The following is a 461373-nucleotide window of genomic DNA, read 5'->3' on the forward strand; positions in this document are numbered from 1 at the left end:
GCACCGCCGCGTCGTCCGAAAGCCGCGGTCACGGTCCCAAGGTCCGCACCTCGTCGCGCCGCAAAGGTAAATAGGCTGTCGCACACGACGCAAAAAGGGAAGCCCTCGGGCTTCCCTTTTTGCATGCGGTCGTTGCTCTTTTAGAAGAGGTTCACACCGTCGAGCGTGGCGATCAGGTAGGTGGCGGCCACCGTCAGGATAGCGTACAGCTCGGGGAAAGCCGCGAGGATCAGCGTCTTACCCATCACGTCGTGGCCGTTGCCGATGGCTGCGATACCGTTGGCGCAGACCTTGGCCTGATAGATCGAAGCGGCGAGGTTCACCATACCGACCAGCAGACCGGCACCGAAGATAGCGGCGCCCTGCACCAGCGTCGGAGCCGTCAGGCCCTTCTGCACCAGAAAGAAGCAGACGAAACCGTAGAGACCCTGCGAACCCGGAAGGGCCGAAAGGATCATGTAGCTACCGAAAGCCCCGCCGTTCTTCTTCATGGCCCCTACCGCGGCCTGACCCGTAATGGCGGTACCGATCGACGAGGCGACACCTGCCAGGCCCACCATCAGCGCTACGCCGACGTAAGCCAATACCAATGCTGTTGTTTCCATAATGAGTTGAGTTTTTAATTGTTATTATTCGTTAGTATCATTCATTTTACGGATGGGATCGAAATTGCGCGGGGCCATTTCGAAACCGGCATTCTTGAAAAACTCGACGAACGTCAGACGCAGCGGGTGCACGAACGACGAGATGGTGGACATGAAGAGGTTGATGCCGTGGCCGATCAGCAGGATCGGAATCATCACCAGCAGCCGCACCACGATGCCCGAGCCCTCGGGGACGAAGCCCGCGGCCAGCGTGTTGAACACCAGCGCCAGCACGCCGCCCGAAAGTCCGATGGCGAACAGACGGATGTACGACAGCACGTCGCTCAGCAGTCCCGTGAGGTTGTTATACAGGTCCCACAGCCCCGCACCGAAGTTGATGAGCGGATTGCGCTTCGGGTCGTTCAGCAACAGCATCAGCACCGCGCCGACACCCAACGCCACATAGAAAGCCACCGACGAGGAGCCGAAGCCCGGGATGGCGAGGCCCGCCATCGGGAGTCCCATGGCCAGACAGCACGAGACGAGGATGATGAACCATCCCAGCATGCCCAGCGCACGGCTGAGGCCGAAGCAGCGGACGGTCATCCAGATGTTGAGCATCATGCCGAAGAGTATCTGCACCACGCCGATAACCAGCGCGATGGAGAAGAACTGTCCCTGAAAATCGAAGAATTTCACCGTGGGGAACCATTCGTTCATGTTGATGCCGAAGAACGAGCCGCACAACGCGCCGAAAACGACGGTCGACAGACCGCACAGCGTGGCGAACCACGCCGCCTGATGCATCATGCCGGGCTTCTTGTTCTTGGCCAGCATCCACACGCCCAGCAGGGTCAGGATCAGGCCGTAACCGGCGTCGTTCAGGCAGATGCCGAAAAAGAGCATGTAGAACGGTGCGAAGAACGGCGTGAGGTCCATCGTTCCGTATTTCGGACGGGCGTACATGTCGCCCACCATCTCGAAAATACGCGCGAACCAGCGGTTCTTGAGCTTCACGGGCGTCTCGTCCTCGGGCGTGGGGTCGCCCTTGAGGTAGACCACGTTGGGATACTCCTCCAGCAGGGCATCCACCTTGTCGGAAGTCTCCTTCTCGGCCCAGCCCTCCATGACGACCAGCGTGCCGTCGGCGGCCTCCTGCGCCGTGGCTGTCACCTGCACGCCCTGCAAACGCTCTTTCAGCGAGCAGGCATGCTCTGCGAGCAGCTCCTCCGAAGCGGCCACGCGCGAAAATTCGGCGTCGAGGGCCCCGAGTTTCTTTCTGGCGTCGGCAATGCGGCTCTCTGCCCCACGAATGTCCATCGTCGGGGTCTTCATCTCCTGTGCATCGAGCGTCACCTCCTCGCCGGGCTTGGCCACGACGACGAACCACACCATGGCATCCGTCCGGCTGACCTCCGAAATCGTATAGGTCTCGGACCATTCGGCCAACTGCTTGTCGAAGGTGTTGCGCTGGGTGAAGAAATAGCGCAGGACGATGCCCTCGGCGGCGAGTTTTTTCGTGCGCTCCACGTCGAAGGCACCCCACGGGCGCAACTCCTCGGCGGCCTTTTCCAGACGGCCGATCTCGGTATGGAGCGCCGTAGCCTGCTGGTGCGCAGCGGCATAGTGTTCATAAGCCTCCTTGCCCGACGCAAACGCTTTCGCCTTCGCGTCGCAGCGGCCCTCCTCGGCGCGGAAGTTCTTCAGGAACTCCGCAGCTTTCGCATGGCCTTCGATGTCGAGCAGCAACTGGCGGTCCTCCTCGGAGGGTTCCCAGCCCTTGGTGGTGATGTCCACCAAGCCGAGTTCGCGCAGCTTCTCGATGAAATCCTCGCTTTGCGCCGCATAGAGCACAAAGTTGTATTTCGACATTTTGGCTATCATAACATCACGCCCTCCCCGGCGGCCTGCTGTTTGGTTTTCACGATCTTCTGGGCCGACTTGGAGAGGTTCTCCTCATCCTCCATGAAGCGTTTGATCTTGCGTATGGCGTCCTCGTACCCGGGTATCTGCACCTTTTCGTACAAGTTCACCTTCTGAGTGGTTTTGCGGCGCGCGTGGTCCAGCAGTTCCATCTTGCGGTTGTACACCTCGAACTCGATGCCCAACTGCGCCATGCGCTTGAGGATATCGATTCCGTCGGCGAACCACACCGGAGAGGAGAACAGGTCGTAGGGTTTCTCCTCGAATTTCACATCCTGCAGGACCGGGGTGCGCACACCCGCGATCTTCTGTATCGACAAATCGACATCGACGATGCGCAAGAGGTCACAATCAAACTCTCCCCAGAGCGACACCATGTAGTCGTACTCGGCCTTCAGGGCGTCGAGCCGGCGGCGGTAGTCGCTTGCGGAGTCCTTCGCCTTCTTCACCTCGGAGCGCAGGGCCGACTCCTTACTTTTGATCGTAGGGAGGGCCTTCTGGCGCATTTTCAACTGTTTGCCGAGGTCGCCGAGCGAGGTCTTGTTATATTGAAATTTGATTGCCATTGCGGATTAGGCCTCCTTCCAGTATTTTTTGATGAGCTCCTCCTTGATGGCGACCTCCTCCTTGGAGAAGTATTTCGCAAAGAGGCCCCACGCCGTGTCGAGCATCTCGGTGATCTCGATGTTGACGTCGATGGCCAGCAGCTTCTCCGAATAGTCGAACGCGAATTTCAGCGTGCGCTCGTCGTAATCCGAGAGGTCGAAACCGTTCTCCAGCTTGGTCTTGGCATTGGCGGCATCGGCGTACAGACGCACACAGGCGTTCATTACCTGCGGATGGTCCTCGCGGGTCTTCTTGCCGATGACGAGCTGTTTCAGACGCGACAGCGAACGGAACGGGTCGACAATGACCTTGCCCGTATCGGAGTCGTTGCGCAGGAACAACTGGCCCTCGGTGATGTAACCCGTATTGTCGGGGATGGCGTGCGTGATGTCGCCGCCCGAAAGCGTCGTCACAGCGATGATCGTGATCGAACCGCCGTTGGGAAGCTGCACGGCCTTTTCATAAATTTTCGCCAAATCGGAATATAATGAACCGGGCATCGAGTCCTTCGACGGAATCTGGTCCATACGGTTCGACACGATGGCCAGCGCATCGGCGTAAAGCGTCATGTCGGTCAGCAGCACCAGCACCTTTTCGCCCTTGTCGACGGCGAAGTACTCGGCGGCGGTCAGCGCCATGTCGGGAACGAGCAGTCGCTCGACGGGCGGGTTCTCCGTGGTATTGACGAACGACACGATGCGGTCCAAAGCGCCTGCGTTCTCGAAGACCGACTTGAAATAGAGGAAGTCGTCGTTGGTGAGTCCCATACCGCCGAGAATGATCTTGTCGGCCTTGGCACGCAGGGCCACGTTGGCCATCACGGCGTTATAAGGCTGGTCGGGGTCGGCGAAGAACGGAATCTTCTGGCCCGTGACGATCGTATTGTTCAGGTCGATGCCGGCGATACCCGTGGCGATCAGCTCCGAAGGCTGGATACGCCGGAAAGGGTTCACCGTCGGGCCGCCGATCTCGCGGGCCTCGCCCTCGATGATCTCGCCGCCCTCCAGCGGTTCGCCGTAGGCGTTGAAGAAACGCCCGGCGAGGTTGTCCGAGACACGCAGCTTGGGAGGTTCGCCGTGGAAGATGACCTCCGAGTCGGTGGCCAGTCCTTCGGTACCCGCGAAAACCTGCAGCGTGATGTTCTCGCCCATAATCTTCACCACCTGCGCCAGCCGGCCGCCGACGGTGGCCAGCTCGTCGTTGCCCACGCCCTGCGCACGCAGGGTCACGGTAGCCTTGGTGATGTTGTCAATCTTGGTATATATCTTCTGAAATGCTCGTGTTGTCATGGCTTATTTGTTTTTTTCACTCACATACTGCTCGATCTGCTTGCGGTAATCCTCGAACTTCTCCGACTTCCACTCCGAGTAGTTCATCTGGCGGAAGAGGTTGATAAGCCCCTTGAAGAACTGCGAGCACTCCTCGAAATCGGCGAACGAGAACGACTGGTTGCAGATGCCGAGCACCATCTTGTACATCATCTGCTGGCGTTCGATCGGGCAGTTGGCGTCGATCGCGTCAAAGGCGTCCTGCTGCAGGATCACGAAGTCGATGAGCTCCGACTTCCAGAAACGTTCGTGGTACTCCACCGGCACGCCGTCGTCGCCCAGAATGTTGATCTGGTCGTTGGCCTCCTTGCCGCGCTGCACGATGGTCTTGCCGGCATAGACGAGGTCCACCCAGTCCTTCTCGATCTGACCGTCGAGGTACTCGCGGATTTCGGGGTACTCGAGGTACTTCGAATAGGACTCCAGCGGGTCGATGGCCGGGTAGCGCTTCGAGTCGGCACGGCCCTGCGAAAGTGCGTAGAAACAGCGCGCGGCCTTCTTCGTGGATTCGGTCACCGGCTCCTTGAGGTTACCGCCCGCAGGCGACACCGTGCCGAGGAACGTCACCGAACCCGTATCGCCGCCGACGAGCTTCACCAGCCCGGCGCGCGAGTAGAAGTTCGAGATGATCGCCGAAAGGTCCATCGGGAAAGCGTCCTGACCCGGAAGCTCCTCCAGACGGTTCGACATCTCGCGCAGCGCCTGCGCCCAGCGCGACGTCGAGTCGGCCATAACCAGCACCTTGAGACCCATGGCGCGGTAATATTCGCCGATGGTCATACCCGTATAGACCGACGCCTCACGCGCGGCGACGGGCATGTTCGACGTATTGCAGATGATGATCGTGCGCTCCATGAGGTTGTGGCCCGTGCGGGGGTCGATCAGCTCGGGGAACTCCTTGAAGATCTCGACCACCTCGTTGGCGCGCTCGCCGCAGGCCACCATGATGATGACGTCGGCATCGGCCTGCTTCGAAATGGCGTGCTGGAGCACCGTCTTGCCGGCGCCGAAAGGCCCCGGGATAAAGCCCGTACCGCCCTCGGCCATCGGGTTGAAGGTGTCGATGGCGCGCACACCGGTAATCATCACGCGCGAGGGGCGCGGTTTCTCGGTGTAGCAGCGCACGGCCTGCTTCACGGGCCATTTCTGCACCATCGTCACGTCGTGGTCCTTGCCCTCGGCGTCGGTCAGCGTGGCGACCGTGTCAGTCACTTTATATTTGCCGGCCTTGGCGACGCTCTTGACCGTATAGCTGTCGGTCATCGCGAAGGGAACCATGATCTTGTGCATCACCCATTGCTCCTTCACCTCGCCCAGCCACGATGCCGCGGAAACCTTGTCGCCCGCCTTGGCCAGCGGCGTAAATTCCCACTCGGCCGAGAAGTCGATCGGGTCGGTGATCGAACCGCGGGCGATGAACAGCCCGTCCATCTTCTCGAGGTCGTTCTGCAGACCGTCGTAGTTGCGCGACAAAATGCCCGGGGCGAGCGTCACCTCGAGCATGTGCCCCTCGAACTCCACCTTGTCGCCGATCTTCAGACCGCGGGTGCTGTCAAAAACCTGAACATAGGCGGCGTCGCCTACGACCTTGATGACCTCGGCCATCATTTTGGTATCCCCTGCCCAGACATAGCAGATCTCGTTCTGGCCCACGGCTCCGTCAGCCTTGACGATCACGATGTTGGAGATGATACCGTTTACACGTCCTGTCGTTTTCATTGTATCTTTTTATTGTTTATTTCTTGTCGATCAGCTCCTTTCCGTCCAGCTCGGCCAGCAGCCGGGCAAACATCTCGCGGCCGCGGGCGGCGTCGAGCTGCGTCCAGCGGGCCACGATGTTGATCCGCGCCAGATAGGAAAGGATGGCGTTAATGTCGAAATAGTCGAACGTGGCCAGCTCCGTGGCTTCGTTCCAGCGCACGAGATCGATTTTGTGCTCCTTCTCGACGAGGTTCGCCTCGTCGTTCACGGCCGCGATCACCGCGTCGATATAGGGCAGTTCGCCCCGCAGTCCGAAATCGGCCGCCGAGCTGCGCTGCAACTGTTCGGCGACGTCGCCGTCCCCGACCACGACCTCTTCAACGGCACGTCCCGCGGCACGCGCCGTAACGGCGGCCGAGACGTTGCGCAGGTTGCGGTCGAAAGCCGACCATTCGCGCAGGAAATGGCTCCCGGCCTTGGCACACGCCGCATAGTAGGCGCCGAACAGCTCCTTTTCGAAGCGCTGCGCGGTGTCGACCTCCTCGGCGTCCTCGCCCTCGGGATCGGCATAGGCCCTCACCACGCGGGCAACCGCTCCGGGCAGCCGCTTCGGGGCTTTCAGCTCCTCCTCCAGCTCCTCGCGCGAAAGGTTGCCCAGCGGATTGTAGGCCGAGCGTCCCCCGCGCAGGGCGGCGATGTTCTCACAGTCGTAGTAGCCGTACAGGAGCCGCACCTCGCGGGCGTCGTCCCCGGTCACCCCCTCCAGAATCTCGGAGACGATGGCCCGGGCGTCGAACCCTTTGGTGTCGGCGTCGAGCGAGTACTCCTTCAGCCCGGCTACCAGACAATAATATTCGGTCGCAAACATAGCTTACGCCTTAAACAGCAACTGATAAACCTTGTCGCGCAGGTACTCCGCGAGCAGCGCCTCGATGTCGGCGTCGGCGAACGAAATGTAATAGCCGCCGTCCTTGGCACCCACCTTGAAGCCGGTCTTCACCTCTTTCGAGTAGCCGACCTCGATGCCTGCGCCCAGCAATTCCTGAGCGCTCTTGCCGAACGCCTCGTCGAGCTTCTTGCGCTCACCCTCGGGCAGCAGGGCCTGCAGTTCGACCTTGCCCGAATCGGCCCCGTTCCAGTTCTTCGCCACGGCGACGAGCATCTCCTTGATGAACGCCGGGTCCACGACAGCCTCCTTCACGCCGCCAGCCGTAGCCTTGGCGATGATGAGCGACGCGATCTCCTGCTTGAGTTTCGAAACGGCCTGCTTGCCGGCCAGCGCGATCTCGGTCATGGTGTTCTTCTCGACATCCTCGGCCTTCACCTGCGCCTTCTTAACGATGTCCTCGGCCTCGGCGCGGGCCTCGGCAACGATCTTCTGAGCCTCGGTTTTGGCGTCGGCGACCAGCTTGTCGGCCTCGGCACGGCCTTTCTCCAACCCTTCGTCGTAGAGCTTCTGGGTCAACTGTTGCAGTTTGTTTTCCATAGCGTTATCTTGTTTTGATTATTGTTTTCCGTTTTAACGTACAAATATATAAAAGATTATGCAGAATCCTCGGCCAAAAACGACAATTTTCCTATTTTGACAAGTTTCCGACTCAAAAGGAGCAAAACCCGCACAATATACATGACGCCATACGGCGAAGGTCCCCGCACGTCGGATAATTTTACTAATTTAGGGCCGTAAAAACGACGACTATGAAGAAACTGGCTCTATTTTTCCTCCTCGCTACGGGCACAACGGCACTCTGCGCACAACCCGATTCGCTCGACTACCGCAGCGACTATTATTCCGCGAAACGCGCCCAACAGGAGCGCGTCGCCGTGCAGCCGCAGCACATCGTGATGCTGGGCAACAGCCTCACCGAACGGGGTGCATGGGCCGACCTGCTGCAAGACAGTCTCGTGGTGAACCGCGGCATCGGCGGCGACTGCGTGGCGGGCATGACCGCGCGTCTCGGTGCGATCGTCGCGGGAAAGCCCCGGGCCCTCTTCCTGATGGCGGGCGTCAACGACCTGATCTTTTCGAAAATTACCCCCGAAGCGCTACTCGGGCAATACGAGCGGCTGCTGGACGCGATCCGCGCGGCCTCGCCCCGAACCACGGTCTTCATCCAGAGCCTGCTGCCGCTGGACGAGGTACAGAACGAGGAGTATTTCGCAGGCAAGAATGCCCGCATCGAGGCTTTCAACGCCCTGCTGCGCGACATGGCCCGGCGGCGCGGGCTCGACTACATCGACATCCGGAGCCGGATGGCCTGCGACGGGAAGATGCCCGCGGAATACACCGTCGACGGCATCCACCTCAACGCCGCGGGCTACGCCGTATGGGTCGACGTCCTGCGGCCTTATCTCCCTTAAATAAAAAGCGGATGGATAGTTGAACTATCCATCCGCTTTTTCATGGAAGCGCAGAACCGGGCCGAGAGTAAGATGACATCCGGCCGCCCTAAAACCCGCTTTTTAAGCGGGCGCAGAACCGGACAGGCAACGCGATGCCGCCTCTTTCGCGCCCTAAAACCCGCCTCTTAGGCGGGCTGGTGCTGGGGCCTCAACAAATCCTGCACCACCTTGACGGGCGAGAAGGTCGTGACGGGCACGTCGACGAAAACCGTGTTCCACCGGGCCATCGCGCCGTTCCACAGCCCCGGAAGCTCCTGAGCCCGCAGGTCGCGGCCGCCCGACGATTTCGACGAGATGAAACCCGTCGAGGGGTCGGTGTATTTGCGCAGATCGAATTTCCGGCCTTTCGAATCGCGGATGCCGCAGACGAGGTCCACGGGGTTGAAATGCGTGGCCGACTGCATCAAGGGCAGGTCTTCGGGCGCGATCTGGCTCGACTCGGCGATCTGCAACGACTCCGTTCCGTCGGGGTTTCCGACCCAGAAAGGCCCGCCGCCCGGCTCGCCCTCGTTGCGAACCATGCCGCAGACGCGGATCGGACGGTCCAGCACGGCGCGCAGCAGGGCCGAATCGTAGTCGGCGGGAAGTTTTACGCAAAGCCGTTTTTCGATGAATTCGGCAATGGGCTCCAGCTCGGCTCCGCCCACCTCGAGGGCCTTGAGGTACTCGAAAGCCCGATCCTCGAGGTCGAGCAGGATGCCCGCAAGCACCTTCTTATAACGGATCGTGTCGCCGCGCAGGGCGTCGGTCGTCACGTTGTCGATATTTTTGATAAACACGAGGTCGGCATCGATTTCGTTCAGGTTCTCGATCAGCGCCCCGTGGCCCGCGGGACGGAACAGCAGCGAGCCGTCGTCCTGCCGGAAAGGCGTATTGTCGGGATTCACGGCGATGGTGTCGGTCGCCGGTTTCTGCACCGAGAACGTGATGTCGTAACGGATGCCGAACCGTTTTTCATAGAACGGCACCTTCTCGGCGAGCAGCTCCTCGAATCCGGCGACATGCTCGGGGGATACGGTGAAATGGATGCGCGCCACACCCTTTGCGGCGGCATAGGTCGCGCCCTCGACCAGATGCTCCTCGACAGCCTTGCGGGCCCCCTCGGGATAGGCGTGGAACGTGACGAGCCCCTTGGGTTTGCGGCCGTAGTTCAGTCCGTCGTTCACGATGGCGCTGACAATGGCTTTGGCGTCGGCCCCGGCCGGAAGCACGGCTTTCAGTTCAGGCCAGAAGGCGAATTTCTCGATGTTATCCAGCAGGGTATCGATGCCCTTGCCGCGCTTGCCGTCGTTGACGAACTCGAACAACTCCTTGAACATGCGCGTCGCGGCACCCGAGGCGGACCGACGCATTTATCCAACTAAACGAGAGACAAAAAGAAATCCTTAACTTCCGTCTGGTCCCCAGGGGGGTCTTGCCGGGGACGAGGCGTTTCTGTCGAGACGACGCACAGAAAGGGGCGGGAGAGAACCCAACGGCCTGCGCCCGGTCGACCACCGTCACGCCGTCGCCCGGCGAAGCGGCCCGCACCACGTTCAGAAACGGGAATCCGCGGCGGAAATTCGCCAGTTGGGTTTCGACCTGTTCCGGAGTGAGGCCGTGGTCGGCGATCTGTTGTAAATCCTGTTGAGTAAACATAGGTTATCGATTTTGTGGCATAAAGTTACGAAATATTTGCGTAACTTTGCACATCATGATCCGAGAATTTCACCAAATCAGCCTGCGCACACGCAACAGTTTCGGTGTCGACCAGCAGGCAGCGCGCCTCGTCGAGTTCGAGACTCCCGAGGAGCTGCGCACGTTCTTCGCCGCGGGAATCCCTGAGAAATGGATGGTTCTGGCCGGCGGCAACAACATCCTCTTCACCGGGGATTACGACGGCGTGCTCCTTACCCCCGTCGCCCGGCGGATCGCCCTTCTGAGCGACGACGGCGAGGAGGTTCGCGTGCGGGTCGATGCGGGCGTCGAATGGGACGATCTGGTGGAATGGGCCGTCCAGCGCGGGTTGTGGGGCATCGAAAACCTCTCGCTGATCCCCGGCAAGGCGGGCGCGGCACCGGTGCAGAACATCGGGGCTTACGGCTGCGAAGCCAAGGACGCGATCCGGCGGGTCGAAATGTACTGCGTCGAGACGGGCGCGATGCTGACGCTCGACGCCGCGCACTGCGGGTTCGGGTACCGCGAGAGCGTCTTCAAGCACGACCTGAAAGGCCGGGTAATCATCACCGCCGTCGAAATAGCGCTCTCGCACACGCCCCGGCCCCGGCTGGGTTACGGCGACGTGGAACGCGAGGTCGAAGCCCGCGGGGGCGTGACGCTGCGCAACATCCGCGAGGCGATCTGCTCGATCCGCCGCGCGAAGCTCCCCGACCCGGCCGTACTGGGCAATGCGGGCAGTTTCTTCAAAAACCCCGTCGTGGAGACTTCAGTCGCCGAAAACCTGCTGAAAACATATCCCGAAATGCCGCACTACCCCGCTCCCGAAGGCCGCGTGAAGCTGGCCGCCGGGTGGCTGATCGACCGGGCCGGGATGAAGGGCCGCCGCGAGGGAGCCGTGGGGGTTCACGAGCGGCAGGCACTGGTGCTGGTGAACCACGGCGGCGCCACGGGCGGCGAGGTGATCGCCTTCGCGCACAAGGTACAGGAGACGGTCCGCGAGAAGTTCGGCATCGAAATAGATACGGAGGTTAACATCTTATAATTATATGAACCTGATCGAAACGTTCCAGCGCTACATCGACGAGAACAACCTCGCCACGCACGACGACCGCATCCTGCTGACCGTCTCGGGCGGCGTGGATTCGATGGTGATGCTCTCGCTGTTCACCCGCTGCGGCTACTCGGTGGGCGTGGCGCACTGCAACTTCCAGTTGCGGGGCGCCGAGAGCGACGAGGACGAGGTGCTGGTGGAGGAGGAGGCCCGCCGTCACGGTGTGGAGTTTTACAACAAGCGCTTCGAGACCAAGGCCGAGATGGAGCGCACGGGCGAGTCGATGGAGATGGCGGCCCGGCGGCTGCGCTACGCGTGGTTCGATGCCCTGAGCCGCGAACACGGCTACACGGCCGTGGCCATCGCCCACCATGCCGACGACTCGATAGAGACCTTTTTCATCAACCTCCTGCGCGGCACCGGACTGCGGGGACTGACGGGTATCTCGACCCAAGTCGGGAAGATCATCCGCCCGCTGCTGTTCGCATCGCGCAAGGAGATACTCGAATACGCCGTCCAGAACCGCATCCCGTTCCGGGAGGATTCGTCGAACCGTTCGACCAAATACCTGCGCAACAAGATACGGCTGGGGCTGATCCCCCGCATCCGAGAGATCAACCCCAAGTTCACGAGCCTGATGAGCCGCAACCTCGCGCGGCTGACCGACGCCCAGCTCTTCATCAACCACGGCATCGAGCGCATCCGCTCGGAGGCCGTCACCTCGGACACAGGGATCGACACGATCCACCTCGACCGCCTCGACCCGGCCTTTCCGCAGAACTTCGTGATCTACGAACTGCTGAACTCGGCCTACGGGTTCAAGGGCGACGTGATCGACTCGCTGTGCCACGCCCTCGAGCAGGGGGCCACGGGGCGGCGGTTCTACGCCCGCGACCGGGTGGCGTCGATCGACCGCGGACGGATCGTCGTGGCGCCGATCGACCCCGGCGACGCGTGTCTCGCGACGGTGCGCAAGGGCGCCCTGCGCAGCTACTGCGGCAACTCGGCGCTCTACTACGAATACTGCGACATCGACACGATCAAGAATTTCGGCGTGCCCGAAAATATCGCGCAAGTCGATGCCGATAAGTTGCAGTTCCCGCTCACGCTGCGCCGCTGGCGCGACGGCGACTGGTTCGTGCCGTTCGGCATGACGGGCCGCAAGAAGGTGTCGGACTTCCTCGTCGACGCCAAGGTCTCCGTGGCCGAGAAACAGCGGCAGTTCGTGCTGCTGTCGGGCGACGACATCGTGTGGCTCGTGGGACGCCGCATCGACGACCGTTACCGCCTGACGCCCGACACGGAAAACGTGCTGCGCATCACCAAAGAGATCGTTTAAACCATGGCAAAAAGCGCTGTAAAGTTCAAGGATTCCGTCGCCGAATACGAGCGTATCGCCGCAGAGATAGCGGCGCGCAGATTTTCCGGCATCTACCTGCTGATGGGCGAGGAGAGCTATTTCATCGACGCCCTCGCCGAGCGGCTGGCGTCGTCGATCCTCGACGAAGCCTCGCGGGACTTCAACCAGATCACCGTCTACGGCCGCGACTCGGAGGCGGGGCAGGTCATCAACCTCTGCCGCCAGATGCCGATGATGGGGTCGTACCAAGTGGTGATTTTGAAAGAGGCCCAGCAGCTCAAGGGGCTGGACAAGCTCTCGCTCTACACCCAGAAACCCTCGCCCACGACCATCCTCGTGATCTGCCACAAGGAGAAGAACGCCGACAAGCGCTCGGCCTTCTATAAAGGGTGTGCGGCGAACGGCACCGTACTGGAATCGGTGCGGCCGCGCGACTACGAGATCGCGGCGTGGCTGCAGCAGTTCATCAAGAAACAGGGGCTGACGATCGACGCCAAGGCGCTGTCGATGCTGACGGACCATCTGGGGACCGACATCGCGAAGATATCCAACGAGTTGAAAAAGCTCACCGTGTCGATGCCCGAGGGCGTGACGCGCATCACCGACGCCGACATCGAGGCCAACATCGGCATCTCGAAGGATTTCAACAATTTCGAGCTTTGCAAAGCCGTGGTCACCAAGGACATGGGCCGTGCGCTGATGATCGCCGACCACTTCGCCCGCAACCCCAAGGACAACCCGCTGCTGCTGACGATCATGGCGCTGTTCGGGCAGTTCCGCGACATCTTCGTGGTCAACTACCTGCGCTGGCTCTCGCGGCACCGGGCACAGCCCTTTCCGCAGGATATGGAGCTGATGCGCATCCTGCGCAAAAGCAATGTCTACGTCGTCGGGGAGATCAAGCAGAACTCCGCGGCGTGGGACAACCGCAAGGTGTTCAACATACTGGGGCTGCTGCGCGAGTACGACGCCAAGAGCAAGGGCCTCAATGCCGGAGGCGCTCCGGACGGAGAGCTGCTGCGCGAGCTGCTGCTGAAAATCTTCCTGCTTTGACGGAACTCTACCTATATCAGACCGTCCACCTCGCCCGGGGACACGCCCGCAACGTGGAGGCGCACGTCGCCGTGCTCGACGCCGCGTCGCGCGAACTGTTCGGCCGGCGGTACGCACCCGGCGCCGCCCGGCTGGCGGGGGCCGACATCGCCGTGCGCTGCGACCGGGAGGGAATCCTCCGCGAAGCCGACGACGCTCCGCTGTTCGCCGTCACGGGGCACACGGTGCTGGCCGCACCCGGTGCGGAGAGTGTCGAACGCGCGTTGGCCGTGCAGGCCGTGCGGGCCGCAGGGCTGGAACTGCGCGAGGAGCCATTCGGACGCGGGGATTTGCCGCAAATCGACGAACTCTTCTTCGCCGACCACCGGGGCATCACCGCCCTCGCGCGCTGCGACGGGCAGCCGCTGATGACGCTCGTCGCCGAACGAATTTCCTCCCGCTTAGAAAGCGGGTTTTAAGGCGACAGGCCATACACACGCTATCCGCCAAGGAGCCGCCGCCCCCTTTTTCCGAAAAAATAGAAACCGGAACCGGTTCGGCCGCCTTATCTTTCGGGGAACCAAACCCCGAAAACCATGAAAAAATACCTTGTGCTTTACGCCGTCGCCGTGACGGCGCTGTTCGCATTTTCCTACCGCCGTTACCACGCCGAAAACCGGCGGCTCATCCAGAACCAGACTGCCCTTGCGGCCGACGTCGCGCATTACCGCACCCGGGCCGGGCAGGAGGCCGCCTCGGCGCAGGTCCTGCGGCTGCGCTGCGGGGAGTTCGAGGCCCTGCGCGCCGCCGATGCCGAGGAAATCCGCCGGCTGGGGCTCAGAATCCGCCGGCTGGAAGCCGCCGCAAAGACCGTGACGGCCACCGAAGCCGCGATCCGTGCACCGCTGCGCGACACCGTCGTCATCCGGGTACGCGACTCGGCGCCGGTGCATGACTCGGTGCGGCTGTTCCGCTGGCGCGATGCGTGGGTCTCGGTCGAGGGACGCATCGACCGTGACTCGGTCGCGTGCCGCATCCGCAGCGTCGACACCCTGCGGCAGGTCATCCACCGCATCCCCCGCCGCTTCCTCTTCATCCGCTGGGGCACGAAAGCGCTCCGGCAGGAGATCGTTTCGGCGAATCCCCACACACGGATCGTCCATGCCGAATATGTGAAGATCGAGCGGTAAGACACAACGGCGCCAAACGAATAAAACGGGAAAACCTGCGGGTATTTCCGTTTTTTTCCTACCTTTGGGGGCGTAACGCCCCTTTTAGGGAAGCGGAGCGTTTTGCAGAACCGGACAGCAATTCGGTTTTGAACCCATCCGACTTTTCCCTACCTTTAGAGGCATAATGCCCCTTTTAGGGCACCTTTGATAATTATGGAACGGACAGCAATATTTCCGGGGTCGTTCGATCCCTTCACGCGCGGACACGCCGCGCTGGTCGAGGAGGCGCTGAATCTCTTCGACCGCGTGGTAATCGGCATCGGCAACAACTCCTCGAAGCAGGGGCTGCTGACGGTCGAGAACCGCAAACGGCTCATCGACGACGTCTTTCGCGGCGAGGAGCGCGTCGAAGCCCGCATCTACACCGGGCTGACGGGCGAATTCGCCGAGGCGGTGGGCGCCTGCGCCATCATCCGCGGCGTGAGGAACACCACCGACTTCGAATACGAACGCACGATGGAGTCCACCAACCACCGCATCTATCCCGACATCACGACCGTCATGCTCTTCACCCCCTCGCCCGTGGCCGACATCTCGTCGTCGACCGTGCGCGAGGTGCTCTCGTTCGGCCGCAACGTCGAGGAGTTCATGCCCGAAGGAATAGACATTAACAAATATTTGTAAGAATCCCCAATAAACCACCACCCGCAGCAATGCTATCGACCGCCGCTTTTGCCGCCTCCGGCGTCATTTACAAATCCGCCCCCACCCCAACCCTCCCTCAGGGAGGGAGATGGCGTACTTTCCGTCCGGTCGGCACGATACGGTTTAGCACGGACAAGGGAACAAACTGAAATACGAACTAAATTATACGCTTTATGATGGAATTTACAGCCGAAATGATCGCCGGGTTTCTGGGCGGCGAAATCGTCGGCGACAAAAACGCCCAAGTACACACCGTCTCGTCGATCGAGGAGGGCAAGGCCGGATCGCTGAGCTACCTCACCAACCCCAAATACGAACAGTTCCTCTACACCACGGGGGCTTCGATCGTCCTCGTGAACCGCACGTTCACGCCGTCGCAGCCGGTGGCCGCGACGCTCATCAAAGTCGACGACGCAGGGGCCTGCGTCCTGAAACTGCTCGAAATGTACAACGCCGCGAAGCCCCGCCGCAAGGGGATCAGCGATCGCGCGTCGGTATCGCCCGAGGCCGAGGTGGGCGACGCGTGCTACATCGGCGACTTCACGGTCGTCGAGGAGGGCGTGCGCATCGGCAAGGGATGTCAGGTCTACCCGCAGGTCTACCTCGGGCGCGGCGTCACCGTCGGCGACAACACCATCCTCTATCCCGGGGTGAAGATTTACGAAGGCTGTGTCGTGGGCGCCAACTGCATCCTGCACGCCGGCGCGGTGATCGGCGCCGACGGGTTCGGGTTCATGCCCAACGCCGCGGGCGGTTTCGACAAAATTCCCCAGCTGGGCAACGTCGTCATCGAGGACGATGTGGAGATCGGCGCCAACACCTGCATCGACCGCGCCAAGACCGACTCGACCGTCATCCGCCGCGGCGTGAAGCTCGACAACCTGATCCAGATCGGCCACAACGTGCAGATCGGCGAGAATACCGTATCGTCGGCCCAGACCGGCATCGCCGGAACCTCGCGCGTCGGGCGCAACTGCTTCCTCGCGGGTCAGGTGGGCATCGCCGACCACGTCGTGATCGGCGACCGCGTGAAGGTCGGCTCGAAGAGCGGCATCGACAAAGGGGTCCCCGACGACGAGGTGCGCATGGGCTATCCGGCGCTCCCGGGCATGCAGTACCACCGTTCGTCGGCCGTTTTCAAGCGGCTGCCCGACTTGGAAAAGCAGGTCCGCGAACTGGAAAAACGACTCGCAGAACTCACCAAAAACCAATAAGCAATGAAAAAGATCCTGATCCTCGCAACGGCGGCGGCCATGCTGTGCAGTTGCGGCAACAAAAACAAATACACCGTCGAGGGCACCGTTGAAGGCGCGAACGAAATGGTCTACCTCTTCGATTCGGAGCGAAACGTCGTCGACTCGGCGGCTGTCAAGGACGGCAAGTTCCGACTCACGGGCACCGTCGAAACTCCGGACTTTTATTACCTGATAGACGCTCGGGAAAAGGGCTCGACATTCGGGACCACGCTACTCCTCGAACCGGGCACAATCACCATAGCGGACAATCCGGAAGGCCATCACAAACGCGTGACGGGCACCCCGGCCAACGACGCCAGCACGGCCTATACCGACGCCAGCAATGCGCTGGTCAACGAGTTCCGCGACGAGGCGACCAGCGAAGAGCGCCGCGAGGCCATTCAAGAGGAGTACGAACAACTGACCCGCACGACGATGGAGCAGAACCGCTCGAATATCTTCGGCGCGCTGCTGCTGGCACAGGAACTGGGCTACGAACTTTCGGGGCAGGAGCTGCTGGAGGAGATCGCCCTCTTCCCCGAGGAGCTGCAGCAGAGCAAGGTGCTCAAAACGCTCAAGGAGAACGCCGAAAGCAAGCTCAAGACCGACGTGGGCCAGCCTTACACCGATGTCGCGCAACCCGATGCCGACGGGCAGGAGGTGTCGCTCAAATCGGTCGTAGAGGCTCCGGGCAACAAGTATGTCCTGCTCGACTTCTGGGCTTCATGGTGCGGCCCCTGCATGGGCGAGGTTCCCCACCTGAAAAAGACCTACGGCGAGTTCCACAAGAAAGGCTTCGAGATTTACGGCGTGTCGTTCGACAAGGACCGCGAGAAGTGGCTCGCAGCCGTCGACCAGAACGGCATGAACTGGGTACACGTCAGCGAGGTGAACGGCTTCGACAATCAGGCCGCCCGGGACTACGCCGTGCAGGGCATTCCGTCGAACTTCCTGATCGGCAGCGACGGCAGGATCGTCGCCAAGAACCTCCGCGGCGAGGCGCTTTACGAAAAGATCGCAGAGCTACTGGCCCAATAAAAAACAACCGATCACACACCCCTCCGTTCCGTTTCGGCGGGAAGGAGGGGTGTTCATTGACAGACTCTTGAAAACTCCGGAAAAATACCGCATCATGGGCATCGACCCCGGCACGAACTATATGGGTTACGGCGTGCTGGAGGTCGAGGGACGCACCGTGCGTTCCGTCGTGCTGGGCGACATCGACCTGCACCGTCTCCCGGACCCCTATGCCAAACTGCGCTACATCTTCGAACGGGTCGGGGCGCTGGTCGACGAGTACGCTCCGCACGAAGTGGCGTTGGAATCGCCCTTCTTCGGCGAGAATGTGCAGTCGATGCTCAAGCTGGGACGGGCGCAGGGCGTGGCGATGGCGGCGGCGCTGAGCCGCGGGATCGACGTATTCGAATATGCCCCCATGCGCATCAAGCAGTCGATCACCGGCCGCGGATCGGCCGCCAAGGAACAGGTGGCCTCGATCGTCTGCCGCATGCTCACCATCGACCAGCCCCCCAAGCGTCTCGACGCCACGGACGGTATGGCCGTCGCGCTGTGCCACTACTTCACCACAGCCAGCCCGCTCAATGCGGCGTTGGGCGGCGAACGGGTAAAAGGGCTCGGCGGGGGCAAGAAAGCGGCGTCGAAAGGGGGATCGCAAAGCTGGGAGCAATTCCTGAAAAAGAATCCCGACCGGGAGATCAAATAAAACCGACCATGAAACGACACTCCACGCTATTCCTCCTCGCCGCCCTGCTGTGCAGTTGCGGCGGTCCCAACTACTCCCTTTCGGGCAGGACCGACTTCGCCCCCGGGGATACGCTCCGCCTGCGCTCGCCCTATCAGGACGATTCGCTGCTGGCCGTTACGGTAGTCCGTCCCGACGGCTCCTTTCGGATTCGCGGGTATGTGGACGGGCCGATGATCGCCAACCTGATCCACGGCAACAGCCGTGTCGGGGCCCCGATCCTGCTCGAAGCCGGCGATATCCGGCTCGAGGCGACGGGCGATGTGCGCAGTTATCAGTTCACGGGCACGCCGATGAACGAGGCGTTCAACGCCATGAATGCCGCTCAGGTATCGCTCGGCAACGTCCTGCAGGCGTTGGAGAACGAGCCCGACACCCCCGAACGCAAACAGCGGCTCGACTCGCTGGGACGCATCTACCGCCAGATTCCGGGCGACGCGCTGGAAGCCAACCGTGACAACCTGCTGGGAGCATTCCTCTACTCGCGGCGCACCGACGCCGATCCGGCCCGCGCCCGCGAACGGCTGGCGGAATTCCCCGCCGAGTTACAGCACCATCCCGTACTGGAGAGCGTGCGGCGGCAGATCGAGGCAGTCGAGCGGTCGGCCGTGGGACAGCCCTACATGGACCTCGCGCTGAAAAACACCGCGGGCGAAGCCATCGCCCTCGCGTCGTTCGTGGGAACCGGACGTTGGGTGCTGCTGGATTTCTGGGCCACATGGTGCGGTCCCTGCTGCCGGGAAATCCCGCACTTAAAGGAGGCTTACGAAGCCCTCAAAGGGCGCGGATTCGAGATTTACGCCGTGTCGATCGACGGCGACACGGAGCGCTGGCGGCAGTTCGTCGCGGAGAACGGCCTCGCATGGACGAACGTAATCTCCGAAGGCGGCGGCAAGGAGAGCCCCGCTGCGGCGATGTACGGCATCCGCTTCATCCCCTCCAATTTCCTGATCGCGCCCGACGGCACGATCGCGGCGAAAAACGTGCCCGGCAGCCTGCTGCAGGAGCGATTGGAGAAACTGATGAAACAGCAGTAGTCTATAAATTACTGATAATCCGCCCGATGGCACCCCACGCCCGGCCGGATTATCTTTTTCGGTAAAATTTCCGTCGAATTATTTGCGTGTTTCGGATTTTTGCCCTACATTTGCACCTGCAATTCGGCACCGTAGCTTAATTGAATAGAGCATCTGACTACGGATCAGAAGGTTACAGGTTTGAGTCCTGTCGGTGTCACACTCAAAATCAACCACTTACAGCGATGTAGGTGGTTTTTTCGTGTCTTGTTTCGAGCGGTTTTTAGGGCGAAATCGGGGATTTGTTTAAACTAATCTGTAAACCGAAATCACGGTCCGGACAATCCAGATCGAAAAAGCGGAAAAACAGCACCTCTTTCACAACTTATTTTGTATCTTGCAGACAGCATAAAATCCGTCGTTACAAAACGAGTCGCCGACCGTCTGAAAAAACACAAAACCACAGCAACAGAGTAGAAACCCTGATCCAACCACACAATTGACATGATCAATCCTCTTGATTATTTATATTACAAAGTATATAAAGGTTTATCCTATATTAGCGGTGGTGGCAATCCCATGTCGCAGATCGGAGCTACAATGGTTCTTTTAATGATAAATTTTTCTACAATTTATTACTTGATAGCAGGAGAATTACCAGAGTCCGTACTCACAGGTGCAATGATTATTATAATCTTGTTTTGCACCATTTATTTTTCGATTAAAGAGGATAAAATCTTAGCCAAGTACGATCAGGAATCGGAGCAATCTTATAGAAAGGGCAATATGATCGTGACTATTTATGTGATATTGACTTTCGTTGCGGCTATTTGTGTGTTGAGACCCCGATAAGCCTCTACATCTTCAGCCTTATTACGCTCCGCAACGCGATGGATTCCGGGGAGCAAGACATTTCACCCCCGATTTTTTCCGTTTCACCCGCCGAGGCACGGGCGATTAGCATCGGAAGCCGTAATTTTGGATTTCAAAGGCTTGTTTTGCCGGCGGCAATCGCTGACAAAACCGCATTTTATCGTATCTTTGCATACGACCCTCAACGCAAACCGTACTCTCTGTTATGAATAAAAAGAAAAAATGGATCATCACGGCCGTCATTCTCGTGGTATTCTGTCTGGCACTGGGCCTCTATAACTTCATGAACGGTAAAGGATCGGCCGAGCCCGATGCAGCCGCGGCGGCCGCTCCGCGCAGGACGAGCATTCTGAACGTCAACGGGCTCGTCATACGTCCCCAGCAACTGACCGACGGAATCACCACCGTGGGCAACCTGCTGCCCGACGAGGAGGTGGACCTCTCGTTCGAGACCTCGGGCAAGATCGTGGCGATCAATTTCAGGGAGGGCACCGCCGTCAGGAAAGGCGACCTGCTGGCCAAGGTGAACGACCAGCCACTGCTGGCCCAGCTCCGCCGTTACGAGGCGCAGCTCAAGCTGGCCGAGGACCGTGTCTACCGCCAGAGCGCCCTGCTGGAGAAAGATGCCGTCAGCCAAGAGGCCTACGAACAGGCCCGCACGGAACTGGCAACACTCAACGCCGACATCGACATCGTGAAATCGAATATCGCACTCACGGAGCTCCGCGCACCGTTCGACGGCGTGATCGGCCTGCGGAACGTCAGCGAGGGCGCCTATGCCTCGCCGAGCGTCGTGGTGGCCAAACTGGCCAAGATAAAGCCGCTGAAGATCGACCTCTTCGTCCCGGAGCGTTACGCCAACCAGATCAAACCCGGAACGAAACTCTCGTTCACGGTCGACGGACAGCAGGCGACTTTCCAAGGTTCGGTCTACGCCACCGAGTCGAAGATCGATCTGGCGACGCACACTTTCGCCGTGCGCGCGCACTACTCCAATGCGCAGGGACGGCTGCTGCCGGGGCGCTTCGTCACGGTGCAGATTCGCCTGCACGACATCCCGAACGCCATCGCCGTGCCGACCGAAGCCATCGTTCCCGAGATGGGCGTGGACAAGGTCTACCTCTGCAAAGGGGGCCGGGCACACGCCGTGGAGGTGACGACCGGCCTGCGGACCGACGCCGAGATACAGATACTCAAGGGACTGAACGTCGGCGACACGCTGATTACCTCCGGAACGCTCCAGTTGCGCGAGGGACTCCCCGTCAAACTCGACACCGTCGAATAAACCCGCCGCCGCATGAACATTTCCGAACTGAGCATCCGGCGGCCCGTTCTGGCCTCGGTGCTGACGATCATCATCCTGCTATTCGGCTTCATCGGGTACAGCTACCTCGGCGTGCGGGAGTACCCCAGCGTCGACAACCCGATCATCTCGGTGTCGTGTTCCTACCCGGGCGCCAACGCCGACGTGATCGAGAACCAGATCACCGAGCCGCTCGAGCAGAACATCAACGGCATTCCGGGCATCCGCTCGCTCTCGAGCGTCAGCCGTCAGGGACAGAGCCGCATCACCGTGGAGTTCGAACTCTCGGTGGACCTCGAGACCGCCGCCAACGACGTGCGCGACAAGGTGTCGCGCGCCCAGCGCTACCTGCCCCGCGACTGCGATCCCCCGACGGTCGCCAAGGCCGACGCCGACGCCCAGCCGATCCTGATGGCCACGATCCAGAGCGACAAGCGGTCGCTGCTGGAGCTGAGCGAGATCGCCGACCTCACGGTCAAGGAGCAGTTGCAGACCATCAGCAACGTCAGCAGCGTGGAGATCTGGGGTGAAAAGCGCTACTCGATGCGCCTGTGGCTCGACCCGGCCAAGATGGCCGGCTACGGCATCACCCCGACGGACATCAAGAACGCCCTCGACCGTGAGAACGTCGAGCTGCCCTCGGGCAGCATCGAGGGCAACACCACCGAGCTGACCATCCGCACGATGGGTCTGATGCATACCACGCAGGAGTTCAACGATCTGGTGATACGCGAGGACGCCGGCCGCATCATCCGCCTGAGCGACGTGGGACGCGCCGAACTGGGTCCGCAGGACACACGCAGCTACATGAAGATGAACGGCATCCCGATGGTCGGCGTGGTGGTGATTCCGCAGCCGGGCGCCAACCACATCGAGATCGCCGACGCCGTCTACAAACGCATGGAGTCGATGAAAAAGGACCTCCCGGACGACGTGGTGACCTCCTACGGATTCGACAACACGCGCTTCATCCGCGCCTCGATCGACGAGGTGAAGCAGACCGTCTACGAGGCCTTCATACTGGTCATCATCATCATTTTCCTCTTCCTGAGGAACTGGCGCGTGACGCTCATCCCCTGCATCGTCATCCCCGTGTCGCTGATCGGCACGTTCTTCATCATGTACGTCGCGGGATTCTCGATCAACGTGCTGTCGATGCTGGCCGTGGTGCTGTCGGTGGGACTGGTCGTCGACGACGCCATCGTGATGACCGAGAACATCTACATCCGCATCGAACGCGGCATGACGCCCCGCGACGCCGGTATCGAGGGTGCCAAGGAGATCTTCTTCGCCGTGATCTCGACCTCGATCACGCTGATCGCCGTCTTCTTCCCGATCGTCTTCATGGAGGGCATGACCGGACGGCTGTTCCGCGAGTTCAGCATGGTGATCTCGGGCGCCGTGGTCATCTCGACCTTCGCGGCGCTGACGATCACCCCGATGCTGGCGACCAAACTGCTGGTGCGTCAGGAGAAGAAAAGCTGGTTCTACAGCAAGACCGAACCTTTCTTCGTCTGGCTCAACGGCTTTTACAGCCGCACGCTGGCCTCTTTCCTGCGCCGCCGCTGGCTGGCGCTTCCGCTGGTCGCGCTGACCCTCGCGGTGATCGGCTGGCTGTGGAGTTCGATCCCGGCCGAGATGGCCCCGCTGGAGGACCGGTCGCAGATTTCGGTCAACACCAGCGGCACGGAGGGCGCCACCTATGAATATATGCGCGACTACACCGAGGAGATCAACCGGCTGGTCGACTCGCTCGTGCCGGAGACCGAAGCCGTGACGGCGCGCGTGTCGAGCGGCCGCGGAAACGTCCGCATCGCCCTGACGGACATCGCGACCCGCAAGCGGTCGCAGATGGAGATCGCCGAGGAGGTATCGGCCGCCGTGCGCACCAAAACCAAAGCACGCGCATTCGTGCAGCAGCAGAGCACGTTCGGCGGGCGCCGCGGAAACATGCCCGTACAGTACGTCCTGCAGGCCACCAATCTCGAACGATTGCAGGAGGTGCTGCCCGAGTTCATGACCCGGGTCTACGAAAGCCCCGTGTTCCAGATGGCCGACGTGGACCTGAAGTTCAGCAAACCCGAAGCGCGCATCACCATCAACCGCGACAAGTCGAACCTGCTGGGCATCTCGACGCGCGACATCGCCCAGACGCTCCAGTACGGACTCAGCGGCCAGCGGATGGGTTATTTCTACATGAACGGCAAGCAGTACGAGATTCTGGCCGAGATCAACCGCCAGCAGCGCAACAAACCCGCCGACCTGCGTTCGATCTATGTGCGCAGCGATAAGGGCGAGATGATCCAACTGGACAACCTCGTCACGCTCGAGGAGAACGTCGCACCGCCGCAGCTCTACCACTACAACCGCTTCCTCTCGGCCACCGTGTCGGCCGGACTGGCCAAGGGCAAGACCATCGGGCAGGGCCTCGACGAGATGGACCGCATCGCCGAAGAGGTGCTCGGCGACGATTTCCGCACGGCGCTGGCCGGCGATTCGAAGGAGTTCCGCGAGAGTTCTTCGAGCCTGATGTTCGCCTTCGTGCTGGCCATCGTACTGATCTACCTGATCCTCGCAGCGCAGTTCGAGAGTTTCAAGGACCCGCTCGTCATCATGCTCACCGTGCCGCTGGCCATCGCCGGAGCGCTGGTGTTCATGTGGGGCACGGACCAGACGATGAACATATTCAGCCAGATCGGTATCATCATGCTCATCGGACTGGTAGCCAAGAACGGCATCCTGATCGTCGAGTTCGCCAACCAGAAGCAGGAGGCGGGGATGAACAAGATGCACGCCATCGAGGAGGCGGCGCTGCAACGCCTGCGCCCGATCCTGATGACCTCGGCCTCGACCATTCTGGGCCTGCTGCCGCTGACCGTCGCCTCGGGCGAGGGGGCCAACGGACGTATCGCCATGGGTGTGGCCGTGGTGGGCGGCATGGTGGTCTCGACGCTGCTGACACTTTACATCGTTCCGGCCATCTACAGCTATGTCTCGACGAACCGGATCAAGCAATCGAAAAACAACGACGCATGAAAAGAGCATTATTAACGGTCCTGCTGCTGGGAGCATACGCCGCAGCCGGGGCGCAGGAGATGCCGTCGGCCCGGGAGGCGTCCGTTCCGCTGACCCTGCGCAAATGTCTGGAGATCGGGCTCGAACAGAATTACGACGTGCGCATCGTCCGCAACGAGGAGCAAATCAGCGACAACGACGCCACGGCCGGAAATGCCGGGATGCTCCCCACGATCGGCCTTTCGGCCGGGTATACGGGAACGCTCGACAACGACCGCACGACCACCCCGCGCGAGGGCGACGCCGTGAGCGAGTCGAACGTCTACGACCAGACGGCCAGCGTGGGGCTGGCGGTGAACTGGACGCTGTTCGACGGATTCCGCATCCGCACCAACTACAAGCGGCTGAAAGAGATGCAGCAGATGGGCGCCCTCAAAACCCGCATCACCATCGAGGATTTCATGGCCAGCCTGACGGCCGAATACTACAATTACATTCAGCAGACGCTCCGCCTGCAGAATTTCCGCTATGCCGTGGGGCTCTCGCGCGAGCGGCTCCGCATCACCGAGGCACGCGTGCAGGTGGGCAACTTCTCGCGCCTCGACCTGCTGCAGGCCCGCGTGGATTTCAACGCCGACAGTTCGAAATACATGTCCCAGCACGAGCTGGTGACCGCCTCGCGCATCCGCATCAACGAACTGCTGGCCAACGAAGACCTCGACGAAAAGCTCTGCATCCGCGACACGCTGATCCGCGTCAACAGCACCCTCGCGTGGGACACCCTGCTCGAAAAGACCCTCTCGGCAAACGCCTCGCTGCTGATGGCCGAGCACGACAACACGCTGGCCGAACTCGACCTGAAAGCCGTTCAAGCGCGCAACTATCCCTATGTCAATCTGACGACGGGCTACGGTTACGGTTACAACCGCTACGGCTCTACCGCGAACCGTTCGCGCAGTACGCTGGGGCTGAACGCCGGAGTGCAGGTCGGCTTCACGATCTTCGACGGCAACCGCCGCCGCGAACAGCGCAACGCCCGCATCGGCATCGACAACGCCCGGCTGACCCGCCGGCAGTTGGAGCAGTCGCTGCGCGCCGACCTGTCGAACTTCTGGCAGGCCTACCGCAACAACCTCGAGGTGATTCTGCTCGAAGAGGAGAACCTGATCGCCGCCAAGGAGAATTACGCCATCGCCATGGAGCGTTACCTGCTGGGCGACCTGCCGGGCATCGAGATGCGCGAAGCACAGAAGAGCCTGCTGGACGCCGAGGAGCGCATCCTCACGGCGCAGTACAACACCAAGCTGTGCGAAATATCGTTGCAGCAGATCAGCGGCAACATCATGGTCTATCTGGAATAATCTTACACATTCCTACAACCAATAATCGCGGCTGCTCCGCGAGTTCCTCGGTACCTTTTGCCACCAAAAGGTACCCAAAACCATCCGCATGTCGTTCTCCGCGGGATCGTCTTCCGGCCCGCGCTGAGCGAGCGCAGTAAGAACAAGACTTTACAGCCTCCCGCTCCGGGCGCACGGGCCCTCAGACGACCTTTTTCCGCTCCGAACGAAAATGCGGCCGTTTCAGCCAACCCTCCCCCACAGCTTCGGCATCAAATCGGAATCCTTTTTCGTCCCTCTTTTATATATTTTCCATTGGAAATTTGTTTTATTGGAAAATAACCCCTATCTTTGCATCGTTATTGATACGGAACAATTAAAAAACAAGATGAAAAAACTGCTCATAACCGCTTTCGCGCTGCTGGCCTTCGCCGCCGGAAGCCAAGCACAGACCAACAACAAAAACGCAAAGAATATGAAAACGATCGCATTGACCAAGGCCGACTTTCTGAAGAAGGTCGCCGACTATGAGAAGAATCCCCAAGAGTGGAAATACCTCGGTGACAAACCCGCCCTGATCGACTTTTACGCTTCGTGGTGCGGCCCCTGCAAGGCACTGGCGCCGGTATTGGAGGAGCTGGCTGCCGAGTACGGGGACCAAATCTACATCTACAAGATCAACACCGAAGAGGAACAGGAACTCGCCGCAGCGTTCGGCATCCGTTCGATCCCCACGCTGTTGTTCGTCCCGATGACCGGCAAACCCCAGATGGCACAGGGCGCACTGCCCAAGGCATCGCTCAAGGAGGCCATCGACAAAGTAATGCTCGGCAAGTAATGGCGCTGGCCATCGACCCCCTGCTATGCCCGCAGAACCACCGCTGTCCGCTGATTGCGATCTGCCCCGCAGGTGCGATTTCTCAAAAGGGAAATTCCCTGCCGGCGATCGATCCCGAAAAGTGCATCGAATGCGGCAAATGCGTGAAACACTGCGGCATGCAGGCCGTACACAAAGCGGAAAAGCATGGACAAGCTCTGTAAAATACGCGACCTGCAGCGTGCCGTGAACCAGTTCGAAGCCGCCTTCGAAAAACGCTACGGCATCTGCCTGAACGAAGGCATGGCCCTCTGCAGCCTCGCGAACGTCGAGCGCCTGTGCCCGGGCCGGCTGGGAGAATTGCTGGGACTCACCCCGTCGAACACCTCGAAAGTGCTTCGCTCGGTGGAGTCGAAAGGGCTCGTGCTCCGCGAACTTTGCTGCCACGACCGCCGGCAGATGTACTACTCGCTGACACCACGGGGGCGCGAACTGCTCGCCTCGGTCAGTTGCCAAAAGGTCGAAACCCCCGAAATACTACGCAAGTGGCTCTGTGGATAGAGAATCCAAGTGCGTAAGTGACGCTTCACAGCAAACGGCTGCCCCGAAAGGGACAGCCGTTTGTCATTTCGGGGGCCGAAAACCTATTCCAGAAAATGATTCTCGTCGTTGTATGTGGCGGCGAACTCGCTCAGCGACTTCAGGTGGCGCCGCAGCATGGCGACCGCCCCCTCCTCGTCCTGCTCGCGGACAAAACGCAGCAGTTCGCGGTGTTCGAAACAGACCTCCTCCTGCGGGACCGTGCAGACCCGGTAACGCTGGTAATAACGCAGCACGTCGGGCGTGATGACCAGCAGCATCGAGGCGATCACCGGATTGTGAGCCCCGCGGGCCAGCGCCTGATGGTAGGCGAAGTCCTTCGACACACGTTCGTCGGTATAGAATTTCGCCTCGCATTCGAGCAAAGCCTGCTCGATGTTTTCCAGATCCTCGGGCGTGCGGTTGCGGGCGCAGAGCTTCACGGCCTCCAATTCGAGCAGCACGCGCACATAGACCAGCGACGCAAAATCATACTGCTCGATCTGCAGCGCATCGGTAATCATGCGCTCCAGCACCTGCATTTTTTCCTGCGCCACCACCGTACCGCTCTGGGGAAAGGTCTGGACGATGCCGTAAAACTCCAGCTTCTGAAACGCCGCACGCACATGGGCGCGCCCCACTCCCAGCGTCTCGGCCAGCCGCCGCTCGGCGGGCAGGCGCTCGCCCGGCTGCAGGCTCCCCGAATAGAGCTGCTCCTTAATATATTTAAGTACGGTTTCCACCTGTTTGATGTTCGGCGAATGGTTCATGGCAAAATATCTGTTAACCCTGCAAAGGTCGTAAAAAAACCAATCAAACCAAAAAAAACAAAAAATCTGTCATACTTTTTTCCATCCCGCGCATTCTTTATCAAACTACTGCAAACAGACCCATAAACAGATGATCGACAATTCAGAGCTACTGGAACACTGGACCGAGCTTTTCATCGGATATTTAAACGGCACGCTGAGCGAGAGCGAGGCGGCTGAATTCGAAGCACTTACCCGCGATCCGCACTTCGAGGCGCTCCGCGAACAGCTCACCACCAGCGGTTACATCGCCGACCGTATGGCCGGATACGACGAATTCGACACCCGCGGGGCATTCGGACGGTTCCGCACCGCCGCAGGTCTCGGCAAACCCGCCGGCACGCTGCGCCGCTGGGCCGTCGCCGCAACGGGAATCGCCGCGGCCGTCGTCATAGCTGCCGGAATCGCATTCCTCACCCGTCCCCTGCCCAGCGAGCGCGAACGCACGCTGCAACTGGCCGACGCCATCTACCCCGCGCCCGACAAGGTGACGCTCACGCTCGCCGACGGACGCCGGCTGCAGCTCGACGGGCAGGCCGAAAAGCAGATCGAAGGCGTGGGACGCATCAGCTACGGCACCGAAGGCGTGAAGTACGAAACGGCCCCCGAGGTGGTCGAACAGGCCGAGGAGGTCCTGCTGTACAACGAGCTGTCGGTACCCGAAGGGAGCAAATGCCTCATCACCCTCGAAGACGGCACTCAGGTATGGCTCAACGCCCGCTCGACACTCCGCTACCCGGTGAAATTCGCCGCGGGCGAACGCCGCGTGGAGCTTTCGGGCGAAGGACTTTTCGACGTCACGCACAACCCCGAGCGTCCGTTCATCGTCGAGGCCGGCAAGACGACGATGACCGTCCGCGGTACGAAATTCAACGTCCGCGACTTCGACGACGAGGGCATGGCCAGCACCACCCTGCTGGAAGGGTGTGTCGAGGTCGGCAACCGGAGCGGCACGGTGACTCTCGCGCCGGGCATGCAGTCCCGGACGCGCGGCGCAGCCGATGCGCTCTCGGTGCGCGAGGTAGACCCCACGGCCTACACCGCATGGACCGAGGACAAGATCGCGTTCTACAACGCCGATCTGGAGGAGGTCCTCGCCGACATCCGCCGCTGGTACCGGGTGGAGATGCAGATCAACGTCGACCCTGCACAATACGCGCTGACGGGCAAGATCCCGCGCGAGTTCTCGCTGGCGCAGGTGATCGACCTGCTGGAGACCATCACCGATCTGGAGCTGGTGATGCCCGACGAAAAAACACTGATCGTAAACAAGAAACAATAAACACCTTAATCCAAACTGTATGATACGAAAAGGCCTATTCCTCGTGTGTGCGCTGCTCATCCCGGCGCTCCTGCTGGCTGCCAAGCCCTCGAAAAGCAAGGGAAAGAACAAGAAAAAAGCTAAGACCGAACAGACGGACACCACCTCCGCCAAAAAGACCTCCGACTACGACAAACTCTTCAAAGGCAAGAAGTGCCAGACGGTCAAGGGTCTCGTGACCATTCATAAAGTCGACGGCGAGAAGCTCTACTTCGAGCTGCCGATGTCGATCTTCGGCCGCGAGATGCTGCTGGGCTCGACCGTATCCGAAACCAGCAACAACGACCACGGCGTGGTCGGCTACAAGTCGAAGGACCCGCTGCATGTGACCTTCGCCAAGGAGGGTCACAAGAGCGTGCAGCTCTGTCTGGTCAACGACATCTACAGCGGCGACGGCAAGGACAAGGGTATCGACGAGGCGGTGCGCCGCTCTTCGATCCCGGGCATCTACCGCGCCTTCAAGATCGAGGCCTACAACGCCGACTCGACGGCCGTGGTGATCGACGTGACGAACCTCTTCATGGAGGACAACGACGACCTGACGCCGTTCGACCCCTACAGCACCTTCGGCTACAAGCCCTTCTCGCGCACCACGTCGTTCCAGAAGTCGAACAGCCATCTGGGCGACATCAAGGCTTTCGAGGACAACGTGACCGTCAAGAGCTACCTGAGCTACACCACCACCGTAACCTACTCGAACGGTCCGGTAATGGGAAAGATCGAGGACAAGCGCGCCTTCACGGCGCTCGTCACCCGCACGCTGCTGCTGCTCCCCGAAAAAGAGATGCGTCCGCGCATCGCCGACCCCCGCATGAACATCTTCGTGACGGGCAAGGCCCGCTTCTCGGCGAACATGAACCGCGGTACGCTGCCCGTCTACTACGCCCGCCACTGGCGCGTGGAGCCCAAGGACGTCGAGGCCTACAAGCGCGGCGAACTGGTCGAGCCGGTGAAGCCCATCGTCTTCTACCTCGACACGAACCTGCCCGAAGCGTGGAAGCCCTATGCCCGCGAAGGCATCGAGCAGTGGAACGACGCTTTCGAGAAGATCGGTTTCAAGAACGTCGTCCAAGTCCGCGACTATCCCACCAAGGAGGAGGACCCCGAGTTCGACCCCGACAACCTGAAATACTCCTGCATCCGCTACGCCCCGCTGGCGTTCCAGAACGCCATGGGTCCCTCGTGGGACGACCCCCGCACGGGTGAGATCATCACGGCTTCGGTGATGGTTTACCACGACATCGTCAAGCTCCTGAACCGCTGGCGTTTCCTCCAGACCGCAGCCGCCGACCCCAACGTCCGCACGATGAACATTCCCGACTCGATCATGGGCAGCGCCCTGCGCTACGTCCTCTCGCACGAGGTGGGACACTGTCTGGGCTTCATGCACAACATGGCCTCGTCGTCGGCCATTCCCGTCGACTCGCTCCGCTCGCCCTCGTTCACGCAGAAATACGGCACGACCTACTCGATCATGGACTACGCCCGCTTCAACCATGTGGCACAGCCCGGCGACTACGAGCGCGGCGTCAGCATGATGCCTCCCCGCATGGGCCTTTATGACGAATATGCCGTGAAGTGGCTCTACACCTACCTGCCCGACGCCAAGACCCCCGAAGAGGAGCAGCCATGGCTCGACAACCTCGTCCGTTCGCATGCCGGCGACCCGATTTACCGGTATGGCAAGCAGCAGATTTTCAACACCCTCGACCCCACGTCGCTGTCGGAGGACCTCGGTGACGACCACGTCCGCGCTTCGGAGTACGGCATCAGGAACCTCAAGTACATCATGAAGCACCTGAACGAGTGGTACGGCGAGGACGACAACGACCTCACGGCCCGCGAGGCGATCTACAAGTCGCTGCTCAACCAGTACCTGACCTATATCAACCACGTTTACAACGTCAAGGGCGGCATGATGATGAACGAACGCAAGGCCGGCGACCCGCGTCCCTCCTACTCGTTCATCGACGGCGACTACCAGCGCTGCGCGCAGCAGTTCCTGATCGACCAGCTCCACGACCTCGACTGGATCGACGATCCCGCACTGCTCAAGGAACTGCCCCTGCAGGGCAACCTCTCGGTGCGCGTACAGCGTATCCTCCTCTCCTGCATCGAGGCCGACAAGGGCAGCTTCGGCCGCATGATCGACCCCGCTCCGAATGCCTACACACAGCTCGAGCATGCCGACGACGCAATAAAGGGTATCTTCCGACACACCTATCAGGGCAAGAGCCTCACCCCGCGCGACCGCAGCAACCAGAACTCCTATGTCGACATGCTGCTGATGATCACGCGTCTGGCGCCCAAAAAGAGCTCCGAGAAGGGCATCGCCGACGACGAGCGCGGCATCGGCTTCGCTCCGCAGCTCGACCAGAACGGCTGGAACATCTCGACCGGCAATGTCTATACAGAGGCTCTGGGCGACGGCGACATGATGTCCCGCATGGAGCGCCAACTGGAAGCCGACCTGTTCGGCACGTCCAACAACCCCGAGGAGATCAGCGGCTTCGGCTACTTCCGCTCGCTGACCGAATCGCTCTCGCCGCGCGACGCCATGTACTACGGCCGTCTGATCAAGGTCCGCGACCTGCTGCGCCAGAAGCGCTACACGGGCGATCAGGACACGCGCAACCACTACGAACTGCTGCTCCACCGCATCGAAGGTGCTTTAGAGTAATTTAACCCCAAACAGCGATTCACATTATGAAAAGATATCTGATTTGTCTGCTTTCGCTGCTGCTCCTGTCGGGCGCCACGACGGCAACCTTCGCCAAGGGCAAGAAATCGAAGAAGAAAGCCCAGACGACGGCCGCCGCACCCGCAAAGAAGCAGAGCGAATACGACAAACTTTTTAAAGGCAAGCAGGTAAAAACCTCGAAGGGCGGCATGATGACCCTGCACATCGTCGACGACAAACTGTTCGTCGAGCTGCCGCTGAAAATGCTCAACCGCGACATGATGCTCATGTCGTCGGTGGCCGAGATCACCGATCACACCGACAGCTACGTCGGCCTCTCGCCGCTGCGTCCGCTGCAGGTCAAGTTCGACACGATCAACCGCACGGTCCTGCTGCGCCGTGACCGCAACCAGTCGGTCGTGGCCGACAACGGCGCGGAGATCCGCCGCGCATTGGCCCAGAGCAACATGCCGGCGATCCTCGGGTCGTACAAGATCAAGGCCTTCAATGCCGACTCCACGGCCGTGGTGTTCGACATGACCGACCTGTTCATCGGAGGCGAGAGCCTGCTGACGGCCATCGACCCCCGTTCGGAGACGAAACTCGTGCTGCGCGGCATCGCATTCAACCAGAAGAAGGACCGCTCGATGCTTACCGACGTGGCCGCTTTCGAGGACAACGCCACCATCACCAGCTACATCACCTACGACAGCAAGATCGGCAAGACCTACAACAAGGTGACCACCGCCAAGCTGGTGCGTTCGCTGGCCCTGCTGCCCGAGACGCCGATGCGTCCGCGTCTGGCCGACTTCCGCCTGCCGCTGAACGTGCTGGGCAAGTACAACTACCACTCGGACTACAAACTGATGGACCCCGTCTACTTCGCCACCCGCTGGCGCATGGAGCCGTCGGATCAGGCAGCCTATGACCGCGGCGAAGCCGTGGAACCCAAGGCCCCCGTGGTATTCTACATCGACACGACCTTCACGGCGCAGATGAGCGCCGCCATCACGAAGGGCATCCTCGAGTGGAACAAGTGCTTCGAGGCCATCGGTTTCAAGGACGCCATCCGCGTCAGGCCGTTCCCCACGCCCGAGGAGGACCCGCAGTTCAGCCCCCAGAACTTCCGCTACAACTGCATCAACTATGTGCCCTCGCTCACGGGCGACACCCGCGTGCGCACCTACGTCGACCCCCGCAGCGGCGAGATCCTCCGCACGACGGTCATGGTCTGCCACAACATGACGTGGGAGATGCCGTTCGAGATCTTCGTCTTCACGGCGCACGCCGATCCCTCGGTGCGCCAGCGCTACATGCCCGACAGCACCCTTTTCGAGCACATCAAGAACCACTTCACATGGCTCACGGGTGTCGACTGTTTCGGCATGTCGTACAACCTGACCTCGTCGGCCGCGTTCCCCTCGGATTCGCTGCACAACAACGCCGCATTCACACAGAAATACGGCACGACCCCCTCGATGCTCGACATCGCCAAGTACAACTTCATCGCGCCGATCGACGCCGTGAAAAAGGGCTTCCGCATCACCCCGGTCGGTGTGGGCGAATACGACTACCACGTCGTGAAATGCCTCTACAAGCCCATTCCCGAGGCCAAGACCTCCGAGGAGGAGCTCAAGGTGATCGAGAAGTGGGTGGACGCCACGGTCGGCAACCCCGTCTACCGCTATGAGAACGCCAAGGACTGCCCCGACTGCGGCGCCAACGACGTGGGCGACGACGACATCAAGAACTTCAAGTATGCGCTGGAGAACCTCAAATACTGCATGGACAACTTCGACAAATGGATCTCCGACGAAGACGACCCCGAGTATCTCTACCGCAACGGCCTCTACAACTACCTCTACCGCCGTTACAAGCAGGTCCTGACCCAAGTGGCCATTACGGCCTACGGCGTGAAGACTTACGAGCGCAAGGCCAACGACCCCGTTCCCAGCTACGAGTTCACGCCCTACGCCGAACAGAAGGAGGCCCTCGACATCCTCTACGCCCACCGTTACATGCCGGATTGGGTACACCGCCCCGAGCTGGTGCGCCTGATGGGTATTCAGCGCGAGCGCATCGAGGAGCACAAGGACTACCTCAGCCTGCTGATGAACGCCACGGCGACCCGTCTGTTCATCTACGAGGGACAGGGCAAGGACCATTTCGACCACAAGCGCTACATCCGCTACATGTTCGACAAGCTCTTCGAGAAGACCCGCAAGGGCCAGCGCCTCGCCGACGAGGATTTCTACTACCAGACGAACTTCGCCAAGACGATGATGGCCTCGTCGAAAATAGTGGACCGCAAAGCCAAATACAGGGACGGTTCGGCATCGGCGCTCGCGGCGCAGATCGCCGGCGATCCGAAGGTCCTCGACTTCAGCGATCCCGAAGCGTGCATGAAGACCGTCGAGGAGATGCCGCTGCTCTACTCGATGAACGACGTGGATTTCGGCCGCGACGAGGTGAGCGCCCAGTACGGAGCGCTGAAAAAATGGCCCGTAATCAACACGCAGTCGACACGTCAGCTCTACTACGGCATCCTCAAGGAGCTGCGTCAGGTCGTGAAGCCCTACATCAACAGCGGCGACCGCCGTACCCGCGAACACTACCGTTTCATCTACGAGTCGATCAACCGGCTCATTGACTAAGACTTTGAAGAATCCCCGTCTTCGAAAGTCCGGAGACGGGGATTTCTAATTATTACATTTTACATAACCCGACAGCGTATGAAGAGTTTTTTACCCGAAGCAGGTTTTTCCGGCAGACTGATACGGCGGCTGGCCGTGCTGCTGGTGATCTGGACAGCGGGATTGGGAGCCGTCCGCGCGCAGCAGGCGCAGCAGACGATCGCGGTCAATTTCCGCAATGCCACCGTACAGCAGGTTTTCACCTGGCTGGACAACCACACGCAGTATGACTTCGTCTACAACAATTCGCAGATCGAGTCGCTGCCGCGCGTTTCCATGCAAATGAACAACACCACCGTCGTCGACGTGGTGAAATACTGCCTGCGCAACAGCAGCCTCAGCTACCAAATCCGTGGCAATATGGTCGTCATTCGCCCCTCCGACGAGATCAAGAAGGGCACCGAGGAGGCCGTGCAGTTCTCCGGCGTGGTTTACGACGAGAACGGACTGCCGCTGGCCGGCGTGAGCGTCGTGCTCAAGCAGGCGAGCCGCGGCGCCGTGACGGGCCCCGACGGCAAATTCATCCTCAAGGCCCGCCGCACAGACAACATGACCCTTTCGTTCTCATTTCTGGGCATGAAGAGTCAGACGGTCACCGCCTTCAGCAACGGCAAGCAGCATGTCAAGGAACTGGATAAAATCAACATCCACATGGACCCCGAAGTGAGCGAGATCGGCAACGTCGTGGTTACCGGTATTCTGAACATCGCCCAGAAGTCGTTCTCCGGATCGTCGACCACGATTACCGGCGAACAGCTCAAGACCGTGGCCCCTCAGGGCAACGCCCTCAGCGCCATCCAGATCTTCGAGCCCTCGTTCCGCATCGCCGAGAACCTCGACATGGGTTCGAACCCCAATGCCCTGCCGCAGATGTATGTCCGCGGACAATCGGGCATCGGCACCCTCGAGCTCGACTCGAACCTTACCTCGGAACACGCACTCAAGAACGACCCCAATCAGCCGATCTTCATGCTCGACGGCTACGAAGTGTCGATGGAGAAGATCTACGACCTCGACATCGAGCGCATCGAGACCTACACCATCCTGAAAGACGCCGCGGCAACGGCCATGTACGGTTCTCGCGCCGCCAACGGCGTGGTCGTCATCACGACCAAACCCCTGCCTGCCGGACGCCTGAACGTCAGCTACAGCGGCAACTTCTCGATCAACACCCCCGACCTGTCGAGCTACAACCTGATGAACGCCCGTGAAAAGCTCGAAGCCGAACGGCTGGCCGGCTACTACGACACGGACGATCCGGGGCAGATCGCCACGAAACTCAAGGAGTATAACGGCAAACTGCAGAACATCGAACGCGGCATCGAGACCGACTGGCTCGCATTGCCGCTGCGTACGTCGTTCAGCCACAAACATTCGGTCACCGTCGCCGGTGGCGCCGATGCATTCCGTTACGGCCTCGACCTGATGTACGACGACCAAGAGGGTGTGATGAAGGGCCAGAACCGGGAGAAGATGGATGCGGCACTCACCCTCCAGTACCAGCACAAAGGACTCACCTTCCGCAACAAGATGACTACCACGCTGGTCAATTCGAAGGAGTCGCCCTACGGCACCTTCTCGGATTATGTGCGCATGAATCCCTACGACACCTATCTGGACGAGAACGGCAACATCGGCATGAACATGGCATCATGGCACAGCGGTTCACCCTACCGCAACCCGATGTACGACGCCACGCTGAACAGTTTCGACAAGGGAAAACGCCATGAGTTTTACGACCAGTTCGACGTCCGCTATTACCTCAACAAGAAGATCAATTTCAAGGCCATGGTCACTCTGGGTTACATCGTCAGCGATGCGAACCGGTTCGTCGATCCGGCCGCCGCACGGTTCCAGAACACCGAGAAAAAAGGCCAGTTGGTAACTTCGACGCAGAAGCAGTCGAACTACGACATCTCGGTGAACGGCTACTACAACGACCAGATCGGCAAGCACAACATCAATCTGGTCGCAGGCGTGAACATCCGCGAAGAGAAGACCGACTACGCAGGATTCACCTACAGCGGTTTCCCCGAAGGAGGTTTCTCGGCTCCGGGTTATGCCCAATACCTCGACACGAAGAGCTATCTGGAAAGCAAAAACCGCCTGTTCGGTGCCCTCGCCGTGATCAACTATTCGTACAACGACGTGATCTTCGCCGATCTCTCGGGACGTATCGACGGCAGTTCGCAGTTCGGCTCCAACAAGCGTTTCGCCCCGTTCTTCTCCTCCGGCTTCGGTGTCAACCTCCACAACCTGAAATTCTTCAAGGAGAGAACCCCGTGGCTGACACAGTTCAAGCTGCGCGGAACCTATGGCATGACGGGTAAGGTATCGTTCCCCTCCTACGCCGCACAGAACAAGTACGAAATGATCACCGACTGGCAGCCCCCGACGGGCGACGCCGTGGAGATCAAGTATCTGGGCAATACCAACCTGAAATGGGAGCGCACGATGCAGACCGATTTCGGTTTCGAGTTGTCGATCCTCAACGGCCTGTTCTACGCCCGTTACAACTACTACATCAATGACACGCACGACATGCTGGGCGACATGACCATTCCGACCTCGTCGGGCTTCACCATGTACAAGGAGAACATCGGCCGCATGGAGAACCGCGGACACGAAATCAAAATCCAGAGCCGCATCGTCAACACCCGGAATACGATCATCACCCTGCTGTTCAACGGAGCGTCGAACAAGGGCAAGCTCAAGAAGATCTCCAACGCTCTGAAATCCTACAACGACCGCGTGAACGAGCACTACAACAGCGGAATCGGCGGCAACGACGTACAGGCTACCCCTTTGCTGCGCTACTATGAAGGCGGCTCGAAGACGGGCATTTACGCCATGCGTTCGCTGGGCATCGACCCCGCGACCGGTCAGGAGCTGTTCATGCGCCGGGACGGTTCGACCACTTTCAAGTGGGACCCCGCTGAGAACGTGCTGGTGGGCGACACCGAACCTACGATGAGCGGTTCGTTCGGTGCAAGCGCCTATTGGAAAGGCTTCACGCTCGACGCCTATTTCATGTACGAGTGGGGCGGGCAGCGTTACAACCAGACGCTCCGCACGACCATCGAGATGGCCGACATCCTCAACAGCAACTGCGACCGGCGCGTGCTGAGCGACCGTTGGATCGAGGGCAAGAACATCATCGCCCGCTTCCGCGACATCAAGGATTTCAACTCCGTGACGCGCCCCACCTCGCGACTGGTTCAGGATTACAGCTACCTCAACCTGTCGAGCCTCTCGGTAGGCTACGAGTTCAAGCGCGACATGATCCGCAAGCTGGGTCTCTACCGCCTCAAACTGCAGTTCAACTGCCGCGACCTGTTCACCGCCAGCTCGATCCAAGTCGAACGCGGACTCACGTCGCCCTACGCACGTTCGTTCACCCTTTCCGTCAACGCTTCCTTCTAAAAACGCGCGACTTATGAAAACGAAAAAGATATATCTCGCAGCTCTGCTTCTGGCCGCAACGATGACCACGGCCTGCGAAGAGTGGCTGAAAATAGAACCCCAGTACGAGATCACCGACACCGACCTCTACAAGAACACCGCCGGCTACTACAAGGTCGTCAACGGCCTCTACCGCCAGATGTCGGACTTCTCGCTCTACGGCAGGGAACTTTCGTGGGGTATGACCGACGTATGGGCGCGCTACTACGCCGTCGATCCCGCCAGCGACAACAAGTCCTACCCCCAAATGTACAACCTCGAATATGAGGCCAAGGAAGCCGCATCGCTCGCCTCGGCCATCTGGAGCGCCGGCTACAAGATCATCGCCCAAGCCAACGACCTGATCGCGAATACCGAAAAGCGAGACCCCGAATTCTTCAGCCTCGAGGAGGTCGACCGCAACACGATCCTCGGCGAAGCCTATGCCGTCCGGGCCATGATGCACTTCGACCTGATGCGTCTGTTCGGCGCGTCGATGGAGGTCGATGCCGACGGCCGCTACATCCCCTATGTGGAGACTTATCCGTCGACGGTCAACCCGCCGATCCCGAGCCGGGACTTCATGAAGAAGGTGATCGCCGATCTGGTGAAAGCCCACGACCTGCTCAAGACGTTCGACGTCGAGGTCAACCCCTCCTACGCCACATCGACGAGCTACCGTTTTTTCGCCACGAACAGCCCTTCGCAGGGCAAGTTCTACGGCAACCGCGGTACGCGGCTGAACTACTACGCCGTAACCGTATTGCTGGCCCGCGCCTGCCTCTGGGCGCAGGAGACCGACGACGCACTGACCTATGCGCAGGAGATCATCGATCTGGTAACGGACAAAACGCTGAAATTCTCGACCTCGAGTTCGATCCTGAGCACGCCCAAGATGTTCGACGACCTGCTTTTCGGATTCTACCACGAAAAACTGGTAGCGACTTTCGAGCCCTATGCGAACAGCACGAACTCGAGGCGTCTCATCATCGACGACAAGACCTTCTTCACCACGCCGACGAACGACTACCGGAAGAATTTTCTCAATACGTCGACCAACTTCATGAAAAAATACACCGTCAACGTCACCGATGAGAAGGATATGATTATTCCGAACATCCGCATCAGCGAAGCTTACTACATCGCCGCCGAGTGTCTCTACAAGACCGACATGACGTCGGCTGCCGCCGACCTGATGGTCGTGCGCAAGGCCCGCGGGTATTCGTCGCCCGCGCTTTCGGGCACGATGTCCGAAGAAGCGTTCTGGGAGGCCCTGCTCTACGAATACCGCAAGGAGTTCATCGGCGAGGGACAGCTCATCTTCTTCTTCAAGCGCACCAACCGCCCGATCACCTTCTCCGAAGGCAATTTCAACCACGGAGGCAAACTCACCCTGCCGATTCCCGACAGCGAAAGCGCGATCTAACCGATGAAACAGTTTAAAGCAGACACGATGAAAAAGACGATAGCCATACTCGCAGCCGCAGCCTCCCTGTTCACGGCTGCCTGCAACAAATCGGAAATTCTCGCTCCGACCGACCAGCGGTACATCTACATGTCGTATCCGGAAAGCGGCAACCAGATCTTCAACTTCTCGTTCGTCTCCACGACCAAGAAGACCGTACGGATCGCCGTGCCGATCAAATTCGCCGGCCGGCCGCTGACCGAAGACCTCGCATACGCCGTGAAGCTCCATCCCGGAAGCGACGACACGACGCTGAGAGCGACCGAAGAGTACGAACTTCCGGAACTGGTCTTCCACAAGGAGAGTTTCCTCGACACGATCTTCGTCACGGTCCACAGGACCGAACGGATGGAAACGGGGACCTACAACCTCAAATTCAGTCTCGAAAGCAACGGGAACTTCTTCGCTACGCAGACCGGATTTCTGGAGGCCGAGCTCCGCGTCACCGCCCAGATTTCACACCCTTCGTGGTGGACCCAGTCGGTCGTGGATTTCTACCTTGGCCCATACAGCGACAAGAAATTCGGGCTATTCTCGCAGCATATCTTCACGGGAGACTACGGCGAACTGGAGGAGAGCGAAAAGCAGTTCTATGCCCTCAAGTTCAAGTACTGGCTTCAGGAAAATCCCCAGACAGAGGAGGACGGCACACAGATGAAGGTGGCAATTCAGGGTTAACCATTAAAAGAGACAGACGATGAAACGATATAAATTGCTGCTTCTGGCAGTTGTTGCGGCGCTGGTGAGCGGGTGTTACAGCGACGACACCAACCTCGACTACAAGACGCTCGACCTGCCCGTGATCGACAACCCGGAGAACGATCTGGCACTGTTCGTACCCAACCGGGCCTATAAGATCAAACTTGCCGACCGCCTGCAGATCACACCCAATGTGGTTTATAAGGAGATGAACGACCTCTCCTACCGCTGGGTCATCGACGGCAAGGAGGTGGCCACGACCAAGGACCTCGACTGGGAGTGCGACATGGAAACCAACCGGGTCTATTGTTATTTTGAAATCCGCCGCAACTCGGCGGGCAATTCCACGATCTTCCCCTTCAGTATCGAGCTCGACCAGCCCTATGTCACGGGCTACAGCCTGCTGGTCGAGAAGGACGGAGCGCTGCGCTACGACTTCATCAGCTACACCGTGGCCGCTCTTTACACATTCGACTATTACGAGAACGGCGCCGGCATGCAGATACCCTTTACGGGCAGCAACCCCCGTCTGGAGGAGTACTGGTCGTGCGAAAAGGCATCCATCGTCGGCAAGGAGATGTTCCTCGACGACGATCCGGAGAACTGCGCTTCGTTCAGCGGCGAAACTCTGCTGCAGGAGATGACGCTGCAACAGGAGTTCATGAACGAAGAATTTCCGGATAATTTCCGGCTGAAGGATTTCATGCACGGCGGCTTCGTCAGCTACCTGTTGGCCGAGGACGGACGGGTCTTCCAGCGCAAGGGATCGCGAATCTATTACACGGGCCGTTTCCTGAACCTGCCCATGCAGTACAACGGCAAGCAGATCAACGGCGTCAAGTTCATTACCGCGAAATACAGCGAGGGATACGGACTGATCTACGACCAGACCGAGGACGGAGGACGTTTCCTGCTGGTGAACTTCGATTACAGCACCTCGGAATCCGATTCCGGCCAACGGTCCGGACAGATTACGGAGTTCCCCGACGGCAGCGCAATGAGCGGCATCACCGACTACGAACTCATAGACGGCTGGTTCGTCAAAGATGCCGCCTTTCCTCCCGGTCCTTCGAGTGTCATGATGCTGTTCCGCAGGAAATCCGACGGCAAGTACTATACGCGCGAAGTGAAAATCACCTATACGTCGAGAACTTCGTCCGTGGAGATATCGGAGGTCTACGAGGAGGTCTACCGCGAACTGCCCGAATTCGGCCCCGACAGCAAGACCTGCGTGATCCGCGTCGACGGCGGAAGCTCTTACAAGTCGGGCTACATGTTCTATACCTCGGCTTCGAACCCCCGCAAAGTACTGGTCAAGGAGCGCACCGCATCGGCGGCGCCTACCGAATTCCATACGTTCGACAGCGATGTCGCAGCCATCGTCGAGGGTACGATGAAGAGCAACAACTGCTACATGCTCTTCGCACTGACCGACGGCACGGTAATGATGTACACCACCTCGAACCGCAACGTAGGTTCGGGTGTGAATTTCCTCACCTTCGAGGAGGAGCGCGTCATCGAGAAATACCAGATTGACGGCAAAATCCGCTGGGGAGGATTCAAATACGGCGGATTCTCGAATTTCTAATTCGGAAAACAAGGCACGAAAAAGCCGCTTCTTTCGGAGCGGCTTTTTTTATTTCAGGCCCGTGAGCAGGGCGAGGAGAGAACCGAAGAGGAAGAAGAACTTGCTGAGCTTGAGCCGCAGCGAGCGGTAGCCCCGGTACTTCTGGGTTTTGACGGTGTTGATGCTGATGCCCAGCCGGCGAGCAATCTCGGCGCCCTTGAACCCGGCGATCGAGAGGAGGATGATCCGGCTCTGCTCCGAAGGCAGGGCGTGGATGTCGCTGTAAAGCCGGCGGATAACCTCCTCCCCGACCATTCCGGCAAGCAGCTCGGTATCGGCTTCGGGATCGAAGTGGGGGGGGGAAATTTCGTCGCGCACCTGCTGTTCGTGCATGTTCCGTAACAATGACTCGCGGTTGCTGCGGTCACGCCGGTAAGCCAGCGAATTATGGTAGACCGAACGGTAGAGGTAAGCCGCAAGTTCGGGAAGCACCGAGAAAGTCCGCTCCGACTGCCACATCCGGAGCAGCAGCTCCTGAACAAGGTCCTCGGCGAACGCGGCATCGCCCGTGAGCGACGCGGAGTAGGCACAAAGCGCCTTGTAGTAACGGGCGTAGAGTTCCTCCCAAGCAACGGGCTCCTTCCCGTTGATCCGGTTCACGAACTCTTCCGATTCCGTTCGTTTTATCTCCATGGCAGCTTTTCCGACTTGTGCAAAACGTTTGGCGTGCTTTGCAAAAACCCTCTAAAAGAGCGTTGCAACGAGGGGTTTGCTCGCAAATATAAGCATTTTGCACCATATATATATACGTTTCGGACATTTTTCTGCTCGGCCCAAACGAGGTCCTGCATTACATTTTTCAACAAAAATCCGGCTCGAAACGACATTTATTCCGGATTCCGCACATCGATATAATAAATCGTCGCAAAAGGTTGCATTTTAATTAAATTTTCCTAAATTTGTATTATCCGAATCATACCGCAAATCTTATGAAAAAACGCGAACTTTTACTCGGAGACGAAGCCCTCGCGCTGGGGGCGCTCCATGCGGGACTGTCGGGCGTCTATGCTTATCCGGGCACCCCATCGACCGAGATCACCGAATATATTCAGGGCCATCCCCTCGCCGCCGCGCGCGGCGTGCACCACACCTGGTCGACGAACGAAAAGACAGCCATGGAGGAGGCGCTCGGCATGTCGTTCGCCGGCAAACGCGCGCTGGTCTGCATGAAACATGTGGGTCTGAACGTGGCGGCCGACGCTTTCGTCAACGCGGCGATGACCGGCGCCAACGGCGGACTGGTGGTCGTCGTTGCGGACGATCCCTCGATGCACTCCTCGCAGAACGAGCAGGATTCGCGTTTCTACGGTAAATTCGCCCTCGTGCCGACCTTCGAACCCTCGACGCAGCAGGAGGCCTATGACATGGTGAAAGCCGCGTTCGAACTCTCGGAACGGTTCCAAATCCCGGTGCTGATGCGCCTGACGACCCGCATGGCCCACTCGCGGGCGGTGGTCGAGGTGACGGAGCCCCGCGCCGAGAACGAACTGCACTCGCCTGTCGAGACCCGCCAGTGGGTGCTCATGCCGGGCAACTCGCGCGTGCGGTACAAGGCTCTGCTGGACGACTACGCCCGGCTGGAGACGGAGGCCGCCGCAAGCCCGTTCAACGCCTATGCGGAGGGTCCGGACAAGCGGCTGGGCATCATCGCCTGCGGCATCGCCCACAACTATGTGATGGAGAACTACCCCGACGGCTGTCCGCATCCGGTGCTGAAACTGTCGCAATATCCGCTGCCGCGCGATCTGGTGCGGCGCATGGCCTCGGAATGCCAGTCGCTGCTCGTCGTCGAGGAGGGGCAACCCGTCGTGGAAGAGGCCGTGCGGGGCGTACTGCCCGTTCCCCTGCCCATCCGGGGCCGTCTGACGGGCGAACTGCCCCGCACCGGGGAACTCACGCCCGACAGCGTGCGCGCGGCCCTCGGGATGTCGCCGCACCGGGCACACGCCGCCAGTGCGATCGTCGTACCCCGTCCGCCCGCACTTTGTCAGGGATGCGGACACCGCGACATGTACACCGCGCTGACCGAGGTGGTCCGCGAGGAATATCCGGCGGGCAAAGTATTCAGCGACATCGGCTGCTACACGCTGGGATGGCTGGCGCCGTTCCACGCCATCGACACCTGTGTGGACATGGGTGCCTCGATCACAATGGCCAAAGGTGCCGCCGACGCGGGACAGCACCCCTCGATCGCCGTGATCGGCGACTCGACCTTCACCCATTCGGGCATGACGGGACTGCTGGACGCCGTGAACGAGCGCGCGAACATCACGGTCATCATCTCCGACAACCTGACGACGGGCATGACCGGCGGTCAGGATTCGGCCGGCACGGGGCGTCTGGAACAGATATGCGCCGGCATCGGCGTCGACCCGGCGCACATCCGCGTGGTGGTGCCCCTGCCCAAGAACCGCGAGGAGCTGAAGGCGATGATCCGCGAGGAGATCGCCTACCCGGGCGTCTCGGTCATCATCCCGCGCCGCGAATGCATCCAGACGGCCAAGAGAAAGAACGCAACGAAATAATTTACAACCGATTTATGCCGGAAAAGCGAACGATGGTAAGTCCATCGAGCGACTGAAACCCGTGGGGTCTCCACATAAAGCCCACGCCTGAGGCGGGGGTTTGGGGGTGGGTCAGATTTGCAAACGGCGCCGAAGGCGGCGAAACTGCAACAGCCGACAGAACAAAAACAGCACAAAAACACAAAGACGTGATGATATGAAAAAAGATATCATACTCTCGGGCGTCGGAGGACAGGGAATCCTCTCCATCGCCACCGTCATCGGACGGGCGGCCCTCGCCGAAGGGCTGCAACTCAAGCAGGCCGAAGTTCACGGCATGAGCCAGCGGGGCGGCGACGTGCAGTCGAACCTGCGCATCTCCTCGTCGGCGATCCATGCCGACCTCATCCCGCGGGGCGAGGCCGACCTCATCGTCTCGCTCGAACCGATGGAGGCGCTGCGCTACCTGCCGTGGCTGGCGTCCGACGGCTGGGTCATCACCAACACGGTCCCGCTGGTCAACATCCCCGACTACCCCGACGCCGAAGCCCTGCAACGCGAACTGGAGGCGCTGCCCCACGCGGTGACGCTCGACATCGACGCCATGGCCCGGACCGCGGCATCGCCCCGCTCGGCCAACATGGTGCTGCTGGGCGCCGCCGCACCGCTGCTGGGCATCGGAACCGCGACACTCGAAGCGGGCATCCGCGACATCTTCGCCCGCAAAGGCGACGCCGTCGTGGAGACGAACCTCGCGGCGTTCCGCGCCGGATACGAAGCGACCCAAAAACAGGCGAAACGATGAAAATACCGTTCGACAGGTCCTGCCTGCGCTCCGCATTGGAGCGGATGGACATTGCAGACATCGCGCAGGCCACGATCCGGCAGTCGGGCGACATCGCCCGCATGATGGAGCGTGAAACCGGGGAGGAGTTCCTCCACCTCGAAATGGGCGTGCCGGGACTGCCGCCCGAACGGGTGGGCGTCGCGGCCGAATGCGCGGCCCTCGAAGCAGGCGTTGCGTCGCAGTACCCCGCCATGCCCGGTATCCCGGCACTGAAAACCGAGGCTTCGCGTTTTATCGAGGCTTTCCTCGGCGTGAAGGTCGCCCCCGAAGGGTGCATTCCGACCGTCGGGTCGATGCAGGGCAGTTTCGCCACGTTCCTGATGTGCTCGCAGCTCGACCCGGTCAAAAACAAGATACTCTTCATCGACCCCGGATTCCCCGTGCAGCGCAGTCAGGTGCGCATCCTCGGAATCCCCTCGGAGTCGTTCGACATCTACGACTACCGGGCCGAGAAGCTGGGGCCCAAGATCGAGAGCTACCTCGCCGCGGGCGACGTGGCGGCCATCGTCTACTCGAACCCCAACAATCCGGCATGGATATGTCTCACGGAAGACGAGCTGCGCACGATCGGGGAGCTGGCCACGAAATACGACGCCGTCGTCATCGAGGACCTCGCCTACCTCTGCATGGATTTCCGCAAGCCGCTGGGACGTCCTTTCGAGCCGCCCTATCAGGCCACTGTCGCCCGTTACACCGAGAATTACATCCTGCTGGTCTCGGGTTCGAAGATATTCAGCTATGCCGGACAGCGAATCGCCGTGGCGGCCGTCTCCGAGGCGCTCTACCGCCGCGAATACCCGGCCCTGCGCCGGCGTTACAACATCGGACGGCTGGGCGACGCCTTCGTGCTGGTTTTCCTCTATGCGGCCTCGTCGGGCACGAGCCATTCGGCGCAGCACGCGCTGGCGGCGATGTTCCGCGCGGCGGCCGACGGCGAATTGGATTTCGTGGGCGAAGCCTCGGAATACGCCCGCCGCGCCCGGCTCACCAAGGAGGCATTCCTCCGCCACGGTTTCCGCATCGTTTACGACAAGGACCGGGACGAAGCCGTCAGCGACGGATTCTTCTACACGGTGGGCTACGGCGGGATGACCAGCGCCGAGCTGCTGAGCGAACTGCTGCTCTGCGGCATCTGCGCCATCTCGCTCACCTCGACCGGCAGCCGCCAGCACGGCATCCGGGTCTGCGTCTCGCAACTGAACCGCCCCGAACAGTTCGACCTGCTCGAAGAACGTTTGCAAATATTCGCCGAAAATCATAAATAGACGATTCCATGCGCTTTACGACTGCCGCGGAGGCGGTAAAACTCATCCGATCCAACGACAGCGTTTACATTCAGGGCAGCACCTCGATCCCCGAGGTGCTCGTGGCCGCGATGGCCGACCGGGGTCCGGAGCTCCGGGGCGTGAAGGTCTACTCGGCCTTCGCCGTGGGAGCCTTCGACGCCCCCTACTGCCGGCCCGAATACCGCGATTCGTTCCTCGTGAACAGCCTGTTCGTAGCCAACAACATCCGCCGCTGGCTGGCCGACGGCTACGGACAGTCGATCCCGGCCTTTCTGGGCGAAATTCCCGCGCTGTTCCGCGACGGCACGCTGCCCCTCGATTTCGCGCTCATCAACGTCTCGCCGCCCGATGCCGAGGGCTACTGTTCGTTCGGCGTCTCGGCCGATCTGGCGGTCTCGGCCGTGGAGTGCGCCAAGACCATTATCGCGCAGGTCAACAAGGCCATGCCCTACTCCTACGGCGACGCCGTGATCCACTCCTCGCGTTTCGCCGCGGCCATGGAGGTCGACTCCCCGCTGGTGGAGGTCCCGACGGCCGTGCCCACCGAAACCGAACTCAAAATCGGCCGCTACATCGCCGAACTGATTCCCGACGGCGCCACGCTCCAGATCGGCGTCGGCGGTATCCCCAATGCCGTACTGGGGGCCCTCCGCGACCACAAGCATCTGGGACTGCACACCGAAGCGATGACCGACGGCGTGCTGCCGCTGCTGGAAAGCGGCGTGATCGACAACTCGCAGAAGGCGGTGATGCCCGGCGTGACGGTGGCCTCGCTGGCCCTCGGGTCGCGCCGGCTGTACGACTACATGGACTACCGCAAGGATTTGGTGATGAAGGATGTGGCGTGGACCAACGACCCGTTCCGCATCCGGCAGAACCCGCGCGTCATGGCCATCAACTCGGCCGTCGAGGTGGACCTCACGGGGCAGGTGTGCGCCGATTCGGTCGGCGAACGCATCATCTCGGGCGTGGGCGGCCAGCACGACTTCATGTACGGCGGAGCGCTGTCCGAAGGGGGCAAGACCTTTATCGCCATCCCGTCGACCACACCCAAGGGCGAGTCGAAGATCAAGGCGCTGCTGACGCCCGGCGCGGGCGTCGTCACGACACGCCACATGATCCAGCACATCGTCACCGAATACGGCGTGGCGCACCTGCGGGGCCGCAACCTTGCCGAACGGGCCCGGGCGCTGATCTCCGTGGCGCATCCCGCAGTCCGCGAGGAGCTGGAACGCGCCGCCGCAGAGCGTTTCGGCTACTCGTTCCTGCGGCTCAAACCGTAACCCCGACCCGGCCCCTAGAGGCCGGGCTTTTTAGCCATTCTCACCAAGTTCCCGGGCTTCACCTTGCCGCGCAGCGGCACAAAGCCCCTCCCTAAGGGAGGGGTTTAGGGTGGGGTCAAATTTGCATACGACGCCACAGGCGGCGAATACGGCATCCGGAAGCATGGGGAGTTGTAGTTTACCGCACAATGAATATGCACAGAAAATACCTCTTTTTCGACCTCGACGGCACCCTGACCGACCCCATGCAGGGCATCACCCGTTCGGTGCAGTACGCCCTGCACCATTTCGGCATCGAAGTGGCCGACCTGCGCGAACTCTGCCCCTTCATCGGGCCGCCGCTCGCGGATTCGTTCCGCGAACGTTACGACATGAGCCCCGCCGACGCGGAGACCGCCGTCGCCAAATACCGCGAATATTACGCTCCGAAGGGCATCTTCGAAAACGAAGTCTACCCGGGAATCCCCTGCCTGCTGGCCGCAACGGCCGCCGCAGGGTGCGTAAACGTAATGGCTACCTCGAAACCCACGCCGTTCGCCGAACAGATCGCCGAACATTTCGGTTTCGCGCGGTATTTCCGCCTCATCAGCGGCAGCACGTTCGACGGCACGCGCACGACCAAGTCCGACGTGATCCGCCATGCCCTCGCCGAACTGGGGATCGCCCCGCAGGAGGCCGTGATGATCGGCGACCGCCGCTACGACGTCGAGGGAGCCGCCGAAACGGGCCTCGCCTCGATCGCCGTCGGCTGGGGATACGCCTTGCCGGGCGAACTGGAAGCCGCCCGTCCCGACCGCTTCGCCCCCGATGTCGAAACACTCCGCCGGCTGCTGCTCGGATAGTCCGTCGGGACCATTTACGATCTGTAAGCCCCCTCTTATCGGGGGGGGGTAACATTTTATTGATTTTCGATAAAAATAAATTGTTTTTCACGATTTCTTTATTACCTTTGCCGTCAAGTGCGTAACAAACCGTTACCCGATAACCCTCACCCGACTGCGGACGGATTATGATCAAGCTGGAAAATATCAACAAAACCTATAACAACGGCTCGCCGCTTCATGTGCTGAAGGGCATCGACCTCGAGGTCGGCAAAGGCGAACTGGTGTCGATCATGGGGGCGTCGGGTTCGGGCAAATCGACCCTGCTGAACATCCTCGGCATCCTCGACGACTACGACAGCGGCAGCTACTACCTCGCGGGACGCCTGATCAAGGGCCTCAACGAGACGCAGGCCGCCGCCGCGCGCAACAGGATGATCGGCTACATCTTCCAGTCGTTCAACCTCATCAACTACAAAAACGCCGTCGAGAACGTCGCCCTGCCGCTCTACTACCAAGGCGTCCCGCGCCGCAGACGCAACGCGCAGGCGCTGGAATACCTCGACATGCTGGGCCTGCGGGACTGGGCCACGCACATGCCCAACGAGATGTCGGGCGGCCAGAAACAGCGCGTGGCGATCGCCCGGGCGTTGATCAACCAGCCTGAGATCATCCTCGCCGACGAGCCCACGGGCGCGCTGGACAGCGTCACTTCGCAGGAGGTGATGAACCTCCTGCGGCGGGTCAACACCGACATGGGCATGACCATCATCTGCGTCACCCACGAGCAGTCGATCGCCGACCAGACCGACAAGATCATCCGCCTCCGCGACGGCGTCATCAGCAGCATCAACCAAACGGGCCTCGGAAAACGATGAGGGAGCTGCTGCTGGAGATCTGGACCTCGGTGCGGCGCAACAAGCTGCGCACGTTTCTCACGGGATTCTCGGTCGCGTGGGGCATTTTCATGCTCGTGATCCTGCTGGGCTCGGGCAACGGACTGAAGAACGGCGTGCTGGCCAACTTCGACGACTACGCCACCAACTCCATCGACCTCGGCGGCGGCCAGACCTCCAAGCCGTGGATGGGTTACGAAAAGGGCCGCCGCATCCGCATGCGCAACAGCGACTTGGAAATCCTCCGGCGGGAGTTTCCCGAAGTCGAGGAGGTCGCCGCAAACTCGTGGTTCTCGGGACACAAGGCCACCTACGGCCGGGAATTCACCCAAGTATGGCTGCATGGATCGCTCCCGAAGGTGCAGCAAATCGAGGGCATCAAACTCTCGGCCGGACGCTTCATCAACGAAGCCGATGTGAAGAACTACCGCAAGGTCATCGTCATCGACGAACCCATGCGCCGCATCCTCTTCAAGGGCGCCGACCCGGTGGGCAAGCAGATCAAGGTCGGGGCTCTCGTCTTCACGGTGATCGGCATCGAGAAGGGCGACGCCCAGCGCAACAACTCCTCGTGCCATATCCCGCTCACGACCGGACAGCTCATGTATAAGGGAAACGACCCTATCGTCAACAACGCAATCATCACGGTACGGGGCATCGACACAGACGAGCAGATGGAGGATTTCGAGAAACGCCTCATCAGCCGCCTCGCCGCCGAACACCACTTCGCCCCGGACGACCGGAGCGCCATCTGGATCAACAATACGATGGAGATGTACAAGAACATGATGGTCGTCTTCGGGGGCATCAACCTCTTCGTCTGGATCATCGGCCTCGGGACGCTGCTGGCGGGCATCGTCGGCGTGAGCAACATCATGCTGGTGACCGTCACCGAGCGCACGGCCGAATTCGGCATCCGCAAAGCCCTCGGGGCCAAGCCCTCGTCGATCATCCGCCTGATCCTCACCGAATCGGTGCTCATCACCGCGGCGTTCGGCTATCTGGGAATGGTGCTGGGCGTGGCCGTGATGGAGACGGTCAACTACCTGCTCAACCAAATGCCCTCCCAACAGGCCGAAGGCGGCATGAATTCGGTGTTCCTCGACCCGACGCTCGACCTGGGCGTGGCCGTGAGCGCCACGGTGGTGCTGGTCGTCGCGGGACTCATCGCCGGGTACATCCCCGCCTACCGTGCGGCACAACTGAAAACGATCGACGCCCTGCGTTACAACAAATAAAGCCATGTCCTTCTTCGACACAGACCGCTGGAACGAAATCTGGCAGACCATCGCCCGGAACCGCAAGCGCAGTATCATGACCGCGCTGGGGGTCTTCTGGGGCATCTTCATGCTGACGGTGATGCTGGGCGCAGGGATGGGTCTGGGACGTCTGTTCCGGGCGCAGTTGGGCGACATGTCGACCAACACGCTGCTCATGCAGCCCCAGCAGACCGGCATCCCCTACAAGGGCATGCCCAAGAACCGCTGGTGGTGGATGAACAACGAGGATGTGGAGACAGTGAAACGGCTTTCACAGGTGCAATACGCCTCGGCGGTCTATTGGGGCGGCGAACTCCATTGCAGCCGCCGCGAGCATAAAGGCGACTATACGATGATGGGCTACACGCCCGACTACCAGAAGATCAACCCCCAGAAGATACTCTACGGACGCTTCATCAACGAGGTCGACATGGTGCAGAAACGCAAGTCCTGCGTCATCGGCACCCAAGTCTACAAGGACCTTTTCCCCGGCGGGGAGGATCCCACGGGCAAGATCATCAAGCTGAGCAACACCTATTTCCGCGTAGTCGGCGTCCTGCGCAAGCAAAGCACCGCCATGTCGTTCAGCGACGTCGAACGCACGATCGTGGTGCCCGTATCGCTCGCGCAGCAGATGTTCGGGCGCGGAAATCAGATTCACATGCTCGCCGTGGCGGGCCGCGACGACACCCCGAGCAAGGAGGTCGACAAAGCGTGCCGCGAAGCGGTCTTCGCCCGCCACATTATCTCGCCGGACGACGAAAAGGCCGTCTGGTCGATGGCCACGGCCGAGATTTTCGAAAAGGTGATGGGACTGTTCAACGGCATCGCGCTGCTGACGTGGATCGTGGGCCTCGGAACGCTGCTGGCCGGCATCGTCGGCGTGAGCAACATCATGCTGGTGCTCGTGAAGGAGCGCACGCAGGAGATCGGTATCCGCCGCGCGCTGGGCGCCCCGCCCCGGGCCATCATCGGGCAGATACTCTCCGAGAGTTTCGTACTCACGTTCATCGCGGGGGTGCTGGGGCTCACGGCGGCCGTAGGCCTGCTCTCGGTGGTCGACTCGGTCTACTACCAAGCCGTCACCGTGGCGCAGGGCGGATTCGAAATATCGTGGATGATCTCGTTCGGTACGGGAATCCTCGCCCTCGTGATCCTCGTGGCGGGGAGCCTGCTGGCGGGCGTCATCCCCGCGACCCGCGCCCTGAAGATCAAGGCCGTAGACGCCATACGCGAAGAATAAAAACAAATATCAATACACAGCCCTATGAAAAAGTTTCTGAAGATTTTTGCCGGAGTGCTCTTCGCAGCGCTTTTACTGGGAACCTTCTGGTTCCTGTGGCAGAAAACCCGTCCGGCGAAGGTCGTCTACACGATCGTGCAGCCCAAGCTGGACACGCTCAAACAGTTTGTGGTGGCCACGGGCAAGGTCGAACCGCGCGACGAAGTGATGATAAAACCCCAGATTTCGGGCATCATCTCCGACGTTTACAAGGAGGCCGGACAGTCGGTGCGCAAAGGCGAGGTGATCGCCACGGTGAAGGTCGTTCCCGAAATGGGCCAGCTCTCGAGCGCCGAATCGCGCGTGTCGGTGGCCGACATCTCGCTGGCGCAGACCCGCCGCGAGCACGACCGCACGATGGCCCTGCACGCAAAGGGCGTCGTCTCGAACGAGGAGGCCGAGCAGAGCCGCACGTCGCTCGCAAAGGCCGAAGAGGAGCTTCAGAACGCCAAAGAGAACCTCGAGATCGTGAAGAACGGTATTTCGAGTCGTTTCAAGGAGCTGAGCAACACGCAGATACGCTCAACGATCGACGGCATGATCCTCGACGTGCCGATCAAGGTCGGCAACTCGGTGATCCAAGCCAACACGTTCAACGACGGCACAACGATCGCCACGGTGGCCGACATGTCGAACATGCTCTTCCGGGGCAATGTCGACGAGACCGACGTGGGCAAACTCAACGAGGGCATGCCCGTGAAACTCACCATCGGGGCGCTGCAGAACGTCGAGCTGGACGCCCTGCTGGAGTACGTCTCGCCGAAGGCCACCGAGGACAACGGCGTGGTGCTCTTCGAGGTCAAAGCCGCAGTGACGGTACCCGCCAAAGTCTTCGTGCGGGCGGGTTACAGCGCCAACGCCAGCGTGATGATCGAGAGCCGCGAAGGGGTGCTGACCCTCCCGGAGAGCACCGTGGAGTTCGAGGACAGCAAGAGCTATGTCTATGTGCTGACCAGCGCCGACGGGGCCGAGGAGCAGACCTTCGACAAGCGCGAGGTGCAAATCGGGCTCTCGGACGGCATAAACATCGAGATCAAGGAGGGCGTGACCGCCGGGGACAAAATCCGCGGCGTCAAGGAAGACAAAAAGAAAAAGTAACCGCAAAAATACCGCATGATGAAAACCGGCATCTTACTCGCGGCCCTGTTCGCCGCTACGGCGGCCTGTGCGCAGGGTGCGGCTCCGGAGGGTTCCGGCCAGTCGCCCGCACCGGGCATCCCTTGGTCGCTCGACGACTGCATCGGCTTTGCCCAGCGCAACAATCTCGATGTTCAGCGGCGTTCGCTGCAGGTCGAGAAGAACGACTTGGAGCTCTCGACGGCCAGATACAGCCGCCTGCCCGACCTGAACGCTTCGATCGGCGCCGACGCCTCGTTCGGCCGCGGACTGTCGAGCGACAACACCTACCAGACGAAGAACCAGACCTCGGGATCGCTCAACGTCTCGGCCTCCATGCCGCTGTTCCAAGGCATGCGCATCAACCATCAGGTCAAGGCCGGGAAACTCGACCTCGCGGCCGCCGTGCAGGATCTGGAACGGGCCCGCGAGGATGTGGCGATCAACGTCATGACGCTCTATCTGGAGGTGCTCTACAACAAGGAGATGGTCGGCGTGGCCGAACGCCAGTTGGCGCTGAGCACCCAGCAGGCCGTGCGGAGCCGGGAGCTGGCCGCCGCGGGCAAGCAGCCCGAATCGGCCGTCTACGAGAGCGACGCCCTCGTGGCCGGCAACCGCATGACTCTCACGCAGGCCCGCAACGACCTGCAACTGGCGCTGCTCAACCTGAGCCAAGCCCTCAACCGCGAGAGCGCCGCCGGGTTCGACATCGTCGATCCGGCACTCGACAGCGTGGGCCTCGCCGCGCTCCACAGCCTCGGCTCGGCCGACGAGGTCTACGCCTATGCCGCAGAGAACCGGCCGCACATCCGCGCCGAGCAACTGCGACTGGAGAGTTCGGAGCATTCGGTGGCCGTCGCCCGTTCGGCCCTCTACCCCTCGCTGTCGCTCTCGGGCGGCTACGGCACGGGAGTTTACAGCGCCGATCAGGACAAGTTCTGGGCCCAGATGCGCCACAACAGCCGCGAATACGTCGGCGTCTCGCTCAACGTCCCGATCTTCAACCGCCGGGCCACGCGCAACAACATCCGCACGGCGCAAATCGCCGTGCGCAGCCAGCAGTTGGCCGTCACCGAAGCCGAGCGCGAACTGCGCAAGCTGATCGAGCAGGCGTGGTACAACGCCGACGCCTCCTACGCCAAATACCGGTCGGCCGAAGCCGCATCGGCATCGGCCCGGGTGGCCTTCGCCTACGAGGAGCAGAAAGCCGAGGCGGGCCGCTCGACGGTGTTCGACTTCAACGACGCCAAGACCCGCATGGAGAAGGCCGAATCCGACGCCGTACAGGCCAAATACGAATTCGTGTTCCGTTCGAAGATACTCGATTTCTACCGCGGGAAGCCGCTGAAACTCTGAAAAAGACGGTTTCGGATAAACATATCCAAACAAACGGGGCGACCTAAAACGGTCGCCCTCATGCTGCCCGGAACATCAGTCCCAACAAAAATCCGAACAACTTCCGGAAGTGAATCCCAGACTTCCTCCGGCAGGAAAGCCCTTCGTGCGTCACTGAAATCTGTGTTTATCCCAGCAATGCAAAGTTAAATAAATTATTTTACGCCGCAAACAATCGGGCGTTTTTGCTCTAACTCGCGGCCAAATTGTCATAATCCGAAAGGACAGAATGATACTCCCGGCCGTATTCGGAACACTTTTCGTTCGGCAAAAAAGCGGCAATCCGGAAAATTTGCCCTACTTTTGCAGCGGTTTCAACGACAAAAAGATGGAATGGCTTAAAGAATTGCTCGTCGAGCACTCGGCACTGCAGGCCGTCGTGGTGATTTCGCTCATCTCGACGATCGGTATCGGTCTGGGTAAGATCCGCTTCTTCGGCATCTCGCTCGGCACGGCTTTCATCTTCTTCGTGGGAATCATGGCCGGGCATTTCGGGCTGTCGCTCGATCCGGCGATGCTGACCTATGCCGAGAGTTTCGGACTGGTGATCTTCGTCTATGCCCTCGGCCTGCAGGTGGGACCGGGCTTCTTCAGCTCGATGCGCGTCGACGGACTGCGGCTGATGTCGCCCGCCGTCGCCGTCGTACTGCTCGGCACGGCGCTGGCCGTGGGGCTGAGCTACGCCTTCGAAGTCCCGATGTCCGACATGTCGGGCATCCTCTGCGGCGCGACGACCAACACCCCGGCGCTGGGCGCCGCACAGCAGGCCCTGCAGCAGATGGGGATGGATGCCAACGGGGCCGCCCTGAGCTGTGCCGTGGCCTATCCGCTGGGTGTCGTGGGCGTCATACTGGCCATGGTCTTCCTGCGCAAACTCTTCGTGCGTCCCGCGGACATGCCGGGTCCCGACGCCGAGCACCACAAAAACGTCTTCATCGCCAGCTACCACCTCACCAACCCTGCCGTCTTCGGCAAGAGCGTGCATGAGATCGCGGCACACAGCCACCACCACTTCGTCATCTCGCGCCTGTGGCGCAACGGACGGGTATCGATCCCCACGTCGGACATGACGCTCGACGCGGGCGACGTGATTCTGGTCATCACCACCCCCGGCGATGCCGACGCCCTGCGGCTGATTTTCGGCGAGCAGGAGAAAAAGGACTGGAACAAGGAGAATATCGACTGGAATGCCGTGGACCGCCAACTGATCTCACAACGCATCTTGGTGACGCGCCCCGAGATCAACGGCAAGAAACTCTCGCAACTGCGCCTGCGGAACAACTACGGCATCAACATCAGCCGCGTCTACCGTTCGGGCGTGCAACTGTTGGCCACGCCCGACCTGCGGCTCCAGATGGGCGACCGTCTGACGGTGGTGGGCGAAGCGCAGGCGATCCGCAACGTCGAGAAAATCCTCGGCAACGCCGTGAAAAGCCTCAATGAGCCCAACCTCGTGGCGGTCTTCATCGGCCTGATCCTCGGCCTGACGCTCGGAAGCATCCCCATTGCGATCCCCGGCATCTCGATTCCCGTGAAGCTGGGCCTTGCGGGCGGTCCGATCATCGTCGGCATCCTCATCGGCACGTTCGGTCCCCGGCTCCACATGATTACCTACACCACGCAGAGCGCCAACCTGATGCTCCGCGCCTTAGGGCTCTCGATGTACCTCGCCTGCCTCGGGCTCGACGCCGGAGCGCACTTCTTCGAGACCGTCATGCGGCCCGAGGGAGCGCTGTGGATCGCCATCGGCTTCGTGCTGACTTTCGTGCCGGTGGTGTTGGTCGGGCTGTTCGCCCTCCGGGCGCTGAAGGTCGACTTCGGTTCGGTATCGGGACTGCTGTGCGGCAGCATGGCCAACCCCATGGCCCTCACCTATGCCAACGACACCATCGAGGGCGACAATCCTTCGGTCTCCTACGCCACGGTCTACCCCGTCTGCATGTTCCTGCGCGTAATTATCATTCAGGTAATGCTGATGCTGGTGCTTTAGCCTCCGGCGGAGCCTCCTTCGGTGCGGACGGCGTGTTTTGCGATGCAGGCGGCACATCGGCCTGCACCGGACCGCGCAGCGACGCGATATCCTCGCCCGAAGGGTTCTGGAAGACCCGCAGCCCGAATTCCGGGATCACGGCCAGCACATGGTCGAAAACATCCGACTGTATCCCCTCGTAATCGACCCAGACGACCGTATCGGTAAAGAAATAGAGCTGCATCGGAAGCCCCGTTTCCGTGGGCTGCAACTGGCGCACCATCAGCGTCATCGACTTGTTCACCGGCACCTCGTTTTGCAGATAGCGCACCAGATAGGCCCGGAAAACCCCGAGGTTGGTCTGGTGCAGCCCGTTGACCCGCCGTTCGGCGGCCCCGATGCCGTGCGCGGCGTTGTACGCCTCGATCCGCTGCTCGGTCTCTTCGACATAGTCTTTGATAAGGTCGATGGTGCGGTAGTGGTCCAGCATCTCGGGCGTGCAGAACCGCACGCTGGTCATATCGATCGACACCGAGCGCATCACCCGGCGGCCGCCCGAAAGCTGCATGGCATGCCAGTTCGTAAAGGAATCGGTCGTCAGCAGGTAGGGCGGCAGCATGACGAGCGTATTGTCCCAGTTGCGGATTTTGACCGTCGTGAGCGACACCTCCTCGACATTTCCGTCGGCGCCGTATTTCGGGACCGAAATCCAGTCCCCGACCTTGAGCATGTCGTTGGCCGAGAGCTGGATGCCCGATACGAAACCGAGGATGCTGTCGCGGAAGATCAGCATCAGCACGGCCGCCGAAGCGCCCAGCCCCGTCAGCAGGATGGCCGGCGACTTGTCTATAAGAATCGAGACGATCAGGATGGCGCAGATCAGCGCCGCAATGCCCTGCGCCGTCTGCCGCAGGCCCTTGATGGGTTTGTTCTGCCACGCGGGACGCGACGAGGCGAGGCGGAAGGCGGCGTAGAGCAGCGCGTTGACGAAGCGGAAGACCGCAACGACGATATACACCTGCATGAGCCGCATCACGATGACGCGTTCAACGGATTTCTCCTCGAAGACGACCGGCAGCGCCACCGCCAGCAGGATGGCGCTCAGGATATGGCACATGCGGTTGAGGACCGGGACGCTGAAGAGCGTGTCGTCCCACTTGACCCGGGTACGCTCCACGAGTTTGCGCACACCGCGGACAATCCCCCACCGCAACAGCAGGTCGAAGACCACGGCGGCCAGCACGACCAGCGCGAAGGCCACCCAGCGGTCCCAGCCGTCATCGGCGGCCGATGTCGCCCCCAGCCACTCCAGCAGGGAGTCGGTCCAACGTTTCAGATGTGTTTGCATACCCCCGCCTGCACGCAATTTTCGCGCCACGGGCGCGGGCGTAAGACGTCCGATTTAAAACGACGGAGAATCTCTTCTCCACCCTCTCGCTCTATGCGGGCGGCCCTTCTATCCGAGCACCAGCCCGACCTCGCCTTCGAAATTGGGGGTGAAGATGCCTTTGCCGAGGTTTTCGCGAATCTCCGCCACAGGCCAGAAACGTCCGCCGTCGAGTTCGTCGCTCGGACGAATGGGACCGTCGCAGACCGCACGGTAGACATGAACCAGTTCGCGTTCACGCTCCGAGCGGAACTCGTAGACAGCGACCGCCTCGGGCGTGAACTCCGTGATGCCCAGCTCCTCGCGGACCTCACGGCGCAGGGCTTCGGCAATCGTCTCGCCGTAATCCACATGCCCGCCCACGGCCGTGTCCCACCGTCCGGGCTGGATGTCCTTCCACATAGGGCGTTTTTGCAGGTAGAGTTCGCCCCTCGAATTGAAGACGTGGAGATGCACCACGGGATGCAGCAGCATCGACCCGCCGTGGCACTCGCCGCGCGTGGCCCTGCCGACGACCGTTCCGGCGGCATCGACTACGGGAAAAATCTCTTCGCTGTTATCGCAGTCCATGCCGGGGATATTTACGGATGTAGATCATGACGGTCACCATGCCCAGCAGTGCGAAAGCCGCACCGGGCAGCGCCGTGTATTCGTAGCCGAGTTTGTGTTCGATCGGCAGACCGCCGACGTAGGCGCCCAGCGCATTGCCCAGATTGAAAGCCACCTGCACGAGGGCCGCGCCCAGCATCTCGCCGCCGCGCGAATTTTCGAGAATCAGCAACTGCTGGGGCGACGACACACAGAAAAGGCAGGCCGTCGTGAGGCACATCAGCGCCACCGAGAGGTAGCGGACGTGCGCCCCGAAGAAGATGCCGACGAGTGCCAGACAGGCTATGCCGAGCGTGAAGCGCACGACCTTCTCGGGTGTGAAGCGGTCGGCAAAGTGGCCGCCGATTATGTTACCCGCGAACATACCGAAGCCGGCGAGCATGATGATGAGCGTCAGGTCGTCGGGCCGGAATCCGGAGGTGTGAATCATCAGCGGACTGACATAGCTGTACCAGCAGAAGATGCCGCCGTTGCCGAGCATCACCGACACCAGCACCAGCCACGGAGCGGCGCTCTTCAGGAACCGGAACTGCCCTTTCAGCCCCGTGTCGGGCAGCGCGGGCAGGGCCGGAACCCACAGTTTCACGAGCAGCATGGCCACGGCGCCCCACACGGCGACGATGCCGAACGTGGCGCGCCACGTCACGGCCCCACTGATGTAGGTCCCCAGCGGCACGCCGAACAGGTTGGCGACGGTCATGCCCACGACCATGATCGACACGGCCTCGGCACGCTTGCCCTTGTCGGCGACACGCTCGGCGACGATCGACCCCACGCCGAAAAAGGCGCCGTGGGGAAGTCCCGAGACGAAACGCATGGCCAGCAGGGTCCAGTAATTCGGGGCAAGCGCCGCGCAGGCGTTGCCGAGGATAATCAGGCCCGTGAGGGCCAGCAGGATATGCTTGAGCGGCCGCGTGCGGGCCACCAGCACCGTGAGGGGCGCCCCGAAGCAGACGCCCAGCGCATAGGCGGAGATCAGGTGTCCCGCCTCGGGGATCGAAACGCCGAGACTGCGGGCAATGTCGGGCAGGATGCCCATCATCACGAACTCCGCCATGCCGAGCGCAAGCGTCCCGAATGCCAGCGCGATCAGACTTTTTTTCATCGGAAGAAATTCATTAACAACTAACCGGCTGCAAAAATAGCACAAAAAAGGTGAAAAGTTTTTGCGACCTTTCACCTTTATTCGATTTTTCAGAGCCCGGGACCCGATTCCCGCGGTTGTCCCACCTCGAAGCCCAGCGCACGCATCCACTCCACGGTGGCGGCATCGACCAGTTCGTTGCGGTCGGCCCAGCGGCGTTCCTCGATCAGCTTTTTCTTCCGCTCCTCCAAGTTCTTCAACAGCGGGAAATCCGGATGGGGCAACAGCGACTTGGCCTCGCGCTGCGACGGACGTATCCTGCGGTCGAAAACGTCGGCCTGCGTCGGACGCCGCGCTCCCTCCCACTTGAATCCCTTGAGGAAAAGTTCCTGATCGGGCGGAATCTTGTCCATCGGATAGATGTTCCAGTCGGGGTCCTTGCGGTAGACGATCGTGATGACCTGCTTATCCTCGATGTAGAACGAGCAGTCGCCGCTCTCGATGACGCCGACACCCGTGATCTGGGGCGGTTCGCCGTCCTGCATGTAGTAGATCGTCTGGGCGTTGCCGTTGACGTCGTTGCGGTAGATGGCGTTGTCGCGGAAATAAGCCGTCATCTGCTTGCCCGCCACCTGATTGTAATGGAGCGTATCCAACTCCGAGACCATCATGGGGCTGCCGACGAACTCGGCGCGCGTGATCTGCTGGTTCTCGGTGAAGATATCCATCACGTCGGAGGTGATTTGGTTGGACTGGTTCCACAGCACGGGATCGATGTACATGTGAATCGTCGAATCGGTGCTGATGGCCGTCATCGAATCGCAGACGGCCTGAAAGTCCGAACGGTAGATGCGCACGTCGCGGAAGCCTTTCAGCAGACGGTAAATCGAGTCGGCGGGCATGGCCAGCGAGTCGGTCGAATCGGCGGGAATCAGCATCGCCAGCGAGTCGGCAGCCAGCGAATCGGCCGTCTGCATCAACAGCGAATCCATCTCCATGGCATTGCGGCCGATCAGCGAGTCGATCTCGTGCAGCGCCGTGGAGTCGATCGGTATCACCTTGCCTTTGCGGGCCGCACGGGCCTGACGGGCGCGGAGCTTCGACTCGGCCTTGAGTTTGCGGGCTGCAAGACGCTTCTCCTCGCGCTCCTTCTGGGCCAGCAGTTTGGCCGTGGCCTTCTCCTGCCGCTTGGCGGCGATCTGTTCGAGTTTCTCCTTTTTGGCTTTGGCCGCGGCAGCTTTCAGGGCGGCTTTGGCTTTGAGCTCCTGCTCTTTCAGGTAGGCCTTCCGGGCGTCGCCGACCAGCGTGTCGAGGGGATTGATCGCCGGAGCGGCCAGCGAGTCGACGCCCCGCAGCGAGTCGGGAAGTTCGGGACGCCCCAGTGAATCGAGCATCCGGGAACGCTCCACGGAATCAGCCCCGGAGAGGGGTTCCGTATGTCCGAGCGAATCCGTCACAGGCCGGCGGACCGGCAGGGAATCGCCCCTGTGAACGGGCTGTCCGGCGTCGGTATCAGTCGCCAACAGCGCCAGCGAGTCGGCCTTCGCCGCCTCGGCGGCCCGGCGCAGGGCATTTTCATTGATCGTGAAGAGGAACATCGAGTCGGCGCGCATGAAGAGCGAATCGCCCTGCGAAAGGTCGTAGCTCACCACGGCCGGCCGCCGCGTCAGGATCGCATTGCCCGGTTCCTTCCAGTATTCGCCGTAGTCGCCGAAGGCCAGCACCTTGTGTTCGGTATCGTCCAACTGAAGGTCATGCCGCAGAATCACATGGTCCTTGGCGCGGTAGAAATCGAGGCTGTCGCTCCACATCTCCTGCTTCTCGGTCAGAATATAGCCGTTGCGCGTGACGATATAGAGCGTATCGAGCTTGTCGTACGAGCCCCGGTCGGCATAAAGATAGTCGCCGTCCTTGTTCCAGATATTGGTGCGTTCGAAAAAGAAAGCGTTGTCCGTAGCCATGTTGTAGACCACCGAATCGCCCTTGAGCTCGTACTCGTCGTTGCGCATCTCCACGCGGTCGACGGCGATCAGCTCCTTCGTGTCAGCGTAATAGAAGCCGCGGACCGATTCGAGCAGGTTCTCGCGGTTCAGCATCACGCCGCCGTTGTCGAACTCACCGATGTTGCTCTTGGTGTTGAAAAGAAATTTATAGGTGTAGAGCGTCGCATCGCCGTCCACCACCTTGATGATGTCGGAATAGACCCGCGCTTCGTTCACGTTGCCGTCGTACTCGGCCCGGTCGCCGTAAATGTAGGTCGTATTCTTGTTGATGAGCACATTGCCGAAGAACTCGATGCGCATGTCCGAATAGCGGACGGCCGAGTCGCAGGTGATGACGGCGCCGTTGTGCTGGGCGGCGAAATTGCCCACCAGAAAGACCACCGAATCGCCCGGGGCGATGGGGCCCATCAAATCCGACTTGAGGTCGATGAGCTTCTTCTCGCCCTCCTGCTCCGCAGGGGCCTGCATGCCGCTGCGCGCCGAAAGCACGCCGGCGGCAGCCAGCGCCACAGCGGCTATGGACACGAGCCTGCGCACGGCCTATTTCACCCAGTGTTTGTTCTCGAACTCCCCGTCGCGGAACTCGGGATCGATGAAGACGTACATGCCGTCGATCTTCTTCGACAGCCAATCCCGGAAGACCCGCTCCTGCTTGTCCTGCAGGGCCATCTCCTCCAGCCGCAGGTAGTCCTCGTTGAGCGAGGCCGTATGCGTGGGGATGATCTCCACGAGTTTGACGATCTTGGCCATCTGGTTGCCGAGCATGTCCTCCGTGAGGTAGGCGTCCGACACCTCCCCGGGTTTCAGCCGGTTGAGGGCGTTGTAGTCGTCGAGGCTCTTGAAGCGGCCGAAATCCTCCTTGAGGAACTTCGTGACGGTCAGCTTGGCGTCGAAAGCGTTGAAACGCTCCAGAATGTCGTGGTTCGAAACGATGCCGCCGTTCATCTTCGACTGCGCGTCGTCGGAGTATTGCAGGGCCGCTTTCTCAAAGGAGAGCGAATCCTTGTGGATCAGGTTGGCGATGCTGTCCAGCAGGTTGAGCGACTCGCCCAACTCCTCGGTCGTATAGACCGGGCGCAGCAGGATGTGGCGGAAATGGTACAACTGGCCGCGCTTGTCGAGCAACTGGATGATGTGGAATCCGAACTGCGACTCGACGACCTCGGAAATCTGTCCGGGCTTCATGTTCTCGAGCGCCGCGGCGAACGACGGATCGAGACTGGCCAGCGGCGAGGGGTCCATCTCACCGCCGCGCATCATCGTACCCGGGTCCTGCGAGTACATGCGGGCGAGGTTCTCGAACTTCGCCGAGCCGGTGATGACGCGTTCGCGCATGTCCAGCAGGCGTTCGCGGGTGCGCTGCTTGGCGGCGGTCATCGACTTGGGAAACTTGGTGATCTGCGCATAGACGTACTGGTCGGCGATGGTCGGCAGGCTGTCCTTCGAAATCGACTTGTAGAACCGCTCGACCTCGCCCGGAATCACCGAGACCTTGCCCACCACCTCGCTCTGCATGGAGTTGGCATAGGACTGCTCCTCGTAGCGCTGGCGCATGATCTCGCGGATGTTGAAGATCGGCATGTGGTGCTTGGCCTCCAGTGCGGGGATCGAGCCCTCCATGTCGATCATCTGCTGCACCTGCTCCTCGACGCGGGCCATGATGTCGCCGTCGTTGATCTTCACGGAGTCGATCTGCGCCTGATTGTAGAGCAGTTTCTGGGTCATCAGCGCCTCGAGCGCCTCGTTCATCGGGTCGCGGTCGGACGTATAACCCTCCTGCCGGCGCTGCTCGGTGAGCTGGCGCGCATATTCGTCCACCTCGGAGTAGAGGATCGACGAACCGCCCACCACGGCCACCACCTTGTCGAGCATCACCTGTCGTTTCTGCGCAAGGGCCCCTGCGAACAGCAGGGCGAGCGCCACGGCCAATATACCTTTTTTCAACATCTCGGTTTCGTTTATCGTTTTCTTTTTAATTGTCTTCTTAATTGTCTTCATTTTCCGCCCGCTCGTCGCCGAAGATCTTCACTTCGCCGTTCTCCGCAGCCCGGGCGCAGAGCTCCTCCTCGTGCCGGCGGATGATCTCGCCCTGCCGCTGGTTGAACAGGATGCGGCGAATGGTCCCCCGCAGCCGTTCGGGCGGGATCGGCTCGCCCTCGCGCCGCACATCCTCGATCTGGAAGAAGTAGTGCGAATGGCTGTCGCGCATCTCCTGCACGGCCGTCGAGGCCAGCAGCGGATCGTAGGACTGCGACCGTGGCGTCGGCAGGTAACTCAAAAAATCCGTAAAGTCGACCCACTGATCGCGGAAATCGCTGACCGTGAAGTCGTTCTTCTCGCAAATATCGCGGAAGTCCTGCTGCTGGGTCTCCGATTTGGAGGCCATCAGCGTCTTGAGCTTCGCGGCCTGACGGTACCCCTCGGTAAAGCGGACGATGCGGCCCTTGACGATCGTGCGGTCGAGTTTGAAGTCGGCCTTGTGAGCGTTGTAGTAAGCCGCGATCTCGTCGGCGGTGAACACCGTGTCGATCGAACGGTCGACGTAATGCTGATCCAACTTGCGGATCAGCAGCGCCTGCCGGTACTCCTCAACCATCTTGTCGATATCGGCCGCCGAGGAGGAGAAGAGCGTCCCCGCCTCCTGCAACTTGAGCTGTTTGACCACCCAGCGGTCGATGTAAACCCGCATGAAAGCTGCGCTGTCGTCGCCCGTGAGCCCCTGCGGGACCACCGAGCGCACATCGCCCATTTTCAGCTCCTTGCCGCCGGCGCGCGCAATGGTCGTATCGCTCGCAAAATAACGGGGCAGCTCCCGGCAACCCGCCAGCAGCAGCACACCCGCCGCGACCGCTATTTTCGCTCGCAAATTCATATTCCGAAAGGCAAAGATAGAAAATTAACGTGAGTTCGACGAATTTTTGCTTATACTATTTTCAAGAGTCACAACGTCCGTAGAACTCGTCGAACTCCCGTTACGGCGTTAAAAACACCGGATTCAAGATTTAAAATCCCTCTAAATCTCCCTTTGTTAAGAGAGACTTGAATCCGGGGTCTCATCCGATTTCCTGTAAAGAACGCACATCACCGCCGGATTATTACGCCGCGGACGGATTTTTCATGCGCCGCAGCGTGCGCAGCATCATATAACCCGAGACGGCCGTAAGCGCCAGCGCCGCAATATAGATCACGACGTAGAGCGTGCGGCTCTCCACCAGTTCGATCAGCAGGGCGTTGCCGTGCCCGGTGACCATCGCCAGATAGGCCACGGCGTTGTTCAGGGCGTGGAGGATCATCACCGACCACATCGAATCGGTCGCCAGATAGACGAAGCCGAGGATCAGTCCGATGACCGAGGCGCCGATGACCTGCGCGGGCTGGCCGTGGAGCACTCCGAAAAAGAGCGACGACACGAGCCACGCCGTGACCACGCCGTAGCGCGTGCGCAGCGAACTCAGCACCACGCCGCGGCAGATCAGCTCCTCGAACACCGGGGCGAAGACGACCAGCGAAAGGATGGTCCAGAAGCCGCGTCCTACGTTGAGCGACAGCTCGGGCAGCAGGTTCAGGAGGGGTTCGAGCACCACGCCGACGGCGAAGATCAGCACGAAGGCCCACAGCAGCAGCGCCGGATTGAACCCCCGGGCCGAAAACCGGGCCCACGGGCCGCTGCCGCCGCGCGCGCGACGATAATAGAGGATGCCGGCGAGGGTAATCGCCATCGAACAGAAATAGAGCGCCGCCATCAGTTTGCCCAAAGCGGCGGGCTCCATCGACTTATAATCGAATCCGTGTCCGGCGAAAAGCATGAACAGCATCGCCGCGGTTCCCACGACGATCTGCGCCCCGAGCGCGATGCCCAGCAGGGCGAGCATGTCGCCCACGGTCGGGAATCTGCGGCGGTTGTTCAAGTCCCCGTTCCCGGTCTGAGTCCGCGCCTCCGCGGCCATGTCGTGCTCCGCCGCCGGAACCGTCGTTTTTTTTCTTCCATAGTATCGTGTAACTATCAATTCGTTCCGACACCAAAGGTAAGCATTTTTCCGGTACGGTTATGGATTTCCATTTAAATTCATTAAATTTGCCTGCTTATAAACCGAATTCATCTATGGCAAAGGTAATCGCATTGGCCAATCAGAAAGGCGGCGTGGGAAAGACCACGACGGCCATCAACCTCGCGGCTTCGCTGGCCCTGCTGGGCAAGAAGGTGTTGCTGCTCGACGCCGATCCGCAGGCGAACGCCACCTCGGGACTGGGTTTCGACATCAATCTCGAAGGCATTTACGAGTGCATCGCCGGGCAGAAGCAGGCCGAAGAGGTGATTCTCCGGAGTCCCGACGTGAAGAACCTCTGGGTGCTGCCCTCGTCGATCGACTTGGTGGCCGCCGATACCGAACTGCCGAAGATGGAGAACGCCCACCATGTGATGAAACGCATCGTCGACTCGGTGCGCGAGAAGTTCGACTATGTGTTCATCGACTGCTCGCCCTCGCTGGGTTACACCACGGTCAACATCCTCACGGCAGCCGACACGGTGCTGATCCCCGTGCAGTGCGAATACCTCGCGCTGGAGGGACTCTCCAAACTGCTGAACACCATCCGCAAGGTCAAGTCGGGGCTGAACCCCGCGCTCGACATCGAGGGCTTCCTGCTGACGATGTACATGCGCAACCGCCTGAACAATCAGGTGGTGACCGAAGTCCGGGAGCACTTCGGCGAGCTGGCCTACGACACAATAATCCAGCGCAATATCCGTTTGGGAGAAGCACCCTCGCACGGAAAACCCGTCATGCTTTACGATGCCGGGGCCGTGGGTTCGGAGAATTACCTGACCTTGGCCCGGGAGTTTTTGAAACGCAACCGCAAACGCAGCAAATAGCGATACCGACATGAAACAGAAAGGATTAGGACGCGGCCTCGACGCCATTTTCGGCAGCGATCCGGTCGATGCCAAGCTCAAGCCGATGAGCCGGATGGCCGAAATCGAAATCGCCGACATCATACCCAACCCCACACAGCCGCGCACGCAGTTCGACGAGGAGGCCCTCGACGAACTGGCCGACTCGATCCGCCAACTGGGCGTCATCCAGCCCGTGACGGTGAAGAAGTCCGACAACGGCAAATACGTCATCATCAGCGGCGAGCGCCGCTGGCGCGCCGCACAGAGGGCCGACCTGAAGACCCTTCCGGCCTACATCCGCGAGGTGGACGACGAGAACCTGCACGCCATGGCCCTCGTGGAGAACATTCAGCGGCAGGACCTCAACGCCATCGAAATCGCGCTGGGCATGCAGCGCCTGATCGACGAGTGCCACCTCACGCAGGACGCCCTTTCGGAGAAGGTGGGCAAGAAGCGTTCGTCGGTGTCGAACTACCTGCGCCTCTTGAAACTCCCCGACGAGGTGCAGCTCGCCCTCAAGGAGGGGCTGATCTCGATGGGACACGCCAAGGCCATCGCCGGAGCGCCCGCCGACCAGCAGCTGCGCATGCTCAAGAAGTGTATCAAAAAGGAACTTTCGGTCCGCCAGATCGAGGAACTGGTCCGCTCGCTCACGAAAACCCCTGCCGCCGCGGCACAGCCGACCGAGGACGAGGAGTATCCCGACAGCTACCTGCGGCTGGTCGAGCAGTTGGAGAAGTTCTTCTCGCAGGAGATTTCGATCAAACGCACCAAGAGCGGCGGCGGCAAGATCGTCATCGGCTTCGACGACGACAAGGACATCGAACGCTTCATCGAACGGTTCGCCAAACGCTCCTGAGATTCGATATGACACGCATCCGGACCAGCTTGCTGCTGCTCGCCGCAGCCCTCGTGCTGTGGCTGCCCGCCGGTGCCCAGCTCCACCGCGGAGCGCGCACGATCGTCCGGGGCGGCATGCTCGAAAAACCGGATTCGCTCCGCTCCAAACGCGACTCGCTGGAACTGGCCAGAATCATCCAGCAGTTCGACTCGGTCGCCACGGCGGGTTACCTCGCCGACTCCGCGGCCGTTGCGGCCCTGCGCACCGACGACCGCCATTACCTCGATTCGGTGGCATTGGCCCATTTCGACGTCGCCCGGCTGGGCATCGACACCACGACCAAACCCCGCGTATTCAAAAAGGGATGGCTGATGAGCGACTCGATGTCGCTCTCGAAGGTGTGCTGGCTCTCGACCGTGCTGCCCGGCTACGGACAGGTCTACAACAAGCAATACTGGAAACTGCCGATCCTCTACGGACTGGTGGGAACCGGACTGGGGCTTTACATCCACGAGAACAAGACCTACAAACCGCTCAAACGGCAATACGAGTCCTATACCGACGTGAGCGCTTCGCGCACCCCGGAACTCGACGCCCTGCAGTCGCGGATGATCCGCAGCAACACCCGGCGGCAGGCCTACCTCGGGGTCACGATCGCCTCGTACATCTATTTCATCGGCGACGCGGCCGTGAGCTACAAGACCAACGACGTGTCGGACGTCAAGAAAGCCACCACGCTGGCCTGCATCTTCCCCGGTGCGGGACAGATATACAATAAGAGCTACTGGAAAGTGCCGTTCGTCGTGGGCGGATTCGCCTCGATGATCTACTGCATCGACTGGAACAACCGCGGTTACCAGCGCTTCAAGAAGGCCTACAACCTGCTGAGCGACTACGAACACAATCCGGACAAATACCCCGACGGCCCGACGGACGAGTTCCACGGCCGCTATTCGGCGTCGTTCATCCGCAACCTGCGGAACAACTACCGGCGCAACCGCGACCTGTGTATCATCATCTCGGGCGCGCTGTACGTCCTGCAGATCGTCGACGCCCACGTCGATGCCCACCTGAAGGACTACGATGTCTCGGACGACCTTTCGATGAACATCGAGCCGCTGATCGACTACACCTACATCCCCACCCTCGGGGGGAACCGCCCGGTGTTCGGCTTCAACCTGAGCCTCAAATTTTAGACGATGAAGAAACTCCTGACCATAGCGCTGCTCCTCACCGTCGCCGCCCAAGCGTCGGCCCTCGACCGCAGCCCCCGCAAGAAACGCCGCGACAAGAACAAAGCCCGGACCGAAACCCCTGCACCGACGCCCGCCCCGGCGGTCGAAAAGACTGTCGTTCCGGCCCCGGAGCCGGAACCGGAACCCGTCGAAGAACCCGTCGTCAACGACATGACGCTGGGATTCACCCCCGAGCAGACCGATTCGCTGCTGGCGGCATGGCGCGAACGCCAGCGTCAGGACGCTTACAGCGAGTTTTTCAAACAGTACATTCTCGAAGACTCCACCGAGGTGGCGGACACGACTCCCGATTCGGTCTACGCCCGGCGGCTGCTGGACCTCGCATCGCCGATCCAGTTCCCTTACAACAACATTGTAAAAGGGTATATCAACCGCTACACCAGCTCGCGCTACGGTACCATCAGCCGCATTCTCGGCATGTCGCAGTACTACTTCCCGATCATCGAGGAGGCGCTGCTCCGCGAGGGGCTGCCCGTCGAACTGCGCGCACTGCCGATCATCGAGTCGGCGCTCTCCCCCACGGCCACCTCGCCGATGGGCGCCGTCGGACTGTGGCAGTTCATGCCCACGACCGGCAAGAGCTACGGGCTCGAAATCAATTCGCTGGTAGACGAGCGCCGTGACCCCTACCTCGCCACGCAGGCCGCCTGCCGTTACCTGAAGGACCTCTACGCCATCTACAACGACTGGTCGCTGGCCATCGCCGCCTACAACTGCGGCCCGGGCAACGTCAACAAGGCCATCGCCCGCTCGGGAGGCAAGAATTTCTGGGAGATTTACGACTACCTGCCCCGCGAGACGCGCGGCTATGTCCCGGCCTTCATCGGGGCGTCGTATGCCTATGCCTACCACCAGCAGCACGGCATCGAGCCCACCGAGGCCCCGATTCCACTTTCAGTGGACACCGTGCGGATCAACAAGCTGATGCATCTGGAGCAGATCTCCTCGACGATCGATCTGCCGATCGAAACCCTGCGCCAGCTCAACCCCCAGTACAAGCTCGACATCATCCCCGCGACGACCAAGTCCTACGCACTGGTCCTGCCGCAGCGTTATGTCATGCAGTACATCGCCCACGAACCTGAGATCCACGCCAAAGACTCGATGTACCTCAAGGAGTACATCAACCCGGCCAACCTCGACAAGAAACGCCAAGAGCGCAGCGGATCGGTCTATGTGGTCAAGAAGGGCGACACGCTGGGCGCCATCGCCCGCCGTTACCGCGTGACCACGGCGCAGATCATGCGTTGGAACAACCTCAAGAGCGCCCACAAGCTCCGCATCGGGCAAAAACTCCGCATCGAAGGTAGATAATGATTCCCGACCACGATACCATCGTCGCCCCTGCAACCGCCGCAGGAGGGGCCATCGCCGTCGTCCGCGTGAGCGGCCGGGAGGCCTTTACCCTCTGCGACAGGCTGTTCCGGGGCCGGAAGCCTTTGGCCGGAGCCGAAGGATACACGGTGCATTACGGGGAGATCATGGACGGCGACCGCATCGTAGATGACGTGCTGGCCACGGTATTCCGCGCGCCGCACTCCTACACGGGTGAAGATTCGGTCGAAATATCGTGTCACGGATCGTCCTACATCGTCTCGGAAATCCTCCGGCTGCTGACCGCCGCGGGCGGACGCATGGCCCAGCCCGGAGAGTTCACCATCCGCGCCTATCTGGCCGGAAAACTCGATCTCTCGCAGGCCGAAGCCGTGGCCGACACCATCGCCGCCTCGTCGCGCGCAGCGCATGCGCTGGCCTCGACACAGATGCGCGGCGGATATTCCGACGAACTGGAACAGCTTCGCGACAAACTTCTGAACCTCACCTCGCTGCTGGAACTGGAACTCGACTTTTCGGAGGAGGAGGTGGAGTTCGCCGACCGGACCGCGTTGCGCGAGACGATGCAGCGCATCGGGGCCGAGATCGACCGCCTGCGCAACTCGTTTTCACTGGGCAACGCCATCAAAGAGGGTGTCGCCGTGGCAATCGCCGGAGCCCCGAACGTGGGGAAATCGACGCTGCTGAACCGGCTTCTCAACGAGGAGCGCGCCATGGTCTCGGAGATCGCCGGCACGACGCGCGACGTAATCGAGGAGCGGGCCAACATCGGCGGCATCCTCTTCCGGTTCCTCGACACGGCGGGCATCCGCTCGACCGACGACCGGTTGGAACGTATGGGCATCGAGCGCACGATGGAGAGCATCCGCCGGGCGCAGATCGTCATCCACATGATCGACGCCCCGACCCTCGCGGGAACACTCCCCGAACCCGATTTCACGCTCCGCCCCGACCAGAAAATCCTGACCGTCGCAAACAAGATCGACAAGGCTTCCGCATCGCTGAATCTTCCCGAAAACATCATCGCTATCTCGGCCAAACAGGGCACGGGCATCGACCGTCTGTGCGACGCCCTGCATCGGACAGTCGACACCGAAGCACTCTACCACGGCGATCCGGTCGTTTCGAACAGCCGCCATTACGAAGCCCTCACAACGGCCCGCGAAGCCCTCGACCGGGCCCTCGACGGCCTCGGCAACGACCTCCCCGCCGACCTGCTGAGTGAGGAAATCCGTCAGGTCATCCACCATCTCGGCTCCATCACCGCCCGCGGCTCCATCGCCCCTGACGAGGTTCTCCAAAACATCTTCTCGAAATTCTGCATCGGCAAATAGAAGCCGATAAACAACGATTATTACTTATTAACGACAATCACTTAGGCGCTCATACAGAGCGTCTTTCGTCGTTTGTGATTTTCCGTCGGTACTCCTGCGCGTCCTCTTTTACCCCCTTTTTTCGCCCCCGTTTCGCCCTCGGCACCTCCTGCCGGGCAGGGCTTCCGTTTTCGTCTCCGAGGTTCTGGAAAATTGCAACAGACTGCAACGAGGCGCAACGTACAGCACCGAGCTGCAACAAAATGGGTGACAGTAAGAAAGGAGGCCTACGATGAGCAGTAGCCTCCAATACCAGAAAATCTGCATCTTCTGCGGGCGCGAATTCATCGCCCAAAAATTCACGACCGAATACTGTTCGCACGCGTGCTCCCAGCGAGCATACAAACAGCGCAAGCGGGAACAAAAAATGGAAAAATTCCGCATTTCTCCCACCGAAGTTTCGGTGCCGGAACCTATTCTTCAGGACAAGGAGAGAGAATACCTCAGCTGTGAACAGGTGGCAGACCTAATGGGAATCTGCCGCACAACGGTATACCGGTATTGTATTTCAGGAAAAATGAACTGCATCAAGATGAACCGAAAAATATTTATCCAGCGAAGCGACATACGCGGGTTGTTCGAACACCCGCAGCCCTACAAGGTCAAGCCCCTCTACCGGAAGCCTATTACCGAATTTTATTCCATGCGGGAGATTACCGAGAAATACGGCGTTTCAGAATCTATGGTCTACAACATAGTCAGTACGCAACGAATCCCGAAAGGGCTAAGCCAGGGCAAAACCATCTACAGCAAAAAACACGTCGACAAACATTTTGCCGCCAAGCTCCCCGATCCGCAGGTTGCTGAGTGGTACACCGTGGAGGAGATTCGGGAGAAGTACGGCATGAGCCTGTCGGCTGTCTACTCGTTCACCTCGGAATACGGCATTCCCCGCAAAAAGAACGGAGGCAAAACCTATTACTCGAAGGCGCACACCGACACGCACCTCAGGATGCGTCAACCCGACCCTACGATCAAGGAGTGGTACAGCATGGAGGAAATAATCGCGAAGTACGACCTCACACCCGGCTTCGTGTCGAACCTGATCTACAAGAACCCAATCCCGAAAATCCGGCGTGGCAACAAGGGCTACTACTCCAAGGCGGATTTCGACCGGCTCGTCCGCGAGAAACAGCTCGTGCCGGAGTACTACACCGTCGAGGAAGCGATGGCCAAATACAACCTGACGCGGGACCAGCTCTACCATTATGTCCGCTTCCACAATATTCCGAAAATCCAGGAGGGGCGCTACATCAAAATATCCAAACCGGAGCTGGACGTCCTCTTCGCACAACCGAACACACTTTAACACTTATATTATTATGGGAACAAAAATCACATTGCGGCGCAAGCCAATCACCCGCGGGCGGGAATCGCTCTATCTGGAATTCTATCCGGCCATCCGCTGCCCCGAGACCATGAAGATGATTTACAAAGAGTATCTGGGCATCTACATCTTCCAGAATCCGCAGAACCTGATTCAGAAAGAGTACAACGACGAGATGCTGCTCAAGGCCGAGGGCATTCGCTCGATGCGCGTGCAGGCGGTCATCAACGAGCAGTACGGCTTCCTCGACAAGCACAAACTCAAAGGCGACTTCCTCGCCTTCTTCCGGAGCGTCGTCGCGCGCAAAGACCCGAAGTGGCGCATGGTCTACCGCCATTTCGAGCGGTTCGCGGGTGGCAAATGCACCTACGGCGAGGTCACGGTCGAGCTGTGCCGCAAATTCCGCGAGTACCTCACCACCACGCACCAACTGAAGTTCACGAAAAAGAAGATGCGCCGCAACTCGGCCGCCAGTTACTTCTCAACATTCCGCGCCCTGCTGAAGGTCGCCTACCGCGACAAACTGATCCGGGAGAACGTCAACGACTTCCTCGAAAAGCTCGAATACGAGGATACCCGGCGGGAATTCCTGACGCTCGACGAACTGAAACGGCTGGCCGACACGCCGTGCGACATCCCGATGCTGCGGCGCGCGGCGATCTTCTCATGCTTCACGGGGCTTCGCATCAGCGACATCCTGCAACTCGAATGGAAAGACATTTCGCAAGCCTCGGACGGCGGTTGGTGGATGCGTATCCGCACCGAAAAGACCGAGACCGAAGCCACGCTGCCCATCAGCGACGAGGCGTTGGAGTACTGCGGCACGCCGGGCACGGGCAAGGTGTTCGCCGGATTGGAGCGTTCGATGACTCAGCATCCCTTATTTAAATGGATTCGCAAGGCGGGTATCGAGCGCCACATCACGTTCCATTGCTTCCGCCACACGTTCGCCACGCTCCAGATTGCGCTCGGAACCGACATTTTCACCGTCAGCAAGATGCTCACCCACCGCAATGTCTCGACCACGCAGATCTACGCCGAACTGGTCAACGAGAAGAAACGCGAGTCGGCAAATAAGATTTCACTTAAATAACTGATGCTGAACGATGCGAGTAATAGCTGGTAAATTTTTTCGATTTTTTCACCGATTTGCAAACCTTCCCCCAGACAGCGACCTATTCTTATATACAAACTATGAATTATGCAGCAAACAGAACTCTCTTTCGACCGGTTACCGGAGGCCATAGCCCGCTTGATCGACGAAGTGGCACAACTCCGCGAATCGCTCCAACGCCTCGGGAAACCACCATCCGCCCTATCCCGTCCTATTGGGATCGACGAGGCGTGCGCCATCGTGATGAAGGCCAAACCGACCGTCTACAAACTCGTGCATCAGGGCTTGATCCCCCACTGCAAGATCGGCCACAAACTCTACTTCCAAGAGGACGAGTTATTGGAGTGGATTGCCAAAGGTAAGAAAAAAGGCATTACGGAGACAAAATCCGACATCGAAACTCAAATGCTGCGAGGCGTTAAACATAAACCCCAATCATTCACATTTTAATTTTTCAAACGATGAAAACAGCTATCAGTACCACCGCATCGAAAATAATTATGGTTTCTAATCTTTAACAAAATTGTAACGATGAAAATGAAAACAAATCCAATGAACGAAAGAGGCTTTATCGAAATCAAAAGAGATGAGCAAGGACAAACAAATGTAGAAATCTTACTTGCCGATCATACTTTATGGTTGAGCAAACAACAGATGGCTGATTTACTCGAAGTACGAGTGAGTGTGATCAGCAATAGTTTACAGACTATAATTCAGAGCGGAATTTTACAAGAGGAGGCGGTTTCTTGTGTTCATAAAGATGGTCGTCAGCGTGAAGTCATTTTATATAACCTCGATGCGTTCATTTCAGTTTGCTTTCGGATCAATTCACAGAATGCCGAAGCTGTACGAGAATGGGCGATGAAAACAATATGGGGTTTTTGTAGATTTAAATACCAAGAGCTGATGATGGAATCTTTTGGTAAAAAAGAGAAGAAATACATCGTTAGTTAACTGGTAATGAGAGAGAAAAAAAAGCGACGCAGGATTAGGTTTAAAAACGGGACTCGAACCTTCTACTCCAACTATAACAAGGTTGTGCTCTCTGAATTAGACACTTATTTATCCATAAATAATAGATTTAAATGCACGAAAAATATAAATGAGGTACGATTTACACACAACTTTTTTCAAAAGCAAAAGTCACTGACAAACAACAATATACATAATTCCTAACAAATTGGTCCCATTTTCTACTGCCTTCTATTCCTCAATTTTATTACATAACGCCATTAAGTAACCTCTCTAAGCAAAATTGAGACTGTAACCGCATAAGGCTTCTATCTAAGATACCCATATCCTCATTGATTTTATCATCTAATATCTGAGCATATACTTGAGTAGTCCGAATTGTTTTATGACCTAAAACTTTGCTTAGAGTTTCTATTGGCAGGCCATTCGACAAAGCAACCGTTGTTGCAAAAGTATGCCTAGCAGTGTGAACGGTTATCCGTTTGTGTATTTCACAAATCGACGCAATTTCCTTTATATATTTATTGAAATTGGCATTACTAATTACCGGTAGTAACGATTTTCCTTTACGGAAGTTACGATACTTTTCGAGTATTCTGGTCGGTAACTCCATAAGTTTTATGCGAGACTCGGTTGATGTTTTTAATCGCTTCATTATTATCCACTTTGTACCATCGCTACCGATATGGATATCTCTATTATTCAGTTTTAAAAGATCCGCATAACTCAACCCGGTAAAGCAACAAAATAGAAAAATATCACGTACCCTATCCAATCGTCGAGAGTCTAATCGCACACTTATTACCCTCCCAAGTTCATTCTCATTTAAGAAAACTCTTGCCGGAGTATCTGACTTAGTTTTGTGATACCGAAAAGGATTATGTTGCATTATCCCTTCTTCTATCGCAATGAGAATAATTCTTTTAAAGATTTTAACCAACTTACCGACAGAGCTATGCGACATTCTATATTTTATCTGAAGAAAACTTTCGAAATTCAATATGAATTTTAATGTTATACGCTGGAAGGACACGTCATGTACATTATAAGTCATCAAAATATACTCTTCCAACCTGCGCACTGTCAGTTCGTATTTGTTATGAGTTGATTGTTTGATACCATATCCGATCTGTCGCTTCCGATTCTCATTCCAGTCCCGAAAGAAAAGTAATAACATAGAATCTCTGTTTATACTTCCGAAAATATCACTCTTAATCAAATGTGGAGATACATTTTTCGAGGTATTAATTCTTGTATTGTAAGATAAGATTATCCTGGCCCGCAAATAATCAAGAAGAGAGTTTAGTTCTATCGCTTCTAGTGAGTCCCCTATGGCTTTATGCTTTGCTACATTCCATAGTTCAGAGCGAACCTTATAGGTCGTACTAAATTGACATTTCTGCCCGCATATAGTAATACGAGCGTAGATCATCCATTTTTCTTGATTCTTGTTTCGTGGTTTTTTAGCATAAAAGCCTACCTTAAAAGTGTTTTTCATAACTACTTTGTTTTATTAATTTTGTGCCATATAGCAAAACAAAGTAACATTTAATCGTATATTTTCATCGAAAACAGAGAGGCGAATAAAATGCTCTATTCTCTATTATTCATTAATAATATTTTTCCACTGTCAATAATTTGGGATTTGATTAAACATACAAGAACGCTCTGCATTCACCCAAGGCCGACTCATACATTCTTGTTTAGTTATCACTCTTTCTCTCGACAATCTATTACAATAATCATATCTTTCACATATCAAAGAGTCTGTATTTGAATCAAAACATTCTAAGAGAATTTCGTCCTCTAATAAACTTGCAGATTCTAAATAAGCTCTCCTCTTTGGGAGGAATTGATTCTGGATTTGACGAAATAGAATCAATACATGGCGGACCATAAATAATCCCCTGGGACCATTATAGTTTCGAGATTATGAATCTGATCTTGATAAAATAATCTCAAGTATAATTATTCACCTCTGAATGCTTCTTTTTTGCAGTTATCAAAAATCATCCGATAGTAAATCAACTCTGTGCCAGCTAAAAGATCTTACATGATCAACAAATTATCCATCATAATATGTAACATTTTATAAGAAAGCCTCACTTTACTCTCATATGTTCTAGAATAATCTCGCATTCTGATACAGAATATAATACTCTCCCATCATTGATTCTTTGTCCTTTTACGAGCTTTAGCATATCAAAGAATACCACCCCGGATTAAGAAAGTGTAAAGAAGAATAACATATTGCAATTACAACATAATACAATAACCATAAGTCACTCGAATCTCCGACACATAGAACTTGTATCCTATTTCAATATATTTCGCGCATCCAACACCCTACCAAACATATCAATCTCTCTTTTAGAAATCCCCAATCGTATTGCCAGTTCTCGCCAACCTTTCACAGCACCAATCATCTCCGAAATAATCTTCTCTGCAGTCTTTTGGTTGAGCATATATTTTTCACAAGCATCAAATAAAATACTAAGGTCTGCTTTATTGGAAGTTGATGAAACAAGCAGACTTTGGTACTCATTCAAAGTGGGATTCATGTCGTATGCAGGGGACAATGTCCATCCCTTTGCAGTCAACAGAAAGCCGTGATTGCGGAAATGGTCATCACTATTACCGATACATATATTGAAAGCCACACGGCGATAGAGCTCCTGTAAATTATTTTCCACATCCGTACAATTCCGAATAATGAAATCAACAATATCCCAATAACCGTGTCCAGTAATGGCATTGTCTCCATCATTAAGCCCTAATAAAGTCATTGCAGAAGCAAAGTGAATCCGTTTTCCGTTTTGAACTCTATCAAAGCGTTGCGAAAGCAATGTATGATATTTTTCTCCGGTAGCCAACACTTTAGTTTTCGCTGCATTTATACCAGCTTTTACAGCCAGAAGATGACTGAAATGTTCCCAGAATCCGGCATCGTAATCATCTTTGCGAGAAGGGAACTTAGCTATGTATAGTGTTTTATCCGCATCTATCACGCAGGCTTTCGGCCTTGCTCCGCCCAATGAAGACCCATGTTGCACAAGTTGTGTAATCCACTTTCTATCGGGCAGCACGTTATTTTCTTCACATTTCTCAATCTCCGCACTGGCTGCAATCAATTCTCGAATATCCGTCAAAGGTGGAATTTTCAACGACTCACTCACATTTATAAACTCCCCATTGAGTTCTTCCTTGAAACGGAAAGCTCCCATTCGAGAGAAGTCATCGATGCCAGTCAAAAAATCGAAAGAGGATAGTCGTCGTACCCGTCGCTTTTCCTCCATTGCTGCAATTTGCTCACAACGCAGCAACAAGGTACGCCCCCAACGATCCGGCAAAGCATCAGAAAAACATCCGAATATATCTTTCTCCGGTTGCGTATATTGTTGTCCTGGATAATTGTTCAGGTCATCGCTCAAAAACAAATCCCCATGCTTTTTCAACCATTCATCGCTAAATGTAAAACAATAGCTGTCAGAGCCACGAAGAGATTCATACCTCAACTCGCCTATAAGCTTTATCTCCTTCAGCCAATCAAAATCGGCATAAACATATAGTTTTTTCATCGCCTATTCCTTTTTTGAGGCACGTTCCCTCGTCTTCAAACTCAAATCCTGCAAAGCTTTCCCCAACTTGTCTTCTTTAGCCAGCCACAGAATGTCATCGTCAAGTTGTAAAGCATACAGCACACGCAAATAAATTCCGATTGCTACTGTCGGTGCGCCTTTCTCTATTCGGGATACGGTCAACGGAGAACAGGTGGCACGTTCCGCCACCTGAGCCACACTCAGATTCCTGCGCAAACGAGCCAGTTTAATCTGCTCTCCCACGACCTGCATCTTCTGCTCCAATTTTCTGGGCAATTTAGTGCCCATAGTATTTTTTGTCATAGTCAATTAATTATATAATATACAATTTTACTCATTTTTACATATTTAATGATATATTAAATATAAAAATATATGGTCAAAAGAAAATAGTTAGCTAAACAGCACTTGGTACCCCACAAATGCCAATATCCACCAAATTTTGAATATAAAACATATCTTATAGGTTTTTCCATTCCAAATATTACTACTCTCACAGAGCGAATCATTGTCACAAACCAATTTACTTCAAAATAATTTTCCACATTCTCCCAAAAATCACTACTGCATCCTTCTTATTAAGCCTCCTTTTACTGTAACAGCTAAAAGAGGGAAGAAAAGAGCTGGCTTCGCAAAAAACATCTGTACAAATGATTTTCTCTTTCGGCTACAACTACAAGCAAGATTAATACGCAAACTCATCTCCGGAGATTGCGAAGCAAAAGAGAGTGATTTCTCTTTTGCCCCTCCGTTTGAAGACAAACTAAGGTTAAAAACGTTTTCAACATACAGTAAGTTCGCTAATGCATATATTATACTTTTGAATAAATAATGAAAATCAGATTATAAAACAAGAAAGTTCAACGATGGCATCCAGAATTTCTTTTATATTTACAATGAGTAGTAGCGTAGTCAAGAGCAGACATGACTAAATTTTAAACGCTCTAAATCGTACCCAATTGAACGATTTTGTGCAAATTCGACATATAAGTTTTTGAACTTGAAATAGTTTTTTTTGGGGGGGGGTATAGGTTCATCAACCTCCTCTCTTTTCAGAATTTTGTCGGTTAGTAAATCAATTATTAACCCTCAAAATTTTGTCATCATGTTTTCAATTCACATCAAAGGCCAACGCAATCCCAACCGGATCGATATGGTAAAACTCTCCATCATCTTCTACAAATCCGGATGTATCCGCTGCTCGAAAGTCATCTACATCAGCGGCCCTTATGAGGAGTGGGATAACCGAACCGAGAGTTTCCGGAGTCCGTCACCCGAGTACGTTGCCAAGAACAAACTCCTTCAATACGAACGCCTCAAATACCTCAAGGTCGCCGAGAAATGGGAAGCCGAGAAGAAGAACTGGATCGCCAATGAGCTCAGCCACTATTACGACAAGCAGGAGAAGTCCCGAAACCGCTACACCACCGTATCGGAGATGATCGATAAGATTGTAGATGGACTGCTTCATCAGGAGCGCTTCAAGAACAGCCGAATCCTGACCAGCGTAACCACGGCCGAGAATTATAGCTATCTGAAGAAAGCGCTTTACCGGTTCGCAAAAATCAAATACCATAGGGACTTCTCCAAATACATGTTCCGGGATATCGATGAGCGATTCCTGCGCGAGTTCACCGTCTACGAACAGATGCGCGGTTCGCGCAACGGCAACAACGGAGGCATTCAGCAAAAGCTCAAGGTGCTACAGGCGACTTGTGCTAAAGCGAAAGATGAAGGCATCTACGGCGTGCATCTTTCGGCATTTATTCCACTCAAACGAAAAGTCCGATCCCGGTTTACGCCCCCCAAGCCATATCGCATGAAATCATTCAACAGATCGAACAAGTTGACCGAAACATCCTGAAACAACCGGAAAAATTATTCCTCGACTTGTTCCTATTCAGCTACTATGCTTGCGGGATGTCACCGATCGACATCTGTTTTCTGGAAAAGGACCGAATTAAAGACGGGATGATCATCTACGAACGGATTAAACTCGACCGCGTTGCCCAGGTGCTGCTGATTGACAAGGCGGCCGAGATTATCGAGCTTTACAGGACTGAAGGCTATATGAACTATGTCTTTCCGATCTTCAAATGGAAGAAGATGGACCATGCGCATCTGTATGCTACAGTCAGCCGTGTCAGCTGCAAGGTCAACAGAACCCTGTAAAAGATCTGCGACCATCTTGGTATCCGAGAGAAGATCTACTGGAGTTCTGCCCGCAGCAGTTTCATCGCCAAGATGGTCAACGACGGTTATCACCCTCTCCAGATCGCCGAGCAGGTTGGAAACTCACCGCAGGCCATTTACATGTATTACTACACGATCACAAACAAGGAAGACGTAAGGGACGGGATGAATAAAATATTAGGAGAAAATGCACCCTGCTCAAAATAAACATTATTTTATTTGCATAATTCGCAATAAATAAATATCTTCACTCAAAATTAATCGGATAAATGACCAAAGAGATAAATCCATTCATCGTAACCGGCAAGATAGCACCGGCATACTTCTGCGACCGAGTGCAGGAGTCGGCTCGGCTCATCAAGTCGCTGACTAATGGCAACAACATGGTTATCATCTCACCTCGCCGTATGGGCAAGACGGGATTGATCCAGTTCTGCTACGAAAAGCCGAAGATCAGAAAGGAATATTACACGTTTTTCATCGACATCCTGCACACGTCTAGCCTGCGGGAGTTCACCTATCTGCTCGGCCGCGAGGTATATGAGACCCTCCTACCCCGCAGCGAGAAGATGACGAAGCTGTTTATCCAAACACTCAAGTCGATCAGCGGCAAGTTCGGGTTTGACCCGATCACAGAACTACCCACGTTCAATGTCGAATTGGGAAACATCGAGCGGCCGGAATCCACATTGGAGGAGATTTTCCAACTGCTGGCTTCCGCCGATAAACCGTGTATTGTAGCCATCGACGAGTTTCAACAGATAGCAAAATATCCGGAGAAAAATATCGAGGCATTGCTTCGCACTCACATTCAGAAGATCAGCAACTGCAACTTCATCTTCGCCGGGAGCGAGCGCCACATGATGCAGGAAATGTTTATGTCTTCGGCCCGACCGTTTTACCATAGTGCCGACACCATGGAACTGAATGCGATTGTTCCCGAAATATACATTCCGTTTATCGTCGGACATTTCGAGTCACGCAATCGACGCATCAGCAGCGAGAATGTCGAGAAGGTCTACAACCTCTTCAAAGGGCATACTTACTATATCCAGAAGACATTCAATGAGGCTTTTGCCGATACTGTCGAAGGAGACGAATGCACCATCGAGACGCTCCGTACCGCAGTCAACAACCTGATTGCCTACAACGACACCATCTTCCGGGAGATTTTATCCAACATCCCGGAAAAGCAAAAAGAGTTACTTTATGCAATCGCCAAGGACGGTGAAGCTGAAAAGATCACATCCGCAGAGTTTATCAAGCGCCACAGCCTTACCTCGGCCAGTTCCGTTCAATCCGCAACGAATAAACTGCTAGAAAAAGATATCATCACAGAGATCAACAAAGTTTACTCTGTGACAGATAAGCTTTTTGCGATGTGGATAAATGGGATTTACGGAACAAAGTACAATATCAGTTAACACTCTTTAGACAGACCCAGAATGGATAAATACAGAGAAATAATTGCTGAATTAATGCAGTTTACCACAGACAGAGACTGGGATCAATTCCATGACTCAAAAAATCTGGCCTTAGCTATTTCCATTGAAGCAGCTGAATTGAATGAGCTATTCTTGTGGAAAAAGGATGCTGAGGTAGAATCGGTCAATAAAGAAAGATTGGAAGAGGAATTAGCTGATATTTTATCATATGCCTTATTGCTGGCAGAAAAGCATAACATAGATATCTACGACATCATCCATAGAAAGATACAAAGAAATGCCGAAAAATATCCCGTGGAGAAAGCTAGAGGAACAGCAAAGAAATATAATGAATTATGAGATTATACGCAGGAACATCAACTAATTTCATTGCACTGAATTTCAACAATCAGATTGCAGATCTGTTAAAGACGGAGTTTCGCGTCCAATTCGGCTACAATCCCTCTATGAATGAGGTAATGTCGTGGCAAAATTCCTTATACCGAGTCGCCAATATGATTGATAGGAGTGGTCTGCATGACAATGGCATTTTTGTAGAGTATCAACTCCCTTTAAGCTCTAAGCGGATCGATATTGTCATAACAGGAACTGATTTGAAGAAAACGAAAAATTCAGTTATTATTGAACTAAAGCAATGGAGCCAATGCACTCTAACAGAATTTGACAGTGATAAAGTTGTTACATGGGTAGGCGGAGGGAACAAACATGTACTGCACCCATCTGTTCAGGTCGGCAATTACAAATATTATTTACAGGATAACAACTCTGCATTTTATGACGAGAAAGATCCGGTTCATCTTTATGCGTGCAGTTTCCTCCACAACTATAATCCTCAAGATGGAGATCCCATCTTCGACAAACGTTTCGAATCTGCCTTAACCCGCTTCCCCGTCTATACTGCAGAAGACACGGATAAATTATCTTCATTTTTATGTGATCGCCTAAGCCAAGGCGAGGGAATGGAGATATTGAGTAAAATAGAGAACAGCAAGCTGACCCCATCAAAGAAACTACTCAAGCAGGTATCCGGAGCAATTAAAGAGAAATTAAAACACAAAGGAGAATTTAAAGTATTTGGGCAACACAAGGTTAAAGATGACTATACGCTCTTAGACGAGCAGTTAGTCGTCTATGACACCATTATGTCTGTTGTCCGAAAAGGACTCTCACAGCGCCAACAATATGCTGTCATTGTCAAAGGAGGAGCTGGCACAGGCAAAAGTGTAATAGGGCTGCAGTTACTTGCCGATCTTGCTGCACTAGGTTACAATGCCCATTATGCAACAGGTTCCGGATCATTTACCAAAACACTTAGAAAAATCGTCGGTGCCGGAACGGACAATCTATTTAAATACTTCATGTCCTATGGAACAGCACAACCTCGCGAGCTGGATGTATTGATTATGGATGAAGCCCATCGTATTAGAGAAAAAACCGGATATCCGTTTAAAAGTACAGGTCGGCCACAAGTAGAGGATCTTATTAGGGCGACAAAGGTAGCCCTATTCTTTATCGATGATTTTCAGTGTGTTCGCAAAGGAGAGATTGGTTCATCCCAGTATATCAAAAATGAGGCAGAACGCCTCGGTTGCAAGGTATTTGAATACGAATTAGAGTCTCAATTCCGGTGTGGGGGCTCCGATGGTTATGCCAACTGGATAGATAATACTTTGCAGATCAAGGATACCGCAAACGCTTTTTGGAACGATGAACCCACATTCGAATTCAAAATCTTCGATTCACCGGAATCTTTAGAGAACGCAATCCGGATTAAAAACGAAGAGGGATATACCGCTCGCGTCATGGCTGGCTTCTGCTGGAAATGGAGCAAAGAATTAGATACGGATCGGACTCTAGCGAAAGATGTAAAAGTGGGAGCCTATGAAAGACCATGGAATGCCCGTCCTGATTTAGACAATTTGCCTGTGGGTATCCCCAAGTCCGATTTCTGGGCCTATGACAAAGGCGGCATCGATCAGGTCGGTTGCATATACACTGCCCAGGGATTTGAGTTCGATTATGCCGGTGTAATTTTCGGTACAGACCTGCGTTTCAACCTGGATAGATCAGAATGGGAAGGTCATCCGGAAGATTCGTTCGATGAACCAGTTAAAAGTGCAGATGATTTTCTGCAGTTAGTGAAAAACACTTATCGCGTCTTACTGACTCGAGGCATGAAGGGCTGCTATGTCTATTTTGTGGATAAGGATACGGAAAGATTCTTCCGATCCCGAATAAAGAACAGTACATTATAACTGCTGCATTATGATTTTTCGCAATCCAACAGAGATCAGACCCGTTCCATTCAATTTCACGTGTCCAATGGAAATAAAAAAACTGCCATTTGGAATCAAATGGCCAGTTGTTTATATCATTCATGATAATGAATCGGCCTATGTCGGAGAATCTGTAAATATCGCAATAAGAATCAATGATCATTTAAAATCAGCACAGAAAAAATCACTGAACAACATATATATCATCCACAACAAATCTTTCAATAAATCCGCAATATTAGACATAGAAAGATTTCTCATCGAACACATTTGGGCGGAAGGTAAATATATGATGTTGAATGCGAACCATGGATACCTTGCTCATAATTATTATAGATGCGAACAATACCGGAAAGAATTCAAGCATATCTGGCAGTTACTTAAAGAGCAGGGACTGGCCCAAAACGATACCAAAGAGATACAAAATTCCGACCGTTTCAAATACTCGCCCTATAAGACACCGACGACTGAGCAATATGAAATCATCAGGCAGATTCTCCGGGACTTGAAAACGGATATGACGATCGGTCTGACGTCCCAGAGCACCGTGGTCAACGGAGGTTCCGGGACAGGAAAATCCGTTTTAGGCATCTTTTTACTGAAATTATTAGCCGATGCAAAATCGGATCAGATAATACGACTGCAATCCGAAGAATCGGAACCGTCCGAAGGAGACCTGAATTATCTTGCGGATCAACTGCCTCGCAAACTGAAGATCGGTTATGTGGTTCCGACCCAAAATTTCCGGTCAACACTTAAAAAAGTTTTCAGGACGATAACTCCGAAGGCAACTGACGACAGCAGGGATTCAGCGCCTAAAATACTGAGTCCGCATGATGTAGCAAAATCGGATACAGATTATGATTTACTAATAGTCGATGAAGCTCATCGATTGAGAAGACGGTATGCCCTTCCCGGAGGATATACATATAAACAGTTTGATGATAACAACAAGAGATTAGGGTTAAGTCAGCATGGAACGGAACTGGACTGGATTGTAAAAAAAAGTAAATATCAGTTGTTCTTCTATGATGCTGGTCAATCAATCAAACCGACTGATGTATCCAAAGAGCGTTTCAATCATTTATTACAAGATCAATCCACACGCCAATATCAATTAACATCTCAACTGAGATGCAAAGGAGGTAATGACTATATCCAGTATCTCGAAGATATCTTTAATGATGCCGATCCCCAAACGCTTTCTTTCAAAGGGTACTCACTCCGTTTGTATGAAGATGTAAACGACATGGTCAAAGCAATTATCCGACTGGATAAAAAGTATGGACTGTGCCGTAATATAGCTGGATATGCATGGGATTGGAAAACTAAAAAGAAACCAAAAGGAAAAAGGGCGAAAAAAACGGCCAAAGAACTGATAAAAAAAGGCTTATACGACATTGAGATTCCAGGCCAAGAGCATACATACAAATATGTTTGGAATATGCAGGATACAGATTGGATCAATGCCTTCGATTCAGTCAACCAAATAGGTTGTATCCATACAATACAAGGATACGACCTCAATTATGCAGGCGTAATTCTGGGTCCAGACATTGACCTCAGCGATAAAACGGGGAAAATTATAATCCACCCTGAAAACTATAAAGACACAAAGGGCAAAGAAGGCATTACAGACGACGAATTGTTCATTCTCATTAAAAACATATATAAAACGAATCTCGCACGAGGTATTAATGGAACGTTCATATATGTCTATAATAAAAAATTAAGGGATCATTTCAAGAAATACATGAACTTTATTCCCCATAATTAAAGGTATTCCGAGACTTAAATCATTTCTCTTTGCATCCGTAAACCGATTATATTATGAATGCAATAAAAAGTTCCGTGCGTGATTACATCAAGGCCAATCGCAGGGCAAGCCGCAAGGCTGAGATTGAAAATCACAGCCACCCGATCAGTTTAGCCGGGTACACAAATCGAAAAAGGTCTATGAGCGTAAACGCCAGAGGGCAGATGATAAAAGGCATCTGTCTTCTTTCTTTTTATATAGTTTGGCAATACGGAGAAAACGTAAACATAGGCAAATTTAATTAATTTTTCCGCCTGAAAATTTTGCCGTCAAAGATTTATTTATACCTTTGTCCTAAGAGGAAACAGGTCTCTTTTGAAATTATAAAACACTGATTATCAGAACAAGCATCTGAAAGACCCGGCGAGGGCAGGTGCAACGAACTGGGAACAAAGGCATTGTGATTTCAACCTAAAACTGAGGGGCATTCGGCCCCAAATCACCCGATTAAAACATCCTTTGCGGACGATGAAAAACATACGGTTTTTGCATCGGCAAATAGAAGCCGAAACCTCGCACGCGGCATCAACGAAACATTCGTATATATGTCTGCAACGAAATATTAAGGGAGCATCTGAAGAAATATTTCGATTTTATTCCACACAATTAATCCAGCGCACACCGGTCGAAAAAGCGGGAGGGACATATTGTATATGGCTCCCCTCCCGCTCTCAACAGGCCCCAATCAGCGGACCTGCAACCGATAGACTCCGAAAAAGTTAGGATCGAGCGTAAGCGAGACCTCGCGGTCACCGACCGCCACGGGGCGGATGCGCGGCGCGATCGGTTCGCGGTCCAGCGTATTCACAGCCTGCAGATCGTCGCTCTGCAGATAGGTGCAAGTGCCCGACACGATCCGCCGTTTCTTTAGCCCCTCGAACCCGATCCGCACTGACTGCGGCACAGCAGAGGCATTGACGATCTTCAGGATCACCTCACCCGTCGCGGCATCCAGAGCTGCCGTGGCATAAAGCTGTTCCTGTCCGGCAACCGGCTTTCCGTCCATGCGGAGCGGCAGCACATCGTTCCCGGGATTCATGCCGTAAAGCTGCTGCACATAATAGTTGGGTGTGCGCATCATGCGCAGGTTGTCGAACCAGATCAGGTCGGGATTCCACTGCCATGCATCGACATGGGCCAGCAGCGGCGCATAAGTCGCCAGAGGGACCACATCGGCATTGCGTTCCAACCCCGTCATAAAGGCTGCCTCAGAGAGCGCCGAAAGGTAGTTGTTGGCCTTGCCCGACGCATGGTCGTGGGAGGCATACTCCCCGGCGAACACCTTCGGACCCTGCCGGTCGTAACCGTCATAGCGGGCGGCATTGGCGAAGAACCACTCAGGCGGCATATAGTAATGCTCATCGACCAAATCCACACCGAGACGCTTCATCTCCGGCCAGAGGTAGTCGAACTGCTCTCCGGCGGGTCCGGGACCTGCCGATCCGACGATCCGGATGGCGGGATATTTCGTACGGATGGCCTTGACGAACCGCTCCAGCCGCTCGGGATAGACCTCACCCCACTGCTCGTTGCCGACGGCGATCATTTTCAGTCCGAACGGCTCGGGATGCCCCATCTCGGCGCGCACCCGGCCCCATGCAGTCGAGGGATCGCCGTTGGCGAACTCGATCAGGTCGAGCGCATCCTGCACATAGGCGTCCAGCTCTTCCAACGGCACGACCTCGCGGCTCTCGAACTGGCACGCAAGGCCGCAGTTGACCACCGGAAGCGGCTCGGCACCGATGTCCTCGCTCAGCAGAAAGAGCTCATAGAAACCCATTCCGTAACTTTGGAAATAGTCCGGTGCGGCCTTGTGCGCAAAGGTGTAGTTCCAGCGGTTCTCGTTGAGCGGACGGTTCTCCACCGGTCCGACGCTCTTTTTCCAGTCGTAACGCGTCGCCAGATCGCTGCCTTCGATGATACAGCCTCCCGGGAAACGGAACACCCCGGGATTGAGGTCGAAGAGCGCCTGCGCGAGATCCCTGCGCAGTCCGTTTTCGCGGCCTTTCCATGTATCGACGGGGAAGAGCGAAATATGGTCCATTTCGACCGCACCGGGAGTCGCCAGCACAACGCGCAGCCGCGAACGGGCATCAGTGAAAGGCGATTCCAAAACGGCCGTAACTTTCTGCCATGCGGAACCTGCCACCTCGACCTCCTGCCGCAGCAGGTTCTCGGCATTACCGTTCACCAGCTCTACCGAGAGTTTCATCGGGGTCGCCTCCGGGGTCCGGACATAGGCCGAGAAGCGATATTTCCTGCCTTTTTCGAGCCCGATGCCGCGGAAACCCTCGTTGTCGAGCCCCGCCCGCGAACGGCGTCCGTCGTTGACGATGCGGACGTAGTGCGGATTGCGGTCGAAACAGGGATCGGCATCCCGCACCGTCACATCACCGAACGGGATCCAACCCACCAGCGCCTGCGGGAACTCGAACGAACGGTTCTTCACCAGTTCGGCGTAAAGCCCGCCGTCGGCACCGAAGTTGATGTCCTCGAAAAAGATGCCGTACATCGTCGGCTCGATCCGGACGGTCGGTCCGGCCATGTCGACCGTCATCGTGTGCTGCGCCTGCACCGCGAACGAGGCGGCCAGCGCCAGCAAAAAGAGGAGTCGTTTCATCGGCAACCGAAATTACTCGTCGACCGAGAATTTATAGATACAGCGGCTCTCGTACTTTTCGCCGGGGCGCAGTACGGCCGAGGGCCATTCGGGCTTGTTGGGCGTATCGGGGTATTTCTGGGTCTCGAGGCAGACGGCCGCACGAAACCCGTAAGCGACCCCGTTCTTTCCCTTGACAGTCCCGTCGAGGAAATTGCCGCAGTAGACCTGAATGCCGGGCTCGGTCGTGTAGACATCCAGCCGGATGCCCGTGGCGGGCGATTCCAATGAAGCGCACGGCTCGGCAATGTTCCCACGGGTGTTCAGCACCCAGTTGTGGTCGATGCCGTTGCCGTTTTTCAGTTGCTCGAAATCCTGACCGATGCGCTCGCCGATGGGCGTCGGAGCCCGGAAATCCATCGGGGTGTCCGCCACCAGAGCAATCTCCCCGGTGGTCATGAAGGTCGAATCGACCGGCGTATAACTGTCGGCGTTCACCGTCAGCAACCATTCCGAGTTATCCTTCGAGGGATCTCCGTCGAGGTTGAAATAGGAGTGGTTGGTCATGTTCACGACCGTGGTCTTGTCCGTTTCGGCGGCATAGCGGATGTCGATGGCATTATCGTCGGTCAGCGTCATAGTCACCCGGCAGTCGAAATTCCCCGGAAAACCCTCCTCGCCGTCCTTCGCCGTGTAGGTCAGCTCCACCTCGCGGTCACTTTTCTGTACGGCGTCGAAAACCCGGTACTGGAATCCCCGGGGACCTCCGTGCAGGCAGTGGCCGTAGTTGTTCTGCGGCAACTGGTATTCGGTGCCGTCGAGCGTAATCCGACCCTGACCGATGCGGTTGGCATAGCGGCCGATCGTGGCCCCGAAATCACTCGGAATCGTCTCATAATCGGCGATCCTGTCGAATCCCAGCACGACGTCGCGCATGATGCCGTCACGGTCGGGAACCATCACCGACACGATGCGCCCGCCGAGGTTGGTGACGCACACCTCCATGCCGTTATCGTTCTTCAAGATGAACAGGTCGGTCTTCTTCCCGTCCACCTCGCTCTGGAAATCGCTTTGTTTCAGCCCGGAGAGCGTCAGCCCGTCCTGCTGTCCACCTGCGCATGCGGCCGTCAGGGCTGCACACAGCAAAATAATCATCCGGTTCATAGTAGTATATCGGTTTATTCGTTATATCGGAAGAAATCCACGTCGACACACCCGCCGGCTGTCTTGGTCGCATAATAAAACAGCGCAAACTTGTTACCCGTGAAGTGCGTCATGCTGAAGATCATGTGGAACTTGTCGCCCAACTGCTTCCAGTTCTTGTCGTCGAGGCTGTACCAGAAACGGGCGTCGTCGGTCGTAAAGTCGCAGTCCATACGCAGGAAGAACTTGTCGCCGTTCAGCTCCGCCCGGGCCTTCTCGACGTTGCGATCGGTCATCACCAGATACTTACGGTCTTTTTCACAGACGACGGCAATGGCTCCCGGGTCCGAACAGAAAGCCGCCAGTCCCGTCCAGTCGCCCTCCTTCATCTGCGAGACGTCGAGCGACACGACGCCGCTGCATTTGGGTCCTTCGGTGCGCTGGGTCAGCGTATTGCGGGCCTCGAAGATATTGCCGACGACCTTTCCGGTCTTCAGCCGGAGGTAACCCGGACGCTCGGTCAGCGACCAGAGCGCATTGTCCGGATTGTGGTTCCACTGCCACGTCAGCCCCAGCGCCGGCCCCTTGTCGAAATCGTCGCTCACAACCAGTTGCGTCGGCTCGTCATACCCCTGCACCGGTTTCTCCATCGTCACGGCGACCTTGCCGTTGGCATCGCCCAGCATCGGCCAGCCGTTCTGCCAGCGGCACTGCGTCAGCACGGGAACCCGGCCTACAGCCCCGTGGTCCTGAAACAGCATGGAGAACCAGCGACCGTCCTCGGTGTCGATGAAACACCCCTGAGCCACGCCGTGGTTGGCATAACCCATGTCGTCGGAGAGGATCGTCTTGCGCTCGTAAGGTCCCCCAACCTTGTCCGAGCGGAAGCAGAGCTGGGTGCGGATACCCCCGTCGGGCCACCAGATCAGCGTCAGGTAGTATTTCCCGTCGAACTTGTAGAAATGAGCACCCTCCAGCAACCCCGGGGGATCGGCAGGGATCACCTCCACGTTCAGCCCGGCAGGGTCGATACCCGTCAGGTCCTTGTTGAACTCCACGATACGAATATGGCGCGCGCCGTAGACGAGGTACACGCGCCCGTCGTCGTCGAAAAGCATCGAGGCGTCGTGCAGGTATTCGTCGATGACAGCCTGCCGCTTCCACTTCCCGGCGGGATCCTCCGCCGTGTAGAGGTAGGATTTGTTGCCCGTACCGAAGAAGACGTAGAACAGTCCGTCGTGGTAGCGCAGGCAGGCAGCCCACTGACCGCGGCTGTAGATATTCCCGCCTTCGAGGTCGTTCTTGGGACTTTCGTCCAGCGTGTCGAACACATAGCTGACAATCTTCCAGTTGACCATATCCTTCGAGTGCATGATGGGTGCGCCCGGAGACATGTGGGCCGTCGTGCTGACCATGTAGTAGTCGCTCCCGACGCGGATCACGTCCACGTCCGGCACGTCGGAGTAGATCACGGGATTGGTGAAGGTCTTGTCCTGCGGCCGGACGACCGTGTTCTTCTTCGCATCGGCCGTCGTGCAGCCCACCGCGAGCAGCGCCGTCAGGCAGCCTGCCCAAAAACCGAGTTTATTCATTGTTTTCATTCCGATTTAGCGTTAGCAATCTGTTTTGCCGGCGTTCCCGACGGTTTTTTTAGCCGGTGATACTTCGGGGCCGGAGTTCCCAGCACCGGGTAGTCGTCGGCTCCCCATTCGATCTTCTGTGCCCGGGGTTTCCGGGTATCTCCCATCCCCGGAGGGTCCACCTGCGTGTCCCGTGCATGGTAGAGGATGTAATCCTCCTTGCCGTCGGGCGACTTGAAGATGCTGTTGTGTCCCGTGCCGTAGACCCCGTTTTCGGGTGACTGACGGAAGACCGGCTGTGGGGATTTCTTCCAAGAGGCCGGGTCCAGCAGGTCGGCGTCAGTCGCGGCCGTCAACATGCCCAGCGCGTAATGGGGCGTCCAGACACCGCTGGCCGAGTAGAGGATGTGGATATACTTGCCGCGGGGGCTCTTCACCGGTTGGGGGCCCTCATTGACGAAGACTTTGTGAGCCGGATTCCAGCCCGACTCGTTGCGGTAATGGCGTTCCCAGTCCAACTCCGGCTTGGAGATCAGCACCCGCTCGGAATCCAGCGTCCAAGGGTTCTTCATCCGGGCGATGTAGATGCACTGCGTCTCGGTGTCGACACGGCGCGTCTGCCAGCCGGACCACACCATATAAAGAACGCCTTTGTGCTCGAAGACCGAGCCGTCGATAGCCCAGTTATTATCCTTGTCGGTGCTGATGCGCCCCTTCATCACGAACTCCCCGTCGAACGGATCCGCATTGGGATTCTCCAGCACATACATCTGGTGGTTGTCCGAATTACCATCGTCAGCCGCATAGTAGACATACCATTTGCCGCCGATGTTGTGTATCTCCGGTGCCCAGAGGTTGTACTTGTTCGAGGGATCGGTCGGTATCCAGATCGTCTTTTGCCCGGCATTGCGGATGTCGGTCACGTCGCGGGTCTTCCACAGCACCAGCCGGTCGACCATCGTGTGCATGTAATAATACCAGCCTCCGTGCTGCAAGGCCCAAGGATCAGGACCGTAATCGCACAGCGGATTGGCATAAGTCCCCTCCAAATCCTCGGGATTGCGGCTGAAGATGGCATGAATCAGTTTCGTATCGAATTTCGGCGTGCGGTCGTAATAGTAGACGCCGTTCTGCTCCTGCTCGACATCGGTGAGCTGGGTATAGCAATAGCCCCAGACCTGATCTTTCAGCTCCAGCAGGCCGTTGATCTGCCCCTCGAGTCGCTGCAGGAACTCCGCTTCGCTCTTCGGCGGCGTACCGTAACCCCACGACTCGGTCTGCGACTCCGCACCCTGATCCTTCGCCCACTTGATGCCGCCGACCTCGTCGATGAAGTAGGGCATCTTCCCGTCGTATGCCGGAAACTCATAGCGGTCGTTCTGGCGCAGACCGTTGAAGCCGATGTTGGCCGGAGCGACCCCGGCGGGGTGCAGCGGCGTGCGGAAGAACTCACCGTCCTTATAGACGATATCCTTCAACTTGGCCGGGTCCTGCTCGTAGTTATGCACGGTCCAGATGTCGGTTTTGATGTGGGTGCCGCCGCTGGCATCGTTCACCGGACGGGTCGGGTCCAGCGCCTTGGTCAGGTCGTAGAGGTCCGCCGTGAAACGGGGATACTGCACCCGGTCGGGCCACCACTCCTCGTTCATCGGCGTCCAGATCAGCAGCGAGGGGTGGTTCCGGTCGCGGAGGACCAGCTCCGACCATTCGGTCAGGAAGTTGCGGGCCGCCTCGATGCCGTTGGCGTCCATGCCCCAACTGGGAGCCTCGCCCCAAGTGATGTAACCCAGACGGTCGGCCCAGTAGTAGAAACGCTCCTCGAAAGCCTTCTGGTGGAGGCGTGCGCCGTTGAACCCGGCGGCCATCGAGAGTTCGATATCACGCTTCAGCGCCTCGTCGGACGGGGCCGTCCAGATACCGTCGGGGTAAAATCCCTGATCGAGCACCAGCCGCTGATAGTAGGGCTTGTTGTTCAGGCAGATTTTGTTGCCCTCGATGTGGACCTTGCGCATGCCCGCATAGGAGTTCACCTCGTCCAACACCTCCCCTTTCGCGTTCACGAGCCGGTAGGTGATGTCATAAAGGAACGGCGACTCCGGCGACCAGAGCTTCGGCCGCTTGATCGGAAGCACGGCGACCGAGCTGTTCGAAGCCTTCACCGCCGCGGACGCCACTATCTTACCGCCGTCCTTCACCGCAATCTGCAACGAATTGCCGCTCTCCGACCGGAACCGGGGCGTGATGACCATCTGTCCTTGGTCGATGTCCGTCACGACCTGTGCAAAGAGCAGTCCGGCGGGGTCCACGGCCTCCATCCACACCGTCTGCCAGATACCCGTGGTGCGGGTGTAGTTGCAACCGTAGGAAGCATATTGAAGGTTCTGCTTCCCGGCGCCCTGCGTCGTCGAACGTACGTCGCTCGTGGCCCTAACGACCAGATGGTGACTTCTGCCGGGCGTAACCAGCCGCGTCAGGTCGACGCTGAACGACGAACTGCCCCCGAAATGGCGGGCGGCGAAAACCCCGTCGACATAAACCTCCGCATTGTAATAGACAGCCCCGAAGTTCAGCAGGATGTCTTTTCCGCTCCATGCCTCGGGAACCGCCACCTCGCGGTGGTACCAGATGCAGTTGATGAAATCGGTGTACCCGACGCCCGAAAGGGAACTCTCGGGACAGAACGGAACCGTGATCTTGCCCTCGAAAGAGGTCGCCTTCTCCAGTCCCCGTTCCAGCCCCGACGCCGAGAAGTCGAACGTATAGTCCCACACTCCGTTCAAGTTCATCCACGCCGTCCGTTCGAACTGAGGGCGGGGATACTCCCCGCGGGGAATATCCGAGGCATTTGCCTGAAATGCCGTTCCGGCGGCAAACAGCGCCGCGATCAAAAGTTTCTTTATTTCCATAATCATTTCACATAAGTCACATCAGGTCCCAAGTAGGAGCGCTTCATGCCGCCGAAATCGATCACCACCTTCTGGACAATCACACCCGGATCGGCGCAGATCAGCCGGAGCGTATGCCGGCCCGGTTTGTCGATATTGAAACTGAACGCACTGACGGCGCTGTTCCGGAAGACGTTCAGCCGCCACTGGCTGGAATACTCTTTGGCGTCGGTGGTCATCCACTGCACCATGCCGTCGTCGATCATCACCCCGTAGCGGGTGTCGCGCTTCGAATCGACGGGGAACAGCGGCAGGGCATAGGCATAGACCGTCACCCGTCCGGCGTTGAACGTGTAGAAATCGTATTCCGCTGCGGGAGCGCGGTCGGTGAACCACATGTTCTGCGTCGGCGCAACGGCCTCACCCAACTGCACGCAGTCGTTCTCATAGCCCAGCCCCTTTACCGTGCGGATACGGATATCGTCGTTCTCCCTTTTGCGGTGGAAGCGTCCGGCGTTGATCGACACGCAGCCGTTCTCCTCGACATAGAGTCCGCGCAGTTCCTCCACAGCAGGCGATGCGGGATTGAATACCGGCACGAAGACCGTCTCCCGCCGGTTGCCCGACACGATCTCGACCTCACCCACGAGGTCCCCGACAGGCACCTTCGTCCAGTCTATAGCAACGGCGATCCGCTCCTGCAGGGCTGTCCGTCCGGCGGTGCGGTCCAACCGTATCCACTCGTCCGACGGCATCGCCGTCCACTCGAACTCCCCGCCGCCGCGGTTGTAAAGTTCGATGAAATTCCCGCGCTTCGTATAGGGATTCACGCAGGGCAGCACCTTCACCGACGACACCCCGTAGGTGCAGTCGTCGCCCGGCACGAAGATCTGCATGTCGGCCCCGGCCGGGACCTCCAGCCGCTCCACGGGCGGCATCTCCTGATAGGTCGCAGTCCAGCCCGGAGAAACGGACATCATGTGGTTCCATTTCCCGTCCAGCAGGGAGTTGTATTTCTCGGTATAGCAGGCGAGACTGTCGTGGTAAGCCTGCGCCCTTTGGGCCAGCAGGTTGGTAGCGGCACGTCCCTGTCGGGCGTACCAGCGGTTCTGCTGCGCCGTCAGCATCTTCCCGTTCATCAGCGCCGATCCTTTCACCGGATAGTGGACCAATTCGAAATAGGCCGCCCGGAAAGCCTCCGGCAATGCATTCAACAACCGTTCGCTCTTCGCAGCGATGCGGTCGTAGGCCGCCATGCGGCGCTCCGCCTCGTTGTAGTTGACAAAAGAAAAATCGGTGTCGACGACCCGTTCGCGGTCGTGGTGGTTGTTCCACTCGTAGCCCCACCCCATCGCTTCGGGCTTATGCTGAAAACCCAGCAGATAATAGTTGTCCATGATGTCGGCCAGCTCGGCGCGATAACGGGCTCCGAAGACCGAAGCGAGATACTCCGCCGGGAAAGCATGGGCGCTGTCGAAATCGAAGCGGTCGATATCCCACGCCATGTCGAGGAAGAACTTCATGCCCAGCTCCCCGGGCTTGATATCGCCGACGTTAAGCAGCCAATAGCGGCCGGCACCCGTGTCGTAGGCCTTGCGCATCTCCTCATAGATCAGCGTCGGCGGCGTGGTGTTGAGCCACAGGTAGTCGTGCGGCTCCCCGCAGTAGGAGATGTGGTAATAGACGCCCGAACCGCCGTGACGCAACTGCTCTTCTTTGTTGCTCAGGCGTTTCAGGTAGCCGAAATTATCGTCGGGCCAGACCAGCGTGACGTGGTCGGGAACCCGCAGTCCCCGCTCGTAAATGTCCATCACCTCCTTGTAGGGGACGAAGAGTTGGGGAATGGAGTCGATGTTACGGTCGATATGTTTGCTCAGGATGGCCCGCTGGTCGCTGAGGACCTCTTCCATCAGGCTCACTTCGCGCTCTTTGGTGACCCCGACCAGCCCCGCATCGTGGATGCCGCGCATGGCCAGCGTGTAGAAATTCTCGTAACGGCCGTTTTCGGAGATGCGCTTGTCCAGCACGCGGTTGATCCCCTCCTTGTTGGTGATGTAGTTCCACTCGCCCATCGTCTCCCGGTCCCATTCGGTCACGTTGTTGAACAGCAGAGGCTCGCAGTGCGAGGAGGTCATGACGATCCCGTAACGGTCGGCCACCTCCTTGTTCTCCGGGTATTTGTTGAACGCCCCCGAGCCCGGATGCATGGCCGGGGCCAGCATGTTGCCCTTCATCCGCAGGATCAGTTCGCAAACCCGGGCATAGGTCTTGGGACCGATATCACCCAACTCCGGATCGGAGGTCTTCGCCGCCCAAGGGGTGATTCCCCACCCCTCGTCGTTGATAAAGATGCCCCGGTATTTCACCGAAGGGGCTTTCGAAACATATTCACGGGTGGTCAGCCAAAGGGCCGTGCGCCGCTCCACAGGTACGTCCGCCCACCAGTAGAGCGGCGAGACACCCATGGCCTCGGAGAGCGCGAAAGCGCCGTAGGCCGCACCCCGGCGGTCGCATCCGGCGATGACGAGCGCCCGGCGGACTCCCCGCACGGGATTGTCCACGACCTTCAATACATATTGCTCCCAGCCGCCGCGGATGGCCGAAACGTCCAGCCGTCCCTGCCGCACGAGTTCGTCGATGAAGCGGTTGCGCCCCAGCGTACCGATCACGACGACGTTCCGCCCCGCGGGTTCCGACACGGAGACGGCGGCGGCCGTGCCCGTCACCCGTCCGATGTCCCCGGCGAAGAGCTCCGCAACGGTCTTCACAGCCTCGTGATCGGCCGCATCGACGAACACACCGCAGGCACGGCCGTCGGCGAACAACGCGAAGTCCGAAGCGCCCTGCGGCCGGGAGGTTATCTCCGGCTGCGCCGAGGCGGCGATGCCGCAAAGCGATAAGAGCAATATCAGTAGTTTCTTCATTCCGGTTGTAAAATTAAAAGGTTTACCGTTTTATGCCCGCCATTATTCGGTCAAAAAATAACACTATTTGCCCAACCGATAATACGTTTTGCCAAATCAGTACCGACAGGGGCCGAATAGCCCGAATCTGCCGCATTTTTGCGTTCTTCTGCCAGCGGTTACCGTCTCCGGATCGCCGAAAGCCGGACCGCGAAAAGAATGATGTAGAGGTAGAACAACAGCAGGCAGCACAGTGCGGCCGAGGTTCCGACGGTCAGGGCCCGTTCACCGAAGCTCTGCTGCAGGGCGCCCATCAGCGGAGGCAGCACTGCGCCGCCGATGGCGAAGGTGCAGATGATGCCCGAAGCCCGTTTGGTATGTTCGCCCAAATCCTCCGATGCAAGGTTGAAGATGCTTCCCCACATGATCGAGTTGAAGAATCCGCAAAGCAGCATCAGCACGATCGACAGCGCCCCGCCGATCGAGAGCGACACACCCAGCAGCGTCATGGCCATCAACGAACAAAAGACCATCGCCGTACGGACCTTCACCCGGCGCAGGATCACGGCGCCGAACAGGCGTCCGACCATCAATCCGCCCCAATAGATCGCCAGCACGCCCGCCCCGCGCCACTCGGTTCCCAGAAAGGAGATCGAGTCGATGCCCAAGGCCCGCATTCTGTCGGGCAGGAAACTCGGGATGCCGACCTCAACGCCCATGTAGACGAAGATCGCCACGGCGCCGTAGAGCAGGTGGGGACATTTGTAGGGACTTCCCGTAACCGGTCCGTCGCCCGCCTGCTCCCGGATCTCCGGCAGGCGAAGGAAATAAAGCACAAAGCTAAGCGCCAACGCAATCGCCGCGATGACCAGAAACGGAATCTGCACATTGGTCGGGTCGGCCCGAAGCTCGGCCGGAGCATCCCCGCCAACCGCCTCTGCGGAGATCAGCACGGCGACGAACAGCGGAGCCACCACCGTGGCCGCGGAGTTGAAGAAGCCCACCAGATTGAGCCGGCTGGCCGCCCCGGCGGGATCGCCCAACGCCAGCACATAGGGGTTCAGCACGATCTGCAGCAGGGCGACGCCCAGCGCCACGACGAACATCGAGGCCAGAAACGCCGGGTAACCCAGCATGACAGCGGGATAGACGAGCACGAAGCCCGCGCCCACGACGACCAGCGACAGCACGGCGGAAGCCTTGTAGCCCAGCCGGTTCAGCAGGCAGGACAGCGGCACGGAAAACAGATAGGCCCCGAAAAAGGCAGTGTTCACCAGTTGTTTCTCCGAAAAGGAGAGCATCCACTTACTCGAAGCGAGGAAGTCGATGAGCGAATTATTCATCGTCGTGATGAATCCCACCATGAAGAACAGGATGGACATCACGATCATCGGGAAAAGGTAGCGGTTTCTTTCGGTTTTGAGGTTCATGACGTGTAGTTGTTTCAGAAAAAGCGGTTACTCTTTGCGCACCATCCGGACGCCGAACAGGCCGCCGGCATAGTTGCCGGGGTGCGAACGGAAGCAGACCGTGATCCGCTCCCGACCTTGGGTCAGGACACTCGGGAGGTCGTAAACGGCCTCGAAAAAGCGGGGTCCGTGTTCGCCCGTGAGGGATACGGTCCTCAGCAGCGTGCCGTCGATCAGGATGTCGAAATTCCGCTTGTCGCGGTCGGCGCCCCAGAACTCGCAGATCATCTGCATCGGCTGCCGGGGATCGACTTTCACCTCGAAAGAGAACCAGCCGTCGAAGGCGTGGCGGAACGCACGGCCGTTGGCATTGCCGGCATCGGAGCGCTCCGATTTCAGGTTGTGATCCCGTTCGGGCTGCATCTCGCCGATGCGAAAAAGGTCGGTGGTCCGGGCTTCCAGCGCCTGCTGAGCCGCGATGATCGTGCGGTATTCCTGCTCGCGAACCACCCATTCCTGCGGGGTGAAGAGGTCGAAATAGACGGCGTGCTTGCGGCCGTGGAGCCCGTAGAACGGCACCAGCGGAAGCTGCGGATCGACAGTCGTACGGGCCGTGAAATGCAGCGGTTCTCCGGGAACGGGCTGCACGGCATCCGTCGCGGAACCGTTCTCCGACACGAAGCAGGGAATGTCATAGACCTGCACCTCCCCCTCACCCAGTGGCGCCGCCAACAATACGGGACCGTAAAAGAAGGCTGCGCGGCGGGGATTGTCGGGCATGGCGACAGTATGGACGCTCATCGGGAATTCGACGGTGAGGGTCGTGCGGTCGGACCACTTTTCATTCAGCGTGACATAGGAACCGGGAACTCCGTCGACGGCCTTTTCCCGGCCGTTCAGCCTGACCTTCATCCCCTGCGCCGCCCATTCGGGCCAGCGGATATGCAGCGGGAAGCGCTGCGCCTTTCCTTTGAAGGAGATCGTAATTTTCGGCTCGGCCGGGAAACGGGTCTCCATCCGCACCTCCATCCCCCGCTCTTTCCAGTCGAGGAGGGTCGGGATGAAGAGGTTCACAAAAAGGCCCTTATCCTTCACCGACTCGAAAAAGACACTCTCGGCATATTTCACATGATTCTCCAGCCCGGTCCCCACGCAGCACCAGAAAGCGTCGAACGGAGTGCTGAAAATCTTCTCGGTCCCCGATCCCAGCGGCAGGCAGTAGCAGACCATGCCGTCGTCGGGATTCTGCGACGCCAGAATGTGGTTGTAGAGCGCCCGCTCGTAATAGTCCATGTAGGCGGCCTTGGCCTCCCAGCCGAACAAGTGCCGGGTGAGCTTCAGCATGTTGTAGGTGTTGCAGGTCTCGGTAGTGAAGGCCCCCAGACGGTCGTTCAGCCGGTCGGGAAACCCGAAAAGCTCATGGTTGCTGTTGCCGCCGTTGGCATAACTGTGGTGGTTGACCACCCTGTCCCAGAAGAACCCGGCGATGCGCCGCTCTTCGGCATCGCCCGTCAACTCGTAGATACGGGCCTCGCCGACGATCTTGGGAATCTGCGTGTTCGCGTGCTTTCCGTTCAGTTCATCGCGCCCCTGCTTCATCGGGTCGAGCACAGCCCGGTGGTGGAATTTGCGGGCCAGAGCCAGATAAGCCCCGTTGCCCGTCAGGGCATACATCTCGGCCAGCGACTCGTTCATCCCGCCGAACTCGCTCCGGAGCATCACCTGAAACTGCTCGTCGGAGAGGTGGCTGAAACTGGCGACGGCCCAGTCCGTCAGGCCGACAGCCACGGTTTTCGCCTGCTCGTTACCCGCATAGCGGTAAGCGTCGATAAGCCCGGCCCACAGCTTATGCAGCGTGTACCAAGGAACCCAGCTCCCGTTCAGGTCGAAACCCTCAGTGCGAATGTCCCCTGCGGAGACCTCTTTCCAGATGCGGTCCTCGTTCGGCATCGCACCGACATACCCTGTTCCCCGCGCCTGCTGGCACACGGCCAACTCGCCGACGGTATAAGCGACGCGCTCACGGAACCGCTCGTCGCCGCTGGCCGCATACATCCGCGAACAGGCCGAAAGATAGTGCCCCAGCGTATGCCCGGAGATGTCCATCGTCTCCCAGCCGCCGTAGATGGCGCCTTTCGGCAGCAGTCCGGCGTTCTTGTGAAAGCGGTTCAGCAGGCGGTCCGGCTCCAGTGAGAGCAGCCACGCGCCGTCCTTGTCCATGGCGTGTTTGAACGGACTCCCCTCCAACAGCCTCAGGTCGGAGAGCGGGAACGCCCGCGCCTCGGGTACGACGGCATCGGGGACCACCGTCTTCGACGCATCCTGCGCCGCCGCGACAAAGACCGTCAGCGACAGGAAAAGCGATAACAGGGTATGTTTCATCGGCCGGGATTATTGTCGGTTATACTCGTTCAGCGCCTCGTAGAAAGCCCGAATATTCTCCATCGGCACCTCGGGCGGAACGTCGCAGCCCGTGGAGAGCACATAATTCGGCCATTCGGCCGTATTGCGCAGCAGCGCCAGCGTCTCCTCGCGGACCTTCTCCGCCGAAGCCATCTTGAAGACTCCGACCGGATCGAGGTTTCCCATGACCAGCGCCTCCGCGGGACACTCCTTCAGCGCAGCGACCATGTCGATCTTGTTGCCGAAATGGAGCCCGGCGGCATTCGTCTCGGCCATCGCGGCCGTGCAATGCCCGGTATTCCCGCAGTTGTGCAGCACCACCATGAACCGGTCGTCCTGCAATTCCTCGACGATCTTTTTGATGTAGGCCGACGAGAAGGCCGAACAATCCTCGTTCGAAACCAGCCCGGCGGCCGGCTCGGCGATGATGACACCATTCACCCCCGTCGCCTTCATCGCCCGGAGGTATTCCATAATAAACTCGCTGCACTTGTCCAGCAGCAGCCGGATCGTATCGGGCTCCGTGTAGAGCGCCATCATCATCTCCGACATGTCGAACAGCCGGCCCGCCAGCGAGAAGGGACCGATACACCCGCCGAAGATCGGCTTGTCGGTGATGCGTCCGGCAGCCAGCCGGTTGGCTTTCAGGTACTCGGGCACCCGCCCGGCCTCCAGCGAGGGGATTTGAAGCGCCTCGACCGAAGCCCGGTCGGAAACCAGTCGCCCCACGATGTTGGGAACCTCGTTCTCGGCAAAGACCACCTCCGCGCCGAAGGCCTCGGCTTCGACCGTCAGGTCCATGATGACGGTACAAGCCGCCGCGGGGAACGCCTCGTTCAGTTTGCAGATGGCCTCGGCGTGTATCCGCCCGTCGGTCACGGCCTGCCGCACGGTGTAACCGCACAATTCGATTCCGGGATGCGTCATGATGGGAACGGCCACCCGCCGGGGGTCGGCCATCACCTCACGGCTCCACGCTTTCATATCTGTCATAGGTTTGTCTCTTTTCGTTTGTAACAATGTTGGTTCGTGCATATTTCACAGTGGTAAGGCTGCGGACGCAGCTCCCGGCCGAGGCCGAAGAACCCGCTGACGGATTTCACGGGCGACATCAGGAACGAATCCGAGAGCACGATGCCGCACGGTTCGTCCGGAAAGAGCGAGAAGAGTTTCTGCTGCTCGCAGATGTTCCATCCGCAGTAGCCCGGGCTGTAAGGCAGGCTGCGGCGCAGGTCGCACTCCGCATCCAGCCGCCGTCCGACGAGGGTCACGCAGGCTTCGGCAACGACGCTCCCGACGGAATCGGCGACGAACTCCTTGAGGATATCGCCTTCGGCCTTCAGCCGGTGCAGATAGGCGTCGTACTCGCGTCCCGCCGTCGCCACGAACAGGCAGACGTGCGACATGCCGGGCAGGTAGGAGCCGATGATGCCCCCGGGTGCGAACTCCACGCCTCCGGCGCGGACGTGCCGCCGCGGCAGCAGCTCGGCCTCCAGCACCTGAAACATATACCGGGGAACGCACAGCGCGGCGATCTCGGCCCGGACCTCGCGGACGACCTCCCGGACGGCGGCATCGGGGAGACTCCCCCGATAGCCCATTGTCCGGTAGATTTCGTCGTCGGAGACATCCAGCGAATCCAGCGCCGCCTCACCCCGCTCTAACATGCCTGCAACACCCGTTTCGCCAGCACGACGGCGCCGTTGGCATTGGCACTGTAACCGTCGGCGCCGATCTGGAGGGCGAACTCCTCGTTGACGGGAGCCCCGCCGATAATCACCTTCACCTGCTGGCGCAGCCCTTCGGCAGCCAGCGTGTCGATGACATTCTTCATGTAGTTCATCGTCGTGGTCAGCAGCGCCGACAGGCAGACGATCTGTGGGTTGTACTTCTTCACCGCCTCGACGAACTGCCGGTCAGAGATATCCACACCGAGGTTGATGACCTCGAATCCGCATCCCTCCAGCATCGAAGCCACGAGGTTCTTGCCGATGTCGTGCAAATCGCCCTTGACCGTGCCGATCACCAGCGTCCCGAGTGTCGCACCCGTTCCCGCCTTGAGCAGGGGTTTCAGGATCTCGAGGCACCCCTTCATGGCGCGTGCGGCCAGCAGGAGGTTGGGAACGAACGCCGAGCCGTTCTCGAAGCGCAGGCCTATCTCCTCCATGCCTTTAATCAGACCGTTGTTAATGATGTCCTGCGCGTCAGCCCCCGAGGCGATCGCGTCGTTGACCAGCGCCGTGGCTTCGTTGAGCTTGCCGGCGACGATCATATCTTTCAAATCCGTGTATTCTGCCATAATACTGATTTTTTTATTTAAGTTGTTTTTGTGCCACCTCGATAAATGCGAGGATGTTCTCGAAAGGGGTATCCCCCTCGACCGAGTGCGAGGGCGAGAAAATGTAACCGCCCTCGCGGCCCAGTTCCAGCAGGCGTTCCGACTCGGCGACGACCTCTTCGCGCGTTCCGAACGGGAGAACCTTCTGCATGGAGAGCCCGCCGTGGAAAGCCAGTCGCCCGCGGTAACGGGGCAGGATGTCGTAGACGTCCATCACCTCCGGCTGGAACGGGTTGAAGCAGTTCAGCCCGGCGTCGACCAAATCGTCGAACAGCTCGTCCACGTCGCCGCAGCTATGGATCATCACATATTTCCCGGCGGCGCGAACCCGACCGTACATCCGCTGCAAGCGGGGATAGATGAACTCTTTCCAGAGGTCGTACCCCATGATGAGTCCCTTCTGCTGCCCCCAGTCGTCGCCGAAATAGACGGCGTCGATGTCGTATTCGAGGGCCTTTTCCACCTGCGCGAGATTATAGTCGCAGATGGCGTCCAACAACTCGTTCACGAAATCGGGATTGATGATGAAGTCCATCAGCAGGTTCTCAATGCCTCGCAGGGTCCAAGCCCGCTCGTAGAGCGAGAACCCGATCTGGAAACAGCGGAACATCCCGGGCTTGGCCGCGATCTCCGGCTCGATGTTGGCGAAGAACCGGGGATCGAGCGGGTCGGGGAAGGTATACCCCTCCAGCGTGGGCTCGGGCAACACGACGCCCTTCACGTCGCCGATGTCCTTGTCGATACTGCGGTCCCAGACCACCTTGAAAACATCCTGATAGAGATCGCCCCCGAGGTGTTCGAAAAACCCGATATCGCTGCCCAACTGCAGGATATGGTTGCCCAGCACCGGATCGAGGTCCTCCACGCCGTAGTATTTCCGGAGCTGCTCCAGCGGCTCCACCGTAAATTTGAACGACCAAGGCACATAGGGCGGTTTCTTACCGTCCAGCACCGTCTTTATGACTTCCCGTTGTGTCATCATGATTTCAGTCCTTTTAGTTGTTCCACTCCTTTACCGGAAGCCCCTCCACCTTGACCACCGGCGTAAACAGGTAGTAATCGGGGATGTTGCCCAACTCGATGGCCATGCGGCAGTAGGCATAGCTGCGGTAATTGTTCGTATAGCCGGTCTGGTAATCCTTCACCGGAATATCCATCGTCGACTCGCCCTGATAGTTGGGCAGCCAGCCGCTCCAAGTCTTCGTGCAGGTCGTGGCGCTGTTCACAATCCGCGAGGTGCTCACATAACCGCGGACCTTGGCAAGGGCCGGCCGGTTGGCGTCGGTCACCAGTCCGCCCTCGTCGTTGACCGTAGCGATCTGGCAGCTCATCTTGATCTGCCCGTCCTCGTACCACGCCTTGAACTCGCTGAGTACATAGTAGGGAATAACCTCGATATCCATTCTGAGATTGGTCTGCAGATCTATATCGGTCGTGGGATAACCCTCGCTCTCCCCCATGTAGGGGTAATCCGGGAAGACGAAAGGATAGGGGTTGTTGTAAGGCGTCAGCGAATACTTGCCGCCGAACAACAACTGGGTGAAAGAGCCGTCGGCTGCGACCTGGATGGCCGTTCCGGCATCAACCTTGCCGAAACCCGACTGCACGACGCGGAGCACGGTGCGGGCGGGATTGCCGTCGAACGGCAGGTTCTCGCCTTCGTAAACCATGTTTCCGCTGATGACGAGCGAAGGAGCCTCGTAGTTGTCATACTCGCAGGAAGTAAAACCGAAGGCGGCCAACGCCAAACCGATGATTAATATCTTTTTCATTGTCAATACCGATTATTGGTTAGGATTCTGTTCGATATAGGGATTGCCCTCCGACTTCGGATAGTAGGAATAGTACATCGAACGGCTGAAATTCAGCGGCTGGCCGTAATAGGAGGTCGATCCGCGATGTTCGAGCTTCACTTTGCGGAAGATCCACTTGCCGTCGTCCGAGGTCCCCGGAGCGTAGATTCTGTAAGGCCACAGCCCCTTCATGATCGAGCTCTCGTTGGTCTCGTCGTAAGCCCAGACCTCGTCGGCGATGCGCCAGCGTTTCAGGTCGTAGTAGCGGTGGTCCTCATAGGCCAGTTCAACGCGGCGCTCGTTCATGATACGGTCCATCGTCAGTTCGTTGTCCCGCAGCGTGAAGGACAAACCTCCGGCGCGCTCGCGGACCGCGTTGATCAGTTCCAGAGCCAGCGATCTCATGTTATACTCCTTATAGGTCGCTACACCGTTCTCCGAGAGGCAGTAAGCGGCCTCAGCGGCATTCAGCAGCACCTCGCCGTAACGGAAGATGATCTTGGGAACGGTACTGCCGCCCTCAGCCTCGGAACCCGACTTGGTGTCCACGCACTTGCGCATCAGGAATCCCGTGTGCGAAATGTAGCCGCTGACGCGGTGCGGGCCCTCGAGCCCCGTGATTTTCACGTTGTTGTAGTAGTTGCCGTCGGTCTGGTAGTTCTCCATGCCGTCGATGGTCTTGAACGTGTAGCTTCCGTCCGAGTTGCGGATGGCCAGACCCGCCTGCAGGTCGATCGCCGTGTTGCGGAACACGGAGCCCGGCGTGAGGATCGAACCGGCCAGACGCGGATCGCGGTCCTCGAAAATCTGCGACGCGCTGTCGTAAATGCGATACTTCAGCCGCGAAGTTCCGTCCAGCATCGTCTCCACCTCCACGGCACCGTCATAGGGGTTGAACGGCTCGACGCTCCGGGTCGAAAGACGCTCGTAGGCGTCCACCTGATTCAGCGTGGGGTTCAGCTCGCAGCCCGTCTTCAGACCGGCGTGCAGGGCGGCGCAGATGGTCTTCTGGGTGAAGTAGTTCTTGAAGGTCGTCCCGTCGTAATCGCGGCTGAAGATTACCTCGGGATTGCCCGAACTCTTGAGGAAAAGACCGGCATAGTTGGCAGCCAGATCGGCATCCGCCTTATAGAGCGAATAGCCCAGATCCCGGAGGCCCAGATAGGCATCGATGCACTTCTGGAAATAGTCGTTGGCAAGCTCGGCCGGGATACCGACCGCCCCGCTCGACAGCACCAGACCCTTGTCGGCATTCTTCTGGGAACGGTAGGCGATGCTTCCGGCATAGAGCATGGCACGGCATTTCAGCGCCAGAGCCGATCCCTGCGTGGCACGGGTCTTCAGACCTGCGGCGGCTGCCGCCAAATCGCCGACGATGGCATCCATTTCCGAGGCGATGTAGTCGTAAACCTCGGTTTCCTTGTTGCGTGGACGCGCCAACTCGATGGGGTTCTCCGTGTAGTCGAAAGACTCCTCGATGATGGGTACGCCGCCCAAGATGGTCACAAGGTCGAAATAGACCATGGCACGCAGGAAACGGGCTTCGGCGAGGAAATAGTTGCGCTGCTCGTCGGAGATGCCCGTCGCATGCTCCTTCAGTTCGCCGATGTGGATGTTGATCTCGCGGATCAGCGTGTATTTACCCGCATAGTCGCCCACCCGGTAGTTGTGGTCGACATTCCCGGCCTGTTCCCAATAACTGCTGCCTTGTGAACACTCGTCCCAGCGGGCGATGTCCATCAGGCCGCCGTTGAAATCTTGGTTGATCGTCAACCGCGCATAGAAGTTCGCAGCCACACTGCTGATGCTCTCGACCGAGGAGTAGACCTGATCCCCGGAGAGCGCCGTGGAGTCCTCCTGCGTCAGCCAGTCGTTGCAGGACGAGCAGATCAGCGCACAACCGGCCAATATTGCATATACTTTGTTTTTCATCGCTAATTCTGTTAAAAGGTTATGTTAACGCCCACCGTGTACACCCGGTGCTGGGGGTAATCGGCGCCCTGAACACCCGAAACCTCCGGGTCGACACCGTAATCCTTCAGGTTGTCGAACGAGAAGAGGTTCGTTCCCTCGACGTAGAAGCGGCACTTCTGGATCAAGGCCTTCTTCGTCCACTTCGTCGGAAGCGTATAGCCCAGCACGAGGTTGCGCAGACGCAGATAGCGCACATTCTTGTTGTAGAAGTTGTTCGTACGCCACGTCGACGGGTTGTCCGGACCGCGGAACGCGGGGAACTTGCCGGGAACCCATGGCGACGTAGGGTCGAGGATGTTCTCGTGGTGCCACACGTCCAGCGTGTTGTACTTGAAGCCGTTGGCCACATGCTGTACGCCGCTGCCCCAGATGGTGAACCACTCGGGGCACCATGTATTCATGAAGCCTCCGGCGAAATCGGCCGCGAAGTCGATGCCCTTCCAGTCCAGTCCGAACGAGAAGCCCAGCGACAGCAGGGGATTCTTGTTGCCCTGACCGTCGTTGTAGGGGTAGTCGGAACCGGCATAGCCCAGCGGACGGCGGTCGTAGTCGTTGATGACGCCGTCACCGTTGTAGTCGCGGAAGATCAGGTCGCCCGGCAGCAGCGTCGTGTTGTTGCGCCCGTCGATGTTGACCGGATAGTTGTCGATCTCCTCCTGAGTCTGGAACACGCCGACCACGTCGTACATCCAAGCATTGCCGTTCACCACGTTGGCCCAACGGTCGCTCTGTCCGAACCAGTATTTGTCATAGGCGTTAAAGAACTTTTCGCCGTAAATCTTGCCGTTCTTGCGGCGGGCCAGCGTCATGTTACCACCCACGAAATAGCTGATGTCACCGGCTTTGTCGGCCCACTTCAGCGAAACGTCGAGACCCTCATTCATATCGGAATTGAGGTTCTGCGGCAGGGCGCTCAGACCGCTCTCGTAGGGGAAGTTGACGTCGTCGGGATAAGCCGCGATGCCGTCGCGCTTGCGCTTGAAGAGGTCGAACTCGAAATTCAGCCGGTTGTTCAGGAAGCCCAGTTCGACGCCGAGGTCCATGATGACGCTCGTCATCCACGTCAGCGTGGTGATGGGAGTTCCCTTGACCTTCGTACCCACGATCGCCGAGTTGTCGGTCGACGAGAAGGGGTCGGACGGAATGTAGGAGCTGCCCTGTTTGTAGTTGTAGCCCGTCATGAAGGCATAGTCGGGATAGAGGCTGCCCAACCCGTCGTCGCCGACCTCACCGTAGGAGAAGCGCAGTTTGACGTTGGTGAGCCACTCGGCAACGCGCGAATCCTTGAAGAACGACTCCTCGGAGATGCGCCAAGCGGCGGAAACCGACGGAAAGAAGGCCCAGCGCTTGCCCTTCGGGAAACGCCACGAACCGTCGTAACGCCCCGAAAAGTCGATGATGTACTTCTGGTCGTAGTTGTAACCGGCACGGAAGATCATACTGGCCGTGGAATTCTGTATCTTCCGCTCGTCGACGGTGTTGTTCTCGCTTGTGGAAACCAAGTCGACAAAAGGATTATCAACCGGTGACTGCTTGACATAGAGGTAGTTTTGCTGACGCTGAAAGAACTCGAAACCGGCCGTGGCCGTCACGTTGTGCTTGCCGGCGAACGTGCGGTCGAAATTCAGCAGGAACTGGCCGTTGACGTCGTAGTAGTTGTCGCGCGTGCGGCTGCGGTTGGCGCCTCCGGCCGCAGCCTTGTCGTACATCACCACATAGCTGTCCGTCGCCCGGTTATAGGTATACTCCTTGTAGCCCTTCTCGTTGCGGTTCTGGTTGTTGTTGGCGAAAAAGTAGGAGAACAACGCCTTGGCGCTCAGACCTTCGAGCGGCGTTTCGTAATCCGCCGTGAGGGTGTTGCGGATGGTCCGCCACTTGTTGTCGTATTCGCCGGCGTGCGCCTTATCCATGGCGGCCATATTGCGCGAGTCGTGCGCCACGAGGTAGTTCAGGTAATTCGGATTGTCGTTGGCATAGGGACGGTAGGTCGGCAGCAGGCCGAACAGCGAGTTGCGAACCAACTGGTAACCGCCCGCCGCAGCGTCGATCGGGGTCAGGGCCGGACCGTTGTTGTCCTCGATCTTGGCCGACATCTGATAGCCTATCTTCAGCCTTTTGGTCATCTGCATGCTGAAATTACCCTGCAGGTTGACACGGTTGAAATTGTAGTCCTTGAAGACGGCGTCCTGATCGATGTACGAAGCCGACACATAGTAGGAGGTCTTCTCGCCGCCGCCCGAAATACTGGCGTTCACATAGTACTGCGGGGCAGCATTGTCGATGTAGTTATCATACCAGTCGAAACTGCGGTAGTCCTCGCCCGTGGCGGGATTGTAACGCCCCTCTTTCCACTTCTCCAGCTCCACACGCAGGTAAGCCAGCTCCGAAGGATCGGTCATGACACCACGGTTGACCTTCTGCATGGCCTGCGCGTAGTTGTACTCGTAGGCGTTCATCAGTTCGGGATAGGTGGTCCACTGCTGCCAGCCCATGTAGGCGTTGAGCGAAACGGTGGGCGCCGTATTCTTGCCGCCCGACTTCGTCGTCACAAGGATGACGCCGTTGGCAGCCTTCATACCGTAGATGGCAGCGGCTCCGTCCTTCAGGACCGAAATATTTTCGATATCGTTGATGTCGAGGTTGTTGAACGACCCCGCATCGGTCATGATACCGTCGATGACGTACAGCGGCGCACCCATGTTGCGGATCTGAAGGTTCGCACTGGCTCCCGGCTCGCCGGATTTTTGGCGGGCGGTGATACCGGCGATCTTGCCGACGATGGCGCCGGCGGTCGTCGAAGAGGTCGAACGCACGATATCGTCGCTGTTGATGCTGCTCACGGCAGCACTCACACCACCCTTGCGCTTGGTTCCGTAACCCACGACGACGATCTCGTCCACCAGTTTCGAATCGTCCTGCAGGGTGATGCGCATGAAACTCTCGCCCGCCAGTACCTTCCGCTCGACGGTCGCATAGCCGACGTAGGAGAAGACCAGCGTCGCGTTGTCCGCCACGTTCAGGCGGAACCTGCCCTCGGAGCTGGTTATCGTACCAACCGCGCTGTTCTCTTTGACAATGACGGTAACACCGGTCAGAGGTACGCCGGCAGCATCGCAAACCACACCGTCGACAGCCCGTTCCTGTGCCGAAGCCGGAACGGCGGCGAGCAGCAGAAGCGTCAGCAACGCCCACCAGCGACGTATATATGAATTAAAATTTTCCATCTGTAAAAGTTTAAGGTTAACTATTCTGTTGGCTTCGGTCGCCTATTGGGCTTCATTCCGCTCTTTTTCCCAACGGAGCACGGGCCGCTCGCCCGAGAAATCCCAGATAGCCGGACTCCACTTCAGCACGTCGCGGGCCGTCGTAACGAGGTTCGAAGCATTCCGTCCCTCATAAATCCGGGGTCCGCCCGAGGTGATGAGGTCAGCCTGCTCGGTTTTCTGGACTACCTGTCCGTTGAGCGTCACCACCATGTCGGCCCGGGCATAGCAATTCGCACCCCAAGCGGAATTGGTCTGCATGAAACCGCAGACGCGTCCGCTGTTGGGATCGTCACCGAGGGTCGTCACCGAAGGATTCCAAGCGATACAACTCATAATGTAGTTGTTCCAACTGTCGAAGAAAGTGCTGCCGCCGGCAATGCCGCCGCCGTTCACGCGCGCCGTCACCACGGAGGTCGTATAACAGTTGATCACCTCGTCGGCATACTGGTGGACCGCTCCCACCAGACCGCCGGCCATGCCGCGGTCCGGGTCGGTGTTGACTACCTCGCCCGTCGAGTAGCAGTTCGACACGGGGGTTTTGTAAACCAGCCCGATCAGACCTCCTGCATAACCCCACTTGCCGTTGAAATTATGATGCGAAGGATCGAGGAAGCCGTTCAGGATGTTCCCGGGAGCTGTCGTGGCGAGGGTCGCCGCGCAGGAGACCTTCCCGGTGGCAAAACTCTTCTCGACACCCATGGCGTTGTTGACCTGACCGACCAGACCGCCGGCCGCATAGTTGCTCGACACGTCGACGTTGGCCGAGCATTCCGTAATCAGACTGCCCGGGTAAACCAGTTCGCCGCACAATCCGCCTGCCTGCCCGGTCCATCCGATCCAGTCTTGCTGGGCTGTATGGGTCACCGTACCCGACAGCACATGTACGTTGCGCAGGACACCTGCATGGGCGGTAGTGTGTCCCCATCCGACAAGTCCGACCGCTGCGGCCACGACGCCGGCCTTCTCGTTCACAGCCTCGATCGTAGCGTTCTCAAACTTGAGGTTCTCGACCGTCCCCCACAGGCAGCCGAAAAAACTTGGTCCGCCGGCCCGCTTGATGCAGGAAAAATTCTTAATCGTATGGTTACCTCCGTCGAAATGGATCGGGCGGGTCCCGTTGTCGTCCAGCGGACTCCAGTCTACTCCGGACATGTCGATGTCATTGGCCATCCGGAAATAAGCGGTCGCCGGATTGCGGTTCTCGGCGGAGTAGACGTTGCACTTCTCCTTCATGGCGAGGAGGTCCTCTTTCGTCGAGAGCACGAACGGATTGCCCAGCGTACCCTCCGGGCCCAGCTTGATAGCCACGATGATCGAACTCCGGGCCTTGTTGACCTCGACTTTCTTGGAGCCGGACTCCAGTTTCAGACCAAGGGCATAGGTCAGGTCGGGATCGAGACTCGTCACGTTCTTGAACGAAACCGTCACCTCATGTTCTCGCTCCGAGTCGGCGATGTCCACCTGCGGGCTCGCAATCTCGTACTGGTCCTCGGCCAGCGGCGTGAAGTTTTCGCCCAACTCGTCCGCGGTCATCACGATCAGGTTCGCCGTCGTCGCATAGATCGGATAATTCTTCTCGACATTGAACGAATAGGAAGGCGTATCATCCACCAGATCGACATATTGTTCTCCGGTCTGCGACAGGGCCAGCTTGACCACCATCGGCTCCAGTCCGGAGGTCAGGTCCTTTTCCTCCTCACAGGACGTGGCGACCATTCCCGCAAACAGAAGAAGCACGGATAAAACTTTTCTCATAATATATTAGGTGTTTTAGGTTAGCACTATTTGATAATCACCGGAGCCTCGGCCGATGTCGAAGCATGCCCGCCCTTCACATAGGGCCAGCCATCCTCGTCCCAATAGACGCGGTCGAGGAAGATACAGCGCCCCAAGCCCGTATTGGCAATCTGGTAACCGTGGTAAATAATCCAGACATTGCCTGCGTCATCCTCAAGCAACTGCGAGTTGTGTCCGGTATCCGAGAAGCGGACGCCGTCACCTGAAATCATCACCTCATAGGCATTATCCGTCATCCGGCGGCCATCACGAGTCATATAGGGACCGCGCAGACTCGTCGAGCGCGCCATGACGGTCGTGTAACCGCTGCCGAAAGAGAAACCGCCGATCGAAGCTATATAATAGTAGTAGCCGTCGTGCTTGTAGATGGACGAAGCCTCGAACCAGCCCCAAGAGCCGCCGCCCGCCACATGCTTCTTGGTGGAGAGGATGGGGGTCATCGAACTCAAGTCGTCGGCAACATCCAGTTCATACATCTTTATCTGGCTGAAGCTGCCCGTAAGGAAATACCAGACACCGTTCTCTTCGAAGAGGAACGGGTCAATCGCATCGCGTACATCCAGCGAAGCGCTGTTGCCGATGATGCCCGTGTGCACAAAGCCGCCATCCGGACGGTCCGACACGGCGTAACCGATAGTACTGAACGCCGGTTCATTCATGCGGGCCATCGAGTAGAAAACGACATACTTACCGTTCATGTAACGGGCCTCGGGTGCCCAGAGCTGCGCACCGGCAGGTTCCTGCGGATAGGTTTCAGAGTTGAACACCGCACCTACAAGATCCCAGTTCACCAAGTCTGCCGAACGGTAAATCGGGATCGATCCGGCACTGCTGTTCGTGCTGTAGAGATAGAACATGCCGTCCTGTGCCCGGAGAACGGTCGGGTCGGGAGCATCCCGGCGGATGACAGGATTGAAGTAGTACGACTTCGCCGGCCCCGGATCGGGGTCCGGATCCTCATCGTCGCCCGAAACCGGGTCGTCACCCGAACAGGCCGCAAAAAACAAAACGCCGGCCAGCAGAAAAACCCATGCGGCCAACGATTCCAATTTTTTGAATGTTTCAGTCATAAGCATATTGATTAGGTTAGTCTTTTTACAATAACAAAATTAACTGTCAACGCGTCCGGATGGTGCCCCAACTCAACCCAAAAATAGCTCGGTTCTGCCATTATCTTCTTTTACCCCCGAATACACCCTTTATAAAAGAACACGATTTTGCCAGTTTTAGCACCATTTTGCCAAAATGTCCCTCTGGGGGCTTTTTTCGGGACTCGAACGGAGTATCCTTGTCAAAATTTACCTATATTTATCTGACCCAAAGCTATTCCTATGAAAAGATTTCTCGCCCTTGTCCTGTTTTTCCTGTTCGCCGGCGGACAGGCATTCGCACAGGCAACGCCTTATTATTTCAAGCACTACGACATCAATTCGCGGCTTTCGCACAATACGGTCACGAGCATTTTCCAAGACAGCAGGGGCTTCATCTGGATCGGCACCAAGAACGGCCTCAACCGCTTCGACGGCCATGATTTCAAGATTTTCCAGCGCGGCGATTCGCCCTGCGACCTGAAGAACAGCATGATTTACGACCTCGCCGAGGACCTGAACCACAACCTCTGGATCGCGACCGACAAGGGCGTCAACCTCTACGATCCCTTCACCGAGCGGTTCTCGTTTTTCGACGCCCGGACAGAGGAGGGATTCGGCATCAGGATCGCAGTCAACAAGATCGCGATCGACGGACAAAACCGGGCATGGATACTGGCTGGCCCGAACCTGCTCCTCTACGAACCGAAAACGGAACGGCTGGAGCTCCTGAACGAGAAATTCAGGGAACACGCTCTGTCCAATCCCTCCGCATTCTATGTGGACACCACCAACGGCCTGACTTACGTCGGATTTCCGGGCAGCGGTCTGTTCAGCTACAACCCCGAGACCGGTCGGGTCGCCTTCGTCGGACCGGTCGGACCCACGCCAACGGATATCTGCGGCGGCCGCGACAACAGTCTGCTGGTGGGGACTATCAACAAAGGGCTCTACCGGTTGAACCGGCAGACGGGTGAGTCAAAAAAACTCTCCCTCGACGAATCTTCGGACGTCTATGTCCGGGTCGTCGAGCCTATCTCGAAATCGGAATACTGGGTCGGGACCGAGAGCGGCATCTACATTCTGAAGGACGATCGGGTGCAGCAGCACCTCACGCACGAAGAGTTCAACGACCAGTCGCTTTCCGACAACGCCATCTATGCCATTTTCAGGGACCGCGAGGGCGGCGTATGGATCGGAAGCTACTTCGGGGGTGTGGACTACATCCCCCGGCAGCACGCGTTCTTCAAGTCGTTCTATCCCATCGCCTACAAGAACTCGGTCAACGGCTGCCGCATTCGGACTTTCGTGGCCGACGAGCGGGGCAACCTGTGGATCGCCACCGAGGACAACGGGCTCAACTACTACGACGTCGCCAAGGACAGCTTCACACATGTCTCGCCCCACAGCGCCCCGCTGAACATCTCGTACAGCAACATCCAGTGCCTGAATCTCTCCCGCGACAAACTGTGGGTCGGGACATTCAGCAAGGGCATCGACGTGCTGGACCTGAAAACCCGGCAGCGGCGTCACTACGAAAAAAGCGACCGGCCGAACTCGCTCGTGAACAACGATATCTTCGCCATCTACACCGACCGCCGCAACACAACGTGGATCGGCTCCTCGAGCGGCGTCTCGGTCTATGTGCCCGAGATCGACGGATTCCGCATCTTCGACCGCATCAGCGCCTCGTTCATCAGCGACATCCTCGAGGACAGCAACGGCTACATCTGGTTCACGACCTTCAATAAGGGGGTCATTCGTTACGATCCCGGGAGCGATGCAATCCGGGACTTCCGTCACGACCCGAACAACCCCACCTCGCTCTGCTACGACCGCATCACCTGCGCCTTCGAGGACAGCAAACGGCGGCTCTGGTTCGCCTCCGAGGACGGCGGGTTCTGCCTTTACAACGAGGTCAACGAGACCTTTACGCGCGTCACCACCGGCCAGGGGCTGCCGAGCAACGTCATTTACAAGATACTGGAGGACAACAGCGGCCACCTCTGGATGAGCACCAACAACGGGCTGGTCGACTTCGACCCCGAGACGATGGCCGTCAAGGCGCTGTACAACCTCTCCGACGGGCTCCAGTGCCGGCAGTTCAACTACAATTCGGGTATCCGGACCCGGGACGGACGGCTCTGGTTCGGGAGCATCGACGGCTTCGTCGCCTTCAATCCCGGGAGTTTCCGCCACGACCGAAACACCTACCGGGTCGTACCGACCGAATTCTACATCCTCAACCGCGAAGTGCGGGCCGGCGGTGACATTCTGGACAAGGCCATTCCCTACGCCAAGTCAATCAACCTGAGCTACCGACAGGCCACCTTCACCCTCGGATTCTCGGCCCTGAACTATTCGAGTGCCGGAAATCAGCGGGGGGGGGAGACCTACGCCTACCTGCTGGAGGGCGTCGACCAGCAATGGAACTACACGGACAATGCCACCCGGATCTCCTACAACAGCATCCCCCCGGGCAACTATGCGTTCCGCATCCGCTACTCCCGGGACGGGCGCGAATGGAGCGACGAGGAGACCCGTATCCAGATCAACGTCATTCCACCCCTGTGGCGAACCGCATGGGCTTATGCGCTCTATACGGCGCTGCTGCTGAGCGGCATCTTCATCGCCGTCCGCCTGTACCTGAAGAAAAAACAGCGGCAGCTCGAAAAAGAACGCGCGCAGCAGGAACAGCAGAAAAAAGAGGAAATTTACACAGCCAAGATCGACTTCTTCACCGATATCGCGCACGAAATCCGCACGCCGCTCACCTTAATCAAGGTACCGCTCAATTATATCCTGAACGCCCAGCTCGACGAACAGGAGCTGAAAGCGAACCTCACGACAATGGAACGGAACGCCGACCGGCTGCTGGAGCTGGTCAACCAACTGCTCGACTTCCGGAAGATCGAATCGGAAGCCTTCACCCTCTCGCTGAAGGAAAAGGACATAAACACTCTGGTCACGGACATCTACAACCGGTTCGTACCCACGGCGCGGCAGAGGCGGCTGGAAATAAGCCTCGAATGTCCTCCTACCATCGTCCGGGCCTTCGTCGACGAAGAGGCGCTGACCAAGGTATGCAGCAACCTCTTTTCCAACGCCATCAAATACGCTTCGACCTACATCCGGGCGACACTCTCGGAGGACCCCGAAAAGCAGTTGTTCCGGATCACAGTGAGCAACGACGGCGTGCCCATCCCGGCCGACATGCGGCAGCATATCTTCGAAGCCTTCTTCCAGATTCGTAAACCCGGACAGCCCGCACAGCCGGGCTCGGGCATCGGACTCACGCTGGCCATGTCGCTCACGCAGCTACACAACGGCCGCCTCTACCTCGACGAACAGGCCAAGGACACGACTTTCGTCGTGCAAATCCCGACGAACATCCCCACGGATATCCAGCCCGCCGGGATCGGCACCCAGCCCGCAGAGGAGTTGTACGAAGAGACCGGAGCGGCGGAAGAGGCTGCCGGACCCGCTGCCGAAGAACCGTCAGCTTCGCGGGAAACCGTGCTGGTCGTCGAGGACAACGAAGAACTGCGGACGTTCCTGACCACGCAACTGAACAAACAATACCGGGTGGTGACGGCCGGCAACGGCACGGAGGCGCTGACAGTGCTCGACGAAGAGCTCGTCAGCCTGATCGTCTCGGACGTGATGATGCCGGTGATGGACGGCCTCGAACTGTGCCGCTCGATCAAGTCGAACCTCGAGACGTGCCACATCCCCATCATCCTGCTGACGGCCAAGGCCACACTCAACAACAAGATCGAAGGGCTGAAGAGTGGCGCCGACGCCTACATCGAGAAGCCCTTCTCGATGGCCCACCTGCTGGTGCAAATCAACAACCTGCTGGAGGGGCGCATGAAACTGCGCCAGAACTTCTCCAACAGCCCCTACATCGCCACCAACACGATGGCCCAGAACAAAGCCGACGAGGAGTTCCTCAACCGGCTGACCGAGATCATCCGACGCAACCTCGAGGACAACGCCTTCAACGTCGACGATCTGGCCAGCGAGATGAACATGAGCCGTACGAGCCTGCACCGCAAGATCAAGGGCGTCACCTCGATGACGCCCGGCGATTTCATCCGCATCATCCGCCTCAAACGGGCCGCCGAGCTGCTGCGCGAAGGCGAATACCGGATCAACGAGATCTGCATACTCGTCGGGATCAACTCGCTCTCCTACTTCTCGAAATGCTTCCAGAAGCAGTTCGGCATCCTGCCCAAGGATTTCGCCAAGAGTCAGGGCAAGGGACCCGCACCCCGGTAGAAAGTTCCGGGACCGACAAAAATGACCGTATCCGGTCGGAAAACAACGCTGTCGTACCTGCCCCGCGCCTGAAAGCCGGTTTGCACGGATAGCGTTATTTTCTGACAGAATCGAAGCGTCCCGACTCCGTAGCTTTGCCTATTTTTGTACAAACCCAAAACGAGAACTTATGAAAATAAAACAACTGATCTGCTTATGCCTCTCCGCCCTGACGGGCCTCTCGGCCGCTTCGGCCCAAGGCAAGGTCTGGAGCGTGGAAAAGGCCAACGCCTGGGGCGAAAAAAATCCGTGGTACTGCGGCGTAAACTACATTCCGGCAAACGCCGTCAACTACACAGCCATGTGGGACAAGACGAGCTTCTCGCCCGAGGTCATTGACCGGGAGATGCGGCTGATGAAGGAGACGGGCATGAACTGCGCGCGGGTGGTGATGCAGCATGCTGTCTATGAAGACGACCCCGCCTATTTCCTCCGCACCCTCGACACGTTCCTCGGCATCTGCGACAAATACGGCGTCAAGGTGATGCCCATTTTCTTCGACGACTGCGCCTTCGGCGTCAACACCGACCCGACGGTCGGCCGGCAGCCCGAACCGCTCGAGGGATGGTACGCGTGGGCATGGTCGCCCTCGCCCGGATACTCGATGGTGGTCGACGAACGCACACACGGCCGGCTGGAGAAATATGTCAAGGAGGTGATGACGCAATTCAGGGACGACGACCGCATCTTCGTATGGGACCTCTACAACGAGCCGACCAACACCCCGATGCCCGAGCGGAGCTGGCCGCTGCTGCGCAAGGTCTTTGCATGGGCCCGCGAGGTCGGTCCGTCACAGCCCATTACCTCGGGCATGTGGAACGGCAACAAGGAGCTCAACGATTTCCTGTCGGCCAACTCGGACATCATCACGTTCCACATCTACGCCCCCAAAGCAGAAACCGAACGGGTGACGAAGGAATACCTCGCGCTGGGACGCCCCACCATCTGCACGGAGTGGATGAACCGCGTGGCAAAGTCCAATATTTTGGACATCCTGCCCTTTTTCAAGGAGACCCATACGGGCTGCATGCTGTGGGGGCTGGTCAACGGCAAGACCCAGACGCACCTTTGCTGGGGCCACCGTCCCGAACACCTGCCCTACACCCGGGAATGGCAGCACGATATCTACCACGGCGATTACACGCCCTATAAGCCCGAAGAAATCGCGCTGATCCGGAAAATGACGAAGGAGTAACCTCGGATGCCGCACAAGGCCGGAACCCCCGCGAACGGGATTCCGGCCTTTTTGTTTGCCCGATCGGGGAAAAATGCGCATCTTTGTGCTCCGAAAAAATCTGCAAAATGCTCTACTCCGAAGATACCCGTATCGAAACGCTCGCCGTGCATGTCGTCGGCAACAAGTCGAAGGACGAACCGCTCATGGTCTCGCCCGATCTCTCGCCGCAGGTCGCCGACGAGGGGCTCATGCGCACGCTGACAACCTATTTCCTCGGCGGGTTCAAGTCCGAGGAGTGCTACAACCTCTACCACGAAACCGACCTGACATGCAACGAGGTCTGGAACTTCGCGGGGCGGATCTTCGACCATCCGGAGGCGTTCTACGAACACTCGGTGAGCCTTGCGAAACACCTCTATGAGAGCGGCATGCATCCCCAGATCAAAAGCGGGGAGTTCTATGCGGTCTACTTCTCCGACTGCCGCTTCGGAGGCGAACCCACCGATGCGCTGGGGCTCTTCAAGTCCGAAACGCGCGACACGTTCCTCGACGTCGGCCACGAAGCCGAAGGGGTCCGCATCGCGGCCCGCGAAGGCATCGACATCAAGCGGCTGGACAAAGGGGCCGTTATTTTCAACGTAGAGCGCGAAGCGGGCTTTGCGGTCTGCATCGTCGACAACACCAACCGCACCGAAGCCCGTTACTGGATCGACGACTTCCTGCGCGTGCGTCCGCGTCAGGACGACTACCACAATACGCACAACGCGCTGGCGATGTGCAAAAAATACGTTACGAAACATCTTTCGAAGGAGTTCGACGTCTCGAAGGCCGACCAAGCGGAGATGCTCAACGACACGATCAACTACTTTCAGGAGCAGGACAACTTCTCGCTCGACGAGTTCTCGGAAAAGGTGATCCGCCAGCCGGAGGTCGCCGAGAGTTTCGCGCGGTTCAAACAGGAGTACGAACAGGACCGCGACATCCGCATCGAGGACGAGTTCGGCATCTCGGACTCGGCCGTGAAGAAGCAGGCGCGGTCGTACAAGAGCGTCATCAAGCTCGACCGCAATTTCCACATCTATGTCCACGGCAACCGCAGCCTGCTGGAGCAGGGCGAGGACGAGAAGGGCAAGTTCTACAAGGTCTACTACGAGGAGGAGCAGTAGCGGCTACCCGAGCAGGCCGCCCAGCACCAGCCCGAACAGCACGAAGAACAGCACCCAGTGGCACAGCCGGAGGTAATAATGCCCTCCGGCTTTTTCACAGGCCAGCGACACCAGCCAGAAGATCCCCCAGCCGCCGAAGACCGACAGCAGGAACACCTCGAGCCAGAAATTGCGGGGCAGGAGTCCCGTTCCCAGCAGGAGCAGGAATGCCGCGGCCAAAAAGAGGTCCACGGAGATCATCTGCACCCCGCAGCGGCCCATCAGCCACGCCTCATAAGCCCCGGGACGGGCGTCCGGACGATCGGGACGGGCCGCCGAATAGAAGCGGTTGCCCGAAAATACATGGACGAAAAAGGCGGCGGCGAGCAGGGCCCCTGCCGCGAGAAACCATCCGTTCATCGCTATCCCATTTTACGGTAAATCCGATCGGGCATGTGTCGGAGCAGCCATGCGACGATCCGCCAGCGGCGCGTGACGACCGCCACACGACGGCGCCGCCGCACGGCACGCAACAACTGGTCCGCCACCTTATCGACGGGCATCACCCAGAACAGCCCTTCGCCCTTGGCCATCTCCGTCGCCGCGAATCCCGGACGGATGTCGGTCACGAAGATCGGCAGCGGGGATTTGGCGGCCTTCTGCCGGAGCCCCTCGGCATAGTTGATCTGGTAGGCTTTCGAAGCGTTGTAGGCCGGGGCCCCGCCGCCCCCGCGCAGTCCGCCGACCGAGGTGACGACGACCAGATGGCCGCCGCCCTGCCGTTCGAAAAGGCGGTAAGCCCAATCGACCGCGGCCGTCCAGCCCACGACGTTGGTGCGGATGGCCGGCTCTTCCAGCGCATAATCCAGTCCGGGATTTAGTTCGCCCGCCCCGGCGCTCACCACACACAAATCCACACCGCCCAACTCCCCGGCGAGGGTGTCCAATGCGGCGCACGAAGCCGCCGGATCGGTGACGTCGGCCACGGCGCGGCAAAAGGCGCCGGGATTCGCGGCGGCCAGTTCATCCAGCAGCGCCCCGCGCCGCCCGGTCACGCCGACCCGGTATCCGTCGGCCGCAAGACGTTCGGCTACCGCGCGGCCGATACCGGAGGTAGCTCCTATGACAATAGCCCGTTTCATACGGGCAAATGTAACGAACGGAAACGGAAAAAAGATTGACCGAAATCAAGAAATCAGCGAATCCGACCGCGGATGCGGCTCAGGGTCTCGGGGCGCACGTCCAGATAGGAGGCCAGTTCGCGCAGGGAGACCAGTTGCAGCAGGTCGGGACACCGTTCCAACAGGGTTTCGTAACGCTGCTGCGGCGACGCGGCATAACGGTCCAGCAGCCGTTCGTAGACCTCGGCCAGCATGTGCTCGGCCAGCGTGCGGCCCAGCCGTTCGTGGGCGGCATCGGTACGATAGAAGGTTTCGAGCCGTTCGCCCGTGATGACCAGCGCCGCGGCGTCGCACATCGCCCCGATCGTCACCTGCGAAGGGGTGTCGACCCGCATCGAAATGTAGTCGCCGACGAACTCCCCCGCAAAGGCATATCCGACGACATGCTCCCCGCCCGCGGCATCGGCATGCACATAGCGGAACGCGCCCCGCACGACCAGTCCCGCCCGATGAGAGCGAAGGCCCTGCTCCGCAAGGCACTCACCGCGGAAGAAACTCCGTTCGGTCCCCTCCGCACGGAGGAACTCCGCCAAACGGGAAAACTCCGCCTGCGTGATATGCCGGTTGAAATTCATGCCGTAAAGATAGCCTGCCGATTTGGGAGAACCAAACGAAGGTATTAAATTTGCGGTATCCATCAAGAACAGAAAAGACCATGAACGCAATTCTCCGGTTTCTTTTCCCCGCTGCGCCCTCCAGCGCCGGGGCCTCGTGGCTGCTGCTGGCGGCCCGCATCGTCTTCGGCGTATTGCTGATGACCCACGGCATCGCCAAATGGCAGAATTTCGAGAGTCTTTCGGCGACGTTCCCCGACCCGCTGGGCGTAGGCAGCCCGACATCGCTCGTGCTGGCAATCTTCGGCGAGGTTGTCTGCTCGCTGGGCTTCATCACCGGGACGCTCTACCGGCTGGCACTCCTGCCGATGATCTTCACCATGTGCATCGCATTTTTCTCGGTCCACAGCGGCGACCCGTTCGCCGTCCGCGAAATGGCGATGCTCTACCTCGCGGCTTTCGTCCTGCTCTGGATCGCCGGACCGGGCCGCTACGCCGTCGACAGCCTGATCGCCTGCAAACTCATCCCGAAGCGATGACCCTCCAGACACAGTTCACACTCCGCCCGCGCAGCCGGGGTTTTCACCTCATCACCGACGAGGTGGTGCGCAACCTGCCGCCGCTCCCCGACGCAGGGCTCCTGCACCTCTTCATCCAGCACACCTCGGCGGGACTTTCGATCAACGAGAACGCCGACCCCGACGTGCAGCAGGACCTCGCGGCGATCTTCGACCGGCTGGTCCGCGAACGCGAAAGCTACTACGCCCACACGCTCGAGGGTGACGACGACATGCCGGCACACGCCAAATCGACCCTCACGGGCGTCAGCCTCACCCTCCCGATCGTCGGCGGACGCCTCGGGCTGGGCATCTGGCAGGGCATCTACCTCTGCGAATTCCGCAACCGGGCTTCGGGACGCAGGATCGTGGCGACCGTCATCGGATAACCGCCGTCCCCGGACACAGAAAAGGCCTGCACCGAACGGTGCAGGCCTTTTCTGTTTTGCAATCCGCCGCTACCAGTAACGGGGAACCAAGTTGTGGTCGTAATTCTTATACCAGTCGCGCTTCTGCGTGCCGTTGCTCTCGATCCACTCCTTGAGATCGGGATAGGCCGAGAAGATGCTGACCCGGTCGTAGACGTGGGGCGTTCCGACGGGAAGACGCAGCACCCAAACGTCGTTGTTCCTGCTGCAATAGGGTACAGATGACATCAGGTCCTTCGAATCGGCCGCGTAGTTCCTGTAATGAGAGGTCGGCTCGAAACCCTTCTGGTGAATCTCCACGCCGCTCTTGAGCACCATGAAAAAGTCGTGGTTCTGCGGGTAGGAGGTCACGTCGCGGAAGGCCTGCGCCTGTTTGCGGCTGGCCTCGCCGGTCAGTTCCGAACGGTTGGGGGCTCCCGAAATCTTGATATAGGCCCGGATCATCGGCTTGCCGACCTCGATCTTGCCCTCGGTGGTCTGGTAATGTTCGCCGTCGACCAGTTTGTCCACGCCGTCGAAGAGGATGATTACCTTATCCGGCTGGCTCTTGTCCACGTCGATCGAGAAGTCGCCGCCCTTGATCTCGGTGATGACACCCTGACCCTCCTTCTTGTAGACGATGGTCTCGACGCTCTCGATCAGCGAGGTGTCGAAATCGAGCTGAAGACCCGCTTTCCGCGTCAGGCCGCTGCCGACACCGCGGATGTCGAGCGTGACGACAAGTCCCTCCTTGTAGCCGTGTCCGGCCCGCAGGCCCGGCGTGGTGCATTCGACCGTCTTGAGGTCGTACTCCACCACGAGGTCGTTGAAATCGGCGTCCGAAGCCGCGAAATCGGGCCACATGTCCTCGACCATGATGACGCCCGAGTTGTAGTAATACTGGAAATCGGGCACCTTCTCATAGACCGAACGCACGATGTCGGTCGGGAATTTGTAATCCACATCCTCTCCGTTCACCGCCAGCGCAACGACGCCGTCGGCACCCGACGCGGCAGGATATTTCACATAGAGTTTTTCAGCCCCGGCGGGAACCGACAGGTTGAAAGAGCTGACCACGCCCGACTCGAGCAGCGCGTCCTCGACGAGCAGCGAATTGCCTTTGCAGTCCTCCTCCGAATAGACCGACACGACGGTCTGCACGTCCGATTCGAGCGTCAGCGCTACGGCGGCCTCGGCGGACCATCCGAAATCCGACGGCACGACGGGCGCCTCGGGGGTTACAACGGGTTCTTCCGGCGTTCCGGGACCTTTGGTGTCGTCCCCGACGGGATCGACATTGGTACAAGCCCCGAACAGCATCGCAGAAGACAAAACAAAAATCGGGAAGATTTTTTTCATCATGCGTACTATTTGACATTAATAATTCACCCAGAAAGCCGGTTTTGTTCCATTTCGCTCAGCCAAACCCGACCCAAGACTATCAGTTTTCGCCCAAAACAAAAACTATTCCGCCCGCACAAATATACGCAAATATTCCACGACAGCCCAAAGAATCCGGCACTTTTTTCCAATTATCTCTCAAAATATCTGCACAATGCGTCCGGAGGCCCCTCCCGCGGGGATACCATCCGAAGCACCCGATCGGTGGTCGGACGCCCCGGAACTTGGCGTGGAATTTGTCGCCCGGATTGAAAAAGCTCCTGCCATGACCACAGCCACCAAAACTCCCGACCGGCTCACCGCCGACGAACGCCGCAAACTCCCCGCCTCGGCGTTCGGAATCCCCGAAACCCGCGAATTCCCGCTCGTCGACGCGGCACACGTCCGCGCCGCCGAGGCCTATTTCCGCTATGCCCCCGACGACCGGAAAGCGGCCCTCGCGCGGCGCATCCTCGCCCGGGCCCGCGAACTGGGCGTCGACGTGCGGAGCCGCACCGTCCGCGGCTGGGGCGGGGAGATGTAGCAACCGAAAAAAATCGTTATCATTGTCCGGAGGGTCTCCGAAAAGGCCCCGCGGACACGCATGGAAGCAATCACGCAATTTCTCATCGACTGGGGCTACTGGGGCCTCTTCCTCTCGGCGCTCATCGCCGGGAGCATCCTGCCGTTCAGCTCCGAAGCGGTGATGGTGGTACTCGTCGGCATGGGTCTCGATCCCGTGTGGTGCGTTGTCGCGGCCGCGCTGGGCAATACGCTCGGCGGCATGACCTGCTATTGGATCGGGACGCTGGGCAAGACCGAGTGGATCACCCGGCTGGGGGTCTCGACGCGCCAGTTGGCCCGGGCCCGGAAATTCCTCTCCGGACGCGGGGCGCTGATGGCCTTCTTCTCGTTCCTGCCCACCATCGGCGAAGCCATCGCCATCGTGCTGGGGCTGATGCGCAGCAACGTGTGGCTGACCGGCGGTTCGATGCTTGCGGGCAAGACTGTGCGTTACATTGTCGTACTGGCGACCTTCCAAGGCGCCCTATCCCTTTTCTGATATGGAAATCCGCAAAACGGAAACCCCTTCGCGGGAACTGCTGCTGCTGGCCGATGAGGTGGAAGCCTCGGTAGCCGACTACATCGGCCGCGGAACGTGCTACGCCGCTTACGACGGCGAACGGATCATCGGACAATATGTGCTGATCCACACGCGTCCCTTCACGGCCGAGGTCGTGAACATCGCCGTCGTGCCCGACCGCCAGCGGCAGGGCATCGCCACCGCCCTGCTCGCCCACGCCGTCGACACGGCCCGCCGGGCGGGATTCCACCGCCTCGAAATCGGCACGGGCGATTCGGGATTCGGACAAATCGCCCTCTACGAACGCTGCGGCTTCGTCCGCTGCGGCATCGACGAAGACTATTTTCGGAAATTCAGCCCCGAGCCGATTTTCGAAAACGGCGTCGAATGCCGCCACATGGTGCGCCTGCGCATGGAACTCGTCTGACCGGATTCCTGCCGGCAGGGACAAAAAACGTGCGGAAGGTACCCGGCCCGCTCTCACGGCGGCCCCGCAGGGCGATCTTCCTATAAAAAGCAAGGGCGCAGGTACAACCTGCCAACGGTCGGCCTCGCGAGCCTTACACGGTGAGTTGCCCTTACGCCCAAGCCTATATTCCGTCCAAAACCGAAGCCGCCGGACGGGACTATAAAAACGTGCGGAAGGAACCCGGCCCGGCGAACAAACAGTGACGCCTCATTTTCGCTTTATCCGGAAATTCCATGAAGAATCTCCAAAAAACCGGACCGAGTTACATTCCTTCCGCACAAGTCATGTACCCGGTCCGTTCTCACGGCGCCGCCCCGCAGGGCGATCCTCCTATAAAAAGCAAGGACGCAGGTACAACCCCTATTGGTCGGCCTCGCGAGCCTTAACACGGTGAGTTGCCCTTACGCCCAAGCCTGTCCCCTGCCCGAACGGGCAGGGACAAGACTCAGGTTTCAGACAAATTTCACACCATGTTATAAACCTGCTACTAAATGTAGCAGTCGCGAGTTTACCAATAGATGTAAGGTTTGTCTTAACCTTTAATCGTATATTCTATTGCAAAGATAGCCAAATATTCGAACTATACAAAAAATCCGGCCTCCTCACGGAGGCCGGACGCACTAAAAATAACTATGACAAAAACTTTCGTTTAAGCGTTGGCGGTCGCCAGCGGCGAAGCCTGCGTGTAAGTGCGGGCTGCCAGCTCCTTGTCGAGCATGTAGAGACCGAACTTGTTGCCCTCGACGGCCTCGCAGGCGGTGATCATGTCGCGTGCCGACTCCTCCTCCTCGACCTGCTCGTCGACGAACCAGACGAGCATGTTCGACGAAGCGTAATCCTTGTCCTCGGCGGCGATGGCCGCCAGATTGCCGATCATGGCCGTAACCTCTTTCTCGTGCTTGAGCGTATCCTGAAACATCTCCAGCGGAGAAGCCCACTTGGTGCGTACCTCTTCGATCGGAAGCAGTTTCACCTCGGCGTCACGCGAGAGGATGTAGTTCATGAAGATGCGCGCGTGGTCCTGCTCCTCTTGGAACTGAACGAAGAACCAGTTGGCAACGCCCTTCAGCCCCTTGGCCTCGGCGTCCATCGACATCGAAAGATAAAGATAGGCCGACCAGAGCTCGGCATTGATCTGAGCGTTCATCGCTTCGTGTAATTTCTTGCTTAACATAACTGTATTGTTTTAAGTTTGCGGTTTATCATCGTTTGTGATACAAATATACAATAGTTTTTTGTGATTTGTATCAAAATACCCATCAAATTATTTTATACATCAATAACCGGATATTATAAATATGAATAAACGGCGCCCGGGGTCGTATCCGGGCGCCGTCGATGGTTTTCAATTGGATGCAAATCAGTCGTCGACTTCGATCAGGCGGAACTTCAGGTCGAATTTCAGTTCGAGGCCGTTGTCGAGCTTCACCTCGTAGCCGCGCTTGTCGCGGTCGATCGAGACGATCTTGCGACCGGCGAAATGCTGGGCCACATGGTCGCGGATCTGCTGCGGAACAATAGCTGCGGGAACCTCGCCGTACTTGCAGTCGACATCCGTCCACTGTCCGTTCTTGGCGAACTCGACCTTCGAGCCGTTGACGAAGACCACCTTGTAGTCCTTGTCGAACATCTCCTCGTCGACCTTGGCGTAGGAGACCTCGACGCCCGCGAAGTGGGCCTTGATGAACTGCTGCGAAACGGCCGGGAGTTCGGCGACGGTGATGATGCGGTCGTTGCCGGCGAAAGCGGTAAGCGTGGAGGCCATGAGGGCCAGAGAAGCGAGGATAATCGTGAACTTTTTCATAATCGTAGTGTTTTTAATTAAGTTTCATAGTGCAAAGTTGCGGCCTGAAACTGAAACGAATCTGAAAAAAGCGGATTTTTTTCTATTTTTTCCTAAAAATCGACCGTGAAGCAATGCCGCCCGTTTATATAGGAGTAGGCGATCTTCGCCCCGTAGAGACGGCACACGGCATCGACCACGGCGAGCCCCAGCCCCGTCGAACCCTCCTTCTTCGCACCCTGATAGAAGCGGTCGAAGATATGCCCGGCGTCGAGCGGACCGCCCGCGCCACTGTTCGAGACCGTGAACCTGCGCGGCGCCACCGTGACCGCGATCTCTCCGCCGGCGTCACCGTGCACGAAGGCGTTCTTCACGAGGTTGGCGACCACGCTTCCGGCCAGCGAGGGGTTCATGCGCACCGTCAGCGGCCCTTCGTCCGTGAGTGTGAAGCGCATGCCGCGGTAGGCGTAAATCTCCTCCATGTCTTCAGCCGTGCGGCGCACCAGTGCATTCAGGTCGACCTCCTCGGCTTCGGGAAACTGCCCGTTGTCGATCTTCGACAGCAACAGCAGCGAACGGTTGAGCCGCACGAGGTAATCCAGCGTCCGCTGTACCTTGGCGATCTCGCCCAACTGCTCCTCCGAAAGCGTCTGCGCATCGTCGACCAGCATTTCGAGCCGGTTGCGGCAGACCGCCAGCGGGGTCTGCATCTCGTGCGAAGCGTTGCCGATGAACTGCTTCTGCCGTTCGAACACCGACTCGGCCCGCTCGGCATAGCGGCGTGCGGCATCGTTCAACTTCCGGAACTCCTTCACAGAGGTCTCGACAGCCAGCGGCGGATTCTGCGCCCCCACGGTATAGCCGTCCAGCCACCGCAGCAGGGCGTAAAGGGGCCGCATCGTGCGATACAGCACTACGACCGTAATGAGCAGGATCAGCAGCAGCAGGAACAGGTAGAGGCAGACGATCCAGCCGAGAATCGCCTCACGGAGATCGTCCTTCTCGATCGTGGGCGTCATCACCGTCAACTCGTACCACTTCCCGTCGCGGTCGTGGAACACCTTGCGCAGCACACGCGCCGGCTCCTCGTCATCCCGCTCGGGAATGAAGATCTCCTCGTCGGAATAACGCTCACGCGGCTGTGTGGCGGCATATTCGGCCGACACCTCGTTGAGAAAATAGGCGTTGTTGCCCTCGGAAGCCGGAACCGGAAGCTCCCGGCCCGCCAATACCCGCGTGAGGATCACCTCGGCGCGCGATTCGAGGGCGTCATCCATCTCGTCGTTGATCTCGTCGATCATCGTGACGTAAAACAGCACGGCCCACGCCGCCAGCAGCAGCGACAAGGCCCACGACAGGTGCAGCAGAATACGGTAGACGAGTTTCATGGCTGTACGAGTTTATAGCCGAAGCCGTAGACGGCGCGTATCTCGATGTCGGCGCCTGCATCGTGGAGCTTGCGGCGGAGGTTCTTCATCTGCGCATAGACGAAATCGAAATTGTCGGCCTGATCGATATGGTCGCCCCAGACCCCCTCGGCCAGCGCAGTCTTGTCGACCGTGTGGTTAGGGCGGGACATGAAGTAGTGGAGGATATCGTACTCCTTGCGCAGCAGTTCCATCTCGCGGCCTGCCACCTCGACGCGGCGGCTGTCGGGCCACAGACGCACGTTCCCGGCATCGAGGCTCTCGTGCCCGTCGCGCTGGTGGCGCCGCAGGACACTGCGGATGCGAGCGCTGAGCTCGGCCAGATGGAACGGCTTGGGCAGGTAGTCGTCGGCCCCGAGTTCCAGTCCCTCGATCTTGTCGTCCAGCGAATCGCGGGCCGAAATGATGATGACTCCGGCACGGCTGCGACGCTGCTTCAGCGCTTCGAGCAGCCGCAGGCCGCTGCCCCCGGGCAGCATGATATCCAGCAGGATGCAGTCATAGTCGTATGCGGCGATCTTGTCGAGTGCCGCGGCATAATCGGCGGCCTGCTCGACGACGTATTGCTCGCGGACCAGCGTCCGGGCCATGATCTCCCGCAGGGAGGGTTCGTCTTCAACAATCAATATTTTCATAATCTATCTCTTTTTTCCGGGCGGGGCGCAAATCCGGGTCTGAAACCCACCGGCCTGCCATCGCCCTCTAAAACCCGCATCTTAAGCAGGCGCAGAACCGGATGGATCGTGTTCCGACAGACCATCGCCCCCCCTAAAACCCGGCTCTTAGCCGGGGGAAAGGTAGCATCCGAATCCGAAAGGAAACTGAAACGGCGCTCCTACCCCACCAAATATAGCCATTTTCCGGCCGGACTGCAAAAAAAACGGCGCCCCGAAGGACGCCGCACAATTATTTACAGGCCGAAAGCTATGCTTTCTCGCCGTCGTAAGCCCACTTCACATAGGTTGCGCCCCAAGTGTAACCGCCGCCGAAAGCTGCGAGGATCAGGTTGTCGCCCTTGCGAAGCTCCTTCTCGTAGTCGAAAAGGCACGTCGGGATCGTGGCGGCCGTAGTGTTGCCGTTGCGGTCGATGTTAATCATGCACTTGTCCTGCGTGATGCCCATGCGGCGCGCCGTGGCGTCGATGATGCGCAGGTTGGCCTGATGGGGCACCAAGAAACGAACGTCCTCGCCCTTGAGGTTGTGACGCTCCATCATCTCCACCGAAACGTCGGACATCTTCGACACGGCGGCCTTGAATACGGCGTGTCCGTCCCACATGATGGTGTGCCAGTTGTTCTGCACGGTCTCGACCGAAGCCGGGTAGCGCGAACCGCCCGCCTTCATGTAGAGCTGCATCTCGCCCGAGCCGTCGGAACGCAGGATCGAATCGATCACACCGTAGCCCTCGGTATTGGCCTCCAGCAGCACGGCAGCCGCCGCGTCACCGAAGAGCGGGCAGGTCGAACGGTCGGTATAGTCGACGATCGACGACATCTTGTCGGCGCCCACGACGATGACCCGCTTGCTCGTGCCGGCCTCGATGAACTTGGAACCCGTCGTCAGGGCGAACAGAAATCCGCTGCAGGCGGCCGAAACGTCGAATGCGAAGGCATTCTTGCAGCCGGCCTGATCGGCGATCAGGTTACCCGTCGAAGGGAAGAACATATCGGGAGTCACGGTGGCGCAGATCACCACATCGATCGACATCGGATCGACGCCCGTCTTGTCGAGCAGGTTGATGACGGCGCGGGCTCCCATGTAGGAACTGCCGACGCCTTCGCCCTTGAGGATGTGGCGCGTCTTGATACCGGTGTGCGACATGATCCACTCATCGTTGGTGTCGACCATCTGGCTCAACTCGTCGTTGGTGAGGATATACTCCGGAAGGTACTGTCCCACTCCCGTTATCGCTGCTGTAATCTTACCCATTAACTTAACTTTTGCTATTCGTAATTCGGATTAATTTTTGAACGCACGCTGCAACTTCTCCGTGAGGCCGGCCCGGATGACCTGCCCCGTCGAAAGGATCATGCTCTTGATGGCCTCGGGCGAAGAGCATCCGTGGCCGATGATGACAGGCGCGTTGACACCCAGAACGGGGGTGCCGCCGACGTTTTCGTAATTCATGGCGTCCCAGAAAGCATTGCTGCATCCCAGCGCCTTGTTGATGCGGTAGAGCCCCTCGGCCATCTTCAGCACCGTGTTGCCGACGAATCCGTCGCAGACAACCACGTCGGCGACCTTCGCCGAGAAGATGTACGAAGCTTCGACGTTACCCACGAAATTGATGCGGCCGTCGGCCTTCAGCAGTTCGTAAGCGGCCTTGGTCTGGACATTGCCCTTGGTCTCCTCCTCGCCGATGTTGAGCACCGCGACACGCGGTTTCTCGATGCCCAGCACCGCCTCGGCGTAAATCGAGCCGATCAGTCCGTACTGCTCCAGCACCTCGGGCTTGCAGTCCACGTTCAGGCCCACATCCAGCAGCAGCGCGGGACGCCCCGTGACCGTGGGAATGAGGGATGAGATCGTAGGCCGGATGACCCCTTCAATGGGTTTGACGGCATACATCGAGCCGACCATCATGGCCCCGGTGGACCCGGCGCTCGCAAATCCGTCGATGGCGCCCTTGGCCAGATAGCCGAAGCCTACCGTAATGCTCGAATCGGCCTTGGCTTGAAATGCCTTGGCCGGATGGTCGCCCATCTCGATCACCTCGGTAGTGGCAACGATGTCGAACCTGTCGGCCGGACACCCTTCCGAAGAGAGCACGGAGTTAATTTTCCGCTCGTCGCCGAACAGCACGATACGGCTGTCCGACCCGACCGTCTCGAGTGCCATGATAGCACCTTTCACAGTGGCTTCGGGAGCGTAATCGCCGCCCATGGCGTCTACACCAATCTTTATCATACTCGTGCGATTTGGTTGTTATCTCGCTCCCCGCCCACCCACACTTGTGGCAACGACCATGTGACGCCCGGCCTTATCCGGGTGAAACGGGAGTTTATTCCATAAAAAAAGAGGCAAACCCGGCGGGATGCACTCTTCAGAGCGCCGAATTTATTCGGCAGCCTTTTTCTCGATAGCCAGCTTTCCGCGATAGAAGCCGCACTCGGGGCATACGCGGTGGTACAGGACGGCTGCACCGCAGTTCGAGCAGGTAACCACCGTCGGAACGGTAGCCTTGTAGTTGGTTCTGCGCTTATCGCGTCGCGTCGACGAGACTTTGTGTTTAGGATGTGCCATTTTACAGTATAAATTATAAGTTTAACGTATTTTTCGCATTCATTATTTCGTGCCGCGGGGCTTTTTCGCTTTTTCCGGCTCCTCCCCCTCGGCTTCCATCTGCTCGCGCAGCGCCGCCAGTTTGGCCCACTCGCCCTCGTTGTGTTCCTTTCCGCCTTCGGCCCGGGCCTCGATCGACGCGAACTCCTGATCCGAGACGATGCGGAAACGCTCGAGCATTTCGGGGTTGCACGCTCCGTCGGGATGCACCCGCTGGTAAGGCAGCGACAGCACGATGCTCTCGTAGATGTACTGCGTGAGGTCCACCCGGTCCTCGCCCGGCAGCATCCACATCACCTCGCCGTCGTATTCGTGCACCTCCTCGGAGAACTTCACCACCAACTGCCCCTCGAAGTCGATGGGCACCCGGCAATCTTCCAGACAGCGGTCGCACTCCACGACGACGTATCCCGTGATCGTCACATCGAGCACGATCCGGTTCTCCGTGCGGTCGGCATCGACCGTCACCTCACACCTGCCGTCCTTGATCTCCGTGCTCTGGTACTCCTCGAACAACGATCCGTCCACCTCGAACCGAAATTCGTGACAGCCAGTCTTCAACCCGCTATAAGGGATTGCATATCGTTGAGTTTCCCCCATTTATGCACATTTAGTGCGCAAAGTTACGAAAAAATAAGACATTTGCAAAGAAAACTGCGAGATTTAGCGCGTCCGCACGCTTTGCGCCGAACCGGGCGCAATTCGGTTTTGCATCCGTCAGCCTTTTTTCCTACCTTTGTCGAATATGGACAAAAAAGGATTCACCATCGAAGTCACGAGCCGCTACGACGGGTGGTGGCGGTATAACGTGGCGCTGATGTGCGGCTGTTTCGATGCTGCGGACCAGCGCATCGGGTTCGCCACGGCGGAATCGGCCGTCGCCGGCGTGGGGGCCAACCTCACCGAACGCCCGGCCGACATCCCGGCCGACCGCAGCGCCGTGCTGGAAACCATGGCCTGCGACCACCTGCTGCTCTACCTCTATATCATCCCCCACACGCTGCCCGCAGGCAACGACATCGACGCCACACGGCCTTTCGAGATCGAACTGCGCATCTCCTACGCCGGACGCCTGCTGCGCACCGAGAAGCGGACGATCAACCAGTGGTCGGGCGCCTCGGTCGAAATGCGCGTGGACACGAAAAAATAGGCCGCAGCCCGACGCAGTTCATCCTGCCCGAAAACAAGAAAGGGACCCATCGGGGTCCCTTTTCAGTCGAATGGCTTCGATTATTTGTTGTTGAAAGCGGCCATCTTCTCGATGAGCATGAGGACCTTGTTCGAGTATCCCCACTCGTTGTCGTACCACGAAACGACCTTTACGAAGGTGTCGGTCAGTGCGATACCGGCAGCCTTGTCGAAGATCGACGTACGGGCGTCGCCAAGGAAGTCCGACGAAACGACAGCCTCCTCGGTGTAACCCAGGATACCTTTCAGTTCGCCTTCCGAAGCCTCCTTCATGGCAGCGCAGATCTCATCGTACTTGGCGGGCTTGGCCAAGTTCACGGTCAGGTCGACAACCGAAACGTCGAGGGTCGGAACGCGCATCGACATACCGGTCAGCTTACCGTTCAGCTCGGGGATCACCTTGCCTACGGCCTTTGCAGCACCGGTCGACGAGGGGATGATGTTGCCCGAAGCGGCACGGCCGCCGCGCCAGTCCTTCATCGAGGGACCGTCGACGGTCTTCTGCGTTGCGGTGGTCGAGTGAACGGTGGTCATCAGACCGTCGGTGATGCCGAACTTGTCGTTCAGGACCTTGGCGATCGGTGCAAGGCAGTTCGTGGTGCACGATGCGTTCGAAACAATCGTCTGACCCTTGTAGGTGTCGGTGTTCACGCCGCATACGAACATCGGGGTGTCGTCCTTCGAGGGAGCCGACATAACGACGTACTTGGCACCGGCTGCGATATGAGCCTCGGCCTTCTCCTTGGTGAGGAACAGACCCGTCGACTCTACGACGTACTCGGCACCTACCTCGTTCCACTTCAGGTTTGCGGGATCCTTCTCGGCGGTAACGCGGATCGACTTGCCGTTTACGATCAGCAGGCTCTTCTCGGCGTTGAAATCCACCGTGCCGTTGAAGCGGCCATGCATCGTGTCGTATTTGAGCATGTAAGCCATGTAGTCCACGGGAACCAGGTCGTTGATGCCCACCACTTCGATGTTGTCGTTCGTGCAGGCTGCACGGAACACCAGACGGCCGATACGGCCGAAACCGTTGATACCGATTTTAATAGTTGCCATAATAATTTGAATTATTTGTTAATAAAAGATTCCGTTATTTTTTTCACAGCACAAAAGTACATACTTTATACATTTTACGCAAATAAAAAATTAAATTTTTTTACGAACCGCATACACCTTTATGCCACATTCCCTTTGCGGCCTATTCCGCGACCTTCTTGGCCCGCTTGGCCATGGCCGACGCGAAGACGAAATCGTTGAGTTCGCGGTTGTCGGCGTGGAGGATATCGTCCTTGGTTCCCTCCCACCACTTGCGGCCGCCGTGGATGTATACAATTTTCTCGCCGATCTCCATCACCGAGTTCATGTCGTGCGTATTGATGATCGTCGTGATGCCGTATTCCTGCGTGATCTCGTGGATCAGGTTGTCGATGACGATCGAGGTCTGGGGATCGAGGCCCGAGTTGGGCTCGTCGCAGAATAAGTAGCGGGGATTCATCACGATGGCGCGGGCGATGGCCACACGCTTGATCATGCCGCCCGACAGCTCGGCCGGATAGAGGTGGTTGACGTTTTCGAGGCGCACCCGCTGCAGGCAGAAGTTCACGCGCTCCATCTTCTCCTTCGAGCTCTGCGAGGTAAAGAGGTCGAGCGGCAGCCGGACATTCTCCTCGACGGTCGACGAGTCGAGCAGCGCCCCGCCCTGAAAGATCATGCCGATATCCTTGCGAATGGCCTTGCGGTCGCGGAATCCCAGCTTCGTGAAGTTGACATCATCATACCACACGTCACCCGAGTCGGGCTCGTGGAGTCCCACCAGCGTCTTGAGCAGCACGGTCTTACCCGAGCCGCTGCGGCCGATGATGAGGTTGGTCTTCCCGGTCTCGAATTCCACCGAGATGTCGTCGAGCACCACCCGCCCGTCGAACGATTTGACGATATGTTCGGCGCGTATCATATGAGCAGAACTTGCGTAAGGATGAGGTCGAAAAGCAGGATCACCACACAACTGGCCACCACGGCGCGCGTCGACGCGGCGCCGACCTCCATCGAATTGCCCCGGGCGTTGTAGCCGTAGAAGGCCGAGATCGAGGTGATGATGTAGGCGAAGACGACGGTCTTGATGAGCGTGTAGGTGATCGAATAGGGTTTGAAATCCATCAGCAGGCCGTCGACATAATCGGCCGGAATCATGATGCCCGTGACGGCGGCGATGATCCACCCGCCGAGGATGCCGATCAGGATCGAAAGGATCGTGAGGAACGGGAAGAAGAGCATCGCGGCGACGATCTTCGGAAGGATCAGGTACGAGGCCGAATTGACGCCCATGATCTCCAGAGCGTCGATCTGCTCGGTGATGCGCATCGTACCGATCTCCGAGGCGATCGACGACCCGACCTTGCCGGCGAGAATCAGCGCCACGACCGCCGACGAGAATTCCAGAATCATCGTCTCGCGCGTGGCGTAGCCCACCAGCGAACGGGGGATGAACGGCGAATCGAGGTTGATGCACATCTGCAGCGTGATGACCGCGCCGATGAATACCGAGATGATGGCCGTCAGGCCGATCGAGTTGACGCCCAGCGCCTCCATTTCGAAAACGATGCGCCGGCGGTAGATCGCCGCCTTCTCCGGACGGGAAAAAACCTTTCCCATCAACATGAAATAGCGGCCTATGAGTTCGAATACCTTCAGCATGCGGCTACTGTTCCTTTTCCTCCTCGAAATCGACGTAGTCGCCCACGTCCTTCGATACGCGTTTTTCGGGCGTCCCGGCGGTCTTGTGCACGCGCACCTCGCCTTCGCGGCCCCTGCGTTCCCGTTCCGCAAACGGCGAGCCGGAATTCCGCTGCCGGAATCCGCCCTGCTCCCCGAAGCCTTCGCCGAACTGCTCCTCCATCTGTCTGCGGACCTTATGGATACGCCAGCGGAAGACCAGCATCAGCACGATTGCCAATACTACGATTCCCATAAGAAAATACAAGATAAATAGCGCGATGCCTTTCAGCAGCGCGGGGGCGCCGAGCGCCAGTATGACGATAAGGAGCGTCGTGAGCGGATTGCGCTGCACGAAACCCACCAGCGAGTCGATTATTGCCGTGAAGAAATTCATTCCGGTTTCAATTTACATCCCTGCAAAAACAGCGCGGGCCGAGAGCGGCGGCAAAGCCGACGATGCTGAGGCGCAGCCTGTCCTGACAAAGTTTATCTTTGCAAAGGTAGGGAAAATTATGCGTATTTCAATTAAATGTCGTAAATTTGGCGACTGTAAACGAAAACAAATCACAATCCGATATGTTAACCCCCCTTACAGCCATTTCGCCCGTCGACGGGCGTTACCGTAATAAAACGGAGAAACTCGCCGATTATTTTTCCGAGCAGGCCCTCATCCGCTACCGCATCCGCGTCGAGGTCGAGTATTTCATCGCCCTCTGCGAACTGCCCCTGCCGCAGCTTGCCGGGATCGACCGCTCGAAATTCGCCGCCCTGCGCTCGCTGTACACCGATTTTTCGGAGGCCGACGCCCGGCGTGTCAAGGAGATCGAGTCGGTTACGAACCACGATGTCAAAGCCATCGAGTACATCATTAAGGAGAAAATGGACACTTTGGGGCTCGAAGCCTACAAGGAGTTCGTACACTTCGGCCTCACGTCGCAGGACATCAACAACACGGCCATCCCGCTCTCGCTCAAGGAGGCCATGACGGGGGTCTACTACCCCGCCGTCGAGGAGGTCCGCGGCAAGCTGGCGTCGTTCGCCGAGCAGTGGCGCGCCGTGCCGATGCTGGCCCGCACGCACGGACAGCCCGCCTCGCCGACCTCGCTGGGCAAGGAGTTCATGGTCTTCGTCGAGCGCATCGAGAAACAATTGGCCATGCTCCACGACATCGCCGTGCCGGCCAAGTTCGGCGGCGCCACGGGTAACTTCAACGCCCACCGCGCAGCCTATCCCGCGATCGACTGGATCGATTTCGCCAACCGCTTCGTGAGTGAGAAGCTAGGGCTCTGCCGTTCGCAGTACACCACGCAGATCGAGCATTACGACAATCTGGCGGCGATCTTCGACAACATGAAGCGCATCGACACCATCCTCGTCGACCTCTCGCGCGATATGTGGACCTATATTTCGATGGAGTACTTCAAACAGCAGATCAAAGCCGGGGAGGTCGGTTCGAGCGCCATGCCCCACAAGGTCAACCCCATCGACTTCGAGAACGCCGAGGGCAACTTCGGCATCGCCAACGCCGTTTTCGAACACCTCGCATCGAAACTCCCCGTTTCGCGCCTGCAGCGCGACCTGACGGATTCGACCGTCCTGCGCAACATCGGTGTGCCGATGGCCCACGCGGTGATCGCCCTGCAGTCGCTGATGAAGGGGCTCAACAAGGTGATCCTCAACCCCGAGGCTCTGGAACGCGATCTGGAGAACAACTGGGCCGTCGTGGCCGAGGGCATCCAGACCATCCTGCGCCGCGAAGGTTTCCCGAAGCCCTACGAGGCGCTGAAAGCCCTCACACGCACCAACGCCCACATCACCCGCGAATCGATCGCGGCGTTCATCGAGACGCTCGACGTGGCGGAATCGGTCAAAGCGGAGCTGCGGGCCCTCTCGCCCTCGACCTATACGGGTGTATTCCGGTAGGCCGTCCACCCGAAAAACAAAATGCAGGGCCCTTTCGGAGCCCTGCATTTTTCATTATATCACGTCGCTACTCCTTGCAGCAGCGCACCGTATAACCGTAGGAGCGATGTGTGTCCAGTTCCGGATTGATCGACCCGGAGGAGGAGCTGAGCTGCTTCTTGATAAACAGATAATAGGACTTGGCCGCCGTAGCTTTCGACGACCAGTAACCGCCCGAACCGCCACTCGTGGCCCGTTGGCCGACGATGGCCCCGGAACTGTACATGCGGTAGCCCTGCCCCGGATACCAAGCCGTCTGCCCGTTGTAGGTATAGGTCACGCCATAGTTTTCGACATCCCATGCCGACACGCCGTCGATGTAGTCGCGTCCCGAACTCAGATTCTCCCATGCGTCTATATCCGGCACCTTGTATCCCGGAGGGCACGGATCATTGAGCAGTTTGGCTTCGCCCCACAACTTCGCGCTGGGCTTCGACAGCCAGTTGTAACCTGTTCCGACGGTATTGTTATAGAAAGTCATCGGATTGGCCGCGGCAGCTTCCGGCGTCACAGCAGTTTTGGAAAAGCCCCACATCAGGGTCTCATAGGCGGGATTTACGACGGTAAGCCTTTTGGCTTCGCTGAAAGCCGCCGAACTTGCCGGCACTTCAGTCGTTTCACCCCAGTAGAACGGGTCCTTGCGCCCCCACTGGTAATACATGCCGTAAGCATCCGTACTGCCGACGGCAGTTCCCACGGCGCCCAAGTTGCGGTCCATAAAGACCACGCCGTTCTCATAAGCCATCGTCTGCGGGGCGTCGGTCACCCAGATGTGCCAGCTCCACACGATCGCACCCGCCTGCACGAGGGCGACCAGCGCGTTGCCTTTGCCCTCGCCGACCGTGAAGACGATCTCCCCGGACTCCGCATCGAGGGCAACGTCCGAAACCAGCCCTTCCCGGTCGGTCCACACCCAGTCGGCCGTCATGCCGTCAGCGATCTCGATCGCCGGGTCGAAACCCGCCGAAGCCGCTTCGCCCGCGCCGTTACCGCGCACTTTCGCATTGAACGCATAGGTTCCCGGAGCCGAAACCACATAGCAGTTGGCCGTTCCCGAGGCGCTCAGGTCGTCGACCTTCGCCGCCGAAAGCTCTCCGCCGTCGGTCAGCGTGACTTTCACACGGCCCTCCGCCGTCGTCACCGAACGGAACAGAACCACCTGCACCTCCTCCGACGCTTCGATCGGCTCCCCGGCGGCATCCATGATCCGCCACGGCGCCGCCTCGCCCGTCGTCACGGTCCAGTAACCCTTGTCGTCGACATCCGTCACCGGCACGGCGCCCGAAACGGGCATCCGTGCACCCGAAGCGTCTTTCAGCCACGGCGCATCCTTTTCGGCGGCAAGCGTCCAGTAATAAATATCCTCAGCGGCGGCAATCCCGATCAGCGGGGCTTCGGCAGCCTCCGCATCGCAGGCGACGGTCACCTCCGTACCGTCGCGGAACGCGACGAGCGTTCCCGTTTCGCCCTCCGTCACGGCACCGACCGCCGAGCGCGACATCGCACCGGTCAGCTCCCGGAGCGCAACGAGTCCGGCATTGAGATCTTTAGCCTTCTGTTTCAGTTCCGGGGAGACGGGATTGGCGGGGGGGGGTACATCGTCGGGACCGTTGCCCGAATCGCTTTCACATCCGCCGAGGAGCAGCGCCCAGACGCAAATTACGAATAACTTTTTCATCATGCTTTGTTTTTTAGTTAAATGGTGTTGTCTGTTCCGTCCGGACCGACTTTCCCGACGGCGGCAGATGCGCACAGGCGGGAGCGGGGACAGAAAGTCCCGGCAAAGCATGGCGACAACCTTTTCATCCGACCGTAAAAAGTCTGTCCGAAGAGGTTTGCTGCTGATGAAAAAAGCGAAAGCTGTTAACAAATTGCGCGCAGGCACAATGCCGGCGGCATGTCAGGCGCTCCCTTTCTCCGCAGGAGCAAACACTCTATCGTGCACGGCAGGTCTTCTGACTCGTCCCGGATGCGGCGCCTTCCCGGTTTTCACCAGTGGCTCAGATTGTCGCATCCTTTCGTGCCCCCGAGGGGCGGGACTCACAGCAGCGGGAACTGTTGCCGATTCACACGGCATTCCCTTTTAATTCCCCATGCGGGGAAACCATTGCAGGGACAAAGATAGGCTTTTCCCGCCGGGAAGCAAGCGAATCCGGCGGAATATTTGCCCAGAGGGCCTCAAAGTCGCGTAAAAAGCCTTTTCAGCCCCGGACGACGGTTTTCAAACAACCGCTCTCCGACTTTGGCACGGGCTTTGCGATTACTTCAATCAACTGCGGCACAGCAACCGCAGTGAGGTTTCTTCATTTATTTAAGTTTGGGTTAGTAGTTTTAGGAGGGCAACCTCCGGGGGCAGCAGGCAATCGTGACGATTCCCTGCTGTTTTTTTGCGTATCTACCCGTCGCAGCGAGGAGGCGGAGAGGCGCAGAACCGGGCCGAAAACGTGGTAACCGTCCATTGCCTTTACCCATGCAGCGCAGAACCGAACCGGAAACGTGACAACCGGCCACCGCCCCTAAAACCCGGCTCTTAGCCGGGCGGGTCAGAACTCGACCGTGACGCCCAGCGAGGGCAGGAGCGTGCCGCTGACCTGTTCGAGACGTTTCATGCGGTAACGCTGCTCGGCGGCCGGGGCCGAGGGATTCTCGATCTCACCCGTGGACATCAGCACGTCGGGCTGGCGGAGCTTGCCGCCTGCGACGTTCTGCAGGTCGATGTAAATACCCAGCATGCAGCGGCGGAAATAGAAGACCTTGTCGATGCGCACGTCCAACTGGGCGAAGGCATCGAGCCGTCCGGCATTGTATTTCGAATAGTCGTAATAAGGCCGCCCCTGAGCATCCCACGCCTCGACGAGCGACGATTTATCCTCGTCATAAGGCGTGTAGGGTGCACCGCCCACAGCGCTCAGCTTCGCCCCGACGCTCCAGTGGCGCGGCAGGTCGTAGGTGCCGCTGACGTTGACCACGAAGCGGTTGTCCCACGCCGAAGCAATCCACGGGGCCGAGCGGTCGTTGCGGTACTCCGAGCGGAAGAGGGTCACCGACCCCACGACGCTCACGCGTCCCGGAATCTGCCAGCGGGCCATCGCTTCCACACCGTAGGCGCGTCCCTGCGCCGAGGAGACCAACTCCTCATTGCCCACCACGCCGTAGTCGTTGCCCTTGCACGAGAGCGGAATCCCGTCCGTGACCGACAGGGGCACGTCCCCGTAGCGTTTGTAAAATCCCTCGACCGAGACGATCAGCCGGTCGCGCAGCCGCCAGTCGACGCCCGCGCTGAAAATCCCGACCCGCATGTAGTCGAGCGACCTGTTCACCAACTCACCCTCCTCCTTGAATCCCAACGCCGTATAGGCCGGCAACTGGTAGTAGAGCCCCGCACTGCCGCTGACCGACCACGCCGGAGCCAGCGCATAGGAAACCGAGGCCCGCGGCGAAAGCTGGTTCCACGGCCGGGCCATGCGCCCCGAGTAATCGCACCCGTCGGCCCGGAGCCCCGCCGAAGCGGTGAACCGCTTGTCGGCCGAGGCGTATTCGGCCCCGGCGAAAAGCCCCCAGCCGACGATTCCCAACTGCGTATTGTAGTCCGACAACTGCGTCCGGTCGGTAAAGAGCCGTTGCAGCGTGCGGTTCGTGTAATCGGAATAGTTCACCTCGACACCCTCGCGGACGGTCCAGCGACCCAGATAGGAGCGGTTCTCGGCCCGCAAGGTGGTCTTCTGCTCCACGGAGCGCAGCCGGAGCGTCAGGTTGTCCTCCGACGAGGAGTCGTTGCGCAAGTATTTCAGATTGCGGTTGTTCAGGTAGTTGTGGCTCAGCGTCACGGTCTGCACATGGCGGCCGGCATAGTGGCGCCACGAAGCCCCCACCGTGAAGGTCTCCTGCCGGATGCGGGGCAGGTAGCTCAGCAGGTATTCGGCGTCCTCGCCCTTTTCGTCGACGTTGAGCTTCATGTTGTCGAAGCCGGCCAGAGCCAGCACCGTCAGTTCGTCGTGCTCCGAAAGGCGCGTCTTGACCTTCACCTGCCCGTCGATGTAGTTGGGCAGGAACGGCAGCCCCAGCATCTTGAACAGCAGTTGCAGGTAGGACTGGCGAAGTGAAAACAGATAGGTGGTCTTGTCACCGATGTGGCCGCTGCCGCTCAGCCCCACCTCCGAGGCCCCGAGCGTGGCCTTGAAAGTCTGCTTCTCGGCATTGCCGTCGCGGAGGCGGAAATCCAGCACCGAACTCAGCGCCCCGGCCCGGTCGGCGGGGAAAGCCCCCGTGTAGAAACTGATCTCGCGCACGAGGTCGGCATTGACGATGCTCACCGGGCCGCCCGTGGCGCCCTGCGTGGCGAAATGGTTGATGTTGGGAATCTCGATCCCGTCCATGTAAAAACGGTTCTCCGCAGGACCTCCGCCGCGCACGATCAGGTCGTTGCGGTAACCCACGGGCGAAAAGGCCACGCCGGGATAGGAGCGCACGATGCGCGACACGTCGCGGTTCGAACCGGGACTCTTCTCGATCTCCTGCAGGCCGATCACCCGCAGGCTCACGGGGCTCTCGACCGTAGCCCGGAACGGCGACGGACGCACCGTCACGGCCTCCAACTGTTCGGCATCCTCCTCCAGTTCGACCTCGATGAAGGGCGTGGCGGCCGACACCATGTACTCGGCCGTCGTGACGCTCTTGTAGCCCACCGACGAGACCGCCAGCCGCCAGATGCCGGGCTTCACCCGCTCGATGCGGAATTTCCCCAGCGAATCGGTCGAAGCGCCCTTCTGTTCCTGCCCGGCCAGCACCACGGCGGCATAGGCCACGGGGCGACGGCTCAGGCGGTCGATCACCCGTCCGCTGACGGCATAGGTCTCCTGCTGTCCCCGCACGGCTGACGCCGCCGACAGGCACAGAAACAACATCGCAACTTTCAGGAGTTTCATGGTACAAATATAGCCGATCGGAGCTAATCCGACACCGCTTCGCCGGAATATTTCGGCAGCAATTTCAGATAGACGAGCAGGATGACGTTCATCAGCAGGGCATAAACGATGGCCGGAACGGCCATTTCCCCGTTGTCGAAGATCAGCGGCGAGGCGGCGATAGCGATGGCTTGGGCGGCATTCTGCATTCCGACCTCGATGATGATGGTCCTGCGTGCAGCCCGCCCGAGACGGAACGCCCGGGCCAGCAACGCCCCGGCACCCATAGCCAGCAGGATGAGCACCCCGGCGGCCAGCCCCAGCGTCCCGAGGTTTTCGAGGATCGTCGAGGCATACTGCACGAAGAAGACCGCAGCCAGCAGCATCAGCGCCGGAAAGGCCACATGCCCCAGCAGGGCGTGTACACGCTGCGCGGCGGCAGGCCGCCATTGTCTGAAAAGCGCCCCGAACAGCATCGGCAGGAACAACAGAACGATATTCTGCACCAGCAGTTTCCCCGCCGGAAGGTCGATCGCCGCATCCGCATGCATGGAGACGAACCGCGCCGCGAATCCCATTACCAACGGAATCGTGAAGAGCGTGATGACGCTGCTCAGCGCCGTGAGCGTCACCGACAGGGCCACGTCGCCTTTGGCCAGCATCGAAAAGACATTCGACGAACTGCCGCCCGGACAGCAGGCGATCAGCATCAGCCCCATGAACCACACCGGCGGCAGGCGGAACGCCAGCGCCACGCCGAAAGCGATGAGCGGCAGGGCCACGAGCTGGCCCGCCAATCCTGCGACGACGGCCGCGGGACGGCGGAACACCCCGGCGAAAGCCGGACGGTCGAGTTCGATGCCGAGCTGAAACATCAGCACGATCAGGACAGGAAGTACGATCCAAATGGTATTCATAGCGGTTTCAAACACCAAAAAGCCTTTCAGGGTAATCCTGAAAGGCTTTTTTCGGTTGTGGGAACATGCGGATTTGAACCGCAGACCTCCTGCTTGTCGAGCAGGCGCTCTAAACCAACTGAGCTATGCTCCCTTGTATAAAAAAAGCCATCCTGCAAGATGGTTTCGTCTGTTTCGTGGGAGCTGAGGGATTCGAACCCCCGACCCTCTGCTTGTAAGGCAGACGCTCTGAACCAACTGAGCTAAGCTCCCCTTTCGCTGAATTGCGAGTGCAAATGTATGATAAATAAATCATTCCTGCAAGTCTTCAATTCTTTTTAGGGAATCTTTTTTCGCTGGCTGTTCGTTCGGTTGACACATTGGTTGACACATTTACATAAACTCAATGCTGGTTAAACAATAGTGAATTAGTTGATAATCTTACATTTGAATAAGCGAGGACAAACTTTGCAAAGGGGCCTATAAATATACCCCTTTCGCAAAGTCTGTCCTTGCTCTGCTAACAGAAAATCGGCGAAAAATTTTCCCCTCTCGCCGTTCGTCTGTTTTCAGCAATTTTCAGTAGCTTTGATTTCTATAAATAAAAAATCCCCGACCGTATGGCCGAGGATTATCTTTATATAAATTGTTCCAAATATTTCTCCTTAAACCCAGCTAACGGGAATTTGAAATCTCTTTGCCCGCCCTCTGTTGTCGTGTAGTTGACAATAACCGTATCGTTTTTTATATGTAATTCGAATAGGTTTACTTGGTCATTTCTTCATTCAAGGATATTAGGCATTAGAAGCAATATTTCTGCACTGGAATCTGTCAATGCGCATTTTATTTGTGCCGTTATATGTCCCCGTTTCTGAAAGGTTAGGGTTACGGGTGCATTTTTGTCCGTATCGTCAGGCATGATATACATAAAATCGCTGGGTGTAAATTCATCGGGATTGCGTGATACGGCCAAGCACATCCCGTAAAAGCTATCATAGGCAACGATTTTTCAAATCATCATGCGTTGTTCATCGCCGCCCTGTTTTCATTCTGTTTTTGGTGTTTTTCTTTTCATTTTAGCTAAAATTTATATTGTTAAATAAATCTCTGATTATGATATAAATATACGAAAATTTATGACTTATGCAAGTAAAAAAGAAAGGACAAACTTGTGCAGAGGGTCTATAAGTTAACCCTTTTGCACAAGTCTGTCCCGTTAATTTTGGAATATAAATCAGATTCTTTTGAAAGTCGTAGTTATTTCTGCTTTATAACCGTCATTATCATCAATTTTCTCAAAAAGTACGAGTTTATTTTTTGTCAATTCTTTAATATCGTACACAGATGTCGGATTACCTTCTTCTGGTTCTTCATATATCAATAATTGATTATTAGAAATCGTGTATTCAATAGACCAATTACTATCCAAATTATTATTGTCATAATAATAGTAGCTTTTATATCTTCCCGTTCCATCTTCATTGAACGTGTAGGTAAAATAAAAGCCATAATCGTCATTTACATCGGCAATCGGATATGTAATATCCTTTTCCACTTTACCCTCTCCTTGTACAATCTCATAGCCGACTTCATGTGTAATCTGCCATGTTCCTGTAATTTGATTGGGGTCAATCTTTTTGTCATCATCATCGGAGCAAGCCGAGAAAGAAACAGCCACGAACATAGCGGCCACGATAAGAAACAACTTTTTCATAGTTGAATAAGTTTAGGTTGTCGCTCCAGCACCAACACGACGGTTAATTTTTTGATTTAAATAAACAGAAAGCGTGGTGCCGAAAACTTATCTTATTAGAGTAGGTCGTAGGAAACCTTGAAGATAAAATAAGCAACAGCCCCACGCCTATATCCACGAATGGATATGACGCGAGAAGATGTCGGCTTACTCCTTCTTCAGATTGAATTTCCTACGTTCACTCTAAAGGAATAAACTTACACTTTCCGTGTTTGTCGTATGTGCCACAAAGATAGACAAGACAAACTAAAAAGCAAAACATCTTTCCGATTTCTCGGAACTGTTGCAGCGTTAAATAGCCTTACACCCTTAAATTATTTGTAGGGATAAAGAATTTGATTTTTTGTAAAAAAAAGTTTATAAAAATAATTTATTGTTACTTTTATTGTAAAATTAATTCATTATGAAAAAGTGCTGGAATTATTATCGTATTTATATTACGACTCTTCGGAAAGATTTATTAGGTATTCTAATTATTGCTATTAGTTCTATATTTCTCATGGATATGTGGTTTAAGAATATTCCTGCACCATGTAATTTTTTTATTGTATTTGGAAACTTTTGGTATACATTGGCCTTTTCATATATTGCATCATTTATATTTTATTTTATTGTTGTTCATATTCCTCGACAGAAAGAGAAAAAGGCTATTTATAGTTACATTGAGTCATTTGTAAAGAATATAATTGAAACTGGGCTGGAAATTTATACTCATATGGCACAATCTGTTTCTATGGATATTGATGTAATGAATATTACCAATGAACAGATTATACAACTTTGTAAAGTTGTCAACCCACAAAATGACTCACCTGTATTATATGAAATATCGGTTTCTTCACGTCATCTTAATTGGATAGAATATTTGCAATATAAGTATAATCGCATTAAAGATTTTGCATCTACAATATTATTACAAACACCTTTTTTAGATTCAGATTTAATTTCCTATATTATCAAAATAGAGTCTCATAACATTTATGAACCTAAACATATTAATCTCCAATTAATTTTGATTAATAGTGGACGGTTTGGAAACAAGGATTTTACAAATGGTTATGAGAACTCTTTTATTTCTTTTTATAAACTGCTTTGCGAAACACAAGAGTATTTCCACAATGAGATCCTGAAATATAAAGACTAAAAAAGTCTGCATATTCAAGTTAAAAATATATTGCAAATAGTTCAAGTTCATAATTATCGACCTTACGCCAGCACGAAAACAAAAATTAGGGGTAGTAAAATCTTGTCGAGATTACAATACCCCTAATTTCTGTAATTTATGCGTTCCAATAAAATAGGAATATGGATGCGATTCTACTCTCCTACAATTTTTCCGAATAACGCTATTCATATAGTTCGGCACCGTGTTTGATTTAATCATCGAGGAAGTATTTTTCTTATTCCGTAAAAAAATTACGGAAATCTCTAAAAATGTATTATATTTGCAAAAAACATTGCGATTATGATGTTAATTAAGTTTTCTGTTAAGAATTATAGAGGATTTTCGGATCGTATCGAGTGGGATTTATCAACGCCCAATAATTATGAGTTCAGTACATATGCCATTAAAGATGGGATTATAAAAAATGGAATTATTTATGGTCCGAATGGTTCGGGAAAAACAAACTTTGGATTAGCTATATTTGATATAGAAAACCATCTTTCCCAAAAATGGAAAAAAGCCGATTACTATACTAATTTTGTATATGCAGGAAATCAAAATGCTCCTGTTGAATTTGAATATATATTTAAAGATGATATTCAAATTATTAAATATATATATTCTAAAAATGATGGTGGAATTTTATTATCTGAAATTTTGCTTGTGAATGATACCCTTGTGTTCTCTCGAAACGCCGATTCGTTCGAGATAGATGAGGACTCATTTTTAATGGAAAAATCTACTAAAGAGAATCTTAAAAATAATGCAAATAATGTTTCTATAGTCAATTTCTTATTAACATCCTATCCTTTGACAAAAGATCATTATTTAATATCATTACAAAATTTTGTAAACTCAATGCTTTGGTTTAGGTGTCTTGAAACAAGAGAGTTTATAGGGTTAGATACATCTGTAACTAATTTAAACGAGTTTATTATTCAAAATAATCTTATTGATGATTTTGCTGAATTTTTAAATCGAGTTAGTGATCAAGCATTCAAATTTATAAAACCAACTAATGATAAACTTCTTTTATGTGATATTGGAGGAACTGCAGTTGTATTTAATCAAATTGCATCAACAGGAACACAATCATTAATGCTTTTGTATTTTTGGATAAAGAAAATGAATGAAGCTTCATTTGTTTTTATAGATGAATTTGATGCGTTTTATCATTTTAAGTTGGCATATGAAGTTTGTAAACAATTATTTGCACTCGATTGCCAAGTGTTTACATCATCCCATAACACTTATTTGATGACAAATGATTTATTACGCCCTGATTGTAATTTCATTGTAAATAATAATAAAATTAAGCCTTTGAGTGAATGTACGGAGAAAGAACTCCGATTTGGGCATAATATTGAAAAATTATTTCGAGGTAATGCATTTCAAGTATGATTCTATTCGTTTTTGAAGGGGCAAAATGTGAACCTCGCCTATTTAATTCTTTACAAGCTTTGTTCTTTCGAAAAGAAGCTGAGTCTTTTATATGTACATATAATAGTAATATTTATTCATTATATACTAAATTAAAAAGGTTAGATATTTTTGGCGATCCAATTGGAGCGAGTGGAGATACAGTAACAGTTCTTAATGAAATATTAAAACAACAAGGAGACAATACGCTTGATGCTATTGTTGAAACGAATGTTTCTGAAATATATTTGTTTTTTGATTATGATTTTCATAATTCTCGATTATCATTAGATGAGAATAATTTACATCTGCAAGAAATGATTGATTATTTTCATGAAGAGACTGCAAATGGTAAATTATATATTAATTACCCAATGGTAGAATCAATTCGGTATACCCAACGATTGTTTGATATCAACTATTGGCAATATATAGTAATGAGAGATGAATGCCATAAATTCAAACATTTAGCCTGCAAATTTTCATATTATAGTTCATTTGATCATTTATTGATTTCAAATAATAAGAATGAAGCTGATGAGAAAAAAATAGAAAAAGCGAAACAGGCTCGTTGTAATTGGTGCAATTTAATTGTTATGAACGTAATGAAAGCTAATTACATATGTTATGGTTCTAATTCTTTCCCATTCGAGAAGATGCTGATTTCACAAAAAGATATTCTTGAAAATCAGATACAAAAATATGTATGTCAAGAAAAATCTAAGGTTGCTATATTGAATGCATTTCCTCTATTTCTATATGAATATTTCAAAAATGCAGCTATCCATTGTTGTCGAGAATAGATAATCTAACAGCAGAATAAAAAGTTGTATCTTGGTTTAGATGCTTTGTTATTCCATTTAAGCCGACATATTCCCTTTAATCGGGAGTTGTAAAACATTCCAACCCTCAATTATCGAGAATATGCCGACTTAAAATCTGTTTTGACGGTTTGGTAATAGCCGTAAGGATCACAAGTAGCCGATAATCAGCCAACCGACCTACCGAGTATATAGAGTGTTCCGCGCGTTATCCTGCGGCTATCTCTTGTATAACGCTATCCATACAGATTGCCTGTCCGCTTGCTAATCTTCCCCACCAACAGCAACCGTATTCCTCGATGATTACCTCTCCCGCACGTTTCAGTCGTTCGGCCAGCCAGCTGTCAATCAACCACCATTCCATAACATCACCCAAGAACGGATAGATATATTCTTCGGGTAGCAGGTGCTTGTTCAGCATTTCATCCACGACTGCGGTTTGATTCATCAGTACGCAGTTCTCCACTAATCGCCGTGCTGTCATAATAGGTGCTGTTGTGTGGCTATGTTGCGTAACCATTGATTAGCAAATACGGTGAGGTCTGCCTGTAAACGAGGATTCAACGCTATTCCATCTTCCGACCATTTCACGCTGTTCTGCTCTATACCGCAGTAGTCATTGCGATAGTAATAGGGAATGAATTGCCGAGTGTCTTTGTGCAGGGCAAAGAGCATTTCGGGGTCTCGCATGGCATCGCCATTCTGCTGTCCGTAATGAGCCAGCGAAAAAAAGTCGTACTTGTCGATACGTCCGATTAGTTCGATGTGGACGGGCATATAAGTACCGTCCGAATTGTCGATTTTGGTTGTCTGTAAAGCTAACATGCTACGGAAAATCTCCGCGGCTCTCCTGTCAAGTGTTTTCATAGATAAAACGGTTTTACATTCAACAATAGGGAGGGGCTTTAGTATGGAGTAACTGTATGTGCAGGGGATATATTTAGGTTGAATTTTGTCTGTAATGAACTTTCTTGTATATTTGGGTAAGCAATCAATTTTGATATGAAAAAGTTATTAATCATTCTATTTTGTTTATTTTCTCTAAATGTATTTTCAAAGTCTGTAAAATATACTTATAAGGCACTAAAAGCAGAGGGATGCAGTGTTGAATATTCTGCAACATGGCAAGAGGGAAAACCTTATTTAGTGGTTGCTGTAACATCAGACAGGTTGGTCTATCCAGAAAATCCTATACTAATGTTCCGCTGTTTTAATGATAGTATTATTAAATTGACGGGAACATCGGTTGCATCATCATCCAGTCAGTATGGAATTATGATAAATAACATATTAGCCCCTATATCAGAATTACGAGTTACGGCAGTTTTCCCAATGACAGAGAAGCAGGTTGAATTACTTAAAAATGGAGTTTCAAAAGTTTCTCTTTCAACGCTTCCTATTAAACACGAAAGGTCATTTAATAAAGATAAAATTGGACGAAAATTGCATGATTTTTTCAGGCAGATAAAGATAAGGAAAACTCGTTCTAATCTACCGATAGATAAAAAAACTCCGACCAGCACAAAACCAGTCGGAGTTTTTTATCTTATCTGTTCTCTGCGGCAATCCTTTTCTTCGCAATAATCTTACTTCTTATAAGGATTACGCAGGCGGTGTTCTTGCCGTCGATATTTCGGTAGCATGTATCTATGTCGTATCATTCGGCGAGGTCTGACGCTTTGGCCGTCTGTCTTATCCCCAAATCGTCATAAATACGCTGTAATTTCGCCTTTGCGGTTCTTGCGGGAACAGCCGTCTGTTGCGGCAGGTCGCTCTTAATCCGCTGTACGATTTTATAGGCCAATTCGCTTTTTCCGTATTTGAGCAACTCTCGCTTTATCTGCGTTTGGTTGTAATTGAGTTCCCTTACCTTGTCTTTTCCTACTTTCTCGTAACTCTCCTTAACGAGCGGGTTGCGCTGTGCTATCAAATCCGCCGAAAAACGGCTTAACGAAAACATGCTGGTATCAGCCCGCAATTCTGCGTATCTGTCGAACAACTCCCGAAAAGGTATCTTTGCCTTGCCGTTCGTTTCCAGCCTGTCAATCCGAAAACTGTGTTTTGCCGTGTCTGTTATCTCGTTTCCGTTGCGCTGGTATTCCGTAATGAGGTTACGCCCGTCTGCGTAAATCTCCTGTCAGTTGCGGAAATTCAGCATATCCAATTTCAGCCTGTTGCGGTCTAATGTCATTGTTTTTTTGTTTATATAATTCATATCTGCGTGGATTAAGGGTTTCAAATCCTCGTCCCCCGTGGCATACCATTTCAGCCAGCGTTCGGCCTTGTCTATCTCCTTTTCGGTCGATGCTTTGAATTGCGCATAGCTGACATCCCGACCGTATCGGGATTCGGAAAAGATATGCGTTATCTCTTTGTATCGGGTATCTCTGATGCGTCCTGCAATCTGCCGTATCGTGGTCGCAACATCCAGCATCGAGTGTGTGACCGTTCCGTCGCTCACAATGTAGGTGCGTCCTGTCTTGTCGAAAATATCGCACCCCTCAAAGGCCGTCGAGGTGTAGAAATTGATTTTGCAGGGTTCGCCGCTGGGTGTACTTATCGGGAAACCGTCTATCTTCTCTTTATTGCGGTCGTAACTCTCGCCGCTTTGCGAACAGACTATCTTTACTTGGTCGGGGGTCAGTTTCGCATGACGGATCACCTTGCCGATAAATGTCACGCTGTTCACGAAAAAGTGCAGGTTGAAACCGATTTGTTGCGCAATGGCATTTCGGCATAAGGCCGTAACAGTCGCTAACGGGCTTGTCGCTTCCCACAACCTTACCTGTATCGGCTCGGCGTTCGGTCAGATGATTTTCGTTTGCGGCATGGTCTGTAACTCGTCCAATAGAAACTCATGTTCGATAGGCGTTGCCGAAAGATAGGTCTTGCTTGCGAAACGGGGTGCTTGTTCCAATAGTCCAGCAATCGCGGAATGGCGGAATGAATAATCGAATAACAAGCGGTGGTATTCATCCACCAATAGAAATGCCTTGCTGTAAATCTCTGCACCCGCGACATCCGCGATACGGGGGATTGCATCATAGGTGGCCATAATCTTCCAGCGGTCGTGGGCTTTCAGATAGTCGGCAATCTCTTGATTCGTAACACCCCCGTAAACGCCTAAAAGGTCGGGGTGTTCCTGCATCTTGTTCTTGATAAGATTGACCGTCGGCGCAGCAATCAAAGTTGAACGGTCGTTTGTAATGGCAAGACTCGTTGCGCCGCATCCCGTTATGCCTTTATCTAAAATGCAGTTTTCGGGTAAGTGTTGCCCGATTTCGGGAATCTCTTCGATTCATCGGGCCGTCATAGGGGCTGTAATAATTCTTGGTTCCATAGATTTATAAATTATAGGATAGGATTTCACCGCATTTTTTCTGTGTGTGAAATATCTTTTATATAAGGGAATTTCATTTCCTGCACAAAAAATATGCGAATATAAGCCAAAGACAAGGACAGCATTATCTACTGTCCTTATCTGCCTTGTAAACTTATTTTCTATGGAAGCAAAAAGAATTTCCCTATCTCGGATTTGCTATTACAAATATACTGAAAATCCTTCATATTTACAAGTTTGTCGGCCGCTTTGTGAGGGATATTTTAGGTTCTTTCTATGAAAAATCTCCCTCATTCATAACCCCTTACAGAATCGCATACAGCATACCTCAGATAGCCTTTGCCGCATTTGTGATTGTGGTTTTGTTCTGAATACCCTTAAATGTATTGTAATTTTGTACTAAAAACCCGATAAAACATTGTTTCAAAAGATAATTAGAACAATTATGCAGGATATTTTGTTCTATTAGTTCGATAATGTATATAAATCTCAATAAGTAAAAAGGACAAACATTGTCAAGGGGTATGAATTATAGACCCCTTGTCAATGTCTGTCCTTGTCTTTTATGAACTGTTGATGCTGGTTGAGTAGAGAGTGAGGACAGACATTGTAAAAGGGTTTATCTTTTAGACCCTTTTACAAAGTTTGTCCTTGCTCCTCTCTACAATAAATGCTGCATAGCCGCATCTATCTGCGAGTTCTCAAAGCTATCGAGGTAGATTTGAGTGGTGGATAGGTCGGAATGTCCCAATGATTCGGAAATGAGGGCTACGCTTACGCCTGACCTTTTCAAGACCGTAGCGAACGTATGCCGAGCGACATAGGTAGTCAGATGTTCGATGCCGACCCGCTGTCCAATTTTACGCAACCAGCGATTCGTGTTCGTCAGCACCTTGTGCGTTCGGTCATATCTCTGCTGCTCCGTTCTATGCACACGGCGGTCGAGTATCGGGAAAATGTAATCTTCATCCGTCTGCCCTTGTCGCTGGTATTTGGCAATGATATTCCGCATTTCTTCCGTCAGCAGGAAATTAATCGGCTTGCCCGTTTTCTTGCGAACGTATTGCACCCGTCCGTCCCGTATGTTGCCGTATTTCAGCAGGGCGATGTCCGCAAAGTTAATCCCCGCTCCGAAATAGCTGAACACGAAAATATCCCGTGCCAATCGTTCGGATGGATAGCCTTGCGACAAATCGAGTGCAATAACCTTGCGCACGTCCTCTTTCGTGATGGCCCGTTTCTTCGTTCGCGTATCGAATTTGCTGACTTTATAAGCATCGAACGGGTAATAGTCCCGTTTCACCAACTGCAATTCTATCGCCTTGTTGAACACGCTACGCAACGTGCGAAAGAGTTGGCTGATGGTCGTATCACCGCAACCACTCGTCCGTAACCAGTTCTCGTAACGGCGCAACCACACGGCATCAATATCGCTGAACGGAATTTGCAACCGCTGCCCCGTGAATTTCAGCAACGATGTACGGGAGTATTTGTAAACACCTGCATTGCCGAGTTTTCCGCCGCGTTTCATGTCGTCAATCAGTTTATCGTACAATTCGACCACCGTCGCGCAACGGACTTGGTTATGAAAATGAGACACGAGCGTTTCCACCGTGTATTCACGTTGCTGGGAGGTCATTTCGACAATCAAATCGTTGTATTCCGCCGTTTTTGCGGCTATCAGCCGTTCAATTTGCTCCTTATTGGGACAATTTCGTTTAGGCTTGCCTTTCTCGAAATCCCAAAACTTTTCGTGCAGGGAAAGGCCGAGCGAAACGTATTTGCGTTTGCGGTCTTTCGTAACTCGGAGCATTAAAGGAAGCGTTCCGTCTTTGAGAGGTTTGTACTTGTAACAAATGACCTCGATGTTTGCTTTCATGCGTCATTTTGGTTGACACATTGGTTAACACAAACGGGCAAAAAACGTGTAAACCGACCACGGAGGCACACAAAAGAAAAACGACCTACATTGCTGTAAGTCGTTGATTTTCAGTTGTGGGAGCTGAGGGATTCGAACCCCCGACCCTCTGCTTGTAAGGCAGACGCTCTGAACCAACTGAGCTAAGCTCCCCTAAAAATGGCTTGGGACTGCAAAGGCAACCTTCCGATTACCCATTCCGGACCATCCTTTTACGGACAACCCCTTGCAGGCGTTTTCTTGAAAGAACCTTTACGCAACCCTCGCGCATCTGCGCCTGAACAAGGACTTGAACCTAGGACCCCATGATTAACAGTCATGTGCTCTAACCAACTGAGCTATTCAGGCATTCGAAACGAATTGTCTCATCGTTTCGGAGTGCAAATATAGGTCAAAAATTCATTCCTGCAAAATTATTGCACGAAATTTTCGCAAAAAAAGTATCTTTGCATGTTCCCCAACAAACGAACCGATGTCAGCAAAACGAATCATACTCCTCATTATCGCGGCGTTCGCCGCTTTTTCCGCCTCCGCTCAGGCACGTCTGGTCTTCGAACCCGACACATGGGATTTCGGCACCATCCGCGAGAGCGACGGCCGCGTCAGCCATACCTTCACGGGCGTCAACCGCGGCGACAAGCCGCTGGTGATCCTCGACGTAGTGACCTCCTGCGGCTGCACGGTGCCCGAATTCTCGCGCCAGCCCATCACTCCGGGCGGCAAGACGCAGGTCACCGTCACATATGATCCCATGAACCGCCCCGGCACCTTCACCAAGGAGCTGTGGGTCTACTCCAACGAGCGGAAGAAGGTCGCCTCGATCACCGTGCAGGGCAACGTCACGCCGCGCGAAAAGAGCCTCGAGGAGCTCTACCCGGTCGATGCCGGCGGGGGCCTGCGGCTGGCCACGACGCTCAGCGCCTTCTCCTATATATATCAGGGCCGGCAGGTGCAGGGGTCGATCGGCTATGCCAACGCCTCGGACCGCACCGTCCGGCTCTCGCTGCGTCCGCAGGGCGAGAGCGGCCTGCTCCGGGTAGACGCCCCGCAGCGCATCGCGCCGGGCCAGCGGGGCGAGATCAACCTCTCCTACCTCATCCCGGCCGACAAGCCCCGCTACGGCACCCTGCGCGATGCGCTGGAAGTCGCGGTCGACGGCCGCAGCAACGGTACGACGATCGTGGCGCACGGTATCGGCGTCGATGCGCGGCCTGCCGACGCGACACAAAAGGCCCCGAGGGCCGAATTTTCGGAAAATATCCTTAAATTTGGCCCGGTGAAGCAGACGGGACCGCGGCAGAAGCTGTCGTTCACGCTTTCGAACACGGGCGACGCGCCGCTGATCGTCCGGGCCGTGGAGGGCGAAGGACACGTCGCCACGACACTCTCGCCGGGCCGGACGGTGGCCCCGGGAGATTCGTTCCGGGCCGAGGTGCTGCTCGACCCCGCGACGCAGGATTTCGGCGTGCTGACCGAACACCTCGTGGTGGTGACCAACGACCCCGTGCGGCCGATGCGGCGCCTGCGGATCACGGCGATCATTGAAGACTGACACACAAACGCTTAATACGACATAATGTACCCCATTCTTGAAAAACGAAGCCTCGCGGAAGGCATCTGGCTGATGAAGGTCCTCGCACCGCGCGTAGCGCGTTCGGCGCAGCCCGGACAGTTCGTCATCGTGCGCGTCGACGAACACGGCGAGCGCATTCCGCTCACGATCTCCGATTTCGACGCCGCGGAGGGCAGCGTGACGATCGTCACGCAGGCCATCGGCGCCTCGACGCGCAAGATATGCGCACTCGAACAGGGCGACGCCCTCACCGACTTCGCAGGGCCGCTGGGCCACCCCTCGGAGTTCGTCAAAATCCCCGTCGAGGAACTTCGCAAACGGCACTACCTCTTCGTGGCGGGCGGAGTGGGCACGGCCCCGGTCTATCCGCAGGTCAAATGGCTCCGGGAACACGGAGTCTGCGCCGACGTCATCATCGGCGCCAAGACGCGCGACATGCTGATTTATACCGATGCCATGCGGGCCGTCGCCGAGAACCTCTACATCGCCACCGACGACGGTTCGGAGGGCTTCAAGGGGCTGGTGACGCAGGTCGTCGAAGAGCTCGTCGAAAAGCAGGGTCGGCATTACGACGAATGCGTGGCCATCGGACCGATGATCATGATGAAGTTCGTGGCCCTCACCACGAAGAAATACGGTCTGAAGACCACCGTGTCGCTCAACGCGCTGATGGTCGACGGCACGGGCATGTGCGGCGCCTGCCGCGTGACGGTCGGCGGACGGACGCGCTTCACATGCGTCGACGGCCCGGAGTTCGACGCCCACGAAGTCGATTTCGACGAGGCGATGCGCCGTCAGGGTATGTACCGCACCCAAGAGCAACGCGCCGCGGCCATCGAGGCCGAGCGCAAGGCGGGACACGAATGTAGGATCGGATTAGACAAGTAAACCATGGCAAACAAGATACCCCGCGTGCCGGTGCGCGAACAGGACCCGGCCATCCGTGCGACCAACTTCGAGGAGGTCTGCTACGGCTACAACCCCGAAGAGGCCGCGCTCGAAGCCTCGCGCTGCCTGCGCTGCAAGAATCCCCGCTGTGTCGGGGCGTGCCCGGTGGGAATCCGCATCCCCGACTTCATCGCCGCCGTGCACGAAGGACGGCTGCAGGAGGCCGCCGACATCATCTCCGAGGACAGTTCGCTGCCCTCGATCTGCGGCCGCGTCTGCCCGCAGGAGAGCCAGTGCGAAGGGGCGTGCATCCTCGGCATCAAGGGCGAACCGGTGGCCGTGGGCAAGCTGGAACGCTTCGTCGGCGACTGGAAACTCGAACACGGCGCCCCGGTGCAGCCCGCCGCCGTGCGCAACGGCCGCAAAGTCGCCGTCATCGGCAGCGGCCCCGCCGGACTGGCCTGCGCCAGCGATCTGGCGCGCATGGGTTACGAGGTGAAGATTTTCGAGGCGCTGCACAAGGTGGGCGGCGTGCTGGTCTACGGCATCCCCGAATTCCGGCTCCCGAAAGAGCGCATCGTGGCGCGCGAGATCGCGCAGGTCGAGCGGCTGGGCGTGGAGATCGAGACCGACGTGATCGTGGGCCGCACCGTGACGATCGATTCGCTGCTGGACGAGGAAGGGTACGACGCCGTCTTCATCGGCTCGGGCGCCGGACTGCCCCGCTTCATGGGCATCCCGGGCGAGAACCTCAACGGCGTGGTTTCGGCCAACGAGTTCCTCACGCGCGCCAACCTGATGCACGCCTATGACAAGGAGTACGACACCCCGATCTACGTCGGACAGCGCGTGGTGGTCGTGGGCGGCGGCAACGTGGCGATGGACGCCGTGCGCACGGCCAAGCGGCTGGGCACCGAGGCGACGATCGTCTACCGCCGTTCGGAAAAAGAGCTCCCGGCGCGTGTCGAGGAGGTCCACCATGCCAAGGAGGAGGGCATCCGCTTCCGCATGCTGACCAATCCCACCGAGGTCCTCGGCGACGAAAAAGGCTGGGTGACGGGCCTGCGGTGCGTGGAGATGGAGTTGGGCGAACCCGACGAGAGCGGCCGCCGGTCGCCGGTAGTTAAGGAGGGATCGGATTTCGAAATCCCCTGCGACGTGGTCATCATGGCGCTGGGCACCTCGCCCAACCCGCTGCTGGCCGCCACGACCGCCGGGCTGGAGACCACCCGCCGGGGCTGCATCACGGCCGACGAGCACGGAGCCACCACCCGCAAGGGCGTCTTCGCCGGGGGCGACGCCGTAACGGGCGCCGCAACGGTAATCCTGGCCATGGGCGCCGGACGCACGGCGGCCCGGGCGATCGACGAGTATATTAAATCACTCTAAAGAGTTACAAGTCAGGGAAATTTTCGTAAATTTGCGGCGTCAAAAAACCTTTAAAGACACACAAGCAAATGAAAAGCATCAAATTTCTGGCAGCCGTTGCAGCCCTCTGCGGGCTGGCAGCCTGCGCCGACAAAACCCCGAAGACCTTCGAGGGTTTCATCGCCGACGCGTCGATGAACACCGTCACCGTCAAGGCGCTGACCGCCGACGAGACCTACACCTTCTCGACGATGGACGCCGATAAGAGCGAGGCCGAAGGCCTGCTGCTGGGCGCTCCGGTGGTCGTGGACTACACGGGCAAGCTCGAGGACGGCGCCGCAGCCACGAAAGTCGCCACCGACCCCACCTATGCCGAAGCCGTAGGCCGGTGGACGATGCCCGACCCGATCGATCCCGAAGGTGTGATGGGCGTCGAAATCATGGTCGAGGGCGCTGCGCAGTCAATCAACATGGCCACGCTGGTCTATTCGTCGTGGGAGCTTCAAGGCGAAGCCGACAAAATCCTGCTCAAAGGGCAGAGCATCGGCAACGGCCAGACCATCGACTTCACCCAGACGGGCGTGATCGCCAAGGATGCCGAGGGCCGATACACCCTGACGATCGAGGGCACCGAGACGGTCTACACCAAGGCCGAATAACCCCTGCTGTTATAGAAAAAAGCCTCCGGAGTTCCGGAGGCTTTTTCGTTTCATCATCGCCCGATCAACTGCCTCACCCGCTCTGCGATCATCGCAGGGGTCACGGCTTTCAGGCAGCGATAGTCGCCGTAACGGCAGGGCTTGCTGCCGAATACGGAACAGGGGCGGCACGTCATGTCGGCCTGCAGAATCCCCTGCGGATCGCACCCGTAACCCAAGAATCCCAATCCGGGATGCGTCGCGCCCCACACCGACACCACGGGCGTGGCCACGAGCGCCGCCAGATGCATGACCAGCGAATCCATCGACACCACGCAGTCGAGGTTGGCGATCAGGTCCATCTCCCCGTCGAGGCGGACCTTGCCGAACAGCGCCGTGACGTTGGGATACATGCGCTCCATCTCCTCGGCGAACTGTTGTTCGCCTCCTCCGCCGCCGTGGATGAAGACCCGGTCGTAACGCTCCGCCAGCAGCCGCACCGCCTCGCGGCTCTGCTCCCCGGGATAGGTCTTGCCCTGCTGCGCCGAGAAAGGGGCGAATCCCACCCAGACGCCCTCTTTGGGGCCGAACGGATTGGGACGCTCCTGCCGGCGGACAGGTTCCGGATCGTCGAACACGAACCCCAGCCGGCGAAACGTGTCGCAGTAGCGCAGCACAGTATGGCGCAGCGGCTCCATGCCGCGGCTCCCGCAGCGGATGAACTGCCGTTTCTCCGCGCGGCCCTTGTGAATGAATGCCACGGGGATGCCGTGGAGACTCATCGAGAGACGGAAGGCCCGGGAGCGCAGCACGTCGTGCACGTCGGCCACGGCATCCACACCCAGCCACCGGGCCTCGGCAGCCAGCCGCCACATGCCCCGCAGGGAGTGGTGGGCGCCTTTGAGGTCGACATCGAGAAAATCCACGCCCAGCCCCTCGAAGAACGGTTTGAACATCGGCCGCGTCGCCACCGTGACCCGCAGGCCGGGATAGGCGGACATCAGCGCACGGAGCGCATGCGGCAGCATCGCCACATCGCCCATCGCAGAAGTCCGCAGCACCAGCAGATGACGCGGGAGTTCCCTATTTTTTCTGGCCATAGAGCACCGGATTCAGCGCCGGGTCGTTGTACATCTTCATCTGCTTGTAGGTCTTCATGTACTTGCGGCCCGCCTCGATATCCTCGATCAGCTCCTCGATGGACCGCGAAAGGTCGGCCTGCTGCGAGAGCAGCACGTCGAGCTTTTTCCGGCAAGCCGCCCGGTGTTCGTCGTCGACGTCCGTGCGCTCCGCCTCGCGCGCCATGTGGTAGATTTTCAGGGCGAGGATCGACAGCCGGTCGATGGCCCACGCCGGAGTTTCGGTGTTCAGCCGGGCGTCGGGAGCCGGCACGATCTCCTTATATTTGTCCAGCAGGTAGGAATCGACATACTCCACCATGTCCGTGCGGTCCTGATTCGACTTGTCGATGCGGCGCTTGATCTTCAACGCCTCCGCCGGATCGATCGCCGGGTCGCGGATGATGTCCTCCAGATGCCACTGCACGGTGTCGATCCAGTTTTTATGATAGAGCAGGTGGTCGATCGTTCCCGGGGCATAGGGGTTGTCGATCGGATGGTCGACATCGTCCCAGCGGTGATATTCCTCGATAGACCGGTTGAAAATACGATTCGCGTTTTCGGTAAACATAGCTTGCGGTTTATTCGATTATTGTTATTTTCATCGGAAAATTATACCTTTGTCGGTAACTGTTAAACAAAGATAATGACTTTTTCCAAAAAAGCAATATCCCTCGCGGGAATCCTTCTCTGCTGCGCGGTGCAGCTCGGGGCGCAGGTGCGCCAGACACGCGAAGAATACGTCAGCCGTTACATGTCGATCGCCGTGGCCCACATGGAGCGCTACGGCATCCCGGCGAGCATCACCATGGCGCAGGGCATCCTCGAATCCGACTGCGGCAACAGCCTGCTGTCGATGCGGTCGAACAACCATTTCGGCATCAAGTGCAAGCGCAACTGGACGGGCGAGAAGGTCTACCACGACGACGACGCCAAAGGCGAATGTTTCCGCGCATATCCTTCGGTCGAAGCCTCCTATCAGGACCACGCCGAGTTCCTCGACTCGCAGCCCCGCTACGACTCGCTCTTCGCCTACCCGTCCGACGACTACAAAAGCTGGGCACGGGGTTTGAAGGCCGCGGGATACGCCACGGCGCCCGACTATGCCCAGCGGCTCGTGCGGATCATCGAGGAGAACCAGCTCTTCCTGCTGGACCGTCCCGACGGCATGCACCTCTACGCCACGCGCTACGGACTTCCGCGCGACCCCGAGGAGTGGTTCTCGTCGCAGAGCAGCGTGGAGCGCACGGCCGAGGCCGGAACGGCCATCGACCCGGACAACTACCGCGTAACGATCAACGCCCATGCAGGCTACAACGTCTATGCCACCAACGGCGTGCACTACGTCACGGCCAAGGAGAACGACACGTTCGAGAACATCGGCGGGAAGTTCCGCCTCTCGGCGCGCAACCTGCGCAAGTTCAACGACCTGAAGGACAAGAAGGCGCAGCCCGTTCCGGGCGAAGTGGTCTACATCGAGCGCAAGAAGAAGCGCTGGACGGGCAACGCCCAGCATCACATCGCGCGTCAGGGCGAGACGGCCTACTCCGTCGGGCAGTCCTACGCCATCCGCACGCGGTCGATCGAAAAACTCAACCGCCTCAAGTCCGGCGAGGAGCTGGAGCAGGGGCGCCAGATACGCATCAAGTAAAAAACGACATACAGACCTATGGAAACAACCCCGCTGAGAGCCAAGATACTCGACACGATCATCCGCAAGTCGACCCTCAAACAGAAGGTTTTCGACAACTCGTTCGCAGCGTTCAACACCCTGAAGGAGACTCTGCTGGAGATGGCCTCGGAGATGGACGACGAGCTGGACGGCAAGCTCGACCGCCGCGTGCGGCTCGAATACCGCGACCGCGGCAAGTTCGAGGCCCAGTTGCAGGTGGCCAACGACATCCTGATCTTCCAGATGCACACCGACGTCTTCGAATTCGAGGAAGGGCACCCCATCTGGCAGAATCCCTATGTCGCGGCCGACCGCGAGAACTCCTACTGCGGGCTGGTCAACATCTACAACTTCCTTTCCGACTCGTTCAAGTTCAACCGCAATGCCGACGAGGGCTACCTGATCGGCCGCATCTTCATCAACCGCGAACGCCGCTACTTCGTCGAAGGCAAACAGCAGACCTCGATGCGGGCCGCGGATTTCGGCCGGGAGGAGTTGGACCGCGACGCACTGGTGCCGATTCTCGAATCGGCGATTGATTTCGCGCTGAATTTCGACCTGCTGATGCCTCCCTACGAGGAGAACAAACGCGTGACGGTCGACCAGTTCAACACCAAGATGGACAATTCGAAATTCGTGACCGGCAAACGGCTCGGCTACGATTTCGACATAGAGGATATTTAACCGCACGACCTTGAGAAAGAGACTTTTCACCCTACCCGCGGCGCTTCTGCTCGTCGCGGGGGCTACATACGCCCAGAACGAATACGCCGAGATCGCCCGCCTGCGGAGCCTCAACGAATCGGTGCGCGGCATCCGCCCGATGGCCGACGGCGAACACTACACCACGCTCGACGCGAACAACATCCTGCGTTACAGCTACGCCGCGGACACGCCGGGTGAGAGCATGCTCCCGTCGCCCGCGCCCAACCTCGTTATCAGCGACTACGTCTTTTCGCCCGACGAGCAGACGATCCTCGTCGCCTCGGGCCGCAAGCCCATCTACCGCCACTCCTACACCACCTCCTACTCGCTCATCCGCGACAACCGCGTGCTGCCCGTGCTGCGGCAGGCCGAAGCGCCGCGCGACGCCTCGTTCTCACCCGACGGACAGCAGATCGCCTACTCCGACGGCAACGACCTCTACGTCTACGACATCGCCGCGCAGACCACGCGCCGCATCACCGACGACGGAGCGTGGAATCAGGTCATCAACGGCACGACCGACTGGGTCTACGAGGAGGAGTTCGGCATCACACAGGCCTACGCCTTTTCGCCCGACAGCCGCCGCATCGCCTACCTGCGCTTCGACGAGAGCGAGGTGCCGCTGATGGAGATGATGCGCTTCGACGGCAAGCTCTACAACCGCGCCTACTCGTTCAAATACCCCAAGGCCGGGGAGCGTAACTCCGTAGTCCAGCTCTGGGTGGCGGACCTCCAGACCGGAAGCAAAGAGCGCATCGACACGGGCCCGGAGACCGACCAGTATATCCCCCGCATCGGATGGACGCCCGACGGACGGCCGTGGTTCTACCGTCTCAACCGGCGGCAGAACACGTTCGAGATGATCGTCTGCGAGCCCCACGGGGCCCAGCGCACGGTCTATGAGGAGCGCGCCCGACAGTATGTCGAGCGGGTCGACGACAAGACCGTCACTTTCGTCGACAAGGACCGCTTCCTCGTGCGGCAGGAGAGCCACACGGGCTTCATGCACCTCTACCTCTACAGCCTGCGCCGCGGCATTCTCGGGCAGGTGACCAAAGGCGACTGGGAGGTCACCGAGGTCGTCGGATGCGACGGCAAGCGCGTCTGGTACCTCTCGACCGAGACCTCGCCGCTGCGCCGCAACCTCTACAGCGTGCGTCTCGACGGCAAGGACAAACGCCGCCTCACCACAGGCGAAGGCTACTACACCGCTGCCCCGGCCCCCGGCATGAAATACTTCATCACCACCTTCTCCAACGCCTCGACACCCAACCTCACGGAGGTCTGCGACGCCGAAGGCCGGGTGATCCGCACGCTGGCCGACAGCCGCACCCTGCGCGACGAACTGGCGGCGACGGCACGCCCCGTCAAGGAGTTCTTCACGTTCACGACCGAGCGCGGCGACACGCTCAACGCCTACATCGTCAAACCCCGCGGCTTCGACCCCGCGCAGCGCTACCCCGTGCTGCTGACGCAGTATTCGGGCCCCGGTTCGCAGTCGGTCCGCGACCGCTGGTCGCTCGACTGGGAGGACGCGCTGGCCGACAAGGGCTACATCGTGGTCTGCGCCGACGGCCGCGGCACGGGATTCCGGGGCGAAAAGTTCAAGAAACTCACCTACGGACGCCTCGGAGCGCTGGAGGTCGAAGACCAAATTTCGACGGCCCGCTACATGGCCGCGCAACCCTATGTGGACCCCGCACGCATCGGCATCTACGGCTGGTCCTACGGCGGATTCATGGCCCTGAGCTGCGCCATGAAGGGACACGGGCTGTTCCGCATGGCGATCGCCGTGGCACCCGTCACCTCGTGGCGCTACTACGACACGATTTACACCGAAATCTACAACAACCTCCCGCAGTACAACGCCGCGGGTTACGACGACAATTCGCCGATCAACTTCGCGCGGATGCTCGACGACAAGCGGACGCGCCTCGTGATTATCCACGGCACGGCCGACGACAACGTACATTTTCAGAACACCATGGAGATGACCCGGGCGCTGAACCGCGCCGGCAAGCAGTACGACATGATGGTGTATCCCGATCAGAATCACTCGATGCTGCCCGACGCAACGGCACACATAAGACAGAAAATGATTGATTACACCCTGAAGAATTTATGACGTATTCCATGCAACTCGAAACGCCGATCGGCCCGCTGACGGTCACGGCGACCGAAAAGGCCGTAACGGCCATCCGATTCGGCACACAGGTTCCGGAGGGCTCCACACGCTGCACCGAGGCGGAAGCCACGCCCCTGCTGCGCCGGGCCGCCGAAGAGATCGGCGACTATTTCGCAGGCTTGCGCCGCGATTTTACGCTGCCCCTCGCCCCCGAGGGAACGCCCTTCCAGCAGAAAGTCTGGGAAGCACTGCGCACCATCCCCTACGGCGAGACCCGCACCTACAAGGAGATCGCCATCCAGATCGGCCACAACCAGTCGTTCCGGGCCGTGGGCATGGCCAACAACCGCAATCCGATCGTGGTCGTGGTCCCCTGCCACCGGGTCATCGGCTACGACGGCAAGCTCACGGGATATGCCGGGGGCCTCGACGTCAAGGAGCAGTTGCTCGAATTGGAAAGACGGTAGTCAACAATCCCGATGTAACTCCGGCTGCGCCTGTACCTCGTAAACATTCTTGGAGCGTACCGCGAAGCGAGTCCAGTCATTGAAATTGAAGTAACGCACCACCCATTCGGGATAGGGGCTCCAAACGATTTTGCGCAGTGGCAACGGACTTTTCCCGGTCAGGTCAGGGTCCGGAGAGAGGATCAGCACGCACCGCCCTTCGGCCTTAAACCGCAGGGCAGCCTCCCGTAGCGCCGCGGGAGAGTCGAAATGAAAACATTCGAGATTCTCAGGCATGTAGAAACGGGCCTCGACCACACGGGAAGGGATCGCAAAACGCTGCATATGGCAGTAATAACTCCGCTCGCCCGCCATACAGAGTGCCGCAACAGGCCCTCTGCCGCGGCACCAGTTACGCATGACCTTGTAAAAATGCACGTCGGGAGTATCCTGCATGAGATTATAACCCATTATCCCGAAGTTCATCACGACCGCCGTACCCAGCGCATAACGCCATCCGCGCCCTGCAAACCGGCCTGCCAGCTCGCGGAACATCAGCACGATGAACCAAGGGGCGAAAAAAAGCGCCGGGAAGAAGAAGCGCAGTTCCTTGTGCGGAAGAAAGAAATGCACCGCAAGGAACGGTACGAGCATCCATGTCACGACGTGCCGGGGACGGCGCCGGAAGAACCACAACGTCGCCGCGAGCACCAGCAATCCGAAGATTACGCCACCTTCAAGCACCGGAGCCGTGAGATAATACCACCACGGCCGGACCCCGAACTGGTCCATCCGGGCATTGAGAATATTCTCGTGCAGGTAGTTCCACGGCGTGAGGGTCCACTCCCCGTAAAGCCAGCGGTCGGCCAGCAGTCCGAGCACCAGTATGGCCAGCACGCCCGGAACCATCCCGGCATAGAGTTTCCAGCGGCGGTGAAACACCAACAGCCAGATGCCGTAACCCAGCAGTGCGAATCCCATCTGAAACCGCACCGCAAAGGTCATCCCGGCGGTCATTCCCAGCAACACGCCCCATCCGAACTCCCGCCGCCCCACGGCCCTGCGGCAGCGTATCGTGAGCGCCGCCAGCAACAGAAGCAGGTTGCCCGAGATCATCTCGGCATTGAAATGGACATGGAGGTAGGCCAGAAACCAGAGGAAGAATCCCAGCAGCAGGAACCAGCAACGGGCTTTCTCGTCCTCCAGTTCGTCACGCACCGTGCGGTAGAAGAACAGCAGCACCGCAACCGAAAGGGCGCCGCTCAGCAACTGAAGCACGAACACCACCGCAAAGGGCGAATAGAGCCCCGCGGCCAGCAACCCTTTTCCGACGGCCCACGCCACGAAGGGCTGTATGCCGGAGCGCATCTGCAAGGGATACTCCCACGCCAGATGTGCCGTCGAGGTTCCGAAAAGTTTCATGCAGGCATACTCCAATATCTGATAATGTTCATCGGAGTGGTAAACACCCTGACTGAAAACGGCATATAGCAGCGTGACCAAGCACCCGGCCCAGATCAGCCGGGGGGGGGTAATCCTGAGGCGTTCGAAAGAAATCATTTGACGTATAGAGCAATTCCGGGTGCAAAAATACATCAAATCCTGAAAATTCCACACCCCGGAGCGCAAAAACAGTCCCGACGGAGATGCCGCGAAGCACACCGACGAGGGGCATTGCCCGCACCGGGAAAATATCAGACGGCTTCCGGAGCGGCGGCATCCATCGGCCCCACCTCATAGACGCCCATATAGCGACCCCCGAAGCGGGTCCAGTCGTTGAAATTGAAACAGCGCACCAGCCAGTCGGGATAGGGGCGCCAGGGAATCTTTTTCAGCGGCAGGGAGAATTCCGTGTCCAGCCACCAGCAGTGCGAAAGCACCATCAGTTGCCGGTCCTGTGCCTGCAACGAGGGAGCCGCGGCCTCGAGTTCCGCCTGCGTTTGGAAATAGAGCGGCCGCAGGTTCCGGGGCATGTAGAACCGGACCTCGATGATGCGGCCCGGCTCCAGAATATCCTCGATGAATCCGTACCCGACACCCGTCGGAACCAGATTGAGCGCCACGACCTCCTTTTTGCCGCGGCAGTACTCCTGCATCATTTTGTAGAAATAGATTTCCGGACGGGGCTGCGCCAGACAGTAGCCCACGATGCCCATGTTGACCACGACGAGTGTTCCCGTCACATAACGCCAGACCCGGGCCGCAAACCACCTGCGGGGCAGTTCGCGGAACATCAGCACGATGAACCAAGGGGCGAAGAAAAGCGCCGGGAAGAAGAACCGCAGCTCCTTGTGGCCCATGAAGAAATGTACCAGAAGAAACGGCACGAGCATCCACGTCACGACGTGCCGGGGACGGCGACGGAAGAACCAGACCGTGGCGATGAGCGCCAGCGGTCCGTAGACATACCCGCCCTCGGTGAACGGTTCGGTGAAATAGTACCACCACGGCGAGGTTCCGAACTTAAGCATGTTCTCGTTGAGAATGTTCTCGCACAGGTAGTTCCACGGCGTGAGGGTCCACTCCCCGTAGAGCCAGCGGTCGGCCAGCAGTCCGAGCGCCAGCATGGCCAGCACGCCCGGAACCATCCCAGCATAGAGTTTCCAGCGGCGGTGAAACACCAACAGCCAGATGCCGTAACCCAGCAGTGCGAATCCCATCTGAAACCGCACCGCAAAGGTCATCCCGGCGGTCATCCCCAGCAACACGCCCCATCCGAACTCCCGCCGCCCCACGGCCCTGCGGCAGCGTATCGTAAGCGCCGCCAGCAACAGGAGCAGGTTGCCCGAGATCATCTCGGCATTGAAATGGACATGGAGATAGGCCAGAAACCAGAGGAAGAATCCCAGCAGCAGGAACCAGCAGCGGGCGTTTTCGTCCTCCAGTTCGTCACGCACCGTGCGGTAGAAGAACAGCAGCACCGCGACCGAAAGGGCGCCGCTCAGCAATTGAAGCACGAACACCACCGCAAAAGGCGAATAGAGCCCCGCGGCCAGCAACCCTTTTCCGACGGCCCACGCCACGAAGGGCTGTATGCCGGGCCGCATCTGCAACAGGTACTCCCAAGGCAGATGTTCGGGCACCGGGGTCCCGAAGAGCTTCATATGGGCGTATTCGAGTATCTGGAAATGCTCGTCGGGATGGTAGGTACCTAGACTGAAAGCGGCGTATAGCAGGGTTACCAGACCCCCGGCCCACATCAGTCGGGCGGGGGTGATTTTGAGGCGTTCGAAAGAGATCATCAATACTATTCAGCGTTGTTACGGTTGCAAAAATACATCAAATCCCGCGGATTCCGCACTCCCGGGCGAAATATGCCCCGCCGGGAGGGGACTGCCGAAAGCACGGGGGCGCGGAAAACCGTGCCTCGCATGCCGTCCGGGTCCGGAATCAGAGCCCGAACGCGAAGAGGTTGATGCCGTCGTAAACGGCGCTCACGAGGCCCAGCAGCAGCACCCCGGCCATGCAGATCACAAGGCTGATGCGCGTGTAGCGGTCGGTGCGGAACGTTCCGACCGGCGTATCGTTGGGAGTGATGTACATCGCCTTGACGATCAGCAGGTAGTAATACAACGAGATCACCGTATTGATCAGCGCGATGAATACCAGCCAGTGGAAACCGCCCTTGAAGGCCGCCGCGAAGACGAAGAATTTCGAGAAGAAGCCCGCGAAAGGCGGAATTCCCGCCAGCGAGAAGAGCGCCAAAGTCATCCCCACCGCCAGCCGGGGATTGGTCTTGTAGAAGCCGTTGTAGTCCTCCAGCCCCACCTTGCCGCCGCTGTGCTGCTCGACGACCGACAGCACGCCGAACACCGCGAGGTTGGCGGCCATGTAGACCAGCACATAGAAGACCAGCGAGGTCATGCCGAGGGCGTTGCCGCCGATGACGGCCAGCATGATGTATCCCGCCTGCGAGATGGACGAAAAGGCCATGAAACGCTTGAGGTCCTTCTGCCGGATGGCGAAGAGGTTGGCGACGGTGATACTCAGCACCGTGACGATCCAGAGCAGCGTCTGCCACTGCTCCACCATCGGGGCGAAGACCTTCACGAGCACCGTCAGCAGAACGAAGGCCGCGGCGCCTTTCGACACCACCGAAAGATACGAAGTCACCGTCGTGGGCGCTCCCTGATAGGTGTCGGCGGTCCAGAGGTGGAACGGCACGAGCGAGATCTTGAACCCGAGTCCCGAGAAGAAGAAGACCAGCGCCATCACCTGCAGCGGCGAACCCGTCAGGCGGGCCGCCATGTCGTCGAAATAGAGCGTCCCGGTGGTCCCGTAGAGGAACGAGATGCCGTAGAGCATCAACCCGCTCGAGAACAGCGCGCAGAGGATGTATTTGGCCCCGGCCTCGGCCGAGAAGCGTTTGTACTTGTCGAAAGCCACCAGACAGGCCATCGGCACCGAAGCCAGTTCGAGCCCGATGAAGAACAACAGGAAATTGCCCGCACCGATCATGAAATACATGCCCAGCAGCGTCGAGAGGGTCAAGATGTAGAACTCGCCCTGCTTGTGGCGCGTGTCTTCGCGCCGCAGCCATGTGTTCGCCTGCAGGCAGACGACGAGCGCACCCACGGCGAGGACGCCCTTGACGATGCCGTGCATCGGATGATACTGAAACATCCCGCCGAAGAGTTCGCCCTCTCCGCCCGGGAGGAGGCTGGCCACGACCTGCACGACGAGTAGGCCGCAGGTCACGGCCGAAAACCAGCGGCGGCCGCGCTCCCCGGCCACGAGGTCGTAGAGGAACACGAGGACGAGGATTGCCGTGAGGGTCACTTCGGCCCGCATCAGCGTAAATATCGAGGTGTAATCCATAGTCGCTTAATTCATTATGTGTGTGATGACCTCCGTCACGCTGCCGCGAATCATGTCGCTCACCCACAGCGGCGCCAGACCCATGCCGGCGATGGCCGCGACGAGGCAGATGACCGAAAGACGCTCGTCCCATGTGGCGTCCGAGAGTTTCAGGTGTTCGGGATTGCCGCACGTTCCGTAGAGAATCTTCCCGACGACGCGCAGGATGTAGACCGCCGTGATGACGATCGACGTACAGGCGATGATCGTGACAACCCGGTGGAACGTGTCGGCGTGCATGAACGCACCGTTAAAAATGGTCATCTCGGCCACAAAGCCGCTCAGACCCGGAAGCCCGAGGTTGGCGAGGCCCGCGATCACATAGCCCACCGCCAGAAAGGGCATCACCTTCATCAGCCCGCCCAACTGGCGGATGTCGCGCGTATGGGTCCGGCCGTAGATCATGCCGATCAGGGCGAAGAAGAGGGCCGTCATCAGGCCGTGGCTCAGCATCTGGAGCACGGCGCCCGTACCGGCCGCGGTGTTCATCATCAGCACGGCGAAGAGCACCAGTCCGCAGTGCGACACCGAGGAGTAGGCGTTGATGTATTTCAGGTCGGTCTGCACGCAGGCCGCGAAAGCGCCGTAGACCACGGAAACCGTCGTCAGGACGATGAATATCCAGCTCAGCTCCTGCGCGGCTTCGGGCAGGAGGTACATGGCGATGCGGAAACAGCCGTATCCGCCCAGCTTCATCAGCACCCCGGCGTGGAGCATCGACACGGCCGTCGGAGCCGAGGCGTGACCGTCGGGACTCCATGTATGGAACGGGAACAGGGCTCCCAGCACGCCGAAGCCCACGAATACCAGCGGGAACCAGATGCGCTGCAACGCGACGGGAATGTTGTGCAGGGCGGCGATCTCCTGAATGTTCATCGTCGTGGCGCCCGCCCCGAAGTAGATGCCCAGAATGCCGATCAGCAGCAGCGCCGAACCGCCCATCAGCATGAGCGTCAGTTTCATGGCGGCGTACTCCTTGCGGCCGCTGCCCCAGACGCCGATCAGCAGGTACATCGGGATCAGCGCCACCTCGTAGAACATGAACATCGTGAAGAGGTCCACCGAGACGAAGAACCCGAAGACACCCACGCTCAGCAGGCAGAACCAGAGGAAATAGGCTTTGATGTCGGTCTTCATCTGCCACGAGGCGAACGTGCCGGTGAAGACGATGATGGCCGACAGCAGGAGCATCGCCACCGAAATGCCGTCGACGCCCACGGCGTAGTGGATGTTGAGCGGCGCATACCAGACATAACTTTCAGTGAAGAGCATCGCCGCCGTCTCGCCCGCGCCGCGCAGCCCGAGGTACTGCACCACGAGCACGACGGCCAGCGCCACGAGCAGCGAGGAGCCCGCGACCATCACGGTGTGTATCTGCCGCGTCGATTTCGAGAGCCACAAACCCAGCATCATCACGAGCGGGATGGCCGGAAACAGGGATAGTATATTCATAACAACTTTCCGATTAGCAGATTAAAAGTATCAGGATCGTAAGGCCCAGCGCACCGCCGAGGAACCAGATGCAGTAACGCTGCACACTGCCGCTCTGCATGTCGCGGATAAGGCAGGCGACGCCGTGCGTGCCCCGGGCCAGAAGGTCCATGAAACCGTCGACCACATGGCGGTCGAACCACGCGATAGGCGTCGAGATGCAGGCGAAGATCACCCGGTGGGTGATGAACTGGTAGACCTCGTCGATATAGAAACGACGGTAAGCCGCCCGGTGCAGTCCGCTGAACGTCGCGGCGAGTTTGTCGGCCACGGGCTGCCGGTCGCGGGCGTACATCCACGTCGCCAGCGCGATGGCCGCGGCGGCCACGCAAAGGCTGACGGCGGCGACGCCCGTGTCGATATGGATCGTGTAGGCCGCGCCGTCGCTCGAAACGAACTTCCCGAAGGGGATGAATCCGGCCACGCAGGTCACCACAGCGAGGAACACGAGCGGCAGGGTCATCGTCAGCGGAGCTTCGTGCGGCGTGTGCGCGGCATGGAGTTCGCGGTTCTCCGTGCCCCAGAAAATGCCGTAGTAGAGGCGGAACATGTAGAACGCCGTGAGGCCCGCGATGACGGTCATCACCCACCCCATTACGGGTGAGAAGGCGAAGCAGGCGGTCAGTATCTCATCTTTGGAGAAAAATCCGCTCAGGGGCCAGATGCCCGCGATGGCGAGGCACGCCACGAGGAACGTCGCATGGGTCAGCGGCATATAGCGCCGCAGTCCGCCCATGGCCGACATTTCGTTGGAGTGTACCGCATGGATGATACACCCCGCGCCGAGGAACAGCAGGGCCTTGAACATGGCGTGGGTGAAGAGGTGGAACATCGAGGCCATGTAACCCAGCCCTCCGGCGTGCGGATCGGCCGAGGTGCAGACGCCCAGCGCCACGATCATAAAACCGATCTGCGAAATGGTGCTGAACGCCAGCACGCGCTTGATGTCGCTCTGCACGCAGGCCACGACCGCCGCATAGAGCGCCGTGAAGGCCCCGATATAGGCCGTCCAGTGCAGGACTTCGGGGGCATAACCGATGAACAGCGGGAACATCCGCGCCACGAGGTAGACGCCCGCCACGACCATCGTCGCGGCATGGATCAGCGCCGACACGGGCGTCGGGCCCTCCATGGCATCGGGCAGCCAGATGTGCAGCGGGAACATGGCGCTCTTGCCCGCACCGCCGATGAACATCAGCCCCAGCGCCAGCGGGATCATCGTCCCGGCGGCCACCAGCAGGTTGGCCTCGGGCGTGAAGGAGAAGGTCCCGGCGTAGTAGCCGTAAATCAGGATGCCGATCAAGAAGCCGAGGTCGGCGAAACGCGTCACGATGAAAGCCTTCTTCGAAGCGGCCACAGCCTCCTTTTTCGTATAGTAGAAGCCGATCAGCAGGTAGGAGCTGACGCCCACCAGCTCCCAAAAGAGGTACATCTGGAAGATGTTGGTGGCCACCACCAGCCCCATCATGCTCATCGTGAAGAGCGAGAGGAACGCATAATAACGCTGGAAGCCCCGCTCGCCCTTCATGTAGCCCAGCGAGTAGATGTGGACCATCAGCGAGACCGTGGAGATCACCACGAGCATCATCACCGAGATCGGGTCCAGCAGCACCCCCAGATCGATGTGCAACGCACCGCCGATGGGCAGCCACACGGTGTTCCAAGGGATCAGCGTCGGGAACACGCCCGCGGCGTCTCGTCCGGCCGAGAAGTATTCGAAAGCCGTGTAATAGCTCAGCAGCGCCACCACGGCCAGCACGGCCGTACCGAAGAGGCCCGCCACGACGGGGCGCATCTTCATCCCCGCGAGCCCCAGTACGAGGAAGCTCACGAAAGGCAGTAAAAGTATCAGAATCGTATATTCCATAACGGGTCGTTTGTTACCACTTCATCTCCCGCAGGCTCTTGGCGTCGATGTTGCGGATGTTGCGGTAGATGTTGATGATGATGGCGATGGCCACGGCGGTCTCCGCCGCGCTGATGCCGATGGCAAAGAGCGTGAAGAAGAACCCCTCGAGCTGCTCGGGAAAGAGGAAGCGGTTGAAGACCACGAAGTTGATGTCCACCGAATTGAGGATCAGCTCCACGGAGATCAGCATCGCCAGCAGGTTGCGCCGCGTGACGAACCCGTAGATGCCCACGAACATCATGATCGTGGAGACGACGAGGTAATATTCCATTTTTATCATAGCCGTACCTTTTTAACGTTTGCGTGCGATGAGGATACCCCCGACGATGCAGGCCAGCAGCAGGATACTGATGACCTCGAAGGGCAGGATGTAGCCGTATTTTTCCGGGCTCATCAGCGCGTGGCCGATGGTCTGCACATGCAGTTCGCCGTGCTCGAAATGCGAGGGGTTGAAGTCGTGCCGGAGCATCACCCAGAGGCAGATGCCGAGGCTCGCCAGCGTAGCGCCCAGCCCCGCGAAGAGCTTGTAGCCCTTGAGGTCCTCGGCCTTGTCGCCCTGACTCGAGGTGAGCAGGATCGAGAAGACGTAGAGTACCGTGATGCCGCCGGCGTAGATCAGCAACTGCACGGCCCCGAGGAACGAGTAGTTGAGCTGGAAATAGATGCCCGCCGTGCCGAACAGCACGAACAGCAGGTAGGTTGCGGCACGCAGGATGCGCTTGGTCGTCACGGCGAGTATCGCGCTGACGCCGATGAACAGCGCCAAGACCGTGAATACGATGAGTTCGAGTGTGATTTCCATGGCTTACTGTCGGTTGAGTTGTTTGACGAGTTTTTCGCGCGTGTAGACCGCATGTTCGAAATCGGTCGAGAAGCGGATGGCGCCGGTCGGACAGGCGTTGACGCACAGGTGGCAGAACATGCACGACCCCAGATCGTATTCGTAGCGCACCAGCCGTTTTTTGGTCTTGCCCGTCTCGGGATCGGTGACCGTCTCGGTCGTGAGGCGGATGGTGCCGTTTGGGCAGGCCGACTGGCAAAGCCCGCAGGCGATGCACTTGTTGCGGCCCTCGGCGTCGTGGGGCATCGTCAGCTCGCCGCAGAAGCGGTCGTACATCTTCAGCGTAGCCCGGTTCTCGGGATATTGCTCCGTGACTTTCGGGGTGAAGAACTCCGTCAGCGTGACCTTCATGCCGGTCATCAGGGTTCCCACGCCGTGAAACAGTCCTTTGATATAGCTCATAATCAGAAATGCAGTTTAAAGACGACGACAATGACCATCAGCAGCAGGTTGGCCAGCCCGATGGGGACGAGATATTTCCATTCTAAGGTCAGGATCTGGTCGATCCGCAGACGCGGGAACGTCCACTTGATCCACATCAGCAGCCACACCACGAAGAAAGCCTTGGCGAAGAACCAGACGAAGCCCGGAATATAATCCATCACGGCGTTGAAGCCCTCCCAACCCGAGATGTGCAGCGGCATCCAGCCCCCGAGAAAGATGGTGGCGGCGACGCCCGCGACGATGAACAGGTTGACGAACTCGGCGACGTAGAACAGGCCGAAGTGCATGCCCGAATACTCGGTGTGATAACCCGCCGTCAATTCCGACTCGGCCTCCGGGAGGTCGAACGGTCCGCGGTTGACCTCGGCGTTGCCGGCGATGAGGTAGATCACGAAGGCCACGAACGCCGGAATGTGACCTTTGAAGAGAAACCACCCGTCGGCCTGCCGGGCCACGATCTCGGAGAACTGCATCGTATCGGTCAGCACGATGATCGTGAGGATCGAAAGGCCGATCGAAAGCTCATACGAGATCATCTGAGCACCGCTTCGCATGGCGCCGATGAGCGAATACTTGTTGTTGGAACTCCACCCGGCCAGCAGGATGCCGACCACGCCGATCGACGAGGCGGCCATCAGGAAGAAGACGCCCACGTTGAAGTCCAGCACCTCGAGCCCCCTGCTCACGGGCAGGCAGGCGAAAGCCAGCACCGAGGCCAGAATGACGATATAGGGCGCGAGGTTGTAGAGGAACTTGTCCGAACGGCGGATGGTGATGATCTCCTTGGTGAGCATCTTCAGCACGTCGGCAGGAACCTGCAGCAGTCCCCAGAAACCCACGCGCACCGGGCCCAGACGGCACTGGAAAGCCGCGCAGACCTTGCGCTCCATGAAGATCATCACGATGGCGATCACCGCATACATCAGCAGCAGGCAGACGCCGACCAGAACGCATTCGATGAAGACAGCCAGCCCGAAGGGCATCAGCGACGTCAGCAGTCCGTGGACCCAGCTTGTAATTATAGAAAAGTCGAACATATTGTGTCTTTTTTATCGGTCAATATCCGGAACCACATAATCCAACGTACCGCCGATGGCGATCAGGTCGGCGATCTTCGTCCCCCGGGCGATGGTCTCCAGACACGAAACGAGCGGCAGGCCCGTCGAGCGGAACTTCATGCGGTAGGGGAACTTGTCGCCCCGGCTCTCGATGAAGACCCCGAACTCGCCGCGGCTCCCCTCGACGGCGGCGTAGTAGCTGCCCTCGGGAATGCGGATCACGGGCTTCATCTTCAACTGGTACTCGCCCGCGGGGATGTTGTCGATCAACTGTTCGATGATGTTCATGCTCTGCTCGATCTCGCGCATGCGGACCATGTAGCGGGCGAAGCAGTCGCCCTCGGGGAACAACACCTCCTCGAAGTCGACCTTACCGTACATCGCATAGGGATGGCGCTTGCGCACGTCGCAGGCCCAGCCCGAGGCGCGGCCCGTGCCGCCCGGCACGTCGCAGGCCCAGCCCGAGGCGCGGCCCGTGCCGCCCGTGGCGCCGAACGAGACGGCATCCGCACGCGTCAGCACGCCGGTGCCTTTCAGACGCTCCTGCGCGATGACGTTGCCCGTGAAGACTTCGTGGTATTCGCGCAACTTGGGACGCATATAGGCGATGAACTCCTTGGTCTTGCGCACGAAATCGGGGTGAATGTCGGCCTGCACGCCGCCGATGGTGTTGTAGGTCTGGATCAGGCGGCCGCCGGTGGTCTGCTCGAGGATGTCGAGCACCTTCTCGCGGTCGCGGAATCCGTAGAAGAAGGCCGTCAGGGCCCCCATGTCCATGCAGAGACAGGCGAAGAACAGCAGGTGCGAATCGATGCGCTGCAACTCGTCCATGATCGTGCGGATGTACTGCACGCGTTCGGAAACCTCCACACCCAGCCCCTTTTCGATGCACATGCACAGCGCATGGCGGTTCTGCGCCGCCCCGAGGTAGTCGAGACGGTCCGTCAGGGCCAGCGTCTGGGGATAGGTCAGCTCCTCGCACATCTTCTCGATGCCGCGGTGGATGTAGCCGCAGTGCACGTCGAGTTTCTTGATGATCTCACCCTCGAGCGACACGCGGAAACGCAGCACACCGTGCGTCGCCGGGTGCTGGGGACCGACGTTGATGACGTACTCGTCCTCCTCGAAAAGCACGTTGCGCTTGCGGATATAGCTGCCGTCGGATTGCAGTTCGTAGGTCGGCGAGCTGTCCTTCGACACCTCGTTACTCATGCGCAGGGGGTTCTGCTCCGGGTCGTAATCCTTGCGCAGGGGATATCCCACCCAGTCGTCGCGCAGGAACAGGCGCCGCATGTCGGGGTGGTTCAGGAACCGGACCCCGAAGTAGTCGAACACCTCGCGTTCGTTCAGTTCGGCGGCCTTCCACAGGTCGCACACCGAGGGCAGCACCGGACGCCCGCGCTCCTCCGTCAGCGTCCGCAGCACGACGTTCTCACCCGTCGCGGTCGCCTCGAGGTGGTAGACCACGCCGAAGCCCGCCTCGCCCCAGTCCATGCCCGTGAGACTGCGCAGGAAATCGAATCCGTCGGCCCGCAGACGCTCAGCCAGATCGTGAAAGCCGTCCGCCGGGACGGTGAACATCCCGTCGCCGCCTTCGGTCCATACGGCGCGGGGCTCCCATGCCGTAATCTTGTCTATGAGGTTGCTATTCATGCTTTTCTTCTCCTTCCACATTCAGTTCGTTCCCTTCGGCCGTCAGGTCGCGCCGGAGCAGTTCTTCGTACTCCTCCCGGCCCACCTGCCGGTTCACGCCGCCGAAGAACTTCTGCACCTTCACCTTGCGCTGGAGCTGCATCAGTCCGTAGAGCATCGCCTCGGGGCGCGGCGGGCACCCGGGGATGTAGACGTCGACGGGCAGGACCTTGTCCACGCCGTCGACCACATGGTACGACCGCTTGAACGGACCGCCGCTGATGGCGCAGCCGCCCACGGCGATCACATATTTGGGATCGGCCATCTGGTCGTAAAGACGCTTGAGCACCGGGGCCATCTTATGGGTGATGGTTCCGGCGACCATGATGAAGTCGGCCTGCCGCGGGGAGGCGCGGGCTACTTCGAACCCGAACCGGGCAAAGTCGTAGCGCGCGGCGCCGACGGCCATGAACTCGATGCCGCAGCAGCTCGTGGCGAACGTCAGGGGCCAGAGGCTGTTGCTGCGGCCCCACTCGATCAGCTCGTCCAGACAACCCACCATGACGTTGGTGCCGCTCTCGCGCAGCTCGGCGATCATCCGTTCGATGTACTCGTTGTCGTTGAAGTCCTCGTACTTCATCGACTTGATTTTCGGTCTTTTTATTTCCATTCCAAAGCTCCTTTCCGCCATGCATAGGCAAGGCCCAGAATCAGTACCAGCAGGAAAAAGAGGATGCTCACCAGTCCGTAGACACCCAGATCCTGCACGACCACGGCCCACGAGAAGAGAAACACCGTCTCGACGTCGAACATCAGGAAGAGGATGGCGAAGAGGTAGTAACCCACCTTGAACTGCATCCACGAGCGGCCGCGCGTCGGGATGCCGCATTCGTAGGCTTCGCCCTTCTGGGGGTTGTACGAACGCGGCGAAATGGCGCGGGCGATACCCAGCGCGACTGCGACCAGCGCAATGGCCGTAAGGATGACGACCACCAACAGCGTAAAATACATATGCGATTGTTTTACGAATTATATTCGGCGCATGAAAACGCCACAAATCCGGGAAGACGACTCCCGGAGAAACATAACTGAAAAAGGGAAAGGGCTAAATCCGGATGCGCTCCAGCGAGTAGACGTAATAATCCACGGGATCGGCATGCAGGACCCGCGAACGGGTGCGCATCACCACGCCGGCGTCGTAAGCCGCAGCGGCAGCCGTGCGGGAGTCGCCGAGCAGACGGACGACAGCTTTGTGGTCCGTCGGCGCGACGGGGGCCTCGATCGAGGCGCTGCACGAACAGAGGGCGACGGAGAAATAGTTGCGGACGGCTGCCGGGGGACACGCCGTCACCGTCTCGTCGAGCGAAGGCTGTACGCCTCCCGCGTCCTGAAACGAGGTGTCTCCAAGATTTCCCGCCAAAGCAAAGAGCAGCAGGATCAACATATATCGAAGTCTCTCCAACATTCCGTTCGAATCGCAGTTTCTGCGGTGCGAAGATACGGTCTTTTACGCAGAAAAGCACATTGGCGAACCAAAAAAATAACAAAAAGGCGAATTTTGATTACAAATTCGCCATTCCGGACACGAAAAAAAGCCGCCTCCCGGAAACGGGAAGCGGCAGCGGTACAGGGTGCCCGGAGGGCTATTTTTGGGCGTAACGCTCCTCCACGACACGCCAGTCGACGATGTCCCACAGCGCGGCGACGGCGTCGGCGCGGCGGTTGCGGTAGTCGATGTAGTAGGCGTGTTCCCAGACGTCGATCGCCAGCAGCGGCTTCAGACCCCGGCACATCGGATTGCCGGCATTCGGTTCGGCGACGACGACCAGTTTACCGTCCCCGTCCTCGGCCAACCACACCCAGCCCGAACCGAACAGCCCGGCGGCGGTCTGTCCCATTTGTGTCTTCAGCCCGTCGAACGAGCCGAAACTGCGGTTGACGGCCTCGAGCAACTTGCCCGAAGGCGCTTTCTGCGGCTTCGGGGAGAGTCCTTCGAAGAAAAACTCGTGGTTCCAAGCCTGCGCGGCGTTGTTGAAGATCGCGCCGTCGGCCGAGAGGATGATGTCCTCGAGCGGCTGTGCGGCAAAGGGCGTGTCGAGGATCAGCTCGTTGAGCTTGGCGACATAGCCCGCATAGTGCTTGTCGTGGTGGTAGTGCATCGTCTCGCCGGAGATCGCCGGTTCGAGCGCATCGTATGCGTAGGGCAGGTCCTGCGGCGTGAAGCGCGGTTCGGCTGCGGTATCGTTCGTTGCCATAATCAAAGGAATTACGAATAAGGTGATAAATTGAGTCATATACAGCTATTTTTAGGGTTCTTCATCGGCTTCGAAAGCCCATTTGCCTTTGCCGCAGACGGGGCACACCCAGTCGTCGGGCAGCGCATCGAACGGCGTGTTCCGGCCCACATTGTGCTCCGGGTCGCCCAGCACGGGATCGTAGATGTATTTGCAGCAGGTGCAACGGTATTTTTGCATGGTATCCGAAATATCAATTCGACATTTTTTCGAACAAATAGAGTGCCCGCTTTCACAAAAATACAAAATTTTTGTATTTTTGGTAAAAATACCTACCGAATCGCAACCTAAAACCCACCCTGCAATGACACTTCCATACGCCGAACCGTACAAAATCAAGATGACCGAGGCCATCCGCACCTCCACGCGCGAGGAGCGCGAAGCTTGGATTCGCGAAGCCCGCTACAACCTCTTCAAGCTGCGCGCGGACGAGGTGACGATCGACCTGCTGACCGACTCGGGCACGGGCTCGATGTCCGACCGCCAGTGGGCCGCGATGATGACCGGCGACGAGAGCTACGCCGGAGCGTCGTCCTATTTCCGGCTCCGGGAAACCGTCACGACGCTCTTCGGAATGCCGTGGTTCCTGCCCACGCACCAAGGGCGCGCCGCCGAGAACGTCATTTTCTCGGCGCTGCTCAAAGCGGGCGACATCGTCCCGGGCAACTCGCACTTCGACACCACGAAGGGCCACATCGAGTTCCGCCGCTGCCACGCCGTGGACTGCACGATCGACGCCGCGGCCGACACCCAGCTCGAACTGCCGTTCAAGGGCGAGATGGACCTCTCCAAACTCGAAGCCGTGCTGCGCGAAAATCCGCGCGAAAAGGTACCCTGCGTGGTGCTGACCGTCACCAACAACACCGCCGGGGGCCAGCCCGTATCGATGCGCAACATCCGCGAAACGGCCGAACTGTGCCGCCGCTACGGGGTGCCCCTGCTGATGGACTCGGCGCGCTTCGCCGAAAACGCCTACTTCATCAAGACCCGCGAGGAGGGTTACGCTTCGAAGACGATCAAGGAGATCGTGCACGAGATGTTCACCTATGCCGACATCATGACCATCTCGGCCAAGAAGGACGGCGTCATGAACATGGGCGGCTTCGTGGCGATGCGCTCCGAAGAGCTCTACAAGCAGACCATGTCGTTCAGCATCCTATTCGAAGGCTACGTCACTTACGGCGGCATGTCGGGGCGCGACATGGACGCGCTGGCCGTGGGACTCGACGAGAATACGGAGTTCGAACAGCTCGACGCCCGCATCCGGCAGGTGAAGCTGCTGGGCGACCTGCTGGACGAATACGGCGTACCCTACCAGCGGCCGGCCGGCGGACACGCCATCTTCGTCGACGCCAAAAAAGTGCTGCCGAATCTCCCCAAAGAGCAGTTCATCGCCCAGACGCTGGCCGTGGAACTCTATCTCGAGGCGGGCATCCGCGGCGTGGAGATCGGCTCGATTCTCGCCGACCGCGACCCCGACACCCACGAGAACCGTTACCCCGCGCTCGAACTGCTGCGGCTGGCCATTCCCCGCCGGGTCTACACCGACAACCACATCCGCGTGATCGCCGCCGCCTGCCGCAACATCTACGAGCGCCGTGCGGAGATCACCACGGGTTACCGCATCACCTTCGAGGCGCCGATCCTGCGCCATTTCACCGTCGAACTCGATAAAATCCGATAACGAATCATGAAACGAATCCTTCTCACACTGGCCGCGCTCGGCACGGCCCTCACGATGCAGGCAAAAGTCGTCCTGCCCGGCATTTTCGGCGACAACATGGTGCTCCAGCAGCAGTCCGAAGCGCAGTTCTGGGGCAAGGCCGCTCCCGGAAAGAAAGTCACCATCCGCCCCTCGTGGAGCTCGCAGCCCGTGACCGCCGCCGTCGGCAAGGACGGCCGCTGGCAGGTCGCCGTGCCGACCCCGGCTGCCGGAGGTCCCTATACGATCGAGCTGAGCGACGGCGAGCCGCTGACGCTCCGCGACGTCCTGATCGGCGAGGTGTGGCTCTGCTCCGGGCAGTCGAACATGGAGATGCCCGTGCGCGGATTCAACAACCAGCCCGTCGAAGGTTCGGCCGACGCAATCATGCGGGCCAAGGCCGCGACGCCGATCCGCCTCTGCACCGTGAACCGTGCCACGGCCCGCACCCCGCAGGAGGAGTGCACGGCCCGATGGCAGCAGCACACCCCCGAAGCCGTCGCCGCGACGAGCGCCACGGCCTACTTCTTCGCACGCTACCTGCAGGAGGTGCTGGAGGTTCCCGTGGGCGTCATCGTCACCTGCTGGGGCGGCACGCCCGTCGAGACGTGGATGGACCGCGAAACGATGAGCGCATTCAAGGAGTTCGACCTCTCGTTCCTCGACGGCGAGGCCCGGATCGAAAAACCGGAGATGAAACCCTGCGGACTCTATAACGCCATGATCGCACCGCTCGTACCCTATACAGTCAAGGGATTCCTCTGGTATCAGGGCGAATCGAACCGACTGCGGCCCGACCAGTACCGGGCGCTGATGCCGGCTTTTGTGAAGATGCTCCGCGAACGCTGGGCACAGGGCGAACTGCCGTTCTACTATGTGCAGATCGCGCCCTACCGCTATGAGAACCCCGACGAAGTGGGTTCGGCCCTGCTGCGCGAAGCCCAACTGCGCAACCTGCAGGACATCCCCGCGAGCGGCATGGCCGTGACGCTGGACATCGGCAACGAAAACTGCATCCACCCTGCCCAAAAAGAGCAGGTCGGCACACGTCTGGCATGGCTGGCGCTGTCGAAAACCTACGGCATGAAGGGCATCGACGCCGACACGCCCGTACTCGAGAAGATGGAAATCGCCGGCAACAAAGCCTGCCTGACCTTCCGCACTGGCCGCGAGGGCCTCGCCCCGCTGGGCGACACGCTCACGGGCTTCGAGATCGCCGGTGCCGACCGCGTGTTCCACCCCGCCACGGCCCGGATCAGGAAGGGCAACGGCCGCCTGATCGTCTCGAGCGATGCCGTTGCGGAGCCCGTCGCCGTGCGCTATGCGTTCCGCAACTACGCCGAAGCGACGCTGTTCAACAGCTCCGGCATCCCCGTCTCCTCGTTCCGCACCGACGACTGGGAGGTGAAATGACAAACCAAAGGGCCGGATTCTGTCGAATCCGGCCCTTTGCGTCATATCCGGTTCAGCGCCGAGAGAATCTTCCGGTTGGCGCAGTCGATCACCGAACTCTCCAGCGAAGAGAGATAAATCCGGGTCGTGCGCTCGGAGGTATGTCCCATGCCTGCGCTGATGACCGTAATCGGCACCCGGTGGTTGCGCGCCGCCGTCGCCCAACTGTGGCGCGACGTGTAGGACGAAAGGTTGCCCTCGAACCCGAGACGCTGTGAAAGCCGTTTCAGCAGGCGGTTGTAATAGTTCAGCGCCACCTGATACTGCCCATAGGCCCTGCCGGGCTCCTCGGCCGTCAGCAGCGGAAAGACATAGGGCGTGCTCCGGGTGCGCCATTCGTACCGCCGGACAATCTCCCGCATACACGCCTCCAGACGCACGGTCATCTGCTGTCCCGTCTTGCGCCGCACATAACGGATCTCGCCGCCCGAAATGTCGCATTTCCGCAGGAAAGCCATATCGATAAACGCCATGCCGCGCGTACAGTAGCTGAAGATAAAGAGGTCGCGGGCCAGCGTCAGGGCAGCCGAGGCACTCAGGTCGAGGTTCCGGAGACGACCGATGAGCCGCTCGTCGACGGCCCGTTTCCGGGTGTGGTCGATGCCCGTATAGACGCTGCCGAAGGGAAAACGCTGCTCCGTAAGGTGCTGCCGGACGGCTTTGTTGTAGACGGCGCGGAGGTTGCGCATGTAGAACGACACGGTGTTGCGGACGACGCCACGCCGCATGAGGTAGGCGCTGTACTCCTCGACCAGCGGCTCGGTGAGGGCCGCAAACGGGAGGTCCGCACCGCCGAGAAAATCCGAAAAACTGTTGAGCGTCCGCGCATAGTTGCGCGCCGTCCCCAGCCGCCCTTCGGCTGTCAGCCGGGTGATTTGTCCACGAAGAAATGCCAGTACGGTGGCGTCACAATGCGGTGTACGGAACCGGGCGACGACCTCGTCCGCCGTGTACGGACGTCCTTCGAGCGTCAGGTCGCGGACGATACGCAGCAGCAGGGCCACGTCGCTGTCGATGCGATGCCGGAGCACGGACGCCTCGCCCGGAAACGGCCGGATATGCCCGGCTTCGGCGTCCCACCACTCGGGCAGGATGCGGATGCGGGTGGCGACACGGCGGACCTGACGGCCGTGCGTCACCTGATAACAGATACTCCCGGCCTTGCCCGGGACACGCGAAATGCGGAATTTTACCTTTACGGAAGTTGTCATAATTGAAGGAATTTTGTTCCGAAAGGTCGCAATTATCATACATTTCGCATACGAACAAAGGACGGCACGGATGGACCGTAACAAATACGTCCCACTCGTGCCGCCCTAAAATGAAAGCAGGGATGCCCCTGCAAAACCGAAAATCAGATCAAAGTCTCGAGTATCTGCACGGCATTGAGCGCCGCGCCTTTCTTGATCTGGTCGCTCACGCACCAGAACGTCAGTCCGTTGTCGCAGGTCAGGTCCCTGCGGATGCGGCCCACATAAACGGGGTCCTTGCCGGCGATGAACAGTGGCATCGGGTAGATCTTTTCCGCCGGTTCGTCCATCAGCACCACGCCGGGTTCCTTGGCGAAAGCCGCGCGGGCCTCCTCCACCGACACCGGACGCTCGGTCTCGAGCCATACGCTCTCCGAGTGGGCACGCATCACCGGAACGCGCACGCAGGTCGCCGACACGCGGATGTCCGAGTGCATGATCTTGCGCGTCTCGTGGAACATCTTCATCTCCTCCTTCGTGTAGTCGTTGTCGGTGAAGACGTCGATATGCGGGATCACGTTATAAGCTAACTGGAAAGCGAATTTCGACACCGTGGGCTCCTTGCCGGCTCCGATCTCGGCATATTGCGTCTCAAGCTCCGTCATGGCGGCGGCTCCGGCGCCGCTGGCCGACTGGTAGGTCGAGACGTGCACGCGGGTGATGTGCGAGACCTTCTCGACGGCGTTCAGCGCCACGACCATCTGGATCGTCGTGCAGTTGGGATTGGCGATGATACGGCGGGGCGCATTCTTCGCATCCTCGGGGTTGACCTCCGGCACCACGAGGGGCACGTCGGCATCCATGCGGAAGGCGCTCGAGTTGTCGATCATGATCGTGCCGTGTTTGGTGATCGTATCGGCGAACTCGCGCGAGGTTCCCGCCCCGGCCGAGGTCAGGGCGAAATCGATCCCCTTGAAATCGTCGTTGTGTTGCAGCAGCTTGACCTCGATCTCCTTTCCGCGGAACTTGTATTTTCGTCCTGCACTGCGCTGAGAACCGAACAGCACGAGTTCGTCCACCGGAAGCGTACGCTCCTCCAAAATCCGCAGAAATTCTTGGCCCACAGCACCGCTGACGCCCACAATAGCAATTTTCATCCTGATAAAGTCAATAAAGTGATCATCGTTCCCGCTCGGACGAACCGTACACGGAAGCTCCGGGGGCAAATATAACGAATTCAGCAGAAAATGCAAAAAAATCGGCCGGCACAATGGCCGGCCGCAATCATCAATCAAAGAAGTCGTCCTCGTCGGAGTTATCCGGCCCCGCGGGATCGGCCTCCTCGTCGCAATCGTAGCGGGGCATCATCGCCGGACGCAGGAACTGGTCCCCGCGGCCGATGCCCAGACGACCGTCGTCGTAGACCTTCTTCATGAAGTCGCCGACGATCGGCAGGGCCATCACACTGCCCTCGCCGCCGCGAATAAAGTGCACCGACTGGTCTTCGCCGCCGACCCAAGCCCCTGCGACGAGCTTCGGAGCCACGCACATGAACCACGCGTCACGGTTCTTGTTCGACGTTCCGGTCTTGCCGCCGATCTCCACGTCGTTGAACCCGAACTGCCATTTCAGGCGGCCCGCCGTTCCCGAATTGACCACGCCCTGCAGCATCGTGAGCATCGTGTAAGCCGTGCGTTCGCTGATGGCGTCCTGCGACTGGGGGATGAACGAGGCGATCAGGTTGCCCTGCCGGTCCTCGATGCGCGTCACGAAGATCGCATCGGTGTGTACGCCCTGATTGGCAAAGGTCGAGAAGGCGCTCACCAGTTCGTAGACGTTCGACTCCGAGGAGCCGAGGGCCAGCGCCGGCACGGGATCGATGTAACTGCGGATGCCCATGTTATGGATGAAGTCGGCCACGGCCGCGGGCTGCTTGGCCTGCTTCATAATCCACGCCGAATAGTTGTTGCGGCTGCGCGCAAGGCCCCAGCTCAGGGGATGCAGCACCCCGTCGTACTCGACGTTGCCGGCCTCCTTGGGCGACCACGCCGTGCCGTTGGCCGTCTCGATGGTCGTCGGCAGGTTCGGAACCATCGTGCAGGGGGTCATCCCCAAGTGGTCGATGGCGAAGGTATAGACGAAGGGCTTGATCGTCGAACCGATCTGCCGCTTGCCCTGACGGGCCATGTCGTACTTGAAGTAACGGAAGTTAGGCCCTCCGACATAGGCTTTTACGAAGCCCGTGCGGGGATCGAGCGCCACCATCGAGGCCCGCATGATCCGTTTGTGGTGGAGGATCGAGTCGCGCGGGGTCATCAGCGTGTCGCGCTCGCCCTTGTAGGTGAAGACCTTCATGTTGCAGGGCTTGTCGAACGCAGCCTGTATCTGCTTCTCGCTCGCCCCGGCGTTCTTCATCTCGCGGTAGCGGTCCGAATAGCGGATGGCGTGGCGCATGATGCGCTCGCGCTCCGCACGGTCGGCGTCGATGAAGAGCGTCTTCGTATTGCGGAACTGCGCGTCCATCTTGGGCTGGATCTCCTTCTCCATCTGCCGCTGCACGGCCTGTTCGGCATAAGCCTGCATCACGGAGTTGATCGTGGTATAGATTTTCAGTCCGTCGCGGTAAATATTGTAGGGCGTGCCGTCGGCCTTGCGGTTCTTGAGGCACCAGCCGTAGAGCGGATTCTCGTCGTACTCCTTCACCGCTTGGTCGTAATCCCATTCGTTATAGAACTGACTGCGCTTGGGCCGCTCGGCATTCATCACCAGACGCAGCATCTCGCGGAAATAGGTCGCCGAACCCTCGTTATGCGATATGGGTTTGTAGTTCAGCACGATGGGCAGCGCCGCGATCGAGTCGCGCTGTCGGCGCGTCAGCGCCCCGGCCTCCTCCATGCGCGAAAGCACGAGGTTGCGGCGCGCAATGGCATTGTCCGGATTGCGCACGGGGGAATAGCGCGTCGGAGCGTTCACCACCCCTACCAGCACGGCAGCCTCCTGCACGTTCAGTTCGTCGGGCTCCTTGTTGAAGAAGGTATGGGCCGCCGACTTGATGCCGTAGGCGTTCGAGCCGAACTCCACCGTATTGAGGTACATCGCAACGATCTCCTCCTTGGTGTAGTTGTATTCGAGTTTGAGGGCCGTGATCCACTCCTTGAGTTTCGACGTCACGAGCTTGGCCTTGCGGACGATGGCGCCGCGGTTGCGGGCCGTGTCGCGCGGAAAGAGGTTCTTGGCCAACTGCTGAGTGATGGTCGAGCCGCCGCCCTGCGAGGTGTTCTGCAACAGCAGGGTCTTCACGGCCACACGCGCCAGCGAGGGGATGTCGATGCCCGAGTGGCTGCGGAAGCGGATGTCCTCGGTCGAAACGAGCGCCGCGACGATCGGCGGCACCTCGTGCTCGCCCAGACGGATGTGGAGCGTCGAGTCCGAGGGAAAGAGGTCGGCATACTGCACATAAGAACGGTTCTGGACGAAGAACGAGCCGATGACCTTGCCGTCCTCGGAATAAATCTCCGTGGCGAGGTTGCTGCGGGGGTTCTCCAGCTCCTCGAACGAGGGCATGCGTCCGAACACGCCCAAAGCCGTCAGCAGCAGCATCACGGCCAGAAGCGCGAAAGGCGCAAGCGCCACGCACCAGATCCATTTTATCGTTTTCGGGCTCACGCCTGTCTTTTTACGTTGTGTCATACGACCGAATTTTGCGGTAAAGATACGAATAAGCGAGGGCAATGTCAAATTTATTTGAACATTGCCGAGCGGGAGTATCTAAGGCGAAGCCAAAGATACAAATTATTCCTTAAAACGGCAGTCCCACCGACGCCGCAAACCACATGCTGCCCTTCGAGGGCTTGTAGCATGACAGTTTGAAGGTCGAGGTGGCCGACGCCGGCTGGCGGAAGGCGTTGAAGTCGACGACGAGGTCGCCGCCCACGGACCAGATACGCCGCCAGACGTCATGCCCTGCGTCGCGGAACTGCGCATAGTCGCCGCCCGCGTTGAGCCGGATGCGCTTGATGTAGATTACCGAGCCAATGCCGCCCTCGGGACACCACACCGGCAGTTGGTAATCGAGCGACACGGCCGTGTAGTTGTTCGAAAGAATATCCGCCGAGGTGTATCCGCGGGGAATGAGGCGCGTCGAGCGGTAGCTGAGCGGCGAATAGCCCGAGGGGTATTTGTAGCCTCCGAGCGACGTCTGGTAAGTGGCGGCCACTTTCAGCGAATTGTGCAGCGCGAATCCCGGCAGGTAAGCCTGCCCGTAGAACGAGATCAGGTCGCTGAAATGGGAGTTCGCGGGATTGAACGTGTAGTTCGTGCTGAGGGTGTAGCCCCAGCGGGGTGCAATGTCGCGGTGGGACATGCGCACCTGATCCGAAAAGCCCACGCCGAACGAGAGTTTGTGCAGTCCCTTGCGGAATCCGACATGCTGGATGTTGGAGATCAGCCCGCCCTGCCCCCATTCGATCTCCCGCATATTGGCGACCATGCCGTTGGAGTAGTTCCAGCCCGTCGAGACGGAGAGCTGGCGCGTATGGTAGCCCTGCTGGAAGTAGAGCGGCAGCGTGGCCGACAGTCCTACGGAGTAGTATTTGTCGGGCGCCGGACGCGACTGGTATTCGTATTTCCCGGTCTGCTGGTTATACTGACCGAGCGAATAGAAGAGCTGGTTGCCGCCGTAGGAAGCGTCGAGGTCGAAGCGCACGCCCAGTCCGAAGTAGCGCACCCCGAGGTTCACCAGCGAACCCTCGCTGCGGTTCCAGCCGTAAGAGGCGTATGCCTCGGTGTTCGACAGGAGGTTCTGCGACAGGAGCGTGAAGCCCAGATTGAGGTCGATGACGTGTTCGTCGACCGCCGCAAAGGGATTGAAAGCCAACGGCATCCAACTGTGGACATTGACCAGATTGGGCACCTTGCGGTAACGCTTCGCGCGGAACTCTCCCGACTGCTCGACGGAGTCGATGCGCGTATAGCTCACCGTATCGAGGTTCACCACGTCCCAGCGCTTGCGGGGCGGATTGACGAGGTTGACCGGCAGACGCGACGACACGACGGGGATCAGCGCGCTGTCCGCCGCCTGCTCCGTGACGCGGTAGCCGCGGCGGTCGTAGGTCGTCAGCAGCACGCGGCCGTCGGCCGGAGCCGGCGAGAAGGAGCCGTAGGCCGAGGTCGAGATACGGTATTCGCGGCGGGCCATCAGGTCGTAGCAATGCGCCTCGTCCTTGCCCGAAGCGATCGAGCCGTAGTAGAGTTTGCCGTCCGCGGCCCGGAGGTTCGAAAGGGTGATGTAGGCCCCCTCGGTGATCGGATGGACCCCTTCGCTGTCGATGCGGCCGATCCACATGCCGCTGTCGTCGGTGATGAGGACGTACCACGCCACCGTCAGGTCGTCCCACGCCAGCCCGTGCACCTCGGCCCGGTCGGGCGTCGAAAGACGCCGTTCGGGTTCCGCACCGCGCTGCACGACGACCGTATAGCGGCCGTCGGGATTGTACTCGACCCAGCCCAGTTGGTCCGGTGTCTCCACCGGAAAGAGCGCCCGGCGGCGTCCGGCGACCGAGCGGGGTACGCCGTCGGCGAGGTCCATATAACAAAGCTGCGAGTTGACGCGCTGTTCGAAGAGCTTCGAGCGGCGGTATTCGGTCCACCAGACCCGTTCCCCGTTCAGCGAGGGGCGCGTCGAGACCTGTCCCGTGTAACAGATATGCTGCTCCTCACCCGTGCGGCGGTCGATCCGCACGAAGCGCGACACACGGTCGAGGTCGGTCTTGAGCGACAAGACGGCAGTATCGCCCAGCGGCAGGGGCCACTGGTAGGTGGTATAATTCTTCTCGGGGAGATCGGTCAGGGTCGCGGCGCTGTCCTCCTCCGCGGGCAGCGAATCCCAGTAGTGTTCCAGTTCGTCGAACGTCTCGCGGAAGAGTTTCGAAACGTTGGTTTTGTAGAATTTGCCCAGCGCGACGCGCGTGGTGGCCAGCACATAGGGGTTGCGCGAGCCGTACCACGCGACCTTGTCCCAGACATTCTCGCCGTAACGCTCATAGGCATAGGAACATATCTGGTAGCCCAGTTCGTAGTGATCGGGAATGTAGTCGCGGTAGGAGCCGCAGAACCAGCGGTCGATGTTGCGGCGTTCGCGGCCGACACTGCCCATCGCACGGTAGGCCATCGAGAACGAAGGCTGCAAACCCCGGCCGAACGACGACATCATCGTCTCGGACATCACGGCGTCGCCCTCCATGGCCCAGATCGGCATGCACAGCAGGCCGATGGTCGAACCCTGCTGTCCCAGCACATAGCTCAGGGCGCGGATGACGCCCCGGTCGAGGTTGTTGTACTGCACGGCATGGCGGTATTCGTGGGCCACGAGCTGTTTGTACCACGGCATCGAGTAGCCCTCGATGGCCGGCGAGGTGAGGAACTCCACGCGCTTGGGGAGGTACATGACCAGTCCGTTCGACTGGAAATTCTCGGGGTGCATGACGAAAGGAATGCGCATCGGACCATGGCGGAAGCCGTAGGAGATGTCGGGCTGCACGGTGCGGATGTAGAACAGCGTGCGCCGGGCGACGGCCGAAACGGTGTCGGGATAGATCATCCGCACGTCGGGCGTGCGGATCGTCGACCATTTCATCGGGGCGTCCGAACCCCATGTGTAGTACTGTGCAGCGGCGCGCTCGGCACAGCAGACGGCGCCGAGCGCCGCGAGCAGGAACAACAGCCGGCGCACGTCAGTTGCCGGCTTTCTTGCAACGGTAACCGCTGCGGGTTAGAATATCGACTACGCGGTCGCGGTGGTCGCCCTGAATGATGATCTCACCCTCTTTGGCAGCGCCTCCGACGCCGCATTTGGTTTTCAGCAGGCGTGCCAGCTCCTGCAGGTCCCCGTCGCAGCCCACGAAGCCTTTGACGAGGGTCACGACCTTGCCGGCCCGCTGCTTGCGGTCTAGCCACACCCGCAGGTCCTGCCGTGCCGGGGGCAGGGTTTCCGCCTCGGGCTCATCGGCCGTTTCGTATTTGAAGCCGGGATCGGTCGAATAGACCATCCCCAACCGCGCTTTCCAGTCGTTGTCCGCCATAGCTGTTCAAATGGTTGAAATAAAACGCCGGAACGGGCGAATTATTTTTTGCAAAGATAGAAAAAAGAACGGACGGCTCCAAAACCGAATCGCGTGCGGCCCCACCGGAACTACTCGGCATACTCCTTTCTGTAAATAGCGTAGAACGCCGCACGCAGCTCCTCGACGGTGCCGATCATCATATAAACGTCATAAGTATAGGAGAGTCCCTCCGTGATGGCGAAGATGCGGATCGGTGCGAAATAGGAGCATGCCCCGCTCGTGGGACCTCCGGGACCCGAGCCGAAGCGGTAGGTCGTCGAAAGTTCCGTTCCGGGCGTGTAGACGCCGATGCCCCACCCCGTGTCGTCGACATACGCCGCCCAATGCTCCGTGCGGCTGCGCTCCTCGTTGCTGCCGGTCAGGTCCAACCGTCCCGGGACTTCGGATTTGAGTTCGCCGCCCGTCCACGGCTTGTCGCCGTCGTAAAAGACATAATTCTTCAGGTCCCAGTCCACGAACACGGCAGGCACCTCCTGCGACGTGGCGGGATGGTCCGTAGCCCCCGAACCGCGGTTGCTGAACGTATAGCGGATGTGAGCGATACGGCCCTCGAGGGTGATCGACTCGATCATCCGGCATTCGGAGATGGGTTTCCCCGAGGCCCAGTGCATCGGAATGGTCGTGACGCGCAGCGAACTCTGCTCCACCTTTTGTTCGGTGACTTCGGCCTTCTGGCCCTGCCAACTGCCGCCCTGAATCGGATTCCACACCCAGGGAGTGCCGTTCCACACGCTCCCGTCCGCCTCGCCGTAGTAGGACTGCTGCACGAAGCGGCCCTCGTCGCAGTGATTCAGCAGGTTGCGTTTGGTGTTGACCTCCGAGAAGTGGAACACCGCGCCGCCGCGGTCCATGTCCACGCCCAACTGAATTTCACCGTTATTGATATAGGTGGCATCCTCCATTCCGGTCTCGGGCCAAGGCTCGATGGGAGGAGCCGTTTTCTTGTCGTCGGAGCAGGCTGCGGCTCCGAGCAGCAGCAAAAGCAGTAAGGTTCGCATGGGTTTCATTGTTCAGGTTTTCGGCGAAGATAATGAAAAAAGTGCGACAAATACTCACTTAATCGTTTAAATTTCAATAATCGCTGAAAATTTGCCGGACCGTGTGATTCGAATGTGCCGAAATATGCTACCTTTGGTGTCGTAACGACACGTTTATCAGTCGGAAAGTTTGCCGTACCGCCTGCGATCCGGTTTTGAACTCTTCCGGTCTTTTCGTATATTGTAAGAATATGGCTAAAAAGTTCCGCGAAAAACTGCGCCGGTTCAATCCGTTCTCGCAGCCGGCGACGCTCGACCAGCTTCCCAAACCCCTGCCCGCCAACCCCGACCAGCGGCTGGTGAAGGTCTACGTCGAAGGCTACGAGGATGTGGCTTTCTGGCGCGGCATCTTCGACCATTTCCAGAATCCCTACCTGCGGTTCGAGATTTCGGTGCCCGACCGCGGCGACCTGCCCAAAGGCAAGAAGGTGCTGATGGGGATGATCCCCCGCTCGTCCGAGGAGCTGATCCTCTGCGTCGATTCCGACTTCGACTACCTCTTCGCCAACCGCACGCCGCAGTCCAAAGAGGTCAACAACAGCAAGTTCATGTTCCACACCTACGCCTACGCCACCGAGAACTACCTCTGCTACGCCCCCTCGCTGCACAACGTCTGCGTGAAAGCCACCAAGAACGATACGCGCATCTTCGACTTCGTAAAGTTCATGCACGAATACTCGTGCACGATCTACCCGCTGTTCGTCTGGTACGCCTACTCGGCACAACTGGCCTCGGAGAACATCTTTCCGCTGATCGACTTCAAACAGTCGGTGCGCATCGGCTACCTCGACATCGAGAACAACGGCGAGAAGACGCTGGAGTGGCTGCAGCGCAATGTCACCAAGCGCGAGAACCTGCTCCGCCAGCGCAACCCGCGGATGATCGAGCCGATGAAGGTATTCGAGGAGCAGCTCAAGGAGCGCGGGCTGAGTCCCGAGAGCGCCTACCTGTTCATGCACGGCCACACGCTGATGGACAACGTCGTGATGATCGCCCTGAACACCGTGTGCGAGAAGCTGCGGGCGATGTCGATCGCCAAGATCACCGCGTCGAAGAAGCAGGGCGTAGCGCTCAAGAACGAGATGTCCAACTACACCAACTCGCTGCGCTCGATCCGCGACGTGCTGCTCGACAACGAAAACTACACCAAATGCGCGCTCTACAAACGGCTGGAGCGCGACATCGAACGCTATATCGCCCGCACGATCTGGAACATGAAGCGCGGCGGCGAGATCAAGGACACCTCGATGATCGGCATCATCCACCGGCTCCGGCAGGGGCAGGAGTAGGATGAACTAAAAAAGGAGTGTTGCTAACACTCCTTTTTCCGTACCACACGCACCGTGGACTGCGTCGCCTGCCGCACGAAGACCTGCGGCCCGCGGGCATATTTGCGCCACAGCTCGTCGGTATAGCCGCGCACGGTCAGCAGTTCCATGTTCTCGGCCTTCATCACGTCGAAGCCCGCCTCGCGCAGCGCCTCGATCGCCTCGTCGATGTGCCACGAGTTGTCGACACAGAGACTCAGGTTCACGGCCGAGTTGTGGATCAGATTGGCCTTGATGCGGAAACGCTCCAGCAGCGAGAAGATCGTGGCGAATTTCTCCTCCAGCACGAACGAAAAGTCGCGCGAACGGATCGTCAGCAGCACCTGATCCTTCTTGAGAATCAGGATGGGCACGTCGACCGGAGCCGACATGCCGCGGATGACCGTGCCGGGTTTGCGCTTGTCGCCGAAAGGACGCACATAGAGCGGGATGTTCTTGTTCTGGAGGGGTTTGATCGTTTTGGGATGGATGATCTGGGCACCGCTGTAAGCCAGCTCGATGGTGTCGAGGTAGTTCAGTTCGGTGATCTGCACGGCATCGGGGAACGCCTTCGGGTCGGCGTTCATCACGCCGTCCACATCCTTCCACACCGACATCGACTCGGCGTCGAGGATGTTGGCCACCACGGCCGCCGAATAATCCGAGCCCTCGCGGCCCAGCGTCGTGGTCGTGCCGTCGGGGGCGCCGCCGATGAATCCCTGTCCGATGAAGATATTCTCGCCGCACTCGCCCAGCGCGTTTTTCAGCAGCGTCGTCGAAGCCTCGATGTCCACCCCGGCATCCTTGTGGCGCTGCTCGGTGAGGAAGCAGCGGCGCATGTCGATCCAGCGGTTGGGAACCCCGGCGTAATTGAGGTATTCGGAGATGATCGTCGTCGAGACCAGCTCGCCGCAGGCCACGATCGTGTCGTACCACAACTCGGCATCGGCCGGTTTATAGACGGTCTCCACGGCCACTTTCTCCAGTTCGTCGAACAGCGCGTCGACCGCCGGCAGGCTTTTGGGGCCGTGCCACAGGTCGTCGATGATCTCCGCGTGGTATTTGCGCAGTTCCCCGACATGCTCCAGCGAGAACTGTTTGTCGCCCCTCTGCAATCCTTCGAACACCTTTTCCAGCGCATTGGTCGTCTTGCCCATCGCCGAGACGATGATGAAGAGGTTCTGCTCGTCGTCGATGATTTTGCGCAGGTTTCTCACGCCGTCGGCATTCCGCACCGACGCGCCTCCGAATTTATAGACCTTCATGTTATCTCATTTTTTAACCTAACGTACCTTCCTTACCGTCCGGAGGCAACCAACCGCCGGACTCCCGCGGCCGTTGGCCGCGTCTTCAAATCTACCCCACCCCAAACCCCTCCCTCGGGAGGGGCTTGTCGCGACGCAACCGGAATTTCAGCCGGAATACGGGCGGATAGTGTCTGAAATCCTATTTTTTCACCGCCTTATACGCCACCCCGATATTCTGGAACAGGAATGCGTACTGATCCGTCGCTTCGTCGATGCGCTTCGAGGTGGGTTTGCCGGCGCCGTGGCCCGCTTTCGACTCGATGCGGATCAGGATCGGGGCGTCACCCGCCTGAGCGTGCTGCATCGCAGCCGCGAACTTGAACGAGTGGGCCGGAACGACACGGTCGTCGTGGTCGGCGGTGGCCACCAGCGTCGCGGGGTATTTCACGCCCTCCTTGATATTATGCAGCGGGGAATACTTGTAAATATAGGAGAACTGCTCCTCGTTGTCCGACGAGCCGTACTCCACGGCCCAGCCCCAGCCGATGGTGAACTTGTGGTAGCGCAGCATGTCCATCACGCCGACGGCCGGGAAACAGACGGCATAGAGGTCCGGGCGCTGCACCTCGCAGGCGCCGACCAGCAGGCCGCCGTTCGAACCGCCGCGAATGGCCAGTTTGTCCGGCGAGGTGTATTTCTCGGCCACGAGGTATTCGGCCGCGGCGATGAAGTCGTCGAAGACGTTCTGCTTGTTTTCGAGCATGCCGGCCTTGTGCCACGCCTCGCCGTACTCCGAACCGCCGCGCAGGTTGGCCTCGCAGTAGATGCCGCCCTGCTCGACGAAGAGGATCGTCGTCGGGGTGAATCCGGGGGTGAGGTTGATCTGGAAACCGCCGTAGGCGTAAAGCATGCAGGGGTTCTTGCCGTCGCGTTTCAAGCCCTTGCGGTAGGTGATGAACATCGGGACCTTGGTACCGTCCTTCGAGGTGAAGAACACCTGCTCGGTCGTGAACTGCGCGGGGTCGAATTTCACCTCCGGAGCCTTGTAGAGCGTCGATGTTCCCGAGGCGATGTCGTATTTGTAGACGGTCGCGGGCGAGGTGTAGTTGGTCAGCGTATAGTAAAGCTCCGCATCCTCCTTCTCGCGGTCGAAGCCGCCGACCGTACCGATGGCGGGCAGTTCGACCACACGCACCAGCTTGCCGTCGTAGTCGTACTGGCGAATCCGGCTCTGCGCATCCTCGAGATAGGAAGCGAACAGGTAGCCGCCGGCCGAGCCGACACCTTCCAACAGGTTCTTTTCATCCTCGGGAATCACTGTCGCGATCTGAGCCGGACGGTTCAGGTCGATCTTCATCAGGGCGCAGTTCGACGCATTTTCGTTGGTCACATAGTAGAGCTGGTCGTCCTTGCAGTCGACGGGCATGTAGTCCGCGTCGAAGCCCGGAAGCAGGGTGCGGAATTTCGGCTCCGAAACTTTCTTATAGAGTATTTCGGTGCCCGACGTACCCTCCGAACCCACGATGAAGAGCCACTTGCCGTCCTCGGAAGGCACGGCCGAGAAATAACGCAGCGGGTGCGCCTTGTCCTCGTAGACGAGTTTGTCGGCCGACTGGGGCGTGCCCAACCTGTGGTAGTAAACTTTCTGGAACTCGTTCTTGGACGAGTAGGCGCTCTTTTTCGGAGCGTCGTAGGCGCTGTAGTAGAATCCCTTGGAATCGGGAGCCCACCGTGCGCCCGAGAACTTCACCCAGTTGATCCGATCCGCCGCCAGCGACTTATCGGCGGTGTCCATCACACGGATCTCCACCCAGTCGGAACCCGACGCGGCAGCCGAATAGGCGAACCAGCGGCCGTCCTTCGAGAACGACATGGCGGCCAGCGCCACCGTCCCGTCGTCGGAGAGCGTATTGGGATCAAGGAACACCTCGCCCGGGGTGCCCGGCTCCTTCGTGCGCCAGATCACCGCCTGATTCTGCAAACCGTCGTTATAAGTATAGTACCACCAGTCGCCGTGCTTCGCGGGAGCGCCCTCCTTGGGGTAGTTCCACAACTCGGTCAGCCGCTCGCGGATCGCCCCGCGGAACGGGATTTGCGAGAGATAGTCCTGAGTCACGGCGTTCTCGGCGGCGACCCATACGGCCGTCGCCTCGGAATTGTCGTCCTCGAGCCAGCGGTAGGGATCGGGAACTTCGGTACCGAAATAGTTGTCCACCACGTCGCCGCGCTCGGTCTCGGGGTAAGGCAGGTGTTTGATCTGTTTCATGTTGCTGCAACTTGCCGCCACCGCCGCTGCACCGAGCAGGACGGCGACTTTGTAGGAAAAATACTTCATAATTGAACCGTTTGGGTAATGATCGGGACAAAGTTATGAAAAATTCGATATTTTCAGTAATTTTGCCTATCGAAAACAACAGACTATGTACAACGAACTCAAAACGATAATCGAGCAGGCATGGGAAGACCGCGCACTGCTTCAGAACCCCGCCACGCAGCAGGCCGTGCGGCAGGTCGTGGAACTGGTGGACAAGGGACAACTGCGCACGGCGGAACCCGTCGACCCGGCCAAAAGCGAATGGAAAGTCAACGAATGGGTCAAGAAGGCCGTGATCCTCTACTTCCCGATCCAGCCCATGCGCAAGATGGAGGCCGGCGAACTGGAGTGGTACGACAAGATGGAGCTCAAACACGGCTACGAAGAGCTGGGCGTGCGCGTCGTACCCCACGCCGTGGCCCGTTACGGCGCCTACATCGCCCCGGGAGCCATCCTGATGCCCTCCTATGTGAACATCGGCGCCTATGTCGACACCGGCACGATGGTCGACACATGGGCCACGGTCGGCTCGTGCGCCCAGATCGGACGCCACGTCCACCTCTCGGGCGGCGTGGGCATCGGCGGCGTACTGGAGCCCGTGCAGGCCGCACCGGTCATCATCGAGGACAACTGCTTCATCGGCTCGCGCTGCATCGTGGTCGAGGGGGCGCACATCTGCCGCGAGGCGGTGCTGGGTTCGAACACCGTCATCACCGGCTCGACGCACATCATCGACGTCACGGGACCCGAGCCCGTCACCTATAAGGGTTATGTGCCGCCCCGCTCGGTGGTCGTCCCGGGCAGCTACCGCAAGCAGTTCCCGGCGGGCGAATACAGCGTCACCTGCGCGCTGATCATCGGCCAGCGCAAGGAGTCCACCGACAAGAAAACGTCGCTCAACAACGCCCTGCGCGACTTCGGGGTTTCGGTATAGGCATGATCTACCGCATCGAAGAGACGACCTCCACCAACGACGACGCCCGCGACGCGAAATACCGCCACGGCGACATCGTCTGGGCCGAACGGCAGACCGCCGGGCGCGGCCAGCGGGGGCACTCGTGGACGAGCCCCGAGGGGCAGAACCTCACCTTTTCACTGGTACTCGAACCCCGGTTCCTGCCCGTCGGGGAGCAGTTCCTGCTGTCGGAAGCCGTGGCGCTGGCGCTCACGGACACCTTCGCGCAGGTAGGCATCGAAACCCGCATCAAATGGACCAACGACATCTATGCCGGAAACCGGAAACTCGTCGGCATCCTGATCGAACACAGTTACTCGGGACCGACGCTCGCCCGCACGGTCGTCGGGATCGGCATCAACGTCAACCAGACGGAGTTCGACCCGGCGCTTCCGAATCCCGTGTCGATGGCCGTCGCCGCGGGCCGTACGTTCGACCGCAGCGAGGTGCTCGAAACCTTCCGCGAACGGCTCGAAGCCCGCTACACACAGCTCGAGCGGGGCGATGCCGAAGCCTTGCAGCGCGACTACCGCGAACGCATGTACGGGCTGGACGAGCGCCGCACTTTCCGCTACCCCGACGGCACACCGTTCGAGGCCGCAATCGAGGGCGTCCGGCCCTCGGGCGAACTGCTTCTGCGCCACAGCGACGGCTCGCTCCGGGAATACCTGTTCAAAGAGGTGGAATTCGTATTAAAATAAGCCTGAAAAATCTTGCTGTTACAGAAATAACAGTTATATTTGCATCGTAAAACAGCCAATTTCAAATCAAATATTAAGGATAACATGAACGTACCTGCAAATCTGAAATACTCCAGCGACCACGAGTGGTGCCGCATCGAGGGCGACACGGCCGTTATCGGCATTACCGATTTCGCACAGAGCCAACTGGGAGACATCGTATTCGTCGATGTTCCGACCGTCGGCGAGACGCTCGCCGCAGGCGAGGTATTCGGCACGATCGAGGCCGTGAAGACCGTGAGCGACGCTTTCCTTCCGGTGGGCGGTGAGATCGTGGAGTTCAACGACGCCGTAGACGCCGACCCCGCCATCGTCAACAAGGACGCTTACGGCGAAGGCTGGCTCGTCAAGGTCAAGATGTCCGATCCGGCCGAATACGACGCCTTGCTCAGCGCCGCCGATTACGAAAAGCTGATCGGCTAACCCGCTTAAGAAGCGGGCTTTAGGAAGATAAAGTCCCCGCTATTCGAATGACATTGTGCCCGAATTTTCGGTCGCATGCGATAAGCCCCTCCCGAGGGAGGGGTTTAGGGTGGGGTCAGACTTGTAAACGACGCCAAAGGCGGCGACAAGGAGTTCGGACAGCGGGATTAAGGAACAAAAACGTACAACATACCTATAAAAACAAACGTTATGTCTAAAGTTACTGTCGTAGGTGCAGGCGCCGTGGGCGCAACCTGTGCAAACGTAATGGCTTGCCGCGAAGTGGCGAGCGAAGTGGTCCTCATCGACATCAAGGAGGGTCTCTCGGAGGGCAAGATGCTGGACATGTACCAGTGCTCGACGCTGATGGATTTCGACACGAAGCTCGTCGGTGCGACCAACGACTATAAGATGACCGCCAACTCGGACGTCGTAGTCATCACCTCGGGCATTCCCCGCAAGCCGGGCATGACCCGCGAGGAGCTGATCGGCACCAACGCCGGCATCATGAAGGGTGTGATCGAAAACGTCACCAAGTACTCGCCCCGCGCCATCATCATCGTGGTAGCCAACCCGATGGACACGCTGACCTATCTGGCCCTGAAGGCTTCGGGACTCCCGAAGAACCGCATCATCGGCATGGGCGGCGCACTGGACTCGTCGCGCTTCAAGTGTTATCTGGCCAAGGCTACCGGCGCCAACATCAACAACGTCGACGGCATGGTCATCGGCGGCCACGGCGACACGACGATGATTCCGCTCGTATCGAAGGCTACCGTGAACGGCGTTCCCGTTTCGCAGTTCGCATCGAAGAAGAAGCTCGAGGAGGCTGTCGCCAACACGATGGTCGGCGGCGCCACGCTGACCAAACTCATCGGCACGTCGGCTTGGTATGCTCCGGGAGCCGCAGCAGCGATGATGGTCGAGGCTATCCTCAACGACCAGAAGAAGATGGTTCCCTGCTGCTGCTACCTCGACGGCGAGTACGGCCAGAAGGACATCTGCATCGGCGTTCCCGCGATCATCGGCCGCAAGGGCATCGAGAAGATCGTGAAGATCGACCTCACGAAAGAGGAGGCCGAGAAATTCGCCGCTTCGGCCGACGCCGTTCGCAAGACGAACAACGTCCTCCACGAGATCAAGGCGCTCTAATCCGCCGAAGAGAAGACACGGGCCGGCGTTTGCCGCGGCCCGGAACCCGATAAAAAACCGCTCCCGGATGGGAGCGGTTTTTTCGTATCCGAAAGCGAGGTGTCAGAAGCTGATCTTCGCACCGACGAACCAGCTCCGGGGCATCGAGGGACCGTAGACATAGCCCGAGTCGCGCTCGGCACCCTTGTCGAAATCCTTCTGGTAGGCGTTGAAGAGGTTCTGTACGCCGCCGTAAAGCTGGAGGGTAATCTCCTTGTAAATGCGCAGGTCGTAGGCCAGACGCAGGTTGACGTCGCAGAACGTCGGCGTGGTGACCGCCACGTCCTGATCCACGCCCGACCCGGCCATGTGCTGCACGAGCATCTCGCCCGTGCAGGTGCCGGTCACATCGGCCGTGAAGTTGCGCAGCGGTTTGAGCGACGCCGTGAAATAACCGTAAAGGTCGGGGGTCCGGAACATCCGGGTCACGGGAGGCACCTCGGCATCCTCGCTCCACTGTTCGGGTTCGGAGTAACGGCTCCGCTGCCACGTCATCCCCGCCTGCAGTTCGAACCAGCGGGTGAAGGCCGCCCGCCCCTCGACGTTCAGTCCGCGCACCGTGGCGCCCGAACCGTTGTAGCGTTCCTTGATCTTGCCGCCGTCGGCCGTATCCTCGATATCCCGCAGGGCGAACACGTCTTCCAGCTTGGTATAGAAACCCTCGACGAGCAGGTTGGTCTGCACGCTTCCGAAAGTGTGGTAGAGGTCGGCCGAGAGGCTCACGCTGTGGGAACGCTCCTCTTTCAGATCGTCCGCGAGGCGGATGCGGACCCGCTCGCCGCCCACGATGGCGATGTGCATGTCCTCGTCGAAAGCCTGCGGGGCGCGGTAGCCCCCGGCATAGCTCACCCGCAGGTTCACCGACTCCAAGGGGTTGAAGCGGATGTTGGCCCGGGGGCTGAAGATCACATGATCCACCAAGTTATGCTTGTCGAGACGTCCGCCGACGAGCAGCGACCACTTCTTGGTTTTCCACTCGTTCTGCAGGTAACCGCCCACGATATGCACCGTCTGATCGGTGTCGATGTCGTAGCCGATCGAGCGGTCCTCGAGTTCGTCGAAACTGTATTCGGCGCCCAGCGTCAGCTCCGAAGGCATAAACAGCAACTTGCGGAAGGCATGAACATACTGCACGCCGGCCGCCGCGGTCAGGTCGTGCGTCGTGCCGTAAGCGTCGAGGTCCTGTTTACCGCCGTAGTAGCTCTTGCGCGCGGTGTTCTGGAACGAAGCATAGGCATTGAAACGGTTGCTGCGGTCGGCCGACGAGAGGTCGAACGAGAGGCTTCCGCCGTCGATCGCATGGTCGGTCTGTTCGGCGACGAAGACCTCGTGGGGAGGCCGGTTCAACTGGTCACCGCCCCGGCGGTATTCGTCGATGTGGTGGTACTGCGCCGTGATGCGCGAATAGGCCCCCGTGCGGAAATAGGAGCGCATGCCGACCGACTGGCTGTTGATGACGGGCAGTTCGGTGAAGCCGTCGCCGTCGTGATCATAACCCGAACGGTGGCGGCTCTGGCCGAAGACGCTGATGCCCGCGCGACCGCTTTCGGAGACGATCGAGGCGTTGAGCATCGTCGAGTTGTCATAGGAATTGCTGCCTCCGAGCGAGGTCAGCGTGTGCGACAACTGGGCAGAACTGCGCGTCGGCTCCTTGGTAATAATGTTGATCGTGCCGCCGATGGCCGACGACCCGAAGAGCGCCGAGCCGCCGCCGCGCAGCACCTCGACCCGCTCGATCATGTTGGCCGGAATCTGCTCCAGTCCGTAAACGCCCGTCAGGGCCGAAAAAACCGGGTGAGAATCGACCAGTATCTGCGAATAGTGGCCGTCGAGGCCGTTGATGCGCACCTGCATGAAGCCGCAGTTCTGGCAGTCGTCCTCGACGCGCACGCCGGGCTGAAACGAAAGGCCCTGCGCCAGACAGGCGGCATTGGCCCGTTCGAACAACTTGGCGTCGAACACACTCACCAGCGCCGGGGCTTCGCGCCGCAGCGTCGCCGAACGGCTCGCCGAGACGACCACCTCGTCCATCGAGATGCCGTTCTGCGCCACTTCGAAATTCAGTTCCAGCGTCTCGCCGCGCTTCAGCGTGACGGACATCCGTTTCGAGGCATAGCCCAAGGCGCGGACCTCGAGCGTCAGCTCCCCTTCGGGCAGGTTTTTCAGGAAATAATGTCCCGAAGCGTCGGTCGTCGTACCGAAGGCCGTACCGACTACGGCCACCGAAGCATAGGGAATGTGTTCGTGGGTTTCACGGTCCACCACATGGCCGAAAAGGTTGGCATCGGTGCTTTTGCGCGGCGCCTCGGCGCCCAGCATGCCGGCAATGTGCAGGCACACGACGAGTGCCGACAAAACATATTGTTTCATGGTAAAATCGAATTAAGAATGGGGCCCGGAAGACTCCGGACAAATCAGAAAAGAGGCGTAACGGAACTACGCCGCAGGAGGCGCCCGCAGGGAAAAGAGCGAAAATTCGGACGCACATTTGCAGCGCGTGGCCTCGGGCAGCAGCACGGCGAGCACCTCGGCATAGAACTGATGTGCGTAGGGGATTTCGAGCAGGTAGGGGAAAAAGTGGAAATCGTCGACGACGCAGAACTCGACCACCTGCTCGTCGGCGCCGTTGTCGGGCATCAGGTCGCCGCTGAACGCCGCGAAGTGGGCCGGATCCTCGTTATAGATATGCACCTTCTGCCCCGCGTAGGCCGCGAGCAGGACCGCGAGCAGGAAAGCCGCACAGCATTGTCCGAATTTAAGGCGCATCTTCATCGGAGACAAAGGTACAATAAAAAAGGGCCGCGACAAGCGGCCCCTGCAAAAATACCTAAATGTTAGTAGGTTGTATGTCTGTCCGACAACCCGCTGCGGGAGACGGACGGTGCGCCCCCGGAAGCCGGGCGCCTCAGATGCTGATGTCGAGGATCTCGAAATGAATCGTACCCGCAGGCACGTCCACATCCACGCGGTCGCCCTTCTTGCGGCCCAGCAGCGCCTTGGCGATCGGCGTGCCGATGGCCAGCTTGCCTTCGCGCAGATTGGCCTCGTGCTCGGCGACGATCGTGTAGGTCATCTCCTTGTGGGTGTTGTGGTTCAGGAGCGTCACCTTACTCAGTATCTGCACTTTGCTCTTGTCGATCTTCGTCTCGTCGATCACGCGCGCATTGGCGATCGTATCCTCCAGCTTGGCGATACGCATCTCCAGCAGACCCTGCGCCTCGCGGGCAGCGTCATACTCGGCGTTCTCCGAAAGGTCACCCTTGTCACGCGCTTCGGCGATCGCCGCCGAAATCGCCGGACGCTCGACGGAACGCAATTGGTCGAGCTCATCCTTGAGTTTTTTGTAACCCTCCGCTGTCAGATAAATAATCTCTTTTGCCATACCTAAAAAACATAAAAAATAAAGAATCCTGACCCGTAAAGGTCAGAACCCCGTTGCATTACTCAGACAAAGATAGAAAGTAAATTCCATATTTCCAAATCTTTTTCGCGCTCCGTGGCATGGATCGTGCCCGCAAACGGGGTTATGTATACCCTCCTCACCATCCATCTGTTATGGACGCTCGGCGCGGGGCTGGTCATCACGCGCCGGCAGCGAATACCCGCCTCGGCGGCCGTCTGGCTGGCCTTGGTTTTCCTGCTTCCCGTGGCCGGCACCCTGTTATATATACTGGCCGGATACCGCCGCCCGATACCTCCGTCCGAAGGTTCCGCTTACAGAGGCGATGCCGTGGAGCAGATCGTCGCCCGGGGATGCGGAACAGCCACCACGCGGCACAACCGCGTCGAACTGCTGCACAACGGCAACAATGCCTTCGCGTCGCTCATCGCCGCCCTGCAGCACGCCACCCGCTCGATCCACATGGAGTACTACATCATCCGCGACGACCGCATCGGCCGCACCATCGCCGAGATACTGATTCGCAAGGCCCGTGCCGGGCTGGAGGTACGGGTCATCTACGACGCCGTGGGCTCGTGGCGGCTGAGCCGCGCGACGCTGCGGCGCATGCACGAAGCAGGGATTCGCACCGCGGCTTTCGAGCCGGTCCGCTTCCCGTGGTTCACCACGCGCACCGCACGCCGCAACCACCGCAAGATCGTCGTTACGGACGGAAAAACCGCCTATCTGGGTGGCATAAATATTGCGAAATACTACCTCGACGGAGATTACATGGGCAAGTGGCGCGACGAGCACCTTCGCATCGAGGGCGACGCCGTCGCGGACCTGCAGCGACTCTTCATCGCCGACTGGGCGCGGGCCACCCGGGAGTGTCTCGACCCGCGCGGATACATCGCCCCTCACCGCATCCGGCAACGGCTGCCGATCCAACTGGCGTGGTCCGAAGAGGGCCCTTCGCGGCTGACCATTGCCGAGGCGTTCGCGGCGGCCATCGTCCGGGCCCGGGAACGGGTGCGCATCTGTTCGCCCTACTTCCTGCCCCCGGTGATGATCCTCGACGCCCTGCGGCTGGCAGCCCGGAGCGGCATCCGGGTCGAAGTGATGATCCCGACGTGCAGCGACTCCCCGTTCTCGGACCTCGTGTCCGACTCCTACGTCGGGGACCTGCTCGACGCCGGGGTCGAACTCTACCGCTACGACAACGGATTCCTGCACGCCAAACTGGTGATCGTCGACGAAGCGCTGGCCTCGGTGGGCACCGCGAACATGGACTACCGCAGCCTGACGGACAACCTCGAGGTCACGGCCTTCATCCGCGGCCGGGAGGTGGTCCGAGAGCTGGCCGCGACCTTCGACAACGACCTCGCCTCCTGCCGGCGCATCACGCGCCGGGAGTGGCGGCCCCCGCTGTGGCGCCGGACGCTGGGCGACGTGCTCCGGCTCGTGTCACCCCTGATGTGATCCCGTCCTAAAGCATATACGAGCCATGAAACACCTTGTCTTCACCCTCCTCGCCGCGCTCCTCGTTTCGGGCGCGGCCTCTGCCCAACGCCTGATGGTCGGCGTGCGCGGCGGAGTCAACTTCGCCGACTACTCGTTCGTCCCGACACACATCGGCGACATCCGCTTCACACCGGGCTCTCCGCGGGCAGGTTACGACGTGGGCTTCGTCCTGCGGCTCAACCTCTCGAAGCACCTCCACCTGCAATCGGAGCTGGATTACGCCTTCGTCAACTACTCCGTGCGGGCCAAAAATGCCGGGAACGCCGGGAGCCGCCGCCTGACGCTGCGCACCGAACGGTTCGAAATCCCCGTCCAGTTGGGATTTCAGTTCGGGGTGCTGCGTCTGTTCGGCGGCGCACTGTTCCGCGTCACGGACTCCGAGCACAGCAGTTCCCCGCAACTGCTCCGGATCGGCTTCAACAACGGCGACGTCGGGATCATGGGCGGCCTTGGCTTCAACGTCCGCAAATTCTTCATCGACTTCCGCATCTCGGGTTACCCCCGCTCGCGGGTATGGCACGATTTCACGTCGGACGGCGTCTCGCGCCGTGTCAAAGTACCCCATGACATCGTCTACGGCGGGTCCGTCGGTTTCTTTTTCTGACGATGCCAAAAAAAGAAACCTGTCTATCCAGCAAAGTCAGTATGCCATCGCACCCTCCGGTAAATCCGACCGTCGCTCCCACGGCGTACCGCCGTGTATGCAGGTCTGACCCACCCCAAGCCCCCGCCTCGGCGGGGGCTTTACCATTTACGCCCCAAAAAACGACAAACCTTTCGACTTCTCAGCACCTGCGAGCAATAATTTTTTTTGCAAATCGTTAATTTATGCGTAACTTTGCGCGATAAAGCGCCGTAATAAATTCATAAATGAAGCAGACTTTTTTATACGCCCTTTGCGGACTGGCGGCCGCGATCATCCTCGGAGGGTGTTCTGGTATGAACGCCCTGCTGAAAAGCGGAAAGCCCGAACTGATTTACAGCAAGGCGATGGAGTACTACCAGAAGGAGAAGTGGCAGCGCGCCTCGACCCTCTTCGAAGGGGCCCAGTACTACTATGCCGGCACCCCGACCGAAGACAGCATCTCGTTCTTCAACGCCCGCTGCAAGTTCAAGAACCGCGACTACGACACGGCGTCGACCCTGCTGGACGACTTCCGCCGCAAGTTCGGCCGCAGCGCGTTCATCGAGGATGCCGAAGGCATGTACGCGCTCTGCTTCTACTACCTCTCGCCGGGACCTTCGCGCGACCAGACGATGACGGGCCATGCGCTGATCGCCATCAACGAGTTCATGTCGCGCTATCCGAACAGCGACCGCGTCGAGGATTTCAAGAAGATCAACGCCGAACTCACCGAGCGGCTGCACGACAAAGCCTACATCAACGCCTACACTTATTATAAGATCGGGCGCTACAAATCGGCCATCGTGGCGCTGAAGAACGCCCTGAAGCAATACCCCGAGAGCAAGCACCGCGAGGAGATCATGTATCTGATCGTCGACGCCAGCTACCGCTTCGCCAGCAACTCGGTCCGCGACAAGCAGACCGACCGCTACCTGACGATGTTGGACTCCTACCTCTCGTTCAAGGAGGAGTTCCCCGAATCGTCGCACATCAAGGAGATAGACCGCATGGCCAAGAACGCCCGCGACTACCTCGACCGCAATAACAAAGACAACAACATATAAGAATGGAAATCAAGAAGAACATTCCCAACAACACCATCACGCGCAAGCTGGTGGATCTGGACTCGGAAACGGGCAACATCTACGAGAGCGTAAACATCATCGCCCGCCGTGCCAACCAGATCGCAACCGAACTCAAGACCGAGCTCAACCGCAAGCTCGCCGATTTCTCGTCGCCCACCGACACCATGGAGGAGACCTTCGAGAACCGCGAGCAGATCGAGATCTCGCGTTACTACGAGCGCCTGCCCAAGCCGGTGATCATCGCCACCGAGGAGTTCATCGACCACGAACTGGTCTTCAAGGAGGGCAAGGACGGCGAGATGAAGGTGATCTAATCCGCAGGACGATGGCATCCGAAGGCGTTGCGAATTCCCCGCTGGCGGGGAAACACATACTGCTGGGCATCACGGGTAGCATAGCGGCCTACAAGGCTGCCGTGCTTTGTCGTTTATTGAAGACGGCAGGCGCCGATGTGCGCGTGGTGATGACCCCCTTGGCCAAGCAGTTCATCACGCCGCTGACGATGGCCACACTCTCGAAAAACCCCATCCTCGTCGAATTTTTCGACCCGGAAAACGGCGCGTGGAACTCCCATGTGTCGCTGGGCGAATGGGCGGACTGCTACCTGATCGCTCCCGCCACGGCCAACACGCTGGCCAAGATGGCCGGCGGCATCGCCGACAACCTGCTGCTGACGACCTATCTTTCGGCGCGCTGCCCGGTCGCCGTGGCTCCCGCTATGGATCTGGACATGTATGCCCACGAAGCCACGCAGCAAAATCTCCGGACACTCGCCCAGCGCGGCGTCCGCATCGTCGAGCCCGGCGAAGGCGAACTGGCCAGCGGGCTGACGGGCAAGGGCCGCATGGCCGAACCCGACCGGATCGCCGCATTCGTCGGCGAACTTCTCCGCGAAAAAAAAAAGAGTCTGCAAGGTAAACGGCTGATCGTCACGGCAGGAGCCACGATCGAAGCCATCGACCCCGTGCGGTTCATCTCGAACCACTCCTCGGGCAAGATGGGCTATGCCATTGCCGGGGAGCTGGCCTCCCGAGGCGCCGAGGTGACGCTCGTCACAGGCCGCACCTCGCTGCCGACACCCGCGGGCGTCGGGCGCGTGGACGTGCTCTCGGCCGCCGAGATGTACGACGCCGCGGTCCGGGCTTTCGAAGGGGCCGACGGGGCTGTCATGTGCGCCGCCGTTGCCGACTACACCCCCGACAGCGTTTCGGAGACCAAGATCAAGAAATGCGACGGCGATATGTGCATCACCCTGCGCCGCACGCGCGACATCGCCGCCGAACTGGGGGCGCACAAAGGCAGCCGCCTGCTGGTGGGATTCGCCTTGGAGACCCACGACGAGGAGGCGCATGCCGAGGCCAAGCTCACGAAGAAGAATTTCGACTTCATCGTGCTCAACTCGCTGCGCGACGCCGGGGCCGGATTCCGCGGCGACACCAACAAGGTAACTTTCATCGACCGCGCAGGCCGCGAAGAGCTGCCCCTGATGCCCAAGCACGAAGTCGCCGCACGCATTGCCGACAAAATCGAAACAATAATAAAATAACCCCGTCATGCTACGCCGTCTGTCGGTCGAAAATTACGCGCTTATCGACAAGCTCGAAATGGAGCTGGACCCTCACCTGAACATCATCACGGGTGAGACGGGAGCCGGAAAATCCATCCTGCTCGGAGCCCTCGGACTGCTGCTGGGGGCCAAGAACGACGGTTCGGCGATGAAGGACTCGGCGCGCAACTGCTCGGTCGAAGGGGTTTTCGACCTGACGGGGCGCGACATGGAGCCGTTCTTCGACGAGAACGACCTCGACTACGCCCCCGAAACGACCCTCACGCGCATCATCACCCCGGCGGGCAAAAGCCGCGCTTTCATCAACGATGTCCCGGTGCAACTGGCGCAACTGCGCGAACTGGGGACACGCCTGATCGACATTCACTCCCAGCACCAGAACCTGATCCTCTCGTCGGAGGAGTTCCGCACCTCGGCGCTCGACACCGTGGCCGCGAACCGGGAACTGCTGGCCCAATACACGGCGCAGTACACCCGGATGAGCGAACTGCGGCGCCGGTTGACCGCCCTGCGCGAAGCCGCCGAAAAAGGGCGCCGCGACGAGGAGTGGCTCCGGTTCCAGACCGAGGAGCTGACGGCCGCCAACCTGCGCCCGGGCGAACAGGCCGAGTTGGAGGAGGAGCTGACCGTACTCGAAAATGCCGACCGCATCGGCGAGGTGCTGACCACCCTGCGCAATGCCTTTGACACCGACGAAACGGGGGTATTGGCACAACTCAAGAACTCGGAGAACGAACTCAACCATATCCGCAGCCACTACCCCGCTGCCGGGGAATATGCCGACCGCCTGCGGTCGGTGCTCGAAGAGCTGAAAGACATCAACGGCTCGGCCGCCGCCGCGTGCGAACGGCTGGATGCCGATCCGGAGCGGCTGGCGAAACTCTCGGCCCGTCTCGACGCGCTGATCGCCCTCCAGCAGAAACACCACGCCGGGGACGAAGCGGAACTGATCGCCGTGCGCGACCGCTGCGCGGCGCAACTGGCAGCCATTGTCCACAGCGGCGAGGAGATCGCCGAAGCGGAAGCCGCCCTCGCCGAAGCCGCCGGAAAGGTCACCGCACTGGCCGACCGCCTGCACAAAGCGCGTGAAAAAGCCGCCGCGGGATTCGAGAAGCACATCCTTGCAACCCTCACGAAACTGGGCATGCCCGACACCCTCTTCCGCATCGCACTGACGCCGCTGGCCGAACCGTGCCGCACGGGGTGCGACAGCGTACAGTTCCTCTTCACCGCCAACCGGAACATGACGCCCCAGCCCGTCGAGCGCATCGCCTCGGGCGGTGAGCTTTCGCGCGTGATGCTGGCCCTGAAAGCCCTGCTGGCCGAGCGGATGCAACTGCCGACGATCATCTTCGACGAAATCGACACGGGCGTCTCGGGCCGCATCGCCGACGCCATGGGCGAGATCATCGAATCGCTCGCGGCCTCGATGCAGGTGGTGGACATCACCCACCTGCCGCAGGTCGCTTCGAAGGGCTCGGCGCATTTCGTGGTCTACAAGCGCGACGGACGCACGGACATCACCCGCCTCGGCGACGAGGAGCGCGTGACCGAAATCGCCAAGATGCTCTCCGGCTCCCGGATCACCGACGCCGCCGTGGCACAGGCCCGCATCCTGCTGGGCAAATAACCGCATACGTCCGATTTTACACAAGACGGAACGACCCGAAATCGCTCCGCCCGCCACGATAACCCCTAAAAAACGCACTATGAAGAACATTTTCGAAATCGCGGCCGCAAACCAGCAGCGCGCCCGCGAGGTCATCCGCGACTCCCGGCTGGAGGAGGCATGGCGCTCGGTGGGCGCCGAGCCGAACCTCGTGGGTTCGCTCCGCACGGGACTGCTGATGAAGCACCGCGACATCGATTTCCACATCTACTCCTCGCCCCTGAGCATCGCCGACAGCTTTGCGGCCATGACCCGGATCGCCCGGAATCCCCGCATCCGCCGCATCGAATACGGCAACCTGCTCGACGCGCAGGACCAGTGCCTCGAATGGCACGCATGGTATGCCGATGCCGACGACCGACTCTGGCAGATCGACATGATTCACATGCCCCGCGGCTCGGCTTACGACGGTTATTTCGAACGGGTGGCCGACCGGATCAGCGCCGTGCTGACCGACGAGACGCGGCGCGCCGTCCTGCAGATCAAATACGACACGCCCGACGAGGTGAAGATCATGGGCATCGAATACTATCGGGCGGTGCTGGGCGACGGTGTGCGCACTTACGCCGAGTTCGAGGCATGGCGCGCGGCCAACCCCGTCGAGGGCATTCTGGAGTGGATGCCGTAGACTCCCGAAACTGATTTACAAGCCGTTTTTCCGCCCATTGCACCAAAACCGCGCATTTTTGCATCTGTTTTCATTCAGTATTACGGCCGTTTTTGTTATATTTGTTCCGCAAACAGGACTTCGGTCCCCTAAACTAAACGATCATGAAGAAATATTTTGCAGAAATGGTGGGAACCATGGTTCTCGTCCTGATGGGCTGCGGAAGCGCCGTATTTCTGGGCTGTGACGCACCGGCCGAAATTCTGGCGGTAGCTTTCGCATTCGGTCTGTCCGTCGTGGCGATGGCTTACTGCATCGGCGGTATTTCGGGCTGCCACATCAACCCGGCCATCACGCTCGGCGTGTGGCTCTCGAAGCGCATGAGCGGCAAGGATGCCGCAGGCTACATGGCCGGACAGTTCGCCGGCGCGCTGATCGGCTCGGCGATCATCTGGCTGCTGACCTCGACGGGCGCTTACGGCGCGACCACCGCAACGGGCGCCAACGGCTTCGGCGACGGCGAAATGGTACAGGCGCTGATTGCCGAAGTGGTGTTCACGTTCATCTTCGTGCTCGTGGTGCTCGGTGCGACCGACAGCGAGAAGGGCGCGGGCAATCTGGCCGGACTGGCCATCGGCCTGACGCTGGTGCTGGTACACATCGTCTGCATCCCGATCACGGGAACCTCCGTGAACCCGGCCCGCAGTTTCGGCCCCGCGATCTTCGCAGGGGGCGCGGCCCTCAGCCAACTGTGGCTGTTCATCGTGGCCCCGTTCGTCGGCGCAGCCCTGTCCGCCGGCGTGTGGAAAGTCTTGAACTGCAAATGCTGCGAAAAAAAATAGCGTTTTCCGGAGAATTAAAAAAGCGGACCGTTCCTTTCGGGGGACGGTCCGCTTTACGTCAATGCCGCTGCCATCGTCGGACGATTTGCTCGCCCTTGAAGTAGATGACGAGCGAACTGACGATAACCGCCATACCCGCGACAGTGCTGAAATGGGGATATTCGCCGGGCAGCATGATCCAGCTCAGGACAGCTCCCAGCACGGGGTTAATCAGACGGCACATATTGATGTCGCTGACCTTCGTCCCCTCGGTGCGCAGGGCCATGAACCAGAAACTGAACGCGAAGACCGAGATGAAGACCAGCACCCCGAGACTCCCGTAGAATCCCGCGGGCTTGGCCCAGAACGGTGCGAATCCTTCGGTGGCGACACCCACGCCGTAGATCAGCAGACCGCCGAAGAACATCTGCACGGCATTCAGGAAGACCGGATCGACCTTGCCCTTGTCCTCCGAGACCGAGATCGCGGAGTAGCCCTGAAAGACGATGCTCGCCAGCAGCAGCACGATGCCCCCGATGCCGCGCCAGTCGAGCGGCGAGCCGTCGCTGCCCGTGCCGACGATCAGCAGCAGTCCCGCGAGACTAACCACGAGACTCACGACCTTGTAGCGGTTCAGCCGGTCGTTGCTGGCCAGCAGATGCGCCAGCAGCACGTTAATCAACGGCGTAAGGCCCATGACGATCGAGCTGATGGCCCCGCTGACGAAGTCCACGCCGAAATAAAAGGCTGTGTAGCCCAAGAACATGTTAATCAGGATGAGGTTGCCGAACAGCCGCTTGTGACGCACGATCTCGCGCCACATACCGCCGTGCCATGTGTAGGCGAAGAGTACGATGCCGACGACGGTGAAACGCAGTCCGGCGAAATTCATCGGCGTAAAGTCGTAGCTGAGCCCCTGTTTGATGAACGGATTGACGATAGCCCACAACACCGAGGCCAATATCGCATAGAGAATACCCTTCTTTTTCATAACGCATAAGTTTTGCGCGCAAAGGTACGAAAAAAGCGGCATGGAGCGACAAAACGAACCCGGATCCTGCCGAAGCAGAACCCGGGCGTGTCAAATACGGCTGCTATCAGTTCTGGCAGTACTTTTTGTCGGTCACGCTCCCGAGGGTCGTGGCTTTGTAAAGACCGTTGAAGCAGGCAAGGTAAGCACCCTTGGGCGCTTCGAATCCGTTGTAGAACTCGGAGAAGGTATAGGCGCTGTCGGTCGTCAGCCAATTCCACAGCTCGGGATAAACATCTTTGATATGAACGGACTCGTGGGGGTAGTTAAACCAGTCGAATCCGCACTCGTAGCCGCCGTCCTTGTCGATGAACACGGTACCTGTCGTGGTGATGACCAGCCCCAGAGGCAGACCCGCTTTGTCGAACGACTTGTTGAGGTAAGCGGTCGACAGCGCGTAAATCTCCTCACCTCCCACTTCGATATACCACTCGACACGCATCATGCCGTCGCCCGCGATCTTCGAAACATCCCAGTTACGGATAGTCGAGCCGAGGTACTGGTGCTCCTCGAAATCGACCTCATCGCGGTTGTTCACGTTGATAAAGCCCTCGATCGACTTGAAGTACTGCGTGCGGCAATCGACGCCTTCGGGCGTGATAAGTTCTTTGTAAACCTGCTTGTCACCCTTATAGACCACGCAGCCCAGTTTGATGGGTTTCGACGAACCGAGGGCGATCGGCTGTACGGCGAAGCCGAAGATGTTATTCTTCTGCAGGTACATCACATGGATCACCAGATCGTTGTAGTCGTAGTCGCCCTTGTAGGAGTCCTCGAAACAGATCACCTGAAACATCTGCGCCTTGTTGCCTTCGAAAGAGGGGTATTCGTCCGAAGGCACGAACTCGACGGTCAAGCCCTCCTCCGCTGCGCGGGTCTTACCCATACGGGGCACCCAGATGGTCATAGGGCTGTCAGCCTCGGCAAGCGTCACGCCGTCGGCCTTGACAAGGGTTATGTTGCCGGCTTTCACGGGGACTTCAAAGGCCTCGGCCGTCTGGAAATGGCCGAGATCGACATCGATGGGAGGTTGTTCGGGGGATTCACCCTCGGGTTTGTCTATGCAGGAAACTGCCAAGGCAGCCAGCATAATAAGCAGGAGCTTTTTCATACTATTGAGAATTCAGAGATGGGTTGACGGGATAAAGGTAGGAATTATTTCGCAATTACGCTCAAAAATAAAACAAATCGGCCCATATTATTTTCTGATGGGAATTTCGAGGGGGGGGGTGATGCTTATACTCCGGCTTTCAGAAGCCTACAGGCAGGCAAAGCCTCAATACAAAAAATCCCCGGACGGTTCGTACTGAGTACGTTCCCTCCGGGGATTTGAGTGATGTGCGGCAGGTGTGCCGCTATCACAGGAAAGTCTACATCATGCCGCCCATGCCGCCTCCGGGCATTGCCGGCATGGCGGGAGCGTCGGACTTCTTCTCAGCCAGCACACACTCGGTGGTGAGGAACATCGACGCGATCGACGCGGCGTTCTCCAATGCGACGCGCGACACCTTCGTCGGGTCGATGATACCGGCCTTCAGCAGGTCCTCGTACTTGTCGTCGCGGGCGTTGTAACCGAAGGCATCCTTGCCCTCCTTCACCTTGTTGACGACCACCGAACCTTCGCCGCCGGCGTTCTCGACGATCTGGCGCAGAGGCTCCTCGATGGCGCGTTTCACGATCTGGATACCCGTCGTCTGATCCTCGTTGTCGCCCTTCATGCCTTCGAGAGTCGCCGTAGCACGGATGTAAGCCACACCGCCGCCCGGAACGATACCCTCCTCGACGGCTGCGCGGGTTGCGGCCAGCGCATCGTCCACGCGGTCCTTCTTCTCCTTCATCTCGACCTCGGTAGCGGCTCCGACGTAGAGTACGGCAACACCGCCGGCCAGCTTGGCCAGACGCTCCTGCAGTTTCTCCTTGTCGTAGTCCGACGTAGCCTTGTCGATACCGGCGCGGATCTGTGCCACGCGCGAAGCGATCTCCTCCTTCTTGCCGGCGCCGTCGACGATGGTGGTGTTCTCCTTGTTGAGCGTCACCTTGTCGGCCGTACCCAGCATGTCCAGCGTAGCGTCCTCGATCTTCATGCCCTTGTCGGCCGAGATCACGGTTCCGCCCGTCAGCACGGCGATATCCTCCAGCATCTCCTTGCGACGGTCACCGAAGCCCGGAGCCTTGCAGGCAGCAATCTTCAGCGTACCGCGGAGTTTGTTGACCACGAGCGCCGAAAGAGCCTCGCCGTCGACATCCTCGGCGATGATCAGCAGCGAACGGCCGCTCTGGGCCACCGGCTCCAGCACGCCCATCAGCTCCTTCATCGTCGAAATCTTCTTGTCCGTAATCAGGATGTAGGGTTTCTCGAGCTGAGCCTCCATTTTCTCGGTGTCGGTGATGAAATAGGCCGAAATATAACCGCGGTCGAACTGCATACCCTCGACCACCTCGACGTGGGTCTCGGTACCTTTGGCCTCCTCGACGGTGATGACACCCTCGTTATTGACCTTGGCCATCGCCTCGGCGATCAGCTTACCGATATTCTGGTCGTTGTTGGCCGAAATGGTGGCCACCTGCTCGATCTTGGCGAAATCCGAACCGACCTCCTGACTCTGCTTGCGGAGCGACTCCACGACCTTCGAAACGGCCTTGTCGATACCGCGTTTCAGGTCCATCGGGTTGGCGCCGGCCGTCACGTTCTTCAGGCCCACGCTGATGATCGACTGCGCCAGCACGGTCGCGGTCGTCGTACCGTCGCCCGCGTCGTCGTTGGTCTTCGAAGCGACCTCCCGGACCATCTGGGCGCCCATGTTGGCGAAAGCGTCCTCCAGCTCGACCTCCTTGGCTACGGTCACACCGTCCTTGGTGATCTGCGGAGCGCCGAATTTCTTGTCGATGATCACGTTGCGGCCTTTGGGTCCCAACGTTACCTTTACGGCGTTCGACAGCGCGTCGACACCCTCCTTGAGCAGCTCGCGCGCCTCTACGTTGTATTTAATATCTTTTGCCATGACTTTCAGTTTTTATGTATTCCTTTCGTAAACTTTTCCTTAAAGTCTCCCTTTGACAAAGGGAGATTTAGAGGAAATGTAAAAATTCGTGGTCTGAATAGCCGGTGATCATCGTCAGATGATCGCCAAAATATCGTTCTGTTTCATGATGAGGTAATCCACGCCGTCGATCTGAATCTCCTGACCGGCATACTTGCCGTAGAGGACCTGATCGCCCACTTTGACCTCCATCTTGACCTCCGAGGTGCCGGGGCCCACTGCAACGACCTTACCTGCCAGCGGTTTTTCCTTTGCCGTGTCGGGGATGATCAATCCACCGGCTGTCTTCTCCTCCGCGGGATTCGGGAGAACCAGCACACGGTCTGATAACGGTTTTACATTCATAGCTTTTACTTTTTAGTTGTACTGATATATTGGTTTTATTCGCTTTCGCAACCTCAGATCCATCAATAGATGTGCCAACCGTTTTTTGGCAGGTTTCGTGTGACAAACGAGCAGTGGAGACTGACATTTTGTCACCCGGAACATTTTCCCGAAGATTTTTAAGCCAAAAATTTTGCACGGACCGAAAAATCGTATTACATTTGCATCCCGATACGACGAGTGCGTATCGACATGGTGGATGTAGCTCAGTCGGTTAGAGCGTCGGATTGTGGTTCCGAAGGTCGTGGGTTCGAGCCCCATCTTCCACCCTTGAAAGGGTCTTCGAAAGAAGACCTTTTTTGTTGACACACCGGACTTTAGAGAAGGCAATGATTGCTCATCCGGTCCCACATGCAAATTTACCCGTTAACCAATAATTTTTGCAGCATGGACCCAAAGAACACCATCAAGGAGTACACCAACGGCGAGATCGTTATCGTCTGGCAGCCGGAACTTTGTACACACGCAGGCGTCTGCGTAAAGATGCTGCCCAAGGTTTACAATCCGAGAGAGCGGCCTTGGGTAAAACCGGAGAACGCCTCGACGGCCGAGCTCATCGCCCAAATCGACAAATGCCCCTCGGGAGCGCTGTCGTACCGGATGGCCGAGAAGTAAAAACAAAACCCGGATGTCTCGTCGACATCCGGGTTTCTTGTATCCGGTCCGCAGATTACTTGCGGTATACCTTCGTGTAGCCGTAAACAGCCTCGTCGCCGAGCTCCTCCTCGATACGGAGCAACTGGTTGTACTTGGCCATGCGGTCCGAACGCGAAGCCGAGCCGGTCTTGATCTGGCCTGAGTTCGTAGCCACGGCGATGTCGGCGATCGTCGAGTCCTCGGTCTCACCCGAGCGGTGCGACGTTACCGACGTGTAGCCTGCACGGTGAGCCATCTCGATAGCGTCGAGCGTCTCGGTCAGCGTACCGATCTGGTTTACCTTGATGAGGATCGAGTTGGCGCAGCCCATCTCGATGCCCTTCTTCAGGAAGTCCACGTTCGTAACGAACAGGTCGTCACCCACGAGCTGGCACTTGTCGCCCAGTTCGGCGGTCAGCATCTGCCAGCCTTCCCAGTCGTTCTCCGACATACCGTCCTCGATCGAGTCGATGGGATATTTGGCAACGAGGCCCTTCAGGTACTCGACCTGCTCCTTCGACGAACGCTTGGCGCCCTTGGCACCCTCGAACTTGGTGTAGTCGTAAACGCCGTCCTTGAAGAACTCCGACGAAGCGCAGTCCATGCCGATCGACACGTCGCCGCCCTCGCACTTGCGGCCGGGCTTGTAACCCGCCATCTTGATAGCCTCGATGATCGACTCGATGGCGTCCTCCGTGCCGTTGAGCGCGGGAGCGAAACCACCCTCGTCGCCTACGGCCGTCGAGAGGTTGCGGTTGTGGAGCACCTTCTTGAGGTTGTGGAACACCTCGGCGCCCATGCGGATACCCTCCTTGAACGAAACGGCACCTACGGGACGGATCATGAACTCCTGAAATGCGATCGGGGCGTCCGAGTGCGAACCGCCGTTGATGATGTTCATCATCGGAACGGGCAGCGTCTTGGCGTTCGCACCGCCGATATAACGATAGAGGGGCATGCCGAAATAGTCAGCGGCAGCGCGGGCTACGGCCAGCGACACGCCGAGGATGGCGTTGGCGCCCAGCTTCGACTTGGTGGGGGTGCCGTCGAGGGCGATCATGGCCTTGTCAATGCCTACCTGATCGGCAACGTTCATGCCGATGACGGCCGGGGCGATCACCTCGTTGACATTCTTCACAGCGTTCAGCACGCCCTTGCCCAGATAACGGCTCTTGTCGCCGTCACGGAGCTCGAGAGCCTCGTTCTCGCCCGTCGATGCGCCGCTCGGAACGGCAGCGCGGCCGAATGCGCCCGATACGGTCCGTACTTCGACCTCAATGGTCGGATTGCCTCGCGAGTCGAGGATCTCCCTTGCATGAATCTCTACAATCTGCATAGTTGTAATGGTTTAATAATATGTGTTTGAAATACTAACTTCCTAAAACGGCACCGCAAAGGTAACACAAGCCGGGCGCAATGACAAATTTATTCGGCATTGCCGGGGCGCAGTCTGCCTAAGCCGGGATTTCCCGGCAAAGGTACAAAATAATTGCGAATTGCGGTTTCTTTATTGTTAATTTTTTCACGATTGCGGCACGCATCGTTCTGTTTCTCCTGCAAATATCGTATCTTTGCGCCGCAACTTACGCGCAAAACCATGTAAACGACCGTCATTCAATGCGAAAAGTTCTTTCGTTCTCGCTGTTCCTGATGCTGGGCCTCGTCGCCTCGCAACTGCTCCCCGGCGCGCTGGGCGCGACCTATCCGGGCTTCAAGGCCGCGACCGACACCCTGCTCTACGTCTGCCTTGGATTCATCATGATCAACGTCGGCCGGGAGTTCGAAATCGACAAGGCGCGCTGGCGCTCCTACACCGCCGATTATTTCATCGCCATGGCCACCGCAGCGCTCCCGTGGCTGCTCATCGCCCTCTACTACGTCTTCGTCCTGCTGCCTTCAGACCTTTGGGGAAGCTCCGAGGCGTGGAAAGAAAACCTGCTGCTGAGCCGTTTCGCCGCCCCGACCTCGGCGGGCATCCTCTTCACGATGCTCGCGGCGCTGCACCTGAAAAAGAGCTGGATATACCGCAAAATACAAGTGCTGGCGATTTTCGACGATCTGGACACCATCCTGCTGATGATCCCCCTGCAAATCCTGATGATCGGCCTCAAATGGCAGATGTTCGCCATCGTGGGCGTGGTGACCGTGCTGCTCGTCGCGGGCTGGCGGTGGCAGGCGACGTGGAACGTGAGGCAGGACTGGAAACGCATTCTGGGACTCGCCGTCGTGGTCTGCGCCCTGACGCAACTGCTCTATCTGGCGACGGCCCACTGGTACGGCCCCGAGAACAGCATCCACATCGAGGTGCTGCTCCCAGCCTTCGTGATCGGCATGCTGATGAAGCACCGCGAGCTCGACACCCCGACCGAACGCCGCGTTTCGACGGGCATCTCGTTCCTGTTCATGCTGCTCGTGGGGCTGAGCATGCCGCTGGTGACGGGCACCGCGGCCTCGGAAACCGCCGCGGCGGCCGGATCGGTCACCGCCGCACAGCCGATGATGCCGTGGGGCATCCTGCTGCTGCACGTCGTGGCCGTCTCGGCGCTTTCGAACCTCGGAAAGCTCGTGCCGATCTTCTTCTACCGCGACCGGCAACTGAGCGAGCGGCTGGCCCTCTCGATCGGCATGTTCACCCGCGGCGAGGTGGGCGCCGGGGTGATCTTCATCGCCCTCGGGTACAGCCTCGGCGGCCCGGCGCTGATTATCTCGGTGCTGACGCTGGTGCTGAACCTCATCCTCACGGGCGGATTCGTCGTCTGGGTCAAACGACTGGCGCTCCGAAGCGCCGCTCCCGAAGCATAATAATCCCTTGTCGATATGAAAAAATACGCACTCATCCTATCCGTCCTGCTGCTGACCGGCGCGCGGCTGTCGGCACAAACCCACGAAAAGAACATCCTCGGCGTGCGGGCCGGAGTGAACATCGCTTGGATGACGGCTTCGTCCGGCGGCGCTTCGGGGGCCACCAACGGCCGCACCGGATTCCACATCAGCGTCTCGGACCAGATACTGCTCTCCGACAAACTGCCTTTCTACCTCGAAACAGGTGTCGATTTCTCGAGCCGCGGCGGCAAGATCAAGGTCGAAGGATATGACTACGGCCCGAGTTCGGCAACGACGGACCCCGTTTATCAGGATGTGGCGCTGCGTCCGATGTACCTGCAGGTGCCCCTGCTCGTCAACTACCATTTCGACATCCGCAACCGGTTCACCATCCAGCCTTTCGTCGGCGTCTACTACGGCGTGGGCATCGGCGGCAAGATCAAGGCCGGAGAGGAGAAGAGCGACATGTTCGGCGGCGACTGCAGGTTCATGCGCTCGGACTTCGGCGTGCGGATGGGTGTCGGATTTGTCTGGAGGCGCATCTACTTCGGGCTGAACGGCGATCTGGGATGCCTGAACATCCTGAAAAAGGGAGCTTCGGTCACCGCCCGGGACTTCGAGAACATCCCGAGCGGCAGCGGAATCAAAATAGCCAACAACAATTTCGCGGTTTCCATCGGCTACAACTTCTAAACCACCCCTTACGGCAGAAACGGGACGCGCCCTCGGGATGCGTCTCGTTGCATTTTGTGGTTCTTTCGGGCAGCCTCGTTTTACAAATGGTTCATTTCGTTGAAAATACGCCTCATTTTGTCGTAAATCAGAAAACTTTTTCTATTTTTGGCGTACCTAAACAACTCATAACATTCAACAAACCATGAAGAAAATTTTCCTTGCCCTGACCATCATGCTGCTGGCCAATGCCGCCTCGGCACAGAATCACGAAAAGAACATTCTGGGCGTCCGTGCCGGCCTGAACCTGTCGAGTTACTCGATTTCAGCCGGAGGTGCTTCGATAAGCACCGACTCGCGGGCTGCGTTCCATGTCGCCGTAGTCGACCAAATCCTGCTCTGCAACCGGCTGCCGTTCTACCTCGAAACAGGACTCGCCTTCTCGAGCCGCGGCGGTAAAGTCGACGGCGCGAGTTTCCGTCCCTCCTACCTGCAGATTCCCGTGCTGGTAAACTACCACTTCAATATCAAGGACATCGTTACGATCCAGCCGTTCGCGGGTCTTTACTACGGATTCGGCATCGGCGGCAAAGTGAAAGCAGGCGGCGAGAAGGGTGACATCTTCGGCGACGAAGGCGGACTGAAACGTTCCGATCTGGGCGTGCGTCTGGGCGCCGGCGTCGTCTGGAACCGCATCTATTTCGGATTGGGTTACGACATCGGCTGCCTGAATCTGGTCAAGGAGAGCAACGGCGAAGGCACGCTGCGCAACAACTGCTTCTCGATCAGCGTCGGATATAATTTCTGATCCGGACCCGTATCCATAGAAAAGGGACGCTTGTTGCAAGCGTCCCTTTTCTTTCTCTCTGCAAAACGGTTATTCCCGCATCAGCACCGACGAGTCGCCGTAGCTCAGGAACCGGAAATCATGGCCGAGGGCATAGTCGTAAATCCGGTGCCAGTCGTCGCCCACGAATGCCGAGACCAGCAGCAGCAGGGTCGATTTGGGCTGGTGGAAATTGGTGACGATGTTGCGCACGATGCGGAACTCGTAGCCCAGCGGCGTAATCATGATCTGCGTCGAGGCTTTCAGGCGGTCGATTCCGTTCGCATCCATATAAGCGAGCAGTTCCACCAAGGCATCGCGGCCCGAATAATCGGCCGGAATGTCGTAGAGTTCCCATTGGCCGATCACCCGCCCGGCATCGGGCGTCCCGGCGGTATGGATGCGCCATGCAAGGGCCGCGAGCGACTCAAGCGTCCGGACCGAGGTGGTTCCCACGGCGGTGATGTGCCCCCACTTTTCCACGAGGCGGGCGACCGTCGCACGGCGCACCTCGAAATGCTCGGTGTGCATCGGATGCTTCGCGGCATCGTCGTCCTTCACGGGCAGGAACGTCCCTGCCCCGACATGGAGCGTCACCTCCTCGAATCCGAATCCGCGGGCCTCCATCGCCCCGATCAGCCCGGGCGTAAAGTGCAGGCCCGCCGTCGGCGCCGCCACCGATCCCTCGAACTTCGAATAGACCGTCTGGTAGCGCGTATTGTCGATCTCCTCGCTCTCGCGGTTCAGGTAGGGCGGGATCGGAATCCGCCCGAGGTATTCCAGCAACTGCCCGAAAGTCATCGGGGCGCTCCATTCGAAACGCACGACGCATTCACGGCCGTGATCCTCGGCAATCCATGCCCGAAGGTGTTCGGCGCGCCCTTCGCAGTCGAAATTGATCTCCACATACCCCTCTTTCCACTTCTTGCGGTTGCCCACGATGCACGACCACGCGCATCCGCCCGTGACGGCGAACGCCCGCTCGTAATCGGCCGGGTCGTGCGGTTCAAGACAAAAGACCTCGATCCGCGCCCCCGAAGGCTTGTGCATGATGATCCGCGCCCGGATGACCTTCGTGTTGTTGAAGACCAGCAGTTCGCCCGCGGGCAGCACGTCGCCGATGTCGGCGAAATGCCGTTCGGAAATTTCGCCGCCCCGGTAGACGAGCAGCTTCGAAGCGCTGCGCTCGGCGAGGGGGAATTTGGCGATCCGCTCGTCCGGGAGGTCGTAATCGAAGCGGTTGATATCAATATGTCGTTCCATATTTTGCCGGAAATTATGCGACAAAATTAGGACTACTAACCAACAATTACAAATTTATTCCCGTTTAGGTGGAATTATTCCAGGAGTGACATATATGGCATACTCCCTTGCATCCATAAGTTGCTCTTCCACAAAATTCATTAAAAAAACATAAATCATCCAATTATCATAAGGGTCTTTGTTCAGGACACTTGGTTTATCGTCCATATCTGGGTTATATTCCATAAGGGCTCCTTTCCAAGGCATTTTGATCTCACAAAGAGAAGATGTGCTTTCTATCTTTGCAAAAAATTCGCCTTCTTTCAATTCCATGACAGGATCTGCCAAATGCTCTACAAACGTGATATCACCTAACCAATCTGTTATTTTCGACGTTATTCCTATTTTATATTGACCAGCAAGACCTGATCAACCCAAACATGATCCTCTGTATAACGATAATATACTGGCAATGTAATACGCGCCATAGCTCGCGTAGCAGGGAAAGTGACAATATACCAATCTTTTACAAGCTCAATAGTCGTTCCGTCATCCAAAACGATGATCGAGTTTTCAGTATTTTTTCTTTCGAACAGCCAGAATCAGCCTCCCCTTTCGAACAAGCAAAAAGCGATATACAAACTATCGCAAATACTAAATGGAGAATTCTTTTCATAATTTTAGTCTTTATATATATACAAAGATTATTTTGTATATTTCTTTCGTATCTTGCTAAATATAAAATCTCGCGTCATGAAAAAAATCTTCTTATTCGCATTGGCCTGTATGGCAGCAGTCTCCGCACAGGCCAAAGAACCGAAATGGTTTCTCAACGAAAAACCGCTGCCCGAAAAACATATTCTAGCAACGAGTTCGCTCGATTCCATTGTCGTGCAAAAATCCGACGGCTCGATACACGCTTGGGCAGAGAAAGGGATCGAATGGAAACCACTCGTCGAGTTAGTCAGTCCCAAACTGCAGTCGCGGCATGTCGCCGAGAACCTCTACTTTTCCGTCGACGGGACCTTTTACGGCCGGCTGGACAAGATCGACCGAATCTACATCGACGCCGATTATGTCGACGCCCATGTCGAGGAGGCACATATTCCCCGGGAGAAATATATCCGCGCAAAATACCGGGGCAGGGAATTGATTAAGATCCGGTTGCGGAATAGTTGGGATATGGAATTGAAACACAAGAAAGACCAGGAAGAGCGGGAGATACACAAACTCTGGTTCGACCATGTACAGAACAAGCAGGCACAAAATTTTTAACGGCATTGCACCCCACCCGTCCGGTCGGCATATTTTATACCGACCGGACCTTTTTATTGGCTGTTTTTTATTAACTTTGCGGCGCTGCAAGGCAATAGAAAAAGGAAAAACCCATGAAAACCGACTTTCTGGTTATCGGTTCCGGCGCTGCGGGGCTCTCGTTCGCGCTGAAGGCCGCGGCTCACGGACACGTTACGATCGTCACCAAAGGCGAGATCGAGGAGTGCAACACCAACTATGCCCAAGGCGGCATCTGCTCGGTCACATACGCTCCCGACACCTTCGAGAAGCACATTCACGACACACTGGTCTGCGGAGCGGGCAAGTGCGACGAGAAGGCCGTGGAGCTGGTCGTGCGGCGCGCTCCGGAGCTGATCCGGGACCTCATTGCTTGGGGCACGCGCTTCGACAAGACCCCCGACGGGCGTTTCGAGCTCAACCGCGAGGGCGGACACTCGGAGCACCGCATCCTCCACCACGAGGACCTCACGGGTGCCGAGATCGAGCGGGCGCTCGTGGAGTCGGTGAAGAGCCATCCGAACATCACGGTCCTCGAACACCATTTCGCCATCGACCTGCTGACGCAGCACCATTTGGGCGAGTTCGTCACGCGCCACACACGCGGACTGGCCTGCTTCGGAGCCTATGTGCTGAACCTCGAGACGAACGAGATCGAGACCATGCTGTCGAAATTCACCGTCGTGGCCACGGGCGGGTGCGGCAACGTCTACTCCACCACCTCGAACCCCAACGTCGCCACGGGCGACGGCATCGCCATGTGCCACCGTGCCAAGGCCATCACCGAGAACATGGAGTTCATCCAGTTCCACCCCACGACGCTCTACAACCCCGGCGAGAAGCCCAATTTCCTCATCACCGAGGCCATGCGCGGTTTCGGGGCCATCCTGCGGCTGCCCGACGGCAAGGAGTTCATGGACAAATACCATCCGATGAAATCCCTCGCGCCGCGCGACGTCGTGGCCCGGGCCATCTACCGCGAGATGACCAAGCGGGGTTCGGATTTCGTCTACCTCGACGTGACGCACAAGGACCCCGACGCCGTCCGGAGCCATTTCCCGAACATCTACGAGAAATGCCGCTCGATCGGCATCGACATCACCAAAGACTGGATTCCCGTAACCCCCGCAGCGCACTACTGCTGCGGCGGCGTGAAGGTCAACACCAACGGCGAAACCTCGATCAAGCGGCTCTATGCGCTGGGCGAAACCTCGTGCACGGGACTGCACGGCGCCAACCGGCTGGCCTCGAACTCGCTGATCGAAGCGGTCGTCTACGCCGACCAAGCTGCACGGCACACGGCAGCATCGCTGGAGAAGGTCGATTTTCAGGAGGGCATCCCCGACTGGGATTTCGAAGGCACGCAGCACACCGAGGAGATGCTGATGATCATCCAGTCGAAGCGCGAGATGCAGACCATCATGTCCAACTATGTGGGCATCGTGCGGTCGAACCTCTCGCTCAAGCGCGCCATGCACCGGCTGGAGATACTCTGGCAGGAGACCGAGGAGCTCTACAACAAGACCAAGCCCAACCGCGAGTTGTGTGAACTGCGGAACATGATCGCCATCGCCTATCTGGTCATCAAGCAGGGGCGCGAGATCAAGGAGTCCGTGGGCTGCCACTACAACGCCGATTACCCCAAGGAATAACACATGACATTACAGGAAGAAATAACCCGGCGGCGGACCTTCGCCGTCATCGCCCACCCCGACGCGGGCAAGACCACCCTTACCGAGAAACTGCTGCTGTTCGGCGGCGCCATCCATGTGGCCGGAGCCGTCAAGAGCAACAAGATCAAGAAGGGCGCGACGTCCGACTTCATGGAGATCGAACGCCAGCGAGGCATCTCGGTGGCCACGGCCGTCATGGGCTTCGAATACCAAGGCTGCAAGATCAACATCCTCGACACCCCGGGCCACGAGGATTTCGCCGAGGACACCTACCGCACGCTGACGGCCGTGGATTCGGTCATCATCGTGATCGACGGCGCCAAGGGCGTCGAGTCCCAGACCCGCAAGCTGATGGCGGTCTGCCGCATGCGCAAAACCCCCGTGATCGTCTTCATCAACAAGCTGGACCGCCCCTCGAAGGAGCCGTTCGACCTGCTGGACGAGGTGGAGAAGGAGTTGCAGATCCGCGTGCGGCCGCTGGCTTTCCCGATCTCGAACGGCCCCACCTTCAAGGGCGTCTACAACCTTTACGAAAAGAACCTCTCGCTCTTTACGTCGGACGAGAAACTGACGGCCGACGCATCGACGGCCGAAATCTCGGACCTCGCGTCGCAGGAGCTGGACGGTTACATCGGCGAAAAATTCGCCGACCTGCTGCGGCAGGACGTCGAGCTGGTCGAGGGCGTCTACGACCAGTTCGACCGCGAAGCCTACCTGCGCGGCGAACTGGCCCCGGTCTTCTTCGGCTCGGCGGTCAACAACTTCGGCGTCCGCGAACTGCTGGACTGCTTCGTGCGCATCGCCCCCTCGCCGCGTCCGGCCCCGACCGAAACCCGGGCGGTGGAGCCCGGGGAGCCGAAAATGACCGGCTTCGTCTTCAAGATCCACGCCAACATGGACCCCAACCACCGCGACCGCATCGCGTTCCTGAAGATTTGCTCCGGCACGTTCGAACGCAATAAGAACTACCTGCATGTGCGCAGCGGCAAGCAGTTGAAATTCTCTTCGCCGACAGCCTTCATGGCCGAGAAAAAGTCGGTGATCGACTTCGCCTACCCGGGCGACATCGTGGGCCTGCACGACACGGGCAATTTCAAGATCGGCGACACCTTCACCGAGGGCGAAAAGCTCCGTTTCACGGGCATTCCGTCGTTCGCCCCCGAGCAGTTCCGCTACATCGAGAATGCCGACCCACTGAAGTTCAAACAGTTGGCCAAGGGCGTCGACCAATTGATGGACGAGGGCGTGGCGCAGTTGTTCACAAGCGCCCTCAACGGCCGCAAGATCATCGGCACGGTGGGTGCGCTGCAATTCGAAGTGATTCAGTACCGTCTGGAACACGAGTACAACGCCGCATGCCGCTGGGAGCCGATCTCGATCTACAAAGCCTGCTGGATCGACAGCGACAACGCCGCGCAACTGGCCGACTTCAAACGCCGCAAGCACACCAACATGGCTGTCGACAAGCACGGCCGCGACGTATTCCTCGCCGACACGAGCTACGGGCTCGCCCTCGCGCAGGAGAATTTCAAGGACATCCGCTTCCACTTCACCTCAGAGTTCTAAAACACCAAAAAGCCGCCGGAGTGCAGACTCCGGCGGCTTTGCTTGTAACAGGTTTTCTCAGACCTCCATCGGAACCTCGATAATCAGCACCTTGGCGTCCTCGGAAGCCTTGATCCGAAAATCGTCCGCATCCTCGATGCCCATGCCGTCGCGGGGCCCAAGCTCCTCGCCGGCCACCTCGACCCGGCCTTCGACCACGAAGACGTAGGCTCCGTTGCCGTGGAGGTTCATCCGGTACTCGGTCTCATGCCCGGCGTCGAGGCCCAGCGTGTAAAACCACGCCTTCTGGTGAATCCACCCCACATGCTCGCTGCCGTGGCTCTCAGGGCCTACGATCAGCCGCAGTTCATTGCGCTTGCCGGGCAGCAGTTCGATCTGGTTGTAACGGGGCGTATGGTTGTCGGCGTCGGTAAGCACCCAGATTTGCAGGAATTTCGCCGGCTCCTCGCGGCTGGCGTTCATCTCGCTGTGCGTGATGCCCGTTCCGGCGCTCATCACCTGAATGTCGCCCGGCTCGAGAATCTTCATGTGTCCCATGCTGTCGCCGTGCTTCAGAGCGCCCGAGAGGACGATCGAAACGATCTCCATGTTGTCGTGGGGATGCGTCCCGAAGCCCTCGCCCGGGGCTACCGTGTCGTCGTTCAGCACCCTCAGGGCACCGAAATGGACGCGTGTGTGATCGTAATATCCGGCAAAACTGAAGGTATGGTGTGTCTGGAGCCAGCCGTGATCGGCATACCCGCGGGTCCCGGCTCTGTGAATCGTCTTTTTCATAATTGCATTCCTATTGGTAATTATATATAAACGCAAAAAAGAGGCCGATTATTGTGCCTGCTCCAGCTCCAGATTGCTCACCCGGTCGGTCACGCCGAACCCGAAACCGGGATATTCATAGAGTCCGAAACGGGGTTCCGTCTCACCCCGGGTATAGGCCCAGATCGAAGCGTAATCTTCGGGGTCCTCGCCCATTTTGCCGAGCTGACGCAGATAGGCGGCCACCGACTTGTTCTCGACGATGAAGATTTCGCCCATGCGGTCGATTATAGGGCTGTGGCGGCGTGTGCGGTCGTGGTCGAAGCGCAGGATGCGCCGCCCCTCGGGCGTAAGACCCACCAGCCGGAAGGTCATGCTCTTGCCGATGGCCGGGAGGTTCAGCACACTGCGGTCCGTAGCGAGAAACGGCAGGCGGTATTTGCGCATGAAACGCCGGAGCTTGGCCGCCGTATCGCGCCCGTCGGCCAGCAGCGCGTCGAGTTCCGAAGCCTGCTCCGCAGTGAGGTGTCCGTAAATCTTCTCCTCCATCTGCTCCTGCATCGAGCGGCTGTTGGGCGTAAAGACCGCGCGGTTCTCCTCGAAACCCTTGACCGAGAAGGTGTAATAGCACACCACTCCCAGCGAATTGAGCACCTGCCGCAGCCGTGTGGTATGCCCGCGGCGCGAAGCGGCCACGGTATAGACCAACTGGTTGGTGATGAGCCACCCCGCCGAAAGGATCTTCCGGATGGCCTCCTCGGCCTCGGGCGTCACTTCGAGCGGCGTCTGGAAATGGGTCTGGATGATGAACTGTTTCACGCCGACGGCCGAAGCCTTCTCGCGGAATTCGCGCAGGATCTCCACCAGCTCGTCATTTACGCGCATCGGCAGGTAGGCAGGCAGGCGCGAACCGAGACGCACGCGCTGCAGTTCGGCATATTTTTCGCCCTCGGGACGCCATGCATTGGCCCGGCGCTTGCGGTTAGCCATGCGGTAGACCGCCTCGAGGATATTTCGCAGGGTCTTGTTCTGGCTCATCAGTGCGTCGCCGCCCGTGATGAGGATGTCGCGCAGTTGGGTATCCTCCTCGAAATAATTCATCAGCCGGCGCAGTTTGTGGTCCCACGACTCTTTGGGACGCAGCGCCTCGAATTCGAAATTGAGACGTTCGCTCTGGAAATCGTACATCCGCTGACACGAAGCGCACAGTCCGCCGCAGGCGCGGCCCATCGTGTCGGGGATCAGGATCGCCACCTCCGGATAGCGGCGGTGGATGTTGTGTCCGTCGGGCAGCAGCCACCCGGCGGCATTGGGTTTACCCGCCTCGACGACATCCTCGCGCTCCCAAGCGCGGATCTGTCCGTAAGTCTCGACCAGTTGCGGCGAATAGAGGATGTAACTGCGGATGGCGGCATCGTCGTAACCGTCGCCCGTGACATCGAGCAGCGAAAGGTAATAGGGCGTGGCGAAGAAGGGCATCCCCTTTTTGCGGGCCTTCGAGAGCAGGTACATCGTCTCCGACGACAGCGACCCGGCCAGAAAGCGGTTCAGCTCCGAAGGGCTTTTCACGGCCATGGCCAACTGAAAGCGGAAATCACCCCACCACTCGGCCACCTGCCGGTATTTCTCATCGTAAGTCATCCCCTCGGCGAACAGATAGCGCGACGGGGTTTTCGACTTGCGGTTCTCGATCTTCTGCACCAGCAGGTGCAGCATCCGTTCACGGTTGTCGGCGCGGATCGCCCGCACCTCCTCGTCCTGCCCCGAAAGCCAGCGTTCGGTGCGGCTGCGCACGCGCTGCGGCGAAGGCAGCGGGATTTCCGCCCCGTCGAGCAGGCGGAACAGGTGGAACAGATCGACAAACAGGTCGGAAGGCATCTCGGAATTGGCGAGCCGTCCGGTAAGGAACTGCCACAACAGCGTCAGGGTCTGTACTTCCAACTGACAGTCCGTGGATAATTCGTAGACTTCTTGTCCGTCGTAACCGATCAACAGTCGAATCTGCTCCGCAGCTTCGCTCTCCGCAGCGGCATGCCGGTCCACGAACTCCCCGAGATGCCTGCGGAACTCCGCACCGTCGCTGCTGGCGTCGGCGAGGGCCGCAAGGTCGGGTAACTCATGGCGATAGAGCAGTCCGAGCTGGGAAAGGGTCAGTGCAAGCATTTTCTTTTGCTTCATACGCATTTTTTATTTAAGACGTTTGAGATAGGCGCAAAATTGTGCATTCACACCGGATCGTCACTCCCGGATTGCATTTTGCGGGAACAATATAGTAAAAATTTTTAATATATTCAAACTTATTACGGCAAATCTTCCATATTTGAATAAATTACATCCGAAAACAAAAACCGCAACCCTTCAGGATTGCGGTTTTTCTCAGAAAGAAAAGGTTATCGTTCGGCTCGCATGGGATTTTCCAGAAAATCCCGATACGACAGACGAATACCCTCCTCCAGTTCGGTTTTGTAAGTCCAGCCGAGCGCCGCAGCCTTCGACACATCCAGCAGTTTGCGGGGCGTACCGTTGGGTTTCGAGGTGTCCCACCGAATCTCTCCGCCGTAACCGATCACTTTCGCCACGAGTCCCGTCAGTTCCTTGATCGAAAGTTCCTTACCCGTCCCGGCATTGACCGTCTCGTTGCCGCTGTAATTGTTCATCAGGAATACGCACAGGTTGGCGAGGTCATCCACATAGAGGAACTCGCGCAACGGACTCCCGTCGCCCCAGCAGGTGACATATGGCAGTTTTTGTTCCTTGGCTTCATGGAAACGGCGGATCAGTGCCGGCAGCACATGGCTGTGCGTCGGATGGTAGTTATCGTTCGGCCCATAAAGATTGGTCGGCATTACGCTGATATAATTCGTGCCATACTGGCGGTTGAGATACTCGCAGTACTTCAGTCCCGAGATCTTTGCCAGCGCATACGCCTCGTTCGTTTTTTCGAGTTCCGAGGTCAGCAGACACGACTCCTTCATCGGCTGAGGTGCCATGCGCGGATAGATGCACGAAGAGCCGAGGAATTCCAGCTTCTTACAGCCGTTCTGCCACGCCGCATGGATAACATTCATCTCAAGGATCATATTCTCGTACATGAAGTCCGCCAGAGCACTCTGGTTGGCCTCGATACCACCGACTTTCGCCGCCGCCAGAAAGACATACTCCGGCTTCTCTTCGGCGAAAAATCGTTCGACAGCGTCCTGACGCGTAAGGTCCAGCTCCCGATGCGTACGGGTAACGATATTCGTATATCCCTGCCGCTGCAACTCACGCACGATCGCCGATCCGACCATGCCCCGATGCCCGGCGACGTATATTTTAGCACTCTTTTCCATATTCCGCTATTTTACAATGCCCTTTTCGAGATACTCGGCGAGGTTTGTCCGTATCTCCTCACCGGCTCGTTCCACAGCCACCTTCGCCATATCGGCATCGACCATGATTCGAACCAGTTGTTCGAAACTTGTCCGGGTCGGGTTCCAGCCCAGTTCGGCCTTCGCTTTGGTCGGGTCTCCCCAGAGATTTACTACATCCGTCGGTCGATAGAAGTCCGGTGAAACCTCGACCAGTACCTTGCCCGTAGCTTTGTCGATTCCCTTTTCATCTTCGCCCTCGCCGACAAACTCCAATTCAATGCCGGCATATTTGAATGCAAGGTAGCAAAATTCCCGCACGGAATGTTGCTCACCCGTGGCGATGACGAAATCTTCCGGCGTCTTGTTTTGGAGAATCAGCCACATACATTCTACATAGTCTTTGGCATAGCCCCAATCGCGGAGCGACGACAAGTTGCCCAAATACAATTTATCCTGCTTTCCTTGAGCGATGCGGGCGGCGGCGAGGGTGATCTTGCGGGTCACGAACGTTTCACCCCTACGTTCCGATTCATGGTTGAACAGGATACCCGAGCAGCAAAACATTCCGTAGGCCTCGCGGTACTCCTTGACGATCCAGTAGCCGTAGAGTTTCGCCACGGCATAAGGCGAGTAAGGATGGAACGGGGTGTTTTCATTCTGCGGTACTTCCTCCACCTTGCCGTAGAGTTCCGAGGTCGAGGCCTGATAAATGCGACATGTATCGGCAAGACCGCATTGACGCACGGCTTCCAGAATGCGCAGTACGCCCGTGGCGTCGACATCGGCTGTAAACTCCGGAGCGTCGAACGACACCTGAACATGACTTTGGGCTGCAAGGTTATAGATTTCATCCGGACGGATCTTGCCAATGACCTGCAACAGACTCATCGAGTCACCCAGATCGGCATAGTGCAGATGGAAATGCGGCAGACCCTCCAAATGGGCAATCCGCTCCCGAAAATCTACGGAGGAACGACGTATGGTGCCATGCACGTCATAGCCTTTTTGCAATAAAAACTCCGCCAGAAACGATCCGTCCTGACCTGTAATACCCGTAATTAATGCGGTCTTCATATAAAGTTTACTATTTTTTGCAGCATATATAATCTCCTAAAACGAGTAGTCGCGTGAGGCGATTACGGCGCAATAATTTTACAATCAAATAACTCACGGCAGTCAGAACCACACCTATTGTTAGCACGGTCCAGACCGGGATCAACCCCAAGCCGCTGACAAAAGGTGCTATTGCAAGATTGATAATAAGACAATGGACAAAATAAAGCCCCAATGTCTCCCGACCCAAAGCAATAAGTATTTTAGCGCAATAACTTGTCCCCACCGTCACCGTCCATTTAAAAATTTCATAGAACAAAACAATCCCCAACGCAGCGACCCATAAACGATAAAAGATTGATAAATAGGGTTCTAAATCAATACCCGGTAATACTTGGGGGGGGGTAATACACATCTGTAACCGGAAGAAATAGACACATACGGGAAACAGAACTGCGCTCCCTGTAAGCAAGACTTGGTCGAGACCGACATGCTTCGTCTGACTGAACGGTCTGATATAAACGCCAGCAGAAAAAAAGATAAAATACCACGCAATCCAATGAAAACCCAAAAGATCTGTACGGGTAATCAGTTCGATAAAATTCAATCCACCAAGAATCGCCAGCACAATTATCCGTTCATCAATCTTAAGAGCTGCCGCCGTTTTTCGGCAACAAATAAAAAGAGTATGGATAAAAAACAGGACCCACAAGAACCAAAGACCTAAATCGGGACGTAAAATAATCCGGAGATTAAATACTGCAAACTCACGAAGCGAAATTCCGGCAGAACCATCTACAAAAAAAGCGATCACATTGTAGCAAAAAAAGGGGATGATCAACTGTAAAAATCGTTTTCCAACACTCTTCCATGTCGTAGTCTTATAACTTACAAATCCACTAAGAAACATGAATAACGGCATATGAAAGCTATAAATGCAGCGAAAGACAAGGCCATCTGTTCCGTACAATGTCTGAATAACATGCCCTGCAATCACCAGCAAAATGGCAAAACCTCGCAAAGCATCAATATAAGGAATGCGACCCGACAATAACATTTGCACGACAACAGAGAGTTATGATATAATTTTACAAAGAGTGATCAGGATCACCCTGATATCAGTCACTAATGAGTGATGGGCAACATACTCCAGATTAATCCGCAGCTTATCCTGCATAATCACATCTACATAATACCGGTCCGGATCATCGACCTGCTCCAACAATTCGTTCTCATTGCGATAGCGGATCGATGCCAGGTCCGTTATACCGGGACGGACACCGAGCACACGCATCTGCTCCGGGGTATACAGCCCGACATATTTCCGCACCTCCGGCCGGGGTCCGACCAGGCTCATATCTCCGACAAAAACGTTGATAAGCTGCGGAAGTTCATCCAATTTGTACCGACGAATATAATATCCCGACCGGGTCACCCGCGGATCATGTCCTCCGATCGTTATCAATCCTTTCCGGTCGGAACCGACCCGCATCGAGCGGAATTTATACAACCTGAAATCCCGGTTGTTCCGCCCGACACGCACCTGACGGTAGAAGACCGGCCCTGCTGAATCACATTTGATCCAAACGGCCAGAACGAGGAACAAGGGACTTAAAACAAGCAGCCCCAAACCGCTCGTTACAAGGTCGAAAAAACGTTTCAATGAAAATATATTATTTCGAAATGATATCGACGAAATTGGAGATGACGTATTCGGCCTCCTCGTCGGTAAGGCGCGTATGCAGCGGAAGCGTCACCTCATTGCGGTACTGGTCATACGCATTCGGATAGTCTGCGATGTCGAACCCCAAAGCCTTATATGCCGTCATCATCGGAAGCGGCTTGTAATGGACATTGCAGGCGATGCCCCGCTCCGCCATTTTGACGATGACATCGTTCCGCTCGGCGACATCCCGCCCCAACAGACGCACAAGATATAGATGTCCGCTCGAAGAGTGATCCGCCCCATAATGATCGAGTACCTGCACCGAACAATCTTTCAGCGCGTCATCATAACGGCCGATCAGCTCACGACGACGGCGGAGCATTTCCGGATAGCGTTTCAACTGTGCAAGCCCGATCCCGGCCATGATATCCGTCATGTTGCATTTGAAATTGGGCGCGACGATATCGTACTCCCAAGCGCCGAGTTGCGTCTTGGCCAAAGCGTCCTTACTCTGTCCATGAAGCGACAACAACTGGAATTGCTTGTAGAGCCATTCGTTATCGATACCGGGGATCGGACGCCATGTAAGCGCCCCGCCCTCGGCCGTCGTGAGATTCTTCACGGCGTGGAACGAAAACGAGGTGAAATCGGCGATCTCTCCGCACATCCGTCCGTGCCACTGTGCCCCGAAAGCATGGGCGGCATCGGACAATACGACAGCCCGGCCGAATGCTTGCTGAAGATCATTTGCAGGGCGAAAAAGATGTTTTTTACGTTCGACTGCTGCATAAATCTTGTCATAATCGCAAACGACACCGCCGAGATCCACCGGCACGACGACTTTCGTTCGTTCGGTGATGACATCGGCAAGTTTATCGTAGTCCATTTCAAAGGATCCGGGCGCCGTATCGACCAGCACGACCTTAGCTCCGACATGGCACGTCACACTGGCCGTTGCAGTATAAGTGTATGCCGAAGTAATGACCTCGTCTCCGGGCCCGACACCCAGTACGCGGAGAATCAACTCCATGCACGCCGTCGCAGAGTTCAGGCACACGGACTTTTCCGTCTGGCAGCACATCGAAATCAGGTTTTCAAACTCTTTGGTGCGGGGTCCCGTCGTAATCCATCCGGAACGCAGAGCCTCAGCAACTTCAGCAATCTCCGCCTCCGTCATATCGGGAGGCGAAAAGGAAATTTTTGTCATATACGATAATTTATCGAACGGTATATCCTCCGTCCACGATCAGATTTTGTCCGGTAACCCACCGGGAAGCATCGCTTAGCAGATAAATGCAGGCATTGGAAACGTCCTCCGTACGGCCCAGGCCCAATAAGTGCTTATCCTCCAGTTGCCTGCGCAGGTCAGGATCGGCCATATGAGGCAAATCTGCATTGATCGGTGTAAGAATCGCACCCGGAGATACGCTATTGAACCGGATGTTGCGTTTGGCATACTCACAGGCCAGCGATCGGGCCGCAGAGATCAATGCTCCCTTGGTCATGCCGTACAACGATTTGCCGCTTTCGCCCACACATCCCATGATCGACGAGAAAAAAACGATACTTCCACCCTCTTTGGGCATGTGTCTGATTTTGCAGACCTCTCGTGTCAGTTCAATGGCGGAATAGACGTTATTCCGGAAAAAACGGTCGAGTTGTTCAGTGGACATCAGTTTCAGGGGAAGCGTCGTCGATATCCCGGCACAATGGAGTACACCATGCAACGGGCCGCATTGGGTTACGATATCGGCAACCAGTACCCCTATTCGGTCAAAATCCGTCAAATCAAAAGACATCACAACATGTCCGTTGCCCGTCATTTGCCGCCGGGTTTCGGCTAATCGCTCCTCATTACGACCAATAAGCACTACACGGGCTCCCATCCGGCTGCAATCAATGGCGCATTGGCGACCGATGCCGGACGAAGCTCCGGTAATTAATATTGTCTTTTCCGACAGGGTGAATGGATTGAACGTCATGGTCAAACCTCTACGATATCACTGATACGGCAATCGACGAACGGTACGATGGCCGTCGCCCATGTCATACCAACGCCGAATGCGCTCAACATCAACCGCTTTTTGCCCGACAAGTTGTCTTTCAATTGATCGACGATGGTCAAAGGAACCGATACGGATGAGGTATTGCCGTATTTGGCGATCGTCGACGGAATCCTCGTCGTATCCAGTTTGAGTTTCTTGGCCAGATAACTGTTGATAAAGTTGTTGGCCTGATGAAAGACATAGTAATCCAGCGATTGGATATCCACCTCCGACCACTCCGCGATCTTTTTGATGTCGCGCGGGATCTCACGGATCACAAAGTTGAAGACATCGCCCCCGTTCATATAACCCTGTTCTTCGCTACGGATATTGCCGTATTCATCGACAACCTTTTCTTGCAGGGTCTCCACACTGCTCGGCATCCGGTAACCGCCGGCATTGATCTTGATCAGGTCGCCGCGAGAGCCGTCCGAGTTGAGCGAAAAATAGCTTTCCCCGAATTTTTCATCCCGTTCGACAAGTGCCGCAACTCCGCCGTCACCGAACAGGAATGCCGACCGGCGGTCTTTCGGTGAATAGACTTTCGAGCGGGTCTCGCCGTCAAGAATCAATGCCTTGCGCAGATTATTGCACTGCATGAACGAATAGGCGACACTCAACCCGTAAATGAATGCGGAGCATCCCAGATTTATATCGAATGCTATCGTCGAATTCGGTAAGCCTAAACGTTCCTGCAACAATACCGATGTCGCAGGCATGCGGTAATCGGGCGTTTGCGATATGAAGATCAGCAAATCGATCTCATTGCGATCGATCCCGTTGTCGGCAATGAGTTTTTCCGCCGCAGCAAAGCACAAGTCCGACGAGCAGGTTTTTTCATCGGCGAAACGACGCTCATAGATACCTACCTTATCGACAACTTCGCGGACTTGATCCTCCGGGAAATACTGTGTGTATTTGTAATTGTCGATCACCGTGCGGGGAACGGCACCGCTCAAAGCCGTAATCCCGACACCCTGAAATTTCAGAAACGACATGATTATTTGTGGGATTCAATATACGACGCAATATCACCCAGCGTTTTCAACTCGCGGAACTGGGCATTCTCGATCTGCATGTCATACTCCTCGTCAAGCATCGCTATGACCGATAAGAACGATAAAGAATTCCATTCATCCAAATCTCGGAAAATAGTATCCGTATTCAAGGTTGTTGCATCTTCAATTTCAACCGCTTCGGCGAATTTTTCGATAAATTCTTTCATGCTCATCTGTTATTATTTTTAATTATTCATATTTTAGTTGGTTTATTCAAGTCATAAGCCATAAAAGCCCGTTCCCGGCCATCTGACAGAGTAATGATTTTTTTCATAACTGCTCCATTCAGTTTATGGAACTTATATACATGCTTATTCGCCGTATCTACTTCGAATTCCAGTTCTTCGATCCCCAGCAGGCGAAGAATCCGCAACGTATTGTTATGCATCTCACACGACGAAATCGAATCCTTGTAGCGAGGGTCCCATCCCCAATAGCCACCTCGTGCCCCCTGCTGTCCGATGAAGGACCCATCGTTCCGTTTCAAAGACCTATAACGGACAAACAAGGCCCTCAGTAGTACGGGATTAGAAAGAACCGATCCAATGGCCGCTATAGCCAACCGGGCTCGGTTTTTCATCATATAACAGCGATGGCGATGGCAGTCCAAGACTGCGAACATATATCCTACCACCCTGCCCTTATCCTCAGCACAAACACATACCGTACATGGATCAGAAAGTACCAGCCGGTAATATTGCCGCAGGAAGCATCGCCCCATCAAGACAAAGATTCCATTATCATTGACATCCTTAATACGATGGTGAATATCAGCCAGACAACGTGCGTCGGCCTGTTTTGCCAAACGATAGACCATATTATCGAATTTACTCGGATTAAATGCAGAAATTACCAATAACAGCCCCCTTCAACTGTTCCGGCCCGTTCAGGGCGGTCTTCTGGACGAGGCGAAACAAAATATTCGTTAATGAACCGGTTCGTCTGCGGATTATCCACATAACGTTTTCCCTTGACGCCGAAAAGGAACTGTGTGACACCTCCCAAATGGACAGCTTTACGCCCCATCCGCTTGATATGGGCTGCGAGCGGCATACCGTAGGCCCCACAACCGAGAAGTGCGATATCAAACTCTTTTTCGTCGATCAAAGCCTTCATATGAGCTAGGGCTTCGAACCAACTCGGAAAATCCACGGGATTGCCAGCTATTGACTGTACGGCCTTGATGGTCTCCAATTTCCCAAACACGGGAAGTGTAAGCGGATTTGCGAAAAGATTCGCCCTATTTCGCTCATACTGCTCGCGGATCGTCTCAGCAAACGGATGCACAACTAAGATCCGCTTGCCGGTCAACACCCGCGTCCAAGGCGAATCCTGATCGTAGAACCCATCGAGCGTGCGCTTGCTAACACGGGGGATATCGCCAATCCAACTGCGAAAGAACATCTCCTCGAACCGCCAGGTAATCAGCACATCCAACTCAGCAGTATCGGCTTTATACAATTCATAAAAACGGCGGATGTGCTCTCCATCCACCGGAAAAAAACCGGCAGAATTACCAAGATTCCGCCAGGTTCTTCTCTTCAATGGAAGAAGCCAGGGCTGCAATTTCTCATAGCAAAGCGTTTGCAATTCAACCGACCCGAACCGGGAGATCATACAAGGAGTGTCCGAACCGAGCAGGTCGGTCAGAACCCTTATCCCCTCTTCTTCCAAAAGCGGAGACGGACATCCCAACCTATAAATCCCCTGAAAAAACGAGCGAATCAGTTTATGTGCCATAATCTACCAATTATATAAGTATCCAACCTACCGGATAGATATCCGTGGAATCGGAGCCGTTCGTCCACCGCGCAGGAGCCACAATGAACTTGTCCGGACGAGCATTCAACCAAGCGCCCCACCAACTGAACGAACTATTGGCGATAATACACCCTCTGGCCAGCGACATAAGTTGCATATCCCGATAGCTCTGCTGGCCTGTATTGAAGTCTATGAAATGCACATCAGCCCCTCGCAGTAGCGGAATGATGTGTTCCCGACACCAATCCATATCGTTCGAAAAAATAAAGAACGCGGGAGTTTTTATCAGTCCGAAAACCTGTTCCAAAGCTTTCTGGTAATATTCGAGTGTGCATATCCCCGAAAAGTTTGCAGCCCCGACGTAATCACCTCTGCGAACATGAATAGCAACCGAATTCTGCTCCCTAAGCAATCGAGCTACATTCAAGTTCAACTGGTCGCAAAATTCCGGAAAACGGAATACCTCAGCAACAGCTGCTGGACACTGCTCAAAATACCGGGGCGACTGCCAATATCCCTCGAAATAAAAGCTTCCCGACACCCCCAGTGCTTTCGAATCGTACCGGAATGCCTCCAGTTCGATATATTCGCTCCGTCGCACGGGCAACACCCGCCGGAGCGCGCGTGAAACCGTATAATGAGGAATATAATACGAGAGACGTGCAATCTGTCCTCTTCTGGCCGATGAGAGCTTTACATCAAAGACACGTTTCAGTTCAAAGCCCGTATGAAGCCGGTAGCCATTGAAATGCGAGGTATCAATCAACACCTCCTCTTCCGGGTTTCTGGCTTTAAGCGCCACTGCAAATGCATATTGAAACATCTGATTCCCGATGCCCCCGATAATATTGACAATTTTCACAAAACAATAGATTTCAATGGTTCAACAGATTATCCCAATGAGCGTTTTTCCGGAATCTAATACGGGAATTCGTCGCCCAAATCAAACAGATCATCCCTGGAATAAAATTCAAATAGATACTTCGAATAAATTGCGCCGTCTGATTTCTCATTGCCAATGTAGCACAGAATATAAGAAGGGCATACATTGTTCTTCTGAACAAGACATTATCGGTTCTAACAAATAAAAGCCATATCCGAAGTAAAATATTCCATAAAATACCATTATATAAAAAGCCCATAAAACCCATGAAATTATAGCCTTGTACAAAAAAGTGATAAGACCAGCCTACGCCTCTTTCCAAAGTTTCCCCTTTGACCCTTGCTACGATAGTATTGGTCAAAGGTGGATAGTGGACGCCTAAAATTGCATTACATACATTAGATTTAATGACTTCTACGGGATCTATCATATCATAATACATGGAAACAAACAATGTATGCGAAGGGGCATAATAATCTTGTAATAATATCTGTTCAGATATAGGTAATGCATTTGATCCAGCATTCAAGTCTGTTTGAAAAACCTTTTTTAAAGAAATACTTCCCTGAGTTCTTAATTGTAGGATGATCAACAGTCCATAGACTAACAAGCATCCTAATACGACAAATTTCAGAATCGTAGTTTTGCGGTTCCTCAATGAAACGATAAAAGGAGAAAGCTCGATGCTCGCAATCGCTATGAAAAAATACAGGATGGAACTCCTAATACCGGCAGCCGATGCTACTTGAATAAAAAAAGTGACACAACATATCAGCAAAAGGATTTTAAATTTTGACGAACGATAATACCGGATTACCGCATATAATACAATAGTACTAATTGTAAAAAAATAAAACAACAATGAAAACCAACTGGAGCCCATAGGATTTCCACTACCCCATGAAAATACAGACCGGTTTTTGTAAAAATATATTAACAAACAAACAAATAAAAATATCAGTCCAAAATAGAATCGAAACTCTTTTCTATACTTTACACGATAAACCTCATAAATAACTGTCTTTTTTAGTGGGAACATCCTATATATAAAGAATGCAGTAACAAATGACAAAAACATAAATGCCCAATATCGATAGTATAATGCAGGACCGAAATAGGCTCCTATTCCCATGGACAAAATCGGGTAATATACATATCCAATCTGAGCAAAAATGGTATATATGTATAATATTAGAAAAGAAAAAGCATGTAGATCATCTCCTCGTTTTATCATATATTTTATACAATAAAACACAAAGAGAGTCAAGATAACCATTAAAATCCAAGGTGTCATTTCAATGGCTATACTTTAAATTTGAGTAAATACATAAAATGGCGTAAAAAACCCTTAAAAAACAATATCAGTCTCTCAAAGTTAGATTCGCATATTGTTTCTTCGCCTCTCAAGCGAGTCGCCCGAATTGCCTGCCGACGAAAATAATCATGCCCTTCCATATGTTCCCAACGAATTTTTATTCGCCCGGTATTCAGATATTTGTACACCAATGCGGAATAAACCGACTGGTCATGGCGGTTTTCAATAAAGCCTCGTAATTGCAGTCTGCGATCGGCAACAGGAACATCCATAACGAAATGCGGATATCTGAGAATCGTATCCTTCCATTCTAAAATAAAATCCATCACAAATTCCGATTTTCGAACCATGATAACCGTAGCACAGCACTGACGCCGGGAAAGCCATGCCCCGTCACCGAAATAGTCGATGATCTCCCGACGCGTCCAACGGTCATTGCGCTGATCAATCCGCAAGGCGCAAATATCGTATCGAGAGAGGGTGTCGAACCACACCCTCCAATCCCGCGAAGATTGTAACGAGCACCCGGCGTCGCAATAGACCAGAAAATCCCCCTCATCCATCGCCTGCAAGGCATCAAAAATTATATCAGGCTTCCATATCCACAATCCCCCGCCCCGCTTTTCACGCATAGCAGGACAATTCAAAATTGCCTCCGAAAGGTCTTCGGGAGCATAAGCCCTACAATCATCGAAAAGCTTCAGGCTTCGAGCTTCAGCCAAGATGCGCCGTTTGCTCGCAGCAAATTCGCCATCGCCATAGGTAATGAAGAATTTTTTCATTCGTTACCGATTTTACAACCAAAGACAAGCTTACGAAGCCGATAACAGAGTGTTCTGTTAACCCACACGATCTCCTCGCTCCGTAACACTTTCACTAACAACAGATCGACTGTCGCCATATAGATCGTACCACATACTATAATCCGACCAATACCCCCCAAACCCCAAAGCAGAAGCCAGTCGACAACAACCGCCACCACACAACCGGCCATACAGACCACTATGTATTTGAAGATATCTAAGTAAAATGAATAATCGAAACAAGCATATCGCATCCGCAGAAATACCAACGAGACGAGCGCGAAGAATAACAAACAGAAAAATTCGACCATGCCCACCTCCACAAAGGAGATGTGATCGGACAGTAATAACCGGACGCATACGAACAATATAGTGGCCCCCACCCCGATCACTGCCAGATGCACATACAATTTCGCCGAATAAAAAACAGTTCTTACCAGATTCATGACAGCAATACACAAGCCGCCCAAAAAGTACCAAGGCATCACACTCGCCAGATTCTCAATATCACCCGCCCCAAATTTTCCCCGCTGTAACAATATTCGAAGCACTGGTTGCATATAGACGATCGTAAAGATACTGACCACCAAAATGAAGAGTACAGCCATCCGAACGGCCCGTTCAAAAGCGTCCAATGCGACACGGATCCTGCGTAGATCTTTACTACTCAGCTCTTTCGCCAAATCGGGGAAAGAAACCGTTGCAAGCCCCATGCTTGCCGCCACGGAAAGAAAACCGCTGAAGCTATGAGCATAGCCTAGATACGACACTGCCCCCGGTGCCAGAATGCCTCCCCACTGATAGGCGATAAATCCGAACGCCGTGAACGGAAGCAGTGAAACGGTGATCAAGAGCATTCGCCCCGACAATTGCGAGATGCGCACATAATCGCGGCACACAGTACACAAGGTAGAATCGACTCTCTGACGGGCGGCGATGCGATAGATGATGAACTGCACGATCGTAGCGGCAGTCATGCCCAATGCTACTGAAAGTACTCCGATACGGGGGCCGATCATCAGTACCGAGACAATAATAGCCATATAGACCAACAGTGGAATCACTGAGATCAAGACAAAACGTTTGAAATAATTGTGGACACAGGCCCAAAAACCATTGACGAGCGAAAAACAAGTCGATGCCCAGAACAACAGACACAACCCAACCGCCAACGGATAAGTCTCTTCATTGAGCGCCCCGGGATAAATCCGATCAAGATTACAGTAAGTCAAGGTCCCTCCGACCAGCGAAAAAAGTAAACTAAAGAAGACCACACGTTTTCGGACAACCATAATGTAACCAGGTAGCCGTTTCGGCCCTATCTCTGCAAAGACCGGGATAAAAACCGAAGCAAAGATCACGGGAGCTACACCGGTTATGATCGTCGGAATCGAGTGCAAAGCAAAAAAGAGGTCGATCTGGGGTCCCGCACCAAAATACTTGGCATATAGCACTTGGCATAAAAAGCCCAAAATGCCGCTTAGAATGAAAAATAGGGTGATATAGAGAGACTTCTTCAACATGGTGCCTAAACCTCGGTTTTCCGGTTATCGTATGCTTCGAATACAGAATTTTTTGATTTGAACTCCGGCACGGTCCGCTTCATCAGGCGGATCATGTCCGGGATGTTCACGGAACGCGACAGCGTCTCGAGTTCCTCGGCGACCTCCTGAGCTTCGCCATAGTCGTATTCCCGAACCTTCGCAATTCGGATGCGGTCGTGGGGCGTCGGAAGCGTGTTCTCCTTGTTCGACAGCACCTCCTCGTAGAGTTTCTCACCCGGCCGCAGGCCCGTATATTCGATTTTGATATCCCGTTCGGGCTCGAAGCCCGCCAACTCGATCATCCGCCGGGCCAGGTGGGCAATCTTCACCGAAACGCCCATGTCGAAGACGAAAATCTCGTTGCCCCCGGACATCGTGGCCGCCTCCATCACCAGCCGGCAGGCCTCCGGGATCGTCATAAAGAAACGCGTGATATCCGGGTGTGTAACCGTCACCGGACCGCCCTTGGCAATCTGCTCCCGGAAACGCGGAATCACCGAACCGTTCGACCCCAACACATTCCCGAAACGCGTCGTCACGAATTTTGTCTTGCCTTTCGTTACGCCCTGCTCGATCGACAGCCCCAACGACTGCACATAAATCTCCGCAAGGCGTTTCGTGCAACCCATCACATTCGTCGGGTTCACTGCCTTGTCCGTCGAGATCATCACCATCTTCTCCACATCGTACGCCAGACACTTGTCCGCCACGTTGCGCGTTCCGGCAACATTCACCAGCACGGCCTCGCAGGGATTTTCCTCCATCAGCGGAACGTGCTTGTACGCCGCGGCGTGAAATACCACCTGGGGACGGTAGGTCCGGAATGCAAAATCCAGACGCCGTTCGATGCGGATATCCCCGATAACCGGTTCGAAATGCAACTCCGGATAACGCTCCTCCAGTTCCAACCGCAGGTTGTGCATCGGGGTCTCCCCGTTGTCGAACAGGATCAGTTCCTTCACCCCGAACGTCGCCAACTGACGGCACAGCTCCGAGCCGATCGATCCGGCGGCACCCGTCACAAGCACCGTCTTACCCGCGAAGTTGGCCTCGATCTCCGACATCGAAATCTCGATCTCGGGGCGTCCCAGCAGGTCTTCGATCTTGATCTCGCGGATCGACTGCTTCATGATCTTGCCGTCGATGACCTCGTCGATCGGCGGCGATATCAGCACCTTGACGCCTTTTTCTGCGCAGTAATTGATCAGGCGCTCCTGCTCCTCCTGCGCATCGTCGTTCGTGGCGAACAGCACGGCATCGATATCGAAACGGTCGCGCAGGTACTCCATGCTTCCGGCATCCTCGAAATAGTAGACCGGACAGTCCGCGACCGTATGGTTCCGCAGGCGCTTACCGTATGTCAGGAACCCCGCCACGCGATAGTGGGGCGAGTTCTGCAGCCGCGGAACCAGCGACACCGACTTGTCGCCCGTGCCGTAAACCAGCACCCGGCTGCAGTTGTCGCGGCGCGTCTGCTTCAGCTTGATCAGGTCGTAGACAACGATCATGCAGAGGCGCAGGCCCAGCAGCAGGAACAGGGTGACCAGGGCATCCAGCAGGAAGCCCAGGGAGATTGCCGTAAACGGCGGATATGGTTTTTGGGGAAGGAGCAGGACATAGCCGAACAGCAGGATGTCCTTGAAGAGAACCGCGGCGCCGAGTTTCCAGATCTCACGCAGCGTTGAGTGGCGGATGATGCTCCGGAACGTGCGGAAAAGGACGAACGGAACGACACTCAGCACACACGAACCCGCCAGCAGCCACAGGCCGTACCAGAAGGTAAAGACCGGGTTCGGAAAAAGACCGCGTATCAGCAAATACGCAATAAAGGTGGAAAAGACCGAAACGCACGTGTCGATAACGAGAATCAACCACGACGAAAAATAGCGTGACGACAGGTACTTTTCAGCACCCAGCCGTGACAGCAGGCGGTAAAGCATTAGAGAGGTGAATTATAGCTCCGGAACGTTGGAGGGCAACTACCCGGAAACCGGTAAAAACCGCGCAACCCAAGGAAAATCCATGGCGGTCCTTACTGTTTGAAATTACGAAGGCGGTCGGAACACCCCGTTGCCTTCGTATTAAAATATCGGATTAATCGTATTTCAGATACCCCGGCGCGGCAGACGGCCGTCCGGGGAAAGCGGATTTTGTTTCAGGCGATCTTCTCCAGGAAACACCCCGGAATATAAGTCGTCGCCACGGCTACGACGCCTTCGATCGAGACGATCAGGCGCCGGTTGCCCTTGATGCGTTTGATATACCCTTCAGCCCCCTTGAAAGGCCCCTCCGTGACGCGCACCCGGTCGCCCGAACGCAGGTCCGAAGGCTCTTCGCCGAGGTATTCCAGCCCGGGATCGTCGGTCGAGGTGACCAGCATGAAAACGTTCATCTCGAGGTCGGAAATGACAGCCGGTTTCCGGGTGTCCCGGTCGAAATAGGTCATCAGGGGAGTCGTGTTCTTCAGCCGCTTGGTCAATTCGAGTACATATTGCTCGGGCCCGCGAACGAACATCAGCGACGAAACGGCCGGCTCGCGCCGCCGGATGGTCCGCCCGCCGACGGTCGTTTCCACGCAGCGCAGCGGAATATAGCTCTTCACCCCGTCCTGTGCGAGAAATCTTTCGACCTCGAACACCCGGTTGTAAAAAACTTTCAGTGCATACCAGTGTTCTTCGTCGCCGTGCTGATCGAACATAGTTGATAAAAGGGCATACTCCATAATCCCCCGCAGATAATAAATCCGTCATCCGACACGATTATTCTACGAGGCAATCGGGGGTTGGCCGCTGAAACTCCGGCTCTCGGTCACCTTTGCTTCTGAACCAGAAGCGATGCCGAACCCCTGTAAATGAATAGCCTCTGTGCAAGAGGCATTTTTACTACACAAAAGTATGGATTATTGCCCGAATAACCAAATATTTCCATTCAAATATTCTCCCCAAGAAACTATTCCGACCATATCGACAACAAAAAAGGCCGACCGGCAAAAAATGTCGGTCGGCCTTTTCATCCGTACTGCAGTCTATCGTTGCAGCGCCATGTGGGCAGCGGTGCAGGCACGCTGCGGCCACGGGGAGTTCGCCGGCCCCGTCAACCCCATGTCGAACGCGATCAGCTTGCAGGCCGCGCCGTCCTTCAGGTTGACATAGACCATCCCGTCATCGGCGATCACCGGCGAGGACCACATATTGGTCCCCAGCCGTTTCTTGAAGAGCAGCGTTCCGTCGGGTTTGACGACGTGGTACCAGCCCGCATTGTCGCCGCAGTGGATATTGCCGTAGCAGTCCACGGCGGGCGTACCGCCGAATCCGTCGGCGCAGAGATACTGCCATATCTGCCGCCCGGTCTGGCCGTCGAGGGCGGCAATCTGTCCGCCGACCTTGTTCACCGAGATATAGACCGTGCCGTCGGCGCCCAGCACCGGACCGCTGAAATCGATCTTTCCAGCCGGATCGGGCGTGAACACCCAACGTTGATTACCCGCCGCGTCGCAGGAAACAACGGCTCCTACACCACTTTTCTGTACCCCGGCGTATGAGTGCCTTGCCACATAGGTTGTAACAGTTGCTTTAATTTTCAACCGTTTGGCAATATCCCGCAAAGTCCGCATCTGAAAACTCAATGTCGTTTCCTTGTTGCCTTTCGACCGCATCCACCCCTCGAAAGCACTCAAAAATGCTTCGTCTATCTGACCGAACGTATAGGACAGCGGTTTATCTGCGTTAAAAGATTTCAGCACGTTGTAGGAGTTCAGATAGGCATAGGCATTGCCGACGGCTCCCTCCCGTTTGAGTTGTTCCACCGTCCGCAAATAGAAACTCTCGACCGTCTCGGACTGAATTTGCTCACGGGATTGCTCCTTTACGAGCGTTTCAGCCGTATAATCTTCATCGCGGGCGGCTTTCTCCAACAACTTGGTTTGATACTCGGATTTGACTTTCAGAATGATTTGCTGAATGTACTTGCGGTCGGGACACTTGGGTTTAGGTTCGTTACGGTCGAAATCCCAATTCGACGGATGTACCGACACGCCTAAACTCTTCATCGTCCGCTTGCGGTCTTTTGTGATGCGCAACATAAGCGGATGCTCCCCGTTGGCGAGGGTTTTGCTTTTGAAGCAAATAACTGAAATGGTGGCGTCCATAGCCTTTTGGCGGTTTACGCCACGGTTTACACACCCCGTGTAAACCAACGCAAAAACGGGATCAGAAGCCACGAATCAATCAACCGCCAACAAACGAAAAAGGCTCGATAATCATCAGATTACCAAACCTTTTCATCAGTCGGGGTGACTGGATTCGAACCAGCGACCACACGCCCCCCAGAGGAGTTATCTCAATATTTTAATTTTCATAATCAATTACAAATCATTATATTTGCATCAAATACAAACAGTTGAAAAATCCATCTTTTTATAGTTGTTTAGATTAGTTGTGTTCCAGCTGTGTTCCATTAAATTTTTGAACTTACTATGAGCTCGACTTTACATTTTCAACCTCGCTTCGACAACCCTGATAGCAAGGGGCGTTATGCCATTCGGCTATGTATCACCAAATGCAGGCGACGAAAATACATAGCTCTCAAGATTTTTGCAGACCCTGAATTCTGGGACAAAGATAATGAAACATTTATCATCCAAACCAAATTAAAAGATCCACAACAAAAAGCCGCAAATAAACAACGTATCTGTGACAATGCTCTGCTGGAGCGTTATAAAGTTCGCGCAAGGGAAATTATTGAGAAATTTGAACTTTCACACAAAGACTGGACATTGAATCAGTTTGAGGATGCATTTGTAAATACATCAAAACAGAACAAATTCAAACCTTATTTAGAGAATCATATCCGAACTCTTCAAGAAACCGGACATATCGGAAATGCCGCCTGTTATTCAGAGACACTCCGCATGCTACAACATTACGATCCCAAATTAGGACAACGTCTGTTCCCTGACATAGACCTAAAATACGTTAATGGCTTCGACATATATTTACAAAAACGAGGCAACAAAGGCAATACCCGGAAATATTATCTCAAAGCCTTACGAGCCATCCTGAATCGGGCAATTCAAGAAGGAGAAGCATCCAGCGATACCTATCCATTCGGAAAAGGTAAATTTGAGATTGCCAAGTTAGAAGAGGTTACAGCCAAACGGTACCTATCAAGCGACACGTTCGAAATGATCAAATCGACTCAGGCACACAATCCACAAGCGGAATACGCGCGACAGCTTTTTCTCTTTTCCTATTATTGCTTCGGAATGTCATTCATCGATATGGCCTACTTGACCTCAGATAATATCGTCAGCCAAAACGGAATTGACTATATCATTTACAAGCGGCACAAGATTCAACATCAAAAGAATGTTGTTCCAATTCATATTCAACTCAATGAATCAATTCAAGCACTCTTAAAAACACTTCGGGATGAATCACCGACAGTCGACGATTTTCTACTTCCGATTGTTACTTGTGCAGGTTATTCCGGAGAGAAACTTTACAACCACATCCGGGGACGTTATCGGAAATACAGTAAATATCTGAATCTGCTGGCAGAGGAATTTAATATACAAGAACTTCGCTTGACCAGTTATGTCAGCCGACATACCATGGCAATGACGATGCAGCGTAATAAAATTCAACGGGATGTGATTTCCCAGGTATTGGGACATGCTGACCTAAAAACAACGAACGTTTATCTCGATAGCTTTGATAACAGCGTCGTAGATGAAGCAGCAAGAGTCCTATAAATAACGACACCTAAATTTTGATTTTGGCCTTTAATATACTACTGCCATCTTAAAAAATTCGTTTCTAGTCTAAAATTTGCTATATTTACACAAAATTTTCGAGTATGGACGAAAGATTTGCCGCCCTAAAGAAATACAATTTCTGGGATGGAAATGTTCCGGCGACTGGATTTCCCCGGATACATTACACAAACAAAATTGCAGAATACATCGGCAATAAACTGGTTAAAGTATTGGTGGGCCAACGCCGATCAGGGAAAAGCTATCTCCTGCGACAGATAGCCCAACGCCAGATAAAGGCAGGAGCCGATCCAAGAAACGTATTCTATATCAACAAAGAATTCACGGATTTCGATTTCTTAACGGACTATAAAGAATTAGAAAAACTCCTGAAATTATATAGAGCCGAATTAAAGCCCAAAGGAAAAGTCTGGCTATTCATCGACGAAATTCAGAACATAGATGGCTGGGAACATTTCGTAAACTCACATTCCCAAGATTTCATTGACGATTACGAAATATTTGTCAGTGGTTCAAACTCAAAAATGCTTTCTGGAGAATTAGCAACGCTGCTATCTGGACGCTATATATCATTCGAAGTATTCCCGTTGAGTTTCAATGAATATATTGGCATCACACACAAAGAATTCTCCAAAGCAAACTACATAGATTACATGGAGGACGGAGCCCTGCCTGAACTCTTCATGTTGCCGAATGAAGAAACAAAGCGTAATTATGTATCAGCCATTAAAGATACCGTTCTCCTCCGAGATATAATTCAACGGCATAATATCAAAGATGCCAAACTGTTGGAGGATATCTTCGTCTATTTAGTAAACAATGCCTCCTGTTTGATTTCGATAACCGGCATTACCAACTATTTCAAGAGCAACGGTCGTAGAGTGTCTTACGATACCGTTTCAAACTACATCGGATATATCGAAGACGCTTTTATGATACATAAGGCCGAGCGATACGACATTCGGGGGAAGGATACGATTTCAGGAAATTGCAAATATTACATCAATGACCTTGCTTTTAAAAATTACCTCTATCCCGGATTCGGATACGGCATCGGCTACAAACTGGAAAACCTGGTCTATCTGGAACTTCGCCGGGCAGGTTTCAAGGTTTATGTGGGCACGGTCCAAAATAAAGAAGTAGATTTCGTAGCCTGGAAAGGCGATAGAACCATCTACTTGCAATGTACATATGCCATGACTGAAGAGGCGACCATCCGTCGAGAATATGCCCCACTAGAAGCGATTCAAGATAATTTTGAAAAAATCGTCGTATCACTCGACGATGTGGCTTTCCCATCGAACAACGGAATCCGACATCTCCAAGCCTGGCATCTTGAGGAACTATTCTAATACAGATCGCTAACGTATCATCTTACAAAACCAATCGAGGAGAAATGAATTTTTTCCTCGATTTTTTAGTCCTTATAATTTGGATAACCTACTTAATTATTTTTATATTTGCATAATAATCAACATTATACAACAATATAAATCATTCTACCACTCGCATCGTAAAATGGAAAATCATCAATTCTCAAATTTACGTTGAACATGCATACTCCGGAACCCAAATTATCATATAAGGATTTTATAGCGCGCTATTATCCAACAGAAAAAGACATGCTTGACTTCATTGTAAAAGCCAAATTTAAAGGAACATTTATGTGCCTTAAATGTGGCGCCATTCGTAATATATGTCGTCAAAAATACGATGCCAAAAAATTGTACTGTTTCAATAAAGATTGCCTATCGGAATTCTCGATACTTCAATCGACAATGTTCGCACATACGCATATAGATCTTCGTATTTGGTTCTACATTATTTACCTCCTCAAAATTGAGAATATAAATACTCCTGCTCTCAAATTACAAGACATGGTAGGTATCAAATCGTATAAGAGCATACTTCGAATCAAAAAGGTCATTCTAAAAGTTCTTGAAAAGCCGGAGAAAAAAAATGAAGATGATCTCGAGATAGTCAGAGAATTCACCGCAAATTTTCACTAATCTATTTTTTCTTTTATTCCCAAGCGCAAAGGGTATAATTCTTCCACAACCAAGCACAAAGTATATATTTTCTATTTTCCCAAGCGTAAAGTATATAATATTACACACATAGAGATAATAAGACCAACTTTAACGCTATTTTGAACAACAAAAGGCTCAAAAATTTTCGGAAGAGGCCGAATATGCGTGGATATAGTAAGTCATCAAAAAAACGACATAGTCAATGACAAATTTTAGCATCTCACCCGACTCGCCCATCGCAATGATGACGGTTGGACAATTAAAAGCAGCGATTACCGAATGCTTGCAGAACGCAGGCAAGATGTCAAATGCAGAACCGGTCCCAGAACTCATGGATACGGCCGAGGTCGCGACACTTACTGGCTACAGCAAGTCGACTATCTACCAACTGACCTCGACGCACCAGATTCCGTTCCACCGACCTGCACACGGCGGACGCAAAATTGTTTTCAAGCGTTCGGAAATCTTAGCCTGGATGCAGGCGGAAAAAATCCAGACTATCGATGAGTATTGTAATTCACAAAACCTGTAAGCCGATGGTCCCTGTTCAACCCCAATTAATGGCCCCTAATTCTTATTATCATGAGAATATACTTGATGATGTAAATAACAATAAAAATGGTACTCATTTTTTAGTACCGACAAAGAGATAGTCGGTACTAAAAAAAATGAGAGTAACTGAAGGTAGAATGAGACGAACCCCTTTTAACGAAACCCATTATGAGCAATAATAACCCTTCCTATAAGGTTTCCCTTTTCAGGAACTTCCGGGAAACTTATCCCGTAGCTACTATCGAGCTTGGCTCTTGGCTCTGCTCCGATGAGTTCCGCCTCCCCATTGAGGCCATCCGTAAAAGCCAAAACCCGGAGGAACGCCGGGCACTCAAAGCATCCCTGCCTTGCATTACGCCCAGCGGGATCTTTCAGCAACGGAATGCCAATCAGCTCATCCAGCATAGCGGGCTGTTGTGCATCGACATCGATGGAGCCGAGAACCCACATATCTCGGACTGGGAAGTCCTCAAACAGGAGGTAGCTTCCTTCCCTGGCCTTTATTACGCAGGTTTGTCAGCAAGCGGCCGCGGCATATTCCTTCTGATCAAAATTGCGAATCCGCAACGACACGATGTCTACTTCCGCGCTATTGCCGAAGACTTAAAGAAACAGGGGATAATCGTAGATATGCACTGTCGAGACTTAGCCCGTTTGCGAGGGGCTAGTTATGATCCTCACCCGGTGCTTATACCAGTTCCAGAGGCATACTGCAAGATGGTCTATCAACGTCCGAATATCCGGCTCCATGTGCCTATCTCTTGCTCTGGACGCAGCGATACGACCGCCCACCGTGTCGAGCGGCTGTTATCACTGATCGAACGAACGAATACGAACATCGCTGATGACTACGATACTTGGCTGCGAATCGGATGTTCTCTGGCTTCAGAGTACGGAGAGAGTGGCCGTAGGTACTTCCATACGGTCAGCCGCCAGTCCGCAAAATACCACCCCACTCAATGCGACCGGCAATACGACCACTGCATGCTCAACTGTTCAAAGTCATCTATCGGAACATTCTTTTTCATTTGCAAAAGTTTTAACCTAACTTTAAGTATTTAATTATGAGAAAATTAACACTAACAAAACCGAAAAGTTTCGTGATGTATGCCGACATGCTCGGTTGTTTTGAAGCACTCTCTCCTGAAGAGTGCAAAGACCTGATTATTGGTATTTTCAAGTACCACATAGATGGACAGTTCTCCAGTTCCAATCGGATCGTCCAGATTGCCTTTGAACAAATGCGACCACATTTCGATCGCAACGCCGCCAAATATCAGGCGACCTGCGAAAGAAAACGGGAATGGGCTGAAAAGCAGCATCTGAAGCACAAGACAAAAGCATCGAAGAACGAGCAAAATAGCAATTCAGCAAATAACGAATCACTAAACAACGAACCATGGTAAGAAGACATTATTCGTCTTTTGACGAACTACTGCAAGTAATGAAGGAAAGCAAATTACCGGTCCCCACTGCACTGCAAGAAATTCAGGAAATTAAGGTCCCTGATGCAACGAAGTGGCTAAAAGTATTCTGTGCAGAAATTTACAGGCGCATGGGAATTGCCCCTAAGTGGCAACCTGAATATGATCAGATTGCCAACTGGTTGGCAGACAACCAGCACAAAGGTCTTGTGCTCTGGGGTGATCCGGGACGGGGAAAAACAACCTTCGTAAGATTCATCCTACCGGCAATTTTTACATGGCAAGGTATTGCCTCCAAATGGGTTGGGGATGAAAGTGAGCTTGAAACTCCCGACGACCTTCAGTCTGAGATTGTAACTTTAAAGTCTAAACGGGCAATCTTCATCACTCATGTTGGCGAAGACCGAACCGGGAAAGAGCGTTCGCTGTCTCCATTCGACAAGCTCATCCGGGAAGCCGAGCGACGTGGGATACTGATCGTCATCTCTACGGATTGTACGATTAGCGAATTGGAGGAAAAATATGGAACGGTGACTATTCGGCGCCTGAAGAGCATCACCCATGGAATCAAGGTCTCGGAAGCAAACTTGACAAACAAGTATCCGTTACCGAAGGAAAAGCCTCAGCAGGAACAAGCGCAGCAAACTGACACATCAACAACTGCACCAGCCAATGAGTCAGTAGCTCCTGAGGGAGTAGAGCCTACGGCCGTCCATGAGGCCTCAAACAGTTCCACTGGTACCGTATCTCCGACACAATCGGACGTGGCTTAGGCGTATCAGCCAAAGTCTGTCAAACGGGCTGAAAACGCCTACCGCTTTTCAGCCCACCTGACTCCAGTCACTCCGGGAGGATGTATTGATTCATCCTCCCGGTTTTCTTTTTGGAACTCCGGATACCCCGCTGTCGAAATGATTCCAGCACATCCTTTCCCAAAATCTATTGCACGTCTGAGCGTATCGTCTGGCTAAAGATTTGGGAAACCGGATATTTATTTCGATATTTGCGTTACGATATCGTCGTAATCAATAAAGCGTAATAATATGAAGCCGAACAATCCATTTCTCATTTCAGGCTATTACAGTCCTGAATACTTCTGCAATCGTGTAAAGGAGACGCAGACAATCACTGACGCCCTTTATAACGGACGCAACATCACGTTGATCGCTCCACGGCGTATGGGTAAGACCGGGCTTATCAAGCATGTTTTCCATCGGCTCAAAGAGCAGCAGGCGGATATTGTAACGCTCTACATGGACATCTATTCGACACAGAACCTCGGCGATTTCGTGCGTCTTTTCGCCACTACCGTACTAGGCCAATTGGACTCCGCTCCGCAGAAAGCCCTGAGCCGCGTAGCGCAGTTCATCAAGAGCTGTCGTCCGGTCTTTATGTTCGACGAACTGACCGGACAACCGAAAGTAACCATCGAAATCGCTCCGGCCACGGAAGAGGCGACCCTGAAGGAGATCTTCGACTACCTGAAATCTTCCGACAGGCGTTGTTATATCGCCATCGACGAGTTTCAGCAGATCACCGAATATCCTGAAAAGGGGGTTGAAGCGTTGCTACGCTCCTATATTCAGTTTATACCAAATGTGAATTTCATCTTTGCCGGAAGCAAGCAACACGTCATGCAGGAGATGTTCCTGTCGGCAAAAAAGCCCTTCTACCAAAGTACGCAGACCTTCTCCATAGATCAGATCGAACGAAATGCCTATTATGATTTCGCCGCCGGCTTTTTCGCATTACAACACCGCGAACTCACGCGTTCGACCTTCGATACGATTTATGATCGTTTCGACGGGCATACATGGTATATCCAAAGCATTTTGAATCGCCTGTACGGTTATTCGGCTGTCATCGACAAGAAGCTGGCAGCTTATGCCGTCGCGGAAATCATCGAAGAATCTACTTATGTCTACGAGAATCTGCTCAAGGCCTACCCTGCCGGAAGCGTCCGCCTGCTTAAGGCCATTGCGTCGGAAGGATGCGTGAAGGAGATTCTTTCCGGCGATTTTATCGCCAGGCATAGGCTCAAGGCTGCCAGCAGCGTAAACAGCGCCATCAAGAAACTGGTAAGCAGCGAGATGGTCTATAAAACCGAGGCCGGTTATATTGTTTACGACCGCTTTATGGGCGAGTGGCTTCGCAACCGGGGATTCTGAGTCCGGTTTTTTTTCTTTAAGCAAAATCAGGTTAAGGGGTTGTTGCAGTTTGTCCAAAGATCGTTTTCGGGGGACAAACATAGAACCCCACTTCGGGCGAGACGATCTCCATGAATTCCCGGTGTGCAAGTATTTTGCGGTAGAATTCATTGGTCGGGGCCAGGTAGTAGCTGAACAGCGACCATCCGTCATGCTGTTCTGCCTCCTCCTGTGAATGGTGCAACGGCAATGCCCGCAGGTATTGCGGCTGCTCTCCGGTGCATTTTATTACGATACGACGCGGCGGAATATCCGGATAGGTCGTGATGCCGATGGAGGTTGCCAGATGCTCCTCGGCCGAGAAACCTTTGGGCATGCGAAATGTCTGCCCGGAAATCGCGAGTCGCTGAATCCGGTCCAGAGCATAGACCTTTATTTGCTGGTTCTCTTGGGTCGGACCATATACATACCATCGCCGTTCGTAGAGCTTCACAAAATAGGGTAGCAGTTGTATATGCTGGGACTCTTCCAAGTAAAACGGATGATATTCGATCTCCAGTACCCGGTTCTCGCGCATGGCCTCAAGAATATCGGTCAGGTGTTGCAAAGCCGACGGTACATCTTCGATAAGAATACGATTGCGGATACTCTTGTTCTCATGGACCATATTGCTGGCCGAGAAACTGTTCAACAACCAACGGGAGACATCGTTCTCGACCAGTTCTGACTTGTTTTCGATATAGTATTCGTTGGTCGGCTTGTAACAAGCGATGCGTATATCGAAAAACTCCTCGACGGCTTCCCGATGCTTGTGGAAGGTCCGCAATGGGATCGGCTTGCCTTCGGACATGCTGTTGCGCAGCCAACGGCGGTTGAGTTCGGCGAAGGTAATGCGTCCGGCACGATAGATCGTATCGGCCAGCCAGATATAGCGGTGAAAGAGATTGGATGACATCGAAATCAATTTCCGGTAAAGATACAAAAAACTCTGCAGCTTATAGGCAGAGTTTTGCAATGGAGCAATTCTATATCCTGATTTTTTCAGCTCGGAAATACCTCCCGAAAAATGAAAGAAACAACTAGTATACCCCGGAATATAACAATAGTATTTTAAAGAAAGTTAAAGTCATTTCAGTTCGAATCCCGCCGTGCCGCGGATATTGTCCGAAGCGGCTCCCACATAGGCCGTAAACGTGCCCGGTTCGGCAACCCACGCGCCCTTGGCGGCGTCATAGTATTGCAGCATATCGGGCGTAATGTCGAACGTCACCGTCTGCGTCTGGCCGGGATTCAGCGAAATTTTCCGGAACCCTTTCAGTTCCTTCACGGGGCGCGGCAGCGACGACTGCTCGTCGCCGATATAGAGCTGCACCACCTCGGCACCCGGACGCGAACCCGTGTTGGTCACATCAGCCGAGATACGGATGCGGCCTTTGCCCGAAAGCGTCGAACGGTCGGCCTTCACGTTGGCGATGTCGAACGTCGTATAGCTCAGGCCGTGGCCGAAGGCGAACAGCGGCTTGAGCTGTTCCTTGTCGTGCCAGCGATAACCCACGAAGATGCCCTCGTTATAGGTGACCTTGTCCGTGCCGGGGTATTCGCCCAGCGCATGGGCGCTGTTGTCCTCCAGCCGCACGGGGAACGTAAAGGGCAGTTTGCCCGAGGGATTCACAGCCCCGAACACCACGTCGGCCAGCGCATTGCCCGCCTCCGAGCCCGAGAACCAAGCCTCCAGAACGGCCGGAACGCGGTCGATCCACGGCATCGCAACGGCGTTGCCCGAGACGATCACCACCGCCAGATTGGGATTGGCCTCGGCCAATGCTTCGATCACTTTATCCTGACCGTATGGCAGTCCATATTCCAATCGATCCACCTGTTCACTGTCCTGATGCCGGCTCTTGTTCAGCCCGCCGACAAAAATCACGGCGTCGGCCTTGCGAGCCGCGGCCACGGCATCGGCAATGAGCTGCTCCTCGGAACGGCTCTCGCTCAGGTCCTGACCGGTCTTCACGCCGTTGTAGTTGCCCGTCACGTCACCGACATAACCACGCTCGTAAATCACCTCGGCCTTGTCGTCCACGGCGGCACGGATACCCTCGAGCGGCGTATATTCGTGCCGCACCTTGAGCGACGAGGAACCGCCGCCCACGGTCATCATCTTGACGGCGTTCTCACCGACGACGGCAATCGTCCGGGCTTTCCCGAGGTCGATCGGCAGCACCCCGCCGTCGTTCTTCAGCAGCACCATGCCCTCGCCCGCAATGCGGCGTGCGGCAGCCAGATGTTCGGGCGAATTGAGCGACCCGAAAGGCTTGCGCGTATTCATCGCCGTGCGGAAAATCAACCGAAGCACCCGGCGCGCCTTGTCGTCGAGCTGTTCGACGGATGCCGTGCCCTGACGGAGCATTTCCAGATAAGGTCCTGCAAGAAAATAATTGTCATATACGTTGCTAATGTCCAGCGACCAGTCGACCCCGTTCGTCCATGAACCAAATTCTAAATCCAATCCGTTCTCGGCAGCTTGTTTCGTATCGTGTGCGCCGCCCCAGTCGGAGACGACCACGCCGTCGAACGCCCAATCGCGTTTGAGGATGTCGTTCAGCAGGTATTGGTTGTGGCAGCAATGCTGGCCCTTGTATTTATTATAGGAGCCCATGATAGCCCAAGCCCCGCCCTCCTCGACAGCCGCCTTGAAGGCCGGAAGATAGATCTCGTGCAGTGTACGGTCATCGACCACAACCTCGTGATACAATCGGTTCTGTTCCTGATTATTCACAGCAAAGTGCTTCACACAGGCGGCGACGCCGTTCTTCTGCACCTCCTGAATATAGGGAACCACCATCCGCGAAGCGAGGAACGGATCTTCGCCCATATACTCGAAATTGCGGCCGTTGAGCGGCGTGCGGTAGATGTTCACGCCGGGACCCAGCAGGATGTCCTTCTCGCGGTAGCGGGCCTCCTCGCCGATGGACTGCCCGTAGAGGGCCGACATCTCGGGATTCCACGTCGCGGCGAGGCACGTCAGGGCCGGGAATGCCGTGCAGGAGTCGTTCGTCCAGCCCGCCTGATCCCATTCGTCCCACAGCACCTCGGGGCGGATGCCGTGGGGACCGTCGGTACACCACACCTCGGGGATACCCAGACGCGGAACGCCCGCCGAGGAGAATTTGGACTGCGCATGCAGGATGGCCACCTTCTCTTCGAGGGTCATGCGCGAGAGGGCGTCCTCCACCCGTTTTTCAAGCGGCTGCGACTCGTCGAGGTAGACGGCCACATCGCTCCCCGGCTGCTGAACGCCGCCGCAGCCAGTAGACAATACGACACAAAGCAAAGTTGCTACTACAATAAAAGCGTATTTCATAGCTGGTTCTTAATCGTTTGACAATTCCGATATGACGCTTGCACGGCCGCAGTAATAGGCACGAGCCTTCACAGCAGAGGTCTTGCAGGCAACGGGAGCAGTCCATCGGGCAGATGCCTCGGTCGGTTCACTGCCGTCGAGCGTATAGCGGATCGTTGCACCGGGTTCAGCCGAGTTGGCACGCAGCATACCGTCCTGCAGTTTCAATCCCGGCGGTGAAACCCGGAAATTTACACCCAAAGAGGCCAGTCGCGGCATTTCGACCGCAGCGATCCGGGCATTATAACGCCGAAGCGCCTGCCCATACTCTGCACCGTCGGGGTCCTCGCTCCAAGCGGGACTCGCATTCCATGCCCGTTCGGCCAATCCGCAGATCTTCGGGAAGAGCAGGTATTCGGCCATGCTGAAATTGCGGATCGTCTCGGCCCAAAGCTGCCCCTGAATACCTACGATATTGCGGCGGGCATCCGGCGAGAGGGATTCCTTACCGGATGATACGGAGATCAGGTCGACCGGCGACCCGTCCGGATGCGTACGCACCGACCTGTATATGTCGTAAGGCAACATGTCGAAAGTCGAGCGGGCATCGACATAACCGCCCCAGCGGTGACCGGGCTCCATGTGGTGTTTGTTGTATGCCAAGTCGAGATAGAGGTTCGTAACATTACAAAGAACCACCGGATAGCCGGCATTGGCCAGCGCATAGGGCACTTCGTCGAACCCCTCGCCCGGCTGCGTGTTCCAACCGTAGCTCAAGATCCGCCGTCCCGGCAATTCCCGGTTTACATGTCGTCCGTCAGGGAGCATGACGATCTCCTGCCAGCCAGCCAGTCGGATACCTTTGGCGTCAAGCTCCCCGTAGAGCCAACGCACGAAATGATCTTTCAGCGCGTGGGTGTCGGCAAGCCCGTTCCGGTCCATGAACTCCCGGCATATCGGCGAACCGCTCCAGGCTCCCCGGGGGACCTCGTCACCACCGATGTGCACGACGGAAAGTTCGACTCCGGCCTTCTCGTACATCCGGCGCAGTTCGCCAAGGACCTTGCGGACGAAACGGTAAGCCGAGGGCATGGCGATATTCATTACATTGTCGGTATACTCCTGTGCCGAACGGTAGACGGAGGTGTCGCATGAGTCGGTCAGCAGGTATTCGCGCGCCCGGTCGGGATCGGTGGAGATATAGCGGGCATAACGGGCGTCCATCGCTTTAATGGCAGCCCGTGAATGGCCCGGAATGTCGATCTCGGGAATAACGCGAATGTGGTGCCGGGCAGCATAGCGCAAAATCTCCCCGAAATCTTCGCAGGTATAGTAACCGCTGCCGGGTGCTCCGGCGTCGGGGTTCCAGCCGCTACCATAGAGCGGATAAAGGCGGTCGTTCTCGGTCAGCGTATGCCCGCGCCGCGCCCCGACCTCGGTCAGTTCTTCGAGCCCCGGAATTTCCAGCCGCCAACCCTCGTCATCGGTCAGGTGCAGGTGCAGGACGTTCATCTTGTAAAGCGACAGCAGGTCTATCAGGCGGAAAATATCCTCCTTGGGAGTGAAATTGCGCGCCACGTCAAAATGCAGCCCCCGGTATTCCAAATCGGGATAGTCCATGACCGAAGCGGCAGGAAGCGTCATCGGCAGTTCCTTGTTTGCCAGAATGGCCAGCAGGCTCTGCACGGCATTGTGTACCCCATGGGAGCTTTTCCCGGCCAGCGTAACCCCTTCCTCCGAGAACTCCATCCGGTAAGCCTCCCCGGGGCCGTCGATCGACGGATCGAGCCCCAGCCGAACCGGGGTCCCGCCGGCAGCCGAATCACAACGGCAACACTCCCGCAGAAGTTCGTACAGCAGGGCCGCTTCGCCATCAAGCCCTTCGTCCGCCGCGATCGCCACGGTAGGGCCCACCGTACAGCCGCCACTGCGAAGGATCACGGATTTCAGCGAGGGGATAATATCGTAGGGCCCGAGCGGTCCGGGATCGGAAAGGTACGCATTGGCCGCATAAAGCCGTTCCGCCGTGGGATAGGCTCCGTCTGCGGCCTGCGCCCGACGGTCATGATAAGGCACGAACTGCAAATCGACATCACAGGGCTGCATTTCGCTTCCGTCAGCCGCTCGGCGAACGATATAGGCTCCCTCGGGATAGAACGAGTGCATGTCGATATAATCGCCCGACAGCGTGACCCGCAGGGAGTCACCGGGGGCAATAGCAACATAAGGTTCCATAGCGAACAACCTATGGTGGGACCCGCAGACCTGCTCCACGCCGACAGAAGCACCTTCCGGAGCCCAGAGCGCAGGGGCGATGGAACCGTAATAGATACTCCACGCACCCTCAAGCGGTTCGTTCCCTCGATTTACGAGTGTGAGTGCATGCTCCCATCCGTCATCGCCGGGAGCGACGGTCCACCTGAGAAGCAGAGGCTCCTCAGGCCTAACCGATACACAGTTACTCTGGATCAGCAGACAACAAAGCCCCGAAAGGCTGAATAACAAATTCTTTTTCATCGTTTACCGTTGATAGACCCGTACATAATCGATGACATATTCCGCCGGGAAGATCGAGTCGTCAATCCCCTCGTAGCCACCCCAGTCACCGCCGACGGCAATGTTGAGCTTCAGGTAGAACGCCTTGTCGAAAGGCCAACTCTCAGCGCTGCCCGAGCCGTCGTTGCGGAATGTGTAGTAAGGCACGCCGTCGATGTAGGCCTGGATATAATCCGGCGTCCACTCCATACCGTAAACATGGAATTCCGTTTCGGGGGCTTTCAGCACATAACTCGTCGTCAACTTATTCTTACCGTCCTCCGTGCGGTCCTTTTTATTATGCACCGAGAACCACACGATACCGGGCTCGTAGCCCACATATTCCATGATATCGATCTCTCCGTCGAGCAGGTTGTCGTCGGAATGGGTGACCGGCAGCATCCAAAACGCCGGCCATACGCCCCGGCCCGCCGGGAGTTTGGCCCGCATCTCGAATTTGCCATAGGTCCACGACTGGCGGCTACTCATACGAGCCGAGATATACTTCTTGCCTCCGACAGGCGTTTCCGGCTTGTAAGCCGTAATGGTCAGCATTCCGTCGCGGACTTTGGTCACGGCATAGTCCCCGTGCACGCGGTCGACATAATACTGTTCCTCGTTGTTGCCCCAGCCCGAACCGCCGGTTTCAAACCGCCATTTTTCACCCGGCTGGGCATATTCTGCCCCGGCAGCGGGTTCCTCGTCGAACTCCTCGGACCAGACCAGACGGTATTCGCCGTCGCCTTCCTCGTCCTGTTCGCCGTCAACCCACCAGTCGGGTTTCTGGAAATAGGTCGGGTCGTCCTGCATGCATCCCGTTGCCGTGGCCATGCACAGCAGACTTATCATCCAAATCATCTTTTTCATCGTTTCAGGTCGTTTTCGGTTATTTTTTCACGGTAAAACGGAAATACCAGGCATCCACATCCGTCGCCAAGCGCAGATAGAGTTCGTCGGCCGTCAAGGCCATGATCTCGAAACTGCCGCCCAACGCCGATGGATGACAGATAGCGCTGGGAAACGCCATCTCGGAAAATACCAAATAGGATGTGCCGTTGCGGTCCTCGATCTTCCATGTTTGCCCTTCGGGTTGAGTGTAATCGATGTCGCCCGTTTTGCCTGCTTCGAGGCCCATGGCCTCACGAGCGCTCCTATCGCAATAGACCGCCCCATTCGCCGACAATTCATAGGCATTGCCCTCGAAGCGGAAGATCAGTTCGTCGTCAAACATCGAATAAATGCTCATCTCGTCCACGGAAGGAGCCCACCAGTTCGGATCACGGGCCGAAAGATCGCCCTCTCCGAAATAACCGTCACGAGCGTAATCCCAGACCCAGACTTTCTGCGAACCGTCCGCCGAGGTTGTCAGCAACTTTTCCAGTTCAGAGGGTTCGGGTTCGGGCTCCGCTTCGGGCTTCGGAACGAAACGGAAATACCACGCATCCACATCAGTCGCCAGACGCAGATAGAGTTCATCAGCCGTCAGTGAGAGTATCTCAAAACTGCCACCCAGCGCCGACGGATGGCAAACAGCACTCGGGAATGCCATTTCCGAGAATTTCAGATAGGGTACGCCCTCGCGCATTTCGATTTTCCAAGTCTGTCCCTCGGGCTGCGTATAGGCAACATCGCCCGTAGGACCGTCCTCGAAGCCCATAGCAGCACGAGCACCGGCATCGCAGTAGACATAGCCGTTCGCCGCCAGTTCATACGCCTTACCTGCGACGAGGAACGAGAGCTCGTCGTCGTACATCGAGTAGTTGCGCATTTCGTTGGCGCCTGCCGGCCACCAATCGGGCTCGCGGGAGGCCAGATCTCCTTCGCCGAAATGCCCGTCCCGGGTATAATCCCATATCCAGACCTTCTGTGTTCCGTCACTCTTCGTCGTCAGCAGCTGTTCGAGTGCCAGCAGGTCGGCATCGGGCTGCGAACCTTTCACTACAAAGCGGTAATACCAGGCGCCGTATTTGTCCGATCCGGTGTCGAACCGCAACGCCAGCGTCTCCTCCGTCAGTTCCATTACCTCGTAAGCGCCGCCCAGCCCATCGGGATAAGGAGCATACGAGGGGAATCCGCCTTCGGTGAAGCTCAGCCACAGCGTCCCGGCCTCATCTGCGTAAAGGGCCCATTTCTGACCTTCGGGCTGGTTGTAAGCGATCGTTGCAGAACTGTAGATACCCCCTTCGGGATAATTTTGCGGATCAAGGTCAGAGAGAACCGAACCGTCAGCGTAAACATAACCTTTGGCATCGAGCACATATTGCCAAGTGTCGGTAACGAACGACAGTTCGTCATCATACATCTTCATATCTTTCAGTTCGTTGGCTTTCACGGGCCACCAGTCCGGAACACGGGTCGAACTGGAACCTTCGCCGAAGTGGTTATCAACGGAATAATTCCACTCCCAGACTTTCTGTTCACCCGAACCCGTCAACAAGGCGACAATCGGGTCGTTTTCCGTCACGCGAAATGTGAAAGCAATGGGTTCGCTGGCTCCTCCTCCGCCGTAGACCTGCAATGTTCCGTCGTATTCGCCCTTCATGTAATAGCGGAGCGTGAAATCGCGGCTGCTCGATTCGACATAAGAACCGTCGGGCTTGCGGACCTTCCAGAAGGGAGAAACTCCCTGCTCATTGAACCGGAACCGGATAATATTGGGATGCTCTTTTTCCGGGGTAACCGAATAATCGGTATTCTCATTCGAGGGAATATCTCCCAGACTGTATTCCGCCTTGCTGCACGCCAGGCACAGAACGGTGAACGACAGTAATATCAGTAGTTTTTTCATGGTGAAAGTCGATTAATAGGGATTTTGTTTCAAGGTGCCGTGTGCCTGATCGATCTCCGACTGCGGGATCGGCAGGTGTTTCTTGGCATCGGTGTAACCGCGGCTGCCGAGTACTTCCTCAGCTTTTCCGTAACGCACGAGATCCCAGAAACGGTGACCTTCGAGCGCGAACTCCAGCCGATTCTCCAGCAATAGATTGTCGAGTGTCGCCGTGCGCCGCTTGGCCGCAAAGGCCGCATCATCGGCCTTCATGCCGAAGGCCCGTGCGCGGACCTGATTGAAATAATCGTCAGCCTCGTCCTGGTCGCCGTTCGTGCGCACGATCAGTTCCGACGCTATCAGCAGCGTTTCGGCATAACGCCATACGCGGTAGTTATTACGGAAATTCAGCTCCGGAGCGTTGCCCGTATATTTGTCGTGGCCGTCAGCTCGTCCCAGGTATTTGCGGTTAAAATAACCCGTATCGTCGTAACGGGGCGTGTAGGTCGCCTCGGGGTGCTGCTGCTGGTATTTGTCAAAGTTCAGGATGGTGGCGTCCCGGCGCGTATCGTCGCCTTCATAAGAATTGTAGAGCGCCTCCTCGACGGGTTCGAAACCGTAGCCGCCCGTATCCCATTCAGGACCCGAATAGCCATTGATTCCAATGAGCGTCGGGAAAACCGTGCCGCCGGCTTTCGTCGGGTTCTCCCAAGTACGGCTGCTGGGCGAATCGGTGTAGTTGACCTCGAAGATCGACTCCGAACCCCATTCGCCGTTGTCAGACCAGATGCCTGCAAAATCACTCCGGAGCGAGTAGAGACCCGAACCGATGATCTCGCGCATATCGGTCAGCACCGCTCCGTAGCGGGATGCATCCTGCTGATACATGACCACATTGGCACGAAGCATCTGTGCAGCAGCGCGTGTGAAACGGCCCAGTTCGGCAGACTTCACGACCTTAGGAAGCCCGCTGCCCGTCAGCGCGGCGTCGAGATCGCCCACAATCCGGGCGTAGACCTCATCGGCCGAAAGTTGGTCGATCAGATAATCGGGTCCCGTCGGATTGCGGTCGTAGTACGGGACATTGCCGAAGAGTTTCCATAACCAGGTATAATAGTAGGCACGCAGGGTGTAAGCCTCGGCCTTGATTCGGCTGCGGGCCGAACCCGACATGCCTTCCGCCGTATCGACGTACTGCAACACGGTATTGGCGCGGTAAACCCCCGAGTAAAAGACGACCCAGAGGACCGACGGCGTATAGTTGGGCGTCGCGGAGAATTTGCGCATGAGCTGCAGGTAGGGAATGTCGGTTTCGTTGGCTCCTCCGACGCGCACGTCATCCGACATAACATCGGAGACGAATGTCAGCGGACCGTATTCGCCGAAGACGAAATCAGGCCATTGAAGGGGTGCATAGGCCGCCATCAATCCTTTCATCAGCGTTTCATAGTCGTCGTAATAATCTTTTTCGGGAATTTCCGTCGTGGGATTCACATTCAGGAAATCCGACGTACAGGAGACGGTTGCCGACAGGGTCAGCGCCGTCAGTATGGTCAGTATGCGTTTCATGTTCATCGTCGTTTTGAGGTTAGAAGGTGATGTTGGCTCCGATGGTGAAGATGCGTGCCGTGGGGTAAACGCCGCGATCGACGCCCAGCGAAGTTCCGCCGGAGGAAATTTCGGGATCGAAGCCCTCGTACGACGTCAGGGTCCAGAGATTCTCGGCCCCGACCCAGAGGCGCAGTCGTTCAATATGGACTTTGCGAAGCAGCACCGAAGGGAATGAATAACCCAACTGAAGGCTGCGCAGACGGAGGAAGGAGCCGTCATGCACATAGAGGTCCGATGACTGCCAATTGGTAGCGTCGACATTGCGGGAAAGACGCGGGATACGGGTCGAAGAGCCGGGCCCCGTCCAGCGGTCGAGCATATAGCGCGGCATGTTGAGATAGGGATAGTCCGACCGGTAGGAGGCATCGAAAATGTCGTTGCCGACCGTGGCGTTGAAGAACGCCCCGAGATCGATGCCTTTCCAAGCTACTGCAAGGTTGAAACCGAAGGTCCAGTCGGGGGCACCCTTGCCGATTTTCACACGGTCGGCATCGTTAATCACTCCGTCGCCATTGCAGTCAACAAACCTCACGTCGCCCGGGCGTGCATCAGGCTGGAGCATTTCGCCCCGGGAGTTGACATAGTCAGCGACTTCGTCGGCTGTCTGAAAGATGCCCGCCGTGCGCATGCCGTAGAAGAAGGGGAACGGCTCACCGTTCTCGGCACGGGTGATGGTACCGATATTGCCCAACACGGTGTCGTAATTGGCCCAGCCGTTCTGGTTGCCCAGGCGGATCAGCCGGTTGCGGATATAAGTGGCATTGCCACCGATGTCGAACGAGACTTTCGACACATGGAAACGGTAGCGGAGGTCGATCTCCACACCGCTATTTTTCATGTCGCCCACATTACCGTAGGGCCGGGAATTACCGATGTATTGCGGCAACGGAATGGTCATCAGCATACCGTTTGTACGCTTGTTGAAATAGTCCACCGTCAGCGACAGCCGGCTGTTAAAGAACGTGGCGTCGATACCCACATCGAACTGCTCGGACTCTTCCCATTTCAGGCCGTCATTCGGATAGCCGCTCGGCGTAGCACCGGGGGCTAATGTATTCAGTCCTCCGGGGCCGAGGATGTAGTCGGTACCACCTGTCACGGTTGAAATGTAGTGGAACGCACCGATCGACTCGTTACCGTTCAATCCCCAGCTGGCGCGAAGCTTCAGCGAGGAGAGGGCCTTCGAGCGGTTGGCCATGAAGGCTTCGTTGGTGAGGTTCCATCCCAGCGAAACCGACGGGAAGGTAGCCCATTTATGCGCCGGGCCGAAATTCGACGATCCGTCACGACGAAGCGTAAACTCGGCCATATAACGTTCGTCGTAATTGTAACTCACGCGCCCGAACCATGACAGCAGCCGGTGGTCGGGCGAGGGCGCTCCCCAGGCACTGCGCGAATTGTCGTCAGATTCGGTCGTGTCGATCCACGGCTGCGAGGGGTCGCTGATGTCATAACTCGAACCGCCGACATTCTGTGAATGCGAAGACTGCGCCGACTGGCCCAACAGAACCGTCAACCGATGCCGTTCGCCCAGCACACAATCGTAGGTCAGCGTGTTTTCGACCTGCCATGTGAAGAGCCGTTCCATACTCGACCAGACCGACGAACGGTCGGCATAAGTATAACGCCCCAGATAATAGGGCATCTGATAACCGTCGTTGCTGCTGAAGACCAGTTCCGTGCCGTAGGATGATTTAAATTTCAGTCCTTTATAGAGCTCAATCTCGCCCCAGATATTGCCGATCAGTTTGTCAGCGGCGGACTTGTCGCCCGGCAGGTGCAGCTGGGCAATCGGGTTGACCATGTTGCCGAAATTGTCGCCTGCGATGGCAAAGACCCGGCCCGAAAAATCAGTCACGGCCGTAGGATGCTCGTTGAGCACCTCCTCGGGGTTGTCGGCATAAACTCCCATGATCGGGGACATCGAAACGGCACTGCCCAGCACGCTGCCGCGTTCGCTGTTCTCACCGATGCTGCGCGACACGGTGCGCGAATAGGCCATGTTGACACCAGCGCGCGCCGAACGGAAAAAGCGTTGGTCGGGTTTCTCGAAAAGGGTATAGTTCGTATTGGCCCGGACGCTATAACGGTCATAGTTCGACCGGTTGACATCACCGCCAATGATACCTTCGTTATACAGATAACCGAACGACAGGTAGTAGTTTACCTTATCGTTGCCGCCGCTGACGCTGGCCTGATGCTCCACGACAGGCGCATTGTAGTTGAAGAGTTCCTTCTGCCAATTCGTGCCCTTGCCCAGCGCTGCCGGGTTCTCGTAGATCGGGGACAGGCCGCTGTTCATATTCATCTCGTTCATCATCACAGCGTATTCATGGGCGTTGAGCACGTCTTTCGTACGCCAGGGGCTCTGCCATCCGTAGGAGAACGAGTAATCGACCGACGTGCGGCCCTTGTTACCCTGACGGGTCGTGACCAGAATGACGCCATTCGCACCGCGGGCACCGTAAATGGCAGCCGACGCGGCGTCCTTGAGGACCTCGACCGAGAGGATGTCGGCCGGATTAAGGTAGTCGATATTGCTGCTGACGGGCATCCCGTCGACAATGTAGAGCGGATTGCTGTCGTTGATGGTCCCCACGCCGCGGATGCGTACACGGACCCCGGAGCCGGGCTGACCGGAGCTCTGCGTGATGTTCACACCCGACACCATACCTTTCAGCACATTATCGATGCGAGTGCCCGTCACACGTTTCAGGTCGTCGCCCTTCACGCTGCTGATGGCCGCCGTGACGACGCTTTTACGCTGAACGCCATAGCCGACTACCACCACATTTTCCAACGTCTGGACATCGTCTTTCAGGACGATCTCCAACGTCCGGTCCGAATCGGCCGGAAGAGTTACCTGCTGCTTCTCATAGCCCATATAGGAGACCTCGAGCCGGTCGGCGCCGGCGGGCAGCTGCAGGTAGAAACTGCCGTCCGAAGCGGAGGTGGTTCCCACCGTCGGGAACTGCGGCAACACGATCGTCGCCCCGGTAACGGGCCGTTTTTGCTCGTCGACCACGATACCTTGTATTTTCCGCTGTGCGGAGGAAGCGGGTGCGGATCGCCGGGGACGAAAGACAGAAATCTTCCGTCCGTCGATCTGATAAGTCAGGTCAGTCCCTGACAACAGTTGTCGCATGGCCGTCTCGAGTGTCACGTCGTCGACGTGCAGGGAGACCTTCAGGTTCGGATCAACGTCGTTGTCGCGCAGGATGATCGAACAGCCGCTTTGTTCGCCGATCCGGTTGAGTATCCGAACGACCGGCTGCTCCTCGGCATGAATCGTGATCCGGGCATCGGACCGGGATTGCGCCGCGGCCGGCAGCCCCCAGAACAGCAGGCACCCGACCAGCAGCAACTGCCGATACAGGGCATTTTTCAGGTTCAGGTAGAGTTTGTTCATTGTATTGTGATTGGTTTAGGTTGTGATGCGTTATCAATTCCGGTCCGTGAGCCGGAGCGTTCCGTCGGTCGTCGTCCAGACATATTTCCGGTCCACGTCGATATAACGGAGTATCTCGTCGAGCGAGAGGCGCAGGTCGATGCTTCCCGAGAAAGACTCACGGGCAGCTTTTTCACTGCGAACCTCGATACGGATGTTGAAGTGGCGCTGAAGTTTCTCCAGTATCTCCGGGAACGGCGTGTTGATAAACGACAGGCGTCCATTGACCCAGTCCGCCGCCAGCGTGGTTACGGCCGGATGGGATTCGAACAGCCCTGAGGCCCGGTCAAACCGCGCCTGCTGGTCAGGAAGGAGCGAAAGGCGGCGTCCGTCGGCCGCGGCTACCTCCACGCTCCCCTTGAGCAGGTCGACCTCGACGGTCCGGGCATCGGCGTAGGCCTGTACATTGAAAGAGGTTCCCAGCACCGTGATATCCAGCACGTCAGTCCGGACGGTGAAAGGACATCCGGCATTGCGCGTAACCTCGAAATAACCTTCGCCTTCGAGCCGTACCTGACGGCTCTTGCGACCGAAATCGCCGGCATAGATCAGTTTGGAGCCGGCATTGAGCCATACCAGGGAACTGTCGGGCAACATGATCTGCGAACGAGTGCCTGCCGGGGCTGTCACTTCGCAAAGGCCCGGATCTACATCGGGACGGAGTACGAAGAGTGAGGCGGCTCCCAATACGATACCGGCTACAAGAGCGGCGGCAACGCGCATCCAGCTGGGAATCCGCCAAGGTGTCAGCATGCGGCGGGATGCAGCAATCCGCTGTTCCACCTCACGGTATCGGATCTTCTTATCAGCCTCGAAACGGGGAATGAGCGACTGAGCGTAAAGGCGGCTCAGCTCCTCGAAGCGCCTGCGGTGCTGTTCGTCGCTGTGTACAAACTCGAGAAACCGGGTAGCTTCCGAGTCCGACAGGTTCCCGGTCAGGTAGTCAATAATCAGTTCTTCAAAATATTTTTCCATCTTGTTAGGGTTTGCATGCACAATAAATACGCACGCGGGTCCCGCATCGTTTAGCAGAACCCGCCGTTTTTTGTTCAGACGGATAATTAGGATTTGAAGAAGGTCGTGAAAAGATAGACCGTCAGCAACGGTCCCAGTTCGATACGGAGCCGATCGAGGGCATTCTTGATGTGTACCCTCACCGTGACGGGATTGATCTGCAGATTCTCAGCAATCTCTTGGGCAGACTCTCCCCGGTAGAAATATTGTTCGAAGACGGCTCGACAGCGTTCAGGAAGCGTCTCGACGACAGCCCGGATATGTGCCTCTACTTCCTGTGCGGACAGCACCTCGAGCGGATGGGCATCAGTAAGGCACTGTTGTTCAGCAAACAACAATAACTCTCGTTCATATCCCTCCCGTAGCCGACGGCGGAACAACTGCGAGCGAATATGGCTGATACAGGCATTCCGGACGCTATTGACGAGATATCCGCGCAGGGGTGCACGGTAACGGCCGCGATGTTCCCATATATTGACAAAGACATCGTTGACAAGCTCTTCGGCACTCACCGGATCGGGAACATAGGTCGCCGCACAGGCGCATAGGTAAGAGAAATAGACATCGTACAGAGCCGCGAACGCCTGTTCGCTGCCCCGATTAAGTCCATCGATAATATCCTTCCCTACCGTTTTCATGAGCGGTCAGAATTTACATGGGATTCGCTGGATAAAGATACACAGACAAAATGAATCCGCCAACGACCCTATTTATTTTTAATACGCTTCCGGAGGTAGATCCGTTTATATCAATACGGGATATTGTGAATATGAGCAACGATTTTTTATAGAAAATGGTATCATAATAAGGCAGAAAGAGGATCAGACAATGTTGTAAATCTAAAGCGAAATGGATGAACTGCGTGGCAAAGGATGATAATCAGACAAATATCAGGATTTACAAATTCCGTGCAAGTATAAAATGAAATCCACCCTCAGAAAGAGGCAATCTCCGCTTCGAAAAAAGTTTGTTTGAGGATAGTAAAAACAAACACGTTATAGAAATCCCTATTTGTATCCAAGAATTTAACACATGAACAGAAAATCGAAGATAAAAAAGATTTTGTGTTCCATTTGTGTTCCAGTAAACGAAATCAGCCACCTGCAGATTTTTGCAAGTGGCTGATTCTCTGTTGTCGGGGTGACTGGATTCGAACCAGCGACCACACGCCCCCCCCAGAATTAAATTTTACTTTTTCCAATAAATTTAACGAACTATATTCCAGCGGACTTCACTCACATTCAAAGAGTTGCAGTTTGCCATTATCGGGAGTTGTTGCGATTTCGCGTGTTCCACTTGTGTTCCACGCATTACATGATTTATTCCTATAAATAGGAACTAATTTCCGCCTTTTTCTTTATATTTAAAGACACAACCTTATTAGACACTTTTTGAACTAATTCTTTTTCAATCAATGTGTTTAACGATTGCTCAAAAGTAAGAACATCTTGGCAGTAATGATTCTTAAGAGTATCTATCGAAATACTTTTACTTTCCCAATAACGCCGACGTTCCATAGTCTGTAAGATTTGGCGCGCGCCCACATCAATATCCATTTGATTGGAAAACCCAACAATAGACTCATTTAATGTCTCCAATATATTTGTTCTTTGAGCAAGTCCAAAGTAATGACTATGAGTTTCTCGTACATTAGCAACAGAGGACGTTCCAACTAAAACAACCTCAAATCCTTTATCTGCGGGGTAATTATTCTCATATTCAACATAGCTCTTAATGGCTTCATCCGGATTAAGACCTACAATTGTCCAATCTACGAATATTCCTTGATTCCAATTAAAAATAAACACCCAGTTATTAAAATTCGATTCTCCGATTCGCCTTTCTTTGTCAACTAATGTTTTAACAAGGCCCTCATTTACATATCCAGACAGAATATTCCTTGTATCAGATTCATTAATAATAGATTCAGCTTCTATTCTTCTACGTTCAATATCTATTTTTTGATTTGAATCTGGATGCTGACCTGTTTCTATCAAATAAAACAAATTTGAAAGTTCTTTAAAATAATCGATAACAATCTTATCTCCTTCAAGCTCTTTTATAACATTGCCATATATAACAGAAGTTCGTTCTATCAATTCAGCCCAATAATGTTGTATACGACTTCGAATCTGGAGTTCCAATGACACTCCATCTCTTTCCATTATAATGTGAGCAGCTCTATATCCAGAATCATCCCTTCCCTTTTGTCGATAATCCACAATTCTTTTTACAACAATAGATGTTTGTTGTTTTAATTTGCTTGTAATATATTCAATAAGTCGGTCTACATCACTATTTTGATCAACAACTATCCTCAAACCACCAATATCTTGGAGCTGAGTCAAACGAGTATTCAACCTTCTCAATTTTTTTAAAATTTGAGGTTTCCGTTTTAATCTTTGAACTATAATATATGTAGCGTTATCTGACCTAAACCAGTTCTGAATAGCAATAGTTGTAGATGTTAATGGCTGCAAATGTGCTTGCCTAAAATCGTCAAAAATCTTATCTGCAGCTATCCACTCTTCATATGTCTTAAATTTTTCTTTAGCAAGAATATTCCCTGCCCTATCAATAGCCGATTTAGAAATAATTTGTTGTGACATAATAATTTTTATATAAAAACACTAACAGACTATAGCGCACACTATTTTATATCGTATATGAAATAATAAATCTCCATTTAACACCGCCTCTCAGCTATCATATTATATTCAGTATATCATGATGACATTCTAAATATCCTTTCATGCAACCATTACTCGAGGGCACATATTCTAACCTTTATTTATGAAAAAGTCCTCTAATATACAATAATATATTTATTTTTAAAATTCTAATTTTAGAATAACTTAAGCCGATGCGTTGAATATACATAGACGATCTCATAAAGAAATAATGAATCCCCGGCATTTTCGGATGCCGGGGATTATTCATTCGGACAACCGACCCAAAATTCCTATTTCAGATCGCGGGCCTTGATGCGCACGACCTTTCCGTCGCGCACAACAACCAGTTCGCCGTCCTCCTTCTTGGTCTTTTCAATCAGACGCTTTCGGGCAAGCAAAATCCCTGCATTGATTTTCTCCTGCATTTGTTTTATTTCAATCTCGCTCATAATTCGTAATCAGTTTATAGGATAACGCGTCTTCAACATGAATTGTTATGTTCTTCTCACCCGATGCAACTATTTTAATCTCTTCGTCTGGCGAGCTGTTGTCGTAGATTGTCCAAAAATCGCAAATCGGGGTATAGAGGGTCGTTAAATTCTTGATGCCGTTCGCATAACGCCGCCGAATCACATCCGACGGAATATTGTGCCCGCCCTCGCTTACTCGTGTCGCAACACGCTCGATGGCCTGTTCGGGTGTCGGCAACCAAAAGTAGAGCAACGTCACAAAATAGCCTTTCGCCTGCGCCCGCTCCACGAATTTCACATAGGAGCGGGTCGCCAACGTCGTTTCAAACGCAAAATCTTCGCCTTCGGACAAAAGATCGTCCATTCGTTGCAGCATCAGCCGTCCTGCTTCGATCGCCACGCTTTCGGGATTGAACGGCGATAGTCCCTTTGCGATCTCGTCGGCATTGACGAACTCCCGGCATCCCAACATTTCAGGCAACACGGTATAGGATGCAGTCGTTTTCCCTGCACCGTTGCAACCCGCTATGATATAGAGTTTCGGCATACTTCGTAACAAAGGTAGCAATTTTCAGACTATCTTCTGCACAACTTTCAAAAATCCTAATAACAGCCTCTTCGACACAAAAGTCAATTTTATCCAAAAATTGCAATTATTTTCATCCAAAATCAAAATCGACACATCCGAATTATTCAAACTCAACAACAAATTCAGGACACACAACTATCTGTATCTATTGCGATTAAACAGCTTCTAATTTCAAAATTCAGGATACAAAATTTTAAAATACTTGGAATCCCTTAATTGCCGTTCTATTTTTGCAATGCCACATGCGAGTTATTCTGTAATCGTATAATTGGAATCGATAATCCCGCGTATACGGTTAGTGCTAAGATAGTTTGTTGCCATTCTATTGCAAGTAACTCATAGCTCGTAACGCAATGTCGGTGGCGCAATCATCTTTTTATTAACGCGAATGCAGATAGAATGGCACATTCAATTCGATTCCCCCGTCGCCACGACAAAGCCGACCGCAACGGCCGTTATGCCGTCAGGCTGTGTATCACCAAAAACAAGCGGCGCAAATATATCGCGCTCGATCTCTACGCCGACCCAGCATATTGGGACGAAGCCGGCGAGCAATTCATCATCCTGCGCAACCTGAAAGGAGCCGAGCAGAAAGCCGATAACAAACGGCGCGAGGCCGACAATGCGCTGCTGGCAAAATACAAGGTCCGCGCCCGCGAGATCGTCGAGCGTTTCGAGATCGAAGGTATCGACTGGACGCTGAACCAGTTCGAGGACGCCTTTCTGAACACCTCCAAGCAAGGGAAATTCAACGCCTATTTCTCCGACCGCATCGCGGAACTGCACTCAACGGGGCATATCGGGAACTCCCAGACCTATAAGCAGACGCAGGACATGTTGAGAAGCTACGACCGGAAGCTGGATCAGCGACTCTTCTCCGACATCGACCTGCGTTATGTCCGGGGATTCGATATGTTCCTTCAAAAGCGGGGCTGTTGCGGCAATACGCGCAGATTCTATTTCAAAGCGTTACGGGCCATTCTGAACCGGGCCAATGCGGAGGGCGTCGGCTCGGCGGCGACCTATCCGTTCGGACGGGGCGGGTTCGAGGTCTCCAAACTCGAAGAGACGACCGCCAAACGCTACCTGCCTGCCGCCGAGTTGTCGAAACTCAAAAGCACCACGGCCAGCAATCCACCATGTGAATACGCCCGCAAGCTGTTTCTTTTCTCCTACTATTGTTACGGCATTTCGTTCATCGACATGGCGATGCTCACGGCCGCCCATATCAAACAGATGGAGGACGGCGACTATATCGTTTACAAGAGGCAGAAGATCAAACGGCAGAAAGGGGTCAAACCGATTTCTATCAAAATCACGCCTGCGATCCGGCAACTGATTGGGAGCCTGCAAGCGGCCTCGCCGACCGTGGACGATTTCCTGCTGCCGATCGTCACCCGCTCCGGCTATACGGGCGAGCGGCTCTACATGCACATTCGGGCCCGTTACAGCAAGTATCAAAAGTACCTGCGCCTGCTCGCCGAGGAACTCGGAATCGATTTCCACCTGACGAGCTACGTTTCGCGCCATACGGCGGCCATGACCTTGCAACGCAACAACATTCCGCGCGAAGTGATTTCACAGATGCTCGGCCATGCCGATCTGGAGACCACGAACATATACCTCGATAGCTTCGACAACGGCGTGATCAACGAGGCGGCGAAAGTTCTCTAACAGCCGTCGTCGCGGTTTAATTCAGCTCGCCTTTTTACGCTATTAGCACAAATATACGATTCAAAATAAACTACGATGAAAATTCCATTCAGCTATCAAGCCTTTTCAGCATTACTTCCGGATGAAACGAGGGCCATCGCCTACTATACAGAACGGCACTCGACCTATTGTCCCGACTGTAATATCCGGCTCACACGACCTTTGAGGAGAAGAAATCCGCTGCTATTGCGTTGCCCGCAATGCGGGAAGACCATCTCCGTTTTCACGGGAACCGTCTTTCAGGGGACGCGGACGGACATCCGATACTGGCTCTATACCGGCACGCTGTTTTATTTCTGCAAGAGTCATTTCCCCCCAGTTTCAGCTACCTCATCTGTTATCCATAAAATCCATAAAGCAGGAGATCGGAGCCACCTCGGATCAGACCATGCGCCGGATATACACGACCCTCAGGCGGCTTTTCGAAAGCACGGATGAAGACGACATAAACTTTCGAGACCTCATATTCAGACCCCTCTATTTACACGCCCAGCAATACCGAGCATTCTCATTGACCTATACGGGCTGTAATCGTTCATTAAATTCATCATCGTCATTAAGTACCCCTGCGGAATAGCTCTCTCGCAGGGGTACTTTCATTTTAGGCTCCATGTATATTCCATTATCATATTTCAGTATAGAAACACACTTTAAAACAATATGATTATGACAAAAATTACTGATGACACTCCGATCGCAATGCTGACGGTAGGACAGTTGAAAGAGATTTTATCAATCGACAAAATTATGGGACATCTAACTCCGAGCCGCGCTCCGGACAAAGAGGTGCTGACAGCTGCCGACCTTGCCCGGCTTACAGGGTACAGTATCTCTACGGTCTATAAACTCACAAGTGAACGAAAGATCCCGTTCCACAAACCGGAGCATAAAGGCCGTAAGCTTTACTTTAACCGTGAGGAGATTCTCGACTGGTTGCAGAGTGAATCGCACCCGACAATCGAACAGGAAAACATTCAGAAAATAAAACAATTAAAAAAGTATTCATTATGAAACACGAAAAAACAACAACCAAGCCCGTATTCGACCCGGAGATTCCGCCCCGTGAAGGGCTCATCTTCTACCGTAGCTTTTATGAAGCACTGGCCTCGATGAAGCCCATGGCAAGATTACACCTCTATGATGTGATTATGAAATATGCCTTTTACGGCGAGGAACCGACGGATCTCAAAGGGGAGCAGGAGCGAATTTTCATAATAATCCGCCCCCAGCTGAACGCCAACGAACGGAAACGGCAAAAAAAGTACAAGGAGAAAGCAACCAAAAAGAATAACGACGAAGAACTCAACGATTTTTTTACAAAAACTGAAGACAAAGAAAATGGCAATTTACAAATATTCAGCGATATACAATATGAATAGGTCGCCCTTAAAAGATAATTCTAACATGAAAGAAAACGAATATAATAATGGATACACAGAAAGACAAACAGTCGGTTCGAATCCCTCGGAACTCCCTCCGATCAGGGTCTCCGTATTCGAGAACTATTACGCGACAGAACCCCTCGGCTGTGTCGACCTGATAAAGTGGTGTAAGACTGCCAAATTCAAGGAATCAGTCATCGCTTTTCGCACGACCTCCAACGAGAAGGTCCGCCAACGGATTAAACGCAACCTTCCTTGCATTACCCCGAGCGGAATATTCAAGACCCGGAGCCGTGACGGGCTGGTTCAGCACAGCGGTTTCATATGTATCGACATAGACCACAAAGACAACGGCGTATTCGGGCCGGAGTGGTTCGAGAAGAAGAAGCTCCTCGCCAAGACCTTCGACTGCCTGTTCTATGCAGGCATGTCAATCAGCGGGAATGGCCTGTGCCTGATTTTCCGCATCGCTTACCCGGACAAGCACCTGGCGCAGTTCGATGCGCTGGTTCGGGAGGTCTACGAGAAAACAGAGCTCGTCGCCGACCAAGGGTGTTGCGACATCTGCCGCTTGCGGGGAGCCAGTTACGATGCCTACCCATACATTAATCCGCACGCCAATCCTTATCGGGGCGTGCTCGTGGAAAGAACGGCCAGAACCAAAGTCCGGACAGCCCGGGAAAAGGAGCTGCTCGATAAAAAGGTCTATAAATTAGTCGGCAAAATCCGCAAAGAGAAAAAGGATATCACAGACGCCTACCACGATTGGTACAGCATCGGATGCGCCTTGGCGCACGAATACGGCAAGGAGGAGGGGCTGCGGTTATTCCATCTGGTCAGTATGCACTCCAAGAAGTATTACCCGACCGAATGCGACGAGCAGTTCGCCAAATGTCTGCGGAGCCGCAAAATCGGGATCGAGACCTTCCTATGGATTTGCAAAAAACACGGGGTAACATTCAAGTAGCCCGCCGTCCCGCACGCGGAGCCGGAGCCTTATCAAGGGGTTCCGGCTTTTTTATTATATCTGCATCCCTGCGTAGATAATACCCGAAAGCATGTTTGGCGAAATTTGCACAACAAGGCCCCGATGAGTGTCGTCAATTACGAAATATTTTTTTACCTTTGTCTTGTCGCGCAAGCGGCGTATATTGGTGAAAGTGTTTCGATTTAACCTCGAATAGGAATCTGGAAAATTCAATTTGCTGAGGGTAAACGACGGCACTCATCACTTGTATTGGTATGCGAGATATAATCCCCATACTATACAGGTGTGGGGTCTTGTGTCAGTTTATTTCAGCAAAGGTATTCCAGAACCTCTATTCGAATAAACCGGGCAGCTCCACACTTTCTTTTTGTAATCATGCCAAATCGGGGCTGGGTGGCGCAAACACTTACCGTCATGGAGAAAATTACAGCCTACTCGATTCTCAAAGAATTAGGTAACGATGCGTTGTACAAGTACATTTACGAGAACATCGCCGAACCTACCTTTGACTCGCACCGGATCACCAATCCCTTTCCGCAAGATTTCAAAGACTATTACGAACGTATGCTGATCGCACATGCTGACGAAGGCGACATCCGGAATCGGAATGCTATTATTGCAAACCGTATAGGAATCTATCTCGGTCACAACAGCAGGGCCTTGCAGATTGAAAAGATCGGAGAAGTTACGTCTACCAACATGAACGGAGAAGAAACCCCGACTTCGCTTTGGAGGAAATTAGGTTAAGCAGCGAAATAACCGCTAAAATTTATCACATGAAACGATTACTACTTTTTACATTAACGCTTTGTTTTTACATAAACATACAAGCCAAAGAATCCACCGTAGTTTATAAACTCAACGGATATAAAACGCTCTCAATAACAGGAAATTTTGAAAAGGGCTTATTAACAGACGGCCCCGTCCAATTCGATTATATAACTGCCGCATATACGGTAAAATTAGACGGTAGATATTCTCCCCAAAATCAAACATTCCAAGGCCGGATCAACGGGACATATGACTGTTATGGAACAATATACACCACTAATGGCAAATCAATATCAAAAAAGACAGCGACCTATGAATGGATGATTAAGTTACATTTGAGCGGGACTATCAATGGTGCGAAAACTGAATTTGATGATTTTTTCATAGGAATGACTCCTCAACGGGTTGGAAATAACAGATCCCATGTATGGAGACAATTATCATCTTTTATGCAACAATTTGAAGAAATCAAAACACATAATGCAACTATTTATTTCTCAAATGGCAATAAATATATCGGTCCTGTTCATCACGACGGCTTTCATTGGAAAATAGGGAAGGATGGTTGTCAAGAATATTTGAATGTAGGTTATTATAATGCCTCCAAAGAATCGTTCAATATAAAATACTTTTGGAATAATGGAGATTCTTTTGAAGGCGCAGCACTTCGTTTTCGAAATCGAGAGGATGGGATTATTCCAATATCGGGAAAAATGACATATAACAATGGCGTTAAAGACCAAACATGGAAACTATCGTCCAATTATTATAAGTATTTTACGTTCGACAAAAATCCATCACAACTTAAGGAAGAACTAATAACGATTGAAGTAAAACAACGCGCAAAAGAAAAAGCTTGGCAACAAGAGCAAGAAGAACGGTGGCAAAGAATAAAAGCTCGCGCCGATTCTCAGAAACTCGCAGATGAAAAGCAGAAACATCAGACTGAAGAACAAAAAAAGCAAACATTCGTCCGAAAATATGGTCAACGATACGGCTCACTTCTTTATCAAGGAAAACTTGAACTCGGTATGACCCAACAAATGTGTCAGGAGATAATTGACATGAAATCATACGATATAGGAAAAAGCATCCGATCCGGGCATAGGGTTGAAACATGGACTTTCAATAAGGACAAACAAGACATGCAAGTCGCCGCAGCGATGACACAACTTTCCGGCGAAGAAGCAATGGCTTTAGCCTTACTGATGGGATTTGCCGACAGCGTAGGTGCATCAACGCCCAAATATTCGGTTTTGGTTTTTACAGATGGGAAATTAACCTCCTTATATTAAAAGATTATATCCACTATGAAATTATCTCGTTTTATCTTCTCTTTAACTGCTGTATTATTCTGCATCGGCTGCAACTTAAACCAACCTAAGTCCGTTGCTCAACCTTGTAACAATACGAATATTGAAGACCTAATAAATATTCAGAAGCAAGATACAACAACAATTGACCGTACAGAGATATGGATAATTTTCAGAGACATTTATGAAAGCGGATTGGTAAAGGGATTGAGCATGGCCGAAAGATCATATGAAAGTTTCAAGAACTTGACAGAGGCGTGCGGCGTGGAATGGGATGATTATCTCGATGGCGTTTTCTCTGATGGAATCGCCGAGGTTGACCCATACGCCACTTGGAAGATGTTATCAACCAGAGGTGACGTATTCTCAAATATCTATTTCAATCGCTCTGATTTCGATACGGCTTGTCCAATAGGATTTATCTATTACCTTGCTGGGGTCGATGAAGGCATCCGTTCTGGCGGGGCAGAAACTATTGCTAAAAGCGTATCCTTAACCAATCTTTTTCTACTCGGGCTAAAATTTCGAGAGAGTTATATAACGGATATTGAACCTACATTCTATAAACTAAAACCGACACAACCAAGAAATTAGACTATGGAGGAATCAGCACCAACCTTTATACAGGAATATTTCGGTGAATACGGCATTATGGGGTCAATCATCGTCATTCTGTTGTTCATCATAGGATTTATGTACTTAAGAAAGAAATATCCCAAAATGACTTTGAAGAAAGAAGCCTCGGAAGAAACCCTTGCCGAAGAATCGGAACCAGAACCTCTTTTAATTCATTGTCCGGCTTGCGGCACGGAGGTCTCCCGCTATGCCCCGGCGTGTCTTAAATGCGGGCATCCGATATGCCCAACCGAATCGACACACAATGAAAACATTATCAATGTTCAACAGGAGAAGAAAGAAGATCGAGGCGGTTGTTTATGGTCTTTATTGGGACTAATCGTGCTAATAGTGGCTTCTATCTTCTTCAATTTCATCGGCTATTTCATTGCGCTCATTATTCTAGCTCTTTGCCGGGTATTCAGCGCTGGAGAGGCCATTTTTCTATTTATCGTAGGCTTAATTCTCACATTATTACTACCCATTCTCGGAATCATATCTTTAGGAGCATTGTTTTTATCGTAAAGAAATTAACGAACCTTAAACAAACAATCATGAAAAAAATTATTTTACTCCTTATGGGGTTGGCAATGTGCCTCTTTGTAGAAGCGCAAGAAAAGGCAAAAACTACGAATGTGCAGGGGTATGCTCTGGCAATCGACAATGCATTCTACTCGTTCAAAGAGAGTACGAAAGCAATTACAGATCAAAACTCCCGGAGGGGATTCGATATGCAGTTCTTCTTCACCCAAAAAGCAGGTTATCCTATTATGGGAATAGCCAACATTGCTGGAACAGGTATGCTTTTCACTGTCCGAAATACGAAGACCGCAAAGGAATATTCAGCAAATAGCACCGTCGTATTAGAATGTATTGGATTGGACAACACAAGTCCGTTTAATATTATATTTGACTTCGGAGACAATGCCGAAGATTTCTGTTATCCATGGAGTTTCACGCTGAAAGCTCCTGATATGATGGTAACAGCAAGTTTCCGAGACAAAGACGGAATAAAACTGGTTTCAGAAGACACCGACTACAAAGAAGTATTTAAGGTATTGCAAGCCAAATACAAAGAACATTATAATATTAAATAATCTTGCATATTTCATCATAATTTTCCCTTCGTATATAATCCCGGTCGCGGATAAAGCGCATAGTTGTAAGTTGTTATCCACATCCTTTCCGAATCTTTATCCCGACCGTTCTTAGTTGTCCCGACCTGCCGCAACCCGGCAGGTCGCTTTGTTAAATCCCGACGGAAGATGCTGCGACGCGATTACAGCCCATGTAGTCGGAAACTCAATAAAATTCATTATCCGCCTGTTTCGAGCCAATGTATAGGGCTTAAATAAGCAAGCAGCAATGATGGTCTCCAGTACATAGCGGCTGAATCGGCCTGCGTACTCATAGCCGGAAGTATCACCCAAAAACAAAATCGCATGAAAAACAAAGAAGAAATCAGACGCTACCTCGATGCCCAATTCAGCCCATCGGAAGACGACATGGTGCAAATCGTCCAAAACGATTTCGACCGCATTTTGAATAACGCGGCATCTTGCGCCCTAATTACGGTCGAGAGTGCAATGCCCGTTTTGGCGGAGCAACTCCGCACCGAATTGGAAGCCCTGCACATCGAAGCCGACCTCGACGTGATTGTAAAAGTAAGCTATCATCCCGTTTCGGAAATAAGTTTCGACGACCTATGCAGCCTCTTAACCGTTATCCACGAATTTGCACCGCAGGTTAATATCGTCTGGGGCTGCGGCACGGATGCTAAACTGGCAGAAACCGACTTTTCGATTCTGTTGCTGATCGGGACATCGGCAGAGTAAATTTGCAAGAGGCTGTCTAACAAGTCCGATTTTAAGCATTTCACCCCTGTCAGACAACGCTCTGGCGGGGGTGATTTGCAATTTCGGGAATCTATTAGACAGCCCCATTTTATTTCGTCCCGACAGAAGATACTGCGATGCAATTACAACTCATATAGCCATAAAACCAATAAAATTCATTATCCGCCTGTTTAGAGCGACTATATAGGTCCAAATACAGCAACCACCCAGCAACCAAATACTTAACAACAAAGCCATCATCGAAGAGTAATCAATACCATATTTGCCCGTTCATGAAATCTATAATGGCCGAATAAACGTAAAATTAGATAATAGGAGCACTATTGCCAGAACTAAAAACACCAAATCTTTTATCTGAAAACCAAACAGGTCAGAATCAGAATGAAATAGCTTTAATCGACCAATTGTTGTGTCCATCAATAAGTATAAACATCCCACACCAAAGCCAAACGCAGCTATTACTGATACTATATTGATAATACCATTCATAAGCTATTTAGCAACATCCTTGTTTTCGCTAACCTGTTTCAATAGCAAGAGTATATCTTCGGGATCCTTAATTTGTAAACTATCTTTATAAGTGGTAAAAATATCTTCTTTTAATTCTCGTTCTTGGCGGTGGCTCAAATATTCATCAATAGTTTTAATTATACCCGGAAGACCATCCGTAGCCAATTTAGTCCCATCTGCGGCTTCATAGCCTCCACCACATAATAACAATATTAAGCCAAATACGACTGTGGTCTTTTTTACTTTAGATTTAATATCAATCTTACCGGGGCTATTAATATTAATGGTGACCTCCAAATCGTCAGAACTAATTCCCAGAACAAATTTTTCGGATATCTCATCCAATATTTCCATTAGACTAGCCCCCAATCCAAATAGATTTTTAGCCGCAATTGTATCTGATCCAACATTAATTACAAAATGAGCCTCATCTTCAAGTATAAATAAATCATTGACAGATCGTTCAATGATCTCTGCATAGTCATTAACCTTATTAACAGCGTGATGAGCCGTAAACATTCGATATAAGTAGGGGTCTAACTCCTTTCGTCGAACCTCTTTGATCCATCTTACAGGTCTCTTTAACAAAGAATTGTCTTTATCATTATTATAATCTGAATATGCCCATTGTTCACTTTCTATAATACCAAAACTTACATTATCAGAATTAAAAGATGGTATGATAATTACATCTCCAATTTTAATATCATATGCAAATCGTACGATTTGAGATGCAATGAGAGAAATCTTTCTTTTATCCAAGGGTTTCTCATCTAAAGCATGATACGTTTGTATCTTTTGTCTTATTTCTTTTATTACCAATGATTCATTGGTTTTATATACGTTTCTCTGGGCCTTCAAGAATTCTATAGATACTTCTTTATGTCCAAGTGAGATATAGTTATTATCAATAAATGTCTCATATAAACTCCCTGATTGCGTTCTAATCAACCAATAATTTTTGGTTGAAGAAACAGTTTGGATTGCTTGTATAAGCAAATCAAGGTCTGCAGCAAATGTCCCCATAATGCAATGATACTATTTATTATTTAAATACAAATATAGGTGATAAATTTTAGAAAGATATGATTCGGCAATAAAACTTTGAGTCTAAATCTATTGGATAGCGACCATTTATGTACCACTTGTGTACCACCGCCATTTTTTCGGCTATATACCACAAAAGAAAAATCCTTGACATTCGATTGAATATCAAGGATTTTCGATAAGTCGGGGTGACTGGATTCGAACCAGCGACCACACGCCCCCCAGACGTGTACTCTAACCGGACTGAGCTACGCCCCGATTCCGTCTGCAAAAGGCCGAAACCCTTCGCTTTGGGACTGCAAATATAGTCTTTTTTTCAAAAACAACCATATTTCTGCAAGATTTTTTTCTACTTTTGCGGAAATGAAACCATTCCTGCGTCTCATACAACTCCTCGCCGCGGCCTTCGCGGCCGGATGCAAAGGCCCTGCAAAGCACTCCCCGAGCGGCTTCGCGGCCGAAGTCTGCACCCCGGCCCATGTTTCGGGCTTCGACTATATTATTATATAGAACAACCGATGAAGCGCACCGCCCTCCTCTTCACCCTGCTCACGCTGCTCACCGCCGCACTCTTCATCGCCGACCTCGCCGTCGGTTCGGTCGCGGTGCCCCTCGGCGATGTCTGGGCGGCCCTCACGGGAGGCGCATGCGACCCCTCGGCGAGCGATATCATCCTGAAAATCCGCCTGCTAAAAGCCGTCACGGCACTCTTCGCCGGCGCAGCACTCGCCGCCAGCGGCCTCCAGATGCAGACCCTCTTCCGCAACCCGCTGGCAGGCCCCTATGTGCTGGGCGTCAGTTCGGGCGCAGGGCTCGGCGTGGCGCTGTTCCTGCTGGGCGCCCCCCTGCTGGGCATCGCCGGACACACGTTCGTCCAGTCGCTGGGCATCGCCGGAGCGGCGTGGCTGGGCGCGGCCGCCGTGCTGGGCATCGTCATGGCCGTCAGCCGCCGTATCAAAGATATTATGGTCATCCTGATCCTCGGCATGATGCTCGGCTCGGGCATCGGTTCGGTGGTCGAGATCCTGCAATACCTGTCGAGCGAATCGGCCCTCAAGTCGTTCGTCATCTGGACCATGGGGTCGCTCGGCGACGTCACCGCCAGCCAGTTGGCGCTGCTGCTCCCGGTCGTCACGGCGGGACTCGTCTTGGCCGTGGCCGTCATCAAACCGCTCAACCTGCTGCTGCTGGGCGAGAACTACGCCCGCACGATGGGGCTCAACGTCCAGCGCACACGCACGCTGATCTTCCTCTCCACAGTCCTGCTCGCCGGTACCGTCACCGCCTTCTGCGGGCCCGTGGGATTCATCGGACTGGCCGTGCCGCACCTCGCCCGCATGCTCTTCGCCTCGGCCGACCACCGCGTGCTCATGCCCGCCTCGATGCTCACCGGTGCTGCGCTGTTGCTCGTCTGCGACCTCATCGCCAAGCTCCTCGCCCTGCCCATCAACACCATCACGGCCCTGATGGGCATTCCGGTCGTCATCTACGTCGTCGTCCGCAACCGCAATATCTTCTGACCATGAGCATCCGCCTCGACCATATCGCCCTCTCCTATGGCAGCCGCACGCTGCTGGAAGACGTCTCAGCCTCGTTCGAACAGGGACGGCTGACGGCCCTGATCGGCCGCAACGGTACGGGTAAAAGCACCCTGCTGCGGGCCTTGGCCGGACTGGGCGCCACCGCTGCCGGAAACATCGAGCTTTGCGGCCGGCCGCTGACAGCACTCACTCCCCACGAGCGGGCCACCACCGTCGGTTTCGTCACCACTGACCGGGTCCGCATCGCCAACCTCGCCTGCGAGGATGTCGTGGCGCTGGGACGGGCCCCCTATACCAACTGGATCGGACGCATGCAGGAGGCCGACCGCGCCGTCGTCGAACGCTCGCTGCAACTGGTGGGCATGTCCGATTTCGCCCGTAAGACGATGGACCGCATGTCCGACGGCGAATGCCAGCGGGTGATGATCGCCCGTGTGCTGGCGCAGGACACCCCCGTCATCCTGCTGGACGAACCGACCGCCTTCCTCGACCTGCCCAACCGCTACACGCTGGCGACGCTGCTCCGGCGGCTGGCCCGCGAGGAGCGGAAATGCATCCTCTTCTCGACCCACGACCTCGACATCGCACTCTCGCTCTGTGACTCGGTGGCGCTGATCGACACTCCGTCGCTCCACCACCTCCCGGCCGACGCGATGGCCCGCAGCGGCCTGATCGAGCGGCTTTTCTCGGGCGAGAACGCCTGCTTCGACCCCGAAACACGGACAATCCGCCTGCGCTGACCCCCGGTGCAGAGCCGCCCGACGCGGCATCCGCAGGCTCCGGGACAAAAAATCCGCAATTTTTCAGCATATTTTTTGTACAAGTCACTTTTTTGCTTACCTTTGCACCGCTAAAGTAACCGCCATAACGGGCGGTGCGATAGCGGTAAGGCCCATTCGTCTATCGGTTAGGACGCAAGATTTTCATTCTTGAAAGAGGAGTTCGACTCTCCTATGGGCTACGAAAAACGGCATCCGGGGTGTAAAAACCGGGATGACGGACGGTAAATTACTTTTCAGGAGCGGGCTTCGGGCCTATCCGAACGCGGCCACGGCTCGCGGACAAGCAAGAACTTAAAAAAGTAAAAAATAAAATTTAACGGATTATGGCAAACCATAAGTCATCGAAAAAGCGTATTCGCCAAACCGCCATGAAGCGTGCCCACAACCGGCTGTTCCACAAGACGGCCCGCAATGCCGTGAAGGCCCTGCGCGCAACCACCGAGAAGAGCGCCGCCGAGGCCCTGCTTCCGAAGGTAACCGCCATGCTGGACAAGCTGGCCAAGCACAACATCGTGCACAAGAACAAGGCAGGCAATCTGAAGAGCGCCATGCAACTGCATGTGAACGCGCTTTAATCTGCCGCGGCGCAAAGACAAACGAGGCCGGAACAAATGTTCCGGCCTTCGTTTTGCCATCCCCGCCCGGCGGGGTTATCGTTCCAACTCCTCCAACAGTCGTTTAACAGCCGTCTCCGGCCCCGGGGTCTCGCCCTGCAGGGTAACGAACCGGCTGCGGACAATGCCGCGGGCGGCATTGTCCGCAGCGGCGCGGAAAGTCGCGCAGTTGCCTATCCCGAATCCAATCATCCGCGGATTGCGCAGCCCGAGGGCGCCAGTATGGTTAAACTACTCACCGCTCGAGGTAACTGCGGCAGCGCGAGTGCTACGGCCGCCGCAGCCGTTCCCGAACAAGGTCTTTCCCGGAGTGACGCGCCGGTTATTTCAGTCCGCCGATCACGTCGGCGATGCGGCCGAATACCTCCTCCATCGTTCCGGTGCCGTTCACCGAGGCATACTTGCCCTGCCCAGCGTAGTACTCCGACACGACGGCCGTCTGCATGCGGTAGACGTCCAGCCGGCCGCGGATCACCTCCTCCGAAGCGTCGTCGGCGCGGCCCGAGTCCTTGCCGCGCAGCAGGATGCGGCGCACCAGCTCCTCCTCCGGAACGTGAATGTCCACCATGATGTCCACCTGCAAGCCGTGTTTGGCGAGGATTTTGTCGAACTCCTCGGCCTGCACCGTCGTGCGGGGGAACCCGTCGAAGATGCAGCCGCGGGCGTTCATGTGCTCGGTGACATAATGCTCGATCATGCCGATGACGATCTCGTCGGGAGCCAGTTTACCTTCGCGGATGTACTCCTCCATGCTGCGTCCCAGCTCCGTGCCGCGGCGGATCTCGTCGCGGATCACCTCGCCGGTCGAAACATGGTCGATGCCGTAGTGCTCTTTCAGACGCTGGGCCTGCGTGCCCTTGCCGCACCCCGGAGCGCCGAATAAGACGATATTTATCATAACTAACCCTTTTTATGATGATTGAACCGGGCAAAAATACATTATTTTTTGGGGAAATAACAGGATTTCCCTAAATTTGTAAAAAATTTCAGTAACTATGGACCAGAAAAAGCGCACCGAGATCGCTTCGCTCGGACAATTCGGCCTCATCGACCTGCTGACCAAGGATTTCTCCGCCAAAAACGCCTCCACGATGAAGGGGGTCGGGGACGATGCCGCCGTGATCGCCCCGGCGCGCGGCGAAGCGGTGCTCTGCACGACCGACTCGTTTTACGAGGGTGTCGATTTCGACCTCACCTATTTCCCGCTCAAACATTTGGGTTACAAGGTCGTGACGGCCGGCATCAGCGACATTCTGGCCATGAACGCCCTCCCGGCGCAGATCACCGTTTCGCTCGGCGTCTCGTCGAAACTGCCCGTCGAGGCGTTGCAGGACCTCTACGAAGGGATCGCCTTCGCCTGCAACGAACAGGGCGTCGACCTCGTGGGCGGCGACACGCGGGCCTCGATGACCGGGCTGGTCATCACCGTCACCACGCTGGGCCATGCCAAAAAAGACAAGGTCGTCTACCGCAGCGGCGCCGGGCAGAACGACCTGATCTGCATCACCGGCAACCTCGGAGCCGCCTACATGGGCCTGCAACTGCTCGAACGCGAAAAGCGGGTGCTCGCCGACGTCCAGCACCCCGAACCGCAGTTCAAGGGGTACGAATACCTGCTCGAAAAGTACCTGAAGCCGCGCCCCCGCACCGACATCGTCGAGGCGCTGGCGGCGGAGAAACTCGTCCCGACGGCGATGATCGACCTCTCGGACGGACTTTCGAGCGACCTGATGCAGATTTGCCGCTCGTCGCATTGCGGGGCCCGCATCTACCTCGAGCGCATCCCGATCGCCAAGCAGACCACGTCGCTGGCCGAGGAGATGCACACCGACCCGGTCGTTGCGGCGCTGAACGGCGGCGAGGACTACGAACTGCTCTTCACGGTTCCCCTGTCGATGCAGGAACAGATCATGAAGTCGGGGCTGGTGGACGTCATCGGCCACATCACCCCCGAATCCACGGGCTGCTACCTCGTGACGCCCGACGGCGCCGAGATAAAACTCAAGGCGCAGGGGTTCCCCGACCCCGCCTGAGAAGCGGTTTTCATGCGTCCGACCGTTATCCCATAGCGGATGGCCCGTTGCGACACACCGACCGACATACGAAAACACCGCCCCAAAGGAGCGGTGTTTTTACATTTAATCCGAACCGGACTATTCGTCCTTACTCCATTTGGAACCGCCTTCGTTTTTCCAACGGCGGCCGTAATCGTCGCGGCCATACCCGCCGCCTTCGTTGCGTATGACAACCTGCGAGCCGTTTTCGTCATAACCGTACTGCTCGGGACCGGAACCGTCTGCCGACCGTTTTTTCGAGCGCCCTCCAGAACTCGACAAGGCATGGCTGATGAACATCAGCGCCAGCCAGAGAATGACCAGACATATCACCACGACCGAAGCGACCGCCCCGAACACAAACGCCAGAATCAGCACCGGCAACAACAGCAACGACCGCCCCAAAGCCGTCTTCCAGTCCTCGGCGGCAACGATCGACTCGGCCACGTCATATCCCCAGACCCACACGATGAGGGCCGCCATGGCTACATTGTTCATCGCCATATCCCATCCGAACCATTCGTAAAACAAACGCCCGCCGCCCGAAACGGCTCCGGCCAGCATGACGGCAAGAATCGACAGCGTGGCGAAATAAGGATTGGCATTTATCTTGTCGCCCCAGATTTTTCGTTCGAGCGCCCCGAAAAAGGTCATTTTATTTTTCATCATCTCATTTTTTAAGGATTGAACATCACAACGTGCGCAGCCACGGCGCAGCAAAGCGGTACACGGCCCACAGGGCGGCCAACGTCACCCCCGAAGCGACGACGATTCCTGCCATGTATTTATTCAGCGGCGAATAAACTCCCTGCGGAGCATCCTCTCCCGCACCCGAAAAGGCAGCACAGCGGGCAAACCGGATATACGCGCCGATCAGAAGCACATCCCATACGACCCGAAACACCATTCCGGGAAGCGAGCCGAAAGGATGCTCCCCCGGCCCTATGCCGATAACGACAACACCGAATAACACCCCGACCAGCGTAATCATTGCATCTACGAGCAGCAGCCCGATCCACGAAGCCGTGCCGGATTCGATCGCATTACTGCGGAGAATCACCGAAAAGGCGAAAAGCCATATGATCGAACAAGCAAGGGAAGTCAATCCACGATATGCATACATCTGTCCGATTTGCACCCCCGTTATATCTCCGGTCGCAGCGGACAGAGACAACGCACACCCGGCATAACACAGCACGATACATGCATATCCGACCGACAACAACACTGTTGCCGTTTTCGTAGCCCTATTCGCAGCACCCGGAATCAGCATGGCGAAACCGGCCATCGGGAACAGGAACGTAACAGCCGACATCACAAATTCGGTAACGGGAGAAGCCGGCAGTACCTCTTGCAGCAGATAAATGTGCAGTCCCAGCACCGACAGCACATTCCAGATCATCCACACGGCGAACAGCACGGCCGCGACAGTTTGCCGGGTCCCCGCTTTGCGCGGAACGGAGTCCCCTGATAAAGATAAAGATTGGTCCATAAAAATTTAGGTTGCGCCGCCCGCACCCCGGCGACAAAATAAAAAAGAAAGCGTGGTGCCGAAAACTTATTTCATCAGGATAGGTCGTAGGATACCATTGAATTTAAAATAAGCATCAACTCCCACGCCTATATCCGCAAAATACGGATACGACGCGGTAAGATGCATGCCTATTCCCAATTCGAGTGAATTTCCTACGTTCATCCTGAGGGAATAAACTTACACTTTCCGTGTTTGTCAATATGTTGCACAAAGATAGGAAAATGAATCGACATTCCCAAAACAGCCAATTTTTTCGACGCAAATTTTTCATTTCCAAAATATCTTCCTATCTTTGCGGTCCCGAAAAGGGAATAATTAACCAATTAAACGATTATGAACAATTACGAAACCGTTTTCATTGTCACGCCGGTTCTGTCCGATGCACAGGTGCAGGAGGTCGCTGACAAATTCCAGGGTGTCATCACCGAAAACGGCGGTCAGATCGTGAACAAGGAGTCGTGGGGCCTTCGCAAGCTCGCCTATCCTATTCAGAAAAAGACCACCGGTTTCTACTTCCTGGTAGAGTTCACGGGCGAAGGCTCGCTCATCAACACGCTCGAGACGCAGTACCGCCGCGACGAGCGCGTGATCCGTTTCTTAACTTTCAAGCAGGACAAATACGCCGTAGAGTACTCGGAGAAGCGTCGTGCTAAACTTTCTAACAAGCAGGAGGAGTAAACCATGGCACAGGAAAACAAGACACAGTCGGAGATCCGTTACCTGAATCCGGTATCGGTAGACGTCAAGAAGAAGAAATACTGCCGTTTCAAGAAACTCGGCATCAAGTATGTGGACTATAAGGACGGAGAGTTCCTCAAAAAGTTCCTCAACGAGCAGGGCAAGATCCTTCCCCGCCGCCTGACGGGTACTTCGCAGAAGTTCCAGAAGAAGGTCGCACAGGCCGTGAAGCGTGCGCGCCACCTCGCCATCCTGCCCTTCGTAACCGATTGCATGAAATAATTAAAAGGAGGACAAGACATGGAAGTTATTCTGATCAAAGATATGGAGAATCTGGGCTACGCCAACGACATCGTTACCGTCAAGCCCGGTTATGCGAACAACTACCTGATTCCTCAGGGCTACGCCAAAGCCGCCACGGCTTCCGCGAAGAAAGTTCTCGCCGAGAACCTCCGCCAGCGCGCCCACAAGGACGCCAAGATCCTTGCCGACGCACAGGCACTGGCCGAGACGATCTCGAACCTGCCGCTGTCGCTGGCTGTGAAGGCCGAGGAGGGCAAACTCTTCGGTACGGTTACCGCAACGGATCTGGCCGAGGCACTCGCCGCCAAGGGCATCACCGTAGACCGCAAGCAGATCAGCGTCGACGCCATCAAGACCGTCGGCGAGTTCGAGGCTACCGCCCGTCTGCACAAGGAGGTCAAAGCTACGATCAAGTTCACGGTCACCGCTGCCGAGTAACGCGAATCGATCTCATACGAAAAGAGCTTTCCGGTTTCGGAAAGCTCTTTTTTTGATTGCGCCGCGGAGGGGGGGGGGCAGCAGGAATTATGCCCCGAGGTGCAAACTGCTGCCGCAGCCTTTAAGACGGGCTTTTTAAGCCCGCGGGATGCTTCGGCTTCACGGCATAGGAGCGGAGCACCAGCCCCACGCCCGCAAAGATCACCAGCGCGAAGATCACCGTGTCCGCATGGAGTTTGTCGAGCCCCATCCCGATCGAAATGGCGATCGCCAGCACCGGCTGCAAATAGGTGTAGATGCTCGACACGGTCGCCGGAACGGTCTTGAGGGCATAGTTGAGCATCAGATTGGGCAGGTAGGTGGGTACGACCAGCACGAACAGCGCCGGAAAGAGGGCATGGCGGGCGATGGCCGCGAAATCGGTGTGGACGATGGGCCCGATGCCGACAGGCAGCGCCATGACGGCCGCGGCACAGTAAGCCCAGCGCAGCACGGTCGTAATGCGGTATTTGGCGATCAGACGCTTGAACCACACCATATATAACGAAGTGACGCAGGCGCAGAGGAAGATCATCACGTTGCCCCACAAGTGCGAGTGCGCATGGGCCGACGTGGCTCCCGCCAGCACCACCGCCACGGCTCCCGCCATTCCGAGCACCAAGCCCGCGACCTTGAGTTTCGTGAAGCGGTCCATCCCCAGCGCCACCGAGAGCACCAAGACCAGCAGCGGCACGATGGTGTCGATGATCGAACCGTCGATCGGCGAGGTCATCGACAGCCCGTACATGATGAATACCTTGCGCAGCACGCCGATCAGCAACCCGGCCCCGATCAGCTTGCGGCCGTCGGCCCAGTCGACCTTCTCGGCCTTCTGCCACAGCAGCGGCACGAGTGACAGCAGAGCCGTCGCCACGAGCGATGCCGAAACCAGCGCCATCGGGTGGATGTAACGCGGCAGTACATAGTTGTAAAACGGGTAGTCCATGGCCCAGACGATGTTGCACAGCAACAGGGCCAGATGGGGTTTCAGTCTGTTCATCCGTCCGATATTTTATCCGGAGAAAACAAAAACAGTGCCCGAAAAAAAGGACCTTCCCCTGCGGAAAAGCCCTGTACGAAAACAGCCGGACGATTTTACCGTCTCTGCGGCACCTCGAACGACCCCGGCGAAGCATCGGGAATCACCGCGCCCCGGTAGTATACCTTCCACGCATCCTTCGCGTAGCCTTTGCCCAGATTCTCGAACGACGGAGCCGCAGCACCCTTCACCTCACGGCCCTCGAAGACCACTTTCCAAGGGTCTTTGCCGTACCCGCCGCCCAGACTGGCGAACGACGAAGCCGACACCCCCTCGACTTTGCGGCCCCGGTACCAGACCGACCACGGGTCCTTGCCGTACCCTCCGCCGATATCCTCCACCTGCGAGAGGCTGTCCTGCCGCTTCCCGCGCAGGTAGGTGTGCCAATTATCCTTGCCGTACCCTTGGCCGAGGTTCTCGAACGACGAGACCGCGGCACCCTCCACCTTCCGGCCGCAATAGAAGACCGTCCAGTTGTCCTTGGCATAGCCGCCGCCGAGAACGGCGAACGACGAGACTGCGGCGCCCTTCACTTCACGGCCGGCATAGAACACTTTCCAATTATCCTTGCCGTAACCTCTGCCGAGGTCGGTAAATGACGAAGGCACGGCCCCTTCGACCCTGCGACCTCCGTACCAGACCGCCCGATCGTCCTTCACATACCCGCGGTGACGCCGTCCGGATTCCCGCTGCACCTCGCAGACCTGCTCCGCCCGGGTGAAACTCCGCGCCGCGCCCGGAAAGGCGACAAGGGCGGCCAATATCAGCAAGATCGACTTCTTCATAGCTTCGGCTTTTACATGAACAACTCCCAAATATACCGACTTATTGCCTGACGGCCAAAAAAACACCCGCACGAATTTCGCGCGGGTGTCCGTTTATCGGGATACGGGAGGTTGCACCCTCCCCGTCCCCGGATGCGGGGATTACTCCTCGTCCTCTTTCTTGGCAGCGGCTTTCTTGGCCGACTTGGCCTCGGCAGCCTCCATGGCGCTCTTCAGAGCGGCCAGGCCGGCGATGTCGCCCAGCGTCGTCTTCTCGACCGAAGCGTTGATCTTCTTCACGGTCGACTTCGTAGCGTCGGCGGCAGCACGCTTCTCGGCCTTCTCGGCAGCAAAAGCCTCCTTACGAGCTTCGTCGTAGGTGCGCAGATGCGAGAGGGTGATACGCTTGGTGGCCTTCGAGAACTCGATCACCTTGAAATCGAGCTTGTCGCCCACCTTCGGGGTCGAGCCGTCCTCTTTCACCAACTGGCGTGCGGGGCAGAAGCCCTCGATGTTCTCGCCCAGAGCAACTACGGCGCCCTTGTCGGTCAGCTCGGTGATCGTACCCTCGTGAACGCTGTCCACTCCATACTGATTCTCGAACTCGTTCCAAGGGTTCTCCTCGAGCTGCTTGTGGCCCAGCGACAGACGACGGTTCTCCTTGTCGATCTCCAGCACCACGACCTCGATGTCAGCGCCTACCGACGTGAACTCACCGGGGTGCTTCACCTTCTTGGTCCAACTGAGGTCCGAAATGTGGATCAGGCCGTCGATGCCCTCCTCGATCTCGACGAATACGCCGAAGTTCGTGAAGTTGCGCACCTTGGCGGTGGTCTTCGTGCCTACGGGATACTTGGTCTCGATATTCTCCCAAGGATCGGGCGTGAGCTGCTTGATGCCCAGCGACATCTTGCGCTCCTCACGGTCGAGGGTCAGGATAACGGCCTCGACCTCGTCGCCGACCTTCATGAACTCCTGAGCCGAACGCAGGTGCTGGCTCCACGACATCTCCGATACATGGATCAGGCCCTCTACGCCGGGAGCGATCTCGACGAAAGCACCGTAATCGGCCATGACGACCACGCGGCCCTTGACCTTGTCGCCGACCTTGAGATTCTGGTCGAGCGCCTCCCACGGATGGGCCGTGAGCTGCTTCAGACCCAGCGCGATGCGCTTCTTGGCCTCGTCGAAGTCGAGGATCACGACGTTGATCTTCTGATCGAGCGCCACGATCTCCTCGGGGTGGTTCACACGGCCCCACGAGAGGTCGGTGATGTGAATCAGACCGTCCACGCCGCCCAAGTCGACGAATACGCCGTAAGAGGTGATGTTCTTGACGGTACCCTCGAGGATCTGGCCCTTCTCCAGCTTGGACATGATGACCTGCTTCTGAGCTTCGAGCTCGGCCTCGATGAGCGCCTTGTGCGAAACGACCACGTTGCGGAACTCCTGATTGATCTTCACGACCTTGAACTCCATGGTCTTGTCTACATATACATCGTAGTCGCGGATGGGTTTCACGTCGATCTGCGAACCGGGCAGGAACGCCTCGATGCCGAATACGTCGACGATCATACCGCCCTTCGTGCGGCACTTGATGTAACCCTTGATGATCTCGTCCTTCTCCAGAGCCTCGTTGACACGATCCCAGCTCTTGAGCTGACGGGCTTTCTTGTGCGAGAGGGCCAGTTGTCCGTTCTTGTCCTCGGCCGAATCGACGTAAACTTCGATCTTGTCGCCTACCTTCAGATCGGGGTTGTAGCGGAACTCCGAAATGGAGATCACACCCTCGCTCTTATAGCCGATGTTTACCAGAACTTCGCGCTTGGTGACAGCGGTTACGGTACCTTCGACCACTTCGCCGACGTTGACGTTCGAAAGCGTCTTGTCGTAAGCCTCGGTGATCTGGGTTTTGTCTTGGTCATAAACACCAAGGTCGTTCTCAAACGCATTCCAGTCGAAATTCTCGTTTGCGACTACATTCTTTACTTCTTCCATGTGTGGAAACTTGTGCGATACAATCGCTCGTTAATTGGTTAATATTGAAAACTATAGCCCCCGCCTGCGCATCATGTACGCGCATACGAGGGCTACAAAGGTAGTGCTTTTCAGCGAATCTGCAAAAAATCAGCCGTTTATTTCCGGCGGACCGCCTGCCGGGGCTTGTTGTCAGGCACCAGCGGACTGTCGTCCCCAAGCTCTTCCAACAGCACGTCGGCCACCCTTATGCCGGTGATCCCGCCGTCGGTGTAGTTCAGGTCGTTGTAGTTCTTGTAAACGTAATCGCTGACGGCCACCTTGTAGGACTTGCCCTCGCGCAGCTTCGGGAAACGCACGTCGAGCGCATTGTCGCCGGCGTCGGTCACGATGACATAAGGCGTCGTCGAGATCAGGTCGATGCGGTGGGCCTCCTTGCGGTTCTCCTCGTCGTTGTATTTCGAGAGGATCATGCGGCGCATATCGGCGGGCGTCATCCGCATCACGGCGATCTCGGTGCCGAACGGCTCCAGATCGTAAATCTTCGCCAGGCCCACGCCGCCCGCCGGGATCGAATCGAGGCGCACGCCGCCGATGTGGTAAAACCCGATGTCGGCATCGGTCTCGTCGGCCACCGCTTCGGCCATCCAGTTGGCCACGCCCCATTTGTCGGCCGTCCCGGCGAACTCACCCACGGGCCTGTTCAGCAGCGGGTCGGCATAGTAGCGGTCCACCTCGGCCTGATAAGCGGCGTCGGGCGCATAACCGGCCAGCGGCACGAGGCGGTAATCGACGCTCTCGACCTGCTTGCCGCGGAGTTTTATCACCGTGACGCCCACATTGGCCAGATTCTTCCCGGTCTGGGTCAACAGCGTGCCGTTGACCACCGTATCCCGCACTACATGCGTGTGTCCGCCGATCACCACGTCGAACTGCGTCTCCTTACCGAGCAGCTCCTCGTCGCGGTCGTCGCCCATGTGCGACACGAGCACCAGCACATCCACCTTCGGACGCAGTTCGGCGGCGTACTTCATCGCCATCCGCTGCGGATCGGGGAACTCCAGCCCCTTGAAGCTCGCGGCATTGCCCGCGGGATGTCCGGGGCCCTCGTAGTTGGTCACCACGCCGATGAATCCGATACGGATACCGTTCTCCTCGAGTACGGTGTAGGGCGGCAACTGCGGGAAGGTGCAGGTGTCGCTCACCACATTGGCGCAGACGACCTCGAAATCCATGCTGTCGATCATGCGGCCCAGAAACGCCTGCCCGTGGTCGAACTCGTGGTTGCCGAGCGTCGCCACGTCGTAGCCCAGCCGGTTCATCAGGGCGATCATCGGCATCCCGGGCGTGGCGGCCATGTCCACATAGGCGTTGCCGGTCCAGCGGTCGCCGGCATCGACCAGCACCACCAGCTGCGCCGTATCGCGGCACGCCGCGACAGCCGAGGCCAGCTTCGGAAAGTGCTGAATCTTGGCATGCATGTCGTTCGTCGACAGCAGCACGACGGTCCGCTCGCGGGGAGCACAGGCCGCAGCGACCGCCGCAATTACAAAAAAGGCCAAACGAAGTATTTTTCCCATTTGCAGATAAAATTTTGTCAAAATTACGAATAATTCCTATCTTTACTAAGCAATAACGGAACAAATTTCAGGCCTCGCTTGTCCCGAAATAAGTTATCCATATGCTTTAAAATTTTACATAACCTTGTGGGCTGACGTAAAATGGAGAGTTTGGCAGGTGGTGGCGATCGGTTGTTTATGCCTCTGCCCAGCCCTTGTTCCGTCGTATGCGGAAGCCCATCCGCCCGAAATCGTGCACGTCCGTTACACGGCCGATGACGGACTAAGCAACAACGCCGTTTCAAACATCATTCAGGACCGGAAAGGATTCATCTGGCTGGCCACATGGGACGGTCTGAACCGCTTCGACGGTTATCGCTTCGTGAATTACCGCACGGACGACAAAAGCCAGACCCCGATGCTTCACAACCGCATCAACACACTCATGGAAGATGTGTCCGGAAACATCTGGGCCCAGATGTACGATGAAAAGCTATTCCGCTTCAACTGCAGTTCCGAGCAGTTCGAGAGCCTGACGCACGGGAATCCCGAGATTCCGGATTTCCGGGTCGGATCGTTGTTTCAAACCTCGTTGGGGGACATTTGGGCCGCCACCGACCAGCCCGGGCTGATCCAAATCACGATAGACCGCACTACCGGCCGATTTGCCCTCCGGTCCTACCCGCTGCCCCACCGGAAAATCTCCGTACTGTGCGAAGACTCACATGCCAACGTATGGGCAGGCACGAACCGGGGTGCAGCCCTGCTTTCACATCCGGAAGACAACGGCTCCTTCGTGTGCCGGGAGTCCCTGCTGACACGCCACCACATCACAGCGATCCTTTCACACGGCGAACAGGTATGGTTCGGAACCTCCGATGGCTCTCTGTATAATTACAACCTGCGAAACGAAAAAATAAATTCCCAGCCGCTCGCCGTCCTGCAAAAACCCATCACGGCTCTGGCGATTTCGACAAACGAAAAACAGCTCTATGCCGGTACCGGCCAAGGAGGCTGCGTGCAAATCAACACATTCAGCCGGGAATGCCGGAAAATCCTTCCAGAGGGAATCACCGTAAAACGACTTTTCATCGACAGCCATAATCTGGTCTGGATACTGACCGACCGCCCCGGAATCACGAAATACGACCCCGCAACGGGCTGCACGGCAAATTTCATCCACAAAGTCACCGTTCCGGAATATTATTGGGGTATCGATAAAATCACGGAGCACGACGGGACCGTCTGGGCCGCACTGACAGGAGGCGGATTCGGCTATTACGACCGGACAACCGACCGGTTCGAATATTTCCACAACGATCCCGGCCGGGCCCCCGTCTTCTCGAACGTCGTAACCGATTTTCTGATCGATTCCTCCAATGTTGTCTGGATGACCACCCATGAACGCGGCATCGAACGTGCCGCCATCTTGGACAAAACGGTCGACCGGGTTTTCGTAGAACCGGACAGCGAGCGTATTTCTGACAATGAATTCCGCGCCTTCCTGCTCGACCGGCAAGGAAATCTGTGGGCTGCCACTAAATCGGGCTATCTGTACCGGCTTGACAAAAACTTGCAGGTCCGCGACCGAATTTCGACTGACGACAAAGGCAACCCTCTCGGATACATTTACGCAATCCTCCAGGACCGAAGCGGTGCGTTCTGGCTGGGAACAAAAGGGAACGGATTGTTCCGTATGACCTTTGATAACAAAGAGGGGGAGGGTCCTCTGCATTTCGAACATTTCGTCAACATATCATCCGATCCTTATAGTCTTGGTAACGACATGGTATACAGCATTTTGGAAGACAAACACGGGCGTTTGTGGATCGGAACTTACGGGGGTGGGATCAATCTCCTGCAACGCGATTCGGCCGGTGCCGTCAAGTTCCTCACTCCCGACAACGCTCTTCGTGGATATCCCCGTTCCACATGCCGCAAGGTCCGGGCCCTCTGCCAGGCCCCCGACGGCAGCATCTGGGCCGGGACCACCGAGGGAACGGTACGTCTGTTCTTCGACCCGGAGCACAACGACGTCCGTGCCAAAATATTCCGGAAAGAGACCGGAGAGAGCCATACCGTACTGAGTAACGACATCATCGCCCTCTTCTCCGATTCGCACGGTAATATCTGGTCGGCAACCGTAGGAGGCGGACTGATTGAATGTCACATCGGTAGCAACGGAGAGCCCCGGTTCAAAAGCTACACCACGCGGGAGGGGATGCCGTCAAACGATGTAAAAAGCATTACCGAGGACCGGCGTGGCAATATCTGGGCCGGTACCGAGCGGCATATCTGTATGCTGAATCCCGCCAACGGTGTCCTCAGCGTCTTTTCCAACTACGAGGGGCTCGGGACCACCATGCTCTCCGAAACCACAGCGCTGGCACTCGACGACAAGCGCGTCATTTTCGGCACTTTGAACGGGATCTACGTCGTAGACAACGACTACTTCTCCGGCGACTCGAAACGGGAGATCCGCATGGAAATAACCGGCATCCAATTCAACGACCGGCAGATATCGCCTCAGGAAGGCTCCGTCCTACAATCCGCCGCCGCTGGCATCCAAGCCGTTTTGCTTCCCGACCGACATGTGGTTTTCAGTTTTTCGTACACTTCGCTCAACTACTCGGTCCAGCATCGGGTACACTACCGCTATATGCTCGAAGGCTACGACAAGACATGGCAAAACGACGAGGGCCAGCGCCGGGCCGTTTATGCCGCAGTTCCCTATGGAAAATACCGATTCCGCGTACAGGCATTCCTCCCCGGAGCGCCCGACATCTACGAAGAACACACGGTCCAAGTCGAAGTTCCGCCATTTTTTTGGGAAACCCGGATGGCAATCGGACTTTACATCCTGATCGTGGCACTGCTCGTAACAGGCGTCATATTGCTTCTGCACCGCAAACGACTGCTCATCCACGGTATGCGGGTCTTCAAAATCGGTCCTTCGGAAATCATCCTGAACAACGAAAGCGACCAGAAATTCCTGACAGGAATCATGGAGTGGCTCGAAAAGAACTATTCCAACCCCGACCTGATCATCGATGACATGGTCACACCTTCGGGCATGAGCCGCTCTTCGTTCTACAACCGCCTGAAACTGCTGGCACAGATGTCCCCGGTGGAACTGCTTAACGACTTCCGTATCAAAAAGGCGGAAATGTACCTAAAAAATTCCAACCTTTCGATCTCTGAAATCGCCTATCGGATGGGGTTCAACGACCCGGCCTACTTTGCACGGATCTTTAAAGCACGGCACGGAATATCTCCAACGATCTTCCGAAAAAACACCTCTGAACACTACCAGAAGGTCGATTAACAAAAAATCCTGTTTATTTATCAAAATGTATTGACAGGTGAACCCCATCCCGTTTACTTTTGTAATAACGGGAGTTCAGACCTTGTTGACGAACGTCCTGTACACACCGCTCAAAAAACCTAAAACGACCGTCATGAATAAACTCAAACTCCTGCAATGGACCGTTCCGCTACTTCTGATTTCTTGCAGCACAGGCAGCGCCTCAGCCGAAACCAACAACCCGCTATCCGTCGCCCCTCAGGGCCTCGAGTTTTCGGCAGAACCGGGACAGGGTTCTTTCAATATATTGTGTAAGGGCGAATGGAACATCGAACAACAAGCCGAATGGATCGGTCTTACCCAGCTCTCCGGGAGCGGAAATGCCGAGATCGGCATCGCGGTTCTGGAAAATAGCGGATCTGAGGACCGGAACTCGACCCTCCGCATCGAACGGCTCTACGGCGGAAATTCAGGTGTTTCGGGCGTCAACATAACTCAGAAAGGACGTAAATCCACCTTCGGGATAACCCCACAGACCAAAACCGCCGATCCGCAGGGCGAAACGTTCATTCTCCGGATAACCTCCGAGTCCGAATGGGATCTTTCAATCCCCGAAGACGCTGCGCCTTGGCTACTCGAAAAGGAACGCAGTGAAAACACCGTCACGCTCGAAGCGAAAATCAACCGCGACCAAAAACGCTCTGCCGCCGTAGGCTTCCGTGCAAAAGGTGGGAAACAGAAAATAGAATGTATTGTTACTCAAGAAAAATTCGCAGGAAAAAGCGAAAGCATGAGTTGGCGCAACGTAGCCCTTTCGATGCCCGAGGAGTGGTATGGCACCAACGAAGCGCTCGACATCGCCGAAAACGTACTGCTATACCAACGTGAAATCGGAGGGTGGCCGAAGAACATCGAAATACACCACTTTCTGACCGAATCCGAAAAAAGACGGATTGTTTCCGAAAAAGGCAACACGGATGCCGTTTTCGACAACGACGCCACGACGATCGAGATGCAATTCCTCGCCAAAGTCTACGCCTGTGTCGAAAACGAGTGTTTCCGCAATTCTTTCAACCGAGGACTCGACTTCATTCTCAAAGCTCAGTATGGACCGGCATACAAGGGCGAAGGCGGCTGGCCCATGTTCTACCCGTTGCGAGGACGGGCTTACTACGACCGCATCACGTTCAACGACAACGCGATAACTAACCTGCTAGCGGTACTCAAAGCCATCTATACCGAAACGCCTCTCTACGAAGAGATCGTATCGCATGACATGGCCGCGAAAGCGAAAATAGCCTATAACAAGGGTATCCGGTGCATCCTTAATTGCCAGATCGTGAAAAATGGCATCAGGACCGTCTGGTGCGCCCAACACGACGAAAACACGCTCGAACCCGCCTACGGCCGTCCGTTCGAACACCCCTCCTTCTCCGGATGTGAAACTATAGGGATCATCCGCACGCTGATGGCCGTAGACAATCCTTCCGACGAGGTCAAGCAGGCCGTGCAAGCCGCCATGGAATGGCTCGACTGTCACCGCATTCGGGACAAGCAGATGCAAAACATCGTCGATGCTAACGGCAACCGAGACCGGATCATCGTCGACGCTCCGGGTAAGGATATGTGGGCCCGGTTCTACCACCTCGAATCGGAAGTTCCCATTTTCGGGGATTATGTGACACCACCGGTCATTCTCTACGACATGTTCGACGTGCCGCAACAGCGCCGTGCGGGCTACCAGTTCTATGGGAACTGGCCCGACATGCTCTTCAAAAAAGAATACCCGGCGTGGAAACAGAAACACGGACTTTAAAGACCTTCCCGCGCGGAAATTCTCTTAAACCCAAACAGCTACCAAACCAAAATCCAACCAGATGAAAAAGTTCTACCTTTTCAAGGACTCCGGCGGGTCCCTGCCTGCCTTGTGTTCCTTACTCCTGGCCGTATTGCTCATTTCGCCGATACAGACCGAAACGGCCTACGGACAGCAATCGGGTTCACGCAACATCACTGTCCGAGGGACCGTGAGCGACGAAAACGGAACGCCGATGATCGGCGTAGCCATCGTTGTCAAAGGTCCGGGCAGGGGCACAACAACGGGAGCGGACGGAAAATACTCGATCTCCGCCTCAGCCGATGCGACGCTTCTCTACACTTTCATCGGCTACGAGCCTTTCGAAGCGACCGTCGGGAACCAGACGACGATCAATGTCCGAATGAAACCTTCGGCCCTGAAAATCGATGATGTCGTGGTGACCGGTTACGGCAATATCCGCCGGAGCGACGTCACGGGATCCGTGGCATCGGTCAGCGGAGCTACACTCGCCAAAATTCCCTCCACATCGGTCAGTTCAGCGCTTGCCGGCAAAATGCCGGGCGTTCAGGTAACCACGGCCGACGGCTCGCTGGATGCCGAGATCTCCATCCGCGTCCGCGGCGGCGGTTCCATCACACAAGACAACTCGCCGTTGTTCATCGTGGACGGGTTCCCGGTCGACGACATCAGTACAATTCCACCGTCGGACATCGAATCGATCGACGTGCTGAAAGAAGCGTCCATGACGGCAATCTACGGGGCACAAGGCGCCAACGGCGTACTGATCATCACGACCAAGCGAGCCCGCACCGGCCGGACGACGGTTTCCCTGAACTCATACATCCAGATACATACGCTGGCCAAGAAACTCGACCTGATGAACCCCTACGAATTCGCCATGATGGAGTACGAATACAATCTAATCCGCAACGGCAATACCTCCACGTTCGAATCCTATTACGGCAAATTCGACGACTTGGACATCTACAAAAGTGTCAAAGGTGACGATTGGCAGGATGACATTCTGGGCGGTAATCCCATCTCCCAATACTACAACCTGACCATCGGGGGTGGCAACGAGAAGACCCGGTTCAACATCACCTACACCCACAACAACGACAAAGGCCAGTTGGTCGGTACGGGACTCATGCGCAACAACATCAACCTGAAACTCGACCACAATCTTCGTCCTAACCTCGTCCTGAGCACAAACTCGACCTTCACCCACCGCCGTATCGACGGAGCCGGCACGGCCCCGGGAGGAACGGTGATGAAAGCGCTCCGCTACCGTCCGGTACAAGGTCTCCGCGCCGGCGGCTCCGAAATTTATGATGAAGATGAAGAACTCGACGAAAACGGACTTCCGATCAGCTCGGTCTACAAACCGTCCGAGGATGCAGTTCAGAACTACCAACAACGCAAACTCTACCAGGTCAGCACCAAAGGTTCGATCTCGTGGGACATCATCAAAAACCTGACGTTCCGCTCGGAATACGGGTTCAACCTCGACGTCACGGGGGACGACCGCTTCTACGGCACACTCTCCAACATGGCACGCGGTGCGGGTATGAACAACCTGCCCTCCGCCCAGCGCACCAACGGCCAAAAATACAGCTACCGCTTCGCCAACACACTCTCCTACCGGACTCGTCTGGCCGGCAGCCACAACCTGAACATTCTGCTGGGACAGGAGATCAACCACTCCCAAAGCGAAAGTACCTTCGCCAGTGCCCGCTATTTCCCGGCCACAATCACCGCCGAATCTGCCTTGAACAACTTCAGCCGCGGCACGCCCTACATCACGTCAAGCGAAAAGGGGACTCCGGTCAGAATGGCCTCATTCTTTGGACGCATTCTCTACAATTACCGGAACCGGTATTACGCCACCTTCACCATGCGTGCCGACGGCTCCACCAAATTCGCCCCCGGCAAACAATGGGGTTATTTCCCGGGCGGCTCGGTAGCATGGAAGATTTCCGAAGAGCGATTCCTAAAAAACGCAAAAGCCGTTTCCGAATTGAAACTGCGTCTCAGCTACGGTCTGGCCGGAAACAACCGCATCTCTGACGACCTTTGGCGCCAGACGTACAGCATCACGACCGACGGAGCGCCGGGCTTCAACAACCAGGATTACAGCTACTATCAGTTCTCCAACACACAGTATCTTTTCGATCCCTCGCTGAAATGGGAAACGACCGTCACACGCAATGCAGGCGTCGACTTCGGGTTTTTCGACAACCGGCTGACGGGTACGGTCGACGTGTACTGGAATACGACCAAAGACCTGCTGGTACCGTCCGACATTCCCAATTCGTCGGGCTATCTCAAACAACTAACCAACATGGGACAGACCTCTAACCGGGGTATCGAGATCCAACTCAACGGAAGCATCCTCCGCAAGAAAGATCTTACGCTGGATGTCAACTTCAACATCGGCTTCAACAAGAACCGGATCGACAAACTCGCTTCGGGTGAAAACGAATGGCGGATCAAGAGCGGCAGCAGCGAATGGTTCACCAGCTACGACTACAAGATGGAGGTCGGCCGCCAGATGGGACTGATCTACGGATTCGTCAACGACGGATTCTACAAGATCTCGGATTTTCATGACTATGAAGCCCACAACGCATGGGTTCTCAATGACAAGACGGTCAACTGCGGCAATATCAGCAACTGGCCCTTGCAACCGGGCTCCATCAAGTTCAGGAAAATATCTCCCGTAGATGAGAGTGCAGCCAATCCTTACCTGCTGACCGAGGACGATATCACCGAGATCGGGAACACCAATCCGAAGTTCTCGGGCGGGTTCGGTCTGACGATGACCTACAAGGGTATAGACCTGACGGCATTCTTTAACTTCATGTACGGGTTCGATGTTTACAACATCAACAAGATGTACCTGAACTCAATGTGGCGTCACAACTATTACAATCTCTCTTCCGAGATGAATGGACGCTTTACCTACATGGACCAGGCGGGCAATGACCTGCGCACCAATCCCACGGCCCTGGCCGAGCGAAACAAAAACGCAAAGACCTACTCCCCGCTTTCGGTCACCTCCGGTGTACCGATGAGTGACCTGATCGAGGATGGTTCGTTCCTTCGCCTAAACACCCTGACACTAGGGTACACCCTGCCGCAGCGTATCACACGCAAATTCGGCGTCGAAGGACTGCGCGTCTATGTTTCGGGATACAATCTCTGGACATGGACGGGTTACTCGGGTTTCGATCCGGAAGTGAACATCCAGAAAGGACTGACCCCCGGTATGGATTACAATGTCTACCCCCGCAGCCGTACTTTCACGGCCGGCATCGAGCTCAAATTCTAAAACGGAGATCATTATGAAAAAAACTATATATAGCACCGCGCTTCTTGCCTTGGCCTTCCTGACCTCATGCAGCAAATTCCTTGACGTGGATTCTCCCTCCAAGTTCACCGCCAAATACGTCTTCGGCGACGAAACGGAGATGTTCAATGCAGTGATCGGCATTTACGCACCGATGGTCGGCCCGTACCTCTACGTCGGGCAGATGACGCAAAGCCTGAACCCCAACACAGACGTCGAGTTCGCAGCCGTCACCAACCCTTCGACACTCAACCAGGCAAATTACAACGCCACACCCACCACACCGGCCTTCAACAATATCTGGTCGGCCCTCTACGACGGCATCAACCGGGCCAACGATGTCATCGAAGGCATCGAGGCCAGCAGCCTGTACGCTCAGGCCGACAAGACCAAACCTTCGAATGTCATGCATTACTGGGCCGAAGCCCATGTTCTAAGGGCCATATACTACCTCGATTTGGTGCGTAATTGGGGTGACGTTCCTTATCGGCGAATCTCAGCCGGCGACAAGGAAGCGCTGTTCATCGGCGCTACCGACCGCGACATCATCCTCTCGGACATGATTGAAGACCTGAAAAAGGCCGAACCGTTGCTTCGCTACGCCTCGCAGTCAACACTCGGATGCGAAGGGGTCTCACGCGAATTCTGCCAAGGACTCATCGCTCGTATCGCCCTAACCCGAGGAGGATACAGTCTGCGCCCCGACTATGCCAATTCCTCTGCCCGAGGCTCTATGAAACGCAGCGACGACTGGAAGGATTACTATGAGATCGCCGAAGAGTATGCCGGAAAAGTCATCACCGAAGGCCGGCACATCCTCGGGCGAAGCTTCATCGGTCTTTGGAAGGACGAATGCAACTGGATCGTCCCAACCGGTGACGACAACATCTTCGACGTTCCAGCCAAAGTCGGCGGCGCCGGCGAATACGGCTATTACTGCGGCACTACCATCGTCAGTATCAAGGATGCCGATGGCGCCAACACCACCAGCCATCCCTACGGCTATACGAGCGGAGCCCTGAAACTCTGTACCTCCTACATGATGACCTTCGACAAAAAAGACCTTCGCCGCGACGTCACCTGCACGATGTTCCGCTACGAAGACAACCTCACGCAGACTGCCATGGCCGGAGCCACCACAACATGTGGCAAATGGAACCGGTTCTGGATGAACTCCCCGCTGGGCAAAGGTTCAAACAAAGGTTCTGGCATCAACTACCCCTACATGCGTTATGCGGACATTCTGCTGATGTATGCCGAGGCCGCCAACGAAATTCACAACGGTCCTACACCAGAGGCGAAAGCAGCCTTGAAAGAGGTCCGTCGGCGGGCATTTGACACCGCTGACCATTCGGAGAAGGTGGAAGCCTATGTCGAAGCACTGGGCGACCGGGAATCGTTCTTCCGGGCCATCGTCAACGAGCGAGCCTGGGAGTTCGGAGGCGAACGGCACCGGGCCTACGACCTGGCTCGCTGGAACCTCTACGGCCAAACTATCCGCGACATGTATTTCGACTGGCAAGAGATGGGCTACGACGCCCGGGGAATTACTAACAGCGAGATCCCTATCACGGGACGTTTCAGCGACTACCCCGCTCGGGTTTACTGGAAAAAGGTACCCTCTACCGAAGCGCCCATCGTCCAGAAACTCGAATGGGCCGGCTATGATACCCGTTTAGCTACGGCCCCGGCCGGGTTCAGCACCTCCAACCTATTCAATACATTCGTCACCGCCACAAACGAGGTTTACGGTCCTTCAACAACGATCCAATACTCGTTCAGAGGTTATATCAATCCATCGAACGCCTTGGCCGTCGATCCCCAAAACGATCCGGTTCGCTATCTGACACCCATCCCGACCAACGCCATCGCCAGCCACCGCGGCATGCTCAAAAACTATTACGGTTATTAATCCGACAAACCAATGAAAAAGACACTGATATACGCGGCACTCGCCTGCACTTTTGTTGCAAGCCTGTTCACCGCATGCAGCGACGAGGATGACAAGGGGCTTTCCCGCCTCTTCATGCCGGAGTTCCTGCCCAATTCCTATGACATTCAGGGAACCTCGATCAAATACATGTGGCGTAAAACTGCCTATACCACCTCTTACGCAATCGAACTAAGCGACCATGCGGACTTCTCCCAAATCGTTGCTTCCGGAGAGACCCGCGACGCGAACTACACGTTCACCGGACTCTCCTATAAAACGGATTACTGGGCACGCGTAAAAGCAGTCCCGGCAAACGCCGCGACGGGCGAATCGAAATGGTCGGTCGCCGACAAGGTAACCACTCTGGCACGTGAAATCCCCAACCTGCTCTACGAAGTAGCCGGCGAAGATATCGAGATGAAGGCCGTCACTGTCCGCTGGAATACGAATATGCTCGAAAAATTCCCCGTCGACCGGCTGATTCTCACCCGTACTGACAACGGAGGAACGATCCACACCATCGATCTCACGCCGGAACAAAGCCTCGCAGGCAGCATCCGCATCGAAGAACTCGAACGGAACACCTCCTATTCGGTGACGCTTTACAACATGCAGGCACCCGAAGGCAACCAGCACTACAACACCCGCATCTTCAAGACTGCCGGGGCCCCCGACGGTGCCGTTTCGGTCGAACAACATGACGACCTCTACGCCATGATTTTGGAAGCAATGTCGGACAACACCTCCGACGCCGTCACTTTCTACCTGACAGCTGGGGCCGACTATTATATGATGGATATCGAAAACATGGAACGGGACCCCGAAACTTCGGCCTTGAAACCGATAGCGGGCAAGGTTTTCGCCAGCCCGAAGATTACCAAAAGCATCACTTTCGTCGCCGAACCCGGCGAGCGTCCCACACTCTATATAAAAACCGGCAAATGGGATTTCCCGGCTGCCGAAACTACCATCGACAAGATCGAGATCAACGGCGTGAACATCAAGGAGTATATCTCCGGCGATTTTCCGGCCAACAAAAGCAGTTACTTTTTCAATATTGCGGCCCGCAGTGCTAACCTTACCATCGGTGAACTCACTATCCGTAACAGCGACATTGACCTACCGGGCAGTTTATGGCTGGCCAACAATGCCAACAGTGGCGGAGCCATCACCCGCATAGGAAAATTTACCATAGACGGATGTGTCTGCACCTCATCACCGACCGGTGCGGCCTTCGGTCTGTTCCAGGGTTCCGCGGCAGGGAGCGACATCTTCAACGACGTCACCATCACTAACTCCACCTTCTACGGCAATCCAGTTCTGCGCGGACTATTCCATCGCCCAACGGCAAACGTAGTCACCGAGAACGGTTCGATCCGGATCGAGAACTGCACTTTCTACTACTATGCCTCGCTGTCAACGAGTACCCCGACCAGAGGCAGTGGATTTCCGCTGATCGATCTACAGAGTTTTTCCCGAAACCTGAACGTGACCGTCAGCAGATGCCTTTTCGCCAACCAGATCGCGGGCATCGTGCGCCTGCACGCGAGCAACAACGGTGCGTTCGTCCACGAATCAAACTACTACACGACCGATTCGGCCGGGAACAACGGCAACGGCTCCGTCACCCAAAACCTGAAAGGCCATATCGACAACCTGATGTCCACAGGGCTCTCCTCCACGGAACTGTTCACCGATCCGGACAACGGTGATTTCACGATCATGGACAAAAGCTCCACGGTTTACACTCAAAAGATCGGCGATCCTCGCTGGATCAAATAAACAACAAGCGAATAAATTGCAATTACGAGAAATGAGACTAGCGATTCTGTTTTTACTGCTTCCGAACCTGTTCCTCGCAGGATGCCGCGGCAATTCCCCGGCATCCGCATGGGAAACGGTCTATCCGCAGATCGAAAAACGCATTCACCCCCCAGTTTTCCGCCGGGCCGATTACAACATCCTCGACTTCGGAGCCGTGCCCGACCGGGATACCGTACTCAACCACCCGGCGATTAACCGAGCAATCGAACGGTGCAGCACCGAAGGCGGCGGACGGGTGATCATCCCAGCCGGAGTCTGGCACACGGGACCCATTACGTTGAAAAGCGGTGTCGACCTGCATCTGGACGAACGGGCCGTACTGTTGTTCACCTCTGACCTGCAACACTATCCCCTGGCAGAAACCCGCTGGGAGGGCGTCGAGTGCTACAATTACCAACCGATGATCTATGCCCGCGGTCAGAAAAACATCGCCATCACGGGCCGCGGCGTGATCGACGGTGGTGCGACTGTCAACGACTGGTGGAGCATGAACGGCAGTCCTCGCTATGGTTGGAAGGAGGGAATCGTTTCCCAAAAGATCGGGCGTCCCGTGCTCTTCGACTGGAACGAACGCCGCGTTCCAGTCGAAGAACGGCGGCTGGGCGACGGCTACGGCATGCGGACCACACTGCTCAACTTCTATGAGTGCGAAAACATACTTGTCGAAAATGTCACGCTGTTGCGTTCTCCTTTCTGGAGTTTCCACCCGCTGCTCTGTCGCAATGTGATCGTGCGCGGCGTCCATTTCGAGAACAACGGCCCAAACGGCGACGGATGCGATCCCGAATCCTGTCGGGACATGCTGATCGAAGGGTGCTATTTCGACACGGGTGACGACTGCATCGCCATCAAATCCGGGCGTAACAACGACGGACGGCGGTGGAATGTTCCCAGCGAGAACATCATCATCCGAAACTGCATCATGCGGGACGGGCACGGCGGCGTAGTGATCGGCAGCGAGATATCAGGAGGATGTCGGAATCTCTTCGTGGAAAACTGCGAGATGGACAGTCCTCAGCTCCAACGAGTGATCCGCATCAAGACCAGCAACTGCCGCGGCGGCGTGACCGAAAACGTATATATTCGCAATGTCCACGCGGGAACATGCGTCGAGGCCGTCCTCAAAATCAATCTGGTGTACGAACCGGGCGAGCAATGCGCCGCGAAAGCCGACCCTATCGTAAGAAACATCTTTTTGGAGAACGTCACCTGCGAAAAAAGTCGTTACGGCGTAATGGTCACGGCTCTTGAAAACTCCGCAAACGTATCGGATATCCATCTGACGGGCTGTCGTTTCAACGGCATCGAACGAGGTAATTTTCTGAGTGGTCAGGCCCGGGACATCAGGTTCTCCGATACATTCATAAACGGTATACAATGTACAGAACTGCCATGAAAAAATACATCAGCTCGCTTTCGCTGTACCTCCTCCTCGGAGTGACAGCCCACGCCGGGAACCCACTTCCGGAGAAACGCCCCGACGGCCTCCATGTCGGAGACCGGACCATCCCTTGGTCGGAGGCTATGTCCCGTTCGGAAATGACAAGGAGTCCGCAGGCCTGGATGATCGACTTTTCGCGCACCCCCAAATGGAGTTATACAATGGGATTGGAACTGGGAGCCATTCTGGAAACGGGAGAACGCTACGACATCGACTCCATGAAGGACTATGCCCTCTCCTACGCAGACACGATCGTCGGCAACACAGGCAGAATCGCCACCTACCGGCTCACCGACTACAACCTCGACCAGATTAATTCGGGAAAGCTGCTCTTCCGGGCCTATGACCGGACAGGAGCACGAAAATACCGGCAGGCACTCGACACGCTTTGGAAACAGTTGCAGGAGCAGCCCCGAACTGCCGAAGGCGGATTCTGGCACAAGAAAATCTACCCACACCAGATGTGGCTTGACGGGATCTACATGGCCTCGCCCTTTCTGGCCGAATACGCCTCCCGCTTCGTTGCTGACCCAGTTCCCTGCTACGACGACGTCGTCCGGCAACTGTCGCTGGCGGCAGCACACACCTATGATTCCGCCACGGGGCTTTTCCGCCATGCATGGGACGAATCCCGCTTGCAGGTGTGGGCCGCTTCCACAACGGGACAATCCTCCCACACATGGGGCCGTGCCCTCGGATGGTACTCCATGGCTCTGGTCGACGTATTGGACTTCCTGCCCCACACCTACCCCGCCCGGGACTCCGTCGTCCGGCTCGTGCAGCGCGTCGCCCGCGGCATCGCCGCTCATCAGGACCCGCATTCCGGATTGTGGTATCAGGTCATGGAATGTCCGAACCGTCCGGGCAACTATCTGGAAGCGACATGCAGCGCCATGTTCTGCTACTCGCTTTACAAAGCTGTCCGAAAAGGCTACCTACCCCACAAATACCTCGAAGTCGCCAATAAGGGGTTCGCAGGCATCGTCGGACAATTGATCCGCGTCGACGCCAACGGCACGATATCGCTTGAAAAGTGTTGTGCCGTAGCCGGGCTGGGCGGACACGGAGGCCGCGACGGTTCATTCGCCTACTACATCGGAGAAAAGGTGATTGACAACGACCCCAAAGGAGTGGGACCATTCATCAAGGCCGCTCTCGAAGCGGAACTTTCCGGCGCCCCTCGGAAAGACAACACCCCGATAGACCGCCGGGCCCTCGTCACTCGCCATGATCCGGTTGTCACCCGCATCGAACCGCTCAATTCGCTTTCGGTGGGCAACGGACGGTTCGCCTTTACAGCCGACGCCACGGGTCTGCAAACCTTCCCGGAAACCTATGCTACCGGAGTACCGCTGGGTACCCAGTCGGAATGGGGATGGCACTCATTCCCTAACCCCGAAAAATACACCCACGACGAAACCTTGGCCGACACGACATTATTCGAACGCACGGCATCCTACGCCATCCAATCGTTCACCGACCGCCGCAAAAAAGGAGCCGCGGGATGGTTCCGCATCAATCCCCACCGACTGCATCTGGGAATCGTAGGGCTGGAACTGCTTAATCCCGACGGCACCAAAGCCATTCCGGAACAGCTCACCGACATCCGTCAGCAATTGCACCTTTGGGAGGGCGTATTGAGCAGCAGCTTCGAATGGAACGGCAAACGCATCTCGGTCGAAACCTGCTGTTCGCCTTCGCAGGACAAAATCGGAGCCAGCGTTTCCACCTCCGGAACGAAGGGATGTGTCGGCATCAATATCCGTCTTCCCTATCCCACGGGCGGTCATTCGGACGACGCCTGCGACTGGAACAGCCCGGAAAAGCACCTCTCCGAAGTCATCGAACTCACCCAAGGGCGAGCGTTGCTTCGCCACACACTGGATACGACGACCTATTATGTGGAGGTAATCTGGACCGGAAATGCGTTGTTCCGCGAAAAGGAGCGCCATTACTTCACACTGACACCGCAAGGCAGCACACGCAGTTTTTCATTCACCTGCTCGTTTCTACCTGCGAAACCGGTCCGTACCGATCCCGAATCATGGAATACGATATGTAAAGCCTCCGCACACCATTGGGAAGCATTCTGGAAAAGCGGCGCCGCCATCGATTTCTCTGCCTGCACCGATCCCCGGGCCGCAGAACTGGAACGCCGGGTCGTACTCTCACAATACCTCACGGCCATCCAATGCACCGGACTGTATCCCCCGGCGGAATCGGGGCTTACCTACAACACATGGTTCGGACGCCCGCATTTGGAGATGCATTGGTGGCACGGGGTTCATTTCGTCCTCTGGAATCGCCCAGCCCTACTGGAAAGCACACTCGAATGGTATCGGACAACGGCAGCTCCCAAAGCCCGCAGCATCGCCCGAAGACAACACTACGACGGTATCCGGTGGATGAAGATGACGGATCCACAAGCCGGGGAAGCTCCGTCAGACATCGGGTCGTTCCTGATCTGGCAGCAACCCCACTTCATTTATTTCGCCGAACTGATGTACCGGGCCGCCCCTACGGCCGCCACGTTAGATAAATATGCGGAATACGTCGCTGCCACGGCCGAATTCATGTACTCGTTCGCCAGCTACAACAAACTTCACAACCGTTACGAACTGCGCGGCATCATCCCGGCCCAGGAAACTGCAGCCCTGCGTCCCGCAATTACCTACAATCCTCCGTTCGAACTTGCTTACTGGCATTACGGTTTGGAAGTCGCCCAACGCTGGCGGGAGCGGTGCGGACACCCCCGGGATGCCCGCTGGGATAAGTTGCTGACCAAACTTTCGCCACTGGCAGCGGTCAACGGCCTCTATGTTGCGGCCGAAAGTCATCCGGACAGCTTCGAAGACATCCGCAACACATCCGACCACATGGCCGCACTCGGGGCGCTGGGTGTCCTGCCGCAATGCCCCCTAGTCGATCCCGGGACCATGGCCGCCACGTTCGACTGGGTATGGAAAAATTGGCACTGGGAAAAGACATGGGGATGGGATTTCCCGATGACGGCCATGACCGCCGCGAGGCTCGGCAAACGCCGCGAGGCAGTTGATGCGTTGTTGCTCGACCAGCCGGCCAACACCTATTTGATCAGCGGCCACAACTGCCGCGACCAACGGTTGCGGGTCTATCTGCCCGGCAACGGAGGGCTCCTCACAGCTGTTGCCATGATGTGTACGGGATGGAATGGTGCCCCGGAGATCCCGAACCCAGGCTTCCCGCAGGACGGAAGCTGGAACGTACGCTGGGAAAACCTCCAAACAATGGAATGAGGATAACGAAAACAAAAACTTTACATTTATGACTATTCGAATCGGAAAACAACTGCTGACGACATTTCTGCTGGCCAGTCTGTTCTGGGAAGGGCTCCAAGCGCAAACCCTGGAAAAAGAGTTTGCAGCCCCCGGCTCGAAACGCGGGACCGTAACTTTGTACTGGCTTAACGGGCCGCTGAATGCCGACACGTTAGCACATCACATCGCCCTGCTTCAAGAAAATGGGTTCAGCGGCATTTCACCGTTACCCATGTCGCGCCGCAAACCGGCTACAAAACCGGAATACCTGACCGATGCCTACTTCGATCTATACGGTAGCATGCTGTCGGAACTGAAAAAGCGCGACATGGAGCTGATTCTTTATGATGACTGCGACTACCCCTCGGGCACGGCAGGCGGTCAGATGAAAAAACTCCATCCGGACGATATGCTGAAATATCTGGTACGGGTCGAAACGACCCTTTCGGGCGGCCGTGAGGTTTCGGTCTCTGTTCCGAAAGGCAAACTGATGAGTGCCGTAATCTCCCGTTCGGTGAACGCCGACGTGCAATTCTCTTCACAGCAGGTCGTCACACAACAGGTGCGCCTGCAACCGGATGAAGAGAACCTGCAGGCACACCTCGACCTGCCAGAAGGCATCTGGCGCATACAGTTCTTCTTCTGTGTTGTGGACGACCGCAACATTACGGTCGACTTTCTCAACCCGGAATCGGTAAAAAAAATGCTGAAACTAACCTACGAACGCTACTACGAACGTTTCAGCGATTATTTCGGTTCGACGATCAAAAAAACCTTCTACGATGACCTGGCCTTCTTCCAAGCCCCGGGATTCCGCATCTGGACGGACGATTTCAACGAGAAGTTTGAACACAAATACGGATACAGTCCCGAAGGCATCTACCCTGCCCTTTTCGAAAGCGTTGGCCCTTCAACGGAGGCCTGCCGGGTCCAGTTGTTCGGACTGCGCAACGATCTGTTCATCGAAGGTTATCCGAAAGTGATTTCAGAGTGGGCACGGGCACACGGCATCCGGTGCGCCGGACACCCGGGCGGGACCTACCGCCCCAATCCACTACAATGTCAGGGTGACGGCGTGAAATTCTACAAATACCAGGATATTCCGCTGACGGACTACATCCACGGGTTCCGCCACGGCATCGAAGGGTTCAAAGTCCCCGCATCGGGAGCATGGAACTATGACAAGGAGATGCTTATCTGTGAGATATACGGTAGTTTCAAGCCCTATGAAAACACGGACATGAACATGCTCTACCGAGCAGGAATGGATATGTACAGCCGCGGCATCAACTCTTTACTGCCCCACGGCACTTGGTACGATACTGAAAACGTCATCATCCCTCCCGAAATTTCCTGGCGCAATCCGCTGTTCAAAGGGAGTCTGAAAGCCTACAACAAATGGACGGGCCGCTGCGAAACTATCCTTCAAGGTAGTGCCCATGTGGCGGAGATCGGCGTACTCTATCCCATCGCCGATCTGGCATCGCGCTACGATTTCACCAGCTACGCTTCGACCAACGGCCGCGAGCACATACACGGTAACGGTTATTACAATGTCCTAAAGATGCTCACCAGCGGAGTCCGCACCGATTACACGCTGCTGCATCCCGAGGTGCTGGACGAAAAGTGCACGATCGAAAACGGCCTGCTAAAAATGAACAGCCGTCTCAACCGGGAGAACTATCGGATCGTCTTCCTGCCCTACTGTCGCACAATGCACCTGAGCAATCTGGAAAAACTCGACCGTTTCGCTGCACAGGGCGGCATCGTCGTAGCGTTGGGCAACCTACCCGAAAAATCGGCCGAACAAGGCAAAGACAATACGCTCAAAACTCTCGTAAAAAAAATGACCCAAGAAGGCCGTCTGCTCTTCGAGAAAGACCCTACAACCAAGAACCTGACAGCGTTGCTCGACGAACGGTTCCCAGAACGAGAACTGCGCATTACGGGAGTCAAACCTCTCGGGCAGCCCGTTCCCGGACAGGAAGAGTGCCCCGCAGAATTTCTCGACACAGACTATTGCTACAACTACATCCATAAAAGCAAGGAAGACCGGGAATTTTTTTTCCTCCCCAACACGACCGACTATCCACTCACGGCACACCTGAGCTTCAACGCGGAATTGGGGCGCAATCCCCGTCTGTGGGACCCACACACGGGACAGATCAGCCATCTGAGAGTCCGCAAGAACAGCGGCAGGTACGAAACAGACCTGCGGCTCGATCCCGTCACCAGTTGCTTTATCGTATTCGACAACCACTAAAAACACAAAACCATGAAAAAAACACTGAAATTCGTATCGATGCTGATGCTGGCCAGCGTCACAACGTTGGCACTAACCGCCGGCGGTAAAAAGGCACCTGTATTCTACATGGCCGGGGACTCCACAATGGCCGACGGCAAAGATGCCATCAAAAGCCCCGCCCGGGGATGGGGACAGATGTTCCACGAATGCTTCGACGGCATCCGGGTCGAGAACTGGGCCAGCCCGGGGCAAAGTTCCAAAAGCTTCCGCCAGCCGCGCAAGGACCGCTGGGCCCCTATCATGCAGAACCTACAGCCTGGAGACTTCGTGTTCATCCAGTTTGGGCACAATGATCCCAAGCCCGATTCCGTACGCCACACCACGCCGGAAATATTCGCTGCCAACCTCGAACGGTTCATCCATGAAACCCAAGAAAAAGGGGGTATTCCCATCTTGCTGACCCCGATTGAACGCAGGGTATTCGACCGGGACGGCGTCACACTGCGCCATACCCATACGGGATACATTGAAAAATATGCCGAAGTAAGCCAAAAAACAGGAGTCCCCGTCATCGATCTGAACACTCTGACACGCAAGATGATCCTCTCTTGCCCGCCCGAAGAGAGCAAGAAATTCTTCATGTGGGTAGAACCGGGGACATGGGAGATGTTCCCCAAAGGTAACCGCGACAACACCCACCTGAATATCTTGGGGGCACGCGTTGTGGCGGCCATGGCTGCCCGGGAATTTATCAAACTTCATCCCGAAATGACTTCGCGACTTAAAGACCTCGAAAAAATGGGATCCGAAGACCCGGCTTTCTCGAAAGTAGCCGAAATCGTCACCCAAATCTACGCCGAATAGCCGCATTGCCAGTCATCCATTGTGCCCGAAACCGATTATCTCTGTTTCGGGCATATTTTTTTCATATCCTCCACTGCATTTTCCGAAATCCCAGGAAAATACTATCTTTACACGGTCCACACAAAACGCAAATTCTTATGCCAGACATCATCAAAGTCATCTGTGAAAACCTCGGCACCGAGGTCGACGTCCCGATGGGAACTCCGCTGTCGGAGGTCGCCAAACGCCTGACGCCCGGACGCTACCCGTTCCTCGCCGCCTTTGTCAACAACCGCCTCAAGGAGCTCAACTACAAGATATACGCCCCCGTTACGATCCGTTTCGTCGACATCACCTCGTTCGCCGGCATCCGCGTCTACCAGCGCACCGCGTGGTTCCTGCTGCAAAAAGCGGTCCGGGACCTCTACCCCGGGCAGACGCTCCACATCCGCCACTCGATGGGCCAGAGCGGTTTCTACTGCGAGATCGAGGGCATCGACGAATTCACCGCCGACGATGCCGCCCGGCTGCAAAGCCGCATGCGCGAACTGGCCGTGCGCAACCTGCCCATCACGCGCGAGCGGATGCTCACGACCGAGGTCCGTGCGCGCTATGCCGAGGAGGGCTTCACCGACAAGGTGGCCCTGCTGGACACCCGCCCGCGGCTCTACAGCCAGCTCTACACGCTCGGCGACACGGTGGGCTATTTCTACGGCTCGCTGGCCCCCTCGACGGGTTACGTCACGCTGTTCGACATCCAGCCCTACTACAACGGCTTCTACCTCGCCCTGCCGCTGCGCACGGCCCCCGATACGCTCCACAGGAACGTCCAGCAGGAGAAGATGTTCGGCATCTTTCAGGAGTACCAGTCGTGGGTCGCGCTAATGGGCGTGCCGACGATCGGCGCGGTCAACGCCCGCACCCTCGCGGGCGACGCCGGGGGCATGATCAAACTCGCCGAGGCGTTCCACGAACGCAAGTTCGCGTGGGTCGCCGACACCATCTACGACGCCGTCGTCAGCCGCGGCATCCGCATGGTGCTCATCTCGGGCCCCTCGTCGAGCGGCAAGACCACCTCGGCCAAGCGGCTGGGCATCCAGCTCGGCGTACTGGGACTGCGCCCGGTGATGATCTCGCTCGACGACTACTTCGTCGACCGCGAGAAGACTCCGCTCGACGAGAACGGCGACTACGACTACGAGGCGCTCGAGGCCATCGACCTCGAACTGTTCAACGACCACCTGCGGCGCCTGACCCGCGGCGAGAGCGTCGACATCCCGCGCTACGACTTCATCACGGGTCGCCGCATGCAGCACGACAACCCGCTGACGCTCGACGAGCGTTCGATCCTCATCATCGAGGGCATCCACGGTCTGAACCCGCGGCTGACGCCCTCGATCCCCGACTCGCAGAAGTTCCGCATCTACATCTCGTGCTTCACGTCGGTGGCGATGGACAACCTCTCGCGCATCGCCACGACCGACAACCGCCTGCTGCGCCGCCTGACGCGCGACTACCGGCAGCGGGGCGCCGACGCCCTCTCGACGCTTTCGCGCTGGGCCTCGGTGCGCCGCGGCGAGGAAAAACACATCTTCCCCTATCAGGAGAATGCCGACGTGATGCTCAATTCGTCGCTGTTCTACGAGATTTCGGTGCTGCGGCCCTTCGCCGAGAAGATCCTGCGCGAGGTCCCCGACACGGTTCCCGAGTACGACGAGGCGCGGCGGATGCTCAAGTTCCTCGACAACTTCATCCCCATCCCGCCCGACGAAATCCCGCCCACGTCGATCCTCCGCGAGTTCATCGGCGGCAGCAGTTTTAAGTACTGACCCCCGCACGGAACGGGCCTCGGCACGATTGTTCGCCGGGGCCCGATTTTTTATCCGGATCGCCGCGCGATTTCGGATTGATTTCCCTATCTTTGCAACACGCGGTCTGCGAGGGCCGCCGACATAGAAATAAAAGCGCATCGGCTTTTTTCTTATCACCGAAAATTGGACACTTTCGAACCAGATAAGGAACAAAGGTTGGTGTTCTCGCCGTTTTCCGGCGTGAGCATAATCCGTAGTTCTATCTGGTGGGTCAGTCCAATACCTCGGTGATGAACTCGGAAATTTGTTCACGCTTTTTTGTATGCCCGCGAAAGACTAACCCTTTAAATTAAATAAATATGAACGGTTGTTTGAACATTCTCTGGCATTTTCCATTCTTCGGATTCCTGTTCGCGTTTTTTTACGCGTTGTTCGGTGCAATTCTGTGCTGCACGGTGGTGCTCTATCCCGTGGGGCTCGGATTTTTCCAGATCGCACGGTTCCTGCTCACGCCCTTTTCTTCGGCACTGGTCACCCGCAAGGAGCTCGGGCTGGTGCGGCCCGAGGAGCGCAGCACGGCCGCCGCGGCTTTTTCGACCGTCATCACGATCCTCTATTTCCCTTTCGGACTGATCGCCGCCGCAGGAGCGCTGTTCGCCATGATCGGGGAATTTCTGAGCATCATCGGCATCCCGTGCGGCATCGTCTGGTTCAAGGCTCTGCCCGCGATCTTCATGCCCGTTGACAAAGTGTGCGTTCCGAAGGCCGTGGCCGACGAGATCGCGCGCATCAAGGCCGGCGACACCGTCCGACGCTACAAGGGCGAAACCGGAGAACCGGAGACGCATCCGGCGGAGCGTCATTTCACGGAGGACCCCGGCGAAACGCTTCCCCCGATGCCCGAGGTGCGGCAGTACGACGACGAAAAACTGCACGAAATCGTCTCCGACGCCGCGATGTACCGGGCTTCGCTGGTCGACGACTGTCGCCGGGAGCTGGAGATCCGCAGCAAGGGAGCCGCATTGATGCCCAAAATCGAGGCGTACGACGATGCAGGGCTGCGCGAGGTGCTCGCCAACCCGCAGATGTACTCCGACGAGGTGCTCTATTGCTGCCAGAAGGTCGATGCCGAGCGTCGTCGCATCGTCAGGGAACGACAGGAGCGTGAAGCCGAACTGGCGCGCCTCCAGCGCGAGCAGGAGGAAAAGGAGGCCGCCGAGCGACGCACCGCAGCATGGAAGAAACAGCGGCCATATGTCTTTGCAACCGTTGCCATTCTGGTATTGATAGGGTATTATAGTTACCCGGTTTACAAAAATTATCAAGAGGGACTCTACTCGAAAAACGCATACGAATGTTATGAACGAGGCCGTTGCTATGCTTATGGCAACGGAGTCCCATACGATATGAAACAAGCAGTAAAATGGTACCTCCAAGCTGCAAAAAAGGGATGTCCGGAAGCCCAGAATACGATGGGAATCTGTTATGAACAAGGAGACGGTGTTTCAAGCAGCATGCGCAAAGCCGTTAAATATTACAGAATGGCTGCGGAGACCGGGCTTGCCACGGCGCAAATAAATCTGGCGGAATGCTACGAAAAAGGAAAAGGTATCACAAAAGACCTCGCGGAGGCACGGATCTGGTATCAAAAAGCTGCCGAGCAAGGCAATGAAGCGGGCCGGCAGGGGCTGCTCCGGTGCAACTGATTTCAATATTAGCCCCACACACAGAGCCGTACGTCTTTTTCTGCCGAAAAGTTTCGGCGGATTTTTTTGCACGTCCGCTTCGTTTGTCTTACATTTGTACGGATAAAGCCCCCGAAAGCTAAAACATCGTAACTTAATCCCTCCATATTCGTATGTTCGACAAGTTTTCCGAACGCCATATCGGCGTCAGCAACGAAAAAGACCTGAAAGCCATGCTCGACGTGATCGGCGTGAAATCGACCGACGAGCTCATCGCGCAGGTCATCCCGCAGTCCATCCGCCTCAAGAAACCGCTGGCCCTGCCCGCCGAGGGGATGAGCGAATACGAGTTCGCCGCCCACATCCGCGACTTGGCCGAGCGCAACCACCCCCTGCGTTCGTTCATCGGCATGGGATACTACCCTTCGGCCGTTCCGGCCGTCGTTGCGCGCAACGTCTTCGAGAACCCCGCGTGGTACACCTCCTACACCCCCTATCAGGCCGAGATTTCGCAGGGCCGCCTCGAGGCGCTGCTCAATTTCCAGACCGCCGTCATCTCGCTCACGGGCATGGAGATCGGCAACTGCTCGCTGCTCGACGAGGGCACCGCCGCCGCCGAAGCGATGGCAATGATGTTTTCGCTGCGCTCGCGCGAAGCCGTCAAGGAGGGCCGCAACCAGCTCTTCGTCGACCACAACATCTTCCCGCAGACGCTCGACGTGCTGCTCACGCGCAGCGAACCGTTCGACATCGAACTGATCGTCGACAACTACGACGAATACGAATTCACGGGCCGGGAGTTCGGCGCGATCGTGCAGTACCCGGCCGCCGACGGCTCGGTGCGCGACTATGCCGACTTCACCGCCGCGGCGCACGCCCGGGGCGTGCTCGTCACGGCCGCCGCCGACCTGCTGTCGCTGGCCCTGCTCAAAGCGCCCGGCGAATGGGGCGCCGACATCGCCGTGGGTTCGGCGCAGCGTCTCGGAAACCCGATGGGCTTCGGAGGTCCCGCCGCGGGTTACATGACCACGCGCGAAGCGTTCAAGCGCAACATGCCGGGCCGCATCATCGGCGTCTCGGTCGACCGGCTGGGCAACAAGGCCCTGCGCATGGCGCTCCAGATGCGCGAACAGCACATCAAGCGCGAGCGCGCCACGTCGAACATCTGCACCGCCTCGGCGCTGATGGCCTCGATGACGGGCTTCTACTGCGTCTACAACGGCCCCGAGGGGCTTCGCCGCGCCGCCGAGACAGCCCACTTCGCCGCCGCGACGGTGGCCCGTGCACTGGAAGCGATGGATTACCGTCTGACGTCGAAAGAGTTCTTCGACACATTGGAGGTCGAAGCCGAAGCCGCCGTCGTGCAGTCGCTGGCGCTCGAGCAGGGCATCAACTTCTACTACCCCTCCGAGGGTTCGGTGCGCATGTCGTTCGACGAGGTGACCACCCCGGCGGAGATCGAGACCGTCGCAGGCATCTTCGCCGCGGCCAAAGGCAAGAAAGCCAAGGCCATAAAGCCCGTTACCGAAAGCTGTGTTTCAACCGGCCTGCGCCGCCGGTCGGCCTACCTCGAGGAGCCGGTCTTCAACACCTACCGCTCGGAGAGCGCCCTGATGCGCTATATCAAGAAACTGGAACTGAGGGACATCTCGCTGGCCAATTCAATGATCTCTTTAGGTTCCTGCACCATGAAGCTCAACGCCGCGGCGCTCATGCAGCCGTTGTCGCTCGCGGGCTTCCAGAACATGCACCCCTTCGCCCCGGCGGATCAGGCCGAGGGCTACATGCAGTTGATCAGCGATTTGGAGAAAGACCTCGCAACGATCACCGGCTTCGCGGCCTGCTCGCTCCAGCCCAACTCGGGCGCCGCGGGCGAGTACTCGGGACTGATAGTGATCCGCGCCTACCACCAGAGCCGCGGGCAGGGCTACCGCAACGTGGTGCTGATCCCGGCCTCGGCCCACGGCACCAACCCGGCGTCGGCGGCCATGGCGGGCATGAAGATCGTGACGGTGGCGTGCGACGAAAAAGGCAACATCGACGTCGGGGACCTCGAGGCCAAGGCCAAAGAATATTCGTCGGAGCTGTGCGGCCTGATGGTGACCTATCCCTCGACGCACGGCGTCTTCGAGAGCCGCATCCGCGAGATCGTGGACGCCGTTCACGACGCGGGCGGACAGGTCTACATGGACGGAGCCAACATGAACGCGCAGGTGGGACTGACGAACCCCGGCTACATCGGAGCCGACGTCTGCCACCTCAACCTGCACAAGACCTTCGCCATGCCCCACGGCGGCGGCGGTCCGGGCGTCGGCCCGATCTGCGTCGCAGAGCACCTCAGGGCATTCCTCCCCTCGCACCCCATCGTGGCCACGGGCGGCGACGAGGGCATCACGGCGGTCGCTTCGGCTCCGTGGGGCTCGGCGCTGCTGTTCCCGATCACCTATGGCTACATCAAGATGCTGGGGGCCGACGGACTGCGCAAGGCCACCGAAATGGCCATCGTCAACGCCAACTACATGTCGGCCGCGCTGGCTTCGGAATACCGCACCTATTATTCGGGTGAGACGGGCCGCGTGGGTCACGAGATGATCCTCGACCTGACGAATTTCAAGAAAGACTACAACATCGACTGCGGCGACATCGCCCACCGCCTGATGGATTACGGCTTCCACGCCCCGACGCTCTCGTTCCCCGTGCACGAGACGCTGATGGTCGAGCCCACGGAGTCGGAGCCCAAGGAGGAGATGGACCGCTTCATCGAGGCGCTCGTCGCCATCAAGCGCGAATGCGAGGCGGCCGCCGGCCAGACGGACAACGTGGTGGCGAACGCGCCCCACACGGCCCGCGAACTGGCCGGAAAGTGGGCGCACCCCTACACGCGCGAGCAGGCGGCGTTCCCGCTCCGGTGGATCGGCGAGTCGAAATTCTTCCCCTATGTATCGAAGATCGACAACGGCTACGGCGACCGCAACCTCTGCTGCCGCAACTGCGAGTAACGGCAATATCGGGAATGAAAAACGGCGGCGACATCGACATCGCCGCCGTTTTTATTCGCTGCGGCACAATTATTTCATGCGATTATTTGGCAACTCGTCGTGAAGAACGTATCTTTGCATACTTATCCCGTCGTCGTTTCAACGAAACGAAGCATGCTCTGCATCGTAGACCCCTCCCGAGGGAGGGGTTTGGGGTGGGGTCAGATTTGCAAACGACGCCGCAGGCGGCGAGAACGGCGGCCAAGAGCAAGATAAGATACAACAATTTAATACACATTTAGTTAGCATGAAAGTAGAACAGAACAAAATGGTCGGCGTAGACTACAAGCTCACCGTCGACGGACAGATCGCAGACCAGTCGCGTCCGGGCCAGCCGCTCGAATTCATCTTCGGGACGGGCATGCTGCTCCCCAAATTCGAGGAGGCCATTCTGGGCAAGGAGATCGGCGAATCGGTCGCGTTCACCCTCGAGCCCAAGGACGGTTATGGCGAGGTCATCGCCGAGGCTGTCGTCGACCTGCCGAAAGATATATTCATGGTAGACGGCAAGCTGGCCGAGGACATCCTCTTCGTCGGCAGTCAGGTGCCGATGAGCGACGCCCAAGGCAACCGCATGATGGGCATCGTCAAGGAGGTCGGCGAGCAGACCGTGAAGATGGATTTCAACCACCCGATGGCGGGCAAGACGCTCAACTTCGAGGTAGACGTGGTATCGGTGCGCGACGTGACGCCCGAGGACCTGCAGGGCGGCTGCTCGTGCGGCGACTGCGGGGACGGATGCGGCGAGGGCTGCAACGACCACGACGGACACTGCAACTGCCACTAACAGACGCAGGCGTAAGACGCCTGTTTTAGGGTGCAATTGAAGACCTGAACGCTTTCCCGTGCTCCCAAGCGTAAGACGCCTGATTTAGGGGCAACCGAGAGAACAAACGCGTTCGATCCGAGTCTGTGCTCCCGGACGTAAGACGCCTGTTTTAGGGCGCAATCGAAGGCCTGAACGTTTTCGAGCCAAGTGACTGCTCCCTACCGAACAAGTACCACCGATAATAAAGCCGGGCCCGAGGGTCCGGCTTTGTTATCGGATTTTTTCGTAACTTGCGCCGTCTCCGACAGGCCGGACGACGCTAAAATCCGATCCGCGCAACGTGTTTACCCTTCGCCAATACCTGCTCTCCCTCTCCGACTCCCGCGGCCTGACACATACGCTGGGCGAAGTGGAATTGTGCCGGGACGGGCAGGGACGCCCCCGTTACAGCGTCGGCAATTCGGCCGTCGTCTTCCGCATCCGCCGTGACGGGCGTACCCGGTCGCTGCGCTGTTACCTGCGCACGATGCGCCACCTGCGGGAGATTTACGGCGACAAACTGCTCGAAAAAGAACTTTACCTCTACACCTCGTCGGAAACGGGCGTCTGGGTCGACGTCGTTCTGGGCGACTGGATCGAGGGCGTGACCCTGCACGAAGCGGCCATCGGGGCGGCTCTGGCACGCGACACGGCCAAGCTCCGGGACCTTGCGGAATCGTTCGACACCCTAGCCGCCGAGATGGTCGCCGACGACTGCGCCCACGGCGACCTGAAACCCGCGAACATCATCGTCGGCCGGGACCGGAAACTGCATCCGATCGACTTCGACGCCGCGTTCCTGCCCGCCTTCGCCGGGGAGACGAGCCCCGAACTGGGTACGGCGGCCTACCAGCATCCGGACCGCACGGCCGCGGATTTCAACGAGCGGCTCGACGACTACCCCGCGGCGCTTATCTCCACGGCACTGCATGCGCTGGCCGAAGAACCGACACTCTGGGACCGTTACGGCAACGCCGACGGACTGCTGTTCTCGCCCCGGAAAATCCCCGGCGATGCCGCTTACCGCGAAGTCCTCGCCCTGTTCGAGCACCGCGGCAAGGCCGTGCAATACCGCGTGGCGCAACTGCTCTGCGCCCCCTCCCTGCGGCTTTTCGGACTTGCGGAACTGCTCGGCGAAGCGGTCCGGCAGACCGGCGGACAGGAACCCACGACCGACGGAAGCACCCCGGAGCTGTTCGTCGAAAACGGCCGCTGGGGCTACCGCACGCCGCAGCGAACAGTCGTTCCGCCGCTCTACGACAGCGGCTTCGACTTCACCGAGGGGCTGGCCGCCGTCCTGCTGGGCTCGACGTGGCACTACATCGACACCGCGGGCCGCACCTGCCTGAGTTTCCCGGGCTGCGAAGCCGTAAAACCCTTCCGCAATGGCCGGGCGCAGGTCGTGCGCAACGGACGCCGGATCGGGATCGACCGGGCAGGAAACGAGTACCCCGTTGCGGAAAACGAGTTTGCTATTTAGATGCAAATCGCTATATTTGCATTCAAAACTCCTCAGAATAATGATATCATTTCGGAAATTGACCCCCGCGGAGGTCACCACGCTCGAAGCCCTCGGCAATTCGGCCGAAGATTGGACAAAAGTGCTGGTCGCTCCCGATTTCGAACCCTTCCAACTGCATCAGAGCCATCTGGAAGGATGTGTCGAGATCGCCCGGGGAGCCCGAATCATCCGTTCGCGGGTGGCCAACTACCGCATCGGCGAAGCGTCGCTCGTCGAGGGCGTCACGGCGCTCGAATGCCGCCGCCGCTCGGCCTTCGGCAACGGCACGGGCGTCGCCACGATGAACGAATGCGGCGGCCGCACGGTGAAGATATTCGACACGATGTCGGCGCAGATCGCTTATATAATGGCCGTCTACCGCCACCGGCGGAAGACCGTTGCGGCGCTCGAAAAGATGGTCGGCGAATATGCCGAAGAACGCTCCTCGGAGATGGGCGAAGTGGGTCGCGGGTGCCGCATCGTCGGTGCGCGCTTCATCCGCGAGGTCCGCATCGGCAACGACGTGGAGATCGACGGCGCGTCGATCATCGAGAACGCCACCCTCTGCGACGGCGTCCGCATCGGCGTCGACGTCAAGGCCTACGACACGATCGCGGCCGAATGCGCCGTCATCGGCAACGGCTCGATCGTCGAGCGCTGTTTCGTCGGCGAAAGCTGCCGGCTGGACAAGGGTTTCACGGCCGCCGAATCGCTCTTCTTCGCCAACTCCCACTGCGAGAACGGCGAGGCCGCCTCGATCTTCGCGGGCCCCTACACCGTCTCGCACCACAAATCGTCGCTGCTCATCGCCGGGATGTTCTCGTTCTTCAACGCCGGGAGCGGCTCGAACCAGAGCAACCACCTCTTCAAGAGCGGCGCCGTGCATCAGGCGGTGCACCTGAGGGGCTGCAAATTCGCTTCGAGCGCCTACATCATGTCGCCGGCCCTCGAAGGGGCCTTCACGATGGTCATGGGGCATCACTCCTACCACCACGACACCTCGGCGTTCCCCTACTCGTACCTGATCGAAAAGGAGGGGCACACCCACCTGATGCCGGGCGCCAACCTCACCAGTTTCGGCGCCGTGCGCGACATCGAGAAGTGGCCGGCCCGCGACCGCCGCTCCGTAAAACGCGACGTCATCAACTTCGAAGAGTACAATCCCTATGTCGCGGGCGCCATGGTCGAAGCCGTGAACATCCTCCACGAACTCGAGGAGCGCGACCCCGACGCTCAGGTTTACACCTACAACAAAGCCATCATCCGCGCCACGTCGCTGCGCCGCGGCCTGAAACTCTACAACAAGGCCATCGTGGCGGCGCTGGGGGCGATGCTCGGCAAAGGCGGCCTCGACCCGCACCACGACGGCAGCGGCCGCTGGCTCGACTTGGCCGGACAGTACATCACACGCCGCGAGGTCGTGGCGATCCTCGACGCCGTGGACCGCGGCGAGCTCACGACGCCTGCGGCCGTGGACAACCGCTTCCGGGTCTTCGACGTCCACTACGACGACTACGCCCACAGCTGGGCCCTGCAGGTCTACGCCTCGATGCTGGGCCACATGCCGACGGCCGGGGAGCTGAACGACGCCGTCGCCGCAGGCCGCAACGCCCACGAAGCGATGCGCCGCACCACCGACGCCGACCGCGACCGCGACTGTTCGCTCGACATGGCCGTCAGCTACGGCCTCGACTGCGACAACGACGACGACCGGCGCGAGGATTACTACACGGTGCGCGGACTGAAATAATTTGAAAAACATGTACATACAGAGCATCACACGCACCCGCCGCACGGCTTTCATCTTCACCATCGACTGCTCGGGGTCGATGGCCGAGAAGATCCGCTTCCGCGGACGGCAGATGACCAAGGCCGACGCCGTGGCCTCGATCACCAACGGCATGCTGTTCGAACTGATCGAACGGGCGCGCCGCAGCGACGGCGTCCGCAACTACTACGACATCGCCGTGCTGGGCTATTCGGGCGACGACGAGGTCTACTCCCTGCTGCCGGGCGGCCGTGAGGTGATCTCCGTGGCGGAACTGGCCGCCGAAGAGCCGCCGCTGAAGACCGAAGTCGTGGAATACAGGCTTCCCGACGGCAGCAATGCCCTGCGCGAGATATCCACCCCGGCGTGGGTGGAGCCCGAAGCCGCCGGGCAGACCCCGATGTGCGAAGCGCTGCGCCGCGTGCGCGACATCGCCGCGGCGTGGTGTGCCGACCCGGCCCATGCGGAGAGTTTCCCGCCCATCGTCTTCAACATCACCGACGGCGAGGCCACCGACTGCGACAACAGCGAACTCTGCGCCGTGGCCGAGCAGATCAAGTCGCTGCGCACGGCCGACGGCAACGTACTGCTCGTGAACATCCACATCGCCGCGGGCGACACTCCGCGAACGGTCTTTTTCCCCTCGGCAGAGGAGGCCGGCTACCCCAACCGCTATGCCGCGGTGCTCTACGACTGTTCGAGCCCCATGCCCGAGGTGTTCAACGAGGCGATCCGCGAGGCCAAGGGCCCCGGAGCCCTGCCCCCGTTCCGGGGCATGAGCTACAACGCCTCGGCCGAACAGCTCATCACGATGCTCAACATCGGCTCCATCAGCGTAAAAACCGAATGACCATGACACCGACCCTGCATACCTTCATACAGGCGCTCCAGACGCCCGAAATCTCGTTCACGACGCTCACCGACGCCCGTCCCGTGACGGAAGCGGGCGGCATTCCGCCGCTGATGCGCACGACGCGCTTCGCCGAGGCCGAGATCATCTGGCGCGGCCGGCGGTGGCTGCTCTCGCTGCCGCTGTCTCCCGCGGCGTTGGCCGCCGTCGAGCGGACGGCATCGCAGGCGGGACGCCTCAACACCGAGTGGCTCACGGAGTACCGCATTCTGCGGGGCGAACTCTGCTGGGTGGACCCCACGGACCATCCGCAAAGCTGCGACTTGGTGCTCCAGCACCTGCCCGCAGGCCGCAGTTTCGCCGAAGCGCTGCTGACGGAGCCCGCCGGACGGCTGCTCGAAGGGCTCGACGCACTCCAGTCCGCCCTGCGGGAACTGGGCTTCTCGCACAACAACCTCCGGGCGGGCAATCTGCGCTGGAGCGGCGGCCGGTTCATCCCCCTGCGCTACCACGACGCCAATTTCGGCACCCCCGACGGCGACGCCGAGGCGTTCGAAACCCTGCGGCGGCAGGTCCGCGAGGCGGGCGACCCGATGCAGGTCTCGGACGTGGCGGCCGACTACACTCCGCAGCGCCGTCTGACCGGACACCGCTGGACGAGCCATGTGTTCGAAGGGCTCGTCTGCGTCGAGGACGAAGGCGGATTCGGGTTCGTGGACACGGACAACAACCCCGTCATCGCGTCGCGTTTCATCTGGGCGGGCGACTTCCGCGAAGGACGCGCCGAGGTCGAGACGCCCGGCGGCATGGGACTGATCGACCGGAACGGAAACTACGTCATCCCGCCCGAATACGAAATCGTGGACTACATTCCGACCGAAAGCATCGTCCGGGTACGGCAGAACGGCCGCTGGGCCGAATTCGACTATCTGGGACAGCGGCTGACGGAATTCGGTACGAATAATGAAGAAAACAGAATAACAGAACCCGTCCCGGCCGCCGTACGATAAGGCGGACGGCTGTTCAGAGACCATGCAAAAACAACAAACGATATGGAAGAAGCAGTAAAAGTACTGATTATCGGCAGCGGCCCCGCAGGGTACACCGCAGCCATCTATACCTCCCGCGCCAACCTCAATCCGGTGCTGTACGAAGGGATCGAGCCGGGCGGACAGCTCACGACGACGACCGACGTCGAGAATTTCCCGGGACACCCCGACGGTGTCACGGGCACCGACCTGATGGCCCAGATGCGCAAGCAGGCCGAGCGCTTCGGCGCCGACATCCGCACGGGGACCGTCACGCGCGTAGACCTCTCGTCGCGCCCGTTCCATGTGGTCGTGGACGGCACCCGGGAGATCAAGGCCGAGACGCTCATCATCGCCACGGGAGCTTCGGCCAAATACCTCGGACTTCCCTCCGAAACCAAGTTCCGCGGTCAGGGCGTCAGCGCCTGCGCCACCTGCGACGGATTCTTCTACCGCAAGAAGGACGTGGCGGTGGTCGGCGGCGGCGACACGGCCTGCGAGGAGGCATCCTATCTGGCGTCGCTCTGCCGGAAGGTCTACATGATCGTCCGCAAGCCCTACCTGCGCGCTTCGAAGGCGATGCAGCAGCGGGTGTTCAACACCCCCAACATCGAGGTGCTGTTCGAGCACAACACTGCCGAGGTGCTGGGCGACGAATCGGGCGTCACGGGAGCCCTGCTGCGTAAGAACGACGGCACGGAGGTGACGATCGACATCGCGGGATTCTTTCTGGCCATCGGCCACCACCCCAACACGGAACTTTTCCGCGACCAGTTGAAACTCGACGCCGAGGGGTACATCAAGGTCGAGCCGGGTGCGTCGAAGACCAACGTCGAAGGGGTCTTCGCCGCCGGCGACGTCAAGGACCCCCACTATCGTCAGGCCATCACGGCCGCCGGATCGGGGTGCATCGCCGCGCTGGACTGCGAACGGTTTTTGTTAAAATAAAACGTTTTTGATTTTAGGGAGGCGGATGCGGTGCGTCGCGCAGTCCGGCACGGATGGGATATACAAAGGTATTTCCCATTCGGGACGAACAAGCGAGGTGACGCAGGCGCCCCATAAAATCGAAAAGACATGAGTTTCAGTGTCACCATATTAGGCTCTTCCTCCGCCAAGCCCACCGTGAGCCGCCATCCGTCGGCACAGGTCGTGAACGTCCACGAACAATATTATCTCGTGGATGCGGGCGAGGGTGTGCAGCAACAACTGGTCCGCTACGGCGTCAATCCGCTGAAAATCCGCGCCGTGTTCATCTCGCACCTCCACGGCGACCACGTTTTCGGGTTGTTTCCGCTCATCTCGACGCTGGCGCTCTACGGCCGCAAGACCCCGCTGCGGATCTTCGCCCCGGCGCCCTTCGGCGAGATACTGGCCTGCCACCTCAAATATTTCGACACGGAGTTGCCCTACACGGTGTCGTGGACCGAGGTCGACACCACCAAGCACACCCTGCTGCTGGAGAACCGCACGTTGGAGGTATGGAGCGTCCCGCTGCGCCACCGCGTGCCGTGCGCCGGGTTTCTGTTCCGGGAGAAAGAGCCGCCGCTGAACGTCGAAAAGTTCAAAATCACCAAATACGGTCTCTCGATCGCGCAGATCACCGCCGCCAAGCGGGGCGAGGACGTCACGCTGGAATCCGGGGAAACAATCCCCAATGCCGAACTGACCTACCGTCCCTATGCGCCGCGCTCGTATGCCTATCTCTCGGACACGAACTACTCGGCCAAGGCCGCAGGGCTCTGCAAGGGGGTCGACCTGATGTACCACGAGGCGACCTACGCCGCCGCGGAGCAGCGGGCGGCCAAGGACCGGGGCCATTCGACCACGGCCGACGCCGCGAAAGCGGCCCTGAAAGCGGGCGCCCGGCGACTCGTGATCGGGCACTATTCGTCGCGTTACAAGGACGAAATGCAACTGGTCGACGAGGCGCGCACGATCTTCCCCGAGAGCTACCCCGCCACCGAAGGGACCACTTACAGCATCGAAAAAGAACGATGACCAAAGCCGAAATACAACTCGTCCGCGCGCTGGCCGATAAACGCGGCCGCGCCGAACACCAACTCTTCGTCGCCGAGGGGGAGAAACTCATCGGCGAACTGCGCGCCTCGCACCTGCGGGTGCGCAAACTGTTTGCTCTGGAAGGGGTTTTCAAAGGCCCGGAGGTCGAGACCGTCGCCCCGCGCGACATGGAGCGCCTCTCGCTGCTGAAGACCGCCGGCAACTCGCTGGCGCTGGTCGAAATACCCCGTTACGAACTGGATACGGAGTCGCTGAAAGGGCGGCTGACGCTGGCGCTGGACGACGTGCAGAACCCCGGCAATCTGGGGACGATCATCCGGCTGGCCGACTGGTTCGGCATCACGGACATCGTCTGCTCGCCGGGCTCGGCCGACTGTTTCAACCCCAAGGTCGTGCAGGCCACGATGGGGGCCATCCTCCGCGTGAGGGTCCACTACACCGATCTTGCCGAATGCCTTGCGGCGGCGGCCGCGCAGGGAATCCCCATTTACGGGACTTTTCTGGAAGGGGAGAATATTTACCGGGCGGACCTCGCCCCGGAGGGCATCATCGTGATGGGCAACGAGGGCCGCGGCGTCACGCAGCCGGTGGCGCGCACGGTCACCCGCAAGCTCTTCATTCCGCCGTGGCCGGCCGACCGCCGGGGTTCGGAATCGCTGAACGTCGCCATGGCGACGGGAATCATCTGCTCGGAGTTCCGGCGGCGCAGTACTCCGCCAGCACATTCCTGATCCGTCGGACCCGCTCCAGCGCTTCGGCGCAGTCCGCACGCGGGAACAATCCGCTTCCGCCTATCCGCTGCACGGACTCCTCCAGCTCGGCGACCGCCTTTCTCGCCTCGTATAACTGCGCCTCGGTCGCCGAGGCGAAATCGGTTTTGCCCAGCAACACCGAAGCGCAGCGCGCCCGCCGTTCGAAGCTGGCCAGCACGGGATCGCTCCGCCGCGGGTCATAGGGGGCCATCCAGAACGTTTCGAACATCAGACCAAAGATCATTTCGACGAATTCAGCATTGCATTTCGACATTTTCCGCTCACTTTTTCTCATATTCCGCAACTCGTTACCGGAAAAAAGCGCGGGCAGAGATGCTGATCCACCGTCGAGGTATTGGACGACCCGTAACGTAGAATGCGGCAAATGCCCACGCTGAAAAACAGCGAGAGCATCAACCTTTATTCCTTACGTTACCCGAAAGTGTCCAATTTTCGACGGTAAGAAAAAAGCCGATGCGCTTTTATCCAAAAAATATCGGCAGTCCTCACAGGCTGCTACAACAAAGATAATAAAAAATTGCACCTGCGGACGTAAAGCGATGTAAAAAATCATTTTAATCGGGTTTCAGGCATTGTGTATTCTGAATATTTTATAACTTTGTAAGTTGAAACAAAATTGATTATGCCGGAACACAAACTCAGAATAGGCATCACGCAGGGCGACACGAACGGCATCGGCTGGGAGGTCATCCTCAAAGCACTCGCCGACCCGCGCATGACGGAGCTTTTCACCCCCGTCGTCTACGGTTCGCCCAAAGCCGCCGCCTATTACCGAAATACCCTTGCGGAAACAGAGACGATCCCGTTCAACCCCGTGGCTTCGGCCGCCGAGGCCCGCCGCGGAAAGGTCAACCTCGCGGCCTGCGGCGAGGGGGCCGAGATCGTGCCGCCGGGCAAAGCGTCCGCCGATGCGGGCCGTGCGGCCGTGGAGGCGCTGCGCGCCGCCATGCGCGACCTGAAGGAGGGGCATCTCGACGCCATCGTCACGGCCCCCTTCGACAAGGAGACCGTGCAGGCCGACGACTTCCGCTACACGGGACACACCGAATACATGGCCGCCGAACTCGGGGGCGAGTCGATGATGATCATGTGCAGCGACGTGCTGCGCGTGGGTCTGGTCACCAAGCACATCCCCGTTTCGGAGATCGCCCGCAGCATCACCCGGGAGCGGATCGTCAAGGATCTGCACACGCTGCGCCGTTCGCTCGTCGAGGACTTCGGGATCGTCGAGCCGCGCATCGCCGTCATGGCCCTCAACCCCCACGCCGGCGACGGCGGACTGCTGGGCCGCGAGGAGCAGGAGATCATCCGCCCGGCCATCGTCGAGGCGTTCGACAAGGGCGTGCTGGCCTTCGGGCCTTTTGCGGCCGACGGGCTTTTCGCCGGCGGCGGATACGCCAAATACGACGGCATCCTCGCCATGTACCACGATCAGGGGCTGGCGCCGTTCAAGACGCTCTCGCCCGACGGGGTGAACTTCACGGCGGGACTTTCGGCCGTGCGCACCTCGCCCGACCACGGTACGGCGTTCGACATCGCCGGGAAGGACAAAGCCGACCCGCAGTCGATGCGCAACGCGATTTACACGGCCATCGACATCGTGGAGCACCGCCGCGCATGGGCCGAGTGGACGCGCAACCCGCTGCAGCACGCCGAGCGCGAAAGGGGCGGCCGCGACGTGTCGGTCCGCGACCTGCCGCAAACCGAAAAAGAGGATTAAACGAAACACCGGGCACCCCGGAAGCGTATTCCGTCTCGTAATTGTGGAAGCGCCGAAGGCCCCGAAAACTTAATTTTATACAAACAAATGATCAAAATCACTTTTCCCGACGGCTCCGTCAGAGAATATGCCGAAGGGACGACTGCTTACCAGATCGCAGAGAGCATCAGCCCTCGTTTAGCTGCTGACTCGCTCGCGGCCTCGGTAAACGGCGCGACGGTAGACATGACGCGCCCGATCGAGGCCGACGCTTCGGTCAAATTCTACAAATGGGACGACGAAGAGGGCAAACACGCTTTCTGGCACACCTCGTCGCACCTGCTGGCCGAGGCCCTCGAGTCGCTCTATCCGGGCATCAAGTTCGGCATCGGTCCAGCCATCGAAAACGGTTTTTACTACGACGTCGACTCGCCGGTGCCCATCACCGAGGCCGACCTGCCGACCATCGAAAACAAGATGGTGGAGCTCTCCCGCAACAAGGAAGCGCTCCTCCGCCGCGAGGTTCCCAAGGCCGAGGCCCTGAAGACCTTCACCGAGAAGGGCGACCAGTACAAGGTTGAGCTGATCTCGGACCTCGAGGACGGCACCATCTCCTTCTATAGCAACGGTGCGTTCACGGACCTCTGCCGCGGACCGCACATCCCCAATACGGGCTATATCAAGGCCCTGAAACTTACGTCCGTGGCCGGAGCCTACTGGCGCGGCAACGAGAAGAACAAGATGCTGACGCGTATCTACGGCATCTCGTTCCCCAAGAAGTCGATGCTCGACGAGTATCTGGCGATGATGGAGGAGGCCAAGAAGCGCGACCACCGCAAGCTGGGCAAGGACCTCGAGCTGTTCTGCTTCTCGCAGCGCGTGGGTCAGGGCCTGCCGTTGTGGCTGCCCAAAGGCGCCGCCCTGCGCGACCGTCTGGAGCAGTTCCTGCGCAACGTACAGAAAGAATACGGTTACCAGCAGGTAATCACCCCGCATATCGGCAACAAGGAGCTTTATGTCACCTCGGGCCACTACGCCAAGTACGGCAAGGACTCGTTCCAGCCGATCCACACCCCGATCGAGGGCGAGGAGTACCTGCTCAAACCGATGAACTGCCCGCACCACTGCGAGATCTACCGTTCGAAGCCCCGTTCGTACAAGGAACTGCCGGTGCGTCTGGCCGAGTTCGGAACGGTCTACCGCTACGAACAGTCGGGCGAGCTGCACGGACTGACGCGCGTGCGCGGATTCACGCAGGACGACGCCCATTTGTTCGTGCGGCCGGATCAGCTTCTCGAAGAGTTCGAACGCGTGATCGACATCGTGCTCTATATCTTCAAGACGCTGAAGTTCGACAACTACACGGCACAGATTTCGCTGCGTGATCCGAACAACAAGGAAAAATACATCGGTTCGGACGAGAACTGGGAGAAGGCCGAATCGGCCATCATGCAGGCCGCCAAGGAGAAAGGTCTCAACACGGTGGTCGAGCTGGGCGAAGCCGCCTTCTACGGTCCGAAACTCGACTTCATGGTCAAGGACGCCATCGGCCGCAAGTGGCAGTTGGGCACGATCCAGGTGGACTACAACCTGCCGGAGCGTTTCGACCTCACATACAAAGGCGCCGACGACCGTCTCCACCGCCCGATCATGATCCACCGCGCGCCGTTCGGCTCGATGGAGCGTTTCGTGGCCGTACTGCTGGAGCACACGGCCGGCAAGTTCCCGCTGTGGCTCTCGCCCCAGCAGGTCGTGGTGCTCCCCATCTCGGAGAAGTTCAACGACTACGCCCAGAAGGTCTCGGAGTTCCTCAACCGCAACGACGTCCGCGCCGAGGTCGACGACCGCAACGAAAAGATCGGCCGCAAGATCCGCGACAACGAGCTCAAGCGCATCCCCTACCTGCTGATCGTCGGCGAGAAGGAGGAGGCCGAAGGTCTGGTGTCCGTCCGCGCGCAGGGCGAGGGCGACAAGGGCCAGATGTCGATGGAGGCGTTCCGCGACTTCATAGCCGGACTGGTCAAAGAGGAGGTCGAGGCCAACAAACTGGAGAAGAAATAAGAATAGAAAAACAGGGGCTTTCCGATAAAGCCCCCGCCGAGGCGGGGGTTTGGGGGCGGGTCAGAATTATAAACGCCGCCGTTGGCCGCGAAGCCACCGCCGACGGAAGCCCGATAATAAAGCAACAATTTAATTAACCATTTAATACATACAACTATCGCAGCACCGAAACCATTCCCGCCGAGGCCGTTTACCCCCGGGAATAACAGACCGAAACCGGCAGCCAATGCCAGCAACCGCTTCGGGCGCCGTCCGCCCATCAAGGAGAACCCCCACCGGATCAATAACGAGATCACGGCTCCCGAAGTGCGTGTGGTCGGTGACAACGTCGGCCAGCCGCAGGTTCTGCCAATCCGCGATGCGCTCAAGCTTGCCGACGAGCTGGAACTCGACCTGATCGAGATCTCGCCCAAGGCCGAGCCGCCCGTATGCCGTATCGACGATTACCAGAAGTTCCTCTACCAGCAGAAGAAGAAGGCCAAGGAACTGAAGGCCAACCAGACGAAAGTCGTCGTGAAGGAGATCCGCTTCGGCCCCCAGACCGACGACCACGACTACAACTTCAAGCTCAAGCACGCGCAGAACTTCCTCAAGGAGGGGTCCAAGGTCAAGGCCTACGTCTTCTTCCGCGGTCGTTCGATCGTCTTCAAGGAGCAGGGCGAAATCCTGCTGCTGCGCTTTGCAACGGACCTCGAAGAGTTCGCCAAAGTGGAGATGATGCCCAAGCTCGACGGTAAGAAGATGAATATGATGCTCGCGCCCAAGGTGAAGAAATAGCACCAGCGCAAGGACAGCAAAAGCTGTTCACGGAGTGCGAATATGCCGAGCGACGGCGAGGTATGCGACGTAAAAAAGCGCCGAACTCAAGCATGGACAATCCCCTGCCAGAACCCGCGAAAGGTTCCGGCAGGGGATTGCTGTTTTTCCCGGGATGCGGCCCCGGCTACTCCTCGGCGGTGACCGGGATCGGTTCCTCAGCCACGGATTCGGCATCGGGCAGGTATTCCTGCTCGACGGTCTTGGCCATGACCTTGCCCTGAATAGCCACGCCGGACTCCACGCGCACCGAATCCGAGATCAGATCGCCCACGATCGTCGCCGGCGTCCGGACTTCGATCATGCGTTTGGCGACGATGGTGCCCTTGAAATAGCCGCACACCATGACGGTATCGCTCTCGATGTTCCCCTCGAAACGGGCCGTAGCCCCGAGCATGACGTGTTTTTTCGAGCGGACATTGCCATAGACGCTGCCGTCGATCGAAATGTCGGACTCGGACTCGACATTCCCGTAGAGCTGCACCTTCTTCGAGATGTAGCTCTCCTCCTTTGAGAAAAGTTTCATATATACCTGATTTTAAATGATTAGGTTAGCTGACTTCATCCGGATCAGGACGTTCCCAGCCATCCCGGTAAATCTCGGGCCCGTTCACGATGGAAGAACTCCACCTCAGGCACCTCTCGGAAACGGCAGCCAGCAGTTTCCGGCAGAACTTGAAAAATCGCTTCATTTGCAGTTCGGATTTTCGTGCTCCCCAGTTCCGACAGAGCCAATTATATAAAGAAAGCGTGGAACTGAAATCCCACTTATGCGAACAGGCTCTGGTAAACCTTTATGGTTAAATAGGACACAATCCCACGCCACAGACCGTGACGTAGAAATAACTATGCCTATCTTCACCATGAAAAAAATTTACCAGATTTCGTTCGCAGAAGATAGAACTTACACTTTCGTGCAACAAATATGTAGCAGCCCCCTTTGAGGTTGCAATAGCAAAGATAGTAAAACTATTTGATTTTTTCACTATCTTTACGGGCAATGAGCACTCCCGACGACATATTCTGTATCGCGAACGACGCGGCTTTCACCCGGACGGCATTGGAGGTATTCCGCCGTCAGGCCGCCGCATGCGTCCCCTACCGGGAGTACCTGACGCGAATCGGCGTGGAGCCGGAACAGGTTCGCTCTCCGGAAGAGATTCCGTTCCTGCCCATCGAGCTGTTCAAGACACACGATATCTATTGCGGTGAAACGCCGCCCGAGGCGGTCTTTACCTCATCGGCAACGACGGGCATGACGTCCTCGCGCCATCCGATGCAGTCGCTGGCACTCTACGAACAGGCATTTCGCGCGGCGTTCCGCACCTTTTACGGCGCCCCCGAACATTGGAGCCTCTACGCCCTGCTGCCCAACTACCTGCGCCGCAAGGGTTCGTCGCTGGTCTACATGGCCGACCGCCTGATCGCCGACTGCGGGTCGGGCGGCTTCTACCTCGACGACTACGAGGCGCTGCTGGAGGCGATGGCCCGGGATGGAAAACCGAAAATCCTGCTGGGCGTGAGCTACGCGCTGTGGGACCTCGCGGAGCGCTATGCCCCGAAACTCTGCGGCACGGTGGTGATGGAGACCGGCGGCATGAAGGGTTACCGCGAGGAGATTCCGAAAGAGGAGTTCCACAAGATACTCTGCGACGCTTTCGGGGTGCAGGAAATCCACTCGGAATACGGCATGGCCGAACTTACGTCGCAGGCCTATTCGCAGGGCGGCAACCGGTTCCGCTGTCCGCCGTGGATGCGCGTCACGGCCCGCGACGTCAACGATCCGTTCGACGGGCTTCCGGCCGGCGCACGCGGCGGGCTGAACATCACCGACCTCGGGAACTGGTGGTCCTGCGCCTTTATCCAGACGCAGGACGTGGGGCACGTCGAAGCCGACGGATCGTTTCTGGTCGAAGGCCGCATCGACCACTCCGACATTCGCGGCTGCAACTTGCTGGTACAATGAAATCCCGGTTGAAATATCAGGAATGTATCGCAGTTCCGAATGCCGTTCCCACGGCGTTCCGCCGTGTTTGCAAATCCGCCCCACCCCTAAATCCCCGCCCCGGGCGGGGACTTGAATGCCGCAAGCGGCAAAGTTCCGCTGCGGACCGTTTTACAAATTATCGAACATTATGAAAACCGTCGCATTCGTTCCCATCCGGCTCAACAGCCAGCGCGTCGCAGGCAAAAACCTCCGCTCACTGAGCGGTTCGCCGTTGATGTGCCACATCCTGAAAACCCTGACCACGGTGGAGGGCATCGACGAGGTCTATGTCTTCTGCAGCGACGAAAGCATCCGCCCGCTGCTGCCCGAAGGAGTGCGGTTCCTGCGCCGCGACCCGTCGCTGGACAGCGACACGACGCTCGGGCGGGAGATTTACGACAGTTTCACGGCGTCGGTCGATGCCGACCTCTACATCCTCGCCCACGCCACCTCGCCCTTCATCCGCGCCGCGACCGTCGCCGGGGCGCTCGAAAAGGTCCGCTCGGGCGAATACGACTCGGCATTCAGCGCCGAGAAGGTCCAGACTTTCGCGTGGTTCGAAGGCAAGCCGCTCAATTACAGCCTCGACAATATTCCCCGCACGCAGACCATCGAGCCGGTCTACGTCGAAACCAGCGCTTTCTTCATCTTTTCACGGGAGTTGTGGTGCGGCCGCGGCCGGCGCATCGGCGACAAGCCTTACATGGCCGTCGTCGACCATATCGAAGGACTGGATATCGACTACCCCGAGGATTTCACCATGGCCGAGATCATCGCGGCCAGCAGGAACTTTCCGAAATAATCCCGGAATTTCGATAAAACGAGGGATTTCAAGGCTTGCGCAGCCCCGAAAAACGCAGTTTACAGCCGTAAATGAGTATTCGAGGGGCAAGCGTAACGCAGAAATCACCGTTTCAGCGGAATTCTTTCGTAGGAGTCGATCATCGAACCGCGCGTACGGTTTATGATCCGCGCCCCGAGCGAGCGGGCATAGTCGCGCAGCACTTCGTGGCCGCGGAACAGTTCGGCGACCTCGGCCAGATAGACCGACATGGTGTAGGGACGGTGGGGAACTTTCTGGAAAATGGGCTTCGGAGTAGCCGGGGCATCGTCGTAATAGTGCCCGTCGGCGCGGCAAAGACGGTTCTCGTCGTCCACACACAGCCCGTCGAGCAGCGTATGGTCGACCCCGTACAGTTCCAGCGTCTTATATCCCAAGAGCAGGGCGATGTATTCGCACACCTGCACCACGGTTCCGAAATTGGCGCTTCCCAGCCCGCGGCGAAACAACCAAAACTCCACGCTCCGGAATCCGCGGTAGACCTGCGTATGGAACCGGACGATGCGGATATTGGGGTTGGGCAGCGCGGCGCGGTAGTCGAAATGCTCGGGGTTGTAGTACTGCACATAGAGGTTCATCGGCCACGTCACCTTTTCGTTCAGCACCCGGTAGAGTTCCGCCACGCGGTCGCGGCAGGCGCTGTCGCGGAAGAACATCGGGTCGGAAAGGACGTAATAGGCGGGCCGCACCGCCTCGAAACGCTCGTCCAGCGCAAAGTAATTGACCGCCATCACATCCTTCGTCCGGTGCTCGCCGCGTTCGATCAGCCGCGGCAGGTCCTCGGCCAGCGAGGGTCCGTTGCCGAGGATCACGGCCGAGGACTTCGGCGCACCGACCGTTCCGGCCCGGCCGACGTAATTGCGGAAATTCTCCTTCACGGCCATCACGACGAAGTAGAGCACCGTGTCGAACGAGTTGCGGAGGAATGCGAGTATCTTCTCGGATGCGGTCATCGGAAAGGTTTTATTTGCAAAAGTAGCAAAAGATCGATATCTTCGCAACAAAACCTGCCGACACACATGTCAAAACCCACGATTTCGGTCGTCATACCCCTCTACAACAAGCAACGCGAAGTCGCCGCCGCCGTGCATTCGGCGCTGGCACAGAGCTATCCGCCCTTGGAGATCGTCGTCGTGGACGACGGGTCGACCGACGGCGGCGCAGAGGTCGTGCGGCAGATCGCCTCGCCGCTCGTGCGGCTCGTCACACAGCCCAACGCCGGGGTCTGCGTGGCCCGCAACCACGGCATCGCCGAGACCTCGGGCGAATACATCGCCCTGCTGGACGCCGACGATGCGTGGGAGGCGGGGTTTCTGGCCGAAATCGCCGCGATGATCGAAGAGTTCCCCGGCTGCGGCATCTACTGCACGGGATTCTCCATCGTCAGCCACGACGGGGTGTTCCCCGCCGAGAGCCCCACGGAGCGCGGGATCGTCAAGAATTTTTTCCGCGACTCGGCCCACCGCTACATCGCCATTCCCTCGGCCTCGTGCATCCCCCGGCGGGTCTTCGACACCGTGGGCGGATTCCCCGAGGGCATGAAAATCGCCGAAGACCTCCACCTCTGGATTCGCATCGCCCGCCGCTACCCGGTCTGCTTCTCACCCGAACGGCTGGTGCGCTATTCGCGGGTGGCTTCGAACCGCTCGGCGGCGGTCTACACCCCCGAACAGACCGTCTACTCGTTCGAGGAGCTCTACAACCCCGAGGCTCCCGAGGAGGACCGGGAGTTCGTGGCCCGCGCGGCACTGGGCAAAGCCCTCATCCAGAGCGTCAAAGGCGGCACGAAGGAGGCCCGGCGCGCGACGCGTTTCTTCGCTTGGACCCGCACCTACCGCCGCACGCTGCGCAAGGTCCGCGTCCTGAACTCGCTGCCCGTAAGCTGGCGCGGCCCGCTCATCGGACTCTACAACGCGCTGGCGTGGCGTATCGCAAAAAAAGGTCTCTGAGTTTCCCCAGAGACCTTTTCCAGTATGGCTGAATAAATCAGTTCGCAAACGTAAGCCCGTCCTTGTCGGCGTCGATCGAGATCGGCTTCGAGCGGTCGACATCCCCGGCGAGAATCCGCTTCGAAAGGTCGTTCACGACGTAGCGCTGGATGACACGCTTCACGGGACGCGCTCCGTAGAGCGGATCGTAACCCGCGGCGGCGATCCATTCGCGCGCCTTGTCGGTATATTCCAGCCGGATGCCGTTCTCGGAGAGCATCTTGCTGACGATACCCAACTGGATATCCACGATGCGCTCGATGTCCTTGTGCGTCAGCGGCTCGAACATCACGATCTCGTCGATACGGTTCAGGAACTCCGGCTTGAGCTGCTGTTTCAGCAGGTCGATCACCGCCAGACGGGTCTGCTCGACCACCTCCCCGGGCAGTTTTTTGCCATTGAAAGCCTCGGCGAAATTCTCCTGAATCACCTGCGACCCCATGTTCGAGGTCATGATGATGATGGTGTTGCGGAAATCCACCGTGCGACCCTTGTTGTCGGTCAGACGGCCGTCGTCGAGAACTTGCAGCAGGATGTTGAAGACATCGGGATGCGCTTTCTCGATCTCGTCGAGCAGCACGACCGAATAGGGCTTGCGGCGCACGGCCTCGGTGAGCTGTCCGCCCTCGTCGTAACCGACGTATCCCGGAGGCGCTCCGACCAACCGCGACACGGCGTGCCGCTCCTGATATTCGCTCATGTCGATACGCGTCATCATCTGGTCGTCGTTGAAGAGGAACTCCGCAAGGGCCTTCGCCAGCTCGGTCTTGCCGACGCCCGTCGTGCCGAGGAAGATGAACGAACCGATCGGCTTGCGGGGGTCGTTCAGCCCGGCGCGCGAACGCCGCACGGCGTCGGAAATAGCGGCGATGGCCTGCTCCTGCCCGATGACGCGCTTGTGGAGCTCGTCCTCCATGTGCAGCAGCTTCTCGCGCTCCGAAGCCAACATCCGCGTCACAGGAATCCCCGTCCAGCGCGACACCACCTCGGCGACATCCTGCGCGTCGACCTCCTCCTTGATCATCGAGCCGTTGGCCGAAGCCAGCTTGTACTCCTCCTGAAAAGCGGCGATCTCCTTCTCGGCCTCCTGAATCTTGCCGTAGCGGATTTCGGCCACCTTGCCGTAGTCGCCCTGACGCTCGGCCTGCTGGGCCTCGATTTTCAGTTTCTCGATACGATCCTTATTCTCCTGAATCTTCTTCAGCAGATCGCGCTGACCCTGCCACTTGGCGCGCATCTCGGCCTCGCGGGCCTTCAGCTCCTCGATCTCCTTGGTGAGGTGCTCCACGCGCTCCTTGTCCTTCTCGCGGCGGATAGCCTCGCGCTCGATCTCCAACTGGCGGACCTTCCGGTCGAGGGTGTCGATCTCCTCGGGCACGGAGTTCATCTCCAGCCGCAGCCGCGAAGCGGCCTCGTCCACCAAGTCGATGGCCTTGTCGGGCAGGAACCGCGAGGTAATGTAGCGCGTCGAGAGTTCGACGGCAGCCACGATGGCCTCGTCCTTGATCCGCACCTGATGGTGATTCTCGTAACGCTCCTTCAGACCGCGGAGGATCGAAATGGCATCCTCCTGCGTAGGTTCGTCGACCATCACCTTTTGGAAACGCCGTTCAAGCGCCTTGTCCTGCTCGAAATATTTCTGGAACTCGTCGAGCGTCGTGGCGCCGATGGTCCGCAGCTCGCCCCGCGCAAGGGCCGGCTTGAGGATGTTCGCGGCATCCATCGCCCCCGACGACTTGCCGGCGCCGACCAGCGTATGGATTTCGTCGATGAAGAGCAGAATCTCGCCCTCGCTGGCGGTGACCTCCTGCACGACGGCCTTCAGACGCTCCTCGAACTCACCCTGATACTTGGCGCCCGCGATCAAAGCACCCATGTCGAGCGAATAGATCGACTTCGACTTCAGGTTCTCGGGCACATCGCCGTCGATGATACGGCGGGCGATGCCCTCGGCGATGGCGGTCTTGCCGACACCGGCCTCGCCCACCAGAATCGGGTTGTTCTTCGTGCGCCGCGAAAGGATTTGCAGCACGCGGCGAATCTCCTCGTCACGGCCGATCACCGGGTCGAGCTTGCCGCTCCGGGCCTGCTCGTTCAGGTTGATGGCGTATTTGCCCAGTGCGTCGAACTGCTGCTCGGAGGTCTGCGAATCGACCGTAGCCCCCTTGCGGAAGGTGCGGATCGCCTCGAGGAGCTCCTTCTCCGTCGCACCGTTGCGTTTGAGGATGTCGGCGGCCGCGCCGCGCTCGGCCACGAGGGCCAGCAGCAGGTGCTCGACCGAAGCGTATTTGTCGCCGAAGTTCTTCGTGAAGTCCACGGCGCGCTGGATCACCTTCGACGAATCCTGCGCGAAGAACTGGTCGCCGCCGCCCTCGACCCGCGGCAACGCACCCACGGCACGCTCCGTTTCGTCGCGCAGCGAACGGACATTCACACCGACGCGCCCCAGCAGGAACGTCGCCAGCGAATCGTCCTCACGGATGAGGACACTCAGCAGATGGAGCGGCTCGACAGCCTGCTGTCCCCGCTCCCGCGCAAGGGCGAGCGCTGCTTGCAGCGCCTCCTGCGCTTTGATGGTAAGAGTGTTGATATTCATAATAGTGCTAATTTATTGTTTCTGTTTTTCGTTTTGTCGATTCCGTTTCCGAACGCGGTCCCCGCGGCGTTCCGCCGCGTTTACAAGTCTGACCCACCCCCCCCGCCTCGGCGGGGGCTTGTCGCAACGCGACCGGGATTTCGTCCGGAATGCGGAAACAACTCATTCGCAGGAACATTCCGCAAAACACTTGCCAAGCCGGAATTTGCGACACGCTGTCACGTTTTGTCACAAATTGTCATCCGCCGACTGCCATGCAGGGACAAAATGACCGGAAGCAGAATTATTTTCAATTTTCACTTAATTCTTCTTATCTTTGGCGTCGTAACGACGCTTTTACCCGTCGGGGTATCTCGCAAAGCCACATGCAATCCGGTTTTGCAACCGCCCGCTTTTTTCGTACCTTTGCAATACTATGAGTGATTTCATCGTCAGCGCACGCAAATACCGCCCCGCGACCTTCCGATCGGTCGTCGGGCAGAAACATATCACCTCGACGCTCCAGAACGCCATCGAGCGCGGCCAGTTGGCCCACGCCTACCTCTTCTGCGGTCCCCGCGGCGTAGGCAAGACCACCTGCGCCCGCATCTTCGCCAAGGCCATCAACTGCCTTGCGCCCAACGGCGCCGAGGCGTGCAACGAGTGCGAGTCGTGCCGCTCGTTCAACGAGGGACGCTCGCTCAACATCCACGAGCTCGACGCCGCGTCGAACAACTCCGTGGAGGACATCCGCACGCTGATCGAACAGGTGCGCATCATTCCGCAGGTGGGCCGTTACTCGGTGTTCATCATCGACGAGGTCCACATGCTCTCGGCCGCGGCCTTCAACGCCTTCCTCAAAACCCTCGAGGAGCCGCCCGCACACGCCATCTTCATCTTGGCGACGACCGAGAAACACAAGATCATTCCCACGATCCTCTCGCGCTGCCAGATTTACGATTTCAACCGCATCCGCGTCGAGGACTCGGTCGAATACCTCAAATACATCGCTGCGCAGGAGGGCGTCACGGCCGACGAAGAGTCGCTGAACCTCATCGCCCAGAAAGCCGACGGCGGCATGCGCGACGCGCTGTCGATGTTCGACAAGGCCGTATCGTTCTGCGGCACGGCATTGGATTACCGCAACGTGGCCCAGACGTTGAACGTACTGGATTACGACACCTATTTCGGGGTGACCGAGATGCTGCTCGCGGGCAACTACGTCGATGCGCTGGTGACCTTCGACACGGTGCTGTCGAAAGGATTCTCGGGCCAGACCTTCATGGCGGGCCTGAACCGCCACATGAGGGACCTGCTGATGGCCCGGCAGCCCGACACGCTGCGGCTGATCGAGATGACCGGCACCCTGCTCGAACGATACCGGACGCAGGCGGGCGCCTGCAGTGTCGAGTTCCTGTTCGGAGCCATCTCCGTACTGACGGAGCTCGACGGAAAGATACGGCAATCGTCGAACCAGCGGTTGCTCGTGGAGCTGGGCCTGATGAAAACCGCAGGGCTCGGCCAAAAAAAAAATGACACCCTGACATCCCCCGGGGAGTATCCGCTCCCTGAACTGACAACTCTCGCGCGGGTCGCGGCATCTGCCCCGACCCCTGCTGCTCCGGCGGCTCCGGCGCAGCCCCAACCGGCCCCGGCAACCCCGGCGGCGGCACCAGCGGCACCGGCAGTTCAGCAGCAACCGGAAACGCAGCCGAAACCCGCTGCGCCGGAACCCGCAAAACCGGCCCGGCGGCCGCTGATCTCGGGAACGTCGCTCTCGGAACTGCTCGCCTCGGGAGGTGGCATTTCGGATGCTGAGGACGCTGACGGCGAGGCGGAAGCCGAGCCCGAAGCCGTGGAGATCGACCCCGCCTGCGAACAGAAGCTGGAACGGGCCCGGGAGGGCATCCTGAACCTGCTCCGGACGAAACGCCCGCGGTTCGTCCCCGCCTTCGAGCTGATGACCGTCCGGGGCAACACCATTTCGGTGAGCGTCCCGACGACGGAACTGCGCGAAGAGATTCTCCGCAACAAGACCGGGATGCTGATGCGCATCGCCGAGCTGGCGGGCATCTCGGGAGCCATCGAGCTGGAGGTGATCGTCAACGAACAGATCAGGGCCGCGCGTCCGATCAAACTGGAGGACAGGGTGAAACACATGACGGAGAAAAACCCGCTCATCGCGGAGCTCCGCAAAGCATTGGATTTGGAAGTAGAGTGATAAAAATTATGCAATTCCGGCAGCATTCCGGTAAAAAGCCCGGACGCATGCGATAAGCCCCCGCCAAGGCGGGGGGGGGTTGGGGGTGGGTCAGACTTGTAAACGACGCCAAAGGCGGCGATTACACCCGCCGGATTTGCAAACCGATAAACAATTAGAACAAATACAGAACAGTAATATGGCAACAAAGAATTTCATCGAAGAACTCGAATGGCGCGGCATGGTCCACACGATCATGCCCGGCGCAAAGGAACAACTCGAAAAAGAGATGACGACGGCTTATCTGGGCATCGACCCCACGGCCGACTCGCTGCATATCGGCCATCTGGTAGGTGTGATGATCCTCAAGCATTTCCAGATGTGCGGCCACCGACCGCTGGCGCTCATCGGCGGTGCCACGGGCATGATCGGCGACCCCTCGGGCAAGTCGCAGGAGCGCAACCTGCTCGACGAAAAGACCCTCCGCCACAATCAGGATGCGATCAAGCGCCAGTTGGCCAAACTGCTCGATTTCGAGTCAGACGCCCCGAATGCCGCACAAATGGTCAACAACTACGACTGGATGAAGGAATTCACGTTCCTCGATTTCATCCGCGACATCGGCAAGTGCATCACCGTCAACTACATGATGGCCAAGGACTCGGTCAAGAAGCGCTTCAACGGCGAGGGCGACGGCATGTCGTTCACCGAGTTCACCTACCAACTGGTTCAGGGCTACGACTTCCTGCACCTCTACCAGACGCAGAACTGCAAAATCCAGCTCGGAGGCGCCGACCAGTGGGGCAACATCACCACCGGCACGGAGCTGATCCGCCGCAAGCTGGGCCCCGAGGCCGAGGCGTTCGGCATCACCTGCACGCTCATCACCAAGGCCGACGGCACGAAATTCGGCAAGACCGAGAGCGGCAACGTGTGGCTCGATCCGCGCTACACCTCGCCCTACAAATTCTACCAGTTCTGGCTCAACGTCAGCGACGAAGACGCCAAGCGCTACATCAAGATCTTCACGCTGCTCGACCGCGAGACCATCGAAGGGCTCATCGCCGAGCACGACGCGGCACCCCACCTGCGCATCCTGCAGAAGCGGCTGGCCGAGGAGATCACCTGCATGATCCATTCGCGCGAGGAGTACGAAAAAGCCGTGGAGGCTTCGGCGATCCTCTTCGGAGGCTCCACGTCGGAGGCCCTGCGCAAACTGGACGAAGAGACGCTTTTGCAGGTCTTCGAGGGCGTTCCGCAATACCGTGTGGCCCGCACGGAGCTGGCGGCCGGCATCCCGTTCGTGGATCTCTGCGCCGAAAAGAGCGACATCTTCCCCTCGAAAGGCGAATGCCGCAAGATGGTGCAGGGCGGCGGCGTGTCGCTCAACAAGGAGAAGGTCGCCGACGCGATGCGCCCGGTGACCGACGCGGACCTGATCGCGGGCAAATACCTGCTCGTGCAGCGCGGCAAGAAGAATTACTACCTCGTGATCGCCGAATAGAATGGAATACCGTATTGTCTTGCAGCGCATGGAGTTCCGGGCGCTTCACGGCTGCTACGAACTGGAACGCAAGGTCGGCAACCGTTTTACGGTCGATCTGGAGATCACGGCCGAACTGGGTGACGTGGCCGCGGAGGACAATGTCGAAAAGGCGGTCAACTACCTCACGGTTTACGAGGTCGTGAGCCTGCAGATGCGCATCACCCAGCGCACGATCGAACGTGTGGCGATGAACATCATCGAGGCGGTTTATGCCTCCTTCCGGCAGGTACGGCATGTAAAATGCACGGTCTCGAAGCTGGCGCCGCCGTTGGGCGGCAAACTCGAACGGGTCAGCGTCGTACTGGAGAAATAAGCGGTATGCGCGCACGCGATGCGTGCGCGCATACTTTATAATAGAGGATAGCATGCATCATTCACAGGGTCGTGCCACGCTGGGTGGCAAACTGAGCGCCGTGCTCGTCGCGGCGGGGAGTTCCGTGGGCTTGGGGAACATCTGGCGGTTTCCCTATGTGGCCGGCGACAACGGCGGAGGCGCCTTCCTTGTAATCTACATCCTTTGCGTCCTGCTGCTGGGACTGCCGATCATGGTGGCCGAATTCTCGGTAGGCCGCGCCTCGCACCGCAACGCCGTGGGCGCCTACCGGGCCCTCGATCCCAAATGGAGTTTTCTGGGTTACAACGGCGTCGTGGCGGCGTTCCTGATTCTGGGCTTTTATTTCGTGGTCTCGGGGTGGACGGCCGAATACATGGTCCACTCGGTGACGGGCAGTCTGGCGAAATACTCCACCCCCGAGGAGTACCGGGGTATCTTCGAAGCGTTTATCCAGAATCCGTGGCGGCCCGTGGTCTACACTTCGCTGTTCGTGCTGGCGACGCATTTCGTCATCACGATGGGCGTGCAGAAGGGCATCGAACGCTCGGCCAAGGTGCTGATGCCGCTGCTGTTCGTGATCCTGATCGCACTGTCGATCCACTCGCTGCTGATGCCCGGCGGCGGCGAGGGCATCCGCTTCCTCTTCCGGCCCGACTTCTCGAAAGTCACCCCTTCGACGGTGCTCGTGGCGCTGGGACAGGCCTTCTTCTCGCTCTCGATCGGCATCGGCACGATGGTCACCTACGCCTCCTATTTCAAACCCGACACCAATCTGCGCCACACGGCGCTGAACGTCACGATCCTCGACACGCTGGTGGCCGTACTGGCCGGCGTAGTGATCTTCCCGGCGGTCTTCAGCGTGGGCATCGAGCCCTCGTCGGGACCCTCGCTCGTGTTCATCACCCTGCCGGGCATCTTCAACTCGATGCCGCTGAGCATGGTCTGGTCGTCGGTATTCTTTCTGCTGCTGGTCGTTGCGGCCCTCACCTCGACCATCTCTTTACATGAAGTGATTACGGCCTACCTGCACGAAGAGTGGCACATGAGCCGCCGAACCGCGGCATGGGCCACGACCGGAGCCTGCATGGCGCTGGCCGCCGTGGCGTCGCTGTCGCTGGGCGTGCTGGGCGGCTGGCAGATTTTCGGACTCAGCGTCTTCGACTCGCTCGATTTTCTCACGGCCAACATCCTGCTGCCCGCAGGCGGATTCCTGACCTGCATCTTCGTCGGCTGGCGGCTCGACCAGAAGGTGCTCAAAGCACAGATATCCAACAACGGGGAGCTGAAATTCCGCATCTACAGCGTATTCATCTTCCTGCTGCGCTACGTCTGCCCGGCGGTGCTGCTGCTGATCTTCCTCGACAATTTAGGAATTTTTTAAGCCGGAATCCGGCAAACCATCCCTTTTCCCAAATGCGTCCGGTTTCGCCGGACGCATTTTTTATATTGCTACCATAGATTTCGTTTCAAAACCACCCGACCCAACAAAAACGGAAAACACCGCCCATTTTTTTTGTGTTTTATTTTGGAAAATAAAATTAAAGATTTATTTTTGTTTCATATTGAAATTAAAAATATTGCGTATCATAATTAAAAACCGGACAAAACAGGAAAAACTACCCCTCACCGAATGCGCACAAACAGATGTTACCGCAGCGTGAAGTTACCGATACATTCCTGTTACCCGAACCGGATGAAAAGATTATTCAGCTACTTTTACGGCCGAAAACCGACAAAACTTCAAACAGACCCGAACCATGAAAAAATGCCTGCTCCTGCTGATTTGCTGCACCCTCTGCGCCGCAGTTTCCGCCCGTCCGGTGCGGGGAACCGTCAAATGCGGCGGAAAACCGGTGTGCGGAGTGGCCGTAACCGACGGCTACACGTTTACCGAGAGCGATGCACAGGGTGCATTCACGCTCGATGCCGACGACGACGCACTGTTCATCAGCCTCGTAACTCCGGCCGGATATCTGGCCCCTTTGGAAGAAGGTGTCCCCCGGTTTTACCGTCCCTACGACCCGGCGGCGAAGCATTACGATTTCGAACTGCTGCCGTGGCCCGGCTCCGAAGCATGTTACGAACTGCTGGCCGTCGCCGATCCCCAACCCAAAACCGAAACGCATTTCGAACGGCTCCGCACGGAGATCATCCCCGCGTTGCAAACGGAAACCGCCGCGAAAAAAGCCCGGGGCGTCGCCCAAGCCACGATTCTGCTCGGCGACATCGTATGGGACTCCCCGCAGTTGTTCGCCGGCGTGAAAGCGGAGTTCGCCTCGCTCGGCATTCCCGTATACGGCGTGATCGGCAACCACGACCATGACCTGAACAAATACACCGATCGGGAGGCGACGGAGAATTACCGCAGACATTTCGGCCCCACATACTATGCGTTCGACATGGGGCATACCCATTACATCGTACTCGACGACATCATCTACCACGGAGCGAAAAAATACGAGGAACAGATCGATTCGATGCAGTTGCGCTGGGCCGAAGCCTATGCACGGCGCCTGCCCGCAGGATCGCGCGTCTGCGTGGCAATGCACGCTCCGGCCATGAAATCCTGGCTCGGGAACCGCATTATGGAGTCGGTCGAACCGCTGATGGAGGCATTCGCCGGACACGATCTGCACTTCATCACCGGACATACGCACCTCAATTCAAATTTCGACATCCGCGAGGGCGTCATGGAACACAACGTGGCGCAGGTCTGCGGCAACCTCTGGTGGGACCCCATCAACTGGGACGGAACCCCCAAAGGCTACCAGTTGTTTCGCGAGTGCGGCGGAGAGTTTTCGTGGGAATACCGGAATCTCGGGGAATTCCCGGCCCGGCAAATCCGCCTGTGGGGGCCCGGCGAGGTGGCGAAACATCCCGCCTGCGCCGTCGCAAAGGTGTGGAACTGGGACCCGTATTGGACGGTGGTGTGGTACGAGGACGGTCGCTACCGCGGTGCCATGCAGCGCACGCAACTCGACGACCCCGATTACGCTGCACACCTCGACTCGCTGAGAACCGCCGGAACAAAACTTTCCAAGGTGCAGCGCCTCCGGCCGACGAATTTCTATTTCACGGCACGCCCTTCGGCGTCGGCGCGTGAGATAGAGGTCGTTGCCACCGACCGTTTTGGACGCCGTTACTCGGAGCGCATACCGATCCATGCAAACCACTGAAAATGAAAATACCAACCAAAATTACCAATTGCCTATGAAAAGACTTATTACGTTATTCATCGGGTTGCTGTTCATCGCCCTGCCGGTCGTGCTGTCCGGCTGCAATGACGGTGACGAACAGGTGAACCGTCCCGACGAACGCTTCGTCTCGGGAGTGGTGATCCCCACTGCCCTGGATGTATGCGAGGGCTTGGAAATGACTATCGAAGGGCAAGGCTTCCGCCAAGGCGACGCCGTGACCCTGCGCAGCGACAGCGACATGCCGGCCCAAACCTCCGGAATCACGCCGTCGTCGATCTCGTTCGTACTGCCGGAAGGCATCGAAGATCAGGCCGTGTACAAATTCCTGCTCGTTCGCGGCGGAGAATCGCAGGCCCTGGGCGCCAGCCGCCTTACGCTCAAACTGGCGGTCAACGTCGATCTGGGCGGCACCGTCGCCGGCTCATGGAATGAAGAAGCCTCCATCCGGGGCAACGGGTTCGCCGCATCCGACGAATTGATCCTGACGCAGGGGGGGGGGGAAATTTGCTGCTTCCGTAACACAGGCAGATAACGAATCCCTCCGGTTCCGGATTCCGCAGACGGCCGTAGACGGCGACTGCGAATTCACCCTCCGCCGCGGTGACAAGGAGCAGACGCTCGGCACCGCAAAACTCGCCCTTTCGCTGAACAACACCATCCCTGATCAGGCAGGCGCCTCGATCAAGGGCATGGTTCATTACGGAGGCAAGGGCATCGAAAACGTTTTGGTTTCCGACGGTGATCAAATCACCGCCACCGACGCCAATGGTCACTATTGGCTCGCATCCGACAAACGCAACGGTCTGGCGTTCGTCATCCAGCCCTCCGGCTATGAGGTCCCCACCGACAAGGCCATCCCCCAATTCTGGCATCCCTGCACCGGAAACGCATCCACGGTCGAACGGATCGACTTCCAGCTCCAGCCCGTCTCGAACGACGATTTCACGCTGCTGGTGGCCACCGACATGCACTTGGCCAACCGGAATACCCCCAAGGACTACACCCAGTTTGCCGATGGGTTCGTCAAGGAACTCACCGATACCTACAACAACTCCGCATCGAAAGTCTACTGCCTCAATCTGGGCGATTTCGCTTGGGACCAGTATTGGTATGTAAACAAGTGGGCGATCCCCGAGTGCAAAAAAGCCGTCGAAAGTTTCAACTTCCCCTTCTGGTCGGTGATGGGCAACCACGACAACGACCCCTACGGCACCAGCGACTTCGCCGCCGAAACTCCCTACCGCGAGGAGCTCGGCCCAGTATACTATTCGATGAACATCGGCAAGGTGCACTTCCTGATGCTCGACAACACGGTCTACCTCAACAACGGCGGCGGTCCGGGCGTGATCGGCGACCGGACCTACAAGAAATACTTCACCCAGCAGCAACTGGACTGGATCAGGGAGGACTTGAAATATGTGGACAAATCGACCCCCATCGTCGTCGGCTTCCACTGCCCGATCTACACCTACGGGTGGAACGGCACCTCGCTCACGACGAGCATCTCAATGGACAGTTCGGCGGCCGTATCAGCCCTGCTCGGCTGTTTCGACGGATACACCTCGGTCAATGTCGTCACGGGACACACCCATGTAAACCGCAACATGCAGTCCCCGGCCTTTGCCAACGTCTATGAACACAACATCGCCGCTGTCTGCGGCACATGGTGGTGGACCCAGCAGTTCGGCAAGAACAACGTCTGCACGGACGGGTCGCCCGCCGGATACAAGGTCTTCACCGTCAGCGGCACCGACCTCAAATGGCAGTTCAAGGCAACAGGGCTGCCCGCCGGACGCCAGTTCATGACTTACGACATGAACAGCGTCAAGGAGTACTGGGCGACGAACACCTTGGTACAGAAAGCCATCGAGCTGGGTAAGGATTTCGCAGGCCGCGGCAACGACTACTCGGGCGTGGGCGAAAACGAGGTCTTTATCAATCTCTGGAGCCATGAACCCGGCAAATGGGACATCAGCGTTACGGAAGACGGCAAACCCCTCGAAGTGCGTCAGGTATGGCGCCGCGATCCGCTTCACACCATCTCCTACGATGTTCCGCGTTGCGCAACCAACGGAGGCGAGATGACATTTCCGTCGGGCTACACGCCCCACATGTTTGCCGTAACGGCCTCGTCGGCCACCTCCACGCTCGAGATTCGAGTCACCGACCGTTTCGGCACCCCGTATACCGAAACTATGAAACGGCCCAAGACCTTCTCGACCGACCTGAACGAATAAACCCAAAAACCTCAGACAATGAACCGATACATTCAGAAATGGTTATGGATATTCGCCTGTACCGCGGCCCTGCTGGCCGGAGCGTGCAGCGACGACGACACCGACGACGGACCGACGACGGTCGTTCCGCCGACCTTGGAGATCACGGGCATTCCCGATACCGGGATGCACTTCCTCTACTACGCTATCCCTCCGCAGACCTTCACCATGAAGGTCGATGCGCCGTGGGAGATCACCAAGACCGCCGGCTGGTTCGTCGTAACCCCCAAGCAAGGCAAGGCCGGGGAGGCGATCGAGATCACCGTGACCGGCGATTTCAACGACGGCGACACCCGCAAGGGGCAATTCACCATCCGCGCCAACAGCGGTAACAACCTGCATCCCTGCTACACGGAAAAGACCGTCGAGCTCTCGCAGGACGCCTGCAACCAAGCCGGCATTACCATTGAGGGACTTACCGGCGAGGATGCTGTTGCCTTCCCCGCAGAACAGAGCGAACCGCTGACACTAAAAGTCACGGCCACCTACGACTGGACGATGACCGTGAGCGACGAATCGTGGGTGACGGTATCGCCCAAAAAAGGCGCTGCCGGACAAGCTGTGGACGTTGTGCTCACCCCCACGCCCAATACCAAATTCGAGACCCACACCTCGCAGCTCACCATTACGGCGGGCGATCCGGACTATCCGGAAAACAGCGCCGAACGAATCGTCACGCTGACCCAGTATCCGCCGGCCGACTCGCACGAAACGGGCTACGTCTTCTTCGAGGACGATTTCGCATGGGTGACGGAGAACTGGGTGGAACCCTATTCGAAATACGGCTGGCCGGGCGTTAAGACCGACGGCGTGAACAACAACGAGTTCGGGCTCACCAACGCCAAGATCAAGCCCGTGGCCGACGAAAAGGGCTACACCTATTCCGCTTCGGTCTACGCCCGTTACGAAGGCTCCGTCAAACTGGGCAAGACCAACCAATGCGGGTTCCTGCAAACTCCCGCGCTGTCGAAAATCGACGCCGGCAAGAGCGCCACAGTGCTCGTATCGTTCTACGGAGCCCTCTACGCCTCGGCCTCGGGGAACGCAGACTCCGCCAAACCGGCGTTCCCGATCTCGATAGAGGGAGGCGGAACGATCGGAAACGGTTCGGAAACCGAAACGGCGATCGTCATGGACAACCACTTCTGCTGGACCCAGTATTCGTTCGTCATCCGGGGCGCCACTTCGAAGACCCGGATCAAGTTCGGCGACGAAGACACGAAAACCTACCGCATCCACCTCGACAATTTCCGCGTGGAAAAGGCGGAAACCGATGCCGAAGCGCCCGAACCACAGCCCGTCACGATCCCGCTGGATGTCCGGATCACACCGCAGAGCTTCGGGGAGATTCCCGCCGAAGGCGACGACATGGCATGCTCGATCCACATCAACCGGGCGTGGTCGGCCGCGTCCGACAGCGAATGGCTGACGATCGAAAAGGTGAACTGCGGCACGGCGGCGAACGGCGCGACGCTGGCTGCGGACAAACGCTCGGTAACAGTGCTGGGAACATGGCTGCCGTACAACGACATCGTGCTGAAAGCCGCGCCCAACACGGCCGGCGAAGCCCGTACCGCCACGCTGACGCTGACGATCGATGGCGAATCAACTCCGCTGACGATGAGCGTCACGCAGGCCGGCGTAGCAGCCGGAACGCCGCGCATCACGGTAACCGGGCTCGACGACCATACGGTTCCCGCGTTCGCATCCGATGCGGCAGAACCCCGGACATTTACCGTCAACGCGACCTATGACTGGACGATCTCCGTTCCCGAAGGCGACATGTGGTACACCGTATCACCCCTGCAAGGTACGGCGAACAACGACATCGAAGTCACGGTGACGCCGACCCCCAATCCGGGCGCTACCCGCGGCGGAACGTTCACCATCGTATCGAAAAATGGCAGTCTGGAAACTGAACAACCCATCACCGTAAGTCAGGAAGCCAGCGCGAATGTTTTTAGCGGGCTCCCTGCCAGTTGGACTTTCGACACAGCCGCAAAACTCACCGCCGACCTGAAGTACCCCGCTGACGAAACGGGCAGCACAGCCCTGTTCGCCTACGACCGCAAGGGGCTAGCATCCGACGAAAACGGCGTCGTCTCGATCTCCGGCAGCTACCTCAAACTCGCCGGCGTACCCTGCGGCTCGATGGCCGTCTACACCGTTCCGGTGAAGAACTTTGCAGCCGGCACGAAGATCAAATACGCGACGCGCACCTACTCCTCCGGTTCGGGCGCCAAGTACTTCGCCGTGGAGTACTCGACCGACGGAACGAACTGGACCCCCTTCGACGGATTCAGGGACAAGGAACGGACGGAACTGCCCGCCGGATCGGAAATCGCAGGACAGGACGGATTCGTCGAAGTCTCCTACTCGTATGCGAACCCGGTGACCACACAGACCGATTTTGCCTTCACGGCGACCGTTCCCACGGCCATCCCCGACGGCACGCTCTATGTGCGGACCCGCATTTCCGAACCCTACACGGCGGACTTAAAGAAAAACTTCGCCGTAAACACCACGACCACAGCCAATACGCGTGTCTACACGGTAGCCATTGAGGTCGCAGCCGAATAAACCGACGGTCCGGCCGGCGTCATCCGACCCGGCCGGCCACTAAAACGAAACCCAAAAACGAATAACAGATATGTTTGCCAAACAATACATACGCACGCTGTTCTCGGCAATCGCCTTGCTTCTGGGGACCCTGTCAGCACAGGCCCAGAGCCGCAGCGTCACCGGCACCGTGTTCAACGACGACGGGAAAACTCCGCTGGTAGGATGCACCATCATCGTTCAGGGTACCACTACCGGTACTACGACGGAAGCCAACGGCAGTTACTCGATCAAAGTCAACGGCAACGACGCCGTTCTCGTCTTCCAGTCGCTGGGTTATGAAACCCAAACTATCCCTGTCGGCAGCCGTACGACGATCAACGTCACCCTGAAAGAGTCCGCCACCAAGATCGCCGACGTCGTAGTGACGGCGCTGGGCCTGACCCGCGAAGAAAAATCGCTGGGATACGCCGTATCGAAGGTATCGAGCGATGCCATCAACGCTTCGGTGGCTTCCAACTGGATCGCCAACATGAACGGCAAAGTAGCCGGTCTTTCCATGACCTCGGCAGGCACGGGCCCCGGCGGCACGATGCGCGTCACCCTGCGCGGTGATGCCTCGCTCAACTACGGCAGCAACGAAGCGCTGTTTGTCGTCGACGGCGTGCCCATCCTCAGCGGAAGCACGGCGACCACCTCCGACACCAACTACGCCAACGGCGATGCCCCGGTGGACTTCGGCAACGCCGTGGCCGACCTCAATCCGGACGACATCGAAAGTGTCTCGGTGCTGAAAGGCCCCTCGGCCACGGCCCTCTACGGATCGCGGGCCGCCAACGGAGCTATTGTCATCACCACCAAATCAGGCCGCACCGACAAGGGTTGGGGCGTAACCTACAACGGTTCGGTATCGTTCGAACGCGCGGGATTCTGGCCCGACTTTCAAGATGAATACGGCGTTTCAGCCGTCACTACGTCACAGACCAACCGCCATGTATCGGCATGGGGACTTCCGGGCTCGATGACTCTGGATGGCCAGCCGGTGAAATTGCAGATTTCGCGCTATGCTTTCGGCGAGAAGTTCGACGCCTCGCAGAAGCGCTATCTCTACCTCTCGAAAAACTGGGAGACCGGAGAATTCACACCTCTGCCGTGGGTATATGCCGATGACTGGTACACGGGTATTTTCGAGACCGGCGTGACCTACACCAACTCCGTATCGGTCGAGGGATCGTCGGGGAAAGGTACCAGCGCCCGTTTCTCGTTCACCGACTCGCGCAACGAATGGATACTGCCCAACACGGGGTATAATCGCCAAGCTTATGCGCTGACGTTGAACCAGAAACTCAGCAAACATCTCGATCTCTCGGTGAAAGCGACCTTCTCCCGTCGGCAGTCAGACAATATGCCGGTAGCTGGTTACGATGAATCGTCGGCCATGTATGGTCTGATGTGGGGCTACAATGTCAACCCCATGCGGGCTTATCATGACGAGTATTTCCAAGGCCGTTACACCCGCGAGAACTACGATCTCGGCGCCATGTCGGCGACCGACCCCTACAACGTTCAGAGCTCGCTGGTCTACAACTCGCTCGGCGGCCACAACCCCTACCGGGTGCTTTACGAAGAGCTTAACACGCTCGTCCGCAACCGCGTTTACGGCAACGTCGCCCTCACAGCGCACCTTCTCCCGGGACTGGACCTCACGCTGCGCGGAGGTATGGACATGAACAACGACTTCCGCACCCAACGCAAACCCAAGATGACCGCCGACTATCTGAACGGCATGTACCGCGAACAGACCGTGCGCGAATACGAATTCAACATCGACTTCCTGCTCAAATACCAGCGGGCATTCCTCAACGACCGGCTGACGCTCTCGGCAGCCGTAGGCGGCAACGAGATGCGTTACAGCTATGCCACAACCAAGATTTCGGCCCCTGAGCTGGAGATCGACGGCGTATACAAACTCAAGAACTCGGCCGTGACCCTCGTCACCGACGCGAGCCGCCGGGAAAAAGGCGTGCACAGCATCTACGAATTTGTCAACCTCGGTTGGGACGACACCTATTTCCTCGACATCACCTGCCGTACGGACTGGTCCTCGACGCTCCACCCGACCAAATGGAGCTACACCTACCCGTCGGTCAGCGCCAGTGTCCTGCTCGACAAGGCGCTTAAAATCAACACGCCCTATGTGAACATGCTGAAAGTCCGCGCTTCGTGGGCCAACGTCGGCAACGATACGTCGCCCTACTCGCTCTACGACGCCTACTCCAAAACTTCGCTGCCGGGCGGATTCACCCTACCCAGCACGCTGAAGGACGCCTACATCAATCCGGAGAACGTGGAGAGCTGGGAAGTCGGATTCGAGGGCAAATTCCTCAGCAACCGGCTCAATTTCGACGTCGCACTCTACAAAAACACCACCACCGACCAGATTCTCGGCGTGTCGCAGAGCTCCGAAACGGGCGCCACGAAGGTCATGATGAACGCCGGACGTGTGGAAAACAAAGGTATCGAGATCTCGTTCCGCCTGCGCCCCGTGCAGACCCGCGACCTGCTGTGGGAGATCAACGGCAACTGGGCCCGCAACAAGAACAAGCTGTGCGAACTGAACGACGGATGGGACCCCTCGACGCCGTTGCAGACTTCGATGGGCGTCACCATCGGCAGCCGCACCTTCGTCTACTCGTACATCGGCGAGGAGATGCACTGGATTTACGGCCGCGACTATGTTCGCGCTCCGCAAGGCTCCACCTGCACCGACGAAAACGGCACGGTGATCGACTGTTCGGGGATGCCGCTCATCGATCCGCAGACGGGTTATCCCTCGCTGATCGAAGATCCCAACCAGCGGATTGCCAAGGTGAATCCCGACTGGAAGGCGGGTTTCGGAACCTCGGTACGTTACAAGAACCTCTCGTTCTCAGCACAGTTCACGGCCCAGATGGGCGGTAATTCGTTCTCCGTAACGAATTTCGGACTCTCCTATCAAGGCAAATTGAAAAATTCGCTGCCCGGTCGTGAGGACGGATTGGTACTCAAGGGTGTGAATGCCGTTGACAACGGCGACGGCACGATCTCGTACCGGAAGAACAACACCATCACCGAGAACGTCTACATTTACTACAACAAGTACCAGTGGGTGCGCGACAATACGAAAGCCAACACGTTCAGTACGGATTTCCTCAAACTCAAAGAGGTTCGCCTTGATTACAGATTCCCGGAAAGATGGATGCAGAAAACCAAGTTCCTGCGAAGCGCTTCGATCGGCGTTTTTGCTACCAACCTCTTCTGCATTACCAACTGGCCGCAGTACGATCCCGAAGCCGCCGGCGTGGTCAGCGGTTCCAATATTTACGGCGGAATCGAAACCGGGTCCTTCCCGATGACCCGCACCTACGGATTCAATATCAAACTCCAGTTCTAAAAACGCAGAGCCATGAAATATACCAAATATCTCGCAATCATTCTCGCTGCTGTGCTCTCCGCAGCCGGATGTACGGGGGAATTCGAGGATATCAACTCCGACCCCAACAACATCATCGTCGGCGACATCGAACCGGCCAACATGCTGGAGCCTCTCCTGATGAACGGAGCCAACGCGCTTATATACAACACCTACTACTACTGCAATGAGATTTCGCAGGTGACCGTGGCCAGCGCCTCGAACGTCCGCGACGAACATCGCTATAATATCTCCAACAGCAACTACAGCACCATCTGGAACCTCGGATTCAATTGGGCCAAGAATGCCAAGCACATGCACGACCTGGCCGTGAACAACGGCGACGTCAACTACCAAGCGATCGGGCTGACACTGAAAGTCTATTACCTGCAACTCGTAACCGATGTTTTCGGCGGCATTCCCTATCAGGAGGCGCTTCAGGGCGACTCGGGGCTTCTCAAACCGCGCGTCGAGACCCAGAAGGAGGTTTATGAGGGGATGATCGCAGATCTCGAGCGCGCCAACTCGCTCTACAACACGTCGGTCGTACTGCCCAAAAAAGAGAAGGACGCAATGTTCCAAGGCGACATCCTGAAATGGAAAAAATTCACCAATTCGCTGTTGCTGCGCGTCCTGATGCGGGTGAGCGGACGGAGCGACGAATTTTCACCCACGATCGCCCAGCGCATCCGCACCATCGTCGCTGATCCGGCGACCTATCCCGTGCTCTCCTCGAACGATGATAACGCACTGGTCAAGTATGCCGGCACGGATACCTACAACCGCAACGAGTTCAACACCAATTCCTACGGCACGGAGAATGGATTTTCGGGCGATCACCATGTCGCGGAACAGATCATCAAAATGACGGTCGATGAGGAGACCAACACCGAATTTGATCCACGCCTGCGCATCTGGGCCAAACCGCGCGCCGCCAACGGCTATGCATGGAAAGGCGCCGTTTCGGGGTGTTCGATCGACTACGGCAACAGCAACAAGCAGTACGAAACCTTCATGCACTATGAAACGCTCGTGCGGGACAACAATCCCAACTGCCTGATGGACTACGCCGAAATACTCTTCATCAAGGCCGAAGCGGCATTCCACGGCTGGATCGACGGATCGGCGAAGGAGTATTACGAACAGGCGCTCACGGCCTCGTGCCAGAAATGGGCCGCCTACGGGCAGTATGCCGCATTCCCCGACAAGGAGGGTAATACCGCCCCCGTCATCATCACCTCGGCCGACATCCAAGAATTCATGGACAACGAAAACGTCGCCTACGACGGTACGCTGCAACGCATCGCCGAGCAGAAATGGCTGTCGCTGTTCTGGGTCTGCGGATTCGAGATGTATAACGAAATGCGCCGCACGGGCTATCCGGAAGTGGTGATCGGCAAGGCCGCCCGGGAATACGGTTACACCAAGGGGCTGTTCATCGCCCGCTGGGGATACCCCACCATTGCCATGGCCAACAACAACGCGAATTACATGGCGGCATTGGCAGCCATGGGCGGCACGGAGAACAACAAGGTGCTCCCCGTATGGTGGAGTGGTCAGGCCGTGGCACGCGATGCCGGAACCCCGTGGGAACACTCTTTCCGCAAGTTGATTTACGGAGATAAATAACTGCAAAAACGACTCAGCACATGAAACGTTACAACCTATTCCGACACATAATGCGTGCGGCAGCGGCAATGGCCCTGCTGATCCCCGCCGCCGCACTGAACTCCTGCAACGACGACGATGAGGCGGTCGGCGGCTCTTACCTGCGGATCGAAAATCCCATGGTCGGCAGCAACACCAAGGAGGTCACCCGCGTTCCTTCCTACTCGGAGCTGGGATGCGAGATCGCCCCGATCCTCGCATCGAAGAAATTCTCCGACTCGCCCGACTCGCTGCAGGCGCACACCGTATCGCTCATCAGCTACGACATCCGCTCGAACCGCGACTGGACGGTAGTCGTCGAAGGCGACAATGCCGAATGGCTGCGCGTCAATCCTTCGACCGACGGCAGCGGCGACGGCCGCATCTTCCTCACGGCCACGAACAACTATTCGACCCAAGCCCGCTCGACGACCCTCTATATCCGGTATGCCGACGGATCGTACAGCGATGCGTCGCTGGCCGTGACCCAAGCCGCGAACACCCCCTATTTCATCACGCGCGTAAACGGCACCGACGCCGGGCAGATCACCGTCAAGCAGGCCGCCGCCACCTATAAAATCAGCATCCTGTCGAATATCGACTACTTCTATTCGACGGAAGGGGATTTCTTCCGGCTGACGGAAACCGGCAACGGGCTCTTCACGCTGGAGGTGGACGCCTATCCCGAAAATGCGCAGGAACTCGAACGCAGCGGCTCGATCGACTTTAAGGGCGCCGGCGAATACGCTTCGGTGACGGGCCGGATCGTCATCCTGCAAACCATTCGTCCGGAAATCGCCGCCGAGGGGCTGACCAACAACACGATCAGCTTCAAGGCCGAGGACAAGGCCGCCGTCTCGTTCACCGTTTCGGCGAACTACGACTGGAGCATCGAAGTGCCGGAAAAGGACGACTGGTATACGGTAACCCCGCTCAAAGGCATGGCCAACGAGAGCGTCACCGTCCTCGTCACCCCGACGGAAAACACGGACGACAAGGCCCGCAACGGTAAATTTACCATCACCACCGAGGAAAAGATGGGCGAAAAAGCCTCGCTCGCCGTCACCGTCAAACAGACGAGCGGCAGCGGCGGCAGTGGCATGACGGGACTCGACGCCCCGGTAAGCTGGCTCTTCTCGGCGGCCAACATGGCCAACTACACCGACGCGTTCGTGAAAAGTAACCTCCTGCCGGCCAACGAGGGCACGGGCTATATCTCCTACACGCACACCTATTCTGACCAGACCGGTATCGACGATCCCGACTGCGCCCGCTTCATCGGCTCTACGGGGCAACCCTACATCACAGGGGCATGGCCGGGCGACTACTGGCTCTTCCAAGTTCCCGTCACCAAGTTCGAAGCCGGGACAAAAGTCCGTTTCAGCGGTCTCACCCGGACCTCGGCCACGGGACAGAACTACTGGCTGATGGAGTTCTGCGACGGAACCGGCGACAACGACTGGAAACCGGTCATTGCAACGCAGACCGCGACGGTGAACGGCGAGGAGATCACCTATACCCACTCCATCCCATCGAGCAACATCACCATCGACGTCACGGTGACCTACACCAAAGCCATCACCAAGGGTGATGTACAGTTCCGCATGACCTGCGTGGCAAACTGGAAGACAGATGGCTCCGGAGCTCTAGGCAACCCCAATGGCGGCACGATCCGCTGGGCAAGCACCGAAGGCACTAACTATACAGACAGTCCGAGGATCGAGGTCGTAGACTGACCCCGAACCCGGAATGCAAAAACCCCGGACTTTTTCGCAAAGTCCGGGGTTTTATTCGAAGGATACGCGGCAGGTGCGCCGCAGTCATCGGAAATCAGTTGATATTGCGGCGGTCGGGTTCATGGTCGGGCGAAGCCGCCTCCATGTCGATCTGCAACTTGACCATGTTGATGGCCGTGGCAGCCGCTTCGTCACCCTTGTTGCCGTGGCGGCCGCCGCAGCGGTCGAGGGCCTGCTGCATGTCGTTGACCGTCAGCACGCCGAAGGCAATGGGCATGTTCCACTGGATCTGCAACTGCGTGATGCCCTGCGTCACGCCCTGACAGATGAAGTCGAAATGGCGCGTGTCGCCCTGAATAACGCATCCGAGGGCGATAACGGCGTCGACATCGGTGTATTCCGCGAAGAACTGGACGCCGAGCGAGAGCTCGAACGTGCCGGGAACATACTTGATCTGGATGTTCATGTCGGGGCATCCCGCGGCACGCAGCGTACGCACGGCCCCCTCCAGCAACGCTTCGGTGACCTCGCGGTTCCACTCGGCCACGACGATACCGAACCGCATGTCCGCGGCCGAAGGCAGGGGTGAGTCGAATTTGGAAAGATTGTGATTCTTGGTCGCCATCGTCTTCCTCCGCTTATTTTACGCTGCCGAGCAGTTTTTCAGCCTCCCGGGCCTCCATCGAGGCGGGGTACGAGGTCAGGATCCGCTCGTAGAAAGCCGCGGCCTTCTGTGCATTGCCCATGGCCTGCTCGGCAAGGCCCGCCTTGCGCAGGTACATCGGGGCCGTCAGGTTGTTGTCGGCGGCCTTCACGGCCTTCTCGTAGAACTTCACAGCCTTGGCATAGTCCTGCTGATCGACGGCGATGTCGCCCTGCAAACCGTAGTTCTGCGCGTTGATAAGCGCTCCGGGGATGCCTTTCAGGTGGGAGAACTTGGCGAGGTATTTCGCGGCGTTCTCCAGATCGCCCGTGCGCAGGTAGCAGATACCCGCATAGTGCTTGGCCAGATTGCCCGAGGGCGTGGAACCGTATTTGTCGACCACGTCGAGGAAACCCGCACCGTTGGCGTCGCCCAGCAGCGCCAGCTCGAAATCGGGGTTCTCACCTTCGAAACGTACCTGTGCTTCGGAGATCATCTCGGCGGCCTTATCGATGCGCGGCTGAACGATCAGCGCGCGGTAGCCGAAAACGAGGGCGGCGAGAACGAGCAGGCCGAGGAAGATATACCCCATCATCCGGCCGTTCTTCTCGAAAAAGAGCTCCGTTCTGTTCATTGCTTCGCCGAGGGTTTCCTGTTCGGCGACGTTCTGCTTTGCCATATTACTTATTGAGTTTTAGTTTATAATTCGCATAGTAGATGGCAAAGATACAAAACTATTCACAATGTGCAATGTCGTGTCGGGATTTTTTGTACTTTTGTCCTATGCATCTGAAGAAAATAGCGCTGCTGAATTTCAAAAACATGACCCAAGAGGAGCTCGCGCTCTGCCCTGGCATCAACTGTCTGGTGGGAGACAACGGCGCGGGCAAGACCAACGTCGTGGATGCGGTCTACTACCTGTCGATGTGCAAGTCGTCGCTGCAAATGACCGACACGCAGAGCATCCGCCACGGGGCCGATTTCTTCCTCGTGGAGGGGCAGTACGCCACCGACGCGGGCAAGAGCGAGGGCGTGGTGTGCTCATTTTCGCGCAAGGGCGGCAAGGTCCTCAAGCGCAACGGCAAGGAGTACGACCGGCTGTCGGATCATGTGGGGCTGATCCCCGCGGTGATCGTCTCGCCGGCGGACAGCGCGCTGATCTCGGACGCCGCAGACGAGCGGCGCCGCTACCTCAACGCCTTCATTTCGCAGTTGGACCGCGCCTACCTCAACTCGGTGATGCGCTACAACACCGTGCTGGCCGAACGCAACCGCCTGTTGAAAACCCACCCCGACGAAACGATGCTCCAGATTTACGACATGCAGTTGTGCGAGCACGGCAAGGCCATCCACGCCCGCCGGCAGGAGTTCGCCGAGCGGTTGCAGCCCGTGGCGGCGGAGTATTACCGCATCCTTTCGGGCGACCGCGAGCAGGTCGAACTCCACTACAAGTCGGAACTGAACGAACGGCCTTTCGAGGAGGTGCTGCTGGCCGCCCGGCAGAAAGACCTCGTCAACGAATTTACCACCGCAGGTATTCACCGCGACGATCTGGTGCTCCGGATCGGCGGTTACCCCCTGCGCAAATACGGTTCGCAGGGACAGCAGAAATCGTTCCTTATCGCCCTCAAACTGGCGCAGTACACCATCGTCGCCGAAGCGAAGGGCGAACGCCCCATCCTGCTGCTGGACGACCTGTTCGACAAGCTGGACGCCGGGCGCGTCGAACAACTGATCCGGCTGGTTTCGGACGACGCCTTCGGACAGATACTGATTACCGACTGCAACCCCACGCGCCTGAAAACGATCCTCGACAAGGCGGGCGGCGACTACACCCTCTTCTCGGTGGCCGACGGCACCGTGACGCAGGAGCGGACGGCCGCGGAACCCAACGACCCGGAATCATGAGACGGACCAAAACGATGCTGATGGGCGACCTGCTGGAAGAGTTTTTCAAACGCCCCTATATCGCCGCCAAGGTCGCCGAGGGCAAACTGCCCGACACATGGCGCGCGGTCGTCGGCGACCGCGCCGCGGAGGTCACCACCGAGCTGCGGCTCGAAAAGCACATCCTCTATGTGCGCATCCAGTCGAGCGTGCTGCGCTCGGAACTCTTCTACCAGCGCGAGGCGCTCCGGGAGGAGATCAACCGCCGCTCGGGGGTCCGGCTGGTCAATGCCGTAATCATCCGCTAAAACCCTACTGAAAATAAAAGATGCCCCTCTCGGAGGGGCATCTTCATTTATGGACCGTTCCGGAGCTATTTGATGATCACGGCGCGGTTGGCCTTCTGGTTGTTCTTGTAGATATCCTGCTCGTTGCCCTTGCCTTCGTAGGTCAACTGCTTGGGGTTCACGCCGCACTTCACGAGGAAGTCGTAGACGTTCTTGGCCCGGTTGTCGGCGACGCGGCGGTTGCCGGCGGAGGTGCCCGTCTGCTGGTCGGCATGGCCCACGATGGTGTAAACGCGGTCCTTCGGGCCGTCCTTGATGACGTCGGCCATCAGCTCGAGACGGGTCTTGTCCTTGCTCGTGAGCTTCGACATGCTGTAGTCGTAGAAGACGATCGAATAGGGGCTCAGCGTGTTGGCGTTCCGGGCTGCGGCTGCGGCATCGGCGGCAGCCTTGGCAGCGGCGGCGTCCGCAGCGGCCTTGGGGCCTTGGCGGCGGCAGCGGCAGCCTCGGCATCCTCAAGCTGCTGCGCGAGCTGGGCATTCTGCGCCTCGAGGGCGGCCGATGCGGCCATGCTTGCAGCCACGGCATCTTGGAAAGCCTGAATATCGGCGGCCGTATAGCCCGGCACGCCGCGCTGCCAGCCGCGCTGGTTGAAGCGGTAGGTCAGGCCGGCCGTAGCCGAAAGTCCGACGAGATACTGCCCGTTCATCTGCGCGGGGCAGAGTTCCGATTTGCTGAGCAGGCCTTTGAGCTCGATGTTGAAATCGAACGCCGGCGAGAGGCGGAACTTGCTGAGCAGGCCATACGAAAAGGCCAATTCCTGATTGGTACTGGCGCCGTAATCGCGCTGGCTCTTGTCCGTAAAGTTCGAGGCCATGTAGCCGAATCCGACGAACGGCACGGCATACCATGCACGGTCCTCCCGGTAGCCGCCGATCCAGTTCGAGACATTGAGCATCAGGTCCGTGTGGACGAACATGTACGGCCACTCCATCTTACCCATTTCGACGTCGTAGTTGTTGAACCAGCCGCCCTGCAACTGTGCCCGGAGACCGACGACGGGATGCACCCACTTCGTGAGTGAGAAGTTGCCCTCGAAACCGATGCGGTCGCCCAAGGATTTGAGGTTGCTGCCGTTGCTGAAAGCCGTACCGGCTCCCGCGCCGACCGAGATTTCCCAGTTGTCCCAGAATCCGTTGGAAACGAACCCCGAGAAACTCGGCTTCTTAGGTGTGTCTTGCGCCCACGCGGCCGAGGCAAAGGCCGCGATCAGGAAAGTTAGAAAAATTCTCTTCATAGTGTACTCTTATTTAAGGTAATACATTTCGAGTTTCGGACGTAAATGTACATCATTTATCGCAAAAACCGTTCACTTTCAGCAAAAAAGTACACACAAAGAGCGTTTTCAGACCCAAAAGACCGGAAAAGCAATCTTTTCCGGCCTTTTAAGAATATCGAATCAGACGTTTAACGCTACATCATCCGCACTTGGAATAGCCGCACGACATACAGGTCAGACACCCGTTCTGGTAGGCCATGTTCTCCTGTCCGCAGCTCGGGCATTTGCCCTTGGATTTCGTGCCGTCGACGATATACTGTTTCAGCGCGCGGCAGACACCCGTCTTCCAAGTGTTGATCGACTCGCTGTCCAGATGCAGGGACTCGATCAGCGACACGGTCTTCTCGATGGGCATACCGTGGCGCAGCACGCCCGAGATCAGCTTCGCATAGTTCCAGAACTCCTCGTTGAACAGGCGCGAAATGCCGCCGATGGTGTTCGTATAGCCGTAACGGTCGGTGTACTGGAAGTCGTAGCGTTTCGTGCCGTCCTCCTCGCGCACTTTTATAATAAAGCCTTTCTTGATCTTCGGCGGGATATACATGGCATCCTCCTCGATCTTACCCGTGAAGACCTCGTAGGGACGCCCGTCCTGCAGGCCCACGAAAGCGATCCAGTCCTCCGTGCCGTTCTTGAACCGCACGATGTCGGCGGGAATGGACTTCGGACGCTTCTGCACCTCGCCGGGATGCTCCTCGCACTTCTTCTTGTTCTTGGAGTTCTTCTCCAGCAGCACGCCGTCGCGGCAGCCGTCGCGGTAGACCGTGACGCCCTTGCAGCCGCACTCCCACGCCGTGCGGTAAACATCGGCCACCAACGCCTCCGAGACGTTGTTCGGCAGATTCACCGTCACCGAGATCGAGTGGTCGACCCACTTCTGGATGGCGCCCTGCATCTTCACCTTGGCCACCCAGTCGATGTCGTTGGCCGTGGCGCCGTGGTAAGGCGACGCAGCGACCCACTTGTCCAGCTCGGCGTCGGAAATCGTCGAGAGTTTCGACGTATCGTATCCGTTCGCCTCCAGCCACTTGACGAAATTGTGGTGGTAGACGTTGTACTCCTGAAACTTTTCGCCCGTTTCGTCCTCGTAGTCGACATGGGTGTCCACATCCGAGGGGTTGATCTTGCGGCGGCGTTTGTAGACCGTGCGGAACACCGGCTCGATGCCCGACGTGGTCTGCGACATGAGCGACGTGGTGCCCGTCGGGGCGATGGTCAGCATGGCGATGTTGCGGCGGCCGACCTTCGTCATCTCCTCATAGAGCGCCGGATCGGCTTCGCGGATGCGGGCGATCATCGGGTTGTTCGCCTCCTTGGCGGCGTCGTAGAGCGGGAAGGCTCCGCGCTCGGCGGCCATCTTCACCGAGGCCCCGTAAGCCGCCAGCGCGAGGGCTTTCTGCACCTCGACGGCGAAATCCGTAGCCTCCTGCGTCCCGTAGCGCAGCCCCAGAGCGGCGAGCATGTCGCCCTCGGCCGTGATGCCGAGGCCCGTGCGGCGACCCTTTTGGGCCATCTCGCGGATCTTCTTCCACAGCTCCAGCTCCACGCGGCGCACGTCCATATCCTCGGGGTCGTCGGCGATCTTCTCGATAATCAGCTCGACTTTCTCCAACTCAAGGTCGATGATGTCGTCCATCATGTGCATCGCCTTGTAGACGTGGCTGCGGAATTTGTCGAAATCGAACTTCGCATCGGCCTTGAAGGGATTCTCCACATAGCTCAGCAGGTTCATGGCCAACAGGCGGCACGAGTCGTAGGGGCAGAGCGGAATCTCGCCGCAGGGGTTGGTCGAAACCGTCGTGAAGCCCTCGTCGGCATAGCAGTCGGGAATACTCTCGCGGATGATCGTATCCCAGAACAGCACGCCCGGTTCGGCCGATTTCCACGCGTTGTGGATGATCTTCTCCCAGAGTTTCTTGGCGTCGATATCCTGTTCGTACTTGGGAGCGTCCGACTTGATCGGGAACTGCTGGTGGTATTTCTTGCCGGCGAGCGCCGCACGCATGAATTCGTCGTCGATCTTGATCGAGACGTTGGCGCCCGTCACCTTGCCCGTGTCGACCTTGGCGTCGATGAACCGCTCGGCGTCGGGATGCTTGATCGACAGCGACAGCATCAGCGCACCGCGCCGGCCGTCCTGCGCCACCTCGCGCGTGGAGTTCGAATAACGCTCCATGAAGGGCACGATACCCGTCGACGTGAGCGCCGAGTTGAGCACCGGGCTGCCCGTGGGACGGATGTGCGAAAGGTCGTGACCCACGCCGCCGCGCCGTTTCATCAGTTGCACCTGCTCCTCGTCCATGCGGAAGATGCCGCCGTAGGAGTCGGCGGGATTCTTGTGGCCGATCACGAAACAATTCGACAGCGACGCCACCTGAAAATTGTTGCCGATGCCGGTCATCGGTCCGCCCTGCGGAATGACATAGCGGAAATGGTCGAGCAGCTCGAACGCCTCCTCCTTCGACAGCGGATTGGGGTATTTTTTCTCGATACGGGCGATCTCGCCGGCGATGCGTTCGTGCATCTCGCGCGGCGATTTCTCGTAAATGTTTCCGAAAGAGTCCTTGAGGGCGTACTTGCTGACCCACACCGTGGCGGCAAGATCGTCTCCGTCGAAATAGACTTTCGACTCGGCAACCGCGTCGTTGTAATTGACCTTCTGCGGAGCCTCAGCTTTGGTGGCTTTTGACATAACTACTTTATTCTTATCTATTATCTCGATTTTCAGCGTCCCGGCCGGGGAACCCCGGTTTTACAAAATTGCGGCTTTTCCCAATAAAAAACCAACGGCAGGGACCTATTTTATCCACAAATTATTTACAAAAGACAAAAAGGCGCGCCCCAGGCATCCGGGACGCACCTTCGGATTGTCCGCGGAAGCTATTTCACCGCCACGGCGTCGATCTCGACCAGCGCGCCCATCGGCAGCGCCGCGACCTCGTAGCACATGCGCGCGGGCATCTCCGCCGTGAAGAACTCGGCATAGACGGCGTTCATGGCGGCGAAATCACCGATGGACTGCAACAGGACAGTGGTTTTCACCACGTCGGAATAATCGTATCCCCCTTCGCGGAGGATATGGCCGAGGTTGGTGAGCGACCGGCGCGTCTGGGCTTCGATGCCTTCGGCCATCCGGCCCGTTGCGGCGTCGATCGGGAGCTGTCCCGAGACATAGAGCGCGCCGCCGGCCTCCACGGCCTGTGAATAGGGTCCCACGGCTTTGGGCGCATGGGGCGATGCGATGATATTTTTCATACGGTATAAAGGTTTAAAAGCCGGGCAGACGCAAAACCGGACCGCATCCGGCCCCACAGCGTTCCCCGACCCATAAAAGTGTCGTTGCGACACCAAAGATACGATTAATTCCCTATATTTGCAGTAACGAACAAACGAAAATCAGATGAAGATTTTACTCAGAATTGCGGTTGTCGCTGTCGCCGGGACACTTATCGCCGGTTGCTGCAACTGCCGCGCCTACCAGAAAAAGACCCGCCGCCCGCTCGTGGGCACCCAGTGGCAGTTGATCCAGCTCGGCGGAGAGACCGTCAGCCCCGAAAAGGACAAATTCACCCTCACGCTGCTGGCCGAAGGCAACCGCCTGACGGGCGTCGGAGCCTGCAACCGCCTGACGGGTATCTACAAGACCGACGACAAACGCACGCTGAAACTGGGACCGATCGCCTCAACGATGATGGCCTGCCCCGGCATGGAGCTGGAGCACGCATTCACGCAGGCGCTCGAAGCGACGACCCACTACGATATGGACGGTCCGATGCTGCTGTTGCTGAGCAACGGCGAATTAAAGGCCGTCTTTCAGGCGAAACCTTAATAGAACGAACCAACAAAAATCCCGGAGCTTTCGTACTCCGGGATTTTTGTTTTCCAACCGCTGATTACCGCAGATTCGGATTCAGGCGTCCCCACTCGTCCACGGCAGGCAGGATGCCCATCGAGATCACCTCGTCGCGCAGTTTGCACAGGTGCTCGTAGCTCTCCGTGAGTTTCTTGTGCTCCGCAGCCGTGCCCTGCACGTTCTTGTACGCAACGCCCTCCTTCGTGATGGAGGTCTCCATCGCCATCAGGATATGCCTGAACTCGTCGTTATGCACGAACACGCCGGCGGGATAGCCGAACGGCTTGCCGCCCATGGCCGCCGCGATCATGCAGATCGAGAGGTAGGCCGGACTCTGGAACGACGAACGGCCGCGCAGGTCGATGATATGCTTGCCGCCCTGAATCACCCGCTGCTGCAGGTCGGCCCAGTCGCCTTCGGGCATCTCCTTGCCGATCAGCTCCGAAAGGGGCCGTCCGGCGACGAGCGTCGTCGAAGCGAAGACCGCCATCTGCTCGCCGTGGCCGCCGTAGGTACGGCAGTTGCGGATTTCATCGGGCGAGATTTTGAAGTACTTGGCCAGCTCCGAACGCAGGCGCGTGGAGTCCAGCGCCGCGAGGGTCGAAACCTGCGAAGGTTTCAGCCCCGCGTAGATCAGCGTGATGAGGCCCGTGATGTCGGCCGGGTTGAAGACCACCACAACGTGCTTCACATCCGGACAGTAAGCCTTGATGTCCTTGCCGAACTGGGCGGCGATCTCGGCATTGCCTTTCAGCAGGTCCTCGCGCGTCATGCCCGCCTTGCGGGCCGCACCTCCCGACGAAACCACATAGGCGGCATCGGTCAGGGCCTCTTTAATGTCAGTCGTAAAGGTGATGTTCACCCCCTCGAAGGCGCAGTGGAAAAGTTCCTCGGCCACGCCCTCCAGCGCCGGTCCGTAGGGATCGTACAGGCAAATGTTGGGCGTCAGGCGCATCATCAGCGCCGTCTGAGCCATGTTCGAGCCGATCATGCCGGCCGCACCCACGATGGTGAGTTTCTCGTTCGTTACAAAATCCATATGTTCCTGTTTTTAAAAACCTTTTCTGCTTATTTGCACGGCATTACTACTCTGACGCCTGTAATCGCCGCCTTCGGCGTCGTTTACAAGTCTGCCCCTCCCCTAAATCCCCTCCTCGGAGGGGACTTGTCGCAACGCACCCGAAATTACTACCCAAATTCGGTTCAGGCGCAATATCGGAACGAATACCCCGAAACTGGGCCATCGCCCTCAAAAAACCGCTTCTTAAGCGGGCGGGCTATTCGATCTCCCGGCGGTTGAGCAGGGCGTGGGTGATCGTCAGTTCGTCGACGTATTCCAGCTCGTCGCCGAAGCCGATGCCCCGGGCGATGGAGGTAACTTTCAGTTCGGGAAACTGCCGCAGGCGGTTCATCAGGTAGAAGAGCGTCGTCTCTCCCTCGACCGAGGTCGAGATGGCGACGATCACCTCCTTCACCCCGCCGCGGGCGATGCGTTCGCACAGCAGGTCGATCTTCAGGTCCGAGGGCGAGATACCCTGCATCGGCGAGATCACCCCGCCCAGCACATGGTACATGCCCCGGTACTGGCGCGTATTCTCGACCGAAAGCACGTCGGCGACCTGCTCCACGACGCAGATCGTCGCATGGTCCCGTTCGCGGTCGGCGCAAATCGGGCAGATGTCCTCGTCGGAGAGGTTGTTGCACTGCGAACAGTACTTCACCTCGTTGCGGAAGCGGTCGATGCTGGCGGTCATCTCAGCCACCGAATCCCGCTCCATGCGCAGGATATGGATGGCCAGACGCAGCGCCGTGCGGCGTCCCACGCCCGGGAGCTTCGAAAGCTCGCCGACGACGTCCTGTAAAAGTTTCGACATTTAAATCGTTTCGATCGTTTTACACTCGAGCCACCCTTTCTTGCCGTCGGCAATGGTCACTTCGCACCAGTTGTCGAGGCGGTCGGTGATCTCGACGAGCGTACCCTCGTGCAGCACGAAGAGATCCGTCGCCGACTTGTCGGGCGAACTCTTCACGGCCGTCGAGAGCGACATCACCACGGCCTGCGTGTCGTCCAGCATCTCGCGCCGCTCGCCCATGGCGAACCAGCTCGTGAGCATGAACACCGCCACGGCGATGAGCGTCCCGTAGAAGCCCGTCTTGCGCAACGGCAAACGCTGTGCCAGCAAATAGGCCAGAAACAGCGCCAGAGCGCAGACCAGCGCCGCGAGCGAGAAGATGCTCCACGCCGTGCAGCTCATCGTATGGCGCACGTCGCGCATCCACTCCGTGAGGAAGAATTCGGGAATCTGCTCGATATTGTCCTTCGTGCGGGCTTCGGCGACACTCAGGTTGTAGCGGATGTCGTCGTTGCCCGGAGCCAGCCGCAGGGCCCGGTGGTAAAAGAGAATGGATTTGCCCAACTGTCCCTCTTTGAAATAGGAGTTGGCCAGATTGTAGTAGAGTTTCACGGAGGTGAGCCCGCGCAAGAGAATCTGTTCGTAAACCTCCGTCGCGGTGTGGAAATCACCGTTGATATAGGCCGTGTTGGCGCGGTCCCACAACTGCTCGGGCGAAGCCTCCGCAGCGGGCTGCACGGCGGGAGCGGGCTGCGCCGCGCTGTCGGCACCCTCCTGCGCACGCGCGCAGAGAATGCCGAACGTCAGGATCAGGAATATAATCAGTCGCTTCATAACACTATCGTTTTATCACCGACTCGATGCGCGAGATCAGGTTCACACCCTCGGAATAGACGTCGCCCATGCGGGCCGACTCCACGGGCGAGTACTGCGCCTCGTCGCACTGGGTGATGATGGCCGTGAACCGCTGCGAATCCTCGGACGAAACGCCGCGCTTGTGCAGCTCCTCGCGGACATTTTCTTTCGTAAGGTTGGCCACCGGAATGTTGAACTTGTCACTCATGTAGCCCCACAGCGCCCGCAGCATCTCCTCGTAAAAGGCGTGGCGGTTCTGCTCCTCCATATAACGCTTGGCGGCGCGGAAGCGCTGCACGGCGACCTTGTTGGCCCGCTTGCCGCGCACGAGGGCGACATTCTGCGATTCGCGGATCTGCCTCCGCAGGGCGATGTAGATCATGGCGAACAGCACGAGGACGCCTACCAGCAGAATCCAGTAAGCCGCGCTGAAGATGAACGGCACCCGCTCCGAGCGCAACTGCGCCCCGCCCAGCTTGATGAAGCGGATGTCCTGCCCCAGCAGTTTGACCTCCTCCTTCGACATGCCGCGGCCCTGCATCACCACCGCATCGCCGCTGCCGCCGCCGCGGGTATCGGGCGTGATCTCGAGCGTCAGCGGCTTCGACTTCAGCGTCACATACTGCATCCGCTGGGGATCGAAGAAGGTGAACTCGACGGGCTCGAGGTCGTAAGTGCCTTCGGCGCGCGCAATGAAGGGATATTCGAACTGACGGTAGCCGGAGATGCCCGACGACGAGGCATTGATCGACTCGGTGGTTTTGACGTTATACTGCTCGAACGAGGTCGGGAGCGGCAGTTTCGGAGCCTGCACGAAAGTGAGGTTGCCCGTGCCGGAAATCTTCACCGTAACGGTCGCGCCCGAGTTGGCCGCGATGCGTTCCGAGGGGAACTGGGCATCCATCGTAAAGTTGCCCACGGCACCGCTGAAGCTGGCCGGAGCACCCGCCGGGAGCGCTTTCACGCTGACCGAGGCCCGCTGGCTCTGCACCTTGCGGGGCACGTTGAAGACCTCGCGGCCGCTCCCGAAGAAGGGATCGGCATTGCGGCTCTGCACCACGACCTGCGCCACGACGGTCATCTCCACGGGGTCGATCGAGAGCGTCCCCACCTGCTGCGGATAGAGCAGGTAGTCGTACAGCACGCGCGTCTCGTAGACCTTGCCGTTGTAGGTTTCACGCCCCACGCGGGCCCCATTGGGATCGCTCAGATCCTGCGACCAGAAGCCGTTGAACGAAGGAGCCGATTCGGGCACAAGGTTCACATAGGGGACGCGGGTGTAGAGTTTGAAAGCCACATGCAGCGGTTCGTTCTTGTAGACCGACGAGCGCGACACGACGGCCCGCAGCAGGATGTCGTCCTTGCCGATCTGACTCTGGGCGTCGCCCTGCGCATCGTCTGGACGGCGCGAGCCGCCCTGCTGTTGCTGCGCCCGGGAGCCTTCGCCCTCGTTCACGATCTCGACGGGCAGCGGCCGGGTCCGGTAAGTCGTACCGTCGACCCTGACCTCCGCAGCCCCGACGGTCACGTTGCCCGCAGCCTGCGGCAGCAGCACGAAGGTGTAGGTATAGCTGACGCTCTTGGTCATCGAGCCGTTGACGATCTGGACCGACGAACCCTGCGAAATGGCAGGTCCGGCCAGCACATCGAACCCCTCGAACGAAGGCGCCTTGAAAGTATCGTCGTCGGGTTTGGCGTTCAGCGCGAACTCCACGCGGAACGGCTCACCGGCGGCGACCGTCAGGGGCGAATTGGCCTCAAAAGTAACCTTCTCGGCAGCGTATGCCGAGAAGACCGCCAGCACGAGAAGTGCCGTCAGGGATATTTTCGTAAAAAAACCTCTCATTGAGCTTGCCATAAAATCGTTCGTACGGTTTTACAACGTAAAGTTTTGCCTGTTAGTATCTATGCAAACAGATTTTACGCATATATTCCATGTACCGGCTGTCCCAGCAGTACATGGTCAAAATCCCGACCTATTTTAGTGCTTGAAATCGGCGAAGAAGTCGTTCCCCTTGTCATCGACGATGATGAACGCGGGGAAGTCCTCGACGTAGATCTTGCGCACGGCCTCCATACCCAGCTCGGGGAAGTCGACGACCTCGACCGACTTGATGGAGTTCTTCGCCAGAATCGCGGCGGGACCGCCGATCGAACCCAGATAGAAACCTCCGTGGGCCTTGCAGGCGTCGGTCACCTGCTGCGTGCGGTTGCCCTTGGCCACCATCACCAGCGAACCGCCGTGCTCTTGGAACAGGTTCACATAGGGGTCCATGCGCCCGGCCGTCGTGGGGCCGAACGAACCCGAAGCCATGCCCTGCGGCGTCTTGGCCGGACCGGCGTAGTAGACCGGGTGTTTCTTGAAGTACTCGGGCATCGGCTTGCCCTCGTCGAGCATCTGCTTGATGCGGGCGTGTGCGATGTCGCGGGCGACGATCAGCGTACCGCGCAGGTTCAGGCGCGTCTTGATCGGGTATTTCGTCAGGATCGCACGCACCTTGTCCATGCCCTCGTCGAGGTCGATGTCCACGGCCGGCGACATGCCGGGAGCCTCCTTCGGCAGGAAGCGCGCGGGGTTCTTCTCCAGTTCCTCGAGGAAAATGCCCTCGGGCGTGATCTTGGCCTTGATGTTGCGGTCGGCCGAGCAACTGACGCCGATGGCCACGGGGCACGAAGCCGCATGGCGCGGGGCGCGGATCACGCGCACGTCGTGCACAAGATATTTGCCGCCGAACTGGGCGCCGACGCCGCTCTCCTGACAGATTTTCAGCACCTTCTCCTCCCACTCGAGGTCGCGGAAGCAGCGGCCGCCCTCACTGCCCGAGGTGGGCAGTTCGTCGAGGTAACCGGCCGAAGCCTTCTTCACCGTCGAGAGGCACATCTCGGCCGATGTGCCGCCGATGCAGAGTGCGAGGTGGTAGGGCGGGCAGGCCGACGTACCGAGGTCGAAGATATGCTGCTGGATGAATTTCGTGAGCGACTCCTCGTTCAAGAGCGCCTTGGTCTGCTGGTAGAGGAACGTCTTGTTGGCCGAGCCGCCGCCCTTGGTGATGAAGAGGAATTCGTACTCCATGCCGGGCTTGCCGCCGTAGATGTCGATCTGGGCCGGGAGGTTCGTGCCGGAGTTCTTCTCCTCGGTCATCGTAAAGGGAACCACCTGCGAATAGCGCAGGTTGCGATCCTTATAAGTTTCGTAAACGCCCCGGGCGATGCACTCGGCATCGTCGGCGCCCGTCCAGACGTCCTCGCCCTTGTGACCGATGCAGATGGCCGTGCCGGTGTCCTGACAGGTCGGAAGCTCGCCTTCGGCCGAGACGACCTGATTCAGCAGCATCGTGTAGGCCACGAACTTGTCGTTGTCGGTGGCTTCGGGGTCCTCGAGGATATGGCGCAGTTTTTCGAGGTGCGCGGCGCGCAGGTAGAACGACACGTCGGCATAGGCCTCCTTCGAAAGCAACTCGAGGCCCTTGGGATCGACCTTGAGGATTTTGCGGCCGTCGCACTCCACGACTTTCACATACTCTTTGGTCAAAAGACGGTACTTGGTTTTGTCGTCCTGAATCGGAAACGGCTCCTGATAGATAAATTCTGCCATGATCGTATTTGTTTGTTGTTTGCTTGCGGTGGATAATTCATGCAAAAGTACAAAAAACAATCCGGATTGCGCAACTATTTTCCGCCGGCTGTTATTTTTTTCACAAAAAGCGTCCGTTATTTAGAATTTTTAGTAAATTTGTACGGTTTTTTGAGAGCAAATTTCACTAACATTCTAATATTATGGTATCGTACAAAGATCTGGGCCTCGTGAACACGCGCGACATGTTCGCCAAGGCCATCAAAGGCGGTTATGCCATCCCGGCATTCAACTTCAACAACATGGAGCAGATGCAGGCCATCATTCAGGCCTGCGTGGAGGCTTCCTCGCCCGTGATCCTGCAGGTTTCGGCAGGCGCACGCAAATACGCCAACCAGACCCTGCTGCGCTACATGGCCCAAGGCGCCGTCGAGTATGCCAAGGAGTTGGGCAAGAACATTCCCATCGTCCTGCACCTCGACCACGGCAACTCGTTCGAGCTCTGCAAGAGCTGCATCGACATGGGCTTCTCGTCGGTGATGATCGACGGTTCGCACCTCCCCTACGACGAGAACGTGGCGCTCACCAAGCAGGTCGTGGATTATGCACACCAGTTCGACGTAACGGTCGAGGGTGAGCTGGGCGTACTGGCAGGCGTGGAGGACGAGGTTTCGGCCGAGCACCACACCTACACGCGTCCCGAGGAGGTCGTGGATTTCGTATCGAAGACCGGCGTGGATTCGCTGGCCATCTCGATCGGCACCTCGCACGGCGCCAACAAGTTCAAGCCCGAGCAGTGCACCCGCAACGCCGAAGGCGTGCTGGTTCCGCCCCCCTTGCGTTTCGACATCCTCAAGGAGATCGAGAAGCAGATCCCGGGTTTCCCCATCGTACTGCACGGATCGTCGTCGGTGCCTCAGGAGTACGTCCACATCATCAACACCCACGGCGGTGCGCTGAAGGATGCCGTAGGTATTCCCGAGGAGCAGCTCCGCGAGGCCGCCAAGAGCGCCGTCTGCAAGATCAACATCGACTCGGACGGCCGTCTGGCAATGACCGCCGCCGTGCGCAAGATCTTCGTCGACCAGCCCGCCGAGTTCGACCCCCGCAAGTATCTGGGTCCGGCCCGCGACGAGCTGAAGAAGCTCTACAAGCACAAGTGCGAGAACGTCCTCGGATCGGCCGGCAAGGCTTAATCCGAAGGATTCCAATCAAAAAAACGGAGGTGAAAACCTCCGTTTTTTTGTTATCTATCCGACAGTCACCCGGAACCGGCACTCCGAATCCCCCGCCAGAACGGTCCGGAGGGTCTCCACCCGGACGGTCTTGTCGGGAATCAGCTCCCCGTAGACATAAAGGATGCTCTGGCGGGAGCACTCGCAGTGGGTCGGGGCGTTGACGAATCCGGCCTCGACCTGCGGACAGAGGCACCGGGGATAGCCGATCTCATAAACCCGTCCCGGTTCGACGATGTCGGCAAAGAAGTACTCCGAGCGGTTGTATTTCGCATACTGCCGGTCGAGGTCGCAGCCGCACTCCTCGAACTGCCTGCGGAGCTCCGTCAGAACGGCGTCTTTCACACAATTGACGGCACTCGGCCGGTAAAGTTTTTCGCGCACGTCGGCCGGAAGTTTTCCGACAGTCTCCTCCAGAATCCGGTAGAAAGCCTGCGCCTGCTGCAAATTATAGTCTTCCATAGTCATCGATTTTCATTCGTTTGCTCCGCCTCGCCGCCGACGTACTTTTCCACAAAAGCCTTCACTCGGCGTGTGTACTCCTCGCGGTTGTCGCGGTAAGCGACGGCATGCGCGGCACCCGGCACCACCCACAGCTCCTTTTCGCCCGGCTTGGCCTCGTAAAGCGGATAGACCATCCGCGTGGGGACATAACCGTCGGCGTCGCCGTGGATGAACAGCATCGGCAGCCGGCATTTCGCCACCTGCTTCAGCGACGAAGCCTCGCGGAAGTTCCAGCCGTATTTCAGATCGCACAGCCAGCTCGCCACATCGAGCAGCGGAAAGGCCGGCAGCCCGAACTGCTCCTTCAACTCCTTGGCGAACTGATCCCGGACGCTCGTGTAACCGCAGTCCTCGACGAAGCATTTCACATAGGGCCGCTGCTCCTCGCCCGAAACCATCATCGTCGTCGCGGCGCCCATCGAGATGCCGTGGACCACCATCCGCGTATCGCCGCCGAAGATGTCGTTGGCGATCTCCATCCACCGCAGTACGTCGAGGCGATCCTTCCACCCCATCCGGATGGCCCGGCCCTCGCTCTGCCCGTGGTAGTAAAGGTCCGGCAGCAGGATATTGTAACCCAGATCGTGGTTATAGAGATAGCCGATCATCAGCATCCGCACGGCGTTGTCGGTGTAACCGTGGACGATCACCGCCGTCCGGTCCGTCGGACGGGGAGCCGCCGCATACATCGCGTGCAGCCGCTCGCCCTCCGCGCCGAGGATCACCGTATCGCGCAATGCCCCCGTGCGTTCGAGGCTGTCGACCCACGGTCGCAGGAAGGGGTATTCGGCATACATATATTTATAAGAGGAGGCATTTTTCGCCTCCATCGTCGCGTCGGGCGTCAGCGAATAGGAGAGCATATAGAGACCGCCTCCCACAAGGGCGGCCGCCAACAGCAGTAAAAAGAGGAGAAGACTCCGGACGATGCGTTTCATGGCTTACTCCGCAGCAAGTTTCGTGCGGATGTGCGCCAGCATGTCGTCGGTCATGCGCGAAAGATCCCACTCGGGTTTCCAGCCCCACTCCTTGCGGGCGCAGGTGTCGTCCAGCGAATTGGGCCAGCTCTCGGCAATCTCCTTCTTCACGGGGTCGACATTGTAGTCCATCGTGAACGCGGGCAGCCGCTTCTTGATCTCGGCGCAGATGATCTCCGGCGTGAAGCTCATCGAGGCGAGGTTGAAGCTGTTGCGGTGGATCAGTTTCGTGGGGTCGGCCTCCATCAGTTCGACGCAGGCGCGCAGGGCGTCGGGCATGTAGATCATGTCCATGTAGACGTCGGACGGCACCGGGCAGGTGAATTTTCCCGAGCGGATGGCCTCGTAGTAAATCTCCACGGCATAGTCCGTCGTACCGCCGCCGGGCAGCGTGACGCTCGAAATGATGCCCGGGAAGCGCACCGAACGGGTGTCGACACCATATTTGTGATGGTAATAGTTTCCGAGCAGTTCGCCCGTGACCTTGCAGATGCCGTAGATGGTCGTGGGCTGCATGATCGTGTCCTGCGGAGTTCCATCCTTGGGCGACGAGGGGCCGAAAGCACCGATCGACGATGGGGTGAACAGCGCGCAGTGGTGCTGGCGGGCCACCTCGAGCGAGTTGTTGAGCGCCCCCATGTTGACGTTCCAAGCCATCTGGGGATTGCGCTCGCCGACGGCCGACAGCAGGGCCACGAGGTTGAAGATCGTATCGATGTGGTAACGGGCCACCACCGAAGCCATGGCCGTCGCGTCGAGGGCGTTCAGCACCTCGAAAGGCCCGTCCTCGGACAGCGTCCGGCACTCACGCATGTCGGTGGCCACGACGTTCGCACCGCCGTAAATCCCGCGCAGAAAAACTGTCAGCTCGGAACCGATCTGGCCTCCGGCGCCTACTATCAGGATACGTTTCATTTGCATTTTATTATGATTCGGAAGTAAAGATAGAAAATAATTGTGAAATGTGAACAAATTTTTGGTCTTTTCATTTTTCTTGTGTACTTTTGCACCACTCAATGCGAGAAGTTGCTGTCATAGCTCAGTGGTAGAGCACTTCCTTGGTAAGGAAGAGGTCCCGGGTTCAAGTCCCGGTGACAGCTCAAAATCGAAAGCGGTGGTTCCGTCGGAACTACCGCTTTTGTTTTGTACTCTTTTCCGTTTCAGGACAACTTCGCAATCAAATAGGACTAACAGCGTAACCCCCGGGGGCGTAACTTTGCAGCATAAATTTTTCCTATCATGCGCATTCATGTCAATCCCGCCTCGGAACGCCTGCGGAGTTTCACGGAGCTCCTCCCCGAACAGTTCGGGGCCGGCGGCGAGGTTCTGCATACCGGACGCAACACGATCAAGGCCTTCGATGTCGGGGGTGAACGGATCGTGGTCAAGCGTTTCCGCCGCCCGAACCTGTTCCAAGCCTTCATCTACACCTTTTTCCGCCGGAGCAAGGCCCGCCGCTCCTACGAACACGCCGTGCGGCTGCGGGCGCTGGGCGTCGACTCGCCCGAACCCATCGCGTGGAGCGAATACCGCCATCACGGTTTGCTGCGCGACAGCTACTATGTTTCGCGCTACTCCGATTACACGCCGCTGTCGCAGACCACCGAACATTTCCCCGGGGCCGGAACACTGCCCGTACTGGAAGCCTTCGCCCGCTTCGCCGTACAGCTCCACGAGCAGGGAATCGAGCACCGCGACTTCAACCACGGCAACGTCCTCTGGCGCCGCGACACGGTGACGGGCACCATTTGCTTCCAACTGATCGACATCAACCGCATGCGGTTCGCCGACCGGCCGCTGCGGCCCCGCGTCTGCATGGTCAACCTGCGGCGGCTCTCCTGCCCCGCCGTGGCGTTCCTCTTCATCCTCGACCGCTATGCCGAGGCCCGGGGCTGGAACATCGACGACACGCTGCTGCAAGGCACCTTTTTCCGCCTCGCTTTCGGGCGCCGCAAGGAACTGCGCAAGCGCTTCAAGCACCGCAAACGCTGATTTTCCGCAAAAAAACAGTCCCGGCGTTTGGTTTTACGGATTATTTCGCTACATTTGCCGATGATAAACGCTATCGAGACATGAGAGCATACGGTTTTGCATACTATTTTTATTACTTTTTCTTTTATAGCAAGGGAAAAAGCGGGGTCGCGTGCAATTAACTGTATGAAATAGGAATATAGATTAATGATGATACGAAAATCCCGCTCGGCCGAGCGGGATTTTTCTTTTTCAAACCAAACTATGGAACAGATCGCAATACAGGGCATCGCAGGATGCTACCACGAAACGGCAGCACGCCGCTACTTCAACGACCGGCAGATCGGTATCCTCCCCTGCCTGAGTTTCGACGAGCTGTTCGCCCGGATGGCGGCAAACCCCTCCCTGCTGGGCATCGCGGCCATCGAGAACACCATCGCAGGCAGTCTGCTCCCCAACCACGAACTGTTGCAGCAGAGCCGCGCACGGATCATCGGCGAACAGAAACTCCGCATCTCGCATGTGCTGGCCGCACTGCCCGGACAGACGCTCGGCCAGATCGGCGAGGTCCACTCCCACCCGATCGCCCTGATGCAGTGCGGCGACTTCCTCAAAGCCCATCCTGCGATGAAGATCGTCGAACGCGACGACACCGCCGGCAGCGCCCGGGAGATCGCCGAGGGCCGCCTCGCAGGAACGGCCGCCATCTGCGGCGCCGACGCGGCGGAACTCTACGGGCTCGAAATCCTCAGCCGCGGAATCGAGACCAACAAACACAACTTCACGCGCTTCCTGCTTCTGGCCGACGAAAGCCGCGCCGCCGCCTTCGCCGACCCCGCCAACACGAACAAAGCCTCGCTGCTGTTCACCCTTTCGCATACGCAGGGAAGCCTCTCGAAAGTGCTTACCGTCCTCTCGTTCTACGACATCAACCTCACCAAAATACAGTCGCTGCCGATCATCGGGCGCGAATGGGAGTACCGCTTCTACGTCGACGTTACGTTCGACGACCCGGTGCGCTACCGGCAGGCCGTCGATGCCGCCCGGCCCCTCACCAGCGATTTCCGCATTCTGGGCGAATACGCCGAATGCCCCAACCCCGCAATTTAAGACAAATCGAAAACTATAAAATCAACTCATCATGAACGACATTCAACCCATCACACTCCCCGGGGTCGATCCCCGGCGGCCTCTGATCATCGCAGGTCCCTGCAGCGCCGAAACCGAAGAACAGGTCATGGAAACGGCCCGTGCGCTGGCCGCAGAGGGCTTTCACATCTACCGCGCCGGGCTGTGGAAACCCCGCACCAAGCCGGGAGGATTCGAGGGCGTAGGCACGGCGGGCATCGCATGGCTCCAGCGCGTGAAGCGTGAAACGGGCATGTACACCGCCACCGAAGTCGCCACCCGCGAACACGTCGCCGCAGCGCTGAAAGGCGGTATCGATCTGCTCTGGATCGGGGCCCGCACGGCGGCCAATCCCTTCGCCATGCAGGAGATCGCCGACGCCCTGCGCGGAGCGGACGTCCCGGTACTGGTGAAGAACCCCGTGAGCCCCGACCTCGAACTGTGGATCGGCGCCATCGAGCGCATCTACAACGCCGGCATCCGCCGTATCGGAGCCATCCACCGCGGTTTTTCGTCGATCGACAAGAACCTCTACCGCAACCACCCGCTGTGGGCCGTGCCCATCGAGCTGCACCGCCGCCTGCCGGCCCTGCCGATCTTCTGCGATCCCAGCCACATCGGCGGCAAACGCGAACTGATCGCCCCGCTCTCGCAGCAGGCCATGGACCTCGGGTTCGACGGACTGATCATCGAGTCGCACTGCATGCCCGACTGCGCATGGAGCGACAAGGCCCAGCAGGTGACGCCCGACGCACTGGCCTACATCACCCGCAACCTCGTGATCCGCGACGAGACGATCACCACCGAGAGCCTCACCGAACTGCGTTCGCAGATCGACAAACTCGACGACGAACTGCTGGAGCTGCTGACCCGCCGCATGCGTGTCTCGCGCGATATCGGCCAGTACAAGAAGGAGCACAACATGCCCGTTCTGCAAACCCAGCGTTACGAGGAGCTGCTGGCACGCCGCGCCGGACAGGCCGAGCAGGTGGGTATGGACCGCGAATTCATGCGCACCGTTCTGCAGGCCATCCACGAGGAGTCGATCCGCCAGCAGATGGAGGTACTGGGCCGGTCCTGACAGGAGGGCTTTTGAAGCCCGAACCATTACATTTCGGTTAAATATCCCCGGGAGGCGTGTAACATCCGTGAATGTTGCGTAATTTTGACACGGATTCAAACCCGAATTTATGGCAAAACACAAAATCCTTGTGGTCGACGACGAAGAGTCGCTGTGCGAGATCCTGCAATTCAACCTCGAAGTAGAGGGCTATGAGGCCGACGTGGCGTACAGCGCCGAGCAGGCCCTCGGAATGCACCCCGAGCGTTATTCGCTGATCCTGCTCGACGTCATGATGGGCGAGATGAGCGGCTTCCGGATGGCCCGGCTGCTGAAGGCCGATCCCGCGACGGCAAAGGTCCCGGTGATCTTCTGCACGGCGAAGGACACTGAGGACGACACGGTCGCCGGGCTCAACCTCGGAGCCGACGACTACATCGCCAAGCCGTTCTCGGTGCGCGAAGTGCTGGCCCGCGTCAGAAGCGTCCTGCGCCGCACGGCCGAGGCCCCGGCGGAACGGGAGACGATCGCCTTCGAAGGGCTCGAAATGGACCTTCGGCGCAAGGTCTGCACGCTGGACGGCAAAGAACTGTCGCTCACCAAGAAGGAGTTCGAGATACTGGCCCTGCTGCTCTCGCACCGGGGTGTGATCTTCTCGCGCGAGGAGATGCTGCGCCGCATCTGGAGCGACGAGGTGATCGTGCTGGACCGCACCGTCGACGTCAACATCACGCGTCTGCGCCGCAAGATCGGCCCCTATGGCGAACACATCGTAACACGGCTGGGCTATGGTTACGGCTTTGAGGAATAGGCTCTCCTACCACCGGCGGCTGTTCCTGCTGCTGCTGGTCTTTTCGTGGACGCTGGTGGCATGCTTCGTCCTCTTCCAGTACGGACGCGAGAAGCATTTCAAAGCCGAGCAGCTCAATGCGCAGTTGCAGCTCCTCAACCTGCGGATGCTCGACGCCATAGACGAGGGAACGGCCCCCGAGACTTTCATCGCCGGCCAAAGCAACTCTTTCGGCGACCTGCGCGTGACGGTCATCGGTCGTGACGGGCGCGTCCTGTTCGACAATTCGCTCGACTCGCTGCCCGCCACGAACCACCTCGACCGCCCCGAAGTGGCCGAAGCCGTGGCCCGCGGCACGGGTTACACCATCCGCCGCCACTCCGAGAGCACCCATCGCAACTATTTCTACTCCGCCATGCTCGGCGACGGATACATCGTCCGCACGGCCGTGCCCTACTCCGTACCGCTGAGCGAGGTGCTGGCCGCCGACCGCGAATTCCTCTGGTTCATGCTGGGGGTCACGCTGCTGATGAGCGTCGCGGGGTATTTCGCCACCCGGCGTCTGGGGCAGAACATCACGCGGCTCAACGAATTCGCCCAGCGCGCCGAACGGGGCGAGCGGATCGACGAACGCACGGACTTTCCCCACGACGAACTGGGCGAGATTTCGCAGCACATCATCCGCCTCTATGCGCGGCTGCAGAAGACCACCGCCGACCGCGACCGCGAGCACGCCCTCGCCCTGCACGAGGAGCAGGAGAAGATACGCATCAAGAAACAACTGACGAACAACATCAACCACGAGCTGAAAACCCCCGTGGCGGCGATTCAGGGCTATCTGGAGACCCTGCTGGCCAATCCGGGGCTCGATGCGGAGAAGCGCACGGACTTTCTGGCCAAGAGCGCCGCGCAGACCGAGCGTCTGCGCAACCTGCTGACCGACATCTCGACCATGACGCGCATGGACGAGGCCAGCCAGTTGATCCAAAAAGAGCCCGTGGTGCTCAACGACCTGATCGCCGAAACAGCCGCCGACATGGAGCTGAAGCCCGCCGAACAACGGCTGCGGGTGAACGTCGACTTCCCCCGGCAGGTCGAGGTCGTGGGAAGCCCCTCGCTGCTGGCATCGGTGTTCCGCAACCTCGCGGACAACGCCGCCGCCTACTCCGGAGGCCGCGACATCTTCATCCGTCTCGCGGACGACACCCCCGAGGAGTGCACGATCGTCTTCGCCGACAACGGCATCGGCATCGGCGAGGAGCATCTGCCGCACATCTTCGAGCGCTTCTACCGCATCGACAAGGGCCGTTCGCGCAAGCAGGGCGGCACGGGGCTGGGGCTGGCGATCGTCAAGAACGCCGTGATGATCCACGGCGGCACCATCACCGCCCGCAACCGCGAACGCGGCGGACTGGAGTTCGTATTTACTTTAAAGAAGCACAGTTAGCACAATCCACCAGCTGGCAGCCCGCCCGGCCGTATTCGCAGCCTCCGGCTGCGTTTACAGATTGGACCCACCCCCAAACCCCCGCCTTGGCGGGGGCTTATCGCACGCGGCCGGATTGCCGATGCTTTTCTCCACAGCTCCAGTAATTTTCACCCTGCCGCAACATTGCTGTAACATTATTGTAACATCCGTTTCGGACCTTTGCAACGGTAAAGAAACCGTAACAATTACGAAATCGGATCATCCATGTCCCCACTTTTCACCGCAATCGTCGTCATCTTGGCCATTCTGGCCGTGATGGGTATCGTCGTGGGCGTCGCCAACGACGCCGTCAATTTCCTCAACTCGGCCCTCGGCTCGAAAGTCGCACCGCGCCGCGTGATCCTCTGGGTCGCGGCCGCCGGCATTTTCGTCGGCACGCTCACCTCGAGCGGCATGATGGAGGTCGCCCGCAGCGGCGTCTTCTACCCCGGGCAGTTCTCCTTTCAGGAGATCATGATGCTTTTCTTGGGCATGATGCTGGGCAACGTCCTGCTGCTGGACCTCTACAACACGCTGGGGCTGCCCACCTCGACCACCGTGTCGATGGTCTTCGGACTGCTGGGTGCCGCCGTCGCCGCCGCGCTGTTCCGCATCGCCGGCGACCCGGCATCCTCGCTGCACGACCTCTCGCAGTTCATCAACACAGGCAAGGCCATGGTCATCATCGCGGCGATCCTGCTCTCGGTGGCGCTGGCGTTCGTCGCGGGAACCCTCTTCATGTACATCTCGCGCCTCGTCTTCTCGTTCCGCTACGCCGCCGTCTTCCGCCGCTGGGGCGCCGTATGGTGCGGCATCTCGCTGGCCGGAATCCTCTACTTCGCGCTGTTCAAGGGGTTGAAAAGCTCGGGACTCATTCCGACCTACATCTCGGAGTACGTCGGTGAGCACGTCGTGCTGACGCTCGCGGCTTTCTGGGCCGCGGCGTCGCTCATCCTCTATATTTTCCAGCGCATGCGGCTCAACATCATGCGCATCACCATCCTCTCGGGCACCTTCTCGCTGGCGCTGGCCTTCGCGGGCAACGACCTCGTGAACTTCATCGGAGTGCCGCTGGCCGGTTACGACGCCTGGCGGATCGCCGGCGAGACGGGCAGCGAAACGATGATGATGGGTGCGCTCGAAGGCCCCGCCCGGGCGAACTTCCTGCTGCTGGGAGCCTCGGGCATCATCATGGTGCTGACGCTCTTCTTCTCGAAAAAATCCCAGCACGTCACCGAAACCGAACTTTCGCTCGCCTCGCAGCACGAGGGCGACGAACGCTTCGGCTCGACCCTCATCTCCCGCAGTCTCGTGCGCGCCACGCTGGTGATGAACACCATGTGGACCGGTCTGATTCCGGCGCGGATGCAGAAAGCCATCGACCGCCGTTTCGAACCGCTGCCCGCCGAGGAGCGCTCGTCGGCCCCCTACGACATGATCCGCGCCGTGGTGAACCTCACCGCCGCGTCGATCCTGATCGCCATCGCCACCTCCTACAAACTCCCGCTGTCGACGACCTATGTGGTCTTCATGGTGGCGATGGGATCGTCGCTCGCCGACCGTTCGTGGGGCCGCGAAAGCGCCGTCTACCGCATCACGGGCGTCATGGCCGTAATCTCGGGGTGGTTCATCACGGCGCTCGGCGGATTCCTGATCGCGCTGGCCGTGACGGCCCTGTTGTTGTGGGGCGGCTGGATCGCCGTGGCGGCGCTCACGCTGCTCTGCTTCTGGCTGCTCGTCCGCAGTCACCGCAAGACGCCCGAGCTGAAAGCGGAGGCCGAAAAGGAACTGCTGCCGCTCGACTCCGCCGAGACCCCCGACGAGGTGCTGTGCGCCTGCATCGGCGAGGTCTGCACGACGATGCAGGAGGTCACGCGCATCTACAACCGCACGCTGGTCGCCGTCTTCAAGGAGAACCGCAAGGTGCTGAAAGAGATGGTCCGCGACTCGAACAAACTCTTCGAGGACGCCCGGGCCCGCAAATACAACATCATGCCCACACTGCGCCGCCTGCAACGCTGCGACATCGACACGGGGCATTTCTATGTGCAGGTCACGGACTACCTCTCGGAGGTGACCAAGGCGCTGATCCACATCACGCGGCCCGCATTCGAACACATCGACAACAACCACGAAGGGCTGTCGAAGGAGCAGATCGTCGACCTGATGCGCGTGAACGACCAAGTGGAGGCCATCTTCGACAAGATCAACGACATGTTGGCGACGAAGGACTTCTCGGACCTCGACATGGTGCTCGTGATGCGCGACCAACTCTTCGACACGATCGTCGAGGCGATCAAGAGCCAACTGCGGCGCATCAACAGCAACCCCTCGGGCAGCACCCGCGCCAGCGTGCTCTACCTGACGATCCTCAACGAGACCAAGACGATGATACTCCAGTCGCGGAACCTGCTCAAATCCCAGCATTATTTTCTGGAACAGCAGAAGTAACACGAATGTAACGGGGCCGTCATTTCACTGAAACGACGGCCCCGTATCTTTGCCATGTGAAAACCGGAGAACCGGATTCACAAGTTGGTTTTAGGTTACATAAGTAGGTTAGTGGGAGATGCAGTGACGCGATGTCGCAGCATCTTCGTTTTTTATTTCTCCATATCTTTCAGGTGGATGTCGAGCGCCCGGACGGAAATCTGGATCTCCCAGAGCGAGACGCCCAGCGAAGCGATCAGCAGCAGCAGGGCCGCCCCGAAAACATAAGCCGAAAGGAGGAGCCACCCCACATAGATCAGGAACATCGTCACCACGCAGAGGAACAGGCTCGAGACGCCCAGCGCCTGCATCGAACGGGTGAGGTGGAGCCGCCGGCGCAGGTTGTCGATCTGTGCGCGCGTCACCTTCGAGGGGTGCTGCAAATGCTGCTCTTTGAGCGTGCGCACCAGTTGTGCGTAGGAGAGAAACCGGTTCGTGTAGGCCAGCAGGATCAGCGACACGGCTGAAAACAGCAGCGCGGGAGTCGTCAGAGTCAATTCTTCCATCGTCATCGGGATTTTATGCGGTAAAGATACGCAATTTTGCCGAACGGGAAAGCCGTAAAAGCGCAATATCCGCTTCCGAAGCTCTCCGACCTGCCATCGCCCCCTAAAACCCGGCTTTTAGCCGGGCAGCGGGACCCGGGGGCCGGATGCGCAACACAAACCCCCGGGACGTAATCCGCCGCATCGGTCACAATACGCGCTGCAAAAGCGGGGCCACAACCGCCCGAAATAACGATCGCACCCGAATCCGAACGCCTCCGATACCTGATCGTAGGTATTTTTTCAAAAATTTTAAGAAAATGTAAGCCGCCCTTCGTTATTGTGAAAAAAATAACATATCTTTGCCCTCCGAAAAACGACAATTTCAATCTCAAATCGAACAATAACAAGCTATGGAACTGAACAAAACCTTTATCGACGGGCTTTGGAGCAAGGAAATCAACGTTACGAGCTTCGTGCAGACGAACATCACCCCCTATCTGGGCGACGCCTCGTTCCTTCAGGGACCGACCGAGCGCACGAAACACATCTGGAACCTCTGTCTCAAGGCCCTCGAGGAGGAGCGTCAGCATAACGGCGTCCGTTCGCTGGACAACAAGACCGTTTCGACCATCACCTCGCACAAGGCCGGCTACATCGACCGCGAGAACGAGCTGATCGTGGGTCTGCAAACCGACGAATTGCTCAAGCGCGCCATCAAGCCCTTCGGCGGCATCAACGTCGTGTCGCGCGCCTGCAAGGAGAACGGCGTGGAGGTCGACGAGAAGGTCCGCGACATCTTCACCCACTACCGCAAAACCCACAACGACGGCGTATTCGACGTCTACACCGAGGAGATCCGCTCGTTCCGCTCGCTGGGCTTCCTGACCGGACTGCCCGACAACTACGCCCGCGGCCGCATCATCGGCGACTACCGCCGTCTGGCCCTCTACGGCACCGACCGCCTGATCGAAGCCAAGCAGCAGGACCTGCGCGAGCTCACCGGCCCGATGACCGACGCCCGCATCCGCCTGCGCGAGGAGGTTTCGGAACAGATCAAGGCCCTGAAGGACATCCGCACGATGGGCGAATACTACGGGTTGGACCTCAGCCGCCCGGCGCACTCGGCGCAGGAGGCCGTGCAGTGGGTTTACATGGCTTACCTTGCCGCCGTCAAGGAGCAGGACGGAGCCGCCATGTCGCTGGGTAACGTATCGTCGTTCCTCGACATCTTCATCGAATACGATCTCGCACACGGCACGATCGACGAGTCGTTCGCTCAGGAGCTGATCGACCAGTTCGTCATCAAGCTGCGCATGGTGCGCCACCTGCGCATGCAGTCCTACAACGACATCTTCGCCGGCGACCCGACGTGGGTGACCGAGGCCATCGGCGGACGCTTCAACGACGGCCGCACGAAGGTCACCAAGACCTCGTTCCGCTTTCTCCAGACGCTCTACAACCTCGGCCCTTCGCCCGAACCCAACCTCACGATCCTCTGGAGCCCCGAGCTGCCCGAAGGTTTCAAGGCCTTCTGCGCCAAGGTTTCGGCCGACACCAGCTCGATCCAGTACGAGAACGACGAACTGATGCGCGAAGTCCGCCACTCGGACGACTACGGCATCGCCTGCTGCGTGTCGTTCCAAGACATCGGCCGTCAGATCCAGTTCTTCGGCGCCCGCACCAACTTGGCCAAGGCTCTGCTGCTGGCCATCAACGGCGGCCGCTGCGAGAACACCGGCACGCTGATGGTCAAAGGCATTCCGGCCCTGTCGGAGGGTCCGCTGCGCTTCGAGGAGGTGATGCGCAACTACAAGATGGTGCTCACGGAGATCGCCCGCGTCTACAACGAGGCGATGAACATCATCCACTACATGCACGACAAGTACTACTACGAGAAGGCCCAGATGGCGTTCGTCGACACCGATCCCCGCATCAACCTCGCCTACGGCGTAGCGGGTCTTTCGATCGCCCTCGACTCGCTTTCGGCCATCAAATACGCCAAGGTAACCGCGCGCCGCAACGCCGAGGGGCTCACCGAAGGATTCGACATCGAGGGTGAATTCCCCTGCTACGGCAACAACGACGACCGCGTCGACCATCTGGGCGTGGACCTCGTCTACTACTTCAGCGAGGAGCTCAAGAAACTGCCCGTCTACAAGAACGCCCGCCCGACGCTGTCGCTGCTCACGATCACCTCGAACGTGATGTACGGCAAGAAGACCGGTGCGACGCCCGACGGACGTCTCAAGGGCGTGGCCTTCGCCCCGGGAGCCAACCCGATGCACGGCCGCGACAAGAGCGGTGCCATCGCATCGCTCGCCTCGGTGGCCAAGATGCGCTACCGCGACTCGCAGGACGGCATTTCGAACACCTTCTCGATCGTTCCGAAATCGCTCGGCCCGACGGCCGAGGACCGCGTCGAGAACCTCGTGACGATGCTCGACGGCTACTTCACCAAGGGTGCCCACCACCTGAATGTCAACGTGCTGAACCGCGAGATGCTGGAGGACGCCATGGAGCACCCCGAGAAGTATCCGCAGCTGACGATCCGCGTGTCGGGCTATGCCGTGAACTTCACCAAACTGAGCCGCGAGCACCAGTTGGAGGTCATCAGCCGCAGCTTCCACGAACGGATGTAGCGGCTTAAGAAGCCGCTTTCAGGGGCGAAAGCCGGATTCGCATACCGGACCCTGTCTGCGCCCGAAACCCTTATTCAAAAACAAGGAACAATTATGCTTCGTGTACATTCTTACGAATCGATGGGAACTTTCGACGGGCCGGGACTCCGGCTCGTCGTTTTCCTGCAGGGCTGTAATTTCCGCTGCCTCTACTGCGCCAATCCCGACACGATCGAAGCCGGGGAGGGCAAGTTGACCGACCCCGCGGAGATACTCCGCATGGCCGTCGACCAAAAGCCGTTCTTCGGACGGCGCGGCGGGGGGACCTTCTCGGGCGGAGAACCCACGTTCCAAGCCGCGGAACTCGTTCCGCTGGTCCGCTCGCTGAAAGAGGCCGGCATCCACGTCTGCATCGACTCGAACGGCGGGGTGTGGAACCCGGCGGTCGAGGAGCTGCTGGGGCTGGTCGACTTGGTATTATTGGACGTGAAGCAGGCCGATCCGGAGCGCCACCGCACCCTCACCGGCCGGGAGAACTCCCAGACGCTCCGCACGGCCGCATGGCTCGAAACCCACAGCAAACCCTTTTGGCTGCGCTATGTGCTCGTCCCCGGCTACAGCGACGCCGAGGCCGACATCCGCATGCTGGGCGAACGCCTCGGAGCATACAAGTCGGTCGAGCGGGTCGAACTACTCCCCTACCACACCCTCGGGGTCCACAAATACGAGGCGATGGGGTTGGAATACCGGCTCCGCGACGTGCGGGAGAACACCCCCGAACAGCTCGACCGCGCCGCGGCCCTGCTGCGGGAGTATTTCCCGACGGTCATCGTCAACTGATCCCGTTCCGAAAACGTGAAAACGCCCCGGCTCGACAGCCGGGGCGTTTCCCATTCATATGCGTGCTTCGGGTCAGAACAGCACCGTCAGCAGGATCGGATAGTGGTCGGAAACATACGTCACGCCGTAATTGTCGGTCAGCGTGCGGAACGATACGGCCATCTTCGTATTGCGGTGGAAGATGTGGTCGAGATTGCGGGTCGGCGCCGCCGTTCCCGAACCGAAATTGTTGAAACTGTAAGCGTCCCCCGCAGGAGCGATGTCGCGGCCTACTTTCATCCAGTCCCGGTAAGGCTTCAGCGCCTTCTTGCCGTCGTCGTTGGCCTCCGCGCAGTTCATGTCGCCGACGATGAAGCACATCCCCGACTCACCCGCGAGCTTCTTCATCCGCTCGACATTGAGGTTGGCGCTGTTGATACGCGCCTGGATGTACGGCTCGTTGGGAAAGCTGGAATTGGTGCGCACGGGCATGTGCGTCGAGAGGAACCAGAACTCCTTGCCGGTCTCCTTCTCTTTCAGGTGAACCCAGACTGAAGTCCGCCATTGCGTATCCCCCACATCCCAGCAGCGGGACGGCTCGTCGGGCGTCGGACTGAGGAAAAAATAGCCGTTGTCCACCAGCGCGAACCGGTCCTGACGATAGATCAGACAGGTGTTGCCGCCTTTTCCGTCACCCGTTCCGGGAACCTCCATATAGGCATAGTTCGGGAGGTTGTTCTTCAGGAAGGTCCGCTGTGCCGTGCGCGGTTCCTGCAGGCCGACCACATCGGGCTGGACCGTGTTGATCATCTTCACGACGGCCGCTTTGCGCACTTCCCAGTTCTTATCGCCCTCGTCGTTGGCGCTGTTGTAGCGAACGTTGAACGACATCACTTTCAGGGTGTTCGACGCACCTTTGCCGGGTCCGTCCCCGTCATCCTTGCTCGACGAGCACGCCAGGGCGCACATTGTAATTCCACAAAGCAGATACTTCAGTTTTTTCATAGCTTTTTATAGTTGTTTAGGTTTTAGTCCTTGGTAATGACGATATCGTCGAAGAAATGGCGACCGGTTCCCGTAAAGGTGATCCGGGTGTCCTTCGTGGCTCCCGTAACCTTCACCGAACAATCGTACCAGCGAATATAGTCGGCACACATCCTGTCAGAGGTCGCCTGATCCACCGTAGCCGCAGCCTCGCCAGTCAGCGATCCGGGGAAATAATTCTCCGAGCCCACCGAACCGGCTCCCGAAGCCGTGACCTTGATCTCCAAATTATCGGGTGCGAGGGTCGTGGCACCTACTAACAGCACTGCGGCCTTGAAGTTGACCGTAATATTGGTCGGCGTATCGCCCAGCGACTCCAAAGCGGGGGTTGTCAAACTGCTGGCGGCATCCTTATTGTCCGTTCCGATCCGGACATATCCGGGCATTTCGATAACTCCGTCTCCGGCAACTGTCCATCCCGTCGGAGGCGTATATTTGACGCGCCAACCGGCAAACATCTGCCACGATGGAGCAAAATAGTCGGGGCCCCAGAAACCATCATCGAAACCCTCGGTCAGCACCACATTCTCACCCGACGGCAACTGGCTGCAATGGTAAGCACGCCGTTCATGAGTCTGAAGATAGAAGCCGTTGATAAAGAGCTGTTCATGCGTCGGATCGATCGAGTTACCGGCATTTTGGCACACATTATCCGCCTGCACGATCTTCAGATAGAGGTAACCGCCTTCGGACACGGCATTGCTTTCCGGCAGGTTGAAATAGGCGATGCGGTAACCGAGCGTACCGGCGCTCCCGGCATTCGGGAATATCTCCGTTCCCGGATCTTCATCGGGCCCGATAGGAGTTGTCACTTTGGTACCCGGAATACTATATACTTTCACACCGTCATGCCACGTCATTTCGTCAGTACTCCAAAGCAATTTCCAGTTCTTCGGCAGATTGTCAGCCGCACGGCCGAACCAACCGAAGCCGAAGCGCAGGTTACCCACAATTCGGGAGGTAGCCTTAATTTTAAATACCAACCCGTTATCCTGCCAGTTATTACCTCCCCAACCCGTGGTATAGAGACGGCAGTCATACATATTCGTACCGGCAGCCTTGTTCGTTCCGTAACACCCCCATGTAAAATCGGTCGAAGTGTCGCCGACCTTATAGATCGAATGTCCATTATTATAGGTAACCGTCTTGGTCGCTTGATCGAAAGTAGCATTGCCGATGGTGAAATTCTTCGTGGTTCCCAGTGCATAGAGGTGACCGTCGATCGGCGTAATGGCGTAGACCGTCTCGCCGAAACGGGTGCCGGTCATGCCCGCAAGGTCCTCCATGGCGGTCGGCAGCAGGAACGACGCCCCGGCAAGTCCCTTCACCGGACCGCGCTTCTGCGGCACGGCCGCCGATGCGAACGATGCCGAAGCATAGGTCTTCATCGTGTAGGCAGTCTTGTCCTCCAGTTCGAGCGAAATGCTGCCGCTCATGTTCTTCGTCAAATCACCGTCGACCACCTGCGATTCGGGCAGCGAGACGAGCATCGCCTCGTAGGTCCCGGCCGTCAGGTCGGCCACCGAGACGGCCCGCGCGGCGGGCACTTCGGAAGCGGCTTCGGTCTTGGTCACCTTGTCGGCGGCCGTCGGCGTCACCACCAGCAGTCCGTCGGCATCGGCAGCGAGCCGGGCGTCCTTGACGACCACTTCGACCTGATCGCCCACGGCAAGGCCGTGACCTGCCAGTTTGACGAAGATACCGGCGTCGGCATCCTGCACGGCGAAGCAGTCGGCCGGAACGTTGTCCACAGCCGCCACGCGGCCTTGTATATAATAGTTGTCGCTGATCGTCACCTCTCCGGGGCCCTTCAGGGCGCGGATGGCCGAAACTTCCGCCTTCACGGGATCGTCGGCACTCGGACGCTCGGGTTCACCCTCCACTTCGAGCAGAATGTCGTCGAGGAAGAAACGCACGTCGTCCGTGCTGGAGGCCATGTCGGCCGAAGTGATGGTGATCTCCGTCTCGGGCTTCGCATTGCGCACATAGACCGTGAACGGCTTGAACTCGTTGTTGGCTACGCCCGCAAGCGTACCGCCCTCGACCGTGGCACCGCTCGCGGCGTCGGCCTTCACGACCACGCCGGGATCGGTGGGCTTGCCGTAGGCATCGATCATCGCCGAAGCGAGGAACGTGAGCTTGAGGTCGGACTTCGAAATGCGCATCGCCTCGAAACGCGGCGCCAGTTTGATCGTATAGGCGCCCTGCGTGTAGCGGTTGATGAGCGCCTCGTCGCCGCGGCCCACCTGCAGGAAGCCCGGACGGGTCCAGCAGGAGACCACGCTCACGATACCGGCCTGTTCCTTGGGAAGTGCATAAGTCCCGTCGTTCCACGAGGTCATGAAGTCGAGCGGCAGGTCGATATACGCGGCTTTGGCGTCGATCACGTCGTCGAAACCGGTCGAGAAGACCACTTTGTCGTTGTCCATCGGCGGAACCGCGGTCGGCTCGGCCGAAGCCTTCGTGATGCAGAACGCACTCTGGTAAGCCACGGTCTTGTTCGTTGCCGAGGTACTCGCCTTGGCGCCGTCGGTGCAGCGGTGGCGAATCCACAGTTTGCCGCCGGCCGGAATCTTCTTGTCTGCCGGAATGGTGAAGTCGATCGTCTTCCAGGTGGCGTCCGAAGCTCCGCCGGAGCAGGTGCCGTCGAATTCGGTCCAGTTCTCACCGTCGGCGCTCCACTCGAAGACCCACGCATGACCAGCGTTCTGAGTACCGTCGCGGCGGCTGCCGTAGGAGTAGCGCAGGTCGCCCGAAAGCTCCTCCTTCACCGGAATCTCGAGCTGCAGGGCATCGCCCGTCTCCCACGACCCGATGACCACGCCACGCTGGAAGTACCAGTTCGTCGTGGGGTTGGTGTGGGTCTTGGTGCTGAACTCCAGATTCACGGGCGAACCCGTCCGGCGCAGGATCATGCCGTCGTCGAAGTAGCAGGCCGCTCCTTCTATAAAGGCATTGTCCAGCGTGAGGCTGGCGTCGATGCTGAACCGCTGGGCGATCGGGAAATCATACCCGTCGCCGCCGCCGACCGTGCCGGCTCCCTGCGAGAGCAGGATCGAAGCCGTCGAGGACTCCGAATCGGTGGTCACGTTCACATAAGCCGAACGGCCGCTGGTCGAGCGGTTGCGGGCCACGGTGAGCTGCACCGCAGTATTACCCATGCCGGTGCTCTCGTTGGGAAGCACCCAGCGAATCGATTCGCCCGTGGCGGCATCGACGAATTCGAGATGCCAGTAGGCGTTGCTGGTCACATTGAGGGTCAGCACCTCGCCCTCGCCGGAGGCGGTCAGGCTTTGCTGCTGAATCCCCACCCGGCCGACGCTGTCCACTTCCGGATCGTCGGTGCAGGAAGTCCCGGCAGCCAGCAGAGCCGCCGCCGTGCATATCCATAACAAATACTTTTTCATAACTGTGAGATAAGGTTCGTTTAAGGTTTCAACAATCCGGACGCTGAAATGCGGGAGCATCCCCGGCCCGGCGGTCCTCGTTACATTTGGGTGACATTCAACGAAAAAATTCAAAAAAAATCGTCTTTTCTTTGGAATATCAAATATTACATTTATTTTTGTACCACACCAAACCACACTAATCCGTCCATCCTATCTGTTGTGTGGTGTGGTGTACAGCGCAAATATACTACTAATTCTAAAAAGATGAAAAAAAGTTACGATGAATTTCAAAGAAAGTGTGATTTTCGGATGATCACGGCTTTCTGTGCGCTTCTGGCAGCGATTTTATTTTCGCCATCGTACGCTTCGGCCCAGAACTTCACCCTTCAGGGAAGCGTAAAGACCGAGAAAGGGGCGCCGGTTCCCGGCGCCACCGTTATCCTCTCGGGGACCCAGCAGGGCGTGACAACCGACGCCCAAGGCAATTTCCTCCTGCGACTGGCCAAGAAACCCGCCGCAGATGCGTCGCTCCTCGTCTCCTATCTGGGCTACAAGTCCCAGACCCTTCCCATCGGCAGCCGCACCACCTTCGACATCGTGCTCCAAGAAGAGAGCACCTCGATGGACGAGGTGGTGGTCGTAGGTTACGGCACCATGCGGAAAAAGGACCTGACGGGGTCGCTCTCCTCGATCGGAGGCGAAGCGATCCTCAACCGCCAGAGCCCGACCATCTCGCAGGCCCTTCAGGGCGCCATGCCGGGTGTGACGGTCACCCGCACCAACTCGGCGCCGGGCGGTTCGGCCACGATCCGCATCCGCGGCATCACCTCGATGACCGACGGCGCATCCGACCCCTATGTGCTGATCGACGGCGTGGCCGGTTCGATCGACGACGTCAACCCCAACGACATCGAGAACATCACCGTGCTGAAAGACGCCGCATCGGCTTCGATCTACGGATCGCAGGCTGCGGCGGGCGTCATCCTCATCACCACCAAGCGTGCCGGCAAGTCGGGCGCGAGCGTTACCTATAACTATACGCTCGGACTCGACTTCCAGTCCCAGAAGCCGGAGTACATGAACGCCTCCGACTACATGGCAGCGGTCAACGAACTGCGTTACAACGACCTGCCCTCGGGCGGCTGGTACCAGGACTACTCCCGCGAATATGTCGAGAACTACACGCTGCTCAACCGCGAGAACCCGGACCTCTATCCCAACGTGAACTGGATGGACATGGTGCTCAAAGACGTGGGCGTGCGCCATTCGCACAGCCTCACGATCCAGTCGGGCGGCGACAAGCGCAGCTCGGTGCTGAGTCTGGGCTTCGACGACGTCGACGGCCTGTTCCGCAAGAACCTCTCGTGGAAACGTTACACGGCCCGCCTGAACAACGACATACAGGTGTTCAAGTGGATGAAGGCTTCGGCCGACATCTCGCTGCGCTACACCGACCAGGTCAATCCCCACGCTTCACCCTCAGGCACCATGCGCTACATCCCGCCCATCTATCAGGCCGTGTGGAGCGACGGGCGCTACGCCCCGGGCAAGGACGGCGTGAATCCCTATGCAGCCCTGATGTCGGGCGGCGAGAAGGACACCGACAAGTACCTGGCCAACGCCAAGTTCCAGCTGGACATCACCCCCGTCAAGGGACTGACCGTCACGGGCATCTTCTCGCCCCAGTTCTCCTACACCAAAATCAAGGATTTTCAGCGCCAAACCTCCTATTTCAGCTATCAGGAGGAGAGTCTCACCAGTTCGAAATACATCAGCAACGCCCTGACTACGGAACTCGAAGAGAGCCGCGGCGACACCTTCGCCCACACCACGCAGGTCTATGCCAACTACCAGCACACGTTCGGCCTGGACCATAATTTCAGCGCCATGGTCGGTTACGAGAACTACTGGTATCAGGAGGGTACGATCGTGGCCAAGAACACGTCGTTCGCCCACTCGCTGATTCCCGACCTGGCCGCCGGCAACTCCGACGGAGTCACGGCCAACTCGAAGGACATCAACGAACTGGCCCGCCGCTCCTACTTCGGCCGCCTGATGTACAACTACAAGTCGAAATACTATGTTCAGGGCAACATCCGCCGCGACGGTTCCTCGCGTTTCGCACCCGACTGCCGCTGGGGTACGTTCCTCTCGGCCTCGGCCGGCTGGGTCTTCACCGAGGAGAAGTTCATGGAGGGCGCCCGCAAGGTCCTCGACCACGGCAAGCTGCGCCTCTCCTACGGCGAACTGGGCAACGAGCGCATCAAAGGTTACTACCCCTATCAGGCCGTGCTGGCCAACAACCACACGATGGGTTACATCGGTTCGACCCTGACGGGCCTGTCGGGTTATGCACAAGCCGCCGCCATCGTCACGGACATCACCTGGGAGACCACTTCGACCATCGATGTGGGCGTCGACCTCTCGATGCTCCGCAACCGGCTGTCGGTCACGGCCGACTGGTACTACAAGAAGACGCGCGACATGCTCCTGCAGGTCCCCATCGCCCCGATCATGGGACTTTCGGACCCCTATGACAACATCGGCGACATGCATACCAAAGGCTGGGAGATCACCCTCGGCTGGCGAGACCACGTCGGCGACTTCAGCTACGGGCTCTCGTTCAATCTTTCGGACGACGTTTCGAAGATGGGCTACATCGGCAACAAGGAGGTCATCTCGGGCGGCAAGATCATCCGCGAGGGCGAGGAATACCAATCATGGTACGGCTACGTCAGCGAAGGTCTCTACCAGAGCCCCGAAGAGGTGAGGAATTCGGCGACCCTGGGTTCCTACGTCTCGCCGGGCGACATCCGCTACCGGAACTTCGCCGACGGCGACCCGAACAATCCGCTCATCTCGACGGACTACGACCGCCGGGTGCTCGGCTCCTCACTCCCGCACTTCAACTACGGCGGTTCGGTCGATCTGGCCTGGCGCGGCATCGACTTCAACCTGACGTTCCAGGGCGTCGGCCAGCGCAACTCCTACCTCACGGACGAGATGGTCCAGCCGCTCCGCTCCCAGTGGTATAACTTCGCCACCTACATCGGGGGGGGGAATTCGTGGAGCCGTAAAAGCACCATCGAACAGAACAAGCGTGCCAAATACCCGCGCTATTCGTGGGCCAGCGCAAACAACAACTATGCGATCTCCGACTACTGGCTTTTCGACGGTTCGTACTTCCGCGTGAAGAACCTCTCGCTGGGCTACACCCTGCCCCAGAAATGGATGAGCAAAATCCATGTCAAGAGTCTGCGCTTCGCCGTGACGCTCACCGACTTCTTCACCCACAGCCACTTCCCCGAGGGCTGGGACCCCGAGGTCGGCACTACCGGCTATCCCATCACCAAATCGGTGCTCTTCTCCGCACAGCTTAAATTCTAACGTCGTATCAAAGAACGAAAAGATATGAAAACCATTAAAATCGCATTATTCGCACTGGCCGGAAGCCTTGTGGTTTCGTGCAGCGACCTGGACCTTTCGCCCAGGGACAAGGCGGCCAGCGGCTCCTGGTTCCAGACGGCCGAGCAGTTCGAGTTGAACCTCAACGCCCTGCTCCACCACACCTACTGGCCCATGGAACGTAACGAATGGACCTCCGGCAACCAGACCGAGCTGGACATGCTGACGGACGACGGACAAAACCGCAACTCCCCGGGCCGTTTCCTCATCGACGGCGTGAACTCCGACTTTCCGCTCTCGGTCCGCATGTGGGACATCACCTACACGGGCATCAACCGCTGCAACAAGATCATCACCGAGCTCCGCAAACACGAAGGCCGGATCGAGCAGGCCCGCTACGACCGCATCATGGCCAACGCCCGCTTCTATCGCGCCTGCTTCTACGCCCGCATCATGATCCACTTCGGCGATCCCGTCGTGGTTCCGGAAGACATGGACATGGACTCCGAACAGGGCCGCGAAAGCGCCTATGAACTGACTCGCAGCGATATGTGGACCGTTCTTCCCGACATTCTCAAAGAGTTCGACGATGTAGCGCCGATCCTGCCCGTATCCTACGGAGGCGAGATCGAGCGGGCCACGCGCGGCGCGGCCTACGGCATGAAGGCCCGCTTCGCCCTCCATTTCGCCTCGATCCGCAAATGGGATTCGGTCGAACGGGGCGGGTTCGGCGACGACGATCCTGCCGAAGCCGAGAAGCTCTTCAAGGAGGCCCGCGACGCCGCATGGAACTGCATGCAGCTGAATGCCTACACCCTGCATTCGGATTTCGGACAACTGTTCCGCAACGCGACGAAGCATTCGCCCGAGGGCATTTTCAACATTCCCCGCTCGAAGGCCCTGTCGAACGACTCGAAATACCAGTATCTCGGCGGTCAGGCCTGCACGGCCAAACTACCCCGTCTGTCGGGGGCCCCGACCTGTACGACCTGCCTGCCATCGTGGTACCTGCTCTGCGCATTCCTCGACGATCAGGGCAAACCCATCGACGAATCGACGGTCTACGATCCCCACAAGCCGTTCGAGCACCGCGACCCGCGCTGCACCTACACCATTGTGGAACACGGCACGCAGCATTTGGGCGTAATTTTCGATCCGCATTTCGACCGGGACAAGGTGTACAGCGCCCGCGAAGGAACGGAAGTGGTCAACAACGACTCGCGCTCCTACAAAATCCAGGGCACCTCTAACCAATACGCCTCCTACAACGGCCTGGTGCTGAAGAAGCACGTCGACGAGGACTGGCTGGCTCCGTTCGAACCCGAAAACGACAAACTGATTCTGCGCTACGCCGATGTCCTGCTGATGTACGCCGAGGCGAAGATCGAACTGAACGAGATCGACGACACAGTGCTCGACGCCATGAACCAGGTACGCGCCCGCGCCTACAAGGCGGCCGTCACGGCCACCTCCGACTATCCGGCCATCACCGAGCGGTCGCAGGACAAGCTCCGCACGATCCTGCGCATCGAGCGCCGCATGGAGTTCGCCTTCGAAAACCTGCGCCTGTACGACATCTGGCGCTGGCGCATCGCCGAAAAGGTGCTCAACCGCCCCTGGATCGGACTGCCCAAGAAAGACGAAAAACTCCAGCGCGCCTACATCGACAACGGCATGTGGTTCCACGGAGCCGTGCCCGAGATCGACGAGGACGGATGTATGGATTTCATGGCCCCCGTAGCCAAAGGCGCCGCCGACTTCTTCAACAGCAACGCCTACGCTCAGGTTCTCGCAGAGTGCAAGTTCGTGGCCCCGAAGAGCTACCTGTGGCCCCTCCCGACCACCACGATGCAGGTGATGAAGAACATCAAAGAAAACAATCCGGGTTACTAACCCGCCGACGCAAGGCCCGCCGGACGCCCTTCGCGGGGTGTCCGGCGTTCGCGCCGCAATAAATGAAAAGACAATGAACAGAATGGTGAAATTGCTGCTCGCATGCACGGGCATCCTGCTGTTCCCGGCCGCCGGGGCAGCTCCGAAAGAGAACACGCTACGCAACGACAAGTTGCAGGTCACGGTCGACGATGCCGGCCGCCTGACCAGCATCAAAAACCTTGCGACCGGACAGGACTACGCCGGAGGCGACTACCTCTGGCGCCTCTACTACGACACGCAGAAGGCCAAGGAGATCGAGGTGCTGCCCGCCGAGCAAACGCCCCGCATTTCGCGCAAGGGCGACACGATCACGCTGACCTACGACCGCCTGAACGCCACTGACTTCAGCACCCGTGAGGCGGTGAAGCTCGACATGCGCCTCACGCTCGACATCACGCTCGAAGGCGACGAGGTGCGCTTCGCGTCGAAGATCGAGAACCGCGAACCCCACACGATCGTCCGCGAACTGCACTACCCGTTGGTGGGCAGCATGCCGCTTCCCGAGGGGCACAAACTGCTGCTCACCCACACCGGAGGCCAGCTCTACGACGACCCCAAGGCCGTGATCTTCCGCCACAGCAACGCCTCGCCCTACAAGGCCCCGGCGCAGAAGTTCCGCCAGATGGACGCCAAGTACCCCATGCGCACCGTTACGGGCGGCACGGGCGGCTGCATGGCTTCCAACTGCTTCGCCTATGTGGGTGACGACGAGGGCATCTATTTCGGCAGCCACGACACGACGTTTCAGGACACGGGGCACGGCCTGCGCCTCTACCCCGACGCCGAAGGCAGGTTCACACGGCTGGAATCCGGATTCTACAAGTTCCCGCAGTGCTTCGCCGGCGAGACATGGACGTGCGACGCCAACGTCATAGCCCCCTACACGGGTTCGTGGCACGAGACCTCGAAACACTACCGCCGCTGGGCCGACACATGGTGGGACCACCGCGACGCGCCGATGTGGGTCAAGAAGATGCGCAGTTGGCAGCGGATCATCTTCCGCCACCAGTACGGCGAACTGCTGTTCAAATACACCGACCTGCCGGGCCGCATCAAGGATGTCGGCGAGAGCGTCGGGGCCGATGCCGTCTTCACGTTCGGATGGTGGGAGACGGGCATGGACCACGGCAATCCCCACTACAACGCCGATCCCGCACAGGGCGGCGACGCCGGCTGGAAAAAGGCCATCGCCGACTACAAGAAGGATGGCGGCAAGGTGCTGCTCTACTTCAACGGCAAGCTGATCGACCGCGAGAGCGAGTTCTACAAGAGCGGTCAGGGCAAGGAGATCTGCTACCGCGACAACACGGGCGCCGAGCTCTTCGAGCAGTACAAGTTCACGGGGCAGGGCACCTTTCTGGCCGACTACAACGCCCGCACGTTCGTCGTGGCCGACACGCGCGCTCCGGTCTGGCGCAGGATGCTGCTCGACTGGGCCGACCGCGCCCGCGAGTACGGCGCCAACAGCGTCTTCTACGACCAGCTCGGATACGGCGAACGCGCCACCAACTGGGACCTGAGCCGGGAGTTCCCCGTGCCCAACATGCACGTCATCGCCGACAAGGCCGAGGTGCTGAAGATGGTCCGCGACCGCAACGTCAGTTTCGACCCCGAGTTCGCGCTCGGCACGGAGTGGCTGACCGACGTCACGGCGCAGTACTGCGACTACATCCACATCTACCAGACTACCGCCGGCAAGTACAGTTTCATCGACTGGTTCCGCTACACGTTCCCCGAAATCATCATTTCCGACCGCGAGATCCGCGACGATACGGACATCGAGCGCCGTGTGAACAACACGCTGCTGAAGGGTCTGCGCAACGACATCGAAATCTACCGCTGCCGCGACCTGATCGACAAGACGCCGCATTACCAAGCCTATCTGGCTCAGGTGAACGCCATCAAGAGCAGGTATGAAGACCTGCTGCTGGTCGGCACCTACCGCGACACGGAGGGCTTCACGCAGTCGAATCCCGGCATCGAGGCCCGCGCCTATGTCAACGGCGACGGCATGGCCATCGTGGCCACCCGCACGCAGGAGGGCAAGGCCGTGAAGGGTGCGATCGAGGTCCCGGGCTACCGGTTCGCGGAGGCTTCGACACTGGGCAATGCGCAGGTATCGCCCGACGGCCGCGAGGTGACGCTGGGCCAATACGACCTCGCCGTACTGATTTACAAAAAGACGAAGTGACCATGCGCGGACTGCAACCGGATGCAACGATAAAAACCTCTGGCACCCGGGTGTCGGAGGCTCCCGCACTGCGCATCGCCAACCGCCATGTCTCGGCCGTGGTGTGCCCTCCCGATGCCGAACGCGGCTACTACCGGAGCACGCGTTTCGACTGGGGCGGCGTCGTGCGCGACCTGCGCAGCGGGGGACACCGCTACGTCTCGGAGTGGCAGCCGCGGCACGATCCCCTGCGGCACGACGGACTGACCGGCCCCGCGGACGAGTTCACCCAGATCGGTTACGAGCGGGCGCGCCCCGGGCAGGAGTTCCTCAAGATCGGAGTCGGCACGCTGCGCAAGTTCTCCGACCACCCCTACGACCGGTTCCGGCTCTACGAGATCGCCGATCCCGGCATTTGGGAGACGACCGCCGAGCGCGACCGCGTGGAGTTCCGCCACCGCCTGCTGACCGACGAATACGGCTACGACTACCGCAAGACGCTGCGGCTGACCGACGCGCCGGGCCTCAGGATCGAGTACACGCTCAAGAACCTCGGTCCCGCACCGCTCACGGGCCATGTCTATAACCACAATTTCTTCACGCTGGACCGCATGGCCACGGGTCCCGACACCTCGATCCACTTCCCGTTCCGGCCCGAGGGGACGTGGCGCGAAGCCTACGACAGCGTAGCGCTGACGCCCGACGGCGTCGCCTTCAGCCGTCCGCTGAATCCGGGCGAGTCGGTCTTCATGGGCGACCTCCACGGTCAGGCCCCCGAGACTCAGAAATATGGGTTCAGCCTCCGCAACCGCCGCACGGGAGCGGGCATCCGGGCTTCGGGCAGCGGACAACTGTCGCACATGGTCCTCTGGGCCTGCCCCGCAGTCGCCTGCCTCGAACCCTACATCCCGTTCCGGGTCTTCCCCGGAGAGACGGGCGTGTGGCACATCGACTACGAACTGCTGGTATAAGAGAAACCCCGGAGCTCAGGCTCCGGGGTTTTCTTTAGGTGTCGTACAGGCATCGACCAAGTAGACGATCGAAACATAGGGCACGCCCGAACGGGCCGAGAGCCCGATCTCGCATGTGCGGCTGTTCGAGTAGCCCACCCTGACACCCGAGCGTTCGACGACGGGACGCAGCTTGCGCAGGGCATAGGCATTCACCTCGGGGTGCGTGAATCCGCGGTCACCGGCGAACCCGCAGCATCCGACCTCCTCGGGCACCACGACCTCGTCGGCACACAGCCGCGCCAGCGAGACGATCAGCCCGGCCAGCCCCATGCGGCGCATCGAGCAGGTGACATGCACGGCGACGGGTCCCGGCTGGGGCCGGAATTCCAGCCGGTCGCGCAGGAAGGTCCAGATGAACTCCGCCGGTTCGTACAATCTCATGCGGCCGATCTTTTCGCGCATGCGGTGCAGGCAGGGGCTCTGGTCGCACAGCACCGGCCAGCGTCCCTCCTCGCTGGCGCGCCACAGCGCCTCCTCCAGCTCGGCGGTCTTGCGGTCGGCGATGTCGGCCATGCCCTTGCTCTCCCAGATCGTACCGCAGCAGAGACGTTCCATATTTTCGGGAAAGATCACCTCATAGCCCGCCTTGCGGAGCAATGCGACCATCTTGTCGGCCAGCGACTCCGCGACCGGTGTTTCGCGGGCGAGGCCCATCGTCTGGTTGATGCAGCTCGGGAAATAGACCACCTTGTCCGGTTCCGGCACGGGCGTTTTCCGCAGGGCATCCGGCATCCGGTAGGCCCGTGGCATCGAGGGCAGCCACTGCGGCAGTCCCAGCGCATGCAGTCCCTTCGTCACGGAAGTCATCGCCCGCGTCCCGAGTACCCGGTGCGCCGCATCGGCCATCGTCAGCACGGGGCGCAGGGCGCTTTTCAGCCCGGAGAAATGACGGGCAGCGAATTCCCCGGCGGCATGGCCCGCACTCCCGGGCGGTATCCGCTGGGCGCGCAGTACATGCGTCAGTTCCCCCGTATTGATCCCCACCGGACAGCTCGTCGAGCAGAGCCCGTCCCCGGCGCAGGTCCGCTCCCCGGGATAACGGTAGCCGCGTTCGAGCTCTTTCACCAGACGCGGATTCTCACCCGAGACTTTCAGCCGGGCGATCTCGCGGCGCACGACGATGCGCTGGCGCGACGAGAGGGTCAGCCCGCAGGTCAGGCAGTTCACCTCGCAGAACCCGCATTCGATGCAGCGGTCGATCAGGGGATCGGTCAGCGGCAGGGGTTTGAAATGGGAGAGGTGGCAGCGGGGATCGTCGTTGAAGATCACCCCGGGGTTCAGCAGCCCCGCAGGGTCGAACAGCTCCTTGACGGCCCGCATCACGTTACAGGCGTCGTCGCCCCACTCGCGGCGGAGGAAAGGCGCCATATTGCGTCCCGTACCGTGCTCGGCCTTGAGCGAACCGTCGTATTTGCCGACGACGAGTTCCGCGACGTCGTTCATCAGCGCCTCGTAGCGCGCCACTTCGGTCGGTTCCGAGAACGACTGGTTGATGATGAAATGGTAGTTGCCCTCGAGCGCATGCCCGTAAATGCAGGCATCGTCGTAGCCGTGGCGGGCGATCAGCGCCTGCAACTCGGCGGTGGCCCGGGGCAGGTCCTCGATGTGGAAGGCGACATCCTCGATCAGACAGGTGGTTCCGGGAGGACGGCTGCCGCCCACGGCCGGGAAGATGCCCGAACGGACGGCCCAGTATTTCGCCTGCCCGGCCGGATCGTCGGTGAACCGCGCGGGAGTGTAGAGCGCAAAGCGCCCCAGCAACTCCCCGATGCGGGCGACGTTGGCGGCCAGCTCCTCCGGCGTGTGCGCTTTGGTCTCGGTCAGCACGGCCGTCAACCCCTCGCCCGTCGTGTCGCCGACCGAGGCCAGCGACTTGCGGTCGAGCATCTCGGCGCTGTGGACGATGCGCTGCCCGGCGGCGTCCTGCAGTTTGCGCATCTCCACGACGGCCCGGCTCGCCTCGCCGATGTCGCTGAAATAGACCATCGCCGACGCCTTGTGTTCGTATTCGCGTTCGGTGCGCATCGTGACCCCGACCAGAAACGCCAGCGTCCCCTCGGAGCCGACCATGAGGTGGGCGATGATCTCGAACGGATCGTCGAAGCGCACCAGCGGCAGCAGGTTCAGCCCCATGACGTTCTTGATCGAATATTTGTGCAGGATGCGCTCCGTCAGGGCCTTGTCGCCGCGAACCCGGTCGCGCAGCGTTTCAATGGCGCGCAGAAATCCTGCGTGGCTCTCCGAGAAGGCCCGGCGGCTCGCTTCGTCGCCCGTGTCGAGCAGCGTGCCGTCGGCCAGCACCAGCCGCGCCGAGAGCAGCATCCGGTCGCTGTTGGCATGGGTGCCGCAGTTCATGCCCGAGGCGTTGTTCATCACGATGCCGCCCACCATGGCGCTTCGGATCGAAGCGGGGTCGGGCGGGAAGCGGTATCCATACGATTTCAGCACCTCGTTGACCCGGGCGCCCACGACGCCGGGCTGGAGCCGCACGGCGCGGCCGCCATCGAGCACCTCGCAGCGTTCCCAGTGCTTGCCGGCCACCACGAGCACCGAGTCGCTGACAGCCTGCCCCGAGAGGCTCGTGCCCGCGGCCCGGAAGGTCAGGGGCACACCCAGCCGGGCGGCCGTCTGCATGAGCCGCACGACCTCCTCCTCGTCGGCGGCACGCACGACGATCTGCGGGACGAGGCGGTAAAACCCCGCATCGGTGCCCCACGCCAGACGGCGCAGGTAATCGGTATAGACCCGTTCCCGGGGAATGAAGGCGCGCACGGCGCCGAGGAATCTGCGATGTTTGTCGGTCATGGTTCTTCGGATTCAAAAACAGGAGAGGCGGCCGCCTCTCCTGACAAATATACGAAATCGGACGGCTCGTTGTAACTCTTAACGGCCGTTTTCCGCCTGCGCCAGCAGACCGTAAAAGGCCGCTTCGCCGATATGCTCCGCAGGTGCGATGCGGGTCAGCCCCGCGACATCGCGCAGTCCGTCGCGCAGGGCCGCCTCCATGTAGGCGAACGAGCGCGAGATCTGACCGCCCAGCAGGAGGCATTCGATGCCGTGTTCGACGAGCAGGTCGTGCAGCGTGGCGGCAAGAATGCCCCCGACCGTCGCAAAGGTCTCGCGGGCATGGGCATCCCCCTCGCCGGCCATGCGGCCCAGATCGGCCACCGTCAGCGCCGGGTCGGTACGGCCCGTAAGTTCTTCGTAAATGCGCAGGAATCCCCGTTTCGAAGCATAGTCCTCCAGAATGCCGTCGCGGTAGGGAAGGTCGAAGATCACCACCTTCGGGCCGCCCGCCGGGTTGCACAGCACCCGCCCGTCGCGGCTCAGGGCGAAGCCCAGCCCCGTGCCGAGCGACACGAGCGCCGAAGCGCCGTATCCGGCGGCATTGCCCCGGGCGATCTCCCCGGCCAGCGCGGCGTTCACGTCCTGCATGAAGCGGATATCCGCATCGGCAGGCACGCCGGGCATCGCGTGCAGCACCCCGCGCAGATCGACGCCGCAGATGCTGCGGAACTTGTGCGTCATGCGGGAGATGCCCGCCGCATAGTCGAACGGCCCGGGAATGGCGATGCCGATCCCGGCAAGGGCCATGCCCCGTTCCGCGGCGAAGGCTGCGCCCTTGGCCACTACGGTGGACAGAGAGCCTTCGATCTCCGCACGCGAGCCCTCCGAACGGATCGGGCAACTGAACTCCGAACCGGGCAGGAGCTGCCCGGAGGCGTCCGCCACGGCCGATTTGAGGAACGTGCCCCCGACGTCGAGCAGCAGGCGGCAGCTATTCTTTGTCAAACCCATCCTTGAGCATCGTTTTGTGGACGCTGATAGGTTCCGTGCGGAGATTCTCGATCACATAGCGGCCCATGTCCGCGGGAACCACGACCATATCCATGTATTCGGCATCGAAGTAACGTTCGGGCTGTGCGACGGAACGGATGCGGATGCGTTCGCCGTCGACGAGCGTCAGCACATGGAACTTGCCGCAGGTGTCGTCCTCGATCTGCTTCTCGAACTCGAGGCGGCGGAGCGAGAAATAGAGCAGGTCGTGCTCGCCGACGATCTTCTCGGCCCAGCCGTCGCCCTCGCGCACCGTGCGGGGCTGCTGGACGATGTTGCTGCGCACCCAACTGGTCGTGCGCTCGTAGGCCAGCGTGCGTTCGCCGTGCCATGTATGGATGGGGCGCGGCTTGCCGTCGAGGTCGGCGCGCAGGTAGTCGTAGAGCTTGTAGGTGTAGGAGCCGATCGTGAGGCTGCCGATTTCGAGCACCACCTGATTGCGGCCCGACGAGTGGATCGTTCCGGCGGGAAGCATCACCTGCAGGCCGGGCTTCGAATCCTCGTAGCTGACATATTTCAGGTAGTCCACGGGCTTGTATTCGGTGTCGGCCAGCTTGATCTCGCGGATGAACTGCTCGGTGTCGGCACCGTCGCGGAACCCGACGAAGGTCTTGGCGTCCTGTCCGGCCACCACCACATAGTAGCTCTCGTCCTGACGGCCCAGTTCACCGAAGTGCTTCTCGTTGTACTCGGCTCCCGAATGCACCTGAATAGACATGTTGCCGTTGCTGTGGAACGTATCGTCGTAGTTGAAGCGGATGGGAAAGTAACCGCCGAACTTCTCGACGGCCGGGCGGCCCATGATGGCCTCGCCCTCCTTCTGCACGAACGAGAAATAGGGGAAGTCGATCTTCTCGTCCCCGGCCTCGACGACGATCGACACCTCCATCGGGATCAGGTCGAAGACCCACGCGCAGTTGCGCATCGTGTCGGGCAGGTTGCGGAGTTTCTTGACGTAGGTGCCGCCCCACACGCCCTCCAGATAGACCGGCTTGCAGCGGAACGGATAGCCGGCCAGCGACCGGAAGATGTCGGACAGCGCCGCCATCGGGATCATGTGGATATGGTCGGGACGGTCCGAAGCCATGTAATAATCGAGCAGTTCGCCGCGCAGCAGCTTGCCGCGGTGGCGCACACCCATTTCGAAATCGGCGTAGTAGCAGCGGCGGATCACCCGGTTGGCCGGGCGGGCCACCTTGTCGCCGAGGTTGGCGAACTGGCCGCGGCGGATGCGGAGGATGGCCTCCTTGGGCGTCACGTCGAAGTAGCATTTGATATCGTAGAGCCCGCGCACCTCTTCGACGAGGCATCCGCTGCCGTAGACGAGCAGCACGCGCCCTGCGGCGGCAGGGGTCCGCAACGCCTCGAGGCGCTGTTTGAAAGCCGCGAATTTCGCCGCGTCGAACATATCCGCGTAATCACGCTCGATGAGGCGTCCGAACAACAGCGACGGGTCCTTCGTGGTGTCCCACTCCAGATTGGGATCGATCATGTCGGCGATCTCCTGCTCGGATTTGAGCACCTCGGTAAACGCCACGGCATCCAGTTCGATCCCCTTGCCCAGCAACTGCTGCGAGAGCAGGTTGACCATCCGGGTCCAGTCGGCCGTCGCATAGCCGTCGAATCCGACGACGATGTTCCTGCCGGGTGCGGCCTTCAGGCGGGAAACGATATCCCCAGCCAGCGCAGCGGCAGCCTTGGGGGTTCCGGCAACGACCGCCTCGACGGTTTTTTGGGGGAGTGCCGGACGGTTGACGGCGCGGGGGTCGTCATACGGAAAAGGGTTATACATGAAACTCATAAGGACAAACGATTTTATAGGGTTAATTGTTTATTGCGTGATATTCGAAATCCATGATCTCGGAGAGCATGCCCAGCTCGCGCAGATAGTCGCCGTCGACGATGGCGAAATGCTGCGTGGTGCCGATCTTCAGTATCTCCTCGAAGAGCCGCTCGACGGGGACCACCGGGCGGAAGATGCTGTGCGAATAGGTGGCCAGAATGTGGTCGCCCTCCAACGAATCGACCAGCGTGGCGACCAGCTTGTAGCGTCCGTCGCACTCCACCAACTGGGCCATGGTCTTGCGGCCCGGCGAGATGCGGTACCAAGCGAACGGAGCCCCGGCGTACTTGTAGGAGGTCTTGGCGAAGCGCACGTCGCGGGCGATCACCACGTTCTGCTGCCAGTCGGGGTCGTTGTGGTCGTTGGGACCGGCGTGTCCGCCCGCAAAGGTGCCGTAGTCGGACTCGATGTGGAACGGCTCGAGGAAATTGACGTTCTTGCCCGAGATCAGTTTCAGCAGATAGGTGATGAGGCCCGCACCGATGTCGGCCTCGGGAACCAGCACCGAGCAGTTGTCGTTGAACCACGGGTGGTAGAACCCGGCGCGCAGGCCCACCAGTTCGAACATGGCCCGGTCGATGTCGTTGAAGACCATCACGTCGATGTCCGACCGCTCGGCCATCTTCTGCAAGCCGATCGAGGCCCGCACCGAAGCTTCGAACTTGTCGCGCGCCACGTCGTCCATCATCCGGTAGTGGGAGGTCAGCTCGTCGCAGTAGGCTTTCAGCTCCTTGTCGCTCACCGCGTCGATCACCTCGCCGTAGACCGAATAGGGCAGAAAACGGATTTCGGGGCCCAGTTTGGTGAACAGGTCGTAGGGATCGATGTAGGTCGACCACATGGCCTCGTTGTAGTTGGCCAGCAGCCCCACGTTCGACTGGCGGAGAATGGCCCGGGCGCGGGCGGCGGAAGCGAAAAGGCGGATTTGCTCCGTAACCTCCTCGCGCGACCCCATCACGACCTTCACATGTTTGCGTCCGGTACGGGGAACCGATCCGGAGGCTTCGAGCGAACCGACGAGCGTCCCGGCGCAGAGGTAGTCGATGAAGTCGTCCTCGTCCAGCGTATCCTTGAACGAAACGTGGTCCTTGGCGACATTGACGAAGAGGATCGGCACCTCGGGCATATCCCTCAGGAAACGTATCCACGCGAAGTCCTCGGACCACGAGAGGAACTCGGCGATGACGAAATCGACCTTCTCCATGTAGAAATGGTCCATGGCGTCCATGGCCTCCTCCTTGTCGTAGACGATTCCGGGGAACACGACGTCGAGGAAATCCATCGTCCCGAGTATCTTTTTCACATCGGCATCCTTGCGCTGGGCATATGTGCCCCGCCGGAGCCCTTCACCCAGCATCTTGAAGCGGGGCGACGCGATCAGCAGCAGACCTGCCTTCGCTTTTCTGGTTTTCAGGTTACTATTCATGTCTGATCTTGTTATAGTCTCTCATATAGAAATATTTGGCACCGAGGAGCATCACCACGCCGCACACCAGCCATACGACGGCCAGCATCGAGATGCCGAACGACAGCCCCGCGGCCTGCTTCACCATGCCCAGCACCAGCGGAGCCAGCGCGCCGATGGCGAATCCGGTCATAATCATCACGCCCGAAGCCGAGGAGTGGTACCGGGGCGGGATGACGTCGTAGAGCACCGTGTAGGTGTTGGCGTCGAAGAACGCACGGGCGAAGCCGAAGCCGGCGAAACCGATGTAGATGACCCACAGCGTGGACGAGTTGCCCATCAGGACGATGAACGGCACGGCGACCAGCAGCCCGAAGCCCTGCATGGCCATGCGCCACGCGGGATGCAGGCTACCCAGTTTATCCGAGAGGCGTCCGGCCAGCAGCACGCCGATGAAAGCGAACAGGTGGGTGTAGAACATCGAGTGGAATCCGGCGCCCGCGAGGTCCATGCCGAAGTTTTCGTAGAGGTAGGTGGGCATCCATGTGAGGTAGCCCGTCAGCACGAAGATCAGTCCGGCGAAGCAGACCGTGAGGATCAGGGCCGTCGGCGTGGTGAAGACCATGCGGAATCCCTCCATCAGCCGCGGCTTGGGCTCGGCGGCCTCCGCGGCGGCAACGGCGGCCGGCTCCTTCTTGTCCTTCAGCCGCACGGCCATGACGATGCCGTGCACGACGCCGATGGCGCCGAAGATGTAGAAGGCGCTCCGCCAGCCCCACAACTGTCCGATATATCCCGCGGCGTAACCGCTGATGATGATGCCGATGTAGTAGGCGGTCTGGTGGATCGACATGGCGAAGGCCCGGGTCTTGTCGTGGTACTGCGCCAGCAGCGAATAGTTGGCCGGGCCGAAGAACGCCTCGCCGCCGCCCGTGGCGACGCTGCGCATCAGCACGAGCATCACGAAGCCGTTGCAGAGGCCCGTGAACATCGTGGCCACGCTCCAGAACAGGATGCTTCCCGTGACGATCCACTTACGGCTGAAACGGTCGCCCACCAGTCCGCCGATGGGCACCAGCAGGGCATAGAAAAGATTGAATACCGTGGCGATGGAGCCGATGGCCACATCGCTCAGGCCCAGATCCTCGCGGATGAGCGGAAGCACCACGTTGAAGACCTGCCGGTCGGCCTGATTCAGGAGATAGGCGACCCACAGCAGGGCCAGCACCTCCCATTTGTACTTCGGGTTCTTTTTCCCGACGGTTGCAGTTGTCATTGGTTATAGGTTCATTTTATGCACTTGGGTTAATACAGCATATCCTGATTGGTTCCGGCGGCCTTGCGTTCGACGGCCTCCCCGCGGAACGGCACGGCGCCGCGCTCGACCAGCAGCATCGGGGCGTCCCACACCGGGCATCCGGTCAGCTTCATGCGGCCTCCGTCGCGGCTGCCGTGGGGCTGCGGCAGGTCGAAGATGCGGCCCGTTACGGGTTCCACGAGCACGGGATCCTTGAGCGAAAGCCCCTCGACACTCATTTCGACCTTGTCCCAAGCCAGTTCGTCGCCCGGAATCCGGTCAGAGTACCAGAACATCACGCCGATCGGCTTGTCATCGGCATCCGCGAGTCCCACGAGCGCGATCTCACGGGCCGTATTGGCCGTGAATGCCGGCCTTCCCGCGGGTTTCACCCCGCTGTGCAGCAGGTTGACCATGTGCTGCATGGCATGGTACGACGGCCGTTTGTAGACCACCTGTTTGAGCAGGTTCGTGCGCAGCAGGCCGAACGACTGCAACATGTTGGGATACTGGTTGTCGACAATGGCGAAGATCGACGAACGGATGCCCAGCGCGAAGTCGTTGGCCAGACGCCGTGCGACCCACTTGGCCTGGCTGTACTCAGTCCACTCGTGGTAGCGCAGCGCATGGGCCCATTCGAGGACGGCCGGACAGCCGCTCTCGCCCTGAAACAGACGGATGCGCGGATCGTACGAGGCGACGAGTTCGGCCAGCGCCTCGATGCCGGGTGTGGCGTCGTCGGGATTTTCATGATAGGGATGGAAGCTCACATAGTCGATGAGGCCCAGTTTGCCGCGCTCGCGGAGAATATCCAGCACGCGGCCCGTGAAGCCGATCGGCATGCGCGAAAGCCCGAAGCCGATGATGACCGCCCCGGAATCGACCTTGCGGACGGCTTCGGCCGTGCGGATCAGCAATTCGGCATAGGCCGCGGACTGGTCGGCGCCCCGGAGGTTCGGCTCGTTCCACACCTCCCATTCGCTGACGCGCCCTTTGTAACGACGCGCCACGGCCGTCACATAGCGCTCCCACGCCTGCAGCGTTTTTTCATCGGTAAAGATGCGCGACCCGAGGCTCTTCTGCGCCCCGTAAACCGGATTACCGTAGGCGAGGCACATCCACGGACGGATGCCCTGCTCGCGGAGTCCGTCGACCGCTTCGTCGAGCCACCCGAATTCGTATTTACCCTTCTCCTGTTCGCAGCGGGCCCAGCCGCTCTGGATACGCGCGGCGCCTACTCCCAGTTCGCCCACATAGGGCTTATAAGCCGAGAAATCGGCATATTCGCGGTCGAGGCACTCGCACCCCACCGACCAACGCGGATTGGCCAGTTCGCGCGAGGAGGCTGTCGCTACCTGCCCGATCTGTTCGAGCCCGGGGGAGACCGTCTGCAACTTTTTCCAAGTCAGCGACCAATGCTGTGCAGGGGCGACCGATGCGAGCAAGAGGCCCGATAAGCTGAGAAAGAAAGTTTTTTTCATTTTAAAAAAGTGGTTAGCGGTTTTTTTCCTATATTTGTTGGTACTTAGCCGTGTGATTGGTGTTGTGTAGTGTGGTGCAAATATAAGCAAAAAAACAAACAAACCAACAATTATTTCATTTTTTAAACGAGAGACATGCCGGAAAAGATTAAAATAGACCACGAGAGCCAAATACCGGTTTACAAACAGATCGTAGGACAGGTGGAAGAACTGGTACGCAGCGGCGAATATCCCGACGGATGTCTGCTGCCGTCGATGAACGAACTCTCGGCCGTGCTCGACATTTCGAAGGAGACGGTCAAAAAGGCCTACTCCATACTCCGCAACAAAGGTTACATCGATGCCAAGCAGGGCAAGGGATTCTATGTTTCGGCCGCAGGGGTCGCCGACAAACTGAGCGTTCTGGTCCTGTTCGACAAGCTGAGCAACTACAAGCAGGTGCTCTTCAACTCGTTCGCCGAGGAGATCGGCGACGCGGCCGAAATCACCATCCGGCTCCACAACCAGAATGTCGACCTGCTGGAATATTACGTCGAGGAGAACCTCGACCTGTTCGACTACTATGTCATCACGCCCCACTTCCCGCTCGACGCGGCTTCGCAGAAGCGGGTGCTGAAGATACTCACGCGCATCCCCAACCGCAAGCTCATCATGGTGGACCACTGGATGAAGGAGCTTCCGGGCAACTACGGCGCCGTCTATCAGGATTTCGCCAACGACGCCTACGAGGGGCTGGGGTACGGGCTCAAGAAACTGAAGACCTGCTCCCGGTTCAATGTCGTGACGCTCCCCTCGAGCCTCTACTACACGTCGGTAGGCAAGGCCGTGGAGCGGTTCTGCCGCGACAACGACATCGCCGTGGAGTTCCACACGGAAATCACCCCCGGAATCATCCGCGAGAAGGAGGTCTACCTGATTCTCAACAGCCAGTACGACTTGGGGCTGATCGAACTGGTGCGCCGCGCCCGCGAACTGAACTACCGTGTGGGCCGCGACATCAGCATCATCTCCTACAACGAGTCGCCGATCAACGAGATCATCCTCAACGGCCTGACGACCATCTCGACCGACTTCCGGCAGATGGGCGTGCTGGTGGCCCGGATGATCCTCGACAAGACGCCCGCCAAGATCAAGTGCGACTTCCAGATGATCCGCCGCAACACCTTTTAGACGCACCTCATGAAGAACCGACTCCCCGACCTCCGCATCCCGGTCCGCGAACGCATCGGCTGGGTGGACCTCCTGCGTGTGATCGCCTGTTTTCTGGTGGTCTTTTCCCACAGTTGCGACGCCTTCGTCGCCGTGTTCGACAGCGACCGCGCGACCTTTCTGCAGGGAGCTCTGGCCGGCAGCCTCGTGCGGGCCTGCGTGCCGCTGTTCGTAATGATGTCGGGAGTCCTGCTGCTGCCCGTGCGGACCGACGCCGGGAGTTTCTTCCGCAAGCGCATCGGCCGCATCCTCGTAGCACTGGTCTTCTGGTCGCTGGCGCTGCCCGTACTCTATTTCCTCTACATGCGTTATGTCGGTTCGGCCAGCCCCACGATCGACCCCGCCATGTTCACCGGTGAGGCCACGCTCCGCAAGATGTGGACCTTCGTCTTCAACTTCACCTACGACACCACGCCGCTCTGGTATCTCTACATGCTCCTCGGGCTCTATTTCATCATGCCGATCCTGAGCGCTTGGCTCGAACGGGCCTCGCAGCGCGACCTGCTGACCGTGCTCGGTATCTGGGGGCTGACGCTGCTGCTGCCCTACATGAAGATGCTGGCCCCGATGCTGGGCTATGCCGGCAATTACGGCAACATGGGCCTCTTCGGCGTCTGCGACTGGAACGAATTCGGGACGTTCTACTACGTCTCGGGCTTCGCGGGCTACCTCGTGCTGGCCTTCTACCTCGTGAAATTCCCGCCCGCGTGGAGCCGGCGCAAGACGCTGGGCATCTGCATCCCGGCTTTCCTTGTCGGCTACCTCATCACGGGGCTGGGCTATGTGGTGATGCAGAAATATTTTCCGGGCAACTACGCCTATCTGGAGATCGTCTGGTATTTCGCCGGCATCAACGTCTTCCTGATGACTGCCCCTGTTTTCATCCTCGTGCAGAAAGCCGCCGCACGGCCCCGCGCATGGCTTTCGCGGCTGGCGGGCGCCACGTTCGGCATCTACCTCTGCCACTTCATCTTCGTGCAGGCGGGCTATGACCTCGTGCAGCAAATCCCGGGACTCCCGGCACTGGTGCGCATCGCGCTGATCGCCTGCGGAGCCTTCGCCGTAAGCTGGCTCGCGGTGTGGCTCATGCAGCGCTGGCGCGTGACGCGGCGGCTCGTGGAGTAACCTTTAACCGAAACCAAACCATTCCGACTTATGAAAAGAAATATTATCGCACTGTGCACCCTGCTGCTCGCCGCCTGCGGCGGAGCGGAAACGGGAATCACGCTCCTCAGCGAAGGAGCGTTCGATGCCCGGATCGACGGCAAACCCGTCAAACTCTACACGCTGCATGCCGGCGACGTGACCATGCAGGTCACCAACTACGGCGCCCGTGTCGTATCGCTCTGGACCCCGGACCGCGAGGGTCGTTACGAGGATATCGTACTGGGCTACGACTCGCTCTCCCGCTACGTCGACAACACCGGCGAGCGCTTCCTCGGCGCCGTCGTGGGTCCCTATGCCAACCGCATTGCCGGCGGCCGCTTCACGCTCGACGGCGTGGAGTACACCCTGCCGCAGAACAACAACGGACAGACGCTCCACGGAGGTTTGAACGGACTGGACCGCGTCGTCTGGGACGTGGTATCGGCCACCGACGACCGGCTCGTGCTGACCTACACGCACGCCGACGGCGAAGAGGGATTCCCGGGCAACCTGCAGATTCGCATGACCTACTCGCTCACGCCCCAAAACGAGTTCCGCATCGACTACGACGCCACGACCGACAAACCCACCGTCGTGAACCTCTCGCACCACCCCTTCTTCAACCTCAAAGGCGAGGGTAACGGCACCATCCTCGACAACGTGCTGACGATCAACGCCAGCCGCACCACGCCCGTCGATTCGGTGCTGATCCCCACGGGTGAAATCGCCGACGTAGCGGGCACGCCTTTCGATTTCCGCCAGCCGCATGCCATCGGCGAGCGCATCGGGGCCGACAACGAACAACTGCGCAACGGCGGCGGTTACGACCACAACTGGATCATCGACCGCCGGAGTGCCGACGGCATCGAGACGGCCGCCACAGTCTGGGAACCCGCTTCGGGACGCACCGTCGAGGTGTTGAGCGACCAGCCCGCCCTGCAGTTCTACAGCGGTAATTTCTTCGACGGCGCGGTCAACGGCAAGTACGGCAAACCCCTCCGCTACCGCGAGTCGCTGGCCCTCGAGACCCAGAAATATCCCGACAGCCCCAACCACCCCGGCTTCCCGTCGACCGAACTGCGTCCCGGGGAACATTACACCCAAGTCTGCATCTACCGCTTCGGCACGAAATAAGTACGAAAAAGCCCCGCTCTCGGAGCGGGGCTTTTCTTACCGGCCCGTCACACGCATGTACTTCGCCAGCGAGGTGCGGTAGGCCGCACAAGCCGAGGTGAAGCTGTTGCGGCTCCGGGTGTAGAGCGTCTCGGCATCCAGCAGGTCGGTCAGCGGAGCCGTTCCGGCCTGATAGAAATTCCGGTTCTGCCGCAGGTTCTCGGCGGCCGACGCCACGGAACGCCGCATGAGCTCGATCTGCGCATAGGCCTCCACCACCTCGCTCCACGTCCGCTCGACCTCCACAGCAAGCATTTCGCGGGCCTGCAAGCGGTCGTTCTCGGCCTGCTGCTCGCGGATGCGGGCTTTCTTCAGCGCATGGGCCCCGCCCCACCAGTCGGAGATCGGAACAGAAACCTGTGCGAACACCAGTCCGTCGTCCACATCCTTGTCCGTGACATTATAGTAAAGGTATCCGGCCCCCACGCCCACCGTCGGCAGACGCTTGCCGCGCTCCATACGTTTCCGGTATTTCTGCGCCTCGACATTCTTCTCGGCAAGCAGGTATTCGGCCCGGCGGTCGAGCGCCTCCTCGACCGAGACATAGAAATTCCCCGGCGCTTCGGGCTCCCCGAAGGCCGCATCCCCGACATCGAACCCGCGCCAGTCCACGCCGATATGCTGGGCCAGCAGCATTTTCGACACTTTCAGCCCGTTCTCGACCTTCAGGCGGTTCGAGGCAATCTCCTGCTGGCGCAGTTCCACACGCAGCAGATCGTTCGAGGTCACGAGACCCGCCCGGACCGAGAGTTCTACCTGCCGGTGAATCTCCTCCAACTGCCGCTCCACGGCCCCGATGGTCGAAAGATTGTCGCGCAGCGAGACGATCTGCCAATAGTAGGTGTCGGTCTGCTCGCGGACCTCGGCCTCGGTCTTCCGCAACTGCAACTGCCCGACCTCCTCGCCCAGCCGGGCGAGCTTGTTGCCGTTGACGATCTTCAGCCCCGCGAAGACGGGCTGCACGGCGGTGATACCGCCCACGAGCCCCCGCTTGACCATCGACAGCGGCAGGTTCATCGTCCCCAATTGCGGAATGGTCATGCCGAAATCGGCCTGCACCAGCCCGTGCTGAGCCTGAAAAACGCCTCCCGTGGCCGAGACCTGCGGAAAGTAGTTGGTAAACGCCTCGCGGCGGGTCTGCAGGGCTGCTTCGAGGTCGAAACGGCTGTTTTGCAGGGTCCGGTTGTGCTCAGCGGCCGCGGCGCGGCATTCGTCGAGCGTCAGGGTCTGGGCTCCCGCCGGAAGCGCGAAAGCCGCGGACAACAGATATAGGAATATCTTTTTCATCACTTGTAGATTTTCGAGTAAAGGACCGGAAGGATCGTCACCACGAGGATCAGCGAACCGATACCTCCGGCGAAGATCGTGAGGCCCACGGGGGCCCAGAACGTACTGCCTCCGAGCATCATCGGAACAACGCCCACGGCCGTGGTGGCCGTCGTGAGGAAGATGGGGACCATGCGGCGCTTACCGGCGTCGTAGGCGGCCAGCTTCGCCGACCAGCGGCAGACCTTACGCTTGTCCTCGGCGTGCTGGTACATCAGGATCACGTTGCGGACGATCATGCCCAGCAGGGTGATGAATCCCAGCACCGAGGTGAGCCCGATGGTGAAGTCGGCGATCCACAGTCCGATCATCGCCCCGAACAGGCAGAGCGACATGGCGGCCATGATGACCAGCGTAATGCCGAACTTGCGGAAATTCACGAGGATGAAGAAGAAGATGATGACCAGCGAGATGCTCAGTCCCGACGCGATGGGCGGAAGAGTCTCGGCGTCGAACTCGCGGGCGCCGCCCAGCTCGGTCTCCACGCCCGCCGGAAGCGTGATCTCGTCTTTCAGCACCTTGTTGATCCGCGAGGTCATCCGCATGGCGTTGACGTCGCGTTTGAGGTCGGCCGAGACGGTGATGCAGCGCATACCGTTGCGGTGGACGATCTTCGACTGGCTCCACACGGGTTCCACGCCGGCAACCTGCCGCAGGGGGACGCTGACACCCGGCACAGGCGACGAGACATAGGTGTCGCCGATGTCGGCCAGCGACCGTTCGCCCTGCCGAATGTCGTTTTTCAGCACGACGGGCAGTTTGTAATCACCCTCCCAGACCGAGCCTACGGGCACATCCCCGGCGGCCAACGCCAGATTGACGGCCGCCAGCGTCCGGGTGATGCCCAACTGGGGCGCCGTGACGGGGTCGAGCCTTACGTCGACGACCGCACGCGGGTCCTCGTAGTCGGAATGCACCCACACGAGCTCGGGCATCTGCCGCATGCGGGCCATCAGCCGGTCGGCGGAGGTGCGCAGCGAGTCGATGTCGCTGCCGTAGAAGCGGAATTCGAGCGAGGGAACGTTCTGGTAGTCGAGCTGCTTGAACTTGACATACGCACCGGGAAACCGGTCGGCCCACGCGTCGGCATACTCGTCGAGGATGGACTCCGTATCGTCGACCGACGTGGTGTTGACAATGAACTGCGCATAGTTCTTGCCCGCGATCTGCGGAGCGTAGCTCATCTGGAAGCGGGGCGACGAGCACCCCACGAACGAAGTGACCGACTTCACCCGCCCGTCGGCATGGAGCACCCGGTAGACCGAGTCGGCGACGGCTTCCGTGCGATCCAGCGGCGTGTCGGGCCGCAGGTAGATCTCCACGGCGAACTGGTCGCGGTCGGCAAAGGGCACCATGCGGAATTTGAGCTGCGTGGCGATCAGCAGCGAGACGACCACCGAGGCGATGCCCGCCGAGATCGTGAGCCAGCCGTGGCGGAAAGTCCACGCCAGCACACGGCGGTAGCAGTCGTGCACCCGGTCGGTGAAGGATTTCTTACCCTCCTTGCTCACCTGCACTTTGGGGATGATGAGTATCTCAAGGAACGGGATGACCAGCACGGCCAGCAGCAGCGAGACCATCAGGTTGATGGTGATGGTCCACGGGAAGAAGGTCAGGAAATCGCGGAACATGCCCGTCATCGTGAAGAGTATCGGGTAGAAGATCATACAGATGCAGACCGTGGCCAGCAGCAGCGAGGGGAAGAACTCCCGGGCGCTCTCCACGGCGGCGAACCAGCGCGAATAGCCCCGTGCGAGGTAGTCGAGGTAGCCGTCGATCACCACGATCGAGTTGTCGACGATCATGCCCAGCACGACGACCAGCGCGGCCAGCGTCACCGTGTTGAGCGGGATGCCGCACAGATACATGATGCCCACCGAGATGAACGTCGAGAGCGGGATGGTGATGGCCGCGACGATGGCCGAGCGGAGCGGAAACAACAGCATCATCACCGCGATGATGATGGCCATGGCGACGAACAGATCGCGGAGGAACCCGCGCACGGAATCCCCGACGACCTTGGCCTGATCGGCGATGCGCTGCACCCGGACGTCCGAGGGCAGTTCCTCTTCAATAAAGGTGTGCAGCACCTCGTCTACCTCCTGCCCGTACTCCACGATGTTGAATCCCGCGCGCATCTCCATCGACAGCAGCACGCAGCGGTGGCCGTTGTTCAGGATGTAGCTGTCCGGATCGTCGTATTCGCGGACGACGCGCGCCACATCCTTCACGCGCAGCACATGCCCCTCGGGGTCGCTCCAGATGATCTGCTCGGCGACCTCCCGCTCCCCGGCCAGCGCGGGCGCGATGTGGATCGGGGTCTCGGTCTCGGCATTGCTCACCGTGCCGCCCAGCGGGGTCAGCCCCTGCGCGGCCAGCGCCGCGGAGATCACCTTCTCGCCGATGCCGTAGGCCGCCAGCCGTTCGCGGTCGATATAAACCGAAATCTGCTCCGACTGCACGCCGTAGGGCCTCAGGTTCGAGACCGACTCGATACGCCGCAGGCGGTCGCTCAGATCGTCCATGTAGCCTTTCAGCTCGCGGTAGGAGCGCGTATCCGATTCGAGGGTGACGAGCAGCGCCGAGGTATCGCCGAAATCGTCGTTCACGACAATCGCCGCCACGCCCGATGGCAGTTGCATCTTGAACGCCGCCAGCCCGTGTTTGATCTTCGACCAGACCTCGTCCTTGTCGTTCACGTCGTCCTCCAGTTCGACCATCACATAGCACATGCCGTTCTGCGAGGTGGAGGTGGTCTTCGGCCGCTTCACCTCCTTATAGGTCATCAGGAACTGCTCCAGCGGTTTGGCCAACTGCTCCTCGACCTCCTCGCTCGTGGCGCCCGGATAGATGCCCACGACGACGCCCTGCCGGATCGTATATTCGGGGAACTCCTGTTTGGGAATGCGCACCAGTCCGTAGATGCCGAACACGAAGAGGCACCCGACGAGCAGGAAGGTGATGCGGAAATTGCGCATCGACCATGCGATCACGTTGTTCGAACTTCTCATCGCTCCGTGACTTTACTGCCCTCGCCGATCTTCTGCATGCCGTCGACAACGATGCGGTCGCCCGCCGCGGCGCCCCCGGTCAGCACGATACCGTTGTTCACCAGCCGTCCCGTCGTGACGGCCTTGCGCACGGCCGAATCGCCGCGCACCATCCAGACGAAACGGCTGCCATCGCCGGCCTGCTGCACGGCGCGCACCGGCACGACGATCTCCTCGGCGGCTCCCGCCGGCGAAACCGTCACACGGCACACCATCCCCGGCAGCAACTCGCCCCCGGCGTTCGGCAGCGTCGCCCGCACGTCGTAGGTATGGGCCGCAGGATTGGCCACGGCGCCCTTCTCGATCCGGCCGGCCGTGAACGTGCGGTCGCCCAGCGCGGCGACGCTGACCCCGATGCGGCTGTCCGCACCGAGCCCGGCGATCTCCTGCTCGGGCACCGAGAAGCGCACCTTGACACTCCCGATCTGCAGCAGCGTCATCACCGGAACGCCCGGCAGGACATTCTCACCGGCCGAGGCCTGCCGCCTGCCGACGACGCCCGCAAAAGGCGCACTCAGCGAACAGTCGCCGAGGTTCTTCCGGGCGATCTCAAAGGCCGCTTCGGCCTGACGGAGCCGTGTCTGCGCCTCGACCCACTGGATTTCGGGCAGGCTCTCGGCGTCGTAAAGCTGCCGCAGGCGCGCACAGGCGTCTTTGGCCTGATTCAGAGCCGCTTCGGCGGCATCGAAGGTCTGGCGGGCCGACGTGGGATCGAGTTCGGCCAGCAGTTGTCCCTGCCGCACGCGCTGGCCCTCGTCCGCAAAGGTGCGGGCGACGGTCCCGGGAACGGGGAAGCTCAGCGAGGCCGAAGCCTCCTCCTCGATCGTGCCGACGTAAACCGCAGCTCCGGCATCGGCCGAAGGCGCGGCGACGATGGTTTCGACCCGCAGCGGATCGACCGTCCGGGCCTTTTTGGGGGAAGAACAGCCGGCGGCCATGAGCAGCGCGGCTACAAGGATCGTTCGTTTCATCTATTTCACGTTTTTTCGATGCAAAGTTCTCCTTTTAGGGGCTCCGGAAAAAGGCCGCCGTGTCGGTTAAATTCGTCGATTGGTTCGATTTCGAACTTTTCGGAGAAATTCTGTTTCCCCATTTGCTATATTTGCACAAAAGACAATGACAAAATGAACGAAACGAACATCCCGAGTTTTTCGCTCACTACCCTCTTGGAAGCCAACGCCCTGCGGCCGGGCGACCTCTATTACGATGGCTGCGTGATCGCTTCGCGCGTCGACGTGACGGACGAATTCAACATCGATCTGTTCCGTTACCCGACCCGGCTGAACGCCTTTGCAATCGTTTTTTGCTCCAAAGGTTCGATCACCTTCACCTCGGGACTGCGGCATCACACGCTGGAAGAACGAACGCTCTTCGTCCACCTGCCCGGCTCCATTCTGCAGGTGGAGTCCGTTGGACGCGAATCCTCGGTCTACGCCGTGATGTGCGAAGAGGAGTTCATACGGCGCATCAACATCGACTTCAAACTGCTGTCACGACTCTTCCTCTGCGTCGAGGAGCAGCCCTGCCTGCCGCTGACCGGAGAGGAGTGGAACGGCATCACGCGGTCGTTCGCCGAAATCGACGCCGAAGCGGTCTCCCCGCGCACGGACCTCTACTCCGACGAGGTGATGCGCTCGGTGATCCGCACGCTGGCCTACAAGGTCTGCCGCATCATCGACCGCCACATCTCGGCGGCCGCCGTGCTTCCCGCCTCGGCCCGCAGCCGCAACGAGGAGTACTTCAACCAGTTCATGGACGAACTGGCCCGCCACTACATGCAGCACCGCTCGGTCGGATTCTACGCCGCACAGTTGCACCTGACGCCCAAATACCTCACGACGATCATCCGCAAGACGACGGGCCGCACCGCCTCAGAGTGGATCGACGACTACGTCGTACTCGAAGCGAAAAACCTCCTGAAATACTCTACGATGAGCATTCAGGAGGTCGCTTATTCCCTCAACTTTCCCAACCAGTCGTTTTTCGGCAAATACTTCAAGGAGCACACCGGGCTCACCCCGACCGCCTACCGGACGGGAAAATAGCCCCGGCTCCGGGGGAGGGCGCGAAAACAGCCTGACTTTATCCGGAAAATCCGCTCCTGTTCGTGATGAAAAACCGCCGTTTCGTTGAATTTAGGCCCTGTGAGGTTGTTTTTGCAGGGGATAGTCGGTACCTTTGACCGTTTTTACCGACTATGAAATCCCCCGCGGACATCCTGATATATGCCGCGGGTTCAAACAGAAAATTTTGAATATGACATTTATGACTTCCCGTTTACTGCGCATTCCGTGCATGGTGATTGTCGCGAGCGCGTGGTTCGCATCGTGTGAAAAGGTAGCACAACTGAGCGACTCGGCCCGGGTAGAGGAGTTCTCCATACTCACGGCCGATCCCGACCGCGTAATCTTCGACCAGCCCGTCATCAAAGGCGAAGTCATCGAACTGCCGCTCGTTTACGGCAAATACCTCTTCCCCATCACCATTTCGGTGGATGTCAAGACCGAACCGGGATGCAAACAGATACTCGGATTCGACGGGGGGGGGAAAGAGTTCACCTTCGATAACCAGAACCACGTCCGCGAACTCTACACGGTAGCCTCCAGCGGCGCCACCACGCGCTGGAAACTGCAAATCGTCGACGCCCAGTCGAACGAATCGGCCGAGATCGCCTGGGTCGGCGTCACGGCCGGAGAGGGATCGGAAATGCTGGCCGCACCGTACGCCCGTATCGACAAGATCAACTCCGAGATCGTCTTTCAGGCGCTGGGCACCGCCACCTATCCGCTGACGTTCGTGCCGGAGTTCACACTGGCCGACGGCGCCGACTGGGCCGACGGAACGGAAGCCCCCGCAGCGACACTCACCTTCGAAGAGAAGGAGAGCACGATGAAATACACTGTCGAAGCCGCCAGCGGCCGCACGAAAACATGGACCTTCCGCTCGGAGATCGTGACCCAGACCGACAACGTGAGCACGAGCACGCTGACCGAGGATCAGGTCGAGCGCCTGACGCCCGTCACCTCGACGGTCGGATTCCGCTCGGAAACGGTACAGCTCACCGGAGCCTCCACCGAATTCAGCATATCGAAAGTCGGCGGCCGCGTCAGCCTGATGATTCGTCCAGCAGCCCGTGCAGTGACATTCCCCGTCACGGCCGCCATCGAGCTGCCGATACACGCCAACTCCCTGCTGATAGGCGCACCCGAAGGCAACAGCTACACATTCGAGTCGTACACCGACACCAAGCAGGTCTGGATCGTGGACAAAATATCGGGACTGGCCAAGAGTTGGACGCTCACGCTTTTCCCGGAACTGAACACCGACATTCTCGGTCTTACCATCTCGAGTTATTCGAGCACCCCGGGCAACGATGTCCTCGCCGTGGATACCGATCAGGTGGAGATCGACCACGAGAACAGCCGCATCATCATCCCGGTCGGCAGGATCGACGGCACAGCCATCGACCCGAAAGAACAGATCAAAGTGAAGCCGACCTTCACGCTGAAACTCCCGGAAGGAGCCACTTCTTCTTCCTCAAAGTCCCCAACCTTTACCTACATTACGAATACGGTAACGGTCACGGTCAAGACCTCCAACGGCCAGCAAAGCCGGAACTGGACGCTCTACCTCAAGGACAAGAATGCCGAAGAATCCTCGGACACCAGCATATCGAACTTCTCGTTCACATACACCTCGAAAGACAACCGGATGAAGCTGTCGTCGACGTCGATCGTCGCGGACAACACCAACCACCGCATCACGCTGAAGATCACCGCCGGTCCCAAAGCCTTCCCGCTCACGCTGACCAACAAGATCGTGAAGCTGGGCAGCCCCGCGGCAGCCGTCGTCGAACAGGAGATCGCCGATTACGACACCCCACTGACATTCGAGTCGCTGACCTCGACCAAGACATTCACGGTACGCGCCGAGAACGGGACCGAACAGCAGTGGACCATCGACCTCGAGTCGCAGGCCAAGGGTCACACGGCCGAGATCACCAACTTCCTTGTCAACCACATCACGGGCGGCACGCTCGTCGCGGTAAAGCTCGAACCGGAGAACAGCCGCGTCCGGATGGAGATCGAAGGCGTTCCGCCGTTCTATGCGACCGTCGCCATCGAGACCTCGGAGAACGCCTCCATGACCGGACTGGAGAACGGCATCCTGACGATCAACAGCTATAACCACGAGATTCCGCTGACCGTCACGTCGCAGGACGAAGAGGTGACGAAGATATGGACGGTCTACATCGACAAACCCGTGGAGGTTCAGATCGCCAACAGCGAATTTGAACTCTGGGGTGAGTTCAAGAACATCAACGGCGGCACCTACACCATCGACCCGACGCCCGGCGCCGGCTACGGATGGGGTACGGCCAATCTGACCATAATCGGTATGGGTGTAAAAGGGACCATGCCCGTCGAACGGGCCGACGGTACGTTGGCTGCCGAAATGACCACCTCTGAACAAAACACGGTATTCAAAGGTTACGTCGTAGCGTCCGGAACGCTCTATACGGGTCTGTTCAATCTCAATATCAATTACATCACCCAACCGCGCAAGATGACCAAATTCGGCATCCCCTACACGGCACGCCCCGCATCGGTTTCGATGGAGGTGAAATATGCCCCGGGTGCCCAGTTGAAGGAGGCGACGGCCGACGACAAGGGAAAATACTCGATCCATGACATCGATGGCGTGGACAAGGCCCACATCTGGGTGGAGCTGCTGCAATGGAGCGGCAGCGGAGCCATCGACTACGACGGGTCCGAGAACGCCGAGAACATCACCGTTCTGGGCCGCGCCGAACTGGTGATCGACGGTGCGAACAACCCCTACAAGGAGTGGTCGAAGATCACGCTCCCGATGGTCTACAACGAGCAATATGCCGATATTACGCCGACGCATATCGCCGTGGTGATGTCGTCGAGCAAGGACGGCGACAAGTTCATCGGCGCAATCGGCAGCAAGCTCACGGTAGACCACTTCGTGATTAATTACTAAAATACAAGCCAGCAAGTTATGAAACTCAAACATATCGCAATTCTCTCCTGCACGTTCGCCCTGCTCTCGGGCTCCGCCGCAAAAGCGGAAAACTCATCGTCGAAGGCGGCGAAAACGGGCGCCCGGACCGAGGAACTGAAACCCGCCCGTCAGAAACTGATTTCGTCGGACCAGAATATCTTCCGCGCAGGCGTACTGATCGGCACCGACATCGGCGGCGCCATTCCCGTGCCGTTCAAGTATATCCCCAGCACGTTCAACCCCTATCCGCAACTGAACCTCGACATGGGCGTCTTCGCCGAGTTCCGCCTCCACGACCGGTGGAGTCTCGGGGCCAATTTCATCTACAAGACCGTGGGAATGAAGGCCGACGCCCGCGTCTCGAACCAGAAATACGAGGATATGGAGGCCGGACTGCTCCAGTACTACACGGGTACGGCCAAAATGGACATGTCGTTCACGATGTTCGAGGTGCCGTTCTACGCCAAATACACCTTCAACAACCATGTGTCGCGCCTGCTGTTCGGCGGTTATTTTTCCTACAACCTGAAGGCGGAGTTCGAGACACTGGCCACGAAGGGCTATTCGGGCGGTGAACCGGACAAGGTGGAGGTGATCATCGAAAAGGGCGGTGAGCCGATCAACATGTCCTTCACCTCCTCGCTGCGCGATTTCGACGCCGGCGTGATGGTGGGCTACGAACACACGGTCTACAACCGCCTGAACATCGGCATCCGTGTCAGCATGGGTTTTCTGGACATCTTTCAGAAGGACACCAAGTATTTCGACTACAAGATGTTGCACATGCGCGGCTCGATCATCGTCGGCTACCGGCTTTTCCATTGACGCCCGTAGCCCCGGAAACAGCGACCCCCGCCATACCTGTTGTATGGCGGGGGTTGTTTATCGACGGCCCGGCTCAGAGCAGCCGGAAACGGTCGGCCAGAGAATCGAAACGAATCCGCTCCCGCAGAGAATCACGCTCCGGGGTTCGCATGCCGCCGCCGGTACTCGCCGGGCGAAGCGCCGTGATACTCCTTGAACTGGCGGCTGAAGTGGTTCGGATTGCAGTAACCCAGCTTGTAGGAGATTTCCGACGCGGTCATCGCCGTCGTCCGGAGCCATTCGGCCGCCTCGCGCATCTTGATCTGCAGGATGAAATCCGAAGGGGTCCGGTCGGTCAGCCGCTTGATGCTGAGATACAACTGCGTGCGGCTGATATTCGCAAAACGGGCCAGCTCGTTGACCGACAGGCTCGGATCGTCGAGGTGGGCATGAATATAGTCCGTCACCGAAAGGATGAACCGTTCGTCGGTGTTGTTCAGCTCGGGCGTCGTGATCCCGACACTGCCCGCCGTCATGTAATAGTCGCGCAGCACGTCCTTCGTCCGCAGCAGGTTGTTCAGCCGCAGGAACAGCTCCTGCAGGTTGATCGGCTTCTGGAACATGGCGTCGGCACCGCATTGCAAGGCCCGGATGCGGTTCTCGCCCGAAAGTTCGAAACTCTCCAGAATCACCGGGACATGGCGTGTGCGGTTCGAGTTCTTGATCATGCCGCACAGGTCGAAGCCGTTCGTGTCGGCAAGCTGCATATCGCTGATCACCACATCGATGCTCTGGGATTTGAGCAGCAGCAACGCTTCGTCGCCCGTCGCGGCGCTCGACACATGGAAATGTTTCTGCAACCGCTTTTCCAGCACCCGTTTCGAATCCGCATCGTTCTCGACGAGCAGGATGCGGAACTTGCGGTGCCCCTCGGCATCGAGGAACCGGGGCTGCGACGTATCCTCGAAATAACTCGTATTGTCGACGATCCGTCCGACGATGCCCGTCGCGGCATCGGGCCGTTCGGTCGCAGCCCCGTCGTCCTGCCCGACGGCCATCTCCACCCGGAAAACATTGCCGCGCTGCGGCAGCGACTCCACCGACAGGCGGATGTCGAACAACCGGGCGATGCTCTTCACCAGCGCCAGCCCGATACCCGCATTGGGCAGTCCCGCCGAGTTGTAGGGCTGAAAAATAGCCTTTTTCTGCTCTTCGGTCAGGCAGGGGCCGCTGTTGAACAGCTCGATGACGGCCTGCCGCCCGTCGAAGGTGAGTTTCAGCGTGCTCTCTCCGCCCGGCTGTACCGATTTGAAGGAGTTGTCGAGCAGGTTGCCCACCAGCATCTCCATCTTGGCGGCGTCGAAGGGCATCGGCAGCGACTCCACTTCGGCATGGAAACCGTGCGTGATCTGCTTGCGGTTGTAGAGGGGCACGAAAGTCTCGTAGATATTGCGCAGGAAGGGCACCATGTCGTATTTACGGATCGAGACGGAGATGTTGCGCGACTCGATGTTGCGGAAATCCAGCAACTGATTGACCAGAAAGTCGAGCCTCCCGATGTTGCGCCGGAAAATCGCCGGATCGCTCCCGGCATCGCCGTCCGACGGCGGCAGCACGCTGTCCTGCAAGGTCGAAATCACCGACAGCGGCGTCTTGAACTCGTAGGAGATGCAACTGAAGAAATCGAGTTTCATGGCATTGATCCGGTCGCGGGTCTCGCGCTCGCGGCGGGCCTGCTCGACCAGTTCACGGGCATGCCGCTGCCGCCGCACCAGCCGCACGAACTGCCACACGACGAACCCCAGCACCAGCAGGTAGAGCGCAATCATCCATCCGCTGAGCAGCACGGGCGGCCGGACCCGGATGGCGATCCGCTTCTCGGCCAGCACCTCGCCGTCGTCCGACACCAGCCTCACCGACAGCTCGTAACGGCCGGTGGCCAGTCCCGTGTAGGTGATCTCGCCCTGCGGCCCCAGCTCATACCAGTCGTCGTCGAAATTCTCCAGCCGGTAGAGGCACGAATAGGGAGCCGTGCGGAAAATATCGTAGTCGATCACGGAAACCTCGAAGGTCAGAAAGGTCTGCTTGTGGGCCAGCGTGATCCCGTGCGTGTCGTTGACCGGGTATTCCAGCACGTCGCCGCCGATTTCCACGGGCTTGTTGAAGAGTTTCAGCCCGGAGATGAAGAGCGTCGGCTGCTGCCGGAGGTCGCCTTCCAGCTTCGCGGGCCAGAAGCAGACCAGCCCGCTCGTCGTTCCGAAGCAAATCTCACCCTCGCGGCCCGCATATCCGGATCGGACGTTGAATTCGTTAATGCCCATGCCTTTGGCAAGGCTGAAACGGCGCAGGCGCCGGACCGTGTCGAGCCGGAACAGGTCGTTCCCCGCCGCCAGCCACAGATTGCCGGCGGCATCGCCCTGCATCCCGACGATCCCGCTTTTGATCCGCGGATGGTCCTGCACGGCGGGAGTGAAACGCCCCTCCTCGAACCGCCACACGTCGCCTTTGGTCGTTCCCAGCCACAGACAGCCCTCGGCGTCCACCCAACCGCACTGGAGATAGGGTTGGAGTTTCTCGGTGGCAGGCACCGGGTACTCCGACATCCGGCCCCGTGTGCGATCATAACACAGCACCGATCCGAAATTGACGAAATAGACCTTGTCCCCGTGCGTCAGGACATTGTAAAGGGCGAACTCCTCCGTTCCGCATTTGCAGACCTGAACAAAGGAATCCGTGGCATAACGGTAGATGTCGATCCCCTTTTCGTGCGCCACGAACAGCGTGTCGGCATTGAGCGGACAGAGCAACTGCACGTTACCTCCCGAAAGCGACGCCTCGTCGCCGGCATGGTGGGTGTAATGGCGCAGCGCCCCGCCGGAAGTCAGGCAGTAGAGGCCGCTGGAAAGCGACCCCGCCCACAGGTTGCCGCGGACGTCGCGCTGCAGGGTGAGAATGTTGTCGTTGATCCCCCGGTTGCGGCTCGAAATGCGCCGCAGGAAGTTGCCCGACGGATCGAGCACGTTGATCCCCGTGCTGTTGGTCGCCACCCACCAGTTCCGCTGTTCGTCGCGCAGGATGCCGTTGGCCGCCACGCTCTGCGAACGGAGATGCGCCCCCGTAGAGCCGAGCGTGTAGTACTCCACCCCGGAGTCGAGCCCTCCGACCGAGAACAGACCCGAAAAATAGGTTCCCAGCAGCATGTCCTGCCGGCGGGTCCGGAAGATGGAGACCACGGTGTTGAGCACGGCGTTGTCGTTGTGCTCGCAGACATAATTGCAGAAAAAATCGTTGTTGTAATCGTAAACCGAAACGCCGTTGTTATGACCGATCCACAACCGGTCGTAACGGTCTTCGCTCAGACTGGCGATATTCTCGATCTCCGGAACGCCGAATTGCCGGGCGACCTGCTCGCGGCGAAACTCGTCGGCCACGCGGTTGTAGCGGAAAAGTCCGTCCTTGACCGTTCCGACCCAGACGCACCCTTTCGAGTCGGCGTAGATGCACACCCCCACCAGCGGCGACTGGTCCGCATTGGTGAGTTTATAGGTGGCCGCCACGCCGAATGTTTCGTCGATCCGGCAGACGCGGTCTTTCGCAAGCCCCCACAACTGTCCGAACTTGTCGCAGCAGAGGTATTCGTAGGGAGTACGGTCAGCGACGAGCGTCAGCCGGTCGCCGTCGCAGCGGAACATCCGGGTCTGTGTTTTGAGCAGGATTTCGTCCCCGACCCGCAGGATCGTGCGCACATACCCGACATCCTCTCCCTCCCAAGTCAGCCGCGAAAAGCGGCCTCCGGCATAGTCGTAAACCCCGACGAAAAGCGTCGATCCGATGAATATCCGTTCACCCGCATCATACAGCGAACAGATTTCCAGTCCGGCAAACCCCTCGACTTTCCGCAGGTGGCGGCTGTCGTAAATATCCAGCCCCTGCGAGGTCCCGATCCATATCCGGCCGTACACGTCGTCGCACAGCGCCGTGATGCGGTTGCCCGAAAGCCCGTCGTTGCGGCTCAGGTGTTCGTAGTTCCAGATGATGCCGTCATGCTGGGCCGATGCGGGCGTTTGCAGCAGCAACATCCACGACAGGAGGGTCAGAAGTCGTCTCATGCATCCTCATTTTTTCGAAAGTTAACAATATATATTTGTATTTACAGCGGTCCGTGCTTGCATTTTTGTTCACAGAACCTATAAATTCGTTTAAATCTGCCGGCGCACTCCGCCGCTAACCCTGCCTGCACGATTTCTTAACATCGGGATAGCTGAAAGTGGCGGAGTTCGGTTACTTTTGTTACAACCGAAACAACGACCCATGAACCGACGAACACTTCTTCCCCTTGTCCTGCTCCTCGCAGCGATTCCCGCATTCCTGCCTCAGCACGCACACGCCGCACGCCGCACCGTGCGCGTAGCCGACTACGGACTGCAGCCCGGAAGCGGACAGGACGCCCTGCCGGTCATACGGCGGATCATCGACGAAAACAAAGGCGTCCGGGGCTTGCAGATTCGTTTCGACAAAGGCCGCTACGACTTCTACCCCGACGCGGAGCGGCAGGCCGCCGGCAAACCGACCACGGCGTTCGCCTTGGCGCGGATGCACGACGCGGAGATCGACGGCGGCGGATGCGACTGGATCTTCCACGGACTGATGAATCCCGTGCGGCTCACGGAGTGCCGCGGCACGACGCTCCGCAACGTGCGCATCGACTGGCAGCAGCCCTACAATTCACAGGCGACGATCGTCTCGGCAACGGACACCTATGTAGATATGGCGATCGACGCCGAACGCTATCCCTATGTCGTGGCAGGCGACTCGCTCGCGTTCGTCGGGGAGTACGGCCTGCAGCGCATCGTCCCCGAATACACGAACCTCTACGACGGCACGACGCACGAACTGCTCTACCAGACGCGCGACGTACCGCTGGGCCGCGACATGTTCCGGGCCCGGGTCACCGACCTCGGGAACGGCCGGGTGCGTTTCCACTACCGTCCGGCCATGAAGCCTGCTCCGGGGAGCGTCGTCGTCTTTTTCCACGGACGCTACATCACCAACGGCATCGAGATCGCGGACTGCGAGCAAACCCGCATCGAACAGGTGACGATCCACCACACGCTGAGCTGCGGCGTCTTCGGCGTCCGTTCGCACGACATTGCGATGATCGGCCTCGACATCGTGGCCGACGAACGGTCGGGGCGCGTTTTCAGTACCATCGCCGACGCCACGCACTTCATCGGCTGCACGGGCGACCTCCTTTTCGACGACTGCACGGTGAGCGGTTCGGGCGACGATTTCACGAACGTACACGGGATGTACGCCCCCGTTGCGAAGGTCTGCGGCGCACGCTCCGTGCGAATCACCCCCACCAGCCGCGATCAGGGATTCCGTCCGGGCGAACGGGTCTGGCCGCTCGATACGGCAACCATGCAGCGCGGCCGTCCGCTGACGTCGGCCGGCACGGAGCGCATCGAGGGCTCGCGGGACCTTCTGCTGCATTTCAAAGAACCAATCGCCGGACGCATCGCCGCGGGGAACATACTGGAAAATGCAACGCTCTGTCCCCGGCTCACCGTACGCAACTGCCGGATGCTGAAAAAGAACCGCGGCCGCTCGATTCTGGTGACCACCCCGGCCAAAGTCCTGATCGAGAACAATCTGTTCCGGTCGGCAGGGGCCGCAGTGCTGATCGAGGGCGACACGGACCTCTGGTTCGAATCGGGCGCCGTATGCGACGTGACGATCCGCAACAACGTCTTCGAGGATTGCTACACCTCGGGCAACAACATCATCGACGGACCATGGGGCTGGGGCGAGGCGGTCATCTCGGTCTCTCCCTCCTTCCGGCCGCAGAGCGCCGATGCGAAGGCCTACCACCGCAACATCCGCATCGAGGGCAACACCTTCCGCCATTTCGACTACGCGGTGCTGTTCGCCCGCTCGGTCGAGGGGCTGGAGTTCAGCCGCAACCGCCTCGAACGCACCCGGACCTACGAACCTTTCTACCGCCCTTACAACCTCTTTCTGGACGGATGCCGCAAAGTGCGGGTCGAGAACAACGCCTTCGGCCCGGATTTTCCGGGACACAACATCGCGATCGAGCACATGCGCCCCTCGGAGATCACCCAACGCGGCGGCCGACCCCTTGAAATCATCTGCAAATAACGCCTGACCCATGAATACGAAACCATTGATCCCGATTCTCGCCGCCCTGCTCGCGCTCCTTGCGCAGGGATGCGGCACACGCCCCGCACACATCCGTGTTCCGCTCGACGGCCGGAGCGACTACACCGCACAGGTGCGGGACATCCTGCGCACGCACCCCGAAGGCCGGTTCACGCTGGAATTCGAACCGGGCGTCTACGATTTCTACCCCGAGCAGGCCGAAGAGCGATTCCTGCGCGTATCGAACAACGACAACGGGACCAAACGCATCGCGTTCCGCATGGAGGACATGCGCGGCGTCACCGTCTGCGGCCGCGACACCGAGTTCCGCTTCCACGGCGAGCTGGTGCCCTTCTACATCGACGGCTGCGAGGAGATAACCCTCCGGGGCATCACGCTCGACTACGACGTGCCGTTCGTGCTGGAGGGCCGCGTGATCGCGCAGGATGCCGCGACGCGCAGCATCGACCTGAAGATCACCAGCGGCAACCCCGTCCGGGTCGATAACGGAGAGCTGATCTTCTCGGGCTACGACTGGGAACAGACCCAAGGCGACAACATCGTCTTCGACACCCTGACCCATGCCCCCTACTACAACACGGCCCGCTTCCTCCACCCCTACTGGCAGCGGAAACTGACGGCCGCGATGCTCGGTCCCGACACCGTGCGGCTGACGGGCTTCCTCTCCCCGGAGCTGCCGCCCGTCGGCTCGGTCTACGCCGACAAAGGCCCCTTCCGCAGCAACCGCCGCTGTCCGGGCATCGTCGTACACCGCACGCGCGGCCTGAAGATCGAACGGTCGACCGTCCACGCCTCGGGCGCCATGGCGCTGATTTGCGAAAACACCGAGGACGTGACGCTCGAAAAATACGATGTCCGCCTCCGGGAGGGCTCCGGGCGCTTCATCTCGGCCTCGGCCGACGCCACGCATTTCGTCAACTGCCGGGGCACGATCCGCTTCGACGGGTGTCTGTTCGAGAACATGCTCGACGACGCCACGAACGTCCACGGAACCTACATGGCCGTCGACACGCTTTCCGGCGATCGGCTGACCGCCCGTTTCGGGCATGTCCAGCAGCAGGGCTTCGATTTCGCCCGTGCCGGCGACACCCTGCGGCTGATCGACCGCATCAGCCTCCGTCCGCTGGAGACCTTCGTGGCGGCCGAAGCCCGGTCCCTCGGCGACGAGCGGTGGACGATCCGCGCGGCGGGCCCCCTCGCCACTCCGCCGTCGGAACACCTCGCCGTCGAGAATCCCCGCAACATGCCCGCCGTCGAGATGCGCCGCTGCACGGTGCGCAACAACCGCGCGCGGAGCATCCTGATCTCGACGCCGTGCCCCGTAGTGGTCGAGGACAACTATTTCTCGTCGATGATGGCCGGCGTGCTGATTGCCGGCGACGCCAACTCGTGGTTCGAATCGGGCAGCGTCGGTGACGTCGTCATCCGCCGCAACACGTTCGTCAACATGGGCACGGGCGGCGAGAATCCCCAGTCGGTGCTGCAAATTTCGCCCGAAATCCCGGTCTCGGGCCGCGGCGACGATTTCTACTACCACGGACACATCGTCTTCGAACAGAACACCGTCCGCACGTTCGATTCGCAGGTGATCTACGCCCTGAGCGCCGACCGGCTGGAGATACGCGACAACCGCTTCATCCAGAGCGACTACCCGCCGATCTTCGGCGGACTGACCTACATCGACCTGCAACACTGCCGGGAGGCCGATATTTCGGGCAACAGCTTCGAAGGCGACCGCACGGTCGAGGTGAGCGCCGTCGGCTGCGGCAGCGTCCGGATGGCCCCCGGACAGCCGGGATTCGCCGACGCGACGGTCGGGAAACCCAACACTTATTATTACAAACAATAACGACTCCCATGCGCACTTCCACCCTGTTCACAGCCCTGTGGCTGATTCTTGCGGCCGCGGCCTGTTCCCGGCCCGAATTCCGCCCCGGAGCGGTCTGGACCGACACCGACGGCGCCGTCATCAACGCCCACGGAGGCGGCATCCTTTACGACGAAGGCCGCTACTACTGGTTCGGCGAACACAAGACCGCCGGCGAGGCGGGCAATCTGGCGCAGGTCGGCGTTCACTGCTACTCCTCGGAGAACCTCTACGACTGGCGCGACGAAGGCATCGCGCTGTCCGTGGCTCCCGAAGGATCGGGCAGCCCGATCGAGCAGGGCTGCATCCTCGAACGCCCGAAGGTGATCCGCAACGCCCGCACGGGCAAATACGTCATGTGGTTCCACCTCGAGCCCAAAGGCACCGGTTACACGGGCGCCCTGAGCGGCGTGGCGGTCAGCGACCGTGCAACGGGTCCCTACACCTTCCTGCGTGCCGTGCGTCCCGACGCCGGGGTCTACCCGACCAACGCCCTGCCGCAGCATTTCGGCAAGAGCCGCGCCGCGGGGATGCATTTCGACGGCGGCAGCCTGCCCGAACATCCCGACTCGCTGAACCTCGTGGGGCGCGACGCCGCGCAGGGCCAGATGGCCCGGGACATGACGCTCTTCGTCGACGACGACGGCCGCGCCTACCACATCTACTCCTCGGAGGAGAACAGCACGCTCCACATCTCGGAACTGACCGACGATTACCTTGCCCACAGCGGCCGCTACGCGCGGTTCTTCGCCGGACGATTCATGGAAGCCCCGGCGCTTTTCAAGCGCGGCGGGCGTTATTACCTGATGATGTCGGGCTGTACGGGCTGGGCCCCCAACGCCGCCCGATCGGCCGTCGCCGAGTCGATCTGGGGCCCGTGGCGGGAGCTCGGGAACCCCTGCGAAGGCCCCGGGGCCGAAACCACCTACGACTCGCAAAGCACCTTCGTCGTCGCCGTGGCGGGCACCGACCGCTACATCTACATGGGCGACCGCTGGAACCCGGCCGATGCCGCCGACGGACGCTATGTGTGGCTGCCCGTGCGGTTCGGGGACGACGGATTCTGCGTGGAGTGGCGCGACCGCTGGCGCTGGGAAGAGTGACGAACGCACAACCAACCTACCGCATATGAAACAAACTTACCAACTTAAAAACCGTTGAACATGAAACACAGCTATCGCACCCATTTGCGCCTGTGGCTCACAGCGCTGGCCGGATTCTTCCTTCTGGCCGTGCATGCGCAGTCCGGCGCAGAGGTCCGCATTCAGGGAAAGGTCACGGACAAACAGCACAACCCGATCACGGGCGTCGTCGTAGCTGTCCATGGCCGGCAGGCCGGCACGACGACCGGCACGGACGGTACGTTCTCCATCACGGCCCGTGTCGGCGAGACGCTCGAGATATCGTATCTCGGCTACAAGAAACAGCAGCTCAAAGTGACGCAGGCCATGACCCGCGCCGACATCACGCTCGAGGAGGACGCCCTCGCCGTGCAGGACGTCGTGGTCATCGGCTACGGCACGACCAGCAAGGAGAAGCTCACGGGCGCCGTATCGACGGTGTCGACCGCCGATTTCAAGAACCGCCCGATCACCGACGTATCGCTGGCCCTGCAGGGCAAGATCACGGGCGTGCAGGTGACCCAGACCTCGGGCCAGCCCGGCGCCGACGGGGGTACGATCACCGTGCGCGGCATCGGCACGCTCAACGATTCGTCGCCGCTGGTCATCATCGACGGGTTCGAATCGTCGTTCGACAAGGTGGACCCCAAGGACATCGAGTCGATGTCGGTCCTGAAAGACGCCGCTTCGGCCGCCATCTACGGCAACAAGGCCGCCAACGGCGTGATCCTCATCACCACGAAGAAAGGCCGCACGGGGCGGCTGCAGGTCGAGTACAACGGATATGTCTCGGTGCAGCAGGTGACCCGCTACCCCGATCTGCTCGGATCGGTCGACTACATGAACCTCTACAACGAGGCGTGCCTCAACTCGGGCCAGCAGCCGCGTTACAGCCAGAACTACATCGCACATTTCCGCGACGGCAGCGATCCGGCGCTCTACCCCGACCGCGACTGGGCCGATTTCTACTTCAAGCCTGCGATCCTGCACAACCACTATGTGAAACTCAACGGCGGCACGGACCAACTGGCCTACACGCTGTCGATGGGCTATCTGGGGCAGGACGGCATCCTCGAGGGCACGGAGTACGACAAGTATAATTTCCGCATCAACACGACCAGCTCGCTGCTCAGGGACCGGCTGAAGATTTCGACCAACGTCGCCGGTTATTCGGGCGTCAAGAACGATCTGGTGGACGGCACGGGCAACACGCTCTACCGCATCGTGGCCATGAGCCCGATGGTCAACGCCAAGATGGAGGGTTACGGCTGGACCGACTGGTTCTACGACGACGCCGTGCGCGAGGCCGGCGGTTTCAACAAGACCAAAACGGGGAATTTCAGCGGCAATATCAACCTGCAACTGTCGCTGCTGAAGAACCTGCGGCTGGAGGGTGCGATCAACTACGACCGCACGACCGAAACGGGGCAGGTCTACGCCCCGAACGTGGACCTTTACACGGTCTTCACCGGAGCCGACGGCTCGCAGACCATCGGCAAAAGCACCTCGCGCGAGTCGTCGATCACCGAATCGACCTACCGCTACGGCAACCTTTCGAGCTACGTCACCCTCTCCTACTGGGCCACGGCGGGCGACCACCACAATTTCAAGGTGCTGGCCGGATGGCAGCAGGGACAGTGGGACAACAAGTATTACAAGGCTTCCCGCACGCGCCTGACCACCAACCTGCCGTCGCTCGAAGTGGGCGATCCCTCGACGCAGAAGAACTCGAGCTGGGAGACCGAGGTCAAGAGCATGTCGTTCTTCGGACGTTTCAACTACGACTACAAGGAGAAATACCTCATCGAGGCCAACATCCGCTACGACGGCTCGTCGAAATTCGCCGAAGACCACAAATGGGGCGTCTTCCCGTCGTTCTCGGCCGGCTGGCGCATCTCGCAGGAGGCGTTCATGCGCAACGTGCGGTGGCTCGACGAACTGAAACTGCGCGCCTCGTGGGGCCAGCTCGGAAACGAGAAGATATGGAGCTCCTACGCCGGCATCGACATCCTTTCGATCGGCTCGTGCAACTACATCTGGGAGAACCAGCAGGTCACCGGCGCCGCGACCTCCTACATCGCCAGCAAAGACCTCACATGGGAGACCACCACGCAGTATAACATCGGACTGGACCTCAGGCTGTTCGGATCGCTGACCTTCACGGGCGATTTCTATGTGAAGGACACCGACGACATCCTGATGCAACTGCCCGTATCGGGCATCTTCGGCTTCACCGAGGACCCGTGGAAAAACGCCGGGCGCATGCGCAACACCGGCTGCGAGTTCGCGCTCTCCTACTTCAAGGCTTTCCGCAAATGGGAGTTCAGCGCCGGGGCCAACCTCTCCTTCAACCGCAACAAGATCCTCGACCTGAAGGGCCAGAGCCCGATCCTCAACTCCACGACGGGCATCCTGCTCGAAGAGGGGCGGCCGATCAACACATTGTACGGCTACGAGGTGGAGGGCATCTACCAGAGCGACGAGGAGATCCACGACCACCTGACGACCTTCGACCGCAACGGCAACCCCGTGAACTCCTACTCGGGGCTGGTGGCCGCGCCGGGCGACATCCGCTTCAAGGACCAGAACGGCGACGGGATCATCGACATGGACCACGACCGGGTGGCGCTGGGCGATCCCAACCCCGATTTCCTCTTCTCGTTCAACCTCGGGGCCCGCTGGAAAGGCTTCGACCTGACGGCCTTCTTCCAAGGCGTTTGCGGCGGCGAGGGCTGGAGCACGGGCGAACTGGTCTCCCCGTTCTTCAACGGCTACAACACCGCGGCATGGATGACCAAGCGCTGGACTCCCGAACGGCCCAACAACACCTACCAGCGGGTCTACATCGACAGCCAGCGGGCGCAGATCAAATCCGACTATTATGTCGAGGACCTCTCCTACATGCGCATGAAGAACCTCGAACTGGGCTACACGTTCCCCAAATCGCTGGTCGGCAAGATCGGGATTTCGGGCATCCGCGTCTTCGTCAGCGCCCAGAACCTCTTTACGCTCACCCGTTACAAGGGTTTTGACCCCGAGCGTGCGGGTGTCAATGCCACGAACATTTACGATTACCCGCTGGTCCGGACCTTCACCGCCGGCCTGAACGTAACCTTCTAAGCCATGAAAAAGTTTTCCACCCTCTTCATCGCAGCCCTGCTGCTTGCGGGATGGTCGAGCGGTTGTGCCGACTACCTGAACACCGTTCCCGTCGACAAGTCGTCGCCCAACACCTTCCTCAAGGGCGTCGAGCAGGCCAAGAGCATGCTGGCGGGCATCTATTACTGTTTCTACGACGATTCGCCGGCCTATATCACCCCCTACACCTACGAGAACATGTGCGACAACTCCTACAACCACCACACTTGGGAGTTCAGCGCCGAATTCGCCCAAGGCACGCAGACCGCCGCGAGCTGGTGGGCCGAGCTGAAATGGACCAAGGACTGGCAGGCCATCTCGCGCGCCAACTCCCTGATCCGCTCGATGGCCCTCGCCACGGGCATCAGCCCTGCGGACAGCCGGAAGATACTGGCCGAAGCGCGGTTCCTGCGCGCGTGGTTCTATTTCGACTTGGTGCGTTTCTACGGCCGGGTGCCGCTGGTCGACGAGAATTCGCCGCAGGAGAACGCCCCGCGCGAAGAGCTCACGAAGGTGATGACCTTCATCAAGGGCGACGTGGAGTATGCCGTCGCAAACCTCGACAACACGCTGGGCGGCGAGGTCGCCTGCCTCGGTTCGGCCCTCATGCTCCAACTGCAAATCGCACAGTACGAATACGACAACGCCACGGTCATCGCCTGCGCCAAGGCGATCAAGGAGCTCGGCTACGACCTCTACGGCGACTTCCGCAAACTGTTCCTCGACGAAGGTATCAACGACCCGTCGAACCGGGAAGTGATCTTCAAGATCAACTACGCCGAAGACCTGCAGTCGAGCTACATGACCCAGTTGTGGTACAACTGGTTCTCGTTCAACACGACGCTCGAGGCGGTCAACAGCTTCTTCACGGCCAACGGACTTCCCGTCAAGCCGCTCGAGGCCGAGAACGGCGCCTCGATCCCGGCCGACCCGGCCTACGACAAGGATTATCCCTTCGAGAACCGCGATCCGCGCCTGAAACTCTCGGTGCTCTGCCCCGGCGACGAATACCGCTGCGACGGAACCTCCCGCTACCAGATTCACTGGCAGCCCGCCAACTGGGACAACAAGACCGGCTTCGCGGCCAAAAAGGGTGCCAACGAAACGCTCGTGAACCTCAACAACGACGGCGGCGACAAAATCCTGATGCGCTACGGCGAGGTGCTGCTGGCGTGGGCCGAGGCCGAAAACGAGGAGAACGGTCCCAAAGGCGCCTACGAGCTGATCGACCAACTGCGCCGCCGCGTGGGGATGGTCACCCTCACCGAGTCGCTGCCCAACCTCACGAAGGAGACCATGCGGGCGCTGATCCGCAACGAACGCCGCGTGGAACTCTTCCATGAGGGGCAGCGCTGGCACGACATCCGCCGCTGGAAGATCGCCGAGAAGGTGATGACCGACGCCCACGGACTCGACGTCTCGAAACTGCAGTACTACCCCACGAGCGGCGCCACGTCGCCCTACTGGCAGTACGAGGAGATCGTCGTCGACAAGCGCTCGTTCAACAAGGACCGCGACTACCTGTGGCCGATCCCGCTCAAGGAGCTGAACGCCAATCCGCTGATCCGCGACGACCAGAACCCCGGTTATTAACCCAAATGCCACAAATCATGAAACGATTCACCGCATACCTGATCCCCGCGGCTGCCGTCATGGCCGCGCTCCTGAGCCCGTCGTGTGAGCAGCAGGTCGACTACGTCGATGCGACGTGGGCGCGCCCCATCTCCCCGGCCGAAGGCTCGACCCTGAAGATCGACTTCTTCAAACCCGACGACAAGCAGGTCTTCACTTGGGAGGTCCGTCCGGGAGCCACCTACAAGATCGCCTTCGACGTGGACATGCACTTCGAGAACGCCTGCGTCTACGACATGGGCCAGAAGGACTCGCTCGTGCTGACCAATTCCGAGATGCTCGACATGCTGCGCACCGTCTGGCCCGACTTCTCGGGTGTCAAGCGCTTCTTCTGGCGCGTCGAACAGACGCGCGGCCACGACGTGCGCACCTCGTGGCGCTATTTCAGCGCCATTCCGCAGGTCGAGAGCTTCACCGACGCCCGCGACGGCGAGGTCTACGGAGCCTGCCAGTTCATCCTCAACGACGGTTCGCTGATGACCATCATGTCCGAAAACCTGCGCGCCACGGTCTACGCCGACGGCGAACCGCTGCCCGTCGAGGCCAAGGCGGCCGCGGGCGACGGTTATTGCAGCGACCCGCTCTATGTGCAGAAGGTCGGCCGCTACTACTCGTGGGCCGCAGCCACGCGCCTGACGTGGGACGAGGCCAAGACGGCTTATGAAGCGGGTGAAAGCGTACAGGGCGTCTGCCCCGACGGATGGCACCTGCCCTCGATGGACGAGTTCGCCGCCCTGCGCGAATACCTCGGGGCCGACGTGGGCGCCAACGCCGTGAAAGACCCCTCCTACTGGCCGACGACCGCCGGCATCACAAACAGCGCCAAGATGAACGTCGTCGTGTCGGGTTTCTACTGGCACGAGGGGCTGACGTTCCTCACCGACCCGACCTTCACGGCCCGGTTCTGGACATCGACGCCCCGCCTGCAGGGGATGCAGTTCGCCTACGGCGACAGCGCCTCGGCCGACGACCCCACGAAGGCCGTTCTGCTCTCGATCTACGACGACGCATCGACACTGAACATGCAGTCGTACAGCGTCGTACCGTCGGTCGAAAACCACATGTACCCCGTCCGCTGCGTGATGGACCCGATGTAAACCCAAACTGCGAAAAGCCATGAAAATCCGACTGATCCTATTCGCCGCACTGCTGGGAGCATGCCAGCTCGCGGCCTGCAAGGAGGACGAACCCCGCACCCCGCAAGGCGGTCCGGAGGAGGTCTCCTACCCCCACCGTTACTACATCGACCCCGAAAACGGGTCCTACTACAACACCGGACACTCCCCCTCGCAGGCGTGGGAGAGCGTCGACCGCATCATGGAGCGCTCGTGGAAGGCCGGCGACACGATCCTCATCAAGCGCGGCACGGTCTACAACGGATCGCTCACGCTGCGCGGCAGCGGTTCGGCCGAGGCGCCGATCGTGCTGGGCTCCTACGGCGACGAAAGCCTGCCCCTGCCCGAAATCGCAGGCGGCGGAAACTACGAGGCCATCCTGATCCGCAACGTCCAGTACTGGGAGTTGCAGGACCTGCGGATCACCAACAAGGGCGCGGCCCCGCGGCCCAAGATCGCCGGCATCCGCATCGAGGCCGACAACATCGAGGGCGGCGTGATGAACCACATCCACATCCGCCGCTGCGAGGTCGCCGATGTCTACGGCACGAAGACCCACCACAACGAAGGCGGCGGCTCGGGCATCTTCTACTACAATGTCATCGGGGGTGCGAATCCCTCGTCGTTCAACGATCTGGTGGTCGAGGATTGCCGCCTGACCGACTGCCAGCGCGACGGACTGACGGGTTTTCTGGCGACGGGCGACCGTTCGCTGCGCAAGGCCAACACGGGCTTCGTATTCCGCCGGAACGTCTTCGAAGGGATTCCCGGCGACCAGATCATCGTCAACGGCTGCGACGACGCCCTCGTCGAGTACAACATCGTGCGCAACTGTGCGCAGGGCGATTTCGCCGACGAGAGCGTCCCCAACCGCATGGAGGCCGCCGCAGCCCTGTGGTGCATCCACAGCGACGGCACCATCTTCCGTTACAACACCGTGCAGGACCACAAGGCCACATGGGACGGACAGGCATTCGACGTCGACCAGAACTGCCGCAACACGCTCTTCGAATACAACATCTCCTACAACAACACGGGCGGCTGGCTGATGCTCTGCCCGAGCGACGTGGCGTTCGACCGCAATTTCGTCTCGCAGGAGGGCACGGTGGTGCGCTACAACGTCAGCATCAACGACGGCACGCGCGACTATGTGAAGGGCAACGGCCAGACCCTCTCGTCGACGATCGACGTGGTGGGCCGCGTGGGCGGATGCCACTTCTACAACAACACCATTATCAAGACCCGTTCCGCCGCGACGCACGCCGACAACACGGCCGTCACGTTCGACAGCTACACCAACATCGAGGGGTCGCTGGTCTTCACCAACAACATCTTCTACAACACTACCGGCACGGCCAATCCCTTCACAAAGGTCGGCACGGGCGAGTTCATCGACGACCGGGGACTGATCCTGCGCAACAACTGCATCTACGGCTACCGGGAGGGAACCATTCCCGGTTCGGGCGACCACAACGTCGGCACGATTCTCACCGACCCGAAATTTGTCCGGCTCGTGGAGGAGTTCACGGCCAACAACAATCTGGTCGACAAGGAGCAGATACTCGCAGGGCTGCAGTTGGCCACGGGATCGCCTTGCATCGGTACGGGCGCCGGAATCGCCGACGAGCCGGTATTCCCGCTCACGACCGATTTCTGGGGCGAGCGCATCGGCAGCGCGCGCAACATCGGGGCGTATAACCATTAAAAACAAAGGCCATGAACAAAATCATCCGAAATATCGCTTTGGCAGCGCTGTTCATCGTTCCCCTGTGGACCGGCGGCTGCAACAAGGACAACGATTTCTACGAAGTGGGACGTCAGCCGGTGACGCTGACCCGCCCGCAGACCGACACGGTCATCGTCCTCAACCACGAACACGCCGATTCGCTTTACACCTTCGCGTGGAGTTCGCGCCGGCATTTCATCGACTACAAGCTGCGCTTCGGGCTGGACGAGCAGTTCACGACCTCCTGCGAACGGAACCCCGGCGTGAGTGACGCGTGGCGGCTGTCAACGCTGCAGCTCGACTCGGTGCTCAGTTCCATGAACGTGGCCGTCGGCGCGACGGTGAAACTCTACTGGACGGTCGAGGTGGTCGATCCCGAGGTCGGCTGGTGCGACGAGGTGCGGCGGCTGACCATCACGCGCTGCGAACTCCCGACCGGACTCATCCTGCTCCAAACTCCCGCAAGCGAGGCGAAGATCGTCCTCGACAAGAAGACCCCCGAAGCCGAGGTGGCCTTCGAATGGGAGTGTCCTTCGACCGTTCCCGACTACACGCTGCACATCGGCCTCGACGCCGGCCTTTCCGGCGACGAAACGATGGCTGTACCCTGCCAATCGGAAACCTCGCACGCCTTCACCATGCAGGAGCTGGACGACTGGCTGGCGGCGCAGGGCATCGAACGGAACACCGAGACCGCGATCTACTGGCGGGTGACGGGCACCGGCGACCTGAACAACCCGATCGAGAACAGCGCCGTGCGCAAGGCGACCGTCCGGCGCGTCACGAAAGACCCCGTGGAGCTGACGCTCACGAGCCCCGCGGCCGATGCCGAGTTGCTGCTCGACGCGGACAAGGCCGACGAAGCGGTGAAATTCGCATGGGCCTGCGACACGACGGGCATCACATACACCCTGCGGCTCCACGACGCCGAGTTCGACAAGAGCGCCACCTTCAACACGGGCGAAACGACCTCCTATGAGATTTCGCAGGGCGATCTCGACCTGCTGCTGGAACAGACTTTCGGCATGGTCGCCTCGCAGAAAAAGAAATTCACATGGAGCGTAACGCCGAGCGATGCGGAGTTCGCCGCAGCCGACGAAACCGAACGTATCGTCTGCATCCGACGCTTCGAGGCCGTGACCGCCGCCGATCCGATCACCCTCACCGCAGGTCCGGCCGACGGCGCGGACTACACCCTCGACTATGCCCATAGGGACGAAACGCTGAGCACGGCGGCATGGACCTGCAATGCCCGCGGAGTGACCTATGCACTCGAATACAGCCTCAACGCCGACATGAGCGCCTCGAAGACCCGGTCCCTGACGGCCGAGAAGTCCGCCGCGCTGACCCATTCGCTGCTCGACGACATGCTCTCCGAACTGGGAGGAGCCTACCTCACCCGCACGGTCTACTGGCGTGTGACTTCGACGGTCAGCATCAAGACCACGCCGTCCGAGACCCGGAGTCTCCGGCTGACGGGCATGCTGCGCCCCTACACCGACCTGCGCGACCCGGCCAATCCGGAGACCTACGCCGTGGTGAAAGTCGGCGAGGACATCTGGATGGCCGAGAATCTCCGGGCCCTGTCGTACAGCGACGGCACGGCATTCACCGCCGTCGACGTGATTTACGGAAACCCCGCGGCCAAGACCTTCACCAACGCCCTGATCGGCGATGAGAAGGTGCGCGGCGTCTATTATAGCTGGCCGACGGCCCTGCGGACCTACGACGAAGCTACCGAGGCCGAAGATACCCGCATGCAGGGTGTCTGCCCCGAGGGATGGCACGTCTCGACCATGCAGGAGTGGAAAGCCGTGCAGACCGCCGCGGATTACAGCGCCGCACGGGTCAAGTCGGCGCAGTACTGGACCGGCAGCACGGGCACGGACGACACGGGGCTGAACATCGTCCCGGCAGGCAAATTCTGGCACGGCAACGTCGCCGCCCCGGACAACGCCGACGACAAGGCCAGCTTCTGGACGACGACCAAGGCCAGCGCCACGACGGCCCAGATGTTCGAGGTGTTCGGCTGGAGCAACGAGATCGTTCCTTGGAATTTCAATGCGCGTCCGTGGAGCGAGGGCGACGGTACGGCTTCGATGCTGGTGAACGTGCGCTGTGTCCGCGACCGCGATTAAACAACAGAAGTCCGGGCGGAGCCGTTCCGCCCGGACTTTTACCCGTATCCGATGAAACATACACTATTTTTCATAGGGCTGTTTTTCGGCCTGCTCGCCGCCGCCGACTGCTGCGCACGACCCGTCGTCGGTTTTATCACCAACGGCGAGGGCTGCAACGTCGACTGGCGGAAGGAGCTGCCGGAATACGACGTGGCGGACGCCGGCGACAAGAATTTCCTGCTCTCGCAGCAGTCGTGGAACCTCGACGAACGGCTGCTGAACCGACGTCCGGACTTCTGCGTGATCTATTCGGGCCTGCCGGAAATCCTGCTCGGACAGCCCTTGCCGCGCACGCTGGAAGCATTCCGGGCGATCTGCGAACGGCTCGATGCCGCAGGAGCCAGACCCGTGATACTCCTGACGCTTCCGGCATCCGGGGAACATCCGTATTTGAACGGCTGCATCGCCCGGCTCAACGAATCGCTGAAAGCCTTCGCCGCAAGCCGGGATTATGTCTGCTTCGACCCCTCGGCGGGATTGGCCGACGGGCCTTATCTCTCCGCCGAATACACCGGCGACGGGCTGATGCTCAACGAGGTGGGCCGGGCCCGGTTCGCGGCCAATGTCCGGGATCTCCTCGGCGGGATGCTCCCGCCCGGAAAAAACCTCCCGGACGCCGTTTGCACGAATCTGGCCAGCGAAGTTATCCGGCGAATCCTCGCCGAATCGCCCGCAAAGGTGCGGATCGTCCTGCTCGGGGACTCGCTCACCGCCAACGGCAAAGACTGGAATCCCCGGCTCGGACGAACCGATGTCCGGAATGCCGGGCAGGGAGGCTACCTCACGGGGCAGATGCTGTGGATGCTGGACACCTGCGTGGTCGCCGCCCGTCCCGAAATCTGCTTCGTGCTGGCAGGCATCAACGACCTGTTCAACGGCATCCCGTCCGAAACCATTTTCACGAACCAGCAGCAGATCGTCACCCGCCTGATCGCGGGCGGCATCCGGCCCGTCGTCCAGTCGGTGCTCCTCGTCCACGACAATGCGGCGCTGAACGCCCGGATCGAAGCGCTGAACGCCCGGCTCCGGGAGTGGTGTGCGGCGAACGGGATCGACTGGCTGGACCTGAACCCGGGGCTCACGGACGCCGACGGCCTGAAACGCGAATACACCACCGACGGCACCCACCTCACGGAAAAGGGCTATGCGATCTGGTCCGGGCGGCTGCGGCATTACCTCGACAACCGAAACACGAACCTTTAAAAACCGAATGAACATGAAGAAACTGTTTTCCCTGCTGTGCGCCTTTTCACTGTCGGGCGCGGCTTTCGGAGCCGGCCCCGAGGCGAACATCGTACCCCGGCCCGTGTCGGTCGTCCCCGGCGAAGGAACCTTCACCATAACCGCCTCGACCGTAATCGGCACGGGTCGGGACACCCAATTGCGGCGCGTTGCCGAATTGTTTGCCGGAGTCGTCGAACCGGTGCTCGGAGGCCGCATGAAGAGTGCCGCCGAAGGTGCCGTCAGTCTGGCGACAGACGGTGCACTGGCTGCCGAAGAGTATGTGTTGGAAATCACGCCGTCGGGCGTCGCAATCCGCGGCGGCACGGCACAGGGCGTGTTCTACGGTCTGCAAAGCCTGCGCCAGCTCGTCGTGAACGGCTACGGCGTCCTGCCCGTCGTGACGGTGAAAGACCGTCCGTTCTTCGGACACCGCGGAGGCATGCTCGACTCCGGCCGCTACTTCTGGACCCCGGATCAGGTCAAAGAATTCATCGACATCCTCGCCCTGCACAAGATGAACCGGTTCCACTGGCACCTGACCGAGGATCAGGGCTGGCGCATCGAGATTAAAAAATATCCCGAACTGACGCGTATCGGGTCGGTGCGCCGGGAGACGCTCGTGGGCCACTACGCCAATTCGACCGAATACGACGGAACGCCCTATGGGGGATTCTACACGCAGAAAGAGATCCGCGAGATCGTGAAATACGCCGCCGACCGCTTCATCACGGTAATCCCCGAGATCGAACTGCCGGGGCATGCCATGGCGGCGCTGGCCTCCTATCCGTGGCTGGGCTGCCGGGGCGAGGGTTACGAGGTCCGCACACGCTGGGGCGTCAGCCCCGAAGTCTATTGCCCGGGCAAGGAGACGACGTTCGGATTCCTGCAAGATGTCTTCACGGAGGTGCTGGAGTTGTTCCCCTCGGAATATATCCACATCGGCGGCGACGAGTGTCCCAAAGATAGCTGGAAAACCTGCCCGATGTGCCAGAAGCGCATCAGGGACGAGGGACTGAAGGACGAATTCGAACTCCAGAGCTACACCGTGCGCCGCATGGAGAAGTGGCTCGCCGACCACGGCCGCAGGATCATCGGCTGGGATGAGATCCTCGAAGGCGGGGTTTCACCGACGGCGACCGTCATGTCGTGGCGCGGTTCGAAAGGCGGCATCGCCGCAGCCAAGGCCGGCAACCACGTCATCATGGCGCCCAACGACTTTTGTTACCTCGACTACTACCAGACGAACGACCCGATGAAGGAGCCGCTGGGCATCGGGGGATTCGTCCCGATGAGCAAGTCCTATGCGCTCGATCCCTACGACCGGCTCGCACCCGATGAACGTCCCTACATTCTCGGCGTGCAGGCGAACCTCTGGACGGAATATATCTTTACACCCACGCACCTGAAACACATGCTGCTGCCGCGTCTGGCCGCCATCGCCGAGGTGGGCTGGTCCTACGACCGCAAGGACTTCGCGGATTTCAAGCGCCGCATGAGCTCCTTCCGCAAGTGTTACGATGCCTCGGGCTACAACTACGCCACCTATTTCTTCGATGGCAGGGACGAATAGGAACGGCAAAACAAACCGGCAACAACCCATCCTTACAATCAAATGCGCCACACTTTGGCACTGTGCCATATGTATTAATAAGAAGAGATATAATCACAAGGGGTTGCCTTTCCAGAGGCAACCCCTTTTAAGCATAACCCATTCAATATTTCGAGAGCTACAGTACCGTCACATTTTCCGCCGGGGTGTACATGTCGGGCAGGTCGTTACAGAAGAAAGAATTCTCCTGATTGTACATCTTCACAAAATCGCGCTCCGAAGGATGTCCGGGGAATACTGAGAAATAGTGCGTCCCGCTTTCCATCGGGTCGTACTTGTTGCGCCACGTTACCACCATGCTCACACGGCGCCCCGTCAGCGGAGCATGAATGTTCGTGGTCCAGTAGTCGGTCGCCGAGAATCCTTCGACACCCGTCTCGGTTACGCCGCACGGTTTGAGTTTGGCCAGCGAAACTTTCGAAATAGCCTTCAGGTTCGTTACGAAAACCGCATTATTGATACCCTGATAGCAGTCCATACCCACGAAATCGACCCACTCGTCGCCCGGCCAACGGAAATAGAAGTCATCGACGGTCTTTGCGCTGTCCATCTGCGGGGAAATGGCGTAAATGAAATTATGCACGCCTTTCGTATCGCGCAGATACTTCACCGTGAACTTCCACAGGTTGATGAACTCTTCGGTCGTCGTGCATGACGCGCCCCACCAAGACCATGTCTGCGTATGTTCATGGAACGGGCGGAAAATCACGGGAATCAATTTACCGTCGCTGCCCCGCAGGTTATGTGCGATATCGGCCAGTCGGTCGAGCCACTCCTTAAAGGTCTTGTTCGTTGTACTGCCCTCCGTCAGAATTTCCGCAACCACCCGATTGCTGGAGTTGTCCCACGAATCACCGCCGGTAAGCGGATTATTGATGTGGATGCATGAAGTAAGCACCATGCCGCGGTCGTAAGCCTCCCGGCAGCAGCGTAACCGCAGCGCCTGAGCATCCGGGTCCGAAGCATAGCGATCGTCAATATGTTCAGCAAAATCCAAACTGTATACGGCGGGATAATCCCCGCAGACAGCCTTCGTATCCGAACCGCCTTCGGTGCCGTACCATGTACGCCCGTACATCAGGTCATCGTGGTGGCCGAACATGAAGCCTTTGCTCTGGATGGCCCACAGATTCGAATAGAGGGCTTTGGTCTCTTCGGTAGCATTCGGGTCGGACAACGTGAGGGTCACGGGATCATTCCCCTCCTCCTTCTTCGGCCCTTCATTGTCGTCGCTGCACGCCACGACGGAAAGCAGCAGCGAAAACAACAGCATAAATGGAATTCTTTTCATAGTTTCAGGTATTTGATTATTCGATATTCGTCAACAAGACAAAACTTTCGGCGGGAGCCGTCGTGCGGAAGCTCTTTCCTGCAATACCGCGTTCGCACGGTACGGGAAACCCGTTTCCGTCGCATGTCCGGCCGCTCTCCGTATAACGATACAACACGCCTCCGGCGAAATCTCCGGGCAAGGCGATCTCAAGGGTGCACGGCTCCTGTGAGAAATTGACCGCAGCAACGCTGTAAGTCCCGTTCTTGCGGGCGGCCGCCACGCGCAACCCTTCGTGCTGCGGAACCTTACAGGCAAGAATATCGCTTCCAGCAGGGAAATAGCGGCACATCAGCGACCATGTGTAATACCAAGGCCGCAGTTCCTCCTGCGAAGCGTCGCCGAAGACCTCCTCGCCGAGAATATTCCACATGCCCCATATCTTGACGTCTTCGGTGCGGCCCGAGTCCCCGTTCGAGTGCATGGCGTCGTCGAGCATCCATGCCGCCACCCCCGAAAGACCGGTGTTCATCACCTCCATCGCCAGCAGAGGCATATCCAGTCCGTAGAAATAGTCGTAACAGAGCATGTTGCAGTCCGAGCCCTTGGTAAAGGGATGCCCTTCGACGCGGCGATCGTACTCGGCTTTCAGCAGCGAATCCTCCGGTGCCGAATACTTGTATCCGGCTTCGCCGAGAATCAGTTTTTTCCCGACCGGAACCTCGGTACGGATGCGCCGCAGCTTTTCGGCATAAACGCCGCTGCGCACCTCGTGCTGCCCGGGATAGGCATGCACGTCGTAGATGCCGATCTGCGCATCGAGGTCCCGGGCGCTCCGGGCCACCCACCCCGCCGCATCGTACTTCGACGCCGGATTTTTATAATTCATCACCACATCAGGCGCCGCGAGCGACACCTTCTGCTTCAAGCCCGGATACCCGGCCATTTCGGCATCGAAACGCCGCGCCATCGAGCGCCACAGGTCGTAATCGCCGTTGGTCGAGGCCCAACTGCCGTCAGGCTCATTGAAGATGATGAAATAACGGATGCAGTCGAACCCAAGGTCGTTGACCAGAAAATTCAGGTAATCGACCGACATCTTCACCCATTGCTGCGAATCCTTCATCGCCCACGTCGGCGGATTGTACTCACCGTAAGCCACCGTAATGCCTCTGTCCTGACAGTATTGCAGCAGACGGCGGAGCGACGCGAGATTGCGCGTCCGGTCGTACCTGCCGGTCGCAATATCGTAATAGCGGTAGGGGCTGTTGATCATGCAGCGGACATAACCCGGACGCATGAAATCGAGGCGTTCGGAGAGTTTCGCCCAATCGGCGTCGCTCACCTCCGCACCCCAAGCTTCGGCCTCGTCGTAAGGGTCCCACTCGACGCCGTTGCCAACGTAATCCGAACTGATGACCCGGTCGGTCACTTCGATCCGGAGGGTCCGCTCCGCATCGCAGGCGGAAAACAGCGCGGCGGCGGCAAGCACAGGTATCAGAAATCTTTTCATAATCAGTCGTTTTGTTCGGTCAGTAAAATCATCGACTCTCCGGGCAGGTCATATTCGGCACCGGCCGCCAAGTCGATCCGCAGGTTCGTGGCGTCGGGCAGCAGCATGTGATCGCCCTCGGTGCGCATCAGCCCCTCGCCGTAGCGATAGCGGGCCACCCGCTCCAACCGGTTCCAGTCCGGACACTCGATCCGCACACGGCGCGGTTCTCCCGAAACGTTCACAACGGCGACAGTGTGCCTTCCGTCTTTCACGGCGGCAATCGCCTTCACTCCGGCGGCTCCCTGCACATCGACGGCAAAGAAATCGCTCCCCGGCCGCAGCGTGCGGCACAGCAGCGACCATGCATAGTACCACGGACGCACCCGTTCCTCGCCGGCACCGAAAATCTCGTCGCCGAAAATATTCCAGAAACCCCAGATCTTGAGTTTGTCGGGAGCCTCTTTGAAATGCATCGCATCGTCGAGCATCCATGCGATACAGCCCGAATAACCCGCCCCGATGGTCTGGAACAGCGCGTCGGCCATATCCGTACCGTACATATAGTCGTAGACGAACATCTGCGAATCGTCCATCGAGGCGTTCGGGTGGGCCGCGGCGCGCCGCAGGTTCTCGGCCTGCAGGAGCGAATCGGCCGGCTCGACGAACTTGAAGCCGATCTCCCCCATCACGATTTTCTTACCGGCAGGAACCTCCTTCCGGTAAGCCTGCAAAATACGGGCATACTCTCCCGAGTTGACCGTACATTTCGACGGGTAGGTATGAATGTCGTACAGACCGATGCCGTCGCCCAGCTCGTCGCGGCTGCGGCTCACCCACCACGCTTCCTCGGGTCCCCAGATAGCGGCGTCGGGACCGACCAGCTCCAATTTTCCGGCCAGCCCCCCGGCGTCGAGCCGCCCGCGGAAATAACTCACGGCTTTCGCCCACAGGTCGAAATCGCCGTCGGCCGCCGACCAGAAACCGTTGGGTTCGTTGACGAGATTGTAGTAGCGGATGCAGTCATAGCCCTTTTCTCCCACCAGCCAAGCGACATAGGCCGCGGCATGGTCCAGCAGCGGATAGTTGACCGTTCCGGTCCGGGCGTCCATGAGCGATCCGCCCCAGTCGCCGAACATCACCGTCACGCCGCGCGACTGGCAGTAGTCGAGAATGTGCGAGAGGTGTTCGAATCCGCGCATGGGGTCGAGCCGTCCGTTGCGCACGACCGAGGTCGTGTTGGTCATCACGCGGATAAAGGCCGGCCGCATGAAATCGAGGCGGGCGTAGAGCTTCTCCCAGTCGGAGTCGCTGATTTCGACACGTCCCTGTCCGTAATCGAGGGCATAAGGGTCCCATTGAACCCCGTTGCCGATATAATCCCGGCTGACAAGGCTGTCGGCATCGATACGCACCACGGCATCGCATTTCCCGGCGTTTCCTCCCACACAGGCATGCAACAGCACGGCGGCAAAGGCAAACAGCAGGCTTTTGAGCTTTTTCATGGCTTTCAGTTATAAATCCGCATGCAGGCGGCGGACCTGCATGCGGACGTTATCGGACTATTCACCGGCTTCCGCCTGCTTGTTGAAGAGCATCACATAATTGCGCGGCCCGACGGCGAAGCGGTCAAAGTCTGTCCATGGATAAGCCCCCTGCGTCGTCTGCCCGGGCAGCTCAAAATCAAAAGCGATTCCGGGAACGCTGAGCGTCGAGGAGCCATAGGTATAATCCCCCTCCCGCAGAAGTTTTGCCTTGATAGAGACGATTCCTGAAGAGAACACCACGGTTCCGGCTTCGGCATCATACACATAACTACTCTTGCCGTGGGGCAGCAGGCCGTAATATTTGGTCAGATCGAGAGCCCCCGTTCCCTCCTTGTTCTGGTCGGCTTTGAGGATATAGCTCCAATAGCCGCCGTCCTCGCCGGGCAGATATTCGCACTCGCCCGTCTCGCGTCCGGCATCATCCGTCCCCGTGACGGTCATCGTCAGGATATTGTCGGACTCCTTCCAGATCGAATCGTCCCACACCCAGCTCTTGTCGACCGGATTGACGAAAGCGGGATCTGCCGAACCGCCATACACCGTCAGACGACCGACCGTATAGGTTCCGGCGAGCGAAGTATCCTCCGGTTCGGGCTCCGGTTCGGGTTCGGGATCTACCTCTTCCTCGATCGTCTTCGACGCCTCGGGAACCACGAAGCCCTCGGGTTGTTTCACGATCTCAATGTAATATGTAACCGGATTGCGGGCAAAGACGCCGTAATCGTTGTAGGTATTGTTCCAGTCCTCCGTTCCCTTCAGGTTAAACTTGAAAGCCTCGGATTCGAGCGTCAGCGGAATCGGCGGTACATTGGGCATCTGGTAGGTACCCTTCGGCACGAGCGTACAGGAGGTCTTGTTCCCATCGGCATCGGTGAAAGAGATCGTCCCGTCGGTATAATTGCGCAGCCAAGTGCTTTCGCCCTTGGGGATCTGACGGTAGAACTGCGTCAGGTCCACCGGCTTCCCGGTGTCGGGATTCGACGCTCCGGCAAAGATGCAGTCCCAGTTCATGGCGTCCTCGCCGGCCCAGTTCATGCAGGTCCCGGTCGTATTGCCGTCAGCAAGAATCTCCCCCAGCGTGAACACCAGATAATTGTCCATTTCGGCGGCAGGCCCCCGGCCTTCGCTGTTCCAGCACCACGCCTTGTCGGTGGGTTTGTAGAGTTTCGTACAGTCGTAAGCGGCACCCGTACCCCCGTAGAGCCAGAGGTTGCTGATCGTATAGGTTCCGATCAGAGTTTCCGAGAACTCGGTCATCTCGAGCGTGTAGGTCCGCACCTCGCCGTTGGGCGAGGTTACGACGATCTGGGGGTCGGCCTGCGTGAAGTCGATCGTCCCACCCGATGCGACGTTCGCCGTCGCCTTGTAGGAGAGTGTCAGCATCTCGATCCGCACTTTCGACATATCCGCAATCATATCCGATGCCAACTGCAATTCGATAACACCCGTTTCGGAATCGGTCTCCGTGATGGTCGGCGTACCGGCCTGACCCTCGAACTTGACGTCGACGATCGACCGTTCGTGGTTCCAGCCGCCGTCGGCGACATCTTCCCACGGATCGTCCTTGCAGGATGCGAAGCAAAGCAGGACGAAAGCGCTCAGCAAATATTTCAGCTTGTTCATAATTCTGCGTTTTTCTTAAAGGTTAAAGATTCGGGTTCAGGTCGGACTCTACGGACGGAATCGGATAAAATACCATCTGATCGGCGCTCAATCCCTGCCCCTTAGCCTCGGCGATATCCGTGTGGAGGCGATTCCACCGGCGCAGGTCATAGCAGCGGTCGCCCTCGAACGCCATTTCGAAACGGCGCTCGTTCATCACCTTTTCGCGGAATGCCGCCTTATCCAGCCCCGGCTCCAGATCGCCCAGTCCGGCACGGTTCCGGATGAAGTTGACCAGTTCGTAAGCCTTGGTCGTCGGCCCGGCAGCCTCGGCATATACCAAAGCTACATCCGAATAGCGAAGCAGATAGGGACGTGTCGAGGTCTTGTCGCCCGAGAAATTCGGGTCGATGAACTTACGGCAGAACGGATAATTCAGTTTGCCGTCAGCAGTCGAAGCCACTACGTTGCCCGAAGCGTCGTACACCTCGTCGACGATCAACCAGTCGTGACGCCGGTCGCCCGTCTCGAAGGCACCGTAAAACGACAGAGAGGTACGATACTCTCCCCAACCGTCGTGCGTCTGAACCATCTCGTCGGAATCACCCTGCCGGAGATAAATCGTAGCTCCCGAAACATAAGGCAGGTACATCTTCGAAATTTTCGAATACTGCCCTTCGGACTCGCCCGTGCGGTCCATCGACATAATAAAAATGTGCTCGGGCCCGGCCGGCTTTTCTACGTCGTAGATGTCGAGCAGGTTCTCGTCGAAGCCAAAGACGGTCTGTTCGGGATTGTCGACCACCAGTCCGGCGTATTTCACCGCTTCGGCATAGTATTCGTCCACATCGTGCGACATGCCGCTGTATTGCGGCACACCGTGTTCCTTGGCCGATGCTATGTAGAGATAAGCCTTGGCCAACAGCCCGTAGGCCGCCGTACGGTCCGCACGGCCCGTTTCGGGCGCAGCGTAGAACGGCAGCAATCCGCCCGCCGTCTTCAGGTCTTCGAGAATGAGTTTCCACATCGCATCGAGTGATTCCGCTGCAGGAACAGCCGTATCCTCGAGCGTCTCGACGGGTGTCGTGTGGATAGGCACGCAGCCGAAATTACGCGCGAGGTTGAAATACGAATAGGCACGCATGAAGTAGGCTTCCCCGAGGAAACGGTTTTTGATGCCCTCGTCGATACTCATCCCCGGCACCTTTTTGATTACTGCATTGGCGCGGTTGATCGTGATGTAAGAGTATTTATAGAAGTTGCCCAGTGTGGTGTTGGTCCTGAAGTTATTGATCTTCCAACCGTCCAGTTCCTTGTTGGCGGCGGCCGCATCACCTTTGGGCTCCATGTCGTCGGTGTTCATGTCGCCCAGAAAGACGATCGAGCGCGAATATTCGATGTAATTGATCGCGTCGTAGATATAGTTCACGGCCGACTCGGCATCCGCTTCCGTCTTGTAGAAGTTGTCCTCGGAATAGAAGCCGTAGGGGTACTCGTCCAGATTACAGGCTGCAAGGAGTGAGATTCCTCCGAACGCAAGTATAAGATGTTTGATTTTCATGGTTGGCAATATTTAGAAGGTGAAGTCGGCTCCGAACGTCCATTTGCGCAGGCGCGGATAGCCGCCCGAATAGATACCCGTCATCCCTACCTCAGGGTCATACCCCTCGAAGCCGGTGAAGGTATAAAGATTATCGGCACTGATATAGAGACGGACCTTGCGGGCTGCATCCTTCTTTGAGAAGGGAATCGAATAACCCAGCGTCATGGTCTGGATGCGCACGAACGAACCGTCCTCGACCCACCAGTCGGAGAGCTTGGTCTGGCGGTTGGCATTCAGGCGCGGGTAGGCATTGGTCGGGTTGTCGGCCGTCCAGCGCATCGGCATATTGCTCGGCTGGTCGAAACGCTTGGTATTCAGCACGTCGTTGCCGAAGACGCCGTTGAAGAAGATGCTGAAATCGAAACGGCGCCACGAAACGTCGATGCCCAGCGAAGCCATCCAGTCGGGATTCGGGTCGCCGATGATGCACATGTCGTTTTCGTCTACGGTTTCCATTCCGTCCCCGTCGTAGATATCCACATACTTGAACTCGCCCGGCTGGGCATCGTCCCCCGAAAGGCCGGCGCTCAGACCGTCGGCCAGCGATTGCACAATACCATCAGTCTTGTATCCGTAAAAGACGTACATCGGCTGTCCCACGGCGAGAATATTGGTGTAAGCCCGGAACTGCTCGCTCTGATTACCGTAATATTCATACTGCATGCCGGTACGCAAGTCGGTCTTCAAGCCCGTCTGCACGGCGTTGCCGAGACTGAGCACCTTGTTGCGATTGCGCGAGAAGACGAAAGTTCCGCCCACACGCCAGTCGCGGTTCTGGAACGCTACGCCGTCGATCGTCAGCTCGATACCGCGGTTGCGGATCTCGCCGTCGTTGACCCACATCTTGTCGTAGCCCGACGAAGGCGCGATATTGCGCTCACGCAGCAGGTCCGAAGTGCGTTTGTCGTACCAGTCGAAGGTGACGTTCAGCCGGTTGCCGAAGAACGACATGTCCAATCCGAGGTCGACCTGCGCGGTGGTTTCCCATTTCAGCCCCTTGTTCGGGATACCGCTCCAAAGCGCATAGATACCGTCCTGTCCCGTATAACCCGACTGATAACCGGGACCGATGGCCGTCACCCATTTGCCACCGTTGAAATATTTGTGCTGTCCGTAGCGGCTCAGCGTCTGGTAGGCCGAGATACCCTGATTACCCGAAATACCGTAGGAGGCGCGGATTTTCAGCATATCGAAAACATTCAAATCCTTGATGAAACGCTCCTCATGCATTTTCCAACTGAAGGCTCCCGAGGGGAAGAAGGCCCATTTGTTATTGGAACCGAACTTCGACGAACCGTCGGCACGCGCAGTAAAGGTGAAAAGGAAACGGTTGTCGAACGTATAGTTGATGCGTGTAAGGGCCGACACCAACTCCGTCTTGTAGGAGCTGTTGCCGATTGAATAGGTTTCCGAATCACCTGCGGCGAGGTTCTCGTTACCCAGCGACTCGTTGATGAAACCCTTGGCGGCCAGCGACGAACTGCGCGACTGGTAATTCTCATACGAATAACCGCCCATAACCGTCAGACGGTGTTTCCCTCCGAAGGTCTTGTCAAACGTAGCATAAGCTTCGAAAACGATATTATCGTCCTTCCAGTTGTCGATCGAGCCGTAGCCGTCATTGAACACACCCGACTCAGAGTATTTCTTCGGGAAATATTTGTCGGTGATCTGCTCGCCGTGCTTGTAGTTGAACTGCGCCATGACATTCAAACAGGGGAGCACGTCCCAGTTCACCGAAGCGAACGAGATGATGTCGAGACCCTTCGAATCGTTCTTCTGCAGGTTGGTCAGGGCCAGCGGATGCGAATAGTCCTGAGCGCTGTAAAGCCAGTAGTCGCCCTCGTCGTCGTAAACCGGGAAGATCGGGTTGCGCCAGTAGGAAAGTCCGCCGTTGTTGTGGCGCTTGTTGCTGGTGATGTTGGCGCTGGCCTTCATGCGCAGGTTATCCAGCAGTTTGTGCTCGACCGAGAAATTGCCTCCGTATTTCCGGTAGGTGTCCTCAATATACATACCGTTGTCGAGGTAGTAGTTAGCGCTGGCTTGGAACATCGTGCGGTCGTTGCTGCTCTGCACCTGCACGGTGGTGTTGTTCGACACGGGCGTCGGACGGAACACCAGATCGTCCCAACGCGTGTTGGTCGTCCATGTCGTCTGCAACTCCTCGATCGAGGGATAATAGACGCCATTGGCATTGGTCGCACCGATGTAGGTCGGCGTTAGGCCAGCATTGATGCTGCTTTCGTTCGAGAGCATCGCCATCAGCACGGGATCGCGCCAGAGATTCAGCTCGGAACTGAATCCTGAAATAGTGGTCTGCTGACGCAGCGTGATGCGCGTCACATTCTCCTGCGCCTTGCGCGTGGTGATGAGAATCACACCGTTGGCTCCGCGCGAACCATAAATGGCTGATGCGGAAGCGTCCTTGAGCACCTCCATCGAAACGATGTCCTGCGGGTTGATCTGCTTCAGGTCACCGGCATCGCCCCAAGGGAATCCGTCGATGACCACCAGCGGGGCGTTCGAGCCGTTGAGCGACGAATTACCACGGATCCGGACCGTCGACGAAGCGCCGGGATCCTGCGAGGAGTTGACCACCTGCACGCCGGCCACGCGGCCTTGCAGAAGCCCGTCGATCGAGTTGGCAGGGATGTCGGTGAGCTTTTCGGCCTTGACCGAAGCCACG

General features: G+C 57.8%; 361 protein-coding genes, 9 tRNA genes, 3 pseudogenes and 1 riboswitch (2 of these 374 cut by a window edge). Of the genes and pseudogenes, 194 read left to right on the top strand and 179 right to left on the bottom strand.

Going from position 1 to position 461373, the window contains the following annotated elements; genetic code table 11:
- Positions 1 to 74, top strand: the 3' end of a protein-coding gene (gene rnr, locus BN5935_RS01265; protein ID WP_064976788.1) for a ribonuclease R. Its footprint begins 2167 nt before the window's first position; only the last 74 of its 2241 coding nucleotides appear in the window; its start codon lies off the left edge, out of view; it ends in the stop codon at positions 72 to 74.
- Positions 75 to 140: 66 nt separating this feature from the next.
- Here rnr and BN5935_RS01270 read toward each other — a convergent pair whose 3' ends face one another.
- From BN5935_RS01270 to BN5935_RS01300, 7 genes are read right to left on the bottom strand one after another with little or no spacing between them, the layout of a single operon-like run.
- Complete coding sequence (locus BN5935_RS01270) at positions 141 to 605, bottom strand: ATPase (RefSeq protein WP_064974487.1); 465 nt, start codon at positions 603 to 605, stop codon at positions 141 to 143.
- Between the two features lie 24 nt (positions 606 to 629).
- Positions 630 to 2456, bottom strand: a complete 1827-nt coding sequence (locus BN5935_RS01275) for a V-type ATP synthase subunit I (protein ID WP_064976789.1) — start codon at positions 2454 to 2456, stop codon at positions 630 to 632.
- An 8-nt stretch (positions 2457 to 2464) separates the two neighbouring features.
- The gene (locus tag BN5935_RS01280) at positions 2465 to 3073 is read right to left on the bottom strand and encodes a V-type ATP synthase subunit D (protein ID WP_064974488.1); all 609 of its coding nucleotides are present in this window, start codon (positions 3071 to 3073) and stop codon (positions 2465 to 2467) included.
- Between the two features lie 6 nt (positions 3074 to 3079).
- The gene (locus tag BN5935_RS01285) at positions 3080 to 4402 is read right to left on the bottom strand and encodes a V-type ATP synthase subunit B (protein WP_064974489.1); all 1323 of its coding nucleotides are present in this window, start codon (positions 4400 to 4402) and stop codon (positions 3080 to 3082) included.
- A gap of 3 nt (positions 4403 to 4405) precedes the next feature.
- Positions 4406 to 6160 carry a V-type ATP synthase subunit A gene (locus BN5935_RS01290; RefSeq protein ID WP_064974490.1) on the bottom strand — a complete coding sequence of 585 codons (1755 nt, stop codon included), beginning with the start codon at positions 6158 to 6160 and terminating at the stop codon, positions 4406 to 4408.
- 16 nt (positions 6161 to 6176) lie between these two features.
- Positions 6177 to 7010: a DUF2764 family protein gene (locus BN5935_RS01295; RefSeq protein WP_064974491.1), complete on the bottom strand. Its 834-nt coding sequence runs from the start codon at positions 7008 to 7010 to the stop codon at positions 6177 to 6179.
- A 3-nt stretch (positions 7011 to 7013) separates the two neighbouring features.
- Positions 7014 to 7628 (bottom strand): hypothetical protein, encoded by a 615-nt coding sequence (locus tag BN5935_RS01300; RefSeq protein WP_064974492.1) that lies wholly within the window; start codon positions 7626 to 7628, stop codon positions 7014 to 7016.
- Positions 7629 to 7840: 212 nt separating this feature from the next.
- Between BN5935_RS01300 and BN5935_RS01305 the strand changes: the two genes are divergently transcribed.
- Positions 7841 to 8503 carry a GDSL-type esterase/lipase family protein gene (locus BN5935_RS01305; protein WP_064974493.1) on the top strand — a complete coding sequence of 221 codons (663 nt, stop codon included), beginning with the start codon at positions 7841 to 7843 and terminating at the stop codon, positions 8501 to 8503.
- A gap of 167 nt (positions 8504 to 8670) precedes the next feature.
- On the opposite strand, the pseudogene BN5935_RS01310 reads toward BN5935_RS01305, so the two are convergent.
- Positions 8671 to 10183: pseudogene (locus tag BN5935_RS01310) on the bottom strand (DUF4301 family protein).
- Between the two features lie 55 nt (positions 10184 to 10238).
- Between BN5935_RS01310 and murB the strand changes: the two are divergent.
- The 17 genes from murB (at position 10239) to BN5935_RS01400 (ending at position 27446) form a co-directional block, all read left to right on the top strand.
- Positions 10239 to 11246, top strand: a complete 1008-nt coding sequence (murB, locus tag BN5935_RS01315) for a UDP-N-acetylmuramate dehydrogenase (protein ID WP_204244875.1) — start codon at positions 10239 to 10241, stop codon at positions 11244 to 11246.
- Positions 11247 to 11250: 4 nt separating this feature from the next.
- Positions 11251 to 12594 (top strand): tRNA lysidine(34) synthetase TilS, encoded by a 1344-nt coding sequence (tilS, locus tag BN5935_RS01320; RefSeq protein WP_064974495.1) that lies wholly within the window; start codon positions 11251 to 11253, stop codon positions 12592 to 12594.
- 3 nt (positions 12595 to 12597) lie between these two features.
- Positions 12598 to 13668 carry a DNA polymerase III subunit delta gene (gene holA / locus BN5935_RS01325; protein ID WP_064974496.1) on the top strand — a complete coding sequence of 357 codons (1071 nt, stop codon included), beginning with the start codon at positions 12598 to 12600 and terminating at the stop codon, positions 13666 to 13668.
- Complete coding sequence (locus BN5935_RS01330) at positions 13665 to 14126, top strand: aminotransferase class IV (RefSeq protein WP_064974497.1); 462 nt, start codon at positions 13665 to 13667, stop codon at positions 14124 to 14126. Before holA ends, BN5935_RS01330 begins: the two co-directional genes overlap by 4 nt.
- 117 nt (positions 14127 to 14243) lie before the next feature.
- Positions 14244 to 14837 (top strand): DUF6549 family protein, encoded by a 594-nt coding sequence (locus BN5935_RS01335; protein ID WP_064974498.1) that lies wholly within the window; start codon positions 14244 to 14246, stop codon positions 14835 to 14837.
- A 195-nt stretch (positions 14838 to 15032) separates the two neighbouring features.
- The gene (gene coaD / locus BN5935_RS01340) at positions 15033 to 15503 is read left to right on the top strand and encodes a pantetheine-phosphate adenylyltransferase (protein WP_064974499.1); all 471 of its coding nucleotides are present in this window, start codon (positions 15033 to 15035) and stop codon (positions 15501 to 15503) included.
- Between the two features lie 194 nt (positions 15504 to 15697).
- On the top strand, positions 15698 to 16738 hold the full coding sequence (gene lpxD, locus BN5935_RS01345) for a UDP-3-O-(3-hydroxymyristoyl)glucosamine N-acyltransferase (protein WP_064974500.1): 1041 nt from the start codon (positions 15698 to 15700) through the stop codon (positions 16736 to 16738).
- A 3-nt stretch (positions 16739 to 16741) separates the two neighbouring features.
- On the top strand, positions 16742 to 17797 hold the full coding sequence (locus tag BN5935_RS01350) for a TlpA disulfide reductase family protein (protein WP_064974501.1): 1056 nt from the start codon (positions 16742 to 16744) through the stop codon (positions 17795 to 17797).
- A gap of 94 nt (positions 17798 to 17891) precedes the next feature.
- The gene (gene ruvC, locus BN5935_RS01355; protein WP_064974502.1) at positions 17892 to 18482 is read left to right on the top strand and encodes a crossover junction endodeoxyribonuclease RuvC; all 591 of its coding nucleotides are present in this window, start codon (positions 17892 to 17894) and stop codon (positions 18480 to 18482) included.
- Between the two features lie 8 nt (positions 18483 to 18490).
- Positions 18491 to 19558, top strand: a complete 1068-nt coding sequence (locus BN5935_RS01360) for a TlpA disulfide reductase family protein (protein ID WP_064974503.1) — start codon at positions 18491 to 18493, stop codon at positions 19556 to 19558.
- Between the two features lie 125 nt (positions 19559 to 19683).
- Positions 19684 to 19757 (top strand) — tRNA-Arg (locus BN5935_RS01365).
- Positions 19758 to 20615: 858 nt separating this feature from the next.
- Complete coding sequence (locus BN5935_RS01375) at positions 20616 to 21695, top strand: efflux RND transporter periplasmic adaptor subunit (protein ID WP_064974505.1); 1080 nt, start codon at positions 20616 to 20618, stop codon at positions 21693 to 21695.
- Positions 21696 to 21707: 12 nt separating this feature from the next.
- Complete coding sequence (locus BN5935_RS01380) at positions 21708 to 24749, top strand: efflux RND transporter permease subunit (RefSeq protein ID WP_064974506.1); 3042 nt, start codon at positions 21708 to 21710, stop codon at positions 24747 to 24749.
- Positions 24746 to 26089, top strand: a complete 1344-nt coding sequence (locus BN5935_RS01385; protein ID WP_064974507.1) for a TolC family protein — start codon at positions 24746 to 24748, stop codon at positions 26087 to 26089. Before BN5935_RS01380 ends, BN5935_RS01385 begins: the two co-directional genes overlap by 4 nt.
- Before the next feature lie 367 nt (positions 26090 to 26456).
- Positions 26457 to 26906 (top strand): thioredoxin, encoded by a 450-nt coding sequence (trxA, locus tag BN5935_RS01390; RefSeq protein WP_064974508.1) that lies wholly within the window; start codon positions 26457 to 26459, stop codon positions 26904 to 26906.
- Positions 26906 to 27109, top strand: coding sequence for a 4Fe-4S binding protein (locus tag BN5935_RS01395; protein ID WP_064974509.1), 204 nt, complete (start codon positions 26906 to 26908; stop codon positions 27107 to 27109). Before trxA ends, BN5935_RS01395 begins: the two co-directional genes overlap by 1 nt.
- Positions 27093 to 27446, top strand: a complete 354-nt coding sequence (locus tag BN5935_RS01400; protein WP_064974510.1) for a MarR family winged helix-turn-helix transcriptional regulator — start codon at positions 27093 to 27095, stop codon at positions 27444 to 27446. The genes BN5935_RS01395 and BN5935_RS01400 overlap by 17 nt, the downstream gene beginning before the upstream one ends.
- Positions 27447 to 27529: 83 nt before the next feature.
- Here the strand turns inward: BN5935_RS01400 and BN5935_RS01405 are convergent, their stop codons facing one another.
- Complete coding sequence (locus tag BN5935_RS01405; RefSeq protein ID WP_064974511.1) at positions 27530 to 28234, bottom strand: FadR/GntR family transcriptional regulator; 705 nt, start codon at positions 28232 to 28234, stop codon at positions 27530 to 27532.
- Positions 28235 to 28364: 130 nt separating this feature from the next.
- Between BN5935_RS01405 and BN5935_RS01410 the strand changes: the two genes are divergently transcribed.
- The 7 genes from BN5935_RS01410 (at position 28365) to BN5935_RS01440 (ending at position 42160) form a co-directional block, all read left to right on the top strand.
- Complete coding sequence (locus BN5935_RS01410; protein WP_064974512.1) at positions 28365 to 29555, top strand: FecR family protein; 1191 nt, start codon at positions 28365 to 28367, stop codon at positions 29553 to 29555.
- A gap of 19 nt (positions 29556 to 29574) precedes the next feature.
- Entirely contained in the window at positions 29575 to 32274 is a 2700-nt protein-coding gene (locus BN5935_RS01415) for a zinc-dependent metalloprotease (RefSeq protein WP_064974513.1), read from the top strand.
- A 26-nt stretch (positions 32275 to 32300) separates the two neighbouring features.
- Positions 32301 to 34928, top strand: a complete 2628-nt coding sequence (locus BN5935_RS01420; protein WP_064974514.1) for a DUF5117 and DUF5118 domain-containing protein — start codon at positions 32301 to 32303, stop codon at positions 34926 to 34928.
- Positions 34929 to 35006: 78 nt separating this feature from the next.
- On the top strand, positions 35007 to 38390 hold the full coding sequence (locus tag BN5935_RS01425; protein ID WP_064974515.1) for a SusC/RagA family TonB-linked outer membrane protein: 3384 nt from the start codon (positions 35007 to 35009) through the stop codon (positions 38388 to 38390).
- 13 nt (positions 38391 to 38403) lie between these two features.
- Positions 38404 to 39834 carry a RagB/SusD family nutrient uptake outer membrane protein gene (locus BN5935_RS01430; RefSeq protein ID WP_235820971.1) on the top strand — a complete coding sequence of 477 codons (1431 nt, stop codon included), beginning with the start codon at positions 38404 to 38406 and terminating at the stop codon, positions 39832 to 39834.
- 27 nt (positions 39835 to 39861) lie between these two features.
- Positions 39862 to 40551, top strand: coding sequence for a DUF4843 domain-containing protein (locus BN5935_RS01435; RefSeq protein WP_064974516.1), 690 nt, complete (start codon positions 39862 to 39864; stop codon positions 40549 to 40551).
- A 19-nt stretch (positions 40552 to 40570) separates the two neighbouring features.
- A complete protein-coding gene (locus tag BN5935_RS01440) occupies positions 40571 to 42160 on the top strand; it encodes a PKD-like family lipoprotein (RefSeq protein WP_064974517.1) in 1590 nt (529 codons plus the stop codon).
- A 48-nt stretch (positions 42161 to 42208) separates the two neighbouring features.
- Here the strand turns inward: BN5935_RS01440 and BN5935_RS01445 are convergent, their stop codons facing one another.
- Positions 42209 to 42832 carry an RNA polymerase sigma factor gene (locus BN5935_RS01445; RefSeq protein WP_064974518.1) on the bottom strand — a complete coding sequence of 208 codons (624 nt, stop codon included), beginning with the start codon at positions 42830 to 42832 and terminating at the stop codon, positions 42209 to 42211.
- Between the two features lie 296 nt (positions 42833 to 43128).
- Here BN5935_RS01445 and BN5935_RS01450 point away from each other — a divergent pair, with 296 nt between their 5' ends.
- The 11 genes from BN5935_RS01450 (at position 43129) to BN5935_RS01500 (ending at position 56878) form a co-directional block, all read left to right on the top strand.
- Positions 43129 to 44724 (top strand): thiamine pyrophosphate-dependent enzyme, encoded by a 1596-nt coding sequence (locus BN5935_RS01450; protein WP_064974519.1) that lies wholly within the window; start codon positions 43129 to 43131, stop codon positions 44722 to 44724.
- Positions 44725 to 44920: 196 nt separating this feature from the next.
- Positions 44921 to 45508 carry an indolepyruvate oxidoreductase subunit beta gene (locus BN5935_RS01455; RefSeq protein ID WP_064974520.1) on the top strand — a complete coding sequence of 196 codons (588 nt, stop codon included), beginning with the start codon at positions 44921 to 44923 and terminating at the stop codon, positions 45506 to 45508.
- A complete protein-coding gene (locus BN5935_RS01460) occupies positions 45505 to 46815 on the top strand; it encodes an aminotransferase class I/II-fold pyridoxal phosphate-dependent enzyme (protein ID WP_064974521.1) in 1311 nt (436 codons plus the stop codon). Before BN5935_RS01455 ends, BN5935_RS01460 begins: the two co-directional genes overlap by 4 nt.
- An 8-nt stretch (positions 46816 to 46823) precedes the next feature.
- A complete protein-coding gene (locus BN5935_RS01465) occupies positions 46824 to 48119 on the top strand; it encodes an acetyl-CoA hydrolase/transferase family protein (protein ID WP_064974522.1) in 1296 nt (431 codons plus the stop codon).
- Positions 48120 to 48313: 194 nt separating this feature from the next.
- Positions 48314 to 48961 carry an HAD family hydrolase gene (locus BN5935_RS01470; protein ID WP_064976791.1) on the top strand — a complete coding sequence of 216 codons (648 nt, stop codon included), beginning with the start codon at positions 48314 to 48316 and terminating at the stop codon, positions 48959 to 48961.
- A gap of 167 nt (positions 48962 to 49128) precedes the next feature.
- Complete coding sequence (locus BN5935_RS01475; protein WP_064974523.1) at positions 49129 to 49818, top strand: ABC transporter ATP-binding protein; 690 nt, start codon at positions 49129 to 49131, stop codon at positions 49816 to 49818.
- Entirely contained in the window at positions 49815 to 51074 is a 1260-nt protein-coding gene (locus BN5935_RS01480; RefSeq protein WP_064974524.1) for an ABC transporter permease, read from the top strand. Before BN5935_RS01475 ends, BN5935_RS01480 begins: the two co-directional genes overlap by 4 nt.
- A gap of 4 nt (positions 51075 to 51078) precedes the next feature.
- Complete coding sequence (locus BN5935_RS01485; protein WP_064974525.1) at positions 51079 to 52338, top strand: ABC transporter permease; 1260 nt, start codon at positions 51079 to 51081, stop codon at positions 52336 to 52338.
- Positions 52339 to 52362: 24 nt separating this feature from the next.
- On the top strand, positions 52363 to 53475 hold the full coding sequence (locus tag BN5935_RS01490) for an efflux RND transporter periplasmic adaptor subunit (RefSeq protein ID WP_064974526.1): 1113 nt from the start codon (positions 52363 to 52365) through the stop codon (positions 53473 to 53475).
- Between the two features lie 15 nt (positions 53476 to 53490).
- Entirely contained in the window at positions 53491 to 54849 is a 1359-nt protein-coding gene (locus BN5935_RS01495; protein WP_064974527.1) for a TolC family protein, read from the top strand.
- Positions 54850 to 55216: 367 nt separating this feature from the next.
- On the top strand, positions 55217 to 56878 hold the full coding sequence (locus BN5935_RS01500; RefSeq protein WP_064976792.1) for a putative transporter: 1662 nt from the start codon (positions 55217 to 55219) through the stop codon (positions 56876 to 56878).
- Here BN5935_RS01500 and BN5935_RS01505 read toward each other — a convergent pair.
- From BN5935_RS01505 to BN5935_RS01535, 7 genes are all read right to left on the bottom strand, one after another.
- On the bottom strand, positions 56847 to 58205 hold the full coding sequence (locus tag BN5935_RS01505) for a mechanosensitive ion channel family protein (protein ID WP_064974528.1): 1359 nt from the start codon (positions 58203 to 58205) through the stop codon (positions 56847 to 56849). The genes BN5935_RS01500 and BN5935_RS01505 overlap by 32 nt on opposite strands.
- 108 nt (positions 58206 to 58313) lie before the next feature.
- Entirely contained in the window at positions 58314 to 58814 is a 501-nt protein-coding gene (locus BN5935_RS01510; protein WP_064974529.1) for an NUDIX hydrolase, read from the bottom strand.
- A complete protein-coding gene (araJ, locus tag BN5935_RS01515) occupies positions 58801 to 59958 on the bottom strand; it encodes an MFS transporter AraJ (protein ID WP_064974530.1) in 1158 nt (385 codons plus the stop codon). Before araJ ends, BN5935_RS01510 begins: the two co-directional genes overlap by 14 nt.
- Positions 59959 to 60047: 89 nt before the next feature.
- Positions 60048 to 62477, bottom strand: coding sequence for an OstA-like protein (locus tag BN5935_RS01520; protein ID WP_064974531.1), 2430 nt, complete (start codon positions 62475 to 62477; stop codon positions 60048 to 60050).
- 3 nt (positions 62478 to 62480) lie between these two features.
- The gene (locus BN5935_RS01525; protein WP_064974532.1) at positions 62481 to 63887 is read right to left on the bottom strand and encodes a peptidylprolyl isomerase; all 1407 of its coding nucleotides are present in this window, start codon (positions 63885 to 63887) and stop codon (positions 62481 to 62483) included.
- Between the two features lie 37 nt (positions 63888 to 63924).
- Complete coding sequence (locus BN5935_RS01530) at positions 63925 to 64812, bottom strand: hypothetical protein (RefSeq protein ID WP_064974533.1); 888 nt, start codon at positions 64810 to 64812, stop codon at positions 63925 to 63927.
- A 223-nt stretch (positions 64813 to 65035) separates the two neighbouring features.
- The gene (locus BN5935_RS01535) at positions 65036 to 65848 is read right to left on the bottom strand and encodes a CPBP family intramembrane glutamic endopeptidase (RefSeq protein ID WP_235820973.1); all 813 of its coding nucleotides are present in this window, start codon (positions 65846 to 65848) and stop codon (positions 65036 to 65038) included.
- A 194-nt stretch (positions 65849 to 66042) separates the two neighbouring features.
- Between BN5935_RS01535 and BN5935_RS01540 the strand changes: the two genes are divergently transcribed.
- The 9 genes from BN5935_RS01540 (at position 66043) to BN5935_RS01585 (ending at position 75034) form a co-directional block, all read left to right on the top strand.
- Positions 66043 to 66813, top strand: coding sequence for a ParA family protein (locus tag BN5935_RS01540; protein ID WP_064974534.1), 771 nt, complete (start codon positions 66043 to 66045; stop codon positions 66811 to 66813).
- Positions 66814 to 66823: 10 nt separating this feature from the next.
- A complete protein-coding gene (locus BN5935_RS01545) occupies positions 66824 to 67693 on the top strand; it encodes a ParB/RepB/Spo0J family partition protein (protein ID WP_064974535.1) in 870 nt (289 codons plus the stop codon).
- A gap of 8 nt (positions 67694 to 67701) precedes the next feature.
- Positions 67702 to 68871, top strand: coding sequence for a DUF5683 domain-containing protein (locus tag BN5935_RS01550; protein ID WP_064974536.1), 1170 nt, complete (start codon positions 67702 to 67704; stop codon positions 68869 to 68871).
- Positions 68872 to 68874: 3 nt separating this feature from the next.
- On the top strand, positions 68875 to 70245 hold the full coding sequence (locus BN5935_RS01555; protein ID WP_064974537.1) for a lytic transglycosylase domain-containing protein: 1371 nt from the start codon (positions 68875 to 68877) through the stop codon (positions 70243 to 70245).
- Complete coding sequence (gene mnmE, locus BN5935_RS01560; protein WP_064974538.1) at positions 70245 to 71600, top strand: tRNA uridine-5-carboxymethylaminomethyl(34) synthesis GTPase MnmE; 1356 nt, start codon at positions 70245 to 70247, stop codon at positions 71598 to 71600. Before BN5935_RS01555 ends, mnmE begins: the two co-directional genes overlap by 1 nt.
- A 406-nt stretch (positions 71601 to 72006) precedes the next feature.
- Entirely contained in the window at positions 72007 to 72948 is a 942-nt protein-coding gene (locus BN5935_RS01570; protein WP_262481028.1) for a helix-turn-helix domain-containing protein, read from the top strand.
- A gap of 13 nt (positions 72949 to 72961) precedes the next feature.
- Positions 72962 to 74059: a site-specific integrase gene (locus tag BN5935_RS01575; protein ID WP_064974541.1), complete on the top strand. Its 1098-nt coding sequence runs from the start codon at positions 72962 to 72964 to the stop codon at positions 74057 to 74059.
- Between the two features lie 108 nt (positions 74060 to 74167).
- On the top strand, positions 74168 to 74530 hold the full coding sequence (locus BN5935_RS01580; protein ID WP_064974542.1) for a helix-turn-helix domain-containing protein: 363 nt from the start codon (positions 74168 to 74170) through the stop codon (positions 74528 to 74530).
- Between the two features lie 81 nt (positions 74531 to 74611).
- Positions 74612 to 75034 (top strand): virulence RhuM family protein, encoded by a 423-nt coding sequence (locus BN5935_RS01585; RefSeq protein ID WP_082943983.1) that lies wholly within the window; start codon positions 74612 to 74614, stop codon positions 75032 to 75034.
- A 265-nt stretch (positions 75035 to 75299) separates the two neighbouring features.
- Here the strand turns inward: BN5935_RS01585 and BN5935_RS01590 are convergent, their stop codons facing one another.
- The 3 genes from BN5935_RS01590 to BN5935_RS01600 all read right to left on the bottom strand — a co-directional run bounded on the left by BN5935_RS01590 (position 75300) and on the right by BN5935_RS01600 (position 78954).
- A complete protein-coding gene (locus tag BN5935_RS01590) occupies positions 75300 to 76550 on the bottom strand; it encodes a site-specific integrase (RefSeq protein WP_064974544.1) in 1251 nt (416 codons plus the stop codon).
- 817 nt (positions 76551 to 77367) lie between these two features.
- The gene (locus BN5935_RS01595; RefSeq protein WP_064974545.1) at positions 77368 to 78630 is read right to left on the bottom strand and encodes a type II toxin-antitoxin system HipA family toxin; all 1263 of its coding nucleotides are present in this window, start codon (positions 78628 to 78630) and stop codon (positions 77368 to 77370) included.
- 3 nt (positions 78631 to 78633) lie between these two features.
- Entirely contained in the window at positions 78634 to 78954 is a 321-nt protein-coding gene (locus BN5935_RS01600; RefSeq protein ID WP_064974546.1) for a helix-turn-helix domain-containing protein, read from the bottom strand.
- 802 nt (positions 78955 to 79756) lie between these two features.
- Here BN5935_RS01600 and BN5935_RS15450 point away from each other — a divergent pair.
- The 7 genes and pseudogenes from BN5935_RS15450 (at position 79757) to BN5935_RS14750 (ending at position 86622) form a co-directional block, all read left to right on the top strand.
- Positions 79757 to 80515, top strand: coding sequence for a phage integrase SAM-like domain-containing protein (locus BN5935_RS15450; RefSeq protein ID WP_235820975.1), 759 nt, complete (start codon positions 79757 to 79759; stop codon positions 80513 to 80515).
- A gap of 56 nt (positions 80516 to 80571) precedes the next feature.
- On the top strand, positions 80572 to 80823 hold the full coding sequence (locus BN5935_RS15455; RefSeq protein WP_235820976.1) for a site-specific integrase: 252 nt from the start codon (positions 80572 to 80574) through the stop codon (positions 80821 to 80823).
- A gap of 290 nt (positions 80824 to 81113) precedes the next feature.
- Positions 81114 to 82268, top strand: a complete 1155-nt coding sequence (locus BN5935_RS01610; RefSeq protein WP_064974547.1) for an AAA family ATPase — start codon at positions 81114 to 81116, stop codon at positions 82266 to 82268.
- 21 nt (positions 82269 to 82289) lie between these two features.
- A complete protein-coding gene (locus BN5935_RS01615; RefSeq protein WP_064974548.1) occupies positions 82290 to 82628 on the top strand; it encodes a nucleotide pyrophosphohydrolase in 339 nt (112 codons plus the stop codon).
- Positions 82625 to 84544 carry a DUF2075 domain-containing protein gene (locus BN5935_RS01620; protein ID WP_064974549.1) on the top strand — a complete coding sequence of 640 codons (1920 nt, stop codon included), beginning with the start codon at positions 82625 to 82627 and terminating at the stop codon, positions 84542 to 84544. The genes BN5935_RS01615 and BN5935_RS01620 overlap by 4 nt, the downstream gene beginning before the upstream one ends.
- A 67-nt stretch (positions 84545 to 84611) precedes the next feature.
- Entirely contained in the window at positions 84612 to 86342 is a 1731-nt protein-coding gene (locus BN5935_RS01625) for a DUF2075 domain-containing protein (protein WP_162272049.1), read from the top strand.
- 53 nt (positions 86343 to 86395) lie between these two features.
- Positions 86396 to 86622, top strand: a pseudogene (locus BN5935_RS14750) (hypothetical protein).
- Between the two features lie 444 nt (positions 86623 to 87066).
- Here the strand turns inward: BN5935_RS14750 and BN5935_RS01630 are convergent.
- The 17 genes and pseudogenes from BN5935_RS01630 to BN5935_RS01705 all read right to left on the bottom strand — a co-directional run bounded on the left by BN5935_RS01630 (position 87067) and on the right by BN5935_RS01705 (position 113541).
- Positions 87067 to 89001 (bottom strand): alpha-L-arabinofuranosidase C-terminal domain-containing protein, encoded by a 1935-nt coding sequence (locus BN5935_RS01630; protein ID WP_064974551.1) that lies wholly within the window; start codon positions 88999 to 89001, stop codon positions 87067 to 87069.
- 12 nt (positions 89002 to 89013) lie between these two features.
- Positions 89014 to 90144 carry an aldose epimerase family protein gene (locus tag BN5935_RS01635; RefSeq protein WP_064974552.1) on the bottom strand — a complete coding sequence of 377 codons (1131 nt, stop codon included), beginning with the start codon at positions 90142 to 90144 and terminating at the stop codon, positions 89014 to 89016.
- Positions 90145 to 90158: 14 nt separating this feature from the next.
- Entirely contained in the window at positions 90159 to 91715 is a 1557-nt protein-coding gene (locus BN5935_RS01640; protein ID WP_064974553.1) for a glycoside hydrolase family 43 protein, read from the bottom strand.
- Positions 91716 to 91720: 5 nt separating this feature from the next.
- Positions 91721 to 92752 (bottom strand): glycoside hydrolase family 43 protein, encoded by a 1032-nt coding sequence (locus BN5935_RS15620; protein ID WP_262481029.1) that lies wholly within the window; start codon positions 92750 to 92752, stop codon positions 91721 to 91723.
- Between the two features lie 3 nt (positions 92753 to 92755).
- Positions 92756 to 94609: pseudogene (locus BN5935_RS15625) on the bottom strand (glycoside hydrolase family 2 protein); the annotation flags it as partial.
- Between the two features lie 2 nt (positions 94610 to 94611).
- Positions 94612 to 97512: a glycosyl hydrolase 115 family protein gene (locus BN5935_RS01650; protein WP_064974555.1), complete on the bottom strand. Its 2901-nt coding sequence runs from the start codon at positions 97510 to 97512 to the stop codon at positions 94612 to 94614.
- A 158-nt stretch (positions 97513 to 97670) separates the two neighbouring features.
- Positions 97671 to 98921 carry an MFS transporter gene (locus BN5935_RS01655; RefSeq protein ID WP_064974556.1) on the bottom strand — a complete coding sequence of 417 codons (1251 nt, stop codon included), beginning with the start codon at positions 98919 to 98921 and terminating at the stop codon, positions 97671 to 97673.
- A gap of 27 nt (positions 98922 to 98948) precedes the next feature.
- On the bottom strand, positions 98949 to 101282 hold the full coding sequence (locus tag BN5935_RS01660; RefSeq protein ID WP_064974557.1) for a glycoside hydrolase family 127 protein: 2334 nt from the start codon (positions 101280 to 101282) through the stop codon (positions 98949 to 98951).
- Positions 101283 to 101291: 9 nt separating this feature from the next.
- Complete coding sequence (locus tag BN5935_RS01665; RefSeq protein WP_064974558.1) at positions 101292 to 102296, bottom strand: uroporphyrinogen decarboxylase family protein; 1005 nt, start codon at positions 102294 to 102296, stop codon at positions 101292 to 101294.
- A complete protein-coding gene (locus tag BN5935_RS01670) occupies positions 102293 to 102970 on the bottom strand; it encodes a vitamin B12 dependent-methionine synthase activation domain-containing protein (RefSeq protein WP_064974559.1) in 678 nt (225 codons plus the stop codon). Before BN5935_RS01670 ends, BN5935_RS01665 begins: the two co-directional genes overlap by 4 nt.
- On the bottom strand, positions 102964 to 103602 hold the full coding sequence (locus BN5935_RS01675) for a corrinoid protein (RefSeq protein ID WP_064974560.1): 639 nt from the start codon (positions 103600 to 103602) through the stop codon (positions 102964 to 102966). Before BN5935_RS01675 ends, BN5935_RS01670 begins: the two co-directional genes overlap by 7 nt.
- Before the next feature lie 13 nt (positions 103603 to 103615).
- Positions 103616 to 104623 (bottom strand): uroporphyrinogen decarboxylase family protein, encoded by a 1008-nt coding sequence (locus tag BN5935_RS01680; RefSeq protein ID WP_204244876.1) that lies wholly within the window; start codon positions 104621 to 104623, stop codon positions 103616 to 103618.
- Positions 104624 to 104636: 13 nt separating this feature from the next.
- Positions 104637 to 105413 carry a DUF3823 domain-containing protein gene (locus tag BN5935_RS01685; protein ID WP_064974561.1) on the bottom strand — a complete coding sequence of 259 codons (777 nt, stop codon included), beginning with the start codon at positions 105411 to 105413 and terminating at the stop codon, positions 104637 to 104639.
- 12 nt (positions 105414 to 105425) lie between these two features.
- Positions 105426 to 107366 carry a RagB/SusD family nutrient uptake outer membrane protein gene (locus BN5935_RS01690; RefSeq protein WP_064974562.1) on the bottom strand — a complete coding sequence of 647 codons (1941 nt, stop codon included), beginning with the start codon at positions 107364 to 107366 and terminating at the stop codon, positions 105426 to 105428.
- Positions 107367 to 107377: 11 nt separating this feature from the next.
- Positions 107378 to 110632: a SusC/RagA family TonB-linked outer membrane protein gene (locus BN5935_RS01695; RefSeq protein WP_064974563.1), complete on the bottom strand. Its 3255-nt coding sequence runs from the start codon at positions 110630 to 110632 to the stop codon at positions 107378 to 107380.
- A gap of 42 nt (positions 110633 to 110674) precedes the next feature.
- On the bottom strand, positions 110675 to 112429 hold the full coding sequence (locus tag BN5935_RS01700) for a DUF1735 domain-containing protein (RefSeq protein ID WP_147625749.1): 1755 nt from the start codon (positions 112427 to 112429) through the stop codon (positions 110675 to 110677).
- A gap of 26 nt (positions 112430 to 112455) precedes the next feature.
- The gene (locus BN5935_RS01705; RefSeq protein WP_162272050.1) at positions 112456 to 113541 is read right to left on the bottom strand and encodes a family 43 glycosylhydrolase; all 1086 of its coding nucleotides are present in this window, start codon (positions 113539 to 113541) and stop codon (positions 112456 to 112458) included.
- A gap of 261 nt (positions 113542 to 113802) precedes the next feature.
- Between BN5935_RS01705 and BN5935_RS01710 the strand changes: the two genes are divergently transcribed.
- The 3 genes from BN5935_RS01710 (at position 113803) to BN5935_RS01720 (ending at position 120222) form a co-directional block, all read left to right on the top strand.
- On the top strand, positions 113803 to 117840 hold the full coding sequence (locus BN5935_RS01710; RefSeq protein WP_064974565.1) for a two-component regulator propeller domain-containing protein: 4038 nt from the start codon (positions 113803 to 113805) through the stop codon (positions 117838 to 117840).
- 169 nt (positions 117841 to 118009) lie between these two features.
- On the top strand, positions 118010 to 119074 hold the full coding sequence (locus BN5935_RS01715; RefSeq protein WP_064974566.1) for a glycoside hydrolase 5 family protein: 1065 nt from the start codon (positions 118010 to 118012) through the stop codon (positions 119072 to 119074).
- A 107-nt stretch (positions 119075 to 119181) separates the two neighbouring features.
- A complete protein-coding gene (locus BN5935_RS01720; RefSeq protein ID WP_064976796.1) occupies positions 119182 to 120222 on the top strand; it encodes a nucleoid-associated protein in 1041 nt (346 codons plus the stop codon).
- Between the two features lie 3 nt (positions 120223 to 120225).
- On the opposite strand, the gene BN5935_RS01725 is transcribed toward BN5935_RS01720, so the two are convergent.
- The 3 genes from BN5935_RS01725 to BN5935_RS01735 are packed head-to-tail and all read right to left on the bottom strand — an operon-like array spanning position 120226 to position 121957.
- On the bottom strand, positions 120226 to 120621 hold the full coding sequence (locus tag BN5935_RS01725) for a hypothetical protein (protein ID WP_064974567.1): 396 nt from the start codon (positions 120619 to 120621) through the stop codon (positions 120226 to 120228).
- A gap of 2 nt (positions 120622 to 120623) precedes the next feature.
- Positions 120624 to 121343, bottom strand: coding sequence for an SDR family NAD(P)-dependent oxidoreductase (locus BN5935_RS01730; protein ID WP_064974568.1), 720 nt, complete (start codon positions 121341 to 121343; stop codon positions 120624 to 120626).
- A 53-nt stretch (positions 121344 to 121396) separates the two neighbouring features.
- A complete protein-coding gene (locus BN5935_RS01735; RefSeq protein WP_064974569.1) occupies positions 121397 to 121957 on the bottom strand; it encodes a Crp/Fnr family transcriptional regulator in 561 nt (186 codons plus the stop codon).
- A gap of 80 nt (positions 121958 to 122037) precedes the next feature.
- Between BN5935_RS01735 and BN5935_RS01740 the strand changes: the two genes are divergently transcribed.
- Together BN5935_RS01740 and BN5935_RS01745 are read left to right on the top strand one after the other, a co-directional pair.
- Positions 122038 to 122475, top strand: a complete 438-nt coding sequence (locus tag BN5935_RS01740) for a DoxX family protein (protein ID WP_064974570.1) — start codon at positions 122038 to 122040, stop codon at positions 122473 to 122475.
- Positions 122472 to 122882 carry a secondary thiamine-phosphate synthase enzyme YjbQ gene (locus tag BN5935_RS01745; RefSeq protein ID WP_064974571.1) on the top strand — a complete coding sequence of 137 codons (411 nt, stop codon included), beginning with the start codon at positions 122472 to 122474 and terminating at the stop codon, positions 122880 to 122882. Before BN5935_RS01740 ends, BN5935_RS01745 begins: the two co-directional genes overlap by 4 nt.
- A 69-nt stretch (positions 122883 to 122951) precedes the next feature.
- Here BN5935_RS01745 and BN5935_RS01750 read toward each other — a convergent pair whose 3' ends face one another.
- Positions 122952 to 124259 carry an LruC domain-containing protein gene (locus tag BN5935_RS01750; protein WP_162272051.1) on the bottom strand — a complete coding sequence of 436 codons (1308 nt, stop codon included), beginning with the start codon at positions 124257 to 124259 and terminating at the stop codon, positions 122952 to 122954.
- Positions 124260 to 124566: 307 nt separating this feature from the next.
- On the opposite strand from BN5935_RS01750, the gene BN5935_RS01755 reads away from it, so the two are divergent.
- Genes BN5935_RS01755 through BN5935_RS01765 form a run of 3 tightly spaced genes read left to right on the top strand, consistent with a single transcriptional unit; the run spans position 124567 to position 125791 of the window.
- Positions 124567 to 124824, top strand: coding sequence for a hypothetical protein (locus BN5935_RS01755; protein WP_064974573.1), 258 nt, complete (start codon positions 124567 to 124569; stop codon positions 124822 to 124824).
- 60 nt (positions 124825 to 124884) lie between these two features.
- A complete protein-coding gene (locus BN5935_RS01760; protein ID WP_064974574.1) occupies positions 124885 to 125343 on the top strand; it encodes a YqaA family protein in 459 nt (152 codons plus the stop codon).
- Position 125344: 1 nt separating this feature from the next.
- Complete coding sequence (locus tag BN5935_RS01765) at positions 125345 to 125791, top strand: GNAT family N-acetyltransferase (protein ID WP_064974575.1); 447 nt, start codon at positions 125345 to 125347, stop codon at positions 125789 to 125791.
- Between the two features lie 691 nt (positions 125792 to 126482).
- Here BN5935_RS01765 and BN5935_RS01770 read toward each other — a convergent pair.
- The 8 genes from BN5935_RS01770 to BN5935_RS01805 all read right to left on the bottom strand — a co-directional run bounded on the left by BN5935_RS01770 (position 126483) and on the right by BN5935_RS01805 (position 132925).
- On the bottom strand, positions 126483 to 127007 hold the full coding sequence (locus tag BN5935_RS01770) for a ferritin (RefSeq protein ID WP_204244877.1): 525 nt from the start codon (positions 127005 to 127007) through the stop codon (positions 126483 to 126485).
- 186 nt (positions 127008 to 127193) lie between these two features.
- On the bottom strand, positions 127194 to 127637 hold the full coding sequence (locus BN5935_RS01775; protein WP_064974576.1) for a PepSY-like domain-containing protein: 444 nt from the start codon (positions 127635 to 127637) through the stop codon (positions 127194 to 127196).
- Between the two features lie 92 nt (positions 127638 to 127729).
- Complete coding sequence (locus BN5935_RS01780) at positions 127730 to 129004, bottom strand: sensor histidine kinase (RefSeq protein WP_064974577.1); 1275 nt, start codon at positions 129002 to 129004, stop codon at positions 127730 to 127732.
- Complete coding sequence (locus BN5935_RS01785; protein WP_064974578.1) at positions 129001 to 129678, bottom strand: response regulator transcription factor; 678 nt, start codon at positions 129676 to 129678, stop codon at positions 129001 to 129003. The genes BN5935_RS01780 and BN5935_RS01785 overlap by 4 nt, the downstream gene beginning before the upstream one ends.
- A 289-nt stretch (positions 129679 to 129967) precedes the next feature.
- Entirely contained in the window at positions 129968 to 130972 is a 1005-nt protein-coding gene (locus BN5935_RS01790) for a beta-ketoacyl-ACP synthase III (RefSeq protein ID WP_064974579.1), read from the bottom strand.
- Positions 130973 to 131002: 30 nt separating this feature from the next.
- Positions 131003 to 131950, bottom strand: coding sequence for a phosphate acyltransferase PlsX (gene plsX / locus BN5935_RS01795; RefSeq protein WP_082943986.1), 948 nt, complete (start codon positions 131948 to 131950; stop codon positions 131003 to 131005).
- Positions 131951 to 132100: 150 nt separating this feature from the next.
- Positions 132101 to 132286: a 50S ribosomal protein L32 gene (rpmF, locus tag BN5935_RS01800; protein WP_010264557.1), complete on the bottom strand. Its 186-nt coding sequence runs from the start codon at positions 132284 to 132286 to the stop codon at positions 132101 to 132103.
- Positions 132287 to 132328: 42 nt separating this feature from the next.
- On the bottom strand, positions 132329 to 132925 hold the full coding sequence (locus BN5935_RS01805; RefSeq protein ID WP_064974581.1) for a YceD family protein: 597 nt from the start codon (positions 132923 to 132925) through the stop codon (positions 132329 to 132331).
- Between the two features lie 145 nt (positions 132926 to 133070).
- On the opposite strand from BN5935_RS01805, the gene BN5935_RS01810 reads away from it, so the two are divergent.
- Positions 133071 to 133475, top strand: a complete 405-nt coding sequence (locus tag BN5935_RS01810; protein ID WP_064974582.1) for a hypothetical protein — start codon at positions 133071 to 133073, stop codon at positions 133473 to 133475.
- Between the two features lie 80 nt (positions 133476 to 133555).
- Here BN5935_RS01810 and gap read toward each other — a convergent pair whose 3' ends face one another.
- The 4 genes from gap to BN5935_RS01830 form a co-directional block, all read right to left on the bottom strand.
- Positions 133556 to 134572: a type I glyceraldehyde-3-phosphate dehydrogenase gene (gap, locus tag BN5935_RS01815; RefSeq protein WP_010264566.1), complete on the bottom strand. Its 1017-nt coding sequence runs from the start codon at positions 134570 to 134572 to the stop codon at positions 133556 to 133558.
- 142 nt (positions 134573 to 134714) lie between these two features.
- Positions 134715 to 135470 carry an ABC transporter ATP-binding protein gene (locus BN5935_RS01820; protein WP_064974583.1) on the bottom strand — a complete coding sequence of 252 codons (756 nt, stop codon included), beginning with the start codon at positions 135468 to 135470 and terminating at the stop codon, positions 134715 to 134717.
- Positions 135467 to 136210 carry an MlaE family ABC transporter permease gene (locus tag BN5935_RS01825; protein ID WP_064974584.1) on the bottom strand — a complete coding sequence of 248 codons (744 nt, stop codon included), beginning with the start codon at positions 136208 to 136210 and terminating at the stop codon, positions 135467 to 135469. The genes BN5935_RS01820 and BN5935_RS01825 overlap by 4 nt, the downstream gene beginning before the upstream one ends.
- Before the next feature lie 4 nt (positions 136211 to 136214).
- Positions 136215 to 136625 (bottom strand): DUF4834 family protein, encoded by a 411-nt coding sequence (locus BN5935_RS01830; protein ID WP_064974585.1) that lies wholly within the window; start codon positions 136623 to 136625, stop codon positions 136215 to 136217.
- Between the two features lie 182 nt (positions 136626 to 136807).
- Here BN5935_RS01830 and purB point away from each other — a divergent pair, with 182 nt between their 5' ends.
- A complete protein-coding gene (gene purB / locus BN5935_RS01835) occupies positions 136808 to 138154 on the top strand; it encodes an adenylosuccinate lyase (RefSeq protein WP_064974586.1) in 1347 nt (448 codons plus the stop codon).
- Positions 138155 to 138221: 67 nt separating this feature from the next.
- Here purB and BN5935_RS01840 read toward each other — a convergent pair whose 3' ends face one another.
- The 6 genes from BN5935_RS01840 to BN5935_RS01865 form a co-directional block, all read right to left on the bottom strand.
- Positions 138222 to 139871 (bottom strand): PL29 family lyase N-terminal domain-containing protein, encoded by a 1650-nt coding sequence (locus BN5935_RS01840; RefSeq protein ID WP_235820977.1) that lies wholly within the window; start codon positions 139869 to 139871, stop codon positions 138222 to 138224.
- Between the two features lie 250 nt (positions 139872 to 140121).
- Positions 140122 to 140317: riboswitch (cobalamin riboswitch) on the bottom strand.
- A 419-nt stretch (positions 140318 to 140736) separates the two neighbouring features.
- Positions 140737 to 143118: a TonB-dependent receptor gene (locus tag BN5935_RS01845; RefSeq protein ID WP_204244878.1), complete on the bottom strand. Its 2382-nt coding sequence runs from the start codon at positions 143116 to 143118 to the stop codon at positions 140737 to 140739.
- 23 nt (positions 143119 to 143141) lie between these two features.
- Entirely contained in the window at positions 143142 to 144014 is an 873-nt protein-coding gene (locus tag BN5935_RS01850; RefSeq protein ID WP_064974589.1) for a bile acid:sodium symporter family protein, read from the bottom strand.
- Between the two features lie 58 nt (positions 144015 to 144072).
- A tRNA-Val gene (locus BN5935_RS01855) sits at positions 144073 to 144147 on the bottom strand.
- A gap of 44 nt (positions 144148 to 144191) precedes the next feature.
- Positions 144192 to 144266: transfer RNA gene (locus BN5935_RS01860), tRNA-Val, on the bottom strand.
- Between the two features lie 961 nt (positions 144267 to 145227).
- The gene (locus BN5935_RS01865; RefSeq protein WP_082943987.1) at positions 145228 to 145707 is read right to left on the bottom strand and encodes a lipocalin-like domain-containing protein; all 480 of its coding nucleotides are present in this window, start codon (positions 145705 to 145707) and stop codon (positions 145228 to 145230) included.
- Between the two features lie 442 nt (positions 145708 to 146149).
- On the opposite strand from BN5935_RS01865, the gene BN5935_RS01870 reads away from it, so the two are divergent.
- The 3 genes from BN5935_RS01870 (at position 146150) to BN5935_RS15040 (ending at position 149133) form a co-directional block, all read left to right on the top strand.
- Complete coding sequence (locus BN5935_RS01870) at positions 146150 to 146890, top strand: hypothetical protein (protein ID WP_064974591.1); 741 nt, start codon at positions 146150 to 146152, stop codon at positions 146888 to 146890.
- A 321-nt stretch (positions 146891 to 147211) separates the two neighbouring features.
- Positions 147212 to 148312, top strand: coding sequence for an AAA family ATPase (locus BN5935_RS14760; RefSeq protein WP_317041637.1), 1101 nt, complete (start codon positions 147212 to 147214; stop codon positions 148310 to 148312).
- Positions 148309 to 149133 carry a hypothetical protein gene (locus BN5935_RS15040; RefSeq protein ID WP_147625750.1) on the top strand — a complete coding sequence of 275 codons (825 nt, stop codon included), beginning with the start codon at positions 148309 to 148311 and terminating at the stop codon, positions 149131 to 149133. The genes BN5935_RS14760 and BN5935_RS15040 overlap by 4 nt, the downstream gene beginning before the upstream one ends.
- A 226-nt stretch (positions 149134 to 149359) precedes the next feature.
- On the opposite strand, the gene BN5935_RS01875 is transcribed toward BN5935_RS15040, so the two are convergent.
- Both BN5935_RS01875 and BN5935_RS01880 read right to left on the bottom strand, forming a co-directional pair.
- Positions 149360 to 149635: a hypothetical protein gene (locus tag BN5935_RS01875; RefSeq protein WP_064974592.1), complete on the bottom strand. Its 276-nt coding sequence runs from the start codon at positions 149633 to 149635 to the stop codon at positions 149360 to 149362.
- Positions 149632 to 150018 carry a DUF6908 domain-containing protein gene (locus BN5935_RS01880; RefSeq protein ID WP_064974593.1) on the bottom strand — a complete coding sequence of 129 codons (387 nt, stop codon included), beginning with the start codon at positions 150016 to 150018 and terminating at the stop codon, positions 149632 to 149634. Before BN5935_RS01880 ends, BN5935_RS01875 begins: the two co-directional genes overlap by 4 nt.
- Before the next feature lie 135 nt (positions 150019 to 150153).
- Here BN5935_RS01880 and BN5935_RS15045 point away from each other — a divergent pair, with 135 nt between their 5' ends.
- A complete protein-coding gene (locus BN5935_RS15045; protein WP_147625751.1) occupies positions 150154 to 150735 on the top strand; it encodes a hypothetical protein in 582 nt (193 codons plus the stop codon).
- 73 nt (positions 150736 to 150808) lie between these two features.
- On the opposite strand, the gene BN5935_RS14765 is transcribed toward BN5935_RS15045, so the two are convergent.
- The 6 genes from BN5935_RS14765 to BN5935_RS01905 form a co-directional block, all read right to left on the bottom strand.
- Positions 150809 to 151150, bottom strand: a complete 342-nt coding sequence (locus BN5935_RS14765) for a hypothetical protein (protein ID WP_082943988.1) — start codon at positions 151148 to 151150, stop codon at positions 150809 to 150811.
- A 138-nt stretch (positions 151151 to 151288) separates the two neighbouring features.
- Entirely contained in the window at positions 151289 to 151930 is a 642-nt protein-coding gene (locus tag BN5935_RS14770; protein WP_235820978.1) for a hypothetical protein, read from the bottom strand.
- A gap of 27 nt (positions 151931 to 151957) precedes the next feature.
- Positions 151958 to 152338 carry a DEAD/DEAH box helicase family protein gene (locus BN5935_RS14775; RefSeq protein ID WP_235820979.1) on the bottom strand — a complete coding sequence of 127 codons (381 nt, stop codon included), beginning with the start codon at positions 152336 to 152338 and terminating at the stop codon, positions 151958 to 151960.
- 814 nt (positions 152339 to 153152) lie between these two features.
- Entirely contained in the window at positions 153153 to 154370 is a 1218-nt protein-coding gene (locus BN5935_RS01895) for a site-specific integrase (protein ID WP_064974595.1), read from the bottom strand.
- A gap of 117 nt (positions 154371 to 154487) precedes the next feature.
- A tRNA-Val gene (locus BN5935_RS01900) sits at positions 154488 to 154562 on the bottom strand.
- Between the two features lie 121 nt (positions 154563 to 154683).
- Positions 154684 to 154757 (bottom strand) — tRNA-Asn (locus BN5935_RS01905).
- A 124-nt stretch (positions 154758 to 154881) separates the two neighbouring features.
- On the opposite strand from BN5935_RS01905, the gene BN5935_RS01910 reads away from it, so the two are divergent.
- From BN5935_RS01910 to BN5935_RS01925, 4 genes are all read left to right on the top strand, one after another.
- Positions 154882 to 155961 (top strand): DUF1573 domain-containing protein, encoded by a 1080-nt coding sequence (locus tag BN5935_RS01910; protein ID WP_064974596.1) that lies wholly within the window; start codon positions 154882 to 154884, stop codon positions 155959 to 155961.
- Positions 155962 to 155985: 24 nt separating this feature from the next.
- Entirely contained in the window at positions 155986 to 156870 is an 885-nt protein-coding gene (locus tag BN5935_RS01915) for a sulfide/dihydroorotate dehydrogenase-like FAD/NAD-binding protein (protein ID WP_064974597.1), read from the top strand.
- A gap of 3 nt (positions 156871 to 156873) precedes the next feature.
- On the top strand, positions 156874 to 158259 hold the full coding sequence (gene gltA / locus BN5935_RS01920) for an NADPH-dependent glutamate synthase (RefSeq protein ID WP_064974598.1): 1386 nt from the start codon (positions 156874 to 156876) through the stop codon (positions 158257 to 158259).
- A 68-nt stretch (positions 158260 to 158327) separates the two neighbouring features.
- Entirely contained in the window at positions 158328 to 158897 is a 570-nt protein-coding gene (locus BN5935_RS01925) for a lipocalin-like domain-containing protein (protein WP_064974599.1), read from the top strand.
- 53 nt (positions 158898 to 158950) lie between these two features.
- On the opposite strand, the gene BN5935_RS01930 is transcribed toward BN5935_RS01925, so the two are convergent.
- Both BN5935_RS01930 and BN5935_RS01935 read right to left on the bottom strand, forming a co-directional pair.
- Positions 158951 to 159976 carry a glycosyltransferase family 9 protein gene (locus tag BN5935_RS01930; RefSeq protein WP_064974600.1) on the bottom strand — a complete coding sequence of 342 codons (1026 nt, stop codon included), beginning with the start codon at positions 159974 to 159976 and terminating at the stop codon, positions 158951 to 158953.
- A complete protein-coding gene (locus tag BN5935_RS01935; RefSeq protein ID WP_064974601.1) occupies positions 159960 to 160565 on the bottom strand; it encodes a DUF4254 domain-containing protein in 606 nt (201 codons plus the stop codon). Before BN5935_RS01935 ends, BN5935_RS01930 begins: the two co-directional genes overlap by 17 nt.
- Before the next feature lie 75 nt (positions 160566 to 160640).
- Here BN5935_RS01935 and BN5935_RS01940 point away from each other — a divergent pair, with 75 nt between their 5' ends.
- Genes BN5935_RS01940 through BN5935_RS01955 form a run of 4 tightly spaced genes read left to right on the top strand, consistent with a single transcriptional unit; the run spans position 160641 to position 164963 of the window.
- The gene (locus tag BN5935_RS01940) at positions 160641 to 161645 is read left to right on the top strand and encodes a glucosaminidase domain-containing protein (RefSeq protein ID WP_064974602.1); all 1005 of its coding nucleotides are present in this window, start codon (positions 160641 to 160643) and stop codon (positions 161643 to 161645) included.
- Positions 161646 to 161663: 18 nt separating this feature from the next.
- Positions 161664 to 162350, top strand: a complete 687-nt coding sequence (locus tag BN5935_RS01945) for a hypothetical protein (protein ID WP_064974603.1) — start codon at positions 161664 to 161666, stop codon at positions 162348 to 162350.
- Between the two features lie 10 nt (positions 162351 to 162360).
- Positions 162361 to 164496 (top strand): S9 family peptidase, encoded by a 2136-nt coding sequence (locus BN5935_RS01950; RefSeq protein ID WP_064974604.1) that lies wholly within the window; start codon positions 162361 to 162363, stop codon positions 164494 to 164496.
- Positions 164493 to 164963 carry a methylated-DNA--[protein]-cysteine S-methyltransferase gene (locus BN5935_RS01955; RefSeq protein ID WP_064974605.1) on the top strand — a complete coding sequence of 157 codons (471 nt, stop codon included), beginning with the start codon at positions 164493 to 164495 and terminating at the stop codon, positions 164961 to 164963. Before BN5935_RS01950 ends, BN5935_RS01955 begins: the two co-directional genes overlap by 4 nt.
- On the opposite strand, the gene BN5935_RS01960 is transcribed toward BN5935_RS01955, so the two are convergent.
- The 15 genes from BN5935_RS01960 to BN5935_RS02030 all read right to left on the bottom strand — a co-directional run bounded on the left by BN5935_RS01960 (position 164964) and on the right by BN5935_RS02030 (position 179648).
- On the bottom strand, positions 164964 to 166502 hold the full coding sequence (locus tag BN5935_RS01960; protein ID WP_162272052.1) for a glycosyltransferase family protein: 1539 nt from the start codon (positions 166500 to 166502) through the stop codon (positions 164964 to 164966).
- 134 nt (positions 166503 to 166636) lie between these two features.
- On the bottom strand, positions 166637 to 168184 hold the full coding sequence (locus BN5935_RS01965; protein ID WP_064974607.1) for a glycosyltransferase family protein: 1548 nt from the start codon (positions 168182 to 168184) through the stop codon (positions 166637 to 166639).
- Positions 168185 to 168332: 148 nt separating this feature from the next.
- A complete protein-coding gene (locus BN5935_RS01970) occupies positions 168333 to 169760 on the bottom strand; it encodes an NADH-quinone oxidoreductase subunit N (RefSeq protein WP_064974608.1) in 1428 nt (475 codons plus the stop codon).
- 6 nt (positions 169761 to 169766) lie between these two features.
- Positions 169767 to 171251, bottom strand: coding sequence for a complex I subunit 4 family protein (locus tag BN5935_RS01975; protein ID WP_064974609.1), 1485 nt, complete (start codon positions 171249 to 171251; stop codon positions 169767 to 169769).
- A 13-nt stretch (positions 171252 to 171264) separates the two neighbouring features.
- Positions 171265 to 173157 carry an NADH-quinone oxidoreductase subunit L gene (gene nuoL, locus BN5935_RS01980; RefSeq protein ID WP_064974610.1) on the bottom strand — a complete coding sequence of 631 codons (1893 nt, stop codon included), beginning with the start codon at positions 173155 to 173157 and terminating at the stop codon, positions 171265 to 171267.
- Positions 173158 to 173170: 13 nt separating this feature from the next.
- Entirely contained in the window at positions 173171 to 173479 is a 309-nt protein-coding gene (gene nuoK / locus BN5935_RS01985) for an NADH-quinone oxidoreductase subunit NuoK (protein ID WP_064974611.1), read from the bottom strand.
- Between the two features lie 12 nt (positions 173480 to 173491).
- Positions 173492 to 174001: an NADH-quinone oxidoreductase subunit J family protein gene (locus tag BN5935_RS01990; RefSeq protein WP_064974612.1), complete on the bottom strand. Its 510-nt coding sequence runs from the start codon at positions 173999 to 174001 to the stop codon at positions 173492 to 173494.
- A 3-nt stretch (positions 174002 to 174004) separates the two neighbouring features.
- Positions 174005 to 174442, bottom strand: a complete 438-nt coding sequence (locus BN5935_RS01995) for a 4Fe-4S binding protein (protein ID WP_064974613.1) — start codon at positions 174440 to 174442, stop codon at positions 174005 to 174007.
- Positions 174443 to 174444: 2 nt separating this feature from the next.
- Positions 174445 to 175521 carry an NADH-quinone oxidoreductase subunit NuoH gene (gene nuoH, locus BN5935_RS02000; protein WP_064974614.1) on the bottom strand — a complete coding sequence of 359 codons (1077 nt, stop codon included), beginning with the start codon at positions 175519 to 175521 and terminating at the stop codon, positions 174445 to 174447.
- A 12-nt stretch (positions 175522 to 175533) separates the two neighbouring features.
- Positions 175534 to 177123 (bottom strand): NADH-quinone oxidoreductase subunit D, encoded by a 1590-nt coding sequence (locus BN5935_RS02005; RefSeq protein ID WP_204244926.1) that lies wholly within the window; start codon positions 177121 to 177123, stop codon positions 175534 to 175536.
- Between the two features lie 64 nt (positions 177124 to 177187).
- Positions 177188 to 177844, bottom strand: a complete 657-nt coding sequence (locus BN5935_RS02010) for an NADH-quinone oxidoreductase subunit B (RefSeq protein ID WP_064974616.1) — start codon at positions 177842 to 177844, stop codon at positions 177188 to 177190.
- Positions 177835 to 178185 carry an NADH-quinone oxidoreductase subunit A gene (locus BN5935_RS02015; RefSeq protein WP_064974617.1) on the bottom strand — a complete coding sequence of 117 codons (351 nt, stop codon included), beginning with the start codon at positions 178183 to 178185 and terminating at the stop codon, positions 177835 to 177837. The genes BN5935_RS02010 and BN5935_RS02015 overlap by 10 nt, the downstream gene beginning before the upstream one ends.
- A gap of 94 nt (positions 178186 to 178279) precedes the next feature.
- A complete protein-coding gene (locus BN5935_RS02020; protein WP_235820980.1) occupies positions 178280 to 178639 on the bottom strand; it encodes a hypothetical protein in 360 nt (119 codons plus the stop codon).
- 178 nt (positions 178640 to 178817) lie between these two features.
- Complete coding sequence (locus tag BN5935_RS02025; RefSeq protein WP_064976799.1) at positions 178818 to 179429, bottom strand: superoxide dismutase; 612 nt, start codon at positions 179427 to 179429, stop codon at positions 178818 to 178820.
- 51 nt (positions 179430 to 179480) lie between these two features.
- Positions 179481 to 179648 (bottom strand): rubredoxin, encoded by a 168-nt coding sequence (locus tag BN5935_RS02030; protein WP_064974618.1) that lies wholly within the window; start codon positions 179646 to 179648, stop codon positions 179481 to 179483.
- A 124-nt stretch (positions 179649 to 179772) separates the two neighbouring features.
- Between BN5935_RS02030 and BN5935_RS02035 the strand changes: the two genes are divergently transcribed.
- Positions 179773 to 181152, top strand: coding sequence for a tryptophanase TnaA (locus BN5935_RS02035; protein ID WP_064974619.1), 1380 nt, complete (start codon positions 179773 to 179775; stop codon positions 181150 to 181152).
- 6 nt (positions 181153 to 181158) lie between these two features.
- Positions 181159 to 182583, top strand: a complete 1425-nt coding sequence (locus BN5935_RS02040; RefSeq protein WP_064974620.1) for a sialate O-acetylesterase — start codon at positions 181159 to 181161, stop codon at positions 182581 to 182583.
- A gap of 41 nt (positions 182584 to 182624) precedes the next feature.
- On the opposite strand, the gene BN5935_RS02045 is transcribed toward BN5935_RS02040, so the two are convergent.
- From BN5935_RS02045 to BN5935_RS02070, 6 genes are all read right to left on the bottom strand, one after another.
- Positions 182625 to 183833: a site-specific integrase gene (locus BN5935_RS02045; protein ID WP_064974621.1), complete on the bottom strand. Its 1209-nt coding sequence runs from the start codon at positions 183831 to 183833 to the stop codon at positions 182625 to 182627.
- A gap of 143 nt (positions 183834 to 183976) precedes the next feature.
- A complete protein-coding gene (locus BN5935_RS02050) occupies positions 183977 to 184969 on the bottom strand; it encodes an aspartate-semialdehyde dehydrogenase (RefSeq protein ID WP_064974622.1) in 993 nt (330 codons plus the stop codon).
- Positions 184970 to 185099: 130 nt separating this feature from the next.
- Complete coding sequence (locus tag BN5935_RS02055) at positions 185100 to 187502, bottom strand: transglycosylase domain-containing protein (protein ID WP_064974623.1); 2403 nt, start codon at positions 187500 to 187502, stop codon at positions 185100 to 185102.
- Positions 187503 to 187611: 109 nt separating this feature from the next.
- Positions 187612 to 190542, bottom strand: a complete 2931-nt coding sequence (locus BN5935_RS02060) for a DUF2268 domain-containing putative Zn-dependent protease (RefSeq protein ID WP_064974624.1) — start codon at positions 190540 to 190542, stop codon at positions 187612 to 187614.
- 1 nt (position 190543) lies between these two features.
- A complete protein-coding gene (locus BN5935_RS02065) occupies positions 190544 to 190891 on the bottom strand; it encodes a translation initiation factor (protein WP_064974625.1) in 348 nt (115 codons plus the stop codon).
- 110 nt (positions 190892 to 191001) lie between these two features.
- Positions 191002 to 191940, bottom strand: coding sequence for a hypothetical protein (locus BN5935_RS02070; protein WP_064974626.1), 939 nt, complete (start codon positions 191938 to 191940; stop codon positions 191002 to 191004).
- A 221-nt stretch (positions 191941 to 192161) separates the two neighbouring features.
- Here BN5935_RS02070 and BN5935_RS02075 point away from each other — a divergent pair, with 221 nt between their 5' ends.
- Positions 192162 to 193259, top strand: coding sequence for a DUF4435 domain-containing protein (locus tag BN5935_RS02075; protein ID WP_064974627.1), 1098 nt, complete (start codon positions 192162 to 192164; stop codon positions 193257 to 193259).
- A 23-nt stretch (positions 193260 to 193282) separates the two neighbouring features.
- Here the strand turns inward: BN5935_RS02075 and BN5935_RS02080 are convergent, their stop codons facing one another.
- Positions 193283 to 194542, bottom strand: coding sequence for an aspartate kinase (locus tag BN5935_RS02080; RefSeq protein WP_064974628.1), 1260 nt, complete (start codon positions 194540 to 194542; stop codon positions 193283 to 193285).
- A gap of 181 nt (positions 194543 to 194723) precedes the next feature.
- Positions 194724 to 196859: a prolyl oligopeptidase family serine peptidase gene (locus BN5935_RS02085; RefSeq protein WP_064974629.1), complete on the bottom strand. Its 2136-nt coding sequence runs from the start codon at positions 196857 to 196859 to the stop codon at positions 194724 to 194726.
- 85 nt (positions 196860 to 196944) lie between these two features.
- Between BN5935_RS02085 and BN5935_RS02090 the strand changes: the two genes are divergently transcribed.
- From BN5935_RS02090 to mdh, 4 genes are all read left to right on the top strand, one after another.
- Positions 196945 to 197772, top strand: a complete 828-nt coding sequence (locus tag BN5935_RS02090) for a 2,3,4,5-tetrahydropyridine-2,6-dicarboxylate N-succinyltransferase (RefSeq protein ID WP_064974630.1) — start codon at positions 196945 to 196947, stop codon at positions 197770 to 197772.
- 2 nt (positions 197773 to 197774) lie between these two features.
- Complete coding sequence (locus tag BN5935_RS02095) at positions 197775 to 198494, top strand: biotin--[acetyl-CoA-carboxylase] ligase (RefSeq protein WP_064974631.1); 720 nt, start codon at positions 197775 to 197777, stop codon at positions 198492 to 198494.
- An 84-nt stretch (positions 198495 to 198578) separates the two neighbouring features.
- The gene (gcvH, locus tag BN5935_RS02100) at positions 198579 to 198956 is read left to right on the top strand and encodes a glycine cleavage system protein GcvH (RefSeq protein WP_064974632.1); all 378 of its coding nucleotides are present in this window, start codon (positions 198579 to 198581) and stop codon (positions 198954 to 198956) included.
- Between the two features lie 210 nt (positions 198957 to 199166).
- Positions 199167 to 200108, top strand: coding sequence for a malate dehydrogenase (gene mdh, locus BN5935_RS02105; protein ID WP_064974633.1), 942 nt, complete (start codon positions 199167 to 199169; stop codon positions 200106 to 200108).
- Positions 200109 to 200210: 102 nt separating this feature from the next.
- On the opposite strand, the gene BN5935_RS02110 is transcribed toward mdh, so the two are convergent.
- From BN5935_RS02110 to greA, 3 genes are all read right to left on the bottom strand, one after another.
- Positions 200211 to 202517, bottom strand: a complete 2307-nt coding sequence (locus BN5935_RS02110) for a TonB-dependent receptor (protein ID WP_064974634.1) — start codon at positions 202515 to 202517, stop codon at positions 200211 to 200213.
- A 66-nt stretch (positions 202518 to 202583) separates the two neighbouring features.
- Complete coding sequence (locus BN5935_RS02115) at positions 202584 to 202919, bottom strand: hypothetical protein (RefSeq protein ID WP_204244879.1); 336 nt, start codon at positions 202917 to 202919, stop codon at positions 202584 to 202586.
- A 133-nt stretch (positions 202920 to 203052) separates the two neighbouring features.
- Positions 203053 to 203529 carry a transcription elongation factor GreA gene (gene greA / locus BN5935_RS02120; RefSeq protein ID WP_064974635.1) on the bottom strand — a complete coding sequence of 159 codons (477 nt, stop codon included), beginning with the start codon at positions 203527 to 203529 and terminating at the stop codon, positions 203053 to 203055.
- A 144-nt stretch (positions 203530 to 203673) separates the two neighbouring features.
- Here greA and cls point away from each other — a divergent pair, with 144 nt between their 5' ends.
- From cls to BN5935_RS02160, 8 genes are all read left to right on the top strand, one after another.
- Positions 203674 to 205008 (top strand): cardiolipin synthase, encoded by a 1335-nt coding sequence (gene cls, locus BN5935_RS02125; protein ID WP_064974636.1) that lies wholly within the window; start codon positions 203674 to 203676, stop codon positions 205006 to 205008.
- A 25-nt stretch (positions 205009 to 205033) separates the two neighbouring features.
- Positions 205034 to 205654, top strand: a complete 621-nt coding sequence (locus BN5935_RS02130; protein ID WP_064974637.1) for a porin family protein — start codon at positions 205034 to 205036, stop codon at positions 205652 to 205654.
- 266 nt (positions 205655 to 205920) lie between these two features.
- Complete coding sequence (locus BN5935_RS02135) at positions 205921 to 206739, top strand: outer membrane protein assembly factor BamD (protein WP_064974638.1); 819 nt, start codon at positions 205921 to 205923, stop codon at positions 206737 to 206739.
- Positions 206740 to 206741: 2 nt separating this feature from the next.
- The gene (locus BN5935_RS02140) at positions 206742 to 207074 is read left to right on the top strand and encodes a DNA-directed RNA polymerase subunit omega (RefSeq protein WP_019151437.1); all 333 of its coding nucleotides are present in this window, start codon (positions 206742 to 206744) and stop codon (positions 207072 to 207074) included.
- Positions 207075 to 207085: 11 nt separating this feature from the next.
- Complete coding sequence (coaBC, locus tag BN5935_RS02145; RefSeq protein WP_064974639.1) at positions 207086 to 208306, top strand: bifunctional phosphopantothenoylcysteine decarboxylase/phosphopantothenate--cysteine ligase CoaBC; 1221 nt, start codon at positions 207086 to 207088, stop codon at positions 208304 to 208306.
- A gap of 7 nt (positions 208307 to 208313) precedes the next feature.
- Positions 208314 to 209957 carry a DNA repair protein RecN gene (gene recN, locus BN5935_RS02150; protein WP_064974640.1) on the top strand — a complete coding sequence of 548 codons (1644 nt, stop codon included), beginning with the start codon at positions 208314 to 208316 and terminating at the stop codon, positions 209955 to 209957.
- Positions 209958 to 210036: 79 nt separating this feature from the next.
- Positions 210037 to 210624: a hypothetical protein gene (locus BN5935_RS02155; protein WP_064974641.1), complete on the top strand. Its 588-nt coding sequence runs from the start codon at positions 210037 to 210039 to the stop codon at positions 210622 to 210624.
- A gap of 143 nt (positions 210625 to 210767) precedes the next feature.
- Positions 210768 to 211445: an MIP family channel protein gene (locus BN5935_RS02160; protein WP_064974642.1), complete on the top strand. Its 678-nt coding sequence runs from the start codon at positions 210768 to 210770 to the stop codon at positions 211443 to 211445.
- Positions 211446 to 211503: 58 nt separating this feature from the next.
- Here the strand turns inward: BN5935_RS02160 and BN5935_RS02165 are convergent, their stop codons facing one another.
- The 4 genes from BN5935_RS02165 to BN5935_RS02180 form a co-directional block, all read right to left on the bottom strand.
- Positions 211504 to 212415, bottom strand: a complete 912-nt coding sequence (locus tag BN5935_RS02165) for a DMT family transporter (RefSeq protein ID WP_064974643.1) — start codon at positions 212413 to 212415, stop codon at positions 211504 to 211506.
- A gap of 106 nt (positions 212416 to 212521) precedes the next feature.
- Positions 212522 to 213565: a hypothetical protein gene (locus BN5935_RS02170; protein ID WP_235820981.1), complete on the bottom strand. Its 1044-nt coding sequence runs from the start codon at positions 213563 to 213565 to the stop codon at positions 212522 to 212524.
- A 259-nt stretch (positions 213566 to 213824) separates the two neighbouring features.
- The gene (gene groL, locus BN5935_RS02175; RefSeq protein ID WP_064974645.1) at positions 213825 to 215456 is read right to left on the bottom strand and encodes a chaperonin GroEL; all 1632 of its coding nucleotides are present in this window, start codon (positions 215454 to 215456) and stop codon (positions 213825 to 213827) included.
- 114 nt (positions 215457 to 215570) lie between these two features.
- The gene (locus BN5935_RS02180) at positions 215571 to 215840 is read right to left on the bottom strand and encodes a co-chaperone GroES (protein ID WP_064974646.1); all 270 of its coding nucleotides are present in this window, start codon (positions 215838 to 215840) and stop codon (positions 215571 to 215573) included.
- A 233-nt stretch (positions 215841 to 216073) separates the two neighbouring features.
- On the opposite strand from BN5935_RS02180, the gene BN5935_RS02185 reads away from it, so the two are divergent.
- Positions 216074 to 216149, top strand: a tRNA-His gene (locus BN5935_RS02185).
- A gap of 117 nt (positions 216150 to 216266) precedes the next feature.
- Complete coding sequence (locus tag BN5935_RS02190) at positions 216267 to 216494, top strand: (4Fe-4S)-binding protein (RefSeq protein ID WP_064974647.1); 228 nt, start codon at positions 216267 to 216269, stop codon at positions 216492 to 216494.
- Between the two features lie 55 nt (positions 216495 to 216549).
- Here BN5935_RS02190 and eno read toward each other — a convergent pair whose 3' ends face one another.
- Positions 216550 to 217851, bottom strand: a complete 1302-nt coding sequence (gene eno / locus BN5935_RS02195) for a phosphopyruvate hydratase (RefSeq protein WP_064974648.1) — start codon at positions 217849 to 217851, stop codon at positions 216550 to 216552.
- Positions 217852 to 218132: 281 nt separating this feature from the next.
- On the opposite strand from eno, the gene BN5935_RS02200 reads away from it, so the two are divergent.
- The 3 genes from BN5935_RS02200 to BN5935_RS02210 all read left to right on the top strand — a co-directional run bounded on the left by BN5935_RS02200 (position 218133) and on the right by BN5935_RS02210 (position 220818).
- Positions 218133 to 219317, top strand: a complete 1185-nt coding sequence (locus BN5935_RS02200; RefSeq protein ID WP_064974649.1) for a cation:proton antiporter — start codon at positions 218133 to 218135, stop codon at positions 219315 to 219317.
- 15 nt (positions 219318 to 219332) lie between these two features.
- Positions 219333 to 220031, top strand: a complete 699-nt coding sequence (locus BN5935_RS02205; RefSeq protein WP_064974650.1) for an outer membrane beta-barrel protein — start codon at positions 219333 to 219335, stop codon at positions 220029 to 220031.
- A 184-nt stretch (positions 220032 to 220215) separates the two neighbouring features.
- The gene (locus BN5935_RS02210; RefSeq protein ID WP_064974651.1) at positions 220216 to 220818 is read left to right on the top strand and encodes a porin family protein; all 603 of its coding nucleotides are present in this window, start codon (positions 220216 to 220218) and stop codon (positions 220816 to 220818) included.
- Positions 220819 to 220887: 69 nt separating this feature from the next.
- Here the strand turns inward: BN5935_RS02210 and BN5935_RS02215 are convergent, their stop codons facing one another.
- Positions 220888 to 222099, bottom strand: a complete 1212-nt coding sequence (locus tag BN5935_RS02215; protein ID WP_064974652.1) for an S-adenosylmethionine:tRNA ribosyltransferase-isomerase — start codon at positions 222097 to 222099, stop codon at positions 220888 to 220890.
- 54 nt (positions 222100 to 222153) lie between these two features.
- The gene (locus tag BN5935_RS14785) at positions 222154 to 222483 is read right to left on the bottom strand and encodes a biotin/lipoyl attachment domain-containing protein (RefSeq protein ID WP_082943992.1); all 330 of its coding nucleotides are present in this window, start codon (positions 222481 to 222483) and stop codon (positions 222154 to 222156) included.
- A gap of 348 nt (positions 222484 to 222831) precedes the next feature.
- Here BN5935_RS14785 and BN5935_RS02225 point away from each other — a divergent pair, with 348 nt between their 5' ends.
- The 3 genes from BN5935_RS02225 (at position 222832) to BN5935_RS02235 (ending at position 226610) form a co-directional block, all read left to right on the top strand.
- Entirely contained in the window at positions 222832 to 223353 is a 522-nt protein-coding gene (locus tag BN5935_RS02225; protein ID WP_147625752.1) for a hypothetical protein, read from the top strand.
- A 113-nt stretch (positions 223354 to 223466) separates the two neighbouring features.
- Entirely contained in the window at positions 223467 to 225023 is a 1557-nt protein-coding gene (nadB, locus tag BN5935_RS02230) for an L-aspartate oxidase (protein WP_064974655.1), read from the top strand.
- A 3-nt stretch (positions 225024 to 225026) separates the two neighbouring features.
- Positions 225027 to 226610, top strand: a complete 1584-nt coding sequence (locus tag BN5935_RS02235; protein WP_064974656.1) for a peptide chain release factor 3 — start codon at positions 225027 to 225029, stop codon at positions 226608 to 226610.
- Between the two features lie 57 nt (positions 226611 to 226667).
- Here BN5935_RS02235 and BN5935_RS02240 read toward each other — a convergent pair whose 3' ends face one another.
- The 19 genes from BN5935_RS02240 to BN5935_RS15055 form a co-directional block, all read right to left on the bottom strand.
- Complete coding sequence (locus BN5935_RS02240; protein ID WP_064974657.1) at positions 226668 to 227384, bottom strand: pirin family protein; 717 nt, start codon at positions 227382 to 227384, stop codon at positions 226668 to 226670.
- Positions 227385 to 227432: 48 nt separating this feature from the next.
- Positions 227433 to 229541: a KamA family radical SAM protein gene (locus BN5935_RS02245; RefSeq protein WP_064974658.1), complete on the bottom strand. Its 2109-nt coding sequence runs from the start codon at positions 229539 to 229541 to the stop codon at positions 227433 to 227435.
- Positions 229542 to 229753: 212 nt separating this feature from the next.
- A complete protein-coding gene (locus BN5935_RS02250; RefSeq protein ID WP_064974659.1) occupies positions 229754 to 230695 on the bottom strand; it encodes a GDP-L-fucose synthase family protein in 942 nt (313 codons plus the stop codon).
- A gap of 6 nt (positions 230696 to 230701) precedes the next feature.
- Entirely contained in the window at positions 230702 to 231790 is a 1089-nt protein-coding gene (gmd, locus tag BN5935_RS02255) for a GDP-mannose 4,6-dehydratase (protein WP_064974660.1), read from the bottom strand.
- A 10-nt stretch (positions 231791 to 231800) separates the two neighbouring features.
- Entirely contained in the window at positions 231801 to 232826 is a 1026-nt protein-coding gene (locus BN5935_RS02260) for an acyltransferase family protein (RefSeq protein ID WP_064974661.1), read from the bottom strand.
- Between the two features lie 18 nt (positions 232827 to 232844).
- Entirely contained in the window at positions 232845 to 233432 is a 588-nt protein-coding gene (locus tag BN5935_RS02265; RefSeq protein WP_064974662.1) for a sugar transferase, read from the bottom strand.
- A gap of 10 nt (positions 233433 to 233442) precedes the next feature.
- A complete protein-coding gene (locus BN5935_RS02270) occupies positions 233443 to 234642 on the bottom strand; it encodes a DegT/DnrJ/EryC1/StrS family aminotransferase (protein WP_064974663.1) in 1200 nt (399 codons plus the stop codon).
- Positions 234643 to 234652: 10 nt separating this feature from the next.
- Complete coding sequence (locus BN5935_RS02275; protein ID WP_064974664.1) at positions 234653 to 235417, bottom strand: SDR family NAD(P)-dependent oxidoreductase; 765 nt, start codon at positions 235415 to 235417, stop codon at positions 234653 to 234655.
- 2 nt (positions 235418 to 235419) lie between these two features.
- Complete coding sequence (locus BN5935_RS02280; protein ID WP_235820982.1) at positions 235420 to 236439, bottom strand: 3-oxoacyl-ACP synthase III family protein; 1020 nt, start codon at positions 236437 to 236439, stop codon at positions 235420 to 235422.
- Between the two features lie 41 nt (positions 236440 to 236480).
- Positions 236481 to 236705 carry an acyl carrier protein gene (locus tag BN5935_RS02285; protein WP_064976801.1) on the bottom strand — a complete coding sequence of 75 codons (225 nt, stop codon included), beginning with the start codon at positions 236703 to 236705 and terminating at the stop codon, positions 236481 to 236483.
- Between the two features lie 26 nt (positions 236706 to 236731).
- Positions 236732 to 237355 carry a hypothetical protein gene (locus BN5935_RS15050; protein ID WP_064974666.1) on the bottom strand — a complete coding sequence of 208 codons (624 nt, stop codon included), beginning with the start codon at positions 237353 to 237355 and terminating at the stop codon, positions 236732 to 236734.
- Between the two features lie 32 nt (positions 237356 to 237387).
- Positions 237388 to 238278, bottom strand: coding sequence for a hypothetical protein (locus BN5935_RS02295; RefSeq protein WP_064974667.1), 891 nt, complete (start codon positions 238276 to 238278; stop codon positions 237388 to 237390).
- Positions 238279 to 238288: 10 nt separating this feature from the next.
- A complete protein-coding gene (locus BN5935_RS02300) occupies positions 238289 to 239161 on the bottom strand; it encodes an alpha-1,2-fucosyltransferase (protein WP_064974668.1) in 873 nt (290 codons plus the stop codon).
- A gap of 13 nt (positions 239162 to 239174) precedes the next feature.
- Positions 239175 to 240416 (bottom strand): oligosaccharide repeat unit polymerase, encoded by a 1242-nt coding sequence (locus tag BN5935_RS02305; RefSeq protein ID WP_147625754.1) that lies wholly within the window; start codon positions 240414 to 240416, stop codon positions 239175 to 239177.
- 68 nt (positions 240417 to 240484) lie between these two features.
- On the bottom strand, positions 240485 to 241279 hold the full coding sequence (locus BN5935_RS02310) for a hypothetical protein (protein WP_064974670.1): 795 nt from the start codon (positions 241277 to 241279) through the stop codon (positions 240485 to 240487).
- Entirely contained in the window at positions 241276 to 242823 is a 1548-nt protein-coding gene (locus BN5935_RS02315) for a lipid II flippase MurJ (protein ID WP_064974671.1), read from the bottom strand. Before BN5935_RS02315 ends, BN5935_RS02310 begins: the two co-directional genes overlap by 4 nt.
- 5 nt (positions 242824 to 242828) lie before the next feature.
- Complete coding sequence (locus tag BN5935_RS02320; protein WP_064974672.1) at positions 242829 to 244784, bottom strand: polysaccharide biosynthesis protein; 1956 nt, start codon at positions 244782 to 244784, stop codon at positions 242829 to 242831.
- 215 nt (positions 244785 to 244999) lie between these two features.
- The gene (locus tag BN5935_RS02325) at positions 245000 to 245542 is read right to left on the bottom strand and encodes a UpxY family transcription antiterminator (protein ID WP_064974673.1); all 543 of its coding nucleotides are present in this window, start codon (positions 245540 to 245542) and stop codon (positions 245000 to 245002) included.
- A 327-nt stretch (positions 245543 to 245869) separates the two neighbouring features.
- Positions 245870 to 246991 (bottom strand): outer membrane protein assembly factor BamB family protein, encoded by a 1122-nt coding sequence (locus tag BN5935_RS15055; protein WP_147625755.1) that lies wholly within the window; start codon positions 246989 to 246991, stop codon positions 245870 to 245872.
- A gap of 327 nt (positions 246992 to 247318) precedes the next feature.
- On the opposite strand from BN5935_RS15055, the gene BN5935_RS02335 reads away from it, so the two are divergent.
- The 7 genes from BN5935_RS02335 to BN5935_RS02370 all read left to right on the top strand — a co-directional run bounded on the left by BN5935_RS02335 (position 247319) and on the right by BN5935_RS02370 (position 254791).
- Positions 247319 to 248596 carry a site-specific integrase gene (locus BN5935_RS02335; protein WP_064974674.1) on the top strand — a complete coding sequence of 426 codons (1278 nt, stop codon included), beginning with the start codon at positions 247319 to 247321 and terminating at the stop codon, positions 248594 to 248596.
- A gap of 104 nt (positions 248597 to 248700) precedes the next feature.
- Positions 248701 to 249969 (top strand): ATP-binding protein, encoded by a 1269-nt coding sequence (locus tag BN5935_RS02340; RefSeq protein WP_064974675.1) that lies wholly within the window; start codon positions 248701 to 248703, stop codon positions 249967 to 249969.
- 880 nt (positions 249970 to 250849) lie between these two features.
- The gene (locus BN5935_RS02350) at positions 250850 to 251179 is read left to right on the top strand and encodes a helix-turn-helix transcriptional regulator (protein WP_064974677.1); all 330 of its coding nucleotides are present in this window, start codon (positions 250850 to 250852) and stop codon (positions 251177 to 251179) included.
- Between the two features lie 188 nt (positions 251180 to 251367).
- Positions 251368 to 252261: a PriCT-2 domain-containing protein gene (locus BN5935_RS02355; RefSeq protein WP_064974678.1), complete on the top strand. Its 894-nt coding sequence runs from the start codon at positions 251368 to 251370 to the stop codon at positions 252259 to 252261.
- A 2-nt stretch (positions 252262 to 252263) separates the two neighbouring features.
- Positions 252264 to 252605, top strand: a complete 342-nt coding sequence (locus BN5935_RS02360) for a DUF6291 domain-containing protein (RefSeq protein ID WP_064974679.1) — start codon at positions 252264 to 252266, stop codon at positions 252603 to 252605.
- On the top strand, positions 252599 to 253396 hold the full coding sequence (locus BN5935_RS02365; RefSeq protein ID WP_064974680.1) for a P-loop NTPase family protein: 798 nt from the start codon (positions 252599 to 252601) through the stop codon (positions 253394 to 253396). Before BN5935_RS02360 ends, BN5935_RS02365 begins: the two co-directional genes overlap by 7 nt.
- 270 nt (positions 253397 to 253666) lie before the next feature.
- Positions 253667 to 254791 (top strand): AAA family ATPase, encoded by a 1125-nt coding sequence (locus tag BN5935_RS02370; RefSeq protein ID WP_064974681.1) that lies wholly within the window; start codon positions 253667 to 253669, stop codon positions 254789 to 254791.
- A 31-nt stretch (positions 254792 to 254822) separates the two neighbouring features.
- On the opposite strand, the gene BN5935_RS02375 is transcribed toward BN5935_RS02370, so the two are convergent.
- The 12 genes from BN5935_RS02375 to BN5935_RS02425 all read right to left on the bottom strand — a co-directional run bounded on the left by BN5935_RS02375 (position 254823) and on the right by BN5935_RS02425 (position 273177).
- A complete protein-coding gene (locus tag BN5935_RS02375; RefSeq protein WP_064976802.1) occupies positions 254823 to 255725 on the bottom strand; it encodes a WYL domain-containing protein in 903 nt (300 codons plus the stop codon).
- 171 nt (positions 255726 to 255896) lie between these two features.
- Complete coding sequence (locus tag BN5935_RS02380; RefSeq protein ID WP_064974682.1) at positions 255897 to 258134, bottom strand: glycoside hydrolase family 3 C-terminal domain-containing protein; 2238 nt, start codon at positions 258132 to 258134, stop codon at positions 255897 to 255899.
- Positions 258135 to 258143: 9 nt separating this feature from the next.
- On the bottom strand, positions 258144 to 260630 hold the full coding sequence (locus BN5935_RS02385) for a family 20 glycosylhydrolase (protein WP_064974683.1): 2487 nt from the start codon (positions 260628 to 260630) through the stop codon (positions 258144 to 258146).
- Positions 260631 to 260633: 3 nt separating this feature from the next.
- A complete protein-coding gene (locus tag BN5935_RS02390) occupies positions 260634 to 261515 on the bottom strand; it encodes a glycoside hydrolase family 16 protein (protein WP_064974684.1) in 882 nt (293 codons plus the stop codon).
- A gap of 19 nt (positions 261516 to 261534) precedes the next feature.
- Complete coding sequence (locus BN5935_RS02395) at positions 261535 to 263436, bottom strand: hypothetical protein (protein ID WP_064974685.1); 1902 nt, start codon at positions 263434 to 263436, stop codon at positions 261535 to 261537.
- Between the two features lie 12 nt (positions 263437 to 263448).
- Positions 263449 to 264984 carry a RagB/SusD family nutrient uptake outer membrane protein gene (locus tag BN5935_RS02400; RefSeq protein ID WP_064976803.1) on the bottom strand — a complete coding sequence of 512 codons (1536 nt, stop codon included), beginning with the start codon at positions 264982 to 264984 and terminating at the stop codon, positions 263449 to 263451.
- A 19-nt stretch (positions 264985 to 265003) separates the two neighbouring features.
- On the bottom strand, positions 265004 to 268435 hold the full coding sequence (locus tag BN5935_RS02405) for a TonB-dependent receptor (RefSeq protein WP_082943996.1): 3432 nt from the start codon (positions 268433 to 268435) through the stop codon (positions 265004 to 265006).
- 33 nt (positions 268436 to 268468) lie between these two features.
- On the bottom strand, positions 268469 to 269449 hold the full coding sequence (locus BN5935_RS02410; RefSeq protein WP_064974686.1) for a FecR family protein: 981 nt from the start codon (positions 269447 to 269449) through the stop codon (positions 268469 to 268471).
- A gap of 86 nt (positions 269450 to 269535) precedes the next feature.
- Positions 269536 to 270126 carry an RNA polymerase sigma-70 factor gene (locus BN5935_RS02415; RefSeq protein ID WP_064974687.1) on the bottom strand — a complete coding sequence of 197 codons (591 nt, stop codon included), beginning with the start codon at positions 270124 to 270126 and terminating at the stop codon, positions 269536 to 269538.
- Between the two features lie 687 nt (positions 270127 to 270813).
- Positions 270814 to 272097 carry a RelA/SpoT domain-containing protein gene (locus BN5935_RS02420; RefSeq protein ID WP_204244881.1) on the bottom strand — a complete coding sequence of 428 codons (1284 nt, stop codon included), beginning with the start codon at positions 272095 to 272097 and terminating at the stop codon, positions 270814 to 270816.
- Between the two features lie 353 nt (positions 272098 to 272450).
- Positions 272451 to 272585, bottom strand: a complete 135-nt coding sequence (locus BN5935_RS15630; protein WP_259872899.1) for a hypothetical protein — start codon at positions 272583 to 272585, stop codon at positions 272451 to 272453.
- A gap of 10 nt (positions 272586 to 272595) precedes the next feature.
- Positions 272596 to 273177 (bottom strand): ATPase, encoded by a 582-nt coding sequence (locus tag BN5935_RS02425; protein ID WP_064974688.1) that lies wholly within the window; start codon positions 273175 to 273177, stop codon positions 272596 to 272598.
- Positions 273178 to 273618: 441 nt separating this feature from the next.
- On the opposite strand from BN5935_RS02425, the gene BN5935_RS02430 reads away from it, so the two are divergent.
- The 10 genes from BN5935_RS02430 to BN5935_RS02480 all read left to right on the top strand — a co-directional run bounded on the left by BN5935_RS02430 (position 273619) and on the right by BN5935_RS02480 (position 281836).
- A complete protein-coding gene (locus BN5935_RS02430; protein WP_064974689.1) occupies positions 273619 to 274893 on the top strand; it encodes a site-specific integrase in 1275 nt (424 codons plus the stop codon).
- Between the two features lie 705 nt (positions 274894 to 275598).
- On the top strand, positions 275599 to 275943 hold the full coding sequence (locus BN5935_RS02435) for a helix-turn-helix domain-containing protein (protein WP_064976806.1): 345 nt from the start codon (positions 275599 to 275601) through the stop codon (positions 275941 to 275943).
- Positions 275940 to 276311, top strand: coding sequence for a DUF6291 domain-containing protein (locus tag BN5935_RS02440; protein WP_064974690.1), 372 nt, complete (start codon positions 275940 to 275942; stop codon positions 276309 to 276311). Before BN5935_RS02435 ends, BN5935_RS02440 begins: the two co-directional genes overlap by 4 nt.
- Before the next feature lie 25 nt (positions 276312 to 276336).
- The gene (locus BN5935_RS02445) at positions 276337 to 277281 is read left to right on the top strand and encodes a PriCT-2 domain-containing protein (protein WP_235820984.1); all 945 of its coding nucleotides are present in this window, start codon (positions 276337 to 276339) and stop codon (positions 277279 to 277281) included.
- Positions 277282 to 277716: 435 nt separating this feature from the next.
- A complete protein-coding gene (locus tag BN5935_RS02455) occupies positions 277717 to 278049 on the top strand; it encodes a hypothetical protein (protein WP_064974692.1) in 333 nt (110 codons plus the stop codon).
- 29 nt (positions 278050 to 278078) lie between these two features.
- Positions 278079 to 279368 carry a hypothetical protein gene (locus BN5935_RS15060; RefSeq protein ID WP_147625756.1) on the top strand — a complete coding sequence of 430 codons (1290 nt, stop codon included), beginning with the start codon at positions 278079 to 278081 and terminating at the stop codon, positions 279366 to 279368.
- 15 nt (positions 279369 to 279383) lie between these two features.
- Positions 279384 to 279980: a hypothetical protein gene (locus BN5935_RS02465; protein ID WP_064974694.1), complete on the top strand. Its 597-nt coding sequence runs from the start codon at positions 279384 to 279386 to the stop codon at positions 279978 to 279980.
- Positions 279981 to 279983: 3 nt separating this feature from the next.
- Positions 279984 to 280526 (top strand): hypothetical protein, encoded by a 543-nt coding sequence (locus tag BN5935_RS02470; protein WP_064974695.1) that lies wholly within the window; start codon positions 279984 to 279986, stop codon positions 280524 to 280526.
- A gap of 29 nt (positions 280527 to 280555) precedes the next feature.
- The gene (locus BN5935_RS02475; RefSeq protein ID WP_147625757.1) at positions 280556 to 281098 is read left to right on the top strand and encodes a hypothetical protein; all 543 of its coding nucleotides are present in this window, start codon (positions 280556 to 280558) and stop codon (positions 281096 to 281098) included.
- A 345-nt stretch (positions 281099 to 281443) separates the two neighbouring features.
- Complete coding sequence (locus BN5935_RS02480) at positions 281444 to 281836, top strand: hypothetical protein (protein WP_064974697.1); 393 nt, start codon at positions 281444 to 281446, stop codon at positions 281834 to 281836.
- A 513-nt stretch (positions 281837 to 282349) separates the two neighbouring features.
- Here the strand turns inward: BN5935_RS02480 and BN5935_RS02485 are convergent.
- Positions 282350 to 283393: a hypothetical protein gene (locus BN5935_RS02485; RefSeq protein WP_064974698.1), complete on the bottom strand. Its 1044-nt coding sequence runs from the start codon at positions 283391 to 283393 to the stop codon at positions 282350 to 282352.
- 204 nt (positions 283394 to 283597) lie between these two features.
- A tRNA-Pro gene (locus BN5935_RS02490) sits at positions 283598 to 283672 on the bottom strand.
- 105 nt (positions 283673 to 283777) lie between these two features.
- Between BN5935_RS02490 and BN5935_RS15065 the strand changes: the two genes are divergently transcribed.
- The 5 genes from BN5935_RS15065 (at position 283778) to rpsT (ending at position 286312) form a co-directional block, all read left to right on the top strand.
- A complete protein-coding gene (locus BN5935_RS15065; RefSeq protein WP_157377872.1) occupies positions 283778 to 283924 on the top strand; it encodes a hypothetical protein in 147 nt (48 codons plus the stop codon).
- 8 nt (positions 283925 to 283932) lie between these two features.
- Entirely contained in the window at positions 283933 to 284934 is a 1002-nt protein-coding gene (locus BN5935_RS02495) for an iron ABC transporter permease (protein ID WP_064974699.1), read from the top strand.
- Positions 284935 to 284936: 2 nt separating this feature from the next.
- Entirely contained in the window at positions 284937 to 285695 is a 759-nt protein-coding gene (locus tag BN5935_RS02500) for an ABC transporter ATP-binding protein (protein ID WP_064974700.1), read from the top strand.
- 149 nt (positions 285696 to 285844) lie between these two features.
- Positions 285845 to 285916 (top strand) — tRNA-Glu (locus BN5935_RS02505).
- Between the two features lie 144 nt (positions 285917 to 286060).
- The gene (rpsT, locus tag BN5935_RS02510) at positions 286061 to 286312 is read left to right on the top strand and encodes a 30S ribosomal protein S20 (protein ID WP_064974701.1); all 252 of its coding nucleotides are present in this window, start codon (positions 286061 to 286063) and stop codon (positions 286310 to 286312) included.
- Positions 286313 to 286673: 361 nt separating this feature from the next.
- On the opposite strand, the gene BN5935_RS02515 is transcribed toward rpsT, so the two are convergent.
- Positions 286674 to 287249, bottom strand: a complete 576-nt coding sequence (locus BN5935_RS02515) for an adenylate kinase (protein WP_064974702.1) — start codon at positions 287247 to 287249, stop codon at positions 286674 to 286676.
- Between the two features lie 97 nt (positions 287250 to 287346).
- Here BN5935_RS02515 and thiL point away from each other — a divergent pair, with 97 nt between their 5' ends.
- Positions 287347 to 288384, top strand: coding sequence for a thiamine-phosphate kinase (gene thiL, locus BN5935_RS02520; protein ID WP_064974703.1), 1038 nt, complete (start codon positions 287347 to 287349; stop codon positions 288382 to 288384).
- A 120-nt stretch (positions 288385 to 288504) separates the two neighbouring features.
- On the opposite strand, the gene BN5935_RS02525 is transcribed toward thiL, so the two are convergent.
- Together BN5935_RS02525 and BN5935_RS02530 are read right to left on the bottom strand one after the other, a co-directional pair.
- Entirely contained in the window at positions 288505 to 289071 is a 567-nt protein-coding gene (locus tag BN5935_RS02525; RefSeq protein WP_147625758.1) for a hypothetical protein, read from the bottom strand.
- A 25-nt stretch (positions 289072 to 289096) separates the two neighbouring features.
- A complete protein-coding gene (locus BN5935_RS02530) occupies positions 289097 to 289897 on the bottom strand; it encodes a hypothetical protein (protein ID WP_064974705.1) in 801 nt (266 codons plus the stop codon).
- A 375-nt stretch (positions 289898 to 290272) separates the two neighbouring features.
- Between BN5935_RS02530 and rpsF the strand changes: the two genes are divergently transcribed.
- From rpsF to rplI, 3 genes are read left to right on the top strand one after another with little or no spacing between them, the layout of a single operon-like run.
- A complete protein-coding gene (gene rpsF / locus BN5935_RS02535; RefSeq protein ID WP_064974706.1) occupies positions 290273 to 290617 on the top strand; it encodes a 30S ribosomal protein S6 in 345 nt (114 codons plus the stop codon).
- A gap of 3 nt (positions 290618 to 290620) precedes the next feature.
- Positions 290621 to 290899: a 30S ribosomal protein S18 gene (rpsR, locus tag BN5935_RS02540; protein WP_064974707.1), complete on the top strand. Its 279-nt coding sequence runs from the start codon at positions 290621 to 290623 to the stop codon at positions 290897 to 290899.
- A gap of 18 nt (positions 290900 to 290917) precedes the next feature.
- A complete protein-coding gene (rplI, locus tag BN5935_RS02545) occupies positions 290918 to 291358 on the top strand; it encodes a 50S ribosomal protein L9 (RefSeq protein WP_064974708.1) in 441 nt (146 codons plus the stop codon).
- 121 nt (positions 291359 to 291479) lie between these two features.
- Here the strand turns inward: rplI and BN5935_RS02550 are convergent, their stop codons facing one another.
- The 4 genes from BN5935_RS02550 to BN5935_RS02565 all read right to left on the bottom strand — a co-directional run bounded on the left by BN5935_RS02550 (position 291480) and on the right by BN5935_RS02565 (position 296757).
- Entirely contained in the window at positions 291480 to 292397 is a 918-nt protein-coding gene (locus tag BN5935_RS02550; protein ID WP_064974709.1) for a DMT family transporter, read from the bottom strand.
- Between the two features lie 95 nt (positions 292398 to 292492).
- Positions 292493 to 293221 carry a DKNYY domain-containing protein gene (locus tag BN5935_RS02555; RefSeq protein ID WP_064974710.1) on the bottom strand — a complete coding sequence of 243 codons (729 nt, stop codon included), beginning with the start codon at positions 293219 to 293221 and terminating at the stop codon, positions 292493 to 292495.
- 141 nt (positions 293222 to 293362) lie between these two features.
- Positions 293363 to 295198 carry a 30S ribosomal protein S1 gene (rpsA, locus tag BN5935_RS02560; protein WP_064974711.1) on the bottom strand — a complete coding sequence of 612 codons (1836 nt, stop codon included), beginning with the start codon at positions 295196 to 295198 and terminating at the stop codon, positions 293363 to 293365.
- Between the two features lie 137 nt (positions 295199 to 295335).
- On the bottom strand, positions 295336 to 296757 hold the full coding sequence (locus BN5935_RS02565; RefSeq protein ID WP_064974712.1) for a bifunctional metallophosphatase/5'-nucleotidase: 1422 nt from the start codon (positions 296755 to 296757) through the stop codon (positions 295336 to 295338).
- 124 nt (positions 296758 to 296881) lie between these two features.
- Between BN5935_RS02565 and BN5935_RS02570 the strand changes: the two genes are divergently transcribed.
- The 20 genes from BN5935_RS02570 (at position 296882) to BN5935_RS02665 (ending at position 332032) form a co-directional block, all read left to right on the top strand.
- On the top strand, positions 296882 to 300061 hold the full coding sequence (locus BN5935_RS02570) for a ligand-binding sensor domain-containing protein (protein WP_147625759.1): 3180 nt from the start codon (positions 296882 to 296884) through the stop codon (positions 300059 to 300061).
- A 133-nt stretch (positions 300062 to 300194) separates the two neighbouring features.
- Positions 300195 to 301856 carry a pectate lyase gene (gene pelA / locus BN5935_RS02575; protein ID WP_064974714.1) on the top strand — a complete coding sequence of 554 codons (1662 nt, stop codon included), beginning with the start codon at positions 300195 to 300197 and terminating at the stop codon, positions 301854 to 301856.
- 61 nt (positions 301857 to 301917) lie between these two features.
- Complete coding sequence (locus BN5935_RS02580; RefSeq protein WP_082943997.1) at positions 301918 to 305190, top strand: SusC/RagA family TonB-linked outer membrane protein; 3273 nt, start codon at positions 301918 to 301920, stop codon at positions 305188 to 305190.
- Positions 305191 to 305203: 13 nt separating this feature from the next.
- On the top strand, positions 305204 to 307120 hold the full coding sequence (locus BN5935_RS02585; protein ID WP_064974715.1) for a RagB/SusD family nutrient uptake outer membrane protein: 1917 nt from the start codon (positions 305204 to 305206) through the stop codon (positions 307118 to 307120).
- A 12-nt stretch (positions 307121 to 307132) separates the two neighbouring features.
- On the top strand, positions 307133 to 308923 hold the full coding sequence (locus BN5935_RS02590) for a DUF5123 domain-containing protein (RefSeq protein WP_064974716.1): 1791 nt from the start codon (positions 307133 to 307135) through the stop codon (positions 308921 to 308923).
- Between the two features lie 31 nt (positions 308924 to 308954).
- Complete coding sequence (locus tag BN5935_RS02595; protein ID WP_064974717.1) at positions 308955 to 310361, top strand: glycoside hydrolase family 28 protein; 1407 nt, start codon at positions 308955 to 308957, stop codon at positions 310359 to 310361.
- Positions 310358 to 313681: a glycoside hydrolase family 88/105 protein gene (locus BN5935_RS15460; protein ID WP_162272053.1), complete on the top strand. Its 3324-nt coding sequence runs from the start codon at positions 310358 to 310360 to the stop codon at positions 313679 to 313681. The genes BN5935_RS02595 and BN5935_RS15460 overlap by 4 nt, the downstream gene beginning before the upstream one ends.
- A 28-nt stretch (positions 313682 to 313709) precedes the next feature.
- Positions 313710 to 315965, top strand: coding sequence for a glycosyl hydrolase (locus BN5935_RS02605; RefSeq protein ID WP_162272054.1), 2256 nt, complete (start codon positions 313710 to 313712; stop codon positions 315963 to 315965).
- 12 nt (positions 315966 to 315977) lie between these two features.
- Entirely contained in the window at positions 315978 to 316811 is an 834-nt protein-coding gene (locus BN5935_RS02610; RefSeq protein ID WP_064974719.1) for a rhamnogalacturonan acetylesterase, read from the top strand.
- A 137-nt stretch (positions 316812 to 316948) separates the two neighbouring features.
- Positions 316949 to 318619: a nucleoside kinase gene (locus tag BN5935_RS02615; protein WP_064974720.1), complete on the top strand. Its 1671-nt coding sequence runs from the start codon at positions 316949 to 316951 to the stop codon at positions 318617 to 318619.
- Positions 318620 to 318960: 341 nt separating this feature from the next.
- The gene (locus BN5935_RS02620) at positions 318961 to 320307 is read left to right on the top strand and encodes a YccF domain-containing protein (protein ID WP_082943999.1); all 1347 of its coding nucleotides are present in this window, start codon (positions 318961 to 318963) and stop codon (positions 320305 to 320307) included.
- A 152-nt stretch (positions 320308 to 320459) separates the two neighbouring features.
- Positions 320460 to 323285, top strand: a complete 2826-nt coding sequence (gene gcvP, locus BN5935_RS02625) for an aminomethyl-transferring glycine dehydrogenase (protein WP_064974721.1) — start codon at positions 320460 to 320462, stop codon at positions 323283 to 323285.
- 286 nt (positions 323286 to 323571) lie between these two features.
- A complete protein-coding gene (locus BN5935_RS02630; protein ID WP_064974722.1) occupies positions 323572 to 324111 on the top strand; it encodes an FKBP-type peptidyl-prolyl cis-trans isomerase in 540 nt (179 codons plus the stop codon).
- Positions 324112 to 324433: 322 nt separating this feature from the next.
- Complete coding sequence (locus BN5935_RS02635) at positions 324434 to 325612, top strand: WG repeat-containing protein (RefSeq protein WP_064974723.1); 1179 nt, start codon at positions 324434 to 324436, stop codon at positions 325610 to 325612.
- A 40-nt stretch (positions 325613 to 325652) separates the two neighbouring features.
- A complete protein-coding gene (locus tag BN5935_RS02640; protein WP_064974724.1) occupies positions 325653 to 327383 on the top strand; it encodes a DUF4954 family protein in 1731 nt (576 codons plus the stop codon).
- 10 nt (positions 327384 to 327393) lie between these two features.
- Positions 327394 to 328251: a vWA domain-containing protein gene (locus tag BN5935_RS02645; RefSeq protein ID WP_064974725.1), complete on the top strand. Its 858-nt coding sequence runs from the start codon at positions 327394 to 327396 to the stop codon at positions 328249 to 328251.
- Positions 328252 to 328253: 2 nt separating this feature from the next.
- A complete protein-coding gene (locus BN5935_RS02650; RefSeq protein WP_064974726.1) occupies positions 328254 to 329261 on the top strand; it encodes a WG repeat-containing protein in 1008 nt (335 codons plus the stop codon).
- Between the two features lie 42 nt (positions 329262 to 329303).
- Positions 329304 to 330227, top strand: coding sequence for a thioredoxin-disulfide reductase (gene trxB / locus BN5935_RS02655; RefSeq protein WP_064974727.1), 924 nt, complete (start codon positions 329304 to 329306; stop codon positions 330225 to 330227).
- Between the two features lie 129 nt (positions 330228 to 330356).
- Entirely contained in the window at positions 330357 to 331280 is a 924-nt protein-coding gene (locus BN5935_RS02660; RefSeq protein ID WP_064974728.1) for a ribonuclease Z, read from the top strand.
- A complete protein-coding gene (locus BN5935_RS02665; RefSeq protein WP_064974729.1) occupies positions 331277 to 332032 on the top strand; it encodes an RNA methyltransferase in 756 nt (251 codons plus the stop codon). Before BN5935_RS02660 ends, BN5935_RS02665 begins: the two co-directional genes overlap by 4 nt.
- On the opposite strand, the gene BN5935_RS02670 is transcribed toward BN5935_RS02665, so the two are convergent.
- The gene (locus BN5935_RS02670) at positions 331983 to 332327 is read right to left on the bottom strand and encodes a hypothetical protein (protein WP_064974730.1); all 345 of its coding nucleotides are present in this window, start codon (positions 332325 to 332327) and stop codon (positions 331983 to 331985) included. The two genes, BN5935_RS02665 and BN5935_RS02670, sit on opposite strands and share 50 nt — an antisense overlap.
- A 369-nt stretch (positions 332328 to 332696) precedes the next feature.
- Between BN5935_RS02670 and pdxA the strand changes: the two genes are divergently transcribed.
- The 3 genes from pdxA (at position 332697) to infC (ending at position 336611) form a co-directional block, all read left to right on the top strand.
- Positions 332697 to 333794 (top strand): 4-hydroxythreonine-4-phosphate dehydrogenase PdxA, encoded by a 1098-nt coding sequence (gene pdxA, locus BN5935_RS02675; RefSeq protein WP_064974731.1) that lies wholly within the window; start codon positions 332697 to 332699, stop codon positions 333792 to 333794.
- Between the two features lie 87 nt (positions 333795 to 333881).
- Positions 333882 to 335834, top strand: coding sequence for a threonine--tRNA ligase (gene thrS / locus BN5935_RS02680; RefSeq protein WP_064974732.1), 1953 nt, complete (start codon positions 333882 to 333884; stop codon positions 335832 to 335834).
- A 258-nt stretch (positions 335835 to 336092) separates the two neighbouring features.
- Complete coding sequence (gene infC, locus BN5935_RS02685; RefSeq protein WP_064974733.1) at positions 336093 to 336611, top strand: translation initiation factor IF-3; 519 nt, start codon at positions 336093 to 336095, stop codon at positions 336609 to 336611.
- A gap of 166 nt (positions 336612 to 336777) precedes the next feature.
- On the opposite strand, the gene BN5935_RS02690 is transcribed toward infC, so the two are convergent.
- Positions 336778 to 337176, bottom strand: a complete 399-nt coding sequence (locus BN5935_RS02690) for a bactofilin family protein (RefSeq protein WP_064974734.1) — start codon at positions 337174 to 337176, stop codon at positions 336778 to 336780.
- A 474-nt stretch (positions 337177 to 337650) separates the two neighbouring features.
- On the opposite strand from BN5935_RS02690, the gene BN5935_RS02695 reads away from it, so the two are divergent.
- A complete protein-coding gene (locus tag BN5935_RS02695) occupies positions 337651 to 338616 on the top strand; it encodes a long-chain-fatty-acid--protein ligase (RefSeq protein WP_064974735.1) in 966 nt (321 codons plus the stop codon).
- 169 nt (positions 338617 to 338785) lie between these two features.
- On the top strand, positions 338786 to 339439 hold the full coding sequence (locus BN5935_RS02700; protein ID WP_064974736.1) for an acylneuraminate cytidylyltransferase family protein: 654 nt from the start codon (positions 338786 to 338788) through the stop codon (positions 339437 to 339439).
- A gap of 104 nt (positions 339440 to 339543) precedes the next feature.
- Here BN5935_RS02700 and BN5935_RS02705 read toward each other — a convergent pair whose 3' ends face one another.
- Positions 339544 to 340431 (bottom strand): hypothetical protein, encoded by an 888-nt coding sequence (locus BN5935_RS02705; RefSeq protein ID WP_064974737.1) that lies wholly within the window; start codon positions 340429 to 340431, stop codon positions 339544 to 339546.
- Between the two features lie 66 nt (positions 340432 to 340497).
- Here BN5935_RS02705 and BN5935_RS02710 point away from each other — a divergent pair, with 66 nt between their 5' ends.
- The gene (locus BN5935_RS02710) at positions 340498 to 341427 is read left to right on the top strand and encodes a glycosyltransferase family 2 protein (protein WP_064974738.1); all 930 of its coding nucleotides are present in this window, start codon (positions 340498 to 340500) and stop codon (positions 341425 to 341427) included.
- Between the two features lie 37 nt (positions 341428 to 341464).
- On the opposite strand, the gene clpB is transcribed toward BN5935_RS02710, so the two are convergent.
- Positions 341465 to 344062, bottom strand: coding sequence for an ATP-dependent chaperone ClpB (gene clpB / locus BN5935_RS02715; protein WP_064974739.1), 2598 nt, complete (start codon positions 344060 to 344062; stop codon positions 341465 to 341467).
- A 415-nt stretch (positions 344063 to 344477) separates the two neighbouring features.
- Here clpB and dnaX point away from each other — a divergent pair, with 415 nt between their 5' ends.
- From dnaX to BN5935_RS02765, 11 genes are all read left to right on the top strand, one after another.
- The gene (dnaX, locus tag BN5935_RS02720) at positions 344478 to 346262 is read left to right on the top strand and encodes a DNA polymerase III subunit gamma/tau (RefSeq protein WP_064974740.1); all 1785 of its coding nucleotides are present in this window, start codon (positions 344478 to 344480) and stop codon (positions 346260 to 346262) included.
- Positions 346263 to 346440: 178 nt separating this feature from the next.
- The gene (gene tyrS / locus BN5935_RS02725; RefSeq protein ID WP_064974741.1) at positions 346441 to 347745 is read left to right on the top strand and encodes a tyrosine--tRNA ligase; all 1305 of its coding nucleotides are present in this window, start codon (positions 346441 to 346443) and stop codon (positions 347743 to 347745) included.
- A gap of 1 nt (position 347746) precedes the next feature.
- Entirely contained in the window at positions 347747 to 348100 is a 354-nt protein-coding gene (gene folB, locus BN5935_RS02730; protein ID WP_064974742.1) for a dihydroneopterin aldolase, read from the top strand.
- 52 nt (positions 348101 to 348152) lie between these two features.
- The gene (locus tag BN5935_RS02735) at positions 348153 to 349502 is read left to right on the top strand and encodes a sodium-dependent transporter (RefSeq protein ID WP_064974743.1); all 1350 of its coding nucleotides are present in this window, start codon (positions 348153 to 348155) and stop codon (positions 349500 to 349502) included.
- A 376-nt stretch (positions 349503 to 349878) separates the two neighbouring features.
- Complete coding sequence (locus BN5935_RS02740; RefSeq protein WP_064974744.1) at positions 349879 to 351297, top strand: calcineurin-like phosphoesterase family protein; 1419 nt, start codon at positions 349879 to 349881, stop codon at positions 351295 to 351297.
- 34 nt (positions 351298 to 351331) lie between these two features.
- Positions 351332 to 351850 (top strand): hypothetical protein, encoded by a 519-nt coding sequence (locus tag BN5935_RS15465; protein WP_235820985.1) that lies wholly within the window; start codon positions 351332 to 351334, stop codon positions 351848 to 351850.
- 157 nt (positions 351851 to 352007) lie between these two features.
- On the top strand, positions 352008 to 353555 hold the full coding sequence (locus BN5935_RS02745) for a calcineurin-like phosphoesterase C-terminal domain-containing protein (protein ID WP_235820986.1): 1548 nt from the start codon (positions 352008 to 352010) through the stop codon (positions 353553 to 353555).
- A gap of 18 nt (positions 353556 to 353573) precedes the next feature.
- The gene (locus BN5935_RS02750; protein ID WP_064974745.1) at positions 353574 to 356174 is read left to right on the top strand and encodes a BACON domain-containing protein; all 2601 of its coding nucleotides are present in this window, start codon (positions 353574 to 353576) and stop codon (positions 356172 to 356174) included.
- A 70-nt stretch (positions 356175 to 356244) separates the two neighbouring features.
- Entirely contained in the window at positions 356245 to 359586 is a 3342-nt protein-coding gene (locus BN5935_RS02755) for a SusC/RagA family TonB-linked outer membrane protein (RefSeq protein WP_064974746.1), read from the top strand.
- 12 nt (positions 359587 to 359598) lie between these two features.
- Positions 359599 to 361233: a SusD/RagB family nutrient-binding outer membrane lipoprotein gene (locus BN5935_RS02760; RefSeq protein WP_064974747.1), complete on the top strand. Its 1635-nt coding sequence runs from the start codon at positions 359599 to 359601 to the stop codon at positions 361231 to 361233.
- Between the two features lie 20 nt (positions 361234 to 361253).
- Entirely contained in the window at positions 361254 to 362987 is a 1734-nt protein-coding gene (locus BN5935_RS02765; RefSeq protein ID WP_082944000.1) for a BACON domain-containing protein, read from the top strand.
- Positions 362988 to 363081: 94 nt separating this feature from the next.
- Here BN5935_RS02765 and ribH read toward each other — a convergent pair whose 3' ends face one another.
- Together ribH and BN5935_RS02775 are read right to left on the bottom strand one after the other, a co-directional pair.
- A complete protein-coding gene (gene ribH / locus BN5935_RS02770) occupies positions 363082 to 363612 on the bottom strand; it encodes a 6,7-dimethyl-8-ribityllumazine synthase (RefSeq protein ID WP_010265297.1) in 531 nt (176 codons plus the stop codon).
- A gap of 13 nt (positions 363613 to 363625) precedes the next feature.
- Positions 363626 to 364309 carry a tetratricopeptide repeat protein gene (locus BN5935_RS02775; RefSeq protein WP_064974749.1) on the bottom strand — a complete coding sequence of 228 codons (684 nt, stop codon included), beginning with the start codon at positions 364307 to 364309 and terminating at the stop codon, positions 363626 to 363628.
- Between the two features lie 104 nt (positions 364310 to 364413).
- On the opposite strand from BN5935_RS02775, the gene recF reads away from it, so the two are divergent.
- Together recF and BN5935_RS02785 are read left to right on the top strand one after the other, a co-directional pair.
- Positions 364414 to 365538 (top strand): DNA replication/repair protein RecF, encoded by a 1125-nt coding sequence (gene recF, locus BN5935_RS02780; protein ID WP_064974750.1) that lies wholly within the window; start codon positions 364414 to 364416, stop codon positions 365536 to 365538.
- 14 nt (positions 365539 to 365552) lie between these two features.
- Positions 365553 to 365825 carry a DciA family protein gene (locus tag BN5935_RS02785; RefSeq protein WP_064974751.1) on the top strand — a complete coding sequence of 91 codons (273 nt, stop codon included), beginning with the start codon at positions 365553 to 365555 and terminating at the stop codon, positions 365823 to 365825.
- A gap of 65 nt (positions 365826 to 365890) precedes the next feature.
- Here the strand turns inward: BN5935_RS02785 and BN5935_RS15470 are convergent, their stop codons facing one another.
- From BN5935_RS15470 to BN5935_RS02800, 4 genes are all read right to left on the bottom strand, one after another.
- The gene (locus BN5935_RS15470) at positions 365891 to 366175 is read right to left on the bottom strand and encodes an OmpA family protein (protein WP_235820988.1); all 285 of its coding nucleotides are present in this window, start codon (positions 366173 to 366175) and stop codon (positions 365891 to 365893) included.
- Positions 366176 to 366207: 32 nt separating this feature from the next.
- Positions 366208 to 367101 carry a hypothetical protein gene (locus BN5935_RS02790; RefSeq protein ID WP_235820989.1) on the bottom strand — a complete coding sequence of 298 codons (894 nt, stop codon included), beginning with the start codon at positions 367099 to 367101 and terminating at the stop codon, positions 366208 to 366210.
- A 181-nt stretch (positions 367102 to 367282) separates the two neighbouring features.
- A complete protein-coding gene (locus BN5935_RS02795) occupies positions 367283 to 369835 on the bottom strand; it encodes an adenosylcobalamin-dependent ribonucleoside-diphosphate reductase (RefSeq protein ID WP_064974752.1) in 2553 nt (850 codons plus the stop codon).
- 188 nt (positions 369836 to 370023) lie between these two features.
- On the bottom strand, positions 370024 to 370398 hold the full coding sequence (locus BN5935_RS02800; RefSeq protein WP_064974753.1) for a RidA family protein: 375 nt from the start codon (positions 370396 to 370398) through the stop codon (positions 370024 to 370026).
- 145 nt (positions 370399 to 370543) lie between these two features.
- Between BN5935_RS02800 and BN5935_RS02805 the strand changes: the two genes are divergently transcribed.
- Positions 370544 to 370972: an META domain-containing protein gene (locus BN5935_RS02805; RefSeq protein WP_064974754.1), complete on the top strand. Its 429-nt coding sequence runs from the start codon at positions 370544 to 370546 to the stop codon at positions 370970 to 370972.
- A gap of 64 nt (positions 370973 to 371036) precedes the next feature.
- Here the strand turns inward: BN5935_RS02805 and BN5935_RS02810 are convergent, their stop codons facing one another.
- The 5 genes from BN5935_RS02810 to BN5935_RS02830 all read right to left on the bottom strand — a co-directional run bounded on the left by BN5935_RS02810 (position 371037) and on the right by BN5935_RS02830 (position 377299).
- Entirely contained in the window at positions 371037 to 372035 is a 999-nt protein-coding gene (locus tag BN5935_RS02810; RefSeq protein ID WP_064974755.1) for a malate dehydrogenase, read from the bottom strand.
- Between the two features lie 238 nt (positions 372036 to 372273).
- The gene (recR, locus tag BN5935_RS02815; protein WP_064974756.1) at positions 372274 to 372870 is read right to left on the bottom strand and encodes a recombination mediator RecR; all 597 of its coding nucleotides are present in this window, start codon (positions 372868 to 372870) and stop codon (positions 372274 to 372276) included.
- Positions 372871 to 373683 (bottom strand): tetratricopeptide repeat protein, encoded by an 813-nt coding sequence (locus BN5935_RS02820; RefSeq protein WP_064974757.1) that lies wholly within the window; start codon positions 373681 to 373683, stop codon positions 372871 to 372873.
- Positions 373684 to 373687: 4 nt separating this feature from the next.
- Positions 373688 to 375562 carry a BatD family protein gene (locus BN5935_RS02825; protein ID WP_394330945.1) on the bottom strand — a complete coding sequence of 625 codons (1875 nt, stop codon included), beginning with the start codon at positions 375560 to 375562 and terminating at the stop codon, positions 373688 to 373690.
- Positions 375563 to 375685: 123 nt separating this feature from the next.
- On the bottom strand, positions 375686 to 377299 hold the full coding sequence (locus tag BN5935_RS02830) for a fumarate hydratase (protein ID WP_064974759.1): 1614 nt from the start codon (positions 377297 to 377299) through the stop codon (positions 375686 to 375688).
- Positions 377300 to 377481: 182 nt separating this feature from the next.
- On the opposite strand from BN5935_RS02830, the gene BN5935_RS02835 reads away from it, so the two are divergent.
- A complete protein-coding gene (locus BN5935_RS02835) occupies positions 377482 to 378474 on the top strand; it encodes a class II fructose-bisphosphate aldolase (RefSeq protein ID WP_064974760.1) in 993 nt (330 codons plus the stop codon).
- A 54-nt stretch (positions 378475 to 378528) separates the two neighbouring features.
- On the opposite strand, the gene BN5935_RS02840 is transcribed toward BN5935_RS02835, so the two are convergent.
- From BN5935_RS02840 to BN5935_RS02850, 3 genes are read right to left on the bottom strand one after another with little or no spacing between them, the layout of a single operon-like run.
- Positions 378529 to 378975, bottom strand: a complete 447-nt coding sequence (locus BN5935_RS02840) for a hypothetical protein (RefSeq protein ID WP_235820990.1) — start codon at positions 378973 to 378975, stop codon at positions 378529 to 378531.
- Positions 378976 to 378977: 2 nt separating this feature from the next.
- The gene (locus BN5935_RS02845) at positions 378978 to 379955 is read right to left on the bottom strand and encodes an alpha/beta hydrolase (RefSeq protein WP_064974762.1); all 978 of its coding nucleotides are present in this window, start codon (positions 379953 to 379955) and stop codon (positions 378978 to 378980) included.
- A 3-nt stretch (positions 379956 to 379958) separates the two neighbouring features.
- The gene (locus BN5935_RS02850) at positions 379959 to 380909 is read right to left on the bottom strand and encodes an NAD-dependent epimerase/dehydratase family protein (RefSeq protein ID WP_064974763.1); all 951 of its coding nucleotides are present in this window, start codon (positions 380907 to 380909) and stop codon (positions 379959 to 379961) included.
- Positions 380910 to 381022: 113 nt separating this feature from the next.
- On the opposite strand from BN5935_RS02850, the gene BN5935_RS02855 reads away from it, so the two are divergent.
- The 7 genes from BN5935_RS02855 (at position 381023) to BN5935_RS02885 (ending at position 388862) form a co-directional block, all read left to right on the top strand.
- Positions 381023 to 381094: transfer RNA gene (locus BN5935_RS02855), tRNA-Thr, on the top strand.
- A 139-nt stretch (positions 381095 to 381233) separates the two neighbouring features.
- A complete protein-coding gene (locus BN5935_RS02860; RefSeq protein WP_064974764.1) occupies positions 381234 to 381986 on the top strand; it encodes a lipopolysaccharide kinase InaA family protein in 753 nt (250 codons plus the stop codon).
- 243 nt (positions 381987 to 382229) lie between these two features.
- Positions 382230 to 383075, top strand: a complete 846-nt coding sequence (locus BN5935_RS02865) for a prephenate dehydratase (RefSeq protein WP_064974765.1) — start codon at positions 382230 to 382232, stop codon at positions 383073 to 383075.
- A gap of 31 nt (positions 383076 to 383106) precedes the next feature.
- On the top strand, positions 383107 to 384174 hold the full coding sequence (locus BN5935_RS02870) for a bifunctional 3-deoxy-7-phosphoheptulonate synthase/chorismate mutase type II (protein WP_064974766.1): 1068 nt from the start codon (positions 383107 to 383109) through the stop codon (positions 384172 to 384174).
- Positions 384175 to 384283: 109 nt separating this feature from the next.
- A complete protein-coding gene (locus BN5935_RS02875; protein ID WP_064974767.1) occupies positions 384284 to 384964 on the top strand; it encodes a response regulator transcription factor in 681 nt (226 codons plus the stop codon).
- Positions 384942 to 386390, top strand: coding sequence for a sensor histidine kinase (locus BN5935_RS02880; protein WP_064974768.1), 1449 nt, complete (start codon positions 384942 to 384944; stop codon positions 386388 to 386390). Before BN5935_RS02875 ends, BN5935_RS02880 begins: the two co-directional genes overlap by 23 nt.
- Before the next feature lie 246 nt (positions 386391 to 386636).
- Positions 386637 to 388862, top strand: a complete 2226-nt coding sequence (locus BN5935_RS02885; protein WP_064974769.1) for an inorganic phosphate transporter — start codon at positions 386637 to 386639, stop codon at positions 388860 to 388862.
- A 152-nt stretch (positions 388863 to 389014) separates the two neighbouring features.
- On the opposite strand, the gene BN5935_RS02890 is transcribed toward BN5935_RS02885, so the two are convergent.
- A complete protein-coding gene (locus tag BN5935_RS02890) occupies positions 389015 to 389407 on the bottom strand; it encodes a DUF2721 domain-containing protein (RefSeq protein ID WP_064976809.1) in 393 nt (130 codons plus the stop codon).
- Between the two features lie 392 nt (positions 389408 to 389799).
- On the opposite strand from BN5935_RS02890, the gene pflB reads away from it, so the two are divergent.
- Entirely contained in the window at positions 389800 to 392028 is a 2229-nt protein-coding gene (pflB, locus tag BN5935_RS02895) for a formate C-acetyltransferase (RefSeq protein ID WP_064974770.1), read from the top strand.
- 93 nt (positions 392029 to 392121) lie between these two features.
- Positions 392122 to 392847, top strand: a complete 726-nt coding sequence (gene pflA, locus BN5935_RS02900) for a pyruvate formate-lyase-activating protein (RefSeq protein WP_082944001.1) — start codon at positions 392122 to 392124, stop codon at positions 392845 to 392847.
- Between the two features lie 72 nt (positions 392848 to 392919).
- On the opposite strand, the gene BN5935_RS02905 is transcribed toward pflA, so the two are convergent.
- Positions 392920 to 393831 carry an endonuclease/exonuclease/phosphatase family protein gene (locus BN5935_RS02905; RefSeq protein ID WP_064974771.1) on the bottom strand — a complete coding sequence of 304 codons (912 nt, stop codon included), beginning with the start codon at positions 393829 to 393831 and terminating at the stop codon, positions 392920 to 392922.
- Between the two features lie 23 nt (positions 393832 to 393854).
- Positions 393855 to 397277 carry a BACON domain-containing protein gene (locus BN5935_RS02910; RefSeq protein WP_064974772.1) on the bottom strand — a complete coding sequence of 1141 codons (3423 nt, stop codon included), beginning with the start codon at positions 397275 to 397277 and terminating at the stop codon, positions 393855 to 393857.
- A 291-nt stretch (positions 397278 to 397568) separates the two neighbouring features.
- On the opposite strand from BN5935_RS02910, the gene BN5935_RS02915 reads away from it, so the two are divergent.
- From BN5935_RS02915 to BN5935_RS02930, 4 genes are all read left to right on the top strand, one after another.
- Positions 397569 to 400646 carry a SusC/RagA family TonB-linked outer membrane protein gene (locus tag BN5935_RS02915; protein WP_064974773.1) on the top strand — a complete coding sequence of 1026 codons (3078 nt, stop codon included), beginning with the start codon at positions 397569 to 397571 and terminating at the stop codon, positions 400644 to 400646.
- Positions 400647 to 400670: 24 nt separating this feature from the next.
- The gene (locus BN5935_RS02920; RefSeq protein ID WP_010265371.1) at positions 400671 to 402557 is read left to right on the top strand and encodes a RagB/SusD family nutrient uptake outer membrane protein; all 1887 of its coding nucleotides are present in this window, start codon (positions 400671 to 400673) and stop codon (positions 402555 to 402557) included.
- A gap of 73 nt (positions 402558 to 402630) precedes the next feature.
- Positions 402631 to 404790 carry a DUF6259 domain-containing protein gene (locus tag BN5935_RS02925; protein WP_064974774.1) on the top strand — a complete coding sequence of 720 codons (2160 nt, stop codon included), beginning with the start codon at positions 402631 to 402633 and terminating at the stop codon, positions 404788 to 404790.
- A 2-nt stretch (positions 404791 to 404792) separates the two neighbouring features.
- Entirely contained in the window at positions 404793 to 405740 is a 948-nt protein-coding gene (locus BN5935_RS02930; protein ID WP_064974775.1) for an aldose epimerase family protein, read from the top strand.
- 15 nt (positions 405741 to 405755) lie between these two features.
- Here BN5935_RS02930 and BN5935_RS02935 read toward each other — a convergent pair whose 3' ends face one another.
- The 6 genes from BN5935_RS02935 to BN5935_RS02960 form a co-directional block, all read right to left on the bottom strand.
- Positions 405756 to 408587 (bottom strand): FAD-binding and (Fe-S)-binding domain-containing protein, encoded by a 2832-nt coding sequence (locus BN5935_RS02935; RefSeq protein ID WP_064974776.1) that lies wholly within the window; start codon positions 408585 to 408587, stop codon positions 405756 to 405758.
- Between the two features lie 78 nt (positions 408588 to 408665).
- Positions 408666 to 409580: an ROK family protein gene (locus tag BN5935_RS02940; protein WP_064974777.1), complete on the bottom strand. Its 915-nt coding sequence runs from the start codon at positions 409578 to 409580 to the stop codon at positions 408666 to 408668.
- The gene (locus BN5935_RS02945; protein WP_064974778.1) at positions 409561 to 411420 is read right to left on the bottom strand and encodes a class I mannose-6-phosphate isomerase; all 1860 of its coding nucleotides are present in this window, start codon (positions 411418 to 411420) and stop codon (positions 409561 to 409563) included. The genes BN5935_RS02940 and BN5935_RS02945 overlap by 20 nt, the downstream gene beginning before the upstream one ends.
- A gap of 22 nt (positions 411421 to 411442) precedes the next feature.
- Positions 411443 to 412888, bottom strand: a complete 1446-nt coding sequence (locus BN5935_RS02950) for a hypothetical protein (RefSeq protein WP_064974779.1) — start codon at positions 412886 to 412888, stop codon at positions 411443 to 411445.
- Entirely contained in the window at positions 412881 to 414143 is a 1263-nt protein-coding gene (locus tag BN5935_RS02955) for an MFS transporter (protein WP_064974780.1), read from the bottom strand. Before BN5935_RS02955 ends, BN5935_RS02950 begins: the two co-directional genes overlap by 8 nt.
- Positions 414144 to 414172: 29 nt before the next feature.
- The gene (locus BN5935_RS02960; RefSeq protein ID WP_064974781.1) at positions 414173 to 415645 is read right to left on the bottom strand and encodes a GH39 family glycosyl hydrolase; all 1473 of its coding nucleotides are present in this window, start codon (positions 415643 to 415645) and stop codon (positions 414173 to 414175) included.
- 135 nt (positions 415646 to 415780) lie between these two features.
- Here BN5935_RS02960 and BN5935_RS02965 point away from each other — a divergent pair, with 135 nt between their 5' ends.
- Genes BN5935_RS02965 through BN5935_RS02975 form a run of 3 tightly spaced genes read left to right on the top strand, consistent with a single transcriptional unit; the run spans position 415781 to position 419134 of the window.
- Positions 415781 to 416815 (top strand): GntR family transcriptional regulator, encoded by a 1035-nt coding sequence (locus tag BN5935_RS02965; protein WP_064974782.1) that lies wholly within the window; start codon positions 415781 to 415783, stop codon positions 416813 to 416815.
- 9 nt (positions 416816 to 416824) lie between these two features.
- Complete coding sequence (locus BN5935_RS02970; RefSeq protein WP_064974783.1) at positions 416825 to 417979, top strand: acyltransferase; 1155 nt, start codon at positions 416825 to 416827, stop codon at positions 417977 to 417979.
- 30 nt (positions 417980 to 418009) lie between these two features.
- Positions 418010 to 419134 (top strand): aldose epimerase family protein, encoded by a 1125-nt coding sequence (locus tag BN5935_RS02975; protein WP_064974784.1) that lies wholly within the window; start codon positions 418010 to 418012, stop codon positions 419132 to 419134.
- Positions 419135 to 419170: 36 nt separating this feature from the next.
- Here BN5935_RS02975 and BN5935_RS02980 read toward each other — a convergent pair whose 3' ends face one another.
- The 3 genes from BN5935_RS02980 to BN5935_RS02990 are packed head-to-tail and all read right to left on the bottom strand — an operon-like array spanning position 419171 to position 424520.
- On the bottom strand, positions 419171 to 420460 hold the full coding sequence (locus BN5935_RS02980; RefSeq protein WP_064974785.1) for a TolC family protein: 1290 nt from the start codon (positions 420458 to 420460) through the stop codon (positions 419171 to 419173).
- Complete coding sequence (locus tag BN5935_RS02985; RefSeq protein ID WP_064974786.1) at positions 420460 to 423510, bottom strand: efflux RND transporter permease subunit; 3051 nt, start codon at positions 423508 to 423510, stop codon at positions 420460 to 420462. Before BN5935_RS02985 ends, BN5935_RS02980 begins: the two co-directional genes overlap by 1 nt.
- On the bottom strand, positions 423507 to 424520 hold the full coding sequence (locus tag BN5935_RS02990; RefSeq protein ID WP_064974787.1) for an efflux RND transporter periplasmic adaptor subunit: 1014 nt from the start codon (positions 424518 to 424520) through the stop codon (positions 423507 to 423509). The genes BN5935_RS02985 and BN5935_RS02990 overlap by 4 nt, the downstream gene beginning before the upstream one ends.
- 153 nt (positions 424521 to 424673) lie before the next feature.
- On the opposite strand from BN5935_RS02990, the gene BN5935_RS02995 reads away from it, so the two are divergent.
- From BN5935_RS02995 to BN5935_RS03005, 3 genes are all read left to right on the top strand, one after another.
- Complete coding sequence (locus tag BN5935_RS02995; RefSeq protein WP_064974788.1) at positions 424674 to 425594, top strand: helix-turn-helix domain-containing protein; 921 nt, start codon at positions 424674 to 424676, stop codon at positions 425592 to 425594.
- A 220-nt stretch (positions 425595 to 425814) separates the two neighbouring features.
- Positions 425815 to 428556 (top strand): PCMD domain-containing protein, encoded by a 2742-nt coding sequence (locus tag BN5935_RS03000; protein WP_235820991.1) that lies wholly within the window; start codon positions 425815 to 425817, stop codon positions 428554 to 428556.
- An 18-nt stretch (positions 428557 to 428574) separates the two neighbouring features.
- The gene (locus tag BN5935_RS03005) at positions 428575 to 429402 is read left to right on the top strand and encodes a porin family protein (protein ID WP_064974789.1); all 828 of its coding nucleotides are present in this window, start codon (positions 428575 to 428577) and stop codon (positions 429400 to 429402) included.
- Between the two features lie 131 nt (positions 429403 to 429533).
- Here the strand turns inward: BN5935_RS03005 and BN5935_RS03010 are convergent, their stop codons facing one another.
- Positions 429534 to 433490 (bottom strand): two-component regulator propeller domain-containing protein, encoded by a 3957-nt coding sequence (locus tag BN5935_RS03010; protein ID WP_064974790.1) that lies wholly within the window; start codon positions 433488 to 433490, stop codon positions 429534 to 429536.
- 202 nt (positions 433491 to 433692) lie between these two features.
- On the opposite strand from BN5935_RS03010, the gene BN5935_RS03015 reads away from it, so the two are divergent.
- The 10 genes from BN5935_RS03015 to BN5935_RS03060 are packed head-to-tail and all read left to right on the top strand — an operon-like array spanning position 433693 to position 451134.
- Positions 433693 to 435540, top strand: coding sequence for a right-handed parallel beta-helix repeat-containing protein (locus tag BN5935_RS03015; protein ID WP_064974791.1), 1848 nt, complete (start codon positions 433693 to 433695; stop codon positions 435538 to 435540).
- Between the two features lie 10 nt (positions 435541 to 435550).
- Positions 435551 to 437410 (top strand): alpha-1,3-galactosidase-related protein, encoded by a 1860-nt coding sequence (locus tag BN5935_RS03020; RefSeq protein ID WP_064974792.1) that lies wholly within the window; start codon positions 435551 to 435553, stop codon positions 437408 to 437410.
- 8 nt (positions 437411 to 437418) lie between these two features.
- Entirely contained in the window at positions 437419 to 438531 is a 1113-nt protein-coding gene (locus tag BN5935_RS03025; RefSeq protein ID WP_064974793.1) for a glycoside hydrolase family 43 protein, read from the top strand.
- Between the two features lie 60 nt (positions 438532 to 438591).
- Positions 438592 to 441669, top strand: a complete 3078-nt coding sequence (locus tag BN5935_RS03030) for a SusC/RagA family TonB-linked outer membrane protein (protein ID WP_064974794.1) — start codon at positions 438592 to 438594, stop codon at positions 441667 to 441669.
- A 3-nt stretch (positions 441670 to 441672) separates the two neighbouring features.
- Complete coding sequence (locus BN5935_RS03035) at positions 441673 to 443280, top strand: RagB/SusD family nutrient uptake outer membrane protein (RefSeq protein ID WP_064974795.1); 1608 nt, start codon at positions 441673 to 441675, stop codon at positions 443278 to 443280.
- Positions 443281 to 443297: 17 nt separating this feature from the next.
- Positions 443298 to 444416 carry an FISUMP domain-containing protein gene (locus BN5935_RS03040; protein WP_064974796.1) on the top strand — a complete coding sequence of 373 codons (1119 nt, stop codon included), beginning with the start codon at positions 443298 to 443300 and terminating at the stop codon, positions 444414 to 444416.
- Between the two features lie 19 nt (positions 444417 to 444435).
- Positions 444436 to 446139, top strand: a complete 1704-nt coding sequence (locus tag BN5935_RS03045; protein WP_064974797.1) for a right-handed parallel beta-helix repeat-containing protein — start codon at positions 444436 to 444438, stop codon at positions 446137 to 446139.
- Positions 446140 to 446150: 11 nt separating this feature from the next.
- A complete protein-coding gene (locus tag BN5935_RS03050) occupies positions 446151 to 448298 on the top strand; it encodes a SusE domain-containing protein (RefSeq protein ID WP_064974798.1) in 2148 nt (715 codons plus the stop codon).
- 51 nt (positions 448299 to 448349) lie between these two features.
- Positions 448350 to 449543 carry an SGNH/GDSL hydrolase family protein gene (locus BN5935_RS03055; protein WP_064974799.1) on the top strand — a complete coding sequence of 398 codons (1194 nt, stop codon included), beginning with the start codon at positions 448350 to 448352 and terminating at the stop codon, positions 449541 to 449543.
- A 13-nt stretch (positions 449544 to 449556) separates the two neighbouring features.
- Positions 449557 to 451134, top strand: a complete 1578-nt coding sequence (locus tag BN5935_RS03060) for a beta-N-acetylhexosaminidase (protein WP_064976812.1) — start codon at positions 449557 to 449559, stop codon at positions 451132 to 451134.
- 157 nt (positions 451135 to 451291) lie between these two features.
- Here BN5935_RS03060 and BN5935_RS03065 read toward each other — a convergent pair whose 3' ends face one another.
- The 6 genes in view from BN5935_RS03065 to BN5935_RS03090 are tightly spaced (at most 57 nt apart) and all read right to left on the bottom strand, a layout consistent with a single transcriptional unit that may run on beyond the window.
- Positions 451292 to 452464 (bottom strand): glycoside hydrolase family 26 protein, encoded by a 1173-nt coding sequence (locus tag BN5935_RS03065; protein WP_204244882.1) that lies wholly within the window; start codon positions 452462 to 452464, stop codon positions 451292 to 451294.
- A gap of 16 nt (positions 452465 to 452480) precedes the next feature.
- Positions 452481 to 453956, bottom strand: a complete 1476-nt coding sequence (locus BN5935_RS03070) for a hypothetical protein (protein WP_064974801.1) — start codon at positions 453954 to 453956, stop codon at positions 452481 to 452483.
- 2 nt (positions 453957 to 453958) lie between these two features.
- Positions 453959 to 455440 (bottom strand): hypothetical protein, encoded by a 1482-nt coding sequence (locus BN5935_RS03075; RefSeq protein WP_064974802.1) that lies wholly within the window; start codon positions 455438 to 455440, stop codon positions 453959 to 453961.
- Between the two features lie 57 nt (positions 455441 to 455497).
- Positions 455498 to 457105 (bottom strand): hypothetical protein, encoded by a 1608-nt coding sequence (locus BN5935_RS03080; RefSeq protein ID WP_064974803.1) that lies wholly within the window; start codon positions 457103 to 457105, stop codon positions 455498 to 455500.
- 22 nt (positions 457106 to 457127) lie between these two features.
- Positions 457128 to 458645 carry a RagB/SusD family nutrient uptake outer membrane protein gene (locus tag BN5935_RS03085; RefSeq protein WP_064974804.1) on the bottom strand — a complete coding sequence of 506 codons (1518 nt, stop codon included), beginning with the start codon at positions 458643 to 458645 and terminating at the stop codon, positions 457128 to 457130.
- 12 nt (positions 458646 to 458657) lie between these two features.
- On the bottom strand, positions 458658 to 461373 hold the 3' portion of the coding sequence (locus tag BN5935_RS03090; RefSeq protein WP_064974805.1) for a SusC/RagA family TonB-linked outer membrane protein. 386 nt of this gene lie beyond the right edge of the window; the window shows 2716 of its 3102 coding nt (coding positions 387-3102); the start codon falls outside the window, past its right edge; it ends in the stop codon at positions 458658 to 458660.

The sequence above is a fragment of the Alistipes provencensis genome (assembly GCF_900083545.1).
GTDB lineage: Bacteria > Bacteroidota > Bacteroidia > Bacteroidales > Rikenellaceae > Alistipes > Alistipes provencensis.

Excerpts from the sequence above, each read along its gene's own strand:
- BN5935_RS02010 (WP_064974616.1), bottom strand. The coding sequence starts at position 177,844 with ATGGAAATAAAAAGACCGAAAATCAAGTCGATGAAGTACGAGGACTTC.
- BN5935_RS01640 (WP_064974553.1), bottom strand. The coding sequence starts at position 91,715 with ATGAATAAACTCGGTTTTTGGGCAGGCTGCCTGACGGCGCTGCTCGCG.
- BN5935_RS02440 (WP_064974690.1), top strand. The coding sequence starts at position 275,940 with ATGAAACACGAAAAAACAACAACCAAGCCCGTATTCGACCCGGAGATT.
- BN5935_RS01445 (WP_064974518.1), bottom strand. The coding sequence starts at position 42,832 with ATGGAGATAAAACGAACGGAATCGGAAGAGTTCGTGAACCGGATCAAC.
- tyrS (WP_064974741.1), top strand. The coding sequence starts at position 346,441 with ATGGCAACAAAGAATTTCATCGAAGAACTCGAATGGCGCGGCATGGTC.
- BN5935_RS02170 (WP_235820981.1), bottom strand. The coding sequence starts at position 213,565 with ATGAAAAAGCTCCTGCTTATTATGCTGGCTGCCTTGGCAGTTTCCTGC.
- pflA (WP_082944001.1), top strand. The coding sequence starts at position 392,122 with ATGCTTCGTGTACATTCTTACGAATCGATGGGAACTTTCGACGGGCCG.
- BN5935_RS02945 (WP_064974778.1), bottom strand. The coding sequence starts at position 411,420 with ATGAGTTTCATGTATAACCCTTTTCCGTATGACGACCCCCGCGCCGTC.
- trxB (WP_064974727.1), top strand. The coding sequence starts at position 329,304 with ATGGAAGAAGCAGTAAAAGTACTGATTATCGGCAGCGGCCCCGCAGGG.
- BN5935_RS01660 (WP_064974557.1), bottom strand. The coding sequence starts at position 101,282 with ATGAAACATACCCTGTTATCGCTTTTCCTGTCGCTGACGGTCTTTGTC.
- BN5935_RS01760 (WP_064974574.1), top strand. The coding sequence starts at position 124,885 with ATGGAAGCAATCACGCAATTTCTCATCGACTGGGGCTACTGGGGCCTC.
- BN5935_RS03000 (WP_235820991.1), top strand. The coding sequence starts at position 425,815 with ATGACTTCCCGTTTACTGCGCATTCCGTGCATGGTGATTGTCGCGAGC.
- BN5935_RS01675 (WP_064974560.1), bottom strand. The coding sequence starts at position 103,602 with ATGGCAGAATACACGGATTTGAAAGATATGATCGTCGCCGGCAAGCTC.
- BN5935_RS03055 (WP_064974799.1), top strand. The coding sequence starts at position 448,350 with ATGAAACATACACTATTTTTCATAGGGCTGTTTTTCGGCCTGCTCGCC.
- BN5935_RS02275 (WP_064974664.1), bottom strand. The coding sequence starts at position 235,417 with ATGACGTTCAATCCATTCACCCTGTCGGAAAAGACAATATTAATTACC.
- BN5935_RS01460 (WP_064974521.1), top strand. The coding sequence starts at position 45,505 with ATGAAAATACCGTTCGACAGGTCCTGCCTGCGCTCCGCATTGGAGCGG.
- murB (WP_204244875.1), top strand. The coding sequence starts at position 10,239 with ATGATCCGAGAATTTCACCAAATCAGCCTGCGCACACGCAACAGTTTC.
- BN5935_RS02390 (WP_064974684.1), bottom strand. The coding sequence starts at position 261,515 with ATGAAAAAGATGATTTGGATGATAAGTCTGCTGTGCATGGCCACGGCA.
- BN5935_RS01440 (WP_064974517.1), top strand. The coding sequence starts at position 40,571 with ATGAAACGATATAAATTGCTGCTTCTGGCAGTTGTTGCGGCGCTGGTG.
- BN5935_RS02040 (WP_064974620.1), top strand. The coding sequence starts at position 181,159 with ATGAAACGAATCCTTCTCACACTGGCCGCGCTCGGCACGGCCCTCACG.
- BN5935_RS02590 (WP_064974716.1), top strand. The coding sequence starts at position 307,133 with ATGAAAAAGACACTGATATACGCGGCACTCGCCTGCACTTTTGTTGCA.
- BN5935_RS03005 (WP_064974789.1), top strand. The coding sequence starts at position 428,575 with ATGAAACTCAAACATATCGCAATTCTCTCCTGCACGTTCGCCCTGCTC.
- BN5935_RS02110 (WP_064974634.1), bottom strand. The coding sequence starts at position 202,517 with ATGAAACAATATGTTTTGTCGGCACTCGTCGTGTGCCTGCACATTGCC.
- BN5935_RS02745 (WP_235820986.1), top strand. The coding sequence starts at position 352,008 with ATGGTTCATTACGGAGGCAAGGGCATCGAAAACGTTTTGGTTTCCGAC.
- BN5935_RS02180 (WP_064974646.1), bottom strand. The coding sequence starts at position 215,840 with ATGAATGTAAAACCGTTATCAGACCGTGTGCTGGTTCTCCCGAATCCC.
- BN5935_RS02610 (WP_064974719.1), top strand. The coding sequence starts at position 315,978 with ATGAAAAAAACACTGAAATTCGTATCGATGCTGATGCTGGCCAGCGTC.
- mdh (WP_064974633.1), top strand. The coding sequence starts at position 199,167 with ATGTCTAAAGTTACTGTCGTAGGTGCAGGCGCCGTGGGCGCAACCTGT.
- BN5935_RS01820 (WP_064974583.1), bottom strand. The coding sequence starts at position 135,470 with ATGATACGCGCCGAACATATCGTCAAATCGTTCGACGGGCGGGTGGTG.
- BN5935_RS01680 (WP_204244876.1), bottom strand. The coding sequence starts at position 104,623 with ATGATGACACAACGGGAAGTCATAAAGACGGTGCTGGACGGTAAGAAA.
- BN5935_RS03040 (WP_064974796.1), top strand. The coding sequence starts at position 443,298 with ATGAAACGATTCACCGCATACCTGATCCCCGCGGCTGCCGTCATGGCC.
- BN5935_RS02070 (WP_064974626.1), bottom strand. The coding sequence starts at position 191,940 with ATGAAACCCATGCGAACCTTACTGCTTTTGCTGCTGCTCGGAGCCGCA.
- BN5935_RS02305 (WP_147625754.1), bottom strand. The coding sequence starts at position 240,416 with ATGATAAAACGAGGAGATGATCTACATGCTTTTTCTTTTCTAATATTA.
- BN5935_RS01580 (WP_064974542.1), top strand. The coding sequence starts at position 74,168 with ATGCAGCAAACAGAACTCTCTTTCGACCGGTTACCGGAGGCCATAGCC.
- BN5935_RS02615 (WP_064974720.1), top strand. The coding sequence starts at position 316,949 with ATGCCAGACATCATCAAAGTCATCTGTGAAAACCTCGGCACCGAGGTC.
- BN5935_RS02990 (WP_064974787.1), bottom strand. The coding sequence starts at position 424,520 with ATGAAACGAACGATCCTTGTAGCCGCGCTGCTCATGGCCGCCGGCTGT.
- BN5935_RS03075 (WP_064974802.1), bottom strand. The coding sequence starts at position 455,440 with ATGAAAAAGCTCAAAAGCCTGCTGTTTGCCTTTGCCGCCGTGCTGTTG.
- BN5935_RS01785 (WP_064974578.1), bottom strand. The coding sequence starts at position 129,678 with ATGAAAATATTGATTGTTGAAGACGAACCCTCCCTGCGGGAGATCATG.
- BN5935_RS03020 (WP_064974792.1), top strand. The coding sequence starts at position 435,551 with ATGAATACGAAACCATTGATCCCGATTCTCGCCGCCCTGCTCGCGCTC.
- BN5935_RS02245 (WP_064974658.1), bottom strand. The coding sequence starts at position 229,541 with ATGAAGCAAAAGAAAATGCTTGCACTGACCCTTTCCCAGCTCGGACTG.
- BN5935_RS02320 (WP_064974672.1), bottom strand. The coding sequence starts at position 244,784 with ATGCTTTACCGCCTGCTGTCACGGCTGGGTGCTGAAAAGTACCTGTCG.
- BN5935_RS01825 (WP_064974584.1), bottom strand. The coding sequence starts at position 136,210 with ATGCTGAAGGTATTCGAACTCATAGGCCGCTATTTCATGTTGATGGGA.
- BN5935_RS02795 (WP_064974752.1), bottom strand. The coding sequence starts at position 369,835 with ATGTCAAAAGCCACCAAAGCTGAGGCTCCGCAGAAGGTCAATTACAAC.
- BN5935_RS01425 (WP_064974515.1), top strand. The coding sequence starts at position 35,007 with ATGAAGAGTTTTTTACCCGAAGCAGGTTTTTCCGGCAGACTGATACGG.
- BN5935_RS02465 (WP_064974694.1), top strand. The coding sequence starts at position 279,384 with ATGAAATTATCTCGTTTTATCTTCTCTTTAACTGCTGTATTATTCTGC.
- BN5935_RS02825 (WP_394330945.1), bottom strand. The coding sequence starts at position 375,562 with ATGGCAAGCTCAATGAGAGGTTTTTTTACGAAAATATCCCTGACGGCA.
- BN5935_RS01375 (WP_064974505.1), top strand. The coding sequence starts at position 20,616 with ATGAATAAAAAGAAAAAATGGATCATCACGGCCGTCATTCTCGTGGTA.
- BN5935_RS01430 (WP_235820971.1), top strand. The coding sequence starts at position 38,404 with ATGAAAACGAAAAAGATATATCTCGCAGCTCTGCTTCTGGCCGCAACG.
- BN5935_RS02890 (WP_064976809.1), bottom strand. The coding sequence starts at position 389,407 with ATGGAAGAATTGACTCTGACGACTCCCGCGCTGCTGTTTTCAGCCGTG.
- BN5935_RS01880 (WP_064974593.1), bottom strand. The coding sequence starts at position 150,018 with ATGAAAACACTTGACAGGAGAGCCGCGGAGATTTTCCGTAGCATGTTA.
- BN5935_RS15470 (WP_235820988.1), bottom strand. The coding sequence starts at position 366,175 with ATGTCGAAGCTCACGAGCAAGGACAAGACCCGTCTCGAGCTGATGGCC.
- BN5935_RS02210 (WP_064974651.1), top strand. The coding sequence starts at position 220,216 with ATGAAGAAAATTTTCCTTGCCCTGACCATCATGCTGCTGGCCAATGCC.
- gcvP (WP_064974721.1), top strand. The coding sequence starts at position 320,460 with ATGTTCGACAAGTTTTCCGAACGCCATATCGGCGTCAGCAACGAAAAA.
- BN5935_RS01350 (WP_064974501.1), top strand. The coding sequence starts at position 16,742 with ATGAAAAAGATCCTGATCCTCGCAACGGCGGCGGCCATGCTGTGCAGT.
- BN5935_RS02045 (WP_064974621.1), bottom strand. The coding sequence starts at position 183,833 with ATGACAACTTCCGTAAAGGTAAAATTCCGCATTTCGCGTGTCCCGGGC.
- BN5935_RS01765 (WP_064974575.1), top strand. The coding sequence starts at position 125,345 with ATGGAAATCCGCAAAACGGAAACCCCTTCGCGGGAACTGCTGCTGCTG.
- BN5935_RS01600 (WP_064974546.1), bottom strand. The coding sequence starts at position 78,954 with ATGACAAAAAATACTATGGGCACTAAATTGCCCAGAAAATTGGAGCAG.
- BN5935_RS01975 (WP_064974609.1), bottom strand. The coding sequence starts at position 171,251 with ATGAATATACTATCCCTGTTTCCGGCCATCCCGCTCGTGATGATGCTG.
- rplI (WP_064974708.1), top strand. The coding sequence starts at position 290,918 with ATGGAAGTTATTCTGATCAAAGATATGGAGAATCTGGGCTACGCCAAC.
- BN5935_RS01485 (WP_064974525.1), top strand. The coding sequence starts at position 51,079 with ATGTCCTTCTTCGACACAGACCGCTGGAACGAAATCTGGCAGACCATC.
- clpB (WP_064974739.1), bottom strand. The coding sequence starts at position 344,062 with ATGAATATCAACACTCTTACCATCAAAGCGCAGGAGGCGCTGCAAGCA.
- BN5935_RS02740 (WP_064974744.1), top strand. The coding sequence starts at position 349,879 with ATGAAAAAATGCCTGCTCCTGCTGATTTGCTGCACCCTCTGCGCCGCA.
- BN5935_RS02515 (WP_064974702.1), bottom strand. The coding sequence starts at position 287,249 with ATGATAAATATCGTCTTATTCGGCGCTCCGGGGTGCGGCAAGGGCACG.
- BN5935_RS02985 (WP_064974786.1), bottom strand. The coding sequence starts at position 423,510 with ATGAGAAGTTCGAACAACGTGATCGCATGGTCGATGCGCAATTTCCGC.
- BN5935_RS02075 (WP_064974627.1), top strand. The coding sequence starts at position 192,162 with ATGGCTAAAAAGTTCCGCGAAAAACTGCGCCGGTTCAATCCGTTCTCG.
- BN5935_RS01965 (WP_064974607.1), bottom strand. The coding sequence starts at position 168,184 with ATGATCTCTTTCGAACGCCTCAAAATCACCCCCGCCCGACTGATGTGG.
- BN5935_RS02710 (WP_064974738.1), top strand. The coding sequence starts at position 340,498 with ATGTCAAAACCCACGATTTCGGTCGTCATACCCCTCTACAACAAGCAA.
- BN5935_RS02085 (WP_064974629.1), bottom strand. The coding sequence starts at position 196,859 with ATGAAGTATTTTTCCTACAAAGTCGCCGTCCTGCTCGGTGCAGCGGCG.
- BN5935_RS02420 (WP_204244881.1), bottom strand. The coding sequence starts at position 272,097 with ATGTCACAACAAATTATTTCTAAATCGGCTATTGATAGGGCAGGGAAT.
- BN5935_RS01830 (WP_064974585.1), bottom strand. The coding sequence starts at position 136,625 with ATGAATTTCTTCACGGCAATAATCGACTCGCTGGTGGGTTTCGTGCAG.
- BN5935_RS01670 (WP_064974559.1), bottom strand. The coding sequence starts at position 102,970 with ATGTTAGAGCGGGGTGAGGCGGCGCTGGATTCGCTGGATGTCTCCGAC.
- BN5935_RS02015 (WP_064974617.1), bottom strand. The coding sequence starts at position 178,185 with ATGTATTTTACGCTGTTGGTGGTCGTCATCCTTACGGCCATTGCGCTG.
- BN5935_RS01290 (WP_064974490.1), bottom strand. The coding sequence starts at position 6,160 with ATGAAAACGACAGGACGTGTAAACGGTATCATCTCCAACATCGTGATC.
- BN5935_RS01500 (WP_064976792.1), top strand. The coding sequence starts at position 55,217 with ATGGAATGGCTTAAAGAATTGCTCGTCGAGCACTCGGCACTGCAGGCC.
- BN5935_RS02870 (WP_064974766.1), top strand. The coding sequence starts at position 383,107 with ATGAACGACATTCAACCCATCACACTCCCCGGGGTCGATCCCCGGCGG.
- BN5935_RS02670 (WP_064974730.1), bottom strand. The coding sequence starts at position 332,327 with ATGTCGAAATGCAATGCTGAATTCGTCGAAATGATCTTTGGTCTGATG.
- BN5935_RS01970 (WP_064974608.1), bottom strand. The coding sequence starts at position 169,760 with ATGGATTACACCTCGATATTTACGCTGATGCGGGCCGAAGTGACCCTC.
- BN5935_RS01285 (WP_064974489.1), bottom strand. The coding sequence starts at position 4,402 with ATGACAACACGAGCATTTCAGAAGATATATACCAAGATTGACAACATC.
- BN5935_RS01385 (WP_064974507.1), top strand. The coding sequence starts at position 24,746 with ATGAAAAGAGCATTATTAACGGTCCTGCTGCTGGGAGCATACGCCGCA.
- BN5935_RS01505 (WP_064974528.1), bottom strand. The coding sequence starts at position 58,205 with ATGCAAACACATCTGAAACGTTGGACCGACTCCCTGCTGGAGTGGCTG.
- BN5935_RS02025 (WP_064976799.1), bottom strand. The coding sequence starts at position 179,429 with ATGGCAACGAACGATACCGCAGCCGAACCGCGCTTCACGCCGCAGGAC.
- BN5935_RS02270 (WP_064974663.1), bottom strand. The coding sequence starts at position 234,642 with ATGACAAAAATTTCCTTTTCGCCTCCCGATATGACGGAGGCGGAGATT.
- BN5935_RS01405 (WP_064974511.1), bottom strand. The coding sequence starts at position 28,234 with ATGAACCATTCGCCGAACATCAAACAGGTGGAAACCGTACTTAAATAT.
- BN5935_RS03070 (WP_064974801.1), bottom strand. The coding sequence starts at position 453,956 with ATGAAAAGATTTCTGATACCTGTGCTTGCCGCCGCCGCGCTGTTTTCC.
- folB (WP_064974742.1), top strand. The coding sequence starts at position 347,747 with ATGGAATACCGTATTGTCTTGCAGCGCATGGAGTTCCGGGCGCTTCAC.
- BN5935_RS02430 (WP_064974689.1), top strand. The coding sequence starts at position 273,619 with ATGGCACATTCAATTCGATTCCCCCGTCGCCACGACAAAGCCGACCGC.
- BN5935_RS01455 (WP_064974520.1), top strand. The coding sequence starts at position 44,921 with ATGAAAAAAGATATCATACTCTCGGGCGTCGGAGGACAGGGAATCCTC.
- BN5935_RS01305 (WP_064974493.1), top strand. The coding sequence starts at position 7,841 with ATGAAGAAACTGGCTCTATTTTTCCTCCTCGCTACGGGCACAACGGCA.
- BN5935_RS15455 (WP_235820976.1), top strand. The coding sequence starts at position 80,572 with ATGTCACCGATCGACATCTGTTTTCTGGAAAAGGACCGAATTAAAGAC.
- BN5935_RS02485 (WP_064974698.1), bottom strand. The coding sequence starts at position 283,393 with ATGGGGACATTTGCTGCAGACCTTGATTTGCTTATACAAGCAATCCAA.
- BN5935_RS02155 (WP_064974641.1), top strand. The coding sequence starts at position 210,037 with ATGAAGAACATTTTCGAAATCGCGGCCGCAAACCAGCAGCGCGCCCGC.
- BN5935_RS01295 (WP_064974491.1), bottom strand. The coding sequence starts at position 7,010 with ATGTTTGCGACCGAATATTATTGTCTGGTAGCCGGGCTGAAGGAGTAC.
- pdxA (WP_064974731.1), top strand. The coding sequence starts at position 332,697 with ATGCCGGAACACAAACTCAGAATAGGCATCACGCAGGGCGACACGAAC.
- thrS (WP_064974732.1), top strand. The coding sequence starts at position 333,882 with ATGATCAAAATCACTTTTCCCGACGGCTCCGTCAGAGAATATGCCGAA.
- BN5935_RS01495 (WP_064974527.1), top strand. The coding sequence starts at position 53,491 with ATGATGAAAACCGGCATCTTACTCGCGGCCCTGTTCGCCGCTACGGCG.
- BN5935_RS01780 (WP_064974577.1), bottom strand. The coding sequence starts at position 129,004 with ATGAAACTCGTCTACCGTATTCTGCTGCACCTGTCGTGGGCCTTGTCG.
- nuoL (WP_064974610.1), bottom strand. The coding sequence starts at position 173,157 with ATGGAATATACGATTCTGATACTTTTACTGCCTTTCGTGAGCTTCCTC.
- BN5935_RS02705 (WP_064974737.1), bottom strand. The coding sequence starts at position 340,431 with ATGACCGCATCCGAGAAGATACTCGCATTCCTCCGCAACTCGTTCGAC.
- BN5935_RS02925 (WP_064974774.1), top strand. The coding sequence starts at position 402,631 with ATGAACAGAATGGTGAAATTGCTGCTCGCATGCACGGGCATCCTGCTG.
- BN5935_RS03080 (WP_064974803.1), bottom strand. The coding sequence starts at position 457,105 with ATGAACAAGCTGAAATATTTGCTGAGCGCTTTCGTCCTGCTTTGCTTC.
- BN5935_RS01665 (WP_064974558.1), bottom strand. The coding sequence starts at position 102,296 with ATGACAGATATGAAAGCGTGGAGCCGTGAGGTGATGGCCGACCCCCGG.
- BN5935_RS02190 (WP_064974647.1), top strand. The coding sequence starts at position 216,267 with ATGGACCCAAAGAACACCATCAAGGAGTACACCAACGGCGAGATCGTT.
- BN5935_RS02760 (WP_064974747.1), top strand. The coding sequence starts at position 359,599 with ATGAAATATACCAAATATCTCGCAATCATTCTCGCTGCTGTGCTCTCC.
- BN5935_RS01770 (WP_204244877.1), bottom strand. The coding sequence starts at position 127,007 with ATGTTAAGCAAGAAATTACACGAAGCGATGAACGCTCAGATCAATGCC.
- BN5935_RS01620 (WP_064974549.1), top strand. The coding sequence starts at position 82,625 with ATGAGATTATACGCAGGAACATCAACTAATTTCATTGCACTGAATTTC.
- BN5935_RS15045 (WP_147625751.1), top strand. The coding sequence starts at position 150,154 with ATGAAAAAGTTATTAATCATTCTATTTTGTTTATTTTCTCTAAATGTA.
- BN5935_RS02695 (WP_064974735.1), top strand. The coding sequence starts at position 337,651 with ATGAGCACTCCCGACGACATATTCTGTATCGCGAACGACGCGGCTTTC.
- BN5935_RS02425 (WP_064974688.1), bottom strand. The coding sequence starts at position 273,177 with ATGCCGAAACTCTATATCATAGCGGGTTGCAACGGTGCAGGGAAAACG.
- thiL (WP_064974703.1), top strand. The coding sequence starts at position 287,347 with ATGGACCAGAAAAAGCGCACCGAGATCGCTTCGCTCGGACAATTCGGC.
- BN5935_RS02285 (WP_064976801.1), bottom strand. The coding sequence starts at position 236,705 with ATGAAAGAATTTATCGAAAAATTCGCCGAAGCGGTTGAAATTGAAGAT.
- BN5935_RS15065 (WP_157377872.1), top strand. The coding sequence starts at position 283,778 with ATGAAACCATTCCTGCGTCTCATACAACTCCTCGCCGCGGCCTTCGCG.
- BN5935_RS01995 (WP_064974613.1), bottom strand. The coding sequence starts at position 174,442 with ATGAGCTATATCAAAGGACTGTTTCACGGCGTGGGAACCCTGATGACC.
- BN5935_RS01845 (WP_204244878.1), bottom strand. The coding sequence starts at position 143,118 with ATGAAACTCCTGAAAGTTGCGATGTTGTTTCTGTGCCTGTCGGCGGCG.
- BN5935_RS02700 (WP_064974736.1), top strand. The coding sequence starts at position 338,786 with ATGAAAACCGTCGCATTCGTTCCCATCCGGCTCAACAGCCAGCGCGTC.
- BN5935_RS01740 (WP_064974570.1), top strand. The coding sequence starts at position 122,038 with ATGAACGCAATTCTCCGGTTTCTTTTCCCCGCTGCGCCCTCCAGCGCC.
- BN5935_RS01755 (WP_064974573.1), top strand. The coding sequence starts at position 124,567 with ATGACCACAGCCACCAAAACTCCCGACCGGCTCACCGCCGACGAACGC.
- BN5935_RS01270 (WP_064974487.1), bottom strand. The coding sequence starts at position 605 with ATGGAAACAACAGCATTGGTATTGGCTTACGTCGGCGTAGCGCTGATG.
- BN5935_RS01510 (WP_064974529.1), bottom strand. The coding sequence starts at position 58,814 with ATGGACTGCGATAACAGCGAAGAGATTTTTCCCGTAGTCGATGCCGCC.
- BN5935_RS02165 (WP_064974643.1), bottom strand. The coding sequence starts at position 212,415 with ATGAAAAAGAAGGGTATTCTCTATGCGATATTGGCCTCGGTGTTGTGG.
- BN5935_RS02405 (WP_082943996.1), bottom strand. The coding sequence starts at position 268,435 with ATGAACAAACTCTACCTGAACCTGAAAAATGCCCTGTATCGGCAGTTG.
- BN5935_RS01735 (WP_064974569.1), bottom strand. The coding sequence starts at position 121,957 with ATGAATTTCAACCGGCATATCACGCAGGCGGAGTTTTCCCGTTTGGCG.
- BN5935_RS02350 (WP_064974677.1), top strand. The coding sequence starts at position 250,850 with ATGACAAATTTTAGCATCTCACCCGACTCGCCCATCGCAATGATGACG.
- BN5935_RS02550 (WP_064974709.1), bottom strand. The coding sequence starts at position 292,397 with ATGAACAGACTGAAACCCCATCTGGCCCTGTTGCTGTGCAACATCGTC.
- BN5935_RS02410 (WP_064974686.1), bottom strand. The coding sequence starts at position 269,449 with ATGGAAAAATATTTTGAAGAACTGATTATTGACTACCTGACCGGGAAC.
- BN5935_RS02775 (WP_064974749.1), bottom strand. The coding sequence starts at position 364,309 with ATGGCAAAGCAGAACGTCGCCGAACAGGAAACCCTCGGCGAAGCAATG.
- BN5935_RS02495 (WP_064974699.1), top strand. The coding sequence starts at position 283,933 with ATGAAGCGCACCGCCCTCCTCTTCACCCTGCTCACGCTGCTCACCGCC.
- BN5935_RS02820 (WP_064974757.1), bottom strand. The coding sequence starts at position 373,683 with ATGAAGCGACTGATTATATTCCTGATCCTGACGTTCGGCATTCTCTGC.
- eno (WP_064974648.1), bottom strand. The coding sequence starts at position 217,851 with ATGCAGATTGTAGAGATTCATGCAAGGGAGATCCTCGACTCGCGAGGC.
- BN5935_RS02530 (WP_064974705.1), bottom strand. The coding sequence starts at position 289,897 with ATGGACCAATCTTTATCTTTATCAGGGGACTCCGTTCCGCGCAAAGCG.
- BN5935_RS02235 (WP_064974656.1), top strand. The coding sequence starts at position 225,027 with ATGACATTACAGGAAGAAATAACCCGGCGGCGGACCTTCGCCGTCATC.
- BN5935_RS02200 (WP_064974649.1), top strand. The coding sequence starts at position 218,133 with ATGCGAAAAGTTCTTTCGTTCTCGCTGTTCCTGATGCTGGGCCTCGTC.
- BN5935_RS02335 (WP_064974674.1), top strand. The coding sequence starts at position 247,319 with ATGAGCTCGACTTTACATTTTCAACCTCGCTTCGACAACCCTGATAGC.
- BN5935_RS02920 (WP_010265371.1), top strand. The coding sequence starts at position 400,671 with ATGAAAACCATTAAAATCGCATTATTCGCACTGGCCGGAAGCCTTGTG.
- dnaX (WP_064974740.1), top strand. The coding sequence starts at position 344,478 with ATGAGTGATTTCATCGTCAGCGCACGCAAATACCGCCCCGCGACCTTC.
- BN5935_RS14760 (WP_317041637.1), top strand. The coding sequence starts at position 147,212 with ATGATGTTAATTAAGTTTTCTGTTAAGAATTATAGAGGATTTTCGGAT.
- BN5935_RS02225 (WP_147625752.1), top strand. The coding sequence starts at position 222,832 with ATGAAAAAAATCTTCTTATTCGCATTGGCCTGTATGGCAGCAGTCTCC.
- BN5935_RS02930 (WP_064974775.1), top strand. The coding sequence starts at position 404,793 with ATGCGCGGACTGCAACCGGATGCAACGATAAAAACCTCTGGCACCCGG.
- BN5935_RS02790 (WP_235820989.1), bottom strand. The coding sequence starts at position 367,101 with ATGAAGAGAATTTTTCTAACTTTCCTGATCGCGGCCTTTGCCTCGGCC.
- BN5935_RS01840 (WP_235820977.1), bottom strand. The coding sequence starts at position 139,871 with ATGAAAAAGTTATTCGTAATTTGCGTCTGGGCGCTGCTCCTCGGCGGA.
- purB (WP_064974586.1), top strand. The coding sequence starts at position 136,808 with ATGTTAACCCCCCTTACAGCCATTTCGCCCGTCGACGGGCGTTACCGT.
- gcvH (WP_064974632.1), top strand. The coding sequence starts at position 198,579 with ATGAACGTACCTGCAAATCTGAAATACTCCAGCGACCACGAGTGGTGC.
- BN5935_RS01555 (WP_064974537.1), top strand. The coding sequence starts at position 68,875 with ATGAAGAAACTCCTGACCATAGCGCTGCTCCTCACCGTCGCCGCCCAA.
- BN5935_RS02455 (WP_064974692.1), top strand. The coding sequence starts at position 277,717 with ATGGAGAAAATTACAGCCTACTCGATTCTCAAAGAATTAGGTAACGAT.
- nuoH (WP_064974614.1), bottom strand. The coding sequence starts at position 175,521 with ATGTTCGACTTTTCTATAATTACAAGCTGGGTCCACGGACTGCTGACG.
- BN5935_RS02955 (WP_064974780.1), bottom strand. The coding sequence starts at position 414,143 with ATGACAACTGCAACCGTCGGGAAAAAGAACCCGAAGTACAAATGGGAG.
- BN5935_RS02370 (WP_064974681.1), top strand. The coding sequence starts at position 253,667 with ATGAAGCCGAACAATCCATTTCTCATTTCAGGCTATTACAGTCCTGAA.
- BN5935_RS01400 (WP_064974510.1), top strand. The coding sequence starts at position 27,093 with ATGGACAAGCTCTGTAAAATACGCGACCTGCAGCGTGCCGTGAACCAG.
- BN5935_RS15630 (WP_259872899.1), bottom strand. The coding sequence starts at position 272,585 with ATGCAGGAGAAAATCAATGCAGGGATTTTGCTTGCCCGAAAGCGTCTG.
- BN5935_RS02480 (WP_064974697.1), top strand. The coding sequence starts at position 281,444 with ATGAAAAACAAAGAAGAAATCAGACGCTACCTCGATGCCCAATTCAGC.
- BN5935_RS02055 (WP_064974623.1), bottom strand. The coding sequence starts at position 187,502 with ATGACACAACGTAAAAAGACAGGCGTGAGCCCGAAAACGATAAAATGG.
- BN5935_RS02130 (WP_064974637.1), top strand. The coding sequence starts at position 205,034 with ATGAAACACCTTGTCTTCACCCTCCTCGCCGCGCTCCTCGTTTCGGGC.
- BN5935_RS02960 (WP_064974781.1), bottom strand. The coding sequence starts at position 415,645 with ATGAAAAAAACTTTCTTTCTCAGCTTATCGGGCCTCTTGCTCGCATCG.
- BN5935_RS02355 (WP_064974678.1), top strand. The coding sequence starts at position 251,368 with ATGAGCAATAATAACCCTTCCTATAAGGTTTCCCTTTTCAGGAACTTC.
- trxA (WP_064974508.1), top strand. The coding sequence starts at position 26,457 with ATGAAAAAACTGCTCATAACCGCTTTCGCGCTGCTGGCCTTCGCCGCC.
- BN5935_RS02585 (WP_064974715.1), top strand. The coding sequence starts at position 305,204 with ATGAAAAAAACTATATATAGCACCGCGCTTCTTGCCTTGGCCTTCCTG.
- BN5935_RS02735 (WP_064974743.1), top strand. The coding sequence starts at position 348,153 with ATGCATCATTCACAGGGTCGTGCCACGCTGGGTGGCAAACTGAGCGCC.
- BN5935_RS02865 (WP_064974765.1), top strand. The coding sequence starts at position 382,230 with ATGGAACAGATCGCAATACAGGGCATCGCAGGATGCTACCACGAAACG.
- gap (WP_010264566.1), bottom strand. The coding sequence starts at position 134,572 with ATGGCAACTATTAAAATCGGTATCAACGGTTTCGGCCGTATCGGCCGT.
- BN5935_RS02785 (WP_064974751.1), top strand. The coding sequence starts at position 365,553 with ATGCTGATGGGCGACCTGCTGGAAGAGTTTTTCAAACGCCCCTATATC.
- BN5935_RS02080 (WP_064974628.1), bottom strand. The coding sequence starts at position 194,542 with ATGAAGGTCTATAAATTCGGAGGCGCGTCGGTGCGGAATGCCGACGGC.
- nuoK (WP_064974611.1), bottom strand. The coding sequence starts at position 173,479 with ATGATAAAAATGGAATATTACCTCGTCGTCTCCACGATCATGATGTTC.
- BN5935_RS01805 (WP_064974581.1), bottom strand. The coding sequence starts at position 132,925 with ATGGGGGAAACTCAACGATATGCAATCCCTTATAGCGGGTTGAAGACT.
- BN5935_RS02915 (WP_064974773.1), top strand. The coding sequence starts at position 397,569 with ATGATCACGGCTTTCTGTGCGCTTCTGGCAGCGATTTTATTTTCGCCA.
- BN5935_RS01525 (WP_064974532.1), bottom strand. The coding sequence starts at position 63,887 with ATGTTGAAAAAAGGTATATTGGCCGTGGCGCTCGCCCTGCTGTTCGCA.
- BN5935_RS02650 (WP_064974726.1), top strand. The coding sequence starts at position 328,254 with ATGACACCGACCCTGCATACCTTCATACAGGCGCTCCAGACGCCCGAA.
- BN5935_RS02970 (WP_064974783.1), top strand. The coding sequence starts at position 416,825 with ATGAAGAACCGACTCCCCGACCTCCGCATCCCGGTCCGCGAACGCATC.
- BN5935_RS02090 (WP_064974630.1), top strand. The coding sequence starts at position 196,945 with ATGTACAACGAACTCAAAACGATAATCGAGCAGGCATGGGAAGACCGC.
- recR (WP_064974756.1), bottom strand. The coding sequence starts at position 372,870 with ATGTCGAAACTTTTACAGGACGTCGTCGGCGAGCTTTCGAAGCTCCCG.
- BN5935_RS01275 (WP_064976789.1), bottom strand. The coding sequence starts at position 2,456 with ATGTCGAAATACAACTTTGTGCTCTATGCGGCGCAAAGCGAGGATTTC.
- pflB (WP_064974770.1), top strand. The coding sequence starts at position 389,800 with ATGGAACTGAACAAAACCTTTATCGACGGGCTTTGGAGCAAGGAAATC.
- BN5935_RS02325 (WP_064974673.1), bottom strand. The coding sequence starts at position 245,542 with ATGTTCGATCAGCACGGCGACGAAGAACACTGGTATGCACTGAAAGTT.
- BN5935_RS02840 (WP_235820990.1), bottom strand. The coding sequence starts at position 378,975 with ATGGAAGACTATAATTTGCAGCAGGCGCAGGCTTTCTACCGGATTCTG.
- BN5935_RS02690 (WP_064974734.1), bottom strand. The coding sequence starts at position 337,176 with ATGAAACTTTTCTCAAAGGAGGAGAGCTACATCTCGAAGAAGGTGCAG.
- BN5935_RS01650 (WP_064974555.1), bottom strand. The coding sequence starts at position 97,512 with ATGAAGAAACTACTGATATTGCTCTTATCGCTTTGCGGCATCGCCGCC.
- BN5935_RS01585 (WP_082943983.1), top strand. The coding sequence starts at position 74,612 with ATGAAAATGAAAACAAATCCAATGAACGAAAGAGGCTTTATCGAAATC.
- nadB (WP_064974655.1), top strand. The coding sequence starts at position 223,467 with ATGAAAACCGACTTTCTGGTTATCGGTTCCGGCGCTGCGGGGCTCTCG.
- BN5935_RS02935 (WP_064974776.1), bottom strand. The coding sequence starts at position 408,587 with ATGACCGACAAACATCGCAGATTCCTCGGCGCCGTGCGCGCCTTCATT.
- BN5935_RS02205 (WP_064974650.1), top strand. The coding sequence starts at position 219,333 with ATGAAAAAATACGCACTCATCCTATCCGTCCTGCTGCTGACCGGCGCG.
- BN5935_RS02295 (WP_064974667.1), bottom strand. The coding sequence starts at position 238,278 with ATGGCACATAAACTGATTCGCTCGTTTTTTCAGGGGATTTATAGGTTG.
- BN5935_RS02620 (WP_082943999.1), top strand. The coding sequence starts at position 318,961 with ATGAACGGTTGTTTGAACATTCTCTGGCATTTTCCATTCTTCGGATTC.
- BN5935_RS01575 (WP_064974541.1), top strand. The coding sequence starts at position 72,962 with ATGGGAACAAAAATCACATTGCGGCGCAAGCCAATCACCCGCGGGCGG.
- BN5935_RS01945 (WP_064974603.1), top strand. The coding sequence starts at position 161,664 with ATGGAAACAACCCCGCTGAGAGCCAAGATACTCGACACGATCATCCGC.
- BN5935_RS01550 (WP_064974536.1), top strand. The coding sequence starts at position 67,702 with ATGACACGCATCCGGACCAGCTTGCTGCTGCTCGCCGCAGCCCTCGTG.
- pelA (WP_064974714.1), top strand. The coding sequence starts at position 300,195 with ATGAATAAACTCAAACTCCTGCAATGGACCGTTCCGCTACTTCTGATT.
- BN5935_RS01865 (WP_082943987.1), bottom strand. The coding sequence starts at position 145,707 with ATGAAAAAGTTGTTTCTTATCGTGGCCGCTATGTTCGTGGCTGTTTCT.
- BN5935_RS02525 (WP_147625758.1), bottom strand. The coding sequence starts at position 289,071 with ATGAAAAATAAAATGACCTTTTTCGGGGCGCTCGAACGAAAAATCTGG.
- BN5935_RS01570 (WP_262481028.1), top strand. The coding sequence starts at position 72,007 with ATGGAAAAATTCCGCATTTCTCCCACCGAAGTTTCGGTGCCGGAACCT.
- BN5935_RS15040 (WP_147625750.1), top strand. The coding sequence starts at position 148,309 with ATGATTCTATTCGTTTTTGAAGGGGCAAAATGTGAACCTCGCCTATTT.
- gmd (WP_064974660.1), bottom strand. The coding sequence starts at position 231,790 with ATGAAGACCGCATTAATTACGGGTATTACAGGTCAGGACGGATCGTTT.
- BN5935_RS02215 (WP_064974652.1), bottom strand. The coding sequence starts at position 222,099 with ATGGAACGACATATTGATATCAACCGCTTCGATTACGACCTCCCGGAC.
- BN5935_RS02470 (WP_064974695.1), top strand. The coding sequence starts at position 279,984 with ATGGAGGAATCAGCACCAACCTTTATACAGGAATATTTCGGTGAATAC.
- rpsF (WP_064974706.1), top strand. The coding sequence starts at position 290,273 with ATGAACAATTACGAAACCGTTTTCATTGTCACGCCGGTTCTGTCCGAT.
- BN5935_RS02500 (WP_064974700.1), top strand. The coding sequence starts at position 284,937 with ATGAGCATCCGCCTCGACCATATCGCCCTCTCCTATGGCAGCCGCACG.
- BN5935_RS01910 (WP_064974596.1), top strand. The coding sequence starts at position 154,882 with ATGTCAGCAAAACGAATCATACTCCTCATTATCGCGGCGTTCGCCGCT.
- BN5935_RS02380 (WP_064974682.1), bottom strand. The coding sequence starts at position 258,134 with ATGAAATACGCTTTTATTGTAGTAGCAACTTTGCTTTGTGTCGTATTG.
- BN5935_RS02135 (WP_064974638.1), top strand. The coding sequence starts at position 205,921 with ATGAAGCAGACTTTTTTATACGCCCTTTGCGGACTGGCGGCCGCGATC.
- BN5935_RS03060 (WP_064976812.1), top strand. The coding sequence starts at position 449,557 with ATGAAGAAACTGTTTTCCCTGCTGTGCGCCTTTTCACTGTCGGGCGCG.
- BN5935_RS02980 (WP_064974785.1), bottom strand. The coding sequence starts at position 420,460 with ATGAAAAAGATATTCCTATATCTGTTGTCCGCGGCTTTCGCGCTTCCG.
- BN5935_RS15450 (WP_235820975.1), top strand. The coding sequence starts at position 79,757 with ATGTTTTCAATTCACATCAAAGGCCAACGCAATCCCAACCGGATCGAT.
- holA (WP_064974496.1), top strand. The coding sequence starts at position 12,598 with ATGGCAAAAAGCGCTGTAAAGTTCAAGGATTCCGTCGCCGAATACGAG.
- BN5935_RS01870 (WP_064974591.1), top strand. The coding sequence starts at position 146,150 with ATGAAAAAGTGCTGGAATTATTATCGTATTTATATTACGACTCTTCGG.
- BN5935_RS01775 (WP_064974576.1), bottom strand. The coding sequence starts at position 127,637 with ATGAAAAAGTTCACGATTATCCTCGCTTCTCTGGCCCTCATGGCCTCC.
- BN5935_RS02360 (WP_064974679.1), top strand. The coding sequence starts at position 252,264 with ATGAGAAAATTAACACTAACAAAACCGAAAAGTTTCGTGATGTATGCC.
- BN5935_RS02595 (WP_064974717.1), top strand. The coding sequence starts at position 308,955 with ATGAGACTAGCGATTCTGTTTTTACTGCTTCCGAACCTGTTCCTCGCA.
- BN5935_RS02445 (WP_235820984.1), top strand. The coding sequence starts at position 276,337 with ATGAAAGAAAACGAATATAATAATGGATACACAGAAAGACAAACAGTC.
- BN5935_RS01850 (WP_064974589.1), bottom strand. The coding sequence starts at position 144,014 with ATGAATACCATTTGGATCGTACTTCCTGTCCTGATCGTGCTGATGTTT.
- BN5935_RS01745 (WP_064974571.1), top strand. The coding sequence starts at position 122,472 with ATGACCCTCCAGACACAGTTCACACTCCGCCCGCGCAGCCGGGGTTTT.
- BN5935_RS01915 (WP_064974597.1), top strand. The coding sequence starts at position 155,986 with ATGTACCCCATTCTTGAAAAACGAAGCCTCGCGGAAGGCATCTGGCTG.
- BN5935_RS01615 (WP_064974548.1), top strand. The coding sequence starts at position 82,290 with ATGGATAAATACAGAGAAATAATTGCTGAATTAATGCAGTTTACCACA.
- BN5935_RS03045 (WP_064974797.1), top strand. The coding sequence starts at position 444,436 with ATGAAAATCCGACTGATCCTATTCGCCGCACTGCTGGGAGCATGCCAG.
- BN5935_RS01410 (WP_064974512.1), top strand. The coding sequence starts at position 28,365 with ATGATCGACAATTCAGAGCTACTGGAACACTGGACCGAGCTTTTCATC.
- BN5935_RS01450 (WP_064974519.1), top strand. The coding sequence starts at position 43,129 with ATGAAAAAACGCGAACTTTTACTCGGAGACGAAGCCCTCGCGCTGGGG.
- BN5935_RS01960 (WP_162272052.1), bottom strand. The coding sequence starts at position 166,502 with ATGATTTCTTTCGAACGCCTCAGGATTACCCCCCCCCGGCTGATCTGG.
- BN5935_RS02880 (WP_064974768.1), top strand. The coding sequence starts at position 384,942 with ATGGTTACGGCTTTGAGGAATAGGCTCTCCTACCACCGGCGGCTGTTC.
- BN5935_RS02315 (WP_064974671.1), bottom strand. The coding sequence starts at position 242,823 with ATGTTGAAGAAGTCTCTCTATATCACCCTATTTTTCATTCTAAGCGGC.
- BN5935_RS01690 (WP_064974562.1), bottom strand. The coding sequence starts at position 107,366 with ATGAAAAACAAAGTATATGCAATATTGGCCGGTTGTGCGCTGATCTGC.
- cls (WP_064974636.1), top strand. The coding sequence starts at position 203,674 with ATGTATACCCTCCTCACCATCCATCTGTTATGGACGCTCGGCGCGGGG.
- BN5935_RS02905 (WP_064974771.1), bottom strand. The coding sequence starts at position 393,831 with ATGAAAAAACTGAAGTATCTGCTTTGTGGAATTACAATGTGCGCCCTG.
- BN5935_RS02995 (WP_064974788.1), top strand. The coding sequence starts at position 424,674 with ATGAACGAAACGAACATCCCGAGTTTTTCGCTCACTACCCTCTTGGAA.
- greA (WP_064974635.1), bottom strand. The coding sequence starts at position 203,529 with ATGGCAAAAGAGATTATTTATCTGACAGCGGAGGGTTACAAAAAACTC.
- lpxD (WP_064974500.1), top strand. The coding sequence starts at position 15,698 with ATGATGGAATTTACAGCCGAAATGATCGCCGGGTTTCTGGGCGGCGAA.
- BN5935_RS01280 (WP_064974488.1), bottom strand. The coding sequence starts at position 3,073 with ATGGCAATCAAATTTCAATATAACAAGACCTCGCTCGGCGACCTCGGC.
- BN5935_RS02240 (WP_064974657.1), bottom strand. The coding sequence starts at position 227,384 with ATGAAAAAGACGATTCACAGAGCCGGGACCCGCGGGTATGCCGATCAC.
- BN5935_RS01710 (WP_064974565.1), top strand. The coding sequence starts at position 113,803 with ATGAAAAGATTTCTCGCCCTTGTCCTGTTTTTCCTGTTCGCCGGCGGA.
- BN5935_RS15465 (WP_235820985.1), top strand. The coding sequence starts at position 351,332 with ATGAAAAGACTTATTACGTTATTCATCGGGTTGCTGTTCATCGCCCTG.
- BN5935_RS02115 (WP_204244879.1), bottom strand. The coding sequence starts at position 202,919 with ATGAAGATGCGCCTTAAATTCGGACAATGCTGTGCGGCTTTCCTGCTC.
- BN5935_RS01545 (WP_064974535.1), top strand. The coding sequence starts at position 66,824 with ATGAAACAGAAAGGATTAGGACGCGGCCTCGACGCCATTTTCGGCAGC.
- BN5935_RS01730 (WP_064974568.1), bottom strand. The coding sequence starts at position 121,343 with ATGAAACGGGCTATTGTCATAGGAGCTACCTCCGGTATCGGCCGCGCG.
- BN5935_RS03085 (WP_064974804.1), bottom strand. The coding sequence starts at position 458,645 with ATGAAAATCAAACATCTTATACTTGCGTTCGGAGGAATCTCACTCCTT.
- BN5935_RS02830 (WP_064974759.1), bottom strand. The coding sequence starts at position 377,299 with ATGGCAGAATTTATCTATCAGGAGCCGTTTCCGATTCAGGACGACAAA.
- rpsR (WP_064974707.1), top strand. The coding sequence starts at position 290,621 with ATGGCACAGGAAAACAAGACACAGTCGGAGATCCGTTACCTGAATCCG.
- BN5935_RS02640 (WP_064974724.1), top strand. The coding sequence starts at position 325,653 with ATGATATCATTTCGGAAATTGACCCCCGCGGAGGTCACCACGCTCGAA.
- BN5935_RS01695 (WP_064974563.1), bottom strand. The coding sequence starts at position 110,632 with ATGGAAAATTTTAATTCATATATACGTCGCTGGTGGGCGTTGCTGACG.
- araJ (WP_064974530.1), bottom strand. The coding sequence starts at position 59,958 with ATGAAAAAAAGTCTGATCGCGCTGGCATTCGGGACGCTTGCGCTCGGC.
- BN5935_RS01790 (WP_064974579.1), bottom strand. The coding sequence starts at position 130,972 with ATGGGTAAGATTACAGCAGCGATAACGGGAGTGGGACAGTACCTTCCG.
- rpsA (WP_064974711.1), bottom strand. The coding sequence starts at position 295,198 with ATGGAAGAAGTAAAGAATGTAGTCGCAAACGAGAATTTCGACTGGAAT.
- BN5935_RS01380 (WP_064974506.1), top strand. The coding sequence starts at position 21,708 with ATGAACATTTCCGAACTGAGCATCCGGCGGCCCGTTCTGGCCTCGGTG.
- BN5935_RS02050 (WP_064974622.1), bottom strand. The coding sequence starts at position 184,969 with ATGAAAATTGCTATTGTGGGCGTCAGCGGTGCTGTGGGCCAAGAATTT.
- BN5935_RS01955 (WP_064974605.1), top strand. The coding sequence starts at position 164,493 with ATGACGTATTCCATGCAACTCGAAACGCCGATCGGCCCGCTGACGGTC.
- BN5935_RS02555 (WP_064974710.1), bottom strand. The coding sequence starts at position 293,221 with ATGAAGAAGTCGATCTTGCTGATATTGGCCGCCCTTGTCGCCTTTCCG.
- BN5935_RS01935 (WP_064974601.1), bottom strand. The coding sequence starts at position 160,565 with ATGTTTACCGAAAACGCGAATCGTATTTTCAACCGGTCTATCGAGGAA.
- BN5935_RS03010 (WP_064974790.1), bottom strand. The coding sequence starts at position 433,490 with ATGAGACGACTTCTGACCCTCCTGTCGTGGATGTTGCTGCTGCAAACG.
- BN5935_RS01685 (WP_064974561.1), bottom strand. The coding sequence starts at position 105,413 with ATGAAAAAGATATTAATCATCGGTTTGGCGTTGGCCGCCTTCGGTTTT.
- BN5935_RS02140 (WP_019151437.1), top strand. The coding sequence starts at position 206,742 with ATGGAAATCAAGAAGAACATTCCCAACAACACCATCACGCGCAAGCTG.
- BN5935_RS02875 (WP_064974767.1), top strand. The coding sequence starts at position 384,284 with ATGGCAAAACACAAAATCCTTGTGGTCGACGACGAAGAGTCGCTGTGC.
- BN5935_RS15055 (WP_147625755.1), bottom strand. The coding sequence starts at position 246,991 with ATGGACGCCACCATTTCAGTTATTTGCTTCAAAAGCAAAACCCTCGCC.
- BN5935_RS03050 (WP_064974798.1), top strand. The coding sequence starts at position 446,151 with ATGAACAAAATCATCCGAAATATCGCTTTGGCAGCGCTGTTCATCGTT.
- tilS (WP_064974495.1), top strand. The coding sequence starts at position 11,251 with ATGAACCTGATCGAAACGTTCCAGCGCTACATCGACGAGAACAACCTC.
- BN5935_RS02095 (WP_064974631.1), top strand. The coding sequence starts at position 197,775 with ATGATCTACCGCATCGAAGAGACGACCTCCACCAACGACGACGCCCGC.
- BN5935_RS02630 (WP_064974722.1), top strand. The coding sequence starts at position 323,572 with ATGAAAGTAGAACAGAACAAAATGGTCGGCGTAGACTACAAGCTCACC.
- BN5935_RS02160 (WP_064974642.1), top strand. The coding sequence starts at position 210,768 with ATGAAGAAATATTTTGCAGAAATGGTGGGAACCATGGTTCTCGTCCTG.
- BN5935_RS01360 (WP_064974503.1), top strand. The coding sequence starts at position 18,491 with ATGAAACGACACTCCACGCTATTCCTCCTCGCCGCCCTGCTGTGCAGT.
- BN5935_RS01720 (WP_064976796.1), top strand. The coding sequence starts at position 119,182 with ATGCTCTACTCCGAAGATACCCGTATCGAAACGCTCGCCGTGCATGTC.
- BN5935_RS01925 (WP_064974599.1), top strand. The coding sequence starts at position 158,328 with ATGAAAAGCATCAAATTTCTGGCAGCCGTTGCAGCCCTCTGCGGGCTG.
- BN5935_RS01540 (WP_064974534.1), top strand. The coding sequence starts at position 66,043 with ATGGCAAAGGTAATCGCATTGGCCAATCAGAAAGGCGGCGTGGGAAAG.
- BN5935_RS01990 (WP_064974612.1), bottom strand. The coding sequence starts at position 174,001 with ATGGAAATCACACTCGAACTCATCGTATTCACGGTCTTGGCGCTGTTC.
- BN5935_RS02950 (WP_064974779.1), bottom strand. The coding sequence starts at position 412,888 with ATGAATAGTAACCTGAAAACCAGAAAAGCGAAGGCAGGTCTGCTGCTG.
- BN5935_RS01700 (WP_147625749.1), bottom strand. The coding sequence starts at position 112,429 with ATGAGAAAAGTTTTATCCGTGCTTCTTCTGTTTGCGGGAATGGTCGCC.
- BN5935_RS01630 (WP_064974551.1), bottom strand. The coding sequence starts at position 89,001 with ATGAAACGACTCCTCTTTTTGCTGGCGCTGGCCGCCTCGTTCGCGGTG.
- BN5935_RS01415 (WP_064974513.1), top strand. The coding sequence starts at position 29,575 with ATGATACGAAAAGGCCTATTCCTCGTGTGTGCGCTGCTCATCCCGGCG.
- BN5935_RS02750 (WP_064974745.1), top strand. The coding sequence starts at position 353,574 with ATGAACCGATACATTCAGAAATGGTTATGGATATTCGCCTGTACCGCG.
- BN5935_RS02940 (WP_064974777.1), bottom strand. The coding sequence starts at position 409,580 with ATGGGTTTGACAAAGAATAGCTGCCGCCTGCTGCTCGACGTCGGGGGC.
- BN5935_RS01590 (WP_064974544.1), bottom strand. The coding sequence starts at position 76,550 with ATGAAAAACACTTTTAAGGTAGGCTTTTATGCTAAAAAACCACGAAAC.
- BN5935_RS02605 (WP_162272054.1), top strand. The coding sequence starts at position 313,710 with ATGACTATTCGAATCGGAAAACAACTGCTGACGACATTTCTGCTGGCC.
- BN5935_RS02020 (WP_235820980.1), bottom strand. The coding sequence starts at position 178,639 with ATGTTGGAGAGACTTCGATATATGTTGATCCTGCTGCTCTTTGCTTTG.
- BN5935_RS01435 (WP_064974516.1), top strand. The coding sequence starts at position 39,862 with ATGAAAAAGACGATAGCCATACTCGCAGCCGCAGCCTCCCTGTTCACG.
- rpsT (WP_064974701.1), top strand. The coding sequence starts at position 286,061 with ATGGCAAACCATAAGTCATCGAAAAAGCGTATTCGCCAAACCGCCATG.
- BN5935_RS01595 (WP_064974545.1), bottom strand. The coding sequence starts at position 78,630 with ATGAAAAAACTATATGTTTATGCCGATTTTGATTGGCTGAAGGAGATA.
- BN5935_RS03035 (WP_064974795.1), top strand. The coding sequence starts at position 441,673 with ATGAAAAAGTTTTCCACCCTCTTCATCGCAGCCCTGCTGCTTGCGGGA.
- BN5935_RS02375 (WP_064976802.1), bottom strand. The coding sequence starts at position 255,725 with ATGTCATCCAATCTCTTTCACCGCTATATCTGGCTGGCCGATACGATC.
- BN5935_RS02860 (WP_064974764.1), top strand. The coding sequence starts at position 381,234 with ATGCGCATTCATGTCAATCCCGCCTCGGAACGCCTGCGGAGTTTCACG.
- BN5935_RS01420 (WP_064974514.1), top strand. The coding sequence starts at position 32,301 with ATGAAAAGATATCTGATTTGTCTGCTTTCGCTGCTGCTCCTGTCGGGC.
- BN5935_RS02565 (WP_064974712.1), bottom strand. The coding sequence starts at position 296,757 with ATGGGAAAAATACTTCGTTTGGCCTTTTTTGTAATTGCGGCGGTCGCT.
- BN5935_RS02810 (WP_064974755.1), bottom strand. The coding sequence starts at position 372,035 with ATGGATTTTGTAACGAACGAGAAACTCACCATCGTGGGTGCGGCCGGC.
- BN5935_RS01300 (WP_064974492.1), bottom strand. The coding sequence starts at position 7,628 with ATGGAAAACAAACTGCAACAGTTGACCCAGAAGCTCTACGACGAAGGG.
- BN5935_RS02755 (WP_064974746.1), top strand. The coding sequence starts at position 356,245 with ATGTTTGCCAAACAATACATACGCACGCTGTTCTCGGCAATCGCCTTG.
- recN (WP_064974640.1), top strand. The coding sequence starts at position 208,314 with ATGCTACGCCGTCTGTCGGTCGAAAATTACGCGCTTATCGACAAGCTC.
- BN5935_RS01490 (WP_064974526.1), top strand. The coding sequence starts at position 52,363 with ATGAAAAAGTTTCTGAAGATTTTTGCCGGAGTGCTCTTCGCAGCGCTT.
- BN5935_RS01465 (WP_064974522.1), top strand. The coding sequence starts at position 46,824 with ATGCGCTTTACGACTGCCGCGGAGGCGGTAAAACTCATCCGATCCAAC.
- BN5935_RS01705 (WP_162272050.1), bottom strand. The coding sequence starts at position 113,541 with ATGACTGAAACATTCAAAAAATTGGAATCGTTGGCCGCATGGGTTTTT.
- BN5935_RS02835 (WP_064974760.1), top strand. The coding sequence starts at position 377,482 with ATGGTATCGTACAAAGATCTGGGCCTCGTGAACACGCGCGACATGTTC.
- BN5935_RS01895 (WP_064974595.1), bottom strand. The coding sequence starts at position 154,370 with ATGAAAGCAAACATCGAGGTCATTTGTTACAAGTACAAACCTCTCAAA.
- BN5935_RS01335 (WP_064974498.1), top strand. The coding sequence starts at position 14,244 with ATGAAAAAATACCTTGTGCTTTACGCCGTCGCCGTGACGGCGCTGTTC.
- BN5935_RS02035 (WP_064974619.1), top strand. The coding sequence starts at position 179,773 with ATGACACTTCCATACGCCGAACCGTACAAAATCAAGATGACCGAGGCC.
- BN5935_RS02850 (WP_064974763.1), bottom strand. The coding sequence starts at position 380,909 with ATGAAACGTATCCTGATAGTAGGCGCCGGAGGCCAGATCGGTTCCGAG.
- BN5935_RS02340 (WP_064974675.1), top strand. The coding sequence starts at position 248,701 with ATGGACGAAAGATTTGCCGCCCTAAAGAAATACAATTTCTGGGATGGA.
- BN5935_RS02965 (WP_064974782.1), top strand. The coding sequence starts at position 415,781 with ATGCCGGAAAAGATTAAAATAGACCACGAGAGCCAAATACCGGTTTAC.
- BN5935_RS02800 (WP_064974753.1), bottom strand. The coding sequence starts at position 370,398 with ATGAAAAATATCATCGCATCGCCCCATGCGCCCAAAGCCGTGGGACCC.
- BN5935_RS02030 (WP_064974618.1), bottom strand. The coding sequence starts at position 179,648 with ATGCAAAAATACCGTTGCACCTGCTGCAAATACATCTACGATCCCGTG.
- BN5935_RS01725 (WP_064974567.1), bottom strand. The coding sequence starts at position 120,621 with ATGAACGGATGGTTTCTCGCGGCAGGGGCCCTGCTCGCCGCCGCCTTT.
- BN5935_RS02765 (WP_082944000.1), top strand. The coding sequence starts at position 361,254 with ATGAAACGTTACAACCTATTCCGACACATAATGCGTGCGGCAGCGGCA.
- BN5935_RS01940 (WP_064974602.1), top strand. The coding sequence starts at position 160,641 with ATGACTTTTTCCAAAAAAGCAATATCCCTCGCGGGAATCCTTCTCTGC.
- ruvC (WP_064974502.1), top strand. The coding sequence starts at position 17,892 with ATGGGCATCGACCCCGGCACGAACTATATGGGTTACGGCGTGCTGGAG.
- BN5935_RS01480 (WP_064974524.1), top strand. The coding sequence starts at position 49,815 with ATGAGGGAGCTGCTGCTGGAGATCTGGACCTCGGTGCGGCGCAACAAG.
- ribH (WP_010265297.1), bottom strand. The coding sequence starts at position 363,612 with ATGGCGACCAAGAATCACAATCTTTCCAAATTCGACTCACCCCTGCCT.
- gltA (WP_064974598.1), top strand. The coding sequence starts at position 156,874 with ATGGCAAACAAGATACCCCGCGTGCCGGTGCGCGAACAGGACCCGGCC.
- BN5935_RS02645 (WP_064974725.1), top strand. The coding sequence starts at position 327,394 with ATGTACATACAGAGCATCACACGCACCCGCCGCACGGCTTTCATCTTC.
- BN5935_RS02475 (WP_147625757.1), top strand. The coding sequence starts at position 280,556 with ATGAAAAAAATTATTTTACTCCTTATGGGGTTGGCAATGTGCCTCTTT.
- BN5935_RS02845 (WP_064974762.1), bottom strand. The coding sequence starts at position 379,955 with ATGAAACGCATCGTCCGGAGTCTTCTCCTCTTTTTACTGCTGTTGGCG.
- BN5935_RS02005 (WP_204244926.1), bottom strand. The coding sequence starts at position 177,123 with ATGTTCACCGTCCCGGCGGACGGCTTTCACGATCTGGCTGAGCGTCTG.
- BN5935_RS02400 (WP_064976803.1), bottom strand. The coding sequence starts at position 264,984 with ATGAAACGCATACTGACCATACTGACGGCGCTGACCCTGTCGGCAACC.
- BN5935_RS02885 (WP_064974769.1), top strand. The coding sequence starts at position 386,637 with ATGTCCCCACTTTTCACCGCAATCGTCGTCATCTTGGCCATTCTGGCC.
- BN5935_RS01395 (WP_064974509.1), top strand. The coding sequence starts at position 26,906 with ATGGCGCTGGCCATCGACCCCCTGCTATGCCCGCAGAACCACCGCTGT.
- BN5935_RS02385 (WP_064974683.1), bottom strand. The coding sequence starts at position 260,630 with ATGAAAAAGAATTTGTTATTCAGCCTTTCGGGGCTTTGTTGTCTGCTG.
- BN5935_RS01750 (WP_162272051.1), bottom strand. The coding sequence starts at position 124,259 with ATGAAAAAAATCTTCCCGATTTTTGTTTTGTCTTCTGCGATGCTGTTC.
- BN5935_RS02415 (WP_064974687.1), bottom strand. The coding sequence starts at position 270,126 with ATGAAAACGGTAGGGAAGGATATTATCGATGGACTTAATCGGGGCAGC.
- BN5935_RS01625 (WP_162272049.1), top strand. The coding sequence starts at position 84,612 with ATGGAAATAAAAAAACTGCCATTTGGAATCAAATGGCCAGTTGTTTAT.
- BN5935_RS01875 (WP_064974592.1), bottom strand. The coding sequence starts at position 149,635 with ATGACAGCACGGCGATTAGTGGAGAACTGCGTACTGATGAATCAAACC.
- BN5935_RS02660 (WP_064974728.1), top strand. The coding sequence starts at position 330,357 with ATGAGTTTCAGTGTCACCATATTAGGCTCTTCCTCCGCCAAGCCCACC.
- BN5935_RS03015 (WP_064974791.1), top strand. The coding sequence starts at position 433,693 with ATGAACCGACGAACACTTCTTCCCCTTGTCCTGCTCCTCGCAGCGATT.
- BN5935_RS02580 (WP_082943997.1), top strand. The coding sequence starts at position 301,918 with ATGAAAAAGTTCTACCTTTTCAAGGACTCCGGCGGGTCCCTGCCTGCC.
- BN5935_RS03030 (WP_064974794.1), top strand. The coding sequence starts at position 438,592 with ATGAAACACAGCTATCGCACCCATTTGCGCCTGTGGCTCACAGCGCTG.
- BN5935_RS02665 (WP_064974729.1), top strand. The coding sequence starts at position 331,277 with ATGACCAAAGCCGAAATACAACTCGTCCGCGCGCTGGCCGATAAACGC.
- BN5935_RS01610 (WP_064974547.1), top strand. The coding sequence starts at position 81,114 with ATGACCAAAGAGATAAATCCATTCATCGTAACCGGCAAGATAGCACCG.
- coaBC (WP_064974639.1), top strand. The coding sequence starts at position 207,086 with ATGGCATCCGAAGGCGTTGCGAATTCCCCGCTGGCGGGGAAACACATA.
- groL (WP_064974645.1), bottom strand. The coding sequence starts at position 215,456 with ATGGCAAAAGATATTAAATACAACGTAGAGGCGCGCGAGCTGCTCAAG.
- BN5935_RS02435 (WP_064976806.1), top strand. The coding sequence starts at position 275,599 with ATGACAAAAATTACTGATGACACTCCGATCGCAATGCTGACGGTAGGA.
- BN5935_RS01635 (WP_064974552.1), bottom strand. The coding sequence starts at position 90,144 with ATGAACCGGATGATTATTTTGCTGTGTGCAGCCCTGACGGCCGCATGC.
- BN5935_RS03065 (WP_204244882.1), bottom strand. The coding sequence starts at position 452,464 with ATGAAAAGAATTCCATTTATGCTGTTGTTTTCGCTGCTGCTTTCCGTC.
- BN5935_RS01470 (WP_064976791.1), top strand. The coding sequence starts at position 48,314 with ATGCACAGAAAATACCTCTTTTTCGACCTCGACGGCACCCTGACCGAC.
- BN5935_RS02910 (WP_064974772.1), bottom strand. The coding sequence starts at position 397,277 with ATGAAAAAGTATTTGTTATGGATATGCACGGCGGCGGCTCTGCTGGCT.
- BN5935_RS01475 (WP_064974523.1), top strand. The coding sequence starts at position 49,129 with ATGATCAAGCTGGAAAATATCAACAAAACCTATAACAACGGCTCGCCG.
- BN5935_RS02975 (WP_064974784.1), top strand. The coding sequence starts at position 418,010 with ATGAAAAGAAATATTATCGCACTGTGCACCCTGCTGCTCGCCGCCTGC.
- coaD (WP_064974499.1), top strand. The coding sequence starts at position 15,033 with ATGGAACGGACAGCAATATTTCCGGGGTCGTTCGATCCCTTCACGCGC.
- BN5935_RS02365 (WP_064974680.1), top strand. The coding sequence starts at position 252,599 with ATGGTAAGAAGACATTATTCGTCTTTTGACGAACTACTGCAAGTAATG.
- BN5935_RS15050 (WP_064974666.1), bottom strand. The coding sequence starts at position 237,355 with ATGGTCTATCGTTTGGCAAAACAGGCCGACGCACGTTGTCTGGCTGAT.
- plsX (WP_082943986.1), bottom strand. The coding sequence starts at position 131,950 with ATGATAAAGATTGGTGTAGACGCCATGGGCGGCGATTACGCTCCCGAA.
- BN5935_RS02065 (WP_064974625.1), bottom strand. The coding sequence starts at position 190,891 with ATGGCGGACAACGACTGGAAAGCGCGGTTGGGGATGGTCTATTCGACC.
- BN5935_RS02310 (WP_064974670.1), bottom strand. The coding sequence starts at position 241,279 with ATGAAAAAATTCTTCATTACCTATGGCGATGGCGAATTTGCTGCGAGC.
- BN5935_RS01930 (WP_064974600.1), bottom strand. The coding sequence starts at position 159,976 with ATGGCCAGAAAAAATAGGGAACTCCCGCGTCATCTGCTGGTGCTGCGG.
- BN5935_RS01530 (WP_064974533.1), bottom strand. The coding sequence starts at position 64,812 with ATGAATTTGCGAGCGAAAATAGCGGTCGCGGCGGGTGTGCTGCTGCTG.
- BN5935_RS01655 (WP_064974556.1), bottom strand. The coding sequence starts at position 98,921 with ATGAACCTCAAAACCGAAAGAAACCGCTACCTTTTCCCGATGATCGTG.
- BN5935_RS15460 (WP_162272053.1), top strand. The coding sequence starts at position 310,358 with ATGAAAAAATACATCAGCTCGCTTTCGCTGTACCTCCTCCTCGGAGTG.
- BN5935_RS02250 (WP_064974659.1), bottom strand. The coding sequence starts at position 230,695 with ATGGAAAAGAGTGCTAAAATATACGTCGCCGGGCATCGGGGCATGGTC.
- BN5935_RS15060 (WP_147625756.1), top strand. The coding sequence starts at position 278,079 with ATGAAACGATTACTACTTTTTACATTAACGCTTTGTTTTTACATAAAC.
- BN5935_RS02805 (WP_064974754.1), top strand. The coding sequence starts at position 370,544 with ATGAAGATTTTACTCAGAATTGCGGTTGTCGCTGTCGCCGGGACACTT.
- BN5935_RS01715 (WP_064974566.1), top strand. The coding sequence starts at position 118,010 with ATGAAAATAAAACAACTGATCTGCTTATGCCTCTCCGCCCTGACGGGC.
- BN5935_RS02260 (WP_064974661.1), bottom strand. The coding sequence starts at position 232,826 with ATGTTATTGTCGGGTCGCATTCCTTATATTGATGCTTTGCGAGGTTTT.
- rpmF (WP_010264557.1), bottom strand. The coding sequence starts at position 132,286 with ATGGCACATCCTAAACACAAAGTCTCGTCGACGCGACGCGATAAGCGC.
- recF (WP_064974750.1), top strand. The coding sequence starts at position 364,414 with ATGCATCTGAAGAAAATAGCGCTGCTGAATTTCAAAAACATGACCCAA.
- BN5935_RS03025 (WP_064974793.1), top strand. The coding sequence starts at position 437,419 with ATGCGCACTTCCACCCTGTTCACAGCCCTGTGGCTGATTCTTGCGGCC.
- BN5935_RS01810 (WP_064974582.1), top strand. The coding sequence starts at position 133,071 with ATGGACAAAAAAGGATTCACCATCGAAGTCACGAGCCGCTACGACGGG.
- mnmE (WP_064974538.1), top strand. The coding sequence starts at position 70,245 with ATGATTCCCGACCACGATACCATCGTCGCCCCTGCAACCGCCGCAGGA.
- BN5935_RS02395 (WP_064974685.1), bottom strand. The coding sequence starts at position 263,436 with ATGAAAAAACTACTGATATTACTGTCGTTCACCGTTCTGTGCCTGGCG.